Source organism: Pseudomonas sp. ChxA (assembly GCF_030263855.1).
In the GTDB taxonomy this organism is placed as follows: Bacteria; Pseudomonadota; Gammaproteobacteria; order Pseudomonadales; family Pseudomonadaceae; genus Aquipseudomonas; species Aquipseudomonas fluorescens_CB.
In genome coordinates this window covers 1,199,095-1,656,287 of record NZ_JARPMK010000002.1, presented here as the reverse complement: position 1 = coordinate 1,656,287, position 457,193 = coordinate 1,199,095, and the positions used below count along the sequence as shown (strand labels likewise).

Annotated in this window: 412 protein-coding genes, 1 other RNA gene and 10 pseudogenes (2 of these 423 only partly in view); 221 read left to right on the top strand and 202 right to left on the bottom strand. The window is 59.4% G+C overall.

Annotated elements, in window-relative coordinates:
- The 6 genes from P5706_RS33380 to P5706_RS33355 all read left to right on the top strand — a co-directional run.
- Positions 1–756, top strand: the 3' portion of a protein-coding gene (locus P5706_RS33380) for a hypothetical protein (protein WP_042561208.1). It extends 504 nt beyond the left edge of the window; only the last 756 of its 1,260 coding nucleotides appear in the window; the start codon falls outside the window, past its left edge; its stop codon occupies positions 754–756.
- Positions 757–778: 22 nt separating this feature from the next.
- Positions 779–1,636, top strand: coding sequence for an SH3 domain-containing protein (locus tag P5706_RS33375; protein WP_033896491.1), 858 nt, complete (start codon positions 779–781; stop codon positions 1,634–1,636).
- 9 nt (positions 1,637–1,645) lie between these two features.
- Positions 1,646–3,628, top strand: a complete 1,983-nt coding sequence (locus P5706_RS33370; protein ID WP_042561207.1) for a hypothetical protein — start codon at positions 1,646–1,648, stop codon at positions 3,626–3,628.
- An 11-nt stretch (positions 3,629–3,639) separates the two neighbouring features.
- Positions 3,640–4,851: a hypothetical protein gene (locus P5706_RS33365; RefSeq protein WP_033896493.1), complete on the top strand. Its 1,212-nt coding sequence runs from the start codon at positions 3,640–3,642 to the stop codon at positions 4,849–4,851.
- A gap of 84 nt (positions 4,852–4,935) precedes the next feature.
- Complete coding sequence (locus P5706_RS33360) at positions 4,936–5,412, top strand: DUF2059 domain-containing protein (RefSeq protein WP_042561206.1); 477 nt, start codon at positions 4,936–4,938, stop codon at positions 5,410–5,412.
- 93 nt (positions 5,413–5,505) lie between these two features.
- A complete protein-coding gene (locus P5706_RS33355; RefSeq protein ID WP_042561205.1) occupies positions 5,506–5,931 on the top strand; it encodes a hypothetical protein in 426 nt (141 codons plus the stop codon).
- A 127-nt stretch (positions 5,932–6,058) separates the two neighbouring features.
- Here P5706_RS33355 and P5706_RS33350 read toward each other — a convergent pair whose 3' ends face one another.
- Positions 6,059–6,601: a DUF1523 family protein gene (locus P5706_RS33350; RefSeq protein WP_033896496.1), complete on the bottom strand. Its 543-nt coding sequence runs from the start codon at positions 6,599–6,601 to the stop codon at positions 6,059–6,061.
- 198 nt (positions 6,602–6,799) lie between these two features.
- Positions 6,800–7,969 (bottom strand): lysozyme inhibitor LprI family protein, encoded by a 1,170-nt coding sequence (locus P5706_RS33345; RefSeq protein WP_179294960.1) that lies wholly within the window; start codon positions 7,967–7,969, stop codon positions 6,800–6,802.
- Between the two features lie 237 nt (positions 7,970–8,206).
- Between P5706_RS33345 and P5706_RS33340 the strand changes: the two genes are divergently transcribed.
- The gene (locus tag P5706_RS33340; protein WP_017849609.1) at positions 8,207–8,755 is read left to right on the top strand and encodes an Xre family toxin-antitoxin system antitoxin; all 549 of its coding nucleotides are present in this window, start codon (positions 8,207–8,209) and stop codon (positions 8,753–8,755) included.
- A gap of 587 nt (positions 8,756–9,342) precedes the next feature.
- On the opposite strand, the pseudogene P5706_RS33335 reads toward P5706_RS33340, so the two are convergent.
- Positions 9,343–10,737: pseudogene (locus P5706_RS33335) on the bottom strand (CHASE2 domain-containing protein); the annotation flags it as partial.
- Positions 10,738–10,740: 3 nt separating this feature from the next.
- Entirely contained in the window at positions 10,741–11,670 is a 930-nt protein-coding gene (locus P5706_RS33330) for a FecR family protein (RefSeq protein ID WP_285684774.1), read from the bottom strand.
- A gap of 305 nt (positions 11,671–11,975) precedes the next feature.
- Between P5706_RS33330 and P5706_RS33325 the strand changes: the two genes are divergently transcribed.
- Positions 11,976–12,695, top strand: coding sequence for a response regulator transcription factor (locus P5706_RS33325; RefSeq protein ID WP_285684772.1), 720 nt, complete (start codon positions 11,976–11,978; stop codon positions 12,693–12,695).
- A gap of 104 nt (positions 12,696–12,799) precedes the next feature.
- Here the strand turns inward: P5706_RS33325 and gyrB are convergent, their stop codons facing one another.
- The 4 genes from gyrB to dnaA are packed head-to-tail and all read right to left on the bottom strand — an operon-like array spanning position 12,800 to position 19,008.
- A complete protein-coding gene (gene gyrB / locus P5706_RS33320) occupies positions 12,800–15,217 on the bottom strand; it encodes a DNA topoisomerase (ATP-hydrolyzing) subunit B (RefSeq protein WP_285684771.1) in 2,418 nt (805 codons plus the stop codon).
- A gap of 4 nt (positions 15,218–15,221) precedes the next feature.
- Positions 15,222–16,325 carry a DNA replication/repair protein RecF gene (recF, locus tag P5706_RS33315; protein WP_285684769.1) on the bottom strand — a complete coding sequence of 368 codons (1,104 nt, stop codon included), beginning with the start codon at positions 16,323–16,325 and terminating at the stop codon, positions 15,222–15,224.
- Between the two features lie 20 nt (positions 16,326–16,345).
- A complete protein-coding gene (gene dnaN, locus P5706_RS33310; RefSeq protein WP_285684766.1) occupies positions 16,346–17,449 on the bottom strand; it encodes a DNA polymerase III subunit beta in 1,104 nt (367 codons plus the stop codon).
- A 38-nt stretch (positions 17,450–17,487) separates the two neighbouring features.
- The gene (gene dnaA / locus P5706_RS33305; protein WP_285684764.1) at positions 17,488–19,008 is read right to left on the bottom strand and encodes a chromosomal replication initiator protein DnaA; all 1,521 of its coding nucleotides are present in this window, start codon (positions 19,006–19,008) and stop codon (positions 17,488–17,490) included.
- A 586-nt stretch (positions 19,009–19,594) separates the two neighbouring features.
- Here dnaA and rpmH point away from each other — a divergent pair.
- The 5 genes from rpmH (at position 19,595) to mnmE (ending at position 23,523) form a co-directional block, all read left to right on the top strand.
- The gene (gene rpmH / locus P5706_RS33300) at positions 19,595–19,729 is read left to right on the top strand and encodes a 50S ribosomal protein L34 (protein ID WP_003213577.1); all 135 of its coding nucleotides are present in this window, start codon (positions 19,595–19,597) and stop codon (positions 19,727–19,729) included.
- Positions 19,730–19,745: 16 nt separating this feature from the next.
- Positions 19,746–20,150, top strand: a complete 405-nt coding sequence (rnpA, locus tag P5706_RS33295; protein WP_200431094.1) for a ribonuclease P protein component — start codon at positions 19,746–19,748, stop codon at positions 20,148–20,150.
- A complete protein-coding gene (gene yidD / locus P5706_RS33290; RefSeq protein WP_073636650.1) occupies positions 20,143–20,388 on the top strand; it encodes a membrane protein insertion efficiency factor YidD in 246 nt (81 codons plus the stop codon). Before rnpA ends, yidD begins: the two co-directional genes overlap by 8 nt.
- Before the next feature lie 2 nt (positions 20,389–20,390).
- The gene (yidC, locus tag P5706_RS33285) at positions 20,391–22,073 is read left to right on the top strand and encodes a membrane protein insertase YidC (RefSeq protein ID WP_200431012.1); all 1,683 of its coding nucleotides are present in this window, start codon (positions 20,391–20,393) and stop codon (positions 22,071–22,073) included.
- 79 nt (positions 22,074–22,152) lie between these two features.
- Positions 22,153–23,523: a tRNA uridine-5-carboxymethylaminomethyl(34) synthesis GTPase MnmE gene (gene mnmE / locus P5706_RS33280; protein ID WP_285684757.1), complete on the top strand. Its 1,371-nt coding sequence runs from the start codon at positions 22,153–22,155 to the stop codon at positions 23,521–23,523.
- A gap of 19 nt (positions 23,524–23,542) precedes the next feature.
- Here mnmE and P5706_RS33275 read toward each other — a convergent pair whose 3' ends face one another.
- The 3 genes from P5706_RS33275 to P5706_RS33265 all read right to left on the bottom strand — a co-directional run bounded on the left by P5706_RS33275 (position 23,543) and on the right by P5706_RS33265 (position 27,524).
- On the bottom strand, positions 23,543–25,981 hold the full coding sequence (locus P5706_RS33275; RefSeq protein WP_285684755.1) for a TonB-dependent siderophore receptor: 2,439 nt from the start codon (positions 25,979–25,981) through the stop codon (positions 23,543–23,545).
- A 92-nt stretch (positions 25,982–26,073) separates the two neighbouring features.
- Complete coding sequence (locus tag P5706_RS33270; protein WP_285684753.1) at positions 26,074–27,018, bottom strand: FecR domain-containing protein; 945 nt, start codon at positions 27,016–27,018, stop codon at positions 26,074–26,076.
- On the bottom strand, positions 27,018–27,524 hold the full coding sequence (locus P5706_RS33265) for a sigma-70 family RNA polymerase sigma factor (protein WP_285684751.1): 507 nt from the start codon (positions 27,522–27,524) through the stop codon (positions 27,018–27,020). The genes P5706_RS33270 and P5706_RS33265 overlap by 1 nt, the downstream gene beginning before the upstream one ends.
- 554 nt (positions 27,525–28,078) lie before the next feature.
- Between P5706_RS33265 and mnmG the strand changes: the two genes are divergently transcribed.
- The 20 genes from mnmG (at position 28,079) to P5706_RS37060 (ending at position 50,426) form a co-directional block, all read left to right on the top strand.
- Positions 28,079–29,971 (top strand): tRNA uridine-5-carboxymethylaminomethyl(34) synthesis enzyme MnmG, encoded by a 1,893-nt coding sequence (mnmG, locus tag P5706_RS33260; RefSeq protein ID WP_285684749.1) that lies wholly within the window; start codon positions 28,079–28,081, stop codon positions 29,969–29,971.
- Positions 29,968–30,612 carry a 16S rRNA (guanine(527)-N(7))-methyltransferase RsmG gene (rsmG, locus tag P5706_RS33255; protein ID WP_200431018.1) on the top strand — a complete coding sequence of 215 codons (645 nt, stop codon included), beginning with the start codon at positions 29,968–29,970 and terminating at the stop codon, positions 30,610–30,612. Before mnmG ends, rsmG begins: the two co-directional genes overlap by 4 nt.
- A gap of 18 nt (positions 30,613–30,630) precedes the next feature.
- Positions 30,631–31,428: a ParA family protein gene (locus tag P5706_RS33250; protein WP_017477894.1), complete on the top strand. Its 798-nt coding sequence runs from the start codon at positions 30,631–30,633 to the stop codon at positions 31,426–31,428.
- Positions 31,429–31,437: 9 nt separating this feature from the next.
- Positions 31,438–32,310: a ParB/RepB/Spo0J family partition protein gene (locus P5706_RS33245; RefSeq protein WP_056860943.1), complete on the top strand. Its 873-nt coding sequence runs from the start codon at positions 31,438–31,440 to the stop codon at positions 32,308–32,310.
- Positions 32,311–32,458: 148 nt separating this feature from the next.
- Positions 32,459–32,866, top strand: coding sequence for a F0F1 ATP synthase subunit I (locus P5706_RS33240; RefSeq protein ID WP_010565865.1), 408 nt, complete (start codon positions 32,459–32,461; stop codon positions 32,864–32,866).
- A gap of 16 nt (positions 32,867–32,882) precedes the next feature.
- A complete protein-coding gene (gene atpB / locus P5706_RS33235) occupies positions 32,883–33,752 on the top strand; it encodes a F0F1 ATP synthase subunit A (protein ID WP_017135123.1) in 870 nt (289 codons plus the stop codon).
- Positions 33,753–33,885: 133 nt separating this feature from the next.
- The gene (gene atpE, locus P5706_RS33230; protein WP_002555987.1) at positions 33,886–34,143 is read left to right on the top strand and encodes a F0F1 ATP synthase subunit C; all 258 of its coding nucleotides are present in this window, start codon (positions 33,886–33,888) and stop codon (positions 34,141–34,143) included.
- A gap of 56 nt (positions 34,144–34,199) precedes the next feature.
- Positions 34,200–34,670, top strand: coding sequence for a F0F1 ATP synthase subunit B (locus tag P5706_RS33225; RefSeq protein ID WP_083355998.1), 471 nt, complete (start codon positions 34,200–34,202; stop codon positions 34,668–34,670).
- Between the two features lie 12 nt (positions 34,671–34,682).
- Positions 34,683–35,219, top strand: coding sequence for a F0F1 ATP synthase subunit delta (locus P5706_RS33220; protein WP_015886646.1), 537 nt, complete (start codon positions 34,683–34,685; stop codon positions 35,217–35,219).
- 21 nt (positions 35,220–35,240) lie between these two features.
- Complete coding sequence (atpA, locus tag P5706_RS33215; RefSeq protein WP_056860941.1) at positions 35,241–36,785, top strand: F0F1 ATP synthase subunit alpha; 1,545 nt, start codon at positions 35,241–35,243, stop codon at positions 36,783–36,785.
- 50 nt (positions 36,786–36,835) lie between these two features.
- Positions 36,836–37,696 carry a F0F1 ATP synthase subunit gamma gene (gene atpG / locus P5706_RS33210; protein ID WP_285684736.1) on the top strand — a complete coding sequence of 287 codons (861 nt, stop codon included), beginning with the start codon at positions 36,836–36,838 and terminating at the stop codon, positions 37,694–37,696.
- A 27-nt stretch (positions 37,697–37,723) separates the two neighbouring features.
- Entirely contained in the window at positions 37,724–39,103 is a 1,380-nt protein-coding gene (gene atpD / locus P5706_RS33205) for a F0F1 ATP synthase subunit beta (RefSeq protein ID WP_056860940.1), read from the top strand.
- 44 nt (positions 39,104–39,147) lie between these two features.
- A complete protein-coding gene (locus tag P5706_RS33200) occupies positions 39,148–39,564 on the top strand; it encodes a F0F1 ATP synthase subunit epsilon (RefSeq protein ID WP_017135117.1) in 417 nt (138 codons plus the stop codon).
- A 123-nt stretch (positions 39,565–39,687) separates the two neighbouring features.
- Complete coding sequence (gene glmU, locus P5706_RS33195) at positions 39,688–41,055, top strand: bifunctional UDP-N-acetylglucosamine diphosphorylase/glucosamine-1-phosphate N-acetyltransferase GlmU (protein WP_285684732.1); 1,368 nt, start codon at positions 39,688–39,690, stop codon at positions 41,053–41,055.
- Positions 41,056–41,297: 242 nt separating this feature from the next.
- Positions 41,298–42,065 carry a DeoR/GlpR family DNA-binding transcription regulator gene (locus P5706_RS33190; protein WP_138813207.1) on the top strand — a complete coding sequence of 256 codons (768 nt, stop codon included), beginning with the start codon at positions 41,298–41,300 and terminating at the stop codon, positions 42,063–42,065.
- Between the two features lie 10 nt (positions 42,066–42,075).
- Positions 42,076–43,908: a glutamine--fructose-6-phosphate transaminase (isomerizing) gene (glmS, locus tag P5706_RS33185; RefSeq protein WP_138813208.1), complete on the top strand. Its 1,833-nt coding sequence runs from the start codon at positions 42,076–42,078 to the stop codon at positions 43,906–43,908.
- Between the two features lie 294 nt (positions 43,909–44,202).
- The gene (locus P5706_RS33180; RefSeq protein ID WP_233097205.1) at positions 44,203–45,060 is read left to right on the top strand and encodes a TnsA endonuclease N-terminal domain-containing protein; all 858 of its coding nucleotides are present in this window, start codon (positions 44,203–44,205) and stop codon (positions 45,058–45,060) included.
- 1 nt (position 45,061) lies between these two features.
- A complete protein-coding gene (locus P5706_RS33175) occupies positions 45,062–47,251 on the top strand; it encodes a TnsB C-terminal domain-containing protein (protein ID WP_170036536.1) in 2,190 nt (729 codons plus the stop codon).
- On the top strand, positions 47,248–48,714 hold the full coding sequence (locus tag P5706_RS33170; protein ID WP_170036538.1) for an ATP-binding protein: 1,467 nt from the start codon (positions 47,248–47,250) through the stop codon (positions 48,712–48,714). The genes P5706_RS33175 and P5706_RS33170 overlap by 4 nt, the downstream gene beginning before the upstream one ends.
- Before the next feature lie 14 nt (positions 48,715–48,728).
- Positions 48,729–50,426: a TnsD family Tn7-like transposition protein gene (locus tag P5706_RS37060; RefSeq protein ID WP_170036540.1), complete on the top strand. Its 1,698-nt coding sequence runs from the start codon at positions 48,729–48,731 to the stop codon at positions 50,424–50,426.
- A gap of 158 nt (positions 50,427–50,584) precedes the next feature.
- On the opposite strand, the gene P5706_RS33165 is transcribed toward P5706_RS37060, so the two are convergent.
- Entirely contained in the window at positions 50,585–51,511 is a 927-nt protein-coding gene (locus tag P5706_RS33165; protein ID WP_170037012.1) for a universal stress protein, read from the bottom strand.
- Between the two features lie 278 nt (positions 51,512–51,789).
- Between P5706_RS33165 and P5706_RS33160 the strand changes: the two genes are divergently transcribed.
- Together P5706_RS33160 and P5706_RS33155 are read left to right on the top strand one after the other, a co-directional pair.
- Positions 51,790–53,028 carry an MgtC/SapB family protein gene (locus tag P5706_RS33160; RefSeq protein WP_170036542.1) on the top strand — a complete coding sequence of 413 codons (1,239 nt, stop codon included), beginning with the start codon at positions 51,790–51,792 and terminating at the stop codon, positions 53,026–53,028.
- A 103-nt stretch (positions 53,029–53,131) separates the two neighbouring features.
- Complete coding sequence (locus P5706_RS33155) at positions 53,132–54,055, top strand: universal stress protein (protein ID WP_170036544.1); 924 nt, start codon at positions 53,132–53,134, stop codon at positions 54,053–54,055.
- A 58-nt stretch (positions 54,056–54,113) separates the two neighbouring features.
- Here the strand turns inward: P5706_RS33155 and P5706_RS33150 are convergent, their stop codons facing one another.
- Positions 54,114–54,677 (bottom strand): GNAT family N-acetyltransferase, encoded by a 564-nt coding sequence (locus P5706_RS33150; RefSeq protein WP_170036546.1) that lies wholly within the window; start codon positions 54,675–54,677, stop codon positions 54,114–54,116.
- A gap of 120 nt (positions 54,678–54,797) precedes the next feature.
- Positions 54,798–55,541 (bottom strand): fumarate/nitrate reduction transcriptional regulator Fnr, encoded by a 744-nt coding sequence (gene fnr / locus P5706_RS33145; RefSeq protein ID WP_170036548.1) that lies wholly within the window; start codon positions 55,539–55,541, stop codon positions 54,798–54,800.
- A gap of 191 nt (positions 55,542–55,732) precedes the next feature.
- On the opposite strand from fnr, the gene P5706_RS33140 reads away from it, so the two are divergent.
- Positions 55,733–56,641, top strand: a complete 909-nt coding sequence (locus tag P5706_RS33140) for a universal stress protein (RefSeq protein WP_170037015.1) — start codon at positions 55,733–55,735, stop codon at positions 56,639–56,641.
- Between the two features lie 75 nt (positions 56,642–56,716).
- Here P5706_RS33140 and P5706_RS33135 read toward each other — a convergent pair.
- A pseudogene (locus P5706_RS33135) lies at positions 56,717–57,785 on the bottom strand (ArsO family NAD(P)H-dependent flavin-containing monooxygenase).
- Between P5706_RS33135 and P5706_RS33130 the strand changes: the two are divergent.
- Positions 57,784–58,065 carry a hypothetical protein gene (locus tag P5706_RS33130; protein WP_170036552.1) on the top strand — a complete coding sequence of 94 codons (282 nt, stop codon included), beginning with the start codon at positions 57,784–57,786 and terminating at the stop codon, positions 58,063–58,065. The pseudogene P5706_RS33135 and the gene P5706_RS33130 sit on opposite strands and share 2 nt — an antisense overlap.
- 68 nt (positions 58,066–58,133) lie before the next feature.
- On the opposite strand, the gene P5706_RS33125 is transcribed toward P5706_RS33130, so the two are convergent.
- From P5706_RS33125 to P5706_RS33105, 5 genes are all read right to left on the bottom strand, one after another.
- Positions 58,134–58,835 (bottom strand): VIT1/CCC1 transporter family protein, encoded by a 702-nt coding sequence (locus P5706_RS33125; protein ID WP_170036554.1) that lies wholly within the window; start codon positions 58,833–58,835, stop codon positions 58,134–58,136.
- Positions 58,832–59,836 (bottom strand): FAD:protein FMN transferase, encoded by a 1,005-nt coding sequence (locus P5706_RS33120; RefSeq protein WP_170037018.1) that lies wholly within the window; start codon positions 59,834–59,836, stop codon positions 58,832–58,834. Before P5706_RS33120 ends, P5706_RS33125 begins: the two co-directional genes overlap by 4 nt.
- Positions 59,826–62,006, bottom strand: coding sequence for a PepSY domain-containing protein (locus tag P5706_RS33115; protein WP_170036556.1), 2,181 nt, complete (start codon positions 62,004–62,006; stop codon positions 59,826–59,828). Before P5706_RS33115 ends, P5706_RS33120 begins: the two co-directional genes overlap by 11 nt.
- Before the next feature lie 25 nt (positions 62,007–62,031).
- The gene (locus tag P5706_RS33110) at positions 62,032–62,502 is read right to left on the bottom strand and encodes a DUF2271 domain-containing protein (protein WP_170036558.1); all 471 of its coding nucleotides are present in this window, start codon (positions 62,500–62,502) and stop codon (positions 62,032–62,034) included.
- A gap of 85 nt (positions 62,503–62,587) precedes the next feature.
- On the bottom strand, positions 62,588–62,911 hold the full coding sequence (locus P5706_RS33105) for a PepSY domain-containing protein (RefSeq protein WP_170036560.1): 324 nt from the start codon (positions 62,909–62,911) through the stop codon (positions 62,588–62,590).
- A 131-nt stretch (positions 62,912–63,042) separates the two neighbouring features.
- Between P5706_RS33105 and P5706_RS33100 the strand changes: the two genes are divergently transcribed.
- On the top strand, positions 63,043–63,702 hold the full coding sequence (locus P5706_RS33100; protein WP_170036562.1) for a response regulator transcription factor: 660 nt from the start codon (positions 63,043–63,045) through the stop codon (positions 63,700–63,702).
- Positions 63,699–65,042 (top strand): sensor histidine kinase, encoded by a 1,344-nt coding sequence (locus tag P5706_RS33095; RefSeq protein WP_170036564.1) that lies wholly within the window; start codon positions 63,699–63,701, stop codon positions 65,040–65,042. Before P5706_RS33100 ends, P5706_RS33095 begins: the two co-directional genes overlap by 4 nt.
- Positions 65,043–65,575: 533 nt before the next feature.
- On the opposite strand, the gene arsH is transcribed toward P5706_RS33095, so the two are convergent.
- From arsH to P5706_RS33070, 5 genes are all read right to left on the bottom strand, one after another.
- A complete protein-coding gene (arsH, locus tag P5706_RS33090) occupies positions 65,576–66,289 on the bottom strand; it encodes an arsenical resistance protein ArsH (protein ID WP_170036566.1) in 714 nt (237 codons plus the stop codon).
- Positions 66,290–66,318: 29 nt separating this feature from the next.
- Positions 66,319–66,789 (bottom strand): arsenate reductase ArsC, encoded by a 471-nt coding sequence (locus P5706_RS33085; protein WP_170036568.1) that lies wholly within the window; start codon positions 66,787–66,789, stop codon positions 66,319–66,321.
- Between the two features lie 67 nt (positions 66,790–66,856).
- Entirely contained in the window at positions 66,857–67,213 is a 357-nt protein-coding gene (locus tag P5706_RS33080) for a metalloregulator ArsR/SmtB family transcription factor (RefSeq protein ID WP_170036570.1), read from the bottom strand.
- Between the two features lie 179 nt (positions 67,214–67,392).
- A complete protein-coding gene (locus tag P5706_RS33075) occupies positions 67,393–69,165 on the bottom strand; it encodes a TniQ family protein (protein WP_170036572.1) in 1,773 nt (590 codons plus the stop codon).
- On the bottom strand, positions 69,134–69,631 hold the full coding sequence (locus P5706_RS33070) for a MarR family winged helix-turn-helix transcriptional regulator (RefSeq protein ID WP_170036574.1): 498 nt from the start codon (positions 69,629–69,631) through the stop codon (positions 69,134–69,136). The genes P5706_RS33075 and P5706_RS33070 overlap by 32 nt, the downstream gene beginning before the upstream one ends.
- A gap of 196 nt (positions 69,632–69,827) precedes the next feature.
- Here P5706_RS33070 and arsQ point away from each other — a divergent pair, with 196 nt between their 5' ends.
- The 8 genes from arsQ (at position 69,828) to P5706_RS33030 (ending at position 77,541) form a co-directional block, all read left to right on the top strand.
- Positions 69,828–71,033, top strand: a complete 1,206-nt coding sequence (gene arsQ / locus P5706_RS33065) for an arsinothricin export permease ArsQ (RefSeq protein ID WP_170036576.1) — start codon at positions 69,828–69,830, stop codon at positions 71,031–71,033.
- Positions 71,034–71,105: 72 nt separating this feature from the next.
- Positions 71,106–72,380 carry an arsinothricin biosynthesis radical SAM protein ArsL gene (gene arsL, locus P5706_RS33060; RefSeq protein ID WP_017129314.1) on the top strand — a complete coding sequence of 425 codons (1,275 nt, stop codon included), beginning with the start codon at positions 71,106–71,108 and terminating at the stop codon, positions 72,378–72,380.
- Between the two features lie 11 nt (positions 72,381–72,391).
- Positions 72,392–73,273 (top strand): DUF8838 domain-containing protein, encoded by an 882-nt coding sequence (locus P5706_RS33055; protein WP_170036578.1) that lies wholly within the window; start codon positions 72,392–72,394, stop codon positions 73,271–73,273.
- Positions 73,274–73,289: 16 nt separating this feature from the next.
- A complete protein-coding gene (gene arsM / locus P5706_RS33050) occupies positions 73,290–74,339 on the top strand; it encodes an arsinothricin biosynthesis methyltransferase ArsM (RefSeq protein ID WP_170036580.1) in 1,050 nt (349 codons plus the stop codon).
- Between the two features lie 68 nt (positions 74,340–74,407).
- Entirely contained in the window at positions 74,408–75,118 is a 711-nt protein-coding gene (locus P5706_RS33045; protein ID WP_170036582.1) for an aquaporin, read from the top strand.
- A gap of 138 nt (positions 75,119–75,256) precedes the next feature.
- Entirely contained in the window at positions 75,257–75,802 is a 546-nt protein-coding gene (locus tag P5706_RS33040) for an arsinothricin resistance N-acetyltransferase ArsN1 family B (protein WP_170036584.1), read from the top strand.
- A gap of 122 nt (positions 75,803–75,924) precedes the next feature.
- Entirely contained in the window at positions 75,925–76,317 is a 393-nt protein-coding gene (locus tag P5706_RS33035; RefSeq protein WP_285684700.1) for a DUF6957 family protein, read from the top strand.
- A 399-nt stretch (positions 76,318–76,716) separates the two neighbouring features.
- Entirely contained in the window at positions 76,717–77,541 is an 825-nt protein-coding gene (locus tag P5706_RS33030) for a MarR family transcriptional regulator (protein WP_170036588.1), read from the top strand.
- Positions 77,542–77,550: 9 nt separating this feature from the next.
- Here the strand turns inward: P5706_RS33030 and P5706_RS33025 are convergent, their stop codons facing one another.
- Entirely contained in the window at positions 77,551–78,840 is a 1,290-nt protein-coding gene (locus P5706_RS33025; RefSeq protein ID WP_170036590.1) for an ATP-binding domain-containing protein, read from the bottom strand.
- On the bottom strand, positions 78,837–80,624 hold the full coding sequence (locus P5706_RS33020; protein ID WP_170036592.1) for an ATP-dependent nuclease: 1,788 nt from the start codon (positions 80,622–80,624) through the stop codon (positions 78,837–78,839). Before P5706_RS33020 ends, P5706_RS33025 begins: the two co-directional genes overlap by 4 nt.
- Before the next feature lie 410 nt (positions 80,625–81,034).
- On the opposite strand from P5706_RS33020, the gene P5706_RS33015 reads away from it, so the two are divergent.
- From P5706_RS33015 to dmeF, 4 genes are all read left to right on the top strand, one after another.
- The gene (locus P5706_RS33015) at positions 81,035–82,153 is read left to right on the top strand and encodes a nucleoid-associated protein (RefSeq protein WP_170036594.1); all 1,119 of its coding nucleotides are present in this window, start codon (positions 81,035–81,037) and stop codon (positions 82,151–82,153) included.
- Positions 82,154–82,155: 2 nt separating this feature from the next.
- A complete protein-coding gene (locus P5706_RS33010; RefSeq protein ID WP_170036596.1) occupies positions 82,156–83,376 on the top strand; it encodes a hypothetical protein in 1,221 nt (406 codons plus the stop codon).
- Positions 83,377–84,210: 834 nt separating this feature from the next.
- Entirely contained in the window at positions 84,211–84,486 is a 276-nt protein-coding gene (locus P5706_RS33005; RefSeq protein WP_170036598.1) for a metal/formaldehyde-sensitive transcriptional repressor, read from the top strand.
- 20 nt (positions 84,487–84,506) lie between these two features.
- Entirely contained in the window at positions 84,507–85,424 is a 918-nt protein-coding gene (dmeF, locus tag P5706_RS33000) for a CDF family Co(II)/Ni(II) efflux transporter DmeF (RefSeq protein ID WP_170036600.1), read from the top strand.
- Between the two features lie 442 nt (positions 85,425–85,866).
- Here the strand turns inward: dmeF and P5706_RS32995 are convergent, their stop codons facing one another.
- The 8 genes from P5706_RS32995 to P5706_RS32960 form a co-directional block, all read right to left on the bottom strand.
- Complete coding sequence (locus P5706_RS32995; protein WP_170036602.1) at positions 85,867–86,052, bottom strand: DUF3606 domain-containing protein; 186 nt, start codon at positions 86,050–86,052, stop codon at positions 85,867–85,869.
- Positions 86,053–86,850: 798 nt separating this feature from the next.
- Entirely contained in the window at positions 86,851–88,215 is a 1,365-nt protein-coding gene (locus P5706_RS32990; protein ID WP_170036604.1) for a sensor histidine kinase, read from the bottom strand.
- Positions 88,215–88,874: a response regulator gene (locus P5706_RS32985; protein WP_170036606.1), complete on the bottom strand. Its 660-nt coding sequence runs from the start codon at positions 88,872–88,874 to the stop codon at positions 88,215–88,217. The genes P5706_RS32990 and P5706_RS32985 overlap by 1 nt, the downstream gene beginning before the upstream one ends.
- A gap of 12 nt (positions 88,875–88,886) precedes the next feature.
- Positions 88,887–89,531: a tetratricopeptide repeat protein gene (locus P5706_RS32980; RefSeq protein ID WP_170036608.1), complete on the bottom strand. Its 645-nt coding sequence runs from the start codon at positions 89,529–89,531 to the stop codon at positions 88,887–88,889.
- Positions 89,528–90,337, bottom strand: coding sequence for an SDR family oxidoreductase (locus P5706_RS32975; protein WP_170036610.1), 810 nt, complete (start codon positions 90,335–90,337; stop codon positions 89,528–89,530). Before P5706_RS32975 ends, P5706_RS32980 begins: the two co-directional genes overlap by 4 nt.
- Positions 90,324–90,998, bottom strand: a complete 675-nt coding sequence (locus P5706_RS32970; protein WP_285684686.1) for an iron-containing redox enzyme family protein — start codon at positions 90,996–90,998, stop codon at positions 90,324–90,326. Before P5706_RS32970 ends, P5706_RS32975 begins: the two co-directional genes overlap by 14 nt.
- Positions 90,995–92,476 carry an AMP-binding protein gene (locus tag P5706_RS32965; protein WP_170036614.1) on the bottom strand — a complete coding sequence of 494 codons (1,482 nt, stop codon included), beginning with the start codon at positions 92,474–92,476 and terminating at the stop codon, positions 90,995–90,997. The genes P5706_RS32970 and P5706_RS32965 overlap by 4 nt, the downstream gene beginning before the upstream one ends.
- Positions 92,466–93,143, bottom strand: coding sequence for a thermostable hemolysin (locus P5706_RS32960; RefSeq protein ID WP_170036616.1), 678 nt, complete (start codon positions 93,141–93,143; stop codon positions 92,466–92,468). Before P5706_RS32960 ends, P5706_RS32965 begins: the two co-directional genes overlap by 11 nt.
- A gap of 188 nt (positions 93,144–93,331) precedes the next feature.
- Between P5706_RS32960 and P5706_RS32955 the strand changes: the two genes are divergently transcribed.
- From P5706_RS32955 to P5706_RS32915, 9 genes are all read left to right on the top strand, one after another.
- Positions 93,332–93,880, top strand: a complete 549-nt coding sequence (locus P5706_RS32955) for a cytochrome b (RefSeq protein ID WP_170036618.1) — start codon at positions 93,332–93,334, stop codon at positions 93,878–93,880.
- 1,040 nt (positions 93,881–94,920) lie between these two features.
- Entirely contained in the window at positions 94,921–95,433 is a 513-nt protein-coding gene (locus tag P5706_RS32950; RefSeq protein ID WP_285684681.1) for a toll/interleukin-1 receptor domain-containing protein, read from the top strand.
- A 21-nt stretch (positions 95,434–95,454) separates the two neighbouring features.
- Positions 95,455–95,952: a TIR domain-containing protein gene (locus tag P5706_RS32945; protein WP_285684679.1), complete on the top strand. Its 498-nt coding sequence runs from the start codon at positions 95,455–95,457 to the stop codon at positions 95,950–95,952.
- A 57-nt stretch (positions 95,953–96,009) separates the two neighbouring features.
- Positions 96,010–97,434 (top strand): SIR2 family protein, encoded by a 1,425-nt coding sequence (locus tag P5706_RS32940; RefSeq protein WP_285684677.1) that lies wholly within the window; start codon positions 96,010–96,012, stop codon positions 97,432–97,434.
- A 264-nt stretch (positions 97,435–97,698) separates the two neighbouring features.
- The gene (locus tag P5706_RS32935) at positions 97,699–98,109 is read left to right on the top strand and encodes an avidin-fold protein (protein ID WP_285684674.1); all 411 of its coding nucleotides are present in this window, start codon (positions 97,699–97,701) and stop codon (positions 98,107–98,109) included.
- A gap of 125 nt (positions 98,110–98,234) precedes the next feature.
- On the top strand, positions 98,235–99,755 hold the full coding sequence (locus tag P5706_RS32930) for a class I adenylate-forming enzyme family protein (protein WP_285684672.1): 1,521 nt from the start codon (positions 98,235–98,237) through the stop codon (positions 99,753–99,755).
- A gap of 128 nt (positions 99,756–99,883) precedes the next feature.
- Positions 99,884–101,083: a Fic family protein gene (locus P5706_RS32925; RefSeq protein WP_285684670.1), complete on the top strand. Its 1,200-nt coding sequence runs from the start codon at positions 99,884–99,886 to the stop codon at positions 101,081–101,083.
- 108 nt (positions 101,084–101,191) lie between these two features.
- Positions 101,192–101,773 carry a LemA family protein gene (locus P5706_RS32920; RefSeq protein ID WP_064454818.1) on the top strand — a complete coding sequence of 194 codons (582 nt, stop codon included), beginning with the start codon at positions 101,192–101,194 and terminating at the stop codon, positions 101,771–101,773.
- A complete protein-coding gene (locus P5706_RS32915) occupies positions 101,770–102,936 on the top strand; it encodes a hypothetical protein (RefSeq protein WP_285684665.1) in 1,167 nt (388 codons plus the stop codon). Before P5706_RS32920 ends, P5706_RS32915 begins: the two co-directional genes overlap by 4 nt.
- A 336-nt stretch (positions 102,937–103,272) precedes the next feature.
- Here the strand turns inward: P5706_RS32915 and pbpC are convergent, their stop codons facing one another.
- The 9 genes from pbpC to P5706_RS32870 form a co-directional block, all read right to left on the bottom strand.
- Positions 103,273–105,582, bottom strand: coding sequence for a penicillin-binding protein 1C (gene pbpC / locus P5706_RS32910; RefSeq protein ID WP_200431025.1), 2,310 nt, complete (start codon positions 105,580–105,582; stop codon positions 103,273–103,275).
- Positions 105,563–111,379 carry an alpha-2-macroglobulin gene (locus P5706_RS32905; RefSeq protein WP_285684662.1) on the bottom strand — a complete coding sequence of 1,939 codons (5,817 nt, stop codon included), beginning with the start codon at positions 111,377–111,379 and terminating at the stop codon, positions 105,563–105,565. The genes pbpC and P5706_RS32905 overlap by 20 nt, the downstream gene beginning before the upstream one ends.
- Positions 111,380–111,657: 278 nt before the next feature.
- The gene (locus P5706_RS32900; protein WP_285684660.1) at positions 111,658–111,858 is read right to left on the bottom strand and encodes a DUF3077 domain-containing protein; all 201 of its coding nucleotides are present in this window, start codon (positions 111,856–111,858) and stop codon (positions 111,658–111,660) included.
- Between the two features lie 500 nt (positions 111,859–112,358).
- Positions 112,359–113,291, bottom strand: a complete 933-nt coding sequence (locus P5706_RS32895) for a phosphatidate cytidylyltransferase (protein WP_017135107.1) — start codon at positions 113,289–113,291, stop codon at positions 112,359–112,361.
- Between the two features lies 1 nt (position 113,292).
- Positions 113,293–113,913, bottom strand: a complete 621-nt coding sequence (locus P5706_RS32890; RefSeq protein WP_285684657.1) for a lysophospholipid acyltransferase family protein — start codon at positions 113,911–113,913, stop codon at positions 113,293–113,295.
- A gap of 9 nt (positions 113,914–113,922) precedes the next feature.
- Positions 113,923–114,366, bottom strand: a complete 444-nt coding sequence (locus tag P5706_RS32885; protein ID WP_200431028.1) for a hypothetical protein — start codon at positions 114,364–114,366, stop codon at positions 113,923–113,925.
- A complete protein-coding gene (locus P5706_RS32880) occupies positions 114,356–115,654 on the bottom strand; it encodes a phosphatase PAP2/dual specificity phosphatase family protein (protein ID WP_285684655.1) in 1,299 nt (432 codons plus the stop codon). Before P5706_RS32880 ends, P5706_RS32885 begins: the two co-directional genes overlap by 11 nt.
- A gap of 2 nt (positions 115,655–115,656) precedes the next feature.
- The gene (locus tag P5706_RS32875; protein ID WP_285684652.1) at positions 115,657–117,411 is read right to left on the bottom strand and encodes a bifunctional alpha/beta hydrolase/class I SAM-dependent methyltransferase; all 1,755 of its coding nucleotides are present in this window, start codon (positions 117,409–117,411) and stop codon (positions 115,657–115,659) included.
- Between the two features lie 11 nt (positions 117,412–117,422).
- Complete coding sequence (locus P5706_RS32870; protein WP_200431031.1) at positions 117,423–118,046, bottom strand: CDP-alcohol phosphatidyltransferase family protein; 624 nt, start codon at positions 118,044–118,046, stop codon at positions 117,423–117,425.
- Positions 118,047–118,513: 467 nt separating this feature from the next.
- Here P5706_RS32870 and hflK (P5706_RS32865) point away from each other — a divergent pair, with 467 nt between their 5' ends.
- The 8 genes from hflK (P5706_RS32865) to cfaB all read left to right on the top strand — a co-directional run bounded on the left by hflK (P5706_RS32865) (position 118,514) and on the right by cfaB (position 127,693).
- Positions 118,514–120,439 (top strand): protease modulator HflK, encoded by a 1,926-nt coding sequence (gene hflK, locus P5706_RS32865; RefSeq protein ID WP_285684650.1) that lies wholly within the window; start codon positions 118,514–118,516, stop codon positions 120,437–120,439.
- Positions 120,440–120,448: 9 nt separating this feature from the next.
- Positions 120,449–121,444 (top strand): protease modulator HflC, encoded by a 996-nt coding sequence (gene hflC, locus P5706_RS32860; protein ID WP_425272315.1) that lies wholly within the window; start codon positions 120,449–120,451, stop codon positions 121,442–121,444.
- Positions 121,441–122,475, top strand: a complete 1,035-nt coding sequence (hflK, locus tag P5706_RS32855; protein ID WP_285684647.1) for a protease modulator HflK — start codon at positions 121,441–121,443, stop codon at positions 122,473–122,475. Before hflC ends, hflK (P5706_RS32855) begins: the two co-directional genes overlap by 4 nt.
- Positions 122,472–124,358: a cation-translocating P-type ATPase gene (locus P5706_RS32850; protein WP_285684645.1), complete on the top strand. Its 1,887-nt coding sequence runs from the start codon at positions 122,472–122,474 to the stop codon at positions 124,356–124,358. The genes hflK (P5706_RS32855) and P5706_RS32850 overlap by 4 nt, the downstream gene beginning before the upstream one ends.
- 117 nt (positions 124,359–124,475) lie before the next feature.
- A complete protein-coding gene (bufA2, locus tag P5706_RS32845; protein ID WP_200431096.1) occupies positions 124,476–124,730 on the top strand; it encodes a BufA2 family periplasmic bufferin-type metallophore in 255 nt (84 codons plus the stop codon).
- Between the two features lie 66 nt (positions 124,731–124,796).
- Entirely contained in the window at positions 124,797–125,642 is an 846-nt protein-coding gene (bufB, locus tag P5706_RS32840) for an MNIO family bufferin maturase (RefSeq protein WP_285684643.1), read from the top strand.
- Positions 125,633–126,421, top strand: coding sequence for an HvfC/BufC N-terminal domain-containing protein (locus P5706_RS32835; protein ID WP_285684641.1), 789 nt, complete (start codon positions 125,633–125,635; stop codon positions 126,419–126,421). The genes bufB and P5706_RS32835 overlap by 10 nt, the downstream gene beginning before the upstream one ends.
- A gap of 87 nt (positions 126,422–126,508) precedes the next feature.
- The gene (gene cfaB, locus P5706_RS32830; protein ID WP_285684639.1) at positions 126,509–127,693 is read left to right on the top strand and encodes a C17 cyclopropane fatty acid synthase CfaB; all 1,185 of its coding nucleotides are present in this window, start codon (positions 126,509–126,511) and stop codon (positions 127,691–127,693) included.
- Positions 127,694–127,824: 131 nt separating this feature from the next.
- Here cfaB and cls read toward each other — a convergent pair whose 3' ends face one another.
- On the bottom strand, positions 127,825–129,264 hold the full coding sequence (gene cls / locus P5706_RS32825; RefSeq protein WP_285684637.1) for a cardiolipin synthase: 1,440 nt from the start codon (positions 129,262–129,264) through the stop codon (positions 127,825–127,827).
- A 130-nt stretch (positions 129,265–129,394) separates the two neighbouring features.
- Here cls and P5706_RS32820 point away from each other — a divergent pair, with 130 nt between their 5' ends.
- Positions 129,395–129,916, top strand: coding sequence for a DUF3617 domain-containing protein (locus tag P5706_RS32820; protein ID WP_285684635.1), 522 nt, complete (start codon positions 129,395–129,397; stop codon positions 129,914–129,916).
- A 231-nt stretch (positions 129,917–130,147) separates the two neighbouring features.
- Here the strand turns inward: P5706_RS32820 and P5706_RS32815 are convergent, their stop codons facing one another.
- The 7 genes from P5706_RS32815 to folE2 are packed head-to-tail and all read right to left on the bottom strand — an operon-like array spanning position 130,148 to position 135,773.
- Complete coding sequence (locus tag P5706_RS32815) at positions 130,148–131,485, bottom strand: dihydroorotase (RefSeq protein ID WP_200431038.1); 1,338 nt, start codon at positions 131,483–131,485, stop codon at positions 130,148–130,150.
- A gap of 3 nt (positions 131,486–131,488) precedes the next feature.
- Positions 131,489–132,049, bottom strand: a complete 561-nt coding sequence (locus tag P5706_RS32810) for a gamma carbonic anhydrase family protein (RefSeq protein ID WP_017135756.1) — start codon at positions 132,047–132,049, stop codon at positions 131,489–131,491.
- Positions 132,046–132,459 (bottom strand): phosphoribosyl-AMP cyclohydrolase, encoded by a 414-nt coding sequence (hisI, locus tag P5706_RS32805; protein WP_170036636.1) that lies wholly within the window; start codon positions 132,457–132,459, stop codon positions 132,046–132,048. The genes P5706_RS32810 and hisI overlap by 4 nt, the downstream gene beginning before the upstream one ends.
- Positions 132,456–133,334 carry a metal ABC transporter substrate-binding protein gene (locus P5706_RS32800; protein WP_065932043.1) on the bottom strand — a complete coding sequence of 293 codons (879 nt, stop codon included), beginning with the start codon at positions 133,332–133,334 and terminating at the stop codon, positions 132,456–132,458. The genes hisI and P5706_RS32800 overlap by 4 nt, the downstream gene beginning before the upstream one ends.
- Positions 133,335–133,345: 11 nt before the next feature.
- Positions 133,346–134,212: a metal ABC transporter permease gene (locus tag P5706_RS32795; RefSeq protein ID WP_186617229.1), complete on the bottom strand. Its 867-nt coding sequence runs from the start codon at positions 134,210–134,212 to the stop codon at positions 133,346–133,348.
- Positions 134,212–134,880, bottom strand: a complete 669-nt coding sequence (locus tag P5706_RS32790) for a metal ABC transporter ATP-binding protein (RefSeq protein WP_285684628.1) — start codon at positions 134,878–134,880, stop codon at positions 134,212–134,214. Before P5706_RS32790 ends, P5706_RS32795 begins: the two co-directional genes overlap by 1 nt.
- On the bottom strand, positions 134,877–135,773 hold the full coding sequence (folE2, locus tag P5706_RS32785) for a GTP cyclohydrolase FolE2 (RefSeq protein ID WP_285684625.1): 897 nt from the start codon (positions 135,771–135,773) through the stop codon (positions 134,877–134,879). The genes P5706_RS32790 and folE2 overlap by 4 nt, the downstream gene beginning before the upstream one ends.
- A gap of 128 nt (positions 135,774–135,901) precedes the next feature.
- Here folE2 and P5706_RS32780 point away from each other — a divergent pair, with 128 nt between their 5' ends.
- Positions 135,902–137,113: an N-acetylmuramoyl-L-alanine amidase gene (locus P5706_RS32780; protein ID WP_285684624.1), complete on the top strand. Its 1,212-nt coding sequence runs from the start codon at positions 135,902–135,904 to the stop codon at positions 137,111–137,113.
- Here the strand turns inward: P5706_RS32780 and P5706_RS32775 are convergent.
- From P5706_RS32775 to P5706_RS32745, 7 genes and pseudogenes are all read right to left on the bottom strand, one after another.
- A pseudogene (locus tag P5706_RS32775) lies at positions 137,110–137,319 on the bottom strand (glutamine synthetase); the annotation flags it as partial. The gene P5706_RS32780 and the pseudogene P5706_RS32775 sit on opposite strands and share 4 nt — an antisense overlap.
- Positions 137,320–137,486: 167 nt before the next feature.
- Positions 137,487–138,742, bottom strand: a pseudogene (locus P5706_RS32770) (cyclic di-GMP phosphodiesterase).
- A 117-nt stretch (positions 138,743–138,859) separates the two neighbouring features.
- On the bottom strand, positions 138,860–139,240 hold the full coding sequence (locus P5706_RS32765) for a hypothetical protein (RefSeq protein WP_001054412.1): 381 nt from the start codon (positions 139,238–139,240) through the stop codon (positions 138,860–138,862).
- Positions 139,237–139,563, bottom strand: coding sequence for a hypothetical protein (locus P5706_RS32760; RefSeq protein ID WP_000091614.1), 327 nt, complete (start codon positions 139,561–139,563; stop codon positions 139,237–139,239). Before P5706_RS32760 ends, P5706_RS32765 begins: the two co-directional genes overlap by 4 nt.
- Positions 139,564–139,586: 23 nt before the next feature.
- Positions 139,587–139,922 (bottom strand): hypothetical protein, encoded by a 336-nt coding sequence (locus P5706_RS32755; RefSeq protein WP_000741275.1) that lies wholly within the window; start codon positions 139,920–139,922, stop codon positions 139,587–139,589.
- A 14-nt stretch (positions 139,923–139,936) separates the two neighbouring features.
- Positions 139,937–140,272: a helix-turn-helix domain-containing protein gene (locus tag P5706_RS32750; protein WP_001172026.1), complete on the bottom strand. Its 336-nt coding sequence runs from the start codon at positions 140,270–140,272 to the stop codon at positions 139,937–139,939.
- The gene (locus P5706_RS32745; RefSeq protein WP_033955292.1) at positions 140,253–140,630 is read right to left on the bottom strand and encodes a type II toxin-antitoxin system RelE/ParE family toxin; all 378 of its coding nucleotides are present in this window, start codon (positions 140,628–140,630) and stop codon (positions 140,253–140,255) included. The genes P5706_RS32750 and P5706_RS32745 overlap by 20 nt, the downstream gene beginning before the upstream one ends.
- A 191-nt stretch (positions 140,631–140,821) precedes the next feature.
- On the opposite strand from P5706_RS32745, the gene P5706_RS32740 reads away from it, so the two are divergent.
- The 3 genes from P5706_RS32740 to P5706_RS32730 all read left to right on the top strand — a co-directional run bounded on the left by P5706_RS32740 (position 140,822) and on the right by P5706_RS32730 (position 145,519).
- Positions 140,822–141,424: a recombinase family protein gene (locus tag P5706_RS32740; protein WP_010465829.1), complete on the top strand. Its 603-nt coding sequence runs from the start codon at positions 140,822–140,824 to the stop codon at positions 141,422–141,424.
- Positions 141,408–144,437 (top strand): Tn3 family transposase, encoded by a 3,030-nt coding sequence (locus P5706_RS32735; RefSeq protein ID WP_024015041.1) that lies wholly within the window; start codon positions 141,408–141,410, stop codon positions 144,435–144,437. Before P5706_RS32740 ends, P5706_RS32735 begins: the two co-directional genes overlap by 17 nt.
- Positions 144,438–144,673: 236 nt before the next feature.
- Positions 144,674–145,519: an AraC family transcriptional regulator gene (locus P5706_RS32730; protein ID WP_003464995.1), complete on the top strand. Its 846-nt coding sequence runs from the start codon at positions 144,674–144,676 to the stop codon at positions 145,517–145,519.
- Positions 145,520–145,548: 29 nt separating this feature from the next.
- Here P5706_RS32730 and P5706_RS32725 read toward each other — a convergent pair whose 3' ends face one another.
- Positions 145,549–146,067, bottom strand: coding sequence for a YkgB family protein (locus tag P5706_RS32725; RefSeq protein WP_003464991.1), 519 nt, complete (start codon positions 146,065–146,067; stop codon positions 145,549–145,551).
- Between the two features lie 730 nt (positions 146,068–146,797).
- Between P5706_RS32725 and sdhC the strand changes: the two genes are divergently transcribed.
- Positions 146,798–147,172, top strand: coding sequence for a succinate dehydrogenase, cytochrome b556 subunit (gene sdhC, locus P5706_RS32720; protein WP_005005993.1), 375 nt, complete (start codon positions 146,798–146,800; stop codon positions 147,170–147,172).
- Between the two features lie 860 nt (positions 147,173–148,032).
- On the opposite strand, the gene P5706_RS32715 is transcribed toward sdhC, so the two are convergent.
- The 5 genes from P5706_RS32715 to P5706_RS32695 form a co-directional block, all read right to left on the bottom strand.
- Positions 148,033–148,299 (bottom strand): hypothetical protein, encoded by a 267-nt coding sequence (locus tag P5706_RS32715; RefSeq protein WP_003464988.1) that lies wholly within the window; start codon positions 148,297–148,299, stop codon positions 148,033–148,035.
- A gap of 169 nt (positions 148,300–148,468) precedes the next feature.
- Entirely contained in the window at positions 148,469–148,750 is a 282-nt protein-coding gene (locus P5706_RS32710) for a DUF427 domain-containing protein (RefSeq protein ID WP_003464986.1), read from the bottom strand.
- Positions 148,751–148,817: 67 nt separating this feature from the next.
- Positions 148,818–149,090: a glutaredoxin 3 gene (grxC, locus tag P5706_RS32705; protein WP_005005995.1), complete on the bottom strand. Its 273-nt coding sequence runs from the start codon at positions 149,088–149,090 to the stop codon at positions 148,818–148,820.
- Between the two features lie 453 nt (positions 149,091–149,543).
- A complete protein-coding gene (locus P5706_RS32700) occupies positions 149,544–150,290 on the bottom strand; it encodes a ferredoxin reductase (protein WP_002118292.1) in 747 nt (248 codons plus the stop codon).
- Positions 150,283–150,930: a sulfite oxidase-like oxidoreductase gene (locus P5706_RS32695; protein ID WP_002118288.1), complete on the bottom strand. Its 648-nt coding sequence runs from the start codon at positions 150,928–150,930 to the stop codon at positions 150,283–150,285. The genes P5706_RS32700 and P5706_RS32695 overlap by 8 nt, the downstream gene beginning before the upstream one ends.
- 422 nt (positions 150,931–151,352) lie before the next feature.
- Here P5706_RS32695 and P5706_RS32690 point away from each other — a divergent pair, with 422 nt between their 5' ends.
- Entirely contained in the window at positions 151,353–151,823 is a 471-nt protein-coding gene (locus P5706_RS32690; protein WP_003464979.1) for a TlpA family protein disulfide reductase, read from the top strand.
- 325 nt (positions 151,824–152,148) lie between these two features.
- On the opposite strand, the gene P5706_RS32685 is transcribed toward P5706_RS32690, so the two are convergent.
- The 3 genes from P5706_RS32685 to P5706_RS32675 all read right to left on the bottom strand — a co-directional run bounded on the left by P5706_RS32685 (position 152,149) and on the right by P5706_RS32675 (position 154,018).
- Entirely contained in the window at positions 152,149–152,442 is a 294-nt protein-coding gene (locus tag P5706_RS32685; RefSeq protein ID WP_010591688.1) for a DUF1330 domain-containing protein, read from the bottom strand.
- A gap of 58 nt (positions 152,443–152,500) precedes the next feature.
- Complete coding sequence (locus P5706_RS32680) at positions 152,501–152,932, bottom strand: GlcG/HbpS family heme-binding protein (RefSeq protein WP_005006001.1); 432 nt, start codon at positions 152,930–152,932, stop codon at positions 152,501–152,503.
- Positions 152,933–153,004: 72 nt separating this feature from the next.
- Positions 153,005–154,018 carry a zinc-binding alcohol dehydrogenase family protein gene (locus tag P5706_RS32675; RefSeq protein ID WP_002118279.1) on the bottom strand — a complete coding sequence of 338 codons (1,014 nt, stop codon included), beginning with the start codon at positions 154,016–154,018 and terminating at the stop codon, positions 153,005–153,007.
- A 75-nt stretch (positions 154,019–154,093) separates the two neighbouring features.
- On the opposite strand from P5706_RS32675, the gene P5706_RS32670 reads away from it, so the two are divergent.
- Positions 154,094–154,261, top strand: coding sequence for a hypothetical protein (locus P5706_RS32670; protein ID WP_016487060.1), 168 nt, complete (start codon positions 154,094–154,096; stop codon positions 154,259–154,261).
- A gap of 204 nt (positions 154,262–154,465) precedes the next feature.
- Here P5706_RS32670 and P5706_RS32665 read toward each other — a convergent pair whose 3' ends face one another.
- The 5 genes from P5706_RS32665 to P5706_RS32645 form a co-directional block, all read right to left on the bottom strand.
- Positions 154,466–155,434: a magnesium and cobalt transport protein CorA gene (locus tag P5706_RS32665; RefSeq protein ID WP_003464971.1), complete on the bottom strand. Its 969-nt coding sequence runs from the start codon at positions 155,432–155,434 to the stop codon at positions 154,466–154,468.
- Positions 155,431–156,135: a glutathione S-transferase N-terminal domain-containing protein gene (locus P5706_RS32660; RefSeq protein ID WP_003464969.1), complete on the bottom strand. Its 705-nt coding sequence runs from the start codon at positions 156,133–156,135 to the stop codon at positions 155,431–155,433. The genes P5706_RS32665 and P5706_RS32660 overlap by 4 nt, the downstream gene beginning before the upstream one ends.
- 140 nt (positions 156,136–156,275) lie before the next feature.
- Positions 156,276–156,815 carry a peptide-methionine (S)-S-oxide reductase MsrA gene (msrA, locus tag P5706_RS32655; protein WP_003464967.1) on the bottom strand — a complete coding sequence of 180 codons (540 nt, stop codon included), beginning with the start codon at positions 156,813–156,815 and terminating at the stop codon, positions 156,276–156,278.
- A 1-nt stretch (position 156,816) separates the two neighbouring features.
- Entirely contained in the window at positions 156,817–157,260 is a 444-nt protein-coding gene (gene msrB, locus P5706_RS32650) for a peptide-methionine (R)-S-oxide reductase MsrB (protein WP_003464965.1), read from the bottom strand.
- A gap of 282 nt (positions 157,261–157,542) precedes the next feature.
- Positions 157,543–158,664 carry an ISAs1-like element ISPa60 family transposase gene (locus P5706_RS32645; RefSeq protein WP_010455375.1) on the bottom strand — a complete coding sequence of 374 codons (1,122 nt, stop codon included), beginning with the start codon at positions 158,662–158,664 and terminating at the stop codon, positions 157,543–157,545.
- Positions 158,665–158,893: 229 nt separating this feature from the next.
- Between P5706_RS32645 and P5706_RS32640 the strand changes: the two genes are divergently transcribed.
- Positions 158,894–160,432 (top strand): IS3 family transposase, encoded by a 1,539-nt coding sequence (locus P5706_RS32640; protein ID WP_039615185.1) that lies wholly within the window; start codon positions 158,894–158,896, stop codon positions 160,430–160,432.
- Positions 160,433–160,627: 195 nt separating this feature from the next.
- On the opposite strand, the gene istB is transcribed toward P5706_RS32640, so the two are convergent.
- The 5 genes from istB to P5706_RS32610 all read right to left on the bottom strand — a co-directional run bounded on the left by istB (position 160,628) and on the right by P5706_RS32610 (position 166,988).
- On the bottom strand, positions 160,628–161,431 hold the full coding sequence (gene istB, locus P5706_RS32635; protein WP_010454871.1) for an IS21-like element ISPst3 family helper ATPase IstB: 804 nt from the start codon (positions 161,429–161,431) through the stop codon (positions 160,628–160,630).
- On the bottom strand, positions 161,424–162,923 hold the full coding sequence (istA, locus tag P5706_RS32630; RefSeq protein WP_024012635.1) for an IS21-like element ISPst3 family transposase: 1,500 nt from the start codon (positions 162,921–162,923) through the stop codon (positions 161,424–161,426). Before istA ends, istB begins: the two co-directional genes overlap by 8 nt.
- Positions 162,924–163,183: 260 nt before the next feature.
- A complete protein-coding gene (locus tag P5706_RS32620) occupies positions 163,184–164,401 on the bottom strand; it encodes a TniQ family protein (protein WP_054471483.1) in 1,218 nt (405 codons plus the stop codon).
- Positions 164,398–165,306, bottom strand: a complete 909-nt coding sequence (locus P5706_RS32615; RefSeq protein WP_003465065.1) for a TniB family NTP-binding protein — start codon at positions 165,304–165,306, stop codon at positions 164,398–164,400. Before P5706_RS32615 ends, P5706_RS32620 begins: the two co-directional genes overlap by 4 nt.
- 2 nt (positions 165,307–165,308) lie before the next feature.
- Positions 165,309–166,988 carry a TnsB C-terminal domain-containing protein gene (locus P5706_RS32610; RefSeq protein ID WP_034011913.1) on the bottom strand — a complete coding sequence of 560 codons (1,680 nt, stop codon included), beginning with the start codon at positions 166,986–166,988 and terminating at the stop codon, positions 165,309–165,311.
- A gap of 293 nt (positions 166,989–167,281) precedes the next feature.
- On the opposite strand from P5706_RS32610, the pseudogene P5706_RS37335 reads away from it, so the two are divergent.
- The 4 genes and pseudogenes from P5706_RS37335 to P5706_RS32595 form a co-directional block, all read left to right on the top strand.
- Positions 167,282–168,046, top strand: a pseudogene (locus tag P5706_RS37335) (PAS domain-containing protein); the annotation flags it as partial.
- An 87-nt stretch (positions 168,047–168,133) separates the two neighbouring features.
- Positions 168,134–168,592, top strand: a complete 459-nt coding sequence (locus P5706_RS37330; RefSeq protein WP_275941885.1) for a methyl-accepting chemotaxis protein — start codon at positions 168,134–168,136, stop codon at positions 168,590–168,592.
- Positions 168,593–168,612: 20 nt separating this feature from the next.
- Positions 168,613–168,875 (top strand): annotated as a pseudogene (locus P5706_RS32600) (Tn3 family transposase); the annotation flags it as partial.
- A gap of 33 nt (positions 168,876–168,908) precedes the next feature.
- A pseudogene (locus P5706_RS32595) lies at positions 168,909–169,223 on the top strand (Tn3 family transposase); the annotation flags it as partial.
- A 22-nt stretch (positions 169,224–169,245) separates the two neighbouring features.
- Here P5706_RS32595 and P5706_RS32590 read toward each other — a convergent pair.
- Positions 169,246–169,419 (bottom strand): annotated as a pseudogene (locus tag P5706_RS32590) (glutamine synthetase); the annotation flags it as partial.
- 126 nt (positions 169,420–169,545) lie between these two features.
- On the opposite strand from P5706_RS32590, the gene dksA reads away from it, so the two are divergent.
- From dksA to P5706_RS32570, 4 genes are read left to right on the top strand one after another with little or no spacing between them, the layout of a single operon-like run.
- Positions 169,546–169,950 (top strand): RNA polymerase-binding protein DksA, encoded by a 405-nt coding sequence (gene dksA / locus P5706_RS32585; protein WP_200431042.1) that lies wholly within the window; start codon positions 169,546–169,548, stop codon positions 169,948–169,950.
- A gap of 27 nt (positions 169,951–169,977) precedes the next feature.
- The gene (zigA, locus tag P5706_RS32580) at positions 169,978–171,183 is read left to right on the top strand and encodes a zinc metallochaperone GTPase ZigA (RefSeq protein WP_058421083.1); all 1,206 of its coding nucleotides are present in this window, start codon (positions 169,978–169,980) and stop codon (positions 171,181–171,183) included.
- Positions 171,183–171,827: a DUF1826 domain-containing protein gene (locus P5706_RS32575; RefSeq protein WP_200431044.1), complete on the top strand. Its 645-nt coding sequence runs from the start codon at positions 171,183–171,185 to the stop codon at positions 171,825–171,827. The genes zigA and P5706_RS32575 overlap by 1 nt, the downstream gene beginning before the upstream one ends.
- 42 nt (positions 171,828–171,869) lie before the next feature.
- Positions 171,870–172,832, top strand: coding sequence for a CobW family GTP-binding protein (locus P5706_RS32570; protein ID WP_285684584.1), 963 nt, complete (start codon positions 171,870–171,872; stop codon positions 172,830–172,832).
- Here P5706_RS32570 and P5706_RS32565 read toward each other — a convergent pair.
- On the bottom strand, positions 172,826–173,221 hold the full coding sequence (locus tag P5706_RS32565) for a DUF3301 domain-containing protein (RefSeq protein WP_058421086.1): 396 nt from the start codon (positions 173,219–173,221) through the stop codon (positions 172,826–172,828). The two genes, P5706_RS32570 and P5706_RS32565, sit on opposite strands and share 7 nt — an antisense overlap.
- A 117-nt stretch (positions 173,222–173,338) precedes the next feature.
- Between P5706_RS32565 and pdxY the strand changes: the two genes are divergently transcribed.
- Complete coding sequence (pdxY, locus tag P5706_RS32560; RefSeq protein ID WP_285684581.1) at positions 173,339–174,157, top strand: pyridoxal kinase PdxY; 819 nt, start codon at positions 173,339–173,341, stop codon at positions 174,155–174,157.
- A 184-nt stretch (positions 174,158–174,341) separates the two neighbouring features.
- Here the strand turns inward: pdxY and P5706_RS32555 are convergent, their stop codons facing one another.
- Positions 174,342–174,827, bottom strand: a complete 486-nt coding sequence (locus P5706_RS32555; RefSeq protein ID WP_003213461.1) for an acyl-CoA thioesterase — start codon at positions 174,825–174,827, stop codon at positions 174,342–174,344.
- 292 nt (positions 174,828–175,119) lie between these two features.
- On the opposite strand from P5706_RS32555, the gene P5706_RS32550 reads away from it, so the two are divergent.
- Positions 175,120–176,883, top strand: a complete 1,764-nt coding sequence (locus tag P5706_RS32550; RefSeq protein WP_200431047.1) for a cation:proton antiporter — start codon at positions 175,120–175,122, stop codon at positions 176,881–176,883.
- 165 nt (positions 176,884–177,048) lie between these two features.
- On the opposite strand, the gene P5706_RS32545 is transcribed toward P5706_RS32550, so the two are convergent.
- From P5706_RS32545 to uvrD, 3 genes are all read right to left on the bottom strand, one after another.
- The gene (locus tag P5706_RS32545) at positions 177,049–177,456 is read right to left on the bottom strand and encodes an SMI1/KNR4 family protein (protein WP_017135771.1); all 408 of its coding nucleotides are present in this window, start codon (positions 177,454–177,456) and stop codon (positions 177,049–177,051) included.
- Positions 177,457–177,591: 135 nt separating this feature from the next.
- Positions 177,592–178,464: a Tim44 domain-containing protein gene (locus tag P5706_RS32540; protein ID WP_058421089.1), complete on the bottom strand. Its 873-nt coding sequence runs from the start codon at positions 178,462–178,464 to the stop codon at positions 177,592–177,594.
- A gap of 295 nt (positions 178,465–178,759) precedes the next feature.
- Positions 178,760–180,943, bottom strand: a complete 2,184-nt coding sequence (uvrD, locus tag P5706_RS32535) for a DNA helicase II (RefSeq protein ID WP_017135773.1) — start codon at positions 180,941–180,943, stop codon at positions 178,760–178,762.
- Positions 180,944–181,222: 279 nt separating this feature from the next.
- On the opposite strand from uvrD, the gene P5706_RS32530 reads away from it, so the two are divergent.
- The 3 genes from P5706_RS32530 to P5706_RS32520 all read left to right on the top strand — a co-directional run bounded on the left by P5706_RS32530 (position 181,223) and on the right by P5706_RS32520 (position 185,543).
- Positions 181,223–184,096, top strand: coding sequence for a putative bifunctional diguanylate cyclase/phosphodiesterase (locus P5706_RS32530; protein WP_285684571.1), 2,874 nt, complete (start codon positions 181,223–181,225; stop codon positions 184,094–184,096).
- Positions 184,097–184,258: 162 nt separating this feature from the next.
- A complete protein-coding gene (hexR, locus tag P5706_RS32525; protein WP_003177007.1) occupies positions 184,259–185,125 on the top strand; it encodes a transcriptional regulator HexR in 867 nt (288 codons plus the stop codon).
- Between the two features lie 223 nt (positions 185,126–185,348).
- Positions 185,349–185,543 (top strand): PA3496 family putative envelope integrity protein, encoded by a 195-nt coding sequence (locus tag P5706_RS32520; protein WP_017135775.1) that lies wholly within the window; start codon positions 185,349–185,351, stop codon positions 185,541–185,543.
- On the opposite strand, the gene P5706_RS32515 is transcribed toward P5706_RS32520, so the two are convergent.
- Positions 185,473–186,447 (bottom strand): LysR family transcriptional regulator, encoded by a 975-nt coding sequence (locus P5706_RS32515; protein WP_200431049.1) that lies wholly within the window; start codon positions 186,445–186,447, stop codon positions 185,473–185,475. The genes P5706_RS32520 and P5706_RS32515 overlap by 71 nt on opposite strands.
- Positions 186,448–186,643: 196 nt before the next feature.
- On the opposite strand from P5706_RS32515, the gene P5706_RS32510 reads away from it, so the two are divergent.
- A complete protein-coding gene (locus P5706_RS32510; RefSeq protein ID WP_003213442.1) occupies positions 186,644–188,059 on the top strand; it encodes an acetyl-CoA carboxylase biotin carboxylase subunit in 1,416 nt (471 codons plus the stop codon).
- An 11-nt stretch (positions 188,060–188,070) separates the two neighbouring features.
- Entirely contained in the window at positions 188,071–189,879 is a 1,809-nt protein-coding gene (oadA, locus tag P5706_RS32505) for a sodium-extruding oxaloacetate decarboxylase subunit alpha (protein ID WP_285684566.1), read from the top strand.
- Between the two features lie 82 nt (positions 189,880–189,961).
- Here the strand turns inward: oadA and P5706_RS32500 are convergent, their stop codons facing one another.
- The 5 genes from P5706_RS32500 to P5706_RS32480 form a co-directional block, all read right to left on the bottom strand.
- Positions 189,962–191,233 (bottom strand): autotransporter outer membrane beta-barrel domain-containing protein, encoded by a 1,272-nt coding sequence (locus P5706_RS32500; protein ID WP_285684563.1) that lies wholly within the window; start codon positions 191,231–191,233, stop codon positions 189,962–189,964.
- Between the two features lie 109 nt (positions 191,234–191,342).
- Complete coding sequence (locus P5706_RS32495) at positions 191,343–194,312, bottom strand: autotransporter outer membrane beta-barrel domain-containing protein (protein ID WP_285684561.1); 2,970 nt, start codon at positions 194,310–194,312, stop codon at positions 191,343–191,345.
- Positions 194,313–194,539: 227 nt separating this feature from the next.
- Positions 194,540–195,211, bottom strand: coding sequence for a GNAT family N-acetyltransferase (locus P5706_RS32490; protein ID WP_285684559.1), 672 nt, complete (start codon positions 195,209–195,211; stop codon positions 194,540–194,542).
- A gap of 10 nt (positions 195,212–195,221) precedes the next feature.
- On the bottom strand, positions 195,222–195,668 hold the full coding sequence (locus P5706_RS32485; protein ID WP_285684557.1) for a GNAT family N-acetyltransferase: 447 nt from the start codon (positions 195,666–195,668) through the stop codon (positions 195,222–195,224).
- Positions 195,665–196,303 carry an FMN-binding negative transcriptional regulator gene (locus tag P5706_RS32480; protein ID WP_285684553.1) on the bottom strand — a complete coding sequence of 213 codons (639 nt, stop codon included), beginning with the start codon at positions 196,301–196,303 and terminating at the stop codon, positions 195,665–195,667. The genes P5706_RS32485 and P5706_RS32480 overlap by 4 nt, the downstream gene beginning before the upstream one ends.
- A gap of 87 nt (positions 196,304–196,390) precedes the next feature.
- On the opposite strand from P5706_RS32480, the gene pdxR reads away from it, so the two are divergent.
- Positions 196,391–197,935 (top strand): MocR-like pyridoxine biosynthesis transcription factor PdxR, encoded by a 1,545-nt coding sequence (pdxR, locus tag P5706_RS32475; protein ID WP_285684551.1) that lies wholly within the window; start codon positions 196,391–196,393, stop codon positions 197,933–197,935.
- 30 nt (positions 197,936–197,965) lie between these two features.
- Here pdxR and P5706_RS32470 read toward each other — a convergent pair whose 3' ends face one another.
- The 7 genes from P5706_RS32470 to aspA form a co-directional block, all read right to left on the bottom strand.
- Positions 197,966–202,588 (bottom strand): dermonecrotic toxin domain-containing protein, encoded by a 4,623-nt coding sequence (locus P5706_RS32470; protein ID WP_285684548.1) that lies wholly within the window; start codon positions 202,586–202,588, stop codon positions 197,966–197,968.
- Between the two features lie 350 nt (positions 202,589–202,938).
- Positions 202,939–204,030 (bottom strand): polyamine ABC transporter substrate-binding protein, encoded by a 1,092-nt coding sequence (locus P5706_RS32465; RefSeq protein WP_285684544.1) that lies wholly within the window; start codon positions 204,028–204,030, stop codon positions 202,939–202,941.
- Positions 204,027–205,061, bottom strand: a complete 1,035-nt coding sequence (locus P5706_RS32460) for a histone deacetylase family protein (protein ID WP_285684542.1) — start codon at positions 205,059–205,061, stop codon at positions 204,027–204,029. Before P5706_RS32460 ends, P5706_RS32465 begins: the two co-directional genes overlap by 4 nt.
- A gap of 132 nt (positions 205,062–205,193) precedes the next feature.
- Positions 205,194–206,180 (bottom strand): AraC family transcriptional regulator, encoded by a 987-nt coding sequence (locus P5706_RS32455; RefSeq protein ID WP_200431060.1) that lies wholly within the window; start codon positions 206,178–206,180, stop codon positions 205,194–205,196.
- Positions 206,181–206,230: 50 nt separating this feature from the next.
- Positions 206,231–207,208, bottom strand: coding sequence for an asparaginase (locus tag P5706_RS32450; RefSeq protein ID WP_285684538.1), 978 nt, complete (start codon positions 207,206–207,208; stop codon positions 206,231–206,233).
- 76 nt (positions 207,209–207,284) lie between these two features.
- Entirely contained in the window at positions 207,285–208,730 is a 1,446-nt protein-coding gene (locus P5706_RS32445) for an alanine/glycine:cation symporter family protein (protein WP_285684536.1), read from the bottom strand.
- Between the two features lie 392 nt (positions 208,731–209,122).
- The gene (aspA, locus tag P5706_RS32440) at positions 209,123–210,547 is read right to left on the bottom strand and encodes an aspartate ammonia-lyase (RefSeq protein ID WP_053258714.1); all 1,425 of its coding nucleotides are present in this window, start codon (positions 210,545–210,547) and stop codon (positions 209,123–209,125) included.
- A 182-nt stretch (positions 210,548–210,729) separates the two neighbouring features.
- Between aspA and P5706_RS32435 the strand changes: the two genes are divergently transcribed.
- The 5 genes from P5706_RS32435 (at position 210,730) to P5706_RS32415 (ending at position 214,542) form a co-directional block, all read left to right on the top strand.
- A complete protein-coding gene (locus tag P5706_RS32435) occupies positions 210,730–211,638 on the top strand; it encodes a LysR substrate-binding domain-containing protein (protein WP_200431078.1) in 909 nt (302 codons plus the stop codon).
- 348 nt (positions 211,639–211,986) lie between these two features.
- On the top strand, positions 211,987–212,478 hold the full coding sequence (purE, locus tag P5706_RS32430; RefSeq protein WP_003195648.1) for a 5-(carboxyamino)imidazole ribonucleotide mutase: 492 nt from the start codon (positions 211,987–211,989) through the stop codon (positions 212,476–212,478).
- A gap of 12 nt (positions 212,479–212,490) precedes the next feature.
- Entirely contained in the window at positions 212,491–213,576 is a 1,086-nt protein-coding gene (locus tag P5706_RS32425; RefSeq protein ID WP_285684532.1) for a 5-(carboxyamino)imidazole ribonucleotide synthase, read from the top strand.
- A 105-nt stretch (positions 213,577–213,681) separates the two neighbouring features.
- Positions 213,682–213,927 (top strand): GlsB/YeaQ/YmgE family stress response membrane protein, encoded by a 246-nt coding sequence (locus P5706_RS32420; RefSeq protein ID WP_058424295.1) that lies wholly within the window; start codon positions 213,682–213,684, stop codon positions 213,925–213,927.
- A gap of 78 nt (positions 213,928–214,005) precedes the next feature.
- The gene (locus P5706_RS32415) at positions 214,006–214,542 is read left to right on the top strand and encodes a DUF3299 domain-containing protein (RefSeq protein WP_200431080.1); all 537 of its coding nucleotides are present in this window, start codon (positions 214,006–214,008) and stop codon (positions 214,540–214,542) included.
- Positions 214,543–214,608: 66 nt separating this feature from the next.
- On the opposite strand, the gene P5706_RS32410 is transcribed toward P5706_RS32415, so the two are convergent.
- Positions 214,609–215,511: a D-hexose-6-phosphate mutarotase gene (locus P5706_RS32410; RefSeq protein ID WP_285684525.1), complete on the bottom strand. Its 903-nt coding sequence runs from the start codon at positions 215,509–215,511 to the stop codon at positions 214,609–214,611.
- 57 nt (positions 215,512–215,568) lie between these two features.
- On the bottom strand, positions 215,569–215,973 hold the full coding sequence (locus P5706_RS32405; RefSeq protein WP_003176975.1) for an acyl-CoA thioesterase: 405 nt from the start codon (positions 215,971–215,973) through the stop codon (positions 215,569–215,571).
- A 384-nt stretch (positions 215,974–216,357) separates the two neighbouring features.
- Here P5706_RS32405 and P5706_RS32400 point away from each other — a divergent pair, with 384 nt between their 5' ends.
- The 11 genes and pseudogenes from P5706_RS32400 to P5706_RS32350 all read left to right on the top strand — a co-directional run.
- Positions 216,358–217,647 carry an MFS transporter gene (locus P5706_RS32400; RefSeq protein ID WP_285684523.1) on the top strand — a complete coding sequence of 430 codons (1,290 nt, stop codon included), beginning with the start codon at positions 216,358–216,360 and terminating at the stop codon, positions 217,645–217,647.
- Positions 217,648–217,749: 102 nt separating this feature from the next.
- A complete protein-coding gene (locus P5706_RS32395; protein ID WP_017135797.1) occupies positions 217,750–219,039 on the top strand; it encodes an MFS transporter in 1,290 nt (429 codons plus the stop codon).
- Positions 219,040–219,360: 321 nt separating this feature from the next.
- A complete protein-coding gene (locus P5706_RS32390; protein ID WP_017135798.1) occupies positions 219,361–220,347 on the top strand; it encodes a phosphate ABC transporter substrate-binding protein PstS in 987 nt (328 codons plus the stop codon).
- Between the two features lie 521 nt (positions 220,348–220,868).
- Entirely contained in the window at positions 220,869–222,902 is a 2,034-nt protein-coding gene (locus P5706_RS32385; protein ID WP_285684964.1) for an ABC transporter permease subunit, read from the top strand.
- A gap of 15 nt (positions 222,903–222,917) precedes the next feature.
- Positions 222,918–224,588: a phosphate ABC transporter permease PstA gene (gene pstA / locus P5706_RS32380; RefSeq protein ID WP_017135800.1), complete on the top strand. Its 1,671-nt coding sequence runs from the start codon at positions 222,918–222,920 to the stop codon at positions 224,586–224,588.
- Positions 224,589–224,798: 210 nt separating this feature from the next.
- Positions 224,799–225,632 carry a phosphate ABC transporter ATP-binding protein PstB gene (gene pstB, locus P5706_RS32375; RefSeq protein WP_017135801.1) on the top strand — a complete coding sequence of 278 codons (834 nt, stop codon included), beginning with the start codon at positions 224,799–224,801 and terminating at the stop codon, positions 225,630–225,632.
- Between the two features lie 111 nt (positions 225,633–225,743).
- Entirely contained in the window at positions 225,744–226,505 is a 762-nt protein-coding gene (gene phoU / locus P5706_RS32370) for a phosphate signaling complex protein PhoU (protein WP_053258703.1), read from the top strand.
- Positions 226,506–226,674: 169 nt separating this feature from the next.
- Positions 226,675–227,571, top strand: a complete 897-nt coding sequence (locus P5706_RS32365; RefSeq protein ID WP_200431083.1) for a response regulator — start codon at positions 226,675–226,677, stop codon at positions 227,569–227,571.
- 185 nt (positions 227,572–227,756) lie between these two features.
- Positions 227,757–228,080: a type II toxin-antitoxin system RelE/ParE family toxin gene (locus P5706_RS32360; RefSeq protein ID WP_200431084.1), complete on the top strand. Its 324-nt coding sequence runs from the start codon at positions 227,757–227,759 to the stop codon at positions 228,078–228,080.
- A gap of 4 nt (positions 228,081–228,084) precedes the next feature.
- The gene (locus tag P5706_RS32355) at positions 228,085–228,384 is read left to right on the top strand and encodes a helix-turn-helix domain-containing protein (protein ID WP_200431085.1); all 300 of its coding nucleotides are present in this window, start codon (positions 228,085–228,087) and stop codon (positions 228,382–228,384) included.
- Positions 228,385–228,479: 95 nt separating this feature from the next.
- Positions 228,480–228,905, top strand: a pseudogene (locus tag P5706_RS32350) (M23 family metallopeptidase); the annotation flags it as partial.
- A gap of 4 nt (positions 228,906–228,909) precedes the next feature.
- Here P5706_RS32350 and P5706_RS32345 read toward each other — a convergent pair.
- From P5706_RS32345 to phoB, 3 genes are all read right to left on the bottom strand, one after another.
- On the bottom strand, positions 228,910–230,250 hold the full coding sequence (locus P5706_RS32345; RefSeq protein WP_017135804.1) for a hemolysin family protein: 1,341 nt from the start codon (positions 230,248–230,250) through the stop codon (positions 228,910–228,912).
- Between the two features lie 269 nt (positions 230,251–230,519).
- A complete protein-coding gene (gene phoR, locus P5706_RS32340; protein ID WP_207160897.1) occupies positions 230,520–231,806 on the bottom strand; it encodes a phosphate regulon sensor histidine kinase PhoR in 1,287 nt (428 codons plus the stop codon).
- Between the two features lie 81 nt (positions 231,807–231,887).
- Entirely contained in the window at positions 231,888–232,577 is a 690-nt protein-coding gene (gene phoB, locus P5706_RS32335; RefSeq protein WP_003195617.1) for a phosphate regulon transcriptional regulator PhoB, read from the bottom strand.
- A gap of 154 nt (positions 232,578–232,731) precedes the next feature.
- On the opposite strand from phoB, the gene P5706_RS32330 reads away from it, so the two are divergent.
- Entirely contained in the window at positions 232,732–233,112 is a 381-nt protein-coding gene (locus P5706_RS32330) for a COG4315 family predicted lipoprotein (protein WP_285684510.1), read from the top strand.
- Between the two features lie 102 nt (positions 233,113–233,214).
- Here P5706_RS32330 and ubiA read toward each other — a convergent pair whose 3' ends face one another.
- A complete protein-coding gene (gene ubiA / locus P5706_RS32325) occupies positions 233,215–234,105 on the bottom strand; it encodes a 4-hydroxybenzoate octaprenyltransferase (RefSeq protein ID WP_200431089.1) in 891 nt (296 codons plus the stop codon).
- Entirely contained in the window at positions 234,105–234,668 is a 564-nt protein-coding gene (locus tag P5706_RS32320; RefSeq protein ID WP_285684508.1) for a chorismate--pyruvate lyase family protein, read from the bottom strand. The genes ubiA and P5706_RS32320 overlap by 1 nt, the downstream gene beginning before the upstream one ends.
- A 195-nt stretch (positions 234,669–234,863) precedes the next feature.
- On the opposite strand from P5706_RS32320, the gene P5706_RS32315 reads away from it, so the two are divergent.
- From P5706_RS32315 to P5706_RS32305, 3 genes are all read left to right on the top strand, one after another.
- Complete coding sequence (locus P5706_RS32315) at positions 234,864–235,031, top strand: rubredoxin (protein WP_003213373.1); 168 nt, start codon at positions 234,864–234,866, stop codon at positions 235,029–235,031.
- A gap of 36 nt (positions 235,032–235,067) precedes the next feature.
- The gene (locus tag P5706_RS32310) at positions 235,068–236,216 is read left to right on the top strand and encodes an NAD(P)/FAD-dependent oxidoreductase (RefSeq protein WP_285684506.1); all 1,149 of its coding nucleotides are present in this window, start codon (positions 235,068–235,070) and stop codon (positions 236,214–236,216) included.
- 191 nt (positions 236,217–236,407) lie between these two features.
- Complete coding sequence (locus P5706_RS32305) at positions 236,408–236,683, top strand: HU family DNA-binding protein (RefSeq protein ID WP_003213368.1); 276 nt, start codon at positions 236,408–236,410, stop codon at positions 236,681–236,683.
- An 83-nt stretch (positions 236,684–236,766) separates the two neighbouring features.
- Here P5706_RS32305 and P5706_RS32300 read toward each other — a convergent pair whose 3' ends face one another.
- From P5706_RS32300 to tssA, 13 genes are all read right to left on the bottom strand, one after another.
- Positions 236,767–237,123: a DUF7716 domain-containing protein gene (locus P5706_RS32300; protein ID WP_285684503.1), complete on the bottom strand. Its 357-nt coding sequence runs from the start codon at positions 237,121–237,123 to the stop codon at positions 236,767–236,769.
- Between the two features lie 167 nt (positions 237,124–237,290).
- Entirely contained in the window at positions 237,291–237,860 is a 570-nt protein-coding gene (locus P5706_RS32295) for an imm11 family protein (protein WP_285684501.1), read from the bottom strand.
- Between the two features lies 1 nt (position 237,861).
- Entirely contained in the window at positions 237,862–242,250 is a 4,389-nt protein-coding gene (locus tag P5706_RS32290; protein ID WP_285684499.1) for an RHS repeat-associated core domain-containing protein, read from the bottom strand.
- Between the two features lie 12 nt (positions 242,251–242,262).
- A complete protein-coding gene (locus tag P5706_RS32285; RefSeq protein WP_285684497.1) occupies positions 242,263–242,697 on the bottom strand; it encodes a DcrB-related protein in 435 nt (144 codons plus the stop codon).
- A gap of 15 nt (positions 242,698–242,712) precedes the next feature.
- Complete coding sequence (locus P5706_RS32280) at positions 242,713–244,653, bottom strand: type VI secretion system Vgr family protein (RefSeq protein WP_285684495.1); 1,941 nt, start codon at positions 244,651–244,653, stop codon at positions 242,713–242,715.
- A 177-nt stretch (positions 244,654–244,830) separates the two neighbouring features.
- Positions 244,831–247,488, bottom strand: a complete 2,658-nt coding sequence (gene tssH / locus P5706_RS32275; protein WP_285684493.1) for a type VI secretion system ATPase TssH — start codon at positions 247,486–247,488, stop codon at positions 244,831–244,833.
- A complete protein-coding gene (tssG, locus tag P5706_RS32270) occupies positions 247,481–248,524 on the bottom strand; it encodes a type VI secretion system baseplate subunit TssG (RefSeq protein WP_285684491.1) in 1,044 nt (347 codons plus the stop codon). Before tssG ends, tssH begins: the two co-directional genes overlap by 8 nt.
- On the bottom strand, positions 248,488–250,347 hold the full coding sequence (gene tssF, locus P5706_RS32265) for a type VI secretion system baseplate subunit TssF (RefSeq protein ID WP_285684490.1): 1,860 nt from the start codon (positions 250,345–250,347) through the stop codon (positions 248,488–248,490). The genes tssG and tssF overlap by 37 nt, the downstream gene beginning before the upstream one ends.
- Positions 250,344–250,859 (bottom strand): type VI secretion system baseplate subunit TssE, encoded by a 516-nt coding sequence (gene tssE / locus P5706_RS32260; protein WP_200432351.1) that lies wholly within the window; start codon positions 250,857–250,859, stop codon positions 250,344–250,346. Before tssE ends, tssF begins: the two co-directional genes overlap by 4 nt.
- Before the next feature lie 78 nt (positions 250,860–250,937).
- On the bottom strand, positions 250,938–251,426 hold the full coding sequence (locus tag P5706_RS32255) for an Hcp family type VI secretion system effector (protein ID WP_005792512.1): 489 nt from the start codon (positions 251,424–251,426) through the stop codon (positions 250,938–250,940).
- Positions 251,427–251,598: 172 nt separating this feature from the next.
- Entirely contained in the window at positions 251,599–253,095 is a 1,497-nt protein-coding gene (tssC, locus tag P5706_RS32250; protein WP_017135822.1) for a type VI secretion system contractile sheath large subunit, read from the bottom strand.
- A gap of 2 nt (positions 253,096–253,097) precedes the next feature.
- Entirely contained in the window at positions 253,098–253,604 is a 507-nt protein-coding gene (gene tssB / locus P5706_RS32245; protein ID WP_017135823.1) for a type VI secretion system contractile sheath small subunit, read from the bottom strand.
- A gap of 54 nt (positions 253,605–253,658) precedes the next feature.
- Positions 253,659–254,678, bottom strand: a complete 1,020-nt coding sequence (tssA, locus tag P5706_RS32240) for a type VI secretion system protein TssA (RefSeq protein WP_285684487.1) — start codon at positions 254,676–254,678, stop codon at positions 253,659–253,661.
- Positions 254,679–255,071: 393 nt separating this feature from the next.
- Between tssA and tagH the strand changes: the two genes are divergently transcribed.
- The 13 genes from tagH to P5706_RS32175 all read left to right on the top strand — a co-directional run bounded on the left by tagH (position 255,072) and on the right by P5706_RS32175 (position 272,554).
- Positions 255,072–256,394 (top strand): type VI secretion system-associated FHA domain protein TagH, encoded by a 1,323-nt coding sequence (gene tagH / locus P5706_RS32235; protein ID WP_285684485.1) that lies wholly within the window; start codon positions 255,072–255,074, stop codon positions 256,392–256,394.
- 56 nt (positions 256,395–256,450) lie between these two features.
- Entirely contained in the window at positions 256,451–256,960 is a 510-nt protein-coding gene (gene tssJ, locus P5706_RS32230) for a type VI secretion system lipoprotein TssJ (protein ID WP_200432354.1), read from the top strand.
- Positions 256,961–256,978: 18 nt separating this feature from the next.
- Entirely contained in the window at positions 256,979–258,313 is a 1,335-nt protein-coding gene (tssK, locus tag P5706_RS32225) for a type VI secretion system baseplate subunit TssK (protein ID WP_285684482.1), read from the top strand.
- A 6-nt stretch (positions 258,314–258,319) separates the two neighbouring features.
- On the top strand, positions 258,320–259,609 hold the full coding sequence (locus P5706_RS32220; RefSeq protein ID WP_285684480.1) for a DotU family type VI secretion system protein: 1,290 nt from the start codon (positions 258,320–258,322) through the stop codon (positions 259,607–259,609).
- Positions 259,606–263,106: a type VI secretion system membrane subunit TssM gene (gene tssM / locus P5706_RS32215; protein WP_285684478.1), complete on the top strand. Its 3,501-nt coding sequence runs from the start codon at positions 259,606–259,608 to the stop codon at positions 263,104–263,106. Before P5706_RS32220 ends, tssM begins: the two co-directional genes overlap by 4 nt.
- Positions 263,103–263,756, top strand: a complete 654-nt coding sequence (tagF, locus tag P5706_RS32210; protein ID WP_285684476.1) for a type VI secretion system-associated protein TagF — start codon at positions 263,103–263,105, stop codon at positions 263,754–263,756. Before tssM ends, tagF begins: the two co-directional genes overlap by 4 nt.
- A complete protein-coding gene (locus P5706_RS32205; RefSeq protein ID WP_200432359.1) occupies positions 263,757–264,476 on the top strand; it encodes a PP2C family protein-serine/threonine phosphatase in 720 nt (239 codons plus the stop codon).
- Positions 264,473–267,451: a serine/threonine-protein kinase gene (locus P5706_RS32200; protein ID WP_285684474.1), complete on the top strand. Its 2,979-nt coding sequence runs from the start codon at positions 264,473–264,475 to the stop codon at positions 267,449–267,451. The genes P5706_RS32205 and P5706_RS32200 overlap by 4 nt, the downstream gene beginning before the upstream one ends.
- A complete protein-coding gene (locus P5706_RS32195; RefSeq protein ID WP_200432361.1) occupies positions 267,451–268,155 on the top strand; it encodes an ABC transporter ATP-binding protein in 705 nt (234 codons plus the stop codon). The genes P5706_RS32200 and P5706_RS32195 overlap by 1 nt, the downstream gene beginning before the upstream one ends.
- Entirely contained in the window at positions 268,155–269,339 is a 1,185-nt protein-coding gene (locus P5706_RS32190) for an ABC transporter permease family protein (protein WP_285684471.1), read from the top strand. The genes P5706_RS32195 and P5706_RS32190 overlap by 1 nt, the downstream gene beginning before the upstream one ends.
- Complete coding sequence (locus P5706_RS32185; protein WP_285684469.1) at positions 269,332–271,044, top strand: formylglycine-generating enzyme family protein; 1,713 nt, start codon at positions 269,332–269,334, stop codon at positions 271,042–271,044. The genes P5706_RS32190 and P5706_RS32185 overlap by 8 nt, the downstream gene beginning before the upstream one ends.
- An 84-nt stretch (positions 271,045–271,128) precedes the next feature.
- On the top strand, positions 271,129–272,055 hold the full coding sequence (gene tagQ / locus P5706_RS32180) for a type VI secretion system-associated lipoprotein TagQ (protein ID WP_200432364.1): 927 nt from the start codon (positions 271,129–271,131) through the stop codon (positions 272,053–272,055).
- 124 nt (positions 272,056–272,179) lie between these two features.
- Positions 272,180–272,554: a hypothetical protein gene (locus P5706_RS32175; protein WP_003195530.1), complete on the top strand. Its 375-nt coding sequence runs from the start codon at positions 272,180–272,182 to the stop codon at positions 272,552–272,554.
- A gap of 131 nt (positions 272,555–272,685) precedes the next feature.
- Here the strand turns inward: P5706_RS32175 and P5706_RS32170 are convergent, their stop codons facing one another.
- The 6 genes from P5706_RS32170 to exbB all read right to left on the bottom strand — a co-directional run bounded on the left by P5706_RS32170 (position 272,686) and on the right by exbB (position 279,544).
- Positions 272,686–274,119, bottom strand: coding sequence for an aminoacyl-tRNA deacylase and HDOD domain-containing protein (locus P5706_RS32170; protein ID WP_285684466.1), 1,434 nt, complete (start codon positions 274,117–274,119; stop codon positions 272,686–272,688).
- Positions 274,120–274,196: 77 nt separating this feature from the next.
- Positions 274,197–276,272 carry an ATP-dependent DNA helicase RecG gene (gene recG / locus P5706_RS32165; RefSeq protein ID WP_200432366.1) on the bottom strand — a complete coding sequence of 692 codons (2,076 nt, stop codon included), beginning with the start codon at positions 276,270–276,272 and terminating at the stop codon, positions 274,197–274,199.
- 8 nt (positions 276,273–276,280) lie between these two features.
- Positions 276,281–277,201 (bottom strand): hydrogen peroxide-inducible genes activator, encoded by a 921-nt coding sequence (locus P5706_RS32160; RefSeq protein ID WP_017135841.1) that lies wholly within the window; start codon positions 277,199–277,201, stop codon positions 276,281–276,283.
- 181 nt (positions 277,202–277,382) lie between these two features.
- Positions 277,383–278,132 carry an energy transducer TonB family protein gene (locus P5706_RS32155; protein ID WP_285684462.1) on the bottom strand — a complete coding sequence of 250 codons (750 nt, stop codon included), beginning with the start codon at positions 278,130–278,132 and terminating at the stop codon, positions 277,383–277,385.
- A complete protein-coding gene (gene exbD / locus P5706_RS32150) occupies positions 278,129–278,554 on the bottom strand; it encodes a TonB system transport protein ExbD (protein WP_003195519.1) in 426 nt (141 codons plus the stop codon). Before exbD ends, P5706_RS32155 begins: the two co-directional genes overlap by 4 nt.
- 6 nt (positions 278,555–278,560) lie before the next feature.
- Positions 278,561–279,544: a tonB-system energizer ExbB gene (gene exbB, locus P5706_RS32145; RefSeq protein ID WP_200432368.1), complete on the bottom strand. Its 984-nt coding sequence runs from the start codon at positions 279,542–279,544 to the stop codon at positions 278,561–278,563.
- Positions 279,545–279,733: 189 nt separating this feature from the next.
- Between exbB and P5706_RS32140 the strand changes: the two genes are divergently transcribed.
- Complete coding sequence (locus P5706_RS32140; RefSeq protein WP_285684458.1) at positions 279,734–280,585, top strand: SDR family oxidoreductase; 852 nt, start codon at positions 279,734–279,736, stop codon at positions 280,583–280,585.
- A 127-nt stretch (positions 280,586–280,712) separates the two neighbouring features.
- Here the strand turns inward: P5706_RS32140 and P5706_RS32135 are convergent, their stop codons facing one another.
- The 6 genes from P5706_RS32135 to P5706_RS32110 form a co-directional block, all read right to left on the bottom strand.
- Positions 280,713–281,456 (bottom strand): hypothetical protein, encoded by a 744-nt coding sequence (locus tag P5706_RS32135; protein WP_285684456.1) that lies wholly within the window; start codon positions 281,454–281,456, stop codon positions 280,713–280,715.
- A 56-nt stretch (positions 281,457–281,512) separates the two neighbouring features.
- Positions 281,513–281,893 (bottom strand): deaminase RidA, encoded by a 381-nt coding sequence (gene ridA, locus P5706_RS32130; RefSeq protein ID WP_003176922.1) that lies wholly within the window; start codon positions 281,891–281,893, stop codon positions 281,513–281,515.
- Positions 281,894–281,917: 24 nt separating this feature from the next.
- Positions 281,918–284,023, bottom strand: a complete 2,106-nt coding sequence (gene spoT / locus P5706_RS32125; RefSeq protein WP_016975931.1) for a bifunctional GTP diphosphokinase/guanosine-3',5'-bis pyrophosphate 3'-pyrophosphohydrolase — start codon at positions 284,021–284,023, stop codon at positions 281,918–281,920.
- Between the two features lie 60 nt (positions 284,024–284,083).
- Positions 284,084–284,347, bottom strand: coding sequence for a DNA-directed RNA polymerase subunit omega (gene rpoZ / locus P5706_RS32120; RefSeq protein WP_003176920.1), 264 nt, complete (start codon positions 284,345–284,347; stop codon positions 284,084–284,086).
- A gap of 167 nt (positions 284,348–284,514) precedes the next feature.
- The gene (gmk, locus tag P5706_RS32115) at positions 284,515–285,135 is read right to left on the bottom strand and encodes a guanylate kinase (protein WP_285684453.1); all 621 of its coding nucleotides are present in this window, start codon (positions 285,133–285,135) and stop codon (positions 284,515–284,517) included.
- Positions 285,136–285,145: 10 nt separating this feature from the next.
- Complete coding sequence (locus P5706_RS32110) at positions 285,146–286,009, bottom strand: YicC/YloC family endoribonuclease (RefSeq protein WP_285684451.1); 864 nt, start codon at positions 286,007–286,009, stop codon at positions 285,146–285,148.
- A gap of 217 nt (positions 286,010–286,226) precedes the next feature.
- On the opposite strand from P5706_RS32110, the gene rph reads away from it, so the two are divergent.
- Positions 286,227–286,949 carry a ribonuclease PH gene (gene rph / locus P5706_RS32105; RefSeq protein WP_057961002.1) on the top strand — a complete coding sequence of 241 codons (723 nt, stop codon included), beginning with the start codon at positions 286,227–286,229 and terminating at the stop codon, positions 286,947–286,949.
- Positions 286,950–286,971: 22 nt separating this feature from the next.
- Positions 286,972–287,340 (top strand): DUF4870 domain-containing protein, encoded by a 369-nt coding sequence (locus P5706_RS32100; RefSeq protein WP_200432373.1) that lies wholly within the window; start codon positions 286,972–286,974, stop codon positions 287,338–287,340.
- A 58-nt stretch (positions 287,341–287,398) separates the two neighbouring features.
- Here the strand turns inward: P5706_RS32100 and crc are convergent, their stop codons facing one another.
- On the bottom strand, positions 287,399–288,178 hold the full coding sequence (gene crc, locus P5706_RS32095; RefSeq protein WP_003176915.1) for a catabolite repression control protein Crc: 780 nt from the start codon (positions 288,176–288,178) through the stop codon (positions 287,399–287,401).
- Positions 288,179–288,260: 82 nt separating this feature from the next.
- Between crc and pyrE the strand changes: the two genes are divergently transcribed.
- Complete coding sequence (pyrE, locus tag P5706_RS32090; protein WP_017135848.1) at positions 288,261–288,905, top strand: orotate phosphoribosyltransferase; 645 nt, start codon at positions 288,261–288,263, stop codon at positions 288,903–288,905.
- 183 nt (positions 288,906–289,088) lie between these two features.
- On the opposite strand, the gene argB is transcribed toward pyrE, so the two are convergent.
- The 4 genes and pseudogenes from argB to coaBC all read right to left on the bottom strand — a co-directional run bounded on the left by argB (position 289,089) and on the right by coaBC (position 293,345).
- Positions 289,089–289,994: an acetylglutamate kinase gene (gene argB, locus P5706_RS32085; protein WP_015886532.1), complete on the bottom strand. Its 906-nt coding sequence runs from the start codon at positions 289,992–289,994 to the stop codon at positions 289,089–289,091.
- A 19-nt stretch (positions 289,995–290,013) separates the two neighbouring features.
- Positions 290,014–291,435, bottom strand: a pseudogene (locus P5706_RS32080) (phosphomannomutase/phosphoglucomutase); the annotation flags it as partial.
- A gap of 240 nt (positions 291,436–291,675) precedes the next feature.
- Positions 291,676–292,131 (bottom strand): dUTP diphosphatase, encoded by a 456-nt coding sequence (gene dut, locus P5706_RS32075; protein ID WP_056860833.1) that lies wholly within the window; start codon positions 292,129–292,131, stop codon positions 291,676–291,678.
- Positions 292,132–292,136: 5 nt separating this feature from the next.
- Entirely contained in the window at positions 292,137–293,345 is a 1,209-nt protein-coding gene (gene coaBC, locus P5706_RS32070; RefSeq protein WP_015886530.1) for a bifunctional phosphopantothenoylcysteine decarboxylase/phosphopantothenate--cysteine ligase CoaBC, read from the bottom strand.
- Positions 293,346–293,488: 143 nt separating this feature from the next.
- Here coaBC and radC point away from each other — a divergent pair, with 143 nt between their 5' ends.
- Entirely contained in the window at positions 293,489–294,163 is a 675-nt protein-coding gene (radC, locus tag P5706_RS32065) for a RadC family protein (RefSeq protein WP_200432375.1), read from the top strand.
- Between the two features lie 57 nt (positions 294,164–294,220).
- Here the strand turns inward: radC and P5706_RS32060 are convergent, their stop codons facing one another.
- The gene (locus P5706_RS32060) at positions 294,221–295,813 is read right to left on the bottom strand and encodes an ABC transporter substrate-binding protein (RefSeq protein WP_285684445.1); all 1,593 of its coding nucleotides are present in this window, start codon (positions 295,811–295,813) and stop codon (positions 294,221–294,223) included.
- Positions 295,814–296,271: 458 nt separating this feature from the next.
- Between P5706_RS32060 and rpmB the strand changes: the two genes are divergently transcribed.
- Positions 296,272–296,505 (top strand): 50S ribosomal protein L28, encoded by a 234-nt coding sequence (rpmB, locus tag P5706_RS32055; protein WP_003176907.1) that lies wholly within the window; start codon positions 296,272–296,274, stop codon positions 296,503–296,505.
- Positions 296,506–296,516: 11 nt separating this feature from the next.
- On the top strand, positions 296,517–296,672 hold the full coding sequence (gene rpmG / locus P5706_RS32050) for a 50S ribosomal protein L33 (protein ID WP_003176906.1): 156 nt from the start codon (positions 296,517–296,519) through the stop codon (positions 296,670–296,672).
- Positions 296,673–296,854: 182 nt separating this feature from the next.
- On the opposite strand, the gene P5706_RS32045 is transcribed toward rpmG, so the two are convergent.
- A complete protein-coding gene (locus P5706_RS32045) occupies positions 296,855–297,217 on the bottom strand; it encodes a cupin domain-containing protein (RefSeq protein WP_200432377.1) in 363 nt (120 codons plus the stop codon).
- A 230-nt stretch (positions 297,218–297,447) separates the two neighbouring features.
- On the opposite strand from P5706_RS32045, the gene P5706_RS32040 reads away from it, so the two are divergent.
- A complete protein-coding gene (locus P5706_RS32040) occupies positions 297,448–298,941 on the top strand; it encodes an aldehyde dehydrogenase (RefSeq protein ID WP_138813314.1) in 1,494 nt (497 codons plus the stop codon).
- A 180-nt stretch (positions 298,942–299,121) separates the two neighbouring features.
- The gene (locus tag P5706_RS32035) at positions 299,122–300,264 is read left to right on the top strand and encodes an MFS transporter (protein ID WP_285684444.1); all 1,143 of its coding nucleotides are present in this window, start codon (positions 299,122–299,124) and stop codon (positions 300,262–300,264) included.
- 128 nt (positions 300,265–300,392) lie between these two features.
- On the opposite strand, the gene P5706_RS32030 is transcribed toward P5706_RS32035, so the two are convergent.
- Positions 300,393–301,961 (bottom strand): phospholipase D family protein, encoded by a 1,569-nt coding sequence (locus P5706_RS32030; RefSeq protein WP_285684441.1) that lies wholly within the window; start codon positions 301,959–301,961, stop codon positions 300,393–300,395.
- 61 nt (positions 301,962–302,022) lie between these two features.
- Positions 302,023–303,447, bottom strand: a complete 1,425-nt coding sequence (locus tag P5706_RS32025; protein ID WP_200432380.1) for an aminotransferase-like domain-containing protein — start codon at positions 303,445–303,447, stop codon at positions 302,023–302,025.
- A 166-nt stretch (positions 303,448–303,613) separates the two neighbouring features.
- Here P5706_RS32025 and P5706_RS32020 point away from each other — a divergent pair, with 166 nt between their 5' ends.
- Positions 303,614–303,838, top strand: a complete 225-nt coding sequence (locus P5706_RS32020) for a DUF1127 domain-containing protein (RefSeq protein ID WP_200432411.1) — start codon at positions 303,614–303,616, stop codon at positions 303,836–303,838.
- Here the strand turns inward: P5706_RS32020 and P5706_RS32015 are convergent, their stop codons facing one another.
- Complete coding sequence (locus P5706_RS32015) at positions 303,839–305,131, bottom strand: NAD(P)/FAD-dependent oxidoreductase (protein ID WP_285684439.1); 1,293 nt, start codon at positions 305,129–305,131, stop codon at positions 303,839–303,841.
- Positions 305,132–305,246: 115 nt separating this feature from the next.
- On the opposite strand from P5706_RS32015, the gene P5706_RS32010 reads away from it, so the two are divergent.
- Positions 305,247–305,600 carry a YkgJ family cysteine cluster protein gene (locus P5706_RS32010; protein WP_016975913.1) on the top strand — a complete coding sequence of 118 codons (354 nt, stop codon included), beginning with the start codon at positions 305,247–305,249 and terminating at the stop codon, positions 305,598–305,600.
- A 73-nt stretch (positions 305,601–305,673) separates the two neighbouring features.
- On the opposite strand, the gene P5706_RS32005 is transcribed toward P5706_RS32010, so the two are convergent.
- The gene (locus P5706_RS32005) at positions 305,674–306,162 is read right to left on the bottom strand and encodes an Lrp/AsnC ligand binding domain-containing protein (RefSeq protein WP_003176896.1); all 489 of its coding nucleotides are present in this window, start codon (positions 306,160–306,162) and stop codon (positions 305,674–305,676) included.
- A gap of 156 nt (positions 306,163–306,318) precedes the next feature.
- Between P5706_RS32005 and dadA the strand changes: the two genes are divergently transcribed.
- From dadA to P5706_RS31975, 6 genes are all read left to right on the top strand, one after another.
- Positions 306,319–307,623, top strand: a complete 1,305-nt coding sequence (gene dadA, locus P5706_RS32000) for a D-amino acid dehydrogenase (RefSeq protein WP_200432382.1) — start codon at positions 306,319–306,321, stop codon at positions 307,621–307,623.
- Complete coding sequence (locus tag P5706_RS31995; RefSeq protein WP_034110260.1) at positions 307,595–307,948, top strand: RidA family protein; 354 nt, start codon at positions 307,595–307,597, stop codon at positions 307,946–307,948. Before dadA ends, P5706_RS31995 begins: the two co-directional genes overlap by 29 nt.
- Before the next feature lie 79 nt (positions 307,949–308,027).
- Positions 308,028–309,101, top strand: a complete 1,074-nt coding sequence (gene alr, locus P5706_RS31990) for an alanine racemase (RefSeq protein ID WP_285684434.1) — start codon at positions 308,028–308,030, stop codon at positions 309,099–309,101.
- Between the two features lie 116 nt (positions 309,102–309,217).
- The gene (locus P5706_RS31985) at positions 309,218–309,766 is read left to right on the top strand and encodes a cupin domain-containing protein (protein ID WP_017135864.1); all 549 of its coding nucleotides are present in this window, start codon (positions 309,218–309,220) and stop codon (positions 309,764–309,766) included.
- A 181-nt stretch (positions 309,767–309,947) separates the two neighbouring features.
- Positions 309,948–310,364 carry a c-type cytochrome gene (locus tag P5706_RS31980; protein ID WP_285684959.1) on the top strand — a complete coding sequence of 139 codons (417 nt, stop codon included), beginning with the start codon at positions 309,948–309,950 and terminating at the stop codon, positions 310,362–310,364.
- A 133-nt stretch (positions 310,365–310,497) separates the two neighbouring features.
- Positions 310,498–312,420, top strand: coding sequence for an acetyl-CoA hydrolase/transferase C-terminal domain-containing protein (locus P5706_RS31975; RefSeq protein ID WP_285684431.1), 1,923 nt, complete (start codon positions 310,498–310,500; stop codon positions 312,418–312,420).
- Between the two features lie 70 nt (positions 312,421–312,490).
- Here P5706_RS31975 and P5706_RS31970 read toward each other — a convergent pair whose 3' ends face one another.
- On the bottom strand, positions 312,491–313,063 hold the full coding sequence (locus P5706_RS31970) for a xanthine phosphoribosyltransferase (protein ID WP_003195447.1): 573 nt from the start codon (positions 313,061–313,063) through the stop codon (positions 312,491–312,493).
- Positions 313,064–313,121: 58 nt separating this feature from the next.
- On the bottom strand, positions 313,122–315,131 hold the full coding sequence (gene rep / locus P5706_RS31965; RefSeq protein ID WP_056860818.1) for a DNA helicase Rep: 2,010 nt from the start codon (positions 315,129–315,131) through the stop codon (positions 313,122–313,124).
- 256 nt (positions 315,132–315,387) lie between these two features.
- Here rep and P5706_RS31960 point away from each other — a divergent pair, with 256 nt between their 5' ends.
- The gene (locus P5706_RS31960) at positions 315,388–317,052 is read left to right on the top strand and encodes a putative bifunctional diguanylate cyclase/phosphodiesterase (protein WP_200432386.1); all 1,665 of its coding nucleotides are present in this window, start codon (positions 315,388–315,390) and stop codon (positions 317,050–317,052) included.
- 445 nt (positions 317,053–317,497) lie between these two features.
- Here the strand turns inward: P5706_RS31960 and P5706_RS31955 are convergent, their stop codons facing one another.
- A complete protein-coding gene (locus P5706_RS31955) occupies positions 317,498–318,901 on the bottom strand; it encodes a NorM family multidrug efflux MATE transporter (protein WP_285684427.1) in 1,404 nt (467 codons plus the stop codon).
- 137 nt (positions 318,902–319,038) lie between these two features.
- Here P5706_RS31955 and P5706_RS31950 point away from each other — a divergent pair, with 137 nt between their 5' ends.
- A complete protein-coding gene (locus tag P5706_RS31950; RefSeq protein WP_285684425.1) occupies positions 319,039–319,959 on the top strand; it encodes a LysR substrate-binding domain-containing protein in 921 nt (306 codons plus the stop codon).
- A gap of 166 nt (positions 319,960–320,125) precedes the next feature.
- A complete protein-coding gene (locus P5706_RS31945; RefSeq protein ID WP_285684423.1) occupies positions 320,126–322,102 on the top strand; it encodes a methyl-accepting chemotaxis protein in 1,977 nt (658 codons plus the stop codon).
- A 3-nt stretch (positions 322,103–322,105) separates the two neighbouring features.
- On the opposite strand, the gene P5706_RS31940 is transcribed toward P5706_RS31945, so the two are convergent.
- Entirely contained in the window at positions 322,106–323,020 is a 915-nt protein-coding gene (locus P5706_RS31940; RefSeq protein WP_200432390.1) for an ABC transporter six-transmembrane domain-containing protein, read from the bottom strand.
- A gap of 112 nt (positions 323,021–323,132) precedes the next feature.
- On the opposite strand from P5706_RS31940, the gene P5706_RS31935 reads away from it, so the two are divergent.
- The gene (locus tag P5706_RS31935) at positions 323,133–323,711 is read left to right on the top strand and encodes a TetR/AcrR family transcriptional regulator (protein WP_200432391.1); all 579 of its coding nucleotides are present in this window, start codon (positions 323,133–323,135) and stop codon (positions 323,709–323,711) included.
- A gap of 91 nt (positions 323,712–323,802) precedes the next feature.
- Here P5706_RS31935 and P5706_RS31930 read toward each other — a convergent pair whose 3' ends face one another.
- The gene (locus P5706_RS31930) at positions 323,803–325,299 is read right to left on the bottom strand and encodes a YifB family Mg chelatase-like AAA ATPase (protein WP_285684422.1); all 1,497 of its coding nucleotides are present in this window, start codon (positions 325,297–325,299) and stop codon (positions 323,803–323,805) included.
- Between the two features lie 199 nt (positions 325,300–325,498).
- A complete protein-coding gene (locus tag P5706_RS31925) occupies positions 325,499–325,762 on the bottom strand; it encodes an accessory factor UbiK family protein (RefSeq protein ID WP_058421153.1) in 264 nt (87 codons plus the stop codon).
- Between the two features lie 422 nt (positions 325,763–326,184).
- Here P5706_RS31925 and glnK point away from each other — a divergent pair, with 422 nt between their 5' ends.
- From glnK to sutA, 4 genes are all read left to right on the top strand, one after another.
- Positions 326,185–326,523, top strand: coding sequence for a P-II family nitrogen regulator (glnK, locus tag P5706_RS31920; protein ID WP_002555808.1), 339 nt, complete (start codon positions 326,185–326,187; stop codon positions 326,521–326,523).
- A 35-nt stretch (positions 326,524–326,558) separates the two neighbouring features.
- Positions 326,559–327,899: an ammonium transporter gene (locus P5706_RS31915; RefSeq protein ID WP_200433116.1), complete on the top strand. Its 1,341-nt coding sequence runs from the start codon at positions 326,559–326,561 to the stop codon at positions 327,897–327,899.
- A 209-nt stretch (positions 327,900–328,108) separates the two neighbouring features.
- Positions 328,109–328,534 (top strand): secondary thiamine-phosphate synthase enzyme YjbQ, encoded by a 426-nt coding sequence (locus P5706_RS31910; protein ID WP_056860808.1) that lies wholly within the window; start codon positions 328,109–328,111, stop codon positions 328,532–328,534.
- Between the two features lie 101 nt (positions 328,535–328,635).
- Entirely contained in the window at positions 328,636–328,962 is a 327-nt protein-coding gene (gene sutA, locus P5706_RS31905) for a dormancy-specific transcriptional regulator SutA (RefSeq protein ID WP_017135899.1), read from the top strand.
- 168 nt (positions 328,963–329,130) lie between these two features.
- Here the strand turns inward: sutA and P5706_RS31900 are convergent, their stop codons facing one another.
- Genes P5706_RS31900 through lptM form a run of 6 tightly spaced genes read right to left on the bottom strand, consistent with a single transcriptional unit; the run spans position 329,131 to position 333,719 of the window.
- Positions 329,131–329,832: an HAD family hydrolase gene (locus tag P5706_RS31900; RefSeq protein WP_200433114.1), complete on the bottom strand. Its 702-nt coding sequence runs from the start codon at positions 329,830–329,832 to the stop codon at positions 329,131–329,133.
- Positions 329,829–330,728, bottom strand: coding sequence for a tyrosine recombinase XerC (xerC, locus tag P5706_RS31895; protein ID WP_010207453.1), 900 nt, complete (start codon positions 330,726–330,728; stop codon positions 329,829–329,831). The genes P5706_RS31900 and xerC overlap by 4 nt, the downstream gene beginning before the upstream one ends.
- A gap of 2 nt (positions 330,729–330,730) precedes the next feature.
- Positions 330,731–331,447: a DUF484 family protein gene (locus tag P5706_RS31890; protein WP_200433112.1), complete on the bottom strand. Its 717-nt coding sequence runs from the start codon at positions 331,445–331,447 to the stop codon at positions 330,731–330,733.
- Between the two features lie 13 nt (positions 331,448–331,460).
- Positions 331,461–332,291, bottom strand: a complete 831-nt coding sequence (gene dapF, locus P5706_RS31885; protein ID WP_285684420.1) for a diaminopimelate epimerase — start codon at positions 332,289–332,291, stop codon at positions 331,461–331,463.
- A gap of 3 nt (positions 332,292–332,294) precedes the next feature.
- The gene (gene lysA, locus P5706_RS31880) at positions 332,295–333,542 is read right to left on the bottom strand and encodes a diaminopimelate decarboxylase (RefSeq protein WP_200433110.1); all 1,248 of its coding nucleotides are present in this window, start codon (positions 333,540–333,542) and stop codon (positions 332,295–332,297) included.
- A 9-nt stretch (positions 333,543–333,551) separates the two neighbouring features.
- Entirely contained in the window at positions 333,552–333,719 is a 168-nt protein-coding gene (lptM, locus tag P5706_RS31875; protein WP_017134995.1) for an LPS translocon maturation chaperone LptM, read from the bottom strand.
- Between the two features lie 239 nt (positions 333,720–333,958).
- Here lptM and cyaY point away from each other — a divergent pair, with 239 nt between their 5' ends.
- From cyaY to rnk, 3 genes are all read left to right on the top strand, one after another.
- Positions 333,959–334,291: an iron donor protein CyaY gene (gene cyaY, locus P5706_RS31870; RefSeq protein ID WP_065931935.1), complete on the top strand. Its 333-nt coding sequence runs from the start codon at positions 333,959–333,961 to the stop codon at positions 334,289–334,291.
- A 2-nt stretch (positions 334,292–334,293) separates the two neighbouring features.
- The gene (locus P5706_RS31865) at positions 334,294–334,512 is read left to right on the top strand and encodes a DUF1289 domain-containing protein (protein WP_200433109.1); all 219 of its coding nucleotides are present in this window, start codon (positions 334,294–334,296) and stop codon (positions 334,510–334,512) included.
- A 131-nt stretch (positions 334,513–334,643) separates the two neighbouring features.
- On the top strand, positions 334,644–335,054 hold the full coding sequence (gene rnk, locus P5706_RS31860) for a nucleoside diphosphate kinase regulator (protein ID WP_200433108.1): 411 nt from the start codon (positions 334,644–334,646) through the stop codon (positions 335,052–335,054).
- Positions 335,055–335,065: 11 nt separating this feature from the next.
- Here rnk and P5706_RS31855 read toward each other — a convergent pair whose 3' ends face one another.
- From P5706_RS31855 to P5706_RS31845, 3 genes are all read right to left on the bottom strand, one after another.
- Positions 335,066–337,906, bottom strand: a complete 2,841-nt coding sequence (locus tag P5706_RS31855; protein WP_285684414.1) for a class I adenylate cyclase — start codon at positions 337,904–337,906, stop codon at positions 335,066–335,068.
- A 173-nt stretch (positions 337,907–338,079) separates the two neighbouring features.
- The gene (locus tag P5706_RS31850; protein WP_010207442.1) at positions 338,080–338,334 is read right to left on the bottom strand and encodes a TIGR02647 family protein; all 255 of its coding nucleotides are present in this window, start codon (positions 338,332–338,334) and stop codon (positions 338,080–338,082) included.
- Positions 338,335–338,429: 95 nt separating this feature from the next.
- Positions 338,430–338,714 (bottom strand): hypothetical protein, encoded by a 285-nt coding sequence (locus P5706_RS31845; protein ID WP_010207441.1) that lies wholly within the window; start codon positions 338,712–338,714, stop codon positions 338,430–338,432.
- Positions 338,715–338,840: 126 nt separating this feature from the next.
- Between P5706_RS31845 and P5706_RS31840 the strand changes: the two genes are divergently transcribed.
- The gene (locus P5706_RS31840; RefSeq protein WP_200433106.1) at positions 338,841–339,500 is read left to right on the top strand and encodes a glutathione S-transferase family protein; all 660 of its coding nucleotides are present in this window, start codon (positions 338,841–338,843) and stop codon (positions 339,498–339,500) included.
- Positions 339,501–339,601: 101 nt separating this feature from the next.
- Here the strand turns inward: P5706_RS31840 and argH are convergent, their stop codons facing one another.
- Positions 339,602–340,996 (bottom strand): argininosuccinate lyase, encoded by a 1,395-nt coding sequence (gene argH / locus P5706_RS31835; RefSeq protein ID WP_008439335.1) that lies wholly within the window; start codon positions 340,994–340,996, stop codon positions 339,602–339,604.
- A 503-nt stretch (positions 340,997–341,499) separates the two neighbouring features.
- Here argH and P5706_RS31830 point away from each other — a divergent pair.
- The 7 genes from P5706_RS31830 to rsd all read left to right on the top strand — a co-directional run bounded on the left by P5706_RS31830 (position 341,500) and on the right by rsd (position 347,896).
- A complete protein-coding gene (locus P5706_RS31830) occupies positions 341,500–342,246 on the top strand; it encodes a LytR/AlgR family response regulator transcription factor (protein ID WP_200433104.1) in 747 nt (248 codons plus the stop codon).
- Positions 342,247–342,384: 138 nt separating this feature from the next.
- On the top strand, positions 342,385–343,326 hold the full coding sequence (gene hemC / locus P5706_RS31825; RefSeq protein ID WP_200433103.1) for a hydroxymethylbilane synthase: 942 nt from the start codon (positions 342,385–342,387) through the stop codon (positions 343,324–343,326).
- The gene (locus tag P5706_RS31820) at positions 343,323–344,072 is read left to right on the top strand and encodes a uroporphyrinogen-III synthase (protein ID WP_285684406.1); all 750 of its coding nucleotides are present in this window, start codon (positions 343,323–343,325) and stop codon (positions 344,070–344,072) included. Before hemC ends, P5706_RS31820 begins: the two co-directional genes overlap by 4 nt.
- Positions 344,073–344,113: 41 nt before the next feature.
- Positions 344,114–345,229, top strand: coding sequence for a uroporphyrinogen-III C-methyltransferase (locus P5706_RS31815; protein ID WP_285684405.1), 1,116 nt, complete (start codon positions 344,114–344,116; stop codon positions 345,227–345,229).
- A 5-nt stretch (positions 345,230–345,234) separates the two neighbouring features.
- Positions 345,235–346,476 (top strand): heme biosynthesis protein HemY, encoded by a 1,242-nt coding sequence (locus tag P5706_RS31810; protein WP_285684403.1) that lies wholly within the window; start codon positions 345,235–345,237, stop codon positions 346,474–346,476.
- Positions 346,477–346,706: 230 nt separating this feature from the next.
- Entirely contained in the window at positions 346,707–347,228 is a 522-nt protein-coding gene (locus P5706_RS31805) for a disulfide bond formation protein B (protein ID WP_200433099.1), read from the top strand.
- A gap of 209 nt (positions 347,229–347,437) precedes the next feature.
- Positions 347,438–347,896: a sigma D regulator gene (gene rsd, locus P5706_RS31800; protein ID WP_219270007.1), complete on the top strand. Its 459-nt coding sequence runs from the start codon at positions 347,438–347,440 to the stop codon at positions 347,894–347,896.
- A gap of 53 nt (positions 347,897–347,949) precedes the next feature.
- Here the strand turns inward: rsd and P5706_RS31795 are convergent, their stop codons facing one another.
- On the bottom strand, positions 347,950–348,627 hold the full coding sequence (locus P5706_RS31795) for an FKBP-type peptidyl-prolyl cis-trans isomerase (protein ID WP_285684399.1): 678 nt from the start codon (positions 348,625–348,627) through the stop codon (positions 347,950–347,952).
- A gap of 192 nt (positions 348,628–348,819) precedes the next feature.
- On the opposite strand from P5706_RS31795, the gene P5706_RS31790 reads away from it, so the two are divergent.
- Complete coding sequence (locus P5706_RS31790) at positions 348,820–349,989, top strand: AlgP family protein (RefSeq protein ID WP_285684397.1); 1,170 nt, start codon at positions 348,820–348,822, stop codon at positions 349,987–349,989.
- Here P5706_RS31790 and P5706_RS31785 read toward each other — a convergent pair.
- Positions 349,986–350,447 (bottom strand): TIGR02444 family protein, encoded by a 462-nt coding sequence (locus P5706_RS31785; protein WP_285684395.1) that lies wholly within the window; start codon positions 350,445–350,447, stop codon positions 349,986–349,988. The genes P5706_RS31790 and P5706_RS31785 overlap by 4 nt on opposite strands.
- A 50-nt stretch (positions 350,448–350,497) precedes the next feature.
- Between P5706_RS31785 and P5706_RS31780 the strand changes: the two genes are divergently transcribed.
- The 3 genes from P5706_RS31780 to P5706_RS31770 all read left to right on the top strand — a co-directional run bounded on the left by P5706_RS31780 (position 350,498) and on the right by P5706_RS31770 (position 353,701).
- Positions 350,498–352,408, top strand: a complete 1,911-nt coding sequence (locus P5706_RS31780; RefSeq protein WP_056860786.1) for an ATP-binding cassette domain-containing protein — start codon at positions 350,498–350,500, stop codon at positions 352,406–352,408.
- Positions 352,408–352,980: a mechanosensitive ion channel family protein gene (locus P5706_RS31775; protein ID WP_200433094.1), complete on the top strand. Its 573-nt coding sequence runs from the start codon at positions 352,408–352,410 to the stop codon at positions 352,978–352,980. Before P5706_RS31780 ends, P5706_RS31775 begins: the two co-directional genes overlap by 1 nt.
- 88 nt (positions 352,981–353,068) lie before the next feature.
- Positions 353,069–353,701, top strand: coding sequence for a LysE family transporter (locus P5706_RS31770; RefSeq protein ID WP_017135232.1), 633 nt, complete (start codon positions 353,069–353,071; stop codon positions 353,699–353,701).
- A gap of 48 nt (positions 353,702–353,749) precedes the next feature.
- On the opposite strand, the gene P5706_RS31765 is transcribed toward P5706_RS31770, so the two are convergent.
- From P5706_RS31765 to P5706_RS31750, 4 genes are read right to left on the bottom strand one after another with little or no spacing between them, the layout of a single operon-like run.
- Entirely contained in the window at positions 353,750–354,490 is a 741-nt protein-coding gene (locus tag P5706_RS31765; RefSeq protein WP_200433093.1) for a penicillin-binding protein activator LpoB, read from the bottom strand.
- 3 nt (positions 354,491–354,493) lie between these two features.
- Positions 354,494–355,081 (bottom strand): penicillin-binding protein activator LpoB, encoded by a 588-nt coding sequence (lpoB, locus tag P5706_RS31760; protein ID WP_285684387.1) that lies wholly within the window; start codon positions 355,079–355,081, stop codon positions 354,494–354,496.
- 35 nt (positions 355,082–355,116) lie between these two features.
- Positions 355,117–355,488 (bottom strand): YcfL family putative periplasmic lipoprotein, encoded by a 372-nt coding sequence (locus P5706_RS31755; RefSeq protein ID WP_008439304.1) that lies wholly within the window; start codon positions 355,486–355,488, stop codon positions 355,117–355,119.
- A gap of 10 nt (positions 355,489–355,498) precedes the next feature.
- The gene (locus P5706_RS31750) at positions 355,499–356,893 is read right to left on the bottom strand and encodes a COG3014 family protein (RefSeq protein WP_285684384.1); all 1,395 of its coding nucleotides are present in this window, start codon (positions 356,891–356,893) and stop codon (positions 355,499–355,501) included.
- Positions 356,894–357,161: 268 nt separating this feature from the next.
- On the opposite strand from P5706_RS31750, the gene P5706_RS31745 reads away from it, so the two are divergent.
- Complete coding sequence (locus P5706_RS31745; RefSeq protein ID WP_200433090.1) at positions 357,162–359,057, top strand: FTR1 family protein; 1,896 nt, start codon at positions 357,162–357,164, stop codon at positions 359,055–359,057.
- A gap of 2 nt (positions 359,058–359,059) precedes the next feature.
- Positions 359,060–359,515 carry a YaiI/YqxD family protein gene (locus P5706_RS31740; RefSeq protein WP_017135238.1) on the top strand — a complete coding sequence of 152 codons (456 nt, stop codon included), beginning with the start codon at positions 359,060–359,062 and terminating at the stop codon, positions 359,513–359,515.
- A gap of 205 nt (positions 359,516–359,720) precedes the next feature.
- Here the strand turns inward: P5706_RS31740 and elbB are convergent, their stop codons facing one another.
- Entirely contained in the window at positions 359,721–360,386 is a 666-nt protein-coding gene (elbB, locus tag P5706_RS31735; protein ID WP_200433089.1) for an isoprenoid biosynthesis glyoxalase ElbB, read from the bottom strand.
- Positions 360,387–360,501: 115 nt separating this feature from the next.
- Between elbB and P5706_RS31730 the strand changes: the two genes are divergently transcribed.
- Positions 360,502–361,737, top strand: a complete 1,236-nt coding sequence (locus P5706_RS31730; RefSeq protein ID WP_200433088.1) for a sterol desaturase family protein — start codon at positions 360,502–360,504, stop codon at positions 361,735–361,737.
- Here P5706_RS31730 and P5706_RS31725 read toward each other — a convergent pair.
- On the bottom strand, positions 361,718–362,353 hold the full coding sequence (locus tag P5706_RS31725) for a DedA family protein (RefSeq protein ID WP_285684957.1): 636 nt from the start codon (positions 362,351–362,353) through the stop codon (positions 361,718–361,720). The genes P5706_RS31730 and P5706_RS31725 overlap by 20 nt on opposite strands.
- A 208-nt stretch (positions 362,354–362,561) precedes the next feature.
- On the opposite strand from P5706_RS31725, the gene hemB reads away from it, so the two are divergent.
- Both hemB and ppk1 read left to right on the top strand, forming a co-directional pair.
- Positions 362,562–363,575, top strand: a complete 1,014-nt coding sequence (gene hemB / locus P5706_RS31720; protein WP_285684379.1) for a porphobilinogen synthase — start codon at positions 362,562–362,564, stop codon at positions 363,573–363,575.
- Positions 363,576–363,593: 18 nt separating this feature from the next.
- A complete protein-coding gene (gene ppk1 / locus P5706_RS31715) occupies positions 363,594–365,816 on the top strand; it encodes a polyphosphate kinase 1 (protein WP_056860775.1) in 2,223 nt (740 codons plus the stop codon).
- Between the two features lie 223 nt (positions 365,817–366,039).
- Here the strand turns inward: ppk1 and ppx are convergent, their stop codons facing one another.
- Complete coding sequence (gene ppx, locus P5706_RS31710) at positions 366,040–367,542, bottom strand: exopolyphosphatase (RefSeq protein WP_017135243.1); 1,503 nt, start codon at positions 367,540–367,542, stop codon at positions 366,040–366,042.
- A 478-nt stretch (positions 367,543–368,020) separates the two neighbouring features.
- On the opposite strand from ppx, the gene P5706_RS31705 reads away from it, so the two are divergent.
- The 4 genes from P5706_RS31705 to P5706_RS31690 all read left to right on the top strand — a co-directional run bounded on the left by P5706_RS31705 (position 368,021) and on the right by P5706_RS31690 (position 372,562).
- The gene (locus P5706_RS31705; protein ID WP_200433086.1) at positions 368,021–368,677 is read left to right on the top strand and encodes a DUF1120 domain-containing protein; all 657 of its coding nucleotides are present in this window, start codon (positions 368,021–368,023) and stop codon (positions 368,675–368,677) included.
- Positions 368,678–368,804: 127 nt separating this feature from the next.
- Positions 368,805–369,515: a fimbria/pilus chaperone family protein gene (locus P5706_RS31700; RefSeq protein ID WP_502945536.1), complete on the top strand. Its 711-nt coding sequence runs from the start codon at positions 368,805–368,807 to the stop codon at positions 369,513–369,515.
- Positions 369,505–371,997, top strand: coding sequence for a fimbria/pilus outer membrane usher protein (locus P5706_RS31695; RefSeq protein WP_285684372.1), 2,493 nt, complete (start codon positions 369,505–369,507; stop codon positions 371,995–371,997). Before P5706_RS31700 ends, P5706_RS31695 begins: the two co-directional genes overlap by 11 nt.
- Entirely contained in the window at positions 371,963–372,562 is a 600-nt protein-coding gene (locus tag P5706_RS31690) for a DUF1120 domain-containing protein (RefSeq protein ID WP_285684370.1), read from the top strand. Before P5706_RS31695 ends, P5706_RS31690 begins: the two co-directional genes overlap by 35 nt.
- Before the next feature lie 4 nt (positions 372,563–372,566).
- Here P5706_RS31690 and P5706_RS31685 read toward each other — a convergent pair whose 3' ends face one another.
- From P5706_RS31685 to P5706_RS31670, 4 genes are read right to left on the bottom strand one after another with little or no spacing between them, the layout of a single operon-like run.
- Positions 372,567–373,304, bottom strand: a complete 738-nt coding sequence (locus P5706_RS31685) for an amino acid ABC transporter ATP-binding protein (protein ID WP_017135248.1) — start codon at positions 373,302–373,304, stop codon at positions 372,567–372,569.
- A complete protein-coding gene (locus P5706_RS31680) occupies positions 373,291–373,941 on the bottom strand; it encodes an amino acid ABC transporter permease (protein WP_138813366.1) in 651 nt (216 codons plus the stop codon). The genes P5706_RS31685 and P5706_RS31680 overlap by 14 nt, the downstream gene beginning before the upstream one ends.
- A complete protein-coding gene (locus P5706_RS31675) occupies positions 373,938–374,606 on the bottom strand; it encodes an amino acid ABC transporter permease (RefSeq protein ID WP_200433083.1) in 669 nt (222 codons plus the stop codon). The genes P5706_RS31680 and P5706_RS31675 overlap by 4 nt, the downstream gene beginning before the upstream one ends.
- A 14-nt stretch (positions 374,607–374,620) precedes the next feature.
- On the bottom strand, positions 374,621–375,406 hold the full coding sequence (locus tag P5706_RS31670) for a transporter substrate-binding domain-containing protein (RefSeq protein ID WP_200433082.1): 786 nt from the start codon (positions 375,404–375,406) through the stop codon (positions 374,621–374,623).
- Positions 375,407–375,662: 256 nt separating this feature from the next.
- Between P5706_RS31670 and P5706_RS31665 the strand changes: the two genes are divergently transcribed.
- The 6 genes from P5706_RS31665 to P5706_RS31640 all read left to right on the top strand — a co-directional run bounded on the left by P5706_RS31665 (position 375,663) and on the right by P5706_RS31640 (position 382,957).
- Positions 375,663–376,358, top strand: a complete 696-nt coding sequence (locus P5706_RS31665) for a FadR/GntR family transcriptional regulator (RefSeq protein WP_200433081.1) — start codon at positions 375,663–375,665, stop codon at positions 376,356–376,358.
- Positions 376,359–376,478: 120 nt separating this feature from the next.
- On the top strand, positions 376,479–376,808 hold the full coding sequence (trxA, locus tag P5706_RS31660) for a thioredoxin TrxA (protein ID WP_003213989.1): 330 nt from the start codon (positions 376,479–376,481) through the stop codon (positions 376,806–376,808).
- Positions 376,809–377,043: 235 nt separating this feature from the next.
- Positions 377,044–378,303 (top strand): transcription termination factor Rho, encoded by a 1,260-nt coding sequence (gene rho / locus P5706_RS31655; RefSeq protein WP_003176825.1) that lies wholly within the window; start codon positions 377,044–377,046, stop codon positions 378,301–378,303.
- Positions 378,304–378,459: 156 nt separating this feature from the next.
- Positions 378,460–380,463, top strand: a complete 2,004-nt coding sequence (locus P5706_RS31650) for an acyltransferase family protein (RefSeq protein ID WP_285684363.1) — start codon at positions 378,460–378,462, stop codon at positions 380,461–380,463.
- A gap of 59 nt (positions 380,464–380,522) precedes the next feature.
- Positions 380,523–381,989 (top strand): 4-hydroxy-3-polyprenylbenzoate decarboxylase, encoded by a 1,467-nt coding sequence (gene ubiD, locus P5706_RS31645; RefSeq protein ID WP_285684361.1) that lies wholly within the window; start codon positions 380,523–380,525, stop codon positions 381,987–381,989.
- Positions 381,989–382,957: a CDP-6-deoxy-delta-3,4-glucoseen reductase gene (locus tag P5706_RS31640; RefSeq protein WP_285684359.1), complete on the top strand. Its 969-nt coding sequence runs from the start codon at positions 381,989–381,991 to the stop codon at positions 382,955–382,957. The genes ubiD and P5706_RS31640 overlap by 1 nt, the downstream gene beginning before the upstream one ends.
- Positions 382,958–383,019: 62 nt before the next feature.
- Here P5706_RS31640 and P5706_RS31635 read toward each other — a convergent pair whose 3' ends face one another.
- The gene (locus tag P5706_RS31635; RefSeq protein WP_200433079.1) at positions 383,020–383,496 is read right to left on the bottom strand and encodes a sn-glycerol-3-phosphate transporter; all 477 of its coding nucleotides are present in this window, start codon (positions 383,494–383,496) and stop codon (positions 383,020–383,022) included.
- A 301-nt stretch (positions 383,497–383,797) separates the two neighbouring features.
- Here P5706_RS31635 and P5706_RS31630 point away from each other — a divergent pair, with 301 nt between their 5' ends.
- Entirely contained in the window at positions 383,798–386,179 is a 2,382-nt protein-coding gene (locus P5706_RS31630) for a TonB-dependent receptor plug domain-containing protein (protein WP_200433078.1), read from the top strand.
- Between the two features lie 26 nt (positions 386,180–386,205).
- On the top strand, positions 386,206–386,859 hold the full coding sequence (locus P5706_RS31625) for a gamma-glutamylcyclotransferase (RefSeq protein ID WP_017135258.1): 654 nt from the start codon (positions 386,206–386,208) through the stop codon (positions 386,857–386,859).
- Here P5706_RS31625 and glpT read toward each other — a convergent pair.
- Entirely contained in the window at positions 386,856–388,193 is a 1,338-nt protein-coding gene (glpT, locus tag P5706_RS31620; protein ID WP_053258586.1) for a glycerol-3-phosphate transporter, read from the bottom strand. The two genes, P5706_RS31625 and glpT, sit on opposite strands and share 4 nt — an antisense overlap.
- 284 nt (positions 388,194–388,477) lie before the next feature.
- Positions 388,478–389,455: an NADPH:quinone oxidoreductase family protein gene (locus P5706_RS31615; RefSeq protein ID WP_099488362.1), complete on the bottom strand. Its 978-nt coding sequence runs from the start codon at positions 389,453–389,455 to the stop codon at positions 388,478–388,480.
- A gap of 150 nt (positions 389,456–389,605) precedes the next feature.
- Here P5706_RS31615 and P5706_RS31610 point away from each other — a divergent pair, with 150 nt between their 5' ends.
- On the top strand, positions 389,606–390,013 hold the full coding sequence (locus P5706_RS31610; RefSeq protein ID WP_200433076.1) for a flagellar basal body-associated protein FliL: 408 nt from the start codon (positions 389,606–389,608) through the stop codon (positions 390,011–390,013).
- Here P5706_RS31610 and P5706_RS31605 read toward each other — a convergent pair.
- The 5 genes from P5706_RS31605 to P5706_RS31585 all read right to left on the bottom strand — a co-directional run bounded on the left by P5706_RS31605 (position 390,003) and on the right by P5706_RS31585 (position 397,493).
- A complete protein-coding gene (locus P5706_RS31605) occupies positions 390,003–392,006 on the bottom strand; it encodes an acyltransferase family protein (RefSeq protein ID WP_285684351.1) in 2,004 nt (667 codons plus the stop codon). The genes P5706_RS31610 and P5706_RS31605 overlap by 11 nt on opposite strands.
- A gap of 99 nt (positions 392,007–392,105) precedes the next feature.
- On the bottom strand, positions 392,106–393,224 hold the full coding sequence (locus P5706_RS31600; protein ID WP_285684349.1) for an ABC transporter permease: 1,119 nt from the start codon (positions 393,222–393,224) through the stop codon (positions 392,106–392,108).
- Complete coding sequence (rbbA, locus tag P5706_RS31595; RefSeq protein WP_285684346.1) at positions 393,224–395,941, bottom strand: ribosome-associated ATPase/putative transporter RbbA; 2,718 nt, start codon at positions 395,939–395,941, stop codon at positions 393,224–393,226. Before rbbA ends, P5706_RS31600 begins: the two co-directional genes overlap by 1 nt.
- On the bottom strand, positions 395,938–396,903 hold the full coding sequence (locus tag P5706_RS31590) for an HlyD family secretion protein (RefSeq protein ID WP_285684344.1): 966 nt from the start codon (positions 396,901–396,903) through the stop codon (positions 395,938–395,940). Before P5706_RS31590 ends, rbbA begins: the two co-directional genes overlap by 4 nt.
- A 140-nt stretch (positions 396,904–397,043) precedes the next feature.
- The gene (locus tag P5706_RS31585) at positions 397,044–397,493 is read right to left on the bottom strand and encodes an EVE domain-containing protein (RefSeq protein WP_200433071.1); all 450 of its coding nucleotides are present in this window, start codon (positions 397,491–397,493) and stop codon (positions 397,044–397,046) included.
- Between the two features lie 194 nt (positions 397,494–397,687).
- Here P5706_RS31585 and P5706_RS31580 point away from each other — a divergent pair, with 194 nt between their 5' ends.
- On the top strand, positions 397,688–397,837 hold the full coding sequence (locus P5706_RS31580; RefSeq protein WP_285684340.1) for a hypothetical protein: 150 nt from the start codon (positions 397,688–397,690) through the stop codon (positions 397,835–397,837).
- Between the two features lie 7 nt (positions 397,838–397,844).
- Here P5706_RS31580 and P5706_RS31575 read toward each other — a convergent pair whose 3' ends face one another.
- The 4 genes from P5706_RS31575 to P5706_RS31560 form a co-directional block, all read right to left on the bottom strand.
- Complete coding sequence (locus P5706_RS31575) at positions 397,845–398,474, bottom strand: 5-formyltetrahydrofolate cyclo-ligase (RefSeq protein ID WP_058421183.1); 630 nt, start codon at positions 398,472–398,474, stop codon at positions 397,845–397,847.
- Positions 398,475–398,532: 58 nt separating this feature from the next.
- A non-coding RNA gene (gene ssrS, locus P5706_RS31570) (6S RNA) lies at positions 398,533–398,711 on the bottom strand.
- Between the two features lie 30 nt (positions 398,712–398,741).
- On the bottom strand, positions 398,742–399,059 hold the full coding sequence (locus P5706_RS31565) for a cell division protein ZapA (RefSeq protein ID WP_065931843.1): 318 nt from the start codon (positions 399,057–399,059) through the stop codon (positions 398,742–398,744).
- Positions 399,056–399,265, bottom strand: a complete 210-nt coding sequence (locus P5706_RS31560) for a TIGR02449 family protein (RefSeq protein ID WP_003177365.1) — start codon at positions 399,263–399,265, stop codon at positions 399,056–399,058. The genes P5706_RS31565 and P5706_RS31560 overlap by 4 nt, the downstream gene beginning before the upstream one ends.
- Positions 399,266–399,403: 138 nt before the next feature.
- Here P5706_RS31560 and P5706_RS31555 point away from each other — a divergent pair, with 138 nt between their 5' ends.
- The 9 genes from P5706_RS31555 to gcvH all read left to right on the top strand — a co-directional run bounded on the left by P5706_RS31555 (position 399,404) and on the right by gcvH (position 409,728).
- Positions 399,404–399,961, top strand: a complete 558-nt coding sequence (locus P5706_RS31555; RefSeq protein WP_285684334.1) for a YecA/YgfB family protein — start codon at positions 399,404–399,406, stop codon at positions 399,959–399,961.
- 20 nt (positions 399,962–399,981) lie between these two features.
- On the top strand, positions 399,982–401,304 hold the full coding sequence (pepP, locus tag P5706_RS31550; protein WP_138813380.1) for a Xaa-Pro aminopeptidase: 1,323 nt from the start codon (positions 399,982–399,984) through the stop codon (positions 401,302–401,304).
- Entirely contained in the window at positions 401,301–402,488 is a 1,188-nt protein-coding gene (ubiH, locus tag P5706_RS31545) for a 2-octaprenyl-6-methoxyphenyl hydroxylase (RefSeq protein ID WP_219269957.1), read from the top strand. The genes pepP and ubiH overlap by 4 nt, the downstream gene beginning before the upstream one ends.
- Positions 402,481–402,966 carry a DUF4442 domain-containing protein gene (locus tag P5706_RS31540; protein WP_017135271.1) on the top strand — a complete coding sequence of 162 codons (486 nt, stop codon included), beginning with the start codon at positions 402,481–402,483 and terminating at the stop codon, positions 402,964–402,966. The genes ubiH and P5706_RS31540 overlap by 8 nt, the downstream gene beginning before the upstream one ends.
- A gap of 9 nt (positions 402,967–402,975) precedes the next feature.
- Entirely contained in the window at positions 402,976–404,193 is a 1,218-nt protein-coding gene (locus P5706_RS31535; RefSeq protein WP_285684951.1) for a 2-octaprenyl-3-methyl-6-methoxy-1,4-benzoquinol hydroxylase, read from the top strand.
- A gap of 1,058 nt (positions 404,194–405,251) precedes the next feature.
- Positions 405,252–406,256 (top strand): extracellular solute-binding protein, encoded by a 1,005-nt coding sequence (locus tag P5706_RS31530; protein WP_017135273.1) that lies wholly within the window; start codon positions 405,252–405,254, stop codon positions 406,254–406,256.
- Positions 406,257–406,436: 180 nt separating this feature from the next.
- The gene (locus P5706_RS31525; RefSeq protein ID WP_285684332.1) at positions 406,437–408,053 is read left to right on the top strand and encodes an ABC transporter permease; all 1,617 of its coding nucleotides are present in this window, start codon (positions 406,437–406,439) and stop codon (positions 408,051–408,053) included.
- A gap of 156 nt (positions 408,054–408,209) precedes the next feature.
- Positions 408,210–409,292, top strand: a complete 1,083-nt coding sequence (gcvT, locus tag P5706_RS31520; protein WP_200430504.1) for a glycine cleavage system aminomethyltransferase GcvT — start codon at positions 408,210–408,212, stop codon at positions 409,290–409,292.
- A 52-nt stretch (positions 409,293–409,344) separates the two neighbouring features.
- On the top strand, positions 409,345–409,728 hold the full coding sequence (gene gcvH, locus P5706_RS31515; RefSeq protein ID WP_017135276.1) for a glycine cleavage system protein GcvH: 384 nt from the start codon (positions 409,345–409,347) through the stop codon (positions 409,726–409,728).
- Between the two features lie 86 nt (positions 409,729–409,814).
- Here gcvH and P5706_RS31510 read toward each other — a convergent pair whose 3' ends face one another.
- From P5706_RS31510 to P5706_RS31480, 7 genes are all read right to left on the bottom strand, one after another.
- Positions 409,815–410,957 carry a DegT/DnrJ/EryC1/StrS family aminotransferase gene (locus P5706_RS31510; protein ID WP_056860748.1) on the bottom strand — a complete coding sequence of 381 codons (1,143 nt, stop codon included), beginning with the start codon at positions 410,955–410,957 and terminating at the stop codon, positions 409,815–409,817.
- A gap of 158 nt (positions 410,958–411,115) precedes the next feature.
- Positions 411,116–411,781, bottom strand: coding sequence for an outer membrane protein (locus tag P5706_RS31505; RefSeq protein WP_200430502.1), 666 nt, complete (start codon positions 411,779–411,781; stop codon positions 411,116–411,118).
- 160 nt (positions 411,782–411,941) lie between these two features.
- Positions 411,942–412,256, bottom strand: a complete 315-nt coding sequence (locus P5706_RS31500; protein WP_043046966.1) for a DUF2388 domain-containing protein — start codon at positions 412,254–412,256, stop codon at positions 411,942–411,944.
- 69 nt (positions 412,257–412,325) lie between these two features.
- Entirely contained in the window at positions 412,326–412,772 is a 447-nt protein-coding gene (locus P5706_RS31495; protein WP_200430501.1) for an NfeD family protein, read from the bottom strand.
- A 10-nt stretch (positions 412,773–412,782) separates the two neighbouring features.
- Entirely contained in the window at positions 412,783–413,703 is a 921-nt protein-coding gene (locus P5706_RS31490) for an SPFH domain-containing protein (RefSeq protein ID WP_200430500.1), read from the bottom strand.
- 77 nt (positions 413,704–413,780) lie between these two features.
- Complete coding sequence (locus tag P5706_RS31485; protein WP_285684326.1) at positions 413,781–415,475, bottom strand: GspE/PulE family protein; 1,695 nt, start codon at positions 415,473–415,475, stop codon at positions 413,781–413,783.
- A gap of 82 nt (positions 415,476–415,557) precedes the next feature.
- Positions 415,558–415,896 carry an ACT-like domain-containing protein gene (locus P5706_RS31480; protein ID WP_285684324.1) on the bottom strand — a complete coding sequence of 113 codons (339 nt, stop codon included), beginning with the start codon at positions 415,894–415,896 and terminating at the stop codon, positions 415,558–415,560.
- Positions 415,897–416,023: 127 nt separating this feature from the next.
- Here P5706_RS31480 and P5706_RS31475 point away from each other — a divergent pair, with 127 nt between their 5' ends.
- Positions 416,024–416,494, top strand: coding sequence for an Lrp/AsnC family transcriptional regulator (locus P5706_RS31475; RefSeq protein ID WP_003195279.1), 471 nt, complete (start codon positions 416,024–416,026; stop codon positions 416,492–416,494).
- A gap of 85 nt (positions 416,495–416,579) precedes the next feature.
- Here P5706_RS31475 and P5706_RS31470 read toward each other — a convergent pair whose 3' ends face one another.
- The gene (locus P5706_RS31470) at positions 416,580–417,947 is read right to left on the bottom strand and encodes a CYTH domain-containing protein (RefSeq protein ID WP_285684320.1); all 1,368 of its coding nucleotides are present in this window, start codon (positions 417,945–417,947) and stop codon (positions 416,580–416,582) included.
- Positions 417,948–418,105: 158 nt separating this feature from the next.
- Here P5706_RS31470 and argE point away from each other — a divergent pair, with 158 nt between their 5' ends.
- Together argE and argA are read left to right on the top strand one after the other, a co-directional pair.
- Complete coding sequence (gene argE / locus P5706_RS31465; protein WP_200430496.1) at positions 418,106–419,254, top strand: acetylornithine deacetylase; 1,149 nt, start codon at positions 418,106–418,108, stop codon at positions 419,252–419,254.
- A gap of 135 nt (positions 419,255–419,389) precedes the next feature.
- Complete coding sequence (gene argA, locus P5706_RS31460; protein WP_058421195.1) at positions 419,390–420,688, top strand: amino-acid N-acetyltransferase; 1,299 nt, start codon at positions 419,390–419,392, stop codon at positions 420,686–420,688.
- 150 nt (positions 420,689–420,838) lie between these two features.
- Here the strand turns inward: argA and tauA are convergent, their stop codons facing one another.
- Positions 420,839–421,825, bottom strand: a complete 987-nt coding sequence (tauA, locus tag P5706_RS31455) for a taurine ABC transporter substrate-binding protein (protein WP_285684316.1) — start codon at positions 421,823–421,825, stop codon at positions 420,839–420,841.
- A gap of 370 nt (positions 421,826–422,195) precedes the next feature.
- Between tauA and P5706_RS31450 the strand changes: the two genes are divergently transcribed.
- The 8 genes from P5706_RS31450 (at position 422,196) to P5706_RS31415 (ending at position 429,435) form a co-directional block, all read left to right on the top strand.
- A complete protein-coding gene (locus P5706_RS31450) occupies positions 422,196–423,539 on the top strand; it encodes an OprD family porin (RefSeq protein ID WP_200430494.1) in 1,344 nt (447 codons plus the stop codon).
- Between the two features lie 274 nt (positions 423,540–423,813).
- Positions 423,814–424,452 carry a peroxiredoxin gene (locus P5706_RS31445; protein WP_285684314.1) on the top strand — a complete coding sequence of 213 codons (639 nt, stop codon included), beginning with the start codon at positions 423,814–423,816 and terminating at the stop codon, positions 424,450–424,452.
- Between the two features lie 316 nt (positions 424,453–424,768).
- On the top strand, positions 424,769–425,362 hold the full coding sequence (ssuE, locus tag P5706_RS31440; RefSeq protein WP_056860738.1) for an NADPH-dependent FMN reductase: 594 nt from the start codon (positions 424,769–424,771) through the stop codon (positions 425,360–425,362).
- A 94-nt stretch (positions 425,363–425,456) separates the two neighbouring features.
- A complete protein-coding gene (locus P5706_RS31435) occupies positions 425,457–426,425 on the top strand; it encodes a sulfonate ABC transporter substrate-binding protein (protein WP_285684309.1) in 969 nt (322 codons plus the stop codon).
- A 25-nt stretch (positions 426,426–426,450) separates the two neighbouring features.
- A complete protein-coding gene (gene ssuD / locus P5706_RS31430; RefSeq protein WP_138813398.1) occupies positions 426,451–427,599 on the top strand; it encodes an FMNH2-dependent alkanesulfonate monooxygenase in 1,149 nt (382 codons plus the stop codon).
- A 9-nt stretch (positions 427,600–427,608) separates the two neighbouring features.
- Positions 427,609–428,397, top strand: a complete 789-nt coding sequence (ssuC, locus tag P5706_RS31425) for an aliphatic sulfonate ABC transporter permease SsuC (protein ID WP_056860735.1) — start codon at positions 427,609–427,611, stop codon at positions 428,395–428,397.
- Positions 428,394–429,200 carry an aliphatic sulfonates ABC transporter ATP-binding protein gene (gene ssuB / locus P5706_RS31420; RefSeq protein ID WP_056860734.1) on the top strand — a complete coding sequence of 269 codons (807 nt, stop codon included), beginning with the start codon at positions 428,394–428,396 and terminating at the stop codon, positions 429,198–429,200. The genes ssuC and ssuB overlap by 4 nt, the downstream gene beginning before the upstream one ends.
- A 19-nt stretch (positions 429,201–429,219) precedes the next feature.
- Positions 429,220–429,435 carry a TOBE domain-containing protein gene (locus P5706_RS31415; protein WP_003213899.1) on the top strand — a complete coding sequence of 72 codons (216 nt, stop codon included), beginning with the start codon at positions 429,220–429,222 and terminating at the stop codon, positions 429,433–429,435.
- A 118-nt stretch (positions 429,436–429,553) separates the two neighbouring features.
- On the opposite strand, the gene P5706_RS31410 is transcribed toward P5706_RS31415, so the two are convergent.
- Positions 429,554–430,183, bottom strand: a complete 630-nt coding sequence (locus P5706_RS31410; RefSeq protein WP_056860733.1) for a TetR/AcrR family transcriptional regulator — start codon at positions 430,181–430,183, stop codon at positions 429,554–429,556.
- Positions 430,184–430,404: 221 nt separating this feature from the next.
- Positions 430,405–431,781: a glutamine synthetase family protein gene (locus tag P5706_RS31405; protein ID WP_003213894.1), complete on the bottom strand. Its 1,377-nt coding sequence runs from the start codon at positions 431,779–431,781 to the stop codon at positions 430,405–430,407.
- Between the two features lie 278 nt (positions 431,782–432,059).
- Between P5706_RS31405 and P5706_RS31400 the strand changes: the two genes are divergently transcribed.
- The 8 genes from P5706_RS31400 (at position 432,060) to P5706_RS31365 (ending at position 441,294) form a co-directional block, all read left to right on the top strand.
- Entirely contained in the window at positions 432,060–432,839 is a 780-nt protein-coding gene (locus P5706_RS31400; protein WP_200430491.1) for a gamma-glutamyl-gamma-aminobutyrate hydrolase family protein, read from the top strand.
- Between the two features lie 39 nt (positions 432,840–432,878).
- Entirely contained in the window at positions 432,879–434,237 is a 1,359-nt protein-coding gene (locus tag P5706_RS31395; RefSeq protein WP_017139534.1) for a glutamine synthetase family protein, read from the top strand.
- Between the two features lie 59 nt (positions 434,238–434,296).
- Positions 434,297–435,661, top strand: a complete 1,365-nt coding sequence (locus P5706_RS31390; RefSeq protein ID WP_200430490.1) for an aspartate aminotransferase family protein — start codon at positions 434,297–434,299, stop codon at positions 435,659–435,661.
- Positions 435,662–435,858: 197 nt separating this feature from the next.
- Positions 435,859–436,953, top strand: coding sequence for a polyamine ABC transporter substrate-binding protein (locus P5706_RS31385; protein ID WP_026013874.1), 1,095 nt, complete (start codon positions 435,859–435,861; stop codon positions 436,951–436,953).
- A 240-nt stretch (positions 436,954–437,193) separates the two neighbouring features.
- A complete protein-coding gene (locus P5706_RS31380) occupies positions 437,194–438,288 on the top strand; it encodes a polyamine ABC transporter substrate-binding protein (protein WP_200430489.1) in 1,095 nt (364 codons plus the stop codon).
- Positions 438,289–438,353: 65 nt separating this feature from the next.
- Complete coding sequence (locus tag P5706_RS31375; RefSeq protein ID WP_003195240.1) at positions 438,354–439,496, top strand: ABC transporter ATP-binding protein; 1,143 nt, start codon at positions 438,354–438,356, stop codon at positions 439,494–439,496.
- A complete protein-coding gene (locus P5706_RS31370; protein WP_017139530.1) occupies positions 439,493–440,413 on the top strand; it encodes an ABC transporter permease subunit in 921 nt (306 codons plus the stop codon). The genes P5706_RS31375 and P5706_RS31370 overlap by 4 nt, the downstream gene beginning before the upstream one ends.
- The gene (locus P5706_RS31365) at positions 440,410–441,294 is read left to right on the top strand and encodes an ABC transporter permease subunit (protein WP_056860728.1); all 885 of its coding nucleotides are present in this window, start codon (positions 440,410–440,412) and stop codon (positions 441,292–441,294) included. The genes P5706_RS31370 and P5706_RS31365 overlap by 4 nt, the downstream gene beginning before the upstream one ends.
- Positions 441,295–441,419: 125 nt before the next feature.
- Here the strand turns inward: P5706_RS31365 and P5706_RS31360 are convergent, their stop codons facing one another.
- Positions 441,420–442,061 carry an HD domain-containing protein gene (locus P5706_RS31360; RefSeq protein WP_219269924.1) on the bottom strand — a complete coding sequence of 214 codons (642 nt, stop codon included), beginning with the start codon at positions 442,059–442,061 and terminating at the stop codon, positions 441,420–441,422.
- A gap of 256 nt (positions 442,062–442,317) precedes the next feature.
- Between P5706_RS31360 and P5706_RS31355 the strand changes: the two genes are divergently transcribed.
- Positions 442,318–443,283, top strand: a complete 966-nt coding sequence (locus P5706_RS31355; protein WP_285684293.1) for a GlxA family transcriptional regulator — start codon at positions 442,318–442,320, stop codon at positions 443,281–443,283.
- Here the strand turns inward: P5706_RS31355 and P5706_RS31350 are convergent.
- Positions 443,261–443,614, bottom strand: coding sequence for a carboxymuconolactone decarboxylase family protein (locus tag P5706_RS31350; protein WP_010167834.1), 354 nt, complete (start codon positions 443,612–443,614; stop codon positions 443,261–443,263). The two genes, P5706_RS31355 and P5706_RS31350, sit on opposite strands and share 23 nt — an antisense overlap.
- 99 nt (positions 443,615–443,713) lie before the next feature.
- Between P5706_RS31350 and P5706_RS31345 the strand changes: the two genes are divergently transcribed.
- On the top strand, positions 443,714–444,622 hold the full coding sequence (locus P5706_RS31345; protein ID WP_285684290.1) for an AraC family transcriptional regulator: 909 nt from the start codon (positions 443,714–443,716) through the stop codon (positions 444,620–444,622).
- 106 nt (positions 444,623–444,728) lie between these two features.
- Here the strand turns inward: P5706_RS31345 and P5706_RS31340 are convergent, their stop codons facing one another.
- On the bottom strand, positions 444,729–447,086 hold the full coding sequence (locus P5706_RS31340) for a penicillin acylase family protein (RefSeq protein WP_285684288.1): 2,358 nt from the start codon (positions 447,084–447,086) through the stop codon (positions 444,729–444,731).
- 158 nt (positions 447,087–447,244) lie between these two features.
- Here P5706_RS31340 and P5706_RS31335 point away from each other — a divergent pair, with 158 nt between their 5' ends.
- Both P5706_RS31335 and P5706_RS31330 read left to right on the top strand, forming a co-directional pair.
- Positions 447,245–448,351: a GNAT family N-acetyltransferase gene (locus tag P5706_RS31335; protein ID WP_285684286.1), complete on the top strand. Its 1,107-nt coding sequence runs from the start codon at positions 447,245–447,247 to the stop codon at positions 448,349–448,351.
- Positions 448,348–449,226, top strand: coding sequence for a hypothetical protein (locus tag P5706_RS31330; RefSeq protein WP_285684284.1), 879 nt, complete (start codon positions 448,348–448,350; stop codon positions 449,224–449,226). The genes P5706_RS31335 and P5706_RS31330 overlap by 4 nt, the downstream gene beginning before the upstream one ends.
- Here P5706_RS31330 and P5706_RS31325 read toward each other — a convergent pair.
- The 4 genes from P5706_RS31325 to P5706_RS31310 form a co-directional block, all read right to left on the bottom strand.
- Positions 449,204–450,421, bottom strand: coding sequence for a DegT/DnrJ/EryC1/StrS family aminotransferase (locus tag P5706_RS31325; RefSeq protein WP_285684282.1), 1,218 nt, complete (start codon positions 450,419–450,421; stop codon positions 449,204–449,206). The genes P5706_RS31330 and P5706_RS31325 overlap by 23 nt on opposite strands.
- Positions 450,418–450,831 (bottom strand): DMT family transporter, encoded by a 414-nt coding sequence (locus P5706_RS31320; protein WP_017139520.1) that lies wholly within the window; start codon positions 450,829–450,831, stop codon positions 450,418–450,420. Before P5706_RS31320 ends, P5706_RS31325 begins: the two co-directional genes overlap by 4 nt.
- Entirely contained in the window at positions 450,831–451,187 is a 357-nt protein-coding gene (locus P5706_RS31315) for an EamA family transporter (protein WP_026013873.1), read from the bottom strand. The genes P5706_RS31320 and P5706_RS31315 overlap by 1 nt, the downstream gene beginning before the upstream one ends.
- 94 nt (positions 451,188–451,281) lie before the next feature.
- Entirely contained in the window at positions 451,282–451,860 is a 579-nt protein-coding gene (locus P5706_RS31310) for a DUF6436 domain-containing protein (protein WP_285684281.1), read from the bottom strand.
- 99 nt (positions 451,861–451,959) lie between these two features.
- Between P5706_RS31310 and bipL the strand changes: the two genes are divergently transcribed.
- Complete coding sequence (gene bipL / locus P5706_RS31305) at positions 451,960–452,901, top strand: phospholipase BipL (RefSeq protein ID WP_285684949.1); 942 nt, start codon at positions 451,960–451,962, stop codon at positions 452,899–452,901.
- A gap of 1,012 nt (positions 452,902–453,913) precedes the next feature.
- Here bipL and P5706_RS31300 read toward each other — a convergent pair.
- Positions 453,914–454,666, bottom strand: coding sequence for a DUF2059 domain-containing protein (locus tag P5706_RS31300; RefSeq protein WP_285684279.1), 753 nt, complete (start codon positions 454,664–454,666; stop codon positions 453,914–453,916).
- A 131-nt stretch (positions 454,667–454,797) separates the two neighbouring features.
- Here P5706_RS31300 and P5706_RS31295 point away from each other — a divergent pair, with 131 nt between their 5' ends.
- Together P5706_RS31295 and P5706_RS31290 are read left to right on the top strand one after the other, a co-directional pair.
- The gene (locus P5706_RS31295) at positions 454,798–455,430 is read left to right on the top strand and encodes a 2OG-Fe(II) oxygenase (RefSeq protein ID WP_285684947.1); all 633 of its coding nucleotides are present in this window, start codon (positions 454,798–454,800) and stop codon (positions 455,428–455,430) included.
- A 2-nt stretch (positions 455,431–455,432) separates the two neighbouring features.
- Positions 455,433–455,918 carry a 2-thiouracil desulfurase family protein gene (locus P5706_RS31290; protein WP_285684277.1) on the top strand — a complete coding sequence of 162 codons (486 nt, stop codon included), beginning with the start codon at positions 455,433–455,435 and terminating at the stop codon, positions 455,916–455,918.
- A gap of 29 nt (positions 455,919–455,947) precedes the next feature.
- Here the strand turns inward: P5706_RS31290 and P5706_RS31285 are convergent, their stop codons facing one another.
- Entirely contained in the window at positions 455,948–456,442 is a 495-nt protein-coding gene (locus P5706_RS31285) for a transporter substrate-binding domain-containing protein (protein ID WP_200430478.1), read from the bottom strand.
- Between the two features lie 133 nt (positions 456,443–456,575).
- Here P5706_RS31285 and P5706_RS31280 point away from each other — a divergent pair, with 133 nt between their 5' ends.
- Positions 456,576–457,016, top strand: coding sequence for a DUF4399 domain-containing protein (locus P5706_RS31280; RefSeq protein WP_017139512.1), 441 nt, complete (start codon positions 456,576–456,578; stop codon positions 457,014–457,016).
- 63 nt (positions 457,017–457,079) lie between these two features.
- Here the strand turns inward: P5706_RS31280 and serA are convergent, their stop codons facing one another.
- On the bottom strand, positions 457,080–457,193 hold the 3' portion of the coding sequence (serA, locus tag P5706_RS31275; protein WP_065902258.1) for a phosphoglycerate dehydrogenase. It continues 1,116 nt past the right edge of the window; the window shows 114 of its 1,230 coding nt (coding positions 1,117–1,230); its start codon lies beyond the right edge, outside the window — the gene reads right to left on this strand; the stop codon is at positions 457,080–457,082.

Below are 457,193 nucleotides of genomic sequence, written 5' to 3'. Positions count from 1 at the left end.
GCTGCAGTTTTTCGTGGCTACACCGTCCGTAATGGAGACGCGTTATACGAGCGGCTGCAAGAAACTGTCGTGCCCTCCATCAGTGACATCAGCAGGGCGTATGCACAGCTCGAAGGTTTTCGTGCAGGGGGAATTCCGGGGAGTGAGTGGCGACCGATCAAGTGGCCGAATGCTGGGGCAGATCTGGGGTACCAGCCGACCATTGACGAGTATGCCCGGTCAATCAATCCCGGTGTGCGGACACGAGATGCGCTGGCCAACACCACCGAGGTTCGCCACATGGCGAAAACCAAGCTCGGTCCTCTCTATGTGAAGGGCATGAACCTTCTGGCTACGCGAGAGCAGTACCAGGCTTATCTGCCTGGCATTGCCGACAACATGGCCTATGACGTCGCTCACACCGACATCCACGGCGCTGAGGGTTTGAACGTCCTCAAGAATATGTGGTTTATCCCCTTCTCCCTTCTTAGCGGGTTGTTCTTCGGCGGCATCAGTCTTGTGGTCTTGATCATCTCGGGTATTGAGGCGCTTCGAAGCCTCCCCGGGCGAATTCGCTTCGTTCGACCGGTCGCCGTGATTTCGATCGTTATGCTGCCTCTCGTTGTTGGCAACGCAATTGTCGATAGCCCCGGTTATAGAGATGCGTTCAGGAGCTTGGGCAAACAGCCAGTTGTGCTTGCCACCGTTTTCCATTGGGCCATGTCCTCAGAAGCAATGCTTTACAACATCACAAGGCCTCTGCTGAAAGCAGAGTGACCTACACAAAGGGAGAGTCACCGTGCGTAAAAAGTTTCTCGTTTCAGTACTGGCATTGGCCATCGCAGCATCAACCTCTGGCTGCGCTGAGTTGGGCATCAACAAGCAACAGGCTGGTACCGCAGTGGGTGTCGTCGCTGGCGCTGTCATCGGGCAGTTCATCGGGAAAGGCAACGGACGGATCGTGGCAACCCTGGTCGGCGGTGCACTGGGCGGTTACATCGGTAACAAAATCGGTGCAAAACTCGATGAGCAGGATCAGCAGGCCCTGGCGCAACGCACGCAAGATGCTTTGAACGCCTCGCCGAGCGGGTCCAGTTTGCCTGTGTCCTGGACATCGGCGCATTCCGGCGCTTCGGCGGAGATCGTTCAGGGCCAAGAGTTCACCCAAACCAAAACGGTTGAAGTGAAACGTGCACCTAAGATCGTTGCCGTCCCTTCGATGAAACTCATTAACGAGCAGTACGTCACCAAAAGCAGTTCGAACGTCCGCGCCGCGCCTGAAAAAGGCGCAGACAAAGTGGGTGGTTTGAAACCCGGCACCGAGTTCACTGCCGTTGGTTCGACAGGCGACTGGATTCTTGTCGGCCGCAAGGGTGTCACTGTCGGCTACGTCCACAAAGATTTGGTTGAACCAAAATCAGTAGCCGTTGCGAAGAGTGTGAAGCCCGCGGCCAACCTGGACGAGATGAACGTCGCTGCCGACAAGGAAACAAAGGCCTTCGATCTGGATTCGATCCCGACGTTGCCAACTCAGCAGGTCGCTGCTGAAACGTCTTGCCGGCCGGTGACCGTGAGCCTCAAAGCGGCCGACGGAAACACTGAGCAGGAGAAGAACACCTTCTGCAAACAAGCCAACGGCACCTGGGAACTCATCTAAGGGATCTTCATGAAAAACCGCGCACTCGCTCTCGTTGTAGTGGGTGCTTGCGGCATCGCGCCGCAAGCCTGGGCTCACCAGCTCGCCTACTCGAAGACAGAACAGATCCAGGTGAACGTCGATGGTGAGGCGACCACCTGGTGCAAACCAGAAGTGGCCATCACCATGCAGCGTCCAACGTGGGATGACCAGAAGCCGCTGAACACGCTTCTATCGAAGCTCCCGTATATTCTCGGACAGGAATGCCCGACGGCCAAGGTCACCTGGAAAGCAGTCGACGCAAAGGGGGCGGTTTACGCCACCGGTGCGGGCAATGCGACCAATCTGGGCCTGGCCACGCTGACTTCACCGCCTGCCGCTCCGGCCGCTGCCGCGCCCGCTGTTTCGGTAGCCCCCGTGGCTTCTCCTCCTACGCCACCAGCAGCTGGGGCGGCTGCGTCTGTACTACCAGCCGCCGCTGCGCCTACTGAGCCTGCCGTCGCAGCGCCTGTGGCTGCTGCACCGGCCCCAGCGCCTGTAACGGCACCTGTGATACCACAACCAGCACCAGAGGCTTCACCCGCGCCAGTGCAACCGGTGCCGGTGGCTCAAGTACCTGTGACGGTTGCGCCCGTTGCCCCTGTTGCTCCTGTAGCTGCCGTGGCCACAGTACCTGTGGAGGCAGCTCCAGCCGCCGCCCCTAAGCCTGCCGCTCCAGCTGAAGCGCCGGCCGCTGTTGCCGCCGTTCCTACCGGTGACTTCGGCCGCTCATTGGTGCTGGCCAACCAGAACCTGATGGGGATTACCGACGGAAGCGGATGCAAATGGGTTATCAGTAAGTCGGTAACTGATGAGTCCGATCCAAGTCTGTCCTTTGCGTCGACACCCGCCATGCCTTGCTCTGCATCAGGCTATGCCGAGGGGTCCTTTGACAAATTGCGTTGGGCGGTACCGAACACCTATCGCGGTGATACCTGGTCAAAAACAACCGTGCACCCGAGCGGTCTGATGTTCAACCAGGCACTGGTCCCAGCGGTGAAAGGCAAGGCGCTTTCTTTCCTGAATAGCCGGGCAGACCAAGCACTCTTTCAGGTGGGTGAACTGCCTGCGCGTAACATGAAGGTGTATTTGGCCTTTGAGCGCCCCAACTACCGTGTCCTGTCGCCGTTCTCCAGTGATCCGTATTACGTAGTGATCACTGCAGATGAGGCATTTGCTCTTGATGCGGTTGAGTTGAAGCGCGCTGTGGTTGAGGTCTACCAATTGGTGAAGGCAACGTCGCCAACGACCGTCGGCCTGTCGAACCTCTTCTTCGCCAAGAACTTCGAAGCGCTTTACCCCGAGGGATACGCGTCGGAAACCAAAGACAACATTCTCAAAACGCGTATGGGCGAGAACCGTGGTGAGTTTTACTTCGATGCTCGCCAAGGCAATAACTTCGCCCTGCGTCGCGAGGAGATCCGCATGAGAGAAGTACGTCGCCTGCAGCAGCAAATGGCTGAGCTGCACACACGCGTCTTGGAGCGTTACGAACAACTCAAATCCGGGATGAAGGAATTCGAAGGTCGGGAGGCTGAAGCGCTGGCGCAGATGGCCGGTATCAAAGTCACCTTCCCATCGCCGATCGCAATGCAGGACCCGAGCTCTTCAAAGTCCGCTGTGCCGATGATGATTCACGTCACCGGAAAGAGCGGCGACTTCTACGAGGTCGACTTCCCACGTAAGGGGCGTGTACAGGCTGATGCTGAACTGGAGAGCCAGTGGTACGTGCTGCCGGCGGCAAACATGACACCCTTCCTGCCGCTCGAAGACGGTCGCGCCGTTCCTACGTATCGCGTGTATACCGCTGGCGCGGCTGAGGCCTGCAAGCAAGACCACTGTGCTGACAGAGTGTCATTTGGTGCCGTACTGGCCAAGGAATTTCCTAGCGCCGGGATCGACTTCAACTGGACGCCTGCAGTCTCTCAGCAGCACGTGATTGATTGGCAGCAAGCATCTGCTCAAATTCAGTAAGGCAACCGACTATGAAAACGATGAACAAGAAGCACATCCTCATCGCCGCTGCGGTCGCCGGTATTGCGATTCTTGCGGCTGGTGTGGGGTTATCGAGCTCCGGCAAGAAGCAAGCGCTGCGTCAGTACGATGAGATGAAGGAACAGTACTTCCTCGAGAACGTCCTGAGCGAGGGAGATATTTCCTATTCCTTCTGGTCGGGAAACGTCACCGTTGAAACACCAGAAATCCGCCTGGTTGCAGCAGAGACCAACGGCGCAGATAAATTCCTGAAAGGGATTATGGGGCTGCTCGGTGGAATGGACTCCGGGGCAAAAGAGTCTGCCCTGGTCGAATGGTCACGGTATCTGCTTTCGTCCAGTACTGGTGGCGGTCGTGCCGGTGGCGTTTACTTGAAGGCCGACGCCCTCAAGGTTAGCCGCGAAGGTGATAACAAGAAGGGCGAGATTCATGTCCAATTGTTGGGCATGGACATGAGTACTCCTTACCTGTCGCACAAAGGCACAGATGTGGTCCTGCCTTCGGAAGTAGCGGATGAGATCCAGCCGCGCGCGGAGATGGATCAGTACGGAGGCGTGGTCAAGTCGCCCTACTCGTGGGGTAGCAATATCGTCCAACGTCTGCCGTTCACTGGTGCATTTATCACCGGCGCTACAGGGGAGTTCGGCACCAAAGTTGACTTGGACTTCAAGCTCACGCGCTCCAGCGACGGCGAAGGCTCGGTCGAGTTTGTAGTGGTGCATCGTAATGACGGCAGCGAAGTTGGCCGGATTGTGCGCGAGGCTAAATTTGCGTCCATCCCAGAGCTTGACGATGTCCAGGCGCAACTCAAGAGCGCGCTAAGTGGCTTCATCATGGGGGCTTACAGTACGTCCATGGGCCAGGCCGTAATTGCGGAAGCCGCAGGTGACTTTGCTCGTAAGACCAAGGTGGCCAGCTACTCGCTGACCTACAAGGGCTTCGACCAGTTAAAGGAGTCGTTCGACGAATTCAAGGCCGCTACCAAGCGTGAGGAGTTCACCGGCTTTTGCAATGAAACAGGCCTATCAGGTTATCAGAGTGACTTTGGAGTCAAGGGCAAGGATCACAGCGATTCGGAGTGCGCGATCGCTCAAAAGCTGGCCACCGATGCCAAGTTTGAAGAGTCCTACATTTTCAAGGAAGACAAGTCGTTATTTTCCGGCCTGTTCGTGAGCAAAAGCTTCACGCTTGAGACGAACTGATCACCACATTTCCTAGAGCCTGGAGTGCGGTCCGCCGTACTCCACGGTCACCTAAAAAAATCTCAAGACAAAGGCAGGCATTTCATGACGAACGTTTCCAAATGGGCAATCACGGCGCTCTGCTCGGTGCTGCTGGCCGGTTGCGGTTCAAGCCAGGACAAAGCTGAAGAACTGGTCAAGTTGATGGGCATGGACGTCCAATACAAGATGGTAGTGCAAGTCGCCACGTCGGGTTATGCATCCAAATATCGCGAAGTCGCGCCAGAAAAAATCAAGGCCGTGATCGAGGACAACATTTCCCAGGACCTACTGAAAGACACCCTGGTCCAGGTCTACGCAGATCACTTTGATGCCGACGAACTCGAATTGATGATCGAGGCCAGCAAGCATCCGGATCAGGCGATGAAAATTATCATGGGCTCTAAGGACGGCATGAAATTGGCCAAGAAAACCATGGAAGTCCAGGTTGATCTACAGCGTGATATGGCCAAAGCGTTCGAGGATCGTGATGAAGACATCGTGGACGAGTTGGACGACCTTCAGAAAGAAGCTCGCGGCTGATCTGTCATTTGCCTTCTTGTGCCCGAACCACGGTTATCGAGGCGGCAATTACGAACAGTTTCAGGTAGCGTTTGGCAATTAATGGAGGGTGGGATGAGGCTATTTTTGGTAATGCTGCTGGCGCTCAGCGGCTTCGCTCACGCCGGTTGCGGCAGCATCAACAACGACGATCAACGCGCCTACTGCTACGTCAAAGAAGGGAATGGGAGTTGCGCGAGCATTAAGGACGACGATCTGCGCGCTACCTGCTATGTGGAGGCCGGCAATGGCAGTTGTGCGAGTATCCGTGATGATGACAAGCGCAAATACTGCTACGTGAAAGAGGGCAACGGAAGCTGTGCAAGCATCAACAATGACGACTTGCGTAACGCCTGCTACGTCGAAACAGGCAACGGCAGTTGCGCGAGTATCCGCGACGACGACCAGCGATACCTGTGCTACGCCAAGACTGGCAATGGCAGTTGCGGGAGCATCAAAAACGATGACATGCGACGTCAGTGTGAAATGGTAAAGCGCTGACTGGCTTGCTTTAGCCTAGCCGTAACAAGGAATCGCACCTACAAAAAAATGCCAGTCAGGTAACTGACTGGCATTCATTCTGCGGTTAACGAATCTTCCAAGCTGAAAAGGCGGGTGGTTCAACTGTTCAACCCAGTACTTCGCCCCTGGTCTTGCGCTTGAATCGCCGGCGCATGAAAAACACCACAAACAAAATCAGTAGCGTGCCTACGCTGAGGAAGATCGTGTTGAACCAAGGAAACGGCTCTTCGCGACTGTTTGTGGCTTCGATGTCTGTGATGTTTGGGAACACGGACAAGATTTGAATGCGCCAGCCGTAGTAACGGATCAGCGCCAGTTGCTGGGCATCTCGTGAGTAACCCTGAGCCTTTGCCTGAACGTCGGCCGAATCAAACTTGAAGTACCACGGAAAACTCCAGCCGGTGTCGTCGTTTCGGTAAACTTTTACCACTTTCGATGTTGGGTGTTCAGTGTTAATGAAATACACGTCCCGGGTCGGGCCGTCGGCCGGGTTTTCAGCATTGATGACGCCGTCATCGTCCACACGTTTTACCTCAACGCCGGTGATGGCCACCACGTCGTACTGCGGCAAAACATAAAACAGACCCAGTCCCGCACCAGTGATTACGAGCAAGAATGCGCCGACAATCACCCCTTTAATCCACTTCATTTATGTGCTCCATTTTGATCGTCGAATTCTGCCCCAATTTGATCTTGGGTATTCACCTTTGACCGCTGGGGTGCTACTAAACTTGGTTAGCAAATGTGTAGGTGCTGCAGTGATAGTAACGTGGCACAAAAAAAGCCCAGGAAATCTCCCGGGCTACTTGTTTACTAAAGCACGCGATCGCGTTCCGATCGCCCTGGCTTATGCAGGTGCTGTATCAAATTCCAGGCATTCGGAAAGTGAGGTGAACTCAGGTCGCCGGCAGACCCAGGCAGTAAAAGCGGTGTAAGCCACCGACAAGCCTGTGATCAGAGCCATCGTTTGCTTCTTCTCTCGACTGTTTCTAGCAGCAGCACGCGCTTGGGATTCACCTTTGCGTCTGGCACTGTTCGAAAAGAGAGACGCGATCAGCATTCCAATCAACGCGTAGAACACTGTGATGAGAGTGAGCTTGGCAACAATAACTAGGGTGATACTCAGAGCTCCCTGGTTTGTCCGGAAGGTCGCGAATACGGCATATGCAATGGCCAAGATAATCCCGGTACCCAACGCTATCCCTGAGACCAAGCCAGGCATTTCAAGCCAGCGAAGGATCAGAGCCGCAACCGCTCCGATCGCGGGCAGCGCATTCGTGATCGCAGCATCGGTGTAGTCGGTGTAGATCGTGGCAGCCTCTGTGTGGTGTCTCCAGATCGCCAGGCAGGTGATCAAAGATCCTATCAAGAGCGTGTATTTCCATGCCGGGCCTGCCCAGAAGGCCTGCCACATGCGTAGCACTGCTGGTTTCCCAGCTACAGGCTGAGCAGGGCGCACTTGCTGTGCCGAAAACACATTGGCTGGGCTCTGAGAGGAGGGCGCCGGTTGCACACTTTGTGATTGTGTTTGAGCCACCTGGTGCGGCTGAGCAGATTGCTGTTTTTGTTGACGGAATTGTTCCTGAGCGATCCGGTACTGCTGATCTCTTTGTGAGTTGGCAAGATCCTCTGCCTGGCGCTGAGCTTCATACTCATCCTTGCGCAGCTTCTCTTCTGCAGCGTATGCCTTACTTTTTTCAACGCGTGAGTAACTATCCAGAAAGGTGACACGAGCTCCCAAGGTTTGATCGAGACACTTCTGGGTGGTGCACTGGTCTCGCACCGATAGCCATTCGCGTTGTGATTGCCGTAGCTCATCCGGGTGTTCCGTTTCAGCGAGGGCTTTTTGATAGGAGCGCGCCAGAATGCTGTCGACGCCACTCAGATAGCCGTCATTACAGATGCTGGATTCCGCAAAATTTGCGGCCTTAGAACAATCAAAGCTTGCTGCTATTGAGTTACAGGCCACTAATGCCAGCGTAAATGCGAGAGCGTTGCGAAACATCATCCGGTTCATCCCTAATTCCGTTATCCAGTGCCCAGCAGGGCATAGTGGTTATCGGCCGGGCATGTGAATACGTGAGGAGAACCTGCATGCTCGTGTGGACGCGTCAGTTGAAGTCTTGAGCAGCAACATTTCCTTCCCGGGGAATTTTTGTTGTCAGATGCCGACGTTGACAGGGCTGTACTACCAGCCCATATTTCCTAGAAGAACGTCACCCGTCGTGGAACATGGCCGGTCAAGAGGCGACCTATGTTGGCTGAATTGCTGCCTAAACCGGTGTACCGTCACTACCGACGTCATCTTGGAGTTTCACTTCAAATTGGCGTAGGGGCATCAGAGCAAGAGAACCACGAGATTATCGCGGCAGGATTCGCAGCCGAGAGATTCAAATTGCTTAGCGAATCTGGCGTGTACGACGCAGTCGCCCTTGAAAAGATTATGCCGGTTGGGACCCTTAACGCCCGATTGGCTCGCCGACAACGCTTAAATCTGGACGAGAGTGATCGGTTGTTCCGACTTGCACATGTGACAGCAATGGCAGAGGCGCTGTTCGGAGACGTCAAAAAAGCCCAGCGCTGGCTGAGCAAGCCTAAGCAACGTTTTGCCAAGGAACAGCCCCTCGCACTGTTATCCACTACCCAGGGCACTCGGATGGTCGAGAAACTGCTGATTCAGGTTTGCCGAGGGGATGGTCTTATAACGGGTGCACTGATCTTTGGTGGCAAGTCGATGAGCCACGCTACATCGGTTTTACAGAAACCAACTCTACAAGGCGGTAATTCTTCCTGGCCGCTTTGATCGCTTTCTGTTCTGCGAGACGCGTACTGAGCGTATCCTCCTCATGGACCATTGTGTGCTTCCTACCCTCAAACTCATTACCGACCCGCAGCGTGACCCTTAACACGGGGGTGAACGCTTTCACCGATCTTCTTTTTCTCCGCAGCCTTCACTGGCTGGATGTTCGAGTTATCCGAAAGATTGTCATGTTCATGTAAGGCATGAGTCTGCGCAAGTGGCTGCACCGCCAAACAGCGCTCGGCGCATATCTGCTTCAGTGAGGTCGTGATTTTTGTATATAGCCTCGGCGTAGGTTTGAACTCGCCGCTAGTGCTTGGCTCGGCCGCAAATTGTCGTAATTCTCATCGGCTTCGGCACTGCCTTTTCAAAGGCACGTTTGCATTCACCCAAATAAAACTGTCAATGTTTGGAGGCGTTAAGAATCTGAGGCCGGATGCCTCTGTCAATCCTCCACTTTTGGCGTTCCTGATGCGTCAATATCAGGCGCAAACATTGACTGTCAATGAGCAGTTCACTGACTCAGTGGTAAAGCCCAATCTTGCAGGCCTACTGCTGTGTCAATGGTTAGAGACGTAGCTGATACGGGTGAACACGTCACGTGCAATCCGGTTGGCCAGCAGGATGCTGCCTCTGGGGTCGGTAATCAGAGTGGCCACCGGCAGGCACTCCAGGCCGTCGGCCATAAACCTGCGGGTATCGCGTGTACGACTTACCGCTTGCTCCAGGGCAAAGATCCGCGCTTGCAGCACATCACCCTTGCTCGCAGGCGCTCGACGGCGCTCGGGAAGCACTTTGGGTTCGTTATCCAGGCGCGCCAGTTCCCAGCCGAAGTAGGCCAGGATCACGCTGAGGCGCCGCCAATTCCATATCAGGTAGCTGAGCAGCAAACCAATCAGGCACGCGGCCGGTGACCACCAGTGACCCTGGCGCAGCAACACCCACGCACCGAGCAATGCGGTGGCCATACAGCCCAGGGTCATCCAGAGTGCGTAGCGCGGGCGATACAACAACAGGCCCAGTAACAATGCCACCCAGGCAGTCGCCATCAAGGCCGACACCGCGCCGGGTAGATCTACGATGCTGCGCCCCTGCAGCAGGCCGTTGAGCACGTTGGCCTGGATCTCTACACCCGCCGTGGTGCCGACAGTCGAGGAGAGCGGAGTAACGAAACGATCGCCCATGCCGGACGCTGTGGCGCCGACCAGAACAAGCCGGCCCCGCAGCCGTTCTGGATCGACCTCACCGCGCAGGACGCTGGCGTAGGAGACCGTAGGAAAGCGGGTGTCGCCAGCAATGAACGGGATTCGAATGGCATGCTCGCGATGCCAGGACGGGTTGATCGGCGGCTGGGGATCTCCTGGCATCTCAGAAGCCTGGCCGCTCAATGCATAGGCCATCCACGCCAACTGCGGCGTGGTGTCGCCGGGTGGGCCTTCACGCAAAAACAGGCTGCGCACCACGCCGTCATTGTCCGCTTCGACATTGATATACCCCAGGCCTTTAGCGCATTTAAGCAGCGGCAGCACTTGCGCGTCCGGCGCGCTGTAACTTGCAGCTTCCTCACGCAACAGTGGCAGTACCACGTTGCCGGCGTTGCACACAGCGGCTGCGAGGCGTTCGTCGTTGGCGGGCACACCGGGCTCACTGAAGATCACATCGAAGAGAATGGCCGCTGGCTGCGCGGCGCTCAGGCGGTTGATCAGATCGGCGTGCAAGCTGCGTGGCCAGGGCCAGCGGCCCAGCTCTTTCAGGCTAGGATCGTCAATGGTCACCAGCACGATGCGCGGGTCTACCGGCAACGGCGCCAGGCGCCTGAGGCTGTCATACAGCGGGTTGTTCAGCGCCAGGCCCGGGCTCAACGAGAGGTAGGCTGTCATTGGCAATAACAGCAAACCTATCCACAACCACTCGCGCACCAGGCCGTGGAACAATCGCTGGGCATGGGTAGGCTGGCGTTTCTCGACCTTGCGCCAAAGCATCATGGGTTAACCACCACTGGCCTGTACCTGAGTGGCGGGTGGGTAATAGAAAATGTCATAAACCCCGGTTTCTCCCTCCAGGCCCTGCGCGTCATAGGCGGACAACCGCACGTGGTAAAACGATGCTTTGAGCCCAGTGAAGCGCATTTTCGGCTCACTGGAAAAGTTTTCCTGCTTGATGTTCATAAAGGCTGAGTCGGTCGCCACTTGGGCACGGTAGCGCAATGCACCGGGTAATGGCCGCAGGTACAGGCTCCAGACCGGAGACTGGCCTTTCTGGCCGTCCTGGCCGATCAATACCGGCGCCGGCAAAAGCTCCACAGGCTTAAGTTCGCCTTGTTGTTTGATCAGCAGGCCTTGGCGAGCGTCCACCTTCACTTCGGCTGCGGCGGAGCCTTCTGCGCGGTTGACCGCTACCTGGCCATTAAGCACCTCAAGCACAGATTGCTCGCCGTCATTGCGCACGCGAAAGTGCGTGCCACGCACACCCAGAACGCCGACGGGCGTCACGATCTGAAAACGGTCGTAGTCACTGGCCCGTTTGATCACATAGGTCTCGATCTGGCCCTGTTCCAAAATGACTTGGGGAATCGCCTGTTTTTGCACCAGGTGCAGACGCACCTGTGAACTGGAGGGCAGCACCACACTGGAACCATCACCCAGGCGCAGGCTGACAAAAGCCGATGTCGACGTCTTCACGCCTTCTTGCTCATCAATGCTCATTCCTTCCAGCAAAGGCTGAGCCCTGCCTTTGGCATCGAGCTTCCAGGCTTCCCCCGTCAAATGCTGCACAACGGCCGGCAGCGGTTGTGCGCGGCACTGGAACGGCTCATCAATATAAGCAGGGCGATAGGGCGTAGCAGCCTGCGCGGTTTCGATGACCAAGGCCAGCAACGCAGGTAGGGCACACCATAATCGATTGGCAGAACAGGTCATGGTGCTCATCACCCGGGTAGTTTCAGACGGCATCTGACATTGGCACGTACAGGTTTACGGCAGCGCATGTGTCGGCTGATCCTTTTCCTGAGGGGTAGGAGCCGGTATCTTTCGCCTACTAGCTTAACGAGTAGGTACGGAAGACTTTAAACGGGTTTACGGCCCTTTGATATCAGCGTACCGATAGATCCTGTGAACATTGAGTCTGGCCACAATTCTTCAGATTCAACCACAGGCATCTACGCATTACCTACGCGATTGAACAGACCGTCGGCTGTCGTATTTTTTGTAGAAAGGACCCACCCATGCGTGTCGCAATACTGGACGACGAACCCGCTGAATTGCGTCGGGTTGAACAGACGCTGCGACAAATCCCCAGCACCGCAGAGCAACCCTGGTCCCTGCATTTCTTCGAGCGCGGTGAAGACCTGCTGCGCCAACTGCGCCGTGAAACCTTTGACCTGTTGATACTCGACTGGCAACTGCCCGACATCACGGGCATCGCATTGCTGCGCTGGACGCGCGAGCACATGGACTCACCACCCGCCGTAATCATGTTGACCAGCCGAGATGCCGAGAGCGATATCGTCACCGCACTCAACAGCGGGGCGGACGATTACGTCAGCAAGCCGTTTCGGCCGAACGAACTCAAGGCTCGGGTCAACGCCGTACTACGCCGCCATGGGCTGCAAAAGCCAGCCACCAACGAGGTACAGTGTTTCAACGATCTGACCTTTGATGATGCCGAACTGACGGTGACGCGCGCGGGTAATCCGATCAATCTCACTGAGCGTGAATACCGCCTGGCCAGTTGCTTGTTCGCCAACCTGGCACGGCCACTGTCTCGAGAATATCTGTATGAGCGGTTTTGGAGCCATGAAGAAATGGTTTCCTCACGGCCACTGGATACGCATATTTATCGGCTGCGTAACAAGCTGGGGCTGACCGCCGACCGGGGTTGGCAGCTGCTGACCATCTACGGGTACGGCTATCGGTTGGAGAGTGTGGCGGCTGCCCAAGGTTAAAAACGCTGATGTTCCACGTGGAGCAATTGTAAAACGCTTAAGTTTCACCCAATAAAAAAGGCCAACGCTTAGCGTTGGCCTTTTTGTTTTAGCGGGTAGCCTGATCAGAAGTCCAGGTTAGACACCGCCAAGGCGTTGCTCTCGATGAAGTCACGGCGAGGCTCGACTGCATCACCCATCAGGGTGTTGAAGATCTGGTCTGCGCCAATGGCGTCTTCGATGGTCACGCGCAGCATGCGACGCTGAGCGGGATCCATGGTGGTTTCCCACAGTTGATCCGGGTTCATCTCGCCCAGACCTTTGTATCGCTGGATGGTGTGGCGCTTGGTGCTTTCGGCCATCAACCAGTCCAAGGCTTCCTTGAACTCCTTGACCGCTTTCTTACGCTCGCCACGCTGGATGTAAGCACCGTCGTCCAACAGGGTGCTCAATTGCGCGCCGAGGGTGACCACGGTTTTGTAGTCGTTGCTGCCGAAGAAGTCGCGGTTGAAGGTGACGTAGTTCGACAGGCCGTGGGAGATCAGTTCGACCTCTGGCAGCCACACGTTACGTTCACGGTCTTCACGCAGGCTGGCTTTGTATACCAGGCCAGACTTCTCCACGGTGCGCAGGCGCACTTCGTACTGAGCCAGCCAATCCTGCATATGTGCATGATCGCCCAACTGTTCCAGGCTCACGGCCGGCAGGTAGATGAAGTGCTCGGTCAACTCCTGAGGGTACAGGCGCGACAGACGCTTGAGAGTCTTCATTACCATGCGGAAGTCGTTAACCAGGCGCTCCAGCGCCTCACCGGAAATGCCCGGGGCTTCGTCGTTCAAGTGCAGGCTGGCATCTTCCAGGGCCGACTGCGTCATGTACTCTTCCATGGCGTCGTCGTCTTTGATGTATTGCTCTTGCTTGCCCTTTTTGACTTTGTACAACGGCGGCTGAGCGATGTAGATGTAGCCACGCTCGATCAGCTCCGGCAACTGACGGAAGAAGAACGTCAGCAGCAAGGTACGGATGTGCGAACCGTCGACGTCAGCATCGGTCATGATGATGATGTTGTGGTAACGCAGCTTGTCGATGTTGTATTCGTCGCGGCCAATACCGCAGCCCAACGCCGTGATCAAGGTGCCGACTTCCTGAGAGGAAATCATCTTGTCGAAGCGAGCCTTCTCGACGTTGAGGATCTTACCCTTCAATGGCAGGATGGCCTGGGTGCGACGGTTACGACCCTGCTTGGCGGAACCGCCAGCAGAGTCACCTTCCACCAGGTACAGTTCGGAGAGGGCAGGGTCCTTCTCCTGGCAGTCAGCCAGTTTGCCCGGCAGGCCAGCGATATCCAACGCGCCTTTACGGCGGGTCATCTCACGGGCTTTACGCGCCGCTTCACGGGCACGCGCAGCGTCGATCATCTTGCCGACGACCAGCTTGGCTTCGTTCGGGTTTTCCAGCAAGAAGTCGGAGAAGTATTTGCCCATCTCCTGTTCCACTGCGGTCTTCACTTCGGAAGACACCAGCTTGTCTTTGGTCTGGGAGCTGAACTTTGGATCCGGCACTTTCACCGAGATAATCGCGGTAAGGCCTTCACGCGCATCGTCACCGGTAGTGGCCACTTTGTGCTTCTTGGCCAAGCCTTCCGCTTCGATGTAGGTGTTCAGGTTACGCGTCAGTGCGGAACGGAAACCCACCAGGTGAGTACCGCCGTCGCGCTGTGGAATGTTGTTGGTGAAGCACAACAGGTTCTCGTTGAAGCTGTCGTTCCACTGCAGGGCGATTTCAACGCCGATGCCGTCTTCACGCTGGATGTTGAAGTGGAACACCTGGTTGACCGCAGTCTTGTTGGTGTTCAGGTATTCAACGAACGCACGCAGGCCGCCTTCGTACTTGAACAGTTCTTCCTTGCCGCTGCGCTCGTCCTTGAGGACGATACCCACACCGGAGTTAAGGAACGACAGTTCACGAATACGCTTGGCCAGGATGTCCCAGCTGAAGTGAATATTCTTGAAGGTTTCAGCCGAAGGCTTGAAGTGGATCTGCGTACCGGTGGATTCACTGTCACCAACGATTTTCATCGGTTCTTGTGGCACACCGTGGACGTAGGTCTGTTCCCAGATCTTGCCGCTACGGCGAACAGTCAGGATCAGCTCTTCGGACAGAGCGTTCACCACCGACACACCTACACCGTGCAAACCGCCGGAGACTTTATAGGAGTTGTCGTCGAACTTACCGCCGGCGTGAAGCACGGTCATGATGACCTCTGCCGCCGATACGCCTTCTTCTTTGTGCACATCAACCGGAATGCCGCGACCGTTGTCGCGCACGGTGATGGATTCATCCGGGTGGATGATAATGCTGATGTCGTCGCAGTGACCGGCCAAAGCTTCGTCGATGGAGTTGTCGACCACCTCGAACACCATGTGGTGCAGACCGCTACCATCATCGGTGTCGCCGATGTACATACCAGGACGTTTGCGTACGGCATCCAAACCTTTCAGCACTTTAATGCTGGTCGAGTCGTACGTGTTTTCTTCGCTCATGCCTTCACTCCCGATGGTCGTGGGTCTGGGTGATACGGCCCTGTTCCACGTGGAACAAAGCGACTGGCGTTTCCGTCTGCCAGCCTTCCCTCAATAATTCGTGGTCTACACAGGTGATAAACACCTGGCAGCGTAAGTCTTCCAACAAGCGGCATAACGCGCGGCGGTGCTGCTCGTCGAGTTCGGACGGCAAGTCATCCACCAGATAAATACACTGACCGCGCCGGGCTTGGCTAACCAAATGCCCCTGGGCAATACGCAGTGCACACACCACCAACTTTTGCTGACCGCGGGACAAGATATCCGCGGCATTGTGTGCGCCTAATCTAAGACGCAGGTCTGCACGTTGTGGGCCTGCCTGGGTATGGCCAATTTGCTGATCCCGCTGCAAGGACGTGGCGAGCACTGCGCTCAGCTCACGTTCTTTATCCCAACCACGGTAGTAGCTCAGCGTCAGACCCTCGAGTTCCAACAACTCACTCAAGGTCTGCTCAAAGACTGGTTTCAAGGCTTTGATATAGGTACGGCGGTATTCATCTATTTCGTCGCTGGCCAGGCACAGTTCCCGGTCCCACGCCGCTTGTGAAGCGGCGTCAAGTGTACCATGCCGCAGCCATGAGTTCCGCTGCCGCAGGGCCTTCTGCAGGCGCTGCCAAGTGGCCATGAAGCGCGGTTCCACGTGGAACACTCCCCAATCGAGGAACTGCCTGCGGATTTTTGGCGCACCTTCCAAAAGACGAAAGCTGTCTGGGTTGATCAGCTGCAATGGCAGGATTTCTGCCAATTGCGCGGCACTCCGAGCATTTTGCCCGTCAATGCGAATCTGGAACTCCCCGCCGCGATCACGGGATATCCCCAGGGCGCTATGCCCACCTTCTGCCAGTTCAACCTGGCCAAACACTGTGCAAGCCAGCTGTTCATATTGAATCACCGGCAACAAGCGGGCACTACGAAAGGAACGGGCGAGCCCAAGCAAATGGACGGCTTCCAGCACGCTGGTTTTTCCGCTGCCGTTGGCGCCGTAAAGGATATTGATGCGGGGGGAGGGGGAGAAGGTCACCGGGTGCAGATTGCGCACCGCGGTGACCGAGACGCGACTGAGGGACATCTAGCTTCTGCTGAGCATGATTACAGACGCATCGGCATAACAACGTAAGCCGATGCGTCGTTGTCGGATTCTTGCACCAGGGCACTGCTGTTGGAGTCCGACAGAATCAGGCGAACCTGTTCGGTGGTCATAACGCCCAGTACGTCCAGCAGGTAGCTCACGTTAAAGCCGATTTCCAGCGAGCCGCCGTTGTAGTCAACGCCAACTTCTTCTTCCGCTTCTTCCTGCTCCGGGTTGTTGGCCTGGATTTTCAGCTGACCGTTGGCCAGTTGCAGACGAATACCACGGTACTTTTCGTTAGACAGAATCGCAGTACGGCTGAACGCTTCACGCAGCGCCTGACGATCGCCGATCACCAGCTTGTCGCCACCTTTTGGCAGCACACGCTCGTAATCCGGGAACTTGCCATCGACCAGCTTGGACGTGAAGGTGAATTCGCCGGTGGTGGCGCGAATGTGGTGCTGACCCAAGACGATGCTGACATTGCCATCCGGCTCGGTGAGCAGACGCGCCAGCTCGAGGATACCTTTACGTGGCACGATGACCTGGTGACGGTCCGGCTGGCCGATATCGGCACGCATCGAGCACATGGCCAGGCGATGACCGTCGGTGGCCACTGCACGGATAACGCCTTCAGCGACCTCCAGCAACATACCGTTGAGGTAGTAACGCACATCCTGCTGGGCCATCGCGAAGCTGGTGCGCTCGATCAAACGGCGCAGCTTGCTCTGGTCCAGGCTGCAGGTCAGCGAACCCGGGCCTTCTTCGACGGTAGGGAAGTCATTGGCCGGCAAGGTCGATAGCGTGAAACGGCTGCGACCGGCCTTGACCACTAACTTCTGCTCATCAACCTTGATGTCGATCAGCGCGTCGTTGGGCAGGCTCTTGCAGATGTCCATCAGCTTACGTGCCGGCACAGTGATTTCGCCGGGCTCAGCCGGTTCTTCCAGCTGCACACGACCCACCAGTTCGACTTCCAGGTCGGTACCGGTCAAGGACAATTGCTGGCCTTCGACCACCAGCAATACGTTGGAAAGCACCGGCAAGGTCTGTCGGCGCTCGACGACGCCTGCGACCAGTTGCAGGGGTTTCAACAGGGCTTCGCGTTGAATGGTGAAATGCATGGTCTAGTCCCTTGCCTTAATAAGCTGCGCTGGTGTCATCAAGTAGTCAGTGTACGCAGCAGGTTCTTGTAGTCCTCGCGAATATCCGCGTCGGATTCCTTAAGTTCATTGATCTTGCGGCACGCGTGCAAGACCGTGGTGTGGTCGCGACCGCCAAACACATCACCGATTTCCGGCAGGCTGTGGTTGGTCAGCTCTTTGGAGAGCGCCATCGCCACCTGACGTGGACGTGCCACCGAGCGCGAACGGCGCTTGGACAGCAGGTCGGAAATCTTGATTTTGTAGTACTCAGCCACGGTGCGCTGGATGTTATCCACACTCACCAGCTTGTCTTGCAGGGCCAACAAATCTTTCAGGGATTCGCGGATCAGCTCGATGGTGATGTCGCGGCCCATGAAGTGCGAGTGCGCGATGACCCGCTTGAGCGCGCCTTCCAGCTCACGCACGTTGGAACGAATGCGTTGGGCGATAAAGAAGGCCGCATCGTGGGGCAGGTCGACTTTCGCCTGGTCGGCCTTTTTCATCAGGATAGCCACGCGGGTTTCCAGCTCCGGCGGTTCTACCGCAACGGTCAGGCCCCAGCCAAAGCGTGACTTCAAGCGTTCTTCCAGACCTTCGATTTCCTTCGGGTAACGGTCACTGGTCAAGATGACCTGTTGGCCACCTTCAAGCAGCGCGTTGAAGGTGTGGAAAAACTCCTCCTGGGAGCGTTCCTTGCGAGCGAAGAATTGAATGTCATCGATCAGCAAAGCGTCCACCGAACGGTAGAAGCGCTTGAATTCGTTGATTGCGTTGAGCTGCAAGGCCTTGACCATGTCAGCCACGAAGCGCTCCGAGTGCAGGTACACAACCTTGGCATTCGGGTTCTTCTTTAATAGATGGTTACCCACAGCGTGCATCAAGTGAGTTTTACCCAAGCCAACGCCACCATAAAGGAAGAGTGGGTTGTAACCATGCTTGGGGTTATCGGCTACCTGCCAGGCGGCCGCGCGGGCCAACTGGTTGGATTTACCTTCGACGAAGTTCTCAAAGGTAAACGTACGGTTCAGGTAACTGGTGTGCTTGAGCGCACCTTCCACTTGCACGGTGCGCTGCTCAGCGCGAACCGGAGCTTGCTGGGAACTGGCGCCGGCCATCGGATCGAAGCTGTCACGCGACGGTTCTTCATTTATAGGCGCGTTTTTCTGCGACGAGGATTTCGTCGACGCCTGGGCCACAGGCGCCGGCGAGTTATTAACAGGTGCCGGTGCCGCTTGGGCTTGCGACGCAGCAGCAGCCAGCGGCGCATTCGGCGCAGCGCGAGGTGCAGAACTGCGTTTGCTGCCTATTAATAAGGAAAGCACGGGCGCAATGCCGTTGCCGTGTTCATCGAGCAATTCGAGAACGCGGCTCAGGTATTTTTCGTTGACCCAGTCGAGAACAAAACGATTTGGCGCGTAGACACGCAACTCGTCGCCTTCGGCTTCGACCTGTAGCGGACGGATCCAGGTGTTGAATTGCTGGGCAGGCAGCTCTTCGCGCAAAAGCTCCACGCACTGCTGCCAAAGTTCCACTGACACGGATATCCCCTAAGTTGAAAGCCGGTGAGGCAAAAACAGCCGCCATTGTAGCGGCCAGCCGCCCACTTATCCACATGTAGGTTGCTCACAGGGCAGCCAAAATCAATGTGTTAAGTGCAAAAAAGCCGACCAATGGTCTGTGCATAAGCTCTGTGGATAAGCGCACCTAAGCCCGTTGTACAAGTGGGGTCGAAACTCTGTGGGTAACTGGCCTGTGGATAACAACCCATTCCACCCACAGCTTATCCGACAGCGCAGCACAGGCAGAGCACCGTTTTCCCCCGTACTTGTCATTCTCTGTACAGCAGGTGGAATATGGCCTCAAGGCAGTTATCCACAGATGATCGCCTACCTAGCTTTTATAAGCTTTAAAGAAAAGCTTTAAATAACTTCCTTCTTTATTTTTATATCTATGGCATTGCTCGTGAAAGCCTGGCGTACAGAAAAGGAGCGAATACCTGTAGAAGATCTAATTGAAGGAAAAGCTGGTTGGAAATTGACCTAGAGGCTTGCTTTCTCTAGAATCGCCGGTCTCTTAAAACGGGGGCCATTCCGGCCCGTTGTGGACGAACCAGGTAACAACGCCATGAAACGTACTTTCCAACCAAGCACCATCAAACGCGCCCGTACTCACGGCTTCCGTGCTCGCATGGCTACCAAGAACGGCCGTGCTGTCCTGTCGCGTCGCCGCGCCAAAGGTCGTGCGCGTCTGGCAGTTTGATAATCCGGTACTGGTGGTGAGTCAGGACTTCAGTCGGGAAAAGCGTCTGCTAACCCCCCGACATTTCAAGGCAGTCTTTGACTCCCCCACCGGCAAGGTTCCGGGGAAAAATCTCCTGCTCCTTGCGCGTAACAACGATCTGGATCACCCCCGTCTCGGGTTGGTGATCGGCAAGAAGAGCGTAAAGCTCTCCGTTGAGCGCAATCGCCTCAAGCGTCTGATGCGCGAATCGTTTCGCCTCCACCAGGACTCTCTGGTTGGTTGGGATATTGTTATCGTCGCGCGCAAAGGCTTGGGGGACGTAGAAAACCCCGAATTGATTCAGCATTTCGGCAAGCTCTGGAAACGTTTGGCGCGTACCAACAAGCCAGCACCAGCAGTCAGCACCGAAACTGTAGGGGTAGACAGCACCAATGCGTAAACTGGCCCTCGTTCCGATCCAGTTTTACCGTTATGCCATTAGTCCTCTGATGGCCGACCACTGTCGTTTCTACCCCAGCTGTTCCTGCTACGCGTTAGAGGCCATAGAAAATCATGGTCTTCTGCGCGGTGGCTGGCTGGCCTTTCGTCGTTTAGGCCGCTGTCATCCGTGGAATCCCGGTGGTTTCGACCCGGTTCCACCTATCCCTACCTCCCGTTCTTCTTCGATGGCCGAGTAATCATGGATATTAAACGCACGATCCTGATCGTCGCCCTGGCAATCGTGTCCTACGTCATGGTTCTTAAGTGGAACCAGGACTACGGCCAGGCTGCCCTGCCGACTCAGAATGTTGCTACCAATCAGGCTGCGCCGGCTATTCCGGACACCCCGCTGGGTAACAATGCGTCCGCGAGTGCCGATGTTCCCAGCGCGAATGGCGAGACAAGCGCCCCTCTAGAAACGCCAGTGGTCACCAATAAAGACCTCATCCATGTGAAAACGGATGTGCTCGACCTGGCTATCGACCCACAAGGTGGTGATATCGCGCAGTTGAAACTGCCGCTGTATCCACGTCGCCAAGACCATCCGGATGTTCCGTTCCAACTGTTCGATAACGGTGGTGAACGTACTTATCTGGCGCAAAGCGGCCTGACCGGCACTGACGGTCCGGATGCTCGTGCTACCGGTCGTCCGGTTTATTCGACCGAACAGAAGACTTATCAACTGGCCGATGGCCAGAACCAGTTGAATGTCGACCTGAAATTCAGCCTCGACGGCGTCAACTACATCAAGCGTTTCAGCTTCACCCGTGGTTTGTACGACTTGAAGGTCACTTACCTGATCGACAACGAAAGCGCCAAACCATGGACCGGCAACCTGTTTGCCCAGCTCAAGCGTGACAACAGCGCCGACCCTTCTTCCAGCACCGCCACCGGCACCGCGACTTACCTGGGCGCCGCCCTGTGGACAAGTAGCGAGCCGTACAAAAAAGTGTCGATGAAAGATATCGACAAGGGCCCGCTGAAAGAAACCGTCCAAGGCGGTTGGGTTGCCTGGTTGCAACACTACTTCGTGACCGCATGGATCCCGAACAAGGGTGACGCCAACCTGGTTCAAACCCGCAAAGACAGCCAAGGCAACTACATCATTGGTTTTACTGGCCCGGCGTTGACCGTCGCTCCAGGTGCCAAGGCTGAAACCAGCACTACCCTGTACGCCGGCCCGAAAAGCCAGGCTGTGCTCAAAGAGTTGTCCCCAGGTCTGGAATTGACTGTGGATTACGGCATTCTCTGGTTCATTGCCCAGCCTATTTTCTGGCTGCTGCAACATATCCACAGCATTGTGGGTAACTGGGGCTTCTCGATCATCTTCCTGACCATGCTGATCAAAGGGATCTTCTTCCCTTTGTCGGCAGCCAGTTACAAGTCGATGGCGCGTATGCGTGCCGTTGCGCCAAAACTGGCCGCTCTGAAAGAGCAACATGGTGACGATCGGCAGAAAATGTCGCAGGCCATGATGGAGCTGTACAAGAAAGAGAAGATCAACCCGCTGGGTGGTTGCTTGCCGATTCTGGTGCAGATGCCGGTATTCCTGTCGCTGTACTGGGTTCTCCTGGAAAGCGTCGAAATGCGCCAGGCTCCGTTCATTCTGTGGATAACTGACCTGTCGATTAAAGACCCGTTCTTTATTCTGCCGATCATCATGGGCGCCACCATGTTTATCCAGCAGCGTCTGAACCCGACTCCGCCGGATCCGATGCAGGCCAAGGTCATGAAGATGATGCCAATTATCTTCACCTTCTTCTTCCTGTGGTTCCCAGCCGGTCTGGTGCTGTACTGGGTGGTCAACAACGTGTTGTCGATCTCTCAACAGTGGTACATCACACGTAAAATCGAAGCGGCTACCAAAAAAGCTGCGGCGTAATTTACTCTGTGGATAACCACTCAAGACGCCCCCTAGTGGGGCGTTTTGCTTTCTGTCACTTTTGTTCTGGAACCTGCTGATGAGCGCTCCTCGTGAAACCATCGCTGCTGTCGCTACCGCTCAAGGTCGCGGCGGTGTCGGTATCGTTAGAATTTCCGGGCCGCTGGCCAGCGTGGCAGCCCAGGCCATCAGCGGCCGTGAGTTGAAACCTCGATATGCCCATTACGGGCCGTTCCTGGATGCTGACGAAACGGTATTGGATGAGGGGCTGGCGCTGTATTTCCCCGGCCCTAACTCGTTCACCGGCGAAGACGTGCTGGAACTGCAGGGCCATGGCGGCCCGGTGGTGCTGGATATGTTGCTGCAGCGTTGCCTGCAATTGGGCTGCCGCCTGGCGCGCCCAGGCGAATTCAGCGAGCGGGCATTCCTCAATGACAAACTCGACTTGGCCCAGGCCGAGGCCATTGCCGATTTGATCGAGGCCAGTTCTGCACAGGCGGCGCGCAATGCGCTGCGCTCGTTGCAGGGGGCTTTTTCCCTGCGTGTGCATAACTTGACCGAGCAGTTGATCAGTCTGCGTATCTACGTTGAGGCTGCGATTGATTTCCCAGAGGAAGAAATCGACTTCCTCGCTGATGGCCACGTCCTGGCGATGCTGGATAAAGTTCGCGATGAGTTATCCACCGTCCTGCGCGAAGCCGGGCAGGGTGCTTTGCTGCGTGACGGCATGACGGTGGTGATCGCCGGACGGCCGAATGCCGGCAAGTCCAGCCTGCTCAATGCGTTGGCAGGCCGTGAAGCTGCGATCGTCACCGAGATTGCCGGCACCACCCGGGACATTTTGCGCGAACATATCCACATCGATGGTATGCCGCTGCACGTGGTCGACACCGCCGGCTTGCGCGATACCGAAGACCAGGTGGAAAAGATCGGCGTGGAGCGGGCGCTCAAGGCGATCAGTGAAGCGGACCGCGTATTGCTGGTGGTGGATGCCACTGCGCCAGAGGCAATGGATCCTTTTGCCCTGTGGCCGGAATTTCTCGAGCAACGCCCGGACCCGGCCAAAGTCACCTTGATCCGTAACAAAGCGGATTTAACCGGCGAAGCCATTGCCATGGAGACCAGTGACGATGGCCACGTCACCATCAGCCTGAGCGCAAAGTCGGCTGGCGATGGGTTGGAATTGCTGCGCGACCACCTCAAAGCCTGCATGGGCTATGAGCAGACCTCCGAAAGCAGCTTCAGCGCACGCCGCAGGCACCTGGAGGCACTGCGTCACGCCAGTGCGGCGTTGGAGCACGGTCGGGCTCAGCTGACCTTGGCGGGGGCTGGCGAGCTGCTGGCTGAGGATTTGCGCCAGGCGCAGCAGCTGCTTGGGGAGATCACCGGTGCGTTCAGCTCCGATGATTTGTTGGGACGGATCTTTTCCAGCTTCTGTATTGGTAAGTAGCCAAGTTATCCACAGCGGCTTACCAGTTGTAGGACACCGTGCCGAGCAAGGTACGGCTGTCACCCCAATAGCAACGCCCCGCATCGTTGCAACCGGATACATATTCCTTGTCGAACAGGTTCTTGGCGTTCAGATCCACCGACCAGTGTGGGTTGATCTGATAACCCACGGCCGCATCCACCAACGTCACGCTTCCCGCATCCAACTTGCCGTATAGCGTAGGGGCGGTGTAGGAAAAGGTACTGTCGAAGTAACGCACACCACCGCCCAGGGACAAACCCTTGAGCTGGCCATCGAGGAAGCGGTATTTGCTCCACACTGAAGCCTGGTTGCGTGGAACCCCAGTCATCTGATGCCCTTCAACCAGTGACGTCGCAGAATCCTTGGTAATCCTTGCGTCGGTATAGGTGTAGGCCGCGGTGATATTCAGGTTCGGTGTGAGATTGCTGTTGATCTCGACTTCTGCACCTTTGGCGCGACTTTCACCGACCTGGCGATAGCTGTTGGTGGTGGCGTCCAGGTAGGTGTCGTCTTGCTTGCGCAGGTCATACACCGACAACGTCATCGCGGTGTCCCAGCCGATCGGCTCGTATTTAACACCCACTTCGTATTGGCGGCTGGTAATCGGCTTTAACGGCGAACCTGCGTTGGAAATCTGCTGCACCGGGACGAAGGCGGTGGAGTAGCTGACATACGGGGTCAGCCCGTTGTCGAACTGGTACATCACCCCGCCCTGATAGGTGAATTTCTTGTCCTCAGAGCCGGTGTTGCTGGCCTTGTTTACCTTGTCACGAAAATCACTATTGACCCAGTCCTGACGGCCGCCCAGCAGGAACAGCCAATGGTCGTACTTGCTCTGCACCTGTGCATAAACCCCTTTCATCTGCTGCTCAAGCAGGGTGTTCTGTACCGCGATCGGCGTGAGCGGGTCGCGCAGATATACCGGGTTATACACATTGATAGTGCCGGCAAACCCTGCGTCCCAGTCCTGATTGAACGAGGTGCGGTCATAGCTGGCGCCGAACAGCACAGTGTTTTGCAGGTCACCCAGTTGGAATTTACCTTCGAGCTGGTTATCCAGGGAATACACCATCGACTTGTTGTAACGGTCGTAGGCGGTCATGTTCAGTTGGGTGCCAAAGCCGCGATTATTCAAGGCACTTGGCCAGGTTTCATGGCGGTTGATGCGCGACTGCATGTAGCGCGAGTTCTGACGGAACTGCCAGTCGTCATTGAAGCTGTGGCTGAACTCGTAACCGGTGCTCCAGGCTTCGCGTTCAAAGGTGTTCCAATCCGGATCGCCAAGCATGGTGTGTTTGGACAGCTTGCCGTTGGGGTTACTGAGCAAAGTACCGGCGGCAGGCAGGCCGAGTTCGAGGTTGGTGTGGTCCTTCTGGTAGTTGGCCAGCAGGGTCAGGGTGTTGTAGTCGTCGAAGTTCAGGGTCAGGGATGGCGCCATATATAGGCGATCATCGGGTACATGGTCGGTCTGGGTGTCGGACTTGCGGCCCAGCATGACCACGCGACCCAGCACATTGGCGTTGTCATTGAGTGGCCCGGAGATATCAACACCTAATTGGCGCCGATTGTTGGAGCCATAGCCCAATTGCACCTCGCCTTGCGGCGTGGCAGTCGGGTGTTTGCTGACCAGGTTCACCAAGCCACCCGGTGCGTTTTCGCCATAGAGCAGGGATGAAGGACCCCGGAAAATTTCCACGCGCTCCAGGCCATAGGGCTCACTGGTGGTGTCATACCGGTTACCTTGCACCCGTAGGCCGTCGCGCAACAGGCCGTAGCCATAATCCGTGGCGTTGAAGCCGCGAATGAAGAACAGATCACCGGCCAGGCTATCGCCGGCGGCAAAGGGTGGGGCGAAGATTCCCGGTACATAACCCAAGACTTCAGTCAGCGTCTGCGACTTCTGGTCCTTGATGCGCTGGCCGGTGACCACCGATACCGACCGGGGCGTTTCCGACAGCGGCGTACTGGTCTTGGTGCCGATACGGCTGTTTTGTGCCTTGTAGCCAACATCACCGGCACTATCCTGGTTGAAACCCGGTTGTTGATACGTGCTGACGGTTGTGGGTGCCAACGTCAGTTGTCCGGCAGGCGCGGCTTGCAACACATAGCTACCGGGCGCTTGCGCCACAGCCTGCAGGGCCGAGTTTTGCAGCAGCAGTGCAAAGCCCTGATCAACCGAGTAATCACCTTGCAGCCCTGGCGTGTTTAAACCTGCGGTTTGCTCAGGGGAAAACGACAGGATCACGTTCGCCCTGGCAGCAAACTGGCTGAGTGCGGCGTCCAGCGCCCCAGCAGCGATGGTGAAGTGCTGCGCTGTGCTGGCGGCCATTGCACCAGTTGGCAGCAATAAACTTGCGGGGGCGGCCGAGCACAGTAATAAACCGTAGGTGATGCCATGGTAAGAAAGGCGTTGGCGTAGCTTGGCAGGAAGGCGCATAGGTGGTGAAGCCCTGTAGGTAGCGTCGTGATTACCTGTAGGGCCGGGCCAGGTATAAAAAAGATAACCCCCTGTGGATTATTTTTTTGCTTTCAGCCCAGGTGCGTGACCGCGACCCAATAGCGGCTGAAATATTTCACCTGTATTGGCAGCGTGGCTTGCAGGTTAGCGAGTACCGCGTCGGTGGAGTCCAAGCGGAACGTCCCGGAGACCCGCAGGCGTGCTGAAGCCGAATCGCAGCGCAAAACGCCGGGGCGGTAACGCGCAAGGTCGGCAAGCAGATCCCCAAGGAGAGCGTCGAGAACGATGACCTGACCATCGACCCACGCCGCTTGCGTGCTGCGATAGAAATGACTGGGCCGCACATTTTCCCGGTCGAAGTCAGCACTTTCGCCGGCACTGAGTAATCGCTTGTGATCCGGTATGTCGGCAGGTGAGAGGCTCACCTGGTCTTCCAGCACACCCACACGAGTTGAGCCCGTTAGTTGACGCACGGTAAACCGAGTCCCCAGTGCCTGGACCCGGCCTTCGTGTGTTTCGACGTAAAAAGGCGTTTGCCCACCCAGTTTGCCAGTGTGGATAAGTATTTCGCCGTCGCGCAGGCGGATCAGACGCTGGCGTTGATCAAACACCACATCAATTGCGGTGCTGGTGTTCAGATCAATTTGAGTACCGTCGGCCAGCTCGATGCGCCGACGTTCACCGACGCGTGTTCGGTAATCCGCCCAGAAATTGCCCACGGCCGTGTGTTGTTGGACATTGAAGCCAAGATAGCCGGTGGCGCCCAATACCAACATCCACTTGAGCACTTGGCGCCGTTGTTGCGTAGCCGATAAAGCGCGACGCGTTAAATCCTGGGGCAGGGTGCCGAGGCTGCGCTGTAATTGCTCCAACTGGTTCCATGCCGCTTGGTGAGAGGGGTCGCTGTTGAGCCATTGCTGCCAGGCATGCCGTTCGGCGGCAGTTGGCACTTGCGCTTGAAACTGTACATACCAGCTGGCAGCCGCCTCGAAAACCTTGCGATCCGGCGCGGGCATTACAGGGTCGCCATGATCAATGAGCATTCGGTGAGCGCACGGATCATGTGTTTCTTGACCGTCGTCAGCGATACCTGCAACTGCTGGGCGATCTGTTGATAAGTCAGACCTTCAATCTGCGACAGCATGAAAATATGGCGTGTCCGCCGCCCCAAATCCGACAAGGCTTTATCCACAGCCACCAGGGTTTCGATGATGATTGCCTTGTCTTCTTCACTGATGGCTGTGGCTTCAGGACGCTCGGCCAACGACTGTTTATAAGCCTGTTCAATGGCGGATCGACGATAGCGGTCGATCACCAAGCCCCTGGCGATTGTGGCCAAGTAATCACGCGGTTCGAGGATTTGCCCTGCATGGCGACCGCCCAGGATACGCACGAAGGTGTCATGTGCCACATCGGCTGCATCGCAAGCGTTGTGCAACTTGCCTTTAAGCCACCCGTGCAGCCATGAATGGTGCTGCTCATAGATGTGCTGGACGGCAGCCGTGTGTGAAGGAAAGGGCATAGGGCGCGACAGGACGGGTTAATGATAATCGCTATTATTAACTGCACCACCGAGTTCTCACAATAGCTCTGCTTTTTTTAGATCCAGACACCGAATCGAAAGCTTTGGTGGCCTTGCCATGCCCTCAAGGAGGGATTTCTGTGGATTAAGCCCTGTGAATAACCGCACCTGTGCCCAGTTGATAACAGGGCCTGAAACCTGAGTAAAAACCCCTCTGTGGATAACCATCGCTTTAATCCACAGGCTTAAAGCACTTATCCAAGGGCCTCATTGGCACATGACCACAGACTTTTGAATCTCTGTACACTACGTAAATAGAGGCTTGTAGAGATCTATCCACAGAAAGTAGGCTCAGTAGAAATAAACATAAAAACAAAGATCTTATAAATTTCTTTTTTTTTAATTTCTATTGTCTGTGATTCATCCACAGCTGGTTAAATTTTGTGCAAAGGGTTCTTTAGGAAGGGCTAAGTCCCTATACTTGCCGCCAAAGCTCTAAAACTCTTTCAACAAACAATTCCTGATTACCTACATAAGCAGGCACGAGGTGCGTGGTGGATTTCCCTTCCCGTTTTGAAGTGATCGTCATCGGCGGCGGTCATGCCGGTACCGAGGCAGCACTGGCGTCAGCGCGCATGGGCGTTAAAACCCTGTTGCTGACGCATAACGTGGAAACCCTCGGTGCCATGAGTTGCAACCCTGCCATTGGCGGGATCGGTAAAAGCCATCTGGTTAAAGAAATTGATGCCCTTGGCGGTGTTATGGCCATGGCTACCGACAAAGGTGGTATTCAATTTCGCGTGCTCAACAGCCGCAAAGGCCCGGCCGTACGCGCTACTCGGGCACAGGCAGACCGCATCCTCTACAAGGCTGCGGTACGTGAAACCCTGGAAAACCAGCCGAACCTGTGGATATTTCAACAAGCTGCCGATGACCTGATCGTCGAACAGGACGTGGTGAAAGGCGTTGTCACCCAGATGGGTCTGCGTTTCTTCGCAGAATCCGTGGTGTTGACCACGGGTACGTTCCTGGGCGGACTTATCCACATCGGTATGCAGAACTATTCCGGCGGTCGCGCCGGTGATCCACCATCGATTGCCCTGGCAAAACGCCTGCGTGAATTGCCGCTACGTGTCGGCCGCCTCAAAACCGGGACCCCGCCGCGTATCGACGGACGTTCTGTGGATTTCTCGGTGATGACCGAACAAGCCGGTGACACACCGATTCCGGTCATGTCGTTCATGGGCAACAAAGAACAGCACCCCAAACAGGTGAGCTGCTGGATTACCCACACCAACGCCCGCACCCACGAAATCATTGCCGCTAACCTCGACCGTTCGCCGATGTATTCCGGGGTGATCGAAGGCATTGGCCCGCGTTATTGCCCATCGATCGAAGACAAGATCCATCGCTTTGCCGACAAGGAAAGCCACCAGGTCTTCATCGAGCCGGAAGGCTTGACCACCCATGAGCTGTACCCGAACGGGATTTCCACATCCTTGCCGTTCGACGTGCAAATTCAGATCGTGCAGTCGATTCGCGGTATGGAAAACGCCCACATCGTGCGTCCGGGCTACGCCATCGAGTACGACTACTTCGACCCGCGTGACCTGAAGTACAGCCTCGAAACCAAAGTTATCGCCGGTCTGTTTTTCGCGGGCCAAATCAATGGCACCACCGGTTACGAAGAAGCCGGCGCCCAAGGTTTGCTCGCCGGGACCAACGCAGCATTGCGTGCACAGGGCAGAGACAGCTGGTGCCCGCGTCGCGATGAAGCGTACATCGGTGTTTTGGTCGATGACCTGATTACCCTGGGCACCCAGGAACCGTACCGGATGTTCACTTCCCGGGCGGAATACCGTTTGATCCTGCGCGAAGACAACGCCGACTTGCGCCTGACCGAAAAAGGTCGCGAGTTGGGCCTGGTCGATGATGCGCGTTGGGAAGCCTTCTGCAAAAAACGTGAAAGCATCACGCTCGAAGAGCAACGCCTGAAAAGTACCTGGGTTCGCCCCGGCACCGAGCAGGGCGATGCGATTGCGGAAAAATTCGGCACGCCGCTGACCCACGAATACAACTTGCTCAACCTGCTGTCCCGTCCGGAAATCGACTACGCTGGTCTGGTCGAAGTGACAGGCCAGGGCGCAGAAGACCCACAGGTTGCCGAGCAGGTCGAGATCAAGACCAAATACGCCGGTTACATCGACCGCCAACAGGACGAGATCGCTCGACTGCGCGCCAGTGAAAACACCAAACTGCCTGTGGATATTGATTACACCGGGATTTCCGGGTTGTCGAAAGAAATCCAAAGCAAGCTGGGGATAACTCGGCCGGAAACGCTGGGCCAGGCTTCGCGTATTCCCGGCGTCACACCAGCAGCCATTTCGCTGTTGATGATTCATTTGAAAAAACGCGGCGCGGGCCGTCAGTTGGAGCAAAGCGCTTGAGTTCGTTGGTCACCTCGCAACACGCCGAAGAGTTATCCACAGGTGCACGCCAGTTGGGCGTGGACCTGACCGCAGCCCAGCACGAATTGCTGCTGGGCTACCTGGCCCTGTTGATCAAGTGGAACAAGGCTTACAACCTGACTGCGGTGCGTAACCCTGACGAAATGGTTTCGCGGCATTTGCTCGACAGTTTGAGCGTGATGCCGTTTATCGAAAACGGCCGTTGGCTCGACGTAGGCAGTGGTGGTGGCATGCCAGGCATCCCGCTGGCCATCCTGTTTCCCGAGTCGCAAGTGACGTGCCTGGACAGCAACGGCAAGAAGACTCGCTTCCTGACCCAGGTCAAACTCGAGCTCAAGCTGGATAACCTGCAAGTTATCCACAGTCGGGTAGAAGAGTTCACGCCTGAACGGCCCTTTAACGGAATTGTTTCCCGGGCCTTCAGCAGCATGGAGAACTTCAGCAACTGGACACGCCACTTGGGCGACCGCGACACCCGCTGGCTGGCAATGAAGGGCGTTCATCCAAGCGACGAGCTGTTAGCATTGCCGACAGACTTCCACCTCGATAGCGAACACGCCTTGGCCGTACCCGGTTGCCAAGGCCAACGCCATCTGCTGATACTGCGCCGCACGGCATGATTGGGAACACAAGCAAGAATGGCTAAGGTATTCGCGATAGCGAACCAGAAAGGTGGCGTGGGCAAAACCACCACCTGCATCAACCTCGCAGCATCCCTGGTCGCCACCAAGCGTCGGGTGCTGTTGATCGATCTCGATCCACAGGGCAACGCCACCATGGGTAGCGGTGTGGATAAACACGGCCTGGAAAATTCGGTCTACGACTTGCTGATCGGCGAGTGTGACCTGGCCCAGGCCATGCACTACTCCGAGCACGGTGGTTATCAACTGCTGCCGGCGAACCGCGATTTAACCGCGGCGGAAGTAGTGCTGCTCGAAATGCAGATGAAAGAAAGCCGTCTGCGCAGCGCCTTGGCGCCGATCCGCGAGAATTACGATTACATTTTGATCGACTGCCCACCGTCGTTGTCGATGTTGACGCTCAACGCGTTGGTGGCCGCCGATGGGGTGATTATCCCCATGCAGTGCGAGTACTTCGCGCTGGAAGGTCTGAGTGACCTTGTGGATAACATCAAGCGTATTGCCGAGTTGCTCAACCCGAACCTGCAAATCGAAGGCCTGCTGCGGACCATGTATGACCCGCGCCTGAGCCTGATGAACGATGTGTCGGCGCAGCTCAAGGAACACTTCGGCGACCAGCTCTACGACACGGTGATCCCACGCAACATCCGCCTGGCCGAAGCGCCAAGCTACGGCATGCCCGCGCTGGCGTACGACAAATCATCGCGTGGTGCCATTGCCTACCTGGCACTGGCCGGCGAGATGGTTCGCCGTCAACGCCGCAACTCACGCACCGCTGCAGCCCAGCCAACTTAAGGAATCCCCATGGCCGTCAAGAAACGAGGTCTCGGACGTGGACTGGATGCACTGCTGAGTGGTCCGACTGTCACTTCGCTTGAAGAACAAGCGGTGCAGGCCGACGAGCGCGAGCTGCAACACCTGCCGCTGGACTTGATCCAGCGCGGCAAATATCAGCCACGCCGGGATATGGACCCCCAGGCGCTGGAAGAACTGGCCAACTCGATCAAGGCCCAGGGCGTGATGCAGCCGATTGTGGTGCGCCCGATTGGCGGCGGTCGCTTTGAAATCATCGCCGGCGAACGCCGCTGGCGCGCGAGCCAGCAGGCCGGCAAGGAAACCATCCCGGCGATGGTGCGCGATGTACCGGATGAAACCGCCATCGCCATGGCGTTGATCGAAAACATCCAGCGTGAAGACCTCAACCCGATCGAAGAAGCGATTGCGTTGCAGCGTTTGCAGCAGGAATTCCAGCTGACCCAGCAACAAGTGGCCGATGCGGTGGGTAAATCCCGCGTCACCGTATCCAACTTGCTGCGTCTGATCGCGTTGCCGGAAGTCATCAAGACCATGTTGTCCCACGGTGACCTGGAAATGGGTCATGCCCGTGCTTTGCTCGGTTTGCCGGAAAATCAACAGGTTGAAGGGGCGCGACACGTTGTCGCACGGGGGCTCACGGTGCGTCAGACTGAGGCGCTGGTTCGCCAGTGGCTGAGCGGCAAACCTGCACCGGTCGAAACAGCCAAACCTGATCCGGATATCGCACGCCTCGAGCAGCGCCTGGCCGAGCGGCTGGGCTCTGCGGTACAAATTCGCCACGGCAAGAAGGGCAAAGGGCAATTGGTTATCGGATATAACTCGCTTGACGAGCTCCAGGGCGTCCTTGCCCACATCCGCTGAAACATTTGCTTATGTAGCGCGCGATCGGAAAACACTACCCGACAGTTGAATAGGGGCTGAACCGCCCCTATACTCTGCGCGCATTTTGTCGGCACAAATTATGCCAAGTTATTGATTCTCGGCAGCCGACCATTGAGGAGCAAGAGTGATGGAAACCCGCACGCCAAACACGTTGCCGTTCCATCGCTTGGCCGTTTTCCCGGTTTTATTGGCTCAATTTGTCATTCTACTGATCGCCGCGTTGGCGCTTTGGTACTGGCATGGAGTCGTAGCCGGATATTCAGGACTCTGCGGAGGCCTGATAGCCTTGCTGCCCAATATGTATTTTGCTCACAGGGCCTTTCGGTTTTCCGGCGCCCGAGCAGCCCAGGCTATCGTCCGGTCATTTTATGCCGGCGAGGCGGGGAAACTGATTTTGACGGCAGTGCTGTTTGCACTGACCTTTGCAGGTGTGAAGCCATTGGCGCCGCTGGCTGTATTCGGCGTCTTCGTGTTGACCCAACTGGTCAGCTGGTTCGCTCCCCTGCTAATGAAAACAAGACTTTCGAAACCTTAGGGCGTTTGAGGCAACCATGGCAGAAACAACCGCTTCGGGCTATATCCAGCACCACTTGCAGAACCTGACCTTCGGTCAGCTTCCCAACGGCGGCTGGGGCTTCGCCCACACCGCAGCAGAAGCCAAAGAAATGGGTTTCTGGGCTTTCCACCTGGATACTCTGGGCTGGTCGGTCGCACTGGGTCTGATTTTCGTCCTGATTTTCCGCATGGCGGCAAAAAAGGCGACTTCCGGTCAGCCAGGTGCTTTGCAAAACTTCGTTGAAGTATTGGTCGAATTCGTCGATGGCAGCGTGAAAGACAGCTTCCATGGCCGTAGCCCGGTGATTGCACCGCTGGCACTGACCATCTTCGTCTGGGTGTTCCTGATGAACGCCGTCGACCTGATCCCGGTTGACTGGATTCCTCAGCTCGCCATGGCGATCAGCGGCGACCCGCATATTCCATTCCGTGCCGTATCGACCACTGACCCTAACGCTACCCTGGGCATGGCCTTGTCGGTATTCGCGTTGATCATTTTCTACAGCATCAAGATCAAGGGCATCGGCGGCTTCATCGGCGAACTGACCCTGCACCCGTTCGGCAGCAAGAACATTTTCGTTCAAGCCCTGCTGATCCCGGTGAACTTCCTGCTGGAATTCGTCACCCTGATCGCCAAGCCAATCTCTCTGGCACTGCGACTGTTCGGCAACATGTATGCCGGCGAACTGGTGTTCATTCTGATCGCTGTGATGTTCGGCAGTGGTCTGCTCTGGCTTAGCGGCCTGGGCATTGTTCTGCAGTGGGCGTGGGCTGTGTTCCACATCCTGATCATCACCCTGCAGGCCTTCATCTTCATGATGCTGACCATCGTCTACCTGTCGATGGCGCACGAAGAGAACCATTAAGACCGGTCTCGACTAGTCTGATGTCCTTCCCGGTGAAACGGGAAGGTGGCCCACCAGGGCTATGAAACGATTTGTTTTACCGCTTTAAAATCTAAAAAACCTAAACCATACGACGTAAAAGTCGGGAGGAAAGATGGAAACTGTAGTTGGTCTAACCGCTATCGCTGTTGCACTGTTGATCGGCCTGGGCGCCCTGGGTACTGCCATTGGTTTCGGCCTGCTGGGCGGCAAGTTCCTGGAAGGCGCAGCGCGTCAGCCAGAAATGGTTCCAATGCTGCAAGTTAAAATGTTCATCGTTGCCGGTCTGCTCGACGCCGTGACCATGATCGGTGTTGGTATCGCTCTGTTCTTCACCTTCGCGAACCCCTTCGTTGGTCAACTCGCCGGTTAATCACTCGTTTTTTCGAGTGATTGGTGTGTTGTGCAACGAACGAGCGAGGTATTGGCGTGAACATTAATGCAACCATTATTGGTCAGTCCTTAGCGTTCTTGATTTTTGTCGTTTTCTGCATGAAGTTCGTATGGCCTCCGGTCATCGCAGCTTTGCATGAACGTCAGAAGAAGATCGCGGATGGACTGGACGCTGCCACCCGTGCAGCTCGCGACCTGGAGTTGGCCCAAGAGAAAGCGGGCCATCAACTGCGCGATGCTAAGGCACAGGCAGCTGAAATCATTGAGCAAGCCAAGAAACGCGGTAATCAGATTGTTGAAGAGGCTGTTGAAAAAGCCCGTATCGACGCTGACCGTGTGAAGGTTCAGGCTCAGGCCGAGATCGAGCAGGAATTGAACGGTGTCAAAGATGCGCTGCGTGCCCAACTGGGTGCTCTGGCCGTCGGCGGTGCTGAGAAGATCCTGGGTGCCACAATCGATCAAAACGCGCACGCGGAGCTGGTTAACAAACTGGCTGCTGAAATCTAAGCGAGGGCGATCATGGCAGAATTGACCACGTTGGCCCGACCTTACGCTAAGGCAGCCTTCGAGCACGCCCAGGCCCACCAGCAGCTAGCCTCTTGGTCAGCCATGCTCGGCCTGGCTGCAGCAGTGTCGCAAGACGACACCATGCAGCGCGTGCTCAAGGCCCCGCGACTGACGAGCGCAGACAAGGCCGCCACTTTTATTGAAGTGTGCGGCGACAAGTTTGATGTGAAGGTACAGAACTTCATTCACGTCGTTGCCGAAAACGACCGTCTCCCGCTTTTGCCGGAGATCGCCGCTCTTTTCGACCTGTACAAGGCCGAAGCAGAGAAATCGGTAGACGTTGAAGTGACCAGTGCTTTTGCATTGAACCAAGAACAGCAAGACAAACTCGCCAAGGTTCTCAGTGCACGACTCAATCGGGAAGTGCGCCTGCAAGCTTCGGAGGACGCATCCCTGATTGGTGGTGTTGTTATCCGTGCCGGCGACCTGGTTATCGATGGCTCGATTCGCGGCAAAATCGCGAAACTTGCCGAAGCATTGAAATCTTGAGTTTGAAGGGGCAGCAGAGCAATGCAGCAACTCAATCCTTCCGAAATAAGTGAAATTATCAAGGGCCGCATCGACAAACTCGATGTGACCTCCCAAGCCCGTAACGAAGGCACTGTCGTCAGCGTATCTGACGGCATCGTGCGGATTCACGGTCTGGCCGACGTAATGTACGGCGAGATGATCGAGTTTCCGGGCGGCGTCTACGGTATGGCCCTCAACCTGGAGCAAGACTCCGTAGGTGCCGTTGTATTGGGCGCTTACCAGTCTCTTGCCGAAGGCATGAGCGCCAAGTGCACAGGCCGCATCCTGGAAGTTCCGGTTGGTAAGGAACTGCTGGGTCGCGTAGTCGACGCACTGGGTAACCCTGTTGACGGTAAAGGTCCACTGGGCAACACCGAGACCGATGCGGTCGAGAAAGTTGCTCCAGGCGTGATCTGGCGTAAGTCGGTAGACCAGCCTGTACAGACTGGCTACAAGGCTGTCGATGCCATGATCCCAGTCGGCCGTGGCCAGCGTGAGCTGATCATCGGTGACCGTCAGATCGGTAAAACCGCTCTGGCAATCGACGCGATCATCAACCAGAAAGACAGCGGCATTTTCTGCGTCTACGTAGCCATTGGTCAGAAGCAATCGACCATCGCCAACGTGGTTCGCAAGCTGGAAGAAAACGGCGCCCTGGCCAACACGATCATCGTGGCTGCCAGTGCTTCGGAATCTCCTGCGCTGCAATTCCTGGCACCGTACTCCGGTTGCACCATGGGTGAATTCTTCCGCGACCGCGGTGAAGACGCGCTGATCGTTTATGACGATCTGTCCAAGCAAGCAGTGGCTTACCGCCAGATTTCCCTGCTGCTGCGCCGTCCACCAGGCCGTGAAGCTTACCCAGGCGACGTGTTCTATCTCCACTCCCGTCTGCTGGAGCGCGCATCCCGCGTTTCGGAAGAGTACGTAGAGAAGTTCACCAACGGCGCAGTGACCGGCAAAACCGGTTCCCTGACCGCACTGCCGATCATCGAAACCCAGGCTGGCGACGTTTCCGCGTTCGTTCCGACCAACGTGATTTCCATCACCGACGGTCAGATCTTCCTGGAATCGGCCATGTTCAACTCCGGGATCCGTCCTGCTGTGAACGCCGGTGTTTCGGTATCCCGTGTGGGTGGTGCCGCTCAGACCAAGATCATCAAGAAGCTCTCCGGTGGTATCCGTACCGCTCTGGCTCAGTACCGTGAACTGGCGGCATTCGCCCAGTTCGCTTCTGACCTGGACGAAGCGACCCGTAAGCAACTTGAGCATGGTCAGCGCGTTACCGAGCTGATGAAGCAGAAGCAATACGCCCCAATGTCGATCGCTGACATGGCGTTGTCGCTGTATGCCGCTGAGCGTGGGTTCCTGACTGACGTCGAAATCACCAAGGTCGGCAGCTTCGAACAAGCGCTGATTGCTTACTTCAACCGCGATCACGCCGACTTGTTGGCCAAGATCAACGTGAAGGGTGACTTCAATGACGAAATCGACGCTGGCATGAAAGCCGGTATCGAGAAGTTCAAGGCCACCCAAACCTGGTAAGCCGCAGCGGGGGCCGCAAGGCTCCCGCTTGCTAACCTGATAGGTGTTACATGGCAGGCGCAAAAGAGATTCGCAGTAAGATTGCGAGCATCAAAAGCACGCAAAAGATTACCAGCGCCATGGAAAAAGTGGCGGTCAGCAAAATGCGCAAGGCACAAATGCGCATGTCTGCTAGCCGTCCTTATGCGGAGCGTATCCGCCAGGTAATTGGGCATTTGGCTAACGCCAACCCGGAATACCGCCACCCGTTCATGATCGACCGCGAAGTTAAGCGTGTGGGTTATGTGGTTGTGAGCAGTGACCGTGGTTTGTGCGGTGGTCTGAATACCAACCTGTTCAAGGCCCTGGTCAAGGACATGGCGGTAAACCGCGAAAAGGGCGTCGAGATCGATCTGTGTGTTGTTGGTAGCAAGGGGGCGGCCTTTTTCCGCAACTTCGGCGGTAACGTCGTTGCAGCTATCAGCCACCTGGGTGAAGAGCCGTCGATCAATGATTTGATCGGCAGTGTGAAGGTGATGCTGGATGCGTACCTGGAGGGCCGGATTGACCGCCTGTCCGTGGTATCCAACAAGTTCATCAACACCATGACCCAGCAGCCAACCGTGGAGCAATTGATTCCACTGGTGGCGACTCCGGATCAGGAACTCAAGCACCACTGGGACTACCTCTACGAACCAGACGCCAAAGAGCTGCTTGACGGCTTGATGGTGCGCTACGTGGAGTCGCAGGTGTACCAGGCGGTGGTCGAGAACAACGCAGCTGAACAAGCGGCGCGGATGATCGCGATGAAAAACGCTACCGATAACGCCGGTGATCTGATCAGCGATTTGCAGCTGATCTACAACAAGGCGCGTCAGGCTGCGATCACCCAAGAGATCTCGGAAATCGTCGGCGGCGCTGCCGCGGTTTAACGGTTCAAATATTCAGAGGATCCAGCTATGAGTAGCGGACGTATCGTTCAAATCATCGGCGCCGTTATCGACGTGGAATTCCCACGCGACAGCGTACCGAGCATCTACAACGCTTTGAAAGTACAAAGCGATGCCGGCACCACTCTGGAAGTTCAGCAGCAGCTGGGCGACGGCGTGGTACGGACCATTGCAATGGGTTCCACCGAAGGCCTGAAACGTGGTCTGGGTGTGCTTGACACTGGCGCTGCCATCTCCGTACCGGTCGGTAAAGCGACCCTGGGCCGGATCATGGACGTACTGGGCAACCCGATTGACGAAGCTGGCCCGATCGACACCGAAGAGCGCTGGGGCATTCACCGTCCAGCACCTTCGTTCGCCGAACAAGCTGGCGGCAACGATCTGCTCGAAACCGGTATCAAGGTTATCGACCTGGTTTGCCCGTTCGCCAAAGGCGGTAAAGTCGGTCTGTTCGGTGGTGCCGGTGTAGGCAAAACCGTAAACATGATGGAACTGATCCGTAACATCGCCATCGAGCACAGCGGTTATTCCGTGTTCGCCGGTGTGGGTGAGCGTACTCGTGAGGGTAACGACTTCTACCACGAGATGAAGGACTCCAACGTTCTGGACAAAGTGGCACTGGTTTACGGTCAGATGAACGAGCCGCCGGGTAACCGTCTGCGCGTAGCACTGACTGGCCTGACCATGGCCGAGAAGTTCCGTGACGAAGGTAACGACGTTCTGCTGTTCGTCGACAACATCTACCGTTACACCTTGGCCGGTACTGAAGTATCCGCACTGCTGGGCCGTATGCCTTCTGCAGTAGGTTACCAGCCGACCCTGGCTGAAGAGATGGGCGTTCTGCAAGAACGTATCACTTCGACCAAAGAAGGTTCGATCACCTCGATCCAAGCGGTATACGTACCTGCGGATGACTTGACTGACCCGTCGCCTGCGACCACCTTCGCCCACTTGGACGCCACCGTCGTTCTGTCCCGTGACATCGCTTCCCTGGGTATCTACCCAGCAGTCGATCCACTCGACTCGACTTCGCGCCAGCTGGACCCGAACGTGATCGGCCAGGAGCACTACGACACCGCTCGCGGCGTTCAGTACGTGCTGCAGCGTTACAAAGAACTGAAGGACATCATTGCGATCCTGGGTATGGACGAGCTGTCGGAAGCCGACAAGCAGTTGGTAAACCGTGCTCGTAAGATCCAGCGCTTCTTGTCGCAGCCGTTCTTCGTGGCTGAAGTCTTCACCGGTGCTTCGGGTAAATACGTTTCCCTGAAAGACACCATTGCTGGCTTCAAAGGCATCCTCAACGGTGACTACGACCACCTGCCAGAACAAGCGTTCTACATGGTCGGCGGCATCGAAGAAGCGATCGAGAAAGCCAAGAAACTGTAATCTCGGCGCCCGGAAACGGGCGCTCATCAGGTTGAGGCAATCAGATGGCTATGACAGTCCATTGCGATATCGTCAGCGCGGAAGGGGAAATTTTCTCCGGTCTGGTAGAAATGGTGATTGCACACGGCGATCTGGGTGATCTTGGTATCGCCATGGGTCACGCACCGTTGATCACCAGCTTGAAGCCAGGTCCGATCACTCTGACCAAGCAAGGCGGGGAACGTGAGGTGTTTTACATCTCCGGCGGTTTCCTCGAGGTTCAGCCGAACATGGTCAAGGTACTTGCCGACACCGTGCAACGTGCTGGCGACCTGGATGAAGCCTCCGCTCAGGAAGCCGTCAAGGCTGCCGAGAAGGCCCTGAACGAAAAGGGTGCGGACTTCGACTACAGCGCTGCTGCTGTACGTCTGGCCGAGGCTGCAGCTCAGCTGCGCACGCTCCAGCAGATCCGCAAGAAGTAAGCGGCCTAGCCGCAATGCTTCAAGCGCGATTGATTAAAAAGGGTAGCCTCGGCTACCCTTTTTCTTTTTCAGCAAAACACTTCTCAGGTCTGAAGTCGGACCGCCCAGGATTGGTAGCCATTCATGTCTCTTGAAATCGTCATTCTCGCCGCAGGCCAGGGCACACGCATGCGTTCGGCCCTGCCCAAGGTGCTGCACCCGGTCGCGGGCAATTCCATGCTTGGCCATGTTATCCACAGCGCCCGGCAGCTGGACCCCCAACGCATCCACGTGGTGATCGGCCATGGCGCCGACGTGGTGCGTGAACGCCTGGCGGCGGATGATTTGAATTTCGTGTTGCAGGACAAACAACTGGGCACCGGCCACGCGACGGCGCAAGCCGTACCGTTCATCAGCGCCGACACCGTGCTGATCCTCTATGGCGACGTACCGCTGATCGAGGTCGAAACCCTGCAACGCCTGCTCAAGCACGTAGTACCTGGCCAGATGGGGCTGCTCACCGTTGAGCTGGATGACCCTACCGGCTATGGCCGTATCGTGCGCGATGCCAACGGTAAGGTCGCGGCCATCGTCGAGCATAAAGATGCCAGCGAAGCCCAACGTGCTATCACTGAGGGCAACACCGGCATTCTCGCGGTGCCGGCCAACAAGCTGGCTGACTGGATGAGCCGCTTGTCCAACAACAACGCCCAGGGCGAGTACTACCTCACCGACGTCATTGAAATGGCCGTCAGTGACGGCCTGCTGGTTGCCACCGAGCAGCCCCATGACCCGATGGAAGTGCAGGGCGCCAACGACCGCAAGCAGCTTGCCGAGCTGGAGCGTCACTACCAACTGCGCGAAGGCCGCCGCCTGATGGCCCAGGGCGTAACCCTGCGTGATCCGGCGCGCTTCGATGTGCGTGGTGAGGTCACGGTTGGCCGCGACGTACTGATCGATATCAACGTGATCCTTGAAGGCCGCGTGATCATTGAAGACGACGTGGTGATTGGCCCGAACTGCGTGATCAAAGACAGCACCTTGCGCAAAGGCGTGGTGGTCAAGGCCAACAGCCATCTTGACGGTGCGGTGATGGGCGAGGGCAGCGATGCCGGCCCGTTTGCGCGCCTGCGTCCCGGCAGTGTGTTGGGTGCCCGCGCGCACGTCGGCAATTTCGTCGAACTCAAAAACGCGAAAATGGGCGATGACGCCAAAGCCGGTCACTTGGCCTACCTTGGTGATGCAGTGATCGGTGCGCGCAGCAACATCGGCGCCGGTGCGATCACCTGCAACTACGATGGCGCCAACAAGTACCAGACGACCATTGGTGAAGATGTGTTTATCGGATCCAATAACTCGCTGATTGCGCCGGTCACCATCGGTGATGGTTCTAACACAGCGGCAGGCTCGACCATCAACCAGGATGTGGATAAGTCCCAACTGGCTGTGGCTCGCGCCCGCCAGCGCAACATCGACGGCTGGAAACGCCCGGTCAAAATCAAAAAGACCTGAGTTATCCACAACCCCATCGGCTAATGCTATCTCCTGTGGGCGCTGGCTTGCCTGCGATAGCGGTCTGGCATTCAACATGAATGTCGCCTGACACTCCGCTATCGCAGGCAAGCCAGCTCCCACATGGGTTTAGTGGTGTTAGCAAAAAACTGCGTAAAAATTTGCAGCTTTCCGCTTGACGATCTTTCGCCAATAGGTTTTGATTGCCTTCGTTTTCTTTCGAAACGAAACTTATCATCACCATGTCGAAACGAAATACACCCCAACGGCGCCACAACATTCTGACCCTGCTCAATGAACAGGGCGAAGTCAGCGTGGACGAATTGGCCAAGCGTTTCGAAACCTCGGAAGTGACCATCCGCAAGGACCTTGCCGCCCTCGAAAGCAATGGCCTGCTGCTGCGCCGCTACGGTGGCGCGATCACCATGCCCCAGGAACTGGTCGGCGACGCCGCCCAGCCGATCTCGGCCTACAAGCGCGCCATCGCCCGTGCGGCCGTCATGCGCTTGCGTGAACACGCGCGCATCATTATCGACAGCGGCAGCACCACCGCCGCCATGATTCCCCAACTGGGCCCCCAGCCCGGCCTGGTGGTGATGACCAACTCCCTGCACGTGGCCCGCGCTTTGAGCGAGCTGGAACATGAGCCGGTGCTGTTGATGACCGGCGGCACCTGGGACCCGCATTCGGATTCATTCCAGGGCCAAGTCGCCGAACAAGTGCTGCGTTCCTACGATTTTGATCAGTTGTTTATCGGTGCTGACGGCATCGATCTGGAACGTGGCACCACCACCTTCAACGAACTGCTGGGCCTGAGCCGTGTCATGGCCGACGTCGCCCGTGAAGTGGTGGTGATGGTCGAATCCGACAAGATCGGCCGCAAGATCCCCAACCTGGAACTGCCCTGGAGCAGCGTCCATACCCTTATTACCGATGATCGCCTGCCGCTTGAGGCCCGCGACCAGATCCAAGCCCGCGGCATTACGCTGATATGCGCGGCAATCATCTAGGAGATACACCATGTGTGGAATTGTAGGCGCAGTCGCTGAACGCAACGTCACCGCCATCCTGCTTGAAGGCCTCAAGCGTCTGGAATACCGCGGCTATGACAGCGCCGGTGTAGCCGTATTTACCAACGCCGGTAAGCTCGAGCGCATGCGCCGCCCAGGCAAAGTCAGCGAGCTGGAACAAGCTTTGCTCGGCGAGCCGCTGGTGGGTCGTCTGGGTATCGCCCACACTCGTTGGGCTACCCACGGTGCGCCGTGCGAACGTAACGCCCACCCGCACTTTTCCGGTGACCTGGCCGTGGTGCACAACGGCATCATCGAAAACCACGAAGTACTGCGCGAACAGCTAAAGGGTCTGGGCTACGTGTTCACCTCGGACACCGACACCGAAGTCATCGCCCACCTGCTCAACCACAAGCTCAAGGACCTTGGCGACCTGACCGTCGCCCTCAAGGCCACCGTCAAGGAACTGCACGGCGCCTACGGCCTGGCCGTGGTCTGCGCCAGCCAACCCGACCGCGTGGTGGCTGCGCGCAGTGGCAGCCCGTTGGTGATTGGCCTGGGCCTGGGCGAAAACTTCCTCGCCTCCGACCAACTGGCCCTGCGCCAGGTGACTGACCGCTTCATGTACCTGGAAGAAGGCGACATCGCCGACATTCGCCGTGAAAGCGTGCAGATCTGGGACGTCAACGGCGTGCCGGTCGAGCGCGAAGCCGTGCAATACCGTGATGGTGCTGAGGCCGCTGATAAAGGCGAATTCCGCCATTTCATGCTCAAGGAAATCCACGAGCAACCGTCTGTGGTGCAACGCACCCTGGAAGGCCGCCTGAGCCAGAACCAAGTGCTGGTCAACGCCTTCGGCCCACAAGCCGCCGAACTGTTCGCCAAAGTGCGCAATGTGCAGATCGTCGCCTGCGGCACCAGCTACCACGCCGGTATGGTTGCGCGTTACTGGCTCGAAGAACTGGCCGGCATCCCGTGCCAGGTCGAAGTCGCCAGTGAGTTCCGCTACCGCAAGGTGGTGGTGCAGCCCGACACCCTGTTCGTGACCATCTCCCAGTCCGGCGAAACCGCCGACACCCTGGCCGCGCTGCGTAATGCTAAAGAACTCGGCTTCCTCGGCAGCTTGGCGATCTGCAACGTCAGCATCAGCTCGCTGGTGCGCGAGTCCGACCTGACCCTGCTGACCCAGGCCGGTCGCGAAATCGGCGTGGCCTCCACCAAAGCCTTTACCACCCAACTTGTTGGCCTGTTGCTGCTGACCCTGTCCCTGGGCCAGGTGCGCGGCACCCTCGCCGAAGGCGTCGAAGCCACATTGGTCGAAGAACTGCGCCGCCTGCCGACCCGCCTGGGCGAAGCCCTGGCCATGGACAGCACCGTGGAAAAAGTCGCCGAACTGTTCGCCGACAAGAACCACACCCTGTTCCTCGGCCGTGGCGCGCAATACCCGGTAGCGATGGAAGGCTCGCTCAAGCTCAAGGAAATCTCGTACATCCACGCCGAAGCCTACCCGGCCGGCGAGCTCAAACACGGCCCGCTGGCCCTGGTGGATGACGACATGCCGGTGGTCACCGTCGCGCCGAACAACGAACTGCTGGAAAAGCTCAAATCCAACCTGCAGGAAGTGCGTGCCCGTGGTGGCCAACTCATCGTGTTCGCCGACGAAAAAGCTGGCATGACCAACGGTGAAGGTACTCACGTCATCAACATGCCGCACATCCACGACACCCTGTCGCCGATCCTCTACACCATCCCGTTGCAGCTGCTGTCGTATTACGTTGCCGTGCTCAAGGGCACTGACGTTGACCAGCCGCGTAACCTGGCGAAGTCGGTGACGGTGGAGTAATAGGCCACCTGCCTGGAGAGCGCTCATGGTTTTTGACAAAATATTTTGACACTAGACAAAATATTCTGACACCAGACAAGATATTTTGACACAATGCCTAAAGCCCCTGATTTCAGGGGCTTTTTCTTTTTTATGTCCTCCACCGTATGTCCGATTTTGGGTTGTGATCTTGCTAGAGGCGTAGTCTGTTACAGGACTTAGACTTATTCACAGCGCTGATATTTTCCTAGGACTTTTTGTGCACATTCCATTTTTGAGGATATGTGGAGGCCGCAGAAGGCATGGGAGGTTGGCTTGCGTGGTCGTAGCTTCAAGACGCAGTCCGATATTGATCGGCATATCGAAAAAGGCTTTGGGCAAGGAAGTCACGAGCTCTATTTGCCGTGGTTGCGTGTGCAAGACGTTCCATCACATGGTCGGTCGCGCAAGGTTCATGGAGTAAAGGTTGATCGGCTTCATCACCTACTGTCTGATCTTGAATACGGGTATTTGCTCGTAGCCGAGTTTTCCTCTGAGGTGGTGGATATTCGGGAGCAATTTCCCATCCTTCCGCAATCGGCGGTTCAGTCGATTGCCCATGCTTTGAATATTCTCTATCCCGTTTATCCAGGCACCAAAGTGCCTTTCGTGATGACGACGGATTTTCTGCTGACCATCAAGCAGCCAGATGGAAGCACGCGCTTAGCGGCTCGTACGCTCAAATACACCGAGTCGCTTAAGGCAGACAAAGGACTTGAACGCACCCTGGAAAAGTTTGAGATCGAACGAGCCTATTGGTCCGGTCAAGGGGTGGACTGGAACATCGTTACCGAGAAAGACCTCCCTGCCACTCTGATCCAGAACCTTGACTGGTTACGTAAATCAGCGACCCTCCAACGACATCTTCAACAACGTCCACTGATCGAGTCGTTTCTAGAGGAGATCACTCGTGTGCGTGAGTATCCATGGCCACTTGACCGTGTGTTGCGCCATATAGCGGGCGCATTGTTCATCCCCTACACCGACACCAAGGCCATGTTCATGCATCTGGTTTGGCACAAAAACATCCTCTTGGAGCTGGCAGCGGAACGGCTTTCAATGAAGAGCTCGTTGCCTCAAATCGAAGTCGTATGGCCCTCCAGCGATAATGGCCACGAACTGAAGGTCGGTTGATATGGCATATCTCAGTAAGAATGATGTCCTTGAGGCAGTAACCGAACCCAAGCTATTGAAGGGTTTAGTGAGGGTTCTATGGGTTGATAAGCGCAGCGATCAGACTGTGCTGATGACGATTGAACGCTCACCCAAGCGGCCATGGATCATGCAGCTATCTGAGCTGAAAAGCTGGTTAAGCTCAGGCGATATCAAGTTTTTATCGGTTACTCCTCCAACCTACATGTTGAAGGCGGAGGGAGACCTTTCTGATAAAGAGAAGGCATTCCGGGATAACAACTGGGCCCGTATTCAATCGCTTGTCGACACTGACCCTCCAGACGCTATTTTCCAGCCAGATGCTCTTGGTCAAATGGTCGCTGATCAGGCGCGCAAACTTGGGCTGCCGAACAAATCGTTGTATCGCTTGCTGTACCGATATTGGATGGGGGGGCAAGTACGTAACTCACTGCTTCCAGATAGGGTTAACGCGGGAGGGCCAGGCAAACCTAAAAACTACCCAAACGGCCTTAAACCGGGACGTTCGACGATGTTTCAGGGGGTCAAATCCTCTACTCAATCGAAGGTACTGAGTGATACGGATAAAAACTGTATCAAGACTGGGTTTGCATTATTTGCCAAGGGATCTGTAGGGACCATCGCAGATGCTTACGTCAAAATGCTTCGGCGTTTTTATACGATTAAACCGATGCTGGGTGACGCAGGGGACGATGCGCCTTTGCTTCCTGCCAGCGAGCTACCCACGGCCAGACAGTTTGCCTACTGGGGTAACAAAGCTTTCGATGACATTGCAGTTCTGAGAGGTCGCAGTGGTGAGCGCAATTGGCAAAAAGACCATCGCCCGCTGAGCGGTACTGTTCGGGAGAACCTGCGTGGGCCAGGCCATTTATTTGAAATCGACGCCACCATTGCAGATGTCTATCTCGTCAGTCGTTACAACAGAAATTGGATTATTGGCCGTCCAGTTGTTTACGTCGTTATCGATACTTTTTCGGGAATGATCGTAGGAGTATTTGTTGGCTTGGAGGGACCAAGCTGGAATGGTGCCCGACAAGCGCTTTACAACGCGTTTACCTCAAAAGTAGAGTTCTGTGCTGCCAACGGCGTTGAAATTGAAGATGCCGATTGGCCTTGTCATCACCTACCGCACGAAGTTTTCGCGGATCGTGGTGAGATGCTTGGACAAGCTGCTGAGGGGCTTGCCTCCGGCTTGCGTATTAATTTGGGTATCGCGCCTCCCTATCGTCCAGATTGGAAAGCGATCGTGGAAAGCTCATTCAAAGTGCTGAATACCACGACGCAAATTCACTGGATTCCAGGAGCTGTGCGCAAGCGAATTCTAGAGAGGGGTGAGCGTGACTACCGACTCGATGCCACGCTGAATCTAGCCGAATTTACGAAGATCGTCATTGAGGGAATCCTTCACTACAACAGCCAGAATCGACAGCCAGCTCGACTCGATAAAGAGATGATTGCTGATCAGGTCGAGCCAACCCCTATGGGAATATGGGACTGGGCGCTCAAGAATGATCGAATCGAGGCCAATACTCAGACGGAAGAGCTGATTTATCTGCACTTACTACCTCGAGATAATGGCTCAATTCAGAAAGGTGGGATTAAGTTCAAGGGGATGTTTTACGTCTGCGACTGGGCTATTGAACAGAACTGGTTTGCACGTGCTCGGCATCGTGGTGTCAGCAGGATTGTCTGTTGGTATGACCCAAATAGTACTCAACATATCTGGATTCAAGGCCCAGACAGGCACTTCATTCGTTGTGATCTCCGAAACTCTGAGGTGCGTTATCACGGCGTCCGGTTCGAGGAAGTAATCGACATGTTGGAGGTTCTCAAACAAGAGTCTCCTGAGAGCAAATACAGCAAACTGGCGAGTCGTGTCGCGCTGGACGCAACAATTTCGGACGTTGTGTCGAATGCTGTGAAGGAGAAAAAATTGACGATGGAGCCGGGCTCTAAATCGCAGAAGCTCGGTGATATTCGAACCAACAGGTCCCACGAACGCATGCAGGAGCGCTCGGAGTCAGTAACGCCTGAAGACTTGAGAGCCGCAAGTTCAAATCAGAATACCCAAGCCTCGAACACTGGGGTTGGCGTCGCTGAAAATTACGCAGGCACCCGTGGTGCTGAGGTAATTGATCTGCTCAGTCGGTTCCGCCCGGGAGGTAGCAAATGAATCGGAGTGTCCAGAATTTCGCGAAGTACCATGAGTCTCCTGTTCTGGAGTTTCAAGGTAATCCGTTGATTGAGGCGTTACCTCCAATCCTTTCCGAGAGTGACGCTGCATCGCTGATCTCGCATTTTCCTCCGGTGGTCGACGAAGAGCGACAGCACGACAAGTCGGTCAGGCTCCATTGCATTGATCGCCTGCGTACCGTTGTTCAGCCACTTCCGATCCATCTTGAGCTCGAATCAGCATTTTCTTCGCTGCTGCGAAGTGGATATGTAGGGCGCAACCCAATGTCTACAGCCACTGTTAGACACTTGCACTCGCTGTCAGCACCAGGCGGTTCAGACGGGTTTCGTTCAACGGCAACCACCTTCAGTCTTGTAGGGTTGAGCGGAATCGGGAAATCCACCGCTCTTGAGTCAATTCTTCGGCTGTATCCGCAAACGATCGTTCATCAGCGCTATGAAGGGCGTTCTTTTGTGCAGACGCAGATCACTTGGTTGAAGCTGGACTGCCCGTTTGATGGATCGCTTAGCGGTTTATGCCGTGCTTTTTTCCGCGCTGTTGACCAGGCGATAGGCCAAGATCGGTATGCGAACAGCTATCGTGCGCGGAATGGATTGCCTGACCTCATCCAGCGCATGGAGCAGGTTGCGAGTACCTACTTTGTCGGTGCCCTATTGATCGATGAAATTCAGCACCTACGTTCCGCGCGTACTGGCGGTAAAGACAACATGCTCAATTTCTTCGTAAACCTGATCAACTCCATTGGCATACCGGTCGTCTTCATCGGCACCAATTCGATGATTAGCCTCTTCTCTGATGTTCTGCGAAACGCGAGACGAGGATGTGGTCTCGGTGTAACCGAGTTTCAGCGATTCGAAAAAGATGATCCGGTTTGGAGAATGTTGATTGAGTCGCTATGGGAGTATCAGTGGTGTCGTGAGATCAGCCCACTGACCGATGAGTTGTTTGATGTGCTTTATGACTTGACTCAGGGGGTCACCGACTTTTTAGTGAAACTGCTGATTCTTGGGCAGCGCTTTGCGATCCAGAGCGGGGAGGAGCGCCTGACCTCCAGCACGTTCAGGCGCGTTTCTGACACCAAAATGCAAATACTCAAGCCGGCACTTTCGGCTTTGCGCAGCCGAGATCCCCGTCAGCTAGGCCGCTTTGAAGACTTGTTACCGATTGATGATCAGCTTCAAGGAATGATGACTCTGAGCGCGAACGAGGTACTTGATCGGCTGGCATTATTGCGAAGTATTACGCCTGTTCCTCGCATGGATGCTCCCTCAGCAAAAGTTTCAAGCACACCGAAAACCAAACCAGCTGGGGTGGACTCTTCAAGGTCATCAACGAAATCAGCTGTGATCGCGCAGGCTGAAGACCCGTTGCAAAAGTTAAGAGAGGAAGGCTGGTTGAACTCTGACGTGTTCGAATTCTCTGCTCTGCATCGAAAGGTGTAGTTTGTGAGGTTGAAATGGACCATGTATTTCATTTCTTTCCTGCTGCCTGCCCCGATGAAACTCTACATAGCCTTCTTTCGAGGTACGTTCGCCTATCTGGATTAGGATCTTGGGGGGCTGTGTTCGACGCAGCCCAGGGCGACGGAAGCTTTGCACGTGACCTCCCATTTCCGTGCCATTTGGTTGATCTGGTGCAGGCGTTGCCATCGGGCGCGAACCTTGACCTAGATTCAATAATCGGGCGTCACACGCTACTGCCGTACTACCAACCTTTTCTAACCGAGCATCAGCTCGCCAACGCCCAGATTCAAATGGCCTATCAGGGAGGGATTGGTCTCAAGCTCAAGCTAGGGCTCATCGCCAGCCGCTTGGAGATAACTTCAAGAACGCGCTTTTGCCCAACCTGTTTGACTAGAGATGTTAGTGACTACGGCACGGCATATTGGCATCGGGTGCACCAATTGCCAGGCGTTTGGATCTGTCCTCATGACCATAGCCCCCTAATGGTAGTAGATCATCACTGGCTAGCCAGAGGACCAAGGAAGCTCTATTTACCTCAGGATGAGGATATTCAAGCACACGCACTTCCATTGCAGGTCACCGACCGTCAACGTCGCAGTCTGCTTTCCATTTCCCAGAATTCTCTGCGTGTACTTCAAGCAAATGCTCCTACTCAATCGGCAAGCCTGGTTCGCGATAGTTTTGTGAGCGGTGCCATTGAGCTCGGATTAGCTTCAACTTCGGGTCGGCTACGACTGGACCAATTAGGACACTACCTAAGTAGCTATTTCGAATCCTTCCCCGCGAGTGGAGAGTTCCTTATATTGAGAGATGCGTTGGATAGCCTTCCAGCGTGCTGGGTAACCAAGATCCTACGCAAGCCGAGGGGAACGCATCATCCCCTCAAATATTTGATGCTTGCGAGTGCTTTCGGTCTCGACCTCTTCAGCGTTCTACGTGCCAATGGAGTGCAGTCATGCATCCCTCCGGGGTGTTTAAAAAAGGCGCCTTGCACTGAGGGGCTGCATACGAGCGTCACCAAAGAGTCGGCACGGCAATCGATACAAAGCCCGCATGTCTCAACACGAACTGAACAGGCTGTCTGGGAGAGAGCCATTACAGGATCTGGAGCTGAGGAAATAGCGGGCGAAACAAAGTTGTCAGCAGCAACAGTCTACCGCTCGATTCGAGCTGTTTCAGGAGGGTCAGAGAGGTGGAAACAGCTGAAATTCGTGAGAGTTCGCGAGACGAGACGTGAGCGGTTTGCGAGCCACTATCTGACATCCCTTGCACATGAATGCCAAGATTACAGTTGGTTGTACCGCAACGACCTGCATTGGCTTAAGGCTCATTTAGACGAGATTGACGCTCATAGGGGATGCCGGCAACCAAGTAGTCTGTTCTCTGAGCTGGATACGCTTCTCGCAGAAAAAATCATTGGGTGCGCCCGTTCAATTCGAGCACTACCGGGTAAACCAGTACGTGTCTGCAAAACTCGGATCGGCCGCGAACTCGATGCCTTATCTCGCTTTGAGAAGCAGCTGGATCGACTTCCGCTTTGTGCCTATGCATTGGCCTCAGTGTGTGAAAGTACCGAAGATTTTCATCGCCGCCGCTTGGTATGGGCAACGGAAAAGCTTGTACGACTTGGAAGGCCAATCACGCGCTCTGCAATATACAGATCAGCCTCGATCAGACCTCCAGTTGGTTGACCGTTGCGTAATTGCATGGACTTGGCCACCCATTTGTATTTCCACTGACCAGTTAATCGCATCCGTGCTGACTAACCGTTTGCATTCGATTTGACCAGCACACGCCGTAGTGACGACCGGCAGAGAACGACTCACTTTTCCTGTCTAGCGTTCGCGGGTCAATCCTCCAGCACTTCCGGCGACACGACCCAAACGCTGCAGGGCATTTTGTACAACAAATGTTCCACGGTGCTGCCCACCAATCGCCCGACGCCGCGATGGCCGATGCGGCCCATGACGATCACATCGATGCTGTAGGCATCGGCATAACTGGCCAGGACCTTGGCCGGGTTGCCCATGACCATATGGCGTTGTTCCGGCGGGATGCCGTTGCGTTCGGCTAGGTCGATGAAGGCCTGGCCCTGGGCGTCGAACAGGGTTTTGGCATTGCTGGAGGAGAAGTAGGCCGAGGCATTGTCGAAGCCGAATTCATCGGCGCCGATTGAGGACAGGTCATGGGCATAAATCACGTCAACCTGGGCGTTGCACGCGGTGGCCAGTTTCACCGCCTCGCGCAAGATCCGGTCGTTGAAGCCCTTGTACTGGCCATCGTGATGGAAGGGGTCGACCGCCGCGACGATCCTTCGCGGCAAGGCGTGTTGCACATTGCTCACAAAGTGCAGCGGCACCGGGCATTCGCGCAGCAGGTGGATGTCCAGCGGGGTGAATATCAGCCGCGAGAGCAGCGATTCGTGTTCCAGCGCTTTGATCAGCACGGCCATGGGCTGTTCTTTGAGGTGAATCAGGATTTCCTGCAACGGCTTTTCGACCCAGACCACTTCGGTGGTGACGGTCACGCCGATTTTGCGCAACGGCCGGGCTTGCTCCTCCAGCCACTGGCGATGGCGCTCGACGTAGCCCAGGCGCATCTGCTCCAGCGCTTGTTCGTTGACCATCCCGGCGGTGGCCAGGCCTTCCAGGTAATCGAAGGCGACGATGTGCAACGCCGCGCCTTCAGCCTTGGCCAGGGCGGCGGCCCTATCGAACGCGGGGCTGTTTTGCATCAGGGGTGAGGCGACCATCATGAAACGTGCTTGCTCAGACATGGAAATCTCCCTTGGGTCATCACACAAACGCTTGCTCGACATGGCTGCGTGAGGCTGTTGGCGCTGACATCTGAGGCCGATGCTGACGCTGAATGGCATGGGCGGCTTGATCTGCATCAAACAGGCGCATGACGGTATTTGCCGCGCCGACGTGTGGTCGCCGTGGCCACGAATGTTCATTGGGTTGATCATGATCAAACGATCCTTGAGCCGGTCGGTGCAGGCTGGTGTGCATCAGCCCTGCGACCCAAAGCACGGCTCACCCGGACGAAAATCCTATGAATGACACGCTCGGCATGGCGGGTGCAGCGGCTGCGCTGGGGATCGGTTTGCTCATCGGGCTTGAGCGCGAGCGGCACAAGGGCAGCGGGGACAGTCGTGCCTGCGCCGGTTTGCGCACGTTCGCGATTACGGCGTTGCTGGGTTATGTGGCGATGCAGGTCGGTGGCGCGGTGCTGTTGGGGGTCATGGCGTTCTGTGTGGCGTTGCTGGTCACCGTGGCGTACTGGCGCAGCCTGCGCGACGACCCGGGCGTGACCAGTGAAGTGGCGTTGTTCACGGTGCTGGTGTTGGGGGCCTTGTGTGGCAGCGCGCCGGAGCTGGCCATTGCGATTGGCGTGGTGATCGCCGGATTGCTGACCTACCGCGAGAAACTGCATCACTTCGCCAACAGCCAGTTGACCGAGGCCGAAATGCGCGACGGGCTGGTGTTGTTGATCGTCGCACTGGTGGTGTTGCCCCTGGCACCCGACCGTTTTATCGGCCCCTATGCCGCGATCAACCTGCGGACCATTTGCACCCTTTCCGTGTTGCTGATGGCGGTGGGGGCCTCGGGGCATGTCGCGGTTCGTACCTTGGGCACGCGATACGGCTACGCGATCAGTGCAATCGCCTCCGGGTTTGCTTCCAGCACCGTGACCATCGCTGCCATGGGGCACCTTGTCAGCGAGGAGCCCGACAACATAAAAACCCTGGCCGCCGCCGCGATCCTGTCCAATTTGGCGACGGTTATTCAGGTCGGTCTGATCCTCGGGGCGGTCGATACCGCGCTGTTGAACCAGATGTGGGGGCCGCTGGTGTGCGGTGTGGCCGCTACGGCGTTGTATGGCCTGTGCCTGATGTTTCTCAAACCGGCGACCGCTGCGCGTCAGCCGATCAAGGTCGGTGGCGCGTTCAACCTCAAACTAGCATTGGTCGTCACGTTGGCCATGACCGGCATCACCCTGGCGTCGGCGGTCATGCTGCACTTCTTCGGTGAAGTGGGGCTGATGTTGACGGCTAGCCTCACCGGTTTCGCCGACGCTCATTCTTCGACGGCGTCGATTGCCGCCCTGGCCAAATCCGGACAGTTGCCGCTCAGCGCCCTGGCCGGCCCGGCGCTGATCGCGGTTAGCAGCAACTCCGTGAGTAAATGCCTAGTGGCTTGGGTCAGCGGCGGGCGGCGGTTCGCCGCGTATGTGATTCCCGGTCAGGTCGGGCTGACGCTGGCGATGTGGGCCGGTACGTTGCTGCACTGAAACGCGTCTTGCCCTGTCACTGACAAAGATCAAGTCGACCGGCTCTGGAGCGCTCAATCTGGAGCTCTACTCATGTCCCGATGGCCGCGTGCCGAGGTGCCCCATGTCGCAAACTCAGCGTTTACTGTTAATCGCTCCCCCCGCCATGACCCGCACCCCTGCGTTCGACCGTGCGGCGGCGCTGGCACTGGTGATGAAATTGCCATTGCACATCGTGGCGTTCGATTATTCGAAGGCCCTAGCGGTGGCTGGCCTGTTTGCGCCGGAACAAATCAATCTGGCCCGGGAAGGCTATTTGCAGACCCATCGGCAATGGCTCGCGGCGCAAGCCGGGTTGATGAGTCAGCAGGGGGTCGAAGCCACCAGTGAAGTGGTGTGGGTGCAGCATCCTTATGAAGAGATCGTGCATTTCGTCAGCGAGATGTCGCTAGCGCTGATCATCAAGGATGCCCAGGAAGAATCGGCGTTGAAACGGGTGTTTTTCACGCCGCTGGACTGGCAGTTGCTGCGCGATTGTCCGGTGCCGGTGCATTTGGTGACGAACGCGCTTAACCCGCGGCCGCGCCATATGTTGGCGATTGTCGATGTGCTGCGCAGCGAAGATCAGGACCTGGTGTTCAACGACCAGATCATCGATGCCGCGGTGAAGCTGGCCGAGCAATGTGAGGCCACGCTTGAATTGGTGCATGTGTATGACTGGACGGCCGTCTACACCCAAGACATGGGCATGGGCGCGCTGCCGCTGGCCACCGGGCTTTATGAGGCGTTAGGTTCTGCGCAACACGAGGTGTTTGCCGCGCTGGCCGAACGGCATGGCGTACCGCCGGATCGTCGGCACTTTATCGAGGGGGTACCGCTGGCGGGTATCTGTGATTTTGCGGCTGAGCACCGGACTGACGTGATTGTCATGGGCACCGTGCAGAACAGCGGGCTGGATAAACGCTTGGGCACCACCGCCGAACAGCTTTTGCACCGGGCGCCGTGCAGTGTGTTGGCGCTCAAACCACGGCAGACGTTGCAATTCTGAATGACGGGTTGCAGCAGCCCGCGACGAACCGTTGGCCGGTGCGTCGCGATGCCGCGCTTCACAGGTACAGCCGATGGATGACTTGAGTGCTGTCATCGGGGTCTATGTGCGTCTCGAAACCTGAGGCTTTGGCCAGGTCGCGCATCGGCGTATTGCTCGAAGCGTCCACCGAATACATCTGGCGAAAGCCGTTCTGGCGAGCTGATTTGATCAAATGCGCTATCAACGCCGCGCCCAGCCCCAGATGCGTCCATTCATCGGCGACGGTCACGGCGATTTCACATTGATGTTCAGCGGTGGCGGCGTAGCGGCTGACGCCGATTTCGACCAGTTGCCCGTTTTCGTGCTCCAGCGCGATGTAAGCGGTGCGCTGTTTGTTATCGGTGTCCATCAACTGGTCGAGCAGGGCGGTGCCGGGTTCACTGATCTGTGACAGAAAACGCATGTGTCGGGACTCGGGAGACAGGCGCTTGATAAACGCGTATTCACGCTCGCGGTCTTTTTCCGACAGGGGCCGGATCAACACGTGCCGGCCATCCTTGAGCGCTTCGATCCAGTGCTTACCCGTGACGGCGGCATAGGCTTCAGCAGCCCGATCATTGTGGTCTTTGACGGTGAGCATGGGGTGATCCTCCATCCGGTTCGAAAGGTTGTCGCGCGTGGGGAGCCACACGGTTCATTCCTTTCTACGCCGTTGCTGGCGCATGAATCTGATGTGGATCAGACACCCGGGTGAACAGCATCAACACAGTGGGCGATGACAGCCCGCAACGAGTTGTTTGAGGCCTTCCATGTCCTGGATGTTGACGTTACGTCCCGCGATCGCCACCAGCCCCCGGTCCCGCAGGTGCGCAATGCCTCGACAGATGGTTTCCAAGCGCAGACCCAAGTAGGAGCCGATTTCCTCGCGGCGCATTTTCAGCACGAAGTCCTTGGGCGAATAACCTCGTATGTACAAACGCTGCGACAGGTTCAAGAGAAAAGCACCCAGGCGCTCATCGGAGTTCATGTTGCCGAGCATCAGCAGCATGTCGTGATCGCGGACGATTTCCCGGCTCAGTATCTTGTTCAGGTTGTGTTGCAGTGATGGCAGCTCTTGAGCGAGTTTTTCCAGGTGCGCGAAGTGGATCGGGCAGACTTCGCTGTCCTCCAGGGCAAAGGCATTGCAGGCGTGCAGATCTGTGCTGATGGCGTCCAGGCCGAGGATTTCGCCGGGCATCTGGAAACCGGTGACTTGTTCGCGGCCATCGACCGACAGCACGCTGGTTTTGAACGAGCCGATTCGCACCGCGTATAGCGAGCGCAATGGATCACCCGCGCGGTAGAGGGTGGCGCCTTTTTTGACCTTCATGCGTTGCACGATCAGCGTGTCCAGACGTTGGACCTCCGAACCGGTCAGCCCGATGGGCAGGCACAACTCCAAAACGCTGCAACTGGAACAGGCAGCCTTGAGGTGTTGAATGTGCAGTGGTCGTGTTTCCGGCATGAGAAATGACGCCAATAGGGAATGTATCCAGCATAGGTGCCAAGCATTGGGGCGCACTGTTCATTCCGGGGTTTGGCGGGTTAATCGACCAGCGGGGAAAGGTCTCTGCCCGGACTGGGTTATTCATTGACAAAGATCAGAGCCTTCAGCGCCTCACGCCAGATACTTGAGCCACCAGGACGAGGCCCATGATGCTGAAACTCAAACGGATTCTATTGATCGCCTCTCACGACATGATCCACACCCCGGCGTTTGATCGGGCACAGGCATTGGCCAGTGCAAACGGTGCTTTGTTGCACATCGTCGCCTTCGATTTCGTCCCTGCGCTGGCGATGGCCGGTCTGTTTGACCCTGACGCTATGGCCCAGGTACGCGAGGGCTACTTGCAGGTGCATCGTCACTGGCTGGAGCAGCAGGCCCGATTTCAACGGTGTGCGGGGTTGCGGGTCACCACTGAAGTGGTGTGGGCCACGCCGAGCCTGGCGCATGTGCTTGAGTATGTGAATGACTTTCATGCGGACCTGGTGATCAAGGACACCCACCATGTACCAGCGCTCGACCGTGCGTTCCATCGCCCGCTGGACTGGCTGTTGCTGCGCGACTGCCCCGCAGCCTTGCACCTGGTGACGGAGGCCAGACACCCGAGGCCGCTGAAGGTACTCGCCGCCATCGACCTCTCGCATCTGGAGGAACTGACCCAAGGGCTCAATGACCGGATCCTTAACCTGGCGTCGACGCTGGCGGCCTCGTGTGGCGCGGTGTTGCAGGTGCTCAATGTCAGTCACTGGTTGGTCGTGGGCGACGCGCCGAGAAGTCTGCCGACCCCGGCGCTGGACGCGAGTTTGAGAGACGCGGTCAACGATGCCCAGGAAGAGGCGTTTGATGTGCTCGCCGACCGTTACGGGGTCGAGAAAAGACATCGACACCTGCTGACCGGCATTCCCCACGCCGTGATCGGCCAGTTCGCCCAAGAGCATGACATCGACATCGTGGTGCTAGGCACGGCCTGTCACCACGGGTTTGACCGGTTCACCGGCAGTACCGCCGAGAGCGTATTAAACCGGGCACCGTGCAGTTTGTTGATCGTAAAGCCAACTTGAGCAACGAAGTACCGTGCGTGGCATGCTAGTCTTCAATGCATCGCCGCCCCGAAGGCTTGGCGATAAACCCTCGATTCAGTGCTCCGTTAAATACCGCTCGATTTCCTCAACGGTGCTGCGTGCCGTGCGGGTGACGCCGATCAGCGTTGCGGAGGCGGCGCCCGTCCAGTCGCCATAGCCCACCAGCCACAAACGCGGCTCCTGCTTTGAGCGCGTGCCTTCGACAGCCACGCGTCCGTCGGTGGTGCACACGCCCAGTGATTCCAGATAGCCGAGGGCCGGGCGGAAACCGGTGCACCAGATCACCGCATCGACCGGCGTTTGCGAGCCATCGGCCCACGCCACGCCGGTTTCGGTGAAACGCTCGAACGGCCGAACCGCCTGTAACACACCGCGCTCCCGGGCTTCGATGACAGGCGGCACCATCACGATATCGCCCAAACCACCGACCGGTTGTTCAATGACGATGCCCGCGAGCTGGGCTTTCCAGCGTTCGGTGGCGCGTTCGAAAAGTACCCGGCCGTCAACGTCATCGGCGAGAAACTGCGGCGGATCCGGGGTGACCCATACGGTATCGGCCACTTTGGAGACTTCCGCCAGGACCTGGGCGCCGGAGTTGCCACCGCCCACCACCAGGACTTTTTTCCCGGCAAACGGGGTGGCGTCGACATAGTGCGCCGAATGCAATTGCTGGCCAGTGAAGGTTGCACTGCCGGGATAGTGCGGCAGGAAGGGATGGCGCCAGGTGCCGGTCGCGCTGACCACCGCCCGGGCCAGCCAACTGCGACCCCGAGCCTTGACGTGGAGGCGCTCGTCCCAGCGTTCAATCGCGCTCACCCAATAGGGCCGCTCGGTCGGGAATTGGTAGCGTTGTTCGTACTGGGTCAGGTAATTGAGCACGTGGTCGCGGCTTGGGTATCCGTCCGTAACCGGCGGCATCATCCAGCCGGCGATGGAGCTCCAGGTCGAGGGTGAAAACAGTCGCAGTGACTTCCAGCCGTGCCGCCAGGCGCCCCCCCGGCGCGTCCTCGGCGTCGATGATCAGAAAGGAGCGCCCGGTGCGGCGCAGGAAGTAAGCCACGGCCAGTGCAGACTGGCCGCCGCCGATAATGGCGACATCCACTTCGGTGCGGGTAGACGGCATGGCCAAGCCTCAGGGTTTTGAGAGTTGCGCCAAGGTAACCCATTCGGAGCAGATATTTATTGATGTTCCTCAAGCGTTCGACACCTGCAGGGGGGGCGTGCAAGTCCTCTACGGCCTGATCACGGGTGGCGACGCTTTGCCAGGCGCGGGCGCTGACGTCGGCGGGGTCGATCACACCTACGTGGAGGGCAATGTCAACAACGGCAACGCGGCTGATATCCAGATTGATCTGGTCGGGCATATCGCCTTCACAGCGAGCGATTTCGTCGGCGTGGTCTAGTCGTTAACGCACAAAAGGCGCCCCTTCGAGGATCGGGCGCCTTTTGTTTTATCGGCAGCGGTTGCGAACTAAACCACGGTCCCGAACAACGATCCCACGAGCGCCGTGATGCCCATGGCCAACACGCCCCAGAACGTCACGCGCCAGGCGCCGGTCAATACGCTGGCACCCCCGGCCCTGGCCGCCACAGCCCCCAGGCTGCCGAGAAAAACCAGCGACATGCCGCATATCCACGGCACAACGCTGTGCGCTGGGGCGATGAAAATCACCGCCAATGGCAACGCTGCGCCGACCACGAAACTGGCGGCCGATGCGAGGGCGGCCTGGAGCGGTTTGGCCGTGAGCGCTTCGCTGATGCCCAGTTCGTCCCGGGCGTGGGAGCCGAGGGCGTCATGGGCCATCAATTGGTCGGCCACTTGATGCGCCAGGTCCGGCGATACACCGCGATGCATGTAAATGTTCGCCAGCTCAATGTGTTCTGCCTTGGGGTCGCTGGCCAGTTCGGCCCGCTCCCGGGACAGGTCGGCCCGTTCGGTGTCCGCCTGAGAGTGCACGGAAACGTATTCCCCCGCGGCCATGGACATGGCGCCTGCCACCAGCCCGGCCATCCCGGTGACCAGCAGCGTGGCGTGACTGGCGTTGGCGGCGGCGACGCCGATCAACAGGCTGGCGGTGGACACGATCCCGTCGTTGGCCCCCAGGACGGCGGCGCGCAGCCAGCCGATACGCTCACTGCGGTGTAGCTCGGTGTGCCGGTGCATGAATTTCATGGTTTAGCGGGACTCACTGTCAGGGGTGGATCAATCGGACGGGTTTCAATGTACGCCAGCAACTGGCCGCCGACTATGGAAATTTCCTTGAACTGTTCACCGTCGTGCAGCACGAACAACGCGTCCATCCCGCGTTCCTGTGCCAGCCGCGGGCCTTCGATTTCGCCCAGCACCAGCAGGGCAGTGGCCCAGGCATCGGCGAACATGCACGAGGCCGCCACCACGGTGACTGCTGCCAAAGGGTTGCGCAGTGGCGCACCAGTGACCGGGTCCATCGTATGGGCGTAGGTTTGCCCATTCACATCGATCCACTGTCGATAGTCCCCCGACGTCGCGATGGCGGCATCACTGAGTTCCATCACACCCATGACTTCACGCACGCCCCGACGTGGTTTTTCAATGGCCACGACCCAGGGTTGTGCATCAGGCTTGACCCCACGGGCGCGCATCTCGCCGTCGATGCCGACCAGGTAGCGGGTGATGCCAAAACCTTCCAGGCAGCGGGCCAGTTCATCGACGCCGAAACCCTTGGCGATGCCATTCAAATCAAGGTGCAGCGGCGCACATTTGCGCACCTGATTGCGTTGCGGGTCAACCACCAGCGCGGCGCTGGCGGACAGTCGTGGGCGCAGTGACGTTGCCGCCAGTGTCTGTTCGTTGACCGATTGTTCGCCGGGACCGAAGCCCCAGGCGTCCACCAGATCACCGACGGCAATGTCGAAAGCGCCGCTCGATTGCTGACTGACCCGCAGTGCGGCGGCCAGCACCGTGGTCAGTTCCTTGGGGACTGGCAGCCACTGCTGTTCGGGGGCGGCGTTGAGGCGGTTGAGGTCGGAGTCGGCTTTCCAGGTGGACATTTGTTGGTCCACCCGGCCCACGGCATCGGCCAGACGGCGGCCGATTACGTCGGTGTCGAGGCCTGGATCGGCGTAGAACATCGCGGTGTAGCGGCTGCCCATGGTCTCGCCGTTGAGGCTGTAGCGTTGCCCGTCAGTAGACATCTTCACGGTAGCGTCCTTGTGTCTTGAGGGTCAGCACACTCAGGTTGAGCGGTGCCAACACTTCATCCAGGGCCTGCATCACGCCTTTGGCCATTTCGCGGCTGCCACACACCAACACCTGAGCGCCTTTTTCAATCAAACGGCGCAAGGCCAGGGCGTCGCTGATCAACCGGTCTTGCACGTAGCTGCGGTCCTGAACCTGGGAGAACGCGGCGCGCAATGCGGTCAGGCGTCGGTCCGCCAGGTATCGGTTGAGCTCCGGTTCGTAGAGGAAATCCGACGCCGGGTTACGTCCGCCCCAATACAAATGCATCGGGTGTCGGGCCTTGTTGTTGCGGATAAAACCGGCCAACGGACCAATGCCGGTACCGGCGCCGATCAGAATCACCGGGTGTGCGCCCGATGTGGGCCGAAATTGCGGGTTGGGCTGGATAAAGGCTTCGATCGATGCGCCGAGGGTCAGGCCATGCAGGAACTCAGAGCACAGCCCGCCTGCGTGTTTACGCACGCAGATTTCCAGCACGCCGTCGTCGGAGCCGCTGGCCAGTGAGTAGAACCGCGGAACCGGGCTACCCGGCGGCAAAATCCCGACCAGGTCGCCTGCTTGAAAGTCGGGTAACTCGTCCGGTGCCTTGAAGCGCAGGACGTGGGTCGGCGCGTTCACTTGCTCACCGTAGACAATGCATTCCTGCAACTCCAGTTGATGAGTGTGCGGTTGCTCCGGGCTGTGGACCAGCGTCACGTCATGCCCCAGTGCTTCGCCCAAGGCGTGACCCCAGCGCGCGAACTCTTGGGAGGATTGGCGATTGACGGTTTCCAGCCCCAGTAATGCCGAGCCACCGGCCTGCGCCAGGGCCTCCTGCACCTGATGGGCGTACTGACAGAATTGCGCAAACTGTCGATCCCCCAACCCCAGCACCGCAAACGGCAGGCCGGGTTTAAGGCCGGCCTTTGTCAGCCGGGCGAGGAATTGTGAGGCCGAGGCCGGTGCGTCGCCGTCACCGTGGGTTGCGGTGAGGATGAACAGCCGTTGGGCGCTGCGGTAATCGCCGGTCCATTCATTCATTGCCGCGCTGTGCACTTGGTGCCCGGCCTGGCGCAAGGCTTCATGTAAGGTGTTGGCAAAGCCCCAGGTGCTGTTGTTTTCACTGCCCACCAGAATCACGCTGTCGGCGGAGTGGGCGGGGCTGTTGTGGCGGATGTTCGGGCCGGCCTTGCGGCGGCGCCACCAGAGCAGGATGCCGGTCACGCTCATCAACGGCACGCAGAGGGCGCAGAGCCCGAGCGGCAGGCCCAGCCACCAGAGGCCTTCACCGGTGTGCAACTGGTAGATCAGTTCGTAAACGTTGTGCATCGAATCGTGGGCTTGCCACGACAACAAGGTGCCGCTGACCGGGTCCACGTAGCCGTCGCCCTGGGCGGTGCGCAGGGAGAACACGTCTTGCGGGTTGCCGGGGCTCGGGTAGACCAGTTCGCGCAGGTCATTCAGGTCGGTGGCCTGCAAGGCTTGCAGGTTCGTCACCGGCAACGCCGGGCCTGCGCTGATGTGAGTGGGGAAGGCTGGCTCGTTCTGACTGCCGTCGGCGATCAAACCGAAGGTGGTGCCGGACATGTAAAGCCCGCTCAGGGCCGACACCAGCAGCCCGAGCAAGGCCAGGCGTCCGACTTCGGCGTGCCAGCGCTGGCTGAACGTGCCGCGCAATGGCCGCAACAGGTTGCGCCAGCCGCCTAGGCGCCGGGCCAGCAGCAATGCGCCGGACACCGAAAGCATCAACATAAACAGCGCGCCGACGCCCGACACCCCATGGCCTGGAGTGCCCATGAACAGCGAGCGGTGCAGGTCTTTCATCCAGCGCGAGAACGCGGACGGCTCGTAAGGCGCGAGGCCCTGGCCGGTCAGTGGGTCGACCTTTTCGGCTCCGGTCTGACCGTCCTGGTTGTAGTAGACGATGACCGTCCCGGACGCGGTGCGCTGGATTTGCTCCACGCCCGGAAAGTGGCTGGCGACGCGGCCGGCCAGTTGACCGACATTAAGTTGGCCGGTAGCCGTGGACGTGTTGTGCAGGCGTTCCAGCGCTGGATCGACGGACAATACCGCGCCGCTGATGGCCAATAACATGACCAACAGGGCGGCGATCAGACCGGGCAGGGAATGGAACTGGCGAAGCATATTCAGCCTCCAGGAGTCGCTGTTGCTAAAGGTCGTAGGTAAAGGAATCGACGTAAGTGCTGCCGGTCGCCGATGTACCCGAACCTTTGGACGTCAGGGGGACGCTGATGTCGGCCCGGGCTTCGCGCTTGTTCTCCACGGCGCTGTCGATGCGGATCTGATACCCGGCGTCAATCAAAGTGTCTGCCAGTTCAACGCTGACTTTTAGGGTCTGCCCGCTGCCGACACTGGCGCCGCTGACCCCGTCAAATTCGCTCGGGTTCATGCCGCTGCCACGGGCCCAGTCGGTCAAGTGCCGGTAGTACTTGGCCTTCTTGCCGGCCACCCAAAGGGTCTTCTGGTATTGGCCGTTGGAGTCGGTGACATAGATCGCCAGGTACGCATCGTTGCCGCTGTAGTTCTTGAGTTGGGTGGTCAGGGTCACTTCGCGGGCCTGGGCCAGCCCCGGCAGGGCAATGGCGCCGATGAGGCAGCTTGCGGCAATGATCTTTTTCATGGCGATGTCCTGTTTGAGCGTTGTGGCGAGAGCCTGGACCTGCTGGCTGACAGCAACCTGAACAGGCTGGAAAAATCCGCAGCGATCATTCGCGGGCAGGGTTGGCGAGGTAGTCCCGAGCGTCGCCGTCATCGCCGAAATTGATCTGCAACGTGCGCAATCGCAGGGAGGCGGGGGCGTAGCGGGCCTCGATCGCGTTGCCCTTGCGGTCAGCGCCCTTGAGCTTGTAGCAACCGTCATCGACCTTGATGCGCTGCACGCTCCAGCCCCATTGCTGCTCCACGTGCTGGCGCAAGGTTTCGCGCGGTTGCCAGTCGCTGACCGGCTCATTGCACTCGTCGTCGGCCAAGGCGTAACCGCTGAGCAGCACGCTCAACAGGGCGGTACTGGCAATAAAAGCTGATTTCATGATCTGTCTCCTGCCGGGTCGGCGTCTGTGGCATACCCTAAGGTCCATTCCTGACAACCAGCTGAATCTTCAGATTCACGTCAGGTAAGGCGGTTAGGCTGTTGCACGACAACCATCACAGGAAGTGCCATATGCGGGTTTTATTGGTCGAGGACGCCCCCGGGCTGGGAGAAGCGGTGCGCGAGCAGATCGCCGATGACGGCCACGCCGTGGATTGGGTGCAGCGCCTGGACCATGCGCGCAGCAGCGTGCGCACCACGCCTTACGACCTGATCCTGCTGGACTTGATGCTGCCGGACGGTCGCGGGCTGGACTTCTTGCGTCAGCGGCGCTCAGCGGGGGACGTGACCCCGGTGATTATCCTGACTGCCCAGGATCAGATCTCCGATCGCATCGCCGGCCTCAATGCCGGGGCCGACGACTACCTGGTCAAACCGTTCGATCTGTTCGAACTCTCTGCCCGGGTGGCGGCGGTGGCCAGACGTTACAGCGGCAACCCCAACCCGCAGATCAAACTCGGCGAACTACAGATCGACATGAACGCCCGCACGGTGCAGCGCGCCGGCGCCACCGTGGACCTGACGGCGCGGGAATGGGCGTTGTTCGAGGCGTTTGTCCAGCGCCCCAGCGCATTGCTGTCGAAGTCGCAACTGGAGGAACGCTTGTACGCCTTTGGCGCGGAAATCGAGAGCAACACCATCGAGGTGTATATCAGTCGCTTGCGTAAAAAACTCGGGCGCGATCTGATCGAAACCGTGCGCGGCATGGGTTACCGGTTGATGTCCGTATGAAGTCGTCGTCGAGCCTGCAAAAACGCCTCGGCCTGGGGCTGACCCTGGGCATGACCTTGCTCTGGCTCGGGGCTACCGTCGGTGCCTGGCTGGTGGTGCAACATGAGTTGAACGAGGCGTTCGACAGCGCTCTGGAGGAGACCGCGCAACGCATCCTGCCCCTGGCCGTGCTGGAGATCAGCAACCGCGAAGAGCCCCGCGAAGCACAACACATCGCCACCCTGAAAACGCACAAGGAATACTTGACGTACCTAGTGCGCAATGCCAATGGTGAGATTCTGATGAAGTCCCACGACTCCAACCCGAAGATCTTCAACAAGCAGCCGAGTGAAGGCTTTTCCACAACTGAAAAATACCGTCTGTATGGCGCGAGCGCGCTGCGCGAGACGCTGTTTATTGAGATTGCCGAACCACTTGGGCATCGCCGCGAAGCCGCGCGGGAAGCCTTGTTTGCCTTGTTGATGCCGTTATTGGCGCTGATTCCCATCAGCCTGTTGGGCACTTGGTTGTTTGTGCGCATCAGCTTGCGCAGCGTGTTGGCCTATCGTCGTGCCGTGGAGGCTCGTGGTGTGGGCGATCTGTCACCGATCAAAGTGGCCCGACTGCCGGCAGAAATCGACCCGTTGGCCGACGCGGTCAACCATTTGCTGGAGCGCTTGCGCAAGGCATTGGAGGCCGAGCGCAGCTTTACCGCCAACAGCGCTCACGAGCTTCGCACGCCACTGGCCGCGACCCTGGCGCAGATCCAGCGGCTGCGCCACGAAGCGCCCGAAGGGCCGCTGCGCGTGCGGGCGGCGAAGATCGAAAACTCATTGCGCGAGTTGGCGCGGCTCTCGGAAAAACTCATGCAACTGGCCAAGGCCGAGGGCGGCGGGCTGCTTTCCGCAGTCCCTCAGGACCTGATCCCGTTGCTGGCCCATGGGGTCGATGAGTGGAACCTCGGCAGTGGGCATCGAATCAAGTTGAAGTTACCCACCAAGGCTTGCGTCTACTCCGCTATTGATCCGGACGCGTTCGGCATCCTGTTGCGCAACCTGATCGAGAATGCGCTGAAGTACGGCGCAACCGATCAACCGGTCGAGGTCAGCCTGACTGCTCAGGCGTTACTGCAAGTTGTCAATGGCGGACCAACAGTGCCAGCGCCAGTGTTGCAGCGCCTGACCGAGCGCTTTGTGCGAGGCAGCAGTGAAGCAAGCGGTTCAGGCCTGGGCCTGGCAATTGCAAAAACCATTGTTCAAGGCGTCGGCGCCAGCATGACCCTGGCCTCACCGGCGAGGGGACAGGGTCAGGGGTTTGAGGTGCGCGTCCAGTTTGTACTCATCCCGACAGTTAAAGAATGAGCACATCCTAACGCCCGCTTTTTCGGTTTTTCCTAAAGGATGGCGATTACTTTCTGGAAAACGATGACCTCTTTCTCCTCAATCCATTGGAGCCACGTTATTTGGCACGACAAAATCCTGAACCTCTAGCGAATGACTATATCTGGCCAATATCTGTTGATCGGAAATGTCCCGACCCACCTTTGCAATGAATCGCAACGGCTTGGCTTGCCTTCAGAAGCTCCGACAATGCTGGGAGAGCCTTCTGCCACTTGGCCTCAAATTCAGCGTCGGGAGCCTCATCGTCCTCAATCGGTAACTGAAACCAAGTGAGTCCAGCTGCCTGGACTTACTGACCTTACTCACCGACGCCGTTGTGAGTAAGTTCGGTGTCGGCCATCAGACTGACAATGGCTCTGGCGCCTGCGTTTTTCAGAGTGTCGTGCGCTTGCTGAAGCGGCTCATCCTGAGTACCCGGACACGGGGTAAAGATGAGAGTGCCCGTACCATCTGGCATTGCTAGGATCGAGAAAGGGTGAGACATGATGAGATCCTTAGATAGAGCGCTGATTCACTCGTTTCGACAGCTCTTCGGCCGACTCTTTGCGTTCCGAGTAACGGTCTACCAGGTAGTCCTGGCGGTCACGCAATAGCAGGGTGAACTTCATCAGTTCTTCCATCACGTCGACCAGGCGGTCGTAGTAAGACGAAGGCTTCATACGTCCATCCTCGTCAAACTCGGTGAACGCCTTGGGCACTGATGACTGATTGGGGATTGTCACCATGCGCATCCAACGTCCCAAAACCCGTAGTTGGTTCACTACATTGAAAGACTGAGAGCCGCCACAAACCTGCATGACTGCCAAGGTTTTACCTTGGGTTGGACGTACTGCGCCCATCGCCAAAGGCACCCAGTCGATCTGAGCTTTAAAGACGGCGCTCATCGATCCATGACGCTCCGGAGAACACCACACCTGTCCTTCCGACCACTGCATTAGCTCGCGGAGCTCTGCGACTTTCGGATGGGTATCCGGAGCATCATCAGGCAGCGGTAATCCTGATGGGTTGAAGATTCGTGTTTCCGCACCAAAGTGCTCCAGCAACCGCGCGGCTTCCTGGGTAACCAACCGGCTGAACGAACGCTCGCGGGTTGAACCGTAGATGAGAAGAATTCGGGGTTTATGAGTGGACGGCTCACAAGGAGTGAGCCGTTCCATGCTTGGGACGTCGATGAGATCCGCTTCGATGTTTGGGAAATAGTCTTTCATAGTTACTCCTGGTCCCGGCGACGCTTGGCTCACAATGTGCCGATGCGAGTTAGCTCAGCTTTGAGATCTGCTTCGCTCAACGTAGCGATAGGCAACGAAATGAAGGCGTTTACCCGCTCCTGGATTTTGATCAGGGTTTGCTGGAATGCCGCATCGATCTGCGCTTCCGATCCCGTAGCTTCGGATGGATCAGCCAACCCCCAGTGAGCCTTGAGCGCCGGGCCGAAGAAAATCGGGCAGGCTTCGCCGGCAGCCCGATCGCAGACGGTGATCACGATCTCTGGTGGCGCCCCTTCAAAGGCATCGGATGCTTTACTGCTAAGGCCTTCAGTAGGGATACCAGCAGCTTTGAGCGTTTGAATCGCTCGCTTGTTTACCCGGCCACTTGGGAAGCTCCCGGAACTGACGGCTTCCATTCCTTCAGGAGCAAGGTGATTGAACACCGCCTCGGACAAGATGCTCCTGCAGCTGTTGTGGGTGCACATGAATAGGACTTTCATTGTGATCTCCTGGAATTAAAAGCTAAGGCGCAAAGCCAAGGCGCTCAGGGTGTCAATGAGGATTGGATCAGCCGCATACGGTCTGATTGACTCGACGATCATCCATTTCACAGAGCTGCTTAGTTTCTGTGTCCAGCCACTGTCGGTTGGCATCGACGACACCTTTAAGCACTTCGGTGACCCAGCTAGGTAGGTCAGGGTGGAGTCGGTAGTAAACCCATTGGCCTTGGCGCCGATCCGCCAGTAACCCAGAGGATCTCAGCAACGCGAGGTGTCGAGATATTTTGGGTTGGCTCTGCCCAAGAGCCACGGTCAGTTCGCATACACAGAGTTCGCCCTCGCGGGCGATGAGTAGCGTTATTTTGGTTCGAGTGGCATCTGCCAAGCTTTTAAACAGGACGGTGGGGGTGATGAGCTCGCTCATGTTCACTTCTCCCGCATATGGAAAATCGAATATATGATAATTCGAATATGCGGTAAAGCGAATGTGCTGGGTGGTTAGATGCGTCACCCTCCAGTGAAGAAGGGCGAGCCGAGGATCGTTTGTCGGAATCGATAGATCGCCCCATCTAAGCGAAGGGAATGCAGGCCAAGGGTGGCTACTTAACTTTTTTGCTTGGTGTAGGCTCGTCCTCCGAGGGACATTTGGTAACCAGGAGGGCCCTCCCATTGGCGGGTGACGTTTGCTTTGGCCAATTCTTTTTCAACATCTATTCCTTCGCTCACCATTTTTTCCACATTCCATTCGAAGTAGCTAATGAGTGCGCTCCAAGCTTGATTAGGCAAAGACGACAGTTGAACCAAGCTCGTAATAGTGGGAGTTAATTTCAGACGGTGCATTTCTGATAGCACTGAAATAATTCTGCGCAAACGGAAGTGCCACACTGATTCAAAATTAGTTTCGAGCTGTTCGGATACCAGTGGAAATAGGCTATTTCGTTGAGGGACGCCTGCTATTCTCTTTGGTAGCAATGCAAGCATATTTCCAAGATTGACGCGGATCTGTGTTTTGCTAATTTTATAAAGATCATTAACGCCAATTTTAATTATGTCTGCGTATTCGTTATCGAGTTTATTGGTTTTAGATTCTTCTGTTGACGCAGTATTTACTTTTTTTGAGAGTACGCCTAAAAGCCATTTTTTATCATTTGCTGTGAGCCAAAGGGTAGCTTGATACGCATGTTTCCATAAGTAATCCAAGGTTGCTCCCGTACGGGCTTCAATGATGTTGTTAACTTTCAGGCGATGAAGTGCCTTGGTGGTGTTAGGGGTTGTTTTGTTGTATGGTTTTCTGGACTTTGTTCCAGTAAATAGTATTAGCTCTTCCGTAATTCTCTTTTTAAATGTCTTCACGTCTCCAAATAAATGAAGAGAAATGATGAGGTGTCGGGTGATGGGCATATCTAGCTGATCATTAACAGTGGTGGTTCTTATCCACTGATGGTACTTGCCTGACGCGTACGCGTTATCAATTCGCGACAAAAAATCATGACCAAATTTTGATTGGATACTTTCGAACATTTTCGTCGTCGCCATAAGGTTTCCACGAGCAAACCCATTTTTCTTAGCTTGTCGACGATAGCATGCGGCTAATACCCCAGATGGAACTGCCGGCAAGTCACTGTGCAGAAGGTCCTTTGCAAACTGCGCAAATTTTTGCTCGATTTCCGGCACTCTCGAAGGAGAGTGTGAGCCTAATGGTCTCCAGCCGCATACGCAGGAGCTGGTTAACATAGGTAATAGCTTGTTTTTTCGGTAAAACGGATGAGTGCAAGTTGGACAGGCCTGTAATAAAGTCTCACCGTGTCTCCAGCAAGCTGTTACGCCCGGAATGTGATGAGATCGGTGCCAGTACGAATGTCCCATCTCAATAAGATCCGATTGGGCACAGGAAAGGCAAATCTTAGCCATGCTATGAAAACTTACCTCTCTACGAGGAAGTCTGGATACGAGCGAAGTGCTATTGTCATCATGGTTGATTTTGGAGATGCCTAAGAATGGCTTGTAAGCAGGAAGAATAGTATTGCACGCAAGCAACTCATTTAGATTATCGCTCTTGTCGCCAGGAAGCTTCTCCGCAAGGTCTTCGATTCGTTTCGGGATAATTTTGATAACAAATGGTTCGGCACCAAAAAGATCTTTAAAAGTCTCACGCTCAGTTCTATTTCCCGAAAGTAAATGATATCGGGTAACTCGTGATTGAAGGGTCTCGTCTGGCATGGACATTGGGAAGAACAGAATTTTTTGAGACATTCGTAAGACTTTAGGTGAGGGGCACTTTTTCTCAGACTTTACAGGTCTAGAGACGGTGCGATTTTTCGGGAGAAGGACAGATTTTGCTATTTCAGCAACATTTGCTTGGCAGATATTCGTCACGGCTAAGGTCTTTCAGGCCGCAGCGTTGTTCGGTGGCTTTGGCGAAGCGGCGTAGCATTTCGATCGCGCCATCACGTGCTTCTTTCGATAAGTCGCAGGCTAGATTACGAGCTTCTCCCACCAAGTCCGATCGAATGCTTTCGTAGATGGCCATGCCTTCGGGCGTCACGGTGATTGCCAGCGCACGGCCGTCACTTGCGTCCGGTACACGTTGAACCAGGCCCTGTTTGGCAAGCGAATCGACCAGCCGGCTGGCATTACTCTTATCGAGAAAAAGCTCGCTGGCCAGCGATTGAACGCGAACAGGCCCAGCCTTTATCACATGCTCAAGCGCGTAGCATTGAGTGACGGATAGACCTTCGCAGCAGTTGCGATCTCTGTCTCGAAACTGGTACACGCGAACCAAATGACTCAGCGCTTCATAGAGCTGTTCGGCATCCTGGTCGATCTGATCGTTCTTTGGCATAGCACTCGGCTCGCAATTCCGGGAAAACGCTAATACCACCTTAGCAGTCGTAGCGACACATATTTTTGGGCATAACGGCCCGAAAAATTGTTCCAAAATATTGGTTGCGAGGCGCAACGTATTTTGCGATTGTGAATTAGAGACAAGGTTCACGGACCTTTCAGAGGCGGTTTCGGTATTGCTTGGAGGTACATGGATGTTGGTAGAAGCGCTTAGGACGAAAACTGGCTCCCGGTTACGGAACCTATGGAGCAGCGTTTCCATTCCTCTCCCTGTCGCGATGCTACTGGGTGCAATACTGATCCCCCTTCTTGCCGGCACAAGCAGCGGTGACGTATTCCAATCGCTGAGCAAAGGATTCGGAAACAATCTCGGCTATTTCGCTATCGTGATCCTGAGCGCGTTTTTCATTGCTGGCTGGATCTCGACGCAGGGAAGCGCTTCCTTCGGAAAGTTCGGTATCTCTCTGTCACCCCTGCTGGGTGCTGGGATGGTATGCCCCGATACAGCTTATGCCTCTCTTGCTCCCATTGCGGGGCAACACAGGAAGTACATTGCGATCGGCTGCTACTCGGGGTTCAAGCTTCTGATGCCCGCTGGCCCGCTGATAATTGGGATTGGGTTAGGGGCTAACACTCATGATCCGCAGTTTCTGTATCTAGGGCTGTTGCTCACAGTCGTCACATGGGCTGCCGGGACGATCTGGACCTACTGGACGACCCGCACGGACTTTCTATCCTCCCGTGGATCGACTGACCCAATAGCGCCTCAGGACTCGGTTCTTAAGGTAATGCTGCCTTTGGCTGTGTTTTTCGTGCTCCTGATTACCGGGTATGCCATTCCCAAGAACCAGCACTCCGTAATTGAGTTCTTCACTACTCCCGCAGGGGCGCTGATCGCCACATCGCTGTTGATCGCATTTAGCTGCAAACCTGGTGAGGTTCAAGATCTGCTGTCCAAAGCGATGCGTAGAACCAGCTCGCTATTGTTTACGATCGGCTGTGCGTCTGCGTTGGGCCAAGCCCTCGGTCTGGTGCTTCCCAAGGACCTGATTCAGCAGGCATTCAGCGCATCGGGTAGCACCACACACATTTTGGTTGGGGTATTCCTACTGGCAGCGGTATTCAAAACTCTGAATGGTTCTTCGCTTGCGACCTTTGCTGCCATCCCTCCTGTTCTTTCTCCGATCCTGGCGTCCAGCGGAGTGGATTTGATGAGCGTCACGTTCGCCGTGTGCCTGGGATCCTTCGTCGCCATTCTCCCTAACGACAGCTATTACTGGCTGGTCAAATCGGACGCTTTCCCCGAATACAGCACCGGCAGGTATATGCGCTTGGTGACTGCCGGTTCAGTTCTACAAGCATTGATAGGTCTGGCAGTTCTTCTGCTGATCTCGCTTTAACTTCGAATTCCTACAAAACCATCAGTGACTCCAGTCACCGAATCGTCGTGCCTGAGCTCAAGGAGAAAGAGAATGAAGTACCTGGTCGCAAGTACATTCGAAGGGGGGTATCAACCGCTCAACGCGATATCTGCTACAACAGCTCTACTCGATGCAGATATCGACGCGCAGCTGATCGATATCTACGTTGAGGGGCTTTCCCTAGAGAGATTCAGCGATGCAGATTTGGTCTTCATCTGCGTACCGCTTTTTGACTCTCTGACTGCGGGAACGCAGCTGGCCAAGCAGCTTAAAGAGGCGAAGCCCTCCCAGAAAATTTGCTTCTTCGGTCAATACGCGACCATCAATGCAAAAAGCCTGGCCTCCAAATACGGTGACTATGCGATCGCCGGCGAGTGGGAAAAACCCATTGTCAGCTTGGCTAAACACCTGAGTGGCGAACAGGAACAAGATCTGCGCGGAGTGATCGATCGGACTCGCGGCCTTTCCAGTGAGATTGTGGTGCCTCAGTTGATCCGTGACGGGTTCCGCCTGCCGCGCAGGGACTTGGCACCGCCTCTACACAAATACCCGCAACCTCAGTTGGAGAAGCTGCTCGGCGAAAAGAAAGTTGTGGGTGGAGTCGAAGGGTCACGCGGATGTCACCACAAGTGTTCCTACTGTTCCGTGTATGCAGCCTACGACGGCAAGGTGCTTTTGGTCTCCGACGATCTTGTAGAGCGCGACGTGGCGAACCTCGTCGCACAGGGAATGACTCACCTCACCTTCACGGATGCCGATTTTTTTAATGCCAAGAAGCACGGTTTGAAAATCATCCGGACTCTGCATTCGCAATTCCCCGACCTCACGTACGACTTCACCACTCGCGTGGATCATATTCTGGAGAACAAAGACGCCATCAAGGAAATGGGGCAGCTCGGGCTTGCTTTCATCACAACCGCGTTGGAGTTCCCCAAGCAGGAAGTTCTCGATCAGGTCTTCAAGGAAATGAACGTGCCCATGATCGAGGAGGCGTTGGCGTTCCTGAAGGAGGCCGGCGTCAAGGTTAATCCGACCTTCATCACGTTCAACCCTTGGGTGAGCCTTGAGGACATGGCCGAGCTGCACGATTTCATTGCTCGCAACGAGCTGGAGAACATCGTCGACCCTATCCAGTTTGAGACTCGGCTGCATCTCTATAAAGGCTCACCGTTGCTTAACAACGACACGGTGAAGGAGTTGCAGTTGGAGGAGCACGAATTTCACTTCGACTGGCAGCATTCGGACTCTCGCCTGGACAAGCTCTTCATGGACTCGGTCACACCGCCGGAAGAGGGTGTGTTCAAACGCTGCTGCCTGAAATGCTAAGGAGATAAAAGATGTCGTCACTTACTTTGTTGCAGGCAGCTCTCAGGCTGGCCAACCAAACTGATGGTCTCCAGGTGCCGGGCCATATTGCCTGGCGCGCGCATAACGAGGCATTGAACAGGTCGCTGAAGGATAGCAAAGACACTCTTTTCATCTGCTCCGAGAGCCGCAATGACGAACTCACAGCCCAGTTTGGGGAGGCTCAAGGCTTAGCGTTCAGTTCGAGTGCGAACGGAGCCGATCCCGCCGCGGCCGTGTTCGCGAACATTTACTGGGAAGGGTTCAATGCTGAGCCCGAATTTGGCCGAATCGCGCAATCGCTCTACGAGCGACTGCAACGTCATGGTCGACTGGTATTCCCGGCTATTCTGTCTGATGAGGAAGCCGTATCGCTCAGGGCCTTCACTGTTGAGGGGGTGGAGTGCAATAACGCGCTCACGGAGCCCGCTGTTGCCGAGCAACTCTGCGAGGCGGGTTTCCATGGCATCACCTATGAGCTCGCATCCGAGGTGCCCGTCTCCATTCAGGACGGCATTGAGTTCCGACTGTTCACCGTGAGCGCATACAAGGGTAAAGCCGGCGTGTGCCTCGACCAGGGGCATGCCGTTATCTACAAAGGTCCCTGGAAGCATACCGTCGACGACGACGGCCATACCTACCAGCGCGGCATCCGTACAGCGGTGTGCGAGAAGACCTTCAATCTGCTGATGTCCGCGCCTTACCAAGGCCAATTCATACCAGTGCGCTGCTATGTCGAGCCAGCCTTAGACAAGAGTGGCTTCTTCGACTGCAACACGCCTTCAATCCGGGATCCCAAGGTCACCAAAGGGCTTGTACCCATCGCAGGCTCTGCCGAGGAATCGTGCTGCGCTGATGGTACTTCGTGCTGCTAAACGGGAGATGTGACTAATGACTTCTGCAATTGAAAACACAATCATCGCCGACTACACCGAGGCGTTGAGCAACGGCAACGTTGTCCTTGAATCGCAGCTGACTGAGAGCTGCTGCAGCGACGCTTATGGCGCCCCATACCTGAAGAACATTCCAAAGCGAATCATCGAGGCCAACTTCGGGTGCGGTAACCCGACCAAGTATGTGCGCGAAGGTGATGTCGTTCTGGACTTGGGCTCAGGGGCCGGTCTGAATTGCTACGTCGCTGCCCAAATCGTCGGCAGTAACGGTGCTGTCTTTGGTATCGACATCAACCCAAGCATGTTGCAGATCGCTCGTGAAGAAGCGAAGGCGTTTCAGAAGGCAACGGATAGCGCACCTTTGCGTTTCTACAAGGCCTCCGCGAGCAACTTGAAAATCGATCAGGAGCTGGCCGAGGAACGCCTGCGTACAGAGCCTTGTGCTGATTGGGCATCGTGGAAAAACTTCGAGCAGTTCATCAGCGATAGCTCTCAGTCCAAGCCTCTTATCGACAGAGAGTCTGTCGATCTGGTGATCTCGAACTGTGTGATCAATCTGGTTGGTGAGACCGAAAAGCAGAATGTTTTTGCCGAAATTTTTCGGGTACTGAAACCAGGCGGACGCTTTGCAATTTCTGACAACGTTTCAGATATCGCCATTCCTGATGAGTTGAAGCGAGACACTAAGCTGTGGTCGGCCTGCTACTCAGGCGTGCTTCAAGAACAGGAGTTCTACCAGCAGCTTCAAGAAGTCGGTCTGACGGGAATAAAGATTGAGGCGAGGAACGACGCCTCAACCAAGCGAATAGGCTCAGTCCGGTTCTACTCCGTCACTGTTACTGGTACCAAGCCTGAAGTTCAGAGCGGGAAGTCTGTGACGGTGATCTACCGAGGGCCTGGGCTTGAACTCACCGGCGATAGCGGCAGGGTTTACAAGCGCGGGGTGCCTACGGAGCTGGCCGCAGGAGATGCCTACCTTTCCGCAGACGATGCGCTGTATGTCGTGGAAGGGAGTCAGCCCGTCAAGCCCAAGTCCTGCTGCTCGTAACAGCGTCTGCGGCTACGAGCCAGCTCAGTAGCCGCTACCCCTCAAATCTCTCCTCATAGGCCTATCCAATGAGTACTTCACGGAAGATCTTGGCTGAGTTTCTCGGTACAGCAGTTCTGCTGTGCACCGTAGTTGGTTCTGGAATCATGGGTCAGCGCCTGGCGAACGGTAACGATGCGCTAGCGCTTCTTGCCAATGCGCTGGCAACTGGCGCGAGCTTGTATGTACTGATCGTGTGCTTCTCCACTTTTTCCGGTGCGCACTTCAACCCGGTGGTCTCTGTAGTCGACTATTTGCGCGGAGGACTGAGCAGTAAGCAACTGGGCCCATACGTGGCGGCTCAAACAACGGGTGCAATCTTCGGGGTATTCGCTGCGCATTTCATGTTCGAGCTGCCTGTGGTCGAGTTCTCCCATCATGTTCGCACAGGGCCATCGCAATGGTTCAGTGAGTACGTGGCAACGTCGGGATTGGTGCTGACAATTCTGCTGTGCGATAAATATCACAAAGCAAAAGTGCCTCAGGTGGTTGCCGCGTATGTTATTGCAGCCTACTGGTTCACGTCCTCCACGAGCTTTGCTAATCCGGCGGTAACGATTGCTCGTGGGTTCACCGATACGTTCTCGGGGATACGGATATCAGACGCCGCGCCGTTCATAATCGCGCAGTTTTTCGGTGGGCTAACGGCGTTGTTCTTGGCGAAGGTTTTCGGTGGTAAAGAGGTCGTCGTGGATATCCCGCAGCCTGGTCTCCACGAGCAGAAGCTACCAATTCAGTGAACGGTGCTCTCTACGGTTCGTGGATGCGGTGAGCCCGTTTGAGGCAAAGTTCACGGTTCTATCGCGACATTCTCAAGGGCTGGGCCTAGGTGGTTCAGCCCTTCAAACGTGGTTCTTTAAGGGGCAGCAAGGAAAGACATGAATTATAAAGTGAGGGTAGCTACACCCGCTGATGCCTCTGACATCCAGGCTATCTATGCGCCGATGGTTTTGGACACGGTCATCTCGTTTGAGCTGACGCCACCGACTGTCGATGAGATGGCAGCACGAATAGCCGCAACACTGCCAACGTATCCCTATCTGGTAGCTGAGATGGACGGCAAGGTCGTTGGATACGCTTATGCCAGCCAGCATCGAGCCAGGGAAGCCTATCGTTGGTCGGTGGATGTCACCGTGTATGTCGACCCGTCAGTGCACCGAAAAGGGGTTGGTCGTGCCCTTTATCAGCAGCTTCTACCAGTCCTAGAGAAACAGGGGTTTCATGCAGCCTATGCCGGCATCGCCTTACCCAACGCGGGAAGCATAGGTATCCATGAAGCGCTCGGGTTTACCCACATCGGCACCTACCCCGAGGTTGGGTTCAAGCATGGCCAATGGCATAGCGTGGGTTATTGGCGCAAACCACTTTGTACGGTGGCGCCGCCAATAGAAATCATCCCGTTCAGTGAGATAAAGGAAGAGTAGAGGAACGAGGTGTGAGATGACCTAGCTGCTATTCGTCGCCATCTGTACCAGGCGATTCGCTGGGAACTATGCTGAAGGATGATTCTCATTCGAATCGGTTTTTTGATCGGCCGGAGGAACGAATGAATTTGGCAGGGTTTACCTCACTGCTTTCTGCAGGGGAGAAAACAAGCGGGTGCCAACTCGCCAACCCAGATGCAGTGGCCCTCGCCAATCTGCACTTTCCTTCCCGTGCCTACTGTCTTGTTGCTGATTGGGCAATATTGGACATCGAAGTTACAACGCGTCAGAGAAAAGCCATCACCGATAGAGGGTTAATCCCTGCTCTCGTTTACGCTTTGACCGTTATCGAAGATAGCAAAGGCCGCTTCCCACCTGGCGATTGGGTTCGAACAACGTTGGCGGTTTCTTTCACTCATGGGTGTTTGTTTGAGACGAAGAATACGATTTATGTATTGATGGGGTTCGGTCGAAGGCTTCGAACAGATCTCGATATAGCACTTAGCCTGTGTTGAACCGTTGCAACAGTGAGTGCTCATAAGTCAGCTGGTTTCACTGCAAACGTGCTCATTCGATAGGATGTGCTGGAGCGCATGGAAATTTAAAATTGAGTTCAAATTGATCAAAAAACAGGCAAAAACCCGCGTCTCAAGCCGACCTCAAATTAACTAATCAGTTTGCCTATATTTTCATATTTAACAGATAGTTATGTAAGATTTGATAGGCGCCTATATCTAGATAGCAACTGCGCTTGGCGTTAGCGTTTCTCCTGTAGCCATTTTTTTGAGGTTCCAGGCAATGAATTCCGTCCTGTTTGTGATTGATAAAGCGCTCTCGGCTGATCCGTTGAAGCTAGCGTTGTGCTGTATCTTGCTTCTGAGTGCTGGTTTGCTGATGCATGCGTGGAGGTCGAAATGAGCGAAGTCGAAATGGGTCGTCCTGTGTCTGAATGGGCCAAAATGCCTGTCGATTGGATACGTGCAGGCGAACTCGTCAACTTTGCGGATGAGTCCTATTCGGTAAAGTCGATGTGGTTGAAGGAGGATAAGTCCGCAAGAAACGCATGCATTTCCTCGCTCAAGCTTTACCTAGCGCTGTGCTGTCGAGCAGATTTCATAACTGGAAATGCGAGCGTGACTTATGAGGAGCTGATTCGGCTCACTGGCTTGTCTCGGCCAACTGTTGCGAAGGCGTTGACGCGACTAGAAGTAGAGGGGCTTATCCAGCGAAAAGCACAGGCCCTCAGGAAGGGGTCGAGCATCCTGATTTGCGGCTGGCTTGAAAGTAAAAGTTGGGCGAAAATCCCGAAACGCTGGCTCTACGATGGCTCGTTTGGCGCCAAGATTCTCATGCTCACTGAGTTCAACTTCAGCAGAGCGTCATTGTCGGCATTAAAGGTGTACATCGCCTTGCTTGCGTACAGGGACTCAAATCGAGGTGGCATCGCTATGCTGTCCTATGACCGGTTAGCGCTGATTACCGGTGTTAAGAGACACCACATCGCGGATGCCATTACGCGATTGTACGATCTGAGAATGATTTCATTCAGACAGGGTGACTTTTCAGAGGCATCTGATTTTTCTAGAACGAACCGCTATCTGGTTCGCGGACTCGGAGTTCGGTGGACTAAGGCAGACGAATTTGAGATACCTCAAAGCTCGATTCATAAAAATCGTCCTGGTGCTGCTGACATTGCGGCAGCTAATCTTTTTGTCTCAACCTCACCTAAAGTTACGTAGTGCTAGGAGCTAGTTCTCGTTTAAAGCTAACTCCTCTCGAACGGAGAAAGGAGGAAGTATCATTGCTCTCGGGAGTTGTACTAGTACCAGACACTGGTGCTTTGCTCTGGTAACGGCATTATAAAGTAGCCGTCTCTGCTGCTCGTCATTTCCACGAATTGCCGCAGGCCAAAGCACAATAACTAGATCAAATTCTCTGTTTTTTGCTCCATGAACGGTTAGCGCTCGAATACCTGGCCCATCTCGTGAGCTTAGACGTCGTTGGTTTGAAAATGAGTGCCGTATGGTGTCCTCCATTTCTTCGCGAAGGACATGCGTCCTTCCCTTAGTCCGACGCTGTTTCTCTAGCCAACGCACGAAGTCTTGAGCAATCGGTGCAGGTTTTTCCGCCATCAATGCGAAAGCTTCCGCCAATGTGGCTTGGTCCGGCAGAGCCAGATCGTCAACGAATGTGTCTGCAAGCTTGGTCTCTGACTCTTCCAGAATTATGTTGTAGGGGCCGTTTCCTCTGCCTGTTGTTCGGGTGGCGACCCATGTGAGGATGCCGTGGGCAAATTGCCCCATTGTTGGGGTGATAATCGCGACCCGATTCCCCCCTCTATTCCAACCAATGCCATTAGAAACGTATGAAGCGGCGAGAGCCGGTGTGGGTGTGTGGAAAATCTTAAAGAGCCCATTTGATGCTGGAGCCTGTGCTGATCGGATAGCACCGGCGGCGGCAAGGAGATTACGATCTGAGGTGCGCCTAGGCTGCTGAAGAAGTGCGTCGTGGCCAACAGCAGTTAACCAATCGCAGGCTGGATTAGGACGTAGCTCCTCGATGAGACATTGAAACTCATCTGCAGCAATTAGAAGGTCCACATGGGGAGCCATTGCCTGCACTATCCGCAGTCGGTTTGGCGTGAGATCTTGTGCTTCATCCACGACCACAATGGGATACGTCGCGGCGATCCAGCGGACAACGATATCGTGAGAAAGGAGATCAGCGGCGATCTGACACACCGCTTCATAATCATTGACTCTTGGATGCCCCATCTCTAATTGGGTTATTAGTGCTTGCCATCTACTGACGATTCTCCAAGCGAATCCATCGATTGTTGTGCACTCGTACTGCCGACGTAGAAGGTCGACATCGCCCAATCGGTCGTCCAAACGCCTCCGCGACCCATGCATAAAGGTCAACGCCAAAACTTTTTGAAACGCCTGTAGAGGCTGTCTTTCCAATCTCGCGGCTAGGTTTGCCATTAACTGATGAGTCTTTCCACAACCCGCCGCGCCGGAAAAAGATTGAATTGTCATGGTTGGAATACCCAGACACCCTCTGGGTCGGCGGCGAAATGGGCGCTAGCAGTTCCCGCGCACGCCATAGCCAAACAGCTGAACAACTCTGCTGCTCTGGCACGGCAGAGAGGTGAGTTAACTATCGCGTCTGCCACCGACTCGTAGCAGATCACGTCCACTTTTTTATTTTTTAAGTGGGTGACGATGTCGGACACAGTCGAGGGGGCAACCTCCGTCAACTCCGTAAGCCTCCCAACTACGTCGTCTTCATCCGCAGCCAAAATCCAGCCTATGGCGTCTTCGATCATTTCGTCGTCAGCCCACCGTATTACTGATGAGGGAGCAGTGGGCTCTGCCAGAAGGCTTGAGATATAGCGTTTACCGTCTCTGTCGCCGTCCACCAGGCAGCAGACCTTGTTATGAGTGGCTGACAGTAACTGGAACGTCTCGACCACTTTGGCATCCTCAGTGGGTACGACGCCGACCTCCAATCCAAACATAGATGGCATGCTCGTGGACCAACCCTCGGACAACATCAAAGGTCGTAGCACCGTTTTCAGTAACAGGAAATCAGCACGACCCTCAGGCACCAATACACACGGGTGCATTAAAGCCGACAGGACATCCACGCGACTTTGCTGAAAAAACTTCCTCTTCCAATTCTGAGCATTTGGTAGCAACGGCTCTGATAAAAAAGGGAGGGCCGAAAGATGACCGTCGACATTTCGCAGAATCAATACAGAGGTTGGATCTGATACCGCAGCGATCAATGGGGAATGCGTAGTAATGAAGGTTTGGGTCGAAAGTGCTTGCACTCGTTGTACCAGCTGCTGCTGACCTGCCGGGGGCAGATGAAGCTCGGGCTCCTCCAAGGCCATTAGAAATCCTTCACCTTCTGCTGCACGACCTCGACCTAGTTCCAGAAGTAGTAATAAACCTTGCAGAGACACCAAACCGCTGCCTTGTCTTGCGGCGGGTACGCCTAGTCCTCCGACGACAGCGAAATGTGCTGCGACAGAGTCTAGGAGTGATCGGCTATCAGTACTCGTCACCCGCAGTTGAACATGGGGTGCATTCGGTATGCATCTCGCTAACTCAGCGTTGACGTTCTGGATCAGTGGTGAAATTCGATCATCGTTCTCGATTGGGGCCTCCGGACGCCTAAGCCGATCACGCTCGGCTAAAATGGCTTCGGACGGTTGCGCTGCGGCTACTTGCAGCGTACGCCGGAAAAGCTCACTCCCCCATGTAAAAACCTTGTCCCAGGTACGGCTCGCTCGTACGAGATAAAACCCAATCTCTTTTATCAAGCGTGGAGGAACGCCAACGGGCGAGTCGTCGGCGAAGGGATCCATCGGGCTATCGTGATCGTGGAAGTAACGAACCATCTCGACCGAGAGTGAGTCGCGGTCGAAATAAGCTTGAGCGCCGATTTGGCAGCAAAGCTTCGATGCCTCCTCGGTGCGAACCGCGCTGATCGTACCGTTGGCTTCGTCCAGCCATTTAGGCACGCCTCTGCCGTCTCTAAACCAATCGGTATTCTGATAAGGGTCTTCGGAAGGAAAATCTGTGATTGTGGCTATAAGCTTTATTCGGTCGGCAGGCTGGGGATCTGAACCGTAAAAGTCATGTTCGGTGAGTTCCCTGATCATCCGCTCCCTTCCTAGAAGAAGCGTCAATGCCTCTATCACCGTAGTTTTTCCGGTGTTGTTAGCCCCGATCAGCACAGGATGGTCTTTAAAGTGAACGCTTCCTGCACGGATACCGCGGAAATTTTGGATATCCAAGATCGCTACTCTCATCACATTTCCTTTGGACTGAACGAGCGAATAGAGAAGATTTCCTTTCCGGCGGCAGAGCCATGTCGACCTCCGAAGTAGTCAATATAGGAGAGATTCGGAGTAGTCCTAATTTCAGTTGATGACCATTTTGGGGGGATCGTGCCTGAGTTGATTTCTCGGACGTAATGTTTGCCGGCACCACTTCAGCTCTGGAATGAGCTTGGGGGTTACCTCCTTATTCAGACAGGACGAACGGCATGGATAATTTTGCTGTATGTATGTACAGTTGTGTCGCAATCTCGGCTACGCTCAAGGGGTAGGCATGGATTCCCTTCCTCGCTTAAGTGTGTCGAGATAAGCCCTGAAGTTTGTTGGGTAAGGTGTTATTTTCAGTGATTCCATATTGATGCTATCGGAACGGAATTCGACCCATGATTACACTGAAAACCGCCATCATTCACAGTTTCAAAAAGCTGGCGAAAACGAGCTTTATCTCCGATGTGGTGAAAAAGGATGTGGTACTCAATACCGAAAACCCAGCATTACAATTTCTGGTGAATGGGATTCACGGTCTCATCGGCAAAGAAGGCAACAGTGTGGTCTACGGCCAGTTCGCCAATGATGAACGGCAAGGTCCATTTCCTGGACGTTTCACCGAGTTTGTAGCCGTACAGGATGATGAGGCCCAGTTCATCGATCTGACTCACTTGGCCATGGATCAACTGGTAGAGCAGGCGGGTACTCAGGTGCTGTCGACCGGCGGACATATTCTATGCGCCCAGTACTCCTCCGGAGCTTCCAATTTTTTCCTCGTCGCTAGCATGAAGGAGCGTGGTGGCATTCAGTTGGACGAAAACTATGTCCCAAAAGAGATTCAGGAAGTAGATCTGAACAAAGTTCAGCAAGCTGCTCGGATCAACTTGGGGAGCTTTGTCGCCATTCAGGCTATGGCTGCTGCCCCAACACCCGAAAGTGAGATGGCAGAGGAAGCCGACTCCACCTATCTATGTTTCATTAGTCGTGGCCGCGACAGTCAGGCGTCTGACTACTTCATCTCTGCATTGGGCTGTGCAAAAGGCGTGGCTTCGGGGCGTGCTACGAAAAATGCTATCGATAACGTAGCCAAGTTCTTTCGCGACAACAAATCTTTAAAAAGCTTCGGCTACAGGGCTAAAGAAGCGGTAATCAAATATCTAGAAGTGCAATTGGCAGCAGGCAAGTCAGCACGATTGGATTCCATTGTTCACGCCGCCGTCGCTCATGTTCCTGCTGACCTAGTTGATGAAATCGCAGGCCTGAAAGATTATTTGAACAGTGAAAAAAACAAGGTTCCTGACGACTTTACGGTCAACGCTAAAACGCTGAAGGAGAAGACTCGGATCAAAGGAGATGCTTCCAATTGGTCGTTGCAGTTCGAACGCGGAGCGCTTGGAAAGGATCCCGCCGCAGACGTCTATTACGATGAAGTTCGGAAGAAGTTGACCCTGTCCAACATGACGACCGAGCTGATTGATGTGGTCGAGAAAGAACTGCTGGCAAGGAACGGCTGAAAATGTTCTCTCATGTGGTAGCCCTCTACCGTGCCCTTGGAGCACCCACCATTGAAGACGGGGTCGTCAGTTACGAGGGAGCGCCAACGGCCGAAATCATTAGCGCATTACGAATGTGTGATGAGTTGCCGGCTGCCTATGGAAAGTTTGAGCATCTTTCTGACGAGGCAGACTTTCTTGAAATTGAATTTCGCTTGCCATCGAATGAGTCGGGCCATTTTTACAGCAGCCTGACCGAGTTTGTCGCGCGAAATGGTTCGTTGGGCAAGGGGCAATTTCCGAGCAATGTTTACATCACTGAGCTTCGCTGGGCAGACAGCGATGATATTGAACCCCCGGAGATTAAGTCTCTCAGGTGCGTCTGTCGGTTAATTGAGTTGCTTGCGCTACTAGCGATCGGCGTTGACAAAGACAGTAGCCCGGACGGCTATAACCTATTTTTTGCCTTACCACCTGATGGGGCGAAGCCTCCGAGAACATTTCTGCTGCCTACTCAGGTCGACGTCAAAGTGCTCGATTATGAACTTAACCACTTGAGCTTATTGGAAGAAATTCTCAATCGGAAAAATGAAAACAAGGCGCACCTCTCTGAACGAAAATTGATGATTCGGATGGCCGTCGCGAGCGTCATCGAGAAGTTCGAAAGCGAGCCGAATTTGCTTCTGGTGATCGTGCGGGAGTGGCGAGAGGTCTTGGCCACTTACCGCGCCAATCTCCAAACGTATGTCTATAGCTTCTCGTTTGAGCGGGTTCGTCGTGAAGTGGCCCAGGCTGAAATCGACTATGGCACCAAGCTGAGTGGAGTGCTGGGAGACATTGCCGGCAAGATGCTCGCCCTCCCGATATCGTTAGCCGGTTTGGTAGCACTGGAGAAAACCACCTCAAAGTTCGAAGGTTTTATCCTTGTCCTCGGCCTGGCTGTGGTCTCGGTGGTTCTGCTTGCGATCTTGCACAATCAAATGCTGCAGACGGAGCGCCTGCTTCATAGCTTCAATGTCATCTTCGATGATTTCAAAGACAAGATAAAAACCTACCCACCAAAGCTCCAACGCCTGCTTAGGATCACCATCGATCAGGTGGACAAACAGGGCCAAACACTGACCAGAACCTTTCGGCTGCTGAAGGGGCTGTCCTTGATACCAATTCTTGGAGCTTTAGTGTTGGCAACGATCAAGTACTGGGACGGCATTGTTTGGCTTTTGATGACTATTCGCGGTGTCTGAACCGATACGGTCTCGCATACCGGAATGCCTCTTTAGAGATCCATAATCTCCGCAAATCAGCATGAGCAGATGTTGCGTCATCATAGCCGAACTGCGTACCGCAGGACGGGCACATGCCAAACGAAGAGCAGCCAACCTCATCGTATGGAGGCTCTTCAAGCCCGGGGTATCCACAAACCGGACAAAGATATGAAACGTTGCTTGCAATCATCCAACCCCCAGATTTCTAGCCTCTAGCCCACGTTGTCGGCGTACCTGCTGATTTCCGGAATCTTATACGTAATCTGAGCAACTAATGTCTGACCTGGGCTGAGTTGGAAAAAACACTAGAGTGGAAGCCGCTAACAAGGGTTTTGACACACTCTGGGCCGCTTGCTGCCCCTCACGACAGGCAGAAATCGGCCAAAAGCCGTCATTGCGTGGACGCTGAGTGGCATACGGAAGCTTCTTGACTTGTTGAGGTTTCGAATCTCTCCTTCACCGCCAAATTACTAAAACGCAAACCCCTGATTTTCCTAGAGAAAGTCGGGGGTTTGTGGTTTTTGGCGCCCTAAAAAAGCCTTCATGGGACCACCATGGGACTGGCGCACTATGTTGGTGCAAATATGAAGCTTGGAGAATGCCCTTGATGGGCCATTTCGTTCGATCGGCAACTTAGTCCTTGAATTCGTCGTTCTACACCGAAACCTGCCTTCCAGGCCTGGTGCTCCCGCTTTCGCTCAGCATCTCTTTCCATCCCAGCATTTTAAGTTGATCTATTTTTCTCTGATTACCTTGTATAGGGGTAGGGGGTATGCCTATCCTGTGCAAAATATAGAGGCGGGGGAGTATGTGATGGGCCACTTGGCAGCAACCAAAGAAGAGCTTCTCAAGCGGGTAAAGCGTATCGCTGGGCAACTTCAAGCTGTTGAGCGTGCATTAGAGTCGGATCTCGATTGCGCCAAAACACTGCACCTCGTAGCTGCTACTCGTGGAGCAATGAATGGCTTGATGGAGGAAATCATTGAGGACCACGCTCGAGAGCATGTTGCTAACCCTTCGCTCAGTGAAGAAGAGCGCAAAAAAGGCGTCGAAGAGCTTCTTGAAGCCATTCGCCGTTACTCCAAGTAAAAGTATGCGGGTGAATATTCATGATTAGCGCCAATACCAGTCACGTACACGAACATGTGTTTCTAGGCTCATCGCATGACGAAAATACCAAGCGCACACTTTGGGTTGTGGCACTGACTGTGGTGATGATGGTGGGTGAGATTACTGCCGGCTATATAACTGGATCGATGGCCTTGTTGGCCGATGGTTTTCATATGGCGACTCACGCTGGCGCGTTGGGTATCGCGGCGGCGGCGTACGGATATGCAAAACGCCATGCATCGAGCCAGCGCTACAGTTTCGGAACCGGAAAGGTCGGAGATTTGGGCGGGTTCGCCTCGGCGCTGATTCTCGGTATGGTTTCCCTAATAATCGCCGTTGAGTCGGTCATGCGCCTTTTACAGCCAACTGAAGTTCAGTTCGGCACTGCTACGCTCATCGCGATCGCCGGTTTGATCGTCAACATTGTTAGTGCTCTGCTGCTGGGACACGGGCACAGTCATGGTCACGACCATGATGGTCATGACCATGTCCATCCTGGACACGACAACAACCTGAAGTCTGCCTACGTTCACGTAATCGCGGACGCGCTGACCTCTGTCCTAGCAATTGCTGCACTACTCGCTGGCCGATACCTAGGCTGGGTATGGCTGGATCCTGTTATGGGCATCGTCGGCGCAATTGTGATCGCACGATGGGCTTGGACGCTGATGGGGGTGACTTCTGCTGTACTGCTGGATAAAACGGACGAGCATGTAGCGGAAGAGATCCGGGAGCTGGTTGAGAGGCCAGGGGATGCAACCATCACAGACTTGCATGTCTGGCGCCTTGGACCAGAAGCGCATGCAGCTATCGTGAGTGTGATTGGTGAATCCACCGCGAGCGCTGAGAGTATTCGTGATCGGCTCAGACCAGTTCATGAAGTCAGTCATCTGACCGTTGAGTTCCGGCCCGCTTGATTCAGAACACTCCCACTATCGAACAGCGTTACCAATAACGCGCCCTATGTTCGAATCTCTCCTTCACCGCCAAATTTCTAAAACACAAACCCCTGATGTTCCTAGAGAAAGTCGGGGGTTTGTGGTTTTTGGCGTCCGAAAAATAGCCCCATGGGACCACCATGGGACATGGCGCCCTATGTTGGTGCAAAAAGAACATGTCGTTTTGGCCAACGTAGCGAGCACGGTTTTTCTCGATATGCAGAACATCACGGAAGCCATAGCTTGCCGCTATTACTGAGCGTGATAGGTCATATTTGGCTGATAACGCGGAGTTTGCTGCACAACCTTCTGTCGCCTTGGACACGCAGAATCCTCACCGGGCTAGTGAGTGGCATTGCTGACGCGCAACTGAAGTCTGTTTAGAGGCGCATTCACGTCTATCGATCGTAGTCTTGGATGGTTAGGCGTGCTGGGAGAGAGCGAAATGGCGCTTTACTGCCGTAAGTGAATTCCCCTCCTGGCGGACGGCAGCCCTGATCTTATCTTTAGTTACCCCGAACTTCACGGCCCAAAAACTGAGCTCGAACCCGTCGTTTATGTTGATTATGAGCGCATCGGTGTCAGCCACAGATTTTTGCTTTTTCATCGGACTTTCCTTGTCAGAGTTCATAGGTGACCTCTCAGGGTAGTTTGTGCAGACGAAGAAAGCTGAGGTTTTCTGAGATTTTTTTAGAAGCCCTTGATCGTAAGTCTTTGATTCTGGCAATCGGGGAATTCGGTCGCATCGATAGATGATAGCTCGGCAATCAGCGACATGATGGTGAAAACTGAAATCGCCATCGCTTTGAGCCGATATTGATAATTTACTCCATTTCGGAGTGACCGCCTCTTGTTCAGGCGGATCACATCCGGCGTATGAATGTAGACGAAACTGATTATCCTAGGCCCCATGGTCAATTTCCTACAGACACCCGATTAGGCAACTAGCTATTCTCCACTGAATAGATGCGCATAAGCGGAACCGAAGTCATGGGCGCGCAATGGATTGCTATTACTAGTATGTTGGCGGCGTCGTGGATAGTATTCATCGCGCTGATTATCGAGAGGTATCTCCTTTAATTTCTAAGAGCGTCCTCAAAATCTGGAATTTTTGAAATATGCTTGCGAGCCAAAGTTGGATAAACGCACCGATGCGCCCTTAACGTCGTAAACGCTTACGGTAACCTTTTCCAATAACGCCGCTTATGTTCAAAAGGCTCCTACACGTTAGCCCGGTGTGGGGGCCTTTTTTAATGGCTGCGGTAACCAGCGCTCCCTACACTGGCCTACCAGTGCCCCTTGTACTGGTAAGCGCATAACCTGCGCTATTTGGGACCTTGCCTCCTCGTACGATGTTTACCGGCTGTGCGAAACGAAATAATCATTTGATGCTTTGCCGTTATTCTTAGGCTGGAATTGATAACGTAGCCCTCAACCCCCCCTCGGCCCGGTTTACCAATTCAATACGACCGTTCAAGCGCATGGCGATTGTGTTGACGATGGTTAGCCCCAAACCGGCTCCTTGCGCCGTTCCACGGCTATAGAAACGCTCAAATAATCGCTCTCTACATGACTCATCAATTCCCGGCCCCTGGTCGTCGACGGTCAAATGACAGAAGCCATCGGCCTGGTTGAGTTGCACAGCGATTAACCCGTGTTCGGGAGAGAAATTGGCTGCGTTGGTGATTAGGTTGCTCAGCGCGATGTCGATGGCGGAGGGGTTGGCGAATACATAAAATGGCTGGTCGCTGACATCGAATATCAGTTCAAGGTTTTTGCTCAACAACCACGGTGTCAGTTGCACGAGACTATTACGCACGGTTTCGCAGAGGTCGATGCGCTGTAGCGGTGGCGGATTAGGTTGGGGTTCCAGTCGCGCCATGGTCAGTAACTGGTTGACCAGTCGGCTGGTTCGATCAACGCCTGAGATGAGGAATTCCAGCGATTCTCGACGTTCCTGCTCTGTGCCTGCCTCCAGTAGGTTTTGCGCGTGCACCCGCAGCACGGCGAGTGGCGTACGCATTTCGTGGGCAGCGTCGGCAATGAAGCGTCGTTCGCGGCCAAGCACTTCTTGAATCTGCGCGAGCATGCGGTTGAGCGCCGCCTGCATGGGCTCAAGTTCGCTGGGCAACGGTGTCAGTTGCAACGGCTCAAGTGAACCGCTGTGGCGGGCCCGCAGGGTCTCGGCCATGTTTGCCAAGGGCTTTAAGCCCCAGCCTATAGCGAGCCAGACCATCGCCGCGAGCAGTAAACTGCCGACGATGTTCGGCCATAGCGTATGGCGAACGATGCGATCGACCAGATCCGCGCGCACATCATCGCGCTCGCCAACCCAGATGCGCATGCCGTTTTGTGAGTCTTCAAGGAGGAAGGCGCGCCAATGACGATGGTTCAAATCCACCACATCACTGAAACCCGGTTGCGTCGGCGGTGAACTGAAGGACGGTGCACTGGCGGTGTGCACCAACACCTCCCCGCCAGGGCTCCATACCTGAAAAGCAATTTTCCGTTCGTATGGATGACCATCGCCGCGCGGCACCGCTTCGCCCAGTGCGGTATTGAAAGCCCGGTACAGTTCGGCGTGCTGCTTGCTCGCCAGCGGCATGCGCATCACGCCTTGCAATAAGCGCGCGTTCTGCGCCAGTTGAGCATCGTAAACCTCGGCAATTTCATGATTGCTATCGTGCAGATTGAAGAGGCTGAGCACCGCCAGACCGGCCAGCAGCAGGCCAATGATCAGCGTCAATGTACGGCGGCGGATCGAAGTCATCAGCGATCCTCCACTAGATAGCCCACACCCCGAATGGTGCGGATCAGCTCAGTGGAGAACTTTTTACGTAGGTGATGGATGTGCACTTCAAGCGTGTTACTTTCCGCTTCTTCACTCCAGCCATAGAGCAGTCGAATCAGCTGATCTCGAGTCATCACCCGACCCGGAGGTGAGAGCAGTTCATGCAGCAACTGATACTCCTTGGGCGTCAGTGCTACGGGAAGGCCCTTGTAGCTGACCTGCTGGGTACCGGGGTTGAGGATGATGCCGGCATGTTCGATCAGAGCTTGCGCGCGCCCGGCACTGCGCCGCAACAACGCTCGCAATCGCGCCTTGAGTTCGGCCAGGTCGAACGGTTTGATCAGGTAGTCGTCGGCACCGGCATCCAGCCCTGCGATGCGATCTTCGGTTGCATCGCGGGCGGTGAGAATCAACACCGGCAGGTTCGAGCCGCTGTCGCGCAGGCGCCGCAGTACTTCTAGACCGTCCATGCGTGGCAAGCCGAGATCCAGCACAGCGACATCGAACGTTTCGCTGAGCAGGGCATGCAGCGCGCTGCTGCCGTCCTTGAGCCAATCGACGGTGTATCCTTCGCGCCCCAGCGCTTGATGGATGCCTTCACCTAGCGCCACATCATCCTCAATCAGTAATACACGCACGAGGACTCCTGGTCAGTCGGTTTTCTTGTTGACGTCTACCAGCAGAGTGGCGATCTCTTTGCGGCGTCCGGCATCTGCCGTTTCACGGCCGGGACGCGGCGCCGCTTGCTGGGCTTTTTGCAGCGCTGCTTTTGCTTCAGCGTAGCGTTTCTGACGGTAGAGGTGATCGCCCCAGAAGTACAGGCTGTCGATGCCGTCGGGGTTGAGTTGCAGCGCCTGCTTGAGCAACTGTTCAGCTTTGTCGCTATCGCCGAAACTGATGGGCCAGCCGGGCACACGATCATACAGCGCCGCCAGGCTGGTATAGGCCGAGCCTTGCAGAGCCTTGGGGTTGAGGGTTAGGGACTTCTCCAGGTCGGCCTTGGCTTCCTTGGCTTTTCCCAGCGCTCCGAGTCCGCCTTCGGCACCGGCCCAGCTGCTGGTGACAATGCCTTTCCAGATCCAGGCTTCGGCCACCGCCGGGCGCTGCGCAGTGAACGCCTGAGTTTCGCTGGACAACTGCTCGAACGCGGCGGCGCGCTGTTTTTCAGCCACTTCATATTGGATGTGCGCCCAGGTTTGTTGAATGCTGCTCAGGCGTTGCTGGTCGGCGGCCTCCAGCGCCCAGACGCTTTGGCTGAGGGTTGCGATCAACAGGCACGCGAAGATTTTTTTCATGGTTTGAGGGTCTCGTTCTCGGGTTTTTCGCTGAAGCGACGGATCAGGGGCAACTGCTTGCGCAGACCTCGATCGACCAGTTGCGGCAGTAGATTGTTTAGGCGCACGAAGAAGCGCTCGGGCCATCCCAGATACAGGTCGCGGCGGTCCCCGGCAATCGCGTGGATCACCGCCGAGGCCACGGTTTGCGGATCATCGACGTTGGCCTTAAGCGCATCGTTCAGGGCTTGCGCCGTCACGCTGTTCATCGACGTGCGGGTGGCCCGCGGTGCGACGTAGAGCACGCTGACCCGGGTGTCGGCCAGCTCTCGGCGCAACGCTTCGGAGAATCCGCGCAGGGCAAACTTCGTCGCGCAATAGCTGGCGTAACCGGCATAGCCGATCGAACCATAGGTCGAGCCGACGTTGACTACCATGGCGCTATCGGCCTGCTTGAGTAGCGGCAGCAATAGCTTGGTCAGGCAAATCGGCGCGTTGATATTCAACGCGAGCATCGCATTGATATCACTGTCGTCGAGCTGTTCGAGCATGGCGAAGTGATTCACCCCAGCAGCGTTGATCAACAGATTGACTCCGCCAATTTCTTCGGCGGCGGCGAGTACTTTGCGTTGGTCGCTTGGCAGTGTCAGGTCAGCTGCGACCCAGCACAGGGCCTCAGGGTAGCGTTTGAGCAGCGGGGCCAAGGCTTCCTGATGCCGCGCCACGGCCAATACTCGCGCACCGGCGGCGCACAAGGCTTCGGCGATAGCCATGCCGATTCCGCCACTGGCACCGGTCAAGACCACGCGCGCGTTACGCAGCTGCATGTTCAATCTCCGCGTCACGAGGCAGGCTGCGAAACATGTCGGTGTACAGTCGGTAAACGACTTTTGAAGCATGAATCACTGCCGCTTGATCCTCAGGATCTTCCAGCTGGTTCATCAGGCGGCGATAGGTTTGCATGTGTTCGATGTCGAGCGAACCGTGAGAACTCAGGTAACTGAAGGCGGTTTCCGGCAACGCCAGGCGCTCCCGAATGCTCCCTGCCGCGTGTGTGGCCAGGGCGATGCTGGTGCCTTCGAGGACATTGACCATGCCGAACAGACCCACCGGGTTGCCTCTGGCGATCAGGTCATAAAGGAAGCTCACCATCAGCTCAATCGGCAGCGAAGGCTGACCATCATGCACGGCCTTGCGATCACCTCCGCAGGCTGCGATGTCGTTGAGCACCCACTGTTCGTGGCCGTATTCGTCTTCGATGTACTCGCACACCGCTTTGCGTAGCCATTCCAGACGTGTGGGCAAACGTGCGCCGCACTCCATCATCAACGGCACCGTGTGGCGCACGTGATAGTAGGCCTGTGCGAGAAAAGCCCGATAGCTATCGAGGCTGACCTTACCGTGCAACGCATCGAGGATGATCGGCAGATTGAACAGCTCGTGGCGTTCATGCTGTGTGGCTTCTTGCAGGGTGTCGAAAAAACTCATGATGCGGCTTCCTCTCGGACAACGGATTCGGTCAATTGGGCGTGGTATTGCGCGACAATGGCATCGCGGCGTGGGCGGCCATTGGCGGTTAGAAAGCCATTGGCGGCGGTGAAGGGGTGCTGCAGGCGCGTCCACTGATGCACTTGGGCGTAATCGGGCAGCGCCTCGTTGGCTTCGGCGACGGCAGCGGCTAGTTCGGCATCGGTGCAGTCCGGGCGATGCGGCCAGAGCAGGGCGTGATTGCGCGGCAAGGACTCGCCGTAAACAAACGCCTGGGCGATGTGGCGGCGCTGGGTCAGCTCGGACTCGACCCATTCCGGGTTGACGTTGCGCCCGTAACTGGTGACGAACTGATGCTTCTTGCGGCCCTTGAGATAAAGAAAACCTTCCGGGTCGAACTCGCCCAGGTCGCCGCTCGGCCACCACTCATCGGCGTACGGTGCGTCTCCTAGATAGCCGAGCAACGTCGAGCCCTTGATTAGCACTTCACCGTCTTCGGCCAACCGCACTTCGACATGGGGCAGCGGTCGACCGACACTGCCGGGTCGGAGTGCGCCGGGGCGGTTGAGGCACACCACTGACGCGCATTCGGACAAACCGTAACCTTCAAAAACTGGTAAGCCGACCCGTTGCGCACGGTCCAGCAAATCTTTGGAAACTCGTGCACCACCGACCGCAGCAAAGCGCAGAGTTTGCGGGGCGAAGGCTTTCTGTTCGGCGGCGCTGACTAGCATCAGTAACAGCTGTGGCACCAGAATAAGGCTATGCGGCGCACGCCCGGCGAGATAACCGAGCAGGTGCGGGACATCGACGCCACTGGCGCCCTGAATGCCGAGGGTTTTCTGGCTCGGCAAACTGAGCATCGCACCGGCATACAGCGCGGCATAACAGCCTAGGTTCTCCAGCAGTATCGCCAACGGTAGTAGCGCCAAGTGATGCTGCGGCCGGGTGGTTTCGCTCGCCTGATCCAGCTCTCGTGCGACCCGCAGCAAGCTGTCGGCACTCAGGCAAACACCTTTCGGCGTGCCGGTGGTGCCAGATGTGAAGGTCAGTTTGGCGGTGCCCATCGGCATGCGTCTTTGACTGCTGAAGGTGCGACACCAGAACTCGCCACGTTGCTCATAGCCGGCAGCGCGCAGTTCGGGTTCCAGCTCCGGTTCGGCAATCACGCGTTCGGCCTGACTCTGCTCCAGACAATGGGCGCGTTGTGCTGAGCTGAAAAACGGCGGTAGCGTTACGCAGGTCAACCCTTCGAACAATACCGCCAGATCCCAGAGCATTGCGTCGACGCCGTTGTCCAGCGCCAGGGCGACGACTTGCACCTGCTCATCGCGCAGGCGCTCCTGGCGATACAGCACTTCTGCATACAGGGTGGCGTAATCGAGTTTCAGCGTATCGCCCCACAGCGCGGTCGCGCTGTCATTGCGCCGGGCATGCTCGCGCAAGGTTTCCTGAAAGCGTTGCAGTTCAAGCGACATGGCAGGCTCCTTCAATCGGGGTCGGCAAGCCCAGGCGGCTGAACAGGCCGATATTGCGTAGGTGGACGAACCCGGCGCGGATGTCGCCGACGTGCACCCAGGGTTTGCTCTCGTAATAACTGCCCCAATGTTGACGCTCGTCACCCAGTCGATCCGGATCTGCGGCGCACAATGTCACGGGTTTCAGGCCGAGACGACGGAAGCTGTTGACCAGTCCGATATTGCCGGTGAACGTCACCCATTCCAGGCCACCCATGGCCAGCAGATAGGTGATGGCGATGATGCTCAGGCGCGCGCTGCCGGTGTCGCTAGCCGCCAGATTGCCAACCTCGACAATGGCATTTCGGTCTACCGAGTGATCAGCGGCCGCGCTAATCAATGGCTCGATCGGCTCGTCCAGATACCGCTCCAGAAATAGCGGTTCAAGGTGCGCGCGACGCACACCGGCCACTGCGCACAACTGGCCCTCACCGTTGTGCATGCCGAACAGCTCGGGCATGAAGTGGCGGATATCGGCGCCGTGGGCCTTTCGGAAACGTTGCTGGATAAAGGCTTCGAGCTTCTCTCGCAAAGCGTCATCCGGCAACGCAGCTGTCAGGGTCAACGGCCGCGTTTCAGCTTGGCCGAAATACAACGGCAGGGGTATGTTCCAGTCAAAATCGGGCATGGGCCGAACGCCTCCCTCAATGGGTTTGAGCGAAGTATCCAAGCCATTTCTTAACGAAGTCTGAAGGTGAAAGAAGGTTAACCTGAGAGTCAATCTTCAGACTCTCTTAAGACAGGACGAGCAGTGTTACGCAGCCGGTTCAAGGCAACCGGTTCAACGTTCCTCTCAACAATCAAGAGACGCTTCTTATGACCAGCGACACCGCCGTAACCCGATTTGGAAAACTTTCAATAACCCTGCACTGGCTGATGCTGGCCCTGTTCGTCGGGGTATATGCCTGTGTTGAAATCAAGGGTTATCTGCCCAAAGGCAGCGAAGCACGGGGTTTGCTCATGGGCTTTCACGGCTTGTTTGGTACAAGCATCTTCGCCCTGGTGTGGGTTCGCCTGGTCGGGCGCTTGAGCCCACGACCACCGATAACCCCAAAACCACCGGTATGGCAGACAGCTATCGCGCATCTGACACACCTTTCGCTGTACGGGCTGATGATCGCAACGCCCATCCTTGCTTGGCTGATGCTCGCAGCTGGCGATAAGCCGTTCCCGTACTTTGGCTTTCACGTGCCGGCACCGGTAGCCATTGCCCCAGACTTCGCAAAACAGCTCAAGTACTGGCATGAGCTGGTTGGCACTACAGGGTATTGGTTGATTGGTTTGCACGCGGTGGCGGGGCTGTTTCATCACTATTGGATGAAGGACAATACGCTGGAAAGGATGTTGTTTGAGCGAAATTCATGAAGGACAGCTATTGGCCGATTCTGTTGAAAAAGTCGGCTTCGAATTCCACGGCAGAAAAGTACGCGCCTGAGATTGAAATCTGAGTTTTGCGCAGAAGGTTCAGGAGTCGGATTTCACGTAGCAGCGTGCAAAAGAGATGTTTTCATCCATCAATATTCGAGCGTTTTGGGTAAGCCGACTTTTTCAACAGAATCGGCCGTTTTTTGCCGGTCAAGGCCACTCAGTATTCTGGTCAACTCCGATGCAAACGACTGGTCAAGTCGAATGCAAATGGGTGGTCAAGTCCACGCAACTACGCAGCGGTTGCAGCTAACCAAGCACCATCACAGTGTGGCTACTCGTTAGGTGTGCCCACGGTGTCAAAATATATTGTTGAAAATCAGGGTTGGTTTAGTCAGATTGACTGGTAGGTGTCAAAATATTCGATCAGCCGGCGCACTCTGTTGAGCCGTCTACCCCAGTGTTTACTGAGCTGTTGGTGTCAAAATATTTTGTTGAGCACCAGCTCATGGTTTCAGACAATAGATTTTGAAAAAATGCCTTAAGCCCCTGATTTTAGGGGTTTTTTCTTTTTCATGGCCTCCACTATATGTCCGATTTTGGTTTGTGATCTTGCCGAAGGTTTAGTCTGGTATCGACGATCATTTCCCTTTTAGGCGCGGAGCCTTGCCGACCTCCGAGATAGTCAATATAGGAGAGTTTCGGGGTAGCCTCCCCGAATTGATGACCTATTTCGGACGCGTGTATGAATCGATTTCGCGGACATCACTTCCGTGTAGTGCTTAGGCTCTAGCTCGAGACTGCTAGTTCTCCTGAACGTGGCGCACCGCTTAGGGGCCGACGAGTCACCAGACAAACCTGATCTTAAGATTTTGTGTTTGAAAATATTACAAGCTCTGAAGCGCCATTTACACAGGGGCATTCCTGTTAGAGGAGACTGAAAACACTGTCGCCCAAAATTTGACGCCTACTTTAATACTATTGAAAATCCTCAAAATAAGTGATATCAAAATAAGATCACACAGGACGAGTGCTCAATCTTGATTACAACGGACTCTCTACGTAGCGCATCTTACCGGCGTTCACAGTTCAATACGCAAGCTAGATCGATTCAGCAAGCAAAGAATCTTGGGCAATCAACCATTTTTTTGTGCCATAGCCATAAAGACCAGAATCTCGCTTTAGGCTTTGCGCAATTGCTGCAAGATGCTGGCTGTAAGGTTTACATAGATTGGCTAGATGCCGACATGCCCGAGCGGCCAAATAGAGATACCGCTACGCGAATTCAACACCAAATTAAGGAGAATGATTATTTCGTATATTTGGCTACGGAAAATTCGTCCCGCTCCCGTTGGTGTCCTTGGGAAATCGGTTTTGCCGATGGTGTCAAACTTAACGACAAAATAGTGATCGTACCGACTCAGGATACTCGCGGCACTTACGGGCAAGAATATTTGGATCTCTATCGTCGTGTTGACGTCGCCTCTGACGGGCAGTTGGCATTGTTTGATCCCAATATGAAGAATGGGCGTTATGCCCGAACTGTTTGGTAACCACTCGTAAAGGAAGATGTGATGGCTCGTAAGTGTTTTTTCAGTTTCCATTATAAGCCTGATAGCTGGCGGGCAAGCACGATTCGCAGTATTGGCGCGATTGAAGGCAATCAGCCGGCACTCGATAACGATTGGGAGAAAGTGACCGAGGGCGGTGATGGAGAGATTCAGAAATGGATTGACTCTCAGATGAAAGGTCGCACTTGCACAATTGTCTTGATTGGTTCGAACACAGCTAAGCGGAAATGGATCGATTACGAAATCAAAAAAGCTTGGTCTAATAAGATGGGGGTGCTAGGTATCTACGTCCATGGCATTAAGGATTCTGGAGAGAAGACCTCTAGCCAAGGTGCCGACCCATTTGCTCACTTCACTCTGGGCGATGACAAGAAGGAACTTTCTTCTATTGTACAGATTTATAATCCAATCGGTACTGATAGCAAAGCGAGATACAACTATATTTCTGAGAATATTGATAGCTGGATCGAAAAAGCGATCGAAACTCGTAATAAATATTAATTTTTAATAGCGCCGCTTATTGCTTTGCAGTAAGCGGCTTTCTTATGGGTGCAGACTATGAAATTCACTGGTGAGATAAATAGTTTTATTCGGGACTTTGTCAAAGATTTAACTGGAAATAACGCCGCAATTTTTGCAGGTGCGGGTCTATCTAAGTCTTCAGGGCATGTGAACTGGAAAGAGTTGTTAACAGATATTGCAGAGGAGCTTGAACTAAAGATTGATCTAGAAAGTGACTTGATTTCTCTGGCTCAATATCACGTAAATAAAACTAAGGGGCCTGCAAAACTGACCCGGAAGATTGTTGAAGAGTTTTCCCATCAGGCTGAGCCTTCTGATAATCACAAAATATTAGCTCGTCTTCCGATAAGGACCTATTGGACGACCAACTACGATAGCCTCATTGAGGACTCTCTGAAGCAGGCCTACAAGGTCGCAGATGTGAAATACAAATTGAGCCAGCTGAACGTCACTCGCCCGAAAAGAGACGCTGTCGTATACAAAATGCACGGCTGTGTGTCGGATGCTGCGAACGCCATCCTCTACAAGCAGCAGTATGAGACATACTACCGAGATTACGCGCCCTTCGTCACAGCTCTCAGTGGTGATTTGGTCTCAAAGACCTTCCTTTTCATTGGTTTCAGTTTCACGGATCCTAACTTGGATTACGTACTCAGCCGTCTTCATACATCCACAATCCGGACCCACTATTGCTTCGTGAAACGAGAGGACGTGGATTCTGATGAGGACGAAGAGATTCAACTGTACAAAAGACGGAAACAAGATTTCCGTGTTGAAGACCTGCGAAGGTACGGCATTCAACCGCTCTTGGTGGATAAGTACTCGGACATTACTGAAATTCTCAAGGAAATCGAACGACGATATCTAAAAAAGACCGTTTTTATTTCCGGCAGCGCCGAAGACTATGGAGATTGGGGGAAGGAGCAATCCCTTAAATTCATTCATACCCTGTCATCCGAGCTTGTATTTAAAGATCGCAGGATTGTGAACGGGTTCGGCTGGGGCGTCGGTAGCGCTGTGATCAATGGCGCTCTAGACGCGATATATCAGCATCCGGAGAAGTATTCCGAAGATCAATTGGTTATGCGCCCCTTTCCGCAATTCCCGAGCTCCAAACAGGATCTAAGCGTTTTATGGGAAGAGTACCGCCAGAGAATGATTGGCTTGGCAGGAGTGAGCATTTTTGTATTTGGCAATAAGATAGAAGACGGTCAGTTGGTCGTGGCCGGGGGCGTGATTCGCGAAGCAGAGATAGCCATAGAGCAGGGTCGCATCTTGATCCCGGTGGCTTGTACGGGTTTCGCTGCCAAAGCGGTCTATAACATGGTTAAGACAAGGCCTGAACTTTATGAGGCTCATAAATGGCTCATAGCTGTTATAGATGAACTCTCCGATCCGTCACTTGGGTGGCCTGAAGCCGTGAAAAAAATTGCCGATGCGATCGTCAGGTTGGATAGATAATAGCTACGGCGGGTTAAGAGACAAAGGCTCCTTTTGGGAGCCTTCGTTGGTGGGTTGCCGTCACAGCGTCAACGTTAGCTCTCGACAAGAGTTGTCAAAATATATTGTTGAAACCCGTTTAGCTCTGTTGAGATCAACCGCTAGGTGTCAAAATATTAATCCTGCTGGCATGGTCTGCTACCTCGATTATCGCCTGAACTCATTGACCTCTTGGTGTCAAAATATATTGTTTTTCACCACTCGGGTCTCCAGGTTGCTGTCGAAATGGACCTCGTCATACGAAAGGATTCGGTTTTGAAGCAAACTCCCTTTTCAACGATCCGCGAGCGTTTGAACAATCGCAGGTTCGCTGTCGCCAACAACACCCACGGGCTTTCCGGCTCCGGCACGATATTTCATTACCTGGTCGAGGGTGACGCTATTACCGGCACTTACCAAGGCGGCCGAATCCACCTTGGGCAGCAGGTCGGGCGCGTGACAGGCCCAAATTCCATCGAGCTTCTGTTCCAGTGCCTGACCACGCAAGGAGAGCTCCTGGCCGGCTGGTCCCGTGGCACTGTCGGCATCGACGACGTCGGGCGTACTACGCTGGACTTCGAGTGGGGCTGGCTGTCGGGTGCGACCGGCGGCGGCAAATCCAGCTATGTCGAACTCACAGCATCAGAACTCCGGTAGCCGGGGTTTTTCTGCGCGCAATGTGAACGTAACCGAACCTTCACGAAATAAATCCGTACTTCCAGGTGTTCCCTTTGGGATAGAGCGCTAAGGCGCGAGTGGTACTAGCCCCCTGGAAGACGATCATGCTGACCTGTTTCGAACCCGCTGAAGCCCAGTCTCCTTCGCAGACACCTTTGCACGCACTGTTCCATCATGCCGCCGAGCGGCCCAACGCCGTTGCCCTGATTGCCGACGGCGACATCTGGTCCTATCACCGCCTGGTCACTGAAGTGGTGCGCCTGAGCGATGGGCTCAAGCGGGCGGGCATTGAGCCGGGTGATCGGGTTGTCATGCTGGTGCGGACCTCGCCGCTGTACGCGGTTTTCCTGTTTGCCGCGATGATGAGCGGGGCGATCATGGTGCCGCTCAAGTGTGAATTCACCGCCCGTGAACTGGATGAGTTTCTGGGGTGGCTGCGGCCGAAATTGTTTATCCATGAGGCGGACCTGCAACCGGTTGTTTCGCAGATAGACAACACGTTACTTGAGCGTACGCGCACTTTTACCAGCACCCATTGGCACGCGCTGTTGGGCGAAGGCAGCCGCCAGCAGGCGAAAGTACCGGCCGACATCGACTCCACGTGCCTGTTGCTGGCGACTTCCGGCACCACCGGCATGCCCAAACTGGTGGCCTATAACCAGCGGGCGATTTCCCACGTTATCGGTGCATTGAGCACGTGGAAGCTGGATGCGGATGCCTGCACCATCGGCAGCACGCCGGTGGCCCATGTCTCCGGTTCGTTTATGTTGTTGGCGACGGTTATCCGTGGCTGTCAGGAGGTCATGCTCAGTCGCTTCGACGCCGACAGACTTCTCGATGCTATTGAGCTAGAAGGCGGCACTACGGTGTTTATCGCGCCGTTTATCTGCCAACCGCTGGTGGACGCCCAGCGCAAACGTGCGCGCGACCTCAGCTCGTTGCGGGTGTGCGGCATCGGTGGCGACGCGTGCCGGCCCGCGGTTGCCGAGACCTTCCAAAGCACTTTCGACGTGCGACTGAGCAATGCCTATGGCTTGACGGAATGCCTGGGCAGCACGGCCTTCGGTTCGGCCTGGGACACCCTGAACCTGGTGCCCGGCCATGCACGCCTGGTGGGTGCCGACGGTATCGAAGTGACCCCAGGCACAGTAGGCGAACTGCAAGTGCGCGGCCCCAACCTCAGCCTCGGTTACTGGACCGGCCCCGGCGACATCATCAGCCATAGCCCCAAAGGCTGGTTCGCATCTGGCGACCTGATGCGCCAGGAGCCCGGCGGCGAATACCGATTTGTCGGACGCTGCAAGGACCAGATCGTCTGCTTCACCGACAAGGTTTCCCCGGTGGAAGTGGAAAACCAACTGATCCTGCACCCGGCGGTCGCAGATGCCGCGGTGGCAGGTGCGCCGGATTGCGAAGCGGGTCAGCGCGTGGTTGTACTGGTCAAGCTGGCACCCGAAGCAGCGGGCACCTCGGCGGAGGACATTCTCGCCTGGCTGCGAACGCGCCTGGCACCGTTCAAGTTGCCTCAGCGAATCGTGCTGAGTGACGTCATCCCGCGTAATGCGTTGGGCAAGGTGGTGCGTAATGAGGTAATACGTATGGCATTGAATGCAGATTTTTCCTAGATTAAAAAATAGGAAAAAATATCGGAAAAATAAATCTGAATATCGGTGTTAAAACCCGGAAAAGCCCAGCTAATATTGGTCGTTGTGAAAAAATATATCGGAAGATAAATCGGAAAAAGGTAACCGTAATGGCGCAGGAATTTATCTCTGGAAACCATTGGCTTGAGCCTATCTGGCCTTCTCCGGGGTTTCCTGCGTCGACAGTGCGTACGGCAGAGTCCCTCGGCTTTCGCGCTGGAAAGCTGACAGGGCTCTTGCCCAGGCAAACGGCCAACCGCATAGGCGGTTTGATGCGGATCACCAGTAGCTATTACAGCAACCTGATCGAGGGCCAGTTTACGGAGCCGGTCACGTTGTCGGCTCGCGTGCCCAGGCGCGACCCCAAGGAGCTGCGAGCTCTCGCCGAAAGTCATATTGGTGTTCAGGAATTGTTGGAGAGAGCCTTGCGACGGCCCCAATCCATGGACGCCCCTTGGGATCTGTTCTTCACGCCAGAACTGGTGTCTGTTATTCATCGCCGCCTTTTCCGCGAGGCGAGTGATGAAGATTTGCGCCTGGGTGACGGGCACCTGCTGGTGCCTGGCCAACTGCGTGACGCCGCGCAGCGAAATGTTCTGGTGGGTGACCATGCTGCGCCAGCCTGGGGAGCTGTAACCCCCATGCTCACTCGGCTTCAGCAGGTCTATGGCAGACAACCTGACCTGACTCCGCGAATCCTTGGCTCGCTGGCTTACCATCATCGCCTTGCTTTCGTGCACCCCTTTGAAGATGGCAATGGCCGGGTTGTACGCATGATGACCCACCTGCAACTGATGCGGCTTGGGCTTGCTTCCCCATTGTGGTCACTGTCCAGAGGGTTGGCGCTTAAGCAGGATGAATACTATGCCCATCTGCGCGCAGCGGATCAGCCTCGCCGAGGCGATCTGGATGGTCGGGGTCAACTCACCCAAGCGGGTTTGTTTGGCTTTGTGGAATTCATGCTGCAGATTTGCATCGATCAAATGGACTATGTCGAGCAAGCCATGGACCTTGTGTCCTTGCGCCACCGGCTGGAGCGGGTCGTTGGGCTTGAGCCGCGATTTATTCAGGCAGGCGTGAAGCAGGAAATGGCCAAAGCGATCCATATCTTGCTGACCCAAGGCGAGATTCTTCGAGCCGACTTCAAGACGTTTTCCAGCCTGCACGACCGAGTCGCCAGTGAGCAACTCAGAAAACTCATTGATTTGGGGGTAGTTGAAGCCTCTTCAGCAAAGTCACGGTCGATTTTTCCGGGACTGCCTGTGTGGTTTGCACAGCTGATATTTCCTGATTTGCACAGACGTTTCTAGCCTTGAACAACGCGCTTGTCGGTTCTGTGCGCTAAGTCCGGGTGCTTCACTGCGCTTTAGCCCTAGAATGCCTCCCTGTGGATAACTCAGCCAGGGAATGCCTTCACCATGAACATAGAACTGCTTATCGCCGGTATCGTCGTGCTGATCATTGTCGTCGGCCTGGTCGGCTGGATGGTCGGCGTTTACAACGGCCTGGTGATGCGGCGCAATGATGTGGATAAAGCTTTCGCCAACATCGACGTGCTGCTCAAGCAACGGGCCGATCAGATCCCCGATCTGATGCGCGTGGTGCAGACCGCCATGAACCATGAGAACGCATTGTTTACCCGCCTCAGCGACGCGCGCACTCAATACCTGAACGCCAGCAGCCTCAACGATAAGGTCGATGCGTCCAACCAACTCAACGCGGCGCTCAAGTCGGTGATTGCGGTGGCGGAGAGTTATCCGGCGCTGATTTCGGGGCCGAACATGGTCGAGTTGCAACAGGCTATCTCGGCCGTGGAGGAGCGCATTGCTGACCGGCGTGAGTTCTTCAATGAGTCGGTGAACCTCTACAACATCGCCATTGCGGTGTTCCCCGACCTGTTTTTTGCGCGGATGCTCAGCTATCAGCGCATTCCGTTGTTGGCCATCAGCGCCGAAGAAACCCGCTACGAAGGCGTGAAGCTTGAGGTGCCGGGGGCATGAAAACCACCCAGGCAGGCGTTGTGGTGAAAAAGCCGAAGTGGAAAACCGCGCTGGCGCTGGTGGTCCTGGCCGGCTTTATCGCGTTGATGGTTTATGCGCCAAACATCCTGATCGCGCTGTTTTTTCCCGTGGGCATTCTGTTCGGTTTGCTGGTCAGCTTTGGCCCCAGTTTCTACAAAACCGAGCAGCGCCTGGCCACCAGTCAGATTCGTTCGCTGGCTATGGGCTTGGTGGAAGTGCGCGGCAAGGTGGTCGCCGACCAGACCATGCTGTCGCCGGTTTACGGCAAGCCGTGTGTGGGTTACGTGCTGATTGTCGAAGAGGGGACCAAAGACAAGGACGGCGATTGGAGTTGGAGTCGGGTGTTGGGTGAGGCGCGCTGTCATGACTTCCGGCTGCAGGATGCCGGCGGTGAGGTCCGCGTGATTGCTGAAGGGATTGACCTGTTTGGCAATAAATCGCCTGTCGAGTATGAGCTGCTGGGCAGTTCCCGCCGCCAGGGTGAAATCCTGTTGGTCCAGGACCTGGACGTGATGCTGATTGGCGACGCCGGTGAGCGAGAAGGCCAAACGGTTATTTCACAGGGTAAACACCCGAAGGCGGTGTTCGGCGTAGCGCTGACTGAGGATGTGGAAAACCGCCGCGTGCTGGCGCCTTTATGGCGCGCCGGTGGTTTTTATGGCGCCGTGATAGCGCTGCTCGGGGTGGGCGTCATGGCCATGACGCCTGCGCATTTTGCTCAACTGCATTTGCCCGGCCCCGAGACTTATCCACAGATGGCCGAACGGGGCCCGTTCTATCAACTGCTCGCTTGGCTGTACCGCGAGGGCGGCTTTCAGATTCCGTTCATGGCCGCGTTTGGTTTCTTTCTGGCCCTTATCGTCGTCATGATGGCCACGCGGCTGGTCCTGCCCAAAGGTATTCGCCTGGCCGTGGGGCGCGTACTGGGGGCATGGATGGGGTTAGGCATGGTGATTGGCGGCGTAGTGACCCTGCTGCTGTTCGTTGCCCATGTGGATACGATGAAGTTGTTTCTGGTGTGGATGCTGATCCTGCTGGGCACCCTGGTGTTCTCGATCTTCGAGCAGAGAAAGCTCGGCGCGGCGTACAACCATTACGCCAAGCGTGTGGGCAAAGCCAGCTTCGGCGACGAAGACGCCTGATCAGGGCGTAAAGATTCCCTGTGGGAGCGGGCTTGCCCTAATGCCAGTCAGTTAAAAGCTAGAACTGACAACCAGCGACCTGTGGCGAGGGAGCTTGCTCCCGCTGGGCCGGGCTGGCGCTCCAGCGCGAAGCGGCCCCTGCTCTTTGCTTTAAAAGCATGGGACTGCTACGCAGTCCAACGGGAGCAAGCTCCCTCGCCACAGTTACCGGCAATGTCTTAACTGACTGGCATTAAGGCTTGCCCGCGAAGACGACGGCCCAGCCAACAGTGATGTTGGCTGACCCACCGCTATCGCGGGCAAGCCCACTCCCACAGGGATCTGCGCTTAGCCAGCTCAGGGCACAAACTCCACTTTCAGCCCGCGGCTCGCACTGCGGCCCTGATCATCACTGACCCGCAACCGGTATTCGCCCGACTTGCCCGGCCGCCAGTTCAACGTGGCTTGCGGTGGGCCTTGGCCAATCAGGGTCTGGTCGGCAAACCAGTACAGCGTGGTCGCGTCACTGGCCGCGTTGGCGTTGAGCGGGATACTTTCCTGCGGCTGGGACAGGCGCAACTGGTAGCTCACCTGGGTCAGCGGCGAGCGAATCTGCGGCGCTTCGCTTTGGTCGCTGATGCGGTTGGGCTGGCAATTTTTCATCACATTAGGCGGCGTGCGCCGGGGCAGGCCGGCGGCGCGGTACAGGCGCTGCACATCGCTTGGCCAGAATTCGAAGACTTCTTCGCGGGTGTATTGCGGGTCAAACGGCGGGCACGCGGCCTTGCCTGTGCGGGTGTCGATCAGTACCGGGCGATGCAGATTAGACACGCGAATCGGCGATACGCCGGGGATGTACCAGGTCTTGCGGGTTTGCGGGCACCAGCGGTTGGGCAACTCGCCAGAGGCCGCACACACGTCGATGCGTACCAGCCCGGCGGGCGGCTTGTCGGGTTTGATCACCACATTAGGCAAGGCCAGCGGCAGGGCGTCGGCGATACGGAAGAACAGCGGCGCGGCGGTTTTGGCGCCGATAAACGTCGGGTTCGGCCGCCCATCAAAGTTGCCCACCCACACCACCAGCACATACGGCCCGACCAGGCCTGCGCTCCAGGCATCATGAAAGCCCCATGAGGTGCCGGTTTTCCAGGCGGTGCGCCAGTGGCGGCCGGGCAGGCCATCCGGGCGTGGGTTGCGGCGCAGCATGTCGCGCACCATAAACGCCGCTTGAGGCGTGAGCAGCTGCGCGCCGGTGGTTTGCGGTTGTTCCTGCAAATAGCGCAAAGGCCGCAAATGCCCGTCACCTGCCAGCATCACATACAGGCGGGCCAGTTCCTCCGGCGTCATCTCGCCGCCGCCCAAGGCCAGGGCCAGGCCGTAGTGACTTTCCCCACGCAAGCCTTTGATCCCGGCGCGTTGCAGCAAGCCATACAACGAGGGCGACTGCACCTGGCTGGCGAGCCATACCGCCGGAATATTGCGACTACGGATCAACGCATCCCGCGCCGTCAGTGGCCCGACAAAACTGCCGTCGAAATTTTCCGGCTGGAAGTAGCCGAAGTTACTGGGTAGATCCTTGAGGATGCTCATGGGGTGGATAACCCCCTGATCCAGCGCCAACCCATACAGAAACGGCTTGAGCGTCGACCCCGGCGAGCGCCGCGACAGCACGCCGTTGACCTGCCCGTGGATGCTTGTGGATAAGTAATCCGCCGAACCTACCAGCGCTTTGACGCTCTGGTCGCGGCTGTCCACAAGGATGGCTGTGGCGTTTTCCACACCGGTACTGCGCCGCTCGGCAATAAAACCGGTGATCAAGCGTTCGAGCAGTTGCTGCAAAGGCAGGTTGAGGGTGGTGTTGAGTTCGTTGCCGGTCTGCGACGCCAGTAACTGCTCGCTCAAGTGCGGCGCCAGAAACGGGATCTGCTGGCGGTTGCGCGCCTCCAGGGGCAAGTCGAGCAAACTGTCGTTACGTGGGTCCTGTGGATAAGTTTCGCGCCAGTCGGCCATCAAGCGCAGCCGCGCATGTTGCAGCGACGGCCCGAAGCGTGCGCGCCGCCCCGGTTGCTGCGGGATCACCGCCAATGCCAGCGCTTCGGACAACGACAACTGCGCCGCCGACTTGCCAAAGTAAATCCGGCTGGCCGCTTCGGCGCCTTCGATATTGCCGCCCATGGGCGCCAGGTTCAGGTAAGCCTCAAGAATATCGTGCTTGCTGTAGCGCGCTTCCAGCCACAGCGCCAGGGCCATCTGCTGCAATTTGCCCGGCACTTGGCGGGTGTTGAGGTCCCACAGCCGCCGCGCCAGCTGCATGCTCAAGGTCGAGCCGCCCTGGCGCTGGCCGCCGCTGTAGGTGGCCATGGCCGCGCGTAGCAACGCCGGGGGGTTGATGCCCGGGTGCCAATAGAAATTGCGGTCTTCCTTGAGCAGCAACGCCTCGACCAGTGACGGCGACATGCGTTCCAGCGGCAGCCACAGGCGATATTGCCCATCCTGCGCCAAGGTCATGCGCAGCAGCGCGCCGTCGTCGGCCAACACCACGCGGGACGAGGTGACGGCCTGTTCGAGTGGGGCGTGGGGCCACCATCGCAGCCCCGCCAGCGTGCCTGTAACGAGCAGCGCCGCTGCAAACAGCGGCGTCAGGCGTTTAAGGCTTGGTAATTTCAAGCTGGCCTACTTTGCCGCGCCCTTGCAGGGTAGTTTCGTACATGCCTTCGGCGTAGGCCGGTGGCGTATTGAATGTCCCTGCGTTGGTGGCGCGCACGCGGTACACGAAAGTGCCTACATCGCGCAGCGCGGTGCCGTACAACACCACCCGATCATCGCGCACATCCACGTAGTCCGGCTGCCAGTTGCTCAGCTCGGTCTCGCCGATCGGTGCCTGCCAGGCATCGCCTTCATCGCCGTCGGCGGTTTCCACGTACTCGGAATCGTCGCCTTCACTTTCACTTTCTTCGTTGCTGGCGGCCGCTTCCGGCTCCGGCGGCAAGTTATACACAGGCTCGACACCGCCTGGCAGCAAGTCGACCACGGCCACTTGCTGCACTTGGTCACGGTCGGTGGCGCGCAGGCGCAGGCGCACCAGGAACTCGTCGCCCACCGCGACTTTGCTCACCGGCTCGCCTTTGAGGTCGAGGTATTCGTGGATGATTTCCAGGCCATTGTTGATTGGCTTGAGCTTGGCACCCTTGTCGAAACCGGCTTCGCTGAGCATGTAGAAAGCGGCCGGGCCGTCGGTTTTTTCCATCACCAGCTTCTGCGTTTTACCCGGCACGGCGGCGCGCGGTGGCTGGCCGGCCATCTCCAGCAGTTGCTGTTGCTTGTCGCCGAGCCAGGCGGTGGCCTTGAGGGTCATGTCGCTCTGGGCGCGTTGGCCATAATTGTCCAGGGCGCGAAGCAACAGGGCGGCCGACAGCGAGTTGTAACGCTGTTCGTTCAGGCGCTTGCCGAGTTTATCCAGCAGCGCCGTCGGTACATCGTCAAGCAACTCGGGGAAGTGACGGGCCAGCAGGTGCAAGTGCTCGGCGTCGTGTACCAGCGGGTCGTAATACAGGCCATCGCTCTCCCACTTATCCACCAGCGAACGCCACGGGATTTTGCGGAACAGAGTATCGGCCTGACGATCCTGCTTGAGCAGCTTGTAACTGGCCGCCAGGTAAGCGGCGCCCAGGTCGTTTTGCCAGGTGTCTTTGAAGTAGCTCTCGTAGCGCTCGCGGATGTCGCTCAAGGCGCCGCTCACCAGAATTCCCTGACGGCTCAAGAGGTAACTGGCGTAGGCACGGTTGCGCAATTCCGACAGACCTTCGCTCGGGCCATTGGCCAGGTCGGTCAGGTAGGCGTTGGAGCGCGCCAGCAGGTCTTCCGGCACCGGCAGCCCGCGTTCCTTGGCTTCGATCAGGAAGTCGGTGGCGTACAGGCTGGCATACGGCGCCACATCTGGGTTGGCGGCCCACAAACCAAAGCCACCGGCCGAGTTCTGGCGCTGGCGCAGCATGCGCACCGCGCCGCTGAAGGCTTGTTCGGCTTCTGGCGCCGTACCGCCCCAGATCAACGCCGGCATGGCCTTGGACACCAATTGCTCGGTGCAGGCGTAGCCGTAGTCATCCAGGTAATGCTTGAGGCCGTTGGCCCATACCAGCGGCGAGGCGGCCACACCCAGTTGCACATCGCGCAATTGGCTGAACAGTTCGCGGGTAGGTTTCAGCTCTTTGCTGGCGCTGTCGAAACGGCCCGGGCTCAAGGCCACGCGATGCTCGCTCAGTGGGCGGATCGAAGTGGTTTCTGCCACCTGGATACGCTTGCCGTCCGGCAATACCGCGACAAAACGCAGGTCTGCCGAGCCGAGGGTTTCACCCACCTTGATTTTGAACTCGGCAGTGCCTTCCTTGCGCGGTTGCAGCGACAGTGTGCTGCCTTTGTCGCCCTGCACGTTTAGGCCGTCGCTGGTCTGCACTTCAAACTTCACGTCCGCTGCCGCGTCAAGGTTACTGAACACCCCGGCGCTCACATTGAACACATCCCCCGGCGCCACAAAGGCCGGCACGTTCGGCGTGATCACAATCGGCCCGCGCACTTCGGTATTGGCCTCGCTGACACCCACGCTGTCACTGTCCACCGCCACTGCAAACAGGTGCAGCTTGCCGTTGAAGCTGTCCGGCACCTGGTAATGCAGCACGGTTTCACCGGCGGGCAAGTCAACCAGCCCGGACCACCAAGCCACGGGCGGCTGGTGTTTACGCTTGAACGGGTTGAGGTGGTTAGCCAGCGCGCCTTCGGTGTCACCACCGGGCGCTGCCCCACTGAGCAGGCGGCTGAATTCCGGCAGGATCAGGTCAAGAATCTGACTGGTGCCGACCTCCAATGCGCGTTTCTGGAAGAAGAAGCCCAACGGGTCGGGTGTCTGGTAACGCGCCACTTGCAGGATGCCTTCGTCCACCGCGTAAACCACCGCGCGGCCTGGGCGGTCGGCGGTGACCTTGATATCCAGGGTCTGCCCCGGCTCGATCTTCTGCGGGCCTTCAACCTTGAGCGCCATGCGCCGCGCATCCAGGTTGATGCTGAACGGCACTACACCGTAGGACAGCGGGCTCATATAGACCTCAGGCGAACCCATGTCGCGTACAAACTGCACGTTGACGTAGGCATTGCCCTCAAGCCCGGCAGGCACGCGGATATGTTGCACGCTGTTGGTGCTATCGGCCTTGAACCACTGTTGGGTGTAAACCTTGTCACGCTCGATGGTGATCAAACCGGCACCGGTGTACGGCGCGCGTATGCTGATCGCAATTTCATCACCGGTGGCATAGCTGCGTTTATCCAGGCGCAGTTGCAGCTCGGCGTTGCGCTCCAGCGAGCGTGAGGTGTTGCCGCGCCCGGCCACGCTGTAGTCGATCTGGTTGAGCGGGCGGCCATTGGCGTCTTTGACTTGCAGGGTGAAATCACCCGGCGTGCCGGTGTTCAGGGTCTGCTTGGCGCCGTCCTTGGTCATCGTCAGCGGTGCGGCCGGCTGGCTGATGTTCTTGATGCGCGACTCGTATTTGTAGGTGCCGTTGGACTGTTTCACCAGCACCGACACGTAACGGTGTTCGACCACTTCACTGGTCAGGCCATCCACTGCCATCGGCGTGAGGTCCGGCGCGACGGCCAGCCATTGCACCTGGCGCGGGGCGTCCTTGGCGACGTACGACAGCGAATCCTGACTTTTCACACCGACCAGATAAGGCGCGGACGACACCAGCAGCGCACTTTGCGCCGCCACGTTGCGGCCACCTTCGGCCTCGAACACCTGGGTCATCACCTGCAGGCGATAGGTGCTGCTGGCGAAGCGTTGCAGGTTGAGGTCGAGTACGGCCTGGCCGTTGTCGTCGACGGTGGTTTCAGCCAGGTCTTCGGTGCTGGCTTCTTCCAGGGCGTCGTTGAGGCGGAAGCGGTAATCGGGGTAACGGTCAAAGGCCGCGAGCGTCGGGCTCAGGGACATCTTTGCCGTGACGCGTCGGCCGGCTGCCGGGGCGCCGAACAGGTGCATGGCGGTGACCTTGGCCACCACTTGGTCCGGCGGGATCCAGCCCAATACCGGCGTGTCGTGCAGGCTCAGGCTGACCTTCATGCGGTCCGGCTCGAAGTCGCGAACCTTGAAGCTGACACTGCCCAGGTCGGTGCGGGTGTTTTTCTGGCCAATCAGCTGCAAGGTCGCGGTGTAATCCCCGGCGGGTGCGACTTCACTGCTGGGAAAATCAAAGGTTTCAAAGCCGCTGGTGGACAGCTTCAGCGGCTGGCGAATCACTTCCAGGCCACGCGGGTCGGTGATTTGCAGTTCAACCGGCAGGCCTTGCAAGGCACCTTTCCAGTCGCCGCTGCGCACGATCATGCCCAGGTGCGCGGTCTCGCCCGGGCGGTACAGGCCACGGTCGGTGAACATATACGCGCTGAGGCGATTAATCGCGCCGTCTTCTTCCAAACCACCTACATCGAAGCGTGAAAAGTCCAACTGCTGGGACTGACGGGCAATCGGCAGGAACGACTGGTCGTTGCCGCGCGTGACCACATACATCAGCGGCGTTTTCTCACGGCGCAGTTCATCCAGTTTGGCGAAATGCGCGTGGCCTTCGGCATCGGTGCGGCCGCTGGCGACCGGCAGACCGTTGCGGCCCATGATGTCGACTTGTGCATCGGCGACCGGCGAGCCGTTGCCGATGGACTGCACATACACATCATGGCTGCCGTCGCTGGAGCGCTTGGCAATGATGCCCAGGTCGGTGACCACGATAAAACGCAGGTCGCTGGTACTGTTGCGCTCGTACTCGAACGTGCGCTCGGCGGGGTCATCCTGCGGGCTCAGCTTGAGCACGAAAATACCGCGACGGCCGCCATTGGAGGTGAGGTAGTGGCTCAGATCCACGTTGTCGTAGACGGTTTTCGCCGGGTCATTGGACGACAACGCAATATCCAGCGACTGACGCTCAACCATGCGGTCGAAGTATTCATTGCCGAAATTCGGCCGCGCGAAGCTGCCGCTGCTTTGGTCGACCAAATGCTGCAACTGGTTGGGCAGCAGGCGGGCGATTTCCACATGGGCACCGGGCACGCCACGGGCCATGAAGCCCAGGCGTTTTTCACCGTTTAGGCTCAGCAGCGCGCCGTCCGACAGGAACTGCAAGGTGCGTGGGTATGCCGGCATGCTGATCAGCGAGGCGGTAGGGTTTTTCGCCAGATAACCGCCAATGGCTTCCAGGTTGGCGGGCACGCGCACATACAGCGCGCGGCCGGCTGGGGCCTTGAACTTGAAGGCGTGCAGGGTGTTCAGTGGTTCGACGCTGGGCACGTGGGTCAGGCTGACCTTGGTGCTGCGCGCCAGCATTGCGTCGTCGATATCGTTGCTGGTGTAAGGGCGCGTGTCGTCTTCGGCCTTGGCCGGCAGCAGCCAGGCCTGGACCTTGCCGGCGATGGTGTCATCGGCCACGGCGCTGGAGCTGCTGAACATCAATACCGGCTCCGGTTCGCCGCGCTCGTTGTCGACAAAGCTGACTTCGGCAGCGGTAAACGTCAGGCGATAACGGCCGGGCACGGTGACTTCCGCCACCAGTGGCGCGGTGCTGGCATTGCCGCCGTCACGGGCCTTGATGCCTTCATCGAGCTTGGCGCTGACCGGCGCGCTTTCCAGTGGCGTGGCCAGGGCGGCGGAGCGCACGTAAGCATTGAGCTTGAGGTCGTCAAAGGTGACTTCCGGGCGGTTGGGCATTTGGGCGTCGCGGTAAGCCAGGCCTTTGCCAAGGGTCACCGAGACGCGCTTGCGCAGGTTGTCTTCATCCACCGGGTGGGAAAAGTGGAAGGTCGCCACCAGCTGTTTCAGTGTCGGGTTGGACGGGTCCTGGTACAGCTCGTTTTGCGCCAGGGTGGCGCGGAACGGTTGGGTCGAGAACTGGCTGCTGTATTGGCTCAGCAGCACGCCGTCAGCCAGCAGCTGTTTCTTGGCCAGGTCGAGCGTGTAATGGGCGTCCACAGGCCAGTCTTTTTCCGGCACGAACAATAAGGTGCGGTCGTCGGACCAGCGCCAGGTGCCTGCCACGCCAGGCTTGAGGTTGATGCCTTCGGTAACCGGCTTGCCAATGGCAGCAAGCGGGGCCACAGACTCGGCAAAACGCACCTGCAAGTTATCCACAACCGGAGGCTGCTGGGTGTAATCGGTCAGGTTCGGCTTATGCAGCGAATAACCCACGGTGTGGGGCTGCGGCAAATTCGAATACCAGTGCCAGCCATAGAAACCAGCAGCGGCCAGCAACACCAGGCCCAAGACCCCGGCACCCGCCCGGCGGGGATGGGCGCGGGCTTTACTGCCCAGGTTCCCCACGCCACGACCCGTGGCTCGCAGCCAGGCTGGCGGCTGCCATTGGCCAAAGACGGCACTCACCACAGTCAGTAAAGCGCCGATAATCCGGCGGCTGATCGCTTTCAACGAATCGAACATGGTGAGCATCCCTGGCAAAGTGCGGCCTATCTTACACGCGTCTTTGATACAAAAGATGACGTGAAGTGGTCAGCGTGCTCAGGCGTGTTGCACAAAGGTGAGGCGTACCGCAAAACCGATCGAAAGGTTGGCTGTGAAGCAAGGTTTCGGCTTTAGCGGTGCCTCCCAATACACCACAAAACCCCGTGGGAGCTGGCTTGCCTGCGATGGCGGTGGCACACCCAAAAGTGATGCCGGCTGACATTCCGCTATCGCGAGCAAGCCCGCTCATTACATTTTCATGAGTTGCTCATGCATTCCAGTGAGCGGTCCACCATCACTTTGGCCATTTCCATCAGATAACCGGCTGCCTTGGGCGACTCATCCAATGCTTCAGCGCAACGGAGCAGTTCTGAGGCATAAGCGAGGGCATCCTCAAGACTGAGTTCAGGATGGGTAATAAAAAAAGAATGGGGTGCGTTGGGTTTCACTTTGGTCATTGCAATAACTCCAATAAACCAATGTACATTCGAGCTGCTAAACCCGGTCACTGAATTGACAGTGACCAACGCAGACTAGCCATCGAAAAGGCAGCGCACAAGCGGTTGGGATTCTCTCGGAAATGTCCTGCGAAAGAAAGGGACGCAGGAGGTAGGAACGGTGGTTTAAGACTTTGCTGAGCGCTCGAAAGCACTGCAAACCTAGTGTGGGCGCTGGCTAGCCTGCGATGGCCATAGTTATCTACACAACTTTTCAAGGCAGCCACTCCCTCTTGTGGCGAGCAGGCTTGCCCTGCGTTGGGCTGCGAAGCAGCCCCAAAACCAGACGCTGAGTTCTTTCAGGCAAATTGCAGTGCCTTTACTGGGGCCGCTTCGCAGCCCAACGCAGGGCAAGCCTGCTCGCCACAACAGCCTAACCGGTTGTGTAGATAACTATGGCCATCGCAGGCAAGCCAGCTCCCACAATTGATCTGTGTTGGGCTTAAGAGAGAGCGTGTTCCTCAGGTCCACCAGTAGCGCACAAGGTGGAAGAAAATCGGCGCGGCGAAGCACACCGAATCCAGGCGGTCCAACATCCCGCCGTGGCCTTCGATCATGTGTCCCCAATCCTTAACGCCTCGGTCGCGCTTGATCGCCGACATCACGATGCCGCCGGCGAAGCCCAGCAGGTTGATCAGCAGCGCGATCAGGAATGACTGCCATGGGTTAAACGGCGTGGTCCACCACAGCGCCGCGCCGATCAGGGACGACAGCAGAATCCCGCCGACAAAGCCTTCCACGGTTTTGGATGGCGACAAATTGGGCGCGATCTTGTGTTTGCCGAACAGCTTGCCGCACACGTACTGCAGCACGTCCGACAGTTGCACCACGATCACCAGGTAAGCGATCAGCAACAGGTTGCGGCCTTCGTAGCCGGGAATATCGAGTGTGAGCAGGGCGGGCACGAACGACACGCAGAACACCGCAATCATCAGGCCCCATTGCACCTTCGACGCGCGCTCCAGAAAGTGCGTGCTGTCGCCACCCAGTGAGGCGAGGATCGGCAGCAGCAGGAACACGTACACGGGGATAAAGATCGAAAACAACCCGTACCAGTCCGCATAAATCAGTAGGTATTGCAGCGGTAGCGCCAGGTAGAACGCGGCTACAAGGGCCGGGTAATCGCTGCGCCGTGTCGGGGTGAGGGTAAGAAATTCGCGCAGGGCGTAGAACGACACCGCATAGAACAGCAGGATCACCGCGCCAGTGCCGAGCCAGAAGGCAATGCCGATCACCACCACCATTACCCACCACGCATTGATGCGGGCGTTAAGGTTGTCGACCACCGCATTCGGTGTGCCACGGGTGCGCAGTTTGAGGATCAGGCCGATCAGCGAGGCCAGCACCAGGATCGCGCCGATTCCGCCGAACAGCATCAGGGTTTGGCTATCCATGTCAGACATGCTCCGGGGCGAGGGCGAGCAGGGCATCGCGGGTGCGGGCGAGGAAGGCGGTTTTGTCTTCACCGTCTTCCAATTGCAGCGGCGCGCCGAAGCTGGTGGTGCACAGCAAAGGCAGCGGCAGTACGCGGCCCTTGGGCATGACCCGGTTGAGGTTGGCGATCCACACCGGAATCAATTCGGCCTGTGGGTAACTTTTTGCCAGGTGATACAGGCCACTTTTGAACGGCAGCAAACCGTCTTCCAGGTTGCGCGTGCCTTCGGGAAAGATGATCAAGGAATCGCCGCCTTGCAGCGCGGCCAGCATCGGCTGCAAAGGGTTATCCACAGGGTCTTTGCGCTCGCGGTCGATCAGCACGCCGTTGAACACGCGGTTGATAATGTAGCGGCGCAGTGCGCTTTGGTTCCAGTAATCACTGCCGGCCACCGGGCGCGTGAATTTGCGCAGGTTCTGCGGCAACGACGCCCATAGCAAGACGAAATCACCGTGGCTGCTGTGGTTGGCGAAGTAGATGCGCTGCACCGGCACCGGCGCGCAGCCCAGCCAAAGGCTACGAGCGCCGGTAACGGTGCGGGCCATCGAGGTAATCAGGGTGGCGACCACGGGTTCGAACATGGGGATTCCTTATCCGGCGAAGGGTAGCCAAGGGCTGGCGAGGATCACGGCCAGGGTCAGCAGCGCTTGCGCGCCCAGCAACCAGGCTTGTTTGCGCAGCAGTTTAAGCGCGCCGCGACGGCGTTCGGTCCAGGGTCGGCCGGCGCGTTTGGGCGATTGCAGGCCGAGGGTCTGCAAGGCTTGGTCGAGATCGGCCGTGCGCTCGGTGTCGCGGGCCAGCAGGGCGAACAGGTCGGCGTCGAAGGCCACGCGCAAGGCCCAGTACTTTTGCAGCAAGCCAAGAATAATCATCCACAGGCTGAGCAACAGGCAAAGTGTCGAAACGCTGGCCAATAGCAATTGAGCAAGGCCGAATAACACGCCGGCCACAGTCAGGCCTGTGGATAACTGATCCAGCGAACGGCCACGGCGCAGCAGACTGGCAACCACCTGAAGTTCCATATCAGCGGGCATGGGGCAAACCCTCCAACGCTTTACGGTGAGCAGGATGCAGGACCACTTCGGCCCGTGCTGTACGAATAATAGCCAGTGCCTCGTCGACCGTGGCAGCGCGCCCGCTGTGCAGCAGCCACGCGGCGACTGCGGTGGCGCTGCGCGAGTAGCCAAGGGCGCAGCACACCAGCAACGGGCCGCTTGAACGCAGGCGTTCAATGGCCTCAGCGGCGTGCAGGCATTGGGCGGGCGTTGGCGCGATCAGGTCGAGCACGGGCACGCATTCATAGGCGCGGCCCTGTGGATTAATCGGCAATTCGGCGCACAGATCGACGATGGCCGTGAAGGCGCCTTGCTCGCCGGTGGTAGGCATTCGACCAAGCCAGACGTTATCCACAATCTGGTCGGGTTGTGGATGTTTACGTGTCCACAGCCTGGAATTTATCCACGCAGCCGCCAAGTAAGGTGCAAACAGCCAGCGCGCGGCAGGGGTGAGCCGGCCGTCTTGGCGCTTCTGGAAGCCCGATGCGCCGAGTACAAAGTAGTTCGCCTTGATCAAACCCAAGGAAACCGCTGGCCAAAGCAGCCACAACCACCCGCCGCCCAGCACCAAGGCCAGAATCACCAGCAACACTGCGCCAAGACCATAGCGTATGCCCAGCCGCCATCGTTTTGGGTCCCGCGTCAGGCGTGCATTCAACAGCGGGCTTGAATGTTCCACCGGCCACAGCCACACACACAACCAACCGGCCAGGGCGCCTGTGGGTAAGTCGATAAAGTGATGTTGATACGTGGTCAGCACCGAAATACCGATCAACGCAAACCAGCCATGCACCAGCCAACGCCAGAACCCTTGGGTGTGGCGCTGGTACATGACCCACAAAATCACCAGCAGCGCGATATGCAGCGACGGCGCCTGGTTGAACGGTTTGTCGAAGCCTGCGAGCACCGCAAACAGCCAGCCGAATACGCCATCCAGCTCCGGCCGTTCAAAGGTGAAACGCAGCGGCCAGATCAAAAAGCAGCTCACGGCAATGACTTGCGCACTGAGCAGGCGCAACGCGTGTTGTTTGAGCTCATGACGAGTATTGGGCAGTAGCAGTGAAAACCCGTACAGCAGGTCTATGGACCAGTAGGGCACGATGGTCCAGGCCCAGAACGGCATATGGGTTTCCCAGCCGAAGACCAGCGTGCCCACGTCGCTGCGCTGGCTGGTGACCCAGGTGGCGAAGCCATAGGTGCTGAAAAACAGCGGCGCCAACAACAGCAGCCACAGGACGGCGGGTTTCAATAAGCCGGGTTCGCGCATGCTCAGATCTTCTGCGCCAGGGACACGGTGAAAATGCCCCATTCATCCACACGCTGGGTGATTTTGCGAAAGCCCGCCGCCTCGACCAATTGATCCATCTCTGCCTGGCTGCGACGGCGCATTACCCAGGCCTGGCCCTGGCGATGGCTGGTCAACGCGCGGGCGATCAGTTCCAGTTGCGGGTGCCACGGCTGGCCGGTGTAGACCAGATACCCGCCGGGCTCCACCGCTTCGGCAAGACCTGCCAGCGAACCACCGACCATGCCGTTATCGGCAAACAGCTCATACAAGCCGGACACCACCGCCAGGGTCGGTTTGGGCGCCAGTGACGCCAAGTCTGCTCTATCAAATGCATCGCCTTTGACGAATTGCGCGATATCCCCCAGGCCTTTTTCGCGAATCAGTGCACCGCCGTCACGTACGTTGATGTCGCTGTAGTCGCGCAGCAGGATCGATTCCGGCAACGGCGAAACGCCCTGCAAGGCTTCGAGAATGTAGCGCCCGTGGCCGGCGGCGATATCGACAATGCGCACCTCGCGATCATCGGCACGCAACTTGGCCATGGCCAGCCGTAGCAGTTCCTCGACGTTCAACTTGCGCTGGCGAATGCCGCGCCAGCCGATGGAGTTGAGGTAGTTGGTGTCGATCATCCGCCCCAGGCCGCCCTTGCCGGTGGGCTTATTGCGGTACACGTAGTCCAGGGTGCTGCCGGAGTCGAAGCCGGTGTCGAAACCCAGTTTCACCCCGTCCGACAGGTTCTTGCCCAGGCCCATGCTGGCGCGGGTGATGCGCCAGTAGAGGTCGCGCAGGGAGTTACGCGGCAGCGGCGCGGCGAGGGCTTCGGACTCGGCGCAGGTGGCGCCGAGTTTGTCGGCATCCAGCAGGGCGGCGCGGTCCAGCGGGTGCTGGAAGTTCTGCAGGATAAAGCGCCGAGCGCTGCTTACGGCCACGGCGCGGTCGCGCTCGCCAAGGGTGTCGTGGAAAAAGCCGGGCAAGATGTGCAGCTCTTTTTTCAGGCTGCCCAGGCGGTCGAAAAATTGCTGCTGGGGTTTGCGGTGCACCACAAAGTCGGAGCCGGAGATGAGCAATTGCGTCGGTACCTGGATCGCCTGGGCATCGGCGACCACCCGGTCGGCGGCTTCGTACAGACCAAGCAGCACATTCACCGAAATCGCCTTGGTGATCAGCGGGTCGCTGTCGTAGGACGCGACGCGCTCCGGGTCATGGCTGAGGAACTTGGCCTTGACGTAACTGTTGACGAAAAAGTTGCCGCGAAATTTGCGCATCAACGCCAGCCCGGGCCGGGCGAAGGGCACGTACAGCTTGACCTTGAACGCCGGGGAAGCGAGCACCAGTGCGCGGATTTTTGGCGCGTAGTCGTGTACCCAAGTGGCCGCAATCACCGCGCCGACGCTTTGGGCGATAACGGCGAAATTTTGTTCTTCTATGCCGTAGGTGAGGCCGATGTGTTCGCAGAAGGTCTGCACGTCGCGGGCGCTGGTGGCAAAGCTTGGGCTGTCACCGCGCGCGCCCGGCGATTGGCCGTGGCCACGGGCGTCCCAGGCGAAGAAGTCGAACTGCGGCAGGTCGAGTTCATCGACCAAGTGGGCAATGCGCCCCGAATGCTCGTGACCGCGATGGAACAGCAGGATCGCCTTGCGCGGCGCGTCGCCCACAGGCGCAGCGGCCGGCCAGTGCCGATAAAAAAGCTCGACGCCATCATGGGTACCGAAGGTGTGCTCTTGCTGTTCGCGCATCGCAAAAATCCTTATGCAATCGGAGAGGTTTCTTGTTGTTCTTTGAGGCCCTGACGCACGCGGTTGACCAAGGTGTAGGCGAGCAGGGCAGCCACCAGCCACATCACCGCATTGACCCAGCCGGCGCCGAGCCAGCCCAGCGCCACGCCAGTGGCGAGTACACCGAGCACGAACGCACGATCACTTTTGCCCATCGGCCCGTCATAGCGCCGTGAGGCACCCACCATCGGCCCCAATACACCGGCGTATTCGCTGAACACGGCGAGCAATGCCACCAGCAGCACCGGGGCCAGGCTCGCACCGGGAATCAGCGCAAAGGGCAGGATCAAGGCGCTGTCGGCGATCACGTCACACAGTTCGTTAAGGTAGGCACCCAGGCGCGATTGCTGGCCGAATTCGCGCGCGAGCATGCCGTCGATGGCATTGAGGGCCATGCGCAGGATCATCCACAGCGGGATCAGCGCAAACAGCCAGAGGTGTTGGGCAAAGCTGGCGATCAACAAGCCGACCAGCAAGGAAACGACGCCGGCCAGCACGGTGATCTGGTTGGCGGTGGTGCCGTTGTCGTAGAGACGCTGCACTAGAGGGCGCAGCAGGTTCTGAAAACGCGGTTTTAGCTGGTAGATCGAAATCATGACGCTTCCTTGTCCATGGACCCGCGAAAAACTGTTTGGAGTGTGCCGATTAATCTGTGCCTGCACCAGTGATGGCTCGTGTTTCTGGGGGTTTAATCACTTTCCAGAGAGCACCACAGAATAAATGTGGGAGCTGGCTTGCCTGCGTTGGGCTGCGAAGCGGCCCCAAACCCAGACACTGAGTACTTTCAGGAAAATTGCAGTGCCTTCACTGGGGCTGCTTCGCAGCCCAACGCAGGCGGTGCGACGATTCGACAAGCCTGCTCGCCACAGGAGAAAGTGGCGGCCTTCAAAAGTTGTGTAGATATCTATGCTGCGATGGCGGTGTATCAGGCCAACCATCAATAACTGGCAGACCGCTATCGCGGGCAAGCCCGCTCCCACGGGGGATTTGCGCTGTTTTCGGACAAAAATTTCACGCTGCGTGTTATATCGTAACCAATTGTATGTAAGCGGACGTTAAGTGGATGCAAGTGGATCTGGAAGCTGACGGCGCTTCGGTTGAAGGCCTTCCGCGTTTTCAACAAGGGTTGTTCCATGCCCGCCGATTGCGCCAAGCGGGTATCAGCCTGACGGCCCTGGCCGTGGCCGGTTGGGTGCTGGCGCTGTTTGTCGCGCTGTTTGCGCCGCTGTCGATCTGGCCGGTGGTGCTGATCAACTGCGCGTCGGCCTTGCTGGTGCTGGTGGCCGGGTTGCAATCGGCGTGGTGGGTAGCGGATTGGCGCGCCCAGGCGCTGGAAACGCCCACGGCGGAGTTGATCGAAGCCTCCGGCGAGGAAGTTGGCGCGTTCGCACGGGCGATCAATCGGTTTGGCAGCGGCGTGCTGGCACAGGTTGGCGCGCCGGTGCTGTGGCTGTGCGGCTGGTCGTTGCTGGCGCTGATCAGCATCATTGAGTTCTGGAACCTGGCCTTGCCCGCTGACGCGGTGGGGCAATCGGCGAGCATCGGCGCGGCGCTGGCCCTGGCGTTGGCCTTTGGCTTGCTGGTGTTCGAGCGCCGCTTGGCCCAGGAAACCGCCGCGCAATGGCCGGAAGCGTCCCAGCTGGCGCAGTTGAGCCGCGTGGCGATTATCAGCCTGGTGGTCAGTGCGATCTGCCTGCTGTTTGCCGGCCCCGAATCCGTCTGGCCGCTGCGCCTGGCGGTGTTGATGGGGCTGTTTCCCGCGCTGGTGGCGCTGGAGTTTCTGCTACGAGGCGTGCTGTCACTGTTCAGCCCGCGCCAGCCGCGCCTCGAACCGCGCTTGATGGCGCAAAGTTTTATCGCGGGCCTGCTGCGTTGGCCACCACAACCCTTGCTGGCGTTGCAGCACGAGTTGCATAACCGCTTCGGCATCGACCTGCGCCAGATTTGGGCGTTTACCTACATGCGCCGGGCGTTTCTGCCGGTGCTGCTGGTGGTGCTGGCGGTAGGCTGGGCGTTGACCGGCGTGCACGAAGTGCCCCTGCAAGGCCGTGGGATTTATGAGCGGTTCGGCAAACCCGTGGAAGTCTTCGAGCCTGGCTTGCATGCCGGGTTGCCTTGGCCATTGGGTCGCGTGCTGAGCGTGGAAAACGGTGTGGTGCATGAACTGGCCACCAGCGTCAGCGAGGCCGCCGTACCGCAGGTGGCCTCGGCGGAAGGCCCGGCGCCGCTAATCGCCAACCGCTTGTGGGACGCCAGCCATGTGAATGACAAGTCCCAAGTGATCGCCAGCAGCAGCGGCGACAAGCAGAGCTTCCAGATCGTTAATATGGATGTGCGTTTCGTCTACCGCATCGGCCTGACGGACAAGGCCGCGCTGGCCGCCACCTATAACAGTGCGGATGTGCCGACGCTGATTCGCAGCACCGCCAGCCGCATCCTTGTGCATGATTTTGCCTCGCGCACCCTCGATGAATTGCTCGGTGAGCAACGCACCAGCCTCGCCGATGAAGTGGGCCGCGCCGTGCAGGCGGACCTGCAAAAGCTCGACAGCGGCGTGGAGATTTTGGCCACGGTAGTCGAAGCGATCCACCCACCGGCAGGCGCGGCCAATGCCTATCACGGTGTGCAGGCGGCACAAATTGGCGCTCAGGCGCTGATCTCCCGCGAGCGCGGAGCCGCCAGCGAGCAAACCAACCAGGCGTTGCTGCAAGCCAGCACTGCCCGCGACCAGGCGGTGGCCACCGCCCGTGAAGTCAACGCGGGTGCCCAGGCGGCCGACCTGCGTTTTACCGCCGAACAAAAAGCCTACGCCACGGCGGGTCGTGCCTTTGTGCTGGAACAGTACCTGGGCCAACTCAGCCAAGGCCTGGCCAACGCCAAGCTGCTTATTCTGGATCACCGCCTGGGCGCCGACGGCGCGCCGACGATCGATCTGCGTTCTTTTACTTTGCCGGCCGACCCGATGGCGCCGCGTAAAGCCGTTCAATAAGGAGTCTGTCTGTTGAGCGCTCATTCTCACGATCACGGTCATCACCCTCATCATGGCCACCACCATCACCACCATGGTGACGAGCAGGCCGCTGGCCCATTCCCTTGGCGGCGAATGGCTTGGGCTGTGTTGCTGGTGCTGTTTGCCGTCGCAGCAGCGAGCCTGGTGCAGGTGCGTTCCGGTGAAGCCACGGTGATTACCCGCTTTGGCAACCCTGCGCGGGTACTGCTGGAACCGGGCCTGGGCTGGCGCTGGCCGGCGCCGTTCGAAGCGGCGATCCCGGTGGACCTGCGCCTGCGCACCACCTCCAGCGGTTTGCAGGATGTGGGCACCCGCGATGGCCTGCGCATCATCGTCCAGGCCTACGTGGCGTGGCAGGTGCAGGGCGATGCCGACAATGTGCAACGCTTTATGCGAGCGGTGCAGAACCAGCCGGATGAAGCGGCGCGGCAGATTCGCACCTTCGTCGGCTCGGCGCTGGAAACCACCGCTGCCAGTTTTGACCTGTCCAGCCTGATCAACACCGACGCCAGCCAGGTGCGCATTGCTGATTTTGAAGCACAACTGCGCCAGCAGATTGATCAACAGTTGCTCACCACCTATGGCGTGCGCGTGGCGCAAGTGGGTGTGGAGCGCCTGACGTTACCTTCCGTCACTCTGACCGCCACCGTCGACCGCATGCGCGCCGAGCGCGAAACCATCGCCACTGAACGCACCGCCGTGGGCAAGCGTGAAGCGGCGCAGATTCGCTCCGCTGCCGAGCGTGATGCGCGCATCGTGCAGGCCGACGCCACGGTGAAAGCCGCCGATATCGAAGCCCAGTCGCGGGTTGAGGCGGCGCAGATTTACGGGCGTGCCTACGCCGGCAACCCGCAGTTGTACAACCTGCTGCGTTCGCTCGATACCTTGGGCACCGTCGTCACTCCAGGCACCAAGATCATCCTGCGCACCGATGCTGCGCCGTTCCGTGCGTTGGTAGACGGGCCTAAGGACGTTCAGCCATGAGCGAGCGTGACGGCCCGGATAGCCCGTGGATCCAGGCCGGGCGCCTGACCTTCCTGGCGCTGTACGCGGTGACGGTATTGGCGGCGTTGGCCTGGGCGTTTTCGAATGTGCGCCAGATCGACCCGCAAAACCGCGCCGTGGTCTTGCACTTTGGCGCGCTCGACCGGATCCAGAACGCCGGGCTGTTGCTGGCGTGGCCGCAGCCCTTCGAGCAAGTGGTGCTGTTGCCCGCGGCGGACCGTGTGATCGAGCGGCGCGTGGAGAACTTGTTGCGCTCCGAGGCGGCGAACCAAGCCGACCGCGTGGCCAGTTTTGCCACGCCGTTGAGCGATGCGCTGGCCGGTTCCGGCTATTTGCTGACGGGCGATGCCGGTGTGGTGCAGCTGGATGTGCGGGTGTTCTATAAGGTCACCGAGCCTTACGCCTTTGTGTTGCAGGGCGAGCATGTGCTGCCCGCCCTGGATCGGCTGGTGACGCGCAGCGCGGTGGCCCTGACCGCCGCGCGCGACCTGGACACGATTCTGGTGGCGCGCCCTGAACTGATCGGCACCGACAACGGCGCCGCCGAACGCCGTGAACGGCTGCGCGGTGATCTGGTGCAAGGCATCAATAAACGCCTGGCGCAGCTGGCTTCGACGGGGTTGGGCTTGGGCATCGAAGTCACCCGCGTCGACGTGCAATCAAGCCTTCCGGGCCCGGCCGTCAATGCATTCAACGCCGTGCTGACGGCCAGCCAGCAGGCTGACAAAGCCGTGGCCAATGCGCGCACCGACGCGGAAAAACTCACCCAGACCGCTAACCAGGAAGCCGATCGGCTGGTGCAGGTTGCCCACGCCCAGGCCAGCGAACGCTTGGCCAACGCCCAGGCGCAAACCGCGACTGTCGCCAGCCTGGCGCAGGTTAACGACCCGGGCTTGTTGCTGCGTCTTTATCGCGAGCGCTTGCCGAAGATTCTTGGCCAGGCCGGTTCTGTCACCACCGTCGACCCTAAAGACGACTCCCGCTTGATCATTCAGGGAGCCGAGCAATGAGCGCACCCATGTTGACCTCCGCCGAGCAGCGCAGCGCTGCCCGGCAATTAACCCTGGCCATGCTGGCTCTGGGTTTACTTGTGCTGGGCCTGGTCTGGCGCTGGCTGGCGCCGGACCAGACCGGTGTCAGCCAATTGCTGCTGGGCGTCGCCTCCTTGCTGGTGGCCGTGCCAGTGATGCGCTCGGCCTGGTACAGCCTGCGTTACCCAAGCCTGCACGGCATCACTGACCAATTGATCGCCCTGGCGATGCTGGGTGCCTGGGCCACCGGTGATCTGCTGACCGCCGCGTTGTTGCCGATCATCATGATCTTCGGCCATGTGCTGGAAGAGCGCAGCGTGATCGGCTCCCAGGAAGCGATTCACGCCTTGGGCAAACTGACCCGCAGCCATGCGCGGTTGCTGCAGGCCGATGGCAGCATTATTGAAGTGGATAACGGCACGCTGAACACCGGCGATATTGTCGAAGTGCGCGCCGGTGATCGCGTGCCCGCCGACGGTGTGGTGCTGTCGGGCCAGGCGAGCCTGGACACGGCGCCCATCACGGGGGAATCGGTGCCGTTGGAAGCCAGTGTCGGTGTGCAGGTGTTTGGTGGTGCGATCAACCTGGATGGGTTGCTGCGCTTGCAAGTGACCCGCACCGGCAATGAATCGACCTTGGGCAAGGTCATTGCGCTGATGCAGAACGCCGAGCGCTCCAAGCCACCGATCACGCGGTTGCTGGAGCGTTACGCCGGTAGCTATATGGTGCTGGTATTGCTGCTGGCGGCGGTGACCTGGTTTGTCACCAATGACGCCCAGGCAATGTTGGCGGTCTTGGTGGCGGCATGCCCGTGTGCCTTGGTGCTGTCGGCGCCGGCCACGGCGATTGCCGGGATTGCGGTGGCGGCGCGCCACGGGATTTTGATTCGCAGCTCGGCGTTTCTGGAGGAGTTGGCGGACCTGACCTCGTTGGTGGTCGACAAGACCGGCACGCTCACCTTCGGCACGCTGCGCTTGCAGTCCATCGAAACCAAGGCGCCGGATCGGCAGGTGTTGTTGAGTCTTGCCGCCAGCCTCGGTTCGGCCAGCAGCCACCCGGTCAGCCGTGCGCTGGCGAGGTTGGCCACGCAGGAACAGATGTTGGTACTGACGGACATCCGCGAACGCCAGGGCCTTGGCGTTGTGGCGCAAACCGAACAGGGCGAGGCGGCGCTGGGGCGGCCGGAGTTGTTCGAGCAACTGGGTATCGTCACAACGGCGGTGCCTAACCATGACGGACCGATTGCCGGGCTGGCGTTGAACGGGCAGTTCCTTGCCTGGTTGTTGCTGGCTGACAGCGTGAAGCCGGAAGCACGCCAAGCGCTGCAGGAGCTGCGCGACCTCGGCCTGGGTCGCCAGTTGCTGTTAACCGGCGACCGCCAAAGCGTGGCCGACAGCCTGGCGCTCGACGTAGGCATCAGCGATGTCGAGGCGCAGGCCTTGCCGGAAGATAAGCTCAACCGCGTGTTGGGAGAAATCAGCAGTGGTTTCCGGCCGATGGTAGTGGGTGACGGGATCAACGACTCTTTGGCACTCAAAGCGGGCGTGGTCGGCGTGGCCATGGGCGCGGGCGGGGCGGACATCGCTCTGGCATCGGCGGACGTGGTGTTGATCGGCAGCGATCTGCGTCGCCTCGGCACCTGTGTGCGCTTGAGCCGTCAGTGCCGACATACGTTGCAGGTCAACGTGATCATCGGCCTGGGCTGGACGCTGGCCATCGTGGTGTTCGCTGCATTTGGTTGGCTGGGCGCTGCCGGGGCCATGATCGCGGCGGTGTTGCACAATCTCAGCACCCTGTTGGTATTGGGCAATGCCGGGCGTTTGCTACGCTTCCAGGAGCCGCTTTTGAAGCTGGATGAATAATTTTCAGAAATATTTGCACACAGCTGTAACGCCGGTGATGGACCTCACTCTAGTGGTATGTCGAGACTGAACAATCCGTTCAGACCGATTCCACTACCGATCATGAGGAATACAAAAATGAACTTCAAATCCGCTGCTGCTGGTGCCGCCCTCGCAATGGCCGCTGCTACCATGTTTGCTGGTGTTGTCACTCAGGCTCAAGCCGCTGACACCGCTGTGCACTGCTACGGCATCAACGCTTGCAAAGGCCAGAACGATTGCAAAACCAAAGACCACGCGTGCAAAGGTCAAGGTTCTTGCAAAGGCCAGGGCTTCCTCGCCAAGCCTTCTGCTGATGCCTGCATGAAGGCTGGCGGCAAAGTCGGCGAATAACCGGCAACGGGTGCAACCGCAGCGGACGCCCCCCGCCGCTGCGGGCACTTTGCCCAGGAGTGTCTGATGTCCGCTTCCCTTACAAGTCTGGGTTACGGCCTGGGTTTACGCAGTGAGTACTACCAGCAGATCCTTGAACAGTCGCCGGCCGTGGATTGGTTCGAAGTGATCTCCGAGAATTATCTGGTCCAGGGCGGTAAAGCCTTGTACTACCTGGACGCGATAGCCGAGCGTTATCCCCTGGTGATGCACGGTGTGTCCCTGTCCATCGGTGGGCCGCATGCCCTCGATAGCGATTACCTGAAACAAATCAAACAGCTTGCCGAGCGCATTCAGCCCGCGTGGATCTCCGATCACCTGTGCTGGAGCCGTGGCAGTGCCCATCAGTTGCACGACTTGCTGCCGCTGCCTTACACCGAAGAAAGCCTTTACCACGTGGCAGGCCGCGTGCGCCAAGTGCAGGATGTGTTGCAACGCCCACTGGTGCTGGAAAACGTCTCCAGCTATGTGCGCTCCAAGGCCGATGAGTTCACCGAGTGGGAATTCCTCAATGCCCTGGCCCATCTCACCGGGTGCCAACTGTTGCTGGACGTAAACAACGTGTATGTCAGCTCGCGCAACCACGGGTTTGATGCCTGGACGTTTATCCGCAGCCTGCCGCCCGAGAGCATCCGCCAGCTGCATTTGGCCGGGCATATGGACTACGGTGACTATGTGGTCGATACCCATGACCATCCGGTGTGCGATCCGGTATGGGCGCTTTATCAACAGACGCTTGAGCACCTGGGGCCGGTCTCGACCTTGCTGGAACGCGATGACCATTTCCCACCGTTCGAAGAGCTGCTCACCGAGTTGAGCAAGGCCCGTGAATTGGCTGCGACCGCCTTGGCCAGGAGGTCGTTATGCGCCTGACCGATTGGCAATTGGCCTTTGAGCAACACCTGTTATCTGAAAATTCAGCCGCCAACAGCGGCTTCGCCGCGACTTTGCTCGGCGGGCCGACCCTGGATGTGGACACGGGCCTGGCGATTTATCACAACGCCTACCTGTCGCGCTTGCAGGAAGTACTGCGCCATGACTTCGGTGCCATTTGGTATTGGCTCGGCGATGATGAGTTCGCATCACTGACAGAAGCCTATTTGCGCCGTTATCCGTCCGCCCATTACAGCCTGCGTTGGTTGGGTGAGCGGTTCCCGGCGTTTATAGTCGAGCACTTGGTGGCTGAGCAGAGCGCGCCACTGGCTGAATTGGGGCGGTTGGAGTGGGCGTTTACCCTGGCGTTTGATGCGCCGCAGGGTGAGCCGCTAAGCCTGTACGCCATGGGGCAACTGGCGCCCGAAGAATGGCCGGCATTGCAGGTCACCCTGGCGCCGTCGGTGCAGCAGATGCTTTGTCACTTCAATACCGTGGCCATTTGGCGGGCGAGCAAGGATGAGTCGCAGTTTCCCGACAGCCACGCGCTGGAGCTGGCGCAGATTTGCCTGGTATGGCGCCACCAGAACGTATGCCATTACCGCAGCCTGGAGCCAGCTGAAGCCTGTGCCTTGGCGGGCATGGTGACCACCGGTTGGAATTTTTCAGAACTGTGCGAAGCGCTGGTAGTCACTTATGCAGAGGGTGCGCCACTGCAAGCAGTGACATGGCTGAAACAGTGGATCCAGGATGGTTTGCTCGAGCGCCGAGCCCCATAGAGGAGGCCTATCAAATCGATAGCCTCCTACTTTGTCTTCGGATGGTCTACCCTCACTCCAGACGTCTGAAACAAGGGGGGACTACTCATGCTCGCGCAACTTCCACCGGCCTTACAGAATCTTCAGCTACCGCTGCGTCTTCGACTCTGGGACGGCCATGAATTCAACTTGGGCCCCGAGCCCAGTGTGACCATCGTGGTGAAGGACCCCACGGTCGTGTCCAAGCTGACCCATCCAACGCTTGATGCTTTGGGCGAAGCCTTCGTTGAGGGCAAGTTGGAGCTGGAAGGCTCCATCGCCGAGGTCATCCGGGTATGTGACGAATTGAGTCACGCCCTGATCGAAGACGACGAGGGGAGTCGTCCGGTGCGCTCGATCCACGACAAGGCTACTGACGCAGCGGCCATTTCCTACCATTACGACCTGTCCAACGAGTTCTACCAGCTTTGGCTGGACCAGGACATGGCGTATTCCTGCGGGTATTTCGAAACCGGCAGCGAATCCATCGACCAGGCCCAACAAGACAAATTTCGCCACCTGTGCCGCAAGTTGCGGCTGCAACCGGGTGAGTATTTGCTTGACGTAGGCTGTGGCTGGGGCGGCCTGGCGCGGTTTGCGGCGCGCGAATTTGGGGTCAAAGTGTTTGGTATCACCTTGAGCAAGGAGCAGCTGGCGCTCGCCCGTGAACGGGTGAAAGCCGAAGGCCTGGAGGATCGGGTGGACCTGCAACTGCTCGATTACCGCGACCTGCCGCAAGATGGCCGTTTCGACAAAGTGGTGAGCGTGGGTATGTTCGAACACGTCGGCCACGCCAACCTGGCGGAGTATTGCAAGACGCTGTTTGGCGCGGTGCGCGAGGGCGGCCTGGTGATGAACCACGGCATTACCGCCAAGCACACCGATGGCCGACCTGTGGGCCGTGGTGCCGGGGAGTTTATCGAGCGTTATGTATTCCCCAACGGCGAGCTGCCGCACCTGGCGATGATGACCGCCGAAATCAGTGAAGTCGGGCTGGAAGTGGTCGACGTCGAAAGCCTGCGCCTGCACTACGCGCGCACTCTGGACCACTGGAGCGAGCGCCTGGAAGACAACCTCGAAGCGGCGGCGAAGATGGTGCCGGAGCAGGCATTGCGGATCTGGCGGCTGTACCTGGCCGGTTGCGCGTATGCGTTTGCGCGGGGCTGGATCAACTTGCACCAGATATTGGCGGTGAAGCCTCACGTCGATGGCAGCCATGAACTGCCGTGGACGCGGGAAGATATTTACCGCTGATTCAGACGCACCGAAGATCTAAAACAGTGGGAGCTGGCTTGCCTGCGATGGCGGTTTATCAGGACTGGGCAGTTGCCTGACACACCGCCATCGCAGGCAAGCCAGCTCCCACAGTTGTATTGTGTTGTGGGTTAGAGAATCGGTGAAATAAGCCGCGCCACCCGCATGCCCAGTTGTTGCAGCCGACGGGTCTCGCGGCTTTCTTCCTGGCTGACTTCATGGGCCAAGGCGAAGTCGTCCAGCAGCATGTGTTCCACCTCGCTGGCAAACGTCTCGTCCACCGTCAGCAACATCACCTCAAAATTCAGCCGGAATGAACGGTTGTCCATGTTCGCGCTGCCGATGGCGCTGATTTCGCTGTCCACCAACACCACCTTCTGATGCAAAAAGCCTGGCTTGTAGCGGAACACCCGCACGCCTGCGCGTACCGCTTCGATCGCATAAAGGCTGGACGCCGCGTAGACGATGCGATGGTCAGGGCGCGATGGCAGTAACAGGCGCACGTCGACGCCGCGTAGCACGGCCAGGCGCAAGGCCGAGAACACCGCCTCATCGGGCACGAAATACGGGCTGGTGATCCACACCCGTTCGGTCGCCGCATGAATGGCTTCGACAAAAAACAGCGAGCAGGTTTCGTACGGATCAGCCGGGCCGCTGGCGAGCAATTGGCAAAGCACGCCGTCTTCGGGGTAAGTGTCCGGCAAAATCAGCGGCGGCAGCTCGCGCGCCGCCCAGAACCAGTCTTCGGCAAACGACTCCTGCAGGCACGCCACCACCGGGCCGGTGACCTGTACATGGGTGTCGCGCCACGGTGCCAACGGCGGCTTTTTGCCCAGGTATTCATCGCCGACGTTGTGCCCGCCGACAAACCCGGTAATGCCGTCGACCACCACGATTTTGCGATGGTTGCGAAAGTTGACCTGGAAACGGTTTAGCCAACCGCTACGGGTGGCGAACGCTTTGACTTTGACTCCGGCGTCGCGCAGCGATTGCACATAACGGTGGGGCAGGGCGTGGCTGCCGATGCGGTCGTAGAGCACGTGAATGTCTACACCTTCAGCAGCTTTTTCCTTCAGCAACGCATGCAGCTGCCTGCCAAGCTCGTCGTCATGAATGATAAAAAACTGGAACAACACCGCAGTTTTGGCATTGCGAATGGCGTCGAAGATCGCGCTGAAAGTGGCCTCACCATTGATCAGCAAACGCACTTCATTATTGGCCAGGCACGGCATGCGTCCCAGTTTGGGCATGGCGCGCAAGGAACCGTAGGCGCTGGAGTTGCGCGCGGCCAGGGCTTCGTCGACCCATGGGCGCCAGTTCAGCTCGGTGATGGCGGTGTGCATTTCCTGGTTGGCCTGGCGACGTGCCTGGATGTACGCGTCGAAGGTGCTGCGGCCGAAGATCAGGTACGGGATCAGCGTCAGGTAAGGCATGAACATCAGCGATAAGGCCCAGGCGATCGAGCCTTGGGCGGTCCTGACCGTCAGCACCGCGTGGATCGCGGCCAGCGTCCCGAGAAAGTGCAGCGTGGCAATGAAGTAGGCAAGCAGGTGCGGGCCAAAAAAATCCATGAACGACGTAACTCCAGGCAATCGAGTGCCTAACAGACCATGTTCCACGGCGAATGTCGCTATTTTATTTGCCGTGCAACACTGGCGGCTTTGCGGCGTCTAACGCCCACAATTACCCAGGAGTTACCCGATGAATGCTCGTCTGCTTGATTTGGCCATGGTTGTTGGATTGACGCTGCCCGTGGCGGCTCAGGCGCAGATGCTGGCGCCGGGCTTGTGGGAATTGACCACCAGCAATATGAAAGTCGATAACCAGGACTTGCCGGACCTGTCGCTGATCCTCGGTCAACTCAAGCAACAGATGACCCCGGAGCAGCGTGCCATGCTGGAAAAGCAGGGCATCACCATGGCCGGTAAAGGCGTGCAGGTATGCCTGACGCCTGCTCAAGTTGCCTCCGATTCGATCCCGCTGACCGACCCGCAATCGGGCTGCAAGCAGGAAGTGACCGACAAGACCGGCAACCAATGGAAATTCCGCTTCAGCTGCCCGAAAGCCCAGGGCACGGGCGTCGCAACTTTTCAGAGCCAGCAGGAATTTACCACCACGGTAAACGGTACTTTCAACGCCACCGGCGTCCAGCAGAAGGGCAGCCTGGACACCCACGCCCAGTGGCTGGGCAACGATTGCGGTACGGTTAAACCCCGCGCTTAAACTGTGGGAGTTGGCTTGATCGCGGCACAGGTGCACAACGATTGAAGGTTGCCACCTTCTCTGTGGCGAGGGAGCTTGCTCCCGCTGGGCCGCGAACAGGCCCCTGCTCTTTGCTTTAAAAGCATGGGACTGCTACGCAGTCCAACGGGAGCAAGCTCCCTCGCCACAGGTTACTTTTTACCCTTCAGCCTTCTTAACTGAATGGCATTAGGGCAAGCCCGCTTGCGTCGGTCAGCGCAGAAAATGCAAAGGCAAGCCCTGGCAGCTGTCGACCACCTGGCCGTTGTGCCACGCCAGGTGGCCAGACACCAGCGTGGTGCTCACGCTGTGGCGGAAGCTGCGTTCGGCAAAGGGTGTCCAACCGCAGCGGGCGAGGATCGGCTGGCTGCTCACCGGTTTGCCTTCGGGCTCGGGTTTGATCAGCACCAGGTCGGCCCAATAGCCTTCGCGCAAGTAACCACGGTCTGGGATGGCGAATAAATCGGCCACCCGGTGACTGGTTTTTGCCACCAGCGTGGTCAGGGGCAAATGCCCGTCGATGACCAATTCCAATAACGCCGGCAACGCGTGCTGCACCAGCGGCAGCCCGGACGGCGCTTCCCGATAGCCCAGCTGTTTTTGCGCCCAGGTATGCGGCGCATGGTCGGTGCCGATCACATCCAGACGATCACTCAACAAGGCCAGGCGCAGCGCGTCGCGGTCGGCGCGGGTCTTGATCGCCGGGTTGCATTTGATCTGGTGGCCGAGGCGATGATAGTCACGGTCATCGAACAGCAAGTGGTGCAGGCAGACTTCGGCGGTGATGCGCTTCTCGGCCAACGGCGTGTCTTCGAACAACGCCAGTTCGCGGGCGCTGGTCAGGTGCAGTACATGCAGGCGCGTGCCATGACGCTTGGCCAACTCCACGGCAAAGGACGACGAGCGATAACAGGCTTCGGCATCGCGAATCAGCGGGTGGGCGACCGCAGGAATCTGCTCGCCGAAACGCTCACGCAGACGTTGCTCGTTGGCCAGGATGCTCGGCGTGTGTTCGCAGTGGGCCAGCAGGATGGTCGGCACTTGCGCAAACAGCCGCTCCAGAATCCGTGGGTCGTCCACCAGCATATTGCCGGTGGAGGCGCCCATGAACACTTTGACCCCGGCCACTTCACGTGGGTCGAGGGCGGCAACGACATCGAGGTTGTCGTTGCTCACGCCAAAGTGAAAGCCGTAGTTGGCCACCGAGTGCAACGCGGCGCGGCGCTTTTTATCGGCCAGTGCTTCCAGGTTCAGCGTGGCCGGGCTGGTGTTGGGCATGTCCATGAAACTGGTGATGCCACCGGCCACTGCTGCGCGGGATTCGCTGTAGAAGCTGCCTTTGTCCGGCGCGCCAGGTTCGCGAAAGTGTACCTGGTCGTCGATCATGCCTGGCAGCAGCCATTGGCCTTGGGCGTCGATTTCCACTGGCTCGTTGTAGCCTTCAAGGCTGCCGGCGATCTTTTCGATGCGGCCGTTGGCGACCAGCACATCGGCGTCGAATTCCTGGCCTTCATTGACCAGGCGGGCGTTGCGGATCAGCAGGCGGCTCATGGCTCAGAACTCGTTTTGCAGGGCTTTGTAACCACGCACAAGGTCGACGTTGGTACGCGCGACGTCTTCGGAAAACTCCGAGGCGCTGACACTCACCGGCGGGAATTGCGATAGGTCGGTATTGGGGCCGATGCGGGTGGTGGAGGGCACGTAGAAGGCGGCGGGCAAGTCGCGGCCGTCGACCACCGAGTTGTGGCGCACCACGCAGCCGTCGCCGACGGCGCAGTTGAACAGCACGCTGTTGAAACCGATGAAAACGCGGTCGCCGACGGTGCAGGGGCCGTGGACGATGGAGCGATGCGCGATAGACGTGAACTCTCCAATCGTTACCGCCGCACCGGATTTGGAGTGGATCACCACGCCGTCCTGAATGTTGGAGTTGGCGCCGATGGTGATGGGGTCCATGTCGCCGGTGGCGTCGACTTCGTCGGCGCGGATCACGGCGTAGGGGCCGACGAACACGTTCTCGCCAATGATGACCTTGCCGCAGATGATCGCGGTCTTGTCGACGTAGGCCGACTCGGCAATCACCGGCAGATCGCCGGAAGGGTTCTTGCGGATCATGCAACAGGCTCCGTGATGATGTGGACGTGGTTGCCATCGATGGCGTTGTAGAAGCAAGTCGGCCGCCCGGTGTGGCAGGCCGGGCCTTGTTGGTCGACGATCAACAGCACGGCATCGCCATCACAATCCAGGCGTGCCTCAATCAACTGTTGCCAATGGCCAGAGCTTTCGCCTTTGCGCCACAGTTGCTGGCGCGAGCGTGACCAGTAGCAGACGTGCCCGCTGGCCAGGGTTTCGCTGAGGGCCTGGCGATTCATCCAGGCCAGCATCAGCACCTCGCCGCTGCCGTGTTGCTGGGCGATGGCTGCAATCAGGCCATCGCTGTTCCACGGCAGGGCATCGAGCACGGGTTCGAGTGGAAAGCGGCTGCCAAGGGCAGCCTCTTCCAGGTCGAGCATGCTCAGTGTCATGGCTTGCTCAGGGCGGCGCACAAGGTGTTGAGGTTGTACTCGAACAGCCCGGTAAAAGTGCTGGCCGGGCCTTCGGCGGCGAGGGCGTCGGAGTACAGCGTGCCGCCGATCTGCGCGCCGCTTTCGTCAGCGATCTGCTTGAGCAGGCGCGAGTCCTTGATGTTTTCCATGAACACGGCTTTGACCTTGTCCTTGCGGATCTGGGTGATCAGCGCAGCGACTTCGGCAGCCGAAGGTTCGCGTTCGGTCGACAGCCCTTGCGGTGCCAGGAACTGGATACCGTAGGCTTGGCCCAGGTAACCAAAGGCATCATGGGAGGTGACGATGCGACGGTTACCGGCTGGCAGCGCGCCGAACTTGGTCTTGGCTTCGGCCAGCAAACGGTAGATTTCTTTCAGGTAGGTCTGGCTGTTACGCAGATAGTCAGCCTTGTTGGCCGGGTCGGCCGCCACCAGTGCCTTGGTGATGTTGTTCACATAGATTTCGGCGTTGGCCAGGTTGTGCCAGGCGTGCGGGTCCGGGATGGTTTCGCCGTCTTCTTCCATGGTGTGGGAGATCACGCCCTTGCTGGCGGTGACCACCGTGGCTTTGGTTTCGGTGCTGGTGACCAGGCGGTCCAACCATGGCTCGAAGCCCAGGCCGTTTTTGATGATGACCTTGGCCTTGAGCAGCGCCTTGGCATCGTCCGGCGTCGGCTCATAGGTGTGGGCGTCGGAGTCCGGGCCGACCATGTTGCTGATCTGGATGTGGTCGCCACCGATCTGGTGGGTGATGTCATCGAGAATACTGAAGCTGGTGACCACTTGGAGTTTGTCGGCGGCCTGGGCCATCGACAAGGGCAGCAGAAGACTGAACAGCACGAGTAAAGCGCGCATCGGGAAACACCTCATTGGGATGTAAGAGAGGGCGGGCGGCGCAGCAAGCCGTGCACCGGGCCGAAAACCACGGACAGCAGATACCCGCCGCCAGCCACCAGCACGATGGCCGGGCCGCTGGGCAGTGAGTAGTAGAACGACAGCAGCAAACCAAACCACACCGACAGGCATCCCAGCACCGCCGATACCGCAATCAACACCGGCAAGCGCCGGCTCCAGAAGCGTGAAGCAATCGCCGGCAACATCATCAACCCCACCACCATCAACGCGCCGATGGCCTGGAAGCCGATCACCAGGTTCAGCACCACCAGGGTCAGGAATAACCCGTGGGCGAGTGGGCCGAGGCGGCTGACGGTTTGCAGGAACAGCGGGTCAAGGGTGTCCAGCAGCAGCGGTTTGTAGATCAGCCCCATGGCGATCAGGCTGAAACCCGAGACCCAGAGCATGCCGGTGAGGGTGGTTTCATCCACCGCCAGGGCGGAGCCGAACAGCAGGTGCAAGAGGTCCAGGCGCTTGCCGGCGATGCCCAGGATCAGCACACCCGCGGCGAGCGAGATGGGGTAGATGGCCGCGAGGCTGGCGTCTTCGCGCAGGCCGGTGCGGCGGGTGATCCACGCCGACAATCCGGCCATGCTCAGCCCAGCGCCGAGGCCGCCGATGGTCAGTGCAGGCAGGCTGATGCCGGCGAACCAGAAGCCGAGTGCGGCGCCGGGCAGGATGCCGTGGGCAACGGCGTCACCGATCAGGCTCATGCGCCGCAGAATCAAAAACACGCCCAACGGCGCGGTGCTGCACGCAAGCACCAGCCCGCCGATGAGGGCGCGGCGCATGAAAACGAAATCTTGAAACGGCATCCACAAGTGGGCGGCGAAGTGCATCAGGCCACCTGCATTTGAGGTTGCGGGCGGATCAGTTCTTTACTGGGGCCAAATACGCAGCCAGAGCTTTTGATTTGCACTACTTGCTGAGTGTGGTGGCGCACGGAGGCGAGGTCGTGACACACGATCACCACCGTGCGGCCTTCATCGTGCCAGGCGTGTACATGTTTCCAACACAGCGCCTGGCCTTCTTCGTCGAGGGCGGCGTGAGGCTCATCGAGTAGCAGCACCGGCGCTTCAGCCAGGCTCATGCGTGCCAGCAGCGCGCGTTGCAGTTCGCCGCCAGACAAAGCCATCAACGGTCGATGCTCCAGGCCGCTGAGGCACCAGTCTTCCAACACGGCTTGCAGGCGCTGGCTGCGTTGTTCCGGGGTGAGTTTGGTGCCCCAGAATCCGGCAGCCACCAACTCTTGCAGGCTAATCGGAAACTGCCGGTCCAGGTGTTGCTGCTGCGGCAGGAACGACAAGCCGCCACGGCGTGGAACATCCAGGCTGACGTTGCCCGCCAACGGCTTTTGCAGCCCAGCGATGACTTTGAGCAGGCTGCTCTTACCCGTGCCGTTGGCGCCAATGATGCCGGTGAGGCTGCCTTTTTCCAGGCACAAATCCAGCGCAGGGGTGAGCGGTTGCCCGGGTGCGCCCCAGCGCAAAGCGTTGCAGGTGATCATGCAGAGTCTCTCGTCCAGCGGCTTTCAGCCACGGCATCGTGCGCGTGCAGGCTTTCGGCGTGGATCACTTTCAGGTGGAAGGCTTTGACGGCATCCGAGCGTTTCAAGGCGAGGTTCAGGCGGCGGGCGGCGTCTTCGCAGAACATCAGGTTCTGCCCATTGGCCAAGGCGAAGGCTTGTTCGTCCGCACGTTTTACTGCGGTTTGCACGGCGGTGCAGAGGGCGGCTTCGACTGTGTCGATCAGGTCTGTGAGCGGCAGCGTGTTCTGGCTGGCGTCCAGTTGGATCGACAGTTGGGCGCTGCTGCGCTGGCTGTGAGGTGTGGCGACGATGCCGTTGGCGCTGCCGAGCCAGGTCAATACGTCTTCGTGCTGCAACGGCGTGTTGCCGAAGTCTTGGAGAAATTGCTGCTGAATCAACTGCCTGGCGAGCGCAGCTGAGCAAGGGCAGGTTGAGGAATAAGTAACGTCAATTTTTAGTTCCACGTGGAACATCTGGTTTTCCAGACGCGCTTCGATGCACACCGGGTAGCCTTTCCAACCGGCCAGCGGGCTGACCAAGGCCGGGCGTTTGAGTAACAAATCCGTGTGAATACGCAAGTAGGCGTTCTTAGATAATCCTTCATGACTCTCGAGAAAACGCTGCAGTACATTACGCAGAAGTGCAGGTGTAAGAAGCTGCTGGTCGAGCATTTCCAAAGCCAGGTAGAGGCGCGACATATGAATGCCACGGGCCTCGCCATCGTCCAGGCTTACGCCAGCATCGGCGGTGGCAGCCAGGCGTTGGCCGTCGATGAGGATTGGCAGGGCGATGCCGCACATGCCCACCCAGTCGAGTGGCAAGGCTTGCCGTGATGCCTGCGCGGCGATATCCGGCAGAGTCAGCGCGTTCATGAGCAGGTCCATCGTTGGAAATAAAAAGACATGTTATATTATAACTATTAAGTCGACGATGATTTTTCTGTTCCAGTCTTTCTTCAGTCATGTCGAGCAGGGACGCTCCTTTATTTGCGGTGTTTTTCATGCACAGACGTCAGCTTCTCAATCTGCTGCTGGTCAGCCCTCTGTTCACCTTTCCATTGGGGGCGTTCGCCACACAGATTCGTAATGCGCGCTTGTGGCGCTCCGACGACAAACTGCGGCTGGTGTTCGACCTCAGCGGCCCGGTGCAGTACAAGACCTTCTCCCTGACGTCGCCGGAGCGCGTGATCATCGACTTGAGCGGCGCCGGGCTCAGTGGTGATTTTTCGCAGTTGGCGCTGAAGAACAGTGGGATTACGTCGATTCGTTCGGGGCATTTCGGCAAGAGCGATACGCGCATCGTTCTGGACCTGGCCTCGCCGATGCAGCTCAACAGCTTTTTATTGCCGCCACAGGATGGCCAAGGCCATCGGCTGGTGCTCGACCTGACCAACGCTACCCACGCGCCGCGCCAGATTGCTGCGGAGCCGGCGCCGCTGGTGGCTCCAGTAGATAAAGCGCACCCCAAGCGCGACATCATTGTGGTGGTCGACCCCGGCCACGGCGGCAAAGACCCTGGCGCCATCGGCTCCAAGGGCCAGCGCGAAAAAGACGTGGTGCTGTCCATCGCCCAACTGCTGGCCAAACGCTTGAAGCGCGAGAAGGGCTTTGACGTGAAGTTGGTGCGCAACGATGACTTTTTCGTGCCGCTGCGCAAGCGCGTGGACATCGCCCGTCAGCACAAGGCCGATATGTTTATCTCGGTGCATGCCGACGCCGCGCCACGCCTCACCGCATCGGGCGCTTCGGTGTATGCGTTGTCGGAAGGCGGCGCCACCTCCGCCACTGCGCGCTTCATGGCGCAGCGCGAAAACGGCGCCGACCTGCTGGGCGCTACCACCTTGCTCAACCTCAAGGACAAGGACCCGATGCTGGCTGGGGTGATTCTCGATATGTCGATGAACGCCACCATCGCCTCCAGCCTGCAACTGGGCAGCTCGGTGTTGGGCAGCCTGCAAAACATCACCACGCTGCACCAGAAGCGCGTGGAGCAAGCCGGGTTTGCGGTACTCAAATCACCCGACGTGCCGTCGATCCTGGTGGAAACCGGGTTTATCTCCAACACCCAGGACGCCCAGCGGCTGGTGACGGCGCGTCATCAACAAGCCGTAGCGGATGGCCTGTTCGACGGCCTGAAAAAATACTTCGAGAAGAACCCGCCGATGAACAGCTACATGGCCTGGGTTCAGGAACAGAAGAGCGGCCAGGTCTAACAGCCGGTTATACGGCTGCACGTGAACTTGGCGCTGGCGCCACCCGAACTGGAAAACCGGTTGATGGTGGTCCAGCCCACGCGGCGCGTGTAGCCGACCCACGCCTCACCATCGGACGCCAACCCGGTAAAGAACGTCAGCTGCCCGTAGCGGCTGCTGGTCTGTGCCCAATAGCGTTTGCCGATCACTTCAAAACCGCGCAAATAGGGGATGTAAGCCGGAACCCCAGAAATTTCCGTCACCCTAGTTGGGTGGGCTCAACACTCGTGTCACCAGCTACCTTCTGGAGAATCGAGCTCGGCCATCCCTCCCTGGACGGGCATCGCTCGACGATGTTCAACGGCTCCCTCACGGGGCCGTCGTTTTGTGGGGGCTATTCCATCCACAAGTCGTCGAGGTTCTTGAAGTTCCAGAGCGTCGGGTCTTCGGGGCCAGTGATACTGTCCTTGCAACTCGTGGCCGCCAGGTCGATGGTCTGCATCGGGATCGGCTCTCTCGAGCGTAGCGAGAAGAACACGCGAACCTTGGGAGTCAGCAGTGATTCCATTCCCGGCTCAACGACAACGGCCAGACGCTGAGAGGACAGGCGAACCAAGGAGCCGACGGGGTAGATGCCCACGGCCTTGACGAAGGCGTGGAAGATGCGTTTGTCGAAATGGCCCTCCCACTTGGCCATCTGCCGCATCGCCGCGGACGGGTCCCACGGCTTTTTGTAGGCTCGCTCCGACGTCACGGCATCATAGACGTCGCAGATTGCGCCCATGCGGGCCAGGAGTGAAATGGCGTCACCGGCCAAGCGATCCGGGTAGCCGGTTCCGTCGATCTTCTCGTGATGGTGCAGGGCAATGTCCACCACCCCGGGCTCGGCCCCGCCTGCGCGCAGCATCTTTGCGCCCTCCACAGGGTGGCGCTTCATGATGGCGAACTCGGCATCGGTGAGCTTGCCTGGTTTGTTAAGCACTTCCAGCGGCATCGCGGCCTTGCCTAGGTCGTGCATCAGTCCGCCGATGCCAGCCAGGCGCGTTTGCTCCTCGTCTAGATCGAGATGCCGGGCCAGCGATAGCATCAGGGCGCAGACGGCAACCGAGTGCAGGTAGGTGTAATCGTCGTGCGTTTTGATGCGTGCGACGCTGATGAGGGCATGAGGTTGGCGCAGCACCGAGGCAGCGATTTCTCCGACCAGCGGCAACGTCGTGCTTGGGTCGACGGCCTTGCCAAGCCGGGCTTCCTGGAACATGTCCATGACTTGGGACTTGGCCGCAAGACAGAGTTTCCGTGCATAACACATTTCGCTCTCCATTGAGGTTGCGCCGTCACTTTTCTTGCTTAGTGGACTAGACGGCAGAGATTGCTCCTCCGACAATTCTCTGGGCTCTGGGCTCTGGGCTCTGGGCTCTGGGCTCTCTGGGCTCTCTGGGCTCTCTGGGCTCTCTGGGCTCTCTGGGTCGACTTGGCTTTTGGCCAAGTCGACCAGACCTCCCCGACGCCACATTCTCGAATGGCAGAGAGATCCTGAGGCTCGGTCAGCAGGAAGCTGCCGCGCCAGAATGGGTGTCGAACCCAAGAGCCGGCGAGCTTGTGGATGTACATGCCGAGACGAAGCTCGGATACGGGAATGCGTTTTACCAACTTATTTTCCTTTCTGAGTTGGGTGGTTAGGCGTGCGCCGAGGCTGGCACCCAGCGGTAGAGCGGAGGTAAGGTCACGCCAAGATTCTTGGATCAGCCGGAACCGCCGAAATTTCCGTCAGCCGATCAACATGGCTTTGTCTCGCGCTCGGTCGATGCGTTCCTGCATCGCCTGCATGACTTCTTCGTGGGTGTACGACTTGGCGTTGGGGTCGTCGGCCTCTCGGAGAGCTTCCTCGACCTCGCGGGTCATCCGCGCATATTCTTCCGGCCACAGCGCTTGCTCCATGCGCAGCGACGCCTGCCCAAGCAGGTGCAGCAGGCCGAACAGCCGCATGTCATTGGTGGCGACGACGTGCTCTCGAATCCGCTCCTGGATCACCTCGCAGGCCCGATGCGCCTCTGGCGTCGCCGTGCCCTCGTAGCCGGCTGGGAGTTCTGCTTCTTCAGCGATTCGCGCCCAAGCGATAGCCAGCGCCTCGATGGTGGACAGGTTCATTTGCTCATCCACTTGCGCAGCAGACGCTTTTTCAGGGAGGCGCGCTCTTGCGGATTGCGTCCCTTGTGGTTGGCAATGCGATCCGCCGTGGCGGCCTGGCGCTTGATGGGCCAGTAGGAGCGGCCATCCTTACCCATCGACCAGACGTTGCTGACCTGGTTTTCCAGTAGAGGCAGATGGGCGCATAGAGCTTCCGGCGACGCGCTGGCCAGCGCGGTGCGCTCGTGAGTTCGCCAGCGCTGATGCCAGAGTTTCTTGTCCTCGCGCTCGCTACGGCAGGTCGTGTGCCCAACGATGGGCGTTTTGCGGCGGCTGCGGCTCATGATGTGGTTGTCTCCAAGAACATTCAGGACAGGCTTTCTGGGTAGAGCGCCGTCAACCGGGACAGGGTTTCTTGCACTTGTTCCAGCGAGGTCATCAGATGATCAACCTGATCCTGAAGATCCACGGCGAGATCAAATAGCTCAGCCACTCGGCTGCGTGATCCCTCGTTGAACGCGGCCATTGCCAGTTGATGCAGCTTCAACAGGTCGGTGCGCAGTTGCGGAGGTGCGCCGTCTGCGCTGTCATTCAAATCGCCGCGCAGCACGTCCACGGCATCGACTGCACGCAGCAGTGCCGTGGTATCGAAATTCTCGGGAGTCAGTTCGTCCCATTCGTCGTCGGTGATGCGGGCTGCCATCAGGAGAGCTCCGATTAAGCGGTTGCGAGCGTTAGATGCCCGATCGGCTCGGCTGCTGGCCGTACCTTGATTTCGATGTCGTAGCCGAGGCGATTCAGACAATCCATCAGCTTGCGTTCGGATAGATTGGTGAAGTCGCCGCGCATCATGCCCGACACCTTCGGTTGCGGGATGCCCATGCGTTTGGCCGCCGCTTGTTGAGTCAGCCCAAGGGCGCGCATGGCCCTCCTGATCTCGACCACCAGGCCGGTCTTGATCTTGAGCTTTTCAGCGTCAGGCAGTCCAAGGTCGGCAAAGACGTTGCCCGAGCTGCGCTGAACCTCGACGCCTTCAATAATTCGTTTTTGCATTTCGTAGCTCCTGTGCCAATACCTCGGCCACCTTCAGCCGAGCGCGGATGATGTCCATGTCGGCCTTTGGCGTGGCGATTCCGCTCTTGCTCTTCTTCTGGAAGCAGTGCAGGACGAACACCGCTTCCGCAAACTTGACCGTGTATACCGCTCGATAGGTGCCGCCGGCATCGTCTTCGACGACCTCCAGCACGCCGGCACCACCGAACCCCTTGAGCACCTTTGCTGCGTCATCCTGATCGCCTATCTGCGCCAACGAGAGCGCGTAACCGAAACGGCGACGCACGTCGGACGGCAACGCCATCAAATCCTTGTGGCTGCTCGCGATCCATTCGAGCGGTTTTTCTTTGTTTGTCATGACGGAATTTTATACCTGTTCAGGTAATGATGTAAACGCGGCAACCTCAAGGAGGTGTCGTAAAACATTTGTTTTGCGACAGGCTGTCAGCCGCCGCTGTGCTACCTGTGCAACACCCCCTCAAAAATGTACGGAAAACTCTATCGCTATTCACTATTATGCGGAAACCTGTTTTTGATGGTTATCCGCCTATGTTGGTTGGCTACATGCGCGTGTCGTCGGACTCCGACCGCCAGAGCACGGACTTGCAGCGCGACGCGCTGCTCGCCGCCGGCGTCGATCCGCGTCACCTGTTTGAGGATCGTGCCTCTGGCGCGAAGGATGACCGTGCCGGCTTGGCGCGGGCGCTTGAGTTCGTTCGAGCCGGCGATGTGCTGGTGGTGTGGAAACTCGACCGGCTCGGTCGCTCGCTGTCGCACCTGCTCGCCATTGTGACTTCGCTCAAGGACAAGCGGGTGGCGTTCCGCTCGCTGACAGAGAACCTGGACACTACGACGCCCTCGGGCGAATTCCTGTTCCAGGTGTTCGGTGCGCTCGCGCAGTACGAGCGCGCCTTGATTCAGGAGCGCGTCGTCGCGGGCTTGGCCGCCGCACGCAAACGCGGCCGGATCGGCGGCCGGCCGCAGGCGATCACTGGTGAGAAGCTGGACGCCATCGTCGCCGCGCTCGATGGCGGCATGTCTAAGGCGGCGGTGTGCCGCAACTTCAATGTCAAGCGCACTACGTTGATCGAAACATTGACGCGAGCAGGTTGGCGTGGTGCGGGAAGGACGGTCGATGAGCAACAAGAATAAGCTACTCACCGTCTTTTCTGACGCAGAGCAGGAAGCCTTGTACGGCCTACCGGACTTCGACGATGCTCAGCGGCTGGAATACCTGGCGTTGGCCGAATCTGAACTGGCGTTCGCCAGCAGCCGGCCTAGCCTGCAGGCCCAAGTCTATTGCGTCTTGCAGATCGGCTACTTCAAGGCCAAGCATGCTTTCTTCCGCTTCGATTGGCATGAGGTCGAGGACGATTGCGCCTTCGTGCTGAGTCGCTATTTCCACGGCGAAGCGTTCGAACGCAAGGCGATCACCAAGCATGAGCACTACAGCCAGAGGGGTCAGATCGCCGAACTGTTCGGCTACCGGTCGTGGGCGGCTAGCTTCCTGCCGCAACTGGCACAGCAGGCTGAACAGATCGTGCGGCGCGACGTAATGCCAGGATTCGTGGCCGCCGAACTGATCGTTTGGCTCAGCGAGCACAAAATCATCCGGCCCGGCCACACCACCTTACAAGAGCTGGTCAGTGAAGCCCTGTCCACCGAACGCAGGCGCTTGGGCGGCTTGCTGGCAGAAGTGTTGGACGAATCGGCCAAAGCTGCGCTGGGCCAGCTCCTGGTGCGTGACGACACCCTGTCTCAACTGGCAGCGCTCAAGCAGGACGCTAAAGATTTCGGCTGGCGTCAGATGGCAGGGGAGCGCGAGAAGCGCGCCACGCTGAAGTCCTTGCACGGGATCGCCAAGGCGCTGCTGCCCAAGCTCGGCATCTCGCAGCAGAACCTGCTGTACTACGCGAGCCTGGCGAACTTCTATACCGTCCATGACCTGCGCCACCTGAAGGCGGAGCAGACCCGGCTCTACCTGCTGTGCTATGCCTGGGTACGTTACCGGCAGCTCACCGACAACCTGGTCGACGCGATGGCCTTCCACATGAAAAAACTTGAGGACGAGAGCCGCACGGGTGCGAAACAGTCCTTTGTCGCCGAACAGCTGCGACGCCATCAGGAAACGCCGCAGGTTGGCCGCCTGCTGTCGCTGTACGTGGACGACAGCGTGGCCGATCCGACGCCGTTCGGCGAGGTGCGCCAACGCGCCTACAAAATCATGTCCAGGGAATTGCTGCAAAACACGGCGCAGCGCATGAGCGTCAAGCCACTGAACAAACTGGCGCTGCACTGGCAGGCGGTGGACGGCCTGGCCGAACGCATTCGACGCCATCTACGGCCGCTGTACGTCGCGCTCGACTTCGCCGGCACGGCCCCCGATAACCCATGGCTCGCGGCGCTGACTTGGGCCAAGAGCGTGTTCGCCAAGCAGCAGCGCCTATCACAACGGCCACTCGACGAATGTCCGGCGGCAACGCTGCCGAAACGCTTGCGTCCGTACCTGCTAATGTTCGATGCCGAAGGCACGCCGACAGGCCTGCATGCCGATCGTTACGAATTCTGGCTTTACCGTCAGGTCAGGAAACGCTTCCAGGCGGGCGAGCTCTACATTGACGATAGCTTGCAGCACCGGCATTTGTCCGACGAGTTGGTTTCGATGGACGAGAAAGCCGCCGTGCTCGCGCAGATGGACATCCCCTTCCTGCGGCAGCCGGTCAGTGCCCAGCTCGATGCACTGGCGACCGAGTTGCGTGCGCAATGGGTGGCGTTCAATCGCGAGCTGAAACAGGGCAAGCTGACGCACCTGGAATACGACAAGGACACGCAGAGACTGACCTGGCGCAAGCCCAAGGGGGAGAACCAGAAGGCGCGCGAGCAAGCTCTCTACGAGCAACTGCCATACTGCGATGTCGCCGACGTGTTTCGCTTCGTCAACGGCCAGTGCCAGTTCCTGTCGGCGCTGACACCATTGCAGCCACGCTATGCGAAGAAGGTAGCCGACGCCGACAGTCTGATGGCGGTGATCATTGCCCAAGCCATGAACCACGGCAACCAGGTTATGGCACGTACCAGCGACATCCCGTACCACGTCCTGGAGAGTACCTACCAGCAGTACCTGCGCCAGGCGACGCTACATGTGGCCAACGATTGCATCAGCAACGCCATCGCCGCACTGCCGATCTTCCCGCATTACTCGTTCGACCTCGATTCGTTGTACGGTGCCGTTGATGGGCAGAAATTCGGCGTCGAGCGACCAACTGTGAAGGCGCGCTACTCGCGCAAATATTTCGGCCGCGGCAAGGGCGTCGTCGCCTACACGCTGCTGTGCAATCACGTGCCGTTGAACGGCTACCTGATAGGCGCACACGAGTACGAGGCTCACCACGTGTTCGACATCTGGTACCGCAACACGTCGGACATCGTGCCGAGCGCGATCACCGGCGACATGCACAGCATCAACAAGGCCAACTTCGCCATCCTGCACTGGTTCGGACTTCGTTTCGAGCCGCGCTTCACCGACCTCGACGACCAGTTGCAGGAGCTGTATTGCGCCGATGATCTGGCATTGTACGAGAAATGCCTGATCCGGCCGGCTGGCCAGATCGACCGGCAACTCATCGTCGGTGAGAAGGCGAACATCGACCGAATCGTCGCCACACTGGGCCTGAAGGAAATGACGCAGGGCACGCTGATCCGCAAGCTGTGCACCTATACGGCGCCGAACCCGACGCGGCGCGCAATCTTCGAGTTCGACAAGCTCATCCGCAGTATCTACACACTGCGCTACCTGCGCGACCCGCAACTGGAGCGTAATGTTCACCGCTCGCAGAACCGCATTGAGTCCTATCACCAGCTACGCTCGACCATCGCCCAAGTCGGTGGGAAGAAGGAATTGACCGGCCGCACCGACATCGAAATCGAGATCAGCAACCAGTGCGCCAGGCTGATCGGCAACGCGATCATCTTCTACAACTCGGCGATCCTGTCCCTGCTGCTGACGAAGTACGAGGCAGCTGGCAATGCCAAGGCGCTGGCGTTGATCACGCAGATGTCGCCAGCGGCCTGGCGGCACATCCTGCTGAACGGGCATTACACCTTCCAGACTGACGGCAAGTTCATCGACCTGGATGCGCTCGTGGCGGGACTGGAGCTGGGCTGACGGAAATTTCTGGGATTCCGGCGTACAACCCCGTAAAATAGAAGAGTGAGCACTTGATTTGCTGGTGCTTTCAAACAACGGTGTTGTTTTTTTAACAGCCGAACTGGAAAGGGAGGCTGAGCTGCTCAGTGATCACTTTATCCGTTGGCTGATTTACGCCGGCATGTTCGCTACAGGCACTGAACGACAACGCAGATGGTATGGTCTGTGCGTTCTGACTCGTCAAGGATCGGCCAATGGATCGTTTGTCTAATTTGCTCTCGCGGTTCGGCGTGCGGGCCAATCTGTTCTATGACGGCGACCTATGCGGCTCTGCATCTTACGATGGCGCCGAGCGGCGAGGTTATATCCATCTGCTTCAGGCCGGCAGCGTGACGTTGCTTGGTCCCGATCGCAAGGATTTGCAGCTCACTCGCCCTAGCTTGATTTTTATGCCACGCCCCGCCAAGCATCAATTGTTTGCGGGTGAGTCCGATGGCGCAAAGTTGTTGTGTGCTTCCATGGAGTTTGAGGGCGGAATTGATAATCCTTTGTCGGCTTCATTACCGGACTGTTTGGTGCTCGCACTCGATGATCTGCCCATGCTGGCAGACACGTTGGAGTGGATGTTTGCCGAGGCGGCAAATGTGCATTGTGGAAGGGAAGCCGCGCTTGAGCGCTTATTTGAGCTCCTAATCATTCTGTTGCTCCGTTACCTGCTCGATCATCACCAGTTGCGCACCGGAATGATGGCTGGACTGGCCGACATGCGGCTTGCCCGATCGCTTTTACAGATGCACAACTCCCCGGAACATGCCTGGTCAATAGCAGAGCTGGCCAGTGAGTCAAATATGTCACGCGCTGCGTATGCCGTGCATTTCAAGAGTGTCATCGGACAGACGCCTGCTGATTATTTGTTGAGTTGGCGAGTTAGCCTGGCTCAGAAGCTGATGCGAGAAGGGCGCTCGATTACGCTGATTGCAGCTCAAGTCGGCTACGAAAGTCCTTCGGCGCTGTCTCGCGCATTTAGACGCAAGACGGGGTTGAGCCCTCGTGACTGGTTGAAAGATCTGGCGGGGGAAAATGATGGCAAAAAGGCCTAAGGCATTACTGCCTTAAGCCATTGAAAAAATTATGCATTAATTTTACGTTTTTCCAGTTCAACCAGCGAATGGCCTGCCACAAATATCGAAACAGCAAGCAACCCTAAGTCTTTAAGCAGAAACTGACCTGGCGCAACGGAAATCGCCGGAAACCCTAAACTAGGCTCAATGACGCCCGGAGTGGAAAACATAAAGCTAAGGGTTGTGAAGAACAGGCCTGCAGACAGAGCGCCTCCTACCACGGATAGTTTGGGCGACAGCATGCGGCCTGCGATCAGAGTGCCGATCGAAATCTCTAGTATGCCGAGCAGGCTGGAGAACATGTCGACCGAAAAAATGCTATACACCCATCCCAAAAGCGGGCTGTTGCTCACCAGTGGAACCAGGCCCTCGGCCTCGTAGTGGGTAAATTTCATGCCGCCGAACCAGAAGTAAATAATAGCGAGAGCCAAGTACGCGCCATAGATACCTAGCCCCATAGTTTTGGTTCCAAGCGTTAAGTGGGCCTGTACGCTGGACTTCGAGTTTTCAATGCCTATGGTTTTCATGTCTGAGCTTCCAGTAGTGAGTGAGAGTGTGTTGGCTGCCGAACGCCGTATGCGTTGGCGATGAGATGATTATGGCTGGCATCTCTAATCAAGAGGCATCAGAAAGTATTGATTTCAGTGCAGATCGTCTTGGGCGGTGCAATTCGCGATGAAGGGATCGCCGTGGAGAGCGATGAGTGCACTATTTCGATAAAGGAGTCGTTTTACATAGGTCGATGAAGCGCGTTGCGGCATCGCCTACTGTCATTTCTCAAATCTGACTATGGGGCTTGGGGCGAAGGGCGGCACTGACTAGGCTTAGAACAGCTACCAACTAGCCGCGCGGCCGCGATGCACAAAGAATGGTAACTGAGCCGTGAGTGCGGTGGGCGCCCGCATTTATTTCCAAACCCTACAGATACATCGATCTTCGACTTCAACCGGGCAGATAGCTGTTGCAGCAAGCCTATCAATCGACTTTGACGTGTTAAAGAGGATAGGTTTTCCAGGGTTGGGGAACAGCATGCCCTGCAGAACGACACACGTCACTTTTGTTAAATTAATAAGCTAGCTACCTATTGGGCATAACCTTGCAATTTGCTTCAATTTACGCACATGCACTTGCGACCTCAAAATGCAACGTAAGCCCCGAATATCTCCATTATTGTCGCCGCCAGCCTTAGTTACAGCTGCTATGATGAATGAGATCGAAAACTGAAATCCCCCACTAGAATTGTTGACTGGAGTCAAAATGAATAAAAAGCGGCCGGTTAATCTTGATATTCGAACCATTCAGCTTCCTCTCACGGCGCTTACATCGATTCTGCACCGGATTTCAGGAATTATGCTCTTTATTTTTCTGGGACTGATACTGTATATGCTGAGCAAATCGTTGGAGTCAGAAAAGGGTTTTAATGAAGTCAAGGAGATTTTTTCTTCACCTTTCGGCAAAGTTAGTTTCTGGTTGGTATACTCTTCATTTATTTATCATCTCGTAGCCGGAATTCGACACCTAGTTATGGATGTGGGTGTTGGTCATACTTTGAAAGGCAGCAATCGCGCCTCTACTATTGTTTTAGTAGTGTCGGGTGTTTTAATGGTTGCTGGCGCCGTATGGATTTGGTAGCTGTGGAGTCGTAATGCGTATTTACAAGGACTAAAAGCGTCCTTTAAAGCTAACTTACGAAAGTATTTATAATCGACGGTTCACGCTTAAACGGTTGAATCCTTTCGGGCTTCCGAATAGCTGTTAGCTGAAAGCTATCATGAGCTAAGTTTTCTGTGCATCATCAAATGTGTTAATGGGAGCGCCATAGTACTAGGTACAAATATGGCTCTAGGACAATGTTAGATGTTTTGGATTTTGAGGCGGATCGCTCTTATCGAAGATCGTCTAATTCGCTCTGAAGCGCAGGTTTTTTGAAACTATCACCTGGTTGGCACACTGTGCGAATCAACATCAGATATGAGAAAGCCAATCAGGTGAACACTACCCTCGAGGGCTCATCTGTCCAGTTAAAGCCTCGAGTCTTTCTGGGTGCGCAAAAGACAAGAAGGTTATATGGGAAAATTATGAGGCCTGGATACCATGCGTCATGGGCGTGCCGATGCTGTGAGTGACAGAGCGAGAAGCAAGTGAAAGTCCCTGAAGTAGGGGCGGGATGCGCCCGAGTGGCATTTTTTGTCTTAAGGTAGATCGCGTAGCTGTTCTTCAGAATAATCTTCAGAGCGTTGACGACAGCCATCGCTGTGCATTCCTCAAGAATAGAATGTGTCGGAAGGGTGGCGTCATTGGTGTTAGTCATCGCTTAGGATTTCTCAATCTGGCTTACACGGGCGCCTGTACCGATATCCCCGCGGATGGCGACGTATCGATGTTGAATTCCTCGCCAGACGAAGTGCAATGAGCTGCGGCTATAGGCTTGCGCAGCCTTAGATAGCCGGCCGTCGCAGGCGCGCCGGTTGGCCGGGATCTTCTTCTGCCCGTCAGGTGTCCGGTCGGAACTCCAGCACGAACGCTACGACCTTTTCGGCGGACATTTCGCACGGCTTCAACAATGTCCTATCTGATGTAACGCGGAAGAGGTTGAAGCTGACAATGTCAGTCCCGTCCAACTCCCTGGCGAACAGACTGTTGCGACGTCCGTCCCCAGATCGCCGGACGATCAAGCTGAAACGCCGGCCTTCATAAGTCCCTTCTCTGTATCCCTCCGCAAGCTTCGCGAAAGCGGCATCGAACTCGGAATGCTCCATGTCATCCATCCTTATTGATAGAACAGAGGCGCGGCGGGTGCGAGACCGCCAGTGCCGGGTCGCGCTAAGGTGCCGGGCAGATTCCTGCAGCCGACGAGGCCCGGGGTGGGCAGGATAATTGAGATGTCGGCGCCCGCATGGCTATCAGCGAAGTCGTCCGTCCAGTCTGCTAGGCAACGTCCACGCCTTTCCAGAAAGCGATGTAATCCCGGATACCCTCGGCATCCGGAGTGGGGGCGGGATAGGTCCAAGCGGCGTTCACGTTGAGCGCGTCACCCGCGCGAACATGAAAGAAGCGCGCGGCGCCTTTGATCGGACAGACAGATGTGTGCGGGCTCATCTCAAGCAGGCTCAGGTCGACTCCTGACGGTGGGAAGTAGTGATTTCCCTCGACGATGACTGTTTCGTCGCTTGTGGCGATAGTAGTGTCTTTCCAGATGGCTGAGACCAACGGACTCTCCTTTTGTATTCATCAACCGGCGAAGGCTCGCGGGCTGGCTGCCCCAAGCCGCACCTCCTCAGGTGGCAGGCGGGTTGCGCCCGAGAAGTTTGTCGAGCTCGCCTCTGACATCGAGCGCGAATAGCTCATCGGAGCCACCGATAAGGGTGCCATTGATGAAGATCTGCGGCACGGAGCTTCGCCCCGACGCTTCCGCCATGGCCTGCCGGTGAGCCGGATCCGCCTCAATATCGAGCTCCTTCCATCGCACGCCCTTTTCCTTGAGGAGCGCCTTCGCTCGGCGGCAGAACGGGCACCAATTCGTGGTGTACAGCAATACATCAGTTGTCATATTGCATCTCCGGCAGTTGCACGCGGATCGCTGTCATGGCGTTGATCTCCAATTCGCGGCGTTCAAAGATGGCGACTGCACCTTGGCCGACATCGGAGCAGATGCTGACGATTGGCCGCTATCCAGGCGACATGGCCCAAAGTGCTTTCACCGCCAGGCAGAGGCCGCACGCGCCTCCTGTAGCGCCGAGCCGATGCTCTAAGGTAACCGAGCCTCGATTGGGACGGAAGCGGTCCCGCTCGAATCGCCCATCATGCTGGTCGAGCATATCAGGACGACGGATAGTGCAGGAACTTTCAAATTGAGCTTGATGTCGAGCCAGGTATCGCGAGCGAAGGCGTTCTAGAGGCCGGGGGGTACGAAGACTGTGTTCGGCAAAACGGTTCACGTTGATCGCCAAAGCTTCCCAGGGCGCACGTCTACGATCGGCGCGACGTGAGATAGCTCGCGCCGCTAGCCCCCGTAGCGCTCCGTCTTGATGATGGAGGCGTCCAAGCCCGCCAGCAGCGCGCTATCGGTTGCGATGTTGACGAATCCGTTAGACCCGCAGACGAACACTTGCGTCGGCTTTCCCTGAAGCCTGGTTAGAATTTCTTGGACCATCATGCCGTCGATCCGTCGCGCAAAGTCCGATGCGCGAACCGGTTTCTCGCGCGTAATCGCGAGCGCCAGGACGAACGCCGGATCGCTGATTTCGATGCAATGAAGTTCTTCTGAGAAGAGAACGTCCTCGGCGGTTCGTGCGGACAGGAGCAACGCTGTCGGAACGGCTTGGGCCAATGCGCGGCGCTGCCGGATCATTGCCATCAACGGCACGAGGCCGGAGCCTCCCCCGATCAACAGAACCGGATCTATGGCAGGCTCAGGCCAAAGGAAATGGCCACCGAGCGGACCGCGAACTTCGATTTCGTCACCAATCGCCGCGATGTCGTGAAAAAACGGCGAAACTTCGGCATCCGGCATGCGCTCGATAGCTATCTCGACGATCGGGGTCGAAACTGCCGATGACGCGATCGAGTAGCTGCGCATTGCACTGTAGCCGTCGGGCGCGGTCAGCCGGATATCGACGTGCTGACCTGCGGTGTGCGCGAACGGCTTGCTCAACCGAAGGAAGAAGCTCTTGATACTCGGTGTTTGCTGGATGATGTCGTCGATCACGCATGATTGCCACGAACGGACTTGCGCTTCGTTTTCAGTCATGGGTGTATCGTTGTTCGCGCCACGGATCGCCGTAGATGTGATAGCCGTGCAGCTCCCAAAAGCCGGCCTCGTCACGCGTCGTGAATTGCAGCGCATTCACCCATTTGGCGGATTTCCAGAAGTAAAGGTGCGGCACTAGAAGACGCGCCGGCCCCCCATGATCGCGGGAAAGTGGCTTGCCCGCATAACTGAGGGCGACCATCGCTTTCCCGGAAAGCAGATCCGTCAGAGGGACGTTTGTCGAATAATTATCGTAGCAGTGCGCCAAGACGAAATCGGTAGGCCGATCAAGCTCTGCATCTGCAAGGATGTCTTCAATGAGTACACCCTCCCAAACGGTATCCAGTTTGGACCAAGAGGTGACGCAGTGAATATCCTTTGTCACCTGGGTCTTTGGTAGAGTGTTGAATTCGCCCCAATTCCACGTTTTGACGGGCTTCGGACCAATTTTGACTGTGAATTTCCAGTCGGAGGGCTCTACCCTCGGCGTAGGGCCGGCCGACAGAACAGGGAAATCCTCCACCAGATGCTGACCTGGCGGAATCCGATCGGACTGGTCGCCTGAACCGCGACCGGTGAAACCTCTGGTGACCATAGTGACCCCTCTTGCTCGATACGGCAGACCGAAGCCGGCCTTCATTTCAGTACTCTGCGTAAAGCATTTGCCCGCACATCCGCCGAATAAGCCAATCGACTAAAAATCAGATACAGATGCTCTATCATCGTAAAAAATCGCGTATCGAACATAGCGTCAGGCCAGCATGATTCCCAATACCCAATGGCTATAGGGTAGATAACCCCAAGGCTGCGTACGCTGATCTGCGGTATGCGGAGCGGAAGTTGCAGGTTCGCTCTCAAACGGATGGGCAGCGTGCAAAGCTCAAGGCTCACCAGCGCATGGTTGCCCAGTTCGCGCTCGCCGGCAGCTTGAGTATATTAAGGACGAAATGTCGATCTGATCTATTCTGGCTTCAGGAAATAGGGAAAATAAGGTCGGACGTTCGCGCACCGTCGCGACGCGCGATCATCCACTAAGCTTCTGTATCGGGGTTGGAGGATCAGATGAACGAGATCGAACGACAAGCGCCTGAGCTGCGGGTGCAAAAATGGATTGGCAAAGATGGGGAAAGTATCGCGCCGTTCAAACTGTCAGATATCGGGCCCGGCCCGAAAATCTTGTTTGCCTTCCAGCATTGGTGCCAAGGTTGCCATTTGCATGGGTTTCCGACGCTACAAAAGTTGCATGCAGCGTTGAGCTCAAAAGACGTGGGGTTCGCAGTGATCCAGACCGTCTTCGAAGGAACGCATGAGAATACCTTCGAGAAGTTGCGCGTGAACCAGCTCAAGTATGAGCTTCCTATCGTTTTCGGTCACGACGAGCAACCGACCGGCTCGCCGTTTCCAACCTTCATGGAAGACTACCGCACACGAGGAACTCCGTGGTTTACGGTTATCGACGCTGGCGGTAGCATTGTTTTCTCGGACTTCCATCTCGACGCGGAGCGACTAGTGAAGCAACTTGAGCAAGGTTAATCGTTGGAAGGTGGGCAATCATCCTGATTGCCACCCATCCCCTGATGCCCACTACAGGCGTTGCGCGCTGTAACTCTGTTGATCAGCGTGCGAAAACCCGGATCCGGATAGGAGGAGCGTCAACGATTGAATCAATCCGTTGGGAGAGGGCGGCTCCGCTCCGTCAGCTCGGCAATAGATAACCCATTCTCGCCGAGCAACTCTCTGATCCGATCGACGATATGAGCCCCTAGCGCCGCTGTCTTGGTCCCCCCCACAGATTCCCAAGATGCGAGTTCACACGCCGATACCTCGTGGTCAGCGCCGAAGTGCTTCTGTCGGTATGTCACCGCCGCCCTTCAATGATAAAGGCGCGGTAACGGGAACCGGCAAAGCGTTGAGCAGCGATGGTTTGGTAGGCGGGACTGTCATACCAGTCGCGAGCGGCCTGCATCGTCGGGAAACGCAAGATTACGGCCCCTTCGATGGGCGGCCCCTCCAAATGCTGGATCGCGCCATAAGCGGCGAGAAAGGTAACGTCGTGACCATCGAACGATGGTCCGACGCCTGCAGAATAGGTTGCGAGTGCATGTGGGTCGCTGGTTTCTTCCCGCGTAAAGACGACGAACGCTTCCATCATTAGGCCTCTCAAAGGTTGGATCTGTTGGCCATTACCACCGGTGATGGCCTCACAGTCGTCAGGCTGGCAACTGGAACCCGATTTTCATGAGTGCCTCGACGCACGCATCCTGATCCTGCTGATAGTTGCCTCCGGAGATGCCTATGCCGCCGATCAACTTCCCATCCTCCAGAATCGGATAACCGCCGCCGACAGCGACCATCCGAGGGCGATAGGCTAGCGGCGCCACTTTTGGATCGTTGGTCACATAGTCGTTCCAGACATGGGTCGGGAACCCAAACGAGGCGGAACTCCAGGCCTTGTCGATGGCAACATCGACGGTAAGGAACGGCGCATCGTCGGTGCGCTCGAACGCGCGCAGGTTACCGGTGGCGTCGACGACGGCGACGGCAGCCGGGATGCCGATGGCACGGGCCGCAGCGAGCGCCGCGTCGATGAGGGCGACTGCGGTTTCGCGGTTGATCGAGGCGGTGGCAATAGATTTGGTCATGGGATTCTCATCGCTGGGGCATAACCCGTTCGGCTTTTTGAGGTTGGACAAGATGTTTGGCGATCGCGGTCGTTAGAAGCCTTCGAGGACGATCTTGCCTTTAGCCGCGCCACTTTCGATCAGTGCATGCACCGTCTTCAGATTGGCGGCATTGATCGGCGACAGTCGCCGGGTCAGCGTCGTGCGGATTTTGCCGTCGTCAACCAGCGCTGCCATCGCATCCAGAATCTCGCCCTGCTCATTCATGTCGGGCGTGCCGTAGATCGACCGCGTGAACATCAGCTCGTGGTGGATCGACACCGCCTTGCGCTTGAAAACCATGATATCGAATGCCTTGGGATCGTCGATCAGTCCGAACCGTCCTTGTGGGGCGATCAGTTCGGCGATGTCGGCGACATGTTGCTCGGTATGTGTGGTCGAAAAGACGAAAGCGGGAGCACCGATGCCGAGTTCGGCGATCTGTGGCGCGAGCGGACGAGAATGGTCGATGACGTGGTGAGCTCCAAGCCCTCTTACCCACTCTTGGGTTTCCGGTCGAGAGGCTGTGGCGATGACGGTGAGGTCCGTGCGCTGTCGCGCGATCTGGACGGCGATCGACCCAACCCCGCCCGCGCCACCGATGATGAGGATCGCCTCCGCCGCACCGGGTACGGGCTTCGCCACGTCCAGGCGGTCGAACATCGCCTCCCAGGCCGTCAACGTCGTCAGCGGCAGCGCCGCCGCTTCCGCCCAGGAGAGCGACGCAGGTTTGTGACCGACAATCCGGGCGTCGACGAGATGGAACTCCGCATTGGTACCGGGCCGTGTGATCGATCCGGCATAATAGACCTCGTCGCCTAACTCGAACTGCGTGACGTCGGGGCCGACCTCGCGCACAATCCCGGCGGCATCCCATCCCAGCACCTTCCAATCGCCATCTGCCGGCGGCGTGCTGTTGCGGACCTTGTAGTCGACCGGGTTGACCGAGACGGCCTTCACCTCAACCAGGATATCGTATCCTGCAGCGACAGGCCGAGGCAGATTGATGTCGACCAGCGCGGCATCCGCGGCGATGGGTCCCGGAACCTTGTAACCAATGGCTTTCATAAATGTCTCCAGCTTGCTTGATCGGATGACGCGAATGCTCGTTAGTCAACTTCTTCTACATTGAGGTCCCGACTCTTGAACTGGGTCGCGGTAGCAGATTTCATCGAACACGTCGATCAACAGGCCCTTATGCTCGGTCGCCGGATCGGTGATCGCGTAGAGGGTGGAGGCGTTATCGCCATCATCACCGCTTCCGAGGCGAAACGCCGCGTCGACGCAGATGCCGCACGGACCGATGGTTGATCCTGGCTCGAGATCGACGAGATTGCTGTCCTTGACGCGCTATTCGCGGTCTTAGCCCTTGGCGATGAAGGACTGAACTGCTTGTAGAGCGTCGGTCAGCTGCTATGTCATGGACGCACCTTCATCTTGAGTTGGATTGGACAAGCTTCCGTATAAGGCCCGCTGTAACCGTCAGATGACGGCGAAGAAAACGATGGGCAGTATTCACAGCCACTTAGCCTTCTTGAAGCGCACAAATAGGAAAACGCACGATATCGCTATCACTCCGAGCACGACAAAGTATCCGTAGGCCGTGTCCAGCTCCGGCATGTGCTTAAAGTTCATGCCGTATATTCCAGCGATCGCCGTCGGGACTGCCAGTATTGCCGCCCAAGCCGCCAGCTGGCGGGTGATCACCCCCGTCCTTTGCGCTTCAAGAAGGCTGCTGGCCTCAAAGACCGTGGACAGGACAAGCAGGAGGCCGTCGACCATGGACTGCACGCGGTGGACATGGTCCGCGACGTCGTGGAAATATGGTGTCATTTCGGCGCTGATGCAGGGAAAGTGGCCGCGAACGAGCTTTCGCACCAGCTCGGCCATAGCCCCGAGCGTGCGCTGGAACCGCGTGAGTTCGGACCTTAGTTCGAAGATTCGCGCCACCTCTTCTGGCCCGAGGAAATCGTGCAGCGACCGTCGCTCCATCGCCAGGACGTCGTCCTCGATCATTTCGAAGATGGGCAGATACTGGTCGACCACGCGATGCAAGATCGCGTGCAGCACATAGTCGACACCCTTGCCGAACTGCGTCGGCGATGCCTCGAGTTGCTCCCGAAGTTTGCCCAGCGCTCCGGCATTGCCGTGCCGCACGGTGATAAGGTGATTGTGACCGGTGAAGATCGCCATCTTGCCGTAGCTGATCCGGTCGCCGACCAGCTCGGCGGTCTGCGCGACGACGTACAACTCATCGTTGTAGACCTCGAGCTTGGGCGGGCACAGCGGGTGCATCGCGTTGTCGATCGCCAACGGATGAAGATTATATGTCCTTTGGATCGCGAGTAGTTCCTCGGGGGTGGGTTCGCTAAGCGCGATCCAGCAGAAGCCCGAGCGACTCTCGCCCAACTTGACGTGCTCATCGAGCGCGATTTCGCGAACTCGCTTGCCTTCGTTGTAATAATAGGCGGCGATGATGCTCATGCTGGCCTCGCGGGAATGTGGAGGCCACGCTGGACGGCCGGTCGAGCCAGCCCGCGTCCAAGCCATGCGCGGACGTTCGAAAAGCTGCTGAGGCCAAGGATGTCACCCGCAGCGTAGAATTCCACCAGCGCATTCACCCAGCCGAGCGTCGCGATGTCCGCGATCGAATAGTCGTCGACGATCCAGTCGCGGCCTTCCAGCCGGCGATCCAGAATCCCCAGCAGACGCGTGGATTCGTCGATAAAGCGCTGTTGCGGCCGCTTGTCCTCATAGTCCTTGCCGCCAAATCGCAGGAAGAAGCCGAGCTGACCGAACATCGGCCCGATGGCCGACATCTGAAAGAACACCCACGCTAGGGTCTCGTAACGCTGGCCTGGTTCGGTGGAGATGAACTGACCCGTCTTGTCGGCCAGATAGAGGAGGATCGCACCGGATTCCCATAAGGCGATGGGTCTACCGTCAGGGCCAGCCGGATCGATGATCGCCGGTATGCGTCCGTTCGGGTTCAGCGACACGAACGCCGGATCCTTCGACTCGTTGTTCGAGATGTCGATCAGGTGGGGCTCGTACGCCAGGCCAGTCTCCTCAAGCATGATCGAGACCTTGACGCCATTGGGCGTAGGGGCTGCGTAGAGTTGCAGGCGATCGGGATGAGATGCCGGCCAGCGCTGCGTGATCGGAAAGGACGAGAGGTCTGGCATAAATCTGCGATCCTGGTGTTGCGATGGCGACTGACTGGAACGAGCCGTCACTCTGAAGTAGGGTTCGATGACCGCGTCGCTGAACGACGCGGTCACGAAGATTGCGGACCGGATCGGCGCAGTGGCAACGGCAGTGAAGCCTATTCCGCCGCGGTCCCGGCCGCTGGCTGTACGTCGTCAACCTTTTGGCGCTTCGGAAGCACCCAGCCGGGACGGACGAAGTGGCAGGTGTAGCCGCCCGGGCGCTTCTCCAGATAATCCTGGTGATCGGGCTCGGCCTCCCAGAACTCGCCGACCGGCTGGACCTCGGTCACCACTTTGCCATCCCACAGCCCCGAGGCATCCACATCGGCGATCGTATCCTCGGCGACGCGCTTCTGCTCCTCGTCGACATAATAGATGCCCGACCGGTAGGAGAGCCCACGATCATTGCCCTGGCGGTTCAGCGTCGTCGGATCGTGGATCTGGAAGAAGAATTCCAGGATGTTCCGGTAGCTCGTCACTGTCGGGTCGAAGACAATCTCGATCCCCTCGGCATGCGTGCCGTGATTACGATACGTGGCGTTCGGAATATCGCCGCCCGTGTAACCCACACGGGTCGAGATGATGCCGGGCCGCTTGCGGATCAGATCCTGCATGCCCCAGAAACATCCTCCTGCGAGAACAGCGCGCTGATGCATGTTAAGCCTCCTCTACTTGATCGAGATATTCACCGTATCCCTCGGACTCCATCTCGTCGCGCGGGATGAAGCGAAGGGACGCTGAGTTGATGCAGTACCGCAGACCGCCGCGGTCGGAAGGACCATCGGGGAACACATGGCCGAGATGACTGTCTGCGTGTACTGACCTGACCTCCGTCCGGACCATGCCGTGTGCGCTGTCCCGCACCTCGTTCACGTTTGCCGAAACGATCGGCTTGGTGAAGCTGGGCCAGCCAGTACCCGAATCGAACTTGTCCGTCGAAGCGAACAGTGGCTCTCCCGACACTATGTCGACGTAGATGCCAGGCTCCTTGTTGTCGTTGTACTCGCCCGTGAAGGGCCTTTCGGTGCCCGCCTCCTGGGTAATTCGGTGTTGCTCGGGAGTCAGGTGGTCGATTGCTGTCTGTGACTTTTCAAACTTCATTACAGTCTCCAATACTTATCTAGAGGGCCAGGCACGCTACCGCTAATTTTTTATGTCTCCTGATTTGCTCCTACAATGGTAGTGGGATGGCAAACGAGGTTTTACTAAGTGTTGGAAAATTAGAGATTTAAATTTCGCGTCTATTAGTTCTAGCGCAACTGAGTGGTTAAGCAAGTACGTAATCAGTAAATATTAAAAAAATAACACAAAAGCACGATTATATAATACAGTGTCAGTGTTTTATGATAATCAACAACGCCTGTCAAGGCAATCGCATGAAGCTCACCTGAGACCTAATAGTTCAGCCCGATAATCATCAGAGGTTGCAGCAATCAGCCTTCGTGCCTTGATGCCACCCTTGCGCTTGACCGGATCCAACCGGATCAAATTCAATGTAAGTTGCTTGAGAACGGCCATGTTGTGGGCAGCATGCCCGGTTCGGATCCGCATCTGATCGTCACCAAAAATGACATCCATGCACCAGTGGACGCGGTTCTCCACGCCCCAGTGCGCCCTGATGGCATGTGCGATGCGCTCTGCATCCGGAGCAAGACTGCTGATGTAGTAACGGCGCTCCAGGCTGGTCTGGTTGCCCACAGTCCGCTCGGACTCCAGCATCACGAAAGTGCGCAGTCCTGGCCAGCGTTCTGGCTGTGGCAGGCACTGGAGTTGGTCGAAAACATGGCAGCGACGAACCTCCAGCCGGCCATGGTCCTTCTCGACATGCTCGAAGTGCGCATGGGGTACCCGGGCAGGATCGCCGTCCAAAAAGGTGTCAGCGAAGTCATCGATCGCTTCGGCCAGCTTCGGCTGGTTTCCCTTGATGGCCAGCAGATAGTGCGCCCCGCGATCGAGAATGGCCTGTGCAATGTCCGGCTGGGTACCCATGGCATCGATCGTCACGGTGCAGCCCTCAAGCGCCAGTGTGGCCAGCAGCTCAGGAATGGCGGTCTTCTCGTTGGACTTCTGGGAGGTCGCCCTCTGCCCGAGAATCAGCCCTGAATCAGCCGCAAAAGCGCTGACCAGGTGCAACGGGGCCGTGTTTTTCTTGCCGGAGCGGCGACTGGTCTTGCCGTCTAGGGCAACCACTTGCGGAGAAAGGGCCGGTAGGATCGCCGCAACCCAACAGCGGAAGGCCTGCTCGAACTCCTCTGGATCGATCAGGCTGAATAGCCGTCCAAAGGTGTCGTGTGAGGGAATGCCGTGGGGTAGTTTCAGAATACGGCGGAACCAGTCCAGCCGCTGCTCAGCCCAGAGTTCGATTTCGATGAAGGTGTCAGCGCCGGCAAGCACGCCGCAGATAGCCACGACCAGTGTTTCGACCAGGTCGTGACGAATCTTGCCCTGCTGACGGGGATCATTGATGGCGACCAGAACATCGGAGATTGGTATGTGATGCGACATTGCAGGGCATCCTGAGTAGAGAGGCGCTCAGGATGCCCGCTGGGAAAGGACTCATTCAAATCGGCAGGCGTTCATGCGATTGCCCTGCAACGCCTGTTTAGATGCTGGTAGATGCGAATTTTTTGGCGTACAGTCAAAATTTTCTGATGGTTGCTTAGTGTGTTGGCGCTGATGGAAAATTGACCCACCGGGGATGCGGCGGAAATCTTGGACTACCTGGAGGTAGTTCATGTATTCATACGAAGACCGTATCCGAGCGGTCAAGCTCTACATCAAACTGGGCAAGCGAACCGGGGCAACTATTCGTCAGTTGGGCTACCCGACGAAGAACTCTTTGAAGAGCTGGCACGCAGAGTATGAGCGATGCCTCGACCTGCCGCGTTGCTACGAGAACTCGAAGTCGAAGTACTCACCGGCCCAAAGGGAAAAGGCTGTCGAGCACTATCTCGAATACGGTCGCAACATCGCCGCTACCATCAAGGCGTTGGGCTACCCCGCGCGGGATTCTTTGCGTGCCTGGATTTACGAAATGCACCCCGAGTTGCATACGCGTGTTGTCAGTCGATCAGACGGGTTAGCCCGGCCGCCAGCGGTGAAGCAGGCAGCGGTCATCGCGCTGTGCACGCGAAAAGAAAGTGCGAAAGCCCTGGCTCAAAAGCTGGGCGTGTGCAGGCCGACCTTGTACAACTGGAAAAACCAGCTACTCGGCCCAGAGGTATCCCCATCCATGAAGTGTCGACTTGAACCCTCATCGTCACCGGAACGAGAGGAGTTGCAGCGGCAACTCGAATCTCTCCAGCTCGATGTTCGCCGTTTGCAGCTTGAACATGACCTGTTGATGAGGGCGAATGAACTCATAAAAAAAGAGACGGGCATCAACCGGCAAGTCCTGACCAATCGGGAGAAGACATTGCTGGCTGATGCCCTTAGGCATAGGTACTCCTTGCTAGAGCTGCTTGACGCGTTGGGCTTGGCCCGAAGCTCCTATTTCTATCATCGAGCCCGAATGCAGGTCGCGGAAAAGTACACCGAAGTGCGTCGTGCCATGGCGGACATATTCGAGCGCAATCATCGTTGCTATGGCTACCGTCGGATGCGAGCTTCGTTGAGCAGGCAGCGTGTGCGCCTTTCAGAGAAGGTGGTGCAGCGCTTGATGAAGCAGGAGTGCCTAGTCGTCGCCAAGCCGAAACGGCGTCGATACGGTTCCTACCTCGGGGAGATCAGTCCGGCGCCGGAAAACCTCCTCAACCGCGACTTCACGGCCCTAGCTCCGAATGAGAAATGGCTGACCGACATCTCGGAGTTCCAGATCCCGGCAGGCAAGGTGTACCTGTCCCCCATGATCGACTGCTTCGATGGGAAGGTAATCAGTTGGTCGATCGGCACGCGTCCCGACGCCGAGCTTGTGAACACGATGCTGGATGCAGCTATCGAAACGGTGGCCAGTAACGATAAACGGCCTGTTGTTCACTCCGATCGTGGCGCTCACTACCGCTGGCCCGGCTGGTTATCGCGCATCGCTGATGCGAAGCTGATTCGTTCGATGTCGCGCAAAGGCTGCTCACCAGACAACGCGGCTTGTGAAGGTTTCTTCGGCCGACTGAAAACGGAACTGTTCTATCCTCGCAACTGGCAGTCAACGAGCATCGAGCAGTTCATTCAGGCCTTGGATTCATACATTCGCTGGTACAACGAAAAACGTATAAAGATTTCCCTCGGCGCGCTCAGTCCCATTGAGTATCGTGAAAGCCTGGGCTTAGCGGCATAACCAGTCCAAGTTTTTGTCCGCATCCCCACCCTGCCGATTGAAATTTGACCCAGGGCGGATTGCTGATTTTGTTACCAGCAACTGTGGATAAGTCTACCAGCGCAGCTGCTGTTGCCCCCACTCCTTCGCTAGCCCAGTTCAGTTGTTTAAGACCTGCCACACGCAGCCATGTAGCAGGCCGTCGTCGCCATGAAATCAGAACGGCTCATCGTCCTCCGGTTCCTGGCCGCCCTTACGCTTTCGCTCCCGTGATTTGATCTTGGCCTGGGCCGCCAAGCTACTGTGTTGCAGGCGATAGGACTCGTTACCGGTTTCGACGATGTGGCAGTGGTGGGTCAGCCGATCCAGCAGGGCGGTGGTCATCTTGGCGTCGCCGAACACGCTCGACCATTCGGCGAAGCTCAGGTTGGTGGTGATCACCACGCTGGTGTGTTCGTACAGCTTGGATAGCAGGTGAAACAGCAACGCACCGCCGGCCTGGCTGAAGGGCAGATAACCCAGTTCGTCGAGGATGACCAGATCCATGCGCAGCAGAGCTTGGGCGATCCGCCCGGCTTTGCCGTCGTGCTTTTCGCGCTCCAGCAGATTGACCAGATCGACCGTGGAGTAGAAGCGCACGCGCTTGCCGTGCCGGGTGATGCCGGACACGGCCAGCGCAGTGGCCAGGTGGGTTTTACCGGTGCCAGGCCCACCGATCAGCACCACGTTCTGCGCGGTGTCGGTAAAGGCCAGACTGGCCAGTTCGCTGATCAAACGAGCGTCTGCGCTGGAGGCGCTGAAGTCGAAGCCGGCCAGGTCGCGGTGCATCGGCAGCTTGGCCATGTTCATCTGGTGGCTCACCGAGCGCATGGCGCGATCTGTGTGCTCTTGTTCCAGCAGGTGTTCGAGCAGCCACTTGGACGAGGCTGTGTTCGACTCACCCTGCGCAGTCAACTCCGCCCAGGCCGTGGCCATGCCGTGCAGGCGCAGCTCCTTGAGTTCCGCCATCAAATCACGCATGACCGATCTCCTCGGTCTGGCCACGCAGGCGGTCGTAGCGCGCCGTGTTAGCGACGGGGGCTTCCTTGAGCGACAAGTGGGTTTCGACGCTGGGTGGTGGTTCGGTCGCGGCCAGGCGCGCCACGACATTGAGGATGTGTTCGGCGCTCAGGCTGCCGCTTTCCAGTACCAGCTCAACAGCCACCAGCACCGCATCGAGCCCGGCGACCGGTACGGCAGCCAGAACTTGCGCCATGATCCGGTCACCGCCGGCATGACGCCCCAGACCGTGCTTAAGCTGACGCAGCGGCGCCGGCAGATCAGCAAAGGGCGCGCCGTTGCGCAGCGCACCGGGCTTGCGTTCGATCAGCGGGAGGTAGTGCTGCCAGTCATAGCTGACCTGGTCGCGATCCAGCAAGCGGACATGGCTGGCGATCAGCGCGTCGTCAGCCACCACCTCGATTCGCGTCGGATACAAACGGCTGCTGACCCACTTACCCGCATACTCACACGGCACCGAGTAGCGGTTGCGCCCGACGCTGACCAGGCAGGTGCTGGAGACCCGCGCAGGCCGCTCGACGTAACCGTCGAATGGCGCTGGCACAGGCATCAGTTCAGCGCGCTCCAACTCCAGCACTTCGGCCACACTCAGCCCGCTGTATTGAGGGTGCGTCAGCTCGTTCCAAAGCGCGCGGCAGCGCTGGCCCAGCCAGGCATTGAGTTCCTCGAAGGAGTGAAACTGGCAGTCCTGGGCGTCTAGCCAGATACGCCTGCGGCTGTCTTGCACGTTCTTTTCAACGATGCCCTTTTCCCAACCAGCGGCGACGTTGCAGAAGTCCGGATCGAACAGGTAATGCGCGCACATCACCGCAAAGCGCGCATTCACCGCCCGGCCTTTGCCCTTATTGACCTTGTCGACGGCGGTCTTCATGTTGTCGTAGATGCCCCGGCGCGGCACGCCGCCCAAGGAGCCGAACGAGCGTGTATGGGCGTCAAATAACATCTCATGGCCCTGGCTCGGATACGCCACAAGCCAGAACGCACGGCTGGCACACAGCTTCAGATGTGCCACCTGCATACGCCGGTAAATGCCGCCGACCAGCAAGCCTTCCTCGCTCCAGTCAAACTGAAACGCCTCGCCAAGAGCAAAGGTCAGCGGCACAAAGGCCTGCGACGCCTTGCCCTGTCCCCCTCGCCAGGCACGGATAAACGCGGTGAGCTGGCTGTAGCCACCGTCATAACCTTCGGCTTTGATTTGCGCCAACAGCGCCTTGGCACTGCGCCGCTGTTGCTTGGGCCGCAGCGAATCGGCTTTTAGCGCCTGCTCCAGCGTGGCGTGAAAAGGGCTGAGTTTGTTGAAGATCGCGCGGCGTTGGTAGACCGGCGGCTTGGCCTCAGGTGCTCTGACCCACTTGCGAATCGTGTTGCGCGCCAACCCGGTGCGCTTGGCTATCTCATGCAGCGACAGCTTGTCGCGGAAATACATCCGGCGAATTTTGCCCATCATTTCCATACTGATCACCCTGTGTTCTCCTGCTCAAAAATTGAGCAGAAGCAGTTGAACACCTGGGTCAGTTTTCAGTCGGCAGAACAGCCTCTACTGGGTCAGTTTTCGGTCAGCGGCAACACCCCGGCGGCAATCAGCGCGTCGCGCTGCAAATCGGTAGCCTGGGAGCCGTCCGCCTTCGATACCCGCATGTAGCCTATCAGCATGTCGTACCTGTCACATATACGTTCGATTATGTGACAGTGTGAGCCAGAAAGTTCTCGCCGTCAAAAACTGTCACTTAACCCGTCATTTAGTCTAAGACCTGCAAACGGCCATTCAGGCTCGTAATGTGACAAAAACTCCGGCGGGATGCCCTCCTTGGTGAACGTGGCGCGCAAACGTTCCAGGGATTCGGGGTCGCGTCGCCCGTAGGACGCCAGTGTGAACAGCAAGCGGGCCGTCTCCGGGTTGTGTCGCGCTTCAATGATGGCCTCATCGATGGCCTGGGCTGCTCGTTGCCAGTGGTTGATGGGTTCCGGCTTCGGCACCTTCGCCGGCAGGCCGTTGGTGAAACCAGTGTGCGGCTCCGTCTGAAACAGCGCGGCCTGTTCCCCGCGCGGGATCAGCGCCTTTGACTCGATCAGCGTGATGGCGGTGGCCGCCGCCTCCAGCATCTGCCACTGCACCGCCGGGGCCAGAATCTCGTAGGGACGCCACAGACTCTGCCCGGCGCGCAGCGGATGGCCGCAGCGCTCCCAGACATGGCGGATGCTCGCCGAGCAACTGCCGCAGTGCGAGAGCGGCGTGTTCAGCTCATCAAGCAGGGTGCGCAGCAGCCGGAACCACAAGCCGGCGTGGACACGCCGACGCGGCAGCTCCACAAAACCCGTCGTCAGCGCCTGCCAGGTGCGCCGGTCCATGCAGGCGATTGCGTCATCGGCAGGGCGCGGCGCAGCATCGGCGATTTCCCACTGAAGATACCGGCCGTGCATGCCCCAGTAGGACTCCAGCCAGCAGCCATGCTGCGGGCAGCTCAGCATCAAGGGGAGCTGCCAGACGAGTAGCACAGCTTGATTCGTTGGATCGTTCAGACACTGCGGACACGCCCGGCGAATCGTCTGGCTCGGTAGCCAGGCACGCCAGCGAGTGATGGACCGCACCTTGCGGGTGCGCTTGGGCAGGAGCACCGCGCATTGGAATGTATAGGTTTCCAAGGCTGCTGGTACCGAATCGTCGAGACTGTCGAGCAGCCACGGCACCCAGCCTGCAAGACTCATGCTGCGCAACCGCTCCAGCTCGACGCCACTGCGCTGGCAGAGCGCCGTCAGCAACGACAAGGATGGTGCGGTATCCAGGTCATCAAGTTGGCTGTGACCAAGATCGTGGGCCAGCAGCTCGTGCACGTCCATCTGGTAGCAGGCGGCGACCCGGTTGAGCCATGAGGACAGGGCTTCGCCTTCCTTGGGTGCCGGATGCAGCGGCCAGCGCGGCGCGGACTTCACATCAGTTCCCGCTCGAACTGTCGCCGCCGCTCACTGGGGCCGATGTAGTCGGCCATGCTGAGCGTGCGGTGGTTGATCGCTTCCTCGCCACTCTCCACGGCGGCGACGGCCGCCGCCACCAGCAGATGTGCAAGCTCGCCGATGGTGCCTTCGCTCCGGGTGAGCAGGTAGCGGGCCATGTCCAGCGTGGCAATCGGGGATGGCCGCCGTAGCGGGAGTGACGCCGCGAAGCTGGCCAGCAGCGAGCAGCAGTCCTCATTGGCCTCCCACGGCGGCAGCAGCATCGGCTCGAAGCGGTTTTCCAACTGATCGTCCGAACGGATGGCCAGGTACGCCTCGCGCGTGCCGACCCCGACCAGGGGGATACGCAGCTCGTTGCCGAGGAAGCGCAGCAGGTTGAGGAACTCGCGCCGGTTAACGCTGTTGCCAGCCAGTACATTGTGCAGTTCGTCGATCACCAGCATGCGCACGCCGACCTTGCGCAGCAGGGCCAGCGCCAGTTGCTCCATTTCCGGCAGCCGTGGGCGCGGGCGCAGCGGCGCGCCCATCGCAGCCAGCAGCGCGACATAGAAGCGGATCACCGATGGCTCTGACGGCATCTGCACGACCAGCACCGGGATATGTTCTTGGTCAGCGTCGGTGCCGACCGGGTGCGCCCGCCGGAATTTCTCGACGATCATCGACTTGCCGTTGTTGGTGGGGCCGACCAGCAGCAGGTTTGGCATGCGTTGCTTGTTCGGCCACGCATACAGAGTTTCCAGCCGGTTCAGCGCCTCGACCGCGCGCGGGTAGCCGATCCAGCGGTCGGCGCGAATGCGCTGGATGCGCTCGTCTGCCGGCAGCCTGGCCAAACCCTGTGCCGCTGGCAGCAGGTGGGACAGGTCAATGACGGGATATTCGTCCACGGCTACCACTCCTCGATCTGATCGAACGGTTTGGCCGGCGGCAGGTTGTCTGCCTGCGGGTCAGCCATGTCCACATCCGGCGGTATGGGCTTGGCCGGTGGCTCCGACGTCTTGAGGTGCTGGCGGCGATCAGCGTCGCGCCGCGCCTTGCGCGTGGCCTTCTGGGCGGTGGTCACGATCTCGCGCATCTGCCCGATCATGCGGAACAGCGCCGACTCGTCCACCTGCTCGCGCCCGAGCTGACGCAATTTGGCCAGCGCCTGGCGTTGTTCCCAGAGGGTGACGGCCGGATGGGACAAGGTGCGGTAGTGGATCTCCAGATAGTGCTGACCTTCCGGTTCCAGTACCCAGATGCGGCTGATGTCGCGCGGATCGCGCCGGATCAGGAAGGCGGGCAAGCGCTCGCGCCGGGCAATCCACGGCTTGAGGGCGTCGGCGTAGTAGTGGATGTGGTCGATGACAAAGCCGGTGCGGGTCAGGGTGCGGCGGATCACCGGCAGGAAATCGACCAAAAACGCGGTGGGGCGGGTAACGACGGCCGGGACGCCAACGCGCTCCACGGCCTCGGCCCAGCGCGCGGCCGGCGGCTGGAGCAGGCCGTTGTGCACGGAGCCGTGATAGGTGCCTACCGCCAACGCGAGCCAGCGCTCCAGCTCGCGCAGCGTCAGGGTGGCCATCTTCTCGGAATCGTACTCGCCGCGCTGGCCGGGATTGGAGAAGGTCGTCCCCGGTAATTCGTCGTGGATCATCTGCATCGCCGTGCCGATGATCCGTTCCACGATGCCGCCGTAGTGCGGCTGGCCTGGTGGGCGATAGTCCAGCCGGATGCCATGCTGTTCGCAGCCACGGCGCAGCGCTTCGCTTTTGAACTCGGCCGCGTTGTCCAGATAGAGCAGCCTGGGCTTGCCGCTCATCGGCCAGTCCATTTCCACATTCAGCCCTTCCAGCCAGGGCCGCTTGTCGCAGGCGGCATGCGCGAGGCATAGGCCGACCGAGACGGCGGACGGCGCTTCCAGCGTGACCACCAGGCCGAGTACGCAGCGCGTGAACACGTCGATGGCGAGGGTCAAATATGGGCGGCCAATCGGTTGCCGGTCGCGCTCGTCGACCACGATCAGGTCGATGACGGTGTGGTCGATCTGCACCTGTTCCAGCGGCATGGTGACTTCGGGCGGAATGCCACCCGCGCCTTGCAAGGGACGGGCAGCGTCCTGCCCGCCCCGGCTGCGGGCTATTTTCGCCGGGTGTAGTCCGGCAATCCGCTGGGCCACGGTGTTGCGCGCCGGCACCGGCAGCTTCTGGGTTTTGCACGCCTGCGCGACTTCGCGGTGGAACGCCGCCAGGCTGCGTTTCTGCTTGGTCAGGAAGCGCTTTTGCAGCAGCTCGCGGATGATGCGCTCGACCGGTTCCGGCAAGCGCCCCTTGCCTTTGCCGCCGCCGGATCGGCCGGGCGTCAGGTCTGTTACCAGGCCAGTACCCTGCCGGGCGCGACGGATCAGGACATATACCTGTCGCCGGGACAGGCCCAGCGCTTGGGCTGCCTCATCGGCGGCTTCATGCCCGACCACCTCAAGCGCTGCCAGTGGCCCGATGATTTCCGTCCGGTGCCGGGCTTGCGCCCATGCCTCGTCGGGCAGGGTGGCCACGCCTTGCGCGGCAATCGGTGGAGTGTCTGATGTCATGCCCAAACCTCGCTTTGGTGCACACGAGTATTGAGCATAGTCGAGATTGGTGCAGACGACTCCTGATATTGGGCTGTCAGGAGCCGTATGCACACCAGGCGTTACATCCAGTCAGATGGTGCGGTCGTCTTCTGAAAACGACACTGACGCCAGGTTGAGGCATAGCTCAATATGACACATGGCTGCAAATCGCTAATTTTCCAACTATAAAGAGCTATGCTCTCAAGAAGCGGTTGCGCTAACCGATACAGTATAAATTGGGCCCCAAGTATTATTTTATTTGCACAAAGGTAATGATTATGTTTTTCAATAAAAACAAACAACTGCTGGACACAGAAAATAAGCTCTCAGAACTACAGCGGCAGCTTGATTCAATAAGTCGAAATGTCGCGGAAATCAGATTCAGGCCAGACGGGAGCGTAATCTATGCGAGCAATATCTTTCTAGAGATGCTTGGTTACAAACTCGAAGAAATAGCAGGGCAGCACCACAGAATTTTCTGCGAAAAGAATTATGCTAACACAGCTGATTATTCGCGCTTCTGGCAGAAATTGGCTGACGGCCATCTTCAATCAGGTTTATTTAGGCGGCTGCGCAAAGACGGTAACTTAGTATTGATTGAGGCTACTTATATTCCAGTTCAAAATCAAGATGGAAAAGTTATTGAAATCATTAAGATTGGCTCAGATGTCACTCAGAGAGAAAACGAGTTACTCTCACTAAGAGCCGTCCATGCAGCCATCTCCCGCTCGATGGCGGAGATCGAGTTCACACCTAACGGTGACATCCTGCATGCAAATGAGAATTTCCTCCGTGCTATGGGTTATCGCCTCAGCGATATCAAGGGTCGACACCACCGAATGTTCTGTTTCGATAATTTTTATCAAGAAAATCCAAATTTTTGGCAGAGTTTAAAGGGAGGAACTTTTTTAAGCGGGCAATTTGAGCGCAAGACCGCATCGGGAGAGACCATCTATCTTGAGGCCACCTACAACCCCGTCATTGATGAAGCCGGCCAGGTTGTGAAAGTGTTAAAATTTGCCACCGACGTCAGCTCGCAGAAGCATAAGGCTGATGAAATCCGTCAGGCCGCAGAGCTTTCCTTCACCACCGCCGAGGAGACATCTCAAATTTCCGTGCGGGGCATGGAGTCCCTTGCTAGTTCAATTGAACTATCTCAGGGTACATTTAATTTAATAAACGGTGCGGTTATTTCGATTACACAGCTAAATGCTCAGGCTAAAGATATCGAGAAAATTGTTACCATCATCCAAGGCGTGGCAGAACAAACTAACTTACTAGCACTTAACGCCGCAATTGAAGCTGCCCGAGCGGGTGAAATGGGCCGAGGCTTTGCTGTAGTAGCCGACGAGGTTCGTCAGTTGGCAGCTCGAACTAGCAGTGCCACCGTGGAAATCCAGAATGTGGTAACTGCTAACGGAAAGCTTACTCAGCAACTGAATATAGATATGAACAGCATCGCTAGAAGCGCCGAAGAAAACAACGATCAGATCGCAACTGTAACAACTATTATGCGTGAAATCAGTGACGGTGCAGACCATGTTGCCCGTACCGTATCGACGTTGTTCAAAGACAATAGCTAGTGTCCAGTTTTAGGCAAAATCAGGATCGGAACTTCGAGCCGCAGCGCTACAGAGCCAGAAGCCCAAACTTGGTGACGGCCATCGTGCTATGGAACACGATGTATCTGGAGTGCATCACTTGGGGCTGGTCGAGGCTGGCAAGTCGGTGGGCGGCGAGCTGCTGCAATACCTATTGCCGCTGGGCTGGGAGCACATCAACCTGACTGGCGATTACGTCTGGCGGCAGAGCCGCAGGCTGGAGATCGGGAAGTTCAGGCCGCTACGATTGCCCGGAAAACCTTAGCGTACGATTTTTTCCGAATTCTGCGGGCTCCCCTATCACCAGCTACGCTCGACCATCGCCCAAGTCGGTGGGAAGAAGGAATTGACCGGCCGCACCGACATCGAAATCGAGATCAGCAACCAGTGCGCCAGGCTGATCGGCAACGCGATCATCTTCTACAACTCGGCGATCCTGTCCCTGCTGCTGACGAAGTACGAGGCAGCTGGCAATGCCAAGGCGCTGGCGTTGATCACGCAGATGTCGCCAGCGGCCTGGCGGCACATCCTGCTGAACGGGCATTACACCTTCCAGACTGACGGCAAGTTCATCGACCTGGATGCGCTCGTGGCGGGACTGGAGCTGGGCTGACGGAAATTTCTGGGATTCCGGCGTACAACCCCAAATACGTGGTGCTGCCAACCGTCGCCACACTGTAGGCGTTGCCCAGCGGGTCTACACAAGCTAGCAAGTTGGCGCTGCGCGTGCAGTTCGCCAGCAGGCTCGGCGTTTGCGCGCAGGCAGATCCTGCCACGCCCAATAACAAGGCACACACCAGGGTTTTCATAGCGCCTCTCGGGCAAGAAAGTGTTCCAGCATTGCGCCCTTCGTCGTGGCGAGCAAGCGGGGATTGGCTTATTTGTATTGTTATACTATAACATTAAAAAACAGCCTGACTCGTGAACCGCTTTCCATGACTGAACAAGACCTTCTGGCCCAACCGCCCGCCGACTATATGAATGACGCTCAGCAAGGTTTCTTCCGAGCGCTGCTTTTGACCCAGCGCGACGAATTGCAGGCGCGTATCGAGGCCGAATTTTTGCTGCTGCGCGAGCAGGAAACCAACAGCGACCTCGCCGACATCGGCAGCGCCGAAGAGCAGGGCCAATGGCAGCTGCGCCTGCTGGAGCGCGAAAAAAAGCTCTTGGACAAGATCGACGACGCCCTCGAACTGCTGGCCCGCGGCGAATACGGCTGGTGCCGCGAAACCGGCGAGCCCATCGGCCTGCAACGCCTGCTGCTGCGGCCCACCGCCACCCTGTGTATCGAAGCCAAAGAACGTGAAGAGCTGCGCGAACGCCATAAACGGGCGATTTGACCGGCCAACCCTGATGAGGACTACCTGATGACCAATCGCCTTCCCGTTACCGTGCTGTCCGGCTTTCTCGGCGCCGGTAAAAGCACGCTGCTCAACTACGTTCTGCGCAACCGCGAAAACCTGCGGGTGGCGGTGATCGTCAACGACATGAGTGAAATCAATATCGACGGCAGCGAGGTGCAGCGCGACGTCACCCTGAATCGCTCCGAAGAAAAACTGGTAGAGATGAGCAACGGCTGCATCTGCTGCACCTTGCGTGAAGACTTGCTGGAAGAAGTCACAAAGCTCGCCAAGGAAGGTCGCTTCGATTACCTGTTGATCGAGTCCACCGGCATTTCCGAGCCGCTGCCCGTGGCCGAAACCTTCACGTTTCGTGATGAAAACGAGCAAAGCCTGGCCGATATCGCGCGCCTGGACACCATGGTCACCGTGGTCGACGGCATGAATTTCCTGCTCGATTACCAAGCTGCCGAAAGCCTGGCTTCCCGGGGTGAAACCCTGGGCGAAGACGACGAACGCTCCATCACCGATTTGCTGATCGAGCAGATCGAATTCGCCGACGTGATCCTGATCAGCAAGATCGACCTGATCAGCAGCCGCGAACGCGAGGAGTTGATGGCCATCCTTGAGCGCCTCAATGCGCAGGCGGAAATCATTCCGATGGTGATGGGCGAAGTGCCGCTGAACAAGATCCTCAACACTGGCCGCTTCGACTTCGAACGCGCAGCGCAAGCGCCAGGCTGGCTGCAGGAGTTGCGCGGTGAGCACGTGCCGGAAACCGAAGAATATGGCATCGCCTCCACCGCTTACCGCGCGCGTCGCCCGTTTCATCCGCAACGCTTCTTCGACTTTATCGACCGCCCTTGGGTGAACGGCAAACTGCTGCGCTCCAAGGGCTTTTTCTGGCTGGCGAGCAAGCATCAGGATGCGGGCAGTTGGTCCCAGGCCGGCGGTTTGATGCGCCATGGCTTTGCCGGGCGCTGGTGGCGTTTTGTGCCGAAAAGCCAGTGGCCGCAAGATGAAGAAAGCGTGGCGGCGATCATGGGCAACTGGCAATTGAGCACCGGCGACTGCCGCCAGGAACTGGTGTTTATCGGGCAGAACATTGACTTCGCGCAGATGCGCGCCGAGCTTGACGCGTGCTTGCTTAACGATGAAGAAATGGCCCTGGGCGTCGAAGGTTGGCGCCAGTTGGCCGACCCTTTTGGCCCTTGGTATGAGCAGGTAGCCTGATGCTGGCCCCGGTAATCCCCTTACGCCCGGTGATCCGGCAAACCCGTGGTGAAACCCCGCTGGCGCTGTCGGACATCCTCGAAAACGACGTCAACCTGGCGCTATGGCAGCGCCAGTTGCCCCTGCATATCGCCGAATTCGGCGCTTTGCTGGTGGCGCTCAATGAGCCGTTGGCGGACTCCATGGTGATTGAACTCGAGAATGAGGACGCTGTGCCGAATTTGCAGGGGTTGGCGTCCAGTTGCCGCGATCTTGAAGGCTACGAAGGCTTTATTGCCGATGTGTCATGGTTGGTCAGCGCGTTTGCTTGCCTGCTCGGTGCCAAGAGGATTGGCGTGCGGTTGCGGCTGCTGGACAAGGCCATGTGCCCGCGTTTTCACGTCGACCATGTGCCGGTTCGACTCATCACCACCTACGCCGGGATCGGCAGCCAGTGGCTGCGCGAAGGCGTGATGGACCGGCGTAAGCTCAGCCAGGCCGACGCGGAACCCACCGAGCGCATCGAGCAGGTCCACTGCGGCGAAGTGGCCTTGCTCAAGGGCACAAAATGGCACGGCAACGAGAACCATGGCTTGATCCATCGCTCACCCGCACTCAAGGCCGACGAGCGCCGGTTGATCCTGACGCTGGATTGGCTCGCATAACCGCGTAGGATCAAGCGCTCTACCCGGCCTGAATGAAGCCCCATGCTGCAGAACATTCCCACCCACGTGATTGCCGGGCCTTTGGGCGCCGGCAAGACCAGCCTGATCAAACACCTGCTGGCCCAACGCCCGGCCAACGAGCGCTGGGCCGTGTTGATCAATGAGTTCGGGCAAATCGGCCTGGACGCTGCCTTGCTTACACAGGACGACGACGGCATTGCGCTGGGCGAAGTGGCCGGTGGCTGTTTGTGCTGTGTGAATGGTGCACCGTTCCAGGTGGGGCTTGGCCGCCTGCTGCGTAAGGCCAAACCGGATCGGCTGTTTATCGAGCCCTCGGGCTTGGGTCATCCGGCGCAGTTGCTCAAGCAGTTGCGCGAGGCGCCATGGCAAGGCGTGCTCGCGGTTCAGCCGTGTGTGTTGGTATTGGATGCCCAAGCGTTGGCCGCGGGTAAGGCATTGCCGCAAGCGCAGCAGGAAGCGCTGGCCAGCGCCGGTTTGCTGGTAGTGAACAAAGATGAAGCGTTGGATGCCTCACAGCGCCAGGCCATAGAACAGCAACTGCCTGCTTGCCCGATCTACTGGACCCGCCAGGCGCAATTGCCGCTGACGCAATTGCCCGGCCTGAATGAACAGGCTGGCGCGGCTGTGGATAACTTAGACGTGCCCAAAGGCCTGGCACAGATACCGGCGATCTGGACTGATCCTGCGTTGCCCATTTGCTTGAGCCAGGCTCAGGAAGGCGGCTGGAGTATCGGTTGGCGCTGGCATCCGAGCCAGTCGTTCGACATTGCGCGCCTGCACAGCTGGCTGTCAGGCCTTGAATGGCGCCGCGCCAAGCTGGTTATCCACAGCGGCGTTACCTGGGTGTCGGCTAACGCTGTGGATAATAGTCCACTCACCTGGCAACCCAGCGAGTGGCGCCGTGATTCACGTATCGAGTTGATTTTCAGCCAGCCACAGGACGTGGCTGGGCTACAGAGCGCGCTGGCCGCCTGCCGTCAGTGACGGGTTTTGCTGGCGTGATCCTGGCGCCATTGGCTCAGCTCGATGACTTCGGCGCTGGGCAGCGGCGTTTTAATCTCAAACGGGTAGGGCGCCAATTCGATCTGCGCGCTGTGGGCGCCGAACTGAGTGATAGTCCCAGGATGGCGGGCTTCGCCGGTCACGGTGAACTCAAAGTTATAAATGCGCGCCAAGCGGCGCCGACCATTGGCATCTTTCACAAAACCGATGCGTTTGAGCGCCACTGCGCCGTCGAGCAGTTCGATATCCAGCTTGGCGCAATGCTGCTTGACCCGCTCCAGCGCCTTTTCGCGCAGGCCGTGGTTGTGCCACACCCAGGCGGCACCGGTCGCCAACAGCATCAACACGAAGATGTTTCCCAGGGTCAGCATGCGATGAACTCCAACAAAGTAAGAGCAGCTTAACTGTGTCTCTGGTCTGTCGTACAGGCTGCGTTTAGTCGCATACTGCGCGGCCAGAATTCAAACGGCTTTACGGAAATCTCCCGCATGAAACGCACACCTCATCTGCTTGCGATCCAGTCTCATGTGGTCTTTGGCCACGCCGGAAACAGCGCCGCCGTATTCCCTATGCAGCGCGTCGGGGTGAACGTCTGGCCGCTGAACACGGTGCAGTTTTCCAACCACACTCAGTATGGCCAGTGGGCGGGCGAAGTGCTGGCGCCGCAGCAAATTCCGGCGTTGGTAGAAGGCATTGCCGCGATAGGCGAGCTGGGCAACTGCGATGCGGTGCTGTCCGGCTACTTGGGCAGTGCCGACCAGGGCCGAGCGATTCTGACCGGCGTGGCGCGTATCAAGGCCATCAACCCCAAGGCCCTGTACCTGTGCGACCCAGTCATGGGCCATCCGGAAAAAGGCTGCATCGTGCCCCAGGAAGTCAGCGATTTCCTGCTGGACGAGGCGGCGGCCATGGCGGATTTTCTGTGCCCCAACCAGCTGGAGCTGGACAGCTTTGCCGGGCGCAAGCCGCAATCGTTGTTCGATTGCCTGGCGATGGCCAAGGCGCTGCTGGCCCGTGGGCCGAAGGCGGTGTTGGTCAAGCACCTGGATTACCCGGGCAAGCTGCCGGAAGGTTTCGAGATGCTGCTGGTTACCGCTGAAGGTAGCTGGCACTTGCGCCGGCCGTTGCTGGCGTTCCCGCGTCAGCCGGTGGGCGTGGGCGACCTGACGTCGGGGTTATTCCTGGCGCGGGTGCTGTTGGGTGACAGCCTGTTGGCGGCCTTTGAATTCACCGCCGCAGCGGTGCATGAAGTGCTGCTGGAAACCCAGGCCTGCGCCAGTTACGAGCTGGAGCTGGTACGGGCCTAGGATCGGATCGCGCATCCGCGCGTGCGCTTCGAGGCCACGCCGATCGAACTATAGGCACACAAAACCCAATGTGGGAGCTGGCTTGCCTGCGATAGCGGTGTGTCAGGCGACAAAGATGTCGACTGTCAGGCCCTCATCGCAGGCAAGCCAGCTCCCACATTCGATTGGGTTTACAGCTCGGGATTTATGGCCCGTCGGCCTTGATTTCCTGGTAACGCTTCTCCAGCTCCTGACGGATCTGCCGACGCTGCTGCGCCTGTACAAACCGGCGCTTGTCTTCGCTGTTCTGCGGCTGCAGCGGCGGCACGGCGGCGGGTTTGCGCTGGTCGTCCACGGCCACCATGGTGAAGAAGCAGCTGTTGGTGTGACGCACCGAGCGCTCGCGGATGTTCTCGGTCACCACTTTGATGCCCACTTCCATCGACGTGTTGCCGGTGTAGTTGACCGAGGCCAGGAAGGTCACCAGCTCGCCGACATGGATCGGCTCGCGAAAAATCACCTGGTCGACCGACAGCGTCACTACATAACGGCCCGCGTAACGGCTTGCGCAGGCGTAGGCCACTTCGTCGAGGTACTTGAGCAGGGTGCCGCCGTGAACATTGCCTGAGAAGTTGGCCATGTCAGGGGTCATCAATACCGTCATCGACAGCTGGGCGTTTCCGGGTTCCATAGCACACTCACGGGTTGTAGGCATTGGTTGGGGGACACCTCTACGGGTGCTGGAATCTTTACAGCGCTCTCCCTAACGGGACGCCAATGGGCGGCTTGCCGTCACGCGAATGCCGATCTGTTTCCATATATTGCACCGGCTTTCTGCCGGAAGTCGCGGTGTTAACCTTCAAAAGCCCATCTCAGGGCATTTCTTACGATCAAGGCAGACTTTTCCTTCCGCGCTTCGCGACTGTTCAAGGGCGCGTGCGGAAGTGGGAAAAGCGCCAGTAGCCCTCAAGGAGCCCCTCGCCATGCACGCCATCAGCTTTATCCAGGACTTGGCCGTGATCATGCTGGTGGCAGGGGTTGTCACCATCCTGTTTCACCGTCTCAAGCAGCCGGTGGTGCTGGGGTACATCGTCGCCGGGTTCATCATTGGCCCTCATACGCCACCGTTCGGTTTGATCCACGACGAAGACACCATCAAGACCCTGGCTGAGCTTGGGGTGATCTTCCTGATGTTCTGTCTGGGCCTGGAGTTCAGCCTGCGCAAGTTGTTCAAGGTCGGCGCCACGGCGTTTATCGCGGCCTTCCTGGAAATCATCCTGATGATCTGGATCGGCTACGAGATCGGCCGCTGGTTCGACTGGAACACCATGGACTCGCTGTTCCTCGGCGCGATCCTGGCAATTTCCTCGACCACCATCATCGTCAAGGCGCTCAATGACCTGAAGATGAAGAACCAGCGTTTCGCCCAGCTGATTTTCGGCGTGCTGATCGTCGAGGACATCCTGGGCATCGGCATCATCGCCTTGCTGTCGAGCATCGCCGTCAGCGGCACGGTGAGTTCCGGCGAGGTGTTCTCTACGGTCGGCAAGCTGTCGCTGTTCATGATTGTGGCGTTGGTGATCGGTATTTTGCTGGTGCCGCGCCTGCTGGCCTACGTGGCCAAGTTTGAAAGTAACGAGATGCTGCTGATCACCGTGTTGGGCCTGTGTTTCGGCTTTTGCCTGCTGGTGGTCAAGCTCGAATACAGCATGGTGCTGGGCGCGTTCCTGATCGGCGCGATCATGGCCGAATCTCGCCAGTTAATCAAAATTGAGCGCCTGATCGAACCGGTTCGCGACATGTTCAGCGCAATCTTCTTTGTCGCCATTGGCTTGATGATCGACCCGCAGATCCTGCTGCAGTACGCCTGGCCAATCGCGGTGATTACCGTGGCGGTGGTGCTGGGCAAGATGCTGTCCTGCGGCCTGGGGGCTTTTATTGCCGGCAACGATGGCCGCACCTCACTGCGTGTGGGCATGGGGCTGTCACAGATTGGTGAGTTTTCCTTCATCATCGCCGCGCTGGGGATGACCTTGCAGGTGACCAGCGACTTCCTCTATCCGGTGGCGGTGGCGGTTTCGGCGATCACCACGCTGCTCACGCCGTACTTGATTCGCGGCGCTGACCCGTTGTCGTTGAAGATTGCCGCGGTAATGCCCAAGCGCATGAGCCGGGTGTTCGGCCTGTATGGCGAATGGTTGCGCAGCATTCAGCCTCAAGGTGAGGGCGCGATGCTGGCGTCGATGATTCGCAAGATCATCCTGCAAGTGGGGGTTAACCTGGCGCTGGTGATCGCGATCTTCTTTGCCGGGAGCTTCTTCGCGGCGCGCATTGGCGGGTATCTGGAAGGCTGGATCAGTGATCCGAGCTGGCAGAAAGCATTGATCTGGGGTGGGGCGTTGCTGCTGTCGCTGCCGTTTCTGATTGCGGCGTATCGCAAGCTCAAGGCGCTGTCTATGCTGCTGGCGGAGATGAGTGTGAAACCGGAGATGGCCGGGCGGCATACCCAGCGTGTGCGAAGGGTGATCGCAGAGGTGATCCCGGTCCTGTCGCTGCTGGTGATCTTCCTGCTATTGGCAGCCTTGTCGGCGAGTATTTTGCCGACCAACAAGTTGCTGGTGCTGATTGCCGTGGTCACGGCGGCGGTGGCGGCGGTGCTCTGGCGGTGGTTCATCCGCGTGCATACGCGGATGCAGGTCGCCTTGCTGGAGACCCTGGATAACCACAAAGATACGCCGGAGCACTGATGTCATTGTGGCGAGGGAGCTTGCTCCCGCTGGGGTGCGCAGCAGCCCTAAAACAGTCACCTCGCCACGCCTGGAAAAACGCTTTGCCCTGGTTGGGGCTGCTTCGCAGCCCAGCGGGAGCAAGCTCCCTCGCCACAAAAGCGGGGTCACCTAAGGTTTTGGGGCTCAGCTTTCCAGCCAGACGTCCCGCGCCCAGTGCCACACCGATTCCCAGGTTTCTTCGGTGACCAGTTCTTCTTCGCCGGACCACAGCACCACGGTGCCGTCTTCTTCGACGCAGTAGTAGTCATCGCCGTCCTGGCAGATCGGGATCATGCTGCGGTCAACACCGGCGTCCCAGGCGTTGGCGGCAACGTCCGGCAGGTAGGTGTGGGACTGCGGGTCGGTGACGGTCACCGGTTCCAGGCTGCCGTACACCACATCGCTGACAGTCAGCAGGAATTCACGGAAGACAAACGGGATGTCGATGAACAGTTGTTCCTCGATTTCCACAATCTGATCTTCGTCAGGCAGCTCCAGAGGAACCGGGACCGGTTCGTTGGCTTCACGCAATTGTTCGATGATTTCTTCCACGGCCGGGATCCTCTTGCTAGTTGGCGCGGTTAATAGGGCGTTTTATACAGTAGCTCGCTATAAGTGCAACCGCGAAATAGAAAACCCCGGAACATGTCCGGGGTTTTTATTACCAAGTGCTCAAGCGTGCGGTTATCAGCCGTTCTGGCGGATACCGGCGACCAGCCAAGGCTGGTTCTCGCCTTGCGGGCGTTCCATGTTCCAGCTTTCGCTGAACACTTCGCCCTGGTCGAAGCGCGAGGTCTTCGACACACCGCTGAAGGTCAGGGTGGCGATGGTCTTGTCGGCGCGATCATCCACACCGTCCAGTTGCACGCGCAGGTCGTCGATGTAAGTCGACTGGAACGCGTCACCGATCTCGGCGCGTTCGCGCTTGAGGAACTCCAGCAGTTGCGGGGTCACGAACTCGGCGATCTTGTCCATTTCGTTGGCGTCCCAGTGCTGCTGCAGGGACTGGAAGTGGCTGCGGGCCGCTTCGACGAAACGTTCTTCGTTGAACCAGGCCGGTGCATTGATCACCGGACGGGCGGCGGCAGGCGCAGCCGAACCACCGAAGATCGAGCCCATGGCTGGTTTTTGCTCGAACACTTCACGCTGCATCGGCGCGCCGGCTGGAGCCAGGTGCTCCTGCTGCTTGCGTCGACGGGCGGCGATAAAGCGGAAGATCACAAAGGCGATGACCGCCAGGATCAGGATGTCGAAGATCTGCATGCCCTGGAAGCCGCCGCCCATGAACATGGAAGCGAGCAGGCCACCGGCGGCGATACCGGCCAGTGGGCCTAACCAGCGCGAAGCACCGCCGGCCTTGGCGGCAGCGCCAGCAGCACCGGCTGCGCCTGCGGTCGCGGCTGCGCCGCCCACGCCACCGGCGGAAGGAGCCATTTGGCTGGTCTGGTGAGTCGGCGCCGAGCCCATGCTTTTGCCGCCACCGAAGCGCTTGGCGTTGGCGTCGAGGCTCATCGTCAGGCCGATGCACAACGCCATGGCGATGCTAAGAAAACGTTTCATAAAGGGAATTCCCATTTGTGGATTGCACGCGCGCCATGTTGCACAGGTGTCGTGACAGTGGCTAGCGACATAATGTTTCGGGCTTTTGCGTAAGACCGATTCAGAATGGCCCGTAGGACTTATCTCAGATATTGGCCCGTACTGCTTAAAAACAAGGGCACCACCGCAGATCGTTCCCACGCTCTGCGTGGGAACGCCGCCTGGGACGCTCCGCGTCCCGCTTTGAAGGGGGGACGCAGAGCGTCACTGGATGCATTCCCACGCGGAGCGTGGGAACGATCATGAGGCGCCCTCGTCAGACGGCTTCGAGCTTTGCATAGCCCATCATCAGCCACTTGCTGCCCTCGGCGAAGTTCACCTGTACCCGTGCCTGGGCGCCGGCGCCTTCGAAGTTGAGGATCACACCTTCGCCGAAGATCGCATGCTTGACCTGCTGGCCAAGGCTGAACGGGGTTTCCGGTATTTCGGAGCCGGCGAACATGCTGCTGGAGTTTTGCTGCTGGCCGCCGCCGAACGGTCGGCTGACGCTGTTGGACAAACGCACTTCCTGGATCAGACCTTTCGGCACTTCACGTACGAAGCGCGATACCTTGTTGTAGGTCTCGCTGCCGTACAGGCGTCGGGTCTCGGCGTAGGTCATCACCAGATTCTGCATGGCGCGGGTGATGCCCACGTAGGCCAAGCGGCGTTCTTCCTCAAGGCGGCCGGGCTCTTCCAGGCTCATCTTGTGCGGGAACAGGCCTTCTTCCATGCCCACCAGGAACACATACGGAAATTCCAGGCCCTTGGCGCTGTGCAAGGTCATCAGCTGGATGCTGTCTTCATGCTCATCGGCCTGGGTATCACCGGCTTCCAGCGACGCATGGCCGAGGAAGGCGGCGAGCGGCGTCAGTTCTTCATCTTCCTCGGTGTTTTCGAAGGCGCGGGCAGCGCTGACCAGTTCCTCAAGGTTTTCTACCCGGGCCTGGCCTTTCTCGCCTTTTTCCGCTTCGTGATAGGCGATCAGGCCGGACTGCTCGATCACCGTCTGGGTCATCAAGTGCAGCGGCATTTCTGCGCATTTGGCCGCCAGGTTCTCGATCAACTCGACAAACACGCCCAGCGCCCCGGCGGCGCGGCCGGTCAGGCCCTTGTTGGCGATCAGCAAACGCATGGATTCCCACATCGACACATCGGCGTGGCGAGCGTGGTCGCGAATCGCTTCAACGGTTTTCTCACCGATGCCACGCGCCGGGATGTTGATCACCCGCTCCAGCGCCGCATCGTTGCCACGGCCTTCGAGCAAGCGCAGGTAGGCCATGGCGTTCTTGATCTCAGCACGCTCGAAGAAGCGCTGGCCGCCATAGATGCGGTACGGAATGCGCTCGCGCAGCAAGGCTTCCTCAAGTACCCGCGATTGGGCGTTGGAGCGGTACAAAATCGCGATATCGCTGCGCGCCAGGCCGGTTTTCAACGCGCTTTCGATGGTTTCCACCACGTAGCGTGCTTCGTCGTGTTCATTGAACGCGGCGTACAGGTTGATCGCTTCGCCTTCGCCGCCGTCGGTCCAGAGTTCTTTGCCCATGCGCCCGGTGTTGTTGGCGATCAAGGCGTTGGCAGCCTTGAGGATGCCGGCGGTGGAGCGGTAGTTCTGTTCCAGACGGATGGTGATCGCGTCCGGGAAGTCGTCGGAATACTGGTAGATGTTCTCGATTTTCGCGCCGCGCCAGCCGTAGATCGACTGGTCGTCGTCGCCCACCACCATCAAGCTGTCGCCGCCCTTGGCCAGCAGGCGCAACCAGGCGTACTGCACGGCGTTGGTGTCTTGGAACTCGTCCACCAGAATGTGCCGGAAGCGTTTCTGGTAATGGGCCAGCAAGCCTGGGTTGTCGCGCCACAGGTCGAGGGCGCGCAGCAGCAGCTCGGAGAAGTCGATCACACCGGCGCGCACGCAGGCGGCCTCGTAGGCTTCATAAATGCTGCGCATGGTGGCCAGGAACAAATCGCCGCTGGCCTGGATATGTTGCGGGCGCAGGCCTTCGTCTTTCTGACCGTTGATAAACCATTGCGCCTGACGCGCCGGCCAGCGTTGCTCGTCCAGGCCCAGCTCGCGGATCACCCGCTTGACCAGGCGTTGCTGGTCATCGCTGTCGAGAATCTGGAAGGTCTGGCTCAACCCTGCTTCCTGCCAGTGCGCCCGCAACAGGCGGTGCGCCAGGCCGTGGAAGGTACCCACCCACATGCCGGCCGGGCTGATGCCCATCAACTGCTCGATGCGGTGACGCATCTCGGCAGCGGCCTTGTTGGTGAAGGTCACCGACAGGATGGAATGCGGGGACGCGTTTTCGACCTGGATCAACCAGGCGATACGGTGCACCAGCACTCGGGTTTTACCGGAGCCAGCACCGGCCAGGACCAACTGACGGCCAACGGGGGCTGCGACAGCCTGGCGTTGGGCATCGTTGAGGGAGTTCAGCAAAAGGGAGAGATCATCGCGCATCGGCGCATTCTAGGGTGCTGCGGGGAGTCGGGCAAATCCCAATGCCGGGTGGTCGATACAAAACTTTCCGGGCGATCCTGGCCGCGCAAACATTCTGCTGGCGGTGATGACCGGTTGGTCATGGCCCACAGCCCGCGCAGGGTCTAGCTCAAGCGCTTTGGCCGCGAAGTTTGCGTGCAAACACCGCGGGGTTTTTATGACTTGGAGCAGTTTGGCCCAAGCGCTTGCTTGTGTATGCTCCGTCCACGTTTCGGGCTCACCATTATAAGAACACTGCCTATGACTCTCAGTCCCGACCTGTTTGGCCCCTCGGTGGCGCCCGCGCAGGTCATCCGTAAATATTACGCAACCGAGATGGCGGTCGAACGCACTCGCCTGTTGTATCAAGGCTCCTTGCTGCCGACCTTATTGATGCTGGTCAACGGCCTGGTCTGCGCCTGGTTGCTGTGGAACCCCAAGCAATACCTGTTGGACAGCATCTGGCTGGTCTGGCTGCTCGCCCTGGTGGCCCTGCGCGTGATCCAGGTGGCGGCGTTCGATTCGGCGATGCCCAGCCGCCAAGCCCTACCGATCTGGCGGCGCATGTTCATGCTCGGCTCGGCGGTCAGTGGCCTGACCCTGGCCACCGCCGCCATCGCCCTGGTGCCGGCGGACAGCTTTATGCAGCAGGCCTGGGTGTTCGGGCTGATCGGCGCCGCAACGCTGTCGGCCAGCGTGGCCTATGCCGTGAGTTTGCCGGCGTTCCTGTCCTTTGCCGTGCCGTGTCTGGTGCCGGCGATTGTCTATCTGTTCTGGAACGGCACTGCGCAGCAACAAGGTTGGGGCGTGCTTGGCCTGATCCTGCTGGCCTCGTTGAGCCTGGTGGCCTGGCAGGTCAACCGCCTGATCCAGCGCGGTTTGTTGCGGCGCTTTCAGAACCAGGCGCTGATCGAGCATCTTCAGCAGGCGCAGCAACGCAGCGAGCAATTGAATCAGGAACTGGTGCGCGAAGTCGGCCAACGTCGCCAGGTCGAACAGGAATTACGCGACGCCCAAATCGGCCTGCAAGACCGCGTGACGCAACGCAGCCAGGAACTGGACGCCGCCAGCCTGGCCCTGAATAAAAGTGAAGCGCGCCTGGCCATGGCCCTGCAGGCCAGTGAGTTGGGCCTATGGGACTGGAACCTGCAAACCGACGAGGTGCATCACACCCAGCTCAAAGAGTTGTTTGGCCTGGAGCCCGAGTACGTCACGGCGATGCTCAGCCACCTCAAGCCACGCCTGCACCCCGAAGACTTGCCGCTGCTCAAGCGTGCGCTGGTGGAGCACCTCAAAGGGCGCAGCGAGGATTACCAGGTGGAATACCGCGTGCGCCATGGTGACGGCCATTGGGTGTGGATCGAAGACCGTGGTCGTGCCGTGGAGCGCACGCCCAGCGGTCGCGTCACGCGCATGCTCGGCACCCGCCGTGACATCAGCGCCGACAAGGCCCTGGAGGAACAGCAACGCCTGGCCTCGACGGTGTTCGAAGCGGCCAGCGAAGGCATCGTGATTCTGGACCCTGAGTACGTGCTGATCGCCGTCAACCAGGCCTTCAGCCGCGTCACCGGCTTTGAAATCGACGACATGATCGGCCGCAATGTTGTCGAACTGCCCAGCAGTCGCGACGCCCGCCGGCACTTCCCGGTGATCCGCCAGGCACTGCTCAGCCATGGCACCTGGCAGGGCGAGTTGGTCGAAACGCGCAAGAACGGCGAGCTGTACCCGCAATGGCTGCAATTGAATGTGGTGCGCGATGCTCGGGGAAAAGTCAGCCATATTGTGGGCTTCTTCGCCGATCTATCCGCGCGGCGTGAATCCGAGGAGCGCATGCGCTACCTCACTCACTATGACGAGCTGACCGGCCTGGCCAACCGTTCGCTGTTTCGCGAACGCCTGCGTGAGGCGCATGCGCGGGTGCGCCAAGGCGGGCGCAGCCTGGCACTGCTGCATATCAACCTGGACCGCTTCAAGCTGCTCAACGACAGCCTCGGCCATGAAGTTGCCGACCAACTGTTGCAGAAAATGGCCCGCCGTCTGATCAATGCCTTGCCCGAAGCTGACACCATCGCACGCCTGTCCGGTGATGAGTTTGCGGTGCTGTTCGATGCCTACGGCAGCCTGTCGAGCCTGGCACGGGTGGCCACGCGGCTGCTCGCCAAATTGCGGGTGCCGGTGACGGTGGAGGGGCATGAGCTGGTGGTCAGCGCCTCCATGGGTGTCAGCTTGCTGCCGGATAATGCGCGGGAAATTTCTGCGCTGGTCAGCCAATCGAACATGGCCATGCAGCACGCCAAACATTTGGGCGGCAATAATTTCCAGTTCTACACCGACAGCCTGCAAGCCAGCACGCTGGAGCGTTTGCAGCTGGAAAACCATCTGCGCAAGGCCATCGACGAGCGCCAACTCACGGTGTTCTATCAACCGAAACTGTGCCTGGCCACGGGCAAACTGAACGCCGCCGAGGCGTTGGTGCGTTGGGAGCATCCGCAGTGGGGCATGGTGCCGCCGGGGGACTTTATCGGCTTGGCCGAAGAGACCGGCCTGATCGTACCGCTGGGCGAATTCGTGCTGCGCCAGGCGTGCTGGCAGGCGTGCGAATGGCAGCGCCAGGGGCTGGCGCCGATCCGGGTGTCGGTGAACCTTTCCGTGCATCAGCTGCGCCAGGGCAAGTTGGTCAGCCTGGTGCGCCAAGTGCTCGAAGAAACCGGCCTGGACCCGCAATACCTGGAGTTGGAGCTGACCGAAAGCCAACTGCTCGACAGCGTTGAGCACATCATCGCGACCTTCCAGCAACTGCGCGATCTGGGCGTGAAACTGGCCATTGATGACTTCGGCACCGGGTATTCATCCCTGAGCTACCTCAAGCGCATCCCGGTGGATTACGTGAAGATCGACCAGACGTTTATCCGCGGGCTTGGTCAGGGCCGGGAAGATGCGGCCATCACTCGCGCAATCATCGCCATGGCCCACGGGCTGGCGCTCAAGGTGGTGGCCGAAGGTGTGGAAGACCAGCAGCAGCTGGATTTCCTGCGCGGCGAACGCTGCGATGAAGTACAGGGTTACTTGATCAGTCGGCCGATGGCCGCTGAAGGGTTGGCAGATTTATTACGAAAAAATGCAGACTTTCCTTAAAGACCGCCACGCCGCCCCTGTGGCTACAAGGTGGCTGCCCGCTGATTCAAAGGGCATCAGGGCAATTTAGTGATGCATCGGGCGGGCAAAACGGTAATTCTTGTAGTATAACTACAAGCTTGCTACATCCCTGGCGTCTGCCAATAACAAGAGTCCTGCCCTTTGAACCTGTTGCAACATATCGCCCAGTCGCGCCACCTGTTACGCAAATCGGAACTCAAGGTTGCCGATCACGTGCTGCTTGACCCTGCGGCCGTGATGCACAGTTCCATGGCCGACCTGGCCCACAGCGTGGGCATCAGTGAGCCGACCATCGTGCGCTTTTGCCGTGCCATCGGTTGTTCCGGGTTCCAGGATTTGAAACTCAAGCTGGCGCAAAGCCTGGCGGCCGGTGCGAGCTTCGGGCAGTTTGCTATCCATGAAGACGACTCCGTCGCCGACTACAGCCTGAAAATCTTCGACACCACCTTGCACACGCTGATGGAAGTGCGCGAGAAGCTCGACCCGGTGGAGTTGCAAAAGGCCGTGACCGCCATGTCCCAGGCCCAGCGCGTGGAGTTCTATGGTTTCGGTGCGTCCGGCGCGGTAGCGGCCGATGCCCAGCACAAATTCTTCCGCCTGCTGCTTACCGCAGCGGCCTACAGCGACCCGCACATGCAGGCGATGTCGGCGGTGACCTTGAAGCCGACCGACGTGGCCATCTGCATTTCCCAGTCGGGGCGCTCCAAAGACCTGCTGATCACCGCCAACCTGGTGCGTGAAAGCGGCGCTTCGTTGATCACCCTGTGCCCGAGCCAGACGCCGTTGGCGGAGCTGTCGACGGTCAACCTGGCGATCGACGTGCACGAAGACACCGAGATCTACACGCCGCTGACCTCGCGTATTGCGCATCTGGTGGTGATCGACGTGTTGGCGATGGGCGTGGCCATGGCGCGCGGGCCGAGCCTGGTCAACCACCTCAAGAGCGTGAAGCGCAGCTTGCGCAGCCTGCGGTTGTCACCCAAGTCCGTCAAAGCCCTCGACGACTGATTCGAGGTCGTCCTCGGTCAAATGTGGGAGCTGGCTTGCCTGCGATGGCTGTGTATCAGTCGCCGGATATGTCGGCTGACCCACCGCTATCGCAGGCAAGCCAGCTCCCACCTTGGTTTTGCGCTTATTTCAGAAGATTCATCGTCCTGTAACCCTCGCGCCGCCAAACCGTCATCCCTTGCGCCCATTCTGTACTCCCCGTACTCGCATTGGGAGACTCGAAATGGCCCGGCACTACGAAGACAGCAGCACCGTCAAAACCCGTCGTCAGCAAGAAGACCAGCGCCGCATGGCGTTCCGTCGTGCAATCGAAGACCGCTGCGAGGAGCGCCAACTGCTCCAGAGCATCAGTGACTACCCGGAACTCCACTGGCAGGCACCCGCGGCTGCCCAGCGAAACGCTCAGCCAGCGCGCTGATCTGTACGCGTTCGCTGCGGATAAAGCCCAGGAACGCATGGGCCACCGGTGACAGGCGTTTGGCTTTGGCTTGCACCAGGCACCAACTGCGGTACAGCGGCAGTTCTTCCACCGGCAGCTCCTTGAGCCCGCCGGTGGCCAGCTCCAGGTTGACTGCGTGGCGCGTCAGCAACGCCACGCCCAACCCTGCGCTGACGCACTCGCGCTGCGCCTCGGCCGAGGCCACTTCCACCGTCTGGGTGAAGTGCACGCGTTTTTCCTTGAAGTACTCCTCGCAGGCCAGTCGCGTGCCGGAACCTGGTTCGCGGATGAGCAGCGTGTAGGGTTCCAGGTCTTGAAGGCGCAGTGGCCCTTGCAGGCTCAGCGGGTGGTCGAGCGGCGCCACGGCGACAATCGGGTTGTTAAGGAATGGCAGGAATTCCAGGCCCATGTCTTGGGGCACCATGGACATGATCACCAGGTCGTCGCGGTTGTCCGACAGCCTGCGAATCACTTGGGCGCGGTTGACCACCGTAAGGTGCAACTGCACCTCCGGGTGTTGACGTTTAAAGGCCGCGAACAGGTGCGGCACGAAGTACTTGGCGCTGGATTCGATCGCCAGCTTCAGCTGGCCTTGCAGCGAGCCCTGCATGTCCGACAGCTGCATATCGAGGTTTTCCAGGCGCCCGAAAATATCCCGGCTGGCCCGCTGCAAGGCTTCTGCCGCTTCAGTCATGTAGAGCTTTTTGCCGACGTAATCGAACAGCGGCTGGCCGATCAGCTCTTCAAGCTGGCGAATTTGCAGGCTGACGGCCGGTTGCGTGAGAGACATTTCCTCGGCTGCGCGGCTGTAGGAGCGTAAATCACACACTTCATTGAAGATCTGAAGTTGACGCAATGTCATACGCATCAATGACTTACGCATTATTTAAATCCTCTCGCCCAAGGCCGTCCGGCCAACTATAAGTCTTTACTTATACACAACCCAATAATTATTGATTTTTGTTAATCCTCCGTTGCGCCTAGTGTGTGTCTCGCGACTGTCATGAAACATTTGGTCACGCGCCGACCCGGATCCAACGGGTCGTAGAACGCAGCAATCGGCTCAAGGGAATTTCCAAGTGATAAAAAAGATCCTGATCGCCAACCGTGGTGAAATTGCCGTACGAATCGTGCGTGCCTGCGCCGAGATGGGCATTCGCTCGGTCGCGGTTTACTCGGACGCCGACCGCCACGCGTTGCACGTTAAACGTGCTGACGAAGCCCACAGCATTGGTGCCGAGCCGCTGGCCGGTTACCTGAACCCGCGCAAGCTGGTGAACCTGGCCGTGGAAACCGGTTGTGACGCCTTGCACCCAGGTTATGGTTTCCTCTCGGAAAACGCTGAACTGGCGGATATCTGCGCCGAACGCGGGATCAAGTTCATTGGCCCGTCCGCCGAAGTGATCCGCCGCATGGGCGACAAGACCGAAGCGCGCCGCAGCATGATCAAGGCCGGCGTGCCGGTTACGCCGGGCACCGAAGGCAATGTCGCCGACATCGCCGAAGCCCTCACCGAAGGCGACCGCATTGGTTACCCGGTGATGCTCAAGGCCACCTCCGGTGGTGGCGGTCGCGGCATCCGTCGCTGCAACAGTCGTGAAGAACTTGAACAAGCCTTCCCACGCGTGATCTCCGAAGCCACCAAGGCCTTCGGTTCGGCGGAAGTGTTCCTGGAAAAATGCATCGTCAATCCCAAACACATCGAGGCGCAGATCCTCGGTGACAGCTTTGGCAACGTGGTGCATCTGTTCGAGCGGGATTGCTCGATCCAGCGTCGCAACCAGAAGCTCATTGAAATCGCCCCAAGCCCGCAGTTGACGCCTGAACAGCGCGCCTACATCGGTGACCTGTCGGTGCGCGCGGCCAAGGCCGTGGGTTACGAGAACGCCGGCACCGTGGAGTTCCTGCTCGCCGAGGGCGAGGTGTACTTCATGGAAATGAACACACGGGTGCAGGTGGAACACACTATCACCGAAGAAATCACCGGCATCGATATTGTGCGTGAACAGATCCGCATCGCCTCGGGCCTGCCGCTGTCGGTGAAACAGGAAGACATTCAGCACCGTGGTTTCGCGTTGCAGTTCCGCATCAACGCCGAAGACCCCAAGAACAACTTCCTGCCAAGTTTCGGCAAGATCACCCGTTACTACGCGCCCGGCGGTCCCGGCGTGCGCACCGACACGGCGATCTACACCGGCTACACCATCCCGCCGTTCTACGATTCCATGTGCCTGAAACTGGTGGTGTGGGCGTTGACTTGGGAAGAAGCCATGGACCGCGGCCTGCGTGCCCTGGACGACATGCGCCTGCAAGGCGTGAAGACCACCGCCGCCTACTACCAGGAAATCCTGCGCAACCCGGAATTCCGCAGCGGCCAGTTCAACACCAGTTTCGTGGAAAGCCACCCTGAGCTGACCAACTACTCGATCAAGCGCAAACCCGAAGAGCTGGCCCTGGCCATTGCCGCCGCCATCGCCGCCCACGCAGGCCTGTGAGGAATATAACAATGAGCAAAAAGATTTTTGTCACCGACACCATCCTGCGCGACGCACACCAATCGTTGCTGGCGACCCGCATGCGCACCGACGATATGCTGCCGATCTGCGACAAGCTCGACAAAGTTGGCTACTGGTCCCTGGAAGTCTGGGGTGGCGCGACCTTCGACGCTTGCGTGCGCTTTTTGAAAGAAGACCCGTGGGAGCGCCTGCGCAAACTGCGCGCCGCGTTGCCTAACACACGCCTGCAAATGCTGCTGCGTGGCCAGAACCTGCTGGGCTACCGCCACTACAGCGACGACGTGGTCAAAGCCTTCGTCGCCAAGGCTGCTGTGAATGGCATCGACGTGTTCCGCATTTTCGACGCCATGAACGACGTGCGTAACCTGCGCGTGGCCATCGAAGCGGTCAAAGCCGCCGGCAAACACGCCCAGGGCACCATTGCCTACACCACCAGCCCGGTGCATACCATCGAGGCGTTTGTGGCCCAGGCCAAGCAAATGGAAGCCATGGGCTGCGACTCGGTGGCGATCAAGGACATGGCTGGCCTGCTGACTCCGTATGCCACCGGCGAACTGGTCAAGGCGCTGAAAGCCGAGCAAAGCCTGCCGATCTTCATCCACTCGCATGACACGGCTGGCCTGGCAGCGATGTGCCAACTCAAGGCGATCGAAAACGGTGCCGACCATATCGACACTGCCATTTCCAGCTTCGCCTGGGGCACCAGCCACCCGGGCACCGAGTCGATGGTCGCCGCCCTTAAAGGCAGCGAATTCGACACTGGCCTGAGCCTGGAACTGCTACAGGAAATTGGCCTGTACTTCTACGCCGTGCGTAAGAAGTACCACCAGTTCGAAAGCGAATTCACTGCCGTCGACACCCGCGTGCAAGTCAACCAGGTGCCGGGCGGGATGATTTCCAACCTGGCCAACCAGTTGAAAGAGCAGGGCGCACTCAACCGCATGGGCGAAGTGCTGGCCGAAATCCCGCGTGTGCGTGAAGACCTAGGCTTCCCGCCACTGGTCACGCCGACCTCGCAGATCGTCGGCACCCAGGCGTTCTTCAACGTGCTGGCCGGCGAGCGCTACAAAACCATCACCAACGAAGTAAAGCTCTACCTGCAAGGCGGCTACGGCAAAGCGCCTGGCACCGTGAACGAGAAGCTGCGTCGCCAGGCCATTGGCAGCGAAGAGGTGATCGACCATCGCCCGGCCGACCTGCTGAAGCCGGAGATGACCAAGTTGCGCGGTGAAATCGGCGCATTGGCCAAGTCCGAAGAAGACGTGCTGACCTACGCCATGTTCCCGGACATCGGGCGCAAGTTCCTCGAAGAGCGCGACGCCGGCACCCTGGCGCCTGAAGTGCTGTTGCCGATCCCTGAAGCCGGCGGCGTGGCGCGTGCCGGTGGTGAAGGCGTGCCGACCGAGTTCGTCATCGACGTACACGGCGAAAGCTACCGCGTGGACATCACCGGTGTCGGCGTGAAAGCCGAAGGCAAGCGGCACTTCTACCTGTCCATCGACGGCATGCCCGAAGAAGTGGTGTTCGAACCGCTCAATGAGTTTGTCAGCAGCGGCGGCAGCAAGCGCAAGCATGCAACCGAGCCGGGCCATGTCAGCACGGCGATGCCGGGCAACATCGTCGACGTATTGGTCAAGGAAGGCGACGTGGTCAAAGCGGGCCAGGCCGTGCTGATTACCGAAGCCATGAAGATGGAAACCGAAGTGCAGGCAGCGATTGCCGGCAAGGTAACCGCCGTTCACGTGGCCAAGGGCGACCGGGTCAACCCTGGCGAAATCCTGATTGAAATCGAAGGCTGATACCGCCTTCGACACTACCGCTTAATCCTCGGGGGGGCAGGTGCCCCCCTTTTTTTTGCCTGAAATTTACCGGTCTGCGCGGTTAAAAACTCATCTTCCACTCGCCTGTCAGGCCCTGGCTGCGGCTATGGGTACCGGCTTGGGCGCTGTAGGTCATGCCGACACTGTGTTCGGTGGACAGGGCGAGGTCCAGGCCGGCTTGCATGTCGAGGCTATTGCGGTCCAGCGAGGTGCCGGTGATGGTGAAGCTGTCGATGTTCCCCTGTGCGGCGCGCGAGGATTGGCGCACTTGGCTGTCGACTTCACCGTAGAGGTGCTTCCAGTGGGTGCTCAGGTGGGGTGTGAGGCTCATCCGATTGTCGAACCGGTACACCGTGGCCAGTCGCAAGCCAAAGGTGCTGCTCAGGTTTTGCTGGGTCTGTGATCCAACGTTCAGCGCGGTCAAACCACCGGCTTCTTTGAAGCTTTCACGGTGGTAGCGCTGATAGCCCAGGCCTGCGAAGGGTTCTACGTGAACGTCGGCACTGCCCAATTGGTAGCCCAGCTCGGAAAACACCGTTTGGCTTTGAGCGTCGTATTTGCCCTGGAGTTGCTCCTTGTAACCGAGCAGGTTGACGTCACGTTTGTTCTTGCCCGCGTGATCGCTGTAGATCGCCCCCAGGCGCAGGGCCAACGGGCCGTCCTGGCGCACGGCATAGCCGCCCAGGTGCAAGCTGTCGAGTTCGCCTTTGAAACGTTGAGCCTGAAGCTCGCTGGTGGACTTGGCGCCCATTACGCCGACTCGCCAGGCCTCACCCACGGCCCAATCGGCGCCCAGCATCAAGCCTTTGGTGCCCTGTTTGAGCCCGTCGCTGCCGCCTTGTTTATCGAGCTTGCCGCCGTTGCCAAGGCCTTGAATCCAAATGTTGCCTTCGTCATCGTTGGGCAGCGTGCGCAGGGTGGAGAGCAATGAGTTGCTGATGTGCGCGGTGGCGTTTTGGGTCGCGCCAGCCAAGTTGGCATTCTGGCTGCCTGCCAGCTGCTCGAACGCCGCACTCAGGCCGCCCGGTTGTTGGGACAGTGTGTCACCGGCTTTTTGCAGGCCTTCGATTGCTTCCCAGGTCAGGTCGTCGGCTTGCAATGCACCTTGCACAGCAGGTTTAAGCACCGCAGCCAGTTGTTGGCCGTTATGAGTCGTCGCCTGGTTGAAGTAGCTGTCGAGGGGTTCGGTCTCGGGCGCAGGCTCGTAGGGCCAAGGGTCATTGGCAGCGTTGAGTTCGAACTTGAAAGGGTCGCCTGCCAAAGCAAAGGACGAACTGGCTACGCCAACGGCCACGGCGATAGCGCGGGCAAGGTTCAGGGCGGAAAAGGGCATGAAGTCGTGACCTCTGATGAATGAGGCCAGGAATTTAGCGAGATGGCGGGGCGATAACTGTCAGGCTATCGACCCCTGATTTGAGTGAGTTGTCTCTACTGCGGTGCGATTAAAATCGCATTTGCCATTGGCCCGTCAGCGCGTGATTGCGGCTGTTGCTGCCCAGCTCGCCGGTATAGCCAAGGCCCAGGCTGTGGCGAGCCGACAAGCCCACGTCCAGGCCCGCTTCCAGCAACAGGCTGTCGCGGTCCAGCGCGCTGCCCTCAACATTGAACGCCGTACCGCCGGCCACGAAAGCCTGGCGCGTGTTGCTGTCGACTTCCCCGTAGGTATGTTTCCAGCCGGCGCTGACGCGCGGCGTGAGGCTGATGCCATTGTCCAATTGGCTAAGGTGCGCCAGGCGCAGGCCGAAGGTGCTGCTGAAATTGTCCTGGGTCTGGCCGTCCACATGCAGCGCGGCGGCCCCGCCTTTTTCGCTGTAGCTGTCACGCTGGTAGCGCTGGTAGCCAAGGTTGGCGAACGGCTCGGCACTCAGGCGCCCGCTGCCCATGGCGTAGCCGAGTTCGGCGAAGGCCTGCTGGCTGTTGGCGTCATAGTCGCCCTTGGGGCGGTCGCTGAAACCGTTGAAGGCCACCGTGCGTTTGCTGTCGCCCTGATGCCCGCTGTACGCAGCGCCCAGGCGCAGCGCCAATGGGCCGTTTTGGCGCAAGGCATAGAGGCCGGCGTGCCAACTGTCGACGCTGCCGTCGACGCCAGTAGTCTCCAGGTCGGTCTTCGAATAGCCGCCCAGCACGCCTACGCGCCAGTCACTGTCGAGCGCCCAATCGGCGCCCAGCAACGTGCCCTTGGTGCGTTGGGTCAACCCGTTACTGCCGTGCTCGCCGTCGAGTTTGCCGTAGCTGCCGATCCCTTGCAGCCACAGGCGGCCGCGTGCGTTCGGGTCGTTGAGGTTGCGTGCATCGCTGGGCACGCTGGTGGCGGCGAGCGCGGGTGTGTCTTTTTGATCCAGCCCAACCAGCAGTCCGGCACCACCGCCCATTTGATGCATGGCGGCCAGCATGCTGTTGCCCACTTGGGCGCTGGCGCCCAGGGTGGCGCTGGTGAGGTTGGCGGTGCTGCTGCCTGCCAGTTGCTCAATCGCCCCACCTGCCGTGGCATTGGTGGTGTTGAGCAAGGCGTTATACAACGGGCTGTTCTTGCCCAGGCCCGCCAGGCTGTTGGCCGCGTTGGCGCCGTTGCGGGTCGTGGCGAACTGGTTGAAGGCGATGTCATTGCGGCTGTACGTCAGGCCAACCTGGGTGGGGCTGTAATCCAGGGTCGGGGTCAAGAAAGCGTAGTCGCTGGTGACGTTGCCAAAAGTGCCGTTGATGCTGCCTGCTTGCAATACGGTGTAGTGGCTTTGCCAGGGGTACGTACCTTCGCCGGGGTTGACCGCCAGGGTCGCGCGATTGAGATACGCCGTACCACCGACTTTGATCGGCGCACTGCTGCCATCGGCGTTCACGCCGTAGGCCAGGGTCGAACCGCCGCCCATCTTCAAGTCGCGGGTGATGGTCGCGGTGCCCAGGGCCGTATTGGTCTGCAAGGTGCCGTTGACCACCAGGCCGCCCACCGAACCGCCTCCGGCATAAGTACCGCCGGCGTCGACCGTCACGTTACCGGCAATACTGCCTTGGTTGATCAGCTTGGCTCCGCTGAAAATCTCACCGCCATCGCTGAAGTCGCCATTGCTGGTGAGCGTCCAAATGCCTTGTTTGACGTCCAGCCACTCGAAATTACGACTGTTGCCGAAACTGCCGCCCGCCGGGTCATCCATGATCACACGGTCGTAACCAGTACCGCCGTCCACCAGGCCGACAAAGCGGCTGCCACCGAGCAGCACCAGCTTGTCGTCGCCGCCGCCCAGGTCGAGGGCCAGGCCGTTGCTGCCGCTGATCGTGCCGGCGTTGATCACCGTGTCGGCAAAGTTGCCGACGAACTTCACCCCAAAACCATCCAGGCCTTGAATAACGCCGTGGTTCTCCAGGGTGGTCGCGGCCACGCCTGGGCCGTCGCTGCCATCGTCCACCAGCACCGCATTGTTGGCGCCGCTGACCAGCGCACCCTTGGCGTTGTACACATAGCCGCCGCCCAGGGCGATGCCTTCACTGCCGTTGGCAAAGCCGTTCTTGTCGACACCGCCCGCGCCGACGCCCTGGATGACCCCGTAGTTTTCGATGTGGGCGACCTTGTCGATGTCCACGCCATCGCCGTCGCCATCCGGTTGCAGCCCGGAGAACGCGCCGGTGATGGTGCCGTGGTTGATCACTGTGCCGTCGCCATCGGAGCCAAAGCCCGATCCGTTGCGGCCGATCACCGTGCCGTAGTTGGTCAGCGTGGCGCCCAGGTCAGTGGTGATGCCGTGACGGCCACCGGAAATCAGCCCGTAGTTGGTCACGGTCACGCCGGTGGCGGAGTCGATGTCCACGCCGTCGAATTTCTCATCACGGTTATGGGTGTCGCCGCTGGAAATCTCGCCGTAGTTGGTGATGCTGGCGTTGGCACCGGTCTTCATGCCGTCGTTGGCATCGCCACGAATCAAACCACCGGCGCGGTTGATGATCGTGGTGGTGACGTTGGCGCTGCGCAGTGCATCCAGGTTCAAACCCCGGCCGGAGGCGGAACGCAGGGTGCCACTGTTATCAATCAACACGCTGCCATTGGCGAAGTTGCTGTTGATGCGCAAGGCGTCGTTGCTGCCCTGGATCACACCGCCCGTGCGGTTATAAATGCTGTAGTTGCGCGTGGTGTTGGCGTCCCCCGTGACGTCGATGGCCCGGCCGCCTGTGGACAGGATCTTGCCCGCGTTATCCACCACCACGCCTACGCCGCTGGTGCCATCCTTGAGACCGACCGCCACCCCGGAGGTGGTGATGCTGCCCGGCGCCGAAACCTTCAACGAATCACTGCCACCCAGGGTTTGCCCGGTGGTGGTGGGGGTGTCGATCTGCAGGTTTTTGGTAGGGGCGGGCGCAGCTTCTGCGAGGCCGCTGGCCAATACGGCAATGGCGAGAGCGAGGCGATGGGGCGACAGTGGCATGGCGGACGACCTTGTTATGGAAAACGAGGCGACCTGTATAGCGGAGGGGGATTGCAGGAATGTGTCAGAGCGGTGACGGGGCTAAGCACACAGTGAGCATCGCTGAAGAGCCAATGTGGGAGCGGGCTTGCCCGCGATGGCGCAGTGTCAGGCAACCTTTATGTTGCTGAACCACTGCAATCGCGGGCAAGCCCGCTCCCACATTTATTTTGTGTGGTACCTGAGATTCAGGTGCGGCACTCGGCCAGTGTTTTCACTTGGCCATCGCCGCGCTGGTTGGCTTCTGACAACCACGCTTCAAAGCCTGCGCCCACCGTTGGCCATTCCGAATCCAGGATCGAATACCACGCCGTATCACGGTTCTGCCCTTTGACCACCATGTGCTGGCGGAACACGCCTTCAAAGCTGAAGCCCAAGCGCTCGGCGGCATATTTGGAGCGGGCGTTGCCGTTGTTGCACTTCCATTCCAGGCGGCGATAGCCCTGTTCGAACGCGTGCTTGGCCAGCAGGTACACCGCCTCGGTGCTTTTCGGCGAGCGTTGCATCGGTGCGCCGAAGGTGACGTGACCGATTTCGATGCGGCCCTGGGCCGGGACGATGGACATCAGGCTGAGGATGCCTTGCACGTCGCCGGTGGCGCGGTCGATCACGCTGAAGAAATACGGGTCGCTATTGGTTGCGTGATTATTCAGCCAGGCATCAAAGGCGCCGCGCTCGGGGAACGGGCCGTAGGGCAAATAATCCCAGAGTTTCGGGTCGGCACCGGGGCCTTCGAGGGCGCGGAACAGGCCGTCGGCATGCCGCGCCGGGTCGAGTTTTTCCAGGCGTATAAAGCGCCCTTCGAGCAGTTGAACGGTGGGCGCCGGGACGCCTTTCCAGTCGGCGGGTGAGATAGGCATGCTGCGCTCCTTAAAGACCTTTGCGAAATTGAATGAAGCCAGGGCGTTCGGCGATGCGTTCGTACAACTGGATCGCGGTGGCGTTGGTTTCGTGGGTCAACCAGTGAACCTTGCAGCAACCATCGGCCTTGGCGGTGGCGTAGACGAATTCGATCAACTGGCGGCCCACGCCGGTGCCACGTTGGGCCGGGTCCACCAGCAAATCCTGCAGGTAGCAGGAGTTTTCGATGCTCCAGTTGGAGCGGTGATAGATGAAGTTGACCATACCCACTGCCTTGCCGTCCTGCCAGGCTAACGCTGAATGGGTTGGCTCGTTGGCATCGATCAGGCGCTGCCAGGTGCTTTGGCTGACGGCGTCCGGCAACTCCGTGTTGTAGAACGTCAGGTACGCTTGCCACAGCGGCAACCAGGCAGCGTGGTCGGCGGCGGTGACCGGGCGGATGTCGATCTGGCTCATTCTGAAGCTCCTTGGGGAATAAAGCGCGCGAGGGTCTGGTCGCGCACGTCAATGCTGGCCGCCAAGCCTTCGCGTACACCGTTGATATCGGCCTGGCTACGGTTCTGGCTGAGTTTGCGTTTGCCGATCAGGCGCTCGATGGGCAGGGCGAAGCCGACAATGGCTTTGAGCATGCCGTCAATGTAGTCGGCCGGCGCGTCGCTGACCTTCCACGGTTGGGCACGGTTGCCTTCATGGCGATCGGTGAGTGCCGTGACCACCGCAAGCAAACGCTCGGCGTCGTTAAATACGTCGGCTGTGCCGTAGGCATGCACGGCGATGTAATTCCAGGTCGGCACCACTTTGCCGTGCTCAGCCTTGGCCGGGTAGAACGCCGGGCTGATGTAGGCCTCGGCGCCGGCGAAGATCACCATGGCTTCGCTGCCATTTTGCAGGTCGCGCCATTGCGGGTTGGCCTTGGCCAAGTGCCCGTACAGCGTGCCGTTGGGGCCTTCATCGGGGTTTAGCAGCAGCGGCAGGTGGCTGGCCTGCAGGCCTTGCTCTCCAAAGGTCACCAACTGCGCCAGGCGGGTGTGCTGGATCAGTTGCTGCAGTTCAGGCAAATCATCGAGGGCAAAGGCGCGCGGTGTGTACATAGAGATTTTCCTTGGCGAATGCCTGCATCCTAGGCAGGCTAATGGTTCGTTGTAAGAGCCATCTGGCACCAATTTCATAGGTCCAATATGTCGCCTGTCTCACCGCCGCTGTCCTTCAACCCCGCCGGTATCGAGCTGGATCGCCGCCAAGGCCTCACGCGCCAACTGTATGAAGCCCTGCGCCAACGGGTGCTGGACGGGCGGCTGGTGAGTGGCACGCGACTACCTGCCACGCGGGATTTGGCCGCGGCGCTGTCGATCTCGCGCAACAGTGTGGTGCGCGCCTACGATCAGCTGTATGCGGAGGGGTTTATCGAGAGTCGTGTGGGTGATGGCACTTACGTGGCCCAACTGCCCACGGCAAAAAAACTATCCACAAAACTATCCACAGGGTTTTCAACAGGCTTATCCCCAGCCTTATCCACAAAATGGGCGGATTTTCCGGAAGATCTGGACGACGAAGTTATCCACAGTGCGGGTCTGGTGCGGATAAAAAACAACCACCTGGCTCATCCTCCAGCAGGACCGCCTCGGGCATTTCGCGTGGGTGTGCCAGCCTTTGATCTGTTCCCGTTTGAGATATGGGCCAAGCTGAATGGGGCGTTCTGGCGCAAGCCGAACCTTGCGCTGCTGTGTTATGGCGACCCGGCAGGTGACGATCGCCTGCGCGGCTTGATCGCGGCCTATTTGCGCAGTTCACGTGGGATGCAATGCACGGCTGAACAAATTGTGATCACCAGTGGCGCACAGCAAGCGATTAGCCTTTGTGCACAGTTGCTGGTGGAGCCTGGGGACGGCGTGGCTGTGGAAAACCCCGGATACCGCGCAGCCGGCCATGCGTTCGCCTTGGCCGGCGGTCGATTGCAAGGTGTGCCGGTAGACACCGAGGGCATGGTTTGCCAGGTACTCAACACGCTGGATGGCTGCCGTGTGGCCTATGTCACGCCTTCCCATCAGTACCCGCTGGGCGTGGTGATGAGCCTGGCGCGGCGCCTGGAATTGCTGGCGTGGGCCGAGCGCACGGGCGGTTGGGTGATTGAAGATGATTACGACGGCGAGTACCGCTACAGCGGCGCGCCGTTATCGCCCTTGGCAGCATTGGATCGCAGCGGCCGCGTGCTGTATGTCGGCACCTTCGGCAAGGTGGCGTTCCCGGCGTTGCGCCTGGGCTATCTGGTATTGCCACCGGGGCTGGTGGACGCCTTCACGCGGCGCCGTGCCGTCGACATGCGTCATTCCGAAGTCAGTACCCAGGCGGTGATGGCCGAATTCATGGCGGCTGGGCATTTCCAGCGGCATATCCGCCGTATGCGCCGCGCCGCACTGAGCCGGCGTAACGCTTTGTTGGCCGGCTGGCCTACCGGCTTGCCCGGGGTTGGCGACTTGCCGAGCGTTACCGCCGGGCTCCATTTGACGGTGCGCGTGGACAGTTTGGCCCGCGAGAATGAGTTGCTTACCCAAGCCCATGGGGTGGGCGTCGAGGTCAACGGCTTGAGCGGCTATTGGCTGGCAGATACTGGCCCATCACCGGACCAGCGCGCCGGTTTGGTGATGGGGTTTGCCGCCGTACCGGAAGCGGACATTGACCTGGCGCTGGCGCGTTTGCGCCAGGTATGGCGGCCATCAACATGAACGGCGGGTATCAAGGTTTGGCCGGGGCGATCAGACGCTGAAGAACAGCGCCTGGGCCAAGCGTTCGCTGATCCCTCGGCGATGAATGTCGATCACATCCCAGTCATTGGGCCCTGTACGCTGATGGGCGCCGCCTAGCCGTTGTTGTTCGCGGGTTTTGAGGTGGCCCTTGAAAAACCCTGGACGGGGGGCGGTGGCAGAGCTGTAGTGAAAATGCGCGTACCAGAGTACCGCGCCGGTTTTGTTATCGCGAATCTCGTACTCGTCCAGAAAGTCGTTTGGTGCTTTGAGGCGCACGCGGCTGCGAGACTTGGCGATCTTTATCAGCCCTTGGCCATGCAACCACTCCACCCGTGCGGCGACTGGCGGTTGGCGCTTGAGCATGTCGATATAGGTTTCCCGGCCTTGCTGGTAGCAGCGCTTTGCCGCCTCGGCGAGTTTGCGCTTGGTCGTTGCGGCGGAAAGGTGATCGCTTTCTGTGAGGTTGAGCTGGGTCAACGCTTCTTCGATGGTGTTGGATGCGTCCTCCAGGTCTTTTGCGTAGTTGTTGAACAAATCTTGAATATCCTGAGGCTCATACCAGGGTTTCTTTGAGTACCCTTGGTATTTAAGGATCTCAGCTGGGTTGCCATCCAACAGCGTTTGCCCGGCGTTGATGCTGGTCGACAAGTCGACACGTGCAGGTGCGGGTGGGCTTGCCACAGGTTTTTGCCGTTTGACCCACACGCCGGGAGTCTTTTCATGGAAGGTGGCGATCACTTTACCGGTCATGGCAGCCTTGATATCGACCAAGCTAGCGTCGGACTGGCGGGGCTCACCCATCACGACGCCGTTGTAGCGTGTCTTGATGATTTTGCGTCGTGGCGCGGGCGGGGCCTTTGAACTGCCGGGCTTGGGTTCCTGGGGTTTGTTGTCCCGCAACAGTTGCGCCAGGTCCTGAACGGCCCGTTGCTTGAACTCACTGACTTGACGCAGGAGGCTTTCCAGCGGGGTTTTGAGCAAGTGCTCCGGGTGGTCGGCGTGCAGGTCCAAGAGGCGTTGGTCGATGCTGGTAAATTGGTCGACCAGGCTGTTCAGGATATCGATACGTTCATCCACGGTAGTGCCGATGCCCTGGCCCAGAATCTCTCTAAAACTTTCAGCGCTGAGTTCGGCGGCATCGACGATTTGGTCCAGACGCTCGCGTACGATGGCCGGTGCCGGGCTTTCTTGCTCTGTGATGCATAAATAGCGGGCCAAGGTGATCTCAAGGGATTTGAGTTCCAGGAGGGTAAAGCTCGGCAGTCGCGCCAGGGTGTCCCGGGCGATCTGTGCGCCATGCCCTCCCAGGTCTCTGAGCTTGCGCAAATGGGCGTTTATGTATTCCAGGCGTTTGATCATTTGCAGGTTCAGGGTGGATAGGCTTTGTGCGCCTCGCGTCTGGTTTTGATGGTCAATGCCCGTGATGGCGTCGAGCACTGGACTCACGGCTTCCAAGCTTGCGCGATACATCAGGCTTTGTTGCTCAATGGCGAAATGGGTGAGCAGCACCTGCTTTTCCAGGTAGCCGCTCATGTTGCGCTGGTAGTCGGGCACGCTGTTGATGGTGTTCAGAGACATAAGGTTGCTGATGGCTTCTTCGTACTCCTCCAGTCGCGTGTCGACTTTGCTAATGAATTGCGAGCGCTTCAGATCGGTGGAGGGGCCGGGTGTTGCATCCAGTGCCGGCCGGCTTTCCAAAACGGCCAATTGTTTACTCTGGGAATCCGAGTTGAACGCATTGAGCTGCTCTTCAAGCTTGGGGATACGCTTAAGCTGATCGACCTTGACCGCCCGCCGGCGATTGCGCAGGCCGGCGCCGCGTAGTCGTAGCCGGGTATCGACAAACCACTGCCCCGCCAGGTTGCCGATCAGCACTGGGCCGGTACGTGATGGCGTCTTCGGGTCGATGATAATGACGTAGTCGTTGGCATCCGCCTTCACTTCGAACCACCGCGCACCCACTGGCGCATACCATTTGTCTGCCAGCGGATAGAGGTGCAGGTAGGTGCCGGGGGTTTTATTTTGCTCACCCAGATTGGCGGGCCTGGTCACTTTAAAGCTGTCGAGTGTCGTGGCCAGGCTCGAGCGATCACGAGCCAGGGCTCCACTGATGTGCAAGACGCTTTGATGCTCGGCGGGCAGTTGGGCGTCGGGGAATTTTTCGTGTTGCACCGCGATGTATTTTTGCGCGGGCATTGAAGGCTTTTCCGCGGTTTCGCTCGGGGTTGTCTCGGTTCCAACCTTGAGTTTGATGGCATCGACGCCCTCTCTGGGTTGAGAATGGCGCACCGCAACATGCAGGGCCAGGGCCATGCCCACGTTGAGGAATATATCCACCAACGCCGTCCAGGACACCTGGCTGTCACGCGTATTCGCTGCCTCCTCGGCAGTCTGCAGGTCGTCCATGATTTGCCAGATCCAGGCGGCGATTCCGAGGGTGCGCCCCATGAACGGCAGGGCGGCGTTGAATATTTGCCAGCCAGCGTGCCGAAAAGTCGCCCAACGTTTCTGCACGTTAGACACCGACTGGCGCTTTGCCAACTCGACCATGGCAGTGGCATTGGCCTTGAATAGCGTTGCCAGGGCGTCATTGCCCACTTCTTCATTGGTCAGGGTCACGGGCCCGCTCATGTACAGCACAGTGGCCGGCTCGATCAGCACCCGCACCGCCGACCACGGCGAGGGCCAGGTATCCGGGAAAACGTACTGTGCGTAGTTGAAACTCTCCGCTTCAGGCAGCCAGGCCAGCACCGACTCGCGCAATGCGCGGTTGTGCTTGATGGCATACAGCAGGTTTTGCCGCGACGGATATTGCAGCAGGGCCGGTTCAAGCAAGGGCCGATAAAGTAGGCAGGGGCCGGCGTCAGGTGCCCTTGGGCCGATCACGTACATGTTGGCGACCACGTCTTGCTGATGGCCGGGACGCAAGGTGGGCACGAAGGCCAGTGGGCGGATGACTATAAGCTGCCCGTCTACGCTACGGTCATGCTCATCGGCTTGCATCGCCGCGCCGATGTAGCGGTAGCCGAGTTCATCGATCCCGCCCTGTTGGCGGATTTTCATTTGTAGGGCCAGTAGCGGCAGTTGTATGCGCAGGTGGCTGGTATAGAGCTGCTGCCGATGGTTGGATTGTGCGGTGTCGTCGAGCAATTTTTGCTTGATCAGCGCCGGGTAGTGTTCGCCAATATCAATGTCCTCGATCACGCCTTTCAGGTAGCTGTAGGTCAACCATGCAGGCACGTCACTGCCGTTGCCGTTGTAGCGTACGGTCGTGACGCCGGTGGGCAGGCCGGTGAGGTTATCCAGGGCCAGGTCGATCAGGCTGCGCCGGGTGGTGTCTTTCGCGCCCGGTACGAGAAGCGTACCCCAGAGTACCGGGCTCTCGATAACAATCACGATGTTGTCCAGGTTCAGGCTCGCACCGTTTTTACGGGCCAGGAAACGGCTTTGCAACTGTGCCCGAGCGTATTCACGAATAGGGGCAATGCCGTCTTGAAAGGTTTCTCCGTGGTAATGGGTGTGCAGTTGGGCCAGGTTGATCATGTGGCGGCTGTAAGCGGCAGCGTCCGCGTCCGACGCTGCGGCCAGCCAATTGGGGAGTTGCTGATGAATGTCCCGGATGTTCGACAGTTGATGGTCGCTCAAATCTTCGATGCTGGGCATGATACGGGCGGCGGTGTGGAGGCTCGCCTGCTCTTCTATTGGCTCATTGCTGGCGAATTTTCCGTAACTGCCGATGGCGTAGATTTGCAGCTCGATCAGCGTGCAGGCCAAGGTGTCGAAGAAGTTGCCATCGGGCTCATACAGGCGCCAATGCAAGGTGCTGTCGCGCTCAGGAGTACTCAACCGGGCCGGCAAAGTAGCGCCGAACTGTTCCAGTGACTCAAACACCTCATACCCGGTTACCAACGAGTACGTCAGGATTATTTGGCGGTTCTCATGCTCACCCACCAATACCGTGATATCCAGGAAACTGACGTGGGTGGACAGGTCGTCCTTCAGAATGTCGACATCCACCAGGTAGGCATGGCTCTTGTAAGGGTCTTTTACAGACCGCTTGGCCCGGTCGGGTTCATGAAAAACGGTGCGGGCCATGGCGCATTCATGTTCACCCAAGCCTTGCTGCTCGGTGATGTTCCAGACTTTTTTCAGTGTGTTGGAAAAGGTCCGCCAACGTGGCCCGCCACCGCCGTTGGAGGTGTTCCAGAAGTCCAGCTGTTGCTCCTGGAAAGCGGTAAACAGCAACTCGGACAGTTCATTGATCAGCCTGCCTATGGCGTCGATCTTCACCGCAAGGTGGATAGGTACGGCAGCGTGGGGCTGCTGGGTGAGGAAATGTTCGCCATCAATGTAGGCCACCCGTTCGTTGGACAGCGCTTGATGCGCCAGCACTGAAGTCAGTGATTCGGTATGGGCGGGCGCCGGCTCGACGATGCCGTCGACGACACGCCACCGAGGGGTGACCACGATGGCCAGGTCTGGGTCGATATTCAGCGTCGGGTACTGTTCTTTGAGTGCCAGGCGCAGTGTGTTGGCTGCGACCTCTCGAGTGGTGGGCCCAGTGGTCAATTGGGTCAGCAGTTCATAGGTGCTTGGAGGGCTATGATTGTCGTTGGACGTGTCGTTGGGCATGTGCAGCTCCTTGGCATTCTCTGGCCCGGACGGGCTTTCGGATGGGCAAGGTAGCGAGTGGCGCAGCGGGGAAGAGGGTAGATAAATAGATCTGCGTATTGCGGCTCAACGGCCGTGTAGCGCAAGCCCTCGATGGAACGCCTGGTTACCTGCAGCAATACGAGGTTCAGGCTTGGGATCGATCCCACACGCCGCTAGGGTTTGCGCACGGTCATTACCCAACGCTGATAACCCTGACGAGCCCTCGGCAGCTCATTTAAAACTGGCGGCCCAGTGTCGCCTGGGCCGCCAGTCATGGCAGAAGGTTTATCGCGGGACCCTCAGCGCCCCTGAAGGGCGCGCTCTGTTCCTCAGGTGCCCGATTTGATCTTGGTCCATGCCCGCGTCCTGGCTCGTTCCGCGTCACGCCCCAGTGGCTTGAGGGTGTAGAGCGTATTCATGGCGGCTTCGGTCGGGTACAGGTTGGGGTTGTGGCGAATGGCCGGATCAACCAGTTCGGTAGCGTCTTTGTTGGGGTTGGGGTAGCCGACAAAGTCGCTGACCGGCGCAATCACATTGGGTTGCAGCAGGTAGTTGATGAAGGTGTAGGCGTCGTCCGGGTTTTTCGCGCCTTTGGGAATGGCGAGCATGTCGAACCAGATCGGCGCGCCTTCCTTGGGCAGGCGCATGTCCACGGTCACGCCGTTTTTGGCCTCTTTGGCACGGTTGGCGGCCTGGGAGAAGCTGCCGGAATAGCCCACGGCCACGCAGATATCGCCGTTGGCGATGTCGGCCATGTATTTGGACGAATGAAAGTAGGTGATGTACGGGCGGATCTTCATCAGCAGCGCTTCGGCTTTGTCGTAGTCCTTGGGGTTGCTGCTGTTGGGGTCCAGGCCCAGGTGCTGCAACGCCAAAGGCAGTATCTCCGAAGGCGAATCCAGTAGCGCGACTCCGCACTGCTTGAGTTTGCTGATGTTCTCTTCCTTGAAAATCAAATCCCAACTGTCTATCGGTGCATTGTCGCCCAGGGCGGCCTTGACCTTGGCTGGGTTGAAGCCAATGAGGATGGTGCCGTACATGTAAGGCACGGCGAATTTATTGCCGGGGTCATTGGCTTCGATCAACTTCATCAGCTTGGGATCGAGATGGTTCCAGTTTGGCAGCTTGCTGCGGTCCAGCGGCTGGAACACCCCGGCTTCGATCTGCTTGGCCAGGAACACGTTGGACGGCACCACCACGTCATAGCCGGAATTGCCCGTAAGCAGCTTGGCTTCCAGCGCTTCATTGGTGTCGAAGATGTCGTAGACCAATTTGATCGTGGGGTTCTGCGCCTTGAAGTCTTCCAGCGCCTTGGGCGTGATGTAGTCGAACCAGTTGTAGACCTTGAGGGTTTTCTCTTCGGCGTGGGCTGCACCACCGATGACGGCGGCGCAGAGGACAAGCGACTTGAGCATGTTCATTGGGCGGCTCCTTCAAAACCTTCGAGAACGTTGACGGCGTTGATGCCGATTTCTTCCACGGCGTAGCCGCCTTCCATCACAAACAGCGTGGGCTTGCCCAACCGGGCAATGCGCGCGCCCATGGCCAGGTAGTCCGGGCTGTCGAGCTTGAACTGCGAGATAGGGTCGTCCTTGAACGTGTCCACGCCCAGGGACACAACGATGATGTCGGCGCCGTAGCGCTCGATTTCCGCGCAGGCTTCTTCCAGTGCGGCACTCCAGGCTGCCCAACCGGAACCGGCCGGCAGTGGGTAGTTGAAGTTGAAGCCTTCGCCGTCACCTTCGCCCAGCTCGTCGGCATAGCCGAGGAAAAACGGAAACTCCGCTTCCGGGTGGCCATGAATCGAGGTGAACAACACGTCGCTGCGGGCGTAAAAAATCGACTGGGTGCCGTTGCCGTGGTGGTAATCCACATCCAGGATCGCGACGCGTTTGTGGCCCTGGTCGAGGAAGGCCTGGGCGGCAATGGCGGCGTTGTTGAGGTAGCAATAACCGCCCATCAAGTCGCCCGCAGCATGATGCCCAGGTGGGCGGCACAGGGCGAATGCACTGTGGGCGCCGCTCTGGATTGCTCGTTGCGCCGTGAGGGCCACTTGCGCCGCGCTGTAGGCCGCTTGCCAGGTGCCGGCGGTAATCGGCGCGCCGCCGTCGAAACTGTAATAGCCCAACTGGCCATGCAGGCTTGTGGGGATCACCCGGCGCAGCGTGCGCGCGGGCCAGGTGTAGGGCAGCAAGTCGCCCTCCTGGCCGAATTCGGTCCAGCGCTGCCAGGCGCCTTGGAAGAAGTCGAGGTAGTCGTGGCTGTGGATACGCTGCAGCGGTGCCAGGCCGAAATCCTGCGGCGCGTGTACCGGGCCCAGTTCGCGGTCTTTGACCCGTTGCAACACGTGGTCGGCGCGCGAGGGCATTTCAAAGCAGGGCATCAGTTGCCCGTCCATCAATTCACAGCGGCCATGGTGCAGGTGGTGATCGTCCGAGTAGATCGTCAACATTTGTTGTTCTCCGCAGGCTGTATCGGTGGATCCAGTCTTGCGGCGGGCGTGCTTTAAGAGAACGGCAGGAGCGGCCAAAAGGGGATGGATATGGCCAAATTGTCTGTCCGAAATTCGCCCCTTGATGGAGCATCACGCTCGAAATTGGCTCGGCGCCACGCCACTCCAACGCACAAAGGCATGCCTGAAACTTGCCGTTTCGCTGAAGCCCAGTGCCTCGGCAATCCGGTAGATCGGCCACTGGTCCTCGGCCAGCAGTTGCTTGGCGCGCTCGAAACGCAGCTCGTCCAGCAGCTCCTGGTAGCTGCAGCCCAGGTCATGCAGGTGCCGGCGCAGGGTGCGCGCCGAACAGTTCATCTGCTCGGCCAAACCCTCAAGGCCGGGCGCGGCATTGAGCTGTGCGGTGAGCAGTTGGCGAATCCGGCCGAGCCAGGCCTGGCGGCCGGTGAACTCCAGGTTTTGTTTGCGGCAACGCTCGGCCATGGCCTGGTGGGTGATGGCGTCGGCCAGCGGCAGAGGCTGGTTCAACCAGTGTTTGTCGAAGGCAAAGGCATTGGCGGTAGCCTGAAATTGCAGCGTGCAGGGGAAACGTTCGGCGTAGCGCTCGCGGTAGTCGGGTGCGTCATGTTCAAAGCGCGCAGCCAGTAAGGGCAGAGGCTGGCCGAGCAGGTCGTCACAGATCACTTTGAGCGATGCCAGGCACAACTCGACGTTGAACATTTCCAGGCTGGGGGTTTCCCGGTAGTCGCCGGCGGTGAACCAGATGCGCTCACCGTCTTCTTCAAGGCTCAGCTCGAACAGGGTTCCCAGCAGCGCCGGATAGCGCAGGGCCAAGCGCAATGCGTCACCAAAGGTGGCACTGGTGAGCAGGGCGTAACCGAGCATGCCGTAGGCCGACACGTGCATTTGTGCGCCCAGCTCCAGGCCGACATCGCGGCGCAGGGCCACGGCATTGGCGCACACGCGCATTTCCTGATTGGTGGTGATGCGCGTGTCAGCCCGGCTCAAGTCCGCCGCACAGATACCGCTGCCGGCCAGCAGTGCTTCATGGGGCAAGCCTTTGAAGGTGTTGAGCACCAGCGAAACAGCGTTGAGGGTGGTGAGGTGGGAATGCAGCATGGGAACTTCCAGCCAGGGGATGGCTGGAAGGGCAGCAAATTACATGCCGGTCAGCTCAGTTCGCCGCACAGGTCCAGTTCCACCAGACGGCGCACTTCACTGGCCTCAAGCCCGGCACCGAGCAGGGCATTGAGCTTGCCGAACGCCGCTTCGCGGGTCATGCCGCCACCGGACAGCACGCCCACGCCGCGCAAGCGGCTGCCGGCTTCGTACACGTCCAGCTCCACGCCGCCTTCATGGCATTGGGTGATTGCGACTACGACCACGCCCTGATCCTGCGCACGCTGGAGGCTGGCGAGAAACTCCGGGTTATCGCTCGGCCCGGTGCCGCTGCCGAAGCATTCCAGCACCAGCGCCTGGATGCCGCTGTCGATCAACGCGTTCAGTTGCGCGGCGGCGATGCCCGGCACCAGCGGCAACACGCCGACATTGGCCACGGCTTTGGGCTGGCGGTAATGCAGGGCGGCCGGGATCATGTCGGCCTGGGCGACGCCGCCATTGCGCTGCAGGGCCGCAAACGGGTGGCGACCGAAGCTGCGGATTTTCGCGCAACGGGTCGGTGCCATCAGCGCGCCGTGGAAGTACAGCTGCACGCCCGGCGCCAGGCCTTCGCCCAAGGCCGTCAAGGCGCCGCTGACGTTTTCCCAGGCATCGCTGTCGGGCACGCCGGCCGGCAGCATGGAGCCGGTGAAGACTACCGGCGCCGGCAGGCCCAGCAGTTGAAAGCTCATGGCTGCAGCGCTGTAGGCCAGGGTGTCGGTGCCGTGCAGGATCAGCACCGCATCGCAGCCTGCGTCCACGGCCTCGACCACGGCGCTGCGCAGATGCTGCCAGTAGGTGGGCGTCATGTTGGCGCTGTCGATCAGTGGCGACATCTCTTGAAAACGCCAGGCCGGTAGCGCGGCATCGACAAGCTGTTCGCGCATGCGTGCTTCAAAACCCGACGCAGGCGCCAGGCCGTTGGCGCTGGCCTGCATGCCAATGGTGCCGCCGGTGTAGAGCACCATCACGTTGTTAGCTGGTTGCATGAAAAATCTCCTGAACGAAAAACGCCGCCGGGCCCAGAGCATGCCCAAGGCCGGGCGGCGTGTCATCTAGCGGTGATTAACGTTGCGCTTGAGCGCTCAGTTCAGCCGATGCGATTGCTTGCGGCTTTGCCGGATTAGCCGGCCAGGCCTTGCGGTCCAGGTCCAGGTCGGGGAACTGGCTGGAGTCGAACACCGGCGTCTTGATGCCCGCTGCACGCTGGTTGTCGTAGTCATTGAGGATGCGCATGGCAATCTTGAACAGGAACGCCAGGGCGAACAGGTTGACGAACGCCAGCAGGGTCATGGTGATGTCGGCGAAGGCGAATACGGTGCTCAGGTTCTCGATCGAACCCCAGAAAATCAGCACCAGCACCAGCGCACGGTAGCCCATCAACACCTTGCGGTTGTTGCCCACCAGGAAGCGCAGGTTGCTCTCGCCCAGGTAGTAGTTGTACATGATCGAGGTGAACACGAACAACGCCAGGGCCACCGAGATGAACATGCGGCCCCAGTCACCGACTACCGCCGCCAGGGAGTTCTGGGTCAGGGCAATGCCGTCGCCTTCAAAGCCTGGGGTGTAGAAACCGGAGAGCAGGATCAGCAACGCGGTGCAGGTGCAGATCACGAACGTGTCGAGGAACACGCTGAACGCTTGCACCACGCCTTGGGCGATCGGGTGCTCTACCGAGGCCACCGCTGCCACGTTAGGCGCACTGCCCAGACCAGCTTCGTTGGCGAACACGCCGCGCTTCACACCCATGATGATCGCGCTGCCGACCAGGCCACCGAAGGCTTGGTCGAGGCCGAAAGCGCTCTTGACGATGGTCGCGAGCATGGCCGGTACGTGGTCGAATTGCAGCACGATCACGTACAGGGTCACGGCGATGTAGATCAGGGTTTTGACCGGCACCAGCAGGTCGGCAATCGAAGCGATGCGCTTGATCCCGCCGATAAACACCAGACCCAGCAATACCGCCAGCGCCAGGCCGGTGTAGGTGGTGTCCAGGCCAAAGGCGTTGTTCAGCGAGTGAGTCACGGCGTGGGCTTGCAGGCCGTTGAAGGCGAAACCGAAAGTCACCAGCAACAGGAACGCCATGACCATACCCAGCCAGCGCTTCTGCAAACCGTGCTGGATGTAGTAAGCCGGGCCGCCACGGTAGGTGCCTTCGGCATCGGTGCGCTTGTACAACTGGCCGAGGGAGCACTCGATAAAGCTCGAGGACATGCCCACCAGCGCGGTGACCCACATCCAGAACACGGCGCCCGGGCCACCCAGGGTCACGGCAATGCCGACACCGGCGATGTTACCGGCACCCACGCGGCCGGCCAGGCTGAGCATCAGCGCCTGGAAGGAACTGAGCTGGCCGGAGCTGCTCTTCAGGCTGTCTTTAAACACCGAGAACATGTGGAAAAAGTGACGCAACTGCACGAAACGCGAGCGGATCGTGAAATAACCGCCGAGCCCGACAATGAGCACGATCAGTACTTTCCCTGAGAGGAAGTCGTTGATGACTTCGAGCATGGAGTGTTCCTCGCTGATTTTTCTAATGGCAAACGCAGGACGGTGCGAGCCCTCGCATAGCACCAGGCAGTGCGCGACGGTTCGACCCCAATCCTTTTGCGGGTGTTGTTATTCATGCGGTTTCGCGTTGTTTTCGGGCCTCGTTACCGACGGCCGCGCACGCGAGAGGGGCGGCACTATACCTAGGCGAGCGTGATCCGTCTGCACGGGGCGATTAAAGGTTTCAGCCAGGCGGTGGCAGGCAAGGAGGGTTTGCAGGGCGATATTGGAGTTTTTATGGGCTTCATTTCACAACCTTGAGGCAAAAAAAAGGGCCTGAAGAACGAGCCTTCAGGCCCTCAAAAGGTGAGAGGTGTCTAGTCCCTCAACCTGGTGAGCGGTGCATCAAACGCTTAGGCCTTCAGCGGGACCAAACGTGGGGCAATCATGTTTTCGGGGCGCAGGATGTCGTCGAGCATGGCGTCGTCGAGCAAGCCTTCTTCGCGCACCAGCTCCAGCACGCCGCGGCCGCTTTCGAGGGCGATACGCGCAATGCGGGTGGCGTTTTCATAGCCGATGTATGGATTCAGCGCGGTGACCAGACCGATGGAGTGTTCCACCAGCTCGCGGCAACGGGCTTCGTTGGCGGTGATGCCGACGATGCAGTGTTCGCGCAGCATGTCCATGGCGCGTTGCAGCAGGCGGATCGAGTCGAAGATCTTGAAAGCGATCAGCGGCTCCATCACGTTCAACTGCAGTTGGCCGCCTTCGGCTGCCATGGTCAGGGCCAGGTCGTTACCGATGACTTGGAACGCTACCTGGTTCACGGCTTCCGGGATTACCGGGTTGACCTTGCCGGGCATGATCGAGCTGCCTGGCTGACGTGCCGGCAGGTTGATCTCGTTGATGCCGGTACGTGGGCCGCTGGACAGCAGGCGCAGGTCGTTGCAGATCTTCGACAGCTTCACCGCAGTGCGCTTGAGCATGCCGGAGAACAGCACGAAGGCGCCCATGTCGGAGGTGGCTTCGATCAAGTCGGCAGCCGGAACCAGCGGCTGGCCGCTGATCAGTGCCAGGCGTTGTACGGCCAGGGCCTGGTAACGCGGGTCGGCGTTGATGCCGGTGCCGATGGCGGTGCCGCCCAGGTTCACTTCGGTCAACAGCTCCGGTGCCAGGGTTTTCAGGCGAGCCAGGTCTTCACCCAGGGTAGTGGCGAAGGCGCGGAATTCCTGGCCGAGGGTCATTGGCACGGCGTCTTGCAATTGAGTGCGGCCCATTTTCAGCACGTGGCTGAATTCGACGCCTTTGGCGGCGAACGCCTGGATCAGGCTGTCGAGGCTGGCCAGCAGCGCGTCATGGCCCAGCAGCAGACCCAGGCGGATCGCGGTTGGGTAGGCGTCGTTGGTCGACTGCGCCATGTTCACGTCGTTGTTGGGGTGCAGGTACTGGTATTCGCCCTTGTTGTGGCCCATGGCCTCCAACGCGATGTTGGCGATGACTTCGTTGGCATTCATGTTGGTTGAAGTGCCGGCGCCGCCTTGAATCATGTCCACCACGAACTCTTCGTGGAAATCGCCGCGGATCAGACGGGCACAGGCTTCGCTGATGGCAGCGTGCTTGGCTTCGCTGAGCTGGCCCAACTCGCGGTTGGCGTCAGCGGCTGCTTGCTTGACCATTGCCAGGCCGACCACCAATTTCGGGTAATGCGAAATCGGAACGCCCGAGAGGCGGAAGTTGTTCACCGCTCGCAGGGTCTGGATGCCGTAATACGCTTGAGCCGGTACTTCAAGTACGCCAAGCAGGTCTTTTTCTGTGCGGAATGATGCAGCGGAGGACATGACGGAAATCATCTCGATATGGACCCGGAACAGGCCGGAACGCTGCGAATGCTAGGCTTGTAGAAGTTTTTGGGCCAATGCTGTTCAGCACTGGCCTATGCACAAACGGCATAATGTTGATGTGACCCGGTTATCATGGCGGGCGTGTGTGCCAAAATGGTGCATACCCGTGGGAGGAAGTGATGAACCTTGAGAGCAAATGGCTGGAAGACTTCAGCGCCCTGGCGGCCACCCGCAGCTTTTCCCAGGCGGCGGAGCGGCGCTTCGTCACTCAGCCGGCGTTCAGCCGCCGTATCCGCAGCCTGGAAGCCGCGTTGGGCCTGACGTTGGTCAACCGTTCGCGCACGCCCGTCGAGCTGACGGCGGCGGGGCAGTTGTTCCTGGTCACCGCGCGCACTGTGGTAGAACAGCTCGGTGAAGTGCTGCGCCATTTGCATCATTTGGAAGGTGGGCAGGGCGAAGTCATGCAAGTGGCCGCCGCCCACTCCCTGGCATTGGGCTTCTTCCCGCGCTGGATCGCGCAACTGCGCAATGAGGGCTTGAACATCGCCACGCGGCTGGTCGCTACCAACGTCGGCGATGCGGTGCACGCCCTGCGCGAAGGCGGCTGCGACTTGATGCTGGCGTTCTACGACCCGGATGCGGCCATGCAGATGGACGCGGAAATCTTCCCGTCGCTGCACCTGGGCAACACCGAAATGCTCCCGGTGTGCGCCGCCGATGCCGATGGCAAGCCGTTGTTCGACCTGGAAGGCGAGGGCAGTGTGCCGTTGCTGGCCTACAGTGCCGGCGCCTTTCTCGGTCGCTCGGTAAATTTGCTGCTGCGCCAGCGGGCCCTGCGTTTCACCACCATTTACGAAACTGCCATGGCAGACAGTCTCAAGAGCATGGCCCTTGAAGGCTTGGGTATCGCCTGGGTGCCGCAGTTGAGCGTGCGTGCCGAACTGGCGCGGGGCGAACTGGTGGTGTGCGGCGGCTCGCAATGGCATGTGCCGCTGGAGATTCGCCTGTACCGCTGCGCGTTGGTGCGTAAGGCGAACGTGCGGCTGCTGTGGCGCAAGCTGGAAGGTGGGGCTGCACAAAGCACCTGAGCACAATGAAGATCAACTGTGGGAGCTGGCTTGCCTGCGATGCAGGCGCCTCGGTACATCAGCCATCGTGAGGTGATGCTATCGCAGGCAAGCCAGCTCCCACATTGATCCAGTTTCCATAGGAAAATTGCGCTGTGTTCGCTGACTTGAAAGTCAATAAAACCGCCACTTTGCGCCGTAAGACAGATGGTCATCCAAGGGGCTGTTTATCTGGATTATTACGGTATACTGCGCGGCCTTCGGCCGGTCCAACCGGCCTTAATTCGTACACCAAGCCACGCCGGATTTCCCGCGTGGCTTGTTGTTTTTTGACGCGCCTGCGGGCGCCCAGAGAGAAGAGGCACGACGATGAGTGCATTGGTTGGCGTGATCATGGGCTCCAAGTCCGATTGGTCCACCCTTAGCCACACCGCCGATATGCTGGAAAAACTCGGCATTCCGTATGAAGTGAAAGTGGTCTCTGCCCACCGCACCCCGGATTTGCTGTTCCAGTATGCCGATGAAGCTGAATCCCGTGGCATCGAGGTAATCATCGCCGGTGCCGGCGGTGCGGCGCACCTGCCAGGCATGTGTGCGGCCAAGACCCACCTGCCGGTGCTCGGTGTACCGGTGCAGTCGTCGATGCTCTCGGGCGTGGATTCGCTGTTGTCCATCGTGCAGATGCCGGCCGGTATTCCGGTGGCCACCCTGGCGATCGGCAAGGCCGGCGCGATCAACGCCGCGTTGCTGTCCGCCAGCATCCTGGGCGCCAAGCACCCGCAGTTTCACGCGGTGCTGAAAAAATTCCGTGCTGAGCAGACAGACAGCGTGCTGGACAACCCAGACCCACGTATCGCCTGAAGGTATTGATTGATGAAAATCGGTGTAATCGGTGGCGGCCAACTGGGCCGTATGCTGGCCTTGGCGGGCACCCCGCTGGGGATGAACTTCGCTTTCCTGGACCCGGCGCCCGACGCCTGCGCGGCGGCCTTGGGTGAACACCTGCGCGCTGACTACAGCGACCCGGACCATCTGCGCCAACTGGCCGAAGAAGTCGACCTGGTGACCTTCGAATTCGAAAGCGTCCCGGCCGAAACCGTGGCCTTCCTGTCGCAGTTCGTGCCGGTATACCCGAGCGCCGAAGCCTTGCGCATCGCTCGCGACCGCTGGTTCGAGAAGAGCATGTTCAAGGACCTGGGCATTCCGACCCCGGCCTTCGCCGATATCCAGACCCAAGCGGACCTGGACGCCGCCGTTGCCAATATCGGCCTGCCGGCCGTGCTTAAAACCCGCACCTTGGGTTATGACGGCAAGGGCCAGAAAGTCCTGCGCACTGCTGCCGATGTGGTCGGCACTTTTGCCGAACTGGGCAGCGTTGCCTGCCTGCTGGAAGGCTTCGTGCCGTTCACCGGTGAAGTATCGCTGATCGCCGTGCGCGCCCGTGATGGCGAGACCCGCTTCTACCCGTTGGTACACAACACCCACGACAGCGGCATCCTCAAGCTGTCCGTGGCCAGCACCGACCACCCGCTGCAGGCCCTGGCCGAAGACTATTCCAGCCGCGTGCTCAAGCAGCTGGATTACGTCGGCGTGATGGCGTTCGAGTTCTTTGAAGTCGACGGCGGCCTCAAGGCCAACGAAATCGCCCCGCGCGTGCACAACTCCGGGCACTGGACCACCGAAGGCGCCGAGTGCAGCCAGTTCGAAAACCACCTGCGGGCGGTGGCGGGCTTGCCACTGGGTTCCACGGCCAAGGTCGGCGAGAGCGCCATGCTCAACTTTATCGGCGTAGTACCGCCGGTGGAAAAAGTCATCGCCATTGATGACTGCCACCTGCATCACTACGGCAAGGCGTTCAAGGTCGGGCGCAAGGTCGGCCACGCCAACCTGCGCTGCAAGGACCGTGCGACCCTTGAGGCGCAGATCCTCAAGGTCGAAGCGCTGATCGCCGAGCAATAACCTTTGGGGCGGCGGGAACCATTGGTTAGCGCCGCCTCTCTGATTGCAGGACGCTAAAGTCTGACTAGGCTTTGGTGTAGTTCACTTCATTCAGAGGGAAATGCCATGGGTATCATCGGAACCATATTTATCGGCTTGATCGTCGGCCTGCTGGCGCGCTTCCTCAAGCCTGGCGACGACAGCATGGGCTGGATCATGACCATCCTGCTGGGTATCGCAGGTTCCCTGGTCGCCACCTACGGTGGTCAGGCCCTGGGCATCTACCAGGCGGGTCAAGGCGCGGGCTTCCTCGGCGCGCTGATCGGCGCCATCGTGCTGCTGGTGATCTACGGCCTGCTGAAAAAGAAATGATCTAAGCGACAAAGCCCTCTGCGCTGCGCAGGCGCAGAGGGCTAGAATGCTCGGCATCTGAACTTGCCGAGCTTTTTCATGCGCCGTCTTCTATTCACACTCCTCCTGTTGGGCTCTGGCCTGGCGCACGCCGGCGAGCTGCCGGAAACCGATTGGCTCGACCTGATGCCGCTTTCAGACCAGAAAGCCCTCGAAGCCATGCCCGAGATCGACCACAACTCCCCCGAAGCCCAAGGCACGTTCACCGATAAAGGTGGCTTGAAACAAAGCAAAGGCTTGCCGGCGGTGATGTACTCGACCAAGACCGTGGCCGCCATGAACGGCAAGAACATCCGCATCGGCGGCTACCCGGTGCCGTTGGAAACCGACGCCAAGGGCCGCAGCACGCTGTTTTTCCTGGTGCCGTACCCAGGCGCGTGCATCCACGTGCCGCCACCGCCGCCTAACCAGTTGGTGCTGGTGCGTTATCCCAAGGGGCTGAAGCTGGATGATATCTACACGCCGCTGTGGGTGACCGGCACGTTGAAGGTGGAGAAGGTCAACAATGACCTGGCGGACGCGGCGTACGCGCTGGATGCGGGGAAGGTCAGGGCCGTAAAAGAATCCGATCTCTAAGCCAAACACCCCATCAATGTGGGAGCTGGCTTGTGTGGGAGCTGGCTCTCACATTTTGATCAGCGTTTACTCCAGAGCGAAGCTGGCGATGCTCACGCCCAAAGTATGGGTTTGACCCGGCGCCAAGCTCACCACATCATCCAGCACATTCGCCGTCTCGATGCACAGCATGCCCTGCCAGCCATCATCGGCCATGTCATCAAACGCCTTGGCGCGTTCGGTCCATGGATTCCAGATCACGGTCGAGTGCGAACCCTGGCTGGTGAGCTGGAGGCGGCGCTGCCAATCCTTATCGACAATATTCAACTGCACCGGCGTATCCAGGTAGATACGGTCAGTCTCGGCACTGAAGTGCAGCAGGCCGGTCTGCTTCTTCTCGGTCCAGCCATCGGCGGTGTCGATATACGCCAGCCCATCCAGCCCTTCGACCTGCACCTTGCGCACGTCACTCACAGCGAAGTAAGTGTGCAACGCTTGGCTGAGGGCCACGGTGTCGGTGCCACGGTTGTGACTGGTCAGGCGGATGTGCAACTGATCGTCCAGCAGCAGGCTCAGCGTCAGGTCGACCTGATGCGGCCAGCCGGGGAAGCCACCCGCGGGCACTGGCAGCACCAAATCCACCCGCAGCGCTTGGCCTTCGAGTTCGCTTGCAGCCAGCTCCCACAGTGCCGTGCGCACAAAACCATGGGCACCGGCCGGTTGCTCGCTCTGGCGCATCGCCTTGACGCTCTGAGGGTTGCGGTCGAACACGCCAAACCACGGCCAGCACACCGGTACGCCGGTGCGGATGCCTTTGCCCTGCTTGAACTGCGCTTCAGGGTTTGGCCAGATCAGCGGCTGTTCGCCCTGGCGCTGGTAACTGAAGATGTGCGCGCCCTGTTGGGCCACCATCAATTCAGCGCCGTTGTGGCGGATGCGCCAGCAGTCCAGCTCGTCGATTTTTACGCTTTCAACGTGGGGCACAGGCATACGAAGCACTCTTTATGGCAGGCAATGGGGCAATTGACCGTCAAAACCCGGCGAGGTTTAACGCGCGCGCGACGGCACCGAGCGCGTGCGGCCGCTGCCATCGATGGCGACGAACACAAACACTGCCTCGGTAACTTTGCGCCATTCACTGGACAGCGGGTCGTCGCTCCACACTTCGACCATCATTTGGATCGAGCTGCGGCCGATTTCCAGGGCCTGGGTATAGAAGGAGAGCTGCGCGCCGACGGCCACCGGCACCAGGAATGCCATGCGATCAATCGCTACGGTGGCCACGCGGCCGCCGGCTACCTTACTGGCCATGGCCGTGCCGGCGAGGTCCATCTGCGCGACCAGCCAGCCGCCGAAGATATCGCCAAACCCATTGGTTTCACGCGGCAGCGCGGTGATTTGCAAGGCGAGATCGCCTTGCGGGATAGGATCTTCTTGTTCGAGTTCGATCATGCCGAGGGTGCCTCTGACCCGTGACGCTTCATGGGTGTTTCAAGTGGATAGCCGTCTTCTGGAAAAACGTTTCAGCACCAACATACACCGCTCGATACGTTTCTCGTAAGGCGCACTAAAGGGAAACTCTGCCAAAGCGGCTGGAGCGCACCCTTAAGGTCATCCAACAACGTTTTGGCACAGCAGCCCCTCAAGACAGCGGGTTTGGCGCTTGCACGGGCCGAGTATATCGAGACCCTGTGGCGGCGACGACCTCTGCAAGCTCATTTGGTCGGCAAATCTGCGCTGTATCGCGGCTTTTTGCAGAAACTGTGCTTATCGCCGGGAATATTTGCGGCATCTGGGCTGTTATCCGGGTCAGCACCTTTAGAAGAGAAGCCCGATATGCCCACCGTTCCCGCGAGCGCCGCGCAAGCTGCCCGCCCGTTGACGCGCACTGACTACAAAACCTTGGCGCTGTCCGCCTTGGGCAGCGCCCTGGAGTTTTACGATTTCATCATCTTCGTATTTTTTGCCGCGGTGGTGGGCAAGCTGTTTTTCCCGCCGGACATGCCCGAGTGGATGCGCCTGGTGCAGACCTTCGGCATTTTTGCCGCCGGCTACCTGATTCGCCCGTTGGGCGGCATCGTCATGGCGCACTTCGGTGACCTGCTGGGGCGCAAAAAGATGTTCAGCTTGAGCATCTTCCTGATGGCGCTGCCGACCCTGGCCATCGGCTTGTTGCCGACCTATGCCCAAGTCGGCCTGTTGGCGCCGGTACTTTTGCTGTTGATGCGCATGATCCAGGGCGCGGCGATTGGCGGTGAGGTGCCGGGCGCGTGGATCTTTGTGGCTGAGCACGTGCCGGCCAAGCGCATCGGTTATGCAGTGGGCGTGCTGTCGGTGGGCCTGAATTTGGGGATCTTGCTCGGCTCGCTGATCGCCACGGGCATTAACAGCACGTATAGCCCGGAGCAGGTGGCGGATTACGCGTGGCGCATTCCGTTTCTGCTGGGTGGAGTGTTCGGGCTGTTGTCGGTGTACCTGCGCCGCTGGCTGCATGAAACGCCGGTATTTGCCGAGTTGCAGCAGCGCAAGGCATTGTCGCGGGAGGTGCCGTTGCGCACGGTGCTGCGCGAGAGCCGTGAGTCGATCGTGCTGTCGATGTTGATGACCTGGTTTCTGTCGGCTGGCGTCGTGGTGGTGATCCTGATGACGCCCGCGCTGCTGCAAGGCGTTTACCACTTCGCGGCCAAAACCGCGCTGCAGGCCAATAGCCTGGCGATTGTCAGCATGGCGCTGGGCCTGGTGATTGCCGGCAAGCTATGCGATCGCATTGGTGCGGGCCGGGTGTTGGTGTTTGGCTGCTTCGGCTTGATGGTGGTGTGCTGGGCGCTGTATGCCAGCCTGGCGATTCACCCTGAGTGGCTATTTCCGCTCTATATGCTGACCGGCCTGTTCGTGGGCACGGTGACGGCGGCGCCGTTTGTGATGGTCACCGGCTTTGCACCGGCGGTGCGTTTCAGTGGCCTGTCGTTTTCCTACAACCTGGCCTATGCGGTATTGGGTGGCCTGAGCCCGGTGTTTGTGTCACTGCTGCTCAAAGAGAGCCCGATGGGCCCGGCTTACTATGTGGCGCTGGTGTGCGTGATGGGCATGGCTGTCGGCGCCTACCTCTGGAAACGCGGGCGTTAAGCAACGCTGTGCTTTTGCGGGCGATTTGTTATCGTGCCGAACCGACCCCAGCGCTTGCCGGGGTCTCGCGTTCGCCGTTCTGACAATAAGAGAAGCCTTGCCATGTCCTCCGTGCCTGCAAGCAGTGCGCAACCTTCGCGCCCGCTGACCCGCAACGACTACAAAACCCTGTCGCTGTCTGCCTTGGGCGGGGCGCTGGAATTCTACGATTTCATCATCTTTGTATTTTTCGCCACGGTGGTCGGGAAGCTGTTCTTCCCCGTCGATATGCCCGAATGGCTGCGCATGATGCAGACCTTCGGCATCTTCGCCGCCGGCTACCTTGCCCGCCCGCTGGGCGGCATCATCATGGCGCACTTCGGTGACCTGCTGGGCCGCAAGAAAATGTTCACTCTGAGCATCTTCATGATGGCCGTGCCGACCCTGATCATGGGCCTGCTGCCGACCTACGCACAGATCGGCCTGTGGGCGCCGCTGCTGTTGCTGTTGATGCGCGTCATCCAGGGCGCCGCCATTGGCGGCGAAGTACCTGGCGCCTGGGTGTTCGTCTCCGAACACGTGCCGCCGCGCCACATCGGTTATGCCTGCGGCACCCTCACCAGTGGCCTCACCGCCGGTATTTTGCTGGGTTCGCTGGTGGCTACCGCCATCAACACCCTCTATACCCCGGAGCAGGTCTCGGATTACGCGTGGCGTATCCCGTTCCTGCTTGGCGGCGTGTTCGGCCTGCTGTCGGTGTACTTGCGTCGCTGGCTGCATGAAACACCGATCTTCGCCGAGATGCAGCAGCGCAAAACCCTGGCTGCCGAGCTGCCATTGCGCGCGGTACTGCGTGACCACCGTGGCGCCATTGTGCTGTCGATGCTGCTGACGTGGTTGCTGTCGGCGGGTGTGGTTGTAGTCATCCTGATGACCCCGACCGTGCTGCAAACCGTCTACCACTTCAGCCCGACCGTGGCGCTGCAGGCCAATAGCCTGGCGATCGTTACGCTGAGCCTGGGCTGTATCGCCTCTGGCGCGCTGGCTGATCGTTTTGGCGCCGGTCGCGTTTTGGTCACCGGTTGCGCGTTGCTATTGGCTACTTCCTGGACGCTGTATCACAGCCTGATGGCCCACCCGGACTGGCTGTTCCCGTTGTACGCATTGACCGGCCTGTTTGTGGGCACCATCGGTGTAGTGCCTTACGTAATGGTGAAAGCATTCCCGCCGGTGGTGCGTTTCAGCGGTTTGTCATTCTCCTATAACGTGGCCTACGCCGTATTTGGTGGTTTGACGCCACTGGCGGTATCGCTGCTGATGAAGGAAAGCCCGATGGGCCCTGCTTACTACGTGGCTGTCCTGTGTGTAATGGGGATGGCGGTGGGCGGCTACCTGTGGAAGCGCGGACGCTGATGTAACCCTGTGGCGAGGGAGCTTGCTCCCGCTGGGTCGCGTAGCGGCCCCAGAAACGGGACTGCTGCGCAGTCCAGCGGGAGCAAGCTCCCTCGCCACAGGGTTTTGGTTCTGCCAACGATTACAGAGTGTTTCTGAAACATCGCTCCAAGCGCCTAAACCTCCTCGCAAGCCCCGGATTTATTGCACTTCTCCCTTCCTGTCAGGTTTTTCATAAATACTGGCCTTTCATCTAATTGTCATATTCCAGACATAGAGTGTTCACACGGCCTACCGATACTTGGCCCCGATCCAACTATCCCTATCTGCTAGGAGCAAGGCATGAAACTGAAACGTTTGATGGCGGCAATGACTTTTGTCGCTGCTGGCGTTGCGACCGCCAACGCGGTGGCCGCTGGTGTTGATCCGGCAATTCCGGCTTACGTTAAGACCACTGGTGTGTCGGGCAACTTGTCCAGCGTCGGCTCCGATACCCTGGCTAACCTGATGACCCTGTGGGCCGAGGGTTACAAAAAGGAATACCCGAACGTCAACATCCAGATTCAGGCTGCCGGCTCCGCCACTGCACCTCCTGCGCTGACTGAAGGCACCTCCAACCTGGGCCCGATGAGCCGCAAAATGAAGGACACCGAACTGGCGGCCTTCGAGCAGAAGTACGGCTACAAGCCAACCGCTATCCCGGTTGCCGTGGATGCCTTGGCCGTGTTCGTGCACAAGGACAACCCGATCCAGCACCTGACCATGGAACAAGTCGATGCGATCTTCTCCTCGACGCGTCTGTGCGGCGCTAAAGCCGACGTTAAAACCTGGGGCGACCTGGGTGTGACCGGCGACTTGGCCAACAAGCCAGTTCAACTGTTCGGTCGTAACTCGGTATCCGGCACCTACGGTTACTTCAAAGAAGAAGCCCTGTGCAAAGGCGACTACAAGCCAAACGTCAACGAACAACCAGGCTCGGCTTCGGTCGTGCAGTCGATCAGCTCCTCGCTGAACGGCATCGGTTACTCGGGCATCGGCTACAAAACCGCTAGCGTGAAGACCGTGGCCCTGGCCAAAAAAGGCAGCACTGACTTCATCGAAGACAGCGAAGAAAACGCCTTGAACGGTAAATACCCGCTGTCGCGCTTCCTCTACGTGTACGTCAACAAAGCCCCGAACAAGCCTCTGGCCCCGCTGGAAGCTGAGTTCGTGAAACTGGTGCTGTCGAAGCAGGGCCAGGAAGTAGTAGTGAAAGACGGCTACATCCCACTGCCAGCCAAAGTTGCCGCCAAGGCACTGGCTGACCTGGGCCTGAAAGAAGGCAACTAAGCCTGCAATAATTGGTGTAGCAGCGGGCCCTGTGGAAGCGGGCTTGCTGTGGCGAGGGAGCTTGCTCCCGTTCGACTGCGTAGCAGTCGCAAGCCTTGGGGGCGCTTCGCACCCCAGCGCAAGCAAGCTTGCTCGCCACAGTAATCCCTTGCTCCTTAAGCCCGTCTACACCCCTAATTTTTAGTCCGCTGCCAGCTCTGCTACGCGGCGGCTTTGTTGCGTCACTGCATTGTCATCTTTCTGTCATACAGGATCGCTAGGGTGTGCGCATGAATGATCTGGCCAATTCCACCATGACGACGACTTCTCCCCCCAAGCGTATTGATTTCAATACGCCTGAGCTGCAACGCAAGCGCCGTATTCGCGCGCTCAAGGATCGCCTGACCCGTTGGTATGTGTTGATCGGCGGCCTCGCCGTGCTCGGCGCCATTACCCTGATCTTCTTTTTCCTGGCCTATGTAGTCGCGCCACTGTTCCAAGGTGCCTCGCTGACCAAGGAAGACGCGCTGACACCCGCCTGGATGCAGGATGCCGGCAAGCCGTTGATGATCTCCCTCGAAGAACAGAACCAAGTTGCCATGCGGGTTTCCGACAAGGGCCAGGCGCTGTTCTTTGATGTGAGCACCGGTGCCGAGCTCAAACGTGTCGACCTGCCGTTGCCTGCGGGCGCCACTGTGGCCTCGATCGGCAAAGACCAGCCAGGCAGCCCGTTGGTGATCCTCGGTTTGTCCAATGGCCAGTCCCTGGTGTTCCGCCACACCTATAAGGTGTCCTACCCGGACGGCAAAAAGACCATTACGCCGGCCATTGAATACCCTTACGGCGAAACGCCTATCGTCCTCGACGAGCAGGGCCGCCCGCTGGAGCACGTCGCGCTCAACGCCACCGATTCATCGCTGGTGGTTGCAGGCTCCGCCGGTTCGTTTTTGAACGTACTGAGCCTGAGCCGCGAAGAAAACATGATGACCGGTGAAGTCACCAGTGAGCAGAAGCGCATCGAGCTGCCGCAAATGACTGAGCCGGTGAAGGCGATTTTCGTCGACCCACGCCAGCAGTGGTTGTATGTGGTCAACGGCCGCGCCCTCGCCGACGTCTTCAGCCTGCGCGACAACAGCCTCAACGGGCGCTACAAACTGCTGGAAGACGGCAACGCCGAAATCACCGCCAGCACTCAGTTGGTGGGTGGTATCTCGCTGATCGTCGGTAACTCCAAGGGTGGCCTGGCCCAATGGTTTATGGCCCGTGACCCGGACGGCGAGCAACGCCTGAAGCAGATCCGCACCTTCCAGATGGGCAACGCGCCTATCGTGGAAATCACCGCCGAGGAACGTCGCAAAGGCTTCACCGCCCTCGACGCATCGGGCAAGTTCGGCGTGTTCCACAGCACCGCGCATCGCACCCTGCTGGTCGATCCGGTGGTGGATGGCCAAGGCCTGTTCGGCATGTCGCCACGCGCCAACCGTGTGATCGTCGAAGCCGGCGGCAAGCTGCAACCGCTGCTGCTCGACAACCCGCACCCGGAAGTGTCCTGGAGTGCGCTGTGGAGCAAGGTCTGGTACGAAAACTACGACGAACCTAAGTACGTCTGGCAATCGACCGCCGCCAACACCGACTTCGAACCCAAAATGAGTTTGGCCCCGCTGACCTTCGGTACCCTCAAGGCTGCGTTCTACGCCATGCTGCTGGCGGCGCCACTGGCGGTGGCTGCGGCAATCTACACCGCTTACTTCATGGCCCCGAGCCTGCGCCGCAAGGTCAAGCCGGTGATCGAATTGATGGAAGCGATGCCGACGGTGATCCTCGGTTTCTTCGCCGGCCTGTTCTTGGCGCCGTATGTAGAAGGGCACTTGCCCGGGATTTTCAGCCTGCTGATGTTGCTGCCGATTGGCATCCTGGTCGCCGGTTTCGTCTTCAGCCGTTTGCCTGAGTCGCTGCGCCTGCGGGTTCCGGATGGCTGGGAAAGCGCGATCCTGATCCCGGTGATCCTGTTTGTGGGCTGGCTCTCGCTGTACATGAGCCCATACCTGGAAACCTGGTTCTTCGGCGGCGACATGCGCATGTGGATCTCCCACGACTTAGGGATTACCTACGACCAGCGCAACGCCCTGGTGGTCGGTCTGGCCATGGGTTTTGCGGTGATCCCGAACATCTACTCCATCGCCGAAGACGCCGTGTTCAGCGTGCCGCGCGGCCTCACCCTGGGCTCGTTGGCCCTGGGCGCCACGCCATGGCAGACCATGACCCGCGTGGTGATCCTGACCGCCAGCCCGGGCATTTTCTCCGCACTGATGATCGGCATGGGCCGCGCAGTGGGTGAAACCATGATCGTGCTGATGGCCACCGGTAACACGCCGGTGATGGAGATGAACCTGTTCGAAGGCCTGCGCACATTGGCGGCCAACGTCGCGGTGGAGATGCCTGAGTCGGAAGTCGGTGGCAGTCACTACCGCGTGCTGTTCCTCTCGGCGCTGGTGCTGCTGCTGTTCACCTTCATCATGAACACCCTCGCGGAGCTGATCCGTCAGCGTCTGCGCAAGAAATACTCGTCGCTTTAAGAAAGGTAGAAGTCTGTGAAACAGAACTCCCTGAATGGATGGTTCAAGAGCGGCGCCCCTGGCGTCTGGATCAGCGGTGGCGCGGTGTCCATCGCGGTCATCATGACCATTGGTTTGCTGGCCGTGATTGCCGTGCGTGGCTTGGGCCACTTCTGGCCGGCCGACCTGATCCAGGCCAACTACAGCGTGCCAGGCCAGGAAAACCATATCGTCATCGGCGAGGTGGTGCAGAAGGAAGAAGTGCCGCGCGAACGCCTGAAAAGCGCGGGCCTGCCGGTGCCGGACCAAGGCCCGGAATTCATGACCCGCGAGCTGATCAAGGTCGGTAACCGCGACTTGAATGGCAACGACTTCACCTGGATCGTCGGCGAGTGGTTGAAAGACCAGACCACGCCGAAGAACCTGATGGCCATTGAACGTCGTGAGTGGGGCAACTTCTACGGCACCCTGGTCAACGTCAAGCAAGATGGCAAGGTGATCGCCGAAGGCGAAGCCGCATGGCCGGAGCTGCAAGCCCGCGTCGATCGTGTGAACAAGCTGGCGGCCCAGCTCAAGAGCCTTGAGAAAACCGACATTGGCGCGATCAACGCAGGCCTTGAACGCATCCGCCTGCACGGCCGCAAACTGGAGCTGGAAGGCAAGCTCGACGCTGCCGCCCAGGCTGACATGGACTCCGGCCGCGCCGAGCTGAATGCCCGTTACCAAGACATCGAAGCCCGCCTGGCCGACCTGCACACCCAGTTCAACCGTGACAGCCTCACAGCCCGCGACGGCAACGGTAAAGAAATCGAAATCGGCATCGGCAAAGTCGTGCATGCCTACCAGCCGAACGCCATGGGCACCCTGACCAAAGTTGGTTTCTACTTCAGCAAGGTCTGGGAGTTCTTGAGCGACGACCCACGGGAAGCCAACACCGAAGGCGGGATCTTCCCGGCCATCTTCGGCACCGTGATGATGACGCTGATCATGGCAATGATCGTGACCCCGTTCGGTGTGCTGGCGGCGGTGTACCTGCGTGAATACGCCAAGCAGAACACGCTGACCCGCATTATCCGTATTGCGGTGAACAACCTGGCTGGCGTACCGGCCATCGTTTACGGCGTGTTCGGCCTGGGTTTCTTTGTGTATGTACTGGGTGGCTCGGTTGACCGCCTGTTCTTCGCCGAGGCCCTGCCGGCACCGACCTTCGGTACACCGGGCTTGTTGTGGGCCTCGCTGACCCTGGCGCTGCTGGCCGTGCCGGTGGTGATCGTGGCCACCGAAGAAGGCCTGGCGCGGATTCCTCGCACCGTGCGTGAAGGTTCCCTGGCACTCGGCGCAACCAAGGCGGAAACGCTGTGGAAGATCGTGCTGCCGATGGCCAGCCCGGCGATGATGACCGGCATGATCCTCGCCGTGGCCCGTGCCGCCGGCGAAGTGGCGCCGCTGATGCTGGTCGGTGTGGTCAAGCTGGCACCGTCGCTGCCGCTGGACGGCAACTACCCGTACTTGCACCTGGACCAGAAGATCATGCACCTGGGCTTCCATATTTATGACGTCGGCTTCCAGAGCCCCAACGTCGAAGCGGCACGCCCGCTGGTGTACGCCACCGCGCTGTTGCTGGTGCTGGTGATCGCCACGCTGAACTTGTCGGCCGTGTGGATTCGTAACCACCTGCGCGAAAAATACAAGGCGCTGGACAGCTAATGCGATCCCCAGTGGGGGCTGGCTTGTGTGGGAGCGGGCTTGCCCGCGATGCAGGCACCGCGGTGTGTCAGCCACACCGCGGTGATGCTATCGCAGGCAAGCCAGCTCCCACACAAGCCAGCTCCTCAAGGGTCCAGAGATAGACACAGATTTTTGAGTAAACCGCCCCGGCGGTTCAACCAAACGAATTGGTAGCACAGGGAGCATCCCATGCAACATGAAACCCACACCCACGGCATCAACATGTCGGCCCTGGGTCGCGACAAGCAGAGCCTGAGCCTGGCCCAGGAAACCGTGGCCATCGAAGTACCGGGCCTGAGCCTGTACTACGGTGAAAAGCAGGCGCTGTTCGATGTCAGCATGAACATCCCCAAGCAGCGCGTGACCGCCTTTATCGGCCCGTCCGGCTGCGGCAAGTCCACGCTGCTGCGCACCTTCAACCGCATGAACGACCTGGTTGACGGTTGCCGTGTAGAAGGCGCGATCAACCTGTACGGCACTAACATCTACCGCAAGGGCGAAGACGTGGCCGAGCTGCGTCGTCGCGTGGGCATGGTGTTCCAGAAGCCGAACCCGTTTCCCAAGACCATCTACGAAAACGTGGTGTATGGCCTGCGCATCCAGGGCATCAACAAAAAACGCATCCTCGACGAAGCCGTTGAGTGGGCCTTGAAAGGCGCGGCGCTGTGGGACGAGGTCAAGGACCGCCTGCACGACTCGGCACTCGGCCTGTCCGGCGGCCAGCAGCAGCGTCTGGTGATCGCCCGCACCATCGCCGTGGAGCCGGAAGTGTTGCTGCTCGACGAACCGTGCTCGGCACTCGATCCGATCTCGACGCTGAAAGTCGAAGAGCTGATCTACGAACTCAAGTCCAAGTTCACTATCGTCATCGTGACCCACAACATGCAACAGGCGGCGCGGGTTTCCGACTACACCGCGTTCATGTACATGGGCAAGCTGGTGGAATTCGGCGACACCGACACCTTGTTCACCAACCCGGCGAAGAAGCAAACCGAAGACTACATCACCGGTCGTTACGGCTAGCCCCAGCTGCAAGCCGCAAGTTTCAAGCGGCAAGTGGAAGCAGTTTGATCAACGACACACATCAGCTTGCAGCTTGTAGCTTGCGGCTTACAGCTTTTGCGGAGCAAACCCATGATTAGCAAAGAAGGCCTTACCCACCACATCTCCGCGCAGTTCAACGCCGAGCTTGAGGAAGTGCGCAGCCACCTCCTGGCGATGGGCGGGCTGGTGGAGAAGCAAGTCAACGATGCGGTCACCGCGCTGATCGAGGCCGACTCGGGCCTGGCCCAGCAAGTGCGCGAGATCGATGACCAGATCAACCAGATGGAACGCAACATCGACGAAGAATGCCTGCGCATCCTGGCCCGTCGCCAGCCGGCGGCCTCCGACCTGCGTCTGATCATCAGCATCTCCAAGTCGGTGATCGACCTGGAGCGCATCGGCGACGAAGCCACCAAAATCGCCCGCCGCGCTATCCAGTTGTGCGAAGAAGGCGAAGCGCCACGCGGTTATGTGGAAGTGCGCCACATCGGTGACCAAGTGCGCAACATGGTGCGCGATGCGCTGGACGCGTTCGCCCGCTTCGACGCCGAATTGGCGTTGTCGGTGGCGCAATACGACAAGACCATCGACCGCGAATACAAGACCGCACTGCGCGAGCTCGCCACCTACATGATGGAAGACCCGCGCTCTATCTCGCGGGTCTTGAACATCATCTGGGTACTGCGTTCCCTGGAACGTATCGGCGACCACGCGCGCAATATCTCGGAACTGGTGATTTACCTGGTGCGCGGCACCGACGTGCGGCACATGGGCCTTAAGCGCATGAAAGCCGAAGTTGAAGGCACTGCTGATCAAATCCCTAATGTTCCGGGCGAATCTGACGATAAGTAAGGTTGCCCGAGAAATTAACGCCCGGCCTTTGGTCGGGCGTTTTCGTTTGCGGCATCTGAATTTTTTTGCGCAGCAGGAGCAATAAAGTCCTTCTGTGACCAGCGGGTTTTGGCAAAATGCCATCAGTCAGGCGTTTTGCGTGCCGACGTTTTAATAGGGTGAAGGGTCGATGAGTAAAGTCAGTGTATTGGTGGTGGACGACGCCTCGTTTATCCGCGATTTGGTGAAGAAGTGCCTGCGCAACTACTTCCCGGGTATCAAGATTGAAGACGCGGTGAACGGCAAAAAGGCGCAATCCATCCTGATGCGCGAGACCTTCGACCTGGTGCTGTGCGACTGGGAAATGCCCGAGATGTCCGGCCTTGAGCTGTTGACCTGGTGCCGTGAGCAAGCGCACCTGAAGGCCATGCCGTTCGTGATGGTGACCAGCCGTGGCGACAAGGAAAACGTGGTGCAAGCCATTCAGGCCGGGGTTTCCGGTTATGTCAGCAAGCCGTTCACCAACGAGCAGCTGCTGAACAAGGTCAAGCAGGCTTTGCACAAGATCGGCCGCCTCGACGCCCTCATCGCCAGCGCGCCGACCAAGATGAATTCGGCCTTCGGCAACGACTCACTGAACGCCCTGACCGGCGGCAAGCCCGAAGCGGCCAAACCGGCGCCGGTGGCTGCCCCAAGCAAAGGCCTGCTCAACAGCCCGCCGGTGCAAGCCGCTGCGGCCTCGCCTGCCGGCGGTCGCGGCCAAGGCCAGCTGCGGCTGTCCAGCGGCAACCAGCAATGCGTGATCAAGGCGTTGAGCATCAAGGAAGCGCTGCTGGTGGTCCGTCGCGGTGAAGTGCTGCCGCAAGTACTGGAAAGTGCCGTGCTCGACCTTGAGCAAGGCGAAAACGCCGAAGTCGCGCGCCTCAACGGCTACCTGCACGCCGTTGTCGCCTATGAGCCAAGGCCTGACAGCGACTGGTTGCAACTGACCTTCCGGTTTATCGATCAGGATGCGCAGAAGCTCGATTACATCTCCCGCCTGATCGCGCGCGGTACGGCGCAGAAGCATTTTGTGCCGGGTGCGTGATCGCCTGAATCAAGGGAATCGACCGACCGTCTGATTCCCGTTGGGTCGCTTGATTTATATCTGTTCCGATATATTCTCTCGATAACGCGTCAGTTATCGAGCCTTTGCTATGCCTTGAAACACACCCTTAGCGCCTCTGGCTGAATCGTCGATTAGGCTTCTTCTTTCCAGGAAAGGAGAAGCCAATGCCAAGGCACAAGGATGTGGTGTTTTTAGGAAGCTCGCTCAAGGATCTCAAAGAATTCCCTCTCGACGCCCGAAGGGCTGCCGGCTTTCAGTTGGACCTCTTGCAGCAGGGTGAACAGCCTTTTGATTGCAAGCCGATGAAGACTATCGGGAGGGGCGTCAGCGAAATTCGGATCACTGAGGAATCAGGAGCGTTTCGAGTGTTCTACGTGGTCAATCGGCCGGAAGCGGTCTATGTGCTGCACGCGCTGCGCAAGACCACACAGAAAACCGAAGGGCGGGATATCGAACTGGCTCGTGCCAGATTGCAGGAGATAGGTTAAGCCCATGACAGACTCAAAAATCCACACCGAACGTTTCAGCAGCGTCTGGGATGCTCTGGAAGACACGCCCCAACAAGCCGCCAATATGCGCCTGCGCTCAAAATTACTGTTGGAGTTGTGCAACGCCATCCGCAGTTGGGAGCTTTCTCAGAAAGACGCGGCCCAAAGGCTCGGTATCAGTCAGCCGCGCTTGAACGACATGCTCAACGGCAAGATCGACAAGTTTTCCCTCGATGCGCTGGTCAACCTGTCAGCCGCTGCTCAGATGAATGTGGATATCTGCTTTACCGCGCTGCCCGCTTAGAGCTGCCAGCAACCCTTGCTAGCCTGCCGTTCAGTCATCCCGGCAGGTACGCCATGTTCATTCGCCTGGTCCTGTGCTGCGGGCTGGCCACGGTTCCATTGCGCTTGACCCATGGCCCTAATGGCACCTTCAGCCACACCGACGCCAGGAGCCGCTACGCCATGGACATCGCCATGCCGGAAGGCACACCGATCATTGCGGCACGTAGCGGTGTGGTGGTGAAGACTGAAAACCAGCAGGCGGGGCGTGGGGGGGATGCCTCAGGAAATTTCGTGCGCATACGCCACGATGACGGCACCGAGGACGTGTACCTGCACCTCAAGCAAGGTTCGGTCAGCGTCAGGCCAGGGCAGCATGTGGCGGTGGGAAGCGCGCTGGCGTTATCGGGCAATACCGGCAACAGCAGCGGGCCGTATCTGCATTTTGTGGTGCAGACGGCTTCTGAGGCCGGGCTGGTTTCGATTCCGTATGAGTTCAACCAGCCACTTGGCAAATTGCCCAACTTTGCGTTGGGCAATTAAGGCGTCAATCCAGCAGCAACACCTTGGCCAGCACGATCTTCGGCCCTTTCATCTTCTTGATGATGATGCGCAAGCCTTCAACTTCCAGCACTTCTTCCTCTTCCGGCACGCGTTTGAGCGTGTCGTAGATCAAGCCCGCCAGGGTTTCCGCTTCGATGTGGTCCAGGTCCACGCCCAGCAGGCGCTCCACCTTGAACAGTGGCGTGTCGCCACGCACCAGCAGTTTGCCTGGCTGGTAGGCGAGGATGCCGCGCTCGGCCTTGCGATGTTCGTCCTGAATATCGCCGACCAGCACTTCCAGCACGTCTTCCATGGTCAGGTAGCCGATGACTTTGCCGTCGGCTTCTTCCACCAGGGCAAAGTGCGCGCCGCCTTTGCGGAACTGCTCAAGCAGCTGCGACAGCGGCATGTGCCGCGAGACGCGCTCCAGTGGGCGGGTCAGCTCGGCCAGGTTGAATGACTCGGGGATGTGGTCCAGGGCTGCCAGCTCCAGCAGCAGGTCCTTGATGTGCAGCAAGCCGACAAACTCATTGCGATCGGCGTCATACACCGGATAGCGGCTGAATTTGTGGCGGCGGAACAGCGCAAGGATTTCCTTGAGCGGGGCGTTGAAGTCCAGGGTTACCAGGTCTTCGCGGGAGTTGGCCCAATCCACTACTTCCAGCTCGCCCATTTCCACGGCCGAAGCCAGTACGCGCATGCCTTGGTCGCTTGGGTCCTGGCCACGGCTGGAGTGCAGGATCAGCTTGAGTTCTTCGCGGCTGTAATGGTGCTCATGGTGCGGGCCAGGCTCGCCTTGGCCGGCAATACGCAAAATGGCGTTGGCGCTGGCGTTGAGCAGGTAGATCGCCGGGTACATGGCCCAGTAGAACAGATACAGCGGCACCGCCGTCCACAGCGACAGCAGCTCGGGTTTGCGAATTGCCCAGGACTTGGGGGCCAATTCACCGACCACGATGTGCAGGTAGGAAATCACGAAGAAGGCGGCAAAAAACGACACGCCTTTGATCACTTCAGGCGATTGCACGCCGATGGCGCCCAGCAATGGCTCGAGGATGTGCGCAAAGGCCGGTTCACCGACCCAGCCCAGGCCCAGGGAGGCGAGGGTAATACCCAATTGGCAGGCCGACAGGTAGGCGTCGAGCTGGCTGTGGACGGTGCGCAGGATCTGCCCGCGCCAGCCGTTCTTGTGGGCGATGGCCTCGACCCGAGTGGCGCGCAGTTTGACCATGGCAAATTCCGCCGCAACGAAGAAACCGTTGAGCAGTACCAGGATCAGTGCAAAAAGAATCATGCCGAAATCGGCAAAGAGTGTAGCGAGGGTGATACCAGGGGAAGGGTCCATGATGGGGTTTTGCAGGTTCCGTGTGTTCAATAAGTGGTGGCAGATAGGCCTGAAAGGCAGGCGCAAGTCGGCCAATGTAGCGGCTGACGGGGCGCTTGCCTAGTGCCCGCTGCCGGGCGGAGCGTGGAAAGCCTTCTGCCAAACCACACAAATTCAATGTGGGAGCTGGCTTGCCTGCGATAGCGGCCTGTCAGTTGACGTATTTTCAGCTGACCCACCGCTATCGCAGGCAAGCCAGCTCCCACACTTGGATTTACGTTGTTTTCGGGTTATTCATCATTCCCGATCACCCGCGAGCGGGTCACCTGCGCCGGTGGGAAATGGCAGGTGAAGGTGCTGCCATGCCCCAGTACGCTGCTGATCTCCAACCGTGCGCGGTGGCGCAACAGCACGTGTTTGACGATCGCCAGGCCCAGCCCGGTACCGCCGGTGTTGGAGTTGCGGCTTGAGTCGACGCGGTAGAAGCGTTCGGTCAGGCGCGGCAGGTGCTTGGCGTCGATACCGATGCCAGAGTCTTGCACGCTCAAGTGCGCGCCGTGCTCGTCGCTCCACCAGCGGATGCGGATATTGCCCTTGTCCTGGGTGTACTTCACGGCGTTGAACACCAGGTTGGAAAACGCGCTGCGCAACTCACCTTCGCTGCCTTTGAGCAATACCTGCGGGTCGGCTTCCAGGGTGATCTGTTGCCCGCGCTCGCCGGAAAGCGCCTGGGCGTCATTCTTGATGGTCTGCAGCAGGCTTTGCACCGCCACCGGATGGTTGTCCGACGGGTAATCGGTGGCTTCCAGCTTGGCCAGCAACAGCAGGTCATTGAGCAGCGTTTGCATGCGTGAGCCCTGCTGCTGCATCTGCTGCAGGGCACGGCTCCAGCGCGGGTTGATCTCGTCGACGTTGTCCAGCAGCGTCTCCAGGTAGCCGCAGATCACCGTCAACGGCGTACGCAGTTCGTGGGAGACGTTGGCGACGAAGTCTTTGCGCATCTGTTCCAACTGGTGAATGCGAGTCACGTCGCGCACCAGCATCAGGTGCTCGTTGTTGCCATAACGCGTCAGGTACAACTGGATGCGCACGCGGTCATTGGTGGGCGAGGGGATTTCCAGCGCTTCTTCGTAGTTCTCCTGTTCGAAGTACTCCTTGAAGCGCGGGTGGCGCACCAGGTTGGTCACCGGCTGGCCGCTGTCTTGGGGCGTCTTGAGGCCCAGCAGGGTCTCGGCGGCGCGGTTCCACCATTCCAGGTTGCCGTCGCTGTCGAGCATGATCACCGCGTCTTTGAGCGCGGCGGTGGATTCCTGTACCCGGTCGATCACCGCTTGCAGGCGCCCGCGAACCCGTTGGTCGCGGCGTTGCAGGTGGTAGATGCTGTCGAACACCTCGCCCCACAGGCCGTAGCCGTCGGGTGGTGCTTCGTCGGGTTTGTGCTGGCGCAGCCATTCATGCAGGCGCAGCAATTGTTTGAGGGTCCAGCCCAGGTACAGGCCGATACCGACTGCGAGACTCCAGCCGTAGTAGCCGCTGATCAAGCCCACCACCAAGCAACCGGTGATCAACAGAAGCATGTGGCGAATCAGGGTGCCATGCCAGTTCTGGTTCACTTAAACATGCGTCCTTGTCAGCTGTTAAGGAAAGGAGGGGCCGGCTCAGCCTTTGGTGGAAAAGCGATAGCCGGTGCCGCGCACGGTTTGTACCAGATTCTCGTAGGCATCGCCCAAGGCTTTGCGCAGGCGGCGGATATGCACGTCAACCGTGCGCTCCTCCACATACACGTTGCCGCCCCACACCTGGTCGAGCAATTGGCCACGGGTGTAGGCGCGCTCCTGGTGGGTCATGAAAAATTGCAGCAGGCGGTATTCGGTCGGCCCCATCTCGGCCGGCTTGCCGTCGATGGTCACGCGGTGGCTGATCGGGTCCAGGATCAGCCCGTCGACTTCGATCGGCGCTTCGCCATCAGTCGGGCCGGCACGGCGCAGTACGGCCTTCAGGCGCGCTACCAGCTCACGTGGGGAAAATGGCTTGGTGATGTAGTCATCAGCGCCGACTTCCAGGCCCTGGATCTTGTTGTCCTCTTCACCCTTGGCGGTGAGCATGATGATCGGGATATCCCCGGTCAATTCGTCACGTTTGAGGCGGCGAGCCAGTTCGATGCCGGAGGTGCCGGGCAGCATCCAGTCCAGCAGGATCAGGTCCGGCTTACGGTCGACGATAATGGCATGGGCCTGCTGGGAGTTCTCCGCCTCCAGGCAGTCGTAGCCGGCCATTTCCAACGCAACGGCGATCATCTCGCGAATGGGCGCTTCGTCGTCAACGATCAGAATGCTCCTGCCAACCATGCTCAAAATCCTCTTGTCATTTAACTGTCTTGCGCCGCATTAGATAACGGAATTATTGCAGTCGTGTGACAGTAATTTAGTCGATCGGGCAATTCGCGGCACTCTGGACTACCCTTTGGGTCCGAATCCTGACAACCACAAAAGGAAGGTTCCGATGACTCAAAGTACTTTTTCCTGGAAAGCCCTGTTGGTAACGGCGGCGTTGACCCTGCCGACACTGGCATTTGCGGCTGAGCCGGCGATGACTAAGGACGGCGTGTTGGTGGATCACAAGGGCATGACGCTCTACACCTTTGCCAAGGACTCTGGTGACAAGTCCATGTGTAACGACAAGTGCGCCACGAACTGGCCGCCGTTGATGGCTGAGTCCACTGACAAGCCGATGGGCAAATGGACCGTGATCACGCGTGACGATCAGAAGAGCCAGTGGGCCTACAGCGGCAAGCCGCTTTACACCTTCGTCATGGACAAGAAGGCCGGCGACATGACCGGTGAAGGTAAAATGGACGGTGCCTGGAAGGTCGCCAAGCCTTGACTCTGCGGCGCCATTGAAACCATCGCGGGCAAGCCCGCTCCCACACTTGGAATGCGCTCCAAATGTGGGAGCGGGCTTGCCCGCGATGGCGTCAGCACTGAATTACCGAAACCCGTAATCCGCCACAATCCCGACAAATATCGCCAACCCCGCCCAGTGGTTGTGCAAAAACGCCTTGAAGCATTTGATCCGGTCCTTGTCCCGGGTGTACCAGAACTCCCAGGCGAAACAGCCCGCCGCCGCCAGCAACCCCAGGTGGAACCAGCCACCCAGCTCAAACCGTTGCCCCGCCAATAGCAGGCACACCAGTGACAAACCTTGCAGGGTCAGAATGATCACGCGGTCCGCGTCGCCGAACAGAATGGCGGTGGATTTCACCCCGATCTTCAAGTCGTCATCGCGGTCGGTCATCGCGTAATACGTATCGTAGCCCACCGTCCACAGCAAATTGGCGATGTACAGCAGCCACGCCGTGGCCGGCAAATGCCCGGTCTCGGCAGTGAATGCCATCGGCATGCCCCAGGAAAACGCCGCGCCCAGCACCACCTGCGGGTAATAGGTGTAGCGCTTCATGAACGGGTAGCTCGCCGCCAGCGCCAGGCCGCCCAGGGACAGCAGGATGGTGGTGGCGTTGGTCAGCAGCACCAGCAGAAAACTGATGCCCATCAGCACCGCAAAAAACACCAAGGCCTCTTTGGAACTGATCTTGCCGCTCACCAGCGGCCGTTGCTCGGTGCGTTTCACATGGCCGTCGACCTTGCGGTCGGCCCAGTCATTGATCACGCAGCCGCCAGCGCGAGTCAGCACCACGCCGAGCACGAAAATCACGATATTGAGCAAAGACGGCGAGCCCTTGCCCGCAATCCACAACGCCCACAGCGTCGGCCACAGCAGCAGGTAAATGCCGATAGGTTTGTCCATGCGGGTCAACTGAATGAAATCCCAGGCCCTGGGGTTCAGGCGATTCAAGGACTTGAGCAGACGTTGATACATCAGCAGTTCTCCGGGTGGTCATGCAGCGCATGCCAGAAGCTGGGCAGGAAAATTTCCGCGACCAGCACGCTCAACGGCCCGCGATCAAAGCGCGAGCGTCGCCCCCAAAGGCCATCGGCCTGGTCGGGGCTCGGCAGCCATTGCCGTGGGTAATGGCACACCTCGATCGCCTGGCGGGCGAAGGCCCGGTCGCAGAACAGCAATTCGCCCAGCGAACGGCTGCCCAACTCGTCCATGTGCAAGCCGTCGCCTTGCAAGGCACTGCGCGCCGCCACGCTGCGGGCAAACACCCACGGCTGGCCATGCCCACGCAAATACACCTCGCGCACCCAGCCGACAGTGGCGGGAGCCATGCCCAGCGCGGCACATTCATCCTCGCGCAGTGGCTGCCAGCCTTCGAACAGCGGCGTCACGCTGAAGCCGTCGTTGGACAGCCACGTAAGCCGGCGCGTCAGCGAGCCTTCGTCGAACAGCCAGTTGAGGGTCAAGGGCGCGGGCATTGGGCTCAGAAGGCTCTGGGTCAGCCATTGGCAAGCATCGGGATGGGCGATTGAGTGCGGCACAGTGAGTCAATATTGGCAGCAAAAGAGGCGGCGAGCTTACCATGGCGTCCCGAGCTTTTGCCGGGCTGAACCGGCCGTTTGCGTCGAACATGCTTGCATCTGTCGGCCCCGATCAGTACAAAACGCCCTGAGCCGCACGGCAACGTTGGTCTATCGACCGTCGGCCAAGATGCCTGGACCCTGAGGAAGCAAGTAATGAAGAAGTGGCAATGTGTAGTCTGCGGCCTGATCTATGACGAAAAAGACGGCTGGCCGGATGACGGTATCGCACCCGGCACCCTGTGGCAGGACGTCCCGGAAGACTGGCTGTGCCCGGACTGCGGCGTAGGCAAAATGGATTTCGAAATGATCGAAATCGGCTAATCATCGGTTTAAGAAACGTACTACAAGGAGAAAGGAATGAACGCACCTGTCGTGATCATCGGCACAGGATTGGCCGGTTACAACGTGGCCCGGGAGTTTCGCAAGCTCGACAGCGAGACCCCGTTGCTGCTGATCACCGCGGATGACGGGCGCTCCTACTCCAAGCCCATGCTCTCCACCGGCTTTGGCAAGAACAAGGAAGCCGACGGTCTGAGCATGGCTGAACCGGGCGCCATGGCCGAGCAACTCAAGGCCGAAGTGCGCACCCACACGCGCATCAGCGGCATCGACCCGGGCCACAAACGCCTGTGGATCGGCGAGGAAGCGGTGGCCTACCGCGACCTGATCCTGGCTTGGGGCGCAGAAACCGTGCGCGTGCCGGTAGAAGGCGATGCGGCGGAACTGATTTTCCCCATCAATGATCTCGAAGATTACGCACGCTTTCGTGCCGCCGCAGCCGAGAAGCGCCGTGTGCTACTGCTGGGCGCCGGCCTGATCGGCTGCGAATTCGCCAACGACCTGATGCTTGGCGGCTACGAAATTGATCTGGTCGCCCCCTGCGAGCAAGTCATGCCGACCCTGCTGCACCCGGCGGCGGCCGCAGCGGTGAAGGCTGGCCTGGAAGGCCTCGGCGCACGCTTCCACCTGGGCCCGGTACTCAATCGCCTGCAGCGCACGGCGGATGGCCTGGAAGCGCACCTGTCCGATGGTGAGGTGATTCATTGCGACTTGGTGGTTTCGGCCATCGGCCTGCGCCCGCGCGTGGACCTCGCCGCCGCTGCCGGCCTGCAGATCAACCGTGGAATCATGGTGGACCGCCACCTCAAGACCTCCCACGCCAACATCTACGCGCTGGGCGACTGCGCCGAGGTCGATGGCCTCAACCTGCTCTACGTGATGCCATTGATGAGCTGCGCCCGTGCATTGGCCCAAACCTTGGCCGGCAACGCCACGGCCGTCAGCTATGGGCCGATGCCGATTACTGTGAAAACCCCGATCTGCCCGCTGGTGGTGTCACCGCCGCCACGCGGCACCGAAGGCGTGTGGAGCGTCGAAGGGCAGGGCGCCGACATCAAGGCCTTGTGCCGCGACGCCAGCGGCCGCCTGCTGGGTTATGCGCTGACTGGTAGCGCTGTCATGGAAAAACTCGCCCTTAACAAAGAACTTCCGCCATTGCTGGCGTAAATACCGGTCGTTCTGTCGGAATCAGCACCTTCTTACCCCCAGAAAGGTCGCCGCGAGACTGGCGGAGCGTGCGAGGGCATGCCATCCTCACTCCCGTCTGCCGCAGAGTAGAGCCTGCGGCGCCTTGGGCGCTGCTCCACCAGAGAGCAGCACGGACATAACAACAAAAAACCGTCAAAGAGGCTTCACTTATGCGTAAACCAGAACTCGCAGCCGCTATTGCAGAAAAAGCAGACCTGACCAAAGAACAGGCCAACCGCGTTCTCAACGCCGTTCTCGAAGAAATCACCGGCGCCCTGCACCGCAAAGACAGCGTCACCCTGGTGGGCTTCGGCACCTTCCTGCAACGTCACCGCGGCGCCCGCACCGGCAAAAACCCGCAAACCGGCGAGCCAGTGAAAATCAAGGCGAGCAACACCGTTGCATTCAAGCCGGGCAAGTCGCTCAAAGACAGCGTCAACCCCTAAGAGCAGGACCGTCTGAAGGGAGGCGGGTTGGTAAGAAAATGGGCACGCCGACTGGGTTGGGTGCCCATTTTTTTGGATAGTAATCAGGCTTCCATGAAGTCATCGAATTCTCGATAGTGATTGATTGCTCGGATCAAAATATCGTCGTCTGGCGCCTTAACTTTCTTTTGAATGATTTCGAATATGGCTAGTAGAGTTTGTGCATCCAGCCAGGTTTCAACGTTTTCCTTAGCCAAGGATTTAGGGATAAGTTCGCCGGCAGAATTCTCGACTGTTTTATCTTCTTCCTCGAGATCGTCAATTTCATCCTCTGAAATGAGGTAGAAAATTGCGCTCTCTGGATGCGCTTCCCATTTCTCTAGGTTGGTATAGACCCAATCGTTATCGGTATGGGAGTTGATGGTGCTGAACAGGTTGGTTATGTCTTGCATCTTTTTCATCAGAAACTCCTTATTTTCTGCAGGATGACCCGCCCCCCCAGGTTTTCCTGCCACCTACTCGTTTTCCGTTACGGCATTTCGCATAGATAAGGGGACAGACTTTTAATCTTGCTGACCTGTATAACTTGAATTAACTTTTAATGTGTGGAAACTTCTATTATATAAGCTCACACTTGAATGCCTTTAGAGCAATCTACAAATTGCATGCCCTTAAGTTGGGCAGCTTCGCACTGCTCCTTGAACTGCTGGGAAACGAAGATGCGTTGAGAGCTTTCCTTCGCCCTGACGATATGATGATTGCCTAAAGCATCAGGCGGTAGACTTTGAAGTGATGTAAATCTAAGAGGACCATCAGGCATAAAACTAAACATGGGGCCATACTCAGAGTTATCCAAGTCAATACAAGGTAACGTCTGGATTACATTGAATACATAATAGCCATGCAGTTTTTCTTCTTTGAGGTAAACGTCAGCAGGGAAGAGCTGAACGTCTTCTGGAAACGTGCACAGTATGTTGGCCATTGCGGTGCTTACAAACTCGAGTGTGTCACTTTGAAGAAGATCGTAAGACAGTAGGCGAGGCTTACTGACCTTTTTTTTGTTTCTAAAGGTCGGTGTGGTAGTAATCGATGAATGTTTTTCTCCACTTATAAACAATAGGTGATCGGGGGAGGCTTTCTGGTCGTATTTAAACCAGTAAATTTCCGAGTAACTTTCACTGACGTCCAATAGGTACATATTATTTCCCGCAGCGACCTGCTTGAGTTGAATTTTTATTCAGTCTGGTACGCCCGCTGCGTAACCCTGACCGTTGAGAGCTGACAACTTGCTTCACAGCCTGCACGTACTGGGCTTTTTTCCATTTTCCAGCCTTGCCTGCAATGGATATTTCATTGAGTTGTGCGCGAACAGCTTTGTTGTAACCCGGATGGGAGCCTTTGTGAATAGTACGGTATTCATGTTTGCCCTCTTCAGAAGGTAAGTAAATGATGTTGGATGTTTTGTGTATGTCGAATCCAGCTTTTTTCAGCGCAGGATGATCAGCCAGCGATTGAGGAATAATGTGGTGCTTCTGGAACCCATCGATTCCAGGCATGTTTTTGTAGTTCCAGTTAAATAGGCCCCATGGGTCGACCCACGTAATTGGGTTTGGTGCGTACTGGTAAAGATTGGTACCACCAAGCAAGCTGATCGGATCCGGCGTCGTAAACCGCCCCACATCCGGATCATAAAACCTGAACGTATTAAAATGCAGTCCCGTCTCCCGGTCCAGGTACTGCCCCTGAAACCTCAGGTTCTGCTCCTCAATGTAATAAGGCTCACGCACCTCTTCCAGCGTGTTGCCCCACACCCGATAAGTCGCTTGCCAGAGCGTGTGCCCATCAACCTCTGTTAGCTGTTCTGGTAACCCGTTCAGGTCGTTGTGGTAGTAACGAATCTTCTGCAGCGGCCCGGCACCGTCCACGCGAGCCAGAGGTTGATAGCCTTCATCCTCATAAACGTACAGGCTTGTCTGACTGTGCTTATGCTCCTGCAATAACCGCAAACCATCCCAGGTAAACCGCGTTTCCCCCAGCGGATACCCATCACTGCCATGCTCGGTTTTTTCTATCCGACGCCCCAACGGGTCATACACCATCCTGACCACGCTGCCATCGTCATTACGCACCTCAACCAACCGGCTCTCAGCGTCATACGCAAACCGCTGCACACCACGTTTAGCGCTGCGCTTCTCGACCATCCGCCCAAACGCATCGTAGCGATAACGCTTGTCTTGATACGTCAGCAGCTTGTTATGCACCACCAACCCGGCACCCGCTTGCGGGCCGTCCAGCAGGTTGGCGGCGGCGTCGTAGGCGAAGGCTTCGCGCTGCCCATGCAGGCTGTCCTGGCTGGCGATGATGCGGCCGGTGGCGTCGTAGTGCAGCAGTTGGCGATGTTGCGCGGCGGGTTGTTGGTCGAGTTTGCCGATCAGGTTGTCGGCGGGGTCGTATTCGAACTGCTTTTGCGCCGCTGCGGGCATCAGCGTTGGCTGGCTATTCAGGCGGCGCTGGCGTGAGCGCAAGCGGCCGCTGCGGTCGTATTCGCTGCGCGTACTGAGCTGCCCTTGGGTGCGCAGCACTTCGCGGTGCAGACGGTCGCGCTCGAAATCGCTGATCACCTGGCCGTCCAGGTTGATCTGGTGCAGATGGCCGCTGCCGTAGTACAGGCGGTTGAGCCAGCGGCCGTCCGGCAGTTGGGTCTGGATCAGGTTGCCGAGTTCGTCGTAGTGATGTTGCAGGTTGCCGGCGGCACTCTGTTCGGCAAGCAACTGGCCGGCAGCGTCGTAGGCGAAACCCAAGGCTTGGGAATTGCCTTGCAGATCGGTGAAGGTCACAGCCGTGAGCTGATCCACGGCATCGTAGCTGTAGTCGGTGCGGCCATCGTCGGTGGTTTTGGCCACCAGTCGCCCGACCGCATCACGCTCCAGCCGATGAACGATGGGCGCGGGTGGCGTCTCGGGCACCACCGCCAGTCCATTGCCATAAGGCGCAGGAAGCGCAGTCACCGCCGTGATGTTGTCGAGCAAGTCGTAGTCGTAGCGCTTGGCGCTGCCGTCGAGGTCTTGCTGCTCGGTCAGCCGATCCCCGGCGTCCCACGCAAACCGATAGCTTTCACCGTTCTCGTTGACCAGCGCTTGCAGCCGTCCGTAGCTGTCATACCCAAACTGTACCTGCCGCCCATGGGCATCGGTGCGCTGGCGTACCTGGCCGCGCCGGTTGTGTTGGTAGAGCGTGCTGTGCCCGGCGGGATCGGTGTAGCCCACCAACTGCCCGCTGGCGTCGCGCTGATACAACTCGGTGCGCCCATCCGGTAATTGGCTGCTGAGCAAGCGCCCCTGAGCGTCATAGCTGAACTGCGTGCGTTCACCGAGCGCATCGGTGATGACCTGCAAATAACCGCGTTCGTCGTAGCTGAAACGCGTCGGGTAGCCCGAGCAATCGATATGCTCGACCAACTGCCCGAATGCGTTCCAACGCAGCTTTTTACTTTTGCCGGTGGCGTCGACAATCTCCACGACCTGGCCGTGGGCGTCATAGCGATAGCGGGTGATATAACCCAGCGGATCGGTCTCGGCGATGCAGTTACCGCGTGGGTCATAGCGATATTGCCAACTGTTGTCGGCCGCGTCGGTTTCCACCAGCGGCAATGCCCAATGTTCCAGCCACAAGGTCGAATCACTGCGGCCCAGCGGGTCGGTTTCGCCGATTACGTTGCCGCTCTCATCGTAGCTGTACTCATAGCGCCCACCCAACGGATCAGTCGCGCTGAGCAACTGACGTTCGTCGTTCCATTCGAACAGCCAAGTCTGGCCGAGGTTGTCGCTGTACTGAATGATCTGGTGCTGAGTGTTCCAGTACCGCGTGCTCACGCGCTGCAGGCCATCGGTGATGCGCGTTAAGCCAGCCTGCAGGTCATAGTCGAACTGGTAAGCGTCGCCCTCATCAGTCCAATGCCGAACCACGCGCCATTCCAGGCCTTCGACCAGTGCCCACTCATAGAAACAGCGCAATCCGGTGGGCAATTGATGTTCCACCATTCGGCGCCCGGCATCGTAGGCGAAGCGCCGCTGGACTTGATCGGTTGCATCGCGCACTTGCGCGAGATTACCCGCCGCGTCGTAGCCGTAGCTCACCAGCACTTCGCGACGTTGATCCGGGTACAGGCGTTCGATGCGGCTCAGATAGCCCTGATCGCGGATCAGCTCAACCTGTACCAGATCGAACGTGTCGCGCAGACGCACCAAGTGCCCGGCTTCGTCATAGTCGAGGTAGATGCGGTTGTCGTTACGATCACCCAGTTGACTCAGACGCAGTTGCGACGGGGCTGCTGGCGCAGCTTCGAACAAGCGGTACATGCCGTCGTCGCTTTCGATCAGCAATTGCCCATTGAGGTGTCGCCGCACCGCGAGCCCTTCGCCCGCGCTGAACACTGCGCCGCCCAACGGAATGGAGCCCATGTCGATGGGCCGACCCTGCTCGTCGGTATACACGAGCGTTTCGCCGCCCTCGGGATGCGGCTGAATGTCTACGCACACCTCGTAAGGCACGCTCCAGCCGACGCCAAACAGGCTGCCCTGGCGTTCATCACGGCTGTTGTAGAAGCGCTGCCAGTCAATCGGCAGGATACCCGGCAGCACGAAATCCAGGTCGTCGACATCACCCAGTACCTTCGCGCCCGTCGCGGCATGCACCGGGTTCGACGAGCCCATCGCGGCGTTGGCCGCAGCGCCCATCGCGCTGCTGATGGCCATCGAAGTGGCGCCGCTGACCAACATGCACGGCAACTTGCTGAAGAACTTGCCCTTGCCACCCTTGAGCATCAACAGCGCTGTAACCGCCAGCCCGACGCCGGGCGTCTTGCCGCTGCGAATCTCACGCACCACCACCGAACCGCCACCAATGGTCACGTTGGAGGAAATCAGCCCGGACGACACCACCGTCGCATCGCAGGTACTGCGATCACCACTGCGCACGGCGGGTTGGCCGTTGATCGTGACCTTATCCGAGCCTTCGGCCAGAAACTGCGGCGGCATTGGCGGGTGCTTCATGCACACCACCAGATCCAGCGGCTTGGGCACGGCACCCGGCGCAGGTGTGGCGACGGTAGGGCGCCACATCTGCGAAAAGAAACCTGCGGCCATGTCCAGATAACTGGCTTCGGGTTCCGGTTCGGGCGCTTCCAGCTCGGTACCGGCCGGTGTGACATGGGAACTGATCGCCCCGGCCGCACGAGCCGCAGGCATGTTATTGGTCAGGGTATTGGTGGAACCGGTGAGAATGTTCGCCTGCACCGTGGGCGGAAACAGGGCGTTACTGAAGGCATCGCATATCTTGGTCAGGCCTTTGTCCGCGCCACTTTTGCTCATGGCCAGGCCAACAATCGTGCCCACCACCGCACCCAGCAGGAAGCAGCCGAGGCCACCGGTGACCACGGTAATGCCGGTGGCCGCAACCACGGCAGCCGTCGCCACCGCCGTGATCGCGATATTGGCCGCCACTTCCAGCACACCGCCGAGGATGTCCGCCATCATCGAAGTGTGGGAGAGCGCATCGCCCATCCGGGCTGCCCATAACGCGTCAGACATGCAGGCAGCTCATCAAGAAATAGCGTCAAACGACAGCGAATTTTTTATCAATGCCCAGTGCGCAGCCTCGGTATCGCCTAGCTTTTCGGCCTTCACATAACTCAAGGCAAGCATCTTGCGCGTACCCGGCAACACCAGCGCCAACTGATACTGGAACACCTTGTCATTGCCCTTGTTGAACTGGCTGCGCAACTCGATACCTTCCACCTCTTGAGCGGCGCCCAGACGCACGGTAACGCTCGGTTGGCAACGCAAGTCCTGCACCTGTTTTTCCAGACGCTTGAGCTGGTCGTCGAAGTTGCTGTGCAGGGTTTCGCCTTCGGCGAGCAAGCTGCGGCTGACGATCAGAGACGTGCCCAGCTCGGGGAACTTGAGGATATTGATCGTTGCGTCCTGCAACTCTGCGGCCGGCAGTTGGAACTGAAATTCGTTGATTCGGTACGTCATGGCAAACAGGTCTCGTCAGGAGCTTTTAGGCGTGGGGAACGCGGCTTTGATATTGGCGTCGATGCTGGCTTTGACGCCTTGGCCATCGGGCGTGGCGCCAGCGCCGCCGCCGTTGTTCAGGTGCAGGAGGCCGCCGGTATTAAACTCGGCATCGCCGCTGGCATAGAAACTGATATTCACACCCGTGAGGTTGATCTGCCCGCTGGCATTCAACTCCAGAATGCTTTCGCCGCAGACCAGCCGCAGGTTCTCGCCCACTTCAATCACGTAGCTCTGGCTGATGCTGTCGGTCTTCCTTTGGCCCACCGAGAGAATGTCCTCCTGCTTGACGATGCGCAGGCGGTTATTACCAATCGTCACCGTCTCGTTATGCCCAATGCTCTTGTTGCGGTCATGCCCCACCGAGTGGCTTTCATCCACTTCCACCACGATGTCCTGGTTGCGCTCGGCGTGGATATACAGCTGCTCCAGGCCCTTCTTGTCCTCCATGCGGATTTCATTGAAGTTGGCCGGCGTGCCGCCTTTGCTGGAGCGGCTTTTCATGCCGCTCTGGGTGGCGTTTTCCGGCAGGTCGTAAGGCACGGTCTGCTCGGCGTTGTAGACGCGCCCGGTGATGATCGGTCGGTCCGGGTCGCCTTCCAGGAAGCTCACAATCACTTCCTGGCCGATCCGTGGGATCTGCATCGAGCCCCAGTTTTTACCGGCCCAGGACTGCGATACACGAATCCAGCACGAGCTGTTTTCGTTGGATTGATCGTGACGGTCCCAGTAGAAATGCACCTTCACGCGGCCGTACTGGTCGGTCCAGATTTCCTCGCCCTTGGGGCCGACCACCAGCGCAGTCTGTGGGCCTTTGACGATGGGCCGATAGGTGCTGGCCAGCGGGCGGAAGCTTTGCTGGGCGTCAATACAGGTGAGGCTGCTTTCGAACTGCGCCGATCCCGAGCCGCCGCCGCTTTCCAGGCTTTCCTGGACGATGGCATAGCGGCAGCCGACGATCAGGTATTCGCGGTTCTGGTCCTGGCGGCTAAAGCCGGTGAGGCTGAACAAATGGCCTGAGCCCAAGCCCCGCGCATTGCCGTTGAACTCGATCTGCTCATGCAGGGTTTGCAGGGCTTCGATGCGGGTGCGCGCATAGTGTTCGCCGTCAGCGCTTTGCACATAGGTGCCGGGGTAGTCGTACAGCGGGTAGTCGCCGGCGGTGTGCGGGCGCGGCATGGCTGAGCGCACGTCGATGCTGGCGCTGGGGCGCTGGAAGTCGTAGTCGTTAAGCTCCAGCGACCCCGGCTGCACTTCCTGCGCCAGGTGCCAGTTGTGCATATGGTCGCGTTCGCGCTGCTGTTCGTCCTTGGGGTAGTACGGGATCGACGCGTAGCCCGGCACCGTGGTGTGGGCGCCATAAGCATCGGCCAGCACCAGCACATGACGGTCCTGTTCATGGCGGAAGAAGTAGTAGATACCTTCCTGCTCCATCAGGCGGCTGACAAAATCGAAGCTGGTTTCGCGGTACTGCACGCAGTATTCCCACTCGCGATACGGCCGGCTCAGCGCGTCTTCGAAGTCGGAAAAACCCAAGTCACGGAACACCTGCTTGATGATCTGCGGGATGCTCAGGTTTTGGAAAATCCGGCAGTCCGAGGTGCGGCTGAGCAGCCAGAACCACGGGCGCAGGGTCACCTGATAACTGGCGAACTGGCCTTGGTCGATATTCTGGCTGCAACGCGCAACGATGCCGTGAAAGTGCCGCTCGCCACCGTCCGCCAGCTGCACGCCAACGCTCATCGGCTTGCCCAGCAACTGGTTAAGGTCAATGTTGGCGTCCAGCGAGGTCAGTCGCAGCTCAAAGTTGAACAACCTGCCCAGCTCTTCGCCGCCGCCCATTTCATTGAGCAACAGCACATCCGGCCCGAGTGGGCTGGTGATCTTGGCCAGGCGTGAGGCTTGGTTAAAAAGCATCGAAGTACCTTAGTCACTGAAGAAACCGAATCCACATGTGGGAGCTGGCTTGTGTGGGAGCTGGCTTGCCTGCGATAGCATCACCGCGTTGTAACTGACATACCGAGGTGCCTGCATCGCGGGCAAGCCCGGCTCCCACACAAGCCCACTCCCACAGTTGAATTGCGTTTCGTCAGGTCAATCGCTGAAGTCGTAGTGCAATTCATTATCCCGGCTGCTGATACGCACACCCGCCAGTGCCTTGCCTTCGAGCATGCGCGTAAGAAACTCACGGCTCATGTCCGGCAGCAGGCTGTTGGTGAGAATGGTGTCGATCATGCGCCCGCCACTTTCGGTTTCGGTGCAGCGCGAGACGATCAAATCGACCACCGCGTCGTCGTAATCGAAAGCAACTTTGTGGGTATTCTCCACGCGCTTTTTGATGCGGCCCAGTTGCAGGCGGGTAATCGCCTTGAGCATCTCATCGCTCAGCGGGTAATACGGAATCGTCACCAAGCGGCCCAGCAGTGCCGGCGGGAAAATCTCCAGCAGCGGTTGGCGCAAAGCCTTGGCAATTTCTTCCGGCTCGGGGAGGTTCGCCGGGTCTTTGCACACCTGGGAAATCAGTTCGGTGCCGGCGTTGGTGGTCAGCAGGATCAGGGTGTTCTTGAAGTCGATCACGCGGCCTTCGCCGTCCTCCATCACGCCCTTGTCGAACACCTGAAAGAAGATCTCGTGTACATCCGGGTGGGCTTTTTCCACTTCGTCCAGCAGCACCACGCTGTAGGGTTTACGCCGTACCGCTTCGGTCAGCACGCCGCCTTCGCCGTAGCCGATATAACCCGGTGGCGCGCCTTTGAGTGTGGACACGGTGTGGGCTTCCTGGAACTCGCTCATGTTGATGGTGATGACGTTCTGCTCACCGCCGTACATGGCTTCGGCCAGGGCCAGTGCGGTTTCGGTTTTGCCCACACCCGAGGTGCCGGCGAGCATGAACACGCCAATCGGCTTGCTTGGGTTGTCGAGCCCGGCGCGGGAGGTCTGGATGCGCTTGGCGATCATCTGCAAGGCATGGTCCTGGCCGATGATGCGTTTCTTCAGGTGCTGGTCGAGGTTGAGCACCGTCTCCAGCTCGTTGCGCGCCATGCGGCCCACCGGAATGCCGGTCCAGTCGGCGACCACCGAGGCCACGGCCTGGTAGTCCACGGTCGGCAAGATCAGCGGGGTTTCGCCTTGCAGGGCGGTGAGGCGTTGTTGCAGGTCGACCAATTGCGCACGCAGTTCATCGTTGCCGCTGTCTACCACGCCAGCCTTTTCACGCAAGGTCGCGCGAGTTGCCAATAGCTCATCTACCAGGGTTTTTTCTTCGGCCCAGCGGCTTTCCAGCGTTGCCAGGCGTTCGCGCTCGGCGCTCAGCAAGGCTTCGCTATGGGTTTGACGCGCACCGATGGCGATGCCGATGGCATGCTCACGGGCGATGATTTGCAGCTCGGTTTCCAGCGCTTCGATACGACGGCGGCTGTCGTCCACTTCGGCCGGCACGGCATGCAGGCTGATGGCGACGCGAGCACAGGCGGTATCGAGCAAACTGACGGACTTGTCCGGCAACTGTCGCGCGGGGATGTAGCGGTGCGACAGCTTCACCGAGGCTTCCAGCGCTTCATCGAGGATTTGCACCTGATGGTGTTTTTCCATGGTCGAGGCCACGCCGCGCATCATCAGCAGCGCTTTGTCTTCCGACGGCTCGGCCACCTGCACCACCTGGAAGCGGCGGGTCAGGGCCGGGTCTTTCTCGATGTGTTTTTTGTACTCGGCCCAGGTCGTGGCGGCCACGGTACGCAAGGTGCCACGGGCCAGCGCAGGCTTGAGCAGGTTGGCGGCGTCGCCAGTCCCGGCGGCGCCACCGGCACCTACCAGGGTGTGGGCTTCGTCGATAAACAGAATGATCGGCTTGGGCGAAGCCTGCACGTCTTCGATGACCTGGCGCAGGCGCTGTTCGAACTCGCCTTTCATGCTGGCACCGGCTTGCAGCAGGCCGACGTCGAGGCTGCGCAACTCCACATCCTTGAGCGCAGGCGGCACGTCACCGGCGACGATGCGCAGGGCGAACCCTTCAACGACGGCGGTTTTGCCCACACCCGCTTCACCGGTGAGGATCGGATTGTTCTGGCGCCGACGCATCAGGATATCGACCAGTTGGCGGATCTCTTCATCACGCCCCACGATCGGGTCGAGCTTGCCGCTGCGCGCTTGTTCAGTCAGGTCGACGGTAAAACGCTTGAGCGCTTCCTGCTTGCCCATCGCACTGGGTGCCATCGCGCCGCTGGCTTCGCCCGGCACGGCACCGGCATTGAAGCCATCGCTGGCACTCAGCGCATTCTCTGGCGAATCGCCGACGTATTCGTCAAAACGCTCGCTCAGGGCTTCGGCCTTGATCTTGTCGAACTCAGGTGACAAGCCCAGCAGCGCATGGCGCAGGCTCGGTGTTTTCAGAATGCCCAGCACCAGGTAGCCGGTACGCACCTGGCTTTCGCCGAACATCAGGCTGCCATAGACCCAGCCGCGCTCTACGGCTTCTTCCACATGCGACGACAAGTCGGTGATCGACGTCGAACCACGCGGCAGGCGGTCCAGCGCTTCGGTCAGGTCACGGGCCAGGCGTGCCGGCTCCACGTTGAACTGACGGATGATGCGGTGCAGGTCCGAGTCCTGCAGTTGCAGCAATTGGTGAAACCAGTGGGCCAGTTCCACATACGGGTTGCCCCGCAGTTTGCAGAACACGGTGGCGGCTTCGATGGCCTTGTAGGCCACGCTGTTGAGTTTGCCGAACAGTGCGGCGCGACTGATTTCACCCATGCTCTGGATTCCTTGAGGTGGTGGCGTGGTCGGCGTAATGCCGGGCCAGGATTAGGTCGTTGGCGTCATGTTTGGGTTGGCCAAGCCAGGTGTTGAAACCCAGGCGGAATTGGCCATTAAGTTGCAGCTTTGGGACTTCGGGTTGTTGCAAAACCAGGTTCAAGTCCCAGTCCAGTTCATGGCCCAGGTACTCGGCCACCCACGCCACCAGCTCGTTGAACGGCTGGCTGCCGGGCAGCATGCCCATGTAATCGGCCAGCTTGAGCGGGCCTAAGCGGATGCGGAATTTATGCTGGCGGTCCCACACATGGCGGCCCAGGCAAAAGTCCACGCCCAACTGGTTGGCGCTGACACTCACGCGGCTGCGTTCCGGCAGTTCCAGCCACTGGCCGACGTATTCTTCGATGGCTACCGGCAGGCCGAAGTACTCGCTGAGAATGGCCTTCAAGCCGTCCGGGTAGCGGGTTTGCGCCGACAGGTGGCCGCTGTAATGCAGCTTCGCGGTATCCGCAATCAGCCCCTGATTCAGCAGGCTCGGCATGCCTCGGCCACTCAGCGCTGCGAGGCGCGCGGACCAGTAGTCATCACCCGGGCGGTCGTGGCTGACGGTCGGCCGCGCCTCGGCCCAGGCCCGGTAAAACAGGCTGAGCAGGCGATGGTGGAACACATCCAAAAACTGTTTGCTGGTGCTGTCGGCGTTGTTGCGCTGGCGTTCGCGCACGTATTCGGTGATATGCAGCGGCAGCGGGCCGTTGGGGCCGCCGAGGCCGAAAAAGAACTGCTCCAGCCGCGCCGGTTTGCCGTCGCCGCCAGGGTCGACCGAGGCCAGTGTGGCCGGGGCGAAGGTGCAATCGGCCTGCTGGCCAAGGCGTAGCGGGTCATCGGCCAGGCGCAGGGAATGGCCCAGGCGCGGCAGCTCTGGCGATTCGCACTCGATGCGCCGCAGCGCCTGGAAGAAATCGTATTCCCAGGGCTCCTGATGCATTGCATCCAGTGTGTTCACAGGGTCGGACGTCGCCCGGGCTTGGCTTTCCATCGCATGATCTCGCCGCGTTCGGTGGTACGGATCACCGTCTCGGTAAAGCTGTTGATCGACACGTAACGTGCCAGGAAGCGTTCCAGCACCGCACCGAGCAGGAACACGCCGGTGCCGCGAAACGCGTTTTCATCGAATTCCAGGGTGATTTCCAGGCCTCGCCCAAATACGATGGGGCCGGGCATCGGCAGGCGCCGGGTCACGGCTTTGCTGCTGACTTCGCGCAGGCCTTCGATCTGCAATTGCAGCGCCGCATCATTGCTGTCGCCGTACAGGCGCAGCAGTTCACGCAAGGCGCCAGCGCCCTGGCCTTGTTCGCTCAGCGACAGGTAGTTAAGCGACAGCTGGCTGATCAGGCGCCACGCTTTGGCGTCATGGGCATGGCTGGCACGCGGACGACTCGGCCCGGCGACGCAACGCACCGACAATACTGGGGCGCTGTCGGCCAATGTGAAGTCGGTCTTGCCGTTGCCCACGCTCATAAACAGCGGCAGATCGCGATTGGTGCACAGCGCAGTCACGCCGAGCTGGCGCAGGTCATGGCGGTACGGCGCTTGCTGGCTGTCGACCAGGCTGACGAAAGTTTCGCTGCCCACATAGGTCGAGCGCGGGCCGTTACGGCGTTGGTCGCTGGACAACACCCGAGGTTCACGGCGCAGGGTGTAGTAGGCCTGGTCGCGGCCATAACGCGATGGATCGCGCACCGCATAGAACGGCAGGAACGGCTGCTCCGGCCCAGTGCCATGGCCGGTGATGCCGCTCAGCGAGTGAATCTCGAAATCCATCGGCCGCGTGCGGTCGGCGATGACATGGTGTTCGTTGACGCGGTCCGACAGGTGAATGCGGTCCACGCGTTTGGGAAACAAGTTGATCGCCGGCGTGCAGAATGGCATGAACTGCGCCGCGCCGACGCTGCCTTCCAGGCTCGGCTCGTGACGGTCGAACAGCACGATCAGCTCCAACTCCTGGCCGTCGCAGCGTTTGACCGCGCGGCTCAGTTGCGCGAATTCAACGAACAGGAAACGGTGGGGCAGGGCGAAGTATTCCTGCAATAGTCGATAACCCTGAAACGCACGGGTCACCACCGGCATGGCCGCATCGGCGTCGTCAAAACCGCGGGAGCGCAACGCGTCTTGCGGCAGGCGCTCGACCCAATCACCACCAGGTTTGCGGGCAAACACGGCGCAGGCATTGCCGAGTAATTGTTCGTAGAGCCGAAACGGCTGCTCATCGGCACCGCTGAGGTACAGCGGCAGGCTGTCGAGGTCGAGGCTGTTGAAGGGTAGTTCGGCGCCGGTGCGCAGAGTCAGGCGCAGACCGGCTTTGGCTTTCGGCTCGCTGGCGGCCAGGCGTCCCAGCACAGCGGCTGGGTTGCCGAAGTACTCAGCATTACTGACTTGCAACGGCCACAGCGTCACCGGGTGCGCGGTGCGGTACTCGCAGCAGGTCTGGGTTTCGCGGCCCAGTGCGGCGCGCAGCACGGTGTCGCGCGGCAACGGGAAACCGCTGGCCAGCGAGCCTTCGTCGGGGTCGGTCTGCAATTGCACCACGGTCATCGACGGCGTGGGCGCGAGGTAGTGCGGGTAGGCGATTTCCAGCAGGTTATGGGTGAAGGTCGGGTACTCGGCGTCGAGCTTGAGCTGCACCCGGGCAGTCAGGTAGGCAAAGCCTTCGAGCAAGCGCTCGACGTACGGGTCGGCGCAGTCCATGCCGGACAGGGTCAGCCGACTGGCGATCTTCGGGTATTCCTTGGCGAACTCGGCGGCGCTTTCGCGCACGTGGTGCAGTTCCTGGTTATACAGCTCCAGCAGGCGCGGGTTCATGGGCGCCTCCGCTGGTCGGCATTGACGACACGCACATGCCCGGACTCCAGGTCGAGGTCGGTTTGCAGCAGCAGGCGCAACGGCACCGGCTGCGCCCACAGGTCGCCTTCGATCTCGAAACTCAACGCGTTGTGGTTCATCTCGCCATGGCCCACGCGGGCTTTGACGCGCAGCGTGTGGCGTAAAATACGTGGTTCAAAGGTGGCGATGGCTTGGTAGATCAAGGCTTCCAGGGCTTTGATGTCCACACTGGAAACGCTATTGCCCGCCAGCGCCGGCAGGCCGTAATTGACCACCGAAGTACCGGCTTGGGTGTGCAACGTAGCATCGGCGTCGAGTAGCGACGTGGTGTTAAGCAACCACGCCAGGTCACGCAGCACCGAGGCTTTTAATTGGCTCAGGGACAGCACGCGTTTATCGGCGCTTTCCTTGGGATTGGTCGGGTCGTCATCGGTCAGCCGGTCCAGCAGGGACGGTTGCAGACGGTCGCGGGAAGCGATTTCAGTTACCACCAAAGCAGCTCCACGGACGGGCTAAGAGAGGGACAAGGTGCCAGGGGCCGCAGCCAGGTGCTGCGGCCGCCAGGGCTATCAGCGCTTGGTGTTGGAACGGATGTTCCAGCCAAACTTGATCGCGCCGCCGTCTTTGGTGCCGTCGGCTTTCTGCGGTTGGTAGTCGACCATCACCTGGGCAAAGTTGAGGGTGACGTTTTCGGTCAGGCGATCATCGGTGCCCGAGCCGCCGGTGCTCAGGGACGTAACCAGCACTTCTTCCAGGTTGATCACCATGTACTCGACCTGGCTTTCGCCGCCGGCCTTGCGCACGGTCAGCTTGACCTTGTCGATGTGCTTGCCGCTGGCGCAGTGCATCATCAGGTTGGGCGAAGCCTTGTCGACGTACTTGGTCAGCGACAGGTCCTGGATATTCACCTTGCCCGCGCCACCGCCACCGCCCACATGCATGTTGCCGGACTGGGCCATGCCCCAGCTCCAGTTCAGCACGTCGATTTCGTCCTTGTGGGCCTTGTCCATGGACTCGCCCTTGATGTCGCCGATCTTGATGAAAATATCAACAGCCATGTTTTCTCCCTGTGTGGCACGGGCCACTGAATTTGGTGATGCCCAAAGGGGCAATGCTGTTCTGTGGGAGCTGGCTTGCCTGCGATTGCATCACTGCGGTCTGACTGACAAACCGAGGTGCCTGCATCGCGGGCAAGCCCGGCTCCCACAGAAGAGCCGGTCCTACCATTAGTTAGGCGCTTTTTGCCGAAGGCAGCTTCGATACCAGGCGCAACGACACCGTCAGCCCTTCGAGCTGGTAGTGCGGGCGCAGGTAGAACTTGGAGTTGTAGTAACCCGGGTTGCCTTCGACGTCTTCCACGATCACCTCGGCGGCGGCCAACGGGTGTTGGGCCTTGGTGGTTTCGGTGGAGTGCGCAGGGTCGCCGTCGACGTAGTTGAGGATCCAGTCCTGCAACCAGCGCTGCATCTCGTCCTTCTCTTTGAAGGAGCCGATCTTGTCGCGCACGATGCACTTCAAGTAATGCGCGAAACGGCAGGTGGCGAACAGGTACGGCAGGCGCGCGGCCAGGTTGGCGTTGGCGGTGGCGTCCGGGTCGTCGTATTCGGCTGGTTTTTGCAACGACTGGGCGCCGATGAACGCAGCGAAGTCGGTGTTTTTCTTGTGCAGCAGCGGCATGAAACCGTTCTTCGCCAGCTCCGCTTCACGGCGGTCGCTGATGGCGATTTCGGTCGGGCACTTCATGTCCACGCCACCGTCATCGGTGGGGAACGTGTGAGCTGGCAGGTTTTCCACTTCACCGCCGGACTCCACGCCACGGATGCGCGAGCACCAGCCGTAGTGCTTGAACGAACGGTTGATGTTCACCGCCATCGCGTAGGCGGCGTTGGCCCAGGTGTACTTGGAGCTGTCGGCGCCGTCGGTGTTTTCTTCGAAGGCGAAGGCTTCCACCGGGTCGGTCTTGGCGCCATACGGCAGGCGCGCCAGGAAACGCGGCATGGTCAGGCCGATGTAGCGCGAGTCTTCCGATTCACGCAGCGAGCGCCAGCCGGCGTATTCCGGTGTGGTGAAGATCTTGGTCAGGTCGCGCGGGTTCGACAGTTCCTGCCACGAACCCATGCCCATCACGGTGGGCGAGGCCGCAGCGATGAACGGGGCGTGCATGGCGGCGCAGACTTTCGACAACTCGCCCAGCAGCTCGACGTCCGGTGGCGACTGGTCGAAGTAGTAATCGCCGACCAGACAGCCGTAAGGTTCGCCGCCGAACTGGCCGTATTCTTCTTCGTACATCTTCTTGAAGATCGGGCTCTGGTCCCACGCCGTGCCCTTGAATTTCTTCAGGGTCTTGTGCAGTTCAGGTTTGGCGATATTGAGCACGCGAATCTTCAGCTGCTCGTCGCTCTCGGTGTTGTTGACCAGGTAGTGCAGGCCACGCCAGGCGCTTTCCAGCTGCTGGAAATCCGGGTGATGGATGATCTGGTTGACCTGTGCGGTGAGCTTGGCGTCGATGGCGGCGATGATCGATTCGATCGACTTGATCGCGTCATTGGAAACCAGGTCCGTCTGCGCCAGAGCCTGTTCGGCCAGGGTGCGCACAGCGGTTTCCACGGCTTCGCGGGCACGCTCGGTCTTGGGTTTGAATTCTTGCAGCAGCAGGTTGGCGAACTCGCTGGCTTCTTCGGTAGCACCCAGGATCTGGCTGCCTTCGCGGGCGGTATTGTCGGTCATGATTACTGATCCCCTGCTGGCTTAGGCGCGCTGGCAAGTGCCTGTAGCAGTGCCGGGTCCTTGATCGCCTTCATGATGATTTCTTCGGCGCCAGTCTTGCCGTCCATGTAGGTCAGCAGGTTGGCCAGTTGGGTGCGGGCTTCGAGCAGTTGCTTGAGCGAATCGACTTTGCGGGCCACGGCGGCGGGGCTGAAGTCGTCCATGCTTTCGAAGGTGATGTCCAGGCTCAGGTTGCCTTCGCCGGTCAGCTCATTCGGTACGTGGAACGCCACGCGTGGCTGCATGGCCTTGAGGCGCGAGTCGAAGTTGTCGACGTCCACCTCAAGGAACTTGCGATCAGCCACAGGCGCCAGCGGCTCGGCAGGCTTGCCGGCGAGGTCGGCCATCACGCCCATTACGAAGGGCAGCTGGACCTTTTTCTCGGCGCCGTAAAGCTCGACGTCGTACTCGATCTGCACTCGAGGCGCACGGTTGCGCGCGATGAATTTCTGAGAACTTTGCTTCGCCACGTTGCTGCTCCTGGTCGCTTGAGCGACGGTGTTGTTACTGCACAGTCCGGCGGCTTACTCGCCTTCCGGGCCGCGCAGGTTTTCAAATTGGGACATGCCGTCGGGGATCAGATTGCGCACGATGGCCGCAAAGTCGGCGTGCACCAGATGCTTCGCCCGGTTCAACAGCACCGGCAGCGGGCTCGAAGGCTCGTGCCGGGTGTAGTACGCAAGGATCTTGTCGAGGCTGCGCAGCACGTCATCGCGGGTGGCGATGTCGCCCGTTGGGCGCGGTGCTGCGGTGGCTGCGGCGAAATCGACCGAGGGGGCATTGTCTTCACTGACGGCCTCGGGTTCGCTGCTGCCTGCAGGGTCGGGTACGGCTTGATTGAGGATCTGCAACGCCTGCTTGAGCGGTTGCTTCAACAGGCTCAGGTCCACGCCCTGGGCCGAGCCGACCTGGTCGCTGACCTGTTGTTCGATGGCTTCGCAGGCGGCGCGCGCGGCACTCAAGGCGTCGCGGGTGGCTTGCAGCTGCTCGGGGTCGCTGTCGAGGAACGCGGCGTTGAGTTGCTGGGCGCCGAGTTGTTCATCCGGGAAGTTCAACAAGCCGCTGGCGTTGAGCGCAGCGCGCAGGCTCACCGGCCCGAACGTGCGTGAGCGCGTGAGGATGCTTTCGCGTAGCAGGCGGATGGTCGCCTCGCTGGTCAAACCAGACAGGGCGTTGATGCGCACCGTGGGGTCGTTATCGTCGTCGGCATCCAGGCGCGGGTACAGCTCGGCCCAGTATTCGCGCAGCAGCGCGTTGATCAGCGTAAGGACTTCGGCAAGCCCGGCCACACCCTGGAGGGCGAGGGAGCTTTGCAACAGGAAATGGGTGATACGCAGGTCTTTGCTGCGTTGCAACAAGTCGAGGCTTTGCTGCTGGATGCTGCGCCATTGCGGTGGTTCGGCGGGCAGGATCGAGTCGCCCATGCTGCGCTCGGGTTGGCCCTTGGCGTCACGTTCCAGTTGAAGGAATTGCGCGTCATATTCCATGTCTTCGCCACAGGGCGAAGTCGCGGAAACGGCGGCGAGCAGCAACGGCACATCCACTTGATTCGATCTCCTTATCAGCCCGTTAGATGGCGGGCAACGCATGCATTAGTTACGCAATGAACTTTGCATGTTTTCTTGGTCATATACTCAGCGCGCCACTATAGTGCCATCACTTATGTTCAAGAAGTTGTGCATTTTTGGTGTAGTAGTTACGCGTTGTCAAGGTAAGCTATTCGCCCTCTGTGACAGATGTGCGGTGTTTAACACACTGCGCGACTGACGGGTCTGACGGCGGCCCAGGACAGGGTTTTTGTCACAGAAGCCGGTTAAGATCAGCAATCATGCTGACAAAAGCAGATTTTACGGTCGTTTGCACGACTTGGCAGGGTGCTTACGGGAAGCGCTCTCCCTTGGAATAGACCGCGCGCGATGTATCAGCAAGGAGGCAAGATGTCGCTGTGTTTGACTATCACTAGTTATCACAAGATCACCCCTGGTCAATGCCCTGAAAAGTCCATGAATCAGGGCGTGATGGCTATTGGCCGCAGTTCCGACAATGACTGGGTATTGCCCGACCCAGAGCGGTTAGTCTCCTCGCAACATTGCGTTATCCAATACAAAGATGGCCGTTACTATCTAACCGATAACAGTACAAACGGAGTGGAGTTGGTTAACGCCGGTATCCGAATGCGTAGAGGGAACAGCGAGCCGTTGCAAGATGGCGAGTTGATCCGCATCGGCGATTACGAGATCCAGGCGCGTATCGATTTCAACGTGCAAGCGCTTGATAGCCAGCCATTCACTGGCGATTCGCCGAACAGTTTTGAAGCGCTGATGGGCGCGGTGGCGAACAAGCCCGCACCAGTGCCTGTGATCGCGCCGCAGTTTCAGGGCGCGTCGTCGATGGACACGCTGCCCGACCTGTTCGACTTCCTCACCCCGACCACCGTACCGCCGCCCACCGTGGCGGACCACGTACCCAGCGAGCAGCACGATTTTCGTCCGCCTACGCCGGTCGTGGTGCCCGTGGTCGAAAAGCCCATCGTGTCGGGCTCGGTGATTCCCGAAGACTGGGATTTGTTCGGCGACATGCCCGCGCCGGTCGTCGCGACTCCCCAGCCAGTCGCGCCTCTCGAGCCGCCACCTGCGCCGGTTATCCAGCCAGTTACCCCAGACACCTCCCAACAGCCCGACCTGCTGCAAGCCTTCCTGCGCGGCGCCGGGCTGGACCAATTGCGCCTCGACAAGGCTCAAGCCGAAGCACAAATGGAAAGCATCGGCCGCAGTTACCGCCTTATGGTCGAAGGGCTGATCGATGTGCTGCGTGCCCGCGCCAGCCTCAAGGGCGAGTTCCGCATGCAGCAGACCATGATCCAGCCGGCTGAAAACAACCCGTTGAAATTTGCCCCGAATGCTGACGAAGCCTTACTGCTGCTGCTTCGTCATGGAAACCAAGCGTTTATGGCGCCGGACGTTGCCGTGCGCGACAGTTTCGACGACCTGCGCGCCCACCAACTGGCGGTGATGGCCGGTGTGGAAGCGGCAATCAAACACCTGCTCACGCGTTTTGAACCGGCACAGCTGGAAGAACGCATGGGCAAGCCCGCCGGGCTGTCGAGCCTGTTCAACGGCTCGCGCCAGGCGCAGTACTGGCAGCAGTTCACTGAGCTCTACAGCAATATTTCCCGTGAGGCCCAGGAAGATTTCCAGGACCTGTTCGGTCGCGAATTCAGCCGGGCTTACGAAGAACACAGCGCACGACAGCGACGCTAAAACGCGCCGCAACAATGGATAAAACGGATAGCTAAGTACGTCATTGAGGACGCAGGATGATTCCCAGGTTTTTACTCGCAGCCGCCACCGCGCTGTTGCTGACGGCGTGTGCCAAGGACGCGGTCAAACCCGAGGTTGCCGCTGAGGCGCAAGCAGGCACTGCCGCCGTCGAGCTGCACTTTCACGCCATTGCCGGGCTGAACCCCGGCGCCAACGGCCAGGCCGCGCCGGTACGGGTGCGCATTTTTGAGCTGAAAAACGCCGCCACCTTCAGTCGCTCCGATTACTTCGCCTTGGCTGACCGCGCGCAATCGACCCTTGGTCTGGACCTGCTGGACCAGGATGAAGTGATGATCCAACCCGGCCAGCAACTGAGCATCCAGCGCGACCTTGACCCAGCCACACGCCAGATCGGCTTGCTGGTGGGCTACCGCGAACTGGACCGCGCGCAATGGCGCACGGTGCTCACCGTTCCGGCGCGCCAATACACCGAATACCAGATCAGCCTCGATGTGCGCGCCGTGCGCGCCGACGTCGTGGTTCCCCCATCCAGCCCTGCCCAATAAGAAACCCTCGGAGTCCCCATGTCCTGGAACAATCGCGTGGTCTGGTCGGAAGGCATGTTCATCGGAACGCAGCACTTCCAGCAGCATGACCGTTACCTGGAAAATCTCATCGACGCGCGCAGCCGCCCGTTGTCCGCCGGTGCCTGGGGCTTTTCCGAGTTGCTGATCGACCAGGGCCTGCTGGCCCAGGGCAAGCTGGCGATCGTGTCGGCGCGGGGCCTGTTGCCCGACGGCACGCCGTTCAATATCCCCCAGGACGACCTGGCGCCGAGCCCGCTGAACATCGACGACAGCCTGCGCGATGGCCTGGTGTACCTGGCCTTGCCGCTCAAGCGCGCCGGTGCGCGAGACACGGTGGATGAAGGTGAAGCGCTGGAAGCCGCGCGCTACGTCAGCCAGGTGCGCGAAGTGCGCGACGACAACGCCCCGTTTGAAAACCGCGCGCCAGTGGCCGTGGGCTCCCGGGCGTTGCGCCTGTTGACCGCACAGGATGGCATCAGTGACTACGCCGCCATCGGCTTGGTGCGCATCAAGGAAAAACGCGCCGACCGCGCGCTGGTACTCGACGACACGTATATCCCACCGGTGCTGGACGTGGCCGCGAGCAAACCGCTGAGCGCCTTTCGCAGCGAATTGCTCGGCCTGCTGCACCAGCGCGGCGAAGCCTTGGCGGGTCGCGTGGTCGCCTCGGGTGCGGGTGGTGCGTCGGAAATTGCCGACTTCATGCTGCTGCAATTGGTCAACCGGGCACAGCCGCTGATCCAGCATTTGAGCCAGTTGAGCCCGTTGCACCCAGAGCGGTTCTTCAGCGAACTGGTGAGCCTGGCCGGTGAGTTTTCGACCTTTTCAACCTCAGGCCGTCGCCCTCAGGAATACCCGCAATACCAGCACGACGACCTGTCCCTGAGCTTCGCCCCGGTGGTGGCGGCGTTGCGTGAAGCACTGTCAATGCTGATCGACAGCAAAGCCACGCCGATCCCGATTGTGGAAAAAGCCTACGGCATCCACGTGGCCATGCTCGCCGACAAAACCCTGCTCGACAGCGCCAGTTTCATCCTCGTGGTGCGCGCCGACGTGCCCGGCGAAACCCTGCGCGCTCGCTTCGGCCAGCAGAGCAAAGTCGGCTCGGTGGAGCACATCCGCGACATGGTCAACCTGCAACTGCCAGGCATCGGCCTGCTGCCGTTGCCGGTTGCGCCACGCCAGATCCCTTACCACGCAGGCAGCACCTATTACGAGTTGGACCGTGGCAGCGAGCACTGGCAGCAACTGAACAACTCCGGCGGGTTTGCCTTCCATATCGCCGGGCAGTTCCCGGGCTTGAACCTGGCCTTTTGGGCGATCCGAGGATAATCCGCGATGCATCCCAATGATGATGACCGCACCCAGTTCATGCCGCGCCCGGGTGGCCGGGAGCCTGCACCTGCGCGTGCGGAATCGGCGCCTTTGTCGATGCCGGCCGCGCCGATCCTCACTGGCAAAAGCCAAGGCCTCAACCCGCTGGAAAGCGCCGCCGGGCCGTTGCTGGCATTGTTGACGCGCCTGCGCAGTACCATCGCCCACCCAGCGCCGGCCAGCCTGCGTGCGCAGTTGCTGGCCTACCTGCGCCAGTTCGAAGAACGCGCCGAAGCCGCCGGTGTGGCGCGCAATGAAGTGCTGCTGGCGCGTTACGCGCTGTGCACGGCGCTCGATGAAGCCGTGCTCAGCACGCCGTGGGGCAGTGCCAGCGACTGGGGCAAGCAGAGCTTGTTGATCACCGTGCACAACGAAGCCTGGGGCGGCGAAAAAGTCTTCCAGTTGCTCGACCATTGCCTGCAAAGCCCGCGCGAACGGTTGTACCTGCTGGAACTGCTGTACCTGTGCATGTGCCTGGGTTTTGAGGGCCGCTACCGCGTGATGAACGACGGTCGCAGCCAGTTGGAAGCCTTGCGTGAACGCACCGCCGCAGCGATTCGCAGTGCGCGTGGCGAGCATGAGCGCGAACTCTCGCCGCATTGGCGCGGTGTGACGGTGGCGCGTGATCGCCTGGCGCAATTCATGCCGCCGTGGATCGCCGTGGCCATCGGCCTGGCGTTGCTGCTGGCATTGCTGTTTGGCTTGCGCATGAAGCTGGCGTCGGATGCGGAACCGGTGTTCAAGAATATTCATGCCCTGGGCGAGATTCCGGTGCAGGCCATCGACCGCCCGGTGGCGCAACCTAAAGTCATCGAGCGGCCGCGTCTGGCCGGCTTCCTGGTGGAAGACATCAAGGCGGGCCGCGTGGCGGTGGAAGACAAGGTCGACCGTTCCGTGGTGACGATTCGCGGCGATGAGCTGTTCGCGTCTGCCAGCTCCAGCATCCGCGATGACTTCGAGCCGCTGATGCTGCGCATCGCTGACGCCATCCGCAAGGTCAAGGGTCAGGTGCGCGTCACCGGCCATAGCGACAATCGCCCGATTGCCACGCTGCGTTTCCCGTCCAACTGGGCGCTGTCCGAAGCACGCGCCAAGTCGGTGCTGGACATCCTCGCGGCCAAGACCGGCCAGGCGGATCGCTTCAATGCCGAAGGCCGCAGCGACACCGAGCCGGTGGCGACCAACGCTACTGCCGAAGGCCGTGCCCGTAATCGTCGGGTTGAAATCACCGTATTGGCGGAGGGCGTCGAGTGAAGGCGTTTTTCAGTTTTATGATTCGCTGGGTGATCCCCGTACTGGGCCTGATTGCCCTGAGCCTGATCATCTGGTTTGTGGGGCCGTTGCTCGATGTGCTGATGCCGGAAGGGCGGCGCTGGGCGCTGATCATCCTGGTGTTTGCGCTGTGGATCGCCTACCGCGTAGTGCGCATTATCCAGGCGCGCCGCCAGGCCGCCGAAGTAATGCGCAGCCTCGCCGCCGAAACCCCGGCCGACCCCAATAGCGTCGCCACTGCCGAAGAGTTGTCGGCCCTGCGCCAGCGCATGGACGAAGCCCTGGCATTGTTGAAAAAGGCCAAGCTCGGCGGTGATGAGCGCCGCAATCTCTATGAGCTGCCGTGGTACGTAATCATCGGCCCGCCGGGTTCGGGCAAGACCACCGCGCTGGTCAATTCCGGCCTGCACTTTCCACTGGCTGCCCAGTTGGGCGCCGGTGCCGTGCGTGGCGTTGGCGGTACGCGTAACTGTGATTGGTGGTTTACCGACCAGGCCGTTTTGCTCGATACCGCTGGCCGCTACACCACCCAGGACAGCAACTCCACAGTGGATAAAGCCGCGTGGCTGGGCTTTCTCGACCTGCTCAAAAAGCAGCGTTCGCGTCGCCCGATTGATGGTGCGTTTATCGCCATCAGCCTCTCGGATCTGCTGCTCGGTACGGATGCCGAACGCGCCGCCCACGCGGCCGCGATTCGCCTGCGGATCCAGGAGCTGTACACCCAACTGGGCGTGCGTTTCCCGATCTACTTGATGCTGACCAAGCTCGACCTGGTGCCGGGCTTCATGGAGTTTTTCGACAACCTGAGCAAGGAAGATCGCGCCCAGGTGTGGGGCATGACCTTCGCCCTGGACGACGGCAAAAACAGCGACAGCCCATTGGCCCATCTGCAAAGCGAGTTTGCCGGTCTTGAGCAGCGCCTTAACGAACGGCTGGTGGAGCGCCTGCAACAGGAGCGCGACCCGGCGCGGCGCGACCTGATCTACGGCTTCCCGCAGCAGTTCGGCGCGTTGAAAGATTGCCTGCAAAGCTTTCTCGAAGGTGTGTTCAAACCCAATGCCTTCGAAGAGCGGGTGTTGCTGCGCGGCGTGTATTTCACCAGCGGCACTCAGGAAGGCAGCCCGATTGATCGCCTGATCGGCGCCATGGCCCAGAGCATGAACCTGGACCGCCAGCACCTGGCGCGACAGAGCGGCACCGGGCGCAGTTATTTCATCGAGAAACTCTTCACTGCCGTAGCGTTTGCCGAGCGCGGGTTGGTGGGTGTTAACCCCAAAGTCGAGCGTCGCCGCAAGTGGGTTGCACGCGGTGTGCTGGCAGCTACCGTCGCCTTGGTGGTGGTGGTCAGTGGCCTGTGGTGGGTAAGTTATCGCGCCAACCAGGCCTATATCGCCCAGGTTGATCAGAAGGTCGCGCCGCTGGGCCAGGCCGTACAGAACCTCAGCCCGGCGCAGCGCGAAGTGCTGGCGGTGTTGCCCCTGCTCAACGCGGTGAAGAGCCTTGCGGGTGATTCGCCGAGTTGGTCTGAAGGCTTGGGCCTGTATCAGGGCGACATGCTCGAAGCCGAATCCGCCAGCGTCTACCGCAAGCTGTTGATCGCCGTGTTCGCGCCGCGACTCGTGACGCGCATCGAAGAACAACTGCACGGCGGCGGCACGTCCGACTTCCTCTACGAGGGCCTCAAGGCCTACCTGATGCTCGCCGATAACGAGCATTACGACCCCGATTTCATCAAGGCCTGGATCGCCCTGGACTGGGACCGCAACCTGCCACGAGACCTGCCGGCCGATCAGCGCCAGGCGTTGACCGGGCACTTGCAGGCGCTGTTCGACCGCCACCCGCCCAATGCGCGTCTTGATCCACGCTTGATCGACGACCTGCGTCGCCAGTTGCAACAACTGCCGGTTGCACAGCGTGTTTACGACCGGGTCAAACGCCAGAAACTGCCCGAGGGCATTCCGGACTTTCGCCTCAACGAAGCCGCCGGCCGTGACGCTGCGCTGGTGTTCAGCCGTAAAAGCGGCAAGCCGTTGGGCGAGCCGTTGAGTGGGTTCTTCACTGCCAAAGGCTATCGTCAGGCGTTCCTGCTCAGCAGCCTGAACCAGACTGGCACGCTCGCGGAAGAACAATGGGTGTTGGGCCGTGAGCAAGCCGATCAGCAGAACGTAGTGAGCCTGGCCGCCGATGTGCGCCGCTTGTACTTCCAGGACTACCAGCGCCAGTGGGATGCGTTGCTTGCAGACATCGACTTTGTGCCAATCACCAGCGTGGCCCAGGCTGCTGATGTGCTGCGGGTGATTTCCGGCCCGACCTCGCCGCTGAAAAAACTGCTGGTAGCCGTGGCCAAAGAGACTGATCTGCAAGCTGAAGAACGCCAATTGGCCGCCAAAGGCGTGCCGGTGGAAGGCGGTGTCGACAAACTCAAGGAGCGCCTGGGTAGCTTGCTGGGCCAGGAACAACCGAGCGCTGATGCACCCCAAGCGGCGGACGATCCGGTGACCGCGCACTTTGCCGAACTCAACAGCATCGTCAGCAAAAACGAAGGCGAACCGGCGGCCATCGACGGCCTGTTGGCGGACATGAACGCGCTGTATGTGCAAGTCAGCGCCATGGTCGGCGCCAGTGGCGACGCGTTGCTCGGCGAGGCCAAGAACCAGGCGGCGGCTGCGGCCACGCGGGTCAGCTTGAATGCCGAACGCCAGCCGCCGCTGGTGCAGGGCATGGTCAAGTCGGTGGTCAACTCTACCACCAACAGCATGATGGGCGGAGTGCGTAACCAACTGAATGCGGCGTGGGTGAGTGAAGTGGTCAACGTGTATCGCCAGTCTCTGGCGGGGCGTTATCCGATGTCGCCGGGCAGCGCGCGCGATGCCACCTTGGATGATTTCGGCCAGTTCTTTGGTGTGGGCGGGGTGATGGATAACTACTTCCGCAAATACCTGCAGCCTTACGTAGATACGTCCGCACAGACCTGGCGCTGGCAGCCGGGCGCGGCGCAGAAGCTTGGGATTGCGCCGGGCGTGCTGCAAACCTTCCAGCGTGCGGCGGCTATTCGTGACGCGTTCTTTAGATCGGGGGGCACCCAGCCGATCGTGCGTTTCGAGCTCAAGCCGGTGTCGATGGACCCGAGCATCACCCAGTTCCTGCTCGACCTCGACGGCCAGCAACTGAGCTACGACCACGGCCCCAGCCGACCGGTAGCGATGCAATGGCCCAACCCCGGCAGCATCGGCGTAGTGCGTATTTCGATCATGCCGCCGTCAGCCAGTGGCCGTTCCGGAGTGACGCTGGACGGCCCTTGGGCGTGGTTCCGTCTGCTGGAGCAATCGGACCTGAGCGCTGGTAACTCGCCGGACCGCTTCAACCTGCGCCTGCGGGTCGATGGCGCGAGCATCGCCTACGAGTTGCGCGCCAACAGCGCCTTCAACCCGTTCAAGAGCCGCGTACTCAGTGGCTTCAGCCTGCCGGAGCGGTTATGACCACGCTGGGCTTCTACGGCAAGTTGGCCAGCCGCGGTGACTTTGTCAGCCGCGCCTTGCCGCAGAGTTTTATCGGCCCGTGGGACAGCTGGCTGGCCGCAGGTTTGCTCGCCAGCCAGAGCAGCCTGGGCGGCGATTGGCTCAACGTCTATCTGGTCAGCCCGTTGTGGCGTTTTGTGTTGGCGCCGGGCGTATGCGGGCCGGACGCGGCGGCAGGCGTGGTGATGCCGAGCATTGATCGGGTCGGGCGCTATTTCCCGTTGGCGGTGGTGGCGTTGCTGGATCACGACACTAACCCGGCGTCATTGGTGGGCGGGCCGGACGCTTGGTTTGAGCAGGCTGAAGAGTTGTTGCTCAGCACGCTGGAGGCTGGCGCTACGTTTGAAGGCTTCAACGATGGCGTCGACAGCCTGGGCATCCCGGCCAGCGAACTGCGCGCGGTAGACAGCCGTTTTGCGGGCCTGCAACGCGTCGCCGCCACCGTGCCACACAGCCGCATGACCGCACTGGCCGAGCAGGCCTGTGAAGGCGCCAGCCTGTGGTGGGGCCGTGGTTCAGAACGTATTTCCCCAGGTTTATTGCGGTGCCAGGGTTTGCCGGCTGCCGGCGATTTTGCGCAGTTTTTGCTCGGACAAGAAGGTGTGGTGTAGATGGGGGCGACGTTTAAATCCGCGAGCAAGAGCCATGTGGGCATGGTGCGCCAAGTCAATGAAGACGCGTGCCTGGACCTGCCGGAAAACCGCCTGTGGGTGGTAGCCGATGGCATGGGCGGGCATGCGGCCGGCGATTACGTCAGCAGCCTGATCGTCGACAGCCTGCGCAATGTGCCGGTGGGGCGCTCTCTGGATGAATACTCGGCGGCCCTGCGCAATGACCTGATCCGCATCAACGCCAGCGTGCGTGAAGAAACCGCCAACCGTGGCGTGACCATGATGGGCAGTACCGTAGTGGTGCTCGCCGCACGTGGCCTGCGTGGCGTGTGTTTATGGGCCGGCGACAGTCGCCTGTACCGCCTGCGCGAGGGGCAGTTGGACAGCATTTCCCGCGATCACAGCTACGTGCAAGACCTGCAAGACAGCGGCCTGCTCAGCGAAGCCGATGCGCGCGTGCACCCTCGCGCCAACATCGTCACCCGCGCGGTGGGCGTGGAAGCCCAACTGGAAGTGGCGGTGGCTGACCTGTTGATCGCTCCCGGCGACAGCTACCTGCTGTGCAGCGATGGCCTGAACAAGACCGTCGAAGATTATGAAATTCGTGAAGTGCTGAGCCACGACGCGCCGGACGAAATCGTGCGCAGCCTGGTGCACCTGGGGCTCAACCGTGGCGCGCCGGACAATATCACTGCCATTGTCGTGAAGGTCTCGCCATGAACATTGTGATCCCGGGCTACGACATCGAAGGCGAGATCGGCGAAGGCGCCATGGCCAGCGTGTACCTGGCGACCCAGCGCTCGCTGGAGCGCAAGGTGGCCTTGAAGGTGATGGCGGCGGCGCTGGCGGCCGACCCGAGTTTTTGCGAGCGTTTCCTGCGTGAGGGCAAGACCCTGGCGCGCCTGTCGCACCCGCACACGGTGACCATCCATGACATCGGCAATGTCGGTGAGCTGTACTACATGGCCATGGAATACCTGCCCAACGGCACGCTCAAAGAGCGCATTGCCGCCGGCCTGACGCCGGAGCAGGGCGTAACGCTGATCCGCCAGATTGCTTCGGCGTTGGGCTATGCGCATGCACAGGGTTTGGTGCACCGCGACGTCAAACCGGCGAATATCCTGTTTCGCGCTGACGGCACCGCCGTGCTGTCGGACTTCGGCATTGCCAAGTCCCTGGACGATCGCACCCAGTTCACTCAAGCCGGTTTTGCCGTGGGCACGCCGAGCTACATGAGCCCGGAGCAGGCGCGTGGCCAGGAAATCGATGGCCGCGCCGACCTGTATGCGTTGGGCGTGGTGCTCTACGAAATCCTCGTCGGCAAGCTGCCGTACAACGGCACCGATGCGCTTTCGACGGCGTTGGCGCATCTGACCGAGCCGTTGCCGGAATTGCCGGTGCACCACGGGCGTTATCAGGACGTGCTGCGCAAGCTGTTGGCCAAAGACCCGGCCGAGCGTTTTCCGGACGCGGCGGCGCTGCTGCGCGCGCTGGACCAACTGCCCGCAGATTCGCCGGAAGCCACGCTGGTGCGGCCGTTGCCGATTCCGCTGAGTTTTGACTTGGCCGGAATGACGCCAGTATCCATCGAGATTCCGACCGAAAAACCCCAGCCGCAACCGGTGCGTCAGCCGGTGGTGACGCCAACGCAACACCGCGCTGTGTCCGAGCAGCGCCGTGGGCCTGTGTTGGCGCTGGCGGCTGTAGCCGTGGCGGTTGCGCTGGCCATCGGCGGCGCCAGTTACTGGTGGCTGAGCGGCAGCGATGAACCTGCTAAACCGCCTGTCGCCGTGGTGCCTAAGACCACACCGCCGCCAGCGGTAACGCCGGTGGTGGCCGAGGCGGATGGCGGTCAGCGGCCGTTGCTGATGGCCGGTAAAAAAACCTTGTTCCAGCGCGTCCTCAGCAAGCCGGGCGCCAAGCTGTCCCATGATGCCGGTGGTGCAGCAGGCGAAGCCCTGCCGGCGTTTTCGGTGCTCTATCTTTACCAGCGCAAAGACCTCGACGGCAGCCCGTGGGTGCGTGTCGGCGCTGCAACCGATGGGCGCAGCGATGGGTGGTTGCCCGCCGCTCAAGTCAGCGACTGGAAGCAAAGCCTGGTGCTCAAGTTCACCGAGCGCTCGGGCCGGGCGCCGGTGATGTTCCTGCGCCAATCGGCGCAGGTGGAAAAGCTGTTGGCTGATCCTGCCGCCGCCAAAAACGTGCTGGCCAAGGCGCAGAAGAACAGCGATGACAATCAACAGGTGCTGGCGATTGAGCCGATGGCCAGCGCTGTGCCGCAAAACCAGTTTTACCTGCTGCCGATTTTTGATTCCAAAGAGAGCTTCGACGAAAACGGCCAGCCGGTGCAGTTGCTCAATGTGGCGTCCATTGACCCAGGCAGCGCGGCGGCCAAGCCGGCCACCAAAGCGGTCGCTGCAGACGCTTTCCGCACGGCCGTGGTGTTGGTGGTCGACACGACGGTTTCGATGCAGCCCTACATTGATCAGGTTCGCGATGTGGTGCATGAACTGCAAACCCGCATCGCCGAGCGCGGCGAGCTTGATAGCGTGAGCTTCGGGCTGGTCGGCTTTCGCAACAGCATCAAGAAAACCCCCGGTTTGGAATACGTCGCCAAGACGCTTATCACCCTTGACCAGGGCCGCGACCCGCAGCGCTTCCTCGACATGGCGCGCCAGGTCAAAGCGTCCACGGTGTCCAGCCATTCGTTCAACGAAGATGCATTTGCCGGGGTGATGCAGGCGGTCGATGGTATGGACTGGTCCGGCTATGGCGGGCGCATCATTCTGCTGGTCACTGACGCTGGCGCACTGCGCAAAAACGACCCGTTCGCAACGACTCAGATGAACGAAGCCGAAGTGCGTCAGGCGGCACTCGGTAAGCAGATCAAGATTTATGCCCTGCACCTGCGCACCGATGCCGGCAAGAAAACCCACGCCGGTGCCGAAACCCAGTACCGCGTGCTCACCGCCGACGCCAACCCGCAGATCGGCGACCTTTACACGCCGGTGCCCGGTGGGGATGTGCACAAGCTGGGTGAGCGCGTCGATGAGATTGGCACGGTGTTCGCCAATCTGGTGCACCAGGTACGCAGCGACACCCCGCAACCGGTGCCATTGCTGAGCGCCGCGCCGAGCCTGGCGGACAAATCTGCGGCGGTCGGCTACGCCATGCACATGGACTTCCTTGGCCGCAAAACCGCAAGCCAGGCGCCGCAGCTGGTCAGCGCCTGGACCGCCGACCGTGACCTGACCAATCCGGCGCTGCCGGCGTTCCAGGTGTGCGTGATGCTCACAAAATTGCAGCTAAACGACCTGCAGCAATCGCTGAAACTGATCGTGGATGCCGCGCGTAAAACCCAAACCTCGCCGAAGGACTTCTTCCAGGAAATTGCCAGCGCCTCGGCCTATATGAGCCGTGACCCGCAGGCCCTGCGCAAGGGCGGCAACCTGGCTGATGGCGGCTTGCTCGGCGAGTACCTGGAGGGCCTGCCATATCGCAGCAAATCGCTGAACATGACCCAGGACTTGTGGTTGTCGCTGAGCGTGGCCGAGCAGGAAGACTTTATCGACGAGCTGGATTCGAAAATCCGCCTCTACGAAACCTTTCACAATGACGTGGCCAACTGGGTCCGTTTCGGCGATGCCGAGCCGGGCGATGCGTTGTACCGCGTGCCGTTGTCGACGCTGCCGTAATGCTGAACTTGAGCGCGGTGCACAAAAGCCGGGGCACGGGCAGCCAGCGTTACAGCCTGGTGATTCCGGCTTTGCAGCTGCGTGCCGGTGAGCAACTGGCGATTGTCGGGCCCAGTGGTTGCGGCAAAAGCACCTTGCTGGATCTGCTGGCGCTGGTGTTGGCGCCGGATCAAGTTGGACAGTTTGAATTTCACCAGGCCGACATCGGCGGGTTGTGGCGTGCCGATCAGCAATCGACTCTGGCTGCGCTGCGCCGCCAGCACTTGGGTTATGTGTTGCAAACCGGCGGCCTGCTGGGTTTTCTCGATGTGCGCAGCAATATTGCCTTGTCGCGGCAATTGCTGGGGTTGAAAGATGACGGCAGCGTGGCGCGCCTGGCCCAACAGCTGGAGATCAGTGACCAGTTGGCGAAGAAACCGGCGGACTTGTCGGTAGGCCAACGCCAGCGCGTGAGTTGCGCGCGTGCCCTGGCCCACGCGCCGCAGCTGGTGCTGGCGGATGAGCCGACCGCGTCGCTGGACCCGCTGAATGCCGAGCGCGTGATGCAGGCGCTGCTGGCCCAGGCCCGCGAACAGCGTGCCGCCTGCGTGATCGCCACCCATGACGAACCCTTGGCCCGCGCCAGCGGCTTGCAGGTACGGCGCATCGGTTGCCGTCGTGACCCTGACGGTGGCGTCACGGCCACGCTCGGGGAGGTGTGCTGATGCGCATCCGTTTGGTGGCGTCGCTGGCTTGGCAGGATTACCGCAATGACGCCTGGCTGTCGGCCTGTTCGGTGCTGGCGCTGGTGGCGGTGATCGCGCCGCTGCTGGTGTTATTCGGCCTGAAATTTGGACTGGTTGGCAGTTTGACCGAACGCTTGGAGACCGACCCGGCCACCCGTGAAATTATCCCATTGGGCGGTGGCCGATTCAGCCGCGAATTTATCCAGCAGCTTGGCCAGCGCAGCGATGTGGGGTTTGCCGTGCCGCGCACCCGGCAAATTGCGGCGACTGCGCAGGTGGGTACGCTGACGTTGGAAATGCTGCCGACGGCGGCGGGTGATCCATTGCTCAGCGGTTTGCCGATGCCCAAGGGCCTGGACCAGATCGTGCTGAGCCACACCGCCGCCGAAAAGCTCGCGGCGCGGCCTGGGGATTGGCTGGAAACCCGCTTTGCACGACAAGTAGCGGGGCGCGTCGAAGCCCGCAGCACACGCCTGCAAGTGCTGGCGGTGCTGCCGTTGGAAGCCTTCGCCCGTGACGGCTTGTTTGCTGATTTGGGCTTGCTGGAAGCGGCGGAAGATTACCGCGATGGCCGTGCCGTGCCGGTGTTGGGCTGGGACGGGGATGAGGTCGGGTTGAACGAGCAGCGTGTGTACCCGGCGTTTCGTCTTTACGCACGCAACCTTACTGATGTGGAGCCGCTGCGGGTGTATTTCGCCGGGCAGAATCTGTTGGTGTCGACTCAGGCACAGACCATTGCCCAAGTGCAGTCGTTGAGCCGCAACCTATCGTTGGTGTTCTGGATTATTGCCGGGTTGGCCTTGGCCGGGGCGTTTGCAGCGATCCTCGCTGGGGCGCTGGCGGCGGTTGCACGCAAGCGGCGGGAATTGTCGGTGTTGCGCCTGCTGGGGTTTTCCACCGGCGCACTGTTGTTGTTTGTGGTGTTGCAGGCGCTGTACAGCGCAGGGTTTGCCGCCGTGCTCAGCGCCGGGCTGTATGGCCTGGCCGAGGCAGCTTTGAATAAATTATTTGTGCAGGTGCCGGGCGAATACGCCAGTCACCTGCTGGCGCGTCACTACGGCCTGGCCCTGGTTGCAATCCTCGGCGTCAGCGCCGTGGCGGCGGCCTGTGGTGGTTGGCGAGTGACGCGGGTCCAGGCTTCTGAAGGAATCAGAGATGTATAAGTTACTGGGCGCCGCCATGGCGCTGAGCTTGGCTTCGCTGGCGTGGGCCGATGAGGCGAGTGACAAACTCGATAACCCTAAACCGTTGCCCGATGACGTGAGCCTGCCGCTGCCCTGCGAAGGCAACATGGTGTTCCGCTACGCCTACGTGCTGGCCCAAGGCACGCTGGATGACCGCGAGATCAGCCTCGGTTACCCCTTTGCCGAAGGCGAGGCGGGTTATCAGCAATCGTTTATTTCCGGCTACCGCCGCGACTTTATCAACGGCCAGTTCACGCTCAAGGATTTGCCCAAAGACTGGAACACAGTCATCGCGCCATTAATGCCGAAAACCGACGCCAAAACTCCGCTCAAGCCGATGTTGTATTTCATCGGCAAGTACGAAGTGACTGCCCGCCAGTATGCGCAGGTGATGTCCCAGGCACAGTCGCTGGCCAGCGGCGAACCGGCACCTGCGTGTGATGCACCGACTGGCATGGCCGCGCGTTTGCCCAAGGTAAAACTGTCGCGTTTCGAAGTTGAACGTTTCTCGGCGGTGTACAGCGCCTGGCTGATGAAATACCACCGTGAGTTGCTGCCGGTGAGCGGGCGCGGCTCGTCGGCCGAAGACGGTGGCCTGGGTTTTGTGCGCCTGCCCACCGAAGTGGAGTGGGAATACGCCGCACGCGGTGGCCAGGCGGTGAGCCGTCAGGAGCTGGAAGGGCGCCTGTTTCCACGCCGTGTTGAGGGCGGCGACAGCGACGGCCCGCTGGGTGATTACGCGGTGTTCAACCAGGTCGCCGGCGGCACTGGCCAGGCGGCACGCTTGATGCCCATCGGCACCAAATTGCCCAACCCCATCGGCCTGTTTGACGTGATCGGCAACGCGGCGGAAATGGTCCAGGAATCGTTCCAGCTGGTACATGCCGGACGTCGCCAGGGCACCTACGGCGGCTTTGTGGTCAAGGGCGGCAACTACCTGGAAGGCGAGGGCACGCTGTTTACCGGCATGCGCCGTGAGTATCCGTTGTTCGCTGCCGATGGCACTGAGCAAAGCAACGAAACCACCGGTTTTCGCGTGGCAATCGGTGCGCTGTCGGCGCCGCGTTCGCGCTACAAGGAGCTGTTCGCCCAGTGGCAGAAAGAAGGCCGCCTGGCTTCGCTGACTGACGCTATCGATGACGCCCAGGATCCGACCAAGCGCCTGGACAGCATCATCGCCGCCAGCGTCGATCCCAAGCTGCAAGCCGAACTCGGCCTGGTCAACGAAGAGCTGAAACGCAACGTCTCGCTGATCGCCCAGCAACGCGAAGAAGCGGCGGGCAACCTGATCCAGTCGGCCGCGTTGGTGGCCGAGACCATCAGCAACTACAACATCCGCCTGGCCAACCTGCAAAAGAGTCGCCAGCAGGCCAAAGACAACAAGGATGAGGCCAGCGCGCAACTGTTCGACATGGCCATCACCAATGGCCGCAGCGCCCTCGACGGCGCAGTAGCGATTTACATCGACAACCTGGCCACCGGCACGCGCTACACCGATGCGGTGATCCAGGCCCAGTTTCAACGGATCAAGGAAGAGTTGGATCGCAAGCCAGTGCTCGGCAAGAGCCTGGTGACGCGCGCAACACTGTTCGTTCGCCATGTCGGCAACTACCGCAAGCAACAGCGGGCCGACCCGGCAACGATCTTGAAGGAACTGCTCGCAGCGAGCGGTCAGCGGTCTTGACCGTTGGTTGTGCGGCGAGCTTGGAAGGGACTCAGGCGGCGGTGGGCCGTGCTGGGCAAGTCAAACTTAACAGAGAACACACCTATGCTTTTTTCCCGTAAGGCGGTTTCCAAGCGTCACCTGCTGCTGATCGCAGCTGGTTTCAGCACCGTATTGACCGGTTGCGCCACGTCGCCGGCCTCCAAGGTCGCGTCGAGCACCAAGGTCGAGTACTACCCCAACTGCTATGAGCCGGTGCAGCACCTGCGTGCAACCGATTCGAACATGACCAAGTCGGTCGTGACGGGAGCAGCCCTGGGCGCAGCCGGCGGTGCATTGCTGGGCGCGCTCACCGGCGACTCCGACAAGCGCGGCCGCAATGCCGCCATCGGTGCAGCGGGCGGCGCCCTGGCGGGTGGCGCAGCGGGTTACTACACCGAGCGTCAGAAGCAGATCACCGATGACAACCAGCGCATCGCGTCGTACTCCACCGACTTCAACAAAAGCGCCTCCGACATCGACCGCAGCACCGCGTATGCCAAGGCATCCCAGCAGTGCTACCAGAGCGCATTCACCAAGCTGGTGGCCGACCGCAAGGCCAAGACTGTCAACGATACCGAAGGCCGCAAGCGCCTGGCGGAAATCGTTGCAGGCTTGAAAGAGTCCAACGACCTGATCGTTGCTGTGAATGGCAAGGCCAGCGAAGACCTGAACAACTACACCCAGGCCTACGAGCAAGACCTGCAACAAGTGGGTGTACAGCGCGCCGACGTGGTGACCGTGGCCCAAGCCGACACAACCCCGCAAGTGGTGCCGGCGAAGAAGGGCAAGGCGCCTGCAAAAGTCGCCAAAAAGCCGGTGCTGCCAACCGTGCCGAAGGAAGCGGTGACCACCGAGAAGAGCATTCAGACCGTGCAAGCCAAGCAAGCTGAAAGCAAGCAGGTCGCCAGCGCCGGTAAGGCGCAGATTGAAGGCACCTGCCGCGATCCAAACCTGGCCGACTGGGCGCCAGTGCCGTGCCCTAACGTTTAAGCAACATGTTGCTATAAGCGTTAAACGCCTGCCGATCTCCTGCTAAAGCGCGAGATCGGTGGCGTTCTGTCGGTAAATCGTTACACTGCTGCGGCCACTTAATAATTACATTGAGGCTGTGTGCATGAAATTTCGTCTTCTGCTGTGGGTGCTGGGCCTGATGATGGGCAAAGCCAGCCGCACCAACCCTGCTTTCCAGCAACAGCTGGGTGACAAAGACCTGGCGTTCCAGTTGCAGACCCTCGACGGCAAGGTTGCCCGTCACTTCATCGTCAAAGACCAGCGCATCACCAGCCGTTCGGGTGTCCACCCAGCGCCGGCGTTTGCCATTGCCTTTAAAGATGCCGCCTATGGCTTCGCCACGATGCAGGCGAAGAACAAGCAGTTGGCATTCATGACGGGCATTCAGGACAAGTCGATTCAGATCAAGGGCAACCCGGCGCTGGTAATCTGGTTTCAGGGGTTGACCAAGTATTTGAAGCCGAAGAAAAAGAAGTAGGTCTTTCAGGCAGACCGAGTTGCATTCATCGCAGGCAAGCCAGCTCCCACAGTTGACTGCATTCCAACGTTGGAACTCGGTCAACTGTGGGAGCTGGCTTGCCTGCGAAAGCTATGAAGCAGGCGACAGACTTATCCCTGGCTGAACTGGGACGCGAGTTCGCGTAGCAGCACTTCGGCATCCAGCACTTTACCGACCACTTCTTCAGCCTTTTCCCGGCTCAGGCCCAGGCGCTCCAGCAGGGCATCCGGGATGGCTTCATCCGGCCCGGAACCAATTCCACGGCTGCGCAGCAGGCGCACGGCCAGGCACACCAAGTTCGGGTATTCGGCATATTGCCCATCATAGGTCGGGTCGTGCTGGAAGCGCAGGGCAGTGGACAGTTCGTCCGGCATGTCCCAGTAGCGCATCAACCACGCGCCGATCTGCTCGCGGCTGATGCCCAGCAGGTGCTGCTCGACATAGCTATGGCACAGGTGCGGGTTGACCTCCAAGTGACGGCAGATCAGCGAGAAGTGTGGCGGGAAAACATGCGCCAGCAGCAAGTAGCCGAAGTTGTGCAGCAGGCCGGCGAGGTATGTCAGGCCTGCTTCCGGGCGCTGGGCGCGTGGCATGGCGCGGGTCAGGCCTTCGATCACGGCGGCGGTGTAGATCGACTGGTGCCAGTACGGCGTCGACTGGTGCGGGTGGTCCTTGGGCAGGCTCAAGGTTTTGCCCAGGGCCAGGCCGAGTGCCAGGTTTATCACCAGATCAAAGCCCAGCACACGCACAATGGCGTCTTCTACAGAGCGGATCTTGCCCGGCGAGGCGTAGTACGGCGACGCGGCCCAGCTCACCACTTGGGCAGCGAGGGCCGGGTCGGTTTCGACGACGCTGGTGATGTCATCGATGGTGGCGTTGGGGTCGACGCGCAGCTTGATGATTTTCTGCGCAGTGTCGGCCAGCGGCGGAATCTCGATGGTCGCTTCCAGACGCTGCTGGATTCGGCGTGCAGTGAACGCCTGCATCGCCTGGGTGATTTCCTCGCGGTCATCATTGGGGCGATCGAGGTTGGGGCGGATGTTGCTCAGCGGCTCGCCAAAGTGCCCGGCGCTGGCCTTGGTGAGCATGCTCTTGAAATCGTTGCTGGCGATTTCCAGCAGTAGCCCGGCCTCACCGGAATGCACCCACAGGCTTGGCTCGCTGAGCAGGCTGCCTTCATACAGGCTTGGCTCGCTGAGCAGGCTGCCTTCATACAGGCATGGCGAGCTGGTCAGCGCCGGCAAGCCCGGCAACAGGCTCAAGTCGTGCTTGGCCAGCATGCGCTCGATGCGGTCCGGCGACACGGCCGTGAGGCGCCGGCCGGTGAGTTCAGCCAGGCGGTTGAGGTCGAGCAACTGGCTCTGCGGGAACAGCACCATGAGTGCGCCAACGGCATCTTCCAGCAGTACCGCCTGGACCTTTCGAGCGGGATTCAGGCCGGCGTGTTCGGTCACTTCCGTGTAGGGGATGGCGAGCTTTGCGAGCAGAGCCCGAATGACCGGCGGGGCGGTCAGTGGGGCTGTGGCGAGGGCAACTTCTGACATGGCCTGATCCAATTTCGTACAGTCACCGAAGTATAACCAGCTTGATACAACTGTTGGTTGGATAAGTGAGTCAGGCGTCACACTTGGCCGTATTGCTGCCCATGCCTGAGCCAGCGATCCAGCAACGGGCTGACATGCTCCGGCCAGCGCTCCAGCAGCGCTTGCGCCGCATCACGCACGGCAGGCAGCAAGTCGGCATCGCGCATCAGGTCGGCGACCTTGAATTGCAGCAGGCCGGTCTGGCGAGTACCCAGCATTTCACCGGGCCCGCGCAGTTCGAGGTCTTTTTCGGCGATGACAAAACCGTCGTTGGTCTCGCGCATAATGCCCAGGCGCTGACGGCCGATCTGTGACAGCGGCGGGTGGTACAGCAGCACGCAGTGGCTGGCGGCGCTGCCCCGGCCCACACGGCCGCGTAGTTGGTGCAGTTGGGCCAGGCCGAGGCGTTCGGGGTTTTCGATGATCATCAGGCTGGCGTTGGGCACGTCCACACCGACTTCGATCACGGTGGTGGCCACCAGCAGTTGCAGGTTGCCAGCCTTGAATTCGGCCATTACTGCGGCTTTCTCTGCGGGCTTCATGCGCCCGTGGATCAACCCGACCTTCAGCTCGCCCAAGGCGCTGGTGAGGTCTTCAAATGTGGTCTCGGCTGCCTGGCAAGTCAGCTCTTCGGATTCTTCGATCAGCGTGCACACCCAGTACGCCTGGCGGCCTTCGGCGCAGGCGCCGCGCACGCGTTCGATGACCTCGACGCGGCGCGTGTCGGTGACCAGCACGGTATTGACCGGCGTGCGACCCGGCGGCAGCTCATCAAGGATCGACGTGTCGAGGTCGGCGTAGGCGCTCATGGCCAGGGTGCGCGGGATCGGCGTGGCAGTCATGATCAGTTGATGCGGATTCATCCGGCCGCCCACGCCTTTCTGGCGCAGGGCCAGGCGCTGTTGCACGCCGAAGCGGTGTTGCTCGTCGATGATCACCAGGGCGAGGTTCTTGAACTGCACTTCGTCTTGGAACAGTGCGTGAGTGCCCACCACCATCGGTGCGCCACCGGCAATCTGCTCCAGCGCCGCAGCGCGGGTCTTGCCCTTGAGCTTGCCGGCCAGCCACGCCACTTCCAGGCCCAGCGGTTCGAGCCAGCGCTTGAAGGTGATGAAGTGCTGTTCGGCGAGAATTTCGGTGGGCGCCATCAACGCCACTTGGTAACCGGCTTCCAACGCCTGCAAGGCGGCGAGGGCGGCGACTACGGTCTTGCCCGCACCCACGTCGCCCTGGATCAGCCGCAGCATGGGTTCGTGCTGGCTGAGGTCGTAGGCGATTTCATTGCCCACGCGTTGCTGCGCGCCCGTTGGCGCAAAGCCGAGGTTGGCCAGGTATTGCGCAGGCAACCGCGTGGCCTTGGGCATCGCCGGCGCGCGCAGAGAACGCATGCTTTCGCGCAGGCGCTGTTGGGACAATTGGTGTGTTAGCAGTTCTTCGAAGGCCAGGCGATGCTGGGCCCAGTGATGGCCCAGTGCGAGTTCATCGACGTCGGCGTCGGCGGGTGGGTTATGCAGGTAGCGAATCGCATCGTCCAACGGCGCCAGTTGGTAGTCGCGCGCCAACTCCAGAGGCAACCAGTCGGGCAGGCTTTTGGGGCCGAGCATCGTCAGCGTTTGCATGCACAGCTGGCGCAGGCGTTGCTGGGTCAGGCCTTCGGTCAGCGGGTAGATCGGCGTGAGTGTGGTATCGACCGGAGGCGGCTCGTCGCCAGTGATTGCGCGGTACTCCGGGTGGTAGATTTCCAGGCCGGATGCGCCGGGGCGCGCCTCGCCATAGCAACGCACGCGGGTGCCGCGTTTGAGGCCGTCCTTTTGCGCGTTGCTGAAATGGTAGAAGCGCAGGCTCAGGCCGCCAGTGCCGTCCTGCAGGCGCACGACTAAACTGCGGCGCTTGCCCATTACCACGTCGGCGCCGCTGACGGTGCCTTCGACCACTGCATCCTGCCCAGGGCGCAAGTGGCCGATGGGCACCACGCGCGTGCGGTCCTGATAACGCAGGGGCAGGTGGAACAGCACGTCCTGAAGGTTTTCCAGGCCGACCTTGGCCAGCTTTTCGGCCATGGCTTCACCGACACCCTTGAGTGCGGTGACCGACACCTGCGACAGCTCTGTCATACCGTTAATCAGCTCGCAGCATTCGGCTTGGCCACCGAGCACAGACGAACCGAGTCGGCCAGGATCTCAATGGCTTTCGGGCGTGGGAAGCTTGCGCGCCAGGCGATCGCCACAGTGCGAAATGGCACCGGCGGCGTGAGTGGGCGCACTTCGATCACGCCGGGGGCGTAGTGATGGCTGTCCACTGCCGATAACGGCAGAATCGAAATACCCAGGCCGGAAGCAACCATATGGCGAATGGTTTCCAGGGAGCTGGATTCCACGGTGGTGTGTTTGGCGCCGTCGTTGCCCTTGGTCAGGGTCGGGCAGGCTTCCAGTACCTGATCGCGGAAGCAGTGACCCTCGCCCAGCAGCAGCAGGCTTTTGTCGTTGAGCAGGCCGGCGTCGATGGTGTCTTTCTGCGTCCACGGGTGGGAGGCCGGCATCAGCACGTAGAACGGCTCGTCGTAAAGCGGCAGGGTCAGCACGTCTGCCTCATTGAACGGCAGGGCGATGATGATTGCGTCCAGCTCACCGTTGCGCAGTTTGTCGCGCAGCACGTGGGTGAAGTTTTCTTCGATATACAACGGCATCTGCGGCGCAACGCGGTGCAGCTGCGGAATCAGGTGCGGGAACAGGTATGGGCCGACAGTGTAGATGGCGCCGACCTTGAGCGGTGCGGTCAGCTGGTTCTTGCCGGCCTGGGCCAGTTCGCGAATGCTTTGCGCTTGCTCCAAAACCTTTTGGGCCTGGGCGACGATACCTTCGCCCACTGGCGTCAGGCGCACGGCGCTCTTGCTGCGCTCGAAAATCAGCACACCGAGTTCGTCTTCAAGCTTTTTCACGCCCACCGACAGCGTCGGCTGGCTGACATGGCAACGCTCGGCCGCGTGGCCGAAGTGCTGCTCTTGGGCGAGGGTCACGATGTAGCGTAATTCTGTAAGAGTCATAGCGGGCGTCCATGAGGTTGCGGGCCAAGCATAACGGCTGCAATCGATAGACGCACGTTATCAGAACTTTGATGGGGATTGAGCGGGGAATGTTGAGGATTTTGCTGAAGTGGTGAAACCAAATGTGGGAGCTGGCTTGTGTGGGAGCCGGCTCCCACACAAGCCAGCTCCCGTTTGCTGCTTACCGGCGGCGCTTCTCGATGTTGTAAACGAACGGCGCGACGATTTCGACGCTTCCGCCTTTCAACATATCGGCCGGTGGCTTGGGCAGTGGCTGGGCACGACGGATCATGTCCAGGGTCGCACGGTCCAGGTCGGCGTTGCCGGAGCGGCCCACCAGCTCATAGGACAGCACGTTGCCTTCGGCATCCACCACAAAGCGCAGGCGGTTCAAACCTTCCTTGCCACGCTGTTGGGCACCTGGCGGGTACTTCTTGTACTTCTGCAAGTGCGCCAGCAGGGTGCCTTCCCAGGAAGCTTTGGCCGCGACCTGTTGTGGCGACGGGCCAGGAACCGGTTGAGCCGATTTTTCAGCGGGTGCGTTGGTCGGAGGGGTTTCGCTCGGCGGCTCTTCGGAAGGTTTTTCCTTGGGCGGCTCGGGCTTCTTCTCCACCGGCTTGGGCGGCTGAGGCTTGGGTTTGGGTTTGACCGGCTTGGGCACCTGGATCGTTGGCTTCGGCGCCTCGGCCAGTTTCGGCAAAGGCAGCTCTTCCACGGGGGCAGGTGGCTGCGGCGGCGTGACAACCTTTGGCGGCGCCGGCGGTGGCGGTGCAGGCATCGGCGCCAGGTCGATGACCATGGCCGCCGGTGGCAACGTTACCGGATGCGGCGCGGACCATTGGAGCGCGATGATGATCGCGACGGCATGCACGCCCAGCACGACGGCGAGGCTGGTGCCATAACGCGTCAGTTTGTGGCGCGTCGTGATCATTTCTTGGCTGCCGTCTCAAGTCCGACCAGGCCTACCTTGAGGTAGCCGGCTGCCCGCAAGGCATCCATCACGCTCATCAGGTCGCCGTAGTCCACGCCTTTGTCGGCCTGGAAGAAGATCGTCGTGTCTTTTTTGCCTTGGGTCTTGGCGTCGAGCACCGGGCCCAAGGTTTCAGCTTTGACTTCTTCTTCGCCCAGGAACAGGCGTTGGTCCGCCTTGACGCTAAGGAAAATCGGCTTCTCCGGCCGCGGCGCAGGCTTGGCGCTGGACGCGGGCAGGTCGACCTTGATATCCACGGTGGCCAGCGGCGCGGCCACCATGAAGATGATCAGCAGTACGAGCATTACGTCGATAAACGGCGTGACGTTGATCTCGTGGTTCTCGACGAGCTCGTCGTCGCCTTGATTCAAATGCAGGCCCATGGCCGATTACCCCACTTTCACCATGTGCGGTTGCGAGCTGCGCTCGGTAGGCAGGTGATCGAGGTCGCGGCTCACCAGCAGCAGAACTTCTGCCGACGCGTCCGATACCTGGGCCTTGTAGCCGGCAATCGAACGGGCGAAAACGTTGTAGATCACCACCGCAGGGATTGCTGCAACCAGGCCCAGGGCGGTTGCCAGCAGGGCTTCGGCAATGCCGGGGGCGACGACGGCGAGGTTGGTGGTCTGGGTTTTGGCGATGCCGATGAAGCTGTTCATGATGCCCCACACGGTGCCGAACAGGCCGACAAACGGTGCGGTGGAACCGATGGTAGCCAGCACGCCGGTGCCGCTGCTCATGTTACGGCCACAGGCTGCAACCAGGCGCTCGAGGCGGAAGCTGACGCGTTCCTTGATGCCTTCTTTTTCGCGGGTATTGACCGACAGGCGCATTTCTTCCAGCGCGTCGTGTACCAGCAGGTTGGCCAGGGTGCCCTTTTTGGTCGCAGTGTCGCTGGCTTCCTTGAGGGTGGTGGCTTTTTTCAGGTGGACGATCTCAGTGCGCAGGCGGCGCTTGGCGCCCAGCAGCTCAAAGCCCTTGGCGATCCAGATGGTCCAGGTGATGATCGAGGCGATAGCCAGGCCGATCATCACGGCTTTTACCACCACGTCAGCGTTCTGGTACATGCCCCACGGCGACAGGTCATGGGCCATGCCCAGGCTGTTGTCTTCTTCCAGCACTACACCGGTTTCGTCGGCCGGTGCAACGTCGCCTGCAGCCTGGGCCGGGTCGGTGGCAACCGGCGCAGCAACAGGAGCGGCTGGCGTAGCGCCAGTGTGCTCGGCAGCCGCCGGTGTGGCTGGGGCGGTGGCATCAGCGAAGGCGGCGGTCGGTGCCAGCAGTACGCTGAACAGCAGCGCAGCAATCGCACGCCAGGCGCGGGATGGGCTGTGAAGCTTGGTTGGCGAAGCGGGGTTTGTATTACGTGTCATGCTGGCCGGACCTGAGAGGAAAAAATGAGTGATCGTCCTGCCAGACCCTTGGGGGTCGAGGACAAATGGGCGGTTATTATTGCAAGTAATTCTTGTTAACAGAAGTAATACAGTTACTTTATTTGTCCTTTTTCTGGCCGCTCGTCATCTGCGAAGGCTAATCTAGACCTTTAAGAACGGAGTTTTATGATGTCTGCGCCTTCTGTTGTGATTGCCGGTTGCGGCGATGTGGGTAGTCGGCTGGCCAGCCAATTGCTCGCCGCGAATTGGGAGGTTCATGGCCTGCGCCGTGATATTTCAAAGCTCCCCGATGGCGTGATCGGCATTGCCGGCGACCTGTTTAAAAAGGATTGCCCTGACACCTGGCCGATCGGCGGGGTGGATTACCTGGTGTATTGCGCGGCCGCCACCGACCACGATGAGGCCGGGTATCGCGCGGCATACGTGCAAGGGTTGCAGCATGTGTTGGAGTGGCTGAGTGACTACGGCCAGGAGCCCAAGCACCTGCTGTTTGTTTCCAGCAGCAGCGTGTATGGCCAGCAGCATGGTGAGTGGGTCGACGAAACATCTGATACCAAGGCGACGGGCTATTCCGGCCAGGTCATGTTGGAGGCCGAGCAGGTCGCGCTCAACAGTGGGATCCCAGCGAGTATCGTGCGCTTGACCGGGATTTACGGCCCGGGCCGCGAATGGCTGCTGACCCAGGTACGCCAGGGCTATCGCGTGGCAATCGATCCGCCTTTATATGGCAACCGGATTCACGCGGATGATGCGGCGGGTTTGCTGGCCTTTTTGCTGCGTCATGTAGAGCAGGGCGGCGCGCTGGACAAGGTCTACATCGGCGTCGACGACGCCCCGGCGCCATTGGCGGAGGTGGTCGGTTGGTTGCGTGAGTACCTGGGCGTCACGGAGTGGGCGGATGACGCCAGTGTGCGGCGCGCGGGCAGTAAGCAATGCAGTAATGCCCGGGCCAAAGCGTTGGGCTGGATGCCGACCTACCCGAGTTATCGCGAAGGGTATGCGGCGATTCTCAAGGGCTGAGACGCAGTCGAAAAAATGTGGGAGCTGGCTTGCGTGCGATAGCGAAGTATCAGTCGACATCTATCTCGACCGAACCATCTTCATCGCAGGCAAGCCAGCTCCCACATGTGGATCAGCGTGCTTCCGGTTATTTCTTCTCAAGCAGCCATTGGCGCGGGCCAGGTGTGAACTGCGGCACCTCGTCTGCCTGGGCGGTGTTGATCGCCTGGAATATTTCCAGCTGTTTACCCTTGCGCGCGAAGATCCACGGGTTGCCCTGGCCATTCAGTTGCAGCCAGATGCTGTCATAGCCGCCGCTCATGGAGGCGCAGTCGCCCGCCAGGCACAGCGAGTAGCGGTCGACGCCTGGCAGGCCGGCGACCTTGCCGTCGGCCTGGAACTGCACTGTGGCGCCGTCGCCGTTGCCGTCGGTAATCTTCCAGTCGCCGCCCATATAGGCTGCATACAGTGTGCGTTCGAAGTTGGCACCCAGTGGCGCACCTTCCGGAGCGGGGTCCTTGGCGCGGGCGAACAGCTGCTCGGGCTCGTTATCGTTGGCCACTTGCAGCAGTTGCTTGCCTTTGCGCTTGAGTTCGGTGGCGGAGCTGCCGTAGAACTCGACGCTCCAGGCGCCGGATTTATCGCCGAGCAACTTGCCTTCGGCGACTTCAAAACCGTTGTAGTAGCGCGCCTGCAAAGCCTTGGTGTTGACCTCCCATTCGAGGTTCGGGCCAAAACTCTGCAACGCTTCACGCAAAGGGCCGCCCTTGGCTGCCGCGTTGATGGCGGCCTGGTTGATCCAGGTGCCGCTTACATCCCGGTCGGCGGGGTTGCTGGCGCAGCCGCCGAGCAACAGGGCGAGCGTTGATAAGGCTACAAGCGCTTTGCGCATCATGAAATCCTTCTGAAACGAAGTCGGCGCAGCCTGTTGAGGCTGCGCCGGGTGTTTTACTCGATGACCAGAATCGCGTCCATCTCAACCTGTGCGCCCTTTGGCAGGGCGGCAACGCCAATGGCGGCGCGGGCTGGGTACGGTTGTTCGAAGTACTTGCCCATGATCTCGTTGACCTTGGCGAAGTGGCTCAGGTCGGTGAGGAAGATGTTCAGCTTGACGATGTCCTTGAACGAACCACCGGCGGCTTCGGCTACGGATTTCAGGTTTTCGAAGACTTGTACGGTTTGTGCTTCGAAGCCTTCAACCAGTTCCATGGTCTTTGGGTCCAGCGGGATCTGGCCGGACATGTAGACGGTGTTGCCCGCCTTGATCGCCTGGGAATAAGTGCCGATGGCGGCTGGGGCTTTGTCGCTGGTGATAACTGTCTTGGTCATGTGTGACTCCTTGTAATAGGTCTGTTAGGCACGCATGCGGGTGATACGGATGACCCCGGTCAAGGCGCGCAGTTTCTTGATCACGCGGGCCAGGTGCACGCGGTCGTGCACGCTGACCACCAGTTGGACCACGCTGATGCGGCCATCGCGTTCATCCATGCTGATTTTTTCGATATTGCCGTCGGCCGCGTTGACGCTGCTGGCCAGCAAGGCGATCAGGCCGCGCTGGTGCTCCAGCTCCACGCGCAGCTCGACGTTGAATTCGCCGGTGACATCCTTGGCCCAGGAAAGCTGGATGCATTTCTCCGGGTTGTGGCGGATTTCGGTGATGTTGCGGCAGTTGTCCAGGTGCACCACCATGCCTTTGCCCGCCGACAAGTGGCCGACAATCGGGTCGCCAGGGATCGGCGTACAGCATTTGGCATAGCTGAGTACCAGGCCTTCGGTGCCGCGAATCGCCAGCGGGCCTTCCGGGCTTGGCAACTGTTCGCCTTCGCCGAGCAAGCGGCGTGCGACTACGTAGGCCATGCGGTTACCCAGGCCGATGTCTTCCAGTAAGTCTTCGATGGTTTCCTGGCGGTACTCATGGAGCATCGCCTGCACGCGCTCTGTCGGGATCTTGTCCAGGGCACTGTCGAAACCGTTGAGGACCTTGTTCAGCAGGCGTTCGCCGAGGCTGATGGATTCGGAGCGGCGTTGCAACTTCAAGGCGTGGCGGATGTGTGTCCGCGCTTTACCGGTCACCACGAAGTTGAGCCAGGCCGGGTTCGGGCGCGCGCCGGGTGCGCTGACAATCTCGACCGTGGAGCCGCTTTGCAGCGGTTCGGACAGCGGCGCGAGGCGTCGGTTGATCCGGCAGGCGATGCAGCTGTTACCGACGTCGGTGTGCACCGCGTAGGCAAAGTCGACCGCCGTGGAGCCTTTGGGCAGCTCCATGATTCGGCCTTTTGGCGTGAACACGTAGACCTCGTCCGGGAACAGGTCGATCTTCACGCTTTCGATAAATTCCAGGGAGTTGCCGGCACGTTGCTGCATTTCCAGCACGCCTTTGACCCACTGGCGAGCACGGGCGTGCGTGCCTTTGGGCTGTTCGTCGCCGCTGGATTTGTATAGCCAGTGCGCCGCGATGCCGTTGTTGGCCATCTCTTCCATTTCCCGCGTACGGATCTGGATCTCGATCGGCACCCCGTGCATACCGAACAGCGTGGTGTGCAGCGACTGATAGCCGTTGGCCTTGGGAATGGCGATGTAGTCTTTGAAGCGGCCCGGCAGGGGTTTGTACAAATTATGTACAGCGCCCAGCACGCGGTAGCAGGTGTCTACCTTGTCGACGATGATCCGGAACGCGTACACGTCCATGATCTCATTGAAGGCCCGGCGCTTGCCGCGCATCTTCTTGTAGATGCCGTAGATGTGCTTTTGCCGGCCGCTGACTTCGCCTTCAATCTCGTCGATCGCCAGGCAGTGGCTCAGCGACTCTTCGATCTTGTTGACGATTTCCTTGCGGTTGCCGCGTGCTCGCTTGACCGCCTGGTAGATGCGCGCCGAGCGCATTGGGTGCATGGCCTTGAAACCGAGGTCTTCGAATTCGATGCGAATGGCATGCATGCCCAGCCGATTGGCGATGGGCGCGTAGATTTCCAGGGTTTCCTTGGCGATGCGCCGGCGTTTTTCGCCGGACAGCACTTCCAGCGTGCGCATGTTGTGCAGCCGGTCGGCCAGCTTGACCAGAATCACACGGATATCCCGTGCCATGGCCATGGCCATCTTCTGGAAGTTTTCTGCCTGGGCTTCGGCCTTGGTCTCGAAGTTCATCTGGGTCAGTTTGCTGACCCCGTCGACCAGTTCGGCCACGGTTTCACCAAATTGCGCACTCAGCGCTTCTTTGGCGATGCCGGTGTCTTCGATCACGTCATGCAGCATCGCGGCCATCAGGCTCTGATGGTCCATGTGCATGTCGGCAAGAATATTGGCCACCGCAAGAGGATGCGTGACATACGCCTCACCGCTTCGGCGGCGTTGGCCGTCGTGGGCTTGTTCGGCGTAGAAATACGCTCGGCGGACCAGGTTGACCTGGTCTGGGCCGAGGTAGGCCGATAAGCGATCGGCGAGGGCGTCTATGCTCGGCAAAGTATGAACTCCTGCCGTTGGCTGTGACCCCGCGCCGTGCTACGTCGACCAGGCATAGGCTTAGACGGCCTCGTTGGACTCGTCCTCGAACGCTGCAAACAGCGGTTCGTCTTCAACGATTTCAGCGTTGGCGATGAACTCGTAGCTCATCAGGCCTTCAGCGATTTCACGCAGGGCTACAACGGTAGGCTTGTCGTTTTCCCACTGGACCAGGGGCTCTTTGCCGCCGGTGGCCAGTTGACGGGCACGCTTGGTAGAGAGCATGACCAGCTCAAAGCGGTTATCCACGTGTTCTAGGCAGTCTTCAACGGTTACGCGGGCCATGGTATTCCTCGGAGCGAATGCAAGATGCGCGCTGCCCGGTTGGGCGAGCGGACTAAACAGTTTAAAAAATCACCAGCGTTAAGGGAAGCGCTGATTTTTCCCGCGCCCTCGCAAAACCGCTACAAGTGCCAATGTAAAGCCCTTGCAGCGGTTTTGGGAAGAGCCAATCAACCGAGCAGTTCAGCCAGTAATTTGCCAAAACGCTGCTGCTGACGCTTTTGCTGGAGCTGATTGGTGCGGAAAATCGCCTTCAAATCATCCAGGGCGTGGGCAAAATCGTCGTTGATGATCAGGTAGTCGTAGTCGACGTAGTGGCTCATTTCGCTGACAGCTTCGCGCATGCGGCCTTCGATGATCTCATCGCTGTCCTGGCCACGGTTGGTCAGGCGCTGGTGCAACGCCTCCAAAGACGGCGGCAGGATGAAGATCGAACGCGCCTTGGGCATCAGCTGGCGCACTTGTTCGGCGCCCTGCCAGTCGATTTCCAGGATCAGGTCGTGGCCTTCGTCCAGCGTCTGCTGCAGGTGGCTTTGCGAGGTGCCATAAAGGTTGCCGAACACTTCGGCGCGCTCCAGGAAGTCGCCGTGTTCGATCATCTTGACGAATTCGGTGCGCTCGACGAAGTGATAGTGCACGCCGTTCACTTCACCTGGGCGCATGGCGCGGGTGGTGTGCGAGACTGAGATGTGGATCTGCTCGTCAGCGTCGGTCAAGGCTTTGACCAGGCTGCTCTTGCCCGCCCCCGAAGGGGCGGAAATGATGTAAAGGGTGCCGGTGCTGTGGGTCATGAAAGTTGCCTTACTCAATATTCTGTACTTGTTCGCGCATCTGTTCGATCAACACTTTGAGGTTGACCGCAGCCGTGGTGCTGCGCGGATCAAACGCCTTGGAGCCCAGTGTATTGGCTTCTCGGTTGAGTTCCTGCATCAGGAAGTCCAGGCGCCGACCGGCGGCACCGGCGGACTTGAGCACGCGGCGCACTTCAAGAATGTGGGTGCTCAGGCGGTCGAGTTCTTCGGCCACGTCGCTTTTTTGCGCCAGCAACACCATTTCCTGCTCCAGGCGCACGGGGTCGAGGTCGGCCTTCATGTCGGTGAAGCGGTCCAGCACCTTTTGGCGCTGGGTGGCGAGCATCTGCGGCACCAGCTCGCGCAGGGTGACCACGTCCTCTTCGATCGAGGTCAGGCGCTCGCTGATTAAACGGGCCAGCTCGGCGCCTTCGCGCTCGCGGCCGGCCTTGAGCTCCTTCAAACCCTGGGTGAACAGGGCGAGGGCTTCGGCATTGAGGGCTTGCGGGTCGGTAGCATCGGCCACCAGTACGCCGGGCCAGGCCAGCACTTCCAGCGGGTTCAGCGCGGCCGGCTGCTTGATCAGGCCGGCGATGGTTTCGGCGGCGGCTACCAGTTGCGCGGCGCGGTCGCGGTCGACCTGCAGCGGTTTGCCGGTGGTTTCTTCGGTAAAACGCAGGGTGCATTCCAGCTTGCCCCGCGAGATGCCCTGGCGCAACGCTTCACGCACCGCGCCTTCGAGGTCGCGGAAGGATTCCGGCAGGCGCAGGTGCGGCTCCAGGTAGCGGCTGTTGACCGAGCGCAGTTCCCAGCTCAGGGTGCCCTGGACGCCGGCTTTTTCGACGCGGGCGAAGGCGGTCATGCTGTGCACCATGGAAGTACCTCGCGATGCAGTCCCGCAAATACGGGCTGATAAGTAAGTTGAAGCCGACAGGCTGCGAAGGCGCAGGATTGTAGCGCAGTGGGGCGAGCGCGCCCAAACAATGGGCAATAGTCTGAACATTCGTAACCGGATTTTTTAGAAGTGCCCCGAAACGGTTCGCGGCTCTATAATGCTCGGCAGTTTTTCGTCCTTCGTACAGGTATCCCCTATGAAACGTCCAAGTGGTCGCGCTGCCGATCAGCTCCGCTCGATCCGCATTACCCGCAACTACACCAAACACGCCGAGGGATCTGTACTGGTCGAGTTTGGCGATACCAAAGTAATTTGCACTGTCAGTGTCGAAAACGGCGTGCCGCGTTTCCTTAAAGGCCAGGGCCAGGGTTGGTTGACTGCCGAGTACGGCATGCTGCCGCGCGCCACCGGCGAGCGTAACCAACGTGAAGCCAGCCGTGGCAAGCAAGGCGGCCGCACCCTGGAAATCCAGCGCCTTATCGGCCGCTCGCTGCGCGCAGCCCTGGACATGTCCAAGCTGGGCGACGTGACCCTGTACGTCGACTGCGACGTAATCCAGGCTGACGGCGGCACCCGCACCGCCTCCATCACCGGCGCCATGGTAGCCCTGGTTGATGCGCTTAAAGTGATCAAGAAGCGTGGCGGCCTCAAAGGCGGCGACCCGCTCAAGCAGATGATCGCCGCGGTGTCGGTGGGCATGTATCAGGGCGAGCCAGTGCTGGACCTGGACTACCTGGAAGACTCGGCCGCCGAGACCGACCTGAACGTGGTGATGACCAGCACCGGTGGTTTCATCGAAGTGCAGGGCACCGCCGAAGGCGCGCCATTCCAGCCAGCCGACCTCAACGCTATGCTCGCCCTGGCCCAGAAAGGCATGAGCGAAATCTTCGAACTGCAGAACGCCGCACTGGCCGACTGAGCCCGCCTCAAGGAGAAGCGCCATGAATGACAGCCAAATGCCGGTGCCTACGCCTTCCTACGAAGTGCGCCAGAGTGCCATGTTGTGTCATCTCGCGGCGTTTCTTGGGTTTGTGTTCCCCTTCGGTAGTGTCGTGGGGCCATTGATCCTGTGGCAGATGAAGAAGGAAGTGGACCCGTTCATTGACGATCAGGGCAAGGAAGCCCTGAACTTCCAGATCACCGTGGCCATCGCCTGGATGGCGTGCATCGTGCTGGCCTTCGCAGTGATCGGGTTTTTCCTGATGTTTGCCCTGGCGATTGCCACGGTGGTGCTGACGATCATCGGCAGCATCAAGGCCAACAAGGGGATAGCCTATCGCTACCCACTGACCTGGCGAGTGGTCAAATAACGAACAGGCACAAAAAAACCGACAGCGATGTCGGTTTTTTTGTGCCTGGAAAAAGACCTTAGATGGTCAATGTCCAGTCGTAGTCCACGATCAGCGGCGCGTGCTGCGAAAAGCGCGGTTGACGCGGCAAGCGTGCGCTACGAACGAACCGGCGCAGGCCGGGAGTCAGCAACTGGTAGTCGAAACGCCAGCCCAGGTTGAGCATCTCCGCCTGTTCGTTATCCGGCCACCAGCTGTACTGGTCGCCTTCACGGCTGACTTCGCGCAGGGCATCCACATAACCCATGTTGCCGACAATCTCGTCCATCCAGGCCCGTTCCGGCGCCAGGAAGCCCGGTGATTGCTGGCTGTCGCGCCAGTTCTTGATATCCAGCTTCTGTTGCGCCACGTACAGCGAGCCACAGTAAATGTACTCGCGACGTTTGCGTCGCTGTTTATCCAGGTAACGGGCGAAATCGTCCATTAGCTTGAACTTCTGGTTCAAGTCTTCATCGCCGTTCTGCCCCGAAGGGAGCAGCAAGGTCGCGATGCTGACCTTGTCGAAATCGGCTTGCAGGTAGCGCCCGTAGCGGTCGGCTGTCTCGAAGCCGAGGCCGCTGATGACCGCCTTGGGTTGCAACCGTGAGTACAGAGCCACGCCACCTTGGGCAGGGACTTCGGCATCACAGGCATAAAGGAAGTAGCCATCCAGTTGGAAGGCTGGGTCGTCCAGTTCAAAGGCGGAGGCGCGGGTGTCCTGCAGGCAGATGACGTCGGCATTCTGTGCTTGCAGCCAACTGAGCAAACCACGCTCGACTGCAGCCTGAATACCATTGACGTTCACACTGATGATCCGCATAAATGGCCCCAAAAATCGCGTGCGTGTATGATACACGCCGTCTACCTAATTAGCTAAATCCGTGGTATCTGAGGCTTTTTTCATGCAGGCGTATCAACGCGATTTCATTCGTTTTGCCATCGATCGCGGCGTTTTACGCTTCGGTGAGTTCACGTTGAAGTCTGGGCGCACCAGCCCTTACTTCTTCAATGCAGGCTTGTTCAACTCGGGTTCGGCCCTGGCTCAGCTGGGTCGTTTCTACGCGGCAGCCATCGTTGACAGCGGTATTTCCTTCGACGTGCTGTTCGGCCCGGCCTATAAGGGCATCCCTCTGGCGGCCGCTACCGCCGTGGCCCTGGCTGAACATCATGAGCTGGATTTGCCATGGTGCTTCAACCGCAAAGAGGCCAAGGCGCATGGCGAAGGTGGCAGCCTGGTCGGTGCCCCGCTAAAGGGCGACGTGCTGATCATCGACGACGTGATCACCGCCGGCACCGCCATTCGTGAAGTGATGCAGATCATCGCGTCTCAGGAAGGCGCCAAGGCCGCCGGCGTGCTGATCGCGCTGAACCGCCAGGAGCGCGGCAACGGTGAGTTGTCGGCAATCCAGGAAGTGGAGCGTGATTTCGGCATTCCGGTGGTGAGCATCGTGTCGCTGAACCAGGTGCTGCAATACCTGGAAGATGACGCGCAGCTCAAGCAGCATTTGCCAGCGGTGCGTGCGTACCGCGAGCAGTTCGGCGTCTGATACCGAACACCTGTGGGAGCGGGCTTGTGTGGGAGCGGGCTTGCCCGCGATAGCAGTATGTCAGGCGGTGCAGTTCTTGAATGTGCCGCCGTCATCGCAGGCAAGCCAGCTCCCACATTGGAACGGTGAAAACAAAAAAGGCCCCGCTCAATGTGATTGAGCGGGGCCTTTTGTTTTCGCCGTTTAAGGCCGCTTGCGGTTACTGATCAGCGTACCCACACCCGTATCGGTGAAGATTTCCAGCAAAATCGCGTTCGGTACGCGGCCATCCAGAATGAGCGAACTGCCCACGCCGCCTTGCACCGCTTCCAGCGCGCAACGGATCTTCGGCAACATGCCGCCGTAAATGGTGCCATCGGCGATCAGTTCGTCCACTTGTTGAGTGGTCAAACCGGTCAACACCTTGCCTTCCTTGTCCATCAGGCCGGCGATGTTGGTCAGCAGCATCAGCTTCTCGGCTTTCAGTGCTTCAGCCACTTTGCCGGCAACCAGGTCCGCGTTGATGTTGTAGGACTCACCGTTGGCGCCCACGCCGATTGGCGCGATCACCGGGATGAAGTCGCCCTTGACCAGCAGGTTCAACAAGTCGGTGTTGATGCCGATCACTTCGCCGACCTGGCCGATGTCGATGATTTCCGGCTGGGTCATTTCCGGCGTCTGACGGGTAACGGTCAGTTTTTTCGCACGGATCAGTTCCGCGTCCTTGCCGGTCAGGCCGATGGCGCTGCCGCCGTGGCGGTTGATCAGGTTGACGATGTCTTTGTTGACTTGGCCACCAAGGACCATCTCCACCACGTCCATGGTCTGCGCGTCAGTGACGCGCATGCCATCGATGAAGTGACTCTCGATCGACAAGCGCTTGAGCAGGTCGCCGATTTGCGGGCCGCCACCATGGACGACCACCGGGTTGATCCCCACGGCTTTCATCAACACGATGTCGCGGGCAAAACCAGTTTTCAGCTCGTCGCTTTCCATGGCATTGCCGCCGTACTTGATCACGAGCGTCTTGCCGACGTAGCGTCGAATGTAAGGCAACGCTTCGGACAGGACCTTGGCAGTATTGGCAGCGGCTTCGCGTTCGAGGGTCATTCAGGGCTCCGGTAAAAAATCAGAACGGTAATTGGAGATCAGGGGCAACACGTTTCAACTGGGCGTGGAACACGTCCTTGATGCGCTGCAACTCAGCCTCGGTATCCGCCTCGAAGCGCAGTACCAGCACCGGTGTGGTGTTGGACGCGCGAACCAGGCCCCAGCCTTTGGCGTAATCGACTCGCACACCATCAATGGTAGTCAGGTTGGCGCCTTCGCCCCATTGCGCATCGTGCAGTGCGTCAATGATGCTGAATTTGCTCTCCTCGGTCACATGTATATTGATCTCTGGCGTAGAAATATCATTCGGGAAGGTCTGAAACAGCTCCTGCGCCGTGGATTTTTCCTTACTGAGGATCTCCAGCAGGCGGGCGGCGCTGTAAATACCGTCATCAAACCCGAACCAGCGCTCTTTGAAAAACACGTGGCCGCTCATTTCACCGGCCAACAACGCGCCGGTTTCCTTCATTTTCTTTTTGATCAACGAATGACCGGTCTTCCACATTAGCGGGCGCCCGCCATATTCCTTGATCAGCGGCGTGAGGCGCCGGGTGCACTTCACGTCGAAGATGATTTCGGCGTTGGCGTTGCGCGCCACCACGTCACGGGCAAACAGCATCAGCAGGCGGTCGGCGAACACGTTTTCGCCAGTGTCGGTCACAACCCCAACACGGTCGCCATCACCGTCGAACGCCAGGCCCACGTCGGCGCCGGTTTCCTTGACCTTGGCGATCAAGTCCACCAGGTTTTCCGGCTTGCCTGGGTCTGGGTGGTGGTTGGGGAAGTTGCCGTCCACGTCGCAGAACAGCGGGATCACTTCGCAGTTAAGGGCTTCGAGCAGTTGCGGAGCGATCACGCCGGCTGCGCCGTTGCCGCAGTCCACCACCACTTTCAGGCGGCGGGCGAGTTTGACGTCGCCGGTGATCTGGTCAGAGTAGCGTTGCAGAATGTCGACCTTGGTGACACTGCCTTTGCCGCTGGTCAAGTCGTTGGTCTTGAGGCGATCGTGCAGGGCCTGGATCTGTTCGTTGGCCAGGGTGTCACCGGCGATGACGATCTTGAAGCCGTTGTAGTCCGATGGGTTATGGCTGCCGGTGAGCATCACCCCGGACTTGCCGGCCAGTACGTTGGCTGCGTAGTAGAGCGCCGGTGTCGGCACCAGGCCGACGTCGCTGACGTGACAACCGCTGTCAGCGAGGCCCTGGATCAGTTGTTCCACCAGCTCCGGGCCGGACAAGCGGCCATCGCGACCTACCGAGACATTAGGTTCGCCCTGGGCCAGGCTCTGGGCACCGATGGCGCGGCCGATCCAGTAGGCGGTTTCGGCGGTCAGGGTCTTGGGCACCACGCCACGAATGTCGTAGGCGCGGAAGATGCTGTCGGGGAATGTCGGGGCTACTCGGGCTGCGGTACTCATCGCGGGGGTGAACTCCATCTGAAGGGGGCAAAGCTGGCCTTAAAGTGGCTGACCGGCAGGCTCAAACTGAAGGGTATGACGGTGTTTTCGGCAGAGAGTTCGTGGTGCAAAAATGCCATCGGCGTGCTGACGCTGCTTGGGCAGTCGCGTAATACATTGATTTCATTGTGGAAATCTCGCTGAATAAATCCGCACATTCTTCATCCTGAATAGCCATGCGGTGGCGTCTTGCCGGACAAGTGCGTCCGGCAAGGTTCAGCTTAGTCAGTGGCTGCCGGAATGCCCAAAACCACCTGCGCCGCGCTGAGTTTCGTCGAACTCCTGCACCAGTTCGAAGTGCGCCTGTACCACCGGTACCAGCACCAACTGAGCAATACGTTCGCCGACAGCGATGTTGAATGCGGTGTTGCCACGGTTCCAGCACGACACCATCAATTCACCCTGATAGTCCGAATCGATCAGGCCTACGAGGTTGCCCAGCACGATGCCGTGTTTGTGGCCCAGGCCGGAGCGCGGCAGGATCAATGCCGCCAGGCCTGGGTCGCCGACGTAGATCGACAGGCCGGTAGGAATCAGGATTGTCTGGCCCGGCTCAAGCACGGTGTCTTGCTTGAGCATGGCGCGCAGGTCCAGGCCGGCGGAGCCCGGAGTGGCATAGGCCGGCAGAGGAAATTCGTTGCCGATGCGGGGGTCGAGGATCTTGGCTTGCAAAGCGTGCATGTAAATTAAACCTGGTTCAGCCGTTGGGCGATAAATGAGATCAGTTGGCGGGCAATCTTGCCCTTGCTGGTCTGGGCGAAAAGGGTGGCGTGCAGTTCGCGGTCGATCACGCTGCAGGCGTTTTCCTCGCTGTTGAAGCCGATGCTCGGGTTGGCGACATCATTGGCAACGATCAGGTCGAGGTTTTTGTCTTTCAACTTGCGTGCGGCGTAGTCCAGCAGGTGCTCGGTTTCGGCGGCGAAACCGACACTGAACGGGCGGTCCGGACGGGTGGCGATGGTGGCCAGGATGTCCGGGTTGCGCACCATTTGCAGGAGCAGGCCGTCGCCGCTTGTAGGGTCCTTCTTAAGCTTTTGCGGGGCGACAACTTCCGGGCGGTAGTCTGCAACCGCTGCCGACGCGATAAACAGGTCGCAGGGAATGGCCGCTTCACAGGCCGCCAGCATGTCCCGGGCGCTGACTACGTCGATTCGCGTGACGCGATCGGGGGTCGGCAAGTGTACCGGGCCGGTGATCAAGGTGACGCGTGCGCCTGCCTCGACCGCAGCTTCCGCCAAGGCAAAGCCCATTTTTCCTGAGCTATGGTTGGTGATGTAACGCACCGGGTCGATGTTTTCCTGGGTCGGGCCGGCGGTAATCAGCACATGTTTGCCCGTGAGGGCCAGGTGCTGAAAGCACTCGGCGGCGCACAGCGCGAGGTCGGTGGCTTCAAGCATGCGGCCCATGCCCACGTCGCCACAGGCCTGGCTGCCAGACGCCGGGCCAAACACTTTTAGGCCTCGGCTTTGCAGAAGCTGGGTATTGGCCTGGGTGGCCGGGTCGCGCCACATGGCCTGGTTCATGGCCGGTGCGATGGCGACGGTAGCGTCGGTGGCCAGTACCAACGTGGTCAGCAGGTCATCGGCAATACCTTGGGCCAGGCGGGCGATCAGGTCGGCGGTGGCCGGGGCGATCAACACCAGGTCGGCCCATTTGGCCAGCTCGATGTGGCCCATGGCGGCTTCGGCCGCCGGGTCCAGCAGGTCCAGATGAACCGGGTGGCCAGACAAGGCCTGCATGGTCAGCGGCGTGATGAACTCACTGCCACCACGGGTCATGACCACGCGCACTTCGGCGCCCTGGTCCAGGAGCCTGCGAACCAGTTCTGCGCTCTTGTAGGCGGCAATGCCGCCGCCGACGCCGAGAACGATGCGTTTCCGATACAGACGCTGCATTGGTTTGCCTTTCCAGTTCAGTGATGCCAGTTCAGTGACGCCTGCGATGCCCCCTCCCCAGGGGAAATCACATGCAAAAAAGAGGGCTTAAGATAACACAGCGACCGTCAGGCAACAGCGGCGCACGTGCAGAGGGAGGTGGGATGAGTATTCGCGATTGGCCTGTGGCGGAACGTCCACGGGAGAAGCTTTTGGAATGGGGCGCAGCGAGCCTGTCGGATGCGGAGTTGTTGGCGATCTTCCTGCGTACCGGGGTTTCCGGCAGAAGTGCAGTCGACCTGGCGCGCCACCTATTGGCGCAATTTGGTGGCCTGCGCCCGCTGTTGGAGGCAAGCCAGACGCTGTTCAGCCAGCAGTTGGGGTTGGGGCCGGCGAAATTTGCCCAGTTGCAGGCGGTGCTGGAAATGTCTCGGCGGCATATGGCCGAACGCTTGCGCACTGACTCGGTGCTGGAAAGCCCGCTGGCCGTACGTGAGTACCTCAAGGCCTTGCTGCGCCACGAACCCCACGAAATATTCGGCTGCCTGTTCCTTGACTCAAAGCACCGGGTGCTGGGCTTTGAGGCGCTATTTGAGGGCACCATCGACACGGCCATCGTTTATCCGCGACAAGTGGTAAAGCGCGCCCTCGCTTATAACGCGGCGGCACTGATCCTGTGCCACAACCACCCGTCCGGGAGCGTCGAGCCAAGTGCGGCTGATCGAAAATTAACCAAATTACTGCAAAAGGCTTTGGAATCGGTGGATGTGCGGGTGCTCGACCACATCATCGTGGGAGATGGCGACCCGCTGTCGATGGCGGAATACGGATGGTTGTAGGGTGTGAGCAGCTGCAAGGTTGAAGCTGCAAGCCTCAAGCGGCTTGCAGCTTAGGGCTTAGGGCTTGACGCTGACCTTGGAGAAATCCTGGCGCCCAAATGGGCTCACCTGGTAGCCGTCGATATTCTTGCGTGCCAGGGCAAACGCAGTGGGGTGCGCCAATGGCAGCCACAGGGCCTGTTGCTGAATCTGTGCCTGGGCCTGCTGGTAGAGCTTGCTGCGCACACCTTGTTCGCTGGTGGTCTTGCCGGCGCTGATCAGCTTGTCCAGGGCCGGGTCGCAATAACGGGCAAAGTTGGTGCCGGATTTTACCGCTGCGCACGAGAACTGCGGGGTGAGGAAGTTATCCGGGTCGCCGTTGTCGCCGGCCCAGCCCATGAACAACAGGTCATGTTCGCCGGCTTTGGCGCGGCGGATCAGTTCGCCCCACTCAATCACACGAATCTCGGCCTGGATGCCGACCTTGGCCAGGTCCGCTTGCAGCAACTGCGCGCCGAGGTTGGGGTTGGGGTTCAGCAGGCTGCCGGTGGGGCGAGTCCAGAGCGTGGTTTTAAAGCCATTCTTGAGCCCGGCGCGCTCCAGCAGCGTCTTGGCCTTGGCGATGTCCTGTGGATAACCCGGCAAGTCCTTGGCGTAACTCCAGGTATTGGGTGGGTAAATGCCATTGGCCGCTTCGGCGGTGCCTTCAAATACGGCCTTGAGGTAGCTGCCTTTGTCGAAGGCCAAGTTGATCGCCTGGCGCACTTCAGGCTTGTCCAACGGCGGGTGCTGACTGTTGATCGCGACGAATGCGGTCATGAAGGCCGGGGTTTTTTCTACTTTGAGGGCGGGATCTTTCTCGGCTTCACCCACATCCAGTGGCTTTGGCGACAGGGCGATCTGGCATTCATCACGGTGCAGCTTTTGCAGGCGCACGTTGGCATCCGGGGTGATGGCGAAGATCAAGTTATCCACAGCCGGTTTGCCGGCAAAGTAATCCGGGTTGGCTTTATAGCGGACCACGGCGTCTTTCTGGAACCTTACAAACACGAACGGGCCGGTGCCGATTGGTTGGCTGTTGAGTTTTTCGGGCGTGCCGGCCTTGAGCAGCTTGTCGGCGTATTCGGCCGGGTAGATCGAGGCAAAACCCATGCTCAAGGCGGCGAGGAAGGTGGAATCGGCGTGATCAAGGGTGAAGCGCACGGTCAATGGGTCGAGGGCGTCGATCTTCTTGACCAGTGTGGGCAATTGCAGCGACTGCGCATGCGGGAAGCCGCTCTGGGCGATCTTGTGCCACGGGTTAGCCGGGTCGAGCATGCGTTCAAAACTGAAGCGCACGTCTTCGGCGGTGAGGGTGCGGCTTGGGGTGAAATACTCGGTGCGGTGGAACTTCACGTCCGGGTGCAGCTTGAAGGTGTACACCAGGCCATCGGGCGACACTTCCCAGCTATCCGCCAGGCTTGGCACCAGCTTGCCGGCGGTGGCGTCGTAGTCCACCAGGCGGTTCATCAGCACGTCGGCCGAGGCATTGGTGGTGGTCAGCGAGTTGTATTGCACCACATCGAACCCTTCGGGGCTGGCCTCGGTGCAAACGCTCAGATTGGTGGCCGCAGAGGCCAGCGGCGCGATAAATAGAGGGGCGAGCAATAGCGGTAGGGCAGCGAGGCGCATATTCGGTTTCCTTTGCAGATCGAAGGCCCATCTGCGAGTGCAGTCTGGAAAAAGCCTACCGTAGTGGTCTGATTGATAAATGACTAGCCCATTTTTGCCTGTGCTTTTGGCGCAAATGCTGTTTTGATGGCGCCTCAGCGCGTTTCGCCTTGCACTTTTGTGTGCCGACGGGCGCGGTAAATCATTCTGTGCGACGAGTGGTCGGCTGTTACAGCGGCCCCTCCTGGCAACGGTTCGGGCGTCTATTGCCAAGATTTACGCCGGTAAAAACACACGGGCTGTTGTTGCATTGGGGTCTTTCTGGTATAAAGCAGCGCTCTTTTCTAGGGGCCCGGTTCCTTCACTGTAGGTGTAGCCGGTAAGACCCTTAAAGAAACGCGGCGCCTGGCGCCAAATGACTGAGAGATTAAGCGGCCAACCCATGCCGGGTTGGGCATGTGGTTTTAGAGGGCTGAGGCATGTCGAGAGTCTGTCAAGTTACCGGTAAGGGTCCGGTGACTGGGAATAACATTTCCCACGCAAATAACAAAACCCGTCGTCGTTTCCTGCCGAACCTGCAGCATCACCGCTTCTGGGTTGAAGAAGAGAAACGTTTTGTTCGCCTGCGTGTATCTGCCAAAGGCATGCGTATCATCGACAAGCGTGGCATCACTGTCGTGCTGGCCGAAATCCGCGCCGCCGGCAAGATCTAAGGAGCTCTATCATGCGTGAATTGATTCGAATGATCTCTAGCGCCGGTACTGGTCACTTCTACACTACCGACAAGAACAAGCGTACTACCCCGGACAAGCTCGAAAAGAAAATGTTCGACCCGCGCGTTCGCAAGCACGTGATCTACAAAGAAGGCAAAATCAAGTAATTGATTTTCTTCCTTGTGAAAAAAAGCCCGTCTCTCACGAGACGGGCTTTTTTTTGCCTGAAATGATCGTTCCCACGCTCTGCGTGGTAACGCCTCCTGTGACGCTCCGCGTCACGCGTTCAAGAGCAGGCGCAGAGTGCCTTGGGCTGTATTCCCACGCGGAGCGTGGGTACGATCGCTGATCAGCCTTTCTGCTCGAACACCACGTAGATCTTGCGGCACGGCTCCAGCACTTCCCAAGTGCCGCTGAACCCGGCAGGAATCACGAAGCGGTCGCCAGCGCGCAAGGTCTTTGCGTTGCCCTCGGCATCACGCAGCACCGAAACCCCCTGCACAATCTCGCAATACTCATGCTCGCTGTAATTGACCTTCCACTGCCCGACTTCGCCTTCCCATACGCCGGCGCTCATCTGGCCGCACGGGCTGTTGTAGTGGTTGTAGAGGGTTTGCTCGGGGTCGCCCTTGAGGATTTTTTCGGCGGCCGGGCGGTAGCGGTCCGGGGTGGTGTTGGCTTGGCTGAAGTCGACGATATCCTGGATGCTCATGTGCGTGTCCCGTCTGGCCTGCGGTTGGAGAGGCCAAAGTCTATGTTTATTAAAATGAACATCGCAAGGGCGTTTACCGCTGTTATGTCAAATATATTGAAACACCCCCAGCCGCTGGTTTAGGGTGGCAGCTGCCTTGAGCCGAACAGCAGGCTGGCCGGGCAAGAATTCTTTGAGGCTGCCGGGGGACATCACCTGGCCCTTGTATTCAATAAGAGGAGGACACTCGCATGACCACCCTGACCCGTGCCGATTGGGAACAACGCGCCAAGGATCTGAAGATCGAAGGCCGCGCCTACATCAATGGTGAGTACACCGCTGCTGTTTCCGGTGACACGTTCGAATGCATCAGCCCGGTCGATGGCCGCTTGCTGGCCACCGTTGCCAGCTGTGACGCTGCCGACGCCCAGCGCGCAGTCGAGAATGCCCGCGCTACCTTCAATTCCGGTGTCTGGTCGCGCCTGGCGCCAGCCAAACGCAAAGCCGTCATGATCCGTTTCGCCGCGCTGCTAAACGCCAATGCCGAAGAGCTGGCGCTGCTCGAAACCCTGGACATGGGCAAGCCGATCACCGACTCCCTGGAAATTGACGTGCCTGGCGCTGCCAATGCCCTGAGCTGGAGCGGCGAGGCCATCGACAAGATCTACGACGAAGTCGCCGCCACCCCGCACAACCAGTTGGGCCTGGTGACCCGCGAGCCGGTCGGCGTAGTCGGCGCCATCGTGCCGTGGAACTTCCCGCTGATGATGGCGTGCTGGAAACTCGGCCCTGCGCTGTCCACCGGTAACTCGGTGATCCTCAAGCCGTCCGAAAAATCCCCGCTGACTGCCATCCGCATCGCGGCCCTGGCTGTTGAAGCCGGCATCCCTAAAGGCGTGTTGAACGTGCTGCCGGGCTACGGCCACACGGTGGGCAACGCGCTGGCGCTGCATATGGACGTCGACACCCTGGTGTTCACCGGCTCCACAAAAATCGCCAAGCAACTGTTGATCCGCTCCGGCGAGTCGAACATGAAGCGCGTATGGCTGGAAGCGGGCGGCAAGAGCCCGAACATCGTGTTTGCCGATGCGCCAGACCTGCAAGCCGCAGCCGAATCTGCCGCTGGCGCCATCGCCTTCAACCAGGGCGAAGTCTGCACCGCTGGCTCGCGTCTGCTGGTCGAGCGCTCCATCAAGGATAAATTCCTGCCGCTGGTGATCGAGGCTCTTAAAGGCTGGAAGCCAGGCAACCCGCTGGACCCGGCGACTAACGTCGGTGCCCTGGTGGACACCCAGCAGATGAACACCGTGCTGTCGTACATCGAAGCAGGCCATGCCGACGGCGCCAAGCTGGTGGCGGGCGGCAAACGCACCCTGCAAGAAACCGGTGGCACCTATGTGGAGCCGACGATTTTCGACGGCGTGACTAACGCCATGAAGATCGCCCAGGAAGAGATCTTCGGCCCAGTGCTGTCGGTGATCACTTTCGACAGCGCCGAAGAAGCTGTCGCCATTGCCAACGACACCGTTTATGGCCTGGCCGCAGCCGTATGGACCGCCGATATCTCCAAGGCACACCTGACTGCCAAGGCCTTGCGCGCCGGTAGCGTGTGGGTCAACCAATACGACGGCGGCGACATGACCGCACCGTTTGGTGGTTTTAAACAGTCGGGTAACGGTCGCGACAAGTCGCTGCACGCGTTCGACAAGTACACCGAGCTGAAATCGACCTGGATCAAGTTGTAAGCAACACCGCGGGTCAAATGTGGGAGCCGGCTTGTGTGGTAGCTGGCTTGCCTGCGATAGCATCACCAAGGTGTAACTGACACACCGAGGTGCCTGCATCGCGGGCAAGCCCGGCTCCCACCCAAGCCCGCTCCCACACTGTTTTGTGTGATCTTGATAATTATCCACAGGAGCGTGGAAATGCGTTGGGCGACTTATTTCGCCGTGCTGGCCTCTGTCCTCAGCGTCGGCCTGGCCTTGGGCGTCAGCATGCCGCTGGTGTCCCTGCGCCTCGAAGGCTGGGGCTATGGCAGCTTCGCCATCGGCGTCATGGCGGCAATGCCTGCCTTCGGTGTGCTGTTAGGGGCCAAAGTCTCCAGCCGGATGGCCTCGTGGCTGGGCACTGCCAACCTGATGCGCCTGTGCCTATGGGCCGGTGCCATCTCCATCGGCTTGCTGGCGATCCTGCCAAGCTATCCGGTGTGGCTGGTGCTGCGACTGATGATCGGCGTGATCCTGACCATCGTGTTTATCCTCGGCGAAAGCTGGATCAACCAGTTGGTGGTCGAGCAATGGCGTGGCCGCCTGGTGGCGCTGTACGGTTGCAGTTATGCCTTGAGCCAATTGTCGGGCCCGCTGCTGCTCGGCGTACTGGGCACTGACCATGACTATGGCTTCTGTGTGGGCGTTGGCTTGTTGGTGGTCGCGCCGCTATTGCTGCTGGGGCGTTCCGGCGCACCAACCGCCGAGTCGTTCAGTGTGACGTTCAGTGACCTGTGGCGCTTCTGCCTGACCCTGCCGGCAATTGCCTGGGCCGTGGCCTTGTTCGCCGCGTTCGAGGCGATGATTCTGACGCTGCTGCCGGTGTATTGCCTGCAGCAGGGTTTCACCGCCGAGATTGCCTTGGCCATGGTCAGCACCGTGGTGGTCGGTGATGCGCTGTTGCAATTGCCCATTGGCGCTTTGGCCGACTACCTGCCACGACGCACCTTGTTCTTGAGTTGCGCGGTGTTGCTGCTGGCCTCAAGCCTGGCGATTCCATTGCTGCTGCATACGCAGTTGATCTGGCCGGTGTGGGTGATCTTTGGCGCGAGTGCCGGTGGGTTGTTCACCTTGTCGCTGATCCTGATCGGTGAGCGTTATCGCGACGATGCGCTGGTGCGCGCCAATGCTCACGTGGCGCAGCTGTGGGGCATCGGTTGCCTGATCGGGCCGCTGGTGGCGGGGGCGGGCAGTCAATGGATCAGCGGGCATGCGCTGCCGCTGTTGATGGCGGCCGGGGCGCTGGGGCTGGTGGTGTTGCTGCTGCGCCAGGGCGCATTCGGCGCCGCACAGCCTGCCTGAGCATTTGAAATGCAATCAACTGTGGGAGCTGGCTTGCCTGCGATAGCGGTGTGTCAGCTTGCCCAAATGGCGCCTGACACTCCGCCATCGCGGGCAAGCCCGGCTCCCATAGTTGACCCATGTTGTTCTTACAGCATGCGTTCCAGGCCAACACTGGTGGCGAACCACGCATTAAACCTGCGCCACCAACTGCCCGGCTCCCGCGTCAGGGTGTGCAATTGGCCGTTATCCTCGGTCACCCACACCACCTGGCCATTCTGCAATTTCGCCTCATAGCTCAACGCTGGCGCCATGCCTTGCAGCGCCAGGTTGCGCACGTGTTCCGCCAACTCCGGGCTGTCCACCAGTACGCCGACTTCGGTGTTCCACAGCACCGAGCGCGGGTCGAAGTTGAACGAGCCGATAAACGACTTTTGCCGATCAAAGATCATTGCCTTGCTGTGCAGGCTGGAGTCCGAGCCGTGGAAAGCGCCTCGGCGAAACAGGTGCGGGCCACTGCCACCGCCCGTATCGCCCGGTTGGCGGCGCAACTCGTAGAGTTTCACGCCGTGCTCCAGCAACGCCTTGCGATAGGGCGCATAGCCGCCGTGTACGGCAGGTACGTCGGTGGCCTCGAGGGAATTGGTCAGCAAGCTGACTGACACGCCTGCATCGGCGCGCCCGGTCAAATACACCAGCCCGGGTTGCCCCGGCACGAAATACGCCGAAATCATCATCAGCTCATAGCTCACGCCTTCCAGCTCCGGCGCCAGTTGGGTGGTCAGCAGCAAGCGAGGGTCGGGATCGGCCTTGGCCAGCACCTTGCTCGGCGCATCCCACAACGCCTGGTTCCAGGCCCAGATCAGCTCGCGGCGCCAGATGTCCATGCGCGGCTGTGTCTGGTAGGTGCGCAAGCGGTTGTAGAGGGCGTGGTTCTGCTGGCGCGACTCAGCCAGCGAATCTTGCAGGCGTGCGCGGGCGGCGTTCAGGTCACCCTTGGACGGGGTGCTTGAGACGAAATCATCGATAGGCTTGCTCAGCGCGCTGTTCCAGTACTGATCAAAGCTGTGCCCGAGCTGCTCCGCCACCGGGCCGACGCTGAGCATGTCGATATCGGTGAAGTTGAGGTTGGGCTCGGCATCGAAATACTCGTCGCCCAGGTTGCGCCCGCCGACAATGGCCACGCTGTTATCCGCCAGCCACAGTTTGTTGTGCATGCGCCGGTGTTGCAGCGACAGGTTGAACAGCCGGCCCATCGCCCGCGTTACGCCAGTGCTGCGGCCCAGGTGCAGCGGGTTGAACAGGCGAATCTGGATCTGCGGGTGGGCGGCGAGGGTGGCGATAACCTGATCGAGGCCGTCGCTGGTGGTGTCGTCCAGCAGGATGCGGATGCGCACGCCACGGTCGGCGGCTTTGAGCAGTTCATCCACGAGCATGCGCGTGCTGATGCCGTCGTGCACGATGTAGTACTGCAGGTCGAGGCTGCTCTGGGCGTTGCGGATCAGCTCGGCGCGAGCCATGAAGGCTTCGCTGCTGTTGGGCAGCAGGCGAAAGCCCGAACGACCTTGGTACGGCGCCGCCTGGGCCTGGATCGAGCGGCCAAATGAAGATTGCGCCGCAGGCAGGGCGTCGCTGGGGATGCGCGGTGTATCGACCGTGGCGCAGCCACTCAGCGTCAGGGCGCCCAGCAGCAAAAACGGTAAAAGCCGTCGAATCATCAAGGGCACTGCTTCCAGGTCAGGGCGGTTGTGGGATATGACGGCAGATTGCGGGGAAAGGTCAGTCGGTCACCTCAGCGAGCATCTTCATCGCGGCGGTCCCGACCTTGCGCACTGCCTCTTCGATCTGTGGCGTTGGCTTGGCAGCGTAGTTCATGCGCAGGCAATTACGGTATTTGCCGGAGGCGGAAAAGATGCTGCCCACCGCCACCTGTACGCCTTGTTCCACCAGCACGCGGTTGAGCTTCAAGGTATCAAAGCCTTCCGGCAGCTCCACCCATAGCATGAAGCTACCTTGGGGCCGGCTGGCACGAGTGCCGGCGGGGAAATAACGGCTGACCCAATCGAGCATCAAGTCGCGATTACGCTGGTATTGCGTGCGCATGCGCCGCAAATGTGGTTCGAAGTGGCCGTTCTTGAGAAATTCGGCGATGGCGATCTGCGGCTGCGTCGCCGTGGAACCGGTGCTGATGTATTTCATGTGCAGCACCCGTTCCAGATAACGCCCCGGCGCGACCCAGCCGATGCGCAGGCCCGGCGCCAGGGTTTTCGAGAACGAGCTGCACAGCAGCACGCGGCCATCTTCGTCGAAGGATTTGATCGTGCGTGGGCGCGGGTAGCTGTAGGCCAATTCGCCGTACACATCGTCTTCAATAATCGCCACGTCAAAACGCTGGGCCAGGGTCAGCAGTGCGCGTTTGCGTGCCTCGGGCATTATGTAGCCCAGCGGGTTATTGCAGTTGGGCGTCAGTTGGATGACCTTGATCGGCCACTGTTCCAGCGCCAGCTCCAGCGCTTCAAGGCTGATGCCGGTGATGGGATCTGTGGGGATTTCCAGGGCCTTCATGCCCAAACCTTTGAGGGTTTGCATGGCGCCGTGGAAGCTGGGTGAATCAACCGCGACGATATCCCCAGGTTCGCAAATCGCGTGGATGCTGGCGGACAGCGCCTCATGGCAGCCGGTGGTGATGACAATATCTTCGGCAGTCAGCTGGCAGCCGGAATCCAGAGACAGTCGGGCGATCTGCTCGCGCAACTCCATACAGCCAAGAATATTGTCGTAGTACAGGCCCGGCAGATCCTGGCGTCGGCTCACACGGGCCAGGCTGCGCAGCAGAGGCTTCAGGGTCGGCGACAATACATCTGGCATGCCACGGCCCATCTGTATGACGTCTTTGCGCGGCACGGCGCGAATCAGCTCCAGTACCTGGTCCCACTGTGAGATTTCCACCGGGCGTTGTGCTGGGCGCCCGACTTCCGGCAGCGCCGGCAGCTCACGTCCGGCCGGCACAAAATAGCCCGATTTGGGCTTGGGCATCGCCAGGCCGTTGTCTTCCAGCAAGCGATAGGCTTGTTGCACGGTGCTCAGGCTCACCCCGTGTTCCACGCTCAAAGCCCGCACGGACGGCAAGCGATCGCCGGGGCGATAGAAGCCTTGCTCGATGCGCGTGCCCAGTAATTCGGCGAGGTTGACGTAAAGGGTCATGGTGATCGCTCCGAGGGGACCAGTACAGATAGGCGCAAAATACAGGATTCAGCCCTTCCTGGGCAGTATCTGTATGGATTTAATAAAGATGGGTTGAATCTGTAATGGTTTTGCTCGTGCGCCCATCCTAGTCACTCATGGCAACAGGCAAATGAGGGGCAACAAGATGAACGGCATGAGCGATGTGCGGCTGATGTTACACAGTCAGGAATTGCAGGCAGGGCAGGAACAGGCGAAGGCGCCGCGCGATGTCAGCCGCTGGAGTCTGTTCTGGCACCGCCGCCACACGCGCAAAGCCTTGCTGCACCTGACCCAAGAGCAACTGCGTGACGTCGGTTTGACCGTCGAACAAGCGCGCCAGGAAGGTTTGAAACCCTTCTGGCGTGACTGATCACAGCAGCTCTTTGAAGCGGTGCCAGAGCATCCCCAGCGCCAACAGCGGCGAGCGCAGATGTTTGCCGCCGGGGAAGGTGATGTGCGGCACTTGGGCGAACAAATCAAAGCGCCCTTGCTGTTGGCCGCTGATGGCTTCGGCCAGCAGCTTTCCTGCCAGGTGAGTGGCGTTGAGCCCGTGGCCGGCATACGCCTGGGCGTAATACACATTGGGTTGATCGGCCAGCCGGCCGATCTGCGGCAGGCGGTTGGCGCCGATGCCAATCATGCCGCCCCATTGGAAGTCGATCTTCACGTCCGCCAATTGCGGGAAGACCTTGAGCATTTTGGGGCGCATATAGGCGCCGATGTCCTGGGGATCGCGCCCGGAATAGTGGCAGGCACCGCCGAATAGCAGGCGGCGGTCGGCGGACAGGCGGAAGTAATCCACGGTCACGCGTTGATCACACACCGCCATGTTCTGCGGCAGCAGGCTGGCGGCCTGGGCCTCGCTCAAGGGTTCGGTGGCGATGATGTAGCTGCCGGCGGGCAGCACCTTGCCGCTTAAATGCGGGTTCAGGCCGTTGAGGTAGGCATTGCAGGCCAGCACCAGGGTATTGGCGCGCACGTTGCCATTGGCCGTGTGCACGTTGACCTCTGGGCCGTAGTCGATGCGCGTGACTTCGGACTGCTCAAACAGCTTCACGCCCAATTGCTGCGCGGCGGCGGCTTCGCCGAGGGCCAGGTTCAATGGGTGCAAGTGCCCTGAGCCCATGTCGATCATGCCGCCCACATAGCGCTCGGAGCCGATCACGCTGCCCATTTCACTGGCTTGCAGCACACGCACTTCATGGCGATAGCCGAGGTTGCGCAGTTCTTCGGCGTCTTCGGCCAGGCCGATCAAGTCGCGGGGTTTGTTGGCGAGGTCGCAGTAACCCCAGGTCAGGTCGCAGGGGATCTGATAGCGCTCGATGCGCTCGCGCACGATCTCGACGGCTTCCAGGCCCATCAGCTTCATCTGGCGCACGCCATCGCTGCCGATCACGTTGCTGAACTGTTCCAGGCCGTGGCCGACGCCGCGAATCAACTGCCCGCCGTTACGGCCGCTGGCGCCCCAGCCGATCTTGCGCGCTTCCAGCAGCACCACGCTAAAGCCGCGTTCGGCCAGCTCAAGCGCTGTGTTTAGGCCGGAATAGCCGCCGCCAATCACGCACACGTCGGCGCGCACTTCGCCCATCAACGCCGGGTAATCGGGCTGTGAAACGCTGCTGGCAGCGTAGTAGGAAGCGGTGTGCCGGGCGCTGGCGGTCATGGGGAGCATCCCTGTTTGGAAAATTTGACGCAGGATACAGCGGTCGGACGAAGCTGTCTGCGCAGGGCGTTTTGCGTCAGAATCCATGCCTATTCGCCGTTCGGTAAGTGTTTCGATGAGTTGCAACAGCCAGAAAATCAGCGCGCTGCGCAGGCAGATTCCTTCGTTCGAGTGTGTCCCCGGCTGCCACGACTGCTGTGGGCCGGTGACTACCTCGCCCGAGGAAATGTCGCGCCTGCCACGCAAGACTGCCGCCGAGCAGGATGCGGCCATGGACGAGCTGAACTGCGTGCATCTGGGGCCGAACGGCTGCACGGTGTATGACGAGCGGCCGCTGATCTGCCGGCTGTTTGGCACTACCAAGACGTTGCCGTGCCCCAATGGGCGGCGGCCGGTGGAGTTGATTCACCCTCGGGTGGAAAAACAGATTCATGAGTACATGGCGAGCACCCGACAGGTACTGGTCTGAGGGATGTACTGGATCAAAAAAATGTGGGAGCTGGCTTGCCTGCTCCCACATTTGACTGAATTGTGTCATTTGGTCAGTCGGGGATCGGCAGGTTCAAGCTCTCTTTCACCTCTTCCATCACGATATAGCTCTTGGACTCGCGCACATGCGGCAGTTTGAGCAAGATATCGCCGAGCAATTTGCGGTACGAGGCCATCTCGGAAATCCGCGCCTTCACCAGGTAGTCGAAGTCGCCTGAAACCAGGTGACACTCCAGCACATGCGGCAACTTCAACACAGCGCGGCGGAACTCCTCAAAGGTGTCGCCCGACTTGTAATCCAGGCTGATCTCGACAAATACCAGCAAACTCCCCTTCAAATGCTGCGGGTTGAGCCGCGCGTTGTAGCCCATGATGATCCCTTCACGCTCCAGGCGGCGTACCCGCTCGGTGCACGGCGTGGTCGACAGCCCGACCTTTTCCCCAAGCTCGGTGAACGAAATGCGCCCATCGGTTTGCAGGATGCGCAGGATATTGCGGTCGATCTTGTCCAGCTCCCGCTTGGTCTGGGTGTTGGTACGCATAGGGGATACGCCTCTGTGAAAAGGGTTTTTGCCGAGAATTGTCGCCAAATATAGGCATTTATATAGTGAAATGCACTGGTCATTGTTTTTTACACTGCGCCCATCATTGCTCGAATAACACACGTCAGCGGCTAAGCCCGTGATGAGGATATAAAAATGCGCGTTCTGGTCTTGGGTAGCGGCGTCATTGGGGTGACCAGTGCCTACTATTTGGCGCGGGCCGGCTTTGAGGTGGTTGTGGTCGACCGTCAGCCCGCCGCTGCCATGGAAACCAGTTTCGCCAACGCAGGCCAAGTGTCGCCGGGTTATGCCTCGCCATGGGCCGCGCCAGGCGTGCCGCTCAAGGCCATCAAGTGGTTGCTGCAACGCCACGCGCCATTGGCGATCAAGGCCACCGCCGATATCGATCAGTACCTGTGGATGGCGCAGATGCTGCGCAACTGCACGCAGAGCCGGTATGCGGTGAACAAAGAGCGCATGGTGCGCCTGTCCGAATACAGCCGTGACTGCCTTGACGAACTTCGCGCCGAAACCGGCATTGCCTACGAAGGCCGCAGCCTTGGTACTACGCAGTTGTTCCGCACCCAGGCGCAATTGGATGGCGCAGCCAAAGACATCGCCGTATTGAAAGAATCCGGCGTACCGTTCGAACTGCTCGACCGTGCCGGCATTGCCCGCGTAGAGCCAGCCCTGGCCAGCGTCACCGATATCCTCGCCGGCGCCCTGCGCCTGCCCAACGACCAGACTGGCGACTGCCAGATGTTCACCACGCGTCTGGTGGACATGTGCAAGCAGTTGGGCGTGGAATTCCGTTTCGAACAGAACATCCAGCGCCTCGACTACGCCGGTGACCGCGTCAATGGCGTGTGGATCGATGGCAAGCTGGAAACCGCCGACCGCTACGTGCTGGCCCTGGGCAGCTATTCGCCCAAGCTGCTCAAACCGCTGGGGATCAAGGCGCCGGTCTACCCGCTCAAGGGTTACTCGCTGACCGTGCCGATCACCAACCCGGCGATGGCGCCGACCTCGACCATTCTGGATGAGACCTACAAGGTCGCTATCACCCGTTTCGACAACCGCATCCGCGTCGGCGGCATGGCTGAAATAGCCGGTTTTGACCTGTCGCTGAACCCTCGTCGACGTGAAACCCTGGAGATGATCGTCAACGACCTTTATCCTCAGGGCGGCGATTTGTCCGAAGCCAGTTTCTGGACCGGCCTGCGCCCGACCACGCCCGACGGCACGCCGATTGTCGGTGCCACCCCGTTCAAGAACCTGTTCCTGAACACCGGCCACGGCACTCTGGGCTGGACCATGGCGTGTGGCTCTGGCCGTTTGCTGGCTGACCTGATGGCGAAAAAGACGCCGCAGATCAGCGCCGAAGGTCTCGATATTTCCCGTTACGGCAGCAACCATCAGGAGTCCGCAAAACATGTCAATCCAGCGCCAGCTCACCAATGAGCGCATGAGCCAGATCGTTGTTCACAGCGGTACGGTGTACCTGGCAGGCCAAGTCGGCGACGACATGAATGCCGGGATTGAACAGCAGACCCGCGAAACCCTGGCCAATATCGAGCGTTTGCTGGACCTGGCCGGCACCGACAAAACCAAGTTGCTGTCGGTGACGATCTACCTCAAAGACATCGACGCCGATTTCGCCGGCATGAACGCGGTGTGGGACAAGTGGCTGCCTAAAGGCGTGGCCCCGGCCCGTGCGACGGTTGAGGCCAAGCTGTGCGAACCGCAAATCCTGGTAGAGCTGTCCGTCGTGGCGGCGCTGCCTTAAACCAAGATCCCTCTCCCGGCGCCGACGTCGTTGGTCGGTGCCGGTTTTTCTTCACATTACCGCCTAGAAGCCTGCCGCCATGCGTCCTGCCCGTGCCCTGATCGACCTCCAAGCCCTGCGCCATAACTACCAACTGGCCCGTGAAGTCACCGGGGCCAAAGCCCTCGCCGTGGTCAAGGCGGATGCCTATGGCCATGGTGCCGTACGTGTGGCCCAGGCGCTGGAAGCCGAGGCGGATGGCTTTGCGGTGGCGTGCATCGAGGAGGCATTGGAGCTGCGGGCTGCCGGGATTCGTGCGCCGGTATTGCTGCTGGAAGGTTTTTTCGAAGCTGGCGAACTGCCGCTGATCATCGAACATGATCTGTGGTGCGTGGTGCATTCGTTGTGGCAGTTGGAAGCTATCGAACAAGCCCGGCTGAGCAAACCGCTGACCATTTGGCTCAAGCTCGACTCGGGCATGCACCGGGTGGGCCTGCACCCCAAGGATTACCACGAGGCGTACCAGCGCCTGCTCGCCAGCGGCAAAGTGGCCAAGATCGTACTGATGAGCCACTTCGCCCGTGCCGATGAACTCGATTGCGTGCGCAGTGACGAGCAAGTGGCGGTGTTTGAAGCGGCGCGCCAAGGGTTGTCGGCCGAGGTCAGCCTGCGTAATTCGCCGTCGGTGATGGGCTGGCCGAATATGTCCAGCGACTGGGTGCGCCCAGGCATCATGCTTTACGGCGCCACGCCGTTTGGTGAAGACCAGGCCATTGCCGCACGTTTGCAGCCGGTGATGACCCTGGAATCGAAAGTTATTTGCGTGCGTGAACTGCCGGCCGGTGAGCCGATCGGTTATGGCGCCAAGTTCATTACGCCAAAACCGATGCGCATCGGCGTGGTTGCCATGGGCTATGCCGACGGCTACCCGCGCCATGCACCGACCGGCACGCCGGTGCTGGTGGCAGGCCAGCGCAGCCAGTTGCTGGGCCGCGTGTCCATGGACATGCTCTGCGTTGACCTTACCGACGTGCCTCAGGCCGGGCTCGGCTCTACCGTGGAGCTGTGGGGCAAAAATATCCTTGCCAGTGACGTCGCGGCGGCTGCCGAGACCATTCCCTACCAGATCTTCTGCAACCTGCGCCGCGTGCCAAGGCTCTATTCCGGGGCTTAAGCCGCGCCTACGAGCAGAGCCCTGCGGGATTTAGGCCCAAGTGTTGTAAATACTGAACGCTGTCGCCATGATAACGCTCAATTACAACAAAGCCTGAATCCTAGGAGGCTCCTGCATTGGACGTCGGCGAACGACTGCAATCCATCCGTAAACTCAAAGGTCTTTCCCAGCGTGAGCTCGCCAAGCGCGCGGGTGTCACCAACAGCACCATTTCGATGATCGAAAAAAACAGTGTCAGCCCCTCGATCAGCTCCTTGCGCAAGGTGCTGGGCGGCATCCCCATGTCCATGGTCGAGTTCTTTTCCGAGGAGATCCTCCAGGAAAAACCGACGCAGATCGTCTATAAAGCCAATGAGCTGATCGACATCTCGGACGGCGCCGTCACCATGAAACTCGTGGGTCGCGCGCACCCCAGCCGGGCGATCGCGTTTCTCAACGAGATCTATCCGCCGGGCGCCGACACGGGCGAAGAAATGCTCACCCACGAAGGCGAAGAAACCGGGATTCTGGTGGAAGGTCGTTTGGAGTTAGTGGTCGGCCTTGAAACTTTTGTGCTCGAAGCTGGCGATAGCTACTACTTTGAAAGCACCAAGCCGCATCGTTTTCGCAACCCGTTCGACGTGCCGGCGCGACTAATCAGCGCAGCCACACCCGCGAACTTTTGACAGAAGATGCGTGCTGCCAGCGTTGCAGACACACCCGTCGCTGTAACCGTGCGGCCGAATCTCCCTTTATTTAATAGGGTTGTTTCGGCCTGACGGGCTAACCGTTATACTTTCGCCGCCTGCGAAACCGTGGCCGCAGGCGTGAATAGCCACCATTGAGGGTGAACGCGTGAACCTAATTATGAAAATGCTGGCTGCACCAGCAACCGTACTGGCCCTATGGGCTGTCAGCGCTCAAGCTGCGACCAATGATGAGATTGCCAAGCGCCTGGAGCCTGTCGGCCAGGTGTGTGTCCAGGGCCAGGAATGCAAAGGGATGGAGGTTGCGGTGGCTGCGGGCGGCGGCGGCGGGGCGAAGACGCCGGATGAGGTGATTGCCAAGCACTGCAATGCGTGCCATGGCACGGGTTTGCTGGGCGCGCCGAAAATCGGTGACACCGCGGCCTGGAAAGACCGCGCCGATCATCAAGGCGGCCTCGATGGCTTGCTGGCCAAGGCCATCACCGGCCTGAATGCCATGCCGCCTAAAGGCACCTGCGCCGATTGCTCGGATGCCGAGCTTAAGGGCGCAATCGAGAAGATGTCGGGGCTTAAATAAACCGATCTTCGCCAAAAAGCCGCTGACCAGCGGCTTTTTTGTGCCCGCGATTTGTACTTCGATGCTGTTCATTGCAGCAAAGACCCGGCAAGCTCGGTCCAACCCCTAATCACGGAATGTTCAGGAGGGTCGGATGGTGCAGTTGTGTTCAATCGAGCAAGCAGTTGACGACGTACTGGCGCGCTTGCCGGCGCATATCCACATGGGCATGCCGCTCGGCCTGGGCAAGCCCAACCTGTTCGTCAATGCGCTGTACCGGCGTATCGCCAAGCTGCCGGAGCGCGAGCTGACGATCTACACCGCACTGGCCCTGGGCCGCCCGACCATGGGTGACGGGTTGCAGAAGCGCTTTCTCGAACCCTTTATCGAACGGGTATTCGGCGACTATCCCGAGCTGGATTTCCTGGCGGATTTGCACAAGGACAGCCTGCCAAAGAACATCCGCGTGCAGCAATTCTTCATGCAGCCAGGCAGCCTGCTGCACAGCGCGTCGGCGCAGCAGGATTACGTCAGCAGCAACTACAGCCATGCCGCCCGCGATATCAACGCCGCCGGCTTGAACCTGGTGGCGCAATTGGTCGCCAGCAGCGCCGAGCACCCCGACCGGCTGAGCCTGAGCTGCAACCCCGATATCACCCTCGATTTGCTGCCCATGATCGCCAAGCGCCGCGAAGCAGGCGAAACCATCCTCGTCGTCGGCCAGGTTCACAGCGATTTGCCCTATATGCCCGGCGATGCCGAACTGGGCATGGATGCCTTCGACTACCTGATCGACGAGAAGGACAGCACTACGCTGTTCTCCACACCGAATATGCCGGTCGGCTTTCAAGACCACTTTATCGGCTTGCATGCCAGCACCCTGGTGCGCGATGGCGGCACGTTGCAGATTGGCATTGGCTCGATGGGCGATGCGCTGACCGCCGCCTTGCTGGCGCGCCAGGCTGATAACGAAGCCTATCGGTTGCTGCTGACGGACCTGGATGTGTACCAGTGGGCGCCTTTGATCAGCCACGAAGGCGGGGTCGCACCCTTTGCGCGTGGCCTGTATGGCTGCAGCGAAATGTTCGTCAACGGCCTGCTGGTGCTGGCCGATGCCGGGATTATTCGGCGCAAGGTCTACCCGGATGTGGCGACCCAGCAGCAGGCCAACGCCGGCACCCTGGATGACGCCGCGCAGCCCGACGGCGTTTCCATTCACGGCGCTTTCTTCCTCGGGCCGCGCAGCTTTTACCAGCGTTTGCAGGAAATGACTCATGCCAAACGCCTTGAATTCAACATGACCGGAATCAGCTACATCAACGAGCTGTACGGGCAGGAAGAACTCAAGCGTCTGCAACGCCTGGATGCGCGCTTTATCAACAGCGCGATCATGGTGACGCTGCTCGGTGCGGGCGTGGCCGACCAGCTTGAAGACGGTCGCGTACTCAGCGGCGTGGGCGGGCAGTACAACTTCGTTGCGCAAGGCCATGCACTGGAAGGCGCGCGTTCGATCCTGATTCTGCGCAGCTGGCGCGAGTCGGCGGGTGAGGTCAGTTCCAATATCGTCTGGGAGTACGGGCACTGCACCATCCCACGGCACCTGCGGGATATCGTCATCACCGAATACGGAATCGCCGACTTGCGTGGTCAGACAGATGCCAAGGTGATCGAGGCACTGCTGAATATCACCGACTCGCGCTTCCAGAGCGACCTGATCGAACAGGCGCAAAAAGCGGGCAAGCTGCCCAAGGACTTCGAACTGGACCCACGTTTTACTGAGAATACGCCGGAGCGGCTCAAGGGCATTCAGGCGCGGCATCGCCGGTTGTTCCCCGAGTATCCGTTAGGCACTGATTTTACCGATGAGGAGCGGGATCTGTTGCGCGCACTGAATTGGCTCAAGAGCAAATTCAAGCTGACGGAGATTCTGGAATTGGGCCGGGCGGCGCTGGATGCACCGGAGCCGGAGGCGTTTCCCGAGCATTTGAAGCGGATGCGGCTGGATCAGCCGGAGGGGTTGAAAGAGGATTTGTATCAGCGCTTGCTGCTCGCCGGCCTGCAGGCCACCGCGCACTGACAGGCACCAAAAATCAAATGTGGGAGCTGGCAAGCCAGCTCCCACATTTTTAATCGAGTTCAGGCAGTGATTACTCGATGAAGGTGACGACGCCACCGGCCAACGACTTCACGCGCGCCAGCGACTCAACCCGATAACCCTGCGCATCCAGCTCCGCGCGGCCGCCCTGGAACGACTTCTCGATCACAATCCCCAAACCGGCAACGGTTGCGCCCGCTTGTTTGATGATCGAGATCAGCGCCTGGGAGGCTTTGCCGTTGGCCAAAAAGTCATCGATCACCAGCACGCGGTCGCTGCTGGTCAGGTGGCGCGGGGAGATGGCCACGGTGCTTTCGGTTTTCTTGGTGAAGGAGTACACCGTTGCCGACAGCAGGTTTTCGGTCAGCGTCAGGGACTGTTGCTTGCGCGCGAAGATCACCGGCACGCCGAGGTTCAGGCCGGTCATGATCGCCGGTGCAATACCCGATGCTTCGATGGTGACGATCTTGGTGATGCCCGAGTCCTTGAACAGCGCGGCGAATTCGTCGCCGATCAACTTCATCAGCGCCGGGTCGATCTGGTGGTTCAAAAAGGCGTCAACCTTGAGGACCTGATCGGAAAGCACGATGCCTTCTTCGCGAATTTTCTTGTGCAGTGCTTCCACGGAAAGCTTCCTCTAATGGCGCGGTGTGCGCCGAAAGTAGATTAAAAAGTAGTCGATTCTAGCGCTTTAACATCGCGCGTATGTCCGCCAAGGCGGTGTTGCCGCGAACGGCCTTCACCTCGGTCGGGGTGTCGTCATTGCCTTCCCAGGCCAGATCGTCCGGTGGCAGTTCATCCAGGAACCGGCTGGGCGCACAATCGATGATCTCGCCGTATTGCTTGCGCTTGGCGGCGAAGGTGAAGGCCAGTGTCTGACGTGCGCGGGTAATGCCCACGTAGGCCAGGCGCCGTTCTTCTTCGATGGTGTCAGCTTCAATGCTGGAGCGGTGCGGGAGGATTTCCTCTTCCATGCCCATGATGAACACGTAAGGGAATTCCAGGCCTTTTGATGCATGCAAGGTCATCATCTGCACACCCTCGGCACCGTCTTCTTCTTCCTGTTGGCGCTCAAGCATGTCGCGCAACACCAGCTTGCCGATGGCGTCTTCGACGGTCATCTCGCCTTCTTCGTCCTTCTCCAGCGTGTTTTTCAACGCTTCGATCAGGAACCAGACGTTGCCCATGCGGTAATCCGCAGCCTTGTCGCTGGAGCTGTTGGTACGCAGCCAGTTTTCATAGTCGATGTCCATGACCATGCTGCGCAGTGCGCTGATCGGGTCTTCGCCGGCGCACTGCTCGCGTACCTTGTCCATGAAGCGCTTGAAGCGCGACAGGCGATCGGTGAAGCGCGTGTCCAGGTGCTCGCCCAGGCCGATTTCGTCGGTGGCGGCATACATCGAGATCTTGCGTTCGGTGGCGTAGTTGCCGAGCTTTTCCAGGGTAGTCGAACCGATTTCCCGACGCGGCACGTTGATCACGCGCAGAAAGGCGTTGTCGTCATCCGGGTTCACGATCAGCCGGAAGTAGGCCATCAGGTCTTTTACTTCCTGGCGTCCGAAAAAGCTGTTGCCGCCTGACAGGCGATACGGCACCTGGTGGTGCTGCAACTTCAGCTCGATCAGCTTGGCCTGGTAGTTGCCGCGATACAGGATCGCGAAATCGCTGTAGGGCCGGTCGGTGCGCAGGTGCAGGCTGAGGATTTCCACGGCCACGCGTTCGGCTTCGGCGTCTTCGTTGCGGCAGCGGATCACGCGGATCTCGTCGCCATGGCCCATCTCACTCCACAGTTGTTTTTCAAACTCGTGGGGGTTGTTGGAGATCAGCACGTTGGCGCAACGCAGGATACGGCTGGTGGAGCGGTAGTTCTGCTCCAGCATCACCACTTTCAGGGATGGGTAGTCATCCTTGAGCAGCATCAGGTTTTCCGGGCGCGCGCCACGCCAGGCGTAGATCGACTGGTCGTCGTCGCCTACCACGGTGAACTGGTTGCGCGTGCCGATGAGCATTTTCACCAGCAGGTATTGGCTGGCGTTGGTGTCCTGGTATTCGTCCACCAGCAGGTAGCGCACCTTGTTCTGCCATTTTTCGAGGATGTCGGCGTGTTCCTCGAACAGCTTTACCGGCAGCAGGATCAGGTCGTCGAAGTCCACCGCGTTGAACGCCTTGAGCGTGCGCTGGTAGTGGGTGTAGACGATGGCGGCGGTCTGCTCCTTGGGGTTGCGCGCGTTTTCCAGGGCTTGGGGCGGCAGGATCAGGTCGTTTTTCCAGGCGCCGATCATGTTCTTGATCTCATCCACGCCGTCGTCGCCTGCGTATTCCTTTTGCATGATGTCAGTCATCAGCGACTTCACATCGGTCTCGTCGAAGATCGAGAAGCCCGGCTTGTAGCCCAGCCGCGCATGCTCCTTGCGGATAATGTTCAAACCCAGGTTGTGGAAGGTACACACCGTGAGGCCACGGCCTTCGCCGCCCTTGAGCAGCGTGCCGACACGCTCTTTCATTTCGCGCGCGGCCTTGTTGGTAAAGGTCATGGCGACGATGTACTGGGCACGGATGCCGCAGTTCTGGATCAGGTGCGCGATCTTGCGGGTGATCACGCTGGTCTTGCCGGAGCCAGCACCGGCGAGCACCAATAGAGGGCCGCCGACGTAGTTCACGGCTTCTTGCTGCCGGGGATTGAGTCGGGACATACAGAAATCAGGGAGTCGTTGTTCAAAAGGGCGGGCATTTTAACAGGCTGGCAAGATTCTGCTGCTTTAGAACGACGGTGTGACGTACCACTCGATCTAAATTTGCCGGTTTTGATACTTTGCCGCAGGATGTGACGGGTAACTGAAGCGAATGTATACCGTTAGCGTATTTGATAACCCTTATCATTGGTGATTATCAGGCCGCGCGTCATAATGCCCGCCGCCAAAAAAATCTTGCAGAGTCTAGGGAGCTAGCTTGTCTACGCCTGTCGAACCCTTGCGTTTGCTGCTACTGGCCGATGAGCCAGCGTGGGCAGCGTTGTTGCGCGAGTGCCTGGCGCCGATGGGCGATGGGGCTGTGCTGGTCAGCGCGCCCAACTGGGACTCGGTGAGTCGTCTGTTCGATGACGACCACAGTGCCGTGTTATTGACCACACCCAGCCTGCAACCCGGCCCAGGCCGTTGCAGCCTGCCGTGCATATTGCTGCTGGAGCAGGAACCGCTGGTTTCACCGCTGGGTGTGAGCGATTGGCTGGTCCTTAATACATTGGATACCGATACATTGCGCCGCTGCCTGCGCCACGTGCGTGAGCGTGGCGTGCTGGAAAACACCCTGCAGCGCCTGGCAGAACAGGACCCGCTGACCGGTATCGCCAACCGCCAGGGTTTCCAGACCTTGCTTGCGGCGCGCCTGGCCGAAAACGAAGGCCGTGGCCTGGCCCTCGGTCATCTGGACCTCGACAACTTCCGTCACGCTAATGATGCCTTGGGCCATCAGGCTGGCGACCGCTTGATCCTGCAAGTGGTCTCGCGACTCAAGAGCCAGCTCGAAGCCGGTGACCAGTTGGCGCGCCTGGGCAGCGACGAATTTGCCCTGCTGATCGACACCCGCCGCGCGCCCCAGCGCGCCGAGTGGATGGCCGAGCGCATTACCGAAGCCATGGCCGAGCCGTATTGGGTGGATGGCGAAAGCCTGCTGATCGGCTGCAGCCTGGGTGTGGCACATGCCCGTGCCCGCGCTGGGGCCGACCCGCTGATGTGGCACGCGCACATCGCCATGCAGCAGGCCAAGAGTACCCAGGGCTGTACCTTTCACATCTTTAACGAACGCATCAACCGCAACGCCCGCAGCCTGGCCGACCTGGAAAGTGAACTGCGCCGCGCCTTGCGCCGCGACGAACTGGAGCTGCATTACCAGCCGCGCCTGGATCTGGACGACGGGCATATCGTCGGCCTGGAAGCCCTGGTGCGTTGGCGCCACGGCGAGCGTGGCCTGTTGCCGCCGAGTGAGTTCGTGCCCTTGGCCGAACAGAGCGGCCTGATTGTGCCGCTGGGCTATTGGGTGATTTCGCGGGCCTTGCGCGACATGCAAGACCTGCGCGAACGCGGCCTACCGCCGTTGCATATGGCGGTCAACCTGTCGTTTCGCCAATTCCAGGACAGCCAGTTGCTTTCGACGTTGAGCCGGCTGATTGCCGAGCGTGGCGTTGAGGCGCAGTGGCTGGAGTTCGAGCTGACCGAAACCGCCGTGATGCGCCGCAGTGATCTGGTCAAGCAGACCATGGACGCCCTTGGCCGCCTGGGTGTGCGGTTTTCCCTGGATGACTTCGGCACCGGTTTTTCCTCGTTCGTGCACCTCAACAGCTTGCCGATTGCCTTGTTGAAGATCGACAAGAGCTTCGTCGGCGGCATGGAAGAGCGCGAAGAAAACCGCAAGCTGGTGCATGCCATGATCAACCTGGCCCACAACCTCAACCTGGAAGTGGTCGCCGAGGGTGTGGAAACACCTGAGCAGCTGGCGCTGTTGCGGTTGTTTGGGTGTGATCAGGCCCAGGGTTACCTGATCAGCAAGCCGTTGCCGTTGCCGGAGTTGGTGGAGTATTTGACGTTCGGCAAGAGCCAGCAGGCTTTGCTGGGCTGATGGTTGTAAACCCCATCAAAAATGTGGGAGCGGGCTTGCCTGCGATGGCGGGTTGTCGGTGTACATATCCGTTGCTGCGGTAACGGCTTCTATTGGTTCCGCTCTTACAGCGGGTCACTTTTGCAAGGACCGGAATGCCGGCCCAGTCAAAAGTAACCAAAAGGTCCTCGCCCCACCACTCGGTGCCTCGCTTAGGCTCGGCATGCCCTCACTCCGGCCATCGTGGTTAACGGGGCGTCTCAGATCAAGATCAAGATCTACAGCACGGCGGCCTGAAAGCCGACCTGAGTGGTTGAATCAAAAGCAAAAGCGGGCCTGCATACACTGAAGAACTGCTTTTCTGTGGGAGCTGGCTTGCCTGCGATGCAGACACCTCGGTACTTCAGGCACACCGAGTTGATGCTATCGCAGGCAAGCCAGCTCCCACCTTGACCGAGTACATTCTCTAGTCTGGTTGCATGGCCGGGAATTGCGTGCGCACTTCAGGCTCCTGGCGAATCATCCGCTTCATCTTCGCCTCAAACGCCCACGTCAGGCTGACGGCCGCGCAGGCCAAGCCCAGCGCCAAACCCCACCAAACACCGGTTGGCCCCCAACCCAGCGTGAACGCCATTAACCAGGCAGACGGCGCGCCGATCAGCCAGTAACACCCGAGCCCGACCAGGAAGGTGGTCTTGGCATCCTTCAGCCCGCGAATACAGCCCATGGCAATGGTCTGCACGCCGTCGAACAACTCAAACCACGCCGCCACGGCCAGCAGGCTGACCGCCAGCACGATGACGTCGTGGAAAGCGGGGTCGTTATGGTCCAGAAACAGCCCTATAAGCGCATCGGAAAACAGCCACAGCACAACGGCAAACCCCAACATCACCAATGCGCCAAAACCGATGCCGACCCGCCCGGCCATGCGCGCCTGCAGCAATTGCCCAGCACCGTAATGCTGACCAATGCGCATGGTGATCGCATACGACATCCCCGCCGGCACCATGAACGCCACCGAGACGATTTGCAGGGCAATCTGATGCGCTGCCAACTGCGTACTGCCCATGGTGCCCATGCACAGCGCCGCGAAGGCAAACAAGCCGACTTCCACCGCATAGGTGCCGCCAATCGGCAGGCCCAGGCGCCACAGTTCACGTAAGTACTGAGTGTTGAGGCGCAACAGGCCCGTGCCGAGCGGGTAGGCCGCGTAAGCGCGGTTGCTGCGGATGTACCACATCAACGCCAGGGCCATGCAGTTGGCGACGATCGCTGTGACCAGGCCAATGCCCATCAAGCCGAGCTTCGGCAGACCGAACATGCCTTCGATCAAGGCATGGTTGAGCAAGTAGTTAATGACGGTGCCGCCCAGGCTGATCACCATTACCGGCGTCGCTTTGCCGATGGCGCTGGTGAAACCGCGCAAGGCCATGAAACTCAGGTAGCCGGGCAGGGCGAACGGCAAGATGGTCAAGAATTGCCCCGCCGCCTGCACGTTGGTTTCGGTCTGGCCGAACATCAGCAGCACGGGCTTGAGATTCCACAACAGCAAGCCGGCCACCAACGCCATCAACCACGCCAACCAAAGACCTGCCTGGGTCAGGCGAGTTGCGCCTTCGATGTCACCGGCGCCATGACGGATGGCGACCAGCGTGCCGACGGCGGCAATCACGCCGATACAGAAGATCGCCACGAACGAATAGCTCGCCGCGCCCAGGCCGCCACCGGCCAGCGCCTCGGGGCTCAGGCGGGCCATCATCAGCGTGTCGGTCAGCACCATCAGCATGTGCGCCAACTGTGAGGCAATCAACGGCCCTGACAGCCGCAGAATGGCCCAGAGTTCAGTACGCACCGGATGTTGCATGATCATCACGCTCAAAAAGTCAGAGGGTTGGGGAAAGGGTTGATTCTCGGCGCTCCTGACGCATTACACAAAAGGATAAAAGCGATCACTCGCATGATTAAAACTCATGCTAGGGTTGGGCATTGCTCTGAGGAGGTTCTTCCATGCCACGCCGTCTGCCTCCGCTGTATGCCTTGCGCGCATTTGAAGCTGCCTCCCGGTACAACTCATTCACGCGTGCGGCGGATGAGCTTTCCATCACGCAAAGTGCGGTCAGCCGGCATATCCGCACGCTCGAAGAGCACTTCGCCTGCCGCCTGTTCCAGCGCAGTGGTCGCAACCTGCAGCTCACCGAAGCGGCACGCCTGCTGTTGCCCGGCGTGCGCGAAGGCTTCGCGGCGCTGGAACGCGCCTGCCACACCCTGAACGCCGAAGACGACATCCTGCGCATGAAGGCGCCGTCGACCCTGACCATGCGCTGGTTGCTGGCGCGGCTCAGTCGCTTTCGCGCCTTGCAGCCGGGCAATGAAGTGCAACTGACCAGCGCATGGATGAGCGTGGATGAAGTGGACTTCAACCAGGAACCCTTCGACTGCGCTGTATTGCTCAGTTACGGGCACTTTCCGGCGGATTGGGAGGCCTGCTACCTGTTTCCCGAATTGCTGATCCCGGTGGGTGCGCCCAACCTGCTCATTGACGGGCCGTGGGACGTCCAACGTCTGGCGAGCGCCGAGCTGCTGCACCCCACACCCGACCGGCGTGACTGGCGCAATTGGCTGGAGCGCATGGGGTTGTCGTCCCAGGTGTCGCTCAAGGGTGGGCAAGTGTTCGATACCTTGGAGTTGGGCATGATCGCCGCCGCGCGGGGCTACGGCGTGTCCATGGGCGATTTGCTGATGGTGGCCGAAGATGTGGCCCAGGGCCGTTTGAGCCTGCCGTGGCCGACGGCGGTGGCCAGTGGGGAAAATTACTATTTGGTATGGCCGAAAACCCGTCCCGGTGGCGAGCGCTTGCGGCGATTGGCGGAGTTTCTTCAAGGCGAAGTCAACGCTATGGAATTGCCCCAGGTTGAACGCCTGGCCTAGATCTTCAGTGCAATCGTTTGCGCGATATCCCTGTGAATCGCTCAAGTGTTGCCCGCGCTTGCCGAAGAAGGTGTGTTGGAACCCCCGTTTCCAGCGTTTCCCACCAGATAATTTGCCGAGCTGCGCTAAGAGATCAGGATGATCCTGGCCTCGGCCAGGAGCTGTCATGTCTCAACCTCGCGCTCGGATCGCCTCTCAGTTAGGCCTCGCCTTGGCCGTTATTTTGGCCGTCGTCATCAGCGGCAGTACGGTTTTTGCCCTGCGTTCCCTCGACTCGGCCAACCTCGACACCCGCGAGGAACACCTGGCCAGCGAGGCACGCTTGCTGGCCGATCAACTCAACACCTTCCACAGCACCTTGCGCGAGAGTACTCAGCGATTGAGCGGGCTGTTTGAAAAGCGCTTTGGCGCCGGGTTGAGTGTGCGCCCGGACCAGCAGGTCGCCGTGGCCGGTGTGCAGACCCCGAGTCTGCTGTTGGGCGATGAGGTGTTGAACAACAACTTCGCTGAGGTGGACGAGTTCAAGCAGATGTCCGGCGGCGTGGCCACGGTATTTGTGCGCAGTGGCGAAGACTTCATCCGCATCAGTACCTCCCTGACTAAACAAGATGGCAATCGCGCCATCGGCACTGTGCTGGATCACCAGCACCCGGCCTACCAGCGCCTTTTGGCCGGGCAGAATTACATCGGGCGTGCGGTGTTGTTCGATCGCTCCTACATGACCCAGTACAGCCCGGTGCGCGATGCCGCCGGCAAGGTGATCGCCGTGCTGTTTATCGGCTTTGATTACACTGATGAGCAAAAGGCCCAGTTCGACAACCTCAAACGCTTCCGTATCGGCCAGACTGGCTCGCTTGCCTTGCTGGACGAACAGAAGCACTGGCTGGTGCCACCGGCGGGCGTGCAAGCGCTGGATCAAGCGGTTCCGGTGATGCTTGATCTGGCCAAGAACCCAGGCAAAGGCCGCTTCTGGAGCGACAAGGACGAAGACTTCTACAGCGTTGCGGTGCCGTTCGAAGGCGGCCCTTGGTCAGTAGTGGCGAGCATGCCGAAGTCCGAAATCCGTGCAGTTACCTGGGCGGTCGGCATTCGCCTGGTGATCGGCAGCGTACTGGCGATGTTGCTGGCGGTCGGTGCGGCGGTGTGGTTGCTGCGCAGCAAATTGCAGCCTTTGAGCGACTTGGTGCGCCAGGCCGAAGCCTTGGGCGCTGGCGATTTGAGCGCACGCTTGAACGTCTCCAGCCATGATGAAATCGGCCAGTTGGCGAGCAGCTTCAACCAGATGGGCGAAGCACTCTCGACCATGGTCTCGCACATTCGCAAAGCGGCCGAAGAGGTCAACAGCCGGGCGCAGGCATTGTCCGGCCTGTCAGGTGGTGCTTATGAGGGCATGGAGCAGCAGTCCGGCGAAATCACCAGCATGGCTGGCGCAGTGGAAGAGTTCAGCGCCACCTCGCTGAACATTGCCGACAACATGGGCAATACCGAGCGACTGGCCCAGGAAAACGCCCAGCAGACGCGTATTGGCCGCAACTCGATGCAAGAGGCGTCGTCGTCGCTGGAGCATATCGCTACCGCCCTGAACAGCACGGCCACGGTGATCAACACCTTGGGCCAGCGCTCCCAGGAAATTGGCGGGATCGTCGGCGTGATCACCTCGATTGCCGAGCAAACCAACCTGCTGGCGCTCAACGCCGCCATCGAGGCGGCGCGGGCCGGTGAACAAGGCCGGGGCTTTGCGGTGGTTGCCGACGAAGTGCGCAACCTGGCCTCGCGCACGCGCCAGGCCACCGACGAAATCTCGGTGATGATCCAGAGCATCCAGCACGAAACCGGCAACGCCATCAGCACCATGGAACACGGTAACGTGTTGATGCAGGAAGGCCTGTCGCGCAACGCCGACGTGGCCTCGGCCCTGGCGCGAATCGACGAGCAAAGCCGTTCGGCCGGCCAGCAATTTGCCGCCATTACCACCGCGACCCAGGAGCAGAGCAGCACGGCCAACGTACTGAGCAGCAACCTGCAAAGCATCGCATTGGCCAACAGCGAACAGCGCGAAGTGGTGTCGAACCTGGCCATTACCGCCAAGGAGCTGGAAACCCTGGCGGCCGGCCTGCGGCATGAGGTCGACCGTTTTCGTTAAGGCTTAATGCTCGCCCAGGCCTGGGTCCACGCGCTTGCCGATGTCCTTGAGGCGCGCCAGTTGGTCGACCATCCCAGGCGCCTCGTCCATGCTGGTGACGAAGGTCCACAGGTAGGTCATGACCGCGTAGATGTGGCCGGCCTTGACCGCCGGCGACAAGGCCAGTTGGCTGATCGCGACCACAAACAGCAGGGCTGCCAGCGTGCCGAGAAACAGGTACGCGGCGGCCTCGCGGTCAGACAGCCAGATGCGCAAGCGTGACAGCACGTGGTAGTGGCGACGCAAGGTCGGTGCGCCGACCTTTTCTACCAAGCCGATTTCTTTCTCCAGGCGATCATTCAGGCGCTCATGCAGTTCCTGGTTGCGCTGGGCAAAGCGTGGTAGCAGCGTCACGCACAGCAACAGGGCGGCCAGGCATGCCAGGCCGACCCAAGGCTCAATCACGATCAGCATCACCGCCGCGCCAATAATCGAGACCAGCGCGGTGGCGATAATCGGCACGTGCTTTTCAAAGAAGTCGACGAATTCGCGCGCAAGTACCACCCGTGCGGCGGACTTCGAGGTGCTGTGGTTCTGCTGGCGCTGGTTGAGAATCACCGGCACCGCAAGGTCGGCGTAGATCCGTGTAAAGGTGCGCGTATCCAGCGCCCGCCGCGCTGCGCCGACCACCCAGAACGCCATGACCACCGCGGCGTAGAACAATGCGCTGGTGGCATCGCCACGGATAATCGAGTCCACCGCAAACCCGGCAAACAGCGGGTAGGCCAGCAGCAGCGCATTTTCCAGCGCCACCAGTGACAGTGTGCAGAACAGTTTTCCGGGGTAAGCCTTGGCAATCGCCTTGAGCGTTTGGCCGGCGGATTGCTGGCCGATTTTCTTGCTTTCTTCAATCAGGATTTGCGGGGTCACGGATGACATGGGTGCACCAAAGGAGTGATAGACGCTATTATTGAGCGACTGCTCAAGTATCCTTGAGCGATCGCTCAAAAAGCAAGCGCCGCTTATCTACCGGCGCCCGAAGGAATTGCCCATGTCGCGTATCGACCGTAAAGACCAGATTATCGCCGCCGCCCTGGAGCTGTTTCGCAGCAAGGGTTTTGCCGATGTGTCCACCCGCGACCTGGCCGAGCATGCCGGCCTCTCGCGCAGCCACGTCTATCACTACTTCAGCGACTGGAACGAACTGCGTCGCGAAGCCTTTGTGCGTTTTGCCAATGAGCAGTTGGATGAAGTGCGCGAGCCTCTGGCAGATGCGCCGCCGCTTGAGGCGCTGGTGGGTTTTTTACGTGACTGCCTGCCGAGCACCGCTGATGCCGGCTGGGCGTTGTGGCTGGATGCCTGGGACGAGGCCATGCACGACCCGCAAATGGCCCAGGCGTATCTGGTGATCAATGCGCAATGGCAAGGCATGCTCGCCGAGGTGATTGAGCGAGGCGTGGCTGAGGGTGTTTTCCGCTGCAACTCGCCACAACGCGCCGCCCGGCAAATCTTCGCGTTGGCGATGGGGTATGCCGATGACCTGATGCTCAAACCGTCTGCGGAGTCGGCCGAGGCAGTACTGGATGAGGTCCTGGAAGTGGCGCGGCTGCTGTTGGGTTTTTCCGCATAAAGTCTCGGTATTTACACCATTTCACTGTGGCAAGCCCGCTCGCCACAAATGCCCACAGCCCACATGCCACAGAATTTGCGTTCATTAAGCGCTAGCCGACTGCCGCAGGCCGGTACTGCAAGGCCTCCGCCAAATGATGCCGGGCGATGTTCTCAACCCGCTCAAGGTCCGCCAGGGTGCGCGCCACCTTGAGCAAACGATGGGCCGCGCGCAGGGACAAGGTCAGTCGTTCGCAGGCGCTTTCCAGCCAGCCTTCATCGGCTTTTGCCAGTTGGCAGTGCTTGCGTAGCCCGGGCAGGTCCAGGAAGGCATTGGCGCAGCCTTGGCGTTTTTGCTGGCGTTCACGGGCCTCGGCGACCTCCGCCGAGGCTGTTGCGGTAGTGTCGCCATCCTGTTGGAGCGGGCTCAGTGCGGTGGCTTCCCGGGCAACAGTGAGGTGCAGGTCGATCCGATCCAGCAACGGCCCCGAGAGCTTGTTGCGGTAGCGCTGAATCTGCTCCGGCGTACACCGACAGCGCCCGCTGGGTTCGCCCAAATAGCCGCAAGGGCAGGGGTTCATCGCGGCCACCAATTGAAAACGTGCCGGAAAACTCACCCGGTCGCGGGCGCGGGAGATCACGATATGCCCGGATTCGAGCGGCTCGCGCAGCACTTCCAGGACCTTGCGATCGAACTCCGGCAGCTCATCCAGAAACAGCACGCCATGATGGGCCAGGGTTATTTCCCCCGGCTGCGGTTTTGACCCGCCGCCCACCAGTGCCGGCCCGGACGCCGAATGGTGCGGCTGGCGAAACGGACGGTGCGGCCAATGGCTCAACGGCGCCAGGCTGACCACTGACTGAATGGCCGCCACTTCCAGGGCTTCCTGCTCACTCAAGGGCGGCAGCAAGCCCGGCAAGCGGCTGGCGAGCAAGGTCTTGCCGGTGCCGGGTGGCCCGCTGAACAGCAGGTTGTGCGCGCCCGCCGCCGCAATCAGCAGCGCGCGTTTGGCGGCCAGTTGGCCTTGCACCTCACTCAAGTCCGGGTAGGGCTTGTTCAAGTACAGCAAACCATCAGATTTATATGGCTCAATCGGCACAACCCCATTCAGGTGCGCCACCACTTGCAGCAAGTGGTCCACTGCAATCACTTTGAGCCCCGAGGCCAGGCACGCCTCCTCGGCATTTGCCCTGGGCACTATCACGGTGCGCCCGGCCTTGCGTGCGGCCAGCGCGGCCGGCAGCACACCTTTGACCGCTCGCACCTCACCGGACAGGGCCAGTTCCCCCAGGCATTCCACGTCATCGAGCATCAACGCCGGCACCTGCACGCTGGCGGCCAGGATGCCCAGGGCAATCGCCAAATCAAAACGCCCGCCATCCTTGGGCAGGTCGGCGGGCGCCAGGTTGAGGGTGATACGACGGGCCGGGTATTGCAGGGCGGAGTTGAGGATGGCGCTGCGCACGCGGTCCTTGCTTTCCTTGACGGCGGTTTCCGGCAGGCCCACCAAGGTCAGCGAGGGAAGACCATTGGCCATATGCACTTCGACGGTAACGGTGGGGGCTTCTACGCCAATTTGGGCACGGCTGTGGACGATGGCGAGGGACATGCTCGTTCCTTGAGTGGGAGGCCGCTTCCTGCGGGTTTTTCAAGGGTAGACGAGGTGGGGAGGAGCGAGATGAGGGAGTGTTTACAGAACGTATCCAAACAGCGACGCAAAAACACCTGTGGGAGCTGGCTTGCCTGCGATAGCGCCAGTGAATCCAACACCGCTATCGCAGGCAAGTCAGCTCCCACATGGGCCGGGTTTATTCAGCAGCGGGTGGCGTCAACCGCGCTTCCAACTCCGCCACCTTCGCTTCCAGACTCTCCAACCGCGCACGGGTGCGGGCCAGCACGACCATCTGGCTGTCAAACTCTTCCCGGCTCACCAGGTCGAGCTTGCTGAAGCCGCTTTGCAGCAGGGCCTTGAACTGGCTTTCGATTTCGTTGCGGGGCAGCGGGGTTTCGCCGCTGAACAGGCGAGAGGCGTGGCCGCTCAGTGCGTCGAGGAGGTCTTTGGGCGCGAGCATGGGAAATATTCCGGAAAACTGTTGGCCGGCAGTGTATCACGCAGCGTCTATAGTCTTTTTCACGGCCGCGAGCGCACGCTTTTCGCGCAGGGGGCCGGGCGGCTACGCACTGTTTTTGTGCGCATTGGCGCCGCCAAAACGCCCCGCAGGTGGGCATAAGTGGGCAAAGGACTGATTTCAGTGATTTTTACGGAGCTGGCAAGGTTTCTGCTTAGACGATCATGACCCATGCACTGATGCAGTCGCTGTGACGAATGCAGTGCGCCGACGGATCAGGGGTACAGGTTTCGTCACCAGTGGTTCGCTGGCGTCGCAACGGTAAATGCCGAGGCGACGACGCGTTACAAAGCCAGGCACTGCGCTTAGACTTGAGACGGGTTTGTTTTCCTGGGGCAAGTCCACCAATTCGGGAGAGAGTTTTCATGAAGCTAGTCACTGCCATCATCAAGCCGTTCAAGTTGGACGATGTACGCGAGTCACTGTCCGAGATCGGCGTGCAGGGCATTACCGTTACTGAGGTCAAAGGCTTCGGTCGGCAGAAGGGTCACACCGAGCTGTATCGCGGCGCGGAATACGTGGTCGATTTCCTGCCAAAGGTGAAGATTGATGTCGCCATTGACGACAAGGATCTTGACCGGGTTATCGAGGCGATAACCAAGGCGGCCAACACCGGCAAGATCGGTGACGGCAAGATCTTTGTGGTCAATCTGGAACAGGCTATTCGCATCCGTACCGGCGAAACCGATACCGACGCAATCTAAGCCGCCAAACCCCCAACGCCCCAGGAGAAAACAATATGACTCTGCGTAAATTCGCAGGGCTAGGAGCCCTGTTGTCCCTCGTAATGCCGGCCTTGGCATTGGCGGCGGACCCAGCCCCTGCTCCAGTCCTCAATTCCGGCGACACGGCGTGGATGCTTACATCCACCGCGCTGGTACTGTTCATGACCATTCCGGGCCTGGCGCTGTTCTACGGCGGCATGGTGCGCTCCAAAAACATTCTTTCCGTGATGATGCAGTGCTTCGCCATCACCGGTCTGATCACCATCTTGTGGTTCGTTTACGGCTACAGCATGGCGTTCGACACCACCGGTATGGAAGCAGGCGTCGTCAACCTCAACTCGTTCGTGGGCGGCCTGTCCAAATTGTTCCTGTCGGGCGTAACCCCGGCGAGCATTACCGGCCCTGCGGCGTTGTTCCCTGAGGCGGTGTTCGTCACCTTCCAGATGACCTTCGCGATCATTACCCCTGCGCTGATCGTCGGTGCGTTCGCCGAGCGTATGAAGTTCTCCGCGATGCTGATCTTCATGGGCGTCTGGTTCACCCTGGTCTACGCGCCGATTGCCCACATGGTGTGGGGCGGTCCGGGCTCGTTGCTGGGCGACTGGGGCGTGCTGGACTTCGCTGGCGGCACCGTGGTGCACATCAACGCCGGTGTGGCTGGCCTGGTGGCGTGCCTGGTACTTGGCAAGCGTAAAGGCTTCCCGACCACGCCGATGGCGCCGCACAACCTGGGTTACACCCTGGTCGGTGCAGCCATGCTGTGGGTTGGCTGGTTCGGCTTCAACGCCGGCTCTGCGGCGGCGGCCAACGGCACTGCCGGTATGGCGATGCTGGTGACTCAAATTGCTACCGCTGCTGCTGCATTGGGCTGGATGTTCGCCGAGTGGGTCACCCACGGTAAGCCAAGCGCCCTGGGCATTGCCTCGGGCGTAGTCGCCGGCCTGGTTGCAATCACCCCGGCTGCCGGCACTGTTGGCCCGATGGGCGCGCTGATCATCGGCCTGGCGGCAGGCGTGGTGTGTTTCTTCTGCGCCACTACCCTGAAACGCAAACTGGGCTACGACGACTCCCTGGACGCCTTCGGCGTGCACGGTATCGGCGGTATCCTCGGCGCGATCCTTACCGGCGTGTTCGCTGCACCTTCGCTGGGCGGCTTCAACGCGGCTACCACTGATATCGCGGCGCAAGTCTGGATCCAGTGCAAAGGCGTGGGCTTTACCGTGATCTACACGGCTATCGTGACCTTCATCATCCTCAAGGTGCTGGACATGGTGATGGGCCTGCGGGTGACCGACGAAGAAGAGGCGGTGGGCCTCGATCTGGCGCAACACAACGAACGCGGCTACAACTTGTAAGTACGCGAAAAAAAGATGCCCGGCTTGCCGGGCATTTTTTTGTCTGAGGTTTGTCTGTGGCTAAAGGCGGATGGGTTTTTTGCCGAGTTTGTGATGGGATCCACACGGCACTTTTGAGGGTGCGAAAGTCTTACATGCATGTAGGCGTATTCGACACTTTGTTTTTTCCCAGACCGCGCTAGAATGCGCGCCGATGGGCGGAGAACTGTATGTGGCAACAGACCCTGATTACCCTGCGGGCCAAGCCCCGGGGCTTTCACCTGGTAACGGATGAGTTGCTTGCCGGCCTGCCTGAATTGAAGGCGTGCCGCGTAGGCCTGTTGCATTTGTGGCTGCAGCACACCTCGGCCTCGTTGACCATCAACGAGAATGCCGACCCGGCGGTTCGCCGTGACTTCGAGCGTTTTTTCAACTCGCTGGTGCCGCAAGGGCGTGCAGGGTTCGAACATAACGACGAAGGTCCGGATGATCTGCCGGCGCATTTCAAGGCCAGTCTGCTGGGCTGCCAGCTGAGTTTGCCGGTCAAGGCCGGCCGCTTGGCGATAGGGACTTGGCAAGGTGTTTATCTGGGCGAGCACCGAGATCATGGCGGTGCTCGTAAAGTCCTCGCCACGTTGCACGGTGACGGGGCATAAGCCACTGGAAACCCAGTGGATGTGATTTTTTTCCGGCGGCCTCGACAGAGGATGAAGCTGGGCTATAACTAATCTGCTTTTCGCAAGTCATGAGGTAGAACATGAGCGACGATGATCTGGAAAACGACGACCTTGAAGTAGGTGACGACGACGAGGCCGAAGAAGGCCTTGAAGCGGCAGCTGAAGACGTTGCTGACGACGACGGTGGCGATGATGCACCCGCCCCGGCAGCCAAAGGCAAAGCCAAGGCCGCTGTCTCGGTAGACGAACTGCCGAGCGTTGAAGCCAAGAACAAAGAGCGCGATGCGCTGGCCCGTGCGATGGAAGAATTCCTCGCTAAAGGCGGCAAAGTGCAGGAAGTCGAGGCCAACGTGGTGGCAGACCCACCGAAGAAGCCGGATAACAAGTACGGCAGCCGACCTATCTGAGGTCAGCAGCCCGCTTGTAAGAAAAAGCCCGCCGTCGCTGCGGGCTTTTTCATGCCTGAAACAAATTCTTAAAATTCATTGCATAGCCCTGTGGGAGCTGGCTTGCCTGCGATAGCGGTGGGTCAGACAGACCGCTATCGCAGGCAAGCCAGCTCCCACTTTGAATCTTCAGCGTGACTGCCAGCTGCGCAGCAGTTCCGGCAACTCCGTCAGGTTGCGAATCTCGGCATCCGGCTGCTTATCCGCTTCCCACGCCTTGCCCGTCGGGTTGAACCACACTGCGCGAAGCCCGGCCTGCTGAGCCCCGGCGATGTCATCGCCAGGATGATCGCCAATATGCACGGCCTGACTTGCATCCACGCCACCGCGTTGCAAGGCTTCCTGAAACAGCCGTGCATCCGGTTTGGCGATGCCGATATCCTCGGCGCGCAGGGCAAAGTGGAAGTAATCCGCCAGCCCCACGCGTTGCACATCGGCGTTGCCGTTGGTGATCACACCCAGCAGGAAGTGCTGGCGCAGCGCCTGCAGCATGGGCTCCGCTTCCGGGAACGGGGTGAGCTGGTGACGGGCGTGAATAAACGCCTCGTAGCACACATCCGCCATCTGCGTGGCCTCTGGCTGTGGGTAACCGGCCTCTTCAAACGCGTGCATCAGGACCTTATGGCGCAGGATGCTGATGCGATATTTAAGCTCTGGATGGCGCTCCAACACCTGTTGGCGAAGGCTGGCGAAATGCTCCAGAGGCAAGTCGCCAACCTTGGAGGCGTTAACCGCCAGCCATTCGCGCATCGACGCCTCGGCGTTGATGATGACGGGTACGTTGTCCCAGAGCGTGTCGTCCAGGTCGAAGGTGATCAGCTTGATACTCATGAGTCGCCGCCCTTGATGCGTTTGGCCCGTGGATGGGCGCTGTCGTATACCGTCGCCAGGTGCTGGAAGTCGAGGTGGGTATAGATCTGCGTGGTCTTGATATCGGAGTGGCCGAGCAGCTCCTGCACGGCGCGCAGGTCCTGGGACGACTCCAGCATATGGCTGGCAAAAGAATGTCGCAGCATGTGTGGGTGCAGGTTTTGCCCTAGCTCGCGCTCGCCGGCAGCCTTGACCCGCACCTGAATCGCCCGTGGCCCCAGGCGTCGGCCTTGCTGGCTGACAAACACCGCATCGTCCGCCGGGTTGGTCAACAGGCGCAGCGGCAACCACAGCTGCAAGGCTTCGCGGGCCTTCCTGCCCACCGGCAGCACACGGGTTTTGCTGCCTTTGCCGAGCACTTGCACGAGGCCGTCCGCCAGGTCCAATTGATCCAGATTCAGGCCGGTCAGCTCCGACAGGCGCAGGCCTGAGGAATAGAACAGCTCCAGAATCGCCTGGTCACGATGGGCCAGGAAGTCGTCCTCAACGGCGCCGTCCAGCAATTGCAGGGCGCGGTCGGTGTCGAGAGTCTTGGGCAGGCGCCGCTCGCCCTTGGGCGGCGACAGGCCATTGGCCGGGTCGTGGTCGCACAGGCCTTCGCGGTTGAGGTAGTGATAGAGGCCGCGTACCGCCGAGAGCAGGCGCGACAGGCTGCGCGAAGACTGGCCCGCCTGGTGCAGGCGCGCGATCAGGCTGCGCAGGCTCTGGATATCCAGGGCCTTCCAGCTGCTGATCTGTTGTTTTTCGCAGTACGCCAGGACCTTGTTCAAGTCCCGTCGATAGGCTTCCAGTGTATGGGGCGACACCTGGCGCTCGTTGCGCAAGTGAGCGCAATAAGCGTCCAGTTGCCGTTCCATGGCTAGCGCACCGCGCGCAGGGCGGTGGTGAAACGCGGCAGGACGCAGCTCAGCACTTCGGCGATGTACGTCAAAAACAGTGTGCCCACCGAGCTTTTGTAGTGCCCAGGATCACGGCTGGCAATCGCCAACACGCCGTGCAGGCCTTGATGGCTGAGGGCGACCACAGCGGTGGAGCCGATTTGTTTGCGCTGTTCGGCGCCAAACAGGAAGTCCAACTCGTGTTCACGCAAAGTGCCGCTGATGGTCTTGCCTTCCGAGAGCAGCCCGCCGATTGCGGTCTGCGCTTCGCTGCCGCTGACCCAGCGACCCACCGGCATCGGGTTGTCGCTGAACAAAATCAGGCTGACAAACGGCACCTGGAAGTCCTGGCGCAGGCTGTCTTCCACGGCGATCACCGTTTCTTCCAGGCTGTTGGCGTCCATCAGGGTCAGAATCAGGCGGCGGGTCTTGTCGAACAAGCGGTCGTTGTCGCGGGCCACATCCATCAGGTGGGAAAGCCGATGGCGCATCTCGATATTGCGCTCGCGCAGGATCTTCATCTGCCGCTCTACCAGCGACACGGTATCGCCACGCTGGTGGGGGATGCGCAGGGCGGGCAGCAGTTCTTCGTGTTCGACGAAGAAGTCCGGATTAGCCTCAAGGTACGCCGCGACAGCAGCGGCCTCCAGACTTTCGCTTGGGGTTGCTTGGGCGGGTACTTGAGGCTTATCGGTCATTAGCTTGGCTCACTCATAGACGGACCTGTCCTTCGTATACACGCGAGGCCGGCCCGGTCATCAGCACCGGGTGGCCAGGCCCTGCCCATTCGATGGACAAGCGTCCACCAGGCAGGTCGATCAATAGGGGCGAATCCATCCACCCCTGGCTGATCGCGGCGACGGCTGCGGCGCAAGCACCGGTGCCGCACGCCTGGGTTTCGCCGGCGCCGCGCTCCCATACACGCAGTTGCGCGCGGGTACGGTCGATCACCTGCAAAAAGCCCACATTGACCCGTGCCGGAAAGCGCGGGTGATGCTCGATCTTCGGCCCCAGGTCATGCACCGGGGCGTTATTGATGTCGTTGACCCGCAGTACGGCATGGGGGTTGCCCATGGAGACGGCAGCGATGTCGACGATTTTGCCTTCTACATCCAGAGCGTAACTGGCGGCCTGCTCGGTGGCCTGAAACGGAATATCCGCCGGCACCAGGCGTGGCGCGCCCATGTTGACGCTGATCTGGCCGTCGCTGCGAATATCCAGTTCGATCACGCCGCTCTTGGTTTCGACGCGAATCTGGCGCTTGGCGGTCAGGCGCTTGTCCAGCACAAAGCGCGCAAAGCAACGCGCACCGTTGCCGCACTGTTCCACTTCGGAACCGTCGGAGTTGAAGATCCGGTAACGGAAATCCACCTCTGGGTTACTCGGCGCCTCGACGATCAGCAATTGGTCGAAACCGATGCCGGTGTGGCGGTCGCCCCACTGTTTAGCGTGCTTGGGCAGGATATGCGCGTGCTGGCTGACCAGGTCAAGGACCATGAAATCATTACCCAGCCCGTGCATCTTGGTAAAACGCAGCAGCATGGCTTACTCCGGCAGCAGGCTTTCGCCAGCATACAACTCGGCTACCGTCTCGCGGCGACGCACTTCAAACGCTTGATCACCGTCCACCAGCACCTCGGCGGCACGGCCGCGGGTGTTGTAGTTGGAACTCATGACAAACCCGTAGGCACCGGCCGAATGCACGGCCAGCAGGTCACCTTCTTCCAGGGCCAGCTGACGGTCCTTGGCCAGGAAATCGCCGGTCTCGCAGATCGGGCCGACGATATCGTAGGCGCGGCCTTCGCCCTCGCGTGGGGTTACGGCAGTGACGTCCATCCAGGCCTGGTACAGCGCCGGGCGGATCAGGTCGTTCATGGCCGCATCGACGATGGCGAAATCCTTGTGCTCGGTGTGCTTGAGGTACTCGACCTGGGTCAGCAGCACGCTGGCGTTGGCGACGATATAACGGCCCGGCTCGAACATCAGGGTCAGGCCGCGGCCTTCGGTGCGCTCGCGCACAGCCTTGATGTAATCGGCGATCAGCGGCGGTTCTTCATCGCGATAACGCACACCCACGCCGCCACCAAGGTCGATGTGCTGCAGGTAAATACCGCACTCGCCAAGGCGTTCGGTCAGTGCCAGCAGGCGGTCGAGCGCATCGAGGAACGGCGGCAGGGTGGTCAGTTGCGAGCCGATATGGCAGTCGACACCCAGCACTTCCAGGTTCGGCAGCTGTGCGGCCCGGATGTACACGTCCTCGGCGTCGGCAATGGCGATGCCGAACTTGTTCTCTTTGAGACCGGTGGAGATATACGGGTGCGTGCCGGCATCGACGTCCGGGTTGACGCGCAGGGAGATCGGCGCGCGAACGCCCATCTCGGCGGCGACCACTTGCAGGCGCTCCAGCTCGTCGGTGGATTCGACGTTGAAGCAATGCACGCCGACTTCGAGGGCGCGGCGCATGTCTTCACGGCTTTTGCCGACACCGGAGAAGACAATTTTGTCAGCCGTGCCGCCGGCAGCCAGAACACGTTCCAGCTCGCCACGGGAAACGATGTCAAAACCAGCGCCAAGACGCGCCAGGACATTCAGTACACCCAGGTTGGAGTTGGCCTTGACCGCGTAGCACACCCTGTGTGGAACGCCTTCCAGTGGGTCAGTGAACGAGCGGTATTGGGCTTCGATGTGCGCACGCGAGTACACATAGGTCGGGGTGCCAAACTGCTCGGCAATCGCGGACAGCGCCACGCCTTCCGCGAACAGCTCGCCGTCCCGGTAGTTAAAAGCGTCCATGATGTTCCCTTAGTAAGTGTCGTGCTTATGCGCTTTTGCAGCTTTTTGCGACGACTGTGCCTGGTCGTTCGGGTCTTTGCTGTCATCGGGCAGGTACAGCGGGCCTTTTTGACCACAGGCACTAACGAGGCAAGCGACCGCGACGAGCGCAGCAAGGGAAGAGATCAGGCGCTTCATGGCGAAATCCTTGAATATGCATTAATTGCGCCCGAGTATACCGACCACCCGCCAGCTTGCCTATGCGCCGTAATACCCGTCCGGCGGGGGTTTGCCGAGCACACCGGGATTCGGCCTACGCTAAATGAGGATATTTCACGCGGCTGCGGGTAATGAAATCGGTATCCTTTGCAATCATCATGGCGCGTCCGTATCGTGCGCCGCATGAGCGTGACCAGACACTTTTCGAGGTTCCCACAATGAGTTTGACCGAAGCCCGTTTTCACGACCTGGTGGATTCGACCCAGCAGGCGCTGGAAGATATTTTCGACGACAGCGGCCTGGATGTGGACCTGGAGAACTCGGCTGGTGTGCTGACCGTGAAGTTTGAAAACGGCACCCAACTGATCTTCAGCCGCCAGGAGCCGCTGCGTCAGTTGTGGCTGGCGGCTCGCTCGGGCGGTATTCACTTCGAATACGACGAAGAGAGCGGCAAGTGGCAATGTGACAAAAGTGAAGAGTTGCTGGGCGAAATGCTTGAACGCCTGGTTTGGGAACAAGCTGGCGAAAAGCTGGACTTCGACGAGATCTGACGGTGACCCAGCCTACACCTGTACGCCCGCCCAAGCCGCTGTTCAGCAATGTCAGCCCGGCGGTGCCGTCACCTTGTATCAGTTTGTGTCGCCTGGACGAGCATAAAGTCTGCCTCGGCTGCCACCGTCACGTGGAAGACATCCGTGAATGGCGCTCCGCCGACGATGCCCGGCGCCGAGTGATTTGCGCCGAGGCCGAACAGCGTAGGGCGCGCGCCTGAGGCCGTCTTGTTTATTTGTGACGCTGTGGTAGTGTCCGGGTACGCCTCAACTCATCGAGGCCCGTGAGAACCCCGCCTTTTCCTGGCGGGGTTTTGCTTTTTTGTGCAGAAAAAAGGAGTCTGCCTGAATCATGACCACCGCACCGTCCATCATTCTCACCCGTCTTGACGTGCAGCGTCTGGAGCAATTGATCGACCGCTTGGGCGATGAGTTTCCCGGTGTCGAAGCGTTGCAAGCCGAACTCGATCGCGCAGAAACAGTCGGCCACGATGAAGTGTCGGAAGACGTCGTGACCATGAACTCCCGCGTTCATTGCCGTGAAGAAAGCAGTGGTAAAGAGCGTCACCTGACCCTGGTTTATCCCAAGGATGCCAACGCCGACGAAGGTAAAATTTCGATCCTGGCACCGGTAGGCAGCGCGTTGCTGGGCCTGCAAGTGGGTCAGCACATCGATTGGCCAGCTCCGGGCGGCAAGACGTTGAAGCTTGAATTGCTCAGCGTCGAAGGCCAGCCCAAAGATGGCGGCGCATTTTCTATCTAAGCAAGAGCCGCTTAAATCTGGCTCAGCGCCGCATTCAGCGACAACTCCAGCTCGGCCTTGTATCGCAGATACAAGTTGCTCGGGCTTTGCACATCACCGAGCAGGCCGGACAGGTCCAGGTCGGTGATGTAGCAGCGGTAACGCTCGGTCTCCCGGCGTTGCCCGACGATTTCCTGGGCCACCACGGCAAACAGTTGGTCGCCGAACTCCAGTTCGGAAAACTCCCGTTGATTGCAGTACAGGGTAATGCCGACCTGGCCGGGTGCGGCCTTGCCGATAATCGCCTGTACGTCATAAAACGGCTTGTTGGCCGGGTTCTGCGGCGCCGGCCGAGGCTCGATGCCGCGGGCGCGTTGGCTGCCTGACGGCAACAGTTGGTAATACAAAGTCTGCACTTCACCTAGCTGTTGCTGTGTATCCAGCGGTGCCAGGGCTTCGCGACGGTAGATGATCGACTGCAGGAAGCGCTGCAGCGGCGCCAACAGGCTCTGTTCATCATGAAACGGCAAGCGTTGCTGCCACAGCGCGTTGAACTCATCCAACACATACAGCTCGGCGAAGCCCTCATTGACCCGGTAGAACACCTGCACGCAATCAGCCAGGCCCATGGGCAGCAGCAAGGCCAGGTCGTGGTCTTCCAGCGCCATGGCGTCCAGGTGCAGCGGGCTATAGCTGGCCAGCTCTTCGCTGAGGTAGGCGATGAGTGCGTCCTGGGTTGGCAGTGGCACGTGAGTGGCCTGGCCCGGCGTCAGTTCCATCACGTGATAGTGCTGCTGCACCTGCAGGAGGTAGCGGTGATTGGACTGGCTCAGCAGCAGGTTCTGCACGGTGTCGAAAATTTCTTCCACCCGCTGGGCAATGAATTGCGCACGGTTGTGGCAGAAGCAGCGCACCCGCAGGCGCGGCAGGTGGTTCGGCGGCAGTTGGTTGAGGTAGTCGCGCAGGCAGTCGAGCAGTGCATGGGGCCCGTCGTAGCGGCTGACCAGTACCTCGTTCCAACTGTTGAGCGTGACCTGATCCAGGGTCAGCACCAGGTTGTCGCGCACGCCGGCGTAACTCAGGGAGTCAGTGCGCTCGGTGGTCATCAGGATGTTCAAGTCGCGGTGATGCTTGAGCGGGTCGACGCCGACGTTGATCAGCAACAGCACCTCTTCCGGCACCGCCGAGCGCAACAGGCGGTCCTCATCGACGCTGGCCAGGGGCAGGGCGATGGTCTGTTGCAGGCAGCCCAGCAGGTTGAACAGCTCGAATTCGGTCATGTCGCTGACGCCTGGATGCAGGGCCAGGCGCGTGCTGCTGTCAATCACGCCGTTACGATGGCACCAAGTGAGCATTTCCAACAGGTCGCGGCTGCGCTTGATCGGCGCGAAGTGCTCCCATTCCAGCGCCGTGAGGTTGCCGTTGTACAAGCCCCAATGATGCTGGCCAGGCTCTTTGCGGTTGGGCGATTGCACCAGGGTGAGGGTGTCTTCGGCCAGGTCCGGGGCGATGCCGGGGTTGATGAACTCGACCTTGCCGGCCTTGCGCTCAAATGCGGCATACAGGCGTCGGCCCAGCACATTGAGGTCGCGCTTGTTGATCAGGCTGACGGTCTGCTCGGTGCGGGCGAACTGGGTGAGAAAGCGATAGCTGTAATTGAGTTCGTTGACCAGTGCGCGGCGCTCGGAAGCCACCTGGCGCACTTTCCATTGGCTGCGGCTGTCCAGCAAGGCCAGTTGGCGCTGGTCCCATCCCCATTCATGGGCCAGGCGCTCCAGCAACAGCCGCTGCCAACTGGTGCTGCGTTGACCGGCGCTGAGCTTGCGATTGACCTTCAGGTACAGCGCACGGCGTACCAGCTCCAGGCGATCGGGTTCATTGCGCGCCCTGAGGTATTCCTCGATGCGGCGGTAAACCACGATGTACGGGTCCAGCTCATCCAGGTCCATCTGGTTGGCAAACACCGCACGTTTGAAGCGCAGGCTCAGGCAGTGCACGTTCGGGTGTTCGCTGGCGTACACCTCGGTCAGCAGTAGCTTGAGCACCGATTTGTACGGCGACTCGATACCCTTGAACAGTTGCCACAACCCGGCGCCGATGAATTCGCCCGGCGGGATGTGCGCCAGGTGGCCGAGGTCGAGGGTTTCATCGGCGCGGATAAAACGTTTGGAGATCAACGCGTGGGTGAATTCGGCGTAGCGGGTTTCTTCATAGACCGGCACCAGCCACCAGATGGGCGTGCGCCCGGCGAGCCAGATGGCGGTGCGGTAGAACTCATCCAGCAACAAATAGTGCTGGGTGGTGCCGCAATCGTCGGAGCTCAGCTGAGTGTCGCGCTCGCCTAAAACAAAGCGCGTCGGCTCAATCAGGAAGAAGTGAGCCTCGGCGCCCATGGTCAGCGCCCAGGCTTCGAGCAACTGGCACTTTTTGCGCAGCTCGGCCAGTTCGTTCTCGCCAAGGTCCGGAGCGTGGCAGACCCACACGTCCATGTCGCTCTGGTCCGCCTGGGCCAAGGTGCCGAGGCTGCCCATCAGGAACAGGCCGTGGATCGGCTGCGGCGGGTTGCCATGGCGCGGCTTATAGGAGAACGAGCGGGTCAGACGCTGTGCTTCCGTCAGAGCCTGGGCGTCGGGTTCGAAATTCGACAACCCTGCTGGCGTGCTGCTCGAGACATAGCCGGGCAACAGCGGGTGGTTGACGTGGAAAAACAACGGCAGCAGGGTCAGCACGCTCTGCTGGCGCGGCGTCAGCCCTTCGACGGCGCGGGCCATGCGGCCTGCATTGAGGGCCATGAAGCGCGCACGCAACTGGGCCAGCACCTTGCGGTCGATGCCTTCGTCCAGGTCGGGGCGGATTTCATGGGTGCGGGTCATGTTTAAGTCGTTGGCTCGCAGAGCCCGACGTGGGCGGCCGTATAGGAGTTTACAGCCTCAAGCGTAGGAGGTTTAGAGGGTGTGCGGCTTTTTGGCGTCAGAATTAGGTGCGGCCCACAGCAACGCCCTCGGAATCCGCTGCAGGCGGATTCCATGGGCGAAAGTAAAAGGTGTCAGGCAGCTTCTTTGGTAGTGGCGGTAGTCAGGATAGTCAGCAGGGTTTGCGCTTGTTCTGCGGCGTCGCGGCCGAGGCTGGTCAGGTAGCCCCCGTCCGGCTGGTCGATAAGACCTTTGGCATGAAGGCGTTTGGCTGCGGCGATGGCAGTAGGCGCGGCGGTCTGGTGGACTTTCAGACCTTCCTTGGTGCTGTCCAAGGGGAAGAGTACAAGGATTTCCAGTTCGGCAACCAACTCAGGGGTATACGACATAAGGACTCCAGACTTTCTAAAATTTATTAGAGGCTAGCAGGCCATAAGGTGAACGCACTTTACCGAACTGTCCAGTGTGTTGCCGCTTGTTGGATTTATTGCTTTTCGGGCGGCAATTCCGGCAGGGCACGCAGTGCAGTTTCATACCATTCGGTATTGAAAGCACGGTCCTCTTCCAGCAGCGCGTCGATCTCCACCGCAAGCACGTGGGCCATCAGTTGCAGGATCTCTTCACGTTCGTAGCCCACCAGGGTCAGCTTGTTGAACGTGGCCTTGGCCGCTGGCGGGTTTTCGCTTTCGATCTGGTTCTCGATCGCTTCGATCAGGGTGGTTTCGGCGAATTCTTCTTCGTCGTTGTCGATATCGGTTGGCTCGCTCATGGCAGGCTCCTCAAGGAAAGGGCGCCAGTCTACCGCCATTCAGGCAACTGATGCTGCTGGTCAGGCGGCCTGCATGGATCTATAACTCTTGCAGCCAACCCCACACCCGGCCTGGAGGCATTCGCAATGCTCAAGCTTTACGGATTTTCGGTCAGCAACTACTACAACATGGTCAAACTGGCGCTGCTGGAGAAAGGCCTGCCATTCGAAGAAGTACCGTTTTACGCAGGCCAAACCCCTGAAGCCTTGGCCGTCAGCCCGCGTGGCAAGGTGCCGGTGCTGGGCGTAAAACAAGGGTTTATCAACGAAACCAGCGTGATCCTCGAATACATCGAGCAAACCCAGGAAGGCCCGTCGTTGCTGCCCGCCGACCCGTATCAGCGCGCCCAGGTGCTGGCGTTGTGCCGGGAGATCGAGCTGTACATTGAGTTGCCCGCCCGTGCGTGTTTTGCCGAAGCGTTCTTTGGTATGCCGGTGCCGGACGCGATCAAGGAAAAAACCAAGGCGGAGTTGTTGCTGGGGGTTGGTTCTTTAGGTCGGCACGGCAAGTTCGCGCCGTATGTGGCGGGTGAGAGCTTCACGATTGCCGATCTGTATTTCATGTACAGCGTGAACCTCGCCTGCGCGGTGGGCGAGAAGCTGTTTGGCCTGGATTTGCTGGCGGATTTACCGAAGGCCAAGGCGTTGCTGGAGCGCCTGCATGAGATGCCCAACGCCAAGAGGGTGGCGGCGGACAGGGAGGCGGCGATGCCGGCATTTATGGCGATGATTGCCGCCAAGAAGTAGACATTTGGCGGCTGCGATGACGCTATCGCGGGCAAGCCCGCTCCCACATTTTTGAACTGTGAAGCCATTCAAGTGTGGGCGCTGGCTTGCCTGCGATGCTTTTAGCGGCTGGCGAGCAGTGCCTGGCCGCGTACAACGGCTGCCTTGACCTGCGCCGGCGCAGTGCCGCCCACGTGGTTACGGGCATTCACCGAGCCTTCCAGGGTCAGCACGGCGAACACGTCCTGCTCGATCTGGTCGCTGAACTGGCGCAGTTCTTCCAGGCTCATTTCCGCCAGGTCCTTGCCGGTGTCCACGCCGTATTTAACAGCATGGCCGACGATTTCGTGGCAGTCACGGAACGGCAGGCCACGGCGCACCAGGTAGTCCGCCAGGTCGGTAGCTGTGGAAAAACCGCGCAACGCCGCTTCACGCATGATCGCGTGCTTGGGCTTGATCGCCGGGATCATGTCGGCAAACGCACGCAACGAGTCGCGCAGGGTGTCGGCGGCGTCGAACAGCGGCTCTTTGTCTTCCTGGTTGTCCTTGTTGTAGGCCAGAGGTTGGCCTTTCATCAAGGTCAGCAGGCCCATCAGCGCGCCGAACACACGGCCGCTCTTGCCACGCACCAACTCCGGTACATCGGGGTTTTTCTTTTGCGGCATGATCGAGCTGCCGGTGCAGAAGCGGTCCGGCAGGTCGATGAACTGAAATTGCGCGCTGGTCCACAGCACCAGCTCTTCGGAGAAGCGCGACAGGTGCATCATCGCAATGCTGGCGGCGGCGCAGAATTCGATGGCGAAGTCGCGATCCGACACGCCGTCCAAAGAGTTGCCGCCCACGGCGTCGAAACCCAGCAGCTGCGCGGTGTATTCGCGGTCGATCGGGTAAGTGGTGCCGGCCAGCGCGGCGCTGCCCAACGGCATGCGGTTGGCGCGCTTGCGGCAGTCCACCAGGCGCTCGTAGTCGCGGCTGAGCATTTCGAACCAGGCCAGCAAATGATGGCCGAAGGTCACGGGCTGCGCGGTTTGCAAGTGGGTGAAGCCGGGCATGATGGTGCCGGACTCACGCTCGGCCTGCTCCAGCAGGCCTTTTTGCAGGCGGGTGATTTCGGCCAGGATCAGGTCGATCTCGTCACGCAGCCACAGGCGGATATCGGTAGCCACCTGGTCGTTACGGCTGCGACCGGTGTGCAACTTCTTGCCGGTCACACCGATGCGATCGGTGAGGCGGGCCTCGATATTCATGTGCACGTCTTCCAGGTCGACGCGCCAGTCGAACGTGCCGGCTTCGATCTCACCGCGAATGGTGGTCAGGCCGTCGATGATGCTGTCGCGCTCGGCGTCGGTCAGCACGCCGACCTTGGCCAGCATCGTGGCGTGGGCGATCGAGCCCATGATGTCATGGCGGTACAGGCGCTGGTCGAAGGTGACGGAGGCGGTGAAGCGCGCGACGAAGGCGTCGACGGGTTCACTGAAGCGGCCGCCCCAGGACTGGTTGGTCTTGTCGGTGCTCATGGATTCGCTCGTGATCTGCTTAAAAGAGGCGTGGAGGTGTGCCGCGGATAATAACAGGGTTGCCCGTGGAGGCGATGCTGCGGGTGATCGGCATTTTTATTTGCGCCAAGGATGGCTAAGTGCCTTGCCGTCGAACGCGTCCGGGAAGAGACTGGAGGCAGGCGTTAATTGAAACGATATTTGACGATTGAGCAATATCGTCTCAGCGAGCGTCTACAGTTGCACTGATAGAGCGTGAATGCACCAAAGTCGGGTGATGCGGTCATAGCCCAGACTATCCATTAAAAAAGGGGGGTATTCGGATTGTGTATCAGCAAACCCTACGACGATGCCCAAAGGCAGCAGGTCTTGGGCGCAATTGAACAGGTCCGGGTAAATTTGGGTGCCGCTGCCGGGGCACTTTTTGCCGCTCGCGCTAGTCTTAGCGTGGATCGCTGTGACGCAAGTCACCGCACCTGTCTACGCTATCCTTGTGCGAGACTCACGCAGGAATCCAGCGCAATATGAATGTCCTGATCGTTGATGACGAACCCCAAGCCCGCGAGCGACTGAGCCGTTTGGTCAGTGAACTCGAGGGTTATACAGTCCTTGAACCGAGTGCCACCAACGGTGAAGAGGCATTGACGCTGATCGACAGCCTCAAGCCGGATGTGGTGTTGCTCGATATCCGCTTGCCGGGCCTCGATGGCCTGCAAGTCGCTGCCCGCCTGAGCGAGCGAGAATCGCCGCCTGCCGTGGTGCTGTGCGCCGCTCAAGAAGAGTTTTCCACCGAGACATTGGAAGCCAGCGGTGTCAGCTTTATCGTCAAGCCGGTAACGGGCGAAGCATTGCTCAAGGCCCTCAAGAAAGCCGAGCGGCCAAACCGTGTGCAACTCGCTGCGCTGACCCAGCCGGCCGCGCAAAGTGGCAACGGGCCGCGTAGCCATATCAGCGCACGGACCCGCAAGGGCATCGAACTGATCCCGTTGGGCCAGGTGGTCTATTTTATTGCCGACCACAAGTACGTGACCCTGCGTCACGAGAGCGGCGAAGTGTTGCTCGATGAGCCGCTCAAAGCCCTTGAAGATGAGTTTGGCGACCGCTTCGTGCGCATCCACCGCAATGCACTGGTGGCCCGCGAGCGAATTGAACGCCTGCAGCGCACGCCTTTGGGGCACTTTCAGCTGTTCCTCAAAGGGCTGAACGGCGATGCCTTGATTGTCAGCCGACGTCATGTCGCCGGCGTGCGCAAGATGATGCAGCAGCTTTAGCCCAAGGGCTGTAGCAAGTCTGCATTCCCTTATCCCGGTGCGACGCGGCCAGGGAGGCCCCGCACTTGCTGATTCAAATCAAAGCGTGTTTGCCTGAGCTGTTATTATCTGCCGTATCTATTCAGTACGGATTGATCCATGTCCTCTCGCGAAATCCGCATCGCCACCCGTAAAAGCGCCCTGGCCTTGTGGCAGGCCGAATACGTCAAAGCACGCCTTGAACAGGCTCATCCAGGCCTCAAAGTATCCCTGGTGCCTATGGTCAGTCGCGGCGACAAGCTGCTCGACTCGCCGCTGTCGAAGATCGGCGGCAAGGGCTTGTTCGTCAAAGAGCTGGAAACCGCGCTGCTGGAAAACCAAGCCGACATCGCCGTGCATTCGATGAAAGACGTGCCCATGGACTTCCCCGAAGGCCTGGGCCTTTTTTGCATCTGCGAGCGCGAAGACCCGCGTGATGCCTTTGTGTCCAACACCTATGCATCCCTGGATGAGCTGCCGTTGGGCAGTATCGTCGGCACCTCCAGCCTGCGTCGTCAGGCGCAATTGCTGACCCGTCGCCCGGACCTGCAGATTCGCTTTTTGCGCGGCAACGTCAACACTCGCCTGGCCAAGCTGGATGCCGGCGAATATGACGCGATCATCCTTGCGGCTGCCGGCTTGATCCGCCTGGGCTTTGAAGACCGCATTACGTCGGCCATCAGCGTCGAAGACAGCTTGCCGGCCGGTGGGCAGGGCGCAGTCGGCATTGAGTGCCGCACCGCCGACAGCGAAATCCATGCCTTGCTCAAACCTCTCGATCACCACGACACCGAAGTGCGTGTCACTGCTGAACGTGCCCTCAACAAGCACCTCAACGGTGGCTGCCAGGTGCCGATTGCCTGCTACGCAGTGCTTGAAGGTGAAAACCTCTGGTTGCGTGGCTTGGTCGGTGATCCGGACGGCGGCACGTTGCTCACTGCCGAGGTGCGTGGGCCGCAGCGTGACGCGACCGCCTTGGGCATCCAGGTCGCAGAAGAGCTGCTGGGCAAGGGCGCTGGCGCCATTCTGGAAAAAGTCTATGGCGAGGCCGGCCCACAGTGACCGATTGGCGCGTGCTGCTGACGCGGCCCGCTGAAGAGTCGGCGGCCGTAGCTGCGTTGTTGGCCGAAGCCGGTATTTTCAGCAGCAGCTTGCCGTTGCTGGATACCGAAGCCTTGCCCGTCACGCCCGAGCAGCAGGCTGTGTTTGCTGACTTGGGCCGCTACAGCGCGGTAATTGTGGTGAGCAAACCGGCTGCACGCCTGGCGGTGCAGCAATTGCAGCAGCCCTGGCCAGCGTTGCCGTGGTTCAGTGTGGGCGCTGCCACTGCGCAGGTACTGGCCGATCACGGTCTCAACGTTCACTATCCGCAAACCGGCGACGACAGCGAGGCCTTGCTTCAATTGCCGGCCTTGCGCGAGGCTGTCGCACGGCCCGGCGCTCGGGTGTTGATCCTGCGAGGCGAGGGCGGCCGGGAGTTGCTGGCTGAGCGTTTGCGTGAGCAAGGTGCTAGTGTCGATTATCTGGAATTGTATCGGCGTTTCCTCCCGGCTTACGACGTCGGGGCGCTGATGCAACGCATCCAGTTGGAACGCTTGAACGGCCTGGTGGTCAGCAGTGGGCAGGGTTTTTTACACCTGCAAGCTCTGGCCGGTACCGATTGGCCGAAGGTGGCGCAGCTGCCGTTGTTCGTGCCCAGCCCTCGCGTGACTGAAATGGCGCGGGCCGCTGGTGCAGAAAAAGTTGTGGATTGTCGCGGCGCGAGCGCCGCGGCTTTGTTAGTGGCGTTGCGCAGCGCTGCCTCATAAGGCATGCGGCGCCCACTCTCTGATACGCAAAGGACGGATACGTGAGCGAAACAGCCTTGCCTAAAGATGAAACCCAACCCGCAGTTGATGCGCCGGTTGAGTCACAGGTCGCCGCGCCACGCCGTGGCAATGGCCTGGCGGTTGTGGCCCTGTTGCTCGGTGCCGCTGGCGTCGCCGCTGGCGGTTGGGGGATCTGGCAGGTCCGTGCCCTGCAAGCCAGCAGCCAGCAACAGCTGGGCCAGGTGCAGACCCTTGATGATCAATCCCAAACCCTCAAGCAAAGCCAGCAACAACTGGCAGCGCGTCTGGCGCAGTTGCCTGCGGCGGACGAGCTTGAGGAGCGCCGCCGCCTGGTTGCCCAATTGCAGGGTGACCAGCAGCGTCTGAGCCAACGCCTTGAAACCGTGCTGGGCGCCAGTCGCCAGGACTGGCGCCTGGCCGAAGCTGAACACCTGATCCGCCTGGCCAGTCTGCGTCTCTCTGCCTTGCAGGACATCAACAGCGCCCAGTCATTGGTCCAGGGTGCTGACGAAATTCTGCGCGAACAAAGTGACCCAGGCGCTTACGCCGCACGTGAGCAGTTGGCCAAGAGCCTTGCTGCGCTGCGCAGTACCGAGCAACCCGACCGCACCGGCTTGTACTTGCAGCTGGCCGCTCTGCGTGATCAGGTCGTAGCGCTTGCGGCTATCGCGCCGGAGTATCAGCTCACCGAGCCTGCGTCCGCAGGGCGTTCGAGCACCGATACGGAAAACCGCCTGAGCCAGTGGTGGGAGCAGATCTCTCGCTATTTCCGCATCGACTTCAACCCCGATGACAACATTCGTCCGTTGCTCGCCGGCCAAGGCTTGAATCAAGTGCGCCTGGCGCTGAGTCTGGCGCTGGAGCAAGCGCAGTGGGCCGCGCTTAACGGCGAAACGGCGGTGTACAGCCGCTCGCTCGGTGAGGCGCGCAGCGTGCTGCAGGACAACTTCAATCAGGACAACCCGCAGAGCAAAGCGATGCTGGCGCGCATTGCCGAGCTCGAGCCCAAGGCTGTCTCGGTGGTGACGCCGGACCTGGCCACCAGCCTGGCCGCCGTCCAGGCCTACCTTGAGCGCCGTCATCTGTCTGCCGATGAAGCCAAGGCGTCGGCGGGCACGCCGGCGACCAAGGAGTAGAGCCGATGAAGCGTTTCTATGTGATCCTGGTGCTGGCGGTTGCGATCGCCCTGGCACTGGGCGTGGGTATTTCGAAACACACCGGCTACGTGCTGATTACCTATCCCCATCTGCTGCATTACGAGTCGAGCCTGTGGGCCACGCTGGTGGCGGTGTTTGCCGTTGTACTGGTGATCTACCTGCTGCGTGTGCTGCTCAGCTTGCTCACTACCTCGGGTGGCGTGGTCAACCCGTGGTCGCGGCGTAACCGCAGCCGCCGTGTGCAGATAGCCATTGAGCAAGGCCAGATGGACCTCGCCGAGGGCCGCTGGGCCAGCGCCGAACGCCACCTGCACCGCGCGGCTGAGGCCGAGCGTCAGCCGCTGTTGTATTACCTTGGCGCCGCACGTGCTGCCAACGAACAGGGCCGGTATGCAGAGTCTGACGGTTTGCTGGAGCGTGCTTTAGAACGCCAGCCGCAGGCGGAACTGGCTGTGGCCCTGAGCCATGCGCAACTGCAGATGGACCGTGGTGACACTGAAGGTGCACTGGTCACGTTGCAGGCCATGTACGAGCGTCACCCGCATAACGCGCAGGTGTTGCGCCAATTGCAGCGTCTGCATCAGCAGCGGGGCGATTGGCCGTCGGTGATTCGCTTGTTGCCCGAACTGCGCAAGGACAAAGTGCTTCCCGCTGCTGAGCTGGCCGAACTTGAGCGGCGTGCCTGGGGCGAAAACCTTGGGCTGGCGGTCGAGCGTGAAGCGCAGGGCGAAGCCGGTTTGCAGTCTTTGGAACGAGCGTGGGAACAACTCACCTCCGCCCAGCGCCAAGAGCCGCAACTGGTCTTGGCTTATGCAGAGCAACTGCGCCGGCTGGGGGCTGACGCCAAGGCCGAGGAAGTTCTGCGTGCCGCCATCAAGCGCGGCTATGACAGCCATCTGATCCGGCTGTACGGTTTGTTGCGTGGCAGTGACCCGGGTCGTCAGCTCAAATTCGCCGAAGGCTGGCTCAAGGACCATCCGGGGGATGCCAGCCTGTTGCTGACGCTAGGTCGTCTGTGTCTGCAAAACAGCCTGTGGGGCAAAGCACGCGACTATCTGGAAAGCAGCCTGCAGGTGCAGCGCAATCCCGAAGCGTGTGCAGAACTGGCGCGCTTGCTGGCCCAGCTGGGCGATACCGAGCGCAGCAACCAGTTGTTCCAGGAAGGCCTGGGGCTTCTGGACAGCCGCTTGCTGGCATCACCGCTGCCGGTGCCAGCGCGAGTGTAAGAATGAAAGCAAGGTTGGCTCGGACATTTCTGAGGGCCAACCTTTCTTTGTCGCGTAAACCCGGGCGCTAAAGCTCTACGTAGCAAATTCCTACCGTCAACTGCTTGAAGTCATCCAGGTTCTGACGGCATATCCATAGGCTGTTGCGGAATTGTCTGCTCTGGTGCGTATTGAAAGGAGTCAGGCCTTTACTCTACCGTAAGGGTCTATCTCTTGCGGTACGGATAACAATGTCTTTGGCCCCTTCACGCTCCCTGTTTCTCCTGGCCTTCTTGGCTGGTGCGCTGACGTTGGGTGCGTCTTTTTATCTTGAGTTCGGCGCGCTCTTGCGTCCTTGCTTCCTGTGTCAGGTGCAGCGCATCTTTTTAGCTGCCTTCACGCTGATTAACCTGGCCGCAGCGATTCATAACTCTAAACGCTCAGGGACTTACCTATACGGGCTGGCCAGCATGGGCTGTGCACTGCTCGGGGCCATCACTGCGGTACGCCAGGTGCTGCTACAAAATGCCGCGCCGGAGCAGGTCAGCGAGTGCTGGCCCAGCCTTCACTACATGATTGAAAACCTGTCGTTATGGCAAGCACTGCAACTGACGGTCAAAGGCACCGTGGACTGCGTGGAACTCAACTGGACACTGTTTGACCTGAGCCTGCCGGAATGGAGCTTGTTGTTCTTCTTGGCGATGCTGCTTCTCGGCATCATGCAGTTTTCACGATTGTTGCCGGGCCGGCGTTTACACCCTGCGAGGTACTGAAAATTCTCCGAAATGTGTAGGGCGGGATTAAACACTTGTATGAACTTTCTCTCCTGCGTACCTTGAAGCCATAGTCATGCGGGCATAATCTGGCCCGCACGCGTTATAGAAACCGTTTGTGACATGCGGCCTTGTCCGGCTGCCGCCTCAATGTTTGAGGTGTTGCGCGGGCACAGGCGGCAGCGCCCCTATAGGGAAGAGAGATCACCATGCTGGAAAGTTGTCAGAATGCTCAGGAACGCTGGGGTGGAGTGCACAAGCTGATCGACAGCTGGTTGAAGGCACGTCACGAACTGGTTCGAGCCTTTGATGCTCTTGGCGCCAAGCCCGAGGCACTGGCTGAGAATCGCGAACCGTTGCAGGATTTTTGCGCTGTATTGGTGGACTACGTGTCAGCCGGCCATTTTGGTGTTTACGAGCAACTGACCAAGGAGGCGGAAGCTTTTGATGATCAGCGTGGTCTGGATCTGGCAGAGACGATCTACCCGCGCATTGATGTAATTACCGAGAAGCTGCTGGCCTTCACCGATCTGTGTGATGCTGGTAATTGTGTTGCTGAAAAATTCAAAGAATTGGGTGCGCTGTTGCATGAGCGCTTCGAGTTGGAAGACTGCCTGATCGAAGTACTGCATAACGCTCACAAGGAAGAGGCAGCCACCCAGGCTTGACCCTCAAAGTGAGATGAAAAAACGGTGCGCATGGCGCACCGTTTTTTATTGGGTCAGTGGCGAGTGCCGAGCAATTCGATCTCGAATACCAATGGCGTATACGGCGGGATCAATTCACCCGCACCGTCGGCGCCATAGGCCTGGGCGGAAGGAATGACCAAGCGCCATTTCGCGCCTACCGGCATTTGCTGCAGCGCGCTGCTCCAGCCGCTGATCACACTGTCCAGGCGAAACCATTGGGGCTGTGTGCTCTTGTCGAAAACCGTCCCATCGGGCAGCCGTCCTACGTAATTGACTTGCACCTCATCAGTCGCCAGCGGTTTGCTGCCGTTGCCGGGTGCCAGCTCGGTGAGCAGGATGCCATCTGCCAGTTCACGCACGCCGCTGACCGCTTTTTCCTTGGCTAAGAATTGCTGTTCGGCGGCGAGTGCTTTTTCGCTTTGTGGTGCCTCGGCGTCGGCAGCGTTTTGTGCTTCGTGTTGGGCGAGGATCTGTTCGATGCGTGCATCATCCAGCGCCAATGACTTGCCCAGGTAGGCTTGCTTGAGGCCATCGAGCAGGGCTTGGATCTGCAGGTCGGGCACCTGCTGGCGCAAGCGCTCGCCGAGGCTTGCGCCCAAACTGTAGGCAAGGTCGTGTGGGTCTGGGGCGGTGGTTTTGGACGGCAATTGCTCGCCTGCATTGGCGACGCTAATCGCCAAGCTCAGCACTAAAAAAAGATAACGCGACATGGTGCTTCTCCCACCGAAAGTGCGACGGATTATGCCAGTGTGAGTGGGTAAAAAGTGCCGCAGTTTTTTGTTATATCGATAAGAATTTACTCACGGTGCAACGCAAGGCAAACGATACTGTCAACATGCCCTAGCGGCGGTAAGAGCAGAGGGCTAGTATGAGCCGCACCCACGTCAGCCAGGAGGTAAACCATGTCGGCCAAACAGAAGCCTGTTAATACCCCGTTGCATTTACTCCAACAACTTTCGGGCAGCTTGCTCGAACATCTGGAAAGCGCATGTTCCCAAGCGTTGGCCGATGCAGAAAAACTGCTCGCCAAACTGGAAAAACAACGCGGTAAAGCGCAAGAAAAGCTGCACAAATCCCGCACCAAACTGCAAGACGCCGCGACTGCCGGCAAAGCCAAGGCACAAGCCAAAGCCAAAGACGCCGTCAAAGAACTTGAGGACCTGCTGGACGCCCTCAAGGATCGCCAAGCTGAAACCCGCACCTACATTTCCCAACTCAAAAAAGATGCTCAGGAAAGCCTGAAACTGGCCCAGGGCGTTGGTCGAGTGAAAGAAGCTGTGGCCAAAGTATTGGGCGCCCGTACCCCGGCAAAAGCTGCTGCGTCGAAAGCTCCAGCCAAGGCCGCAGCCAAGCCAGCGGCTAAAACTGCTGCTGCGAAACCAGCCGCCAAACCAGCTGCTAAAACTGCTGCTGCGAAACCAGCCGCCAAGCCAGCTGCTAAAACTGCTGCTGCGAAACCAGCCGCCAAGCCAGCGGCTAAAACTGCTGCTGTGAAACCAGCCGCCAAGCCAGCTGCTAAAACTGCTGCTGCGAAACCAGCCGCCAAGCCAGCGGCTAAAACTGCTGCTGCGAAACCAGCCGCCAAGCCAGCTGCTAAAACTGCTGCTGCAAAACCAGCCGCCAAGCCAGCAGCTAAAACTGCTGCTGCAAAGCCAGCCGCCAAACCAGCAGCTAAAACTGCTGCTGCAAAACCGGCTGCCAAGCCAGCGGCTAAAACTGCTGCTGCCAAACCAGCTGCCAAGCCAGCGGCTAAAACTGCTGCTGCGAAACCAGCTGCCAAGCCAGCGGCTAAACCTGCTGCTGCGAAGCCAGCCGCCAAGCCGGCTGCTAAACCTGCTGCTGCCAAACCAGCGGTCAAGCCAGCGGCTAAACCTGCTGCTGCGAAACCAGCGGTCAAGCCAGCGGCTAAACCCGCTGCTGCAAAGCCAGCTGCTGCCAAGCCTGCCCCGGCCAAGCCGGCAACTCCGGCTGCCGCGCCTGCTGCTCCGACAGCTTCCAGCGCTCCAACCGCATCGGCCAGCAGCACACCTGCACCGGTAGCGCCAAGTACCACCCCAACCAGCGCTTCCTAAGTGCGGGTGGCCACGACGCGCAGCTGCTGCAGCGCGTCGTGGTCAAGGTTGGCGGCTTCGGTCGCCAAGCCTTCCAGCCATTTCGGTTGACGCTCTTCCCCAGTCGGCCATGCCAGCGCCAATACTTCCAGGCGCGCTAACAATTCCCGTTCGGCCTCCAGCTCCAGAGCTTTGACTCGCTCGCGTAACGCCGCCAGAGGCACATCCTGTTGCGCCATGGTTCGCCACTGCATGCGCATCTGTCGCAACGGTTCGACCACCGTTTTTTGCCAAGGGCGTGCAAGCTGTAGCAGGGCCTCAATGCGCTCAGGTTCAAGCGCTACGCCACGCTGCTCCAGCCAGGCGCCACACAGCAGTAGGCACACATCCGCGCCTTGTTCCTGCAAGCGCAGGCAAGCGGCTTCGCACCCTGGGCGGGCGTAAATCGAAAGGGCAAAGCTCCACAGGTCAGCGCACATATTCACACCCAAGCCAGCGGCCAACGAAGCTGGTAGACTCCGCCGCCATTATGATCCGACTTCAAAGCCTAACATTACAGCGTGGCCCGCAACGTCTTCTTGAAGACGCCGAGCTGACCCTGCACGCCGGTCACAAAGCCGGCCTGATCGGTGCCAACGGCGCCGGCAAATCCACGTTGTTCGCCCTGTTGCTGGGTGAGCTGACCCCGGATTCCGGGGACTGCTTACTGCCGGCCGACTGGCGCATTGCCCATATGCGCCAGGAGATCGACACCCTCGACCGCATTGCGATCGACTACGTGCTCGATGGCGACCTGCGCCTGCGCCAGGTGCAACACGACCTGGCCGAGGCCGAGAAAGCCCAGGACGGCGCCGCCCAGGCCCGCCTGCACTCGGAGCTGGACAGTGCCGACGGCTACACTGCCGACGCCCGCGCCCGCAAGATGCTGGCCGGCCTTGGGTTCACCAACGAGCAGATGGATCGCCCGGTCGCCGACTTCTCCGGTGGCTGGCGCATGCGCCTGAACCTGGCCCAGGCACTCATGTGCCCGTCGGACTTGCTGCTGCTCGACGAACCGACCAACCACTTGGACCTCGATGCGATCCTGTGGCTGGAAGACTTCCTCAAGAACTATCAAGGCACCTTGCTGCTGATTTCCCACGACCGGGACTTCCTCGACGCCGTGGTCGACAACATCGCCCACGTCGAACAGAAGAAAATCACCCTCTACCGTGGCGGCTACACCGCGTTCGAACGCGCCCGCGCCGAGCGTCTGGCCCAGCAGCAACAGGCCTTTGAGAAGCAGCAGGCGCAACGTGCGCACATGGAAAGCTACATCGCCCGGTTCAAGGCCCAAGCCACCAAGGCCCGCCAGGCCCAGAGCCGGATCAAGGCGCTGGAGCGCATGGAAGAGCTGTCGGCCGCCCATGTCGATTCGCCGTTCGACTTTGTATTCCGTGAATCGGTGAAGATCTCCAGCCCGCTCCTGGACCTGTCGGACGCCCGCCTGGGGTATGGCGACAAAACCATTCTGGAGAAGGTCAAGCTGCAGCTCACACCGGGTGCGCGTATCGGCTTGCTCGGCCCTAACGGTGCGGGCAAATCGACGCTGATCAAGAACCTGTCCGGCGAGCTTGAGCCTTTGGCCGGCCGCCTGACCCGTGGCGAGAACACGGTGGTGGGCTACTTCGCCCAGCATCAGTTGGACTCTCTTGACTCCAAGGCGAGCCCGTTGCTGCACCTGCAGCGTCTGGCGCCGACCGAGCGTGAGCAAACGTTGCGCGACTTCCTCGGCGGCTTCGACTTCCGTGGCGCACGCATCGATGAGCCGGTGCTGAATTTCTCGGGCGGCGAAAAAGCCCGTCTGGCCCTGGCGCTGATTGCCTGGGACAGGCCGAACCTGCTCCTGCTCGACGAACCGACCAACCACCTGGACCTGGAGATGCGCCTGGCGTTGACCATGGCCTTGCAGGAGTTCAGCGGTGCAGTGCTGGTGGTGTCTCACGATCGCCACTTGCTCAAGAGCACCACCGACAACTTCCTGCTGGTGGCTGACGGCAAGGTCGAAGAGTTCGACGGTGACCTGGACGACTATGCGCGCTGGCTGACCGATTACCGCCTGCGCAACGCGCCGGTGAGTAATACGCCGGTCAACCCCGACAAGACCGACAAAAAGGCCCAGCGCCAGGCCGCTGCCGCCCTGCGCCAGCAGTTGGCGCCGCACAAGCGTGAAGCCGACAAGCTGGAGGCCGAATTGGGCAAGGTGCATGAGCGCCTGGCCAAAATCGAAACCAGCCTGGGCGACAGCGCCGTCTATGAGGCGGCGCGCAAGGACGAATTGCGCGACCTGCTGGCCGAACAGGCCAAGCTCAAGGTGCGCGAAGGGCAGTTGGAGGAAACCTGGATGGAAGCCCTCGAAGTGCTCGAAACCTTGCAAGCGGAGCTGGAGGCGCTGTCCTGATGGAAGCGTTGCAGTTACCGCTGCCGGCACAATGGATCGCGCCGATCTGGGTCGGCGTGCAGATCCTGCTGATCCTGCTGGCGGGTTATTTCGCCCAGCGTTTCGTGGCCAAGGGCTTGAATCGACTGGGTGAACGCTACCCGCTGCCACCGCAGTTGCTGATGCCACTGCGTGGCGGCCTGCGCTGGCTGATCATGGGCAGTGCGCTGATTTTTGTGCTGGAGCGCCTGGGCGTGTCCGCCACCGTGTTGTGGACGGCGCTGTCGGGGTTTGTCGCTGTCGCAGCCGTGGCGTTTTTTGCCATGTGGTCGGTGCTGTCCAACCTGCTGTGTGCGATTTTGATCTTCACCGTCGGGCCGTTTCGCCTCGGTGATATCGTCGAGCTGGTGGATACCGTCGACAAGCCGGGTGTAAAAGGCCGTGTGGTGGCGATTAACTTGCTCTACACCACACTGATCGAAGTGGCGGAGGCTGGCACTGACAGTGCGATGGTGCAGGTGCCCAACAGCCTGTTCTTCCAGCGCTCGGTGCGGCGTTGGCCAGGTACTCACGTGTTTCCAGGCGACCGCTAGCATCCACATCGTGTAAAAATCTATAGCCAGTCTTCGGTCGGCGGAGTTAGCTTAAGCCCTACTCGCAAACTCCCTCCTGAGGTGTGTAATGGCACTCGACACATGGCTGGCCTTTTTCCTGGCCAGTTGGATCATCTCTCTTTCCCCCGGCGCCGGTGCCATCGCTTCGATGTCCAGCGGCCTGCAATACGGTTTCCTGCGCGGCTACTGGAACGCCATTGGCCTGCAATTGGGCCTGGCGATGCAGATTGCCGTGGTGGCCGGTGGCCTGGGTGCCATTCTTGCGGCCTCTTCGACCGCGTTTTATGCGATCAAGTGGTTTGGTGTGGCGTACCTGGTGTACCTGGCCATCAAACAGTGGCGCGCCTTGCCGATGGACATGAGCGAGGATGCGACGATACGCCCGATCGGCAAGCCAATGGCGATGATGTTCCGTGGCTTCCTGGTCAACGCCAGCAACCCCAAGGCCCTGGTGTTCATGCTGGCGGTTCTGCCGCAGTTCGTGAACCCGCAGGCGCCGCTGCTGGTCCAGTACCTTATCCTGGGCGCAACCATGATCAGCGTCGATATGATCGTGATGGCGGGCTACACGGGGCTTGCGTCGAAAGTCTTGCGGCTGCTGCGTACGCCCAAGCAGCAAAAACGCATGAACCGCACGTTTGCAGGCTTGTTTGTGGGGGCGGCGGGGTTTCTCGCCAGCTTGCATCGCGCAACGGCTTGATTGACGAAACCGGATCAAAAATGTGGGAGCTGGCTTTGAGATGACGGCTCAACGAAGAATCTTCGGCGCTTCGTCCCTTGGCAGGTTATTGCGCAGTGCAGGCTTGCCTGGTTCTTCGTAGCCACCACCCAGCTGTTCCGCCAGTTGGCGCGCTACATCCTCACCCAAGGCTTTCGACACTTCCCGTACCACACGCGGCCGGTTCAGGCTCACGCGCACGTCACGGTTGTTCACCAGCTTGGTGTCCTGGCCTTCACCCATGGCGGTAAACGCCGAGGTGATCTCGAAGGTGCGGGTATTGATCAGGCTGAAATCCGCGACCAACGTCAGGCCCAGCACCGCCGAGTAGCTGTTGGTGTGGTCCAGGGCATTGATGTCCTGGGTGAAGTCGATGTCTGACAGGGTGCCGAACAGCACATAGTCCGCGCCCTTGAAATTACCGGCCTTGATGCGTTTGATCACATCATAGACGTCACCCTTGGCGTCGGCGGTGTAGGGCGTGCCCTGCACCAGCTGAAACTGATGCGACTTGAGAATCTCGCCCTTGATGTCACCGCTGAATTTACGCAGCTCGGTCTGTTCGATGTAGCTGGTGCGGCTCTCGTACTCGCTGTAGGTCGAGGCACCGCTGGCGTTGTAGGCACTGGCCTGGAAGTTGTTGCTGGCCGACACGGCGTGGATGTACTCCTCGACGCGCGTCTCATAGGCCAGGTCGGTGACTGCGATCTTCGGGGCGGCCGAGGCGCCAAAGGCGCACAGCAGGCCGATCATGCCGATCCATGCACGCATTGCTTAGCGCTCCGTGGTCTTGCGGATTTCTTTCTCGTCCATCCATTCGGCCAAGCCGCTTTCAACGTCGATCAGTTGCAGGCTGAACTTGTAGAACACGTCCTTGTAGTCCGAGCTGCGCTTGACGATGGAGCTGATGGAGCCTTCCAGGCGGTACTTGGCGGCAACCATGTTGCCGGTCTTGCTCACCGTGGATTTCTTGTACAGGCCGCTCTGGTTTTGCAGCTTCAGCTGGTCGACCTGGCTTTGCATGTCGGTGTTATCGCTGGCGAAGCGCGCGGTGCCGGTTTTCATCAGTTGGGTCTTGATCGACGTGGTGATCTCGCGGGTATCGATGTACTCGCTGGTCTTGTTCTTCACGTCATAGACCTGCACCACCGGGCGGCCTTGCAGGATGCCGGACTGGGCCAGGGAGCGGGTCATGCTCTCGGCGATCATCTGCAGGTCGGTGGAGCCGAACTCGTTGGTCACCAGTTCCACAGCCTTGGAGTCGCCGTAGCTGATGTTCTTGCCGCCGATTACCGGCGAGGTGTTGGAGCAACCGCTGGCCACAAGGGCGACGATGGCGAGAATCGAGAAGCGTGCAAACATGGGGAAATCTCTCTGAATACGGTTAGCGCAGCGGCTCAAGGGGTTTTCACTTCGAGGCGGAAGTCAGCGGCCTGGGGCAGGTTGGCGATGGCCGGCAGGAAAGTCGCCTGGTTGGCGTACAGGTTCAGCACTTTCCAGGTTTCTTCATCGCCCACCGGGAAGCCATCGGCGCCCAGCCAGGCGAAGCGGTAATACATCATCTGGTTGCTGCTGGTGATGTTGCTCAACTGCACCTTGGCGGTCAGGAAGCCATTTTCGCGGGCCACGCGAATGGCGCCGACGGCGATGCCCTTGAACTTGCCCATCACCACGATTTTACTGGCGGCGCTGCCGGGCTCCGGTGGCGGCGGGGTGGCGCAGCCGGCGAGCAGGACCAGCGCCAGGGCACCGAGGATGAAATGACGCATAACGTGCTCCTTAAGGTTGTTTGAGGGCGATAGCCTGGGCAGAGGTGCTCGGCACCACATGGGCCGCAAGGCCACCGGCGAACACCTGGTTACCGACTACGCGCAGGGTGATCACCTGATAGCGTTGGTCGGCCTTGACCGTCACCCGTGTGCCGCCCAGGGCATTGGGCAGGCTGACCTGGTGCTCGCCGTGCTTGAGGCGCAGGCGTGTCACTTGGGTCATGTCCGGCAGGGTGCGCCAGGTGCGGGTGTCGGCGCCTTCGGTCACGGCCGAGGCGATGCCCAGCACCAGGCCCGCCATGGGGTTGGTCTTGTTCAGGTTGTTCTGTGTCACGCCACGGCTGACCGCCCGCACGGTGGTGCGCAGGATGATCCCCGGCATGTCGTCACGCAGGGCCCGGCGGGACATGGCGGTGGTGCTGTTGAGCGCGGTGAGGTTCTGCTGCTTGCCGTCGACGCCGATCTGGCCGAAGGCCTGTGTGGAGGTGTCGGCCTTGATCACCGGGAACGACAGCGGGGTGATTACCAAATGGCCGTCAATCGGAATCGGCAGCGGCAGGCGGATCGAATCACGCGCTGGTGCCAGGCCACTCTGCACCACGATGAGTACATCGGTCTCGTCGGCGCCGACCTTGGACTTGTCCAGGTCCAGCAACGCCTGTTCCAGCAGCGGTGTGTTGGGGCGCAACTCGGCAGCCTTGCGATAGCCCGGCGCAGCCAGGTCCTTTTCACCCAGGGCTTCGTAGACAAAGCCTGCCAGGTAATGGCTGAACGCACTCTGGTAACTGTTCTTCAGGCCAACCACTTCCGGTGCGTCGAGTGCTTCTACCGGGTAGCCGCGCAGGTCTTTGAACTGGGTAGTGACGCCCTGGCGCTCGGCTTCGTTTTCGCGTTTCAAGTATTCCTTGTCCCGCAGGTCGGCGATCACGGCTTCGCGCTCGTGGGTCTTCTTGATCTCGGTACGGGCGCCGTCGAAATCATTCAAGGCCAGCAGGTTCAGGGCCATCTGGGTGGTCAGCATGACTTTTTCGTAGTCATAACCTTCGTAGCGACGCACCTTGTCGTTGACCAGGAAACTGCCGAATTGGGCGAGGTACTTTTCGCTGTCGAACTTGACCGATTCTTCCCACTTGAACACTTGCAGGTCGGCGCTGCGCCAGGCGGTCTGGCTGCCGGTGAGGTCGCCTTTGGCACGCAACAACTCGCCCTTTTCAAAAAAGTAGAGCAGGTTCTTGTCTTCGCCGGTGTTGTTCTTTTCCAGCAGGGTCAGGGCACCGTCGACATTGCCGGTGGCCAACTGCTGGTTGGTGGCCTGCAACTCGGTATCGTAGCTGCGAAACATTGAACAACCGGAGAGCAAGGTAACCGCCGCCAGTGTGAGTGGGGCCAAGGCGCGAAATGCCATGCAAACTTCTTCCCTGAAAGTGATCGGCTGATGTGCAAATTCCTCATTAAAACGAGGAAATAAATTCCCTTTCGAAATAACAGGGCGCGGCATTATAGGCGTCATTACTGGCAAAACAATGGCTTTTTGCTGTTGTGCGTGGCGTTGAGGTGCCATTACTTGCTTCTTAAATGCGCGGGTCTTCGATGCGCCAAATCACTAACGTCTTGAGTCAAAGCATTTAAAATTTAACAATGTGTTACTTCGTATTTCCCTTTGAGATTCATTCATGATTGCCCCCTTCCGTTTTCTCGTCTGGCTGCTGCTTCCAGCGTTGATGTCGTGCAGCTTCAACCTGCTGGCCGCGACCGCCGAGGGCGCCCCACAAGCCCTGCATCTGCTGGACTACATTGGCGCTGACTACCCGCCGACGGTGGAGGCGGGGAAGGTTATCGATGAATCCGAATACCGCGAACAAATAGAGTTTCTCGGCGTGTTGCAGAGCCTGGTGGCCGAGCTACCGCAGAGGCCGGAACGCGCCGAGTTGGTCAAGGGCGTCGACGAATTGTCAGCGGCTGTATCCGCTCACCAGGACGGCGCAGTCGTCGCCCGCCAAGCCCGCCAGTTGGGCGCCAAGTTGGCGGTGGCCTATGAAGTCAGCCAGGCGCCGGCCATTACGCCCGATCCCACGCGGGGCGCTCCGCTTTACGCCCAGCACTGCTCGGTGTGCCACGGTACAGCCGGTGCCGGCGATGGGCCTGCGTCTACGGGCATGACGCCGCCACCTGCCAACCTGCGCGACGCGACACGTCTGGACCGCCTGAGCCTCTACGCGGTCTACAACACCCTCGGCCTGGGCGTTGAAGGCACCGACATGCCGTCCTTCGCTGACCAATTGGACGACCGCCAACGTTGGGACCTGGCCACCTACATTGCAGGTTTCACCGCTGACCCGGCCGCTGCCAAAAGCGAACAACCCTTCAACCTTGCCGACCTCGCACGCCAAACCCCCAACGAGGTGCTGGCAGCCAGTGGCCCAGCCGCTGCCGCGACGTTCCGCGCCCAGCGTGCGCAGCCGCCGCAGGTCAAGCGTGGCCCGGCGCAGTTGCTCGACTACACCGCGACCACGCTGGACAAGAGCCTGGCCGCGTTCCGCAACGGCGACCATGAACAGGCCTATGACCTTTCAGTCGCAGCGTACCTGGAAGGCTTCGAGCTGGTAGAAAGCTCCCTGGATAACGTCGACGCCAATGTGCGTAAAGACACCGAGAAAGCCTTGATGGCGTACCGGCAGTCGTTGCAGGACGGACTGCCGGTCGAGCAGGTGCAACAGCGCCTGGACGTGGCCAAGGGCAAACTCACCGAATCCGCCGGATTGTTGGGCAGTGATGGCCTGAGCTGGTCGCTGAGCTACATCTCCGGTTTGCTGATCCTGCTGCGCGAAGGTCTTGAGGCGATCCTGGTACTGGCGGCGATCCTGGCGTTCCTGCGTAACACCGGCCAGCAATCGGCGGTGCGCAGTGTCAACGTCGGTTGGGGCTTGGCGCTGCTGGCCGGCTTGGCGACCTGGGCGTTGGCGGCTTATGTGATTGACGTGAGCGGCGCCCAGCGCGAATTGCTCGAAGGCTGCACGGCGCTGTTCGCCAGTGTGATGGTGCTGTGGCTGGGCGTATGGATGCATGACCGACGCCACGCGGCGGCCTGGCAGGATTACATCAAGAGCAGCCTGGTCGGCGGCGGTGGGCGTTTCGGTTTTGCGATGTTGGCGTTTTTCTCGGTCTATCGCGAGCTGTTCGAGGTGATCCTGTTCTACGAAACCCTGTGGCTGCAAGCGGGCCCTGCCGGGCACAACGCGGTACTGGCCGGCGGCGCCACGGCGCTGGTGCTGCTGGTAGGTTTGGCGTGGGTGATCCTGCGTGGCTCGGCGAAACTGCCGCTGGCGTTGTTCTTTGGCATCAATGCGGCGCTGCTGTGCGCGCTGTCGGTGGTGTTCGCCGGGCATGGCGTCAAAGCCTTGCAGGAAGCGGGCATCTTCGGCACACGGCCGGTGGCGTTCTTTGACTTCGACTGGCTGGGCATTCATGCCGATGCGTACTCATTGAGTGCGCAGGCTGTGGCGATCCTCGCAATTGTGGTGCTTTACGGCCGCAGCCGCCTGGCCGAGAAACGTCGAGTGGTGGCATAAGCATGCGTGTGTGGATTGATGCCGACGCCTGCCCGCGGGCAGCCAAGGACCAAGTGGTGAAGTTCGCCCTCAAGCGCCAGTTCGAAGTGGTGCTGGTGGCGGGCCAGAGCCAGATCAAGCCGAGCTTTGCCTGCGTGAAGCTGATTGTGGTGCCCAGCGGCCCGGACGCGGCGGACGATTATCTGGTGGAGCACGCCGTGCCCGGTGAGCTCGTGATCTGCAGCGACGTGCCGTTGGCCGACCGCCTGGTGAAGAAGGGCGTCACGGCCCTCGACCCACGCGGTAAGGAATTCAGCCCGGCGAACATGAGTGAGCGGCTGGCAGTGCGTAACCTGTTCACCGATCTGCGTGAGCAGGGCCAGATGGGCGGCGGCCCGCCGCCCCATGGGGAAAAGGACAAGCAGGCGTTTGCAAACGCACTGGATCGTATCCTCACGCGGTTAATGCGCCAGGCCTGACCTTGCAGTGAGTGGGTTTGTTGTAGCAGCTAGGCTTGTTGTTATCGGCAGGCTTGTTGTGGCGAGCAGGCTTGCCCTGCGTTGGGCTGCGCAGCAGCCCCAAATCCCACAACCTTGGACTGCCTGACACACCGCACTGCCTGAATTGGGGCGGCTTCGCCACCCAGCGCAGGGCAAGCCTGCTCGCCACCCCACTTATCGCGGGTTAATCATTCTCGTGGGTCAGTTCCAGCACGCGATCCACCAGCTTGTTGATGCCTGACGCGACTTCGCTGATGCGCTTGCCGAGCATGTAGGCCGGCGTGCTCACCAGCTTGCGGGCTTTGTCCTCGACGATATCCTCGACAGCGCACTCCTGATGAGTGGCGCCCATCTTGTCCAGGGCGGCCGCCGTGTCAGGGCAGTTGCCGATGGTGCAGGTCACGCCCGGGCCGTAGATTTTTGCGGCCAGGGCCGGTGAGATGCAGATCAACCCCACCGGCTTGCCGGCTTCGGCAAAGGCTTCAGCCAGCTCCAGCACTTGCGGGTTGACGCTGCAGCCCGCGCCTTGCACGGCAAAGTTCGAAAGATTCTTGGCTGCGCCAAACCCGCCAGGCACGATCAGTGCGTCGAATTCGTCGGCGTTGGCCTCGCGTATGTCTTTGACTTCACCACGAGCGATGCGCGCCGACTCCACCAGCACATTGCGTGACTCGGGCATCTCTTCACCGGTGAGGTGGTTGATCACGTGCAGTTGAGCAATATCTGGCGCAAAACATTGGACCTGAGCGCCGCGCTGATCCAGGCGCAGCAGCGTGATCACGCTTTCATGGATCTCTGCGCCGTCGTACACGCCGCAGCCGGAAAGGATCACTGCAATCTTTTTGCTCATGGGCATCTCTCCTATTTTGTGGCGTTAAATGTCTACTAATTTGTCACCTGTTGCCAATGGGATCTCCTGCCGCTACACCTAATCTTGATGTAACAAAAAAACATCGGACTAGCCCATGGACTTCGTGCCTTACGCGGTACCGTTTTTCATTGCCCTGATCGTGGTCGAGCTGTTGGCCGATCGTTGGCGCGGCGAACGCAATTATCGGGTGGCGGACGCCATCAACAGCCTCAGCACCGGCGTGCTGTCCACCACCACCGGGTTGTTGACCAAAGGCGTGGGCCTGCTGACCTACGCGTTTGCCCTCAAGCACCTGGCGTTGATCGAGCTGCCGGCCCAAAGCGTATGGACCTGGGTGTTTGCCTTCGTGTTCTACGACTTCTGCTACTACTGGCTGCACCGCTGCGGCCATGAGCGCAACATCTTGTGGGCCGCGCACTCGGTGCATCACCAGAGCGAGGACTACAACCTCACCACCGCCCTGCGCCAGACCAGCACTGGCTTTCTGCTGAGCTGGATCTTCTACCTGCCCCTGGCCGTGCTGGGTGTGCCGCTGGTGGTGTTTATCAGTGTGGCCTCGCTTAATCTTCTGTATCAATTCTGGGTACATACCCGCCATGTGCCCAAGCTTGGCTGGTTCGAGTGGTTCTTTGTCACGCCGTCCAATCATCGTGCGCACCATGCACAAAACGCTCTCTACATGGATCGCAACTACGGCGGGGTGTTCATTATTTGGGACCGCCTGTTCGGCAGCTTTCAGGAAGAAGACGAAAATGAACCGGTGATCTTTGGCGTGACCACGCCGCTGGCCAGTTGGAACCCGCTATGGGCCAACCTGCAGTTTTATGCACAGTTGTGGAGTGACGCGCGGCGCACTGAAAGCTGGTGGGACAAGCTGCGTATCTGGTTCATGCGCACCGGCTGGCGCCCGGCGGACGTGAAGGCCAAGTACCCGCTGGCCAAGCCCGACTTGAGCCAGTTCCGCAAATTCGAGGTGCCGCTGGACGCGCGTCAGCAGGTTTATATCGCCCTGCAATTTGCGGCGTATGTAGGGTTTGGCAGTTACCTGATGAATTTCGGCGAAGGGCTGCCCATGGCGGCGCTGGTGCTGGGCTGGAGTGCGATGGCGCTGGGGCTGTTCACCTTGGGCGTGGCCCTGGAGAACCGCCCGTGGGCGCTGAAAGCCGAGCTGGTGCGCCTGGGGCTGAATGTGCCGTTGGTGTGGCTGGCGCCGCTGGTCGGCTTGTGGCCGGCCAGCAGCCTGGGCTGGCTGGGCCTGTTGAGTTACAGCTTGCTCAGTGCGATCGGCCTCTACTGTTGCAGAAACCGGCTTACTCGACTGGCGTCTTAGGCGTTTGCTCCGTGGCCTGCTCCGCAGCCAGCCGGGCCTTGGCATCGGCACAGGCTTCGCGGGCGATACGCGCGTTCTTGAAGCGCCGGCGCAGCCACAGGCCAAAACCCAGCAATAACAACGCGCCCAGTACCCACAGCTCGTATTTCTTGACGCTGCCGAGCATGCCTTCCAGCACTGCACCGAAGTGGTAGGCCGCCGCGCCCAGGGCCGCGGCCCAGATGGCGGCGCCGATGCCGTTGAGGATCAAGTAGCGGGCTGGCGGGTAGCCCGACAGGCCAATCGCCACCGGCATCACGGTGCGCAATCCATACACAAAGCGGAAGCTCAGTACCCAGATATCCGGGTGCTTGCGGATGTGCTCCAGGGCCTTGTCGCCCATCAATTGCCAACGCGGCTTGCGCGCCAGCAGCTTGCGCCCGTGTTTGCGCCCCAGGAAATACCACAGCTGGTCGCCGGCGTAGCTGCCAAAAAAGGCAACGACCACCACCAGGTTGATATCCATGTAGCCACGGAACGCCAGGAAGCCTGCGAGAACCAAAATGGTTTCGCCTTCAAAGAAGGTGCCCAGGAAAAGCGCAAAGTAGCCGAAGTCATGCAGAAATTGTTGAAGCATGGTCTGGGGTGCTGGCGAAATGAACGCGCAGCCTACGCCTTCGTGAACATTCATGAAAGTATCGAGATGTGTCACGAAGTGAACAATTCCTACATAAACGACGAATGCGACTACAGGTCGCATCGATAAGCACAACTGTCATTCCTTCGTCATAATGGCCGCTTATAACTGCAACGCTCGCCCGTAAACGCGGGCTCAGGAGTCTGTCGTGAGCTTTACCCCTGCCAATCGCCTGTTCCCCGCCACCCGTCTGCGCCGCAATCGCCGTGATGATTTTTCGCGCCGCCTTGTACGTGAAAACGTACTGACGACGAATGATCTTATCCTGCCGGTGTTCGTGCTGGACGGCGAAAATCGTCGGGAAGCTGTGGCGTCGATGCCGGGCGTGGAGCGCTTGACCATTGATTTGCTGCTTGAAGAAGCAGCCGGTTGGGTTGAACTGGGGATTCCGGCATTGGCACTGTTCCCGGTGACACCGGCTGAGCTCAAGTCCCTCGACGCCGCCGAAGCCTGGAACCCGGAAGGCATCGCCCAGCGTGCTACCCGAGCCTTGCGTGCGCGTTTCCCGGAACTGGGCGTAATCACCGACGTGGCGCTGGACCCGTTCACCACCCACGGCCAGGATGGCATTCTCGACGAAGGCGGCTATGTTCAGAACGACATCACCGTTGATGCGCTGGTCAAGCAGGCCTTGTCCCATGCCGCTGCAGGCGCCCAGGTGGTGGCACCGTCGGACATGATGGACGGCCGCATCCAGGCGATCCGCGAAGCCCTGGAACTGGCCGGCCACGTCAACGTGCGCATCATGGCTTACTCGGCCAAGTACGCCAGCGCCTATTACGGCCCGTTCCGTGATGCAGTGGGCTCGGCGTTGAACCTGGGCAAGGCCAACAAGGCCTCGTACCAGATGGACCCGGCCAACAGCCATGAAGCCCTGCACGAAGTGGCGGCCGACCTCGCCGAAGGCGCCGATATGGTGATGGTCAAGCCCGGGATGCCGTACCTGGACATCCTTTATCGGGTCAAAGAGGAATTCAAGGTGCCGACCTTTGTCTATCAGGTCAGCGGTGAATACGCCATGCACATGGCCGCGATCCAGAATGGTTGGTTGAGTGAAGGGGTGATCCTCGAATCCCTGACTGCCTTTAAACGTGCGGGTGCTGATGGCATTCTGACCTACTTCGCCGCCCGCGCTGCCCAATTGCTTAGAGAGCAACAATAGCCCTCACAGGAACACTCGATGAATACCGAAGGACTCTCCGAAGTGGCTGTAAAAGACGCTCACCCGGTGGTTGAACAAATCGCCGAAACCCCACCGGAGCTGGAGCCGGCTGCGCCTGCTGTGGTGGCTGAAGCACCCGCGCCGGCCCCGGTAGCGGCGGTGACCAACCTGGATGACAGCAGCCTGTACATCCACCGTGAGCTGTCACAACTGCAATTCAACATCCGCGTGCTGGAGCAGGCGCTGGATGAGTCCTACCCACTGCTGGAGCGGCTGAAATTCCTGCTGATCTTCTCCAGCAACCTGGACGAGTTCTTCGAGATCCGCGTTGCCGGCCTCAAAAAGCAAATCACCTTTGCCCGCGAACAAGCCGGTGCCGACGGCCTGCAGCCGCATCAGGCCCTGGCACGCATCAGCGAGCTGGTGCACGGCCATGTGGACCGCCAATACGCGATCCTCAACGACATCCTGTTGCCGGAACTGGAAAAACATCAGGTCCGCTTCATCCGTCGCCGCCACTGGACCACCAAGATCAAGACCTGGGTGCGCCGTTACTTCCGTGACGAGATTTCACCGATCATCACCCCGATCGGCCTCGACCCGACGCACCCGTTCCCTTTGCTGGTGAACAAGAGCCTCAACTTTATCGTCGAGCTGGAAGGCATCGACGCCTTCGGTCGTGATTCGGGTCTGGCGATCATTCCGGCCCCGCGTCTGTTGCCACGGATCATCAAGGTACCGGAAGAAGTGGGGGGCGCTGGCGATAACTATGTATTCCTCTCGTCGATGATCCACGCGCATGCCGATGACCTGTTCCAGGGCATGAAGGTCAAGGGCTGCTACCAGTTCCGCCTGACCCGTAACGCCGACCTGGCGCTGGACTCCGAAGACGTCGAAGACTTGGCCCGCGCCTTGCGCGGCGAGCTGTTCTCGCGGCGTTACGGCGACGCAGTGCGCCTGGAAGTGGCCGACACCTGCCCCAAACACCTGTCGGACTACTTGCTCAAGCAGTTCAACCTGGCCGAGTCCGAGCTGTACCAGGTCAATGGCCCGGTGAACCTGACGCGTCTGTTCAGCATCACCGGTCTGGACAGCCACCCGGAACTGCAATACACGCCGTTCACGCCGCAGATTCCGAAATTGCTGCAAAACAGCGAGAATATTTTCAGCGTGGTGAGCAAGCAGGACATTCTGCTGCTGCACCCTTTCGAGTCGTTCACGCCAGTGGTCGACCTGCTGCGCCAGGCCGCCAAAGACCCGCATGTGTTGGCTGTGCGCCAGACCTTGTATCGCTCCGGCGCCAACTCGGAAATCGTCGATGCGTTGGTCGACGCCGCGCGTAACGGCAAGGAAGTCACGGCGGTGATCGAGCTGCGTGCGCGGTTTGACGAAGAGTCGAACCTGCAACTGGCCAGCCGCCTGCAAGCGGCCGGTGCGGTGGTGATCTACGGCGTGGTCGGCTTCAAGACCCACGCCAAGATGATGCTGATCCTGCGTCGCGAAGCCGGTGAAATCGTGCGTTACGCCCACTTGGGCACCGGTAACTACCATGCCGGCAACGCCAAGCTCTACACCGACTACAGCTTGCTCACTTCTGACGACGCCTTGTGTGAAGACGTCGGCAAGTTGTTCAGCCAGTTGATCGGCATGGGCAAGACCTTGCGCATGAAGAAGCTGCTGCACGCGCCGTTCACGCTCAAGAAGGGCATGCTCGACATGATTGCCCGCGAAACCCAGTTCGCCCTCGACGGCAAGCCGGCGCACATCATCGCCAAGTTCAACTCGCTGACCGATCCGAAGATCATCCGCGCGTTGTACAAGGCCAGCCAGTCCGGGGTGCGCATCGACTTGGTGGTGCGTGGCATGTGCTGCCTGCGCCCGGGCATTGTGGGTGTGTCACATAACATCCATGTGCGCTCGATCATCGGCCGCTTCCTGGAGCACACGCGGGTGTTCTACTTCCTCAACGGCGGCGAAGAGCAGATGTTCCTCTCCAGTGCCGACTGGATGGAACGCAACCTCGACAAGCGTGTGGAGACCTGCTTCCCAGTGGAAGGCAAGAAGCTGATCATGCGGGTCAAGAAGGAGCTGGAAAGCTACCTCACCGACAACACCCACAGCTGGAGCCTGCAATCGGACGGGCGCTACGTGCGCAACACGCCGACCGGCAACCAGAACCCGCGCAGTGCGCAGGCGACGTTGCTGGAGAAGTTGGGCAGCCCGATTTTGTCGGTGAACTAAAACCCGACATGCTCTAAAAATGTGGGAGTGGCCTGTGTGGCGAGCGGGCTTGCCCCGCGTTGGGCTGCGAAGCGGCCCTAAAACCAAACGCCGCATTCTGTCAGACAGAATGCGGCGTTTTTATTGGGGCCGCTTCGCAGCCCAACGCGGGGCAAGCCCGCTCGCCACAACAAGCTAGCTCGCCACAGCAAGCCTGCCCCCACAGGTGTTTTTGCAGTGTTCTTTAGCGCAGGTTCAGCGCGAACCCAACCCGCGTCAACCACTCCGCTTCCTGGGCAAAGTCCGCCTGGGTCAGCTGGTTTTCATCCAGCCAGCCTTTGGGGAACACCACGTCCAGGCTGTCGCCATGGGCGCGCAGGGTGACTTGAGGCATTTCCTGGGTGCCACGGATGTGGTGGAACAGGATCGCAAAGCGCAGCAATACGCACAGGCGGATCAGCTTGATGCCTTCGTCGCCGAATTCGGCAAACTTGTCCTTGGGAATGTTGCGGCGATGGCCACGCACCAGTAGGGCGAGCATCTGTTGGTCTTCGCGGGAGAAACCGGCGAGGTCCGAGTGCTCGATCAGGTAGGCGCCGTGCTTGTGGTAATGGTAGTGGGCGATGTCCAGGCCCACTTCATGCACCTTGGCCGCCCAGCCCAGCAGCTCGCGCCAGACGCCGTCTTCCAGGTCCCAGTCCTCGGCCACCTGGTCAAAGGCGTGCAGGGCTTTGCGTTCCACACGGGCCGCTTGTTCCAGGTCGACGTGATAACGCTCCATCAACGAGGTGAGGGTGCGCTCACGCACGTCTTCGTGGTGATGGCGGCCCAGCAGGTCATACAGCACGCCTTCGCGCAGGGCGCCGTCGCAGTGGTCCATGCGTTGCAGCTCGAGGGCGTCAAAAATCGCTTCAAGAATCGCAAGGCCGGCCGGGAAGATGGTGCGACGGTCGGGCTTGATGCCGTCGAAGTCGATTTTCTCGGCATCGCCCAGCTTGAACAGTTTGCGCTTGAGCCAGGCCAGGCCTTCGGCGTTAACTTCACCGGTGCCATGGCCGCCGGCTTTCAGGGCCAGGCCGATGGCGCGGATGGTGCCGGAGGAGCCGATGGCTTCATCCCAGGTCAGGCGGTGCAGTGCGTGCTCGATGCTCATGATCTCCAGCCGCGCCGCCGTGTAGGCCTGGGCGTAGCGGGCCGGGGTGATCTTGCCGTCCTTGAAGTAGCGCTGGGTAAAGCTCACGCAGCCCATTTGCAGGCTCTCGCGCAGCAGCGGCTCGAACCTTTGCCCGATGATGAACTCGGTGCTGCCGCCGCCGATATCCGCCACCAGGCGCTTGCCGGGCGTGTCGGCCAGGGTGTGGGACACGCCGAGGTAGATCAGGCGCGCTTCTTCGCGGCCGGAGATCACTTCTACCGGGTGCCCGAGAATTTCTTCGGCGCGGCGGATGAATTCGACACGGTTACGCGCCTCACGCAGGGCGTTGGTGCCGACAATTCGCACGGCGCCCAATGGCATGCCGTTGATCAGTTGGGCAAAACGTTTGAGGCAGTCGAGGCCACGCTGCATTGATTCTTCATTGAGCTGGCGCTGGTCGTCGATGCCGGCAGCCAGTTGAACCTTCTCGCCGAGCCGCTCAAGGATGCGGATTTCGCCGTTCTGGGCCTTGGCCACGACCATGTGAAAGCTGTTGGAGCCCAGGTCGATGGCGGCGATCAGGGACAGATTCTTGGCTTGGGATTGCGGCATGGTTTGGGGGTCTCGGTCGATAACCCGACCATCGTGCCACGATCGACCGCTGGCGCCAACGCGTTGTGCTTCGGGAATCTTCCTGTCGGTGCAGGAGGCAATGCCTATTTGGGATGTAGGGCGATTCTCCTTTGCTCTGGCGAATAAACTTTAGTCTAGGGAAGATATGTTGAATTCATGCTTATAAAAAGCCTCTCGGGACTTTCCTTACAGAGGTTCGTAATTGTTCTGTTCAAATTCTTAGTTATGATTACTTATGCAGTAGAAAACGGTGACGACGTTTTTATTGCATTCAGACAACACTTGGCGTGCTCTCCTATTCTTTTTCAGGTCGCTAACAAGCGAGACTGCCCGTCGGCAATGATGCCGTGGTGTTATTTGTTTGTGGCCTTTTATGTCAAGGAATGTCGTGTTTGAGAAGCGGAGCTTTTCAGCCTTTAATAAGTAATACCTGTTAACTTCTAATGACGGGTAAAACATGAAAAAAGTATTTGGTTTGGCCGTGGGAATTGCGTGCCTGGTCGCCAGTGTAGGCGCCTCTGCAACAACCAACCCGAGCGGCAACCTGATCGTCAAGGGCACCATCACCCCGGCGGCCTGCAATATCAGCGTGACCGCCGGCGGTGTTATTGACTATGGCACGATTCGCGCTGCCGAATTGTCCCAGACAAATTTCAACCCACGTGAGGAGCGCTCGACCGCGCTGGTCGTCAATTGTGGTCAAACGCCGGCCAGGTTTGGCCTGACCGTGACTGACTTGCGGGCCGCCAGTAAAGTCGCTGGCATATTGGGCGCAGGCTATACCGAGGCCCAGAACTATGGCTTGGGTGCGCCTGGCGGCAGGCGCACCGGCGGCTATTCGGTCACCCTCAGGAACCTGACGTCCAGCGGTGTGGCGCTTTCGCCGATCGTACGCTCGAGCACCTCGGCCGCCTGGCAAGCCAGCGATGGCAAGGTGACACAGGCACCCAGCCAGCACTCCTGGCGTAACGGCGCAACCTATGCGCCAGCGGCGATCTCCCAGCTCTCCGGTGTTATTGCCGTCAAAGCTGTGATCAATCGCGCGAGTGACCTGAACCTCACCGGTAATGTGGTACTGGATGGTCACGCGACGCTGGTTCTGAATTACATCTAAACGTTTGAGTAACAGTCGATAGCGAGGCGGAGGCAGTCAGGGGGCCTCTTATTAGTTATCGACTGTTTTCATTTGGCTGTGCAATGACAAGTGTTCATTTGTTTGTAAAGGTTCCAGGGAGAACTCGGTGAGCGGTCTTTCAAAAATAATTTTTTTCATATCGTATTCTATGGCTTTGCTGCTGTATGGCGTAGCCCACGCCGACGGTATGTTGCCTGAAACAACGGTTGTCATTCTGTATGAAGAGAATGGCGAAGCCACGATTAACATCAAGAATACCGACCCGACCCCCGCGTTACTTCACTCCGTCATAGAAAATGTGCCCGAGGATCTTGAAACCCTGTTGATTGTCACGCCGCCCATTGCTCGCGTGGAGCCAGGGGAAACGCAACTGGTGCGGTTTATCAGCACGCTGAAGACGCCGCTCAAGACTCAGCGTTTGAAGCGCGTTTCCTTTGAGGGGATTCCCCAGGCGCGTGAGCCCGGTGGTGCGACCATTGGTATCACCCTGCGTCAGAACTTGCCGCTGATCCTGCACCCGGCAGGTTTGCCCCGGCACCAGGCACCTTGGGAACTGCTCAAGTGGAAGCGCCTGGGGGATCGCTTGAGCGTGCATAACGACAGTGCCTATGTGGTGCGCATGGGATTGGAAGTGCAGCTTAATCCGCTGAAAAAAACCGGCTTGTTGCCCCGCACTTATATCTTGCCGGGTGAGGTGTTGACGCTCACTACCGAAGGGCCTGTGGCCGAAGTGTCCTCGGTGGTGCTGCAGCCGGCCACGACCTTTGGGTTTGCTGTCGATGACTACCAGGCAAATGTGCTGGGTCATGAGAGTTAAGCGTTCGATGAATGGCGTGACGGGCCGCCGCCCTGTGCTTTTCATGGGTCTGGCATTCTTGTGGGGTGCCCCCGGTTTTGCTTTGGCAGACGAGTTGGGCGAGGGCTTTGATCTGACGCTCTTGGCCAGTTATGGCATCGACCCGAAGGTCTCCGACTACTTTCGCAGTGCGGCGCGGTTTCGTGAGGGTATGCAAGTAGTGGGGCTGCGGGTCAACGGGAATTCCCTGGGGCTGGTCGAGGCTCGTTTCGATTATCAGGGGCAGTTGTGTTTTACCCAGGGTTTGCTGGAAAAAGCTGGCCTTAAAGTGCCCTCGGCGATCGTGCAATCGGGCATCTCGGCCGATCAGGCCTGTCACGATTTCATCGGTGAGTTCCCCGCGACCATCGTCAGGTTGCAGCCGGGCAGCGAAGAAGTGGTGCTGGTTGTGCCTACCCAATCCTTGCGTGATCCTGAATGGGAAGTGGGAAGTTTTTCCGAGGGCGGCGCGGCGGCGTTGTTCAACTACGATGTGCTCGGGTTTCAGACCCAGTCGGGCAGTGGTCCCAGCCGGTTCGTCTCGGCTTATACCGAGGCGGGATTCAACCTGGGTAATTGGGTGGTTCGCAGCCGGCAGTTCTATATCTCTGATAACGGCAAAAGCAGCAGCGAGCATGTGCAGGCCTACGCCCAGCGTGATATCGCGGCGTTGCAGTCAACTTTCCAGGTGGGCCAGATCTCTACCCGAAGCCCGGTGTTCGGTGGGATTCAGCTATCGGGGTTACAGCTGTTTCCTGATGGTGTCTCCCGCGCCGGCGCCAATCATGGTGTGGTGGTGGAGGGTTTGGCCCACAGCCAGGCGCGTGTGGAGGTGCGCCAGTCCGGCGCGCTGATTCATACCACATTAGTACCCGAGGGGCCGTTCAGCCTGACAGGTTTGCCTTTGCTCAATGGCACCAGTGACCTGGAAGTCAGCGTTATCGGCACGCGGGGCGGCACACGCAGTTTCGTGGTGCCGGCGGCTTCCTTTGGTACGGCTATTGCCGTAACCCCAGGCTTTGACTTCGCCCTTGGCAAGGTACGCGAACAACTGAGCGGGGGCAGGGAGGCGCCAACTGTCGTCATGGGCAGCGGCACCTGGGGGCTTGGCCGGCAGTCCTCCCTGGGGTTCGGTTTATTGAGTACAGATAGGTACCAGTCGGCCGGCGGCACTTTGAGCAGTGTGTTTTTCCAGCGGGTTACCGTCAGTGCCCGGCAAAACATCTCGCGCGATGGTGAGGCGGGTGTGAACGGCAGCCGCAGTGCCGTATCCCTGAGCAGCCCGTTGGTGGCGGGTGTTGAGATGAGCCTCAGTGCGACGACCCAAAGCCAAGGCTATCGCGATGTCCTTGAAGCGGGCCGGCGCTTGGCAAAAGACGATCTGCAAACGCGTTTCCAGAATCAATACACGGCGGGGCTCAGTTGGTCTGAGCCGACCCTGGGGGCCTTTTCGCTCAGCTACACGCGCAGTACGCAGTTTGATGGCCAGCTTGCCGAGCATGTATTTGCCTCGTGGAACAAGGGTTTCAGACAGGTGGATATAGCGTTGATCGCCGACTCGCAGGTGGGCGTCTCGCGGCGGCGCAAGGTCGCAAGCCGTGAACGTGGTACGCGTGAAGAGTTATCGCCAGAAGGGCTGTCCTTGCGCCTGCAGGTCACGGTGCCCTTTGGTGAGAATCGCCGCCTGACGTCCTACGCCAATCGCCGCAATGGCCGCGCCGATATGGGCACGGCGTTGTCCGAGCGGGTCAATGAATATGTGAACTACGAAGTGGGGGTTGAGCGGGACCTGCAGGAGCGCCAGCAAGCGGTGCGCGCGAATGTGGACGTGTTGCCGCGCTATACCCGTGTGGGCCTGGGCGTGAACCGCACGCCCACGAGCACCAGCTACAGCGGGCAACTGCAGGGTGCCGTGGTGGCTCACGAGCGCGGCCTGACCTTTTCCCCCTACGCAGTGCAGGACACCTTTGGTGTGCTTTCGGTGGGCGAAGTGTCAGCGGCCAAGGTGTCGACCCCACAAGGCCCGGTATGGACCGATTACCGTGGGCATGCGGTGATTCCCGGCTTGCCGGCCTATACCACCAGCCACCTTGAGGTGCAGACCCAGTCCTTGCCCAAGCGGGTCGATCTCAAGAACGGCACCAAAATCCTCGCCGTCGGGCGCGGATCATTCAATACCGTGGATTTCCAGGTGGTGAATGTGCGTCGGGTATTGCTTGAGGTGCGCGATGAGCAAGGTGCACCTCTGCCCCAGGGTTCTGCCGTGTTTGGTCCGGACAACACCTACCTGACCAATGTGGTGGGTGAGGGCCTGATCTTTTTGAACAACATGGATGACGGGCAAATCCTCAGCGTTTCGCCGCCGGGCTCTACCCGCGCGTGCCTGCTGCATCTGACCCTTGAGTCGCAATCCCTAGAGGACAAGCTCTATGAAACGGCTTCGGCGGTCTGTCGTGCACAATGAATCAGTGCAACACACCCTGCGTCGACTGTGCCTGGGCGTTAGCTTGTTGTTGTTCATGCTCGCGATAGCGGCCCCGGATGCTTCGGCGAATGACTGCCGCCTTTCCCTCAGCCAGCCGAGGGTCGATTACGGCGTGCTTAGACGCACGGAACTGCTGGACGAGGGAATCAGAAACCAGCCCATCATTTTGGGCCGGCGAACGCTGCAATTGAGCGTCGTGTGCGCCCAGCCCGGGGCTGTAGCCATGCGCTTTACGGGCGTTCCTGCAGGGACGCAGGGCTTTCGATTCGGCCGCCAGGGTAGCTTCACCCTGGCCCTCAGGCATGCCCAGGTCGATGGTCGCGCCGTCGAACTTAACTCGGCGCAATCAACAGACATGTCTACTTCGGGGCTTTTATTGCCCGGCCACGTATTGATCGCCAAAGCCAGTGGTCTGCCGCTGACCGGCACACGCTTTTCAGCGCTGGTAGAGATCGACACTTACCTGCCACCCGATGCCTTTTCAGTGCGACACGAGACCGTCTTTGAAGGCCAGGGGCACTTTGAGTGGTTGCCCGGCGGCTAATCGATCAACCCGGCTGCTCCACCGAACCGATGAAATTAGCGAACTCCGGCGTCTTTGGGTTAGCGAACAAGGTTTTGGGATCGCCCACTTCATGCACCTTGCCCTGGTGCATGAACACCAGCTTGTCCCCGACTTCCCGGGCAAAGCGCATTTCGTGGGTCACCATGATCAGGGTCATGCCGTCTTTGGCCAGTTGGCGCACCACGCTGAGCACTTCATTGACCAACTCCGGGTCCAGCGCCGAGGTGATTTCATCGCACAGCAGCACCTTGGGTGACATGGCCAGCGCGCGGGCAATGGCTACCCGTTGTTGCTGGCCACCGGACAGGCGATCAGGGAAGGCGTCGAACTTTTCCCCCAGCCCGACCCGTTCCAGCATCTGCCGGGCAAGCTGGGCGGCCTTCGCCTTGGGCACTTTCTGCACCACTTGTGGCGCGAGCATGACGTTCTCGCCCACGGTCAGGTGTGGGAACAGGTTGAACTGCTGGAACACCATGCCGACTTTCTGCCGCAAGCTGCGCAGGTCAGCGCGAGCGGCGTCGAGGTATTCGCCATCGACTTCAATCACGCCGTCGTTGATCGACTCCAGGCCGTTGAGAGTGCGCAGCAAGGTGGACTTGCCCGAGCCGCTGCGGCCGATGATCGCCACCACCTGACCTTCTTCAACGGTCAGGTCGATGCCTTTGAGTACATGGTGATCGCCGTAATACTTATGCAGGGCGGAAATTCTAAGCAGAGGCATGCAGTCTCCTTTCCAGGTAGCGCGCACTGAGGGACAAGGGGTAGCAGAGCAGGAAGTAACCGAGCGCCACCAGGCCGTAGACCATAAAGGGCTCGAAAGTAGCGTTGGCGAGCATGCCGCCGGTTTTGGTCAGTTCGGTAAAGCCGATGATCGAGGTCACGGCGGTGCCTTTGACCACCTGCACCGAGAAGCCCACGGTGGGCGCCACGGCAATGCGCAGGGCTTGCGGCAGGATCACGTAGCGCAGTTGTTCAAGCGGGTTAAGCGCCAGGCTGGCCGAGGCTTCCCATTGCCCGTGGGCAATCGACTCGACGCAGCCGCGCCAGATCTCGGCCAGGTAAGCACTGGTAAACAGGGTCAAGGCAATCGCCGCCGCCAGCCAGGGCGAGATATCCACACCCAGCAGCGCGATGCCGAAAAACACCAGGAACAGCTGCATCAACAGCGGCGTGCCCTGGAACAACTCGATGTAGGTGCGCGCGACATTGCGCGGGAAGGCTTTGCGGCTGATGCGCATCGTCATCACCAGCAAACCGATAACGCCGCCGCCGACAAACGCCACCAGCGACAGCAGTAAGGTCCATTGCAAGCCGGTGGCGAGGTTGCGCACGATGTCCCAGAAAGAGAAATCACTCATCGGCTGTTCCTCATCACGAACCTGCGGCCTATCCAGTTGAGCAACTGGCGAATCATCAAGGCCATGCACAGGTACACCAGCGTGGTCAGTGCGTAGGTTTCAAACGCGCGGAAGTTGCGTGACTGGATAAAGTTGGCGGCAAAGCTCAGTTCTTCGGTGGCGATCTGCGAGCACACCGCCGAGCCGAGCATCACGATGATGATCTGGCTGCTCAGGGCCGGCCACACCTTGCCGAGTGCCGGCAGCAGCACCACATGGCGGAACGCCTCGAAACGCGTCATCGCCAATGCCGCAGCGGCCTCCAGTTGGCCGCTTGGGACTGCCTGGATGCCTGCACGGATGATCTCGGTGGAGTACGCCCCCAGGTTAATCACCATCGCCAATACGGCAGCTTGCCACTCGGTGATTTTCAACCCCAGGGACGGCAGGCCGAAGAAGATGAAGAACAACTGCACCAGAAACGGCGTGTTGCGGATCAACTCGACATACACCCCGAAGATCCAGGAAAACGGCTGGATCTTCCAGGCCCGCACCACAGCGCCGACGGTGCCCAAGGCCACCCCGAGGATCGCGCCGATAGCTGTCAGCTCAAGGGTGAACAGCGCGCCGCGCAACAGCAGGTCGGTATTGGCCAGCACCGGCACAAAGTCAAATTGATACGCCATGAATCAGCTCCGCCTCACAGATCGGCAGGCAGCGGCTCTTTAAGCCACTGCATCGCGTTCTTTTCCAGGCTGCCATCGGCCTTGGCCGCGACCAGGATCTGGTTGACCTTCTCCAGCAGGGCCGGCTCGTTTTTGTTCACGCCCACGTACACCGGCGAATCCTTGAGTTTCACTTTCAGCTCCAGCCCGCGTTTGTTGCTGCGCTCACTGATGGCCACCATCACCACGTTGCCGCTGGCGATCAGGTCGACCTGGCCGGCCAGGTAGGCGGCGATGGTTGAGTTGTTGTCTTCGAAGCGCTTGATCGTGGCTTCCTTGGGCGCGACGGCGGTCAGCTCGATGTCTTCAATGGCGCCGCGCGTCACGCTGATGGTCTTGCCCTTGAGGTCATCGGTGGTGTGGATGGCCGCATCAGGTGGGCCGAACACGGCCAGGTAGAACGGCGCGTAGGCTTTGGAGAAGTCGATGACCTTTTCGCGCTCGGCGTTCTTGCCCAGGCTGGAAATCACCAGGTCGACCTTGCCGGTAGTGAGGAAAGGAATACGGTTGGTGCTGTTGACCGGGGTCAGTTCCAGCTTGACCTTGAGCTGGTCGGCCAGCAGCTTGGCGGTGTCGATGTCCAGGCCGCGGGGTTTCATGTCCGGGCCAACCGAGCCGAACGGCGGGAAGTCCTGGGGCACGGCAACCTTGAGGGTGCCACGGGCGACGATATCGTCCAGACCGTTGGCATGGGCGGGTGCCTGGCTCAGCATCAGGCTGGCAAACAGGGCAGTGAGCAGGGCGCTGAAGCGCTTGGTCATGGCAACTCTCCGGGAAAGGGCGCGGGAATGTTCTGTTTCGAGCTATTGCACGGCCCATGCCATCACGGCACCAATGGCTTGGAACGCTGGGATTTGTTGAGTTCTGGTGGTCTTACTGGTCTGAACAGTGCGCAGGTTTTTCGCACCTTTTTCGAGCGCTGACAAAACCTCGCGAGCCCCTTTGGGGCGTGGCTTGCCGCCGGCTGCGAATAGCTTTACAACTAGCCGCTCCGTTGACTGCAACCTTGAGTTTTTTATGAATTCCATCGCCCAAGCCGTACCGGAAGCGGCCCTGCAGGCCATCCGCAAACTGATCAAGGAACAGGGCTTTGCAGCGGGTGACGCGTTGCCGTCCCAGCGCGACTTGGCGGTGCAACTGGGCGTGAGCCGGGCGTCGTTGCGCGAGGCGTTGTCGTCGTTAAGTGCCTTGGGCGTGGTGAGTGTGCAGCCGGGTAAAGGTGTGTTTGTGCAAGAGGTGCAAGAGGCGCCGGGGTTTGCCTGGCCCTTCGCCGCGCAGGCTACGCCCTTGGATATCTTCCAGTTGCGCTATGCCCTGGAAGGGTTCGCCGCGGGGTTGGCGGCGGTGACGTTGAGCCTCGATGAGCTGGACAGCCTGCAGGACAATGTCGAGGCCATGCGCAAAGTGCTCAAGGCCGGCGACTTCGAAGCCGCTGCCCGACTGGACTTCGAGTTCCATCAACGGATCTTGCTGGCCAGCGGTAACCAGGCGATGGTGAGCATCCTGAGTGCCAGTGCCGAGGTGTTCCTGGAGAGCCAGAAGCTACCGTTCATCCGGCCGGAACGGGCCATGGAGACCTGGCAAGAGCACCGCAAGATCCTGCGTGCCCTGGCCCGGCGCGCCAGTGCGGCGGCGCAGAAAACCATGCAGGAGCACGTGCGCAATGCGGCATTGCGCACCGGCATCGCCTTCGTGACGCCCGTGACGCCGTGAGTGAGCTATACCCAAACTCATGCGATGCCATAGCAAGACTCAATCAGAGGCGGCTTCCTGAACGGGGGAAGGGCGGCTATGATGGGCCACGTTTTTTTTGCTTACAATCCGGAGACATCCATGAGCAACGATCTTATCAAGCACGTCACCGACGCGACCTTTGAGGCCGAAGTACTCAAGGCTCAAGGCCCGGTACTGGTTGACTACTGGGCTGAATGGTGTGGCCCTTGCAAAATGATCGCCCCTGTTCTGGACGATATTGCGACCACCTACGAAGGCAAGCTGACCATTGCCAAGCTGAACATCGACGACAACCAGGAAACCCCGGCCAAGCACGGCGTGCGTGGTATCCCGACCCTGATGCTGTTCAAGAACGGCAACGTCGAAGCCACTAAAGTGGGCGCGCTGTCGAAGTCCCAGCTGCAAGCTTTCCTCGACGCGAACATCTAAGCGTCGTCAAAAAAGCCCCGCAAAATAGCGGGGCTTTTTCGTGAAACAGGGCTAGACGCTCCGAAATTCAGGTGGTACATTCGGCCCCGCACTGGTTTCTCCACTGCCCCCTGCAAGCCGTCGCCGACGCATTCCTTTTCGATTAGTACGCGATCCTGTCGCCTTCTCTGCGGCGCGGCCTCATTAAGCCAAAAGCTTAATTTCCCCCCTCCATAAATGATTACGTCATTCCTATATGAATCTGACTGAACTCAAGCAAAAGCCGATTACCGACCTGCTCCAATTGGCCGAAGAAATGGGCATAGAAAATATGGCCCGTTCGCGCAAGCAGGACGTGATTTTCTCCCTGCTCAAAAAGCACGCGAAAAGCGGCGAGGAAATCTCCGGTGATGGCGTGCTGGAGATTCTCCAGGACGGCTTCGGCTTCCTCCGCTCTGCAGACGCTTCCTATCTTGCCGGCCCAGACGATATCTACGTCTCGCCGAGCCAGATCCGTCGCTTCAACTTGCGCACCGGTGACACCATCGTCGGCAAGATCCGTCCTCCGAAGGAAGGCGAGCGTTATTTCGCCCTGCTCAAGGTCGACACGATCAACTTCGATCGTCCTGAGAACGCGAAGAACAAGATTCTCTTCGAGAACCTGACGCCGCTGTTCCCGACTGTGCGCATGAAGATGGAAGCCGGTAACGGCTCCACCGAAGACTTGACCGGTCGTGTCATCGACCTGTGCGCCCCGATCGGCAAAGGCCAGCGCGGCCTGATCGTTGCACCGCCGAAAGCCGGTAAGACCATCATGCTGCAGAACATTGCAGCGAACATCGCGCGCAACAACCCGGAAGTTCACCTGATCGTATTGCTGATCGATGAGCGCCCGGAAGAAGTGACCGAAATGCAGCGCACCGTGCGCGGCGAAGTGGTTGCCTCGACGTTCGATGAGCCGCCAACCCGCCACGTGCAGGTTGCCGAAATGGTGATCGAGAAGGCCAAGCGCCTGGTCGAACACAAGAAAGACGTGGTGATCCTGCTCGACTCCATCACCCGTCTGGCGCGTGCCTACAACACCGTGATCCCAAGCTCCGGCAAGGTACTCACCGGTGGTGTCGATGCCCACGCCCTGGAGAAACCAAAGCGTTTCTTCGGCGCTGCGCGCAACATCGAAGAAGGCGGCTCGCTGACCATTATCGCCACCGCACTGGTTGAAACCGGTTCGAAAATGGACGAAGTGATCTACGAAGAGTTCAAGGGTACCGGCAACATGGAACTGCCTCTGGACCGTCGTATCGCTGAAAAGCGTGTGTTCCCTGCGATCAACATCAACCGCTCCGGCACCCGCCGTGAAGAGTTGCTGACTGCCGATGACGAACTGCAGCGCATGTGGATCCTGCGCAAGCTGCTGCACCCGATGGACGAAGTAGCCGCCATCGAGTTCCTGATCGACAAGTTGAAAACCACCAAGACTAACGACGAGTTCTTCCTGTCGATGAAGCGTAAGTAATACGACGTTTCAGGTCCAAAAAATGGCGCCCTTCGGGGCGCCATTTTTTTTTGCATCGGAAAAGAGATATTTGTGCGGCATTAGTGTCAGTTAAGAAACAAAAAGGCTGAGCGAGGCTACGCTCATCTCCATTCGAATCAGGCTGATCTACGATATATGACCGCTCTTGCTTACCGAAGAGACATTGATGGCCTGCGCGCCATTGCTGTCCTCGCTGTCGTGCTGTTCCATTTTGGCGTTCCTGGTATTACTGGCGGTTTTGTCGGCGTTGATGTGTTCTTCGTGATTTCAGGCTTCCTGATTACCTCGATCATCTGGCGCGAACGTGAGGCCGGGCGTTTCAGCTTTGTCGATTTCTGGGCGCGACGAGCGCGGCGTATCCTGCCTGCGTTGCTTGTGATGATGTTCATCTCGTTGGTGGCCGGCTGGTTCCTGATGGCGCCCAAAGATTACTCAGAGCTTGGGCGCTCGATACACAATCAGGTTATTTTCATCTCCAATCTGTTCTTCATGCGTCAGGACGGCTACTTCGATACAGCCTCCGATATGAAGCCGATGTTGCACACGTGGTCGCTGTCGGTTGAAGAGCAGTTCTACATCGCCTTCCCACTCTTGCTCGCGCTGTTGTCGAGCCGCCTGAAGCAATGGCGCAGCGCCTTGTTTGTATTGATGCTGGTGTCGTTTGCGGCGAGCGTGTGGGCCGTGGCCCATGAGCCGGACAAAGCCTTCTTCCTGCTGCCTATGCGTGCGTGGGAATTGTTGGCCGGGTCCATGCTGGCGGTGATGCCGGCGCGGGCCCAGCGGACAAGTCCCCTGTTGGCGCAAGCTGTCAGTCTGTTCAGCCTGGGCCTGATTCTGGTAGCTGTGTTTGGTTACGACGCCAGCACCGCGTTCCCTGGCGCTGCGGCCTTGTTGCCGGTACTGGGTGTGGTCGGGCTGATTTGGGCTAACGGCCAACACACCACCTGGGTAGGGCGCTTGCTGGGCAGTCGCGTGCTGGTCGGCATTGGGCTGATTTCCTATTCGTGGTACCTGTGGCACTGGCCGGTGCTGGTGTTTGGCAAGTACGCGAGTATTTTTGGCCTGTCGTCCTGGGCGCTGGCGGGTCTGTTCGTCTTGAGCCTGATGCTGGGTTACGCGTCCTGGCGGTTCGTCGAGGGACCGTTTCGTGAGCGGCGTTTGCTGGCCGGTCGCCGGTCGATCCTGATCGCAGGCGTTGTCGGCCTCGCTGGCCTGGGCCTGATCGGCAAAGGCCTGGTGTGGTCGGATGGGTTTGCGTCGCGGTTGTCAGCCCAGGCGTTGCAATTTGCCCAGGCGCATACCTGGAGCCCTACGCTCATGAGCTGCCTGTCGGATGACAAGAAAGACCCACACCGCAAACTTTGCCATTTTGGCCCGCAGGCGAGTGCTACCCGCGCATTGGTCTGGGGCGACAGCCATGCCTCGGCACTCATTCCAGCGTTGAACGACGGCTCGCGCAAGTACGACTTCGGTATCACCCAGGCCGGTTACGCCGGTTGCCTGCCGTTCGACCGCAAAGAAAACACCCCAGGCTGCCGGGCGTTCAACGAGCGTGTCACCCAGTTGTTGAGCGCGGAACAGTTCAGTGATGTGGTGCTGGTAGCCCGCTGGAGCCTTTACGTATATGGCCAGCGCTCCGGCGACACCGGCGCTTCCCTTCATGACCCGCAAACGGGCAAGTACGACCGCGCCGTCGCTGAACGACTGTTTGCCGAGGGTGTGAGTGCGCTGGTGCAGCAACTGCGCGCCAGCGGGCACAGGGTGTGGTTGGTCAAGGAGGTGCCGCTGCAGGCATTCAACGTGCCTTACCGGCTCAGCCGCCTGGCGATGCTGGGGCGCCCGACCGACCGCGAAGGCTTGCCCCTGGCCGAGCACGTCGAACGCCAGGCCTATATCAGCAGTGTTTTTGCGCGCATCGCCGCGGCCGACCCCGGTGTGCAGGTCATGGACCCCGCGCCCAAGCTGTGCGAGACGAATGGCTGGTGTCGGGTCGAACGCGATGGCCAGTCGCTGTATACCGATGACAACCATCTCTCGGCCGTAGGCACGCGATATGTGGAAGGGTTCCTCGAGCCCTTCTTCCACACCTTGCGTAATGCGTCCGTTGAGTCGGGTGTGAGTCGCAATGACGTGCAATAAGCTGCCAGCGCTCGTAAGAGCAGGTAGGATGTACGCCTATTTTACGGGTGGCATGGTTAATGAAATTCAAGGATCTTCGGGATTTCGTGCAGCAACTTGAGCAGCGCGGAGAGTTGAAACGTATCCAGGTGCCGATTTCCCCGGTGCTGGAAATGACTGAGATTTGCGACCGTACCTTGCGCAACAAGGGCCCGGCGCTGCTGTTCGAAAACCCGACCGGCTTTGATATCCCGGTGCTCGGTAACCTGTTCGGCACGCCCGACCGCGTTGCGTTTGGCATGGGCGCCGAGTCGGTCAGCGAGCTGCGCGAGATCGGCAAGCTGCTGGCCTTCCTCAAGGAGCCCGAGCCGCCCAAGGGCTTGAAGGACGCCTGGTCGAAGCTGCCGATCTTCCGCAAGATCATTGCCATGGCGCCCAAGGTGGTCAAGGACGCGGTGTGCCAGGAAGTGGTCATCGAAGGCGACGACGTTGACCTGGGCATGCTGCCGGTGCAGACCTGCTGGCCGGGCGACGTCGGCCCGCTGATCACTTGGGGCCTGACCGTCACCAAAGGCCCGAACAAGGATCGCCAGAACCTGGGTATCTACCGTCAGCAAGTGATCGGCCGCAATAAGGTGATCATGCGCTGGCTGAGCCACCGTGGCGGCGCGCTGGACTTCCGTGAATGGTGCGAAAAGCACCCTGGCAAGCCGTTCCCTGTGTCTGTGGCCCTGGGCGCCGACCCGGCGACCATTCTTGGCGCCGTGACGCCGGTACCCGACAGCCTGTCCGAATATGCCTTCGCCGGCCTGCTGCGCGGCAACCGTACCGAGCTGGTGAAGTGCCGTGGCAACGACCTGCAAGTGCCGGCCACCGCTGAAATCATCCTCGAAGGCGTGATTCATCCGGGCGAAATGGCCGATGAAGGCCCTTACGGCGACCACACCGGCTACTACAACGAAGTCGACAGCTTCCCGGTGTTCACCGTCGAGCGCATCACCCACCGGGTCAAACCGATCTACCACAGCACCTACACCGGCCGTCCGCCGGATGAGCCGGCCATTCTCGGTGTGGCGCTCAACGAAGTGTTCGTGCCGATCCTGCAAAAGCAGTTCCCGGAAATTACCGACTTCTACCTGCCGCCCGAGGGCTGCTCGTACCGCATGGCCATCGTGACCATGAAGAAGTCGTACCCAGGCCATGCCAAGCGGGTAATGCTCGGTGTGTGGTCGTTTTTGCGACAGTTCATGTACACCAAGTTCGTTATCGTCACCGACGACGACATTAACGCCCGGGACTGGAATGACGTGATCTGGGCCATCACTACGCGCATGGACCCCAAGCGCGACACGGTGATGATCGACAACACGCCGATCGACTACCTCGACTTTGCTTCGCCGGTATCGGGCCTGGGTTCGAAGATGGGCCTGGATGCCACCCATAAATGGCCGGGTGAGACCACCCGTGAGTGGGGCCGGGTGATCGTCAAGGATGAAGCCGTCACCGCACGTGTTGATGCGATCTGGAAAGAATTGGGAATAGATTGATGCGTGTAACCCTGCAACCTTCCGGCGCCGTACTGGAGCTGGTCCCTGGCGAGCGAATCCTCGAAGGCGCGCGCCGCCTGGGCTACGAATGCCCACAGGCGTGTCGCAACGGCGTGTGCCATGTGTGCGCTGCGCTGCTGGTGGAAGGCCGGGTGCAGCAAGCCGGTGAGGTGCGTGACCATGGTGAGTTCTACACTTGCATCGCCGAACCGCTGGAAGATTGCATTGTGTTGTGGGATGGCGTGCTGGCGCCGGGAGAGTTGCCGTTGCGCAAGTTGTCGTGCCAATTAAGTGAATGCGTGGACGTCGGTGGCGATGTATGGCGCGTGCGCCTGCGCGCTCCGGCCGGCAAGTCGGTGCGTTATCACGCGGGTCAGTACTTGATGATCGAGCGCGACAACGGCGATAAATCGGCGTTTTCCCTGGCCTCGGCGCCCCATGGCGGGCGCGAGCTGGAACTGCATGTGTTGGTTCGCGAGGACAGTGCGCGCAATTTGATCGAGCAGTTGCAGCGTAACCAGATGGCCCGTGTTGAACTGCCGTTTGGTGATACGCACTTGGCCGAACTGCCGGACGGGCCATTGGTGTTGATCGCCGCCGGCACCGGCATGGCGCAGATGCACAGCCTTATCGAACACTGCCGCGCCTCGGGCTTCAAGCACCCGGTGCACCTGTATTGGGGCGTGCGCCGCCCGGAAGACTTCTACGAAATCGAACACTGGGAGCAATGGCAGCAACTGCCCAACCTGTTCCTGCACAAAGTGGTCAGCGACCTGTGCGGTTGGGAAGGGCGTTGCGGGCTGTTGCATGAGGCCGTGTGTGAAGACATCAGCGACCTCAAGGCCGTGCATGTCTACGCCAGTGGTTCGCCGGCGATGATTTACGGCACGCTGGACGCATTGGTCGACGCAGGTATGGATGCACACCAGATGCGCGCCGATGTGTTCGCTTATGCGCCACGCCCTTGAAGCCTTGAGCTGAACCCATGTGGGAGCAGGCAAGCCAGCTCCCACATGGGTATGCGGCGTTCTTAGAAACGCACGCCTGCAGTCAGCATCGCCGCATTGAAGCCCAGCAACACCAACTCGCTGGCCACCGGGCCAAAGTTAACGCCCACAGATGGAATGATCGCCGGTGCCACGCCATAACGGTTGAGCGGGATCTTGTCGCGGTACTTACCGCGATAGCCCTGTAGAGCGCCTGCCGTCACCTTCATATAAAACGGTGAGTCGCCAATATCGTAGCGCTTGCCGGCGTATAGGTAGTACGAGCGCTGGCTGAACGAATTGCGAAACGTCGCCCCGCCATATACCAATCCCGACGCTTCATTGCGCTCCAGGTTGATCAAATCCTGATTGTTATTGTGCTTTGGGTCCGGCGAAAAATGTCGGGTGTAGAGGCTGGTCTGGGCGTACCAGAAGCCTTTGTCGTCTTTGACGGCGGCCTCGGAGGCCAGGGCAGCAGTGGTTTGCAGCAAAAGCAGCAGACCGGAAACAAGGTATTTCATGAATCGACCTCGATAGTCGTTTGAAGAGGCGGCTAATGTGGGTCGCTGAACATCAGCAGTGTGGCGGCTTATGTTGGGCGTGACCTGAACCAGCGCTGAAAACACGGCCGCCTATGCTTATGCAATTAAGATATTTTAGATGTAGGGATAATCTCATTAAGCTATAAGGCAACGGACTACCGACTTATCATTAATAACCAGTAACTGACCGCCACCGCCCGCCAGCCGGACCGATCGTGTGAACTCAGAGCATTGAAGCTCTGACTTTTTGATTGCCAGGTTCGAATGGCAGGGGAGCGGTATGGGGAGTTACAAGAAACATGCGTACACAGCTATTTTGTCGGCCAATTTGCTGACTGCTGTGGGATTCAATCCAGTCTGGGCGGACGCAACAGGCGCTGATGCACCAAAACTCGACACCGTGATCGTCACCGGTACTCGCGCCCAAGAGCGCACCGCCAGTGCCTCGTTGTCGCCCATCGATGTCATTTCCGGTGACACATTGCGCAGCACCGGCTCCGATGAGCTGGGCGCGGTATTGGCGCGCCTGATTCCATCCATCAACTTTCCGCGCCCAAGCCTGGTGGACGGTGCCGAACTGGTACGCCCGGCGCAGTTGCGTGGCCTGTCGCCGGATCAAGTGCTGGTGCTGGTCAACGGTAAACGCCGCCACACCAGTGCCTTCGTCAACCTGGGCGGAGCTGTGGGGCGCGGTTCGGCGCCCGCGGATTTGAATGCGATCCCGCTGTCGGCGGTCGACCACATCGAAGTGCTGCGCGATGGCGCGTCGGCGCGCTATGGCTCGGACGCGATTGCCGGGGTGATCAACGTGATCCTCAAGCACGACGACCACGGCGGCTCTGTCTCGACCAAGTTTGGCGAGTACAAGAAGGGCGACGGCATCCAGCGCAACGTCAGCGGCAACACCGGGTTTGCCTTGGGCGATAACGGCTTTATCAACGTCTCGGGCGAAGGCGCCGACAATGACTACACCAACCGCGCCGGCGACGATTTCCGCCCAGGTAGCGTAGGTTCCACCACCTATGGCCAGCGCGTGTTCCGTCAGGGCGAGCCGGCCACCAATGAAGGCAAATTCCAGTTCAACTCCGAATATTCCTTCAATGATGCGGCCGAGTTCTACACCTTCGGCGGCTACAGCAAGCGGCGTGGCGAAACGGCGGCGTTCTATCGGGCGAGCAACGCGTCCAACAACATCCCGGCACTCAACCCCAATGGCTATCTGCCGCTGATCAAGGGCAACCTGGAAGACACGTCCTTGGTGGTCGGCCTGCGCGGCTTGCTGGCCTACGACTGGCATTACGACCTGTCGGCCAACTACGGCAAAAACCAGTACGAACTGGGCACTGAAACCATCAACACCTCACTCGGCCTGGCCACGCCGCGCAAATTTAACAACGGCACCTTGAGCAACGATCAGCGCCAGGTCAGCCTGGATCTGTCCCGTGAGTTCGACGTGGGCTTTTTACCGTACCCGGTGTCGGTGGCCTTTGGCGGCGAATACCTGCGCCAGGGGTATCAAATTGAAGCGGGCGAACCGGCGTCCTACTACCAGACCGGCAGTTCGGGCCTGGGTGGGTTCCGAGATGCCGATGCCGGCAGCACCTCGCGGCACAACTGGGCTCAGTACCTGGACCTGGAAACCAACTTCACCGAGAAACTCAGCGCATCGGCCGCCGTGCGTCATGAGGACTACAGTGACTTCGGCTCCAATGTCAGCGGCTCGCTGTCGGCGCGTTATGACTTCACCCCGCAAGTGGCCTTGCGTGGCAGCATTTCCAATGGTTTCCGTGCGCCATCCCTGGCCCAGCAAAACTTTGCCTACACCTCGTCTCAGCTGATCGGCAACACCATCCAGGAGGCCGGCACCTTCCCGGCCAACAGCCAGGTTGCCCGCCTGTTGGGCGCCGAAGACCTCAAAGCCGAGAAGTCGCGCAACTATAGCCTCGGCCTGGTGCTGGAGCCTGCCGATGACCTGACCGTGACACTCGACGTGTACCGCATCGACATCCGCGACCGCATCAGCCTGTCGTCCAACCTCAATCTCAACCCGGCCACCATTGCCTATCTGCAAGCCAATGGTGTCGGCAATATCAACTACACCAGCGCCCGTTACTTCACCAACGCCACCGACACCAGCACCGACGGTGTCGACCTGGTGGCCAACTATCGTTACCAGTTCGATAACGGCATCCGCTGGAACAGCACAGTGGGCTACAACTACAACCACACCAACGTTACCGACGTGAAGCCCAACCCGGCGATTCTGGACGGCCTGGGCGCCAACCTGGTGCGGGTAGACCGTCGTGAGCGCATTGGTTTGCTAGGCGATACCACGCCGCAGCACAAGCTCAGCCTGGGCAACGACTTCACCTACGGTAATTGGGCGCTGCACAGCAACCTGGTGCGCTATGGTGAATTCACCAGTTACCAGGCCGATAAGGTCAACGACCAGACTTTCAAGGCCGCCTGGGTGCTGGACCTGTCGGCAGACTACAAGCTCAAGAACTGGACCTTCACCCTGGGCGGCGACAACATCACCGATAAATACCCGGAGAAGGTCAACGCCTACGCCAGCAGCGGCGGCAACCTCGCCTATAGCACTTTTTCGCCGTACGGTTACAGCGGCGCGTTTTATTACGGTAAAGTTGCTTACAACTGGTAACACGCAGGAGACCTAAGCGATCCGCCATGACCGTTATTGAAACCGATCTGTTGCAATTGGCTTACCCTCCGCGGCTCGATCTGGGGCCGCAACTGACTCACGAGCAATTAATGAGTTCGATGCAGGCCACCATGGCCAGGCATAAGGGCGGGCCGGTCTGGCTATTCGCTTATGGTTCGCTGATCTGGCGTCCCGAATGCTCGTCGACCCAGCGCATGCGCGCTCGGGTTCACGGCTACCATCGCGGCCTGTACCTATGGTCACACGAGCATCGAGGCACGCCGGAGTCGCCGGGGTTGGTGTTCGGCCTGGATCGTGGCGGTTCTTGCAGTGGGTTTGCCTACCGCTTACCGGAGGACCAGCTTGAGGCTTCTCTGTATGCCTTGTGGCAGCGCGAGATGCCGTACCCGTCGTACCGGCCGCACTGGCTCAGCTGCCGCTTGGAAGATGGCAGTCAGGTGCAAGCGTTAGGGTTTGTGCTGGAGCGGCACTTGCCCAGCTATGCTGGCAACCTGCCCGATATCGTGCTTAACCACGTGTTGGAAAGCGCTTGCGGGCGTTACGGCACCACTCGCGATTATGTCGAGCAGACCGTGAACGCCCTGCGTAGCCACGCCATGCCAGATAAGAATCTGGAGGCGCGGCTCAAGCGTTGTGCCAAAGACTGCGGCGGGAATTAACGCGCCGAGCTGACACTGTTGGTGTGCCACAGCGTTGGGATCAGGAAGGCAATCGCCAACAGGCACGCGCCCACCAGCAACACAAAGCCACCGTCCCAGCCGAAATGGTCCACGGTGTAGCCCATGGCCGCACTGGCTGCCACCGAACCACCCAAATAACCAAACAAGCCCGTGAAACCAGCAGCGGTGCCCGCCGCTTTTTTCGGCGCCAGTTCCAGCGCCTGCAGGCCGATCAGCATCACCGGGCCGTAGATCAGGAAGCCGATGGAGAACAGCGCAATCATGTCGACCATTGGGTTGCCTGGCGGGTTGAGCCAGTAAACCAGGGTCGCCACGGTGACCAACGCCATGAACACGATGCCGGTCAGGCCACGGTTGCCACGGAAGATCTTGTCCGACATCCAGCCGCACAGCAGCGTGCCTGGAATACCCGCCCACTCATAGAAGAAGTACGCCCACGAGGTTTTATCCACGTCGAAGTGCTTGGCTTCCTTGAGGTAAGTCGGTGCCCAGTCCAGCACGCCATAACGCAGCAGGTAGACGAACACGTTGGCGAAGGCGATGTACCACAGCATTTTGTTGCGCAGCACGTACTTGACGAAGATTTCCTTGGCGCTGAACTCGTCTTCGTGGCTGGCGTTGTAGCCTTCCGGGTAGTCGTTCTTGTACTGCTCGATGGGCGGCAGGCCAACCGATTGCGGGGTGTCGCGCATGGTGATGAAGGCAAATGCCGCCACGGCCAATGCCACGGTCGCCGGCACATAGAACGCCGCGTGCCAGTCGTTGAACCAGGCCATGCCCAGCAGGAACAGCGGGCCGATCAGGCCGCCACCGACGTTATGCGCCACGTTCCACACCGACACCACGCCGCCGCGCTCTTTCTGCGACCACCAGTGCACCATGGTGCGTCCACTTGGCGGCCAACCCATGCCTTGGGCCCAGCCGTTGATGAACAGCAAAATGAACATCATGGTCACGCTGGACGTTGCCCAAGGCGCGAAACCGAAAATGAACATTACCCCGGCCGATATCAACAGGCCGAAGGGCAAGAAGTAGCGCGGGTTGGAGCGGTCGGACACCAGCCCCATCAGGAACTTGGACAAGCCATAGGCAATCGCGATAGCCGACATGGCCAGGCCCAGCTCGCCACGGGTGTAACCCTCGTCGATCAGGTACGGCATGGCCAGCGAGAAGTTTTTGCGCAGCAGGTAGTAGCCCGCGTAACCAAAGAAAATACCGGCGAAGATCTGCCAGCGCAGCCGTCGATAGGTACTGTCTATTTTTTCTTCAGGCAGGGGCGCCTGGTGTGCGGCAGGACGAAAGAAAGCAAACATTCAAGAGCTCCAAATTTCTTGTTTTGACTGCGGATGCGAATGTTACAGTTTCGTTACCGAAAATAGCATCGCCTCTTATCTGCAAACACAGGAAATTGGAGTGATTGCATGTTCTCTTACGAACATGTCGCGAATAGATAAGTATGGGTCGTGATTGGATTCTTTGAGACGCTGGAGATCAAAAATGTGGGAGCGGGCTTGCCTGCGATAGCGGTCTATCAGTAGTAGCTGTGTGAGCTGACCCACCGCTATCGCAGGCAAGCCAGCTCCCACATGGACCGCATTCAGCGGGTCTGGACGACAACCTTTCCCACAGCCCTGCGCTGCCCCAAGTCATTAATTGCCTGCGCAGCCTGTTCCAGCGGGTATACCTGCGACACCAACGGCTTCAGCTTGCCCTCGCCATACCAGGTGAACAACTGCTGGAAGTTCGCCGCATTGTCCTGCGGCTGGCGCTGGGCGAACGAGCCCCAGAACACCCCCACCACGGACGCACCCTTGAGCAGCGCCAGGTTCACCGGCAACTCGGGAATGCGCCCGCTGGCAAAACCTACCACCAGCAGGCGGCCATTCCAGGCAATGCCGCGCACAGCCTGGTCAAACAGGTCGCCGCCGACAGGGTCGTAGATCACATCGACACCGTTGCCGTCAGTCAGACGCTTGATCTCGTCTTTAAGGCTGGCTTCGCTGTAGTTGATCAGCTCATCCGCGCCGGCTGCCTTGGCCACAGCGAGTTTGTCGGCACTGCTGGCGGCGGCAATCACCCGGGCGCCCATGGCTTTGCCGATTTCTACGGCGGCCAGGCCCACGCCGCCGGACGCGCCAAGTACCAACAGGGTTTCGCCGGGTTGCAGGTTGGCGCGCTGTTTGAGCGCATGCATGGAGGTGCCGTAGGTCATGCTGAACGCAGCGGCGGTGTTGAAATCCATGCTTGGCGGGATCGGCAGCACGTTGTAACCCGGCACCGCGACCTGCTCGGCAAAGCTGCCCCAGCCGGTCAGGGCCATGACCCGGTCGCCGACTTTGAGGTGGCTGACCTTTTCACCGACTTCGCTGACCACGCCAGCCGCTTCGCCACCCGGTGAGAATGGGAAGGGCGGCTTGAACTGGTACTTGCCCTCAATGATCAAGGTGTCCGGGAAATTCACCCCGGCCGCGTGCACGTCCAGCAGGATTTCGTTCTTCTTGATCGCGGGGCTGGCGATCTCTTCCAGCACCAGGGTTTCGGCGGGGCCGAAGGCTTTGCACAGCACAGCTTTCATCGGACTATTCCTTTTGGCGTCGTGGCCGATAAGTGTAGGAGGGTACGCCCGTGGGTCAACGAGCATGCCCGGCCCTGATAAGTCGCCATAAGCTTGTACTCAGCCTTGCTAGCGTTATGCTACCCGGCAACCGAATTCGAGGAATGAACTGTGAAAGCGTGGATCCTGTTGATGCTCGCCCTGACCTTGCCGATGGCAGCCCAGGCCGAAGAAGCAAAAGAAGGCGAGGCGCCTAAGGTCAGCTATATCAGCTTGACCCCTCCATTTGTGGGCAACTACGGCCTGGATGGCACGGCGAAACTGCGGGTGTACAAGGCCGACATCGCCCTGCGCGTGACCGGGCCTGAAGCGGCGGCTGCCGTCAAAGCCAACGACCCGCTGATTCGTAATCAACTGGTGGCGCTGTTTACCCAGCAGACCAACGAAGCCATGAGCACGGTCGAAGGCAAAGAAAAACTGCGCCAGGAAGCCCTGAAGCAGACGCAGCAAGTGATGAACGACGAAACAGGTAAGCCGCAGGTGGAAGACCTGTTGTTCAACAACCTGATCATTCAGTAACGGGCGGTGTTGCTCGCCAGATCCTCAGCAGGGTTGCGGTGAAGTCCGGCTCCAGCACGCGATTGCCGTGGCCGCTCAGGTGGTTGGAGTCGAAATACAGTGGCTTGGCGTTTTCGTCATAAGCCGAACAGGTTGTGCTGGGGCACAGCAGCGGCAACGGGTCCCAGACATGCAACGCCGGATACTTGGCTGTCAGCCGTTGCAGCAGTTGCATTTGCGGCGCGCGCAGCCGTTCGAGTTGGTCACGCGCCATCGTCAGGCCCGGCGCGCAAACCGGATTCATCTGGTTGAACACGTCCGAGCAGCGGTTGGGCGCCGTCTTGAACAGCGGCTTGGGCGCGTCGATCAGGATGTTCAGGCGTGCTGCCTGCAAGCGGCTCAACAGCGTTTCGGCGGCGATTCGCGCCGCTTCAAGGTGTTCTGCAGTCAGTTCGCCCATGGCCTCGTTGACCATGGCCGCTTCACCATTGCGCCACTCGCGCCCGGCCAGTTCCGGCATGCGCAATGAGGCCAAAAACACCACATCCCCGGGCCTGGCACTGGCTTCAATCGCCTTGAGCTGGGTTTCTCGTGACTCGGCGCAGCGTGCAGGGTCGGGGCCGATAAGGCTGACAACGCTACAACCGCCCTTTTCGTACTCCACCACCTTGACGCCAAGTTTGAGTGAAACCAGATTCAGCAGGGTGCGGTAGGCCGCTGTGTGCGAGTCACCGAGGACGAACAACTGACGGCCGCTCAGGTGCGGGTCGTCAAGGGTTTCGATGTCTTCCTGGGGATAATGTTTGTAGGCATACCAGGTGTAGGTGTCACGGGTCTGGCTGATAGAAAGGGCCGCGGGGTCTTTCGCCACCCACTGCGCGCCACCCCAGAGCAGGCCGGTGACCAACATGGTAGTGGCTAACGTCAGCGACGCGTTGCGCTGAATAATCGACTTGCCGTTACGGATCGGCGTTTCTACCCAATGGTACGAAGCCGCCGCGAGCGCCAGCACCAGGCAAGGGTAAAGCAGTTGCACCGCCAGCAGCTCCAGCCCGGTGGTCCAGCGCAAGAATACAAGCACAGGCCAGTGCCACAGATACAGCGAGTACGAAAGTCGCCCGATGTAGGTAAGCACTGGCGTCTGCAGCAGGCGCTGCAATAGGCCCGGCGGTCTGTCGCCCTGTTGCACGATCCCCGCAATCATTAGCAACGAGCCTGCAACGGTCATCAGCGCCCAGGGAAAGGGGAACTGACGCGGATCGGCGAACAGAAAGCCCGTGATCACCAGGGCCAGGCCACCGGTCAGCATCCAGGGCGCAAGACTATCCGAGCGCGGGGACCGATCACGCGTACTCATGAACTGAAACAACATCGCGCCGGCTGCCAGTTCCCAGAACCTCCCGGGCAGCAGGTAAAACGCCGACAGCGGTTGTGCACTCACCTGATAGGCGGCCACCAGCAGCGACGCAAGCGCCGCCAACGGCAGCAACGCGCGAGCGATTACCGCGCGCTGGCCAACACGCAGCCATATGAAGAACAGTGCAGGAAACAGGACGTAGAACTGCTCTTCAACCCCCAGTGACCATGTATGCAGATAGGGGTTGAGTTCGGCGCTGGGCGAAAAGTAGGTGTCCGTGTTCCAGGCCAGGACGAAATTGCTCAGGCCGAAAAATGCCGCCAAGCCTGTGTTGTTGAACAGGTCGCTGAGCCAGAAGGGCGGCATCAGCATCGCCGACAGCACGCAACTGACGCCAAGCACCACGAGCAAAGCAGGCATGATGCGCAGCATGCGGCGACGGTAGAAGTCCGCCAGGTATCGGCCGAAGGTCAGATCGCGGCGTTCCCACAGTGACTGGCTGATCACATAGCCGGAAATCACGAAGAACATGTCCACGCCGGTAAAACCGCCCGGCAACCCGTCGAAGAAGTCCAGATGGAACAGGATGACGCTCAACACGGCCATGGCGCGTAAGCCATCGATCGCCGGCATGTAGGGGGTAGTGAGGCGAGACACGCGGCCTTCCTTGTGCGGTGAGCGGGCACTGATTCTGCCCCACTCCCGCGTAAGCGACGACTGTCTGTTCAGATAGGTATGAGTCAGGGTATTTCCTGATCAGGATGCCAGGCTTTTTCGGAACCTGGCCAACGCCACCGCAAAAAACAGTACACCAATCCCGGCCAGCGCCAGCAGGTCCGGCCACACCACGCTCACCCCAGCATCACGGAACAGAATCGCCGTACTCAAACTCACAAAATGCGTCGACGGCGAGCCCTGCATCACCCATTGCAGCCACTCGGGCATGCTGTCCAACGGCGTACTGCCACCGGACAGCAACAGCATCGGGATGATCACCGGGATCGCCAGCAAACCAAACTGCGGCGTCGAACGGGCCAGCGTGGCGAGAAAGATCCCCAAGGCAGTGCTGGCAAACAGATACAGCGCGGTCACGAACAAAAACAGGCTCAAGGAACCCGCCAACGGTACGCCGAGCAAGCCCTTGACCACCAACTCCAGCGACAGCCACGTACACAGCACCACCACCAGCATGTTGCTCCAGATCTTTGCCAGCATGATTTCCAGTGCTGTCAGCGGCAGCACCAGCAAATGGTCGAGCGTGCCGTGTTCACGCTCGCGCAGCAGCGCGGTGCCGGTGAGCACGATGGCCAGGATAGTGATGTTGTTGACGATCTGGATCACGGCCAAAAACCAGCCGCCTTCCAGGTTGGTGTTGAACAGCGCCCGTGTGGTCAGCCGCGCAGGCGCCTTGCCCGCCGCGTCGGTTTGCCCGCCGTAGCTTTGCAGCTCACGTTGGAAAATCCGGCCGATATAGCCTGCGCCCATAAATGCCTGGCTCATCGCTGTAGCATCGACGTTCACCTGTACGCCCGGCTGGCGCCCGGCCAACAGGTCTGCCTGGAAGTTGGCCGGCATATTGATCACGAAGGTGTATTCGCCGCTGTCCATGACCTTGTCCAACTGGTCGTAGGCCAGTGGCGCAGGCGGCTGAAACTCCGGTGGTTGCAAGGCCTCGGCCATCTGCCGCGACAGCGCGCTGTGGTCTTCATCGATAAAGGCCACGCTGGCGTTGTGCACGCCAATCACCGAACCGGCGGCGGGCATGTAGATCGCCACGGTAAAGGCGTAGAACAGAAACAGCAGCAATACGCTGTCGTGGCGCAGGCTGGTGAGTTCCTTGAGGCCCAGGCGCAGGATGTGAGCGAGCTTGTGCATCAGGCCTCCTGCTTCTTGAGCATGAGCAGGCTCAGCCCGGTGAACCCGACGAAAAACCCGAACAGTGCCAGGCATTGCGGCCACAACTGGCGCAGGTCCAGGGCCTTGGTGAAGGTGCCCACGGCGATATCCAGAAAGTGCCCGGCGGGGAACAACATGCCCATCAGCGCGGCCGCACCTTCCAGCGACGAGCGCGGCACGATCAGCCCGGAGAACTGGATGGTGGGCAGGCTGGTGATGATCATGGTGCCGAGGATCGCCGCGATCTGGGTGCGCGTGAACGCGGAAATCAGCAGGCCCATGCTGGTGGTGGCCAGTACGTACAACAGGCCGCCGAATGCCAGCGCCAGGCCGCTGCCCTTGAACGGCACGCCGAACAGCCAGCGGTTCATGGCCACCAGCAGCGCCAGGTTGACCAGGCTCACGGCCAGATACGGCGCCTGTTTACCCAGCAGGAACTCCAGGCGCGTCAGCGGCGTGGCGTAGAAGTTGGTGATCGACCCCAGCTCTTTTTCGCGCACGATGCCCAGGGCCGTGAGCATTGCCGGGATGAATGCCAGGATCAGCGCCATCACGCCGGGGCCGATGGCGTTTACGCTGACCACGTCCTGGTTATAGCGAAAGCGTGTTTCCAGCTTGGCGGCGGCCGGGTTGCTCTGCGGCAGGCTGCTCAGTTCGGCCAGTTGCGCAAGATTGCCTTGGTGCACCGCTTCTACGTAATTACGGCTGGTTTCGGCGCGAAATGGCATGCCGCCATCGATCCAGGCGGCTACCGTGGGTTGGCGGCCGGCGTACAGGTCGCGGCCAAAACCCGGTGGGATTTCCAGCGCCAGTTTGATTTCCGAACGTTGCAGGCGCCGGTGCAGTTCGCTGGCATCGCGGATGGGGGCCTGTTCTGCGAAGTAGCGCGAGCTGCGGAAGGCTTCCAAGTAGGCGCGGCTTTGCGGAGTCTGGTCCTGGTCGTAGACGGCGAAGGCAAGGTTTTCTACGTCCAGGGAAATGCCGTAACCGAAGATCACCATCATGAACATCGCACCGAGCAGGGCGAAGGCCATGCGCACTTTGTCGCGCAACAGCTCTTTGCCTTCGCGGCTGGCCACGGCCAACAGGCGGGCGACGCTGAAGCCGCGTTTGCTGACGGGCGGCGCGCTGCTTTCGCTGACGGTTTTACTCGGTGCGGTAGGTTCGGCTTCGCCTTGGGCCCGTTCCAGGCAGGTCACGAACGCGGCCTCCAAGGTGTCGCCGTGGAATTGCTGTTGCAATGCATCGGGTGTGTCGCAGGCCAGCACTGTGCCCGCGTGCATCAAGGAGATGCGGTCGCAGCGCTGGGCCTCGTTCATAAAGTGGGTGGACAGGAAGATCGTCACGCCTTGCTCGCGGGACAATTGAACCAACAGTCGCCAGAAATCATCCCGCGCCGCCGGGTCGACGCCCGAAGTGGGCTCGTCGAGAATCAGCACTTCCGGGCGATGCAGCACCGCCACTGCCAATGACAGGCGCTGGCGCAGGCCCAAGGGCAATTCCCCCGACGGTTGCTCGGCCACTTCACCGAGGTCGAAGCGCTGGATCAACTCGTCGATACGCGGGCCGCTGTCGGCCTTGGGCAAGTCGAACAGTTGCGCATGCAGCACCAGGTTCTGACGCACGCTGAGTTCGCCGTAGAGCGAGAAGCTTTGCGACATGAACCCCACGCGCTTGCGAGTGGCCAGGTCCTTGGCATTTACCGGGTTGCCGAGCAGCGTGGCACTGCCTTCGGTGGCCGGCACTAGCCCGGTGAGGACTTTCATGGTGGTGGTTTTGCCGCAGCCGTTGGAGCCGAGGAAGCCGAAGATTTCACCGCGGCCAATTGCGAAGCTGACCTTGTTCACCGCAGTGAAATCCCCAAAGCGCAGCGTCAGGTCGTGAGCTTCGATGGCGATATCGGCGTTGCTGCTTTCGCGCGGTGGAATCACCAACGGCTGGTTGTTGTGGGCGCTGTCACCCTGGAAATGGGTAAAGGCCTCATCGAGTTTGCCGCTGGGTGTGATGGCTGCCAGTTCGTGGCTCAAGCCGTCGGCGATGAGTTTGCCGCGATCGAGCATGAGGCAATGTTCAAACTGTTCGGCTTCTTCCATGTAGGCCGTCGCCACCAGCAGCGTCAGCTGTGGGCGCTCGCTGCGTACGGTTTCCACCAGCTCCCAGAAACGTCGGCGCGACAGCGGGTCGACGCCGGTGGTGGGCTCGTCGAGGATCAACAAATCAGGGTCATGGATCAGCGCACAACACAGGCCGAGCTTTTGTTTCATGCCGCCGGACAGCTTGCCGGCCGGGCGCTCGGCGAAGCGCGCGAGGTCGGTGGCCAGCAGCAGGTTGTGCATGCGTTGCTCGCAATCGGCTTTCGACAGGCCGAACAACGTGGCGAAGAAACGGATGTTCTCGCTAATGGACAACTCAGGGTAAAGGTTGCCGCCCAGGCCTTGGGGCATAAAGGCGATGCGTGGGTACAGGCTATTGCGGTGGCGGCGATCTTCGATGGAGCCGCCGAGCACCTCAAGCTGGCCTGCCTGCAGTTTCTTAACCCCGGCAATCAGCCCCAGCAAACTCGACTTGCCCGCGCCATCCGGGCCGATCAACCCACAGCGGGTGCCGGCCGGCAGGCTGAAGGCAATGTCGATCAGTGCCTGTTGCTTGCCGTAACAGTGGTGGATACCGGTGGCGTGCAGCGCCAGGCCGGTCATTGCAGGTTGGCCGGCCAGTCGATATCAGCCGTGCGCACATAACCGGCGCCGGGCATGCCCGGTTTGGCTTGTGGTACGGCGCTGGGTTGAGTCAGGCGCAGCTTGACGCGGAACACCAGCTTCTGGCGTTCGTCGCGGGTCTCCACCTCTTTAGGGGTGAATTGCGATTTGGCTGCGACAAAGCTGATTTTCGCCGGCAGCGGCTGCTGGGGCAGGGCGTCGAGCAGGATGCGTGCGTCGCTGCCGACGGTCAGGCGGCCGGTAACGGAAGCGGGCAGGTAGAGGTTCATGTACTGATCATTCGGATCAATCAGCAGTAACACTCTGCCGCCCGCGCCGAGCACTTCACCGGGCTCGGCCAGGCGCAATTGAATGATGCCGTCGATGGGCGCGCGCAGGCTGCTGTCGTCGATTTCGCTGGTGAGCTGGGCCACCTGGGCCTGTGCCGCGCCGATGGCCGCTTTCACCGCGTTGACCTGAGCTTGCGCGGCGATCACGGCCGCGTTGCCGGTGTTCTGGTGTGCTTGCTGCTGGTCGATCAACTGGCTGCTGGCAAAGCCGCGCTTGTACAACTCTTGGGTGCGCTTGAGTTCCTGGTTGGCTAGCAATTGTTCGCTTTGGCGCAACTGTACGTTGGCCTCGGCGGCAGCGAAGTTTTCCTTGGCGCGCAGCACTTCGGCTTCGGCTTGGGTGCGCTGGGCTTCGAGGGTGCGGGTGTCCATGCGTGCGAGCAATTGGCCTTTGAGCACCTTGTCGCCTTCATCCACACGCACTTCGGCCAGGCGCCCGGGGATCTTGGCGGCAATCTGCACTTCGGTGGATTCCAGGCGCCCATTGCCCATGCTCAGGCCAGCGGGCAGGCGGTCCTGGGTCGATCGCCAGTAACCGAAGCCACCGGCACCCAGCAACAAGGCAATGAGTGCGACAGCGAAAAGGCGCGACATAGTGTGATTTGTAGACATGGCTGCATCCTGCGGCATAAGCGTCCTAGTTTGACCGATAGCGCCCGAAGGCTCTTGATACCGGTCAAATGAAGCGCAAGCCTAACCCGCTTGGCGTGCAGATGCATGCACCACGGGTGTGACCGCAGGGTTCTGCCTGTTCAGCGCAGGGCGAGCACCGCTGCCCATTGTTCGGCCGTCACCGGCATCACTGACAATCGGCTGCCTTTTTGCACCAGCGGTAATTCGGCGAGGGCAGTTTGTTGTTTCAGGTAGCCAAGGCCCAGCACCTTGGGAAATGTCTCAACGTGGGCTACGTTGAGTGCCGTCCACGGGTTTTTCTCCGGCGTGGCTTTGGCATCGAAATAGTGGCTTTCGGGTTCCAGCGCGGTTGGGTCCGGATAGGCAGCCTCGACAATTTTGCCGATACCGGCAATGCCCGGCTCAGGGCAGCTGGAGTGGTAGAAGAAAAATTCATCGCCAACGGCCATGGCTCGCAGAAAGTTGCGTGCCTGGTAATTGCGCACGCCGTCCCAGCGCGTTTCACCGAGCGTTTCCAGGCCTTTGATGGACAGTTCGTCGGGCTCGGATTTCATCAGCCAGTAGGCCATTTTGGGGCTCCTGAAAAAGGCATTGGGCAAGTTGTCAGGCAATTCCATGACAAACCGACAGTCGGTTGGCGTCAAGGTTTGCGTGTTGGTTCACGTTACCGCAGAATGCCCGCTTTTAAGCTTGGCGCAGCTGCAACGGACTACTTTGGAACGTTGTTGTCATCGTGTACGAGATGCCTGAAGGGGGGCAATCGATGCAACGTAAACCGGATTTACTATGGATTTTGGTTATTTTGTTTGGTCTGGGCGTCGTGACCACCGGGTATGCCCAGAGCTTGTGGTCGAACAAGACTGATGCACCTGCTGAACTGGCTCAGCAGCAGCCACAACCGTTCAAGCGTTAACACCTTTTCAAGGCGTCGCTGGTTCCAGCGACGTTTCTGCGACATACCATTTTTTATCGGTGACGGTGCCCGCTAATGGCACGTCCCAGCTCGCCTGCGCCAAACGTTCGACCTTCTGGCATTCATGGGCCAGGCCCAATAGCGTCGGCTTGCGCCAGTTCTTGCGCCGAGCGAGGTAGGCCAGGCTGCGGTCATAAAACCCACCGCCCATGCCCAGTCGCCCACCCACATCATCGAAACCCACCAGCGGCAACAGCACCAGGTCCAGCGCCCAAACGTTGCGTTGGCGGTTGGCATTTACGTGCGGCTCGAGGATGCGAAAGCGGTTGGGTAATAACTTATCCCCAGGCCGCACGCGCTGGAACACCATTTTGGTTCGCGGCCAGGCACTGAGCACCGGCAGATAAGTGGCCTTGCCCCGGCGCTGGGCAGCGCGCAGCAGCAGGCGCGGATCGATTTCACCGTCCGTGGGTAGGTATAAAGAAATATGTTTGGCCCGGCGAAACAGCGGGTGCTGTGCCAGTTGCCGATACAGGCCGTGGGCGGCCTTGCGCTGCTCGCTCGGCGTAAGGGCGCGGCGGGCTTTGCGCAACATGCGTCGAAGTTGCGGACGGGAAAGCGGCGCAGGTTCGGTCATGGTTGTTCGGCTCATAAAACAATGCCAGTCCTAAGACTGGCATTGAGTTTGGGAATTCAGGCTCCCCGACAGAGCCGCTGTCGACTTAGCCCTTGAACCCGAAAGTTCAAGGTGGAAGATGCAGTAGGCTTTAAGGCTTTCCGTCTAGCGGACATGCACACCAGCCCAACGTGCAACTTCCAGGGTAGTGCGAATCGGCTCAGGGACATCGCCGACTGGCAAACACGCCAGGGAGTGGGGCGAGTATACCTTAAACAGACGCGTCAATCAGCCCTTGGGTGGCTCTGGATCGGTAGAAAGTGCCAGATCCACGCGTTCGAGCAGGTCACGCACCTGCTCACGTGTCGAGCCGCTGGCCTGCACGTCAGGCCGTTCCTGCTTATGCAGCAGATCGTGGGTAATGTTCAGTGCGGCCATCACGGCGATACGGTCGGCGCCGATGACTTTGCCGCTGCTGCGGATTTCACGCATCTTGCCATCCAGATAGCGGGCAGCACTCACCAGATTGCTGCGTTCTTCCTGAGGGCAGATGATCGAATATTCTTTGTCGAGGATCTGCACGGTAACGCTATTGCTTGAACTCATGAGTCTTGCTCCAGGGCCTTCAGGCGCGAAATCATCGATTCGACCTTACGCCGGGCGATTTCGTTTTTTTCAATGAGGTGAGCGCGTTCCTCGCGCCAGGTCTTTTCCTGAGCTAATAGGAGTCCGTTTTGACTCTTAAGTTGCTCGACCCGATCAATTAGCAGTTCGAGTCTGGCCATCAGCGCTTGCAGGTCGGTGTCTTCCATTGGGTTCCACTGGATTTGTCTGATGAATGGCAACTTCAGGATAAACGATCTGACGCCCTCGATAGTCTTGGTACGTCTGCCGGTGCTAGGATACAGCGCTTCATTCTAGACATTGCGCCGTCTGGCGCCTAGCTCACCATGCCTATTCAGAACTCCCCGTACGACGCTTTTTCCAAACTGCTGAGCACCAGCGGTCATCCATGCTCGCCTGCCGAACTGCACGGCGTGCTGTTGGGCCGCAGCTGCACGGGCGTTGGCTTCGATGCCGACAACTGGCTGGCCGATGTGGCCGAGCTGCTGGAAACCGAACCTACCGACAACGTGCGTAACGCGCTGATCGGTCTGCAAGAGATGGTCAAAGGCGAGCTGACCGGTGATGACGTCACTGTGGTCCTGCTGCTGCCGACCGACGACGCGCCGCTCACCGAACGCGCCGCCGCATTGGGCCAATGGTGCCAAGGCTTCCTGCACGGCTTTGGCGTGAACGCCGGCGGCCTGGAGCTGAGCACCGACGCTAAAGAAGTGTTGCAAGACTTGGCTGCTATCTCCCAGGTGCAAGATGCCCTGGAAGAGTCCGAGGACGGCGAAGGCGACTATATGGAAGTGATGGAATACCTGCGCGTTGCGCCGCTGCTGCTGTTCACCGAGACCAAAAAGTCCGCTGAACCAGCCGCCGCCAAGCCGTCGCTGCACTAAGCAAGGAAGCCCATCTGCCCATGATTCATATCCCGAAAGCGGAATACACCCGTCGCCGCAAGGCGCTCATGGCGCAGATGGAACCCAACAGCATCGCGATCCTGCCGGCTGCCGCTGTGGCCATCCGCAACCGGGATGTCGAACACGTCTACCGTCAGGACAGCGACTTCCAGTACCTGAGCGGCTTCCCTGAACCTGAAGCTGTGATCGTGCTGATGCCCGGTCGTCAGCATGGCGAGTACGTGCTGTTCTGCCGCGAACGCAATGCCGAACGTGAATTATGGGACGGCCTGCGCGCCGGCACCGAAGGCGCAATTCGCGACTTTGGCGCTGACGATGCGTTCCCCATCACCGATATCGACGACATCCTGCCCGGCCTGATCGAAGGCCGCGACCGAGTGTATTCGGCCATGGGCAGCAACGCCGAATTCGATCGGCATGTGATGGAATGGATCAACGTGATCCGCTCCAAAGCGCACTTGGGCGCCCAGCCGCCGAACGAATTTGTTGCCCTGGATCATCTGCTTCACGACATGCGCCTGTATAAATCGGCGGCAGAAGTGAAGGTGATGCGCGAGGCCGCGCGGATTTCCTGCGCGGCTCACGTCAAGGCGATGCAGGCCAGCCGCGCCGGGCTGTATGAGTTCAGCCTCGAAGCGGAGCTGGATTACGAGTTCCGCAAGGGCGGCGCGAAAATGCCGGCCTATGGCTCCATCGTTGCCGCCGGGCGCAACAGCTGCATCTTGCACTACCAGCAGAATGACGCGCTGCTCAAGGACGGCGACCTGGTACTGATCGACGCCGGTTGCGAGATTGACTGCTACGCCAGCGACATCACCCGCACGTGGCCGGTCAGCGGCAAGTTTTCGCCCGAACAAAAGGCGATCTACGAGATTGTGCTGGCCTCCCAGGAAGCCGCTTTCGCCGAGATCGCGCCGAACAAACACTGGAACCAGGCCCACGAGGCGACCGTGCAGGTCATCACCGCCGGGCTGGTGAAGTTGGGCTTGTTGCAGGGCGACGTCGACGAATTGATCGCCAGCGAAGCCTACCGTGCCTTTTATATGCACCGCGCTGGCCACTGGCTGGGCATGGATGTGCATGATGTGGGCGAATACAAAGTGGGCGGTGAATGGCGTGTGCTGGAAGTCGGCATGGCGTTGACCGTGGAGCCGGGCATTTATATTTCGCCGGACAACCAGAACGTGGCAAAGAAATGGCGTGGCATTGGCGTACGCATCGAGGACGACGTGATAGTGACCAAGCAAGGCTGTGAGATTCTGACCGGCGGCGTCCCCAAAACCGTCGCCGAGATCGAAGCGCTGATGGCGGCAGCCCGATGAGCCGGGTCAACCTGGCGATTATCGGCGGCGGCCTGGTGGGCGCCAGCCTGGCGTTAGCGTTGCAGGCCGGTGCCAAGGCACGGGGTTGGAAGATCGTGCTGATCGAGCCATTTGCGCCAGGCGACACTTACCAGCCGAGCTACGATGCACGTTCTTCGGCACTCTCCTACGGTGCGCGTCAGATCTACCAGCGCCTGGGTGTGTGGCAGGACATCTCCCGCCGTGCCGAGCCGATCAAACAGATCCACGTGTCTGACCGTGGGCGTTTCTCCACTGCGCGCTTGTCCGCCATGGAAGAAGGCGTGCCGGCCCTTGGCTATGTGGTGGAAAACGCCTGGCTCGGCCAGTGCCTGTGGCAAGGCCTGGACAAAGAGGTGGTGAGCTGGCGCTGCCCGGCGGAAGTCACGCGCATGGAGCCGCTGCCCGACGGCTATCGCCTGACCCTCAACGATGAAACCGTGCTGGAATGCGACCTTGCAGTATTGGCCGATGGCGGCCGCTCCGGTTTGCGTGAGCAACTGGGTATTGGCGTCAAAACCCGCCCGTACAACCAGAGCGCGCTGATCGCCAACATCACCCCAAGCGAAGCCCACAACGGCGAGGCCTTCGAGCGCTTTACCGATGAAGGCCCGATGGCCCTGCTGCCGTTGCCGGACAACCGCTGCGCGCTGGTATGGACGCGCATCGGCATGGACGCCCAGCGCCTGGCCAACCTCGATGAACGTAGTTTCTTGAGCGAACTGCAGGGCGTGTTCGGCTACCGCCTGGGCACCCTCAAGCAAGTCGGCGCACGGCACCTGTACCCGCTGACGTTGGTGGAAGCCGAAGAACAAGTGCGCTCGCACCTGGCGATCCTCGGCAATGCCGCCCATAGCCTGCACCCGATAGCCGGGCAGGGTTTCAACCTGTCCCTGCGCGATGCCAATGCCTTGGCCGAAGCCTTGTTGGCCGGGCCTGCGGTGCCGGGCGACTTGGCGACCTTGCAGCGCTACCGCGAAAGCCAGCATCTGGACCAGAAGCTCACGGTGGGTTTCTCCGATCAAGTCACGCGCCTGTTTGGCAGTGCCCAGCCATTAGTGGCTTTGGGCCGCAACATGGGCCTGCTAGGTCTGGACCTGCTACCGCCGGCCAAACGCTGGTTCGCTCGTCAGGCCATGGGCCTGGGTACGCGCCCCGATGCGTAAGTGGTTGATCCAACGTTTGGGTAAAGCGCGGCTGTTGCGTTGGGTCATGACCCTTTATCCGCCCTATCTCGGGGCGGGGATCAGCGTGCAGCACATGAGCGCTGACTTTCGTCATGTCAAAGTGCGCATGGGCCTGGGTTGGTACAACCGCAATTATGTAGGCACGCAATTTGGCGGCAGCCTGTACTCGATGGTCGACCCGTTCTACATGTTGCTGTTGATGGAGAACCTGGGCCGCGACTACATCGTGTGGGACAAGGCCGCGAGCATTGACTTCGTGTCGCCGGGCAAAGGCCCGGTGTACGCCGAATTTTCCATCGACGACGCCTTGCTGGACGAGATTCGCCGGCAGACCGAAGGTGGCGAGAAATACTTGCCTCACCTCAAGGTCGAGATTCATGACGGCTCCGGTACCCTGGTGGCGCGGGTCGACAAAACCCTTTACGTGCGGCGCAAGCCGCCAGCAAAGCAGGCTTAAAGCATGGACATGCGCGCAGATGTGCTGATTGTCGGGGCCGGAATGGTCGGAAGCGCCCTGGCGCTGGCGTTGCAGGGCAGTGGCCTGCAGGTGCTGCTGCTTGACGGCAGCCCGCTGAGCGTCAAACCGTTCGACCCTACGGCTGCCTTCGAGCCACGGGTGAGTGCCTTGTCGGCCGCCAGCCAGCGCATCCTTGAGCGCCTCGGCGTGTGGGACGGCATTGTGTCGCGGCGCGCCAGCCCCTATGGCGAGATGCAAGTGTGGGACGGCAGCGGCACCGGGCAGATCCACTTCTCGGCGGCCAGTGTGCACGCGGAAGTGCTCGGGCATATCGTCGAGAACCGCGTGGTTCAGGACGCGCTGCTCGACCGTCTGCATGATTGTGACCTGGGCCTGTTGGCCAACGCCCGCCTGGAGCAGATGCGCCGCTCCGGTGATGACTGGCTGCTGACCCTGGCGGACGGGCGTAAATTGCGTGCACCGCTAGTGGTCGCCGCCGATGGCGCCAACTCCGCCGTACGTCGCCTGACCGGCACCGCGACCCGCGAGTGGGATTACTTGCATAACGCCATCGTCACCAGCGTGCGCAGCAGCCAACCCCATCAGCGCACGGCGTGGCAGCGTTTTACCGACACTGGCCCGCTGGCGTTTCTGCCGTTAGTGCGCGATGGGCAGGAAGATTGGTGCTCGATCGTCTGGTCGACCACACCGGCGGAGTCCGAGCGCCTGATGGCGCTGGACGATGAAAACTTCTGCCGTGAACTGGAGCGCGCCTTTGAAGGGCGGCTTGGCTCGGTGATCAGCGCCGATCCACGTGTGTGCGTGCCATTGCGCCAGCGACATGCCAAACGCTACGTGGCAGAAGGCCTGGCGTTGATCGGCGACGCGGCCCACGTGATCCACCCGCTGGCGGGGCAGGGCGTGAACCTGGGGTTCCTCGATGCGGCGGTGCTGGCCGAGGTGCTGCTGGCAGCCACCGAACGCGGTGAGCGCCTGGCTGATGTAAAGGTACTGAGCCGCTACGAACGTCGGCGCATGCCGCATAACCTGGCGCTGATGGCGGCCATGGAAGGCTTTGAGCGCCTGTTCCAGGCCGACCAGCTGCCATTGCGCTGGTTGCGCAACGCCGGGCTGAAAATGGTCGACCAGATGCCCGAAGCCAAGGCCGTCTTCGTCCGCCAGGCCTTGGGCCTGACCGGCGACCTCCCGGAACTGGCCAAACCCTGAGGGCGCCTGAGTACCCTGTGGGAGCCGGGCTTGCCCGCGAAGGCCATAGGTATCTACACAACGTTAACGGTCTGACCAGAAGGGTGGGCGGTCGGGCGGTTGGGTGGGGTGTATATCCGTTGCTGCGGTAACGGCGGCCTATGGTTCCGCTCTTACAGCGGGTCACTTTTGCAAGGACGCAAAAGTAACCAAAAGGTCCTCGCCCCAACACTCGGTGCCTCGCTTAGGCTCGGCATGCCCGCAATCCGCCAGTGATTTGGGGGGCCGCCGCGATGGGCCATCCTTGGCCCAGCGCGGCTAAACCGGCATCCCTGCCGGTTTACCCCCCAAATCCCTGTCGAATTGCGGCCATCGTGTTTAACGGGGCGATTTCAGATCAAGATCAAAAGCGCAGATCAAAAGACCGCTGACTTCGTCATCGAAAAGGATGTAAGGGCCGGAGCAACAGCAACAGCAACAGCAACAGCAACAGCAGAGCCATACTCGGTCAAAGGTGGGAGCTGGCTTGCCTGCGATGGCATCAACTCGGTGTGCCTGATACACCAAGGTGTCTGCATCGCAGGCAAGCCAGCTCCCACAGAAAAGCAGTTCTTCAGTGTATTCAGATAGGCTTTTGACTTGCACTTGATCTGGCTTTTGCTTCAACCACTCAGGTCGGCTTTCAGGCCGCCGTGCTCTGCTTTTGGTTTTGATCTGAGACGCCCCGTTAACCACGATAGCCGGAGTGAGGGCACACCGAGCCTAAGCGAGGTGCCGAGTGGTGGAGCACAGACCTTTTGGTTACTTTTGGCTGGGCCGGCATTCCGGGCGTTTGCCAAAAGTGACCCGCTGTAAGAGCGGAACCCTACTCAGCCATCACCCAAATAACGGATATGCCCCCAAGATAAAACAGCCCAACACCCCAGACGCCAATATTTGTGTAAATACCCATGCCGCGATAGGGCCGTTGGCCCCAGCACAAACTCCAGCTATGCAACATCTCGTAACGCCTCCACCAAGCGCTACCAAATGTGAGTCCTTATCATTTGCCCTCTTTTTGCAAATGAGAGACCGCACCCATGTTGGCACCCAAGCGCCTCCTGACTGCCCTGGCACTCACCCTTATCGGCAGCACCACCGTGCAGGCAGCCGACGAAGTCGTGGTCTACTCCTCGCGCATCGACGAACTGATCAAGCCGGTGTTCGACGCCTACACCAAAAAGACCGGCGTGCAGGTGAAGTTCATCACCGACAAGGAAGCCCCGCTGATGCAGCGCATCAAGGCCGAAGGCGAGAACGCCACCGCCGACCTGTTGCTCACCGTCGACGCCGGCAACCTTTGGCAGGCTGAGCAAATGGGCATCCTGCAGCCGTTCACCTCGGCGGTGATCGACAAGAATATTCCGCTGCAATACCGCTCCTCGAACCACGCCTGGACCGGCTTGAGCCTGCGCGCGCGGACCATCGCCTATTCCACCGACCGGGTAAAACCCGGTGACCTGACCACTTACGAAGCCCTGGCCGACAAACAGTGGGAAGGCCGCCTGTGCCTGCGCACGGCGAAAAAGGTCTACAACCAGTCGCTGACCGCCACCCTGATCGAAACCCATGGCGCGGCCAAAACCGAAGAAATCGTCAAAGGCTGGGTCAACAACCTCTCCACCGACGTGTTCTCCGACGACATCGCCGTGCTGGAGGCGATCAACGCCGGGCAATGCGACGTGGGCATCGTCAACACCTACTACTACGGCCGCCTGCACAAGCAGAAGCCGGATTTGGCGGTAAAACTGTTCTGGCCGAACCAGGGCGACCGTGGCGTGCATGTGAACCTGTCGGGCATTGGCCTGACTAAGCACGCACCGCACCCGGAAGCCGCCAAGGCATTGGTGGAGTGGATGACCACGCCTGAAGCGCAGCAGATCTTTGCCGACGTGAACCAGGAGTTCCCGGCCAACCCGGCGGTGCCGCCATCGGCGGAAGTGGCGACCTGGGGCAAGTTCGTGGCCGATACCTTGCCGGTGGAAGTGGCAGGCAAGCGCCAGGCCGAGGCTATCCGCCTGATGGATCGCGCCGGCTGGAACTAACTACAATTTGCAGGCAAGCGCCGAACTAAATGTGGGAGCGGGCTTGTGTGGGAGCTGGCTTGCCTGCGATAGCATCACCCAGGTGTAACTGACACACCGAGGTGATGCTATCGCAGGCAAGCCAGCTCCCACATTGCGTTGTATTCACCTTGATTTTTTTACCACCTTGAGAGCTAGCCCTTGGCCCACCCCGCCCAACGCCGCTGGTACCTGCCGGTCTTCAGCGTCGCCGCCCTGGTGCTGCTGCCGCTGAGCGTGCTGTTGCTGTCCTGGCAAAGCATTGATGCGCAAATATGGTCGCACCTGTGGGAAACCCAGATGCCGCGCCTGCTGGGCAATACCCTGACGCTGGTGCTGGGCGTCGGCGTCGGGGTAACGCTGCTGGGCGTGAGCCTGGCCTGGTTGACCAGCCTCTGCGAGTTTCCTGGGCGGCGCTGGCTCGATTGGGCCTTGATGCTGCCTTTTGCCATTCCCGCCTACGTACTGGCCTTTGTGTTTGTCGGCCTGCTGGATTTCGCTGGCCCGGTGCAAAGCCTGCTGCGTGAATGGTTCGGCACCGGCCTGCGACTGCCGCGCGTGCGCTCCACCAGCGGCGTGATTATCGTGTTGGTGCTGGTGTTCTACCCCTACGTCTACCTGCTGGCGCGCACGGCGTTTCTTGCCCAGGGCAAAGGTCTGATGGAAGCGGCGCGAGTGCTCGGGCAATCGCCCTGGCAGGCGTTCTGGCGCGTCGCGCTGCCCATGGCACGGCCGGCGATTGGAGCCGGCGTGGCCCTGGCCTTGATGGAGACCCTGGCGGATTTCGGCGCGGTCTCGGTGTTCAATTTTGACACCTTCACCACCGCCATCTACAAGACCTGGTACGGCTTTTTCAGCCTTTCCAGTGCTGCCCAACTGGCCAGCCTGTTGCTGCTGGTGGTGATGCTGGTGCTGTACGGCGAACGGCGAGCCCGCGGTGCCAGCCGCCCAGGCAACGAGCGGCCACGGGGCCAGGCGTTGTATCACCTGCGAGGGGTCAAAGCGGCAGCGGCCAGCACGTGGTGCGGGTTGGTGTTCGCCTGCGCCTTTGTCATTCCCATGCTGCAACTGGTCGCCTGGTTCTGGCAGCGCGGCCGCTTCGATCTGGATGAGCGCTACACCGGCCTGATCGTTCACACCCTTTACTTAGGCGGCATTGCGGCACTGATCACGGTCAGCGTGGCGTTGATACTCGCCTTCGCGAATCGTTTGGCGCCAACCCGGGCGATTCGCTCCGGTATCAGCCTGGCCAACGTCGGCTATGCCTTGCCGGGCTCGGTATTGGCCGTGTCGATCATGTTGGCGTTCAGCTACCTCGACCGAGAGCTGGTGGTACCGCTGTCGGGCTGGCTGGGCGGCGCGGGCAAACCCTTGTTGCTGGGCAGCCTGTCGGCGCTGGTGCTGGCTTATCTGGTGCGCTTTCTGGCGGTGGCCTACGGGCCGTTGGAAAACAGCCTGGCGCGAATCCGCCCGTCGTTGCCGGAAGCGGCACGCAGTCTCGGGGTGAGCGGGCCACGACTGTTTTGCAAAGTGTATCTGCCGTTATTGCTGCCGGGAACGTTGAGCGCGGCGTTGCTGGTGTTCGTCGATGTGCTCAAGGAAATGCCCGCAACCTTGCTGATGCGCCCATTTGGCTGGGACACCCTGGCAGTTCGCATCTTTGAAATGACCAGTGAAGGAGAATGGGCGCGAGCCTCGTTGCCGGCGCTGACCCTTGTGCTGGTGGGGCTGCTGCCGGTCATCGGCCTAATCCGACGCTCTGCGAGGCAAATCGGTTAGGTGCCAGTCCTACGGCTTGCGGCTACAATGCGCGGCATTCGGTGCGCTTCGTCTTTCGGAGCGAGTCGCTGGGCGTGGCTGCAGGCCTTGTAATTCGGGGCATTCAGCGCAAACAGCAGCTCCGCGCACCTTCGCCAAGCCCGGAAGGAGAAACCCATGGGACAGCGTACGCCTCTGTATGACCTGCATCTCGCCCTCGGCGCGAAAATGGTCGATTTTGGCGGTTGGGATATGCCTCTGCACTATGGCTCGCAAGTTGAAGAACACCATCAGGTGCGACGCGACTGCGGGGTGTTTGATGTCTCCCATATGACCGTGATCGATGTCACCGGCCCTCAGGCCAAGGAATGGCTCCAGCACCTGCTGGCCAATGATGTCGACCGTTTGCATGGCTGCGGCCGTGCGCTCTACAGCGCCATGCTCAACGAGCAGGGCGGCGTGGTGGATGACATGATCGTCTACCGCACCGAAGCCGGTTACCGATTGGTAGTCAACGCAGCCACCCGCGACCAGGACATGGCCTGGATGCAGGCGCAACTGGGCAACTATTCGGTGCAACTGCAGGAGCGGCCCGAGTTGGCCATGCTCGCCATTCAGGGGCCCCACGCCCGGCAGAAAATCGCCGAGTTGGTCACCCAGTCGCGCGGCACCCTGATTCATCAGCTCAAGCCTTTTGAAGGCCAAGCCGACGGCGACTGGTTTATCGCCCGTACCGGCTATACCGGTGAAGACGGCCTGGAGATTGTCCTGCCTGCCGATCAGGCGCCGGGGTTTTTCAACGACCTGGTCGGCGCGGGTATTTCACCCATTGGCCTTGGCGCCCGCGATACCCTACGTCTGGAAGCCGGCATGAACCTGTATGGCCAGGACATCCACCAGGATGTTTCGCCCCTGGCGGCGAACATGGCCTGGAGCATTGCCTGGGAACCTGCAGGTCGCAACTTCATTGGCCGCAGCGCGCTGCAAGCAGAGCTGGCGGCGGGTGTGCAGTACAAATTGGTCGGGCTGGTACTGGAGGAGCGTGGGGTTTTGCGCGCTCACCAAGTGGTTCGTATCGCCAATGTTGGCGAAGGGGAGATCACCAGTGGTAGTTTCTCTCCTACGCTGAGCAAATCCATTGCCCTGGCTCGCGTACCGACGGCAACTGCCGATCGGGCCGAAGTGGAAATCCGCGGCAAGTGGTACCCGGTTCGAGTGGTCAAACCGACCTTCGTACGCCATGGCAAAACCTTGATCTAACTATTTCCGGCAGGCCGAAGGCCGCTGACATTTCTTCTTGAGGACACAGATTATGAGCGATATCCCAGCTGACCTGCGTTTTGCCGAAAGTCACGAATGGGCCCGTCTGGAAGCTGACGGCACTGTGACCGTCGGGATTTCCGACCATGCACAGGAAGCGTTGGGTGATGTGGTGTTTGTTGAGCTGGCGGAAGTTGGCGCCCAATTTGAAGCTGAAGGCCAGGCTGGCGTGGTTGAGTCAGTGAAGGCTGCTTCGGATATCTACGCCCCGATTGCTGGCGAGGTGATTGCCGTCAACGAGGAACTGAGTGGCAGCCCTGAGCTGTTGAACACCGACCCTTACGGCGCCTGGATCTTCAAGCTCAAGCCAAGCAACCCGGCTGATCTGGAAAAACTGCTGGATGCTGCGGGCTACAAAGCTGCCATCGGCGAGTAAACACCGGGCGTTGCCGCTGCACAAATCAATGTGGGAGCTGGCAAGCCAGCTCCCACACTTGATTGTGGCAAGCCAGGATTCTGTACTTAACCCGCTTTCAATACGGCTTTAACCGCCGCAACCGACCGCTCCACGTCTGCCTCTGTCATCGCCGTGAACATCGGCAACGATACGATCAAACGCCCAACACGTTCCGATACCGGGAACATGCCTTCCTTGAAACCCTGTGCCCGATACAGGCTCAGCAGGTGAATTGGCGGGTAGTGATAGCCAATACCGACGCCATGCGCCTGCATCTGCTCCATGAAGGTAGCACGTGCCGGCTTGCCATCCTGACGCTCCGGCAACACCAGCTGGAACAGGTGCCAGTTGCTGTTTTCGAAGTCTGCCGGCGGCAGTTGTGCGCCGTACTGCGCTTCAAAATCACTGCCGAAGCATTTGAAGTAGTGGCGCGCCAGGTTCTGGCGGTGGGCGGTGATTTTCTCGATATGAGCGAACTGGCCCAGGCCGATGGCTGCGGCGATATCGGTCATGTTGAACTTGCCGCCCAACACATCCACGTCCAGGCCGTCGAAACCCGTGCGGGTAACGCCCTGCAGGCGATATTTCTCTGCCAGGCGGGCTTCTTCGGCATTGTTCAACACCAGGCAACCGCCCTCGGAAGAGGTGATGTTCTTGTTGGCCTGAAAACTGAAGGATACGAAGTCGCCGGTTGCGCCAATGCGTTCGCCATCCCAGCTGGAGCCCAGTGCCTGTGCGGCGTCTTCGACGATACGCAGGTTGTACTTGTTGGCCAGTGCATACAGCATCGGCATGTCCAGGGGCAGGCCCGCCAGATACACCGGGATGATCGCCTTGGTACGTGGGGTGATTGCCGCCTCTACCTGGGCCAGGTCGATATTGCGGGTTACCGGGTCAATATCGGCAAATACCGGTGTGGCGCCGACTTCCAGAATGACGTTGGCAGTGGCGACCCAAGAGATCGGCGTGGTGATGACTTCATCCCCTGGGCCGATCCCGGCGATGCGCAGTGCAATTTCCATGGTGCAGGTGCCGGAGTTGAAAGTCCGCACCGGGCGGCCGCCAAAGTATTCCGACAGCTGTGCTTCGAACGCCTGCACTTTTGGCCCGCTGGTGATCCAGCCCGAGCGCAGTACATCGCCGACCGCCGAGATGGTGGCTTCATCAATGGTAGGTTTGGAAAACGGCAGAAAGGGCTGTTGGCTCATAACGACGAAGGCATCCGTTTCAGATAGGCGATGAGTAGTAGACGTATCAGTACCGCATGGTTGCACGGTTCGACTGAATATAGCCTGTCACACGTGAATGAATCGTCATGTTACGAGCAAAAAAATGCCGCTGCAAAAGCGGCATTTTCGCTGGCGCGTCAGAAGGACAAACGGGCTTCAAGAAACACGTTTTGCTCTTTGAGCTTGCCTTTGAGCTGTTCATCCTTGGCATTTGCCCGGTTGACGAAGGTGTTGTAGCCGGTCTCAACCTGGCCCATGTCCACATAACGCCAGCCGGTGCCTACGGTGAGTTTTTCAGTGACTTTGGCGTCCAGGCCCAAGCCTACGCTGTAGGCGAAGTTGTACTGACGGTTGCTGGCGAATTGGCGGTTGGGGTTGCCCTGGTAACCCTCGGCATCAATCTGCGCCACACCTACACCGGCCATGCCGTAGAACGACAGCCAATCATTGATCGGAATGTTTTTGTAGCCGTTGAGCATCCAGCGCTGGCTATCGACTTCCAGGCGATTGACGTTGGCATTGAAGGGCGCCCAGTAGGAATCGAATGTCGAACTGCTACGCGTGGTGTATTCCCCCTCCAGTCGCCACCCGTCGGCAAAGGCGTAACCTGCGGCGAATGAGCCGGTGAAGGCTTTGCTGCTGTCCGGCGCTTCGATCTGATTCGTAACGCGTGGGCTGGTCAGCAATGAACTGGAAAGATTCTGACGGGCACTGTTGAGCTTGGCCGAGCCATACCAGCCTTCTGCCTGTGCAAAAGGTGTTGCGAAAGCGGCGAGCAGTAGAAGGGAAGACAGTTTTTGCATGGTGGTCGATTCGCTTGGTGAGAAGGAATCAATAGCTTGTTGCTGCCTTGGCGAAGTGGTCGATAGGACTTTTCCTGTTTAGTCACTCTTGTGGCGTCACCGTAGGTAAAAGCAGCGCAAAAAAATGCCGCTCTCAATGAGCGGCATTTTTATAGGCGCTTTACTCGGTCACAGCATTTTTCGCGAGGATAGCGTTGGCCAATTCCATATCGGTGGCCTTGAGGCCTGGGTTATCAGCGCGAACTTTCTGCATGGCGGCTTCCAGGTACGGACCGCGGATGCCGCCGTCGCTGGCAACAAAGCTGCCTGCGTCGTCCTGGGCGGCGACCACCAGCTTGTGGTCCTTGAAGGTCAGGTACGTCGAGCCGGTAGTGGCGCCCGATGAAATGACATTACGCCAAAAGCTGTCGGCCATGGCTGAACCGACAGGAAGGGAAAGCACAGCGAGGGTTGCGACAGCATATTTGAGACGCATGATGGGTGACTCCGACTGGGTTATCTGAACAGTTTGATTGTAGTTAGCTCAACCGAGTTCCATCACTGACTAAACAGTTTCGACCTGTAAAACCACGCCGTCCTGACCAATGACACGTACTTGAGCGCCTACGGGGCTGTCCGCGCCAGTCGCCATCCACACGCCATCACCGACTTTTATCTTGCCCCGGCCATCCACGATGGCCTGGTGCACCACAAACGTGCGGCCGATCAGCTCCGAGCCGCGCATGTTCAGCCCCGGCTGGTCACTGACCTTGGCGCTGCTGCGTTGGCGTTTCCACCAATAGACAGCGGTCAAAATCGACAGCACAGCGAACAGCAGCAGTTGCCATTCCAGCCCGAGCGGCGGCACCAGGAACTTGATAACGCCTACAGCGGCAGCGGCGATGCCCATCCACAGCAGGTAACCGCCGGCGCCGAACACTTCCAGAATCAGTAACACCGTACCCAGTGCCAGCCAATCCCAGAACGACAGATGCTGCAGGAAATCCCACATGGCAGTTGCCTCAGCCTTTCTTGTTGTCGAAGGTTGCCTTGACGATTTCGCCGATACCACCGACGGCGCCAATCACCTGGCTGGCTTCCAGCGGCATCAGAATGACTTTGCTGTTGTTGGCCGACGCCAGTTTGCCCAAGGCATCGATGTATTTTTGCGCGACGAAGTAGTTGATGGCTTGCACGTTGCCGGTGGCAATTGCTTCAGAGACAACTTGAGTCGCGCGGGCTTCCGCCTCTGCCTGACGCTCACGGGCCTCAGACTCCAGGAACGCAGCTTGGCGCCCACCTTCTGCTTCCAGGATCTGCGCCTGCTTCTTGCCTTCTGCAGTCAGAATCGCCGATGCCCGCAGGCCTTCGGCTTCCAGGATTTGCGCGCGCTTGATCCGCTCGGCTTTCATCTGGCCGGACATGGCGGCCATCAGGTCGGCAGGCGGGCTGATGTCCTTGATCTCGATGCGGGTGATCTTGATACCCCACGGCGCTGTGGCTTCGTCCACGGTGCGCAGCAGTTTTTCGTTGATGCCGTCGCGCTGGCTTAGCATGGCGTCCAGCTCCATGGAGCCAAGCACGGTGCGGATGTTGGTTTGCAGCAGGTTGCGGATGGCGTGCTCGAGGTTGTTGACCTCGTACGCGGCCTGGGCGGTGTTGACCACCTGGAAGAAGCACACGGCGTCGATTTGCACGGTGGCGTTGTCGGCGGTGATCACTTCTTGCGGTGGAATATCCAGCACGCTTTCCATCACGTTCAGCTTGCGGCCGATGCGGTCCATGATCGGAATAATGATGTTAAGGCCGGGCTTGAGGGTGTTGGTGTAGCGGCCGAAACGCTCGACAGTCCACTGGTAGCCCTGGGGCACCACTTTAAAGCCCATGAACAGGATGGCCACGGCCAAACCCACGAAAAGAAGCAGTACGGTTCCGATCTGCATAGCGATTCCCTATCTGATGGTGTCAGTGATGCGACGTGTGGCCGATTGTAACGGCCTGATCACGGATAAGGACGGTTTCACGGGCCAACAATCAAATCATTTGTTTCTGAATCCCCAGGCGTGACCCGTAATACCTCTGCCAGAGTGGTCAGCCCGGCGTTGACTTTATCCATACCGGCCATGCGCAGGCTGCGCATGCCTTGCCCAAGTGAGGCCCGGCGTAGAGCCTGCACGTCGGCACCTGGGGTGATCAGCGCCTTGAGCACCTCGTTCATCGGCATGATTTCGTAGAGCCCGGCGCGGCCTCGATAACCGCTGTCACGGCAGTCTGCACAGCCGACAGCTTCGTGCGCGGTGCCCGGCGCACCCACCGCGCGTTTGCAATGCGGGCATAAAAGCCGCACCAGACGCTGCGCCATCACCCCTATAAGGGTAGCTTTGATCAAATAATGAGCAATGCCCAGCTCCTGCAACCGGCTGATAGCACTGGGCGCATCATTGGTGTGCAGGGTCGACAGTACGAGGTGCCCGGTCAATGCAGCCTGGATCGCCATTTCTGCGGTTTCCCGGTCACGGATCTCGCCGATCATGATGATGTCCGGATCCTGGCGCAGCAGGGCGCGGACGCCGCTGGCGAAGGTCAGGTCGATGTTGTGCTGTACTTGCATCTGGTTGAAGGCAGGTTCAATCATTTCGATCGGGTCCTCCACCGTACACAGGTTGACCTCGCGGGTTGCCAGTTGCTTGAGCGTGGCGTAGAGGGTGCTGGTCTTGCCCGAGCCGGTTGGTCCTGTGACCAGAATGATGCCGTTGGCCTGGCCGGTCATGGCGTGCCAACGTTGCTGGTCGTCATCTGACAAACCAAGCTGGTCAAAATCTTTCAGTAGCACCTGCGGGTCGAAAATCCGCATCACCAACTTTTCGCCAAACGCCGTCGGCAAGGTCGAAAGGCGCAGTTCCACCTCTATGCCCGCCGGGCTTTTGGTCTTGACCCGGCCGTCCTGGGGTTTGCGCTTTTCTGCCACATTCATCCGGCCCAGGCTCTTGAGGCGGCTGACCACCGCCATCGTGACCTGAGGCGGAAACTGATACACATCGTGCAGCAGCCCGTCGATACGAAAACGCACGCGGCCCTGGTCGCGACAGGGTTCGATATGGATATCACTGGCACGTTGCTCAAAAGCGTACTGCAACAGCCAGTCGACGATGGTGACGATATGCGCGTCATTGGCATCCGGCTCCTGATCGCTGGCGCCGAGGCTGAGCAGTTCGACGTTGCCGGCCACCGCCGCCTTTTGATCGGCGCCGCTGACGGATCTGGCCAACCGGTAGAACTCGCCAATGCAGCGCTCAATAGCCTTGGGGTTGGCGACCACGCGCTTGATCGAGCGCTTGAGCACCTGTGCCAATCCGGCTTCCCAGTCACGGACATGGGGCTGGGCGCTGGCGACGGTGACGGTCTGCGCATCCACGGCCACCGCCAGGATCCCATGGCGTTGCGCAAAGGCATGGGACATCAACGGCACCACGGTGGTCACCTCGATCTTGAGCGGGTCGATACGCAGATAAGGCTGCCCGACGTGCGTGGCCAGCCATTGCGTCAAGGTTTCCAGGCACAGCCCCTGTGCTGCGATGCATTCAAGAGGGTGCTGCCGGGTGGCGGGCAGCGTTGATAATGAATGTGCCATCTCTGCGCTTATCAGCCCTTGCTCGACCAGCGCCGGCAGCAACTGATGCAGTTCCAATCGGTGAGTGTGCAAGGCGGTAGGCATGGGTATTTCCTGGCAAGCTTTGGGTGTAAACCCAGGCTAGCCTGCCCCTGAACATCCACCGCCCAGCGAGTATTGCCGGCTTTTACAGGCTGGCCGCCGTCACCGCTGCAGGCCGCAGAGAGTCAGCCCGCCAAACCTCCAAGGAGCAGACGCTGATCAGGTTTCTAATCTTTTCACCGATCACCTGGGCGCGGTGCCAGCTCAAACCATCCATCACGATATCAATGTTCAACAGGTCGTCTTCACGGCTCACATTGACCTGCTGCGGGGTCAGGAACTGCAAGGCGAAATAGTTGAGCACCCGGCACAGCACGTCGGGCTCGGCCTCGGCGACGATCTGATAATGCGCCTGGCAATGGGCGCTGTTGACGGCCCAGGCATCGACGCGTGCGGGGGTGTGGGTGGCTTCGACGGCGTGCATGCTGATTCTCCAAATTCGACTGGAGAAATTTTTACATTCGCCATGGGAGATTTCTTATCTAAGATGGGTTCTATTTGCGATTTATCGAATAGATCAATTCGTGGCTGGCACATTCAAAGGTATTTTTATGCACAGTGAGTTGGACGCCTACGACCGCCGTATCCTGGCGCTGCTGCAAGAGGATGCGTCGCTGTCCAGCGCTCAGATCGCCGAACAGGTGGGCCTGTCCCAGTCGCCGTGCTGGCGGCGTATCCAGCGGCTCAAGGAGGAAGGTGTGATTCGCGGCCAGGTCACGCTGCTGGACCGCAAGAAGATCGGCCTCAACACGCAGATTTTTGCCGAGGTCAAACTCAATGCTCACGGCCGTTCCAACTTCACCGAGTTCACCGAGGCGATTCGCGGCTTTCCGGAAGTATTGGAGTGTTATGTGCTGATGGGCGCGGTGGATTTTCTGCTGCGCATAGTCACCTCGGACATTGAGGCGTATGAGCGGTTTTTCTTCGAGAAACTGTCGATGGTGCCGGGGATTCAGGAAGTAAACTCGATCGTGGCTTTATCGGAGATCAAATCCACCACCAGCCTGCCAGTCTTGCGCTGACAGGGCCTGCCTTATCGCGGGCAAGCCCGGCTCCCACATTGGAACGCATTCCCCTGTGGGAGCGGGCTTGCCCGCGATAGCGATCTTACAGGCGCAGCAGGGTCTTCCAGGCCCGGTTCTGATACACCGCAATCGCCTGATGCATGCGCGCATCCAGCGATTCATCGGTGATCGGCTGGTTGGCCAGCAGCGCCAACTTGTTCAGCTCGCCGTACAAGCGGTCCAGCTCGGGGATGTCCACCACCTGACGTGCGTGGTGCAGCCAGGCCTGGATGCGCTCGATGCGCGGCAGTTGCTCGGCCAGGTCTTCCGGTTGCTGCTGGTAGCGCGGCAGTTGCAGGGCGACGGCGTCGTCGGCCAGCAGGCGCGGCAGCCAGTTGGTGATTTGCGCGGCGCCCTGGCGGTTGCCACGCACGTTGCGGTCGGCGGTCCAGGTGCGGGCCAGCAGCCAGCGCGAGGTGCTCAGCGAGAACAGGCCCCAACGTACGTCTTCAAGTTCTTCGGCGAACTGTTCCGGTGCGGCTTTGCGGATGTCTTCGTCGTCGTCACCGGCCTGTACCAGTGGGCGCCAGTCTTCCAGCAACGCGTCCAGCGCACTGCGCAGTTCGCTGGTGGATTGACGCGGCGCGGCCTGGCCGAGGCTGCCGATCAGGGCGCGCAGCTCGCCGAGGTTCTCGACCCAGTCCTGCAGCAGACGCCAATGGCCGTTGAAGCGGTATTGCTCAGCCAGACGCTGGCTGCTGCCCAACAGGTGCCACATGATTGCGGCGAAGGCATCGTCCAACGGCATTTCGGCGTGGATTTGCGGGGCTGGCAGGCTCAACGAGTAACTGCTGGCGTCGTACAGGCGGTAGCCGCGCTCGGCCTTGCTGATATCGCACGGCATCAGCGCCAGGGTCGCGGCCAGTTCGGCGGCCAGTTCCAGCAGGGCAGCCGGTTCGCCTTCACGCAGTTCCAGTTCCAGCTCGCAGATTTCTTCTTTCTGCTTGCCGACCACCACATGGCCCAGGTCCAGGGCGGCTTCGATCACCACCTTGGCCTTGCCACGGCCCCAGGCGATTTCGGCGCGTTCACGCACAAAATCGGTGGTGAAGATTGGCTTGAGGGTCTTTTTGTCCAGCTCGGCCAATTGCTCGGGCCAGCACTCGCCGTCGAGTTTCTTCACATCGAGCTTGGCTTTGGGCAGGTCCCAGTTGTATTCGTTACGTTCCGACAAGCCGGCGACGCTTTGGCCACGGGTCTTGAGGGTCTGGATGATTTCTTCACCGTCTTTGCGCAGGCGCAGGGCGACTTTGGCCTGGGCCAGGTCGCGCTCGGGGGTGTCGAAATACTGGTTCATCAACTCACGGCGTTCCCAGCCACTTTTGTTGCGCTTTTTCAGTAGCGGGTGCTCACGCAGCGCGGCGAGGGTTTCGCGGCTGACGCGGAGCTTGATTTCGGTTTCTTTCTGCATGGCCGGAAAATCCAGGATCGGGAGCGCAGCCGGGGAAATGTGTGGCTGCCAAGGTCGTGCAGTGTACAGGACTGAGCCCGGCAACGTGCCGCAACGGTTTATTGTGTCGTGCAGATGGTTCTATAGTGGGGCTCATCCGGGAAGTTGAGAGGCTGCGCATGCCATTACCGTCCATGAAAGAGCAATTCGCCGCGTTGATTGCCGCGCCGTCGGTCAGTTGCACCCAAGCGTCTCTCGACCAGACCAACCGCCCGGTCATCGACCTGCTCGCCAGTTGGCTGGGTGACCTGGGTTTTGCCATCGACATCCAGCAGGTCAGCCCCGGCAAGTTCAACCTGCTCGCCAGTTTCGGCAGTGGCCCCGGCGGGCTGGTGCTGGCCGGGCATAGCGATACCGTGCCGTATGACGCCGCGCTGTGGAAGACCGATCCGCTCAAGCTGACGGAAGTCGACGGCCGCTGGGTAGGTTTGGGCAGCTGCGACATGAAGGGCTTTTTTGCCCTGGCCATCGAAGCCGTGCTGCCATTGCTGGACCAACCTTTTAAACAACCGCTGCTGATCCTCGCCACCTGCGATGAAGAAAGCTCGATGTCCGGTGCTCGCGCACTGGCCGAAGCCGGGCGCCCGTTGGGCCGTGCGGCGGTGATCGGTGAGCCGACGGGCCTGAAGCCGATTCGCCTGCACAAAGGCGTGATGATGGAGCGCATCGACATTCTGGGCCAAAGCGGCCATTCGTCGGACCCAAGCCTTGGCCATAGCGCCCTTGAAGCCATGCACGACGCCATCGGCGAACTGCGCGGCCTGCGCCTGGCCTGGCAGCGTGAGTACCGCAACCCGCAATTCAGCGTGCCGCAACCGACCATGAACTTTGGTTGTATCCACGGCGGCGACAACCCCAACCGCATCTGCGGCCAATGCTCGCTGGAATTCGACCTGCGGCCGTTGCCAGGCATGGACCCGCAGGTGCTGCGCGCTGCCATCCGCCAGAAGCTCGAACCCTTGGCCGAGCGCCATAAAGTCAAGATTGACTACGCACCGCTGTTCCCAGAAGTGCCGCCGTTCGAGCAGGCCGAAGACGCCGAGCTGGTAAGGGTGGCGGAACGATTGACCGGTCATCGTGCCGAAGCAGTAGCGTTCGGCACCGAAGCGCCTTATCTTCAGCGCCTTGGTTGTGAAACCCTGGTGCTTGGCCCCGGCGATATCGCCTGCGCCCACCAGCCGGGCGAATACCTCGAAATGTCACGCTTGACGCCTACAGTGCGTCTATTGCGGGAGCTGATCGAGCATTACTGCCTGAAACCTGCATAAATTAACCCCTGCCTATTCGTACATAGAAGGAGAGCGAGCGTGTCGCCAAGCCTGTTCCGACGATAACCATCAGCCCGCTGTGCGCTTTCACGATTCATCCTTTTTTGGCTGCTTTTTATTACAGGCCCAGGTTTTATGCCCGAATACGTTAATTGGCTTCGTCACGCTTCGCCTTACATCAATGCCCACCGCGACTGCACCTTTGTAGTCATGCTGCCCGGCGATGGTGTGGAACACCCCAACTTCGGCAATATCGTCCACGACCTGGTGCTGCTTCACAGCCTGGGCGTGCGGCTGGTGCTGGTACACGGTTCGCGCCCACAGATCGAAACCCGCCTTGAAGCACGCGGCCTCACCCCGGCGTACCACGAAGGTTTGCGCATCACCGATGCGGCGACTCTGGAATGTGTGATCGACGCGGTTGGGCATCTGCGCATTGCTATCGAGGCGCGCCTGTCCATGGACATGGCCTCGTCGCCGATGCAGGGTTCGCGCTTGCGCGTGGCCAGCGGCAATCTCGTTACTGCACGGCCGATCGGCGTGCTCGAAGGGGTGGACTACCACCACACCGGCGAAGTGCGCCGGGTCGACCGCAAAGGCATCAATCGCCTGCTGGACGAGCGCTCCATCGTGCTGCTGTCGCCATTGGGTTATTCGCCCACCGGCGAGATCTTCAACCTGGCCTGCGAAGACGTCGCCACTCGCGCCGCCATCGACCTGGGCGCCGACAAGCTGCTGCTGTTTGGCGCCGACCTTGGTTTGATCGATGAGCATGGTCGCCTGGTGCGTGAGTTGCGCCCGCAACAAGTGCCGGCGCACCTGCAACGTTTGGGCAACAACTATCAGGCTGAATTGCTGGATGCCGCCGCCGAGGCTTGCCGTGGCGGAGTAGGGCGCAGCCATATCGTCAGTTATGCCGAAGATGGCGCGCTGCTCACCGAGCTGTTCACCCGCGACGGCGGCGGCACGTTGGTGGCCCAGGAGCAATTCGAGCTGGTGCGCGAAGCGGCGATTGAAGACGTCGGTGGCTTGCTCGACCTGATCAGCCCGCTGGAAGAGCAGGGCATTCTAGTGCGGCGTTCGCGTGAGGTGTTGGAGCGTGAGATCGAGCAGTTCAGCGTGGTCGAGCGCGAAGGCATGATCATCGCTTGTGCGGCGTTGTATCAGATCGCCGATTCGGATGCCGGTGAGCTGGCGTGCCTGGCGGTCAACCCGGAGTACCGCCACGGCGCACGCGGTGATGTGTTGCTGGAGCGCATCGAGACCCGCGCGCGGGCCCAGGGTTTGAAGACCTTGTTTGTCCTCACCACGCGCACCGCCCACTGGTTCCGCGAGCGCGGGTTTGTGCCGAGCAGCGTGGACCGCCTGCCGTCGGCACGGGCGTCGCTGTACAACTATCAGCGTAATTCGAAGATTTTCGAGAAGGCGCTATAACAGATCACTGAGCTGGTTTGTGTGTGAGCTGGCTTATATGGGGGCTGGCTTGTGTGGGAGCTGGCTTGCCTGCGATGGCATCACCGCGGTTTACCTGACAGACCGAGGTGCCCGCATCGCAGGCAAGCCAGCTCCCACAGGTGATCGCATTTATTCAGGGATGAATTTGTCGGTGACGAACGCCGAGTAGTCCGGCAGCACCGTCTCAACCTTTCCTTGCTCCTTCAAAAACTTCGCCGTTTCCCCAATCGCCTTTGCCGTGCCGCCTTTAAGCAGCGCCTCGGTCTGCTGTGCCTGGGCATCCGGGAACGTGGTGCCAGCTAGCAGCTCGGGAATGTCCGCAGCATTGGAACCTGTCAGTTTAGCGATTTTCTGCACGGGCTCCGAATCCACCGTCCAACTGTCTTTATGGGCGGCATAGTCAGCAAACGAATCCAGCGTGACCTTGGAAAACTTGGCCACTACGTCAGGATGTTTTTGCGCGAAATCTTTGCGCGCCACCCACACTTCGAACGTTGGCGCGCCCCACTGACCTACTTGGGCTGCGTCTGTCAGGGTTTTGCCGGTCTTGCGGATTTCCCCCAGCGCCGGTGACCACACGAATGCGCCGTCGATATCGCCACGTTTCCACGCGGCAGCAATTTCTGCCGGTTGCAGGTTTACCACTTTGACTTTTTGCGTGTCCAGGCCCCAGTGCTTCAGCGCCCCGAGCAGGCTGTAATGGGAGGTCGAGACGAAAGGGGTGGCGATGGTTTTACCCACCAGGTCTGCGGGTTTGTCGATACCGCTGCCATTGCGTACCACCAGAGCTTCAGAAGTATTGATCTGCGCCGATACGATAAACGCCACGATCGGTAGATTGCGTGAAGCCGCTGCTGCAAGGGGGCTGGAACCAAGATTGCCGATCTGCACATCGCCGGAGGCGATCGCGGTGACCACTTCGGGGCCGCTGTTGAAACGGCGCCAGGCGATTTTCTCGCCGATGGCCTTTTCATAGAGGCCGTCAGCCTGGGGGACTTTGCTGGGGTCGATGCCGGTTTGGTAGCCGATGGTCAAATCGGCGGCTTTGACACCAAAAGAAAGAATTAGTGACACAAAAACTGTAACAAATTGACGGGAGGATGTGCGTTTGGCCATGATGGCGTCGCCTTTTTGATCGTGGGTGACGTATGCAACAGTACGGTCACACTAATCGATCTAAAAAAAGGCTGGTAAATACCCTTTAGGAATTAGCTTATGGAGCGGTTGATCTATGCTGATCGGTTCGCTGCCTGCTGAGGCTTATTCCTGAATCGTATGAAAAAGAATGAAACAATTCTTTTTGGGTGTATGAAAAACTCATTACCCTGCAGGGACCAAATTAACTGCGGTTAGACGAAGGTAGTAGACATACAAAGTTACGATTGACTTGTCGGTCACTATCCGGCGCTAATCGCGCATCTGTGGATCCAGGGCGTCAGACCCGGGACCTTAGAAATACAAAAATTAGAAATGAGAGGAGCGGTACATGAAGAAATCAACATTGGCGTTGGCCGTGGCTGTGGCTGCAATTGCACAACAGGCACACTCCGCCGGTTTCATCGAAGACAGCAAGGCTACCCTGGGTCTGCGTAACTTCTACATCAACACGGATAACCGTGATGGTGCCAGCAGCCCTAAGTCCAACAGCCAGAGCAAAAACGCTGAATGGGGCCAAGGTTTCGACCTGCGTTTCATCTCGGGTTACACCCAAGGCACCGTTCAATTTGGTGTTGATGCCATTGGCCTGTACGGCATGCGCCTCGATTCCAGCCGCGCCGATCACGGTAACTACACCGGCAGCGCTTCCGGCGGTACCGTGTTCCCAAGCGACGGCAACAAAGCTGTGCGTGACTACGCCAGCCTGGGCTTGACCGGCAAGGTCAAGATCTCCCAGACCGAACTGAAAATCGGCACCCTGCAACCGAACAACCCGGTCATCAAGACCAACGACGGTCGTCTGTTGCCACAAACCTTCCAGGGCGGCCAGATCACGTCGAACGAGATCAAGGACCTGACCCTGACTGCTGGTCAGATCGAGCACGCCAAGGGCCGTAACTCCAGCAACAACGAAGGTCTGTCCCTGGCCGGTGCCAACGGCAGCTCGAACTATGACGCAGGTAACTTCGTCAACAAGTTCTACTACGCCGGTGCTGACTACAAGATCACCAAAGACCTGACTGCGTCGTACTACTTCGGTGAGCTGAAAGACTTCTACTCGCAGAACTTCCTGGGCCTGGTACACAACTGGGCTATCGGCCCGGGCGTGCTGAAAAGCGACCTGCGCTACTACCGTAGCCGCGACAATGGCGCTAACGGTGACACCGCTGGCTACTACACCACCGGTTACTACGGCAACAAGGTCACCAAGGGCAAGGTCGACAACGACCTGTACAGCTACTTGGCATTGTACTCGGTTGAAGGTCACACCTTCGGCGCCGGCTACCAGTACACCAAAGGCGACAGTGACTTCCCTTGGCTGAACCAAGGTGACGGCTCTTCGAACAGCACCACCACCGACATGCAGATCCAGAAGTTTGCCCGTGCTGGCGAACGTACCTGGCAAGCTCGCTACGCGTATGACTTCGCCAAGGTTGGCCTGCCAGGCCTGACCGCGGGTGTTGTGTACCTCAAAGGCAGCAACATCGACACGTCGGTCGGTAGCAAAAACGAGTGGGAACGTGACCTGACTCTGGCCTACGTTGTGCCACAAGGCCCGCTGAAAAACCTCGGCGTAGCCTGGAAAAACGCTATGTGGCGTACCGACCTGCCCGCGACTCGCGCGCAAGACGAAAACCGCTTGATCGTCAGCTACTCGATCCCGCTGTTGTAAGAGCGTAAAACCTTGCCCGGCGCAACGCCGGGCAAGGTGACTTACTGTTCAAGTCGGGCTCAACCCCCGCAAGCCCTTCCTGAATCCCCTCTTTGTACAGCGTCTCAAGGCCTTCTCGAACCTTGAAACCGATGTTGATCCTCGCCCGTTCCCAAGTCCAATGAACAGATTTTTAATATTCCTTTATCGTCTAGATAAATCGATATTTATTCTTTTTAAATAATCTCCAACCCATGCACAGTGGGCTCCATAAGCACTCATCAGGAGCCACACCATGAGCCTACGATTGGGCGACATCGCCCCCGACTTTGAACAGGATTCCAGCGCCGGCAAGATTCGTTTCCACGAATGGCTGGGCGATAGCTGGGGCGTGTTGTTTTCCCATCCGGCCGACTTCACTCCGGTGTGCACCACGGAGCTGGGCTTTACCGCCAAGCTCAAAGACGAATTTGCCAATCGTGGCGTCAAGGCCATCGCCCTGTCGGTTGACCCTGTGGACTCGCACCACAAGTGGATCGAAGACATCAACGAAACCCAGAACACCGTCGTCAACTTCCCGATCCTGGCCGATGCCGATCGCAAGGTGTCGGACCTCTACGACCTGATCCACCCGAATGCCAGTGACACCCTCACCGTGCGTTCCTTGTTCGTGATCGACCCGAACAAGAAGATCCGCCTGACCATCACTTACCCGGCCAGCACCGGTCGCAACTTCCACGAAATCCTGCGGGTCATCGACTCGTTGCAACTGACCGACAACCACAAGGTCGCCACGCCCGCCAACTGGCAGGACGGCGATGAAGTGGTGATTGTGCCGTCGCTCAAGGATGAGGAAGAGATCAAGCAGCGCTTTCCGAAAGGCTACCGTGCGGTGAAGCCGTACCTGCGCCTCACCCCTCAGCCTAATCGCTAAGGCGCAAATCGCTATCGCGGGCAAGCCCGGCTCCCACAGTTGACCGCATTCCCCTGTGGGAGCCGGGCTTGCCCGCGATGACGCCGGTGCGTGTGCCACAGAACCTGAGTTGAAACCGAATCACATAGCAGGGGTTTTCAGGCCGTTTCGACGGCCTTTTTTTTCGCCTTGAGATTAATAATCTCCATATGCATTTGTGGAATAAACAAATGAAAAAATAAGATTTAAAGATATATAAATATGCTGATAGGGTCTGTTCCATCTTGGCGACATCGCCACACAGCGAACCGCCGACACTTGCCCAAGGAATACCTGCATGCTGGTCGTAACACTTGGAGGCAGCCCCAGCCAGCGTTCGCGCTCCGGGGTCTTGCTGGAAAAAACCCGTCAGTGGCTGCAAGACAAAGGCGTGGAAGTGGTGAGTTATCAGATACGGGACTTCCCGGCCGAAGACTTGCTGCACGCCCGCTTTGACAGCCCCAAAGTCATCGACCTGTTGCAGCAAATCGCCAATGCCGACGGCCTGGTCATCGCTACGCCGGTGTACAAGGCCTCGTTTTCCGGCGCGCTGAAAACCGTGCTCGACCTGCTGCCCGAACGCGCCCTGGCCCACAAGATTGTGTTGCCAATGGCCACCGGCGGCAGCATCGCCCACATGCTGGCGGTGGACTACGCCTTGAAGCCGGTGCTGTCGGCCCTCAAGGCCCAGGAATTGCTCCACGGTATTTTCGCCGAAGACAGCCAGATCGCTTACGCCGAAGGCAGTGCCCAGGCGCAACTGGTGCCGGTGCTTGAACAGCGTCTGCACGAAGCCCTGGAGACGCTCTATGGCGCCATGGCCCGTCGGCCCAAACCGCTGGACCCGAATGTGTTGAATGAACGTTTGTTGAGTGCTCGCTGGAGCATTTAAGCCGTACCGGATTTTGTAGTACTCACCTTACTCAGCCGCCAACGGCCAAGCAGGTGCAGCCAACCCCCTCATCGCATTATTTGGAGAGAGCGCCATGCGCACTGTCATCTTGCGTCGTGGTCTGGTCGCACTGTTTGCTGCGGCTGTGTCCTTCGGCGCCATTGTTCAAGCCCAGGCTGCCGAGACCCTGCGGATCGGTTATCAGAAGTACGGCACGCTGGTGCTGCTCAAAGCCAAGGGCTCGCTGGAAAAACGCCTGGCCGCCCAAGGCGTGCAGGTGCAATGGACCGAGTTCCCCGGTGGCCCACAGTTACTCGAAGGCCTGAACGTCGGCGCCATCGACTTTGGTGTCACCGGCGAAACTCCTCCCGTGTTTGCCCAGGCAGCGGGTGCAGATTTGCTCTACGTCGCCTATGAGCCACCCGCGCCGACCAGTGAAGCGATCCTGGTGCCCAAAGACTCGACGATCAAATCGGTGGCCGAGCTCAAGGGCAAGAAAATCGTGCTCAACAAAGGCTCCAACGTGCACTACCTGTTGGTACGTGCCCTGGAAGATGCCGGCCTCAAATACACCGACGTGCACACCATCTTCCTGCCGCCCGCCGATGCCCGCGCCGCGTTCGAGCGTGGTAGCGTCGACGCCTGGGTGATCTGGGACCCGTACCAGGCTGCCGCCGAGAAACAGCTGCAAGCCCGCACCCTGCGTGACGGCACCGGCATTGCCGACAACCACCAGTTCTACCTGGCCACCAAGCCTTACGCCACGCAGCACCCGGACGTGATCAAGGCGCTGGTGGAAGAAGTGCGCGCAGTGGGCGAATGGTCCAAGGCCAACCCTACGGAGGTAACCGAACAAGTCGCGCCGCTGCTCGGCTTGCCGGCGGACATCACCCTGACCTCGGTGAAGCGCCAAGGCTACGGCGCGCTGTTCCTGACCCCGGAAGTGGTCGCTGCCCAGCAGAAAATCGCCGACACCTTCTACCAGCTCAAATTGATCCCCAAACCCTTGAGCATCAAGGACGTGATCTGGACTCCACCCGCCGCCGTCGCCACAGCGCCGTAATCCGACTTCTTCAGGAGACAACTCCATGAGCCTCAATATTTTCTGGTTCCTGCCTACCCACGGCGACGGCCATTACCTTGGCACCGCCGAAGGCGCCCGCGCCGTCGATCACGGTTATCTGCAGCAAGTGGCCCAGGCCGCCGATCGCCTGGGTTTCGGCGGGGTGCTGATTCCTACCGGCCGTTCCTGCGAAGATTCGTGGCTGGTGGCCGCCTCGCTGATCCCGGTGACCCAGCGTCTGAAATTCCTTGTCGCGCTGCGCCCCGGCATCATTTCCCCGACGGTGGCCGCGCGTCAGGCCGCGACCCTGGACCGTTTGTCCGGCGGGCGCGCTTTGTTCAACCTGGTCACCGGCGGTGATCCGGAAGAGTTGGCCGGCGATGGCTTGTTCCTCAGCCATGAAGAGCGTTACCAGGCCTCGGTGGAATTCACCCGCATCTGGCGCCGCGTGCTCGAAGGCGAAACCGTCGATTACGACGGCGAGCACATCAGCGTCAAAGGCGCAAAATTGCTCTACCCGCCGATCCAGCAGCCACGCCCGCCGCTGTACTTCGGCGGTTCCTCCGAAGCGGCCCAGGACCTCGCAGCCGAACAGGTGGAGATGGTGTTGACCTGGGGCGAACCGCCCGCCGCGGTCGCTGAAAAAATTGCACAGGTGCGGGCCAAGGCTGAAAAGCTGGGGCGTACCCTGCGTTTTGGCATTCGCTTGCATGTGATCGTGCGCGAAACCAACGAAGAAGCGTGGAAGGCCGCCGACAAGCTGATCTCCCACGTAGACGACGAAACCATCGCCCGCGCCCAGGCCTCGCTGTCGCGCTTTGATTCGGTGGGCCAGCAGCGCATGGCTGCCTTGCACGGCGGTAGCCGCGACAACCTCGAAGTCAGCCCCAACCTGTGGGCCGGCGTCGGCCTGGTGCGCGGCGGTGCCGGCACTGCGCTGGTGGGCGATGGCCCAACCGTGGCGGCGCGGGTCAAGGAATACGCAGCGCTGGGTATCGACACCTTTATCTTCTCCGGTTACCCACACCTCGAAGAGTCGTATCGGGTTGCCGAACTGTTGTTCCCGCACTTGGACATCGAACGACCCGAGCTGCCGAAAAGCGCCGGTTACGTCAGCCCGTTCGGCGAAATGGTCGCCAACGACATCCTTCCCAAAGCTGCGTCGCAGAGCTGAGGCGTAGCCATGAACTATGAAAAATTAAGCCATCGCGTTGCGCCTTGGGTGCTGCCGATCCTGTTGTTGGCGGTGTGGCAGTTGTCGGTGTCGGCGGGCTGGTTGTCGACGCGGATTCTGCCGGCGCCCAGCGCCGTGATCGAAGCGGGCGTCAACCTGGTACGCAGCGGCGAAATCTGGACGCACCTGGCCATTAGCGGCTGGCGTGCCGGCCTGGGCTTTGTGATCGGTGGCAGCATCGGTTTGGCCCTGGGCTTTATCACCGGCCTGTCGAAGTGGGGCGAGCGCCTGCTGGACAGCTCGGTGCAGATGATCCGCAACGTGCCGCACCTGGCGCTGATTCCGCTGGTGATTTTGTGGTTCGGCATTGACGAGACCGCGAAGATTTTCCTGGTCGCCCTCGGCACGCTGTTCCCGATTTACCTGAACACCTACCACGGTATTCGCAACGTCGACCCGGCGCTGGTGGAGATGTCGCGCAGCTACGGCCTGTCCGGTTTCAGCCTGTTCTGGCAAGTGATCCTGCCGGGCGCGTTGCCATCGATTCTGGTGGGCGTGCGTTTTGCCTTGGGCTTTATGTGGCTGACGCTGATCGTGGCGGAAACCATCTCGGCCAGCTCCGGCATCGGTTACCTGGCGATGAACGCCCGCGAATTCCTGCAAACCGACGTGGTGGTACTGGCAATTGTGCTCTACGCCATCCTCGGCAAGCTCGCCGACCTCGCGGCGCGTGGCCTGGAACGTGTGTGGCTGCGCTGGCACCCGGCTTACCAAGTGAATAAAGGAGGTGCGGCATGACCGCTCAACAACCTCCGCGCCTGCTCAAGGGCATCCCGCTGGCGGTGCGCAAATTGCGCAAGGCTTTTGGTGCGCGGGAAGTACTCAAAGAGATTGATCTGCACATTCCGGCGGGCCAGTTCGTGGCCGTGGTCGGCCGCAGCGGCTGCGGCAAAAGTACCTTGCTACGCCTGCTCGCAGGCCTGGATAAAGCCAGTGGCGGCGAGCTGCTGGCCGGCTCCGCGCCGCTGAACGAGGCGATTGAAGACACGCGGTTGATGTTCCAGGAAGCGCGTTTGCTGCCGTGGAAAAAGATCATCGACAACGTCGGCCTCGGCCTCAAGGGCAACTGGCGCCCCAAGGCATTGGAAGCGTTGGAGGCAGTGGGTTTGGCCGAGCGCGCCAATGAGTGGCCGGCGGCCTTGTCCGGTGGCCAGAAGCAACGCGTGGCCCTGGCTCGTGCGTTGATTCATCAGCCGCGCCTGTTGCTGCTCGATGAGCCGTTGGGCGCATTGGACGCCCTGACCCGCATCGAGATGCAGCAACTGATTGAAAACCTCTGGCAGAAGCACGGCTTCACCGTGTTGCTGGTCACCCACGATGTCAGCGAAGCCGTGGCGATTGCCGACCGCGTGATCCTGATTGAAGACGGCGAAATCGGCCTCGACCTGATCGTCGACCTGCCACGCCCACGCGCCCGTGGCTCACATCGCCTGGCCGCGCTGGAAGCTGAAGTGCTTAACCGGGTGCTGTCGCTGCCAGGCTCGCCGCCGGAACCTGAACCTGTTTCACCGCTGCCTACGCAATTGCGTTGGGCTCAATAACTCATAGAGGAAAACCATCATGACTATCAAAGCCATCAACGTACGTAACCAGTTCAAAGGCACCATCAAGGAAATCGTCGAAGGCGACGTATTGTCGGAAATTGACGTGCAGACCGCGTCCGGCATCGTGACTTCGGTGATCACCACGCGCTCGGTCAAAGAGCTGGAACTGGTGATTGGCAGCGAAGTGATTGCCTTTGTTAAGTCCACCGAGGTGTCGATCGCCAAGTTGTGATTGGCGGCCTTGCAATCGCTATCGCAGGCAAGCCAGCTCCCACATTTGAATGTATTCACAGCTCAAAATGTGGGAGCCGGGCTTGCCCGCGATAGGGCCGGTGCAGCCACTACCAGGCTCAGCGCTTAGGCAGATACGCCGGTAAGTAAAGCCCCACATACGCATCAAACACCCGCATCCCTTCCTCGGCCATGCGCGGCGTAATCTGCCCATGCTGATGCACCGAGCGCGCGTACACGCGGTCGCTCAACTCCAGCGCCAGCGCGAACACGTCCACGTCGGTGGGCAAGGTCGGCACTTCGAAGTGGCGGTTGAACACTTCAAGCATCAAATCCCCCAGCTCCAAATCATGCTGACGGTCCGCCTGGGTCACTTCAGCAAGCCCGTGCTGCGCCAGGATCAACTGACGTGCAGCCGCGTCGTTGCTGTAGATGCTGAGCATGCGTTGCTCGACGATAGAGGACAGGTCGCGCCACACCTTGAGTGAATCGTGCTCGATAGGCGCCTGGATCGCGGCGCGAAAAGCCGCATGTACATCGGCGGTCAACGCCTCCAGCAATGCCGGCACGCTGGCGAAAAAGTGATACACCGACGACGGCGGGATCTGCGCCCGTTCGGCCACGCTGTAGATCGACAAACTCGCCACGCCTTCGCTCGCCAGCAAGGTGCGAGCGGCGTCGAGGATCGCATCGATCCGGGCCTGGCTGCGGGCGCGGGGTTTGCGAGGGGCGGCGGGGCGGGTGGGCATGGAAGTCTCCTACAAGGCAGAGCGCATTGTATGAGCAGGAAGGTATGTTGTCTGCCAGGGCCTCATCGCAGGCAAGCCAGCTCCCACCTTTGAATGTGTTCACAAATCAAAATGTGGGAGCTGGCTTGCCTGCGATGGATACACCTCGGTCGCCCGGAAGAAACCCATAAAAAAACGCCGCAAGCCAAAAGCCTGCGGCGTTCTTTTAATACAATCAACGCTTACACAGTATGCAAGTACCAGTTGTACTCAAGGTCGGAGATGGAGTGTTCAAACTCTTCCAGCTCACTTTCCTTACAGGCGACGAAGATATCGATGTACTTGGGATCGATGTACTTGGCCATCACCTCGCTGTCGTCCAACTCACGCAATGCATCGCGCAGGTTGTTCGGCAGGCTCTGTTCGTTCTGCTCGTAGCTGTTGCCTTCCACCGGTGCGCCAGGCTCGATCTTGTTGGTCAGACCGTGGTGCACGCCTGCCAGGACCGAAGCCATCAGCAAGTAGGGGTTGGCGTCGGCACCGGCTACGCGGTGTTCGATACGCACGGCATCGGACGAGCCGGTGGGTACGCGAATCGCCACAGTGCGGTTATCCAGCCCCCAGCACGGCGAGTTCGGCACGTAGAACTGTGCGCCGAAACGACGGTAGGAGTTGACGTTGGGGCACAGGAACGCCATTTGGGCGGGCAGGGTCTCGAGCACACCGCCGATCGCGTGACGCAGTGCGGCGTTCTGCTCGGGATCCTCGCTGGCAAAAATATTCTTGCCGTCCTTGTCCAAAATGGAGATGTGTACGTGTAAACCGTTACCTGCCTGGCCTGGGTAAGGCTTGGCCATGAAGGTGGTGTCCATCTCATGGTCGTAGGCGATGTTCTTGATCAGGCGCTTGAGCAGTACCGCGTAGTCGCAAGCCTTGATCGGGTCGGCGACGTGGTGCAGGTTCACTTCGAACTGCGCCGGGGCACTTTCCTTGACGATTGCATCAGCCGGGATGCCTTGCTCTTTGGCACCTTCCAGAATGTCCTGGAGGCAGTCGACGTATTCATCGAGGTCGTCGATCAGGTAGACCTGTGTCGAATGCGGGCGTTTGCCGGAGATCGGCGAGCGGGGCGGTTGTGGGCGGCCGTTCACGTTCTCCTGGTCGATCAGGTAGAACTCAAGCTCGAAGGCGGCGCAGATGGTCAGACCGAGGTCGTCAAATTTGCTTACAACTTGGCGGAGCACTTCGCGAGGATCGGCGAAGAAAGGTTCACCTTCAAGTTCGTGCATGGTCATCAGCAGTTGCGCGGTTGGGCGCTTTTGCCAGGGTTCATTGCACAGGGTGTCGGGGATTGGATAACAGATTCGGTCAGCATCACCGATGTCCAGACCCAGGCCGGTGCTTTCCACCGTCGAGCCGTTGATATCCAGGGCAAATAAAGAGGCAGGCAGGTTAATGCCCTTCTCGTAAACCTTGTGGAGGCTGGTGCGTTCGATGCGCTTACCGCGCACCACACCATTCATATCCGCAATTAGAAGGTCTACGTACAGAACCTCAGGATGATCCTTAAGGAACGCGTTCGCTTCGTTAAGCTGAACGGCACGCGGGGGTACCGACATGATGCAACACCTTTGTTGTTAAAAATATCAATCATTGATCTTTTCTGGTTTCAGTCAACCCGAACGGCATGCCGAAGTCAAGCGAGGCCTTTTTTGCCCTAAAAAAGCGCCTTGAGGCCTTTTTTGGGGCTTTTTGGGGCGGTTTTTTGGGTTTGAAGGGCTTGGGACTAGCAGGCTAAAGCGGGCCGTGTTGTATTTTTTACGGGGGTGTTGTGTAAAAAAATGAACAAGGCTAAGCTCGATTCAAACCCATAACAGCAATAATACCGGGGTGCTTCATGTCTCGCCTGCCGTTAATCGGCGTCACCGCCTGCTCCAAACAGGTCGGTTTGCATGCTTATCACATCAGTGGCGATAAATACGTCCGTGCAGTCGCAGTCGCTGCCAAGGGCTTGCCATTGATCATTCCATCCTTGGGCGACCTGCTCGACCCGGCCAATATTCTTGACGGCCTGGATGGCATTCTTTTTACCGGCTCCCCCTCCAATATCGAACCCTTTCACTACGACGGTCCGGCCAGTGCGCCCGGGACTGCTCATGATTCTGCACGCGACCAGACCACCCTTCCGTTGCTGCGTGCCGCGATCGCGGCAGGCGTGCCGGTGCTGGGCATCTGCCGTGGTTTCCAGGAAATGAACGTGGCCTTCGGCGGCAGCCTGCACCAGAAGGTTCATGAAGTACCGGGCATGATGGATCACCGCGAAGACGAGACCCAGCCGCTGGAGATCCAGTACGGCCCGGCGCACGCCGTGGCGATTACCCCCAATGGGGTATTGGCAGGCCTGGGTTTGCCGCCGACGATTCAAGTCAACTCGATTCACAGCCAGGGCGTTGATCGCCTGGCGCCGGGGCTGCAGGTCGAAGCGACCGCACCCGATGGGTTGATCGAAGCTTTTTCTTACAGTGCAGGCAAGGCTTTTGCTTTAGCAGTGCAATGGCACCCCGAATGGCAGGTAAGCTCTAACCCGCACTACCTCGCGATCTTCCAGGCCTTTGGCTTGGCTTGTCGAAAGCGGGCGATGCAACGCGACGCGGATGCTGCGTCAACCAACGCCTGACCTTTAATGGATGTCAGGAAACACAGCCCAGAGGCATTTATGAGTAACAACCTCGACCAGCTCACCGATTGGTTGAAAGACCACAAGATCACAGAAGTCGAATGCATGATTGGCGACCTCACGGGCATTACCCGAGGCAAGATCTCGCCGACCAACAAGTTCATCGCCGAAAAAGGCATGCGCCTACCCGAGAGCGTTCTGTTGCAGACCGTGACCGGCGACTATGTCGAAGACGACATCTATTACGAATTGCTCGACCCGGCCGACATCGACATGATCTGCCGCCCCGACCAGAACGCGGTATTCCTGGTGCCTTGGGCCATCGAGCCGACTGCCCAGGTGATCCACGACACCTACGACAAGCAAGGCAACCCCATCGAGCTGTCGCCGCGCAACGTGCTCAAGAAGGTACTCAAGCTCTATTCCGACAGGGGCTGGCAGCCGATCGTGGCGCCGGAGATGGAGTTCTATCTGACCAAGCGCTGCGAAGACCCGGACTTCCCGCTGCAACCGCCGATTGGCCGTTCCGGTCGCCCGGAAACGGGCCGCCAGTCCTTCTCTATAGAAGCCGCCAACGAATTCGACCCGTTGTTCGAAGACGTCTACGATTGGTGCGAACTGCAGGAGCTGGACCTCGACACCCTGATTCACGAGGACGGCACGGCGCAGATGGAAATCAACTTCCGTCACGGCGATGCTTTGTCCCTGGCCGACCAGATCCTGGTGTTCAAGCGCACCATGCGTGAGGCCGCGCTCAAGCACAACGTAGCCGCCACCTTTATGGCCAAGCCAATGACCGGCGAGCCGGGCAGTGCGATGCACTTGCACCAGAGCATCATCGACATCGCCACCGGCAAGAACGTCTTCTCTAATGAAGACGGGACCATGAGCCAGCTGTTCCTCAACCACATTGGCGGCCTGCAGAAATTCATCCCTGAATTGCTGCCGCTGTTTGCCCCCAACGTGAACTCGTTCCGCCGCTTCCTGCCCGACACCTCGGCGCCGGTGAACGTGGAGTGGGGCGAAGAGAACCGCACCGTGGGCCTGCGTGTACCGGATGCCGGCCCGCAGAACCGCCGTGTCGAAAACCGCCTGCCAGGCGCCGATGCCAACCCGTACCTGGCGATTGCCGCCAGCTTGCTGTGTGGCTACATCGGCATGGTCGAAGGCCATAACCCCAGCGCACCTGTAGTGGGCCGTGGTTATGAGCGCCGCAACCTGCGCCTGCCGTTGACCATCGAAGACGCCCTGGAGCGTATGGAAAACAGCAAGACCATCGAGAAGTACCTGGGGCAGAAATTCATCACAGGCTACGTCGCGGTCAAGCGGGCCGAGCATGAAAACTTCAAGCGCGTGATCAGTTCGTGGGAGCGGGAATTCCTGCTCTTCGCCGTCTGATGCGCCGGGCGCGCGGGGCAACCTGCGCGCCCTTCACCGAAAAAGTCTAGGAGACCGGTATGTCCAGCAACAACCCGCAAACCCGTGAATGGCAAGCCTTGAGCAATGATCACCACCTGGCGCCGTTCAGCGACTTCAAGCAATTGAAAGAGAAAGGCCCAAGGATTATTACCAAAGCCCACGGCGTTTACCTGTGGGACAGCGAAGGCAACAAGATCCTCGACGGCATGGCCGGCCTGTGGTGCGTGGCGATCGGTTACGGTCGCGATGAACTGGCTGACGCCGCCGCCAAACAGATGAAAGAGCTGCCTTACTACAACCTGTTCTTCCAGACCGCGCACCCGCCGGTGCTGGAGTTGGCCAAAGTCATTGCCGATGTCGCGCCTGCCGGCATGAACCACGTGTTCTTTACCGGTTCCGGCTCCGAAGGCAACGACACCATGCTGCGCATGGTCCGCCATTACTGGGCGATCAAGGGCCAGCCGAACAAGAAAACCATCATCAGCCGCAAGAATGGCTACCACGGCTCCACCGTGGCCGGTGCCAGCCTGGGCGGCATGACTTATATGCATGAACAGGGCGACTTGCCGATCCCGGGCATCACCCACATCGCCCAGCCGTACTGGTATGGCGAAGGCGGCGACATGAGCCCGGAAGAGTTCGGGGTCTGGGCCGCCAACCAGCTCGAAGAAAAGATTCTGGAACTGGGCGTGGACAACGTCGGGGCCTTTATTGCCGAGCCGATCCAGGGTGCCGGTGGCGTGATCGTGCCGCCTGAGACCTACTGGCCGCGCATCAAGGAAATCCTCGCCAAGTACGACATCCTGTTCGTCGCCGACGAAGTGATCTGCGGTTTCGGCCGTACCGGCGAATGGTTCGGCAGCGATTTCTATGACCTCAAGCCCCACATGATGACCATCGCCAAAGGCCTGACCTCGGGTTACATCCCCATGGGCGGCTTGATCGTGCACGACGACGTGGTTGCCGTGCTCAACGAAGGCGGCGATTTCAACCACGGCTTCACCTATTCCGGTCACCCGGTGGCCGCCGCCGTGGCCCTGGAAAACATCCGCATTCTGCGCGATGAAAAAATCATTAAGCGTGTGCACGATGAAGCGGCACCGTATTTGCAGAAACGTCTGAGGGAACTGGCTGATCACCCGTTGGTGGGTGAAGTTCGCGGTGTGGGCATGCTCGGGGCGATTGAGCTGGTGCAGGACAAGGCCACGCGCAAACGTTACGAAGGCCGGGGTGTGGGCATGATCTGCCGCACGTTCTGCTTCGAGAATGGCCTGATCATGCGCGCCGTGGGCGACACCATGATCATTTCGCCTTCGCTGGTGATCAGCAACGCGGAAATCGACGAGCTAGTGACCAAGGCTCGCCATTGCCTGGACCTGACTTTGGCGGCATTGCAGGGCTAAGTGCTAGGCTCAGAACGCAGCGGCTTTCGGGCGCTGCATTCTGAGCAGCTATAAATGAGGCTTTGGTTGAAAGCCGGCCTCGGAACTTGCCAGACTGTCGCCCTGTTTTGTTGCCCTTTAGACGGGCCGCTTAACACTGTAAGAACGTGGCCCAAAAAAGAAAAAAATTGGAGCATCACCAAATGAAGGCATTAGGTTTGAAGAACGCTGGCAAGACCCTCCTCGCCTTGTCCCTGTTGGGCGCAATGGCGGGCGCGGCCCAGGCAGACGATAAAGTCCTGCACGTGTACAACTGGTCCGACTACATCGCACCGGACACCATCGCCAACTTTGAAAAAGAGTCGGGCATCAAGGTGGTGTACGACGTTTTTGACAGCAACGAGACCCTCGAAGCCAAGTTGCTGGCAGGCAAGTCCGGTTACGACATCGTCGTGCCGTCGAACAACTTCCTCGCCAAGCAGATCAAGGCCGGTGTTTATCAGGAGCTGGACAAGTCCAAGCTGCCTAACTACGACAACCTGAATAAATCCCTGCTCAAAGCCGTGTCGATCAGCGACCCGGACAACAAACACGCTTTCCCGTACATGTGGGGCTCGATCGGCATCGGCTACAACCCGGAAAAGGTCAAGGCTGCACTGGGTATCGACAAGATCGACTCGTGGGACGTGCTGCTCAAGCCTGAGAACATCGCCAAGCTCAAAAGCTGCGGTGTGAGCTTCCTTGATTCGCCAACCGAAATGCTGCCGGTGGCGCTGCACTACCTGGGCCTGCCGACCGACACCCAGAAGAAAGCTGACCTCAAGCAAGCTGAAGACCTGTTCCTCAAGCTGCGCCCATCGATCGGCTACTTCCACTCGTCCAAGTACATCTCGGACCTGGCTAACGGCAACATCTGCGTAGCCGTGGGTTACTCGGGTGACATCCAGCAGGCCAAGTCCCGCGCGGCTGAAGCCGGTGGCAAGGTGAAGGTTGCCTACGACATTCCGAAAGAAGGCGCCGGTAGCTTCTTCGACATGGTCGCCATCCCTAAAGATGCCGAAAACGTCGACGCCGCCTACAAGTTCATGAACTACCTGCTCAAGCCGGAAGTCATGGCCTCGATCACCAACAGCGTGCGTTTCCCGAACGGTAACGAGAAGGCTACCGCACTGGTCGACAAAGACATCACCAGCGACCCGGGCATCTACCCGCCAGCCGATGTGCAGGCCAAGCTCTACGCCATTGCTGACTTGCCGGCTGCAACCCAGCGTGAAATGACACGCAGCTGGACCAAGATCAAGTCTGGTAAGTAAGCCTTAAAAGCTGTGGGAGTGGCTTGTGTGGGAGCGGGCTTGCTCGCGAAGACGGTGTGTCAGCCAGCGGATGTATCAACTGATACTCCGCTTTCGCGAGCAAGCCCGCTCCCACATAGCCCGTTCACACAAATTAAATGACAGAAAGTTTTGCCGGATCGGTTTATCGAGGGTAAGTTGCGCGCCGGTTTTGTTGCCGGGCAACAACTTTAAGGCCCAACTATTTAAGAGGACCTCCACTTGCCAATTTCTTTATTTCGCAAAGCCATGCTGGTGGGTGCAGGTATCACGCTGGCTGTGAGCGTGCAGGCCGCACCGACGGTGCATATTTATAACTGGTCGGACTACATTGGCCCGGACACCCTGGCCAACTTTGAAAAGGCGACTGGCATCAAGCCTGTGTATGACGTGTTTGATTCCAACGAAACCCTGGAAGGCAAGTTGCTCGCCGGTCGTACCGGTTACGACGTGGTGGTGCCGTCCAACCATTTTCTCGGCAAGCAGATCAAGGCCGGGGCGTTCCAGAAGCTCGACAAGTCATTGCTGACGAACTATTCCAACCTGGACCCGGTGCTGCTCAAGCGCCTGGAAAAGAACGATCCGGGTAACCAGTACGCCGTACCGTACCTGTGGGGCACCAACGGCATCGGTTACAACGTCGACAAAGTCAAAGAAGTGCTGGGCGTCGACCATATCGATTCCTGGGCCGTGCTGTTCGAGCCGGAGAACATGAAGAAGCTCGCCACCTGTGGCGTTTCGTTCATGGACTCGGCCGATGAAATGTTGCCGGCGGTGCTCAACTACATGGGCCTGAACCCCAATAGCACCAACCCCGAAGACTACAAGAAGGCCGAAGAGAAGCTGCTCAAAGTGCGGCCCTACGTGACCTATTTCCATTCTTCCAAATACATCTCGGACCTGGCCAACGGCAACATTTGCGTGGCAGCCGGTTTCTCCGGTGATGTGTTCCAGGCCAAGGCTCGTGCGGCTGAAGCTGGCAAAGGCGTAAACATCGCCTACACGATTCCCAAAGAAGGCGGCAATTTGTGGTTTGACGTGCTGGCGATTCCGGCGGATGCCGCCAACGTCAAAGAAGCCCACGCCTTCATCAACTATTTACTGCAACCTGAGGTGATCGCTCAGGTCAGTGATCAAGTCGGTTATGCCAACCCTAACCCGGGGGCGGACAAACTGATGGAGCAATCGATACGCACTGACGCAGCGGTTTACCCACCGCAGGCGGTTCTCGACCGGACTTTCGTCAACTTCGAGCTACCCCCGAAAGTGCAACGTTTAATGACCCGTAGCTGGACCAAGGTCAAGACGGGCAAGTAAAGCTCAAACTATCCAAGGTTTCGCCCGTCTTGGGCGAACCTCAAATTTTGTTGGGAGTTTCGTAAATGGCAGTTGCCTCCGGCGCCTATAAGAAAGCCCTCGAGGGCGACCAGACACCGAAAAAGGTGTTGGTCAAAATCGACCGGGTCACGAAGAAGTTCGACGAGACGATTGCCGTGGACGATGTGTCCCTGGAAATCAAAAAAGGCGAGATCTTCGCCTTGCTCGGCGGATCGGGTTCGGGCAAATCCACCCTGCTGCGCATGCTCGCAGGCTTCGAGCGCCCAACGGAAGGTCGCATCTACCTCGACGGTGTGGACATCACCGACATGCCGCCCTACGAGCGGCCGATCAACATGATGTTCCAGTCCTACGCCTTGTTCCCACACATGACCGTGGCGCAGAACATCGCCTTCGGCCTGCAACAGGACAAGATTCCCAAGGCTGAAGTCGACGCCCGCGTGGCCGAGATGCTCAAGCTGGTGCAGATGAGCCAGTACGCCAAGCGCAAGCCGCACCAGCTGTCCGGTGGCCAGCGTCAGCGTGTGGCGTTGGCACGTTCCCTGGCCAAGCGCCCGAAACTGCTGCTGCTCGATGAGCCGATGGGCGCATTGGACAAAAAACTGCGTTCGCAGATGCAACTGGAGCTGGTGGAAATCATCGAGCGCGTGGGCGTGACCTGCGTGATGGTGACCCACGACCAGGAAGAGGCCATGACCATGGCCGAGCGCATCGCGATCATGCACCTGGGCTGGATCGCGCAGATCGGCAGCCCGATCGACATCTACGAAACCCCAACCAGCCGCCTGGTGTGCGAGTTCATCGGTAACGTGAACATTTTCGACACCCAAGTGGTGGACGACGCCGAAGGCCACGCGGTGCTCAAGTGCCCGGACCTGGACCGCGACATCTACGTGGGCTACGGCATCGCCACCTCGGTGGAAGACAAGTCGGTGACCTACGCGATCCGCCCGGAAAAACTGCTGGTCACCACCGAAATGCCGACCTGCGAACACAACTGGTCCAGCGGCAAGGTGCACGACATCGCTTACCTCGGCGGCCACTCAGTGTTCTACGTGGAACTGCCGAGCGGCAAGCTGGTGCAGTCCTTTGTGGCCAACGCCGAACGCCGTGGCCAGCGCCCAACCTGGGGTGACCAGGTGTACGTGTGGTGGGAAGACGACAGCGGCGTGGTACTTCGCTCATGAACATGAAGAAATTCAAACGCCAGCTGCAACGAATAACACCCGGTGGCCGGCATGTGGTCATCGGGATCCCTTTCCTCTGGCTGTTCCTGTTTTTTGCGCTGCCGTTCTTCATCGTCCTGAAGATCAGCTTTGCCGAAGCCGACGTGGCGATCCCGCCTTACACCGAGATCTACACCTTCGTTGAGCAAAAACTGCAATTGGTGCTCAACCTGGGCAACTACGCGATGCTCGGCGACGATGAGCTGTACATCGCCGCCTACCTCGGCTCGCTGAAGATGGCGTTTTTCAGCACTATCTTGTGCCTGTTGATCGGCTACCCGATGGCCTACGCCATTGCCAGCGCGCGCAAAGAAATGCAGACCGTGCTGGTGCTGCTGATCATGATGCCGACCTGGACCGCGATCCTGATCCGCGTGTATGCGTGGATGGGCATCCTCAGCAACAACGGGTTGCTCAACGGCTTCTTGATGTCCATCGGGCTGATCAACGAGCCGCTGCAGATCCTCAACACCAACATTGCGGTGTATATCGGCGTGGTCTATTCGTACCTGCCGTTCATGATCCTGCCGCTGTACGCCAACCTGGTCAAACACGACCAGAGCCTGCTGGAAGCCGCATCGGACCTCGGTTCGAGCACCTTCAACAGCTTCTGGAAAATCACCGTGCCGCTGTCCAAGAACGGCATCATCGCCGGCTGCATGCTGGTGTTTATCCCGGTGGTGGGCGAGTTCGTGATTCCTGAACTGCTCGGCGGCCCGGAAACCCTGATGATCGGTAAAGTGCTGTGGCAAGAATTCTTCAACAACCGTGACTGGCCGGTGGCGTCTGCCCTGGCGGTGGTGATGCTGGCGATCCTGATCGTGCCGATCATCCTGTTTAACCGCAGCCAAGCCAAAGAGATGGAGGGCAAGATATGAAGCGCTTCAGTTTCTCGAGTTTCATGCTGGTGGCGGGGTTGCTGTTCATCTACCTGCCAATGCTGATCCTGGTGATCTACTCGTTCAACGAATCCAAACTGGTGACGGTGTGGGGCGGTTGGTCGATCAAGTGGTACGTGGGCCTGCTGGACAACACCCAGTTGATGGGTTCGGTGGCGCGCTCCCTGGAAATTGCCTGCTACACCGCCGTTGCGGCAGTGGCATTGGGTACGCTGGCGGCGTTCGTGCTGACCCGTATCAGTCACTTCAAGGGCCGCACGCTGTTCGGCGGCCTGGTGACTGCGCCATTGGTGATGCCCGAAGTAATCACCGGTCTGTCGCTGTTGCTGCTGTTTGTGGCCATGGCGCAGATGATTGGTTGGCCCCAGGAGCGTGGCATCGTCACCATCTGGATCGCCCACACCACGTTCTGTGCGGCGTACGTGGCGGTCGTGGTGTCGGCGCGCTTGCGTGAGCTGGACCTGTCGATCGAAGAGGCGGCGATGGATTTGGGCGCGCGGCCATGGAAGGTGTTCTTCCTGATCACCATCCCGATGATCGCGCCGTCGCTGGCGGCGGGCGGCATGATGTCGTTCGCGCTGTCGCTGGACGACCTGGTACTGGCCAGCTTCGTGTCGGGGCCGGGTTCGACTACGTTGCCGATGGAAGTGTTCTCGGCGGTACGTCTGGGGGTTAAACCCGAGATCAACGCCGTGGCCAGTTTGATTCTGCTGGCGGTGTCGCTGGTGACCTTCCTGGTGTGGTTCTTCAGCCGTCGGGCCGAAGAGATGCGCAAGAAGGCGATTCAACAAGCCATCGAAGAAGCGGCGGCGGACGGTTGGCAGCAACCGGACAAGCGCCGGGCGCCTGCGCCGGTCTAACTCGATAAAGATCGTTCCCACGCTCCGCGTGGGAATGCCTCCTGTGACGCTCTGCGTCACGCTTCCAAGAGCGGACGCGGAGCGTCCATGGCTGCATTCCCACGCAGAGCGTTGGAACGATCTGGTCAGGCAGCCCACGGCGATTTGCGAATCACCTCGACAAAGTTCATCGGCTTGAACCCCGGCTCCTGGTCCACCAGCACATCGGTCTTCACGTTGCCAAACGTGGTCTGCGGGCGATGACGCAAGCCGTCGGCAAACGCGCAGATGATGCATTCCTTGAACCCTTCGCCGCGTGGATGCGCATGCACCACGGCTTCACGCTGCACGCTGGAAAAGGCGGCGTAGTCCATGCCCAGTACGTCCATCTCAACGCCTGCAGTCACCAGCGCCACGGTCGGGCGCAAGTGCTGCGGTACGCCCGGCGTAGTGTGCAGGGCGATCGACAACCAGACTTGTTCGATATCGTCATCGCTCAGCCCGTAAGGCTTGAGGAACGCCGCCGCTGCGTTGGCGCCGTCCACTTCGAAACGCTCGTTGTCACTGCGATGGCCTTCGACCAGGCCCAGGTCATGGAACATCGCGCCGACGTAAAGCAGCTCCGGGTTGTAGGCCAGTTGCTTGCGCTCACCGCTCAACGCGCCGAACAGAAACACCCGGCGCGAGTGGTGGTAAAGCAAGTCGGACTCGACGTCGCGGATGTATTCGGTGGTGGCCTTGGCCAAGGCGCTGTCCGGGATCTGGATGCCGGCGATGGAGTTGCTCATGGTCGTTCTCCTCAACAAAGCGCCGGGGGTGGCGCCGATGAGTGAAGTCTGGTCGCACGCCCGCGAAGGGGCTATCGCGGCGAGGGCGCGATGTCGGCCAATGTGGCTCGATATCAAGCCACATGCAGTCAAATGTGGGAGCTGGCTTGCCTGCGATGCTGGCGACTCGGTCTGTCAGTTAGACTGAGGGGATGCCATCGCAGGCAAGCCAGCTCCCACAGGGATTTATGTTCCTCCAGTAGAAGGTGTGTTGTTCATGGGCAAAACCGTCGCCATCCTGATCTTCCCCGGCGTCCAGTCACTGGACGTGACCGGCCCCATGGATGTGTTCTGCGAGGCCAACCGTTTTCTGTCGCCCGAAGACCATTATCAACTTGAAGTGATTGGCCTGAGCCACGGCATTATTCCAGCCTCCAACGGCCTGTCATTGCAGGCCCACAAGCATTACTGCGACGCCTTGCAAGCCTATGATCTGTTGCTGGTCGCTGGTGGCCCGCAGTTGCCCTTCGAGGATTTCGGCGCCCAGTTCGATGATTGGCTACGCGGTGCCGCCGCCCGCGCACAGCGCTTTGGCTCGATCTGCAATGGCGCCTTTATGCTGGCGCGCGCCGGGTTGCTGGATGGCAAAACCGTCACCACCCATTGGAACGATGCCGCCGATCTGGCATGCCTGTGCCCCTCGGCCCGCGTGGATGCCGACCGGCTCTACGTGCAGGACGGCAATCTCTATACCTCGGCGGGCGTCACAGCCGGCATCGACCTGTCGCTGTACCTGCTGGCCCAAGACCATGGCCCGGAAGTCGCGTTGAGCGTGGCCAAGCGCCTGGTGGTGTTCACCCAGCGCTCGGGCGGGCAATCGCAGTTCAGCCCGTTCCTCACGCCCCACGCCGAAAGCACCTCGGCGGTGGCGTTGGTGCAGTTGTACGTGCTGGCGAACTTGACCGGGGATTTGGGCATTGCCGACTTGGCCAAGGCCGCCAATATGAGCGCGCGTAATTTTTCCCGGGTGTTTGCCCGTGAGGCGCGCATAACGCCTGCCGAGTTCGTCGAGCGGGCGCGGGTGGACGCGGCGCGGGTGATGCTCGAAAGCAGCCTCGCACCACTGAAAACCGTGGCCTACCAATGCGGTTTCCGTGACGCCCAGCACATGCGCAGTGTGTTCAACCGCCGGCTGGGCGTGACGCCGCAACAGTTCCGGCTTAACTTTGCGGCGCCGGTGTGAGCGTGTCGTAGGCTTCCAGCGCGCGCAACGAGTAGATATACGCAGCGCCGGCATTCAGCGAGATGGCGGTGGCCAGGGTGGCGGCGACTTCTTCGCGGGTCGCACCAGCCTTGATCGCCGCGTCGGCATGCACACCGATGCAACCGTCGCAGCGCGTGGTGATGGCCACGGCGATGGAAATCAGCTCACGTGTCTTGGCGTCGAGTACATTGTTTTCCTCGGCAGCCTCGCCCAGCGCCATGTAGGCTTTGACCATCTTCGGGTTGCTCTTGCCCAGCGCGCCAAAGGCTTTCTTCACGGTAGGCAGCAAGTCGGACCAGTTATTGAACATTGCGGTAACTCCTGAACGGGTTGGGTGTGAAGCCAGTGTGCGCGGTTCAGGTTTGGCGCTTTTGTTCGATCCACTCACCTTTTTGACCGATGCTCGCAAATGAACTCCATCGACACCCTGATTGCGTTGGCCAACCTGCGTGGCAGCCTGGACCTGCGCTGCCAGTTCCAGGGCGCGTGGGCCATGGACCATGAGCCTGAGCCGCTGGGCGTGGCGCCGTATCACATTGTGCTGGCGGGCACCTGCCATGCCGAGTTGTCGGGCGGCCAACAGGTGACGCTGGAGGAGGGCGACATTCTGTTGATGCCCGGTGGCGCGACGCATCTGGTGCGCAGCCAGGGCGCGCGGGTAAAACCGGTGGCGCAGACCGTCATCGAGGGTGGCCTGTTGCCGATCCACCGCCTGGGAGGAGAGCAGCCCGACGTGGACATGCTCTGCGGCAGCTTTCGCTACAACCGCCAGTCGTTGTTGCTCAGTGCGTTGCCGGACTACCTGGTGGTGTCCAGCCGCGAGTGGCAGGGCGATGGGCAATTGGCTGCGCTGATTGCCTTGTTGCGCAGCGAAGCGGACGGCCAGCAACTGGGCGCGCGTTCGTTTATCGACGCGCTGTCGCAGGCCTTGTTCACCCTGATCCTGCGCACCTGGCTGGCCCGTCAGGCGCCGGTGGCAGGCACCTTCGCCTTGCTCGCCGACAAACGTCTGAGCAAAGCCTGGCAGGCGATGCTGGCCGAGCCCGGCCATGAGTGGACCATCGACAGCCTGGCGGCGGCAGCCACCATGTCGCGGGCCACCTTCATGCGGGCGTTTGTGAAAGTCGCGGGGGTGTCGCCGTGGGTGCTGCTGACCCAGTTGCGCATGGAGCTGGCGTTCAACCTGCTGCGCCAATCGCGCCTGAGCCTGCTGGATATCGCCGCCCAGGTGGGTTACCAGTCCCAGGCGGCGTTCAGCAAGAAGTTCAAGGAAACCTACGGCGAGGCGCCGGGGCGGATGCGGGCGAACACAGACTAACTGCGATAGCATCAACTCGGTCTGCTTGATGGACCGAGTTGAGGCTATCGCAGGCAAGCCAGCTCCCACACAAGCCAGCTCCCACATTGACCGCATTCTTCCAGCACTATTTTCTCGCAGGCAACAGCTTCAGCGTGCCACGCGTATTCGCCGTCACCTCTTCATCACTGAAATGCGCCTGCTCGTACCCACCCTCGATGTAAGTCTCCGCTTGGTCGCCGTAGTGCGAATCAAACGGTACCCCGCTTTGCCCCACGGGGTTGATGGTCAACGCATGGGCCGGGTCGGCAAAGTCGATCAGGCGGCGGGTCGATGGGCCATAGGTCACGGGCCACGGCGCAGGGCCGATCATGGCCGATTGGTTGTTCGGCACTTCGTGGGTGCCGGGCGCAGGGAATGGGCCGACGTTGAAAATCTTGTCCAACGGTTTCTGCATGCCCAGCGGGTGGCCGTGGGTCAGGGTGTGGACCTTGCCCCACTGCCATTGCGACGGGTCATCGCCAAAGGTGGCCTTGAGGTGCGCCAGGCTGTTGTCCCAGGCGAGTTTTACCGTGTCGGCGCGCTTGCCGTCCCACCACGGCGAGTCCGCTGAGGCGGCCAGGCGTGGCAGTGCGGCGTCGATCACCCGCGTGCCGAGTAGCGTCTTGAACATTGCGTCGCCCAGTTTCGGGTGGAACGCCGCGTCGGTGAGGTTGAACAGGAACTGGTTGAACAGCGTGGCACTGGTGGAGTCCAGCGGGTAGTCGCCTTTCCAGCTTGCAAGCTGCTCCACCAGTTTCAACTGCGCCGGGTCCTTGACCACTTCACGCAGCACCGGCAACAGCGGTGCGAGCAGGCGTGGGCCGTAGGCGGTGGTGGTGCCCAGTTGCAAGGCTTGGCTGTTGTTCACGTCCCACTTCACGCTTTTGTCGCTCAACTGCGTGTTCAACTGCTGGCCACGGTCGGCGAGGTTGTAGTAACCGGGGATCTCCATGCCAGTGGGCGAGGCCGGTTGGGCGTTGGCCGACACCACGTAACCACGTGCCGGGTTTTCTTCCTGTGGGTTGGCGCTGAATGGGTAGAAGCCCAACTTGTCGGCCTGGGCGGTGCTGCCGTCGAGAATGAATGCCGGGTTAACGCCGGCCGGGCGGATCGGCAACTGCGCCGCCGCCCACCAGCCGATATCGCCCTTGGCATTCGCCCACACGATATTCAGGCCCGGCGCGGAAACCTTGGCCGCTGCCGCACGTACTTTGGCCAGGGTGTCGGCACGGTTGAGTTCATAGAAGCCCTCGAGAATCGGGTCTTCGGTGTCGAGGAACGCCCACCACATGGCAATCGGCGTGTTGCCGGCATTCTCGCCCAGCACATCATTGATGATCGGGCCGTGGGGTGACTGACGCAGGGTGAGCGTCACCGGTGCCTGGCCCTTGACCGCAATCTGCTGTTCGCTGCTGGTCAGGTTGACCCATTGGCCGTGATACCAGACCTGGTTGGGGTTGTCCGGGTTGACCTTTTCGGCGATCAGGTCGAGGTCATCGTTCTGGAACATGGTCAGGCTCCAGCCGAAATCCAGGTTGTGTCCCAAGAACGCCACCGGCACCAATGCGTTGTGATAGCCGTACAGCTCAAAGCCCGGCGCCGACAACTGCGCCTCGTACCACACCGACGGCACCGAGAAACGGATATGCGGGTCACCGGCCAGCAACGGTTTGCCGCTTTTGGTGCGGCTGCCGCTGATGGCCCAGGCGTTGCTGCCTTCGAACTGCGGCAAGCCATTGTCGGCCAGGGCCTTGTCGCTCAAGGCGGCGAGGGCGCCGAGGGATTTCCAGTCGCCGGCAGCCAGGTTGAGGGCGCCCTTGGGTTGCCAGTCGAGGTCGAAGACTTTCAGGTAGTCATTGCCCAGTTGGTCGCGTACGTAAGTCAGCAGCGGCTCAGTACGAAACGCGGCAGCAAAGCTGTAGGCCATATACCCGGCCACGCTGATGGTGTCCTCGGCGGTAAAGCGTCGTTTAGGGATGCCCAGCACGTCAAACTCCATGGGGCTGGCGTGGCTGTCCTGATATTGGTTGATGCCGTCCAGGTAGGCTTGCAAGGCTTTCCAGGCGGCCGAATCGTGATCCATGTGCTCGACGTAACTCAAGGCGCGCTCGCGAATGCGCAGGCTGCGAAACAGCTTGTCGGTCTCCAGCACTTTAGGCCCCAGCACCTCGGCCAGCTCGCCACGGGCCAGGCGCCGCATGATCTCCATCTGGAACAGCCGGTCCTGGGCATGCACATAGCCGAGGGCGCGATACAGGTCGGTCTCGTTCTCGGCGCGAATGTGCGGCACGCCACGGTCGTCATAACGCACCGTGACTGCGCCTTGCAGGTTGGCCAGTGTCTCGGTGCCCTGGCGGGTCGGTTGCTTGCTGTAGACATACCAGCCAGCGCCGGCCATGAGGGCGGCAATCAGGATAGCGAGCACGGTCAGGCTGCGTTTCATGGACGGTCCTTGAGTCAGTCACCTTGAAGGTCAACGGAGTCTAATCGGTTTGGTGAGCACTGCGGGAATTGCTGATACGCCGTTGTGACAGCCGAGGTTCAAGTGGCGAATACGTCGAATAAGCTACTATTGCGCCGGTCATCTTTGAGCTTTTTTCCATGACTTGCGCCACGCCACCTATCCCAGACTCCAGCCGCTGCGAGGCTGCCTACGCGTGCTGCCTGGAAGCGCCATCGCTGATCGGCCGTTTCTTGCAGCACCCGCCGGTGGGCTTTGACGCGCGCTTGTCCGACCAGGGCTTGACGTACTTCTTTACGCCGTTCGACCTGCTGACCACCGCCGAAGACGCGTTTGTGGAGCGTGTGCGCGGCTGGCCGGCATTCAGTTTGTGGCGTTCGTGGCTGCGTATCGACAGCTGCTTTGTCGGCACCACGGTCAGTGAATATTCGCCATTGCCCCGCAACGTGTCGCCGCAGGAACTCGCGCAGTGGCTGCAAGAAGAATGCGCGCCGCAGCGCAAACTCACGGTCGTCAAAGATGTGCCCTGTGACTCGCCGCTGCTCAGCGAGGCGGATAACCGCTACGCCCAAGCCTTGATCGAGGACTGTACCCGGCGTGGTTTTATTAGCCTGGAAGGTCAGGCGCTGGCCTATGTGCCGATCAATTTCAGCAGCATCGACGAGTACCTGGCGCGTTTGTCCCACAGTCGTCGGCGCAATATCCGGCGCAAACTGCGCAGCCGCGAGGCGTTGCAGGTAGAAGTCCTCGACACGGGCGATGCGCGCTTCAACGATGAAGCGTGGCTTGCGCAGTTGTACGGCCTGTACAAGGCGGTGTACGACCAGAGCGAAATCCATTTCGATCTGCTGACCCCGGGGTTTTTCCGCAGCTTGTTGCAGGACGCCGCCAGCAACGGGCGGGTGTTCTGCTACTGGCATTGCGACGAGCTGATCGGCTACAACCTGTGCTACGTAGAGGGCGACAAGCTGCTCGACAAGTACATCGGGCTCAACTACCCGCAGGCGTTGGAATTCAACCTGTACTTCGTCAGCTGGTTTGTGAACCTGGAATACGCCGTGGCCAATGGGCTGAAGTTTTATGTGGCGGGTTGGACCGACCCGCAGGTCAAGGCCAGCCTCGGCGCCGACTTTACCTTCACCCGCCATCTGGTCTGGATCCGCAACCCGCTGCTGCGCAAGCTCGGCAACCGTTTCCGCCATTACTTTGAAAGCGATGCGCAGTGGCAGCAGGAGAAACCCGAATGAGCCAGGACCGCGCGCCTCTGATCCTCGATTTCGACAGCGCCGTGAGTAATATTCCCGGCGCGATTACCTTGCCCATGCAGGCCTGGCAGGAAAAAATCCGCTTCGGTTGCCGCTGGGCGCAGTTCAAGGAACTGGAAACCGCCTTGCACGCGCAGATGCCCAGCGATTACGGCTGTGTGTTCACCGGCAGCGGCGATTATCACCACCTCAGCCAACTGCTGCTGAACCGCCTGCCGACGCAGCAGAAGTTCCAGCTGATCATTTGCGACAACCACCCCGACAACATGCGCTACCCGTTCGGTATCCATTGCGGCTCATGGGTTTACTGGGCCAGCCGTTTGCCCCAGGTCGAGCATGTGCATGTATTGGGCATCGGTTCCCAGGATATCGGCCTGGGCCACGCCTGGGAGAATCACTGGTCGCCGCTGCTCAAGCGCAAGCTGACCTACTGGAACGTCAACGTCGACACGCGTTGGATGAATTGGGTCGGCGCCGGGCGCAGCAACCGTGCGTTCAGCAACGCCGATGAGCTGATGCGTGCGTTCCTGGCGCAGTTCGACCGCTCGCTGCCGGTTTACCTGTCCATCGACAAAGACGTGCTGAGCCCCGAAGTGGTCAACACCAATTGGGACCAGGGCGAGTTCCTGGAGCAGCATTTGAATGACCTGATCGACGCTTGCCAGGGCCAAATTCTCGGTGCGGATATCACCGGCGATGTGTCGGCTTACCACTATGAGAGCAAGTTCAAACGCTGGCTGAGTGCCTCCGATGGCCAGGAAGAACTGCCGCCGGCGCAGGTGCAGATCTGGCAAGCACAGCAGAACGAGCTGAATGGCCGCTTAGTCGCCCGTATCAATCAGGGTTGGCGAGAATAACTTTTAGCTGGGCGAACACCGTTTCGAAGTGTTCGTCCGTCAGCCAATGGCTGTTGCTGATCGACAGGGTGCGGCTGGCAAACGCCTGGGCCTGGCTAATGTCGCCATCCGATTGCAACACCGGGGCGACGGCGGGGTAGTCCGGCAAGGTGTGGATAAACAGGCGCGTCACGCCCAGCCCTGAAGTCCACAGTTGCGCCATGGCGGCATCACGCGCCTGTGCGGTCGGCATCAGCACCATCAAAAACGGCCAGGTGCCTTGCTGCCCCAGCCGGTCCATGATCACCGCGACGCCGGGTAAGTCATTCAAGCGTGCCGCGCGGCGTAAGGCGCGGGTACGACCTTGCTGCAAGTAGTCGGGCAGGCGCGCCAGTGCGGCGGCGCCGACCTTCTGCCGATAGCCGCCAAGGCGGTGCAACGGGATATCGTTGACCGAAAAATCATCACCCACGGCGGCCACTTCGTCGCCCTGCGCCAGCGCCGTGCGCAAGGCTTTGCCGTACACGTAGTGCAAGCCGCGCGGTTGGTAAAGCAGCGCGTAACCCCAGAGTTCGGCGCTGCGTTGCAGCTCCCAGCGCAGGCTGAAGGGCAAGTCCTGCGCGCACTGGCGGTGCAGCGCCTGATGCAGCACCGGGTCGCGGCTGAACAGCACGCCGCCTTCGGCCGTGGTCAGGCCTTTGCCGAGCGCCAGGCTGAAAAACCCTACATCGCCTTTAAGCCCGACGCTGCGGCCATCGTCGAGGGCGCCCAGGGCTTGGGCGGCGTCTTCGATCACCACGGCGCCGACTGATTCGGCAATACGCTTGGCGGCGTCTACATCCGCTACGCGCCCGGCCAGGTGGGTGACCACCACGGCCAGGGTGCTGTCGTCGCACAGCTGCTTGAGGTGGTGCTCGTCGAGGTCAATGCTGGCGGGCTGCAAATCACAGGGCACCACCCGCAACGGCGGGCAGTAATGCGCGGCCAATGCCACCAATGGGCAGGTGTACGCAGGCACAATCAGCCGAGTGCGGCCAGGCATGCGCTGCTGCAACACGCGCAAGGCGATGATCAGCGCGGCGGTGCCGGAGCAGGGCAGTGCAGGCAATGGAAGCGAAAACTGGCGGGCCAGCGACTGCGCGAGGTCGCCCGATAAACTGAGCAAATCCCGCCCGCGCAAGGGCAGGCCGGCGGTGGGCGGGATTTCTTTGTTCATGACACCAGTGGCTGCGAAGGTTCGGCCTCGACGGTTTTGCTCTCTTTGTCTTCACTGCGCGCCAGGCACAGGATGCCCGCGATGATCAGTGCGCCGCCGATGATTTTCGGCCAGGTCAGGGTGTCATCGAACAGCCAGACCGAGATCAGCGTCACGCTGATCAACTCCAGGTGCGAGGCCGCAAACGCCGGGCCTACCGGCGCGTATTTGAGCAAGGTCATCCAAGTGAAAAAAGCGCCGATATAGCCGACAAAGGCGCCGTAGATCCACGGCGCGCCAAACACCCGGGCCAGCCACGCGACGTCCATGGTCAACGGTTCGGCATGCACCGAGGCAAATTTGAAACTGACCTGCGCCAAGGTGTCGAAAATGATCAGCGCGAGAAAACCCAGGATATAAAAACGTTTCATCATTCAAACCCTACGACGGTCACGCCACAGGCGATCAGCATGATGCCGATCAACCGCCATTTGCTCAGGCTTTCCTTGAACAGGAAACGCCCGGCAATCATGATCACCACGATGTTGATCGAGCCCAGCATCACGCCGACCGACAACGGTACCAGCGTCAGGAACGCCAGCCACAACACGAATTCGAAGACATAGCAGATCACCCCAAGCCAGATCCACGGGCGCTTGAGCATGTGTTTCCAGTGGGCGAGGCCGTCATGCTCGGCGCTGGCCGAGGCGGCGGCTTTGAACGCCAGTTGGCCGGACGTATCGACGATAACGTTGAGCATCCAGAGGATGATGGTTAACTGGCTCATGGAGTCTCGTGTCTGCTTGCAATGTCACTGGACGCTTACAATACAGGAGCCTGCCGGCCAGGTTATCGGAGTTTGCCGGTCAAACAGCCAGCGTTCAGTTTGACGCCTTGCTCCACTGGCAATAGCAGCCCACCGCCAGGGTGTGGGTGGCATCGACTTCGCGCCCGGCCTCCAGGGCTTTGAGGATAGGCTCGATAAAACTGTTACTCGAATTGCACGTCAGCCCTTCGCTGTACGGCCCGAAATATGCGAGTTTGCCGCTGCGGTCCCAGATGCCCACAGCCGGCGTCGCCGGCACTTGGTCGGCGCCGAGCAGGGCATCGAGCGGTTTCATTTTGCGCAAATTGTCGGGCAGTTGGCCGTGGCTGCCGGCCTTTTGCAGGGCATAAAACTCGACGTCTTGGGGCGCGTATTGCTCGATCAGTTCGCCCAAGTGCTGCTGGTTGCCGACGTTGCATGGGCAGGCCGGGTCCCAGAAGTGCACCAGGCGAATCGGGCCTGGGCCTGCCAGTTCGGCGGGCAGGCGCAGCGAATCGCCGGAAAACACCGCAGTGTGTTCGCTGAATGCGCGCAAATAGCGGCCCTGGAACCAGTCATAAGCTGTCCACAGCACGCCGGCGCAGATGACCAACAGCAGGCCGGCAAACAAGGCAGAGCGGTAGGGTTGTCGCATTCGGAACTATCCTCGAAGGTCGCGTAGCTTGCCATGCTTGCCCTGACAGATGAATATCGCAGCTCGATATTCATCTTCACCGTCAGTCTGGAAGCCTTTATGCCTGTGAGTTTTGACCCCGATCATCTGCGCGAGAGCTTGCGGCCACTGGTGGATGCGCAACCGCTCAGCGCCGAGGCGCGGGTCTACCAGCGTTTCTATGGGCTGGATCTGGGCGCGCGCAAAGTGCCTGTGGTGAGCCGCTTGGGGCGTTTTGAGGTAGATGGCTTCCAGGTGGTGGCGCAAGTCTGGTGGCCGGCTGTGCCAGTGGCGACAATGTTCATGTACCACGGTTTCTACGACCATATGGGCCTGTACCGGCATGTGGTGGACTGGGCGCTGGACCAGGGGTTTGTGGTGATCGCCTGCGACTTGCCGGGCCACGGGCTTTCCAGTGGTGCGCGCGCGAGCATCGACGATTTTGCGGTGTACCAGGATGTGGTGCAGGCGTTGTTTGCGCAGGCCCATTTGCTGCAACTGCCGCAACCGTGGCACCTGTTCGGGCAAAGCACCGGCGGCGCGGTGGTGGTGGACCATCTGCTCAACCACGGTGCCGACAGCCCGGCCCAAGGCAAGACCTTCCTGCTTTCGCCCCTGGTAAGGCCGCGTGCGTGGGGGTGGTCGCAGGTCAGCTACTATCTGTTGCGCCCGTTCGTCAAAGGCATTGCGCGGCGGTTCAGCGAGAACACCCACGATCCCAAGTTCAAACCCTTCCTGGAAGCTGACCCGCTGCAACCGCGCCAACTGCCGACCGCCTGGGTGGGCGCGCTGGCACGCTGGATCAAGCGCATTGAGGCTGCACCGCGCAGCACTCGGCGGCCGGTGATTGTGCAGGGTGAGGAAGATATGACGGTGGACTGGCAGCACAATTTGCAGGTGCTGCGGGGTAAGTTCGACCAGCCGCAGGTGTTGATGCTGCCGCGTGGTCGGCACCACTTGGCCAATGAGATTCCAGAGATGCGTGCTGAGTACTTCAGGTATTTGACGGAGCATCTGAGGTAACACCGTTCAAATGTGGGAGTTGGTTTGCCTGCTGTTGGTGTACATATCCGTTGCTGCGGTAACGGCTGCTTAGGGTTCCGCCCTTACGGCGGGTCACTTTTGGCAAACGCCCCAAAAGTAACCAAAAGGTCTGTGCCCCACCACTCGGTGCCTCGCTTAGGCTCGGCATGCCCTCACTCCGGCTTGAATCCGTGGGCCGCCGCGATGGGCCATCCTTGGCCCAGCGCGGCTAACCCGGCGTCCTGCCGGGTTACCCACGGATTCAAGCCTGCGTTCGGCCATCGTGGTTAACGGGGCGCCTCAGATCAAAATCAAGATCTACAGCACGGCGGCCTGAAAGCCGACCTGAGTGGTTGGATCAAAAGCGAAAAGCAGATTTACATACACTGAAGAGCTGCTTTTCTGTGGGAGCTGGCTTGCCTGCGATGCAGACACCTCGGTGTGGCAGGTACACAGAGTTGATGCCATCGCAGCGGTGCGACGATTCGACAAGCCAGCTCCCACCTTTGACCGAGTATGGCTCTGCTGTTGCTGTTGCTGTTGCTCTGGCCCTTACATCCTTTTCGATGACGAAGTCAGCGGTCTTTTGATCTGCGCTTTTGATCTTGATCTGAAATCGCCCCGTCAAACACGATGGCCGGAATCTGACAGGGATTTGGGGGGTAAACCGGCAGGGATGCCGGTTTAGCCGCGCTGGGCCAAGGATGGCCCATCGCGGCGGCCCCCCAAATCACTGTCGGATTGCGGGCATGCCGAGCCATAGCGAGGCACCGAGTGTTGGGGCGAAGACTTTTTGGTTACTTTTGTCTGGGCCGGCATTCCGGTCTTTACAAAAGTGACCCGCTGTAAGAGCGGAACCAATAGCAGCCGTTACCGCAGCAACGGATATACACCCCGACCGCCCAGCCTCAACGTTAACGTCGTGTAGATACCTATGCTGCGATAGCGGTGTGAACTGACACGCCACCATCGCAGGCAAGCCAGCTCCCACACAAGCCTGCTTCCACCTGGGTTACTGCGACAGGCTGGAGGTGCTCTGGCCGACCGCCAGCCCTGCACGAATCGCCGCAAGCGCCGCCTTGTAATACGCCCGACCTTCAGGTGACTCCGCAAACGTGGCGAATTCTTCCAGCTCCGGGTCGGACAAGTCTCGGTAGACGTATAACAGTGTGTTGTTCAGGTCATTGCCGATCTGCTGCATCAGCCGCTCACGTTGACCGTTCAACATGCCTTGCGCCTGACCGCCGCCCAACAGGCCGGGAATCATCTGGCTCAAGCTGTCGGCCGCGACGCCGGCAATCGCCAGGCTGACTTCCGCGCCGGCTTCACGGGCCGGCAGCGCCTGGGCCAGGTGGCCGATGATCAGGCTGCGGGTGGCATCGGCTTCGATGTGCGGCAGGCCCTTGGCATTTTTCGCCAACTGGTCACGGCGCGTGGCCAGCAGTTCAGCGGCAACGATTTTGCGACCCAGTGGCGACTGGAAAAACGCCAGGGCTGGTTTCGGGTCGGTCAGGTTTTTGCGCAATTGCGCCTCGGCCCGCTGGTCCACGGCCTGGGCGGCGAAGCGTTTATTGCTGTTATCCACCAACGCCTGGTACACCGCCGGCGGCAGGCTATTGCGGTAGCGTTGCTGGGCGGCACTGAGGGCGTCATTGAAATGCGCACGTTGTTCGGCCCAGCCGGCGACCTTGTACAACTGGTCATGGCCGTCTGCCCAGGCGGGCAAAACGCAGAACATCAGCAAGGAAAAAAACAAACGACGCATAGGGACTCCTGTCAGTCGGCCACTATTGTCCGTGTCGGGCGTAGGATTTGTCGAGAAATCCTATCAGTCACCTGACTAAAGTGTGTTCAGACGCTCGGCGGCTCTGTCGGATTCATAGGCGTATGGATACTATGCGCGCCATGCAAATATCCCTCGAACACCCGCTGCTGCAACGCATCGTCGACGACCTGGCCGAAAAAGGCTGGTCGCAGCAGAACGGCTTCCTGCCCCAGGCTCTGACCCTGGAGTTGGCGGCTGAGTGCCGTAAACGTGCGGCTGAGGGTGAATTGGCCCCGGCCGCTGTAGGACGCGGACCTGCGCAGGAGATACGCGAGGGCATTCGCGGTGACCACATCCAGTGGCTTGAAGAGGGCGACGCCGCTGTTTGCGAGACCTATATGAGCTTGATGGACAGCCTGCGCCTGGCCATGAACCGCAGCCTGTTCCTGGGCCTGGAAGATTTCGAAAGCCACTTCGCGATGTACCCGCCAGGGGCATTTTACCTCAAGCACCTGGACCGTTTTCGCGACGATGACCGGCGCATGGTCTCGGCGGTGGTCTATTTGAATGATGCCTGGTTGCCTGAGCATGGCGGCCAGTTGCGCATGTACCTCAAGGGCAGCGTGGAATACGATGTGCTGCCCACCGGCGGTAGCCTGGTGGTGTTCCTGTCTGGGGAGGTGCCCCACGAAGTCCTGCCCGCCACGCGAGAACGCCTGTCCCTGACCGGTTGGTTTCGCCGACGCGGTAACGAGCCGTTTTAAACATGCAAAAGATTCTGATCAGCCGCTGCCTGCTCGGGCACAAGGTGCGCTACGACGGTGGCGCCAGTGGCCCCTTCGATCAATTGGCGGCCTGGCAGGCCGAAGGCCGTGTGGTTGCGATCTGCCCGGAAGTCTCAGGCGGTTTGCCGACCCCGCGTCCCTCCGCCGAAATCCCTGGCGGGCAGGGCATCGATGTGTGGGAAGGGCGTGCGCAAGTGCTGACGGCCGAGGGCGAAGACTTCAGCGCCGCCTTCCTCGACGGCGCTCGCCAGGCCTTGGCGTTGGCGCAGCGGCATAACATCCGCATCGCCATCCTCAAGGCCAATAGCCCGTCCTGCGGTAACCTGCTGACCTACGACGGCACCTTCAGCGGCGTGAAGGTCAGCGGCGAGGGCGTGACCGCGGCGCTGCTCAAGCGCCATGGTGTGCGGGTGTTCAGTGAGCTGGAGTTGCCTGAGGCGGCACTGCATCTCTCAAGCCTTGCCTAAATCAAAATGTGGGAGCTCCCACAGTTGATCTAGGGTGCCTTCACGACCGGCGTGTCGCCCTCAAACCACTTCTGCGTCAACGCCTTCAAGCGTCCATCGGCCTTCACTCGCTGCAATGCATTGTCCAGGCTACTTTTGAATGCCGGGTTGCCTTTTTGGAATGGAATGGCCAGCTCAGGTGTTTGCTTATAGACCTCACTGAAATCGAACCGATCCTGCAGCGCGGCAGTCATAGCGATATGGTTGATGGCCACGTCGAACTTGCCGCTTTCCACACCCGGCAGCAGGTCGGCGTCATCGACGGTGATGAACGAGGGGCGAACCTCCATTTCCTTGGCTAATTGTTCACCCAGCTCCACTTCAAAACCGGTTAGCTTGTCACCGTCCTTGAAGTTGTAAGGCGGAGTGTTGGCCTCCAGGGCGATGCGTAGTTCGCCGCGATCAAACACATCATCGATCAGTTCGGCGTGAGCCAGTGGGCTCAACAGGGGCAGTAAAAGTACAAGGCCAGGCACATAGCGCATGGTCGCTCCTAAAGAATTTATGCGTGCGAGGCGCCATTGAGCATCGCTTGCTATGGTGTTGAGTGCCTTGGACAGCAATTTGTCGCGAAGTTGTCATAACCCTACAGATTTCACCGTAAAACTGGAGAAGCGAATGAAAGCCCTTTTGTCCCGTGCAACCCTGGCCAGCCTCTTGCTGGGTGCTTCGATGTTGGCCACAGCCGCTGACGGTATTCCGCGCAGCGCGCCACCGGAAGGCGCCAAAGTCTTTATCGTGTCGCCAAAAGACGGCGCCACCGTCGATAAAACCTTCACTGTGAAGTTCGGCATGGAAGGCCTGAAACTGGCGCCGGCGACCAGCCAGGACCCAGGCACCGGCCACCACCACCTGCTGATCGACCAGAAAGAACTGCCGGACGCCAGCGTGCCGATCCCGGCCACCGACACCGTGATCCACTACGGCAAGGCCCAGACCGAGACCGAGTTGACCCTCACCCCAGGCAAGCACACCTTGCAACTGGTAGCCGGCGACAAACTGCACATGCAGTTCAACCCGACTGTAGCCTCAAAAGTCATCACGGTTAACGTCAAGTAAGATTTGTTCAGACAAAAAAAGGGAGCCCCGAAAGGCTCCCTTTTTTGTGCAGCGTTTAAAGCGTTAGAACAACACGCGGCTACGAATAGTGCCGTTGATGTGTTGCAGCTTCTCTTGCGCCAGGTCCGAGTACTCGGCATCGACGTCGATAACCACGTAGCCGACTTTCTCGTTGGT

What these genes read in the sequence shown, in the direction of transcription:
- P5706_RS33370 (WP_042561207.1), top strand. Translation starts at nt 1,646, where the DNA reads ATGAAAAACCGCGCACTCGCTCTCGTTGTAGTGGGTGCTTGCGGCATC.
- P5706_RS33365 (WP_033896493.1), top strand. Translation starts at nt 3,640, where the DNA reads ATGAAAACGATGAACAAGAAGCACATCCTCATCGCCGCTGCGGTCGCC.
- P5706_RS33360 (WP_042561206.1), top strand. Translation starts at nt 4,936, where the DNA reads ATGACGAACGTTTCCAAATGGGCAATCACGGCGCTCTGCTCGGTGCTG.
- P5706_RS33355 (WP_042561205.1), top strand. Translation starts at nt 5,506, where the DNA reads ATGAGGCTATTTTTGGTAATGCTGCTGGCGCTCAGCGGCTTCGCTCAC.
- P5706_RS33350 (WP_033896496.1), bottom strand. Translation starts at nt 6,601, where the DNA reads ATGAAGTGGATTAAAGGGGTGATTGTCGGCGCATTCTTGCTCGTAATC.
- P5706_RS33345 (WP_179294960.1), bottom strand. Translation starts at nt 7,969, where the DNA reads ATGAACCGGATGATGTTTCGCAACGCTCTCGCATTTACGCTGGCATTA.
- P5706_RS33340 (WP_017849609.1), top strand. Translation starts at nt 8,207, where the DNA reads ATGTTGGCTGAATTGCTGCCTAAACCGGTGTACCGTCACTACCGACGT.
- P5706_RS33330 (WP_285684774.1), bottom strand. Translation starts at nt 11,670, where the DNA reads ATGACCTGTTCTGCCAATCGATTATGGTGTGCCCTACCTGCGTTGCTG.
- P5706_RS33325 (WP_285684772.1), top strand. Translation starts at nt 11,976, where the DNA reads ATGCGTGTCGCAATACTGGACGACGAACCCGCTGAATTGCGTCGGGTT.
- gyrB (WP_285684771.1), bottom strand. Translation starts at nt 15,217, where the DNA reads ATGAGCGAAGAAAACACGTACGACTCGACCAGCATTAAAGTGCTGAAA.
- recF (WP_285684769.1), bottom strand. Translation starts at nt 16,325, where the DNA reads ATGTCCCTCAGTCGCGTCTCGGTCACCGCGGTGCGCAATCTGCACCCG.
- dnaN (WP_285684766.1), bottom strand. Translation starts at nt 17,449, where the DNA reads ATGCATTTCACCATTCAACGCGAAGCCCTGTTGAAACCCCTGCAACTG.
- rpmH (WP_003213577.1), top strand. Translation starts at nt 19,595, where the DNA reads ATGAAACGTACTTTCCAACCAAGCACCATCAAACGCGCCCGTACTCAC.
- yidD (WP_073636650.1), top strand. Translation starts at nt 20,143, where the DNA reads ATGCGTAAACTGGCCCTCGTTCCGATCCAGTTTTACCGTTATGCCATT.
- yidC (WP_200431012.1), top strand. Translation starts at nt 20,391, where the DNA reads ATGGATATTAAACGCACGATCCTGATCGTCGCCCTGGCAATCGTGTCC.
- mnmE (WP_285684757.1), top strand. Translation starts at nt 22,153, where the DNA reads ATGAGCGCTCCTCGTGAAACCATCGCTGCTGTCGCTACCGCTCAAGGT.
- P5706_RS33275 (WP_285684755.1), bottom strand. Translation starts at nt 25,981, where the DNA reads ATGCGCCTTCCTGCCAAGCTACGCCAACGCCTTTCTTACCATGGCATC.
- P5706_RS33270 (WP_285684753.1), bottom strand. Translation starts at nt 27,018, where the DNA reads ATGCCCGCGCCGGATCGCAAGGTTTTCGAGGCGGCTGCCAGCTGGTAT.
- P5706_RS33265 (WP_285684751.1), bottom strand. Translation starts at nt 27,524, where the DNA reads ATGCCCTTTCCTTCACACACGGCTGCCGTCCAGCACATCTATGAGCAG.
- P5706_RS33250 (WP_017477894.1), top strand. Translation starts at nt 30,631, where the DNA reads ATGGCTAAGGTATTCGCGATAGCGAACCAGAAAGGTGGCGTGGGCAAA.
- P5706_RS33245 (WP_056860943.1), top strand. Translation starts at nt 31,438, where the DNA reads ATGGCCGTCAAGAAACGAGGTCTCGGACGTGGACTGGATGCACTGCTG.
- P5706_RS33240 (WP_010565865.1), top strand. Translation starts at nt 32,459, where the DNA reads ATGGAAACCCGCACGCCAAACACGTTGCCGTTCCATCGCTTGGCCGTT.
- atpB (WP_017135123.1), top strand. Translation starts at nt 32,883, where the DNA reads ATGGCAGAAACAACCGCTTCGGGCTATATCCAGCACCACTTGCAGAAC.
- atpE (WP_002555987.1), top strand. Translation starts at nt 33,886, where the DNA reads ATGGAAACTGTAGTTGGTCTAACCGCTATCGCTGTTGCACTGTTGATC.
- P5706_RS33220 (WP_015886646.1), top strand. Translation starts at nt 34,683, where the DNA reads ATGGCAGAATTGACCACGTTGGCCCGACCTTACGCTAAGGCAGCCTTC.
- atpA (WP_056860941.1), top strand. Translation starts at nt 35,241, where the DNA reads ATGCAGCAACTCAATCCTTCCGAAATAAGTGAAATTATCAAGGGCCGC.
- atpG (WP_285684736.1), top strand. Translation starts at nt 36,836, where the DNA reads ATGGCAGGCGCAAAAGAGATTCGCAGTAAGATTGCGAGCATCAAAAGC.
- atpD (WP_056860940.1), top strand. Translation starts at nt 37,724, where the DNA reads ATGAGTAGCGGACGTATCGTTCAAATCATCGGCGCCGTTATCGACGTG.
- P5706_RS33200 (WP_017135117.1), top strand. Translation starts at nt 39,148, where the DNA reads ATGGCTATGACAGTCCATTGCGATATCGTCAGCGCGGAAGGGGAAATT.
- glmU (WP_285684732.1), top strand. Translation starts at nt 39,688, where the DNA reads ATGTCTCTTGAAATCGTCATTCTCGCCGCAGGCCAGGGCACACGCATG.
- P5706_RS33190 (WP_138813207.1), top strand. Translation starts at nt 41,298, where the DNA reads ATGTCGAAACGAAATACACCCCAACGGCGCCACAACATTCTGACCCTG.
- glmS (WP_138813208.1), top strand. Translation starts at nt 42,076, where the DNA reads ATGTGTGGAATTGTAGGCGCAGTCGCTGAACGCAACGTCACCGCCATC.
- P5706_RS33175 (WP_170036536.1), top strand. Translation starts at nt 45,062, where the DNA reads ATGGCATATCTCAGTAAGAATGATGTCCTTGAGGCAGTAACCGAACCC.
- P5706_RS33170 (WP_170036538.1), top strand. Translation starts at nt 47,248, where the DNA reads ATGAATCGGAGTGTCCAGAATTTCGCGAAGTACCATGAGTCTCCTGTT.
- P5706_RS37060 (WP_170036540.1), top strand. Translation starts at nt 48,729, where the DNA reads ATGGACCATGTATTTCATTTCTTTCCTGCTGCCTGCCCCGATGAAACT.
- P5706_RS33165 (WP_170037012.1), bottom strand. Translation starts at nt 51,511, where the DNA reads ATGTCTGAGCAAGCACGTTTCATGATGGTCGCCTCACCCCTGATGCAA.
- P5706_RS33160 (WP_170036542.1), top strand. Translation starts at nt 51,790, where the DNA reads ATGAATGACACGCTCGGCATGGCGGGTGCAGCGGCTGCGCTGGGGATC.
- P5706_RS33155 (WP_170036544.1), top strand. Translation starts at nt 53,132, where the DNA reads ATGTCGCAAACTCAGCGTTTACTGTTAATCGCTCCCCCCGCCATGACC.
- P5706_RS33150 (WP_170036546.1), bottom strand. Translation starts at nt 54,677, where the DNA reads ATGCTCACCGTCAAAGACCACAATGATCGGGCTGCTGAAGCCTATGCC.
- fnr (WP_170036548.1), bottom strand. Translation starts at nt 55,541, where the DNA reads ATGCCGGAAACACGACCACTGCACATTCAACACCTCAAGGCTGCCTGT.
- P5706_RS33140 (WP_170037015.1), top strand. Translation starts at nt 55,733, where the DNA reads ATGCTGAAACTCAAACGGATTCTATTGATCGCCTCTCACGACATGATC.
- P5706_RS33130 (WP_170036552.1), top strand. Translation starts at nt 57,784, where the DNA reads ATGGCCAAGCCTCAGGGTTTTGAGAGTTGCGCCAAGGTAACCCATTCG.
- P5706_RS33125 (WP_170036554.1), bottom strand. Translation starts at nt 58,835, where the DNA reads ATGAAATTCATGCACCGGCACACCGAGCTACACCGCAGTGAGCGTATC.
- P5706_RS33120 (WP_170037018.1), bottom strand. Translation starts at nt 59,836, where the DNA reads ATGTCTACTGACGGGCAACGCTACAGCCTCAACGGCGAGACCATGGGC.
- P5706_RS33115 (WP_170036556.1), bottom strand. Translation starts at nt 62,006, where the DNA reads ATGCTTCGCCAGTTCCATTCCCTGCCCGGTCTGATCGCCGCCCTGTTG.
- P5706_RS33110 (WP_170036558.1), bottom strand. Translation starts at nt 62,502, where the DNA reads ATGAAAAAGATCATTGCCGCAAGCTGCCTCATCGGCGCCATTGCCCTG.
- P5706_RS33105 (WP_170036560.1), bottom strand. Translation starts at nt 62,911, where the DNA reads ATGAAATCAGCTTTTATTGCCAGTACCGCCCTGTTGAGCGTGCTGCTC.
- P5706_RS33100 (WP_170036562.1), top strand. Translation starts at nt 63,043, where the DNA reads ATGCGGGTTTTATTGGTCGAGGACGCCCCCGGGCTGGGAGAAGCGGTG.
- P5706_RS33095 (WP_170036564.1), top strand. Translation starts at nt 63,699, where the DNA reads ATGAAGTCGTCGTCGAGCCTGCAAAAACGCCTCGGCCTGGGGCTGACC.
- arsH (WP_170036566.1), bottom strand. Translation starts at nt 66,289, where the DNA reads ATGAAAGACTATTTCCCAAACATCGAAGCGGATCTCATCGACGTCCCA.
- P5706_RS33085 (WP_170036568.1), bottom strand. Translation starts at nt 66,789, where the DNA reads ATGAAAGTCCTATTCATGTGCACCCACAACAGCTGCAGGAGCATCTTG.
- P5706_RS33080 (WP_170036570.1), bottom strand. Translation starts at nt 67,213, where the DNA reads ATGAGCGAGCTCATCACCCCCACCGTCCTGTTTAAAAGCTTGGCAGAT.
- P5706_RS33070 (WP_170036574.1), bottom strand. Translation starts at nt 69,631, where the DNA reads ATGCCAAAGAACGATCAGATCGACCAGGATGCCGAACAGCTCTATGAA.
- arsQ (WP_170036576.1), top strand. Translation starts at nt 69,828, where the DNA reads ATGTTGGTAGAAGCGCTTAGGACGAAAACTGGCTCCCGGTTACGGAAC.
- arsL (WP_017129314.1), top strand. Translation starts at nt 71,106, where the DNA reads ATGAAGTACCTGGTCGCAAGTACATTCGAAGGGGGGTATCAACCGCTC.
- P5706_RS33055 (WP_170036578.1), top strand. Translation starts at nt 72,392, where the DNA reads ATGTCGTCACTTACTTTGTTGCAGGCAGCTCTCAGGCTGGCCAACCAA.
- arsM (WP_170036580.1), top strand. Translation starts at nt 73,290, where the DNA reads ATGACTTCTGCAATTGAAAACACAATCATCGCCGACTACACCGAGGCG.
- P5706_RS33045 (WP_170036582.1), top strand. Translation starts at nt 74,408, where the DNA reads ATGAGTACTTCACGGAAGATCTTGGCTGAGTTTCTCGGTACAGCAGTT.
- P5706_RS33040 (WP_170036584.1), top strand. Translation starts at nt 75,257, where the DNA reads ATGAATTATAAAGTGAGGGTAGCTACACCCGCTGATGCCTCTGACATC.
- P5706_RS33035 (WP_285684700.1), top strand. Translation starts at nt 75,925, where the DNA reads ATGAATTTGGCAGGGTTTACCTCACTGCTTTCTGCAGGGGAGAAAACA.
- P5706_RS33030 (WP_170036588.1), top strand. Translation starts at nt 76,717, where the DNA reads ATGAGCGAAGTCGAAATGGGTCGTCCTGTGTCTGAATGGGCCAAAATG.
- P5706_RS33025 (WP_170036590.1), bottom strand. Translation starts at nt 78,840, where the DNA reads ATGACAATTCAATCTTTTTCCGGCGCGGCGGGTTGTGGAAAGACTCAT.
- P5706_RS33020 (WP_170036592.1), bottom strand. Translation starts at nt 80,624, where the DNA reads ATGAGAGTAGCGATCTTGGATATCCAAAATTTCCGCGGTATCCGTGCA.
- P5706_RS33015 (WP_170036594.1), top strand. Translation starts at nt 81,035, where the DNA reads ATGATTACACTGAAAACCGCCATCATTCACAGTTTCAAAAAGCTGGCG.
- P5706_RS33010 (WP_170036596.1), top strand. Translation starts at nt 82,156, where the DNA reads ATGTTCTCTCATGTGGTAGCCCTCTACCGTGCCCTTGGAGCACCCACC.
- P5706_RS33005 (WP_170036598.1), top strand. Translation starts at nt 84,211, where the DNA reads ATGGGCCACTTGGCAGCAACCAAAGAAGAGCTTCTCAAGCGGGTAAAG.
- dmeF (WP_170036600.1), top strand. Translation starts at nt 84,507, where the DNA reads ATGATTAGCGCCAATACCAGTCACGTACACGAACATGTGTTTCTAGGC.
- P5706_RS32995 (WP_170036602.1), bottom strand. Translation starts at nt 86,052, where the DNA reads ATGAAAAAGCAAAAATCTGTGGCTGACACCGATGCGCTCATAATCAAC.
- P5706_RS32990 (WP_170036604.1), bottom strand. Translation starts at nt 88,215, where the DNA reads ATGACTTCGATCCGCCGCCGTACATTGACGCTGATCATTGGCCTGCTG.
- P5706_RS32980 (WP_170036608.1), bottom strand. Translation starts at nt 89,531, where the DNA reads ATGAAAAAAATCTTCGCGTGCCTGTTGATCGCAACCCTCAGCCAAAGC.
- P5706_RS32975 (WP_170036610.1), bottom strand. Translation starts at nt 90,337, where the DNA reads ATGCAGCTGCGTAACGCGCGCGTGGTCTTGACCGGTGCCAGTGGCGGA.
- P5706_RS32970 (WP_285684686.1), bottom strand. Translation starts at nt 90,998, where the DNA reads ATGAGTTTTTTCGACACCCTGCAAGAAGCCACACAGCATGAACGCCAC.
- P5706_RS32965 (WP_170036614.1), bottom strand. Translation starts at nt 92,476, where the DNA reads ATGTCGCTTGAACTGCAACGCTTTCAGGAAACCTTGCGCGAGCATGCC.
- P5706_RS32960 (WP_170036616.1), bottom strand. Translation starts at nt 93,143, where the DNA reads ATGCCCGATTTTGACTGGAACATACCCCTGCCGTTGTATTTCGGCCAA.
- P5706_RS32955 (WP_170036618.1), top strand. Translation starts at nt 93,332, where the DNA reads ATGACCAGCGACACCGCCGTAACCCGATTTGGAAAACTTTCAATAACC.
- P5706_RS32945 (WP_285684679.1), top strand. Translation starts at nt 95,455, where the DNA reads ATGGCTCGTAAGTGTTTTTTCAGTTTCCATTATAAGCCTGATAGCTGG.
- P5706_RS32940 (WP_285684677.1), top strand. Translation starts at nt 96,010, where the DNA reads ATGAAATTCACTGGTGAGATAAATAGTTTTATTCGGGACTTTGTCAAA.
- P5706_RS32935 (WP_285684674.1), top strand. Translation starts at nt 97,699, where the DNA reads ATGGACCTCGTCATACGAAAGGATTCGGTTTTGAAGCAAACTCCCTTT.
- P5706_RS32930 (WP_285684672.1), top strand. Translation starts at nt 98,235, where the DNA reads ATGCTGACCTGTTTCGAACCCGCTGAAGCCCAGTCTCCTTCGCAGACA.
- P5706_RS32925 (WP_285684670.1), top strand. Translation starts at nt 99,884, where the DNA reads ATGGCGCAGGAATTTATCTCTGGAAACCATTGGCTTGAGCCTATCTGG.
- P5706_RS32920 (WP_064454818.1), top strand. Translation starts at nt 101,192, where the DNA reads ATGAACATAGAACTGCTTATCGCCGGTATCGTCGTGCTGATCATTGTC.
- P5706_RS32915 (WP_285684665.1), top strand. Translation starts at nt 101,770, where the DNA reads ATGAAAACCACCCAGGCAGGCGTTGTGGTGAAAAAGCCGAAGTGGAAA.
- P5706_RS32905 (WP_285684662.1), bottom strand. Translation starts at nt 111,379, where the DNA reads ATGTTCGATTCGTTGAAAGCGATCAGCCGCCGGATTATCGGCGCTTTA.
- P5706_RS32900 (WP_285684660.1), bottom strand. Translation starts at nt 111,858, where the DNA reads ATGACCAAAGTGAAACCCAACGCACCCCATTCTTTTTTTATTACCCAT.
- P5706_RS32895 (WP_017135107.1), bottom strand. Translation starts at nt 113,291, where the DNA reads ATGGATAGCCAAACCCTGATGCTGTTCGGCGGAATCGGCGCGATCCTG.
- P5706_RS32890 (WP_285684657.1), bottom strand. Translation starts at nt 113,913, where the DNA reads ATGTTCGAACCCGTGGTCGCCACCCTGATTACCTCGATGGCCCGCACC.
- P5706_RS32885 (WP_200431028.1), bottom strand. Translation starts at nt 114,366, where the DNA reads ATGCCCGCTGATATGGAACTTCAGGTGGTTGCCAGTCTGCTGCGCCGT.
- P5706_RS32880 (WP_285684655.1), bottom strand. Translation starts at nt 115,654, where the DNA reads ATGCGCGAACCCGGCTTATTGAAACCCGCCGTCCTGTGGCTGCTGTTG.
- P5706_RS32875 (WP_285684652.1), bottom strand. Translation starts at nt 117,411, where the DNA reads ATGCGCGAACAGCAAGAGCACACCTTCGGTACCCATGATGGCGTCGAG.
- P5706_RS32870 (WP_200431031.1), bottom strand. Translation starts at nt 118,046, where the DNA reads ATGATTTCGATCTACCAGCTAAAACCGCGTTTTCAGAACCTGCTGCGC.
- hflK (WP_285684650.1), top strand. Translation starts at nt 118,514, where the DNA reads ATGCAAGTGGATCTGGAAGCTGACGGCGCTTCGGTTGAAGGCCTTCCG.
- hflK (WP_285684647.1), top strand. Translation starts at nt 121,441, where the DNA reads ATGAGCGAGCGTGACGGCCCGGATAGCCCGTGGATCCAGGCCGGGCGC.
- P5706_RS32850 (WP_285684645.1), top strand. Translation starts at nt 122,472, where the DNA reads ATGAGCGCACCCATGTTGACCTCCGCCGAGCAGCGCAGCGCTGCCCGG.
- bufA2 (WP_200431096.1), top strand. Translation starts at nt 124,476, where the DNA reads ATGAACTTCAAATCCGCTGCTGCTGGTGCCGCCCTCGCAATGGCCGCT.
- bufB (WP_285684643.1), top strand. Translation starts at nt 124,797, where the DNA reads ATGTCCGCTTCCCTTACAAGTCTGGGTTACGGCCTGGGTTTACGCAGT.
- P5706_RS32835 (WP_285684641.1), top strand. Translation starts at nt 125,633, where the DNA reads ATGCGCCTGACCGATTGGCAATTGGCCTTTGAGCAACACCTGTTATCT.
- cfaB (WP_285684639.1), top strand. Translation starts at nt 126,509, where the DNA reads ATGCTCGCGCAACTTCCACCGGCCTTACAGAATCTTCAGCTACCGCTG.
- cls (WP_285684637.1), bottom strand. Translation starts at nt 129,264, where the DNA reads ATGGATTTTTTTGGCCCGCACCTGCTTGCCTACTTCATTGCCACGCTG.
- P5706_RS32820 (WP_285684635.1), top strand. Translation starts at nt 129,395, where the DNA reads ATGAATGCTCGTCTGCTTGATTTGGCCATGGTTGTTGGATTGACGCTG.
- P5706_RS32815 (WP_200431038.1), bottom strand. Translation starts at nt 131,485, where the DNA reads ATGAGCCGCCTGCTGATCCGCAACGCCCGCCTGGTCAATGAAGGCCAG.
- P5706_RS32810 (WP_017135756.1), bottom strand. Translation starts at nt 132,049, where the DNA reads ATGATCCGCAAGAACCCTTCCGGCGATCTGCCGGTGATTGCCGAGTCG.
- hisI (WP_170036636.1), bottom strand. Translation starts at nt 132,459, where the DNA reads ATGACACTGAGCATGCTCGACCTGGAAGAGGCTGCCCTTGGCAGCCGC.
- P5706_RS32800 (WP_065932043.1), bottom strand. Translation starts at nt 133,334, where the DNA reads ATGCGCGCTTTACTCGTGCTGTTCAGTCTTCTGCTGCCCTTGTCGATG.
- P5706_RS32795 (WP_186617229.1), bottom strand. Translation starts at nt 134,212, where the DNA reads ATGCACTTCGCCGCCCACTTGTGGATGCCGTTTCAAGATTTCGTTTTC.
- P5706_RS32790 (WP_285684628.1), bottom strand. Translation starts at nt 134,880, where the DNA reads ATGATCACCTGCAACGCTTTGCGCTGGGGCGCACCCGGGCAACCGCTC.
- folE2 (WP_285684625.1), bottom strand. Translation starts at nt 135,773, where the DNA reads ATGAACGCGCTGACTCTGCCGGATATCGCCGCGCAGGCATCACGGCAA.
- P5706_RS32780 (WP_285684624.1), top strand. Translation starts at nt 135,902, where the DNA reads ATGCACAGACGTCAGCTTCTCAATCTGCTGCTGGTCAGCCCTCTGTTC.
- P5706_RS32765 (WP_001054412.1), bottom strand. Translation starts at nt 139,240, where the DNA reads ATGAACCTGTCCACCATCGAGGCGCTGGCTATCGCTTGGGCGCGAATC.
- P5706_RS32760 (WP_000091614.1), bottom strand. Translation starts at nt 139,563, where the DNA reads ATGAGCCGCAGCCGCCGCAAAACGCCCATCGTTGGGCACACGACCTGC.
- P5706_RS32755 (WP_000741275.1), bottom strand. Translation starts at nt 139,922, where the DNA reads ATGGCAGCCCGCATCACCGACGACGAATGGGACGAACTGACTCCCGAG.
- P5706_RS32750 (WP_001172026.1), bottom strand. Translation starts at nt 140,272, where the DNA reads ATGCAAAAACGAATTATTGAAGGCGTCGAGGTTCAGCGCAGCTCGGGC.
- P5706_RS32745 (WP_033955292.1), bottom strand. Translation starts at nt 140,630, where the DNA reads ATGACAAACAAAGAAAAACCGCTCGAATGGATCGCGAGCAGCCACAAG.
- P5706_RS32740 (WP_010465829.1), top strand. Translation starts at nt 140,822, where the DNA reads ATGTTGGTTGGCTACATGCGCGTGTCGTCGGACTCCGACCGCCAGAGC.
- P5706_RS32735 (WP_024015041.1), top strand. Translation starts at nt 141,408, where the DNA reads ATGAGCAACAAGAATAAGCTACTCACCGTCTTTTCTGACGCAGAGCAG.
- P5706_RS32730 (WP_003464995.1), top strand. Translation starts at nt 144,674, where the DNA reads ATGGATCGTTTGTCTAATTTGCTCTCGCGGTTCGGCGTGCGGGCCAAT.
- P5706_RS32725 (WP_003464991.1), bottom strand. Translation starts at nt 146,067, where the DNA reads ATGAAAACCATAGGCATTGAAAACTCGAAGTCCAGCGTACAGGCCCAC.
- sdhC (WP_005005993.1), top strand. Translation starts at nt 146,798, where the DNA reads ATGAATAAAAAGCGGCCGGTTAATCTTGATATTCGAACCATTCAGCTT.
- P5706_RS32715 (WP_003464988.1), bottom strand. Translation starts at nt 148,299, where the DNA reads ATGGAGCATTCCGAGTTCGATGCCGCTTTCGCGAAGCTTGCGGAGGGA.
- grxC (WP_005005995.1), bottom strand. Translation starts at nt 149,090, where the DNA reads ATGACAACTGATGTATTGCTGTACACCACGAATTGGTGCCCGTTCTGC.
- P5706_RS32700 (WP_002118292.1), bottom strand. Translation starts at nt 150,290, where the DNA reads ATGACTGAAAACGAAGCGCAAGTCCGTTCGTGGCAATCATGCGTGATC.
- P5706_RS32695 (WP_002118288.1), bottom strand. Translation starts at nt 150,930, where the DNA reads ATGAAGGCCGGCTTCGGTCTGCCGTATCGAGCAAGAGGGGTCACTATG.
- P5706_RS32690 (WP_003464979.1), top strand. Translation starts at nt 151,353, where the DNA reads ATGAACGAGATCGAACGACAAGCGCCTGAGCTGCGGGTGCAAAAATGG.
- P5706_RS32685 (WP_010591688.1), bottom strand. Translation starts at nt 152,442, where the DNA reads ATGATGGAAGCGTTCGTCGTCTTTACGCGGGAAGAAACCAGCGACCCA.
- P5706_RS32680 (WP_005006001.1), bottom strand. Translation starts at nt 152,932, where the DNA reads ATGACCAAATCTATTGCCACCGCCTCGATCAACCGCGAAACCGCAGTC.
- P5706_RS32675 (WP_002118279.1), bottom strand. Translation starts at nt 154,018, where the DNA reads ATGAAAGCCATTGGTTACAAGGTTCCGGGACCCATCGCCGCGGATGCC.
- P5706_RS32665 (WP_003464971.1), bottom strand. Translation starts at nt 155,434, where the DNA reads ATGAGCATCATCGCCGCCTATTATTACAACGAAGGCAAGCGAGTTCGC.
- P5706_RS32660 (WP_003464969.1), bottom strand. Translation starts at nt 156,135, where the DNA reads ATGCCAGACCTCTCGTCCTTTCCGATCACGCAGCGCTGGCCGGCATCT.
- msrA (WP_003464967.1), bottom strand. Translation starts at nt 156,815, where the DNA reads ATGCATCAGCGCGCTGTTCTCGCAGGAGGATGTTTCTGGGGCATGCAG.
- msrB (WP_003464965.1), bottom strand. Translation starts at nt 157,260, where the DNA reads ATGAAGTTTGAAAAGTCACAGACAGCAATCGACCACCTGACTCCCGAG.
- P5706_RS32645 (WP_010455375.1), bottom strand. Translation starts at nt 158,664, where the DNA reads ATGTCGCATCACATACCAATCTCCGATGTTCTGGTCGCCATCAATGAT.
- P5706_RS32640 (WP_039615185.1), top strand. Translation starts at nt 158,894, where the DNA reads ATGTATTCATACGAAGACCGTATCCGAGCGGTCAAGCTCTACATCAAA.
- istB (WP_010454871.1), bottom strand. Translation starts at nt 161,431, where the DNA reads ATGCGTGATTTGATGGCGGAACTCAAGGAGCTGCGCCTGCACGGCATG.
- istA (WP_024012635.1), bottom strand. Translation starts at nt 162,923, where the DNA reads ATGGAAATGATGGGCAAAATTCGCCGGATGTATTTCCGCGACAAGCTG.
- P5706_RS32610 (WP_034011913.1), bottom strand. Translation starts at nt 166,988, where the DNA reads ATGACATCAGACACTCCACCGATTGCCGCGCAAGGCGTGGCCACCCTG.
- P5706_RS37330 (WP_275941885.1), top strand. Translation starts at nt 168,134, where the DNA reads ATGGAGTCCCTTGCTAGTTCAATTGAACTATCTCAGGGTACATTTAAT.
- dksA (WP_200431042.1), top strand. Translation starts at nt 169,546, where the DNA reads ATGACTGAACAAGACCTTCTGGCCCAACCGCCCGCCGACTATATGAAT.
- zigA (WP_058421083.1), top strand. Translation starts at nt 169,978, where the DNA reads ATGACCAATCGCCTTCCCGTTACCGTGCTGTCCGGCTTTCTCGGCGCC.
- P5706_RS32575 (WP_200431044.1), top strand. Translation starts at nt 171,183, where the DNA reads ATGCTGGCCCCGGTAATCCCCTTACGCCCGGTGATCCGGCAAACCCGT.
- P5706_RS32570 (WP_285684584.1), top strand. Translation starts at nt 171,870, where the DNA reads ATGCTGCAGAACATTCCCACCCACGTGATTGCCGGGCCTTTGGGCGCC.
- P5706_RS32565 (WP_058421086.1), bottom strand. Translation starts at nt 173,221, where the DNA reads ATGCTGACCCTGGGAAACATCTTCGTGTTGATGCTGTTGGCGACCGGT.
- pdxY (WP_285684581.1), top strand. Translation starts at nt 173,339, where the DNA reads ATGAAACGCACACCTCATCTGCTTGCGATCCAGTCTCATGTGGTCTTT.
- P5706_RS32555 (WP_003213461.1), bottom strand. Translation starts at nt 174,827, where the DNA reads ATGGAACCCGGAAACGCCCAGCTGTCGATGACGGTATTGATGACCCCT.
- P5706_RS32550 (WP_200431047.1), top strand. Translation starts at nt 175,120, where the DNA reads ATGCACGCCATCAGCTTTATCCAGGACTTGGCCGTGATCATGCTGGTG.
- P5706_RS32540 (WP_058421089.1), bottom strand. Translation starts at nt 178,464, where the DNA reads ATGAAACGTTTTCTTAGCATCGCCATGGCGTTGTGCATCGGCCTGACG.
- uvrD (WP_017135773.1), bottom strand. Translation starts at nt 180,943, where the DNA reads ATGCGCGATGATCTCTCCCTTTTGCTGAACTCCCTCAACGATGCCCAA.
- P5706_RS32530 (WP_285684571.1), top strand. Translation starts at nt 181,223, where the DNA reads ATGACTCTCAGTCCCGACCTGTTTGGCCCCTCGGTGGCGCCCGCGCAG.
- P5706_RS32520 (WP_017135775.1), top strand. Translation starts at nt 185,349, where the DNA reads ATGGCCCGGCACTACGAAGACAGCAGCACCGTCAAAACCCGTCGTCAG.
- P5706_RS32515 (WP_200431049.1), bottom strand. Translation starts at nt 186,447, where the DNA reads ATGCGTAAGTCATTGATGCGTATGACATTGCGTCAACTTCAGATCTTC.
- oadA (WP_285684566.1), top strand. Translation starts at nt 188,071, where the DNA reads ATGAGCAAAAAGATTTTTGTCACCGACACCATCCTGCGCGACGCACAC.
- P5706_RS32500 (WP_285684563.1), bottom strand. Translation starts at nt 191,233, where the DNA reads ATGCCCTTTTCCGCCCTGAACCTTGCCCGCGCTATCGCCGTGGCCGTT.
- P5706_RS32495 (WP_285684561.1), bottom strand. Translation starts at nt 194,312, where the DNA reads ATGCCACTGTCGCCCCATCGCCTCGCTCTCGCCATTGCCGTATTGGCC.
- P5706_RS32490 (WP_285684559.1), bottom strand. Translation starts at nt 195,211, where the DNA reads ATGCCTATCTCACCCGCCGACTGGAAAGGCGTCCCGGCGCCCACCGTT.
- P5706_RS32485 (WP_285684557.1), bottom strand. Translation starts at nt 195,668, where the DNA reads ATGAGCCAGATCGACATCCGCCCGGTCACCGCCGCCGACCACGCTGCC.
- P5706_RS32480 (WP_285684553.1), bottom strand. Translation starts at nt 196,303, where the DNA reads ATGTACACACCGCGCGCCTTTGCCCTCGATGATTTGCCTGAACTGCAG.
- pdxR (WP_285684551.1), top strand. Translation starts at nt 196,391, where the DNA reads ATGTCGCCTGTCTCACCGCCGCTGTCCTTCAACCCCGCCGGTATCGAG.
- P5706_RS32470 (WP_285684548.1), bottom strand. Translation starts at nt 202,588, where the DNA reads ATGCCCAACGACACGTCCAACGACAATCATAGCCCTCCAAGCACCTAT.
- P5706_RS32465 (WP_285684544.1), bottom strand. Translation starts at nt 204,030, where the DNA reads ATGAACATGCTCAAGTCGCTTGTCCTCTGCGCCGCCGTCATCGGTGGT.
- P5706_RS32460 (WP_285684542.1), bottom strand. Translation starts at nt 205,061, where the DNA reads ATGTTGACGATCTACTCGGACGATCACCACCTGCACCATGGCCGCTGT.
- P5706_RS32455 (WP_200431060.1), bottom strand. Translation starts at nt 206,180, where the DNA reads ATGCTGCATTCCCACCTCACCACCCTCAACGCTGTTTCGCTGGTGCTC.
- P5706_RS32450 (WP_285684538.1), bottom strand. Translation starts at nt 207,208, where the DNA reads ATGCAACCAGCTAACAACGTGATGGTGCTCTACACCGGCGGCACCATT.
- P5706_RS32445 (WP_285684536.1), bottom strand. Translation starts at nt 208,730, where the DNA reads ATGCTCGAAGTCATCAACGACTTCCTCTCAGGGAAAGTACTGATCGTG.
- aspA (WP_053258714.1), bottom strand. Translation starts at nt 210,547, where the DNA reads ATGTCCTCCGCTGCATCATTCCGCACAGAAAAAGACCTGCTTGGCGTA.
- P5706_RS32435 (WP_200431078.1), top strand. Translation starts at nt 210,730, where the DNA reads ATGAACCTTGAGAGCAAATGGCTGGAAGACTTCAGCGCCCTGGCGGCC.
- purE (WP_003195648.1), top strand. Translation starts at nt 211,987, where the DNA reads ATGAGTGCATTGGTTGGCGTGATCATGGGCTCCAAGTCCGATTGGTCC.
- P5706_RS32425 (WP_285684532.1), top strand. Translation starts at nt 212,491, where the DNA reads ATGAAAATCGGTGTAATCGGTGGCGGCCAACTGGGCCGTATGCTGGCC.
- P5706_RS32420 (WP_058424295.1), top strand. Translation starts at nt 213,682, where the DNA reads ATGGGTATCATCGGAACCATATTTATCGGCTTGATCGTCGGCCTGCTG.
- P5706_RS32415 (WP_200431080.1), top strand. Translation starts at nt 214,006, where the DNA reads ATGCGCCGTCTTCTATTCACACTCCTCCTGTTGGGCTCTGGCCTGGCG.
- P5706_RS32410 (WP_285684525.1), bottom strand. Translation starts at nt 215,511, where the DNA reads ATGCCTGTGCCCCACGTTGAAAGCGTAAAAATCGACGAGCTGGACTGC.
- P5706_RS32405 (WP_003176975.1), bottom strand. Translation starts at nt 215,973, where the DNA reads ATGATCGAACTCGAACAAGAAGATCCTATCCCGCAAGGCGATCTCGCC.
- P5706_RS32400 (WP_285684523.1), top strand. Translation starts at nt 216,358, where the DNA reads ATGCCCACCGTTCCCGCGAGCGCCGCGCAAGCTGCCCGCCCGTTGACG.
- P5706_RS32395 (WP_017135797.1), top strand. Translation starts at nt 217,750, where the DNA reads ATGTCCTCCGTGCCTGCAAGCAGTGCGCAACCTTCGCGCCCGCTGACC.
- P5706_RS32390 (WP_017135798.1), top strand. Translation starts at nt 219,361, where the DNA reads ATGAAACTGAAACGTTTGATGGCGGCAATGACTTTTGTCGCTGCTGGC.
- P5706_RS32385 (WP_285684964.1), top strand. Translation starts at nt 220,869, where the DNA reads ATGCAGGATGCCGGCAAGCCGTTGATGATCTCCCTCGAAGAACAGAAC.
- pstB (WP_017135801.1), top strand. Translation starts at nt 224,799, where the DNA reads ATGCAACATGAAACCCACACCCACGGCATCAACATGTCGGCCCTGGGT.
- phoU (WP_053258703.1), top strand. Translation starts at nt 225,744, where the DNA reads ATGATTAGCAAAGAAGGCCTTACCCACCACATCTCCGCGCAGTTCAAC.
- P5706_RS32365 (WP_200431083.1), top strand. Translation starts at nt 226,675, where the DNA reads ATGAGTAAAGTCAGTGTATTGGTGGTGGACGACGCCTCGTTTATCCGC.
- P5706_RS32360 (WP_200431084.1), top strand. Translation starts at nt 227,757, where the DNA reads ATGCCAAGGCACAAGGATGTGGTGTTTTTAGGAAGCTCGCTCAAGGAT.
- P5706_RS32355 (WP_200431085.1), top strand. Translation starts at nt 228,085, where the DNA reads ATGACAGACTCAAAAATCCACACCGAACGTTTCAGCAGCGTCTGGGAT.
- P5706_RS32345 (WP_017135804.1), bottom strand. Translation starts at nt 230,250, where the DNA reads ATGGACCCTTCCCCTGGTATCACCCTCGCTACACTCTTTGCCGATTTC.
- phoR (WP_207160897.1), bottom strand. Translation starts at nt 231,806, where the DNA reads ATGCTTCTGTTGATCACCGGTTGCTTGGTGGTGGGCTTGATCAGCGGC.
- phoB (WP_003195617.1), bottom strand. Translation starts at nt 232,577, where the DNA reads ATGGTTGGCAGGAGCATTCTGATCGTTGACGACGAAGCGCCCATTCGC.
- P5706_RS32330 (WP_285684510.1), top strand. Translation starts at nt 232,732, where the DNA reads ATGACTCAAAGTACTTTTTCCTGGAAAGCCCTGTTGGTAACGGCGGCG.
- ubiA (WP_200431089.1), bottom strand. Translation starts at nt 234,105, where the DNA reads ATGTATCAACGTCTGCTCAAGTCCTTGAATCGCCTGAACCCCAGGGCC.
- P5706_RS32315 (WP_003213373.1), top strand. Translation starts at nt 234,864, where the DNA reads ATGAAGAAGTGGCAATGTGTAGTCTGCGGCCTGATCTATGACGAAAAA.
- P5706_RS32310 (WP_285684506.1), top strand. Translation starts at nt 235,068, where the DNA reads ATGAACGCACCTGTCGTGATCATCGGCACAGGATTGGCCGGTTACAAC.
- P5706_RS32305 (WP_003213368.1), top strand. Translation starts at nt 236,408, where the DNA reads ATGCGTAAACCAGAACTCGCAGCCGCTATTGCAGAAAAAGCAGACCTG.
- P5706_RS32300 (WP_285684503.1), bottom strand. Translation starts at nt 237,123, where the DNA reads ATGAAAAAGATGCAAGACATAACCAACCTGTTCAGCACCATCAACTCC.
- P5706_RS32295 (WP_285684501.1), bottom strand. Translation starts at nt 237,860, where the DNA reads ATGTACCTATTGGACGTCAGTGAAAGTTACTCGGAAATTTACTGGTTT.
- P5706_RS32290 (WP_285684499.1), bottom strand. Translation starts at nt 242,250, where the DNA reads ATGTCTGACGCGTTATGGGCAGCCCGGATGGGCGATGCGCTCTCCCAC.
- P5706_RS32285 (WP_285684497.1), bottom strand. Translation starts at nt 242,697, where the DNA reads ATGACGTACCGAATCAACGAATTTCAGTTCCAACTGCCGGCCGCAGAG.
- P5706_RS32280 (WP_285684495.1), bottom strand. Translation starts at nt 244,653, where the DNA reads ATGCTTTTTAACCAAGCCTCACGCCTGGCCAAGATCACCAGCCCACTC.
- tssH (WP_285684493.1), bottom strand. Translation starts at nt 247,488, where the DNA reads ATGGGTGAAATCAGTCGCGCCGCACTGTTCGGCAAACTCAACAGCGTG.
- tssG (WP_285684491.1), bottom strand. Translation starts at nt 248,524, where the DNA reads ATGGAAAGCCAAGCCCGGGCGACGTCCGACCCTGTGAACACACTGGAT.
- tssF (WP_285684490.1), bottom strand. Translation starts at nt 250,347, where the DNA reads ATGAACCCGCGCCTGCTGGAGCTGTATAACCAGGAACTGCACCACGTG.
- P5706_RS32255 (WP_005792512.1), bottom strand. Translation starts at nt 251,426, where the DNA reads ATGGCTGTTGATATTTTCATCAAGATCGGCGACATCAAGGGCGAGTCC.
- tssC (WP_017135822.1), bottom strand. Translation starts at nt 253,095, where the DNA reads ATGACCGACAATACCGCCCGCGAAGGCAGCCAGATCCTGGGTGCTACC.
- tagH (WP_285684485.1), top strand. Translation starts at nt 255,072, where the DNA reads ATGTCGCTGTGTTTGACTATCACTAGTTATCACAAGATCACCCCTGGT.
- tssJ (WP_200432354.1), top strand. Translation starts at nt 256,451, where the DNA reads ATGATTCCCAGGTTTTTACTCGCAGCCGCCACCGCGCTGTTGCTGACG.
- tssK (WP_285684482.1), top strand. Translation starts at nt 256,979, where the DNA reads ATGTCCTGGAACAATCGCGTGGTCTGGTCGGAAGGCATGTTCATCGGA.
- P5706_RS32220 (WP_285684480.1), top strand. Translation starts at nt 258,320, where the DNA reads ATGCATCCCAATGATGATGACCGCACCCAGTTCATGCCGCGCCCGGGT.
- tagF (WP_285684476.1), top strand. Translation starts at nt 263,103, where the DNA reads ATGACCACGCTGGGCTTCTACGGCAAGTTGGCCAGCCGCGGTGACTTT.
- P5706_RS32205 (WP_200432359.1), top strand. Translation starts at nt 263,757, where the DNA reads ATGGGGGCGACGTTTAAATCCGCGAGCAAGAGCCATGTGGGCATGGTG.
- P5706_RS32200 (WP_285684474.1), top strand. Translation starts at nt 264,473, where the DNA reads ATGAACATTGTGATCCCGGGCTACGACATCGAAGGCGAGATCGGCGAA.
- P5706_RS32195 (WP_200432361.1), top strand. Translation starts at nt 267,451, where the DNA reads ATGCTGAACTTGAGCGCGGTGCACAAAAGCCGGGGCACGGGCAGCCAG.
- P5706_RS32190 (WP_285684471.1), top strand. Translation starts at nt 268,155, where the DNA reads ATGCGCATCCGTTTGGTGGCGTCGCTGGCTTGGCAGGATTACCGCAAT.
- P5706_RS32185 (WP_285684469.1), top strand. Translation starts at nt 269,332, where the DNA reads ATGTATAAGTTACTGGGCGCCGCCATGGCGCTGAGCTTGGCTTCGCTG.
- tagQ (WP_200432364.1), top strand. Translation starts at nt 271,129, where the DNA reads ATGCTTTTTTCCCGTAAGGCGGTTTCCAAGCGTCACCTGCTGCTGATC.
- P5706_RS32175 (WP_003195530.1), top strand. Translation starts at nt 272,180, where the DNA reads ATGAAATTTCGTCTTCTGCTGTGGGTGCTGGGCCTGATGATGGGCAAA.
- P5706_RS32170 (WP_285684466.1), bottom strand. Translation starts at nt 274,119, where the DNA reads ATGTCAGAAGTTGCCCTCGCCACAGCCCCACTGACCGCCCCGCCGGTC.
- recG (WP_200432366.1), bottom strand. Translation starts at nt 276,272, where the DNA reads ATGACAGAGCTGTCGCAGGTGTCGGTCACCGCACTCAAGGGTGTCGGT.
- P5706_RS32160 (WP_017135841.1), bottom strand. Translation starts at nt 277,201, where the DNA reads ATGACTCTTACAGAATTACGCTACATCGTGACCCTCGCCCAAGAGCAG.
- P5706_RS32155 (WP_285684462.1), bottom strand. Translation starts at nt 278,132, where the DNA reads ATGATCACGACGCGCCACAAACTGACGCGTTATGGCACCAGCCTCGCC.
- exbD (WP_003195519.1), bottom strand. Translation starts at nt 278,554, where the DNA reads ATGGGCCTGCATTTGAATCAAGGCGACGACGAGCTCGTCGAGAACCAC.
- exbB (WP_200432368.1), bottom strand. Translation starts at nt 279,544, where the DNA reads ATGACACGTAATACAAACCCCGCTTCGCCAACCAAGCTTCACAGCCCA.
- P5706_RS32140 (WP_285684458.1), top strand. Translation starts at nt 279,734, where the DNA reads ATGTCTGCGCCTTCTGTTGTGATTGCCGGTTGCGGCGATGTGGGTAGT.
- P5706_RS32135 (WP_285684456.1), bottom strand. Translation starts at nt 281,456, where the DNA reads ATGCGCAAAGCGCTTGTAGCCTTATCAACGCTCGCCCTGTTGCTCGGC.
- ridA (WP_003176922.1), bottom strand. Translation starts at nt 281,893, where the DNA reads ATGACCAAGACAGTTATCACCAGCGACAAAGCCCCAGCCGCCATCGGC.
- rpoZ (WP_003176920.1), bottom strand. Translation starts at nt 284,347, where the DNA reads ATGGCCCGCGTAACCGTTGAAGACTGCCTAGAACACGTGGATAACCGC.
- gmk (WP_285684453.1), bottom strand. Translation starts at nt 285,135, where the DNA reads ATGACCCACAGCACCGGCACCCTTTACATCATTTCCGCCCCTTCGGGG.
- P5706_RS32110 (WP_285684451.1), bottom strand. Translation starts at nt 286,009, where the DNA reads ATGGTGCACAGCATGACCGCCTTCGCCCGCGTCGAAAAAGCCGGCGTC.
- rph (WP_057961002.1), top strand. Translation starts at nt 286,227, where the DNA reads ATGAAACGTCCAAGTGGTCGCGCTGCCGATCAGCTCCGCTCGATCCGC.
- P5706_RS32100 (WP_200432373.1), top strand. Translation starts at nt 286,972, where the DNA reads ATGAATGACAGCCAAATGCCGGTGCCTACGCCTTCCTACGAAGTGCGC.
- crc (WP_003176915.1), bottom strand. Translation starts at nt 288,178, where the DNA reads ATGCGGATCATCAGTGTGAACGTCAATGGTATTCAGGCTGCAGTCGAG.
- pyrE (WP_017135848.1), top strand. Translation starts at nt 288,261, where the DNA reads ATGCAGGCGTATCAACGCGATTTCATTCGTTTTGCCATCGATCGCGGC.
- argB (WP_015886532.1), bottom strand. Translation starts at nt 289,994, where the DNA reads ATGACCCTCGAACGCGAAGCCGCTGCCAATACTGCCAAGGTCCTGTCC.
- dut (WP_056860833.1), bottom strand. Translation starts at nt 292,131, where the DNA reads ATGCACGCTTTGCAAGCCAAGATCCTCGACCCCCGCATCGGCAACGAA.
- coaBC (WP_015886530.1), bottom strand. Translation starts at nt 293,345, where the DNA reads ATGCAGCGTCTGTATCGGAAACGCATCGTTCTCGGCGTCGGCGGCGGC.
- radC (WP_200432375.1), top strand. Translation starts at nt 293,489, where the DNA reads ATGAGTATTCGCGATTGGCCTGTGGCGGAACGTCCACGGGAGAAGCTT.
- P5706_RS32060 (WP_285684445.1), bottom strand. Translation starts at nt 295,813, where the DNA reads ATGCGCCTCGCTGCCCTACCGCTATTGCTCGCCCCTCTATTTATCGCG.
- rpmB (WP_003176907.1), top strand. Translation starts at nt 296,272, where the DNA reads ATGTCGAGAGTCTGTCAAGTTACCGGTAAGGGTCCGGTGACTGGGAAT.
- rpmG (WP_003176906.1), top strand. Translation starts at nt 296,517, where the DNA reads ATGCGTGAATTGATTCGAATGATCTCTAGCGCCGGTACTGGTCACTTC.
- P5706_RS32045 (WP_200432377.1), bottom strand. Translation starts at nt 297,217, where the DNA reads ATGAGCATCCAGGATATCGTCGACTTCAGCCAAGCCAACACCACCCCG.
- P5706_RS32040 (WP_138813314.1), top strand. Translation starts at nt 297,448, where the DNA reads ATGACCACCCTGACCCGTGCCGATTGGGAACAACGCGCCAAGGATCTG.
- P5706_RS32035 (WP_285684444.1), top strand. Translation starts at nt 299,122, where the DNA reads ATGCGTTGGGCGACTTATTTCGCCGTGCTGGCCTCTGTCCTCAGCGTC.
- P5706_RS32030 (WP_285684441.1), bottom strand. Translation starts at nt 301,961, where the DNA reads ATGATTCGACGGCTTTTACCGTTTTTGCTGCTGGGCGCCCTGACGCTG.
- P5706_RS32025 (WP_200432380.1), bottom strand. Translation starts at nt 303,447, where the DNA reads ATGACCCTTTACGTCAACCTCGCCGAATTACTGGGCACGCGCATCGAG.
- P5706_RS32020 (WP_200432411.1), top strand. Translation starts at nt 303,614, where the DNA reads ATGAACGGCATGAGCGATGTGCGGCTGATGTTACACAGTCAGGAATTG.
- P5706_RS32015 (WP_285684439.1), bottom strand. Translation starts at nt 305,131, where the DNA reads ATGACCGCCAGCGCCCGGCACACCGCTTCCTACTACGCTGCCAGCAGC.
- P5706_RS32010 (WP_016975913.1), top strand. Translation starts at nt 305,247, where the DNA reads ATGAGTTGCAACAGCCAGAAAATCAGCGCGCTGCGCAGGCAGATTCCT.
- P5706_RS32005 (WP_003176896.1), bottom strand. Translation starts at nt 306,162, where the DNA reads ATGCGTACCAACACCCAGACCAAGCGGGAGCTGGACAAGATCGACCGC.
- dadA (WP_200432382.1), top strand. Translation starts at nt 306,319, where the DNA reads ATGCGCGTTCTGGTCTTGGGTAGCGGCGTCATTGGGGTGACCAGTGCC.
- P5706_RS31995 (WP_034110260.1), top strand. Translation starts at nt 307,595, where the DNA reads ATGTCAATCCAGCGCCAGCTCACCAATGAGCGCATGAGCCAGATCGTT.
- alr (WP_285684434.1), top strand. Translation starts at nt 308,028, where the DNA reads ATGCGTCCTGCCCGTGCCCTGATCGACCTCCAAGCCCTGCGCCATAAC.
- P5706_RS31980 (WP_285684959.1), top strand. Translation starts at nt 309,948, where the DNA reads ATGAAAATGCTGGCTGCACCAGCAACCGTACTGGCCCTATGGGCTGTC.
- P5706_RS31975 (WP_285684431.1), top strand. Translation starts at nt 310,498, where the DNA reads ATGGTGCAGTTGTGTTCAATCGAGCAAGCAGTTGACGACGTACTGGCG.
- rep (WP_056860818.1), bottom strand. Translation starts at nt 315,131, where the DNA reads ATGTCCCGACTCAATCCCCGGCAGCAAGAAGCCGTGAACTACGTCGGC.
- P5706_RS31955 (WP_285684427.1), bottom strand. Translation starts at nt 318,901, where the DNA reads ATGATCATGCAACATCCGGTGCGTACTGAACTCTGGGCCATTCTGCGG.
- P5706_RS31950 (WP_285684425.1), top strand. Translation starts at nt 319,039, where the DNA reads ATGCCACGCCGTCTGCCTCCGCTGTATGCCTTGCGCGCATTTGAAGCT.
- P5706_RS31945 (WP_285684423.1), top strand. Translation starts at nt 320,126, where the DNA reads ATGTCTCAACCTCGCGCTCGGATCGCCTCTCAGTTAGGCCTCGCCTTG.
- P5706_RS31940 (WP_200432390.1), bottom strand. Translation starts at nt 323,020, where the DNA reads ATGTCATCCGTGACCCCGCAAATCCTGATTGAAGAAAGCAAGAAAATC.
- P5706_RS31935 (WP_200432391.1), top strand. Translation starts at nt 323,133, where the DNA reads ATGTCGCGTATCGACCGTAAAGACCAGATTATCGCCGCCGCCCTGGAG.
- P5706_RS31930 (WP_285684422.1), bottom strand. Translation starts at nt 325,299, where the DNA reads ATGTCCCTCGCCATCGTCCACAGCCGTGCCCAAATTGGCGTAGAAGCC.
- P5706_RS31925 (WP_058421153.1), bottom strand. Translation starts at nt 325,762, where the DNA reads ATGCTCGCGCCCAAAGACCTCCTCGACGCACTGAGCGGCCACGCCTCT.
- glnK (WP_002555808.1), top strand. Translation starts at nt 326,185, where the DNA reads ATGAAGCTAGTCACTGCCATCATCAAGCCGTTCAAGTTGGACGATGTA.
- P5706_RS31915 (WP_200433116.1), top strand. Translation starts at nt 326,559, where the DNA reads ATGACTCTGCGTAAATTCGCAGGGCTAGGAGCCCTGTTGTCCCTCGTA.
- P5706_RS31910 (WP_056860808.1), top strand. Translation starts at nt 328,109, where the DNA reads ATGTGGCAACAGACCCTGATTACCCTGCGGGCCAAGCCCCGGGGCTTT.
- sutA (WP_017135899.1), top strand. Translation starts at nt 328,636, where the DNA reads ATGAGCGACGATGATCTGGAAAACGACGACCTTGAAGTAGGTGACGAC.
- P5706_RS31900 (WP_200433114.1), bottom strand. Translation starts at nt 329,832, where the DNA reads ATGAGTATCAAGCTGATCACCTTCGACCTGGACGACACGCTCTGGGAC.
- xerC (WP_010207453.1), bottom strand. Translation starts at nt 330,728, where the DNA reads ATGGAACGGCAACTGGACGCTTATTGCGCTCACTTGCGCAACGAGCGC.
- P5706_RS31890 (WP_200433112.1), bottom strand. Translation starts at nt 331,447, where the DNA reads ATGACCGATAAGCCTCAAGTACCCGCCCAAGCAACCCCAAGCGAAAGT.
- dapF (WP_285684420.1), bottom strand. Translation starts at nt 332,291, where the DNA reads ATGCTGCTGCGTTTTACCAAGATGCACGGGCTGGGTAATGATTTCATG.
- lysA (WP_200433110.1), bottom strand. Translation starts at nt 333,542, where the DNA reads ATGGACGCTTTTAACTACCGGGACGGCGAGCTGTTCGCGGAAGGCGTG.
- lptM (WP_017134995.1), bottom strand. Translation starts at nt 333,719, where the DNA reads ATGAAGCGCCTGATCTCTTCCCTTGCTGCGCTCGTCGCGGTCGCTTGC.
- cyaY (WP_065931935.1), top strand. Translation starts at nt 333,959, where the DNA reads ATGAGTTTGACCGAAGCCCGTTTTCACGACCTGGTGGATTCGACCCAG.
- rnk (WP_200433108.1), top strand. Translation starts at nt 334,644, where the DNA reads ATGACCACCGCACCGTCCATCATTCTCACCCGTCTTGACGTGCAGCGT.
- P5706_RS31855 (WP_285684414.1), bottom strand. Translation starts at nt 337,906, where the DNA reads ATGACCCGCACCCATGAAATCCGCCCCGACCTGGACGAAGGCATCGAC.
- P5706_RS31850 (WP_010207442.1), bottom strand. Translation starts at nt 338,334, where the DNA reads ATGTCGTATACCCCTGAGTTGGTTGCCGAACTGGAAATCCTTGTACTC.
- P5706_RS31845 (WP_010207441.1), bottom strand. Translation starts at nt 338,714, where the DNA reads ATGAGCGAGCCAACCGATATCGACAACGACGAAGAAGAATTCGCCGAA.
- P5706_RS31840 (WP_200433106.1), top strand. Translation starts at nt 338,841, where the DNA reads ATGCTCAAGCTTTACGGATTTTCGGTCAGCAACTACTACAACATGGTC.
- argH (WP_008439335.1), bottom strand. Translation starts at nt 340,996, where the DNA reads ATGAGCACCGACAAGACCAACCAGTCCTGGGGCGGCCGCTTCAGTGAA.
- P5706_RS31830 (WP_200433104.1), top strand. Translation starts at nt 341,500, where the DNA reads ATGAATGTCCTGATCGTTGATGACGAACCCCAAGCCCGCGAGCGACTG.
- hemC (WP_200433103.1), top strand. Translation starts at nt 342,385, where the DNA reads ATGTCCTCTCGCGAAATCCGCATCGCCACCCGTAAAAGCGCCCTGGCC.
- P5706_RS31810 (WP_285684403.1), top strand. Translation starts at nt 345,235, where the DNA reads ATGAAGCGTTTCTATGTGATCCTGGTGCTGGCGGTTGCGATCGCCCTG.
- P5706_RS31805 (WP_200433099.1), top strand. Translation starts at nt 346,707, where the DNA reads ATGTCTTTGGCCCCTTCACGCTCCCTGTTTCTCCTGGCCTTCTTGGCT.
- rsd (WP_219270007.1), top strand. Translation starts at nt 347,438, where the DNA reads ATGCTGGAAAGTTGTCAGAATGCTCAGGAACGCTGGGGTGGAGTGCAC.
- P5706_RS31795 (WP_285684399.1), bottom strand. Translation starts at nt 348,627, where the DNA reads ATGTCGCGTTATCTTTTTTTAGTGCTGAGCTTGGCGATTAGCGTCGCC.
- P5706_RS31790 (WP_285684397.1), top strand. Translation starts at nt 348,820, where the DNA reads ATGTCGGCCAAACAGAAGCCTGTTAATACCCCGTTGCATTTACTCCAA.
- P5706_RS31785 (WP_285684395.1), bottom strand. Translation starts at nt 350,447, where the DNA reads ATGTGCGCTGACCTGTGGAGCTTTGCCCTTTCGATTTACGCCCGCCCA.
- P5706_RS31780 (WP_056860786.1), top strand. Translation starts at nt 350,498, where the DNA reads ATGATCCGACTTCAAAGCCTAACATTACAGCGTGGCCCGCAACGTCTT.
- P5706_RS31775 (WP_200433094.1), top strand. Translation starts at nt 352,408, where the DNA reads ATGGAAGCGTTGCAGTTACCGCTGCCGGCACAATGGATCGCGCCGATC.
- P5706_RS31770 (WP_017135232.1), top strand. Translation starts at nt 353,069, where the DNA reads ATGGCACTCGACACATGGCTGGCCTTTTTCCTGGCCAGTTGGATCATC.
- P5706_RS31765 (WP_200433093.1), bottom strand. Translation starts at nt 354,490, where the DNA reads ATGCGTGCATGGATCGGCATGATCGGCCTGCTGTGCGCCTTTGGCGCC.
- lpoB (WP_285684387.1), bottom strand. Translation starts at nt 355,081, where the DNA reads ATGTTTGCACGCTTCTCGATTCTCGCCATCGTCGCCCTTGTGGCCAGC.
- P5706_RS31755 (WP_008439304.1), bottom strand. Translation starts at nt 355,488, where the DNA reads ATGCGTCATTTCATCCTCGGTGCCCTGGCGCTGGTCCTGCTCGCCGGC.
- P5706_RS31750 (WP_285684384.1), bottom strand. Translation starts at nt 356,893, where the DNA reads ATGGCATTTCGCGCCTTGGCCCCACTCACACTGGCGGCGGTTACCTTG.
- P5706_RS31745 (WP_200433090.1), top strand. Translation starts at nt 357,162, where the DNA reads ATGATTGCCCCCTTCCGTTTTCTCGTCTGGCTGCTGCTTCCAGCGTTG.
- P5706_RS31740 (WP_017135238.1), top strand. Translation starts at nt 359,060, where the DNA reads ATGCGTGTGTGGATTGATGCCGACGCCTGCCCGCGGGCAGCCAAGGAC.
- elbB (WP_200433089.1), bottom strand. Translation starts at nt 360,386, where the DNA reads ATGAGCAAAAAGATTGCAGTGATCCTTTCCGGCTGCGGCGTGTACGAC.
- P5706_RS31730 (WP_200433088.1), top strand. Translation starts at nt 360,502, where the DNA reads ATGGACTTCGTGCCTTACGCGGTACCGTTTTTCATTGCCCTGATCGTG.
- P5706_RS31725 (WP_285684957.1), bottom strand. Translation starts at nt 362,353, where the DNA reads ATGCTTCAACAATTTCTGCATGACTTCGGCTACTTTGCGCTTTTCCTG.
- ppk1 (WP_056860775.1), top strand. Translation starts at nt 363,594, where the DNA reads ATGAATACCGAAGGACTCTCCGAAGTGGCTGTAAAAGACGCTCACCCG.
- ppx (WP_017135243.1), bottom strand. Translation starts at nt 367,542, where the DNA reads ATGCCGCAATCCCAAGCCAAGAATCTGTCCCTGATCGCCGCCATCGAC.
- P5706_RS31705 (WP_200433086.1), top strand. Translation starts at nt 368,021, where the DNA reads ATGAAAAAAGTATTTGGTTTGGCCGTGGGAATTGCGTGCCTGGTCGCC.
- P5706_RS31695 (WP_285684372.1), top strand. Translation starts at nt 369,505, where the DNA reads ATGAGAGTTAAGCGTTCGATGAATGGCGTGACGGGCCGCCGCCCTGTG.
- P5706_RS31690 (WP_285684370.1), top strand. Translation starts at nt 371,963, where the DNA reads ATGAAACGGCTTCGGCGGTCTGTCGTGCACAATGAATCAGTGCAACAC.
- P5706_RS31685 (WP_017135248.1), bottom strand. Translation starts at nt 373,304, where the DNA reads ATGCCTCTGCTTAGAATTTCCGCCCTGCATAAGTATTACGGCGATCAC.
- P5706_RS31680 (WP_138813366.1), bottom strand. Translation starts at nt 373,941, where the DNA reads ATGAGTGATTTCTCTTTCTGGGACATCGTGCGCAACCTCGCCACCGGC.
- P5706_RS31675 (WP_200433083.1), bottom strand. Translation starts at nt 374,606, where the DNA reads ATGGCGTATCAATTTGACTTTGTGCCGGTGCTGGCCAATACCGACCTG.
- P5706_RS31670 (WP_200433082.1), bottom strand. Translation starts at nt 375,406, where the DNA reads ATGACCAAGCGCTTCAGCGCCCTGCTCACTGCCCTGTTTGCCAGCCTG.
- P5706_RS31665 (WP_200433081.1), top strand. Translation starts at nt 375,663, where the DNA reads ATGAATTCCATCGCCCAAGCCGTACCGGAAGCGGCCCTGCAGGCCATC.
- trxA (WP_003213989.1), top strand. Translation starts at nt 376,479, where the DNA reads ATGAGCAACGATCTTATCAAGCACGTCACCGACGCGACCTTTGAGGCC.
- rho (WP_003176825.1), top strand. Translation starts at nt 377,044, where the DNA reads ATGAATCTGACTGAACTCAAGCAAAAGCCGATTACCGACCTGCTCCAA.
- P5706_RS31650 (WP_285684363.1), top strand. Translation starts at nt 378,460, where the DNA reads ATGACCGCTCTTGCTTACCGAAGAGACATTGATGGCCTGCGCGCCATT.
- ubiD (WP_285684361.1), top strand. Translation starts at nt 380,523, where the DNA reads ATGAAATTCAAGGATCTTCGGGATTTCGTGCAGCAACTTGAGCAGCGC.
- P5706_RS31640 (WP_285684359.1), top strand. Translation starts at nt 381,989, where the DNA reads ATGCGTGTAACCCTGCAACCTTCCGGCGCCGTACTGGAGCTGGTCCCT.
- P5706_RS31635 (WP_200433079.1), bottom strand. Translation starts at nt 383,496, where the DNA reads ATGAAATACCTTGTTTCCGGTCTGCTGCTTTTGCTGCAAACCACTGCT.
- P5706_RS31630 (WP_200433078.1), top strand. Translation starts at nt 383,798, where the DNA reads ATGGGGAGTTACAAGAAACATGCGTACACAGCTATTTTGTCGGCCAAT.
- P5706_RS31625 (WP_017135258.1), top strand. Translation starts at nt 386,206, where the DNA reads ATGACCGTTATTGAAACCGATCTGTTGCAATTGGCTTACCCTCCGCGG.
- glpT (WP_053258586.1), bottom strand. Translation starts at nt 388,193, where the DNA reads ATGTTTGCTTTCTTTCGTCCTGCCGCACACCAGGCGCCCCTGCCTGAA.
- P5706_RS31615 (WP_099488362.1), bottom strand. Translation starts at nt 389,455, where the DNA reads ATGAAAGCTGTGCTGTGCAAAGCCTTCGGCCCCGCCGAAACCCTGGTG.
- P5706_RS31600 (WP_285684349.1), bottom strand. Translation starts at nt 393,224, where the DNA reads ATGCACAAGCTCGCTCACATCCTGCGCCTGGGCCTCAAGGAACTCACC.
- rbbA (WP_285684346.1), bottom strand. Translation starts at nt 395,941, where the DNA reads ATGACCGGCCTGGCGCTGCACGCCACCGGTATCCACCACTGTTACGGC.
- P5706_RS31590 (WP_285684344.1), bottom strand. Translation starts at nt 396,903, where the DNA reads ATGTCTACAAATCACACTATGTCGCGCCTTTTCGCTGTCGCACTCATT.
- P5706_RS31585 (WP_200433071.1), bottom strand. Translation starts at nt 397,493, where the DNA reads ATGGCCTACTGGCTGATGAAATCCGAGCCCGACGAACTGTCCATCAAA.
- P5706_RS31580 (WP_285684340.1), top strand. Translation starts at nt 397,688, where the DNA reads ATGCAACGTAAACCGGATTTACTATGGATTTTGGTTATTTTGTTTGGT.
- P5706_RS31575 (WP_058421183.1), bottom strand. Translation starts at nt 398,474, where the DNA reads ATGACCGAACCTGCGCCGCTTTCCCGTCCGCAACTTCGACGCATGTTG.
- P5706_RS31565 (WP_065931843.1), bottom strand. Translation starts at nt 399,059, where the DNA reads ATGAGTTCAAGCAATAGCGTTACCGTGCAGATCCTCGACAAAGAATAT.
- P5706_RS31560 (WP_003177365.1), bottom strand. Translation starts at nt 399,265, where the DNA reads ATGGAAGACACCGACCTGCAAGCGCTGATGGCCAGACTCGAACTGCTA.
- P5706_RS31555 (WP_285684334.1), top strand. Translation starts at nt 399,404, where the DNA reads ATGCCTATTCAGAACTCCCCGTACGACGCTTTTTCCAAACTGCTGAGC.
- pepP (WP_138813380.1), top strand. Translation starts at nt 399,982, where the DNA reads ATGATTCATATCCCGAAAGCGGAATACACCCGTCGCCGCAAGGCGCTC.
- ubiH (WP_219269957.1), top strand. Translation starts at nt 401,301, where the DNA reads ATGAGCCGGGTCAACCTGGCGATTATCGGCGGCGGCCTGGTGGGCGCC.
- P5706_RS31540 (WP_017135271.1), top strand. Translation starts at nt 402,481, where the DNA reads ATGCGTAAGTGGTTGATCCAACGTTTGGGTAAAGCGCGGCTGTTGCGT.
- P5706_RS31535 (WP_285684951.1), top strand. Translation starts at nt 402,976, where the DNA reads ATGCGCGCAGATGTGCTGATTGTCGGGGCCGGAATGGTCGGAAGCGCC.
- P5706_RS31530 (WP_017135273.1), top strand. Translation starts at nt 405,252, where the DNA reads ATGTTGGCACCCAAGCGCCTCCTGACTGCCCTGGCACTCACCCTTATC.
- gcvT (WP_200430504.1), top strand. Translation starts at nt 408,210, where the DNA reads ATGGGACAGCGTACGCCTCTGTATGACCTGCATCTCGCCCTCGGCGCG.
- gcvH (WP_017135276.1), top strand. Translation starts at nt 409,345, where the DNA reads ATGAGCGATATCCCAGCTGACCTGCGTTTTGCCGAAAGTCACGAATGG.
- P5706_RS31510 (WP_056860748.1), bottom strand. Translation starts at nt 410,957, where the DNA reads ATGAGCCAACAGCCCTTTCTGCCGTTTTCCAAACCTACCATTGATGAA.
- P5706_RS31505 (WP_200430502.1), bottom strand. Translation starts at nt 411,781, where the DNA reads ATGCAAAAACTGTCTTCCCTTCTACTGCTCGCCGCTTTCGCAACACCT.
- P5706_RS31500 (WP_043046966.1), bottom strand. Translation starts at nt 412,256, where the DNA reads ATGCGTCTCAAATATGCTGTCGCAACCCTCGCTGTGCTTTCCCTTCCT.
- P5706_RS31495 (WP_200430501.1), bottom strand. Translation starts at nt 412,772, where the DNA reads ATGTGGGATTTCCTGCAGCATCTGTCGTTCTGGGATTGGCTGGCACTG.
- P5706_RS31490 (WP_200430500.1), bottom strand. Translation starts at nt 413,703, where the DNA reads ATGCAGATCGGAACCGTACTGCTTCTTTTCGTGGGTTTGGCCGTGGCC.
- P5706_RS31485 (WP_285684326.1), bottom strand. Translation starts at nt 415,475, where the DNA reads ATGCCTACCGCCTTGCACACTCACCGATTGGAACTGCATCAGTTGCTG.
- P5706_RS31480 (WP_285684324.1), bottom strand. Translation starts at nt 415,896, where the DNA reads ATGCACGCCGTCGAAGCCACCCACACCCCCGCACGCGTCGATGCCTGG.
- P5706_RS31475 (WP_003195279.1), top strand. Translation starts at nt 416,024, where the DNA reads ATGCACAGTGAGTTGGACGCCTACGACCGCCGTATCCTGGCGCTGCTG.
- P5706_RS31470 (WP_285684320.1), bottom strand. Translation starts at nt 417,947, where the DNA reads ATGCAGAAAGAAACCGAAATCAAGCTCCGCGTCAGCCGCGAAACCCTC.
- argE (WP_200430496.1), top strand. Translation starts at nt 418,106, where the DNA reads ATGCCATTACCGTCCATGAAAGAGCAATTCGCCGCGTTGATTGCCGCG.
- argA (WP_058421195.1), top strand. Translation starts at nt 419,390, where the DNA reads ATGCCCGAATACGTTAATTGGCTTCGTCACGCTTCGCCTTACATCAAT.
- tauA (WP_285684316.1), bottom strand. Translation starts at nt 421,825, where the DNA reads ATGGCCAAACGCACATCCTCCCGTCAATTTGTTACAGTTTTTGTGTCA.
- P5706_RS31450 (WP_200430494.1), top strand. Translation starts at nt 422,196, where the DNA reads ATGAAGAAATCAACATTGGCGTTGGCCGTGGCTGTGGCTGCAATTGCA.
- P5706_RS31445 (WP_285684314.1), top strand. Translation starts at nt 423,814, where the DNA reads ATGAGCCTACGATTGGGCGACATCGCCCCCGACTTTGAACAGGATTCC.
- ssuE (WP_056860738.1), top strand. Translation starts at nt 424,769, where the DNA reads ATGCTGGTCGTAACACTTGGAGGCAGCCCCAGCCAGCGTTCGCGCTCC.
- P5706_RS31435 (WP_285684309.1), top strand. Translation starts at nt 425,457, where the DNA reads ATGCGCACTGTCATCTTGCGTCGTGGTCTGGTCGCACTGTTTGCTGCG.
- ssuD (WP_138813398.1), top strand. Translation starts at nt 426,451, where the DNA reads ATGAGCCTCAATATTTTCTGGTTCCTGCCTACCCACGGCGACGGCCAT.
- ssuC (WP_056860735.1), top strand. Translation starts at nt 427,609, where the DNA reads ATGAACTATGAAAAATTAAGCCATCGCGTTGCGCCTTGGGTGCTGCCG.
- ssuB (WP_056860734.1), top strand. Translation starts at nt 428,394, where the DNA reads ATGACCGCTCAACAACCTCCGCGCCTGCTCAAGGGCATCCCGCTGGCG.
- P5706_RS31415 (WP_003213899.1), top strand. Translation starts at nt 429,220, where the DNA reads ATGACTATCAAAGCCATCAACGTACGTAACCAGTTCAAAGGCACCATC.
- P5706_RS31410 (WP_056860733.1), bottom strand. Translation starts at nt 430,183, where the DNA reads ATGCCCACCCGCCCCGCCGCCCCTCGCAAACCCCGCGCCCGCAGCCAG.
- P5706_RS31405 (WP_003213894.1), bottom strand. Translation starts at nt 431,781, where the DNA reads ATGTCGGTACCCCCGCGTGCCGTTCAGCTTAACGAAGCGAACGCGTTC.
- P5706_RS31400 (WP_200430491.1), top strand. Translation starts at nt 432,060, where the DNA reads ATGTCTCGCCTGCCGTTAATCGGCGTCACCGCCTGCTCCAAACAGGTC.
- P5706_RS31395 (WP_017139534.1), top strand. Translation starts at nt 432,879, where the DNA reads ATGAGTAACAACCTCGACCAGCTCACCGATTGGTTGAAAGACCACAAG.
- P5706_RS31390 (WP_200430490.1), top strand. Translation starts at nt 434,297, where the DNA reads ATGTCCAGCAACAACCCGCAAACCCGTGAATGGCAAGCCTTGAGCAAT.
- P5706_RS31375 (WP_003195240.1), top strand. Translation starts at nt 438,354, where the DNA reads ATGGCAGTTGCCTCCGGCGCCTATAAGAAAGCCCTCGAGGGCGACCAG.
- P5706_RS31370 (WP_017139530.1), top strand. Translation starts at nt 439,493, where the DNA reads ATGAACATGAAGAAATTCAAACGCCAGCTGCAACGAATAACACCCGGT.
- P5706_RS31365 (WP_056860728.1), top strand. Translation starts at nt 440,410, where the DNA reads ATGAAGCGCTTCAGTTTCTCGAGTTTCATGCTGGTGGCGGGGTTGCTG.
- P5706_RS31360 (WP_219269924.1), bottom strand. Translation starts at nt 442,061, where the DNA reads ATGAGCAACTCCATCGCCGGCATCCAGATCCCGGACAGCGCCTTGGCC.
- P5706_RS31355 (WP_285684293.1), top strand. Translation starts at nt 442,318, where the DNA reads ATGGGCAAAACCGTCGCCATCCTGATCTTCCCCGGCGTCCAGTCACTG.
- P5706_RS31350 (WP_010167834.1), bottom strand. Translation starts at nt 443,614, where the DNA reads ATGTTCAATAACTGGTCCGACTTGCTGCCTACCGTGAAGAAAGCCTTT.
- P5706_RS31345 (WP_285684290.1), top strand. Translation starts at nt 443,714, where the DNA reads ATGAACTCCATCGACACCCTGATTGCGTTGGCCAACCTGCGTGGCAGC.
- P5706_RS31340 (WP_285684288.1), bottom strand. Translation starts at nt 447,086, where the DNA reads ATGAAACGCAGCCTGACCGTGCTCGCTATCCTGATTGCCGCCCTCATG.
- P5706_RS31335 (WP_285684286.1), top strand. Translation starts at nt 447,245, where the DNA reads ATGACTTGCGCCACGCCACCTATCCCAGACTCCAGCCGCTGCGAGGCT.
- P5706_RS31330 (WP_285684284.1), top strand. Translation starts at nt 448,348, where the DNA reads ATGAGCCAGGACCGCGCGCCTCTGATCCTCGATTTCGACAGCGCCGTG.
- P5706_RS31325 (WP_285684282.1), bottom strand. Translation starts at nt 450,421, where the DNA reads ATGAACAAAGAAATCCCGCCCACCGCCGGCCTGCCCTTGCGCGGGCGG.
- P5706_RS31320 (WP_017139520.1), bottom strand. Translation starts at nt 450,831, where the DNA reads ATGAAACGTTTTTATATCCTGGGTTTTCTCGCGCTGATCATTTTCGAC.
- P5706_RS31315 (WP_026013873.1), bottom strand. Translation starts at nt 451,187, where the DNA reads ATGAGCCAGTTAACCATCATCCTCTGGATGCTCAACGTTATCGTCGAT.
- P5706_RS31310 (WP_285684281.1), bottom strand. Translation starts at nt 451,860, where the DNA reads ATGCGACAACCCTACCGCTCTGCCTTGTTTGCCGGCCTGCTGTTGGTC.
- bipL (WP_285684949.1), top strand. Translation starts at nt 451,960, where the DNA reads ATGCCTGTGAGTTTTGACCCCGATCATCTGCGCGAGAGCTTGCGGCCA.
- P5706_RS31300 (WP_285684279.1), bottom strand. Translation starts at nt 454,666, where the DNA reads ATGCGTCGTTTGTTTTTTTCCTTGCTGATGTTCTGCGTTTTGCCCGCC.
- P5706_RS31295 (WP_285684947.1), top strand. Translation starts at nt 454,798, where the DNA reads ATGCGCGCCATGCAAATATCCCTCGAACACCCGCTGCTGCAACGCATC.
- P5706_RS31290 (WP_285684277.1), top strand. Translation starts at nt 455,433, where the DNA reads ATGCAAAAGATTCTGATCAGCCGCTGCCTGCTCGGGCACAAGGTGCGC.
- P5706_RS31285 (WP_200430478.1), bottom strand. Translation starts at nt 456,442, where the DNA reads ATGCGCTATGTGCCTGGCCTTGTACTTTTACTGCCCCTGTTGAGCCCA.
- P5706_RS31280 (WP_017139512.1), top strand. Translation starts at nt 456,576, where the DNA reads ATGAAAGCCCTTTTGTCCCGTGCAACCCTGGCCAGCCTCTTGCTGGGT.